Here is a 345,963-nt window from a genome sequence, read left to right as displayed (position 1 = left end):
GGGGCCATCAAGCGAGTGCTGACCATTGCGTACTTTGATCGGCTGGGGGTGCCAAGGCTGTCCTGACCTCAAGCGCTCGAACCGCCCGGTGCGGACCCGCATGCCGGGTGGTGTGGCAGGGGTGCCTACCATCAGGGAGGCCCCCTATGCCGATTCCGAGACTTCTGACTTTTCCGGCTTTTTCCTAGGTGCAGTCACAACCACAAAAGTGGTTGTGACCCGTTCAACCCAACAAATCCAGCAACGTCCGTGCAATCACCTTGGTGGCCCGGCGCAGGTCTTCCAACTGCACATGCTCGTCGGCACGTTTGGCGTTGGACTCGAGCACGGTGCGGGGCCCTGCGCCGTAGATCACGCCGGGGATGCCGCGCTCCACATACAAGCGCACGTCGGTGTAGAGCGGGGTGCCCAGGGCGGGGATGGCTTCGCCGAAGACTTGTTCGCCGTGTTTTTGGATGGCGCTGACCAGAGGCTGGTTGCCGGGCAGGGGCTTCATGGCGTTGGCCAGCAGCATGCGGCGCACGTCCACTTGCAGCCCATTCCCGCCTCTTGGGGGCTGGAAGCTGGCGGCCGCGTCGGCAATGGTTTGACGGATGCTGGCTTCGACTTCGGCCGGGTTTTCTTCGGGGATCATGCGGCGGTCGAGTTTGAAGCTGACTTTACCCGGCACCACGTTGGTGTTGGTGCCGCCTTCGATCAGGCCCACGTTCAGATAGGGGTGGGTGATGCCCTCGACCTGGGACGTGACCTTCAGGTATTGCGTGTTGAGTGCGAGCAGGGCGCTCAGGATGTGCACCGCGCCTTGCAGCGCGTCGGTGCCGCTGTCGGGGATGGCGGCGTGCGACATCTCGCCTTGCACGGTGACTTCCATTTGCAGGCAGCCGTTGTGTGCGGTGACCACTTGGTAGCTGAAGCCTGCCGCGATCATCAGGTCAGGCTTGGTGAGGCCCTTGGCCAGCAGCCAGCCGGGGCCCATTTCGCCGCCAAACTCTTCGTCGTAGGTGAAGTGCAGTTCGACGCCGCCTTTGAGTGGGGCTTTCAGTGATTCGAGCGCCCGCGTGGCAAAGGTGAAGGTGGAAAAGTCGCACTTGCTCACGGCGGTGGCGCGGCCGTACATCGCGCCGTTGTGGATCTCGCCGCCGTAGGGCGGGTGCGTCCAGCCTTCGCCGGGCGGCACCACGTCGCCGTGGGCGTTCAGGGCAATGGTTTTGCCTTCGCCATATTTGCGGCGCACGATCAGGTTGGTGATGGATTCCAGGCCGTAGGCTTTCACATCGGCTTCGGGCACGGCGTGTTTTTCAGCCTCAAAGCCCATGGGCTTGAGCAGCTCGGCGGTGCGCTCAGCGTGTGGGGCGTTGTTGCCGGGTGGGGTGTCGGTCGGCACTTGCACCAGGGCCTGCAAAAACTTGACCTGTTCGTCAAAGTGCGCGTCGATCCAGGCGTCGAGTTGTTGGTATTGGTTTTCGAGATTGACGATGGGGGTGCTCATGACAATTCCTGAGAGAGTTGGTTTAAAACATGGGTGAAGGCGTCGACGCACAGCTGCATGTCGTCGCTGGTGGTGGATTCGAGCGGGTTGTGGCTGATGCCCGCGTTTTCGCCGCGCACAAACAGCATGGCTTGTGGCATGACTTCGTGCAGCTTCATGGCGTCGTGGCCTGCGCCGCTGGGCAGTTTGAACAGCGGCACACCCAATGCGCTCACGGCGCGTTCCCAGCGGGCTTGCCACTCGGGGGCGCTGGGTGCGGCAGCGGCGCTCATGGTCAGCTCGGCTTTGACGCGCACGCCACGGCGCTCGGCAATTTGGTCGAGTTGCGCCATCACATCCGCCACCAGCGCGTCACGCTGTGCATCGGTGGGCGCACGCATGTCTAAGCTGAACAGGCAGCGCCCGGGCACCACGTTGATCGAGCCGTTGGGCACTTGCAACTGGCCAATCGTCGCCACACTGTCGCCGTCTTTCGCAGCGCGTTGCTCCATGTACAACGCCAGTTCGGCCACGGCGCAGGCTGCGTCGCGGCGGCGGTCCATGGGGGTGGTGCCTGCGTGGCTGGCGGTGCCAATCACCTCGCACAGATAGCGCACGCTGCCGTTGATCGACGTGACCACGCCCAGCGGGATGTTCACTTCGTTGAGCACCGGGCCTTGCTCGATGTGCACTTCGACAAAGCCCAGGTATTGCGCCGGGTCGCGCTGGATTTTGGGGATGTCGTCCACGCACAAACCGGCGTGTTGCATGGCCGCACGCATGGTGATGCCGTCGGCGTCTTGCTGGTCCAACCAAGCGGGGTTGAACTGGCCAATGAGTGCGCCAGAGCCCAAGAAAGTGGCTTTGTAGCGCTGGCCTTCTTCTTCGGCAAAGGCCACGACCTCAATGCCAAAGGGCAGACGTTTACCTTGTTGGTGCAGTTGCTGCACGCAGGCCATGGGCACAAAGATGCCCAAGCGGCCGTCGTATTTGCCGCCATTGCGCACGGTGTCGTAATGGCTGCCCGTCATCAGGTATTTGCCGCCTGTGGTGGCCGGGTGGTAGCGGCCCACCACGTTGCCCACCGCATCGGTATAGACCTCGTCAAAACCGCAGTCGCGCATGTTTTGCGTGGTGCGTTGGGCGCAGGCGCGGTGCGCGTCGGTCAGGTACGTGACAGTGAGTTGGCCCAAATCGGCAAAGCCGGGGTCGGAGTGTTGCGCGAGTTGTTCTTGCCAATCCCAAACCTGGTGTCCGAGCGTCGGCTCCACGCCGAACTTGTCGTTCAGGCGGATCTCGACGATGCGGTGGATGTTGCGCAGGCACTCGGCCAATTCAAAGTCAGGGTGACCGAACAGGCGGCGCTCGAAGGCATCGATGATCTGCTGTTTGTTGTAGCCCACGCCGCGCGGACCACGCACGGCCAGTATGAAGGGCCAGCCAAATTTGGCGTTGTAGTCGGCGTTGAGCTTCTGGATTTTGGCGAACTCTTCGGGCGTGCAGTCGGTCAAGCCCGCCTTGGTTTGTTCATTGGTGGACTCGGTCGTGAGCGACTTGCTGACCATGGCCTTGCCCGCCAACTCGGGGTGAGCGCGGATCAGGCCCAGCTGCGCGTCGCGCCCGGCGTGCGCCAGCACTTCGCACATGGCGTGTTTCAGGTGCGCCAGCGAGGTGAAGGGGCGTTCGTTGAGCGCTTGCTCGGCGATCCACGGCGAGTGCTCGTACAGGCCGTCGAGCAGCTGCGCGGCTTCAGCGTGCGATGCGCTGTTGAGTTGTTCAAGGGTCAAAGGCATGTGTGTCCTGGTGCTGTTTTTGACTTTTGTGGGAGCCCCGCGCTCGGGGCGATGGCTCGTGGCCTGCGAGGATTCTTCGCGGCGGGGGCGCCGCTCCTACAGGGAATGGGCTTAACCAACATAAGGGTGTGTGGCCTTCCAGTGCCGCGCAATGTCAATGCGCCGAGCCACCCAGACCTTGTCGTGCGACTGGATGTGGTCCAAAAAGCGTTGCAGCGCGGTGATGCGGCCCGGGCGGCCCAGCAGGCGGCAGTGCATGCCGATGCTCATCATCTTGGGGGCGTTGTCACCCTCCGGGTCACCCTCGGCGTACAGCGCGTCAAAGGTGTCCTTCATGTACTGAAAGAACGGGTCGGCGTGTGAATAACCCTGGGGCAGCGCAAAGCGCATGTCGTTGCAATCGAGGGTGTAGGGCACGATGAGCTGGGGCGCATCGGTCCCGTCGCTCTTGCGCACCTTCATCCAGAAAGGCAGGTCGTCGCCGTAGTAGTCGCTGTCGTATTCAAAACCGCCAAAGTCGGCCACCAAGCGGCGCGTGTTGGGGCTGTCGCGCCCGGTGTACCAGCCCAAGGGACGTTCGCCCGTGAGCTTTTGCAAAATGTCCATCGCCTCGGCCATGTGGGCGCGTTCGGTGGCTTCGTCGATGTTTTGGTAATGGATCCACTTGAGGCCGTGGCAGGCGATGTCGTAGCCCAGCTCCTGGAAGGCGGCGGTCACATCGTCGTGCTTTTGCAGCGCAGTGGCCACGCCAAACACCGTGAGCGGCAGCCCGCGTTTTTCAAACTCGCGCAACAAGCGCCACACGCCGGCCCGCGAGCCGTATTCGTAAATGCCTTCCATGCTGATGTGCCGCTCGGGGAAAGACGCGGGGTTGAACATCTCGGACAAAAACTGCTCGGAGCCCGCATCGCCGTGCAGCACCGAGTTTTCACCGCCTTCTTCGTAGTTCAGCACAAACTGCACGGCCACGCGGGCGCCGCCCGGCCACTGCGCGTGCGGCACATGGCGGCCGTAGCCTTTGAGGTCGCGGGGGTAGGGGAGGGTGCTGTCGTAAGTGGTCATGAGCAGGCGATGAAAAGGGTTCAGGCCAAGGCCAGGGAAATGTCGTGGGTGGGGACTTTGCGGTCGAAGGTCAGGCTTTCTTCGACATGCAGCAGGTGCTCGTGCATCAGTTGCACGGCTTTGTCACTGTCTTTGGCTTCCAGCGCGGCCACGATGGCCACGTGTTCGTCGGTCGAGTGCTCGGCCTCGTTGCGCGATTGGTACATCAGCGTGATCAGGGCGCAGCGCGAGATCAGCTCGCCCAGCACCTGGGCCAGCACGTCGTTGTTCATGAGTTCTGCCATGCGCACATGGAAGTCGCCCAGCAACTCGGTGCGGCCCGTGATGTCGCCTTGGGTCACGGCTTCGCGCTCTTGCTTGATGTGGTCTTTCAGGGCCACGATTTGTTCGGGCGTGACCTGCTGCACAAAGGCGCGGGTCATTTCAGCTTCGAGCATGCGGCGCACAGCAAAGACCTGCTGCGCTTCCTCAACCGAAGGGGCGGCCACAAACGCGCCGCGAGCGGGTTCGAGCCGGATCAGGCGGTTTTGCGACAGCTGAAACAGCGCCTGGCGCACCAGCGTGCGCGACACGCCAAAGTGGTCGGCCAGCTTTTGCTCGGCCAGTTTGGAGCCGGGCAAAAGCCGGTGCTCCACGATGGCGCGGGTCAGCGATTCGACGATGTGGTGCGTGGTGGAAGTTTCCATGTCTCGCGGTCCCTTGGGGCTGTTCGCCCGGGTGTTTTTGTGTCTGTGGCGCAAATCATAGCCACTAAATGCAAAATTGTATACACTTCGGTCGACCGGTTTGGTAGATCTCCGAGAGCCCTGCCAAAACCCCCCTTTTTGACTTCTCACCTAGACAAGCGAGCACACCATGGGATTGAGCACACACGTTTTGGACACCATGCACGGCTGCCCCGCCGCAGGCATGCAGGTGGCCCTGTACACCACACAAGGCGATCAGGCCACGTTGGTCAAAAGCTTCACCCTCAACCACGATGGGCGCAACCCCGACGGCATGCTCTACGACCACGCCAGCCTGCGCAAAGGCACTTACCGCCTGGTGTTTGATGTGGCGGGCTACTTCAAAGCCAAAGGCGTAGAACTGCCCGAGCCCAACTTTTTGAACCAAGTCAGCCTCGACTTCGGTGTCGCTCACGAAGACCAGCACTACCACGTGCCCCTGCTGGCCAGCCCGTGGAGCTATTCCACCTACCGGGGCTCTTAAAACAATTGGGATCTGACCCCAATTCATTTAATCGGGGTCAGATCCCGATTAATTTCGGTGTTGCCGATCCCGTCACCCCGGCTACGATGCCTGCATGCGGTGGTCTTTTTTACTCTTTTTGGCGAGCTGCCTCTCGGCTTGTGGCGGGGGCGATGGCGTCACGCCGGTGCCTGCGTCGGGTGCGACTTTTTGTGGGGTGATCACGGGCAGTGGCCGCATCACCGGCACCGTCAGCTCGGTGCACGATGGCGACACCCTCACCCTGGAGGGGAAGCCCATACGGCTTGACAGCATTGACGCCCCGGAGCTGGATCAGGCCTATGGCCATGCCTCGCGGGACCATCTGTCGGCCCTGGTGCTGGGGCAGCGCGTCACGGTCACTTATGCCAAAACTGATCTGTATGACCGGGTGGTGGGCACAGTGTTCAAGCCCGACTGCACGCAGGTCAATCTGAGTCAGGTCAGGGCGGGTGCGGCCTGGTACTACGAAGCGTACAAATGCGAGATCGATATCCGCCAGCGCACCGCCTATGCCGCCGCACAGACTGCCGCTCGCGCAGCTGCGCTGGGTTTGTGGGCCGCACCAGCGGTGGCCCCCTGGGTGCACCGCAACGGCGTGGAAGCCAAAGTGCCTGCCACATGCCCCAACGGCGATGCGCCTTCGCTTTGACTAAGAATGGGGATCTGACCCCAATGAGTTAATTGGGGTCAGATCCCAATTAATCCTTCAAAAAGCCTGCCCGCGAAGGCCGTGGGTCTTTAAAATCAGCGCCTTACCGTTTATTTACCTCATCCCCGCACCATGACCCAAGTCACCAACACTGTGCGTTTTGTGCTCGACGGCCAGATCGTCGAAGCCCAGGGCGAACGCCGCACCACCACTGTTCTGGACTATTTGCGCGAGCAAATGCACCGCACCGGCTCCAAAGAGGGCTGCGCCGAGGGCGATTGCGGCGCTTGTGTGGTCATGGTGGGTGAACTCAATGCCGCAGGCACGGGCGTGGACTATGTGGCCACCAACGCCTGCATCCAGTTGCTGCCCTCGCTGGACGGCAAATCAGTCAAGACCATCGAGAGCCTGAAAAAAGCCGATGGCACGCTGCACCCGGTGCAAGAAGAAATGATCAAGTGCCACGGCTCTCAGTGCGGCTTTTGTACCCCCGGCATCGTGATGAGCTTGGTGAATTTGGTGCAGGTCTTGCCCATGCCCAACCGCCAGCAGATCACCGATTCGCTCAGCGGCAACCTGTGCCGTTGCACCGGCTACAAGCCGATCATCGAATCGGCCACCAAAGCCTGCGCCAAGCCCGAAGCGCTCAAGATCGAAGACAGCGCCGATGTGCCTTTGCTGAAAGAAATCAAACGCGCCAGCGTGCCCACGCTGAGCCTGGACGGCGACATCATCGTGCAGCCCGTGGTGCGCACCAAGAAAGGCAACGAGTTCGTGTCGCCCGCCACCGTGGCCGAAGTGGCCGATTATTTGGTCAAGAACCCCACGACCACGTTGCTGGCAGGCAGCACCGAAATCGGTCTGCAGGTCAACAAGCAGTTCAGCCGACCCGACCACATCATGTATTTGGGCAACGTCAAAGAGCTGCGCCAAGTGACCGAGACGGCCAGCGTCTGGCGCATTGGCGCTGCAGTGTCGCTGACGCAAGTCGAGGCGCTGGTGGCCCAGGCTTACCCCGACTTCACCGAAGTGCTGCGTCGATTTGGTTCGCCGCCCATCCGCTCCACCGCCACGCTGGCGGGCAACATCGCCAACGGCTCACCCATTGGTGACTCCATGCCTTGTTTGCTGGCGCTGGGTGCAAATCTGGTGCTGCGCTGTGGCGACAAGACCCGCAAGGTGCTGCTGGAAAATTTCTACACCGGCATGAAGAAAAACGTGCTGCTGGCCGGTGAGTTCATTGAAGCCATCGAGCTGCCCAAGCCTGTGGTCGGTCAGGTGTTCCGCGCCCACAAGGTGAGCAAGCGTTTTGAGCAAGACATCTCGGCCACTTGCGCAGCCATCAGCTACACGCTGCAAGGCGGCAAGCTGAGCGGCGTGAAACTGGCCTACAACGGCCTGGCCCCATCGCCTTGCCGCGCCCCCAAGCTCGAAGCCGTGCTGGAAGGCCGTGCGCCTGCCGACGTGAAATCGGCCGATTTGGACGCCGCCATTGCCGCGAGCTTCACCGCTCGCGACGGCTTACGCGCCACATGGGCTTACCGTGCTTTGGTGGCCCGCAACTTGGCCTTGGAATTCATCGAAGAACAGAAAGAGGTGGCTTGAATGAACGCTCCTACCGCACTCAAAAACCTGCTGCCTGTTTCAGGCGTTCAGCAAGGCACCGATATCGTCCACGAGTCCGCGCACCTGCATGTCACGGGCTCGGCCACCTACATCGACGACATCCCTGAACACGCCGGCACCTTGTATGCCGCGCTCATCTTGTCGCCGGTGGCGCACGGCGAGCTGATCGGCGACGGCATTGACCGTGCAGCCATTTTGCGTGAACACGGCGTCGTCGCGGTCTACACCGCCAAAGACATTCCCGGCGAAAACAACTGCGGCCCCATCATCCATGACGACCCGTTCCTGGCCGCTGGCAAGGTCGAGTTTGTCGGCCAGGCCGTGGCGGTGGTGGTGGCGCGCGAGATGCTTTATGCCCGCGAAGCGGCCCACAAAGCCAAGGTGCTGGTGAAAGAACTCACGCCCATCTTGACCATCGAAGACGCGATGGCCGCGAGCAGCTTCATCATGCCGCCCAAGGGCATCATGCGTGGTGACGCCGCCGCAGCCATTGCCAATGCGCCTCACAAGATCAAAGGCAGCACCAACACCGGTCAGCAAGAGCAGTTCTATCTGGAAGGCCAGATCACTTATGCGGTGCCCAAGGAAGACGGCCAGCTCACGCTGTACGTGTCGACCCAGCACCCTGACGGCAACCAACGCGAAGCCGCGCACGCCCTGAACCTGCACACCAACGATGTGGAGGTGATCTGCCGCCGCATGGGTGGCGGCTTTGGTGGCAAAGAAGGCAACGCCAGCATCTTCAGCCAAAGCGCCGCTTTGGCCGCGCACAAGCTGGGCAAGCCCGTCAAGCTGCGGGTCAACCGCGACGACGACATGACCATCACCGGTAAGCGCCACGATTTCCGCATTGACTACGAAGTGGGTTTTGACGACACAGGCCGCGTGTTGGGTGCCAACATCACGCTCATGTCGCGCTGCGGTTACAGCACCGATTATTCCGGCCCGGTGAACGACCGCGCTTGCCTGCACATCGACAACACCTACCACCTGCCTGCGCTCAAACTGGTGAGCCACCGCTGCAAGACCAACACCCAAAGCGCCACCGCCTTCCGTGGTTTCGGCGGCCCACAAGGCATGTTCGGCATCGAGACGGTGATGGACGAGATCGCCATGACTTTGGGCAAAGACCCACTTCAAGTGCGCAAGCTCAACCTCTACAAAGACCCCGCCATCAGCGGCACGCCCGACACCATGACCACCCAATACAACCAGCTCATTGAAGACTGGGTGGGTGACAAGGTGATCGACCAGGTGGAGCAGGAATCGAAATACGCCGAACGTCGTGCTGCGGTGCAAGCCTTCAACGCCAAGAGCAAAACCCGCAAGCGCGGTTTGTCGCTCGTGCCTTTGAAGTTCGGCATCAGCTTCACCGCTACCCATTTGAACCAAGGCGGCGCGTTGCTGGTGGTTTACATGGATGGTTCGGTCAGCTGCAACCACGGCGGCACAGAAATGGGCCAAGGCCTCAACACCAAGATGGCGCAGGTCTGTGCCGATGGTTTGGGCATCAGCGTGGACCATGTGCGCATCACCGCCACCGATTCACAAAAAGTGCCCAACGCATCGGCCACCTCCGCTTCGAGCGGTGCCGACATCAACGGCGCGGCCATCATGAACGCGACGATGCAAATGCGCGAGCGCTTGAAGCCCGTGGCGGCCCGCTTGCTGGGCTGCGCCGCCGAAGAGGTGAGCTTCTCTAACAACGAGCTGCATGGCGGCGGCAAGTCCGTCAAATGGGCCGATGTGACCAAGCAAGCGTACATGGAGCGTGTGGGCTTGTCGGTCACGGGTTTCTACATGACGCCCGAAATCAAATACGACTTTGCGACCCTGAATGGCCGTGCCTTCTATTACTACTGCTATGGCGCTGCCGTGAGCGAAGTGGAGATCGACACCCGCACTGGCGAGTGGTGGCTCAAGGCCGTGGACATCGTGCACGACGTGGGCCGCAGCATCAACCCCGCTTTGGACAAAGGCCAGATCGAAGGCGCTTATGTGCAAGGCATGGGCTGGCTCACCATGGAAGAGTGCATTTGGGACAAGAAGGGCAAGCTGCTCACACACGGCCCCAGCACCTACAAAATTCCGGTGGCGGGCGACATTCCAGAACACTTCAATGTGTCCTTGTTCGACAACGCCAACTTGAAGCCCACGCCTTTCAACAGCAAGGCCACGGGCGAGCCGCCTTTGATGCTGGGCCTGTCTGCCTTCTTCGCCTTGCGCGATGCAGTGGCGGCCAGCGCCGACCACAAAGCTGTGGTGTACATGGACGCACCGGCCACGCCCGAGCGCATCCTGATGGCGTGCGAAAAAGCCAAGGCCACTGCAGGGCTGTGAGGCTTTGAGCCGGATGCCTGAAGCGTTTTCAGGCATCCTGTCATTTTGATTCCAATAGCCCACAGGAGCAGGCCCATGTCAGACGATCCACGGTGCTGCGGCACCGGCACTTGCATCATCAACGCCGAAGGCCTTTGCTGGTGCGGTCAGCGTTGGGATGGCGAGAAGATGTGCTTCATGCCCGAGCCTGCGGCGCAGCCAGACCGCCTTACCAAGAGCGACACCACCCCACAGTCACCCCGCGCCGGGCAGGATTGATCGCATGAGCGCGATGTGCCCGCGCCCTTGCCGCGGTGCGCTGTTCCCCCACACTTTGCTCTGCACAGGACCACGGCCGTGAGCGAGGCCACGTCGACGGCTGAATCCCCACCCGCCATGCACTGGCGTGACCCCTTCAGGGTCCGGAGTTTTCGCTTTCAGTGGCCTGCCGATCTGGCCACCTCCTGGGCTTTCGAGATGGAGTCCATCGTGTTGGGCTGGTTCATCCTGGTCGAGTCGGGCTCGGTCATGATGCTGGTGGTGTTTGGTTCCTTGCAGTACCTGGGTTCTTTGGCCTCGCCGCTGTTTGGCGTGGTGGGCGACCGCCTGGGTTACCGCCGCATGCTGGTTCTGTCGCGTGCCCTCTATGCAGCGCTTGCGGCCACTTTCATGCTGCTGGCTTGGCTGCAAGCCCTCACGCCCACGATCGTGCTGCTGATGGCCGCTTTGGCCGGGCTGGTGCGCCCCTCGGACATGATGATGCGCAACGCCTTGATCGCGCAAACCCTGCCGCCGCGGCATTTGCTGGGCACCTTGGGCATCTCGCGCATCACCTCGGATTCGGCCCGCATCGCAGGCGCTTTGGCAGGGGCAGGCGTGGTCGCCTGGCTGGGCATGACCTGGGCTTACGCGCTGATCACCGCGCTCTACACCCTGAGTTTTGTGCTGTCACGCGGCGTGTCCGATGGGCCTGCACCAACAGCCGCCAAAGATGCACCGCGTGTGTCGCCCGTGCGCGATTTGCAACTGGCTTTTGGTTATGTGTGGACGCGCCCGGTGCTGATGGCGGCCATGGCGCTGGCGTTCCTGGTCAACCTGCTGGCCTTTCCTTTCTCTTTGGGCTTGTTGCCTTATGTGGCCAAAAACATTTACCTGACCGACCAGACGGGCCTGGGCTGGCTGGGTGCGAGCTTTGCCTTCGGAGGCCTGGTGGGTTCGGTGGTGCTGAGTTCGCACCGCTTTGCGTTTCGCGCTGCGCAAACCATGGTGCTGGCCGGGGCGGTGTGGTTTGCGGTGGATGTGCTGTTCGCTTTCAGCACCCATTTGGGCGTGGGCATGGCCTTGCTCTGGGTGGCGGGCTTGGCGCAAAGCTTGTGCATGACGCCGCTGGCGGCCGTGATGCTGCGCGTGACCGAGCCCGCCTACCGGGGCCGAGTGATGGGTATGCGCATGCTGGCCATTTGGGGCTTGCCTTTGGGCTTGCTGCTCTCGGGCCCGCTGATCGACCGCTGGGGCTATGCCGCCACGGCGGGGGTGTATTCGGCGCTGGGCCTGCTGCTCACGGGGGCCATGGCGGTGTATTGGCGCGCGCACATCTGGGATGCCAAAGCCCCGGCCAATGCAGCTTTGTGAGTGCAAGGCATCCCTGGTGTGACCCAAGCGACAGCGTTCAAATGGCCTTGGGCGCACATTATGGATTCGACACGATCAAGCAGACACATCAGAGCTATCCCAATGCTTGTCATCCCGGGCGAAGACCCGGGATCCATTGCACCGCGCTGCCCTTTGCAAACACCGGCTGTGCCTTCTGGATCCCGGCTCAAGGCCGGGATGACAAATCTGAAAGCATCAAGTCAGAAGCGCAAAAACAACCATGACGACCTTGACCTCTTCTGCAACCCCTGTGCTCGAATCACCCGCCGACCACCCCCGCGTGGTGCGGGGCCTGCTCAACATCGCGCACGCCTTGGACCATTTGTTCTTGTTGATCTTTGCGGCGGCGGTCAGCACCATCGCCCTCGACATGGGCCTGGCCCAGTGGCAAGACCTGATGCCTTATGGCGCGGGCGCGTTTTTCATGTTCGGTCTGGGTTCCTTGCCCGCCGGGCGCTTGGGCGATTTGTGGGGCCGCCGCAGCATGATGCTCATTTTCTTTTTTGGCATCGGCGCGGCGTCTATCCTCACGGCCTTTGCGCAAACGGCCTGGCAGCTGGCCGCGAGCCTCACGCTGATCGGGGTGTTTGCATCGATTTACCACCCGGTGGGCATTCCCATGTTGCTCGAGCGCTCATCCAACCCGGGTGCGACCATCGGCTTCAATGGCCTGTCGGGCAATCTGGGCGTGGCCGTGGCGGCCTTGCTCACAGGCTTTTTGATCCAGTGGTTCGGCTGGCGTGCCGCGTTTGTCTTGCCCGGTGTGGTCGCCCTGGTGTGCGGCTGGGTGTTTGCACGCAGCTGCCCGCAAGAGCTGTCGTCACCCGCCAAGCGCAAAGGCGGTGCCAAGGTCACCCTGCCCGCACCGATGTTGGCGCGTGCGCTGGTGGTGATGACGGCCGCGGCCATCACCAGCAGCGTGCTGTTCAACTTCACGACCAACGGCAACGGCCCCTTGCTGGCCGAGCGCTTTGCGGGCGTGATGGAAGACCCGGCCGCCTTGGGCCTGCTGCTGGCCGTGGTCTATGCCGTGGCATCAGTCGCCCAGGTGGTGGTGGGGCACCTGATCAACCGCTTTCCGCTCAAACGCTTTTTCATGTTCATGGTGATGGCGCAAATCCCCATGCTGGTGCTGGCCTCGCAGGCGCAGGGCTGGTGGCTGTTTGCCGCGCTGATTGGGGTGATGGTGTTCATTTTCGGGGCCATCCCGTTCACCGATTTCATGATCGCCCGCTATGTGGACGACCGCCTGCGCTCGCGGGTGTCGGGCATGCGCCTGGGCGTGTCGTTCGCGGTCAGTTCCCTGTCGGTCTGGGCCTTGGGGCCGGTGGTCAAGGCCATGGGCTTCGGCCACTCGCTTTTGCTGTTGGCGGGGTTTTCGGTGGCGACCACGCTGATTTTGACTTTGCTGCCTGGCGCCGTGCACGAGCAAGCGCAGGGGGTTTGATGTTTTTTGAGTTTGATTTTGAGGGGCGGCAATGAGGCCATCGGCGATTCTTTTTGACCTGGATGGCACGCTGGTGGACAGCGAGCGCATCGGGCTGGATGTCTTGTTTGACATGGCGCAAGTGCAGGGACTGCCTTGGTCGCGTGAAGAGCTGCACCTTCGGTTTCGGGGTGTTCCCATGCCGCATTGCGTGGCAAAGATCGCGAGTCATGGGCCCGCAGGCCGTCCCGCTTTGGATGAAGTGCAGTTCCTCAAGGACTTGCGTTTGGCGATGGCCATGCAGTTCCGTTTGGCACTCAAGGAAATTCCGGGTGCCAAGGCTTTGCTGGAAAGCCTGCACATCCCCTTTGCCGTGGCCACCAACGGCCCTCGGGAAAAGGCAGAGCTCACGCTGTCTTTGACAGGTTTGCGGGATATGCTGGGTGATCGGGTTTTTTGTGCGCCTGAAGTGGGCAGTTACAAGCCTGATCCGGGTTTGTTTCACTTTGCAGCCCAGGCGCTGGCTTGCCCTTCGGTGCATTGCGCCGTGGTGGAAGACAGTTTGCCCGGCTTGTTGGCTGGTTTGGCGGCCGGCATGCAGGTGTTCAGCTTGCATCCGCCCGAAGGCTTGCCCGATGAGGTGGCCGACCGGGTGGTGTTCATTGAGGGCCTGCCGGATTTGCAAGCCAGACTTTTGGGCGCCGGGGCAGGCTGAGCCTGGTCAGTCTTGGCCCTCGGTCAGCGTGTCGAGTTGGAACTTGCCACTTTTGTGCCAGAGCCACACATCGGTGTAAGTCACCTGGCTCATGTGCTTGGGTGCCGGGTAGGGCGCGGCGGCTTTCACCATGCGCTCAATCTCTTTCATCACCTGCGGCACATGCCGGGGCGCACGCATCCAGTGGATCGACTTGACGCCACCGTGGCGGTCAATGTCCACATTGAGCACACCGACGGCCTCCAGCATGGGGGGCAGTCGGCCTTTGTAAATTTGATGGCTGTGCGTGGCATAAAGATGGCTGGCGGCATCTTTGCGGTAATCCTTGGCGTTGCGGGCCAAGGAACTGCTGCCAAGTTCGGGGGCGCGCTGTCCAGGTGTGGCTTGCGGGCGCGACGCAGGCTCGGCACCAGGGGGTTGGCTGGCTGGTGGTTTTGAGGGGGCAGAGGTGCTGCAACCACTGAGCCATGCCAGTGCCAATGCACCCAGACCCCACAAGGCGGTGGTGCAGGAGGTTTTCAATCCGGAAAGCGATTTCATGGCAGCGCGTGACTCCTTGGCATACTCGGTGTGTGCTCGGCATTGTGTCACTGACCGAATCGCTTGGCGAGGATGGGCATTCAAAAGGAAGCAAGTGTGAACTGGATGGAATTGGCGCTGGATCGATTGGCGCATGAGCCGGGTGTGCGGGTTTGCGTGACGGCCACTCAGGGCTCTGTGCCGCGCGGGCCCGGCACGCAGATGTTGGTTTTTGGTCGTGGGGAAGAAGGCACGATCGGTGGCGGGCATCTGGAGTTTCAGGCGCTGGCCCATGCGCGGCACCTGCTGGCCGGTCAGACCACGCAGACCACTTTGCGCCAGGTCTTGGGCCCCAGTCTGGGGCAGTGCTGCGGGGGAGCGGTCGAGCTGGCTTTTGAAGCCGTCAGTGCCGCCGATTTGCCGCGTTTGCGGCAGCTGCTGATGCCGCGGCGCACCCCGCTGGCGCTGTTTGGCGGCGGTCATGTGGGCAAGGCTTTGGTGCGCGCCCTTGCACCCCTGCCCTTTACGGTGCGCTGGATCGACAGCCGTGACGAGATTTTTCCGGACGATGTGCCGGATGGCGTGGCCTGCGAGCACTCCAGCCCGGTGCAAGCCGCCGTGGCCGATTTGGTGCCGGGCAGTCGCGTGCTGATCATGAGTTTCAGCCACGCCGAAGACCTGGACATTGTTGTGGCCTGCCTCAAGCGACAACGCGTGCAGGGGGACTTGCCCTTTGTGGGCCTGATTGGCAGCCAGACCAAATGGGCCACCTTCCGCCATCGCCTGGAGGACCGGGGTTTCAGCGCCGAAGAAATTGGCCACATCACCTGCCCGATTGGCATACCTGGCATCACAGGCAAAGAACCCGAAGTCATTGCCGTGGCGGTGGCGGCACAACTCTTGCAAACGCTCTGAAGCGGGATGCTGGTTTTCCCTAGGCCACCAAGGCAGGGGGCATCTGGATTCAGGCTCACAAACTGTATACACTTCGGTGCACTGGTCGCAGCGGCGCAAGAACACCCCACAGGTTTCATGTTCGCGACCGAATGACCGCTCACAGGGCCCGCGGTGGTGAGCTGGTTGGAGAATCCTTCATGGAAACGTATCTGCTGGAATGGGCCAATCTCTTGTTGCGCTGGGTGCACGTCATCACTGCCATCGCCTGGATTGGTTCTTCGTTTTACTTTGTCTTTCTGGACAACAACCTGCAAAAGCCCAACTCGCCCGATTTGCTTGAAAAAGGCGTAGGCGGTGCGATGTGGGCGGTGCACGGCGGCGGCTTTTACAACCCCCAAAAGTACATGGTGGCCCCCAAGATCATCCACACCAAGCTGCACTGGTTTTATTGGGAAAGTTATTCCACCTGGTTGAGCGGCTTTGCGCTGTTCACCGTGCTCTACCTTTACAACGCAGGCACCTTCCTGATCGATAAATCGCTGATGGACTGGACACCTTTTGTGGCCGGTTCGGCTGCCTTGGGCTTTTTGGTGGCCTTTTGGTATGTCTACGACATCATTTGCCGCGTGTTTGGTTTCCGCAAAAACGGTGAGCTGATCGTGGCGGGCCTGATGATCGTGGTGATTGCCTTTGCATCGTGGCTGGCCAACCAGCTGTTTGCGGGGCGCGCTGCCTTTTTGTTGGTGGGGGCCATGATCGCCACCGCCATGAGCGCCAACGTGTTCTTCTGGATCATCCCCGGCCAGCGCAAAGTCGTGGCCGCCATGACCAGTGGCGAAAAATACGACGCCAACGCCCTGGCCATCCATGGCAAGCGCGGCAAGCAGCGCAGCGTGCACAACACCTATTTCACGCTGCCTGTTATCTTCGCGATGCTGAGCAACCACTACAGCTTTTTGTACACGCACGAGCACCGCTGGGTGCTGCTGTTTGTGATGATGTTTGCCGGTGCCCTGATTCGCCAGTTCTTTGTGCAGCGCCACGGCTACCATTTGGGGCGCGCTGCCAACCCTTGGCCTTTTGCGGCCGTGGGTGTGGTGATGATTTTGGGCGTGATCATTGCTCTGCGACCTGCAGCGCCTGTGGCATCCGCCGCACCGGCCGCGCCTGTGAGCTTTGCACAAGTCAAAACTGTGCTGGAGCAGCGTTGCTACAGCTGTCACGGCGAACAGGTGCAAATGAAAAACGTGCGACTGGACAGCCCGGAGCAAGTCAAGCAAAACGCCCAAAACGTCTACCAGCAAGTGGTGGTGACCAAGCAAATGCCCATGAACAACGCCACGGGCATCACCGATGACGAGCGCGCTCTGATCGGACGCTGGTTTCAGGGCGGAGCCAAGGTCGATTGATTCGGGCTAAAACCACCAAGCCACCGCTTGCGGAATCAACACAGCCCCCGCAATGCCGTGCAAACCCATGCCCAGGCTGGCATAGGCGCCGGCTTCGGCATTGACGCTGAACGCGCGTGAGGTGCCAATGCCGTGCGCGGCCACGCCCAGGGCAAAGCCGCGTTGCCACCAGGCCTTGATGCGCAAGGCGTCGAGCACATAGCGGCCGAGCACTGCACCCAAAATGCCGGTACTGACGGCAAAGATGGCGGTCAAGGTGGGCGAGGCTTGCACGCGTTCGGCAATGCCCATGGCAATGGGCGCGGTCACCGACTTGGCCACCAGGCCGCGCACCAGCGATTCGTCCACACCCAGCCAACGCGCCACGCCCACGGCGGTGAACACCGAGGTCATGCCGCCCGCCACCAGCGACAGCAGCAACACCCCCATGCGGCCCTTGAGCGACGCAAAGCCTTTGTAGATCGGAATGGCCAGCGACACCGTGGCGGTGCCCAACAAGAAGTGCACAAACTGTGCGCCTTCGAAATACTTGGCATAAGGCATGTCGAGCACGCCGATGCTCAGGCAAACCACCACCACCGCAATCAACACCGGGTTGGCCAGCGGGTTGCGCTGGCTGCGCTCGTAGAGGGTCAGGCCCAGCCAATACGCGCTGAGCGTCAACACCAAGGCCAGCAGTGGACTGCCCGACAGGTAGACCCAGATCTCGGAGATGGGGGGCAGGTCAGCGCGCAAAGGGTTGTTCATGGCGCTCAGTCTTTCTTGGCCAAAACCTTGAGCACCAGCGCCACCACCGCCACCGTGGCCACCACGCTCAGCACCAGCGCCGCACTGATGGCCCACGCGTTGGCCTGCAACAGGGGCAGGTAAAGCACCACGCCCACCGACGCCGGAATGAACAACAAGCCCAAGTGCTGCAAGATGCCACTGCCCACCGTGTCCATGGACGCAGGCACCTGGCCGCGCAGCGCCAAAAACGCCAGCAGCAACACCAAGCCCAACACCGGGCCGGGAATGAAGGGCAGGGCGAACTTCGACAGCAACTCGCCGAGTGCCTGGAAGATGAAGAGTTGAACAAGGCCTTGGATCATGGCCTCAGTGTAGGCAAGTCCGTGTGGCGTGGCGAGTGCAAACACTTGTGATCAAAATGCACAGGGCGCTTTCGTGCATTGAATGCCCTTGGTCGTTTTTTGGCACTTTCTGCATGTGCATTGGCGTGATCCGATGGCGACGAAAAGCGTCTCAGCAGCGACCATCTCTCCATTCGCAACACATTCACGAACGGAGTTTTTCATGGCATCCTCATCCCCCATTTCCCCCCTCAAACCCCAGGTGGCGCTCGTCACCGGCGCATCGTCCGGCATGGGCAAAGAAACGGCCAAGCGGCTGTTGCAAGAGGGCCTGGTGGTCTACGTCGCGGCCCGTCGCGTGGCGCAGATGGAAGACCTGCGGGCCCTGGGTGCGATACCGCTGCAGATGGACATTTCGGTGGATGCTGACATCCTCGCGGTTGTGAAGACCATCGCGTCCAGCCATGGCGGCATCGACGTGCTGGTCAACAACGCGGGCTTCGGCATGTACGGCGCGATGGAAGATTCGACCCTGGCCGATGCCCGTTACCAGTTTGAAGTCAACCTGTTCGGCATGGCGCGGCTCACGCAGTTGGTGCTGCCGCACATGCGCCGCCAAGGGGCGGGCAAGGTCATCAACATCTCGTCCATGGGCGGCAAGATCTACACGCCCCTGGGATCGTGGTACCACGCCACCAAGCACGCGGTGGAAGGCTGGAGCGATTGCTTGCGCATCGAGCTGGCACCCTTCGGCATCCAGGTGGTCATCATCGAGCCCGGTGTGATTGCCACCGAATGGGGCGGTGTGATGCTTGAGCCCATGCTGGCGCGTTCGGGCCAAGGCCCCTACCAGGCGATGGCGCAGGCCATGGCCAACGCGATGCGCAGCACCTATGCCAAAAAGGATGCCGCATCGCCGCCCTCGGTCGTGGCCGATGCCATACTGCAGGCTGTGCGTTCGCGCCGCCCGAAAACCCGCTACGTGGTGGGCAAAATGGCCAAGCCATTGATGTTCGTCCGCAAGTATTTGGGGGACCGTCTCTTTGACATGGCCATCATGAGCCAGGCCAAATAACCAGGTCAAGTCGTCCCAATCCACGAAACCCACCCACCATGCCAGAAAGAACCTCGCTGTGAAACAGGCCACACGTTTTGCTGTGCAGATGAGCTGGAAACTGCTCATCCTCGACATGGGTTACGCCCCCGCCGATGTGCTGAACCTGGCGCGACTGCCAGGCGACCTGTTTGCGCGACCGGGTGCGAGCTTGTCGCCTGCGCAGTACTTTGACCTGTGGCGTGGACTGGAGCAGGCTGCTGGTGGTGAGGAGCTGGCCCTCAAGCTGGCACAGGTCATGTCGGTGGAGGCGTTTGACCCGGCCTTGTTTGCTTGTTTGTGCAGCCCCGACCTGAACACCGCGTTGCAGCGGTTGGCGCAATACAAGCGGTTGATGGGCCCCTTGAACATGGCGGTGGACATCCGTTCAGACCGCACGCAGGTCACGCTCAGCTGCTACGGGAGCGCCGAGCCGATTCCCCGCAGCCTGGGCGTGTCGGAGCTGGTGTTTTTCACGCAACTGGCCCGGCTGGCCACGCGTGAGCGCATCGAACCGCTGACGGCATCGGTTCCGGATTTACCGGTGAACCTGGCCGCGCACAAGGCCTACTTGGGTTGTGCATTGGGCACCTCTGAACAGATTCAGATCGCCTTTTCGGCACACGACGCACAGCGGCCTTTTTTGACCGAGAACATGGCCATGTGGGCGGCATTTGAGCCGGGCCTGAAAATCCGACTCTCCGAGCTGGACGCGCAAGCGTGCATGCGCGAGCGGGTCAGGTCGGTGCTGCTGGAGATGCTGCCTGCAGGCAGCAGCACCATTGATGCCGTGGCCCAGCGCCTGGCTTTGAGCAAACGCTCCTTGCAGCGGCACTTGGCCGATGAGTCGGTGGGGTTTCAGGATGTGCTCAGCGGTGTGCGGCAAGAGCTGGCGCGGCATTACCTGAGCCGCACCGATATTTCAGCCGGAGAGATTTCGTGGCTGCTGGGCTTTCAGGAAAGCAACTCCTTCATCCGGGCCTTCAGAAGCTGGACCGGCACGACGCCTGCGGCTTATCGGCAGCAGCGTGCGGGCATCGCCATCTATTGATCCGGCCCTGCGAAGTCTTCAAGAGGCAAAAATTCTTGTAGGTCGGCGGCTTTAGCCCCGACACGCAGCCTGTGCCGAAGCCTGCAATGTCGGGGCTAAAGCTACCGACCTACGGCCGATACGACTCCGGTGTGCCGAAGCAATAACTCAGTTCGCCCCTAGCGCCAGCTGCAAAGCCAGTTGGTTGTGCCGCTCAATCAGCGGCCCCATGTCCACGGTGGTGATCTCACCTTCGCGCACCACCACACGGCCATTCACGATCGTGTAGTCGGCGTTGTCGCTGGCGCACAGCAAGAGCGCCCCCACCGGGTCGTGCACCGCGCCACCGGCCATGCTCAGGGTATTGGTGCGGAACATGGCGATGTCGGCGCAATAGCCTTCCTTGATTTGCCCCAGCTCGTGGGCGCGGCCCAGCACTTCAGCCCCGCCGCGTGTGGCCAGGCGCAGGGCGTTGCGGGGTGTCATGTCTGACGGACCCAAGTCACAGCCAAACACAGTGCGCCCGTCTTCGACGTGCGGTGGTTCCATCGCCCGCCTCACACGCGCCAGCAGCATGGCCTGACGGGCTTCGTTGAGCAGGTGCGCCGCATCGTTGCTGGCGCTACCGTCCACGCCCAGGCCAATGGGTACGCCTGCGTCTAGCATTTTGCGCAGCGGCAAGATGCCGCTGGCCAAGCGCATGTTGCTGCAGGGGCAGTGGGCGATGCCTGTGCGCGTTTTGGCGAACAGGTACGTGCCTTCTTCGTCCAGCTTCACGCCGTGGGCGTGCCAGACATCGTGGCCCACCCAGCCCAAATCCTCGGCGTATTGCGCGGGTGTGCAGTTGAATCTTTCTTTCGTGTACGCAATGTCGTGGTCGTTTTCGGCCAGGTGGGTGTGCAGGCGAACGCCGTGGGCGCGGGCCAGTTTGGCGGCTTCGCGCATCAGGTCCTGGCTGACGCTGAAGGGCGAGCACGGTGCCACAGCCACATGCGTCATCGACCCAAAGCTGGCGTCGTGCCACCGTTCAATCAGGCGCTGGGTTTCTTTGAGGATGGCGGGTTCTTGCTCGACCACGCGGTCCGGTGGCAGGCCGCCTTGCGACTCGCCCACGCTCATGCTGCCGCGTGTGGCGGTGAAACGCATACCTATGGTGTGCGCCGCTTCGATGCTGTCGTCCAGCCGCACGCCGTTGGGATAGATGTAGAGGTGGTCACTGCTGGAGGTGCAGCCGCTCAGCAGCAACTCGGCCATGGCCACCTGGCCCGACACACGCACCATCTCGGGCGTGAGGCCGACCCAGATCGGGTACAGCCCTTTGAGCCATGAAAACAGCTCGGCGTTTTGCACCGACGGAATCGCCCGCGTGAGCGACTGGTACATGTGGTGGTGCGTGTTGATCAGCCCCGGCACCACCACATGGCGGCGCGCGTCGATCACCTCGTCGACCTGTATAAGCAGTTCGTCGGTGTTTTCACTGTCGGGGATGAGGCGTTCGATGCGGCCATCGCGGATCAGCAGCGAAGCGTCGTTGAGTTCTGTATTGGCATCGTCCATCGTGGCAATGCAGCGGGCGCGGTGAATGAGCAGGGTGGTCATGGACTTGTCCTTGGCAAGGTGTGAAACAAGTCGCGGCCGAATCCCCTGGCCCCCGTGCACACAGGGGAGGGCGAGCACCACGTTGCCGCGCGTCCCGGGCTGTGCAGTGGCGTGATTTTACGTAAGCCGAGGCGGCAGTTCGCGCCGCCAGGATCAGACTTTGGGCAGGACCTGATTGACCGGTGAGCCGCGCACAAACGCTTGCACGTTGTCCATGAGTTGGTCGGCCAGGGCCTGAATGGCTTCGGCGCTGGCCCAGGCCACATGCGGCGTGAGGATGAAGTCGGGTCGGTCCAGCAGCGCCATGAACGGATGGTCGGCTGGGGGCGGCTCTACGCTGGTCACGTCAAAGGCCGCACCCGAGATGTGCCCCGCGTGCAGTGCGGGGCCCACAGCCGCTTCGTCCACCAGTCCACCACGCCCGGTGTTGATGAGCAAAGGCTTGCGTGCCATTTGTGCGAATTCGGCCGCGCCAATCATGTTTCGTGTGTTGGCATGGAGTGGGCAATGCAGCGTGAGCACATCGGCCTGGCGCAGCACGTCTTCAAACGGTGTGTACAAGCGCCCTTGCCCTGTGCGGCCTTTGTGCGCCGAGAACAACACGCGCATGCCCAGCGCACGCCCAATCGAGGCCACTGCCTGACCCAGCACACCGTCGCCAATCACGCCGAGTGTGGAGCCTGCGAGGTCACGGATCGGGTGGTCAAAAAAGCAGAACTGCGCGGCTTCTTGCCAGCGCCCGGCTTTGACCGCATCGCGGTAAGCGCAGATGCTGCGGCGCAGGGCAAAGATCAAAGCGAACGTGTGCTCGGGCACGGTGTGTGTGGCGTAGTTGCGCACATTGCTGACCACGATGCCGTGCTGTTGGCAGGCGGTCAGGTCAATGTTGTCGGTGCCTGTGGCAGCCACGGCGATCAGTTTGAGCCGGGGAGCTTGCGCCAGCGTTTCGGCGCTCAGCTTGACTTTGTTGACGATGACGATATCGGCATCGCGAATGCGTCCGGCTGCTTCGTCGGCGCGAGTGCGCGTGTATTGCACCCATTCGTGTGCGAATGCTGGCGTGCGCAGTGTGGTGTCAGGCGAGATGGTGTCGCGGTCAAGGAAAACGATTTTCATGGACGGTGTCCTCAGGCGGCCAGTAGGCGACGGGCTTCGGCCACGACAGCTTCGGGGGTGATGTTGAACAGTTTGTACAGTTCATCCGCTGGGCCACTGGCACCAAATCCGGTCATACCGATAAAGCCGCCATCCATGCCCAGATAAGCGTCCCAGCCTTGGCGTACCGCGGCTTCGATGCCCACCCGCACACCGTTGCCCAGGACGCTGTGGCGGTAGGCCGCATCTTGTGCATTGAAGAGTTCCCAGCAGGGCAGGGACACCACCGCCGTTGCAATGCCAGCCGCTTCGAGTTGTTCGCGTGCAGCCACGGCCAGCGCCACTTCAGAGCCCGTAGCCAGCAGCGTGACCTGGCGCGGTCCGTAGGCGGGTTCGTGCAACACATAGCCACCACGACCGGCCAGGTTGCCCGGTGTGTGCATGTGGCGCACCAGTGGCAGTGACTGGCGTGCAAAAACCAGGCTGACCGGGCCGGTGGTGTGGGCCAGTGCGGCTTCCCAACATTCGGCCGCTTCCACTGCGTCGGCAGGCCGCATGACCAGCATGTTGGGCATGGCGCGCAATGAGGCCAGAATTTCCACCGGCTGGTGTGTCGGGCCGTTGCGGCCAATGCCGATCGAGTCGTGGCTGAACACGAATTTGACAGGCAAACCCATGAGTGCCGCCATGCGCATGGCCGGGCGCTGGTAATCGGCAAACGCCAGGTAGGTGACCGACAACGGCATGACGCCGCCGTGCGCGGCCATGCCGTTGGCCATGGACCCCATCACATGCTCACGCACGCCGCAATGCACATAAGAACCACCACGGTCGTCTGCGGTAAAAGCCGTCAGGCCCCGCTTGTGGCTGGTGGGCGCTTCCAGATCGGCGCAGCCCACCATGCGCTCTGGCAGCAGGGGGGTCAGCAGGTCATTGATTTCGGCGGAGACGAAGATGCCGCTCGGTGCTAGTGGGGCTTGGAGCGCTTGTTGCTTGTAGTCCCGCAACACCTGCTGCCAGTTGGCGGGCAGTTCACCCTTCATCACGCGCTCGAACTCGGCGCGGTCCGGCGCTGGCAGCGCGGCCACGCGGGCTTGCCAGGCCGCGTAGTCACTTTGGCTGCGTTGGCCCGATGCACGCCAGGCTTGCTGCACCTCGGCGGGTACTTCAAACGGGCCATGGGCCCAGCCCAGCATGTCGCGTGCGGCTTGGGCGTCGTTTTCAAACAAACGGCCGCTGTGGCCACCGCGTTGGCCTTGCAGGCGGGCAATGCCTTTGGCAATCACGGTGCGGCACGCCAGCATGGACGGGCGTGGGTCTTGGCGCGCAGCATCCAGGGCGGCAGACACAGCTTCGATGTCGTGGCCGTCCAGCTCTACCACATGCCATCCCGCCACCCGAAAGCGCTCGGCCACGTTTTCGCTGATCGACAAATCGGTGCTGCCGTCGTCGGTGATCTGGTTGTCGTCCCACAGCAGCACCAGCTTGCCCAGCTGCAAGTGGCCCGCCAGTGAAATCATCTCCTGGCCCACGCCTTCTTGTAAGCAGCCATCGCCCACAAACGCATAAGTGAAGTGGTTGACCAAGTCCTTGCCAAAGCGGGCGTTCAGATACGCCTCGGCCACAGCCATGCCAAAGGCGTTGGCAATGCCTTGGCCCAGCGGACCGGTGGTCACTTCAATGCCGTTGGGCGCATCGTGCGGACGCTCAGGGTGACCTTCGCACACCGAGCCCAGCACGCGAAAGCGCTGCACTTCTTCAATCGGAAACGCCGGGTAGCCCGTCAGATGCAGCAGCGAATACAAGAGCATGGAGCCATGTCCGTTGGACAGCACCACACGGTCGCGGTCAAACCAGCCCGCGTCTTGTGGGTTGAACTTGAGGTGGCGGGTGTACAGCGCGGTGGCAATCTCGGCCATGCCCAGCGGCACGCCTTGGTGGCCCTCCTGGGCTTTGACGATGGCGTCAATCGAGAGAAAACGGATGGCGTGGGCCAGGGCTTGCTGCGGATGTGGGGGGTGAGCGGTCATGGGGTGAGCGCAGGCTCTAGCCGGAACCTGCGCTTATCTCCTGTGTAAATGCTGGGAATGCGTTGGCCGCGATTTTTGCGATCTTGATACATGAACACAAGCGAAGAATATTCAGGCTTTCATGAATGACGTTCAACTTGAGGCATGCCCCATCTGCCTTGAACCACCGAAAACACACTGAAGCCTCAAGCCCTTCAGCTCAATGCCCTGCCTCTTCCCGTAACCATTCCACAAAGCTTTTAACCTCTGGCCGCGAGGCGTGCCGCGCCGGATACACCATGAAGTGCGCCCGCACCTGCATGCACAGGTCTTCGGCAAAGACCGGTTGCAATTTGCCGCTGGCGATCAGGGACTGACCAACGCTGCTGCTCTCCAAGGCCACGCCGAGTTTTTGCACGGCGGCGTCCAGGCTCATCATGGCGCGGTCAAAGCGCAGGCCCATGCGCTCGGGGCGCAAATCGCCACCAAAGCGGGCAAACCATTCGGGCCACTGCACCACGCTGACGCTGGACTGGATCAGTGGCACTCGAAGCAGGTCTTGCGGCGCGTGCAGCGCGTGGGTGCGGATGAATTCGGGGCTGGCCAAAGGCAGGATGTGTTCGGTAAAAACCGGCTCGACTTCCAGGTTGGGCCAATTGGGCATGCCGTACCGGATGTCGATGTCCATTTGTCCCAGCTGAAAGTCTGAATGCACATGCGAGGCCGACAACATGAGCGAGATGTTGGGGTGCTGCTCGGTAAAGCGTGCAATGCGCGGCATCAGCCACAGGCTGGCAAAGCTGGGGCTGCTGTGCACATACAGCGTGTCTTGCACGCCGTGGCGCAGGTCATCGGTCGCGGTGTTGATGGCACCCAAAGCGCTGGCCACGCGCTGCAGGTATTGCTGTCCGGCCGGGGTCAGCTCCACACCTCGGGCCGAGCGTTCGAACAGGCGCACGCCGAGCAGGCTTTCCAGCTTGGCCACTTGATGGCTGACCGCTGACGGTGTCAGGTGCAACTCTTCGGCCGCGAGTGAAAAGCTCTTGCGGCGGGCAATGGTTTCAAAGGCTTGCAGGGCACTGAGTGGAGGGATCATGGCGCGTGAAGAAAATTGAATCGTTGCGGTGCAACATGAATGAAATTAAACCGCTCTTGAGTTTATATCGTTTGTCTTCGCGTCAAGCCTTGACCAGAATCGCGCCACTTACCTCAACGCAGAAACACAAAAGGAGACCTGCATGTTGCTCAAAGACAAAGTGGCCGTGATCACCGGTGGCGCTGGCCAAAATGGCCTGGGCTTTGCCACCGCCCGCATGATGGCCGAACAAGGCGCCCGCGTGGTGATCCTCGATCTGGCCGTGGCCGACCCACAAGCTGCCGCTGCTCGCCTGGGCGCGCAGCACCTGGGCCTGGTGGCCGATGTGACCGACAAGGCTTCTTGCGAAGCCGCTGCCGCCCAGATCAAGGCGGCCATGGGCCGCATCGACATTCTGGTCAACAACGCGGGCATCACCCAGCCTGTGAAGTTCCTGGACATCACTGGCAGCGACTACGACCGTATTTTGGACGTGAGCCTGCGCGGCACGTTGTACGCATCGCAAGCCGTTTTGCCGACGATGATTGCGCAAAACAGCGGCTCGATTGTTTGTATTTCTTCGGTGTCGGCACAGCGCGGTGGCGGCATTCTGGGTGGTCCGCACTACTCGGCCGCCAAAGCGGGTGTGCTGGGTCTGGCCCGTGCCATGGCGCGTGAATATGGCGGCAACAACATCCGCGTCAACTGTGTCACGCCCGGCCTGATCGCCACAGACATCAACAAGGGCAAGATCCCCGACGACAAACGCCAAGCCATTTTGGACGGCATCCCGTTGGGTCACATTGGCGAGCCCAACGACGTGGCCGGTTGTGTGGTGTTTTTGGCCAGCGACCTGTCCAAGTACTGCACTGGCGTCACGCTCGACGTGAACGGCGGCATGCTGATCCACTGATTTTTTTCGCAACCCATGGGCTTGCGCCCAAACCATTAAAAACCTAGGAGACATTCATGACACGATTCAACACACTGCGCCGCACCTTGCTGGCCACCGCCGTTCTGGCTGCCACATCTTTGGCGCATGCCCAGGCCGTCAAGTTGACGCTGGGCCATGGCGCTGCGCCGGGCAACCCCCGCCATGAAGCCGCTGTGAAGATGGCCGAAGTGGCCAAGGCCAAATCCGGCGGCCGCATCGAAATTCAGGTGGCCCCTTCGGCCCAGCTGGGCGACGATGCCGCCATGGTGACCGCACTGCGCACCGGCGCGCTCGACATCAGCGCCAACTCGCAAGGTGCTGTGGCCAATGCCGTGCCCGAGTACGCTGCGTTCGGCATGCCTTTCCTGTTCAGCAGTCTGGAGCAAGTCTGGAAGATGCTGGACGGCCCATTGGGCAAGGAACTGGCAGACAAGTCGGCTGAAAAAGGCATGGTGGTGTTGGGCTACTGGGACAACGGTATCCGCCACATGAGCAACAGCAAGCGCGCCCTGGCCAAGCCCGAAGACCTCAAGGGCTTGAAGATGCGCACGCCACCCGACGCCGTGACCGTGGACATCATGCAAGCGCTGGGTGCCGAAGCCCAGCAGATCAAGTTTGCCGAGTTGTATGTGGCCCTGCAGCAGGGCGTGGTGGATGGTCAGGAAAACCCGCTGATGAACATCCACGCCAGCAAGTTGTACGAGGTGAACAAGTTCATTTCTCTGACCGGCCACAAGTACGAAATGACGCCCCTGCTGATGAGCAAGCGCAGCTGGGACCGCTTGAGCGATGCCGACAAAAAGGCGTTGCAAGAAGCTGCTGCTGAGGCCACGCAACTGCAGCGCAAGTTGTCCAAGGAAAGCGACGACAAACTGATCGCCGAACTCAAGGCCAAGGGCGCTCAGATCAATGCGGTGGACAAAGCCGCTTTTGCCAAGGGCACCAGCAATGTGGACGACAAGTGGCTGGCCTCGCCCATTGGTCCGTTCCTGAAAAAAGTGATCGCAGCCGCGCGCTGAACCACGGGCCTTGCAGCATGGATGCCCGCACGCCAACGCGTGCGGGCTGGAGAAACACATGAATTTAATTGAACGGGCCGTCTCGGTCTTGTGCCAGGTGTTGCTGTGGATCAGCACGGTGGTGATTTTTGTCATCCTGGCGGCGAACACCATCTTGCGCTATGCCACGGGTGCCAGTTTGCAGTGGGCCAATGAGGTGCCCGAGCTGCTGTTTCCCTGGATGGTCATGGCGGGCGTGGTGCTGGCGGCCCAGCATGGCGCGCACATCACCACCAGCTTTTTGATGGACAAGTTGTCTGCCGCTGCGCGTCGCGTCTGGGGCGTGCTCGGTTGGTCTGTCGTGAGCGGGCTGTACGCCACGCTGGCAGTCGCCACCTGGCGCATGCTGGAGATCGTGCACGACGAGAAGTCGCCCATCTTGCAAATCCCGGGCTCGGTGACCTACGCCTGCGTGATGACCGGCATGGCGTTGCTGGCCATGCTTGCACTGGTCAGCGCCGTTCGTGTTTGGCAAGCCGACCCCAACACCCCGCTCCCCACAGAGCCCGCCCCGGTGCACTGGTGAGAAAGACCTGAACCATGACCGCATTGATCTTGCTTGTTTTTCTGGGCGCAGCCGTGATCGCCATCCCGATCGCGCACGCCTTGCTGGTGGCCGCCATGGCCGCTGCGGCCACCTCTGACCGCGTGCCCCTGGATTTGCTGGTGCAGCAAATGGTGGCGCAGGTGCAAAGTTTCCCGCTGATTGCCATCCCGTTTTTCATGCTGACCGGCTCGCTCATGATGGGCGGCAAATTGGGGGAAGCGCTGATTGGCGTTTTGTCCACCTTGATCGGTCGCTTCCATGGTGGCCCTGGCCAAGTGGGTGTTTTATCGTCCACCATTTTTGGAGGGGTGTCGGGCTCGGCCGTGGCCGATGCCTCGGCCATCGGCTCTTTGCTGATTCCCTGGCAAAAGCGTCTGGGCTATCCACCGGCGTTTTCTGCGGCCACGCTGGCCGCAGCTGCCACCATCGACATCTTGATCCCGCCGTCGATTCCCATGATCTTGTTTGCGCTGTCCAGCAACACCTCGGTGGCTGCGCTGTTTGTGGCGGGCATCTTGCCCGGCTTGCTCATGTGCGGCGGCTTCATGGCTGCTTGCTGGTGGGTGGGCAAAAGGCGCAACTTCCCGCGTGAAATGCGCAAGCTGGACTGGGGTGTCTTTGGCACGCAACTGCTGTACGCCACGCCTGCCTTGGTTTTGCCCGTGCTGATCATTGTGTTCTTGCGCTTTGGCATTGCCACGCCCACCGAGGTGAGTGTGTTGTCCACGCTGTACGCCGGTCTGGTGTCTGTGCTGGTTTACCGTGACCTGGGCTGGAAGCGTCTGCACAAAGCCGTGATGGAAGCGGGCTTGTCCACGGGTGTGGTCTTGCTGGTGATCATGGCTTCGGCAGCGATCGGTTGGTTGCTCACCTTTGACCGCATGCCCGATGGCGTGGTGGCTTGGGCACAAGCGAATTTGTCGAGTGGCTGGAGCGTGATCTTGCTGATGAACCTGCTCATGCTGGTCTGCGGCATGTTCATCGACCTGCCAGCTGCCGTGCTGCTGCTGACCCCGGTGTTTGTGCCTTTGGCCAATTCGATTGGCATGGACCTCACGCAGCTGGGGATCATGATGACCGTGAACCTGGCCATTGGTTTGTACACGCCGCCAGTCGGCACTACCTTGTTCATCACCAGCTCTTTGGCCAAGGTCAAGGTGGGTGAGACGGTGCGCGAACTGGGCCCGTTTTATTTCGTCGCCTTTGGGGTGCTGTTGCTGGTGTCGTATGTGCCCGCTGCCATCTTCAAGTGATTGACTTTCCTTTGCTGTTTGGAGAAACGCCATGAATTCCGCTCAGGACACCCTGTCCTCCCTTGCCCAATGCGCCTACCGCATCCGCCGCTTTGCCCTGCGCATGGGCGAAGTGCAAGGCCAGGGCTACATTGGCCAGGCGTTGGGCTACGCCGATGTGCTGGCCGTGGCTTATGGCCACGCGCTGAACTTTCGCCCCGAAGACCCCCAGTGGGACGGCCGCGACCGCTTCTTGTTGTCGCACGGTCACTACGCCATCGCGTTTTATGCCGCGCTGATCGAAGCCAAAATCATCAGCGAAGAAGAACTCGAAACCTACGGCAGCGACGACAGCCGCCTGCCCATGTCGGGCATGGCCAGTTACACGCCGGGCATGGAAATGTCGGGCGGCTCGCTCGGCCAGGGCCTGCCGATTGCCGTGGGCATGGCGCTGGCCTTGCGCCACAAGAACAACCCGGCCTTTGTCTACAACTCCATGTCGGACGGCGAGCTGGACGAGGGATCAACCTGGGAGGGCGCCATGGCCGCAGCTCACCACGGACTGGGCAATTTGATCTGCATCGTGGACATCAACAACCAGCAGGCCGATGGCCCTTCGTCTAAAGTGCTGGGCTTTGAACCCCTTGCTGACAAATGGGCATCGTTTGGCTGGCATGTGCAGCGAGTGGACGGCAACCATTTGCCTGCTGTGCTGCGCGCCTTTGACACGGCGCGCCAGTTGACCGAGGCCAAGCCCCGCGTGATCCTGTGCGACACGCTCATGGGCAAGGGCGTGCCCTTCCTCGAAACCCGCGAGAAGAACCACTTCATCCGCGTCGATCCGCCCGAGTGGCAACAAGCCCTGCAAGTGCTGGACGCATCCCACAACTGAGGACACCCAAGATGAACGCCGTCACCGAAAAGAAACCCCGCCTGACCACCTCGGCCATGATCGCCTCGATCGCGTCCGACGGGCAGCGTGTGCAGGCCGCACCGTTTGGAAAGGCCCTGGTCGAATACGCCGCCAACCGCCCCGACATCGTGGGCATGACCGCCGACCTAGGCAAGTACACCGACATGCACCTGTTTGCACAGGCCTACCCCGAGCGCTTTTTCCAGATGGGCATGGCCGAGCAGTTGCTCATGGCCGCCGCTGGCGGTATGGCCAAGGAAGGCTTGGTTCCGTTTGCCACCACCTATGCGGTGTTTGGCACGCGCCGGGCCTATGACTTCATCCACCAGGTCATTGCCGAAGAAAACCTGAATGTGAAAATCTGCTGCGCCTTGCCGGGTTTGACCACCGGTTATGGCCCCAGCCACCAGGCCACCGAAGACTTGGCGATGATGCGCGCCATTCCTGGCCTCACAGTGGTGGACCCTTGCGATGCGCTGGACATCGAGCAGGCGGTGCCGCAAATTGCCGAGCACCAAGGCCCGGTTTACATGCGCCTCTTGCGCGGCAATGTGCCGCTGGTGCTGGACGAGTACAACTACAGATTTGAGCTGGGCAAGGCCAAGATGCTGCGCGAAGGTGCGGATGTGCTGGTGATCTCCAGCGGCTTCATGACCATGCGCACGTTGGAGGTGGCCAAGCAGCTCGAAGCAGACAAGGTCAACGTGGCGGTGTTGCATTGCCCGACCATCAAGCCTTTGGACGAGGCGACGATCCTGGCCGAAGTGCGCAAGCCAGGCCGCATGGTGGTGGTGGCCGAAAACCATTCCATCGTGGGTGGCTTGGGCGAGGCCGTGGCCAGCTTGTTGATGCGTGAAGGGGTGATGCCCACCAAGTTCCGCATGATGGCGTTGCCCGATGCCTTCCTGGACGCGGGCGCTTTGCCCACGCTGCACGACCGCTACGGCATTTCGGCGGAAAAAATGAACAGCCGCATCAAGGCCTGGCTGGCTTGAATAGGCCGCAGATGGCGCTTTCTGCGCATGGTCTGCAGTGTCCGATGGGTGCAGATGGGCTTTTGATTGTCAGGCTACACTGGAATTTGTAGTTTTCTTCGGGCCCATTGACTGTGCAAATGAACGATCCCTCCCAACTGCTTCGTCACCTCTACGACGTGGCTGTGCAACGCGCCTTGCCCCTGCACAACACCGCTGCCCATTTGCCCCCGCCGCCAGACCCTGCCAAGGGCCGCACCCTGGTGCTGGGCGCGGGCAAAGCGGGGGGCGCGATGGCGCAAGCGGTTGAAGCGCTTTGGCCGCAGGACGCCCCGCTGTCGGGCCTGGTGGTCACCCGTTATGGCCACACGCCGCCACGCCCAGAGGGCCTGCCCTCGCGCATCGAGGTGGTCGAGGCTTCGCACCCGGTGCCCGATGCTGCCGGGCTGCAAGCCGCACAGCGCATGCTTGAACTGACAAAAGGCCTGACGGCCGATGACCTGGTGCTGTGCCTGATCTCGGGCGGTGGCTCGTCACTGCTGACCTTGCCTGCCGACGGCATCAGCCTGCAGCTCAAGCAGGACATCAACCGCCAGCTGTTGGCCAGCGGGGCCAATATTTCCGAGATGAATTGCCTGCGCAAGCACCTCTCGCGCATCAAGGGCGGGCGTCTGGCAGCGGCTTGTGCCCCGGCGCGGGTGGTCACGCTGACCATCAGCGATGTGCCGGGCGATGACCCTTCGATCATCGCCAGTGGCCCCACCGTGCCGGATGCCACGAGTTGTGCCGATGCGTTGGCCATTCTCAAGCGCTACGCGATGGCCGTGCCGCCCGAAGTGGAACAAGCCTTGCGCAGCGGTGTGTGGGAAACGCCCAAACCCGGCTCGTCCGTGTTCGATGGACACAGCGTGAACATGATTGCCACGCCGCAGCAATCGCTGGAGGCGGCCGCTCAAGCTGCAAGGGCTCAGGGGCTGAACGCCTACATCCTGAGCGACGAGATTGAGGGCGAATCGCGCGAGGTGGGCAAGGTGCACGCGGCCTTGGCCCGTGCTGCTGCCAAGGGTCTGGGGCCTTTCACCAAGCCTTGCGTGATCCTGAGTGGTGGCGAGACCACTGTGACCATCAAGCCGCAGCCCGCAGGCACGCCCAAAGGGCGCGGGGGCCGGGCCGGCGAGTTCTGCCTGGGCCTGGCGCAAGCGCTGCAAGGCCAACCCGGCGTGTGGGCGCTGGCGGCCGACACCGACGGCATTGACGGTATCGAAGACAACGCGGGTGCGCAGGTGAGCCCAGACACGCTGGCCCGTGCCATGGCGCTGGGCCACAAGGTGGACGAGCATTTGCAGCGCAACGATGCGTATGGTTTTTTTGCGTCCCTGGGTGATCTGGTCATCACCGGGCCCACGCACACCAACGTGAACGATTTTCGGGCGATGCTGGTGCTCTGACCCGCTGAGCCTGCCGGGCATGGGCAGGCTTGTGTGGTCAAGGCCTTGGCCCACCGCGGCTGTTGGGGTGTTATTGATTTGTGTCAAAGCCCCTTGTGCCTGGCTCTGGCACATTCGTGGCCATCATGTTGGATAACTCCCTGCCCCCATCGTCCGAGCCCGTGGCCATTCATGCGGCAGGCACCGTGCTGCTGCACCGTGGCGATGCGGTTGACCGCATTGCGCATGTGCTGCAAGGGCGCGTGGTGTTGGGGGTGATGCTCGATGGCCAAATGGCCCACCAACTGGGTGTGGTTGAAGGTCCAGTTTGGCTGGAAGCTGCTTCGGGCCTCTTGGGTCTGACCCATGCGGTGGACGCCGTGGCTGAAACCGAAGTGCATTTGCAGCAGGTGAGCGTGTCCGATTTTGTGGCCGAAGTGCAGGCGCTGCCCGCGGCTTCGCGCAACTTGCTCATGGACATGGCGCGATCGCAGCGCCAGCAAACCGAGCTGGCTGTGAGCCGCCTGGCCAAAGACGCCGATGCACGGTGTGCCGAATGGCTGTTGCGCCACGCCGAGCCGGTCGACCTGACCGGCAGCCTGGCGGTGAAGCTGACCGAGCGCAAACGCACCATTGCTGCGCAACTGGGCATCGCGCCCGAAACCTTTTCCCGTGTCCTGCGCCATTTGCGCGAGCGCCAGCTCATCAGTGGCGGCGGTCGCGTGCTGGGCCTGCCCAACCCGCAAGCCTTGCGCGAGTTGGCCGGGGTGTGATGCGCTTCAATCTCCGCTGATCTTGCGTTCGCGGATGATGGCACCAAAGCGTTTGGAATCGTCCGCTGCGCGGGCACCGAACTCGGCGGGCGTCAAGGGCAGGGCCTCTCCGCCCAGATTCTGGATGCGGTCTTTCAGCGCTTGCGTGCCCAAAATGCGGTTGATCTCGCGGTTGACGCGGTTGACCACATCGCCTGGCGTGCCCGCAGGCGCGTAAAAGCCGAACACCGAATCGGCATCAAAGCCCTTCAAACCAGCTTCATCCAGCGTGGGCACGTTGGGGAACAGGGGCGAGCGCTTCATGCTGCCCACGGCCAGCAGCTTGAGCTTGCCCGCCCGCACCTGGCCCAGGCCAATGCCCGGATCAAAGTAAAAGTCCAACTGCCCGGCCAGTACGTCTTGCAGCGCGGGCGCTGCACCCCGGTAGGGCACATGCACAGCAAACAGACCGGCCTGGCTTTTCATCATTTCACCGGCCAGGTGGGGTGAGCTGCCGTTGCCTGCGGAGCCGTAAGACAAACGCCCGGGGTTGGCCTTCACATGGGCCAGAAACTCCTGGATGTTGTTGGCCGGGAAGTTGGGCTTGGCCACCAGAAACACCAGCACACGCGCGGCCGATGCCACGGGCACCAGGTCTTTGGCAGGGTCAAAGGGCATGCGGGCGTAAATGTGCGGGTTGACCGAGACCATGCCGCCCGAACTCATGAGCAGGGTGTAGCCGTCGGCCGGTGATTTGGCGACCATCTCGCCGCCCAGGTTGCCGTTGGCACCGCCCCGGTTTTCCACCACCACAGGCTGGCCCAGCGCCTCGCCCAGTGGCACGCCGATGGCACGGGCGATCTGGTCGGCTGCACCACCCGGCGGAAAGTTCACCACGATTTTGACCGGCTTGGTGGGCCAGCTTTGCGCGGCAGCGCTCAGGCACAAGGCAGGGCCGGTGACGATGGCGAGCAGCGCGGTGCTCAGGGCGCGGCGTGAGAAGAATTTGGTTTTATGCATGCGTGTCTCCTTGGGTTTTTTCAAATGCGAGTCATTTTGAAAGTGTGAAGCCAATTCAGGTTTTTTTGAGTCGCGGATTTTTCATCCACAGCACCGGTTGCTCCTTGACCGGACGCGCTGGCGCACCATGTTGCAACAAAGCCTGGTCGAGCGCCTGTCCGGCTTCGTCTTGCAAGGCCGCTTGCCGGATGCGGGCCACGGCCTCAGCTTGCTCGGCCACAGGCACTTTGGAGGCTGGGCCGCACACATGGCGCAGGATGTGCAGCAGGTTGTCCTTGCCGCGTTCGTTGGTGCTGCCGTAACCTTTGATGAGCTGCCCGCAACGCGCCAGTTCCAGGCCCAGCGCGGGTGACTGGCGTGTGGCGCTTTCAATGCCGCCCAGCCACTCTTCGATCAGCGCTTGCTCGGCCTGATAGCGGCTGCCGATTGGGCGCAGGACGCGCAAGCTGGCCAAGATGCGCAAGCTGGCCATGCCCCACAGCGCGTGCCGCGCCACCTTGAGCGGCATGGACCAAGGTACTTTGCCATTGGCCACGCGGGCGCGGTCCCATCGCAGCAACCGGCTGGCCAAGCCTTGCGGCAGCAATGCAGCCAACTCGGGCACGCCGGGCTTGAAGTGGTCGTACACCTTGAGCACATCGCCTTCCTTGGCCTTGACCTCTTGCGTCACGCGGTCCCAGCGGCTGGCGCGGCTTTTCAGGTCGGCCACACGGATGATGTCGTCAAAGGCCATCCACAGGGCCAGCCAGCGGGTGGTCTCGGCTGTGACGGGGCGGCTGGCGTCTTTTGAACTGGCTTCTGCACTGAGCAATCGTTCGAGGCGCTGCGCATACAGACGGGCATAAGCCGGACCTTGGTATTCCACCAAGCGTTGGTGCGCCAGGGCCATCAAGGGGTGCAGCGCTGCTGGAAACTTGGCGGCCACATCTGAAGGCAAAGCCGCCGCTGTAGAGGGCGCAGGCAAAGCCGGCTTCATCACATGCTCCACATACTGGGCCTGTTCGCGTTGGCGCGTCACCAGATCAAAAGCCAGTGCAAAGCCGCGCAAGCTGGCCTTGGCCGAGCTGCTTGGACCCGCCAACACGGCCTCGTAATGCGCCTGCGCAAAAGGCAGTAAGCCACTGCCCGCAATGGCACCCAGCATGACGGCGCTGACCATGGTGCCGCTTTGATGGCACAGGCTGGCCATGTCCATCACATGGTGGCGCAGGCTGTGCGTGGCCACCACGTCGAGCAGCGGTCCTTCGGGGCGGCGACCATCGCCCATGGTCATTTTTTCGGCGGTGGTGAGCGCGCGTGACGAGGCACTGATGACCAGTGTGCGGTCGCTTGAAGCCAGCCCGTTGCCAATTTGGCGTGCGGTCTCCAGCAACTCGGACGACACCAGCGCATCGAGCCTGCCCGGCAGCGGGTTCAGACCCAGCACCGGCAAGCGGCCTTGCAGCTGGCTGTGGGGCAGGGGATAAACCTCCAGGTAATAGGTGGTGGCACCAGTGCGCTGGGCAACGCCGGGGATGGAGGTGGCTTGCGCCGGGTGGCCTGCGTGGCGGGCCACGTCGACCAGCCAGTCGGCCAGCACGCCGCCGCCTTCTCCGCCCAGGGCGCACAGCAAAATCGAAATCGGTTGGGTCATGGTGTGTCTCTGAGTGGTGTGTTCAGGCGGGTTGCAGCCAGCGTGTGGCCAGGCTTTGCCAGCGGGCCCACAGGCGCTCGTGCAGCTTGGGGTTTTGCACCACTTCAGCGCGGTAAAACGAGGGGCACAACGTGGCCGCGTGGGCGTTTTCGCCGCACAGGCCGCAGCCCACGCAGCCGTCGATCACGGTGGCCACCGGGTCGACTTTCAGCGGATCGGGGTTGTCTTTGAGCGTCAAGGTCGGGCAGCCTGACAGCCGAATGCAGGCGTGGTCGCCGTTGCACACGTCTTCGTCCACGCCGTATTTCACGCGCTCCACCCGCTCGCCTTTGGACAACAGAGAGGCCAGCCAGGGCTTGATGCGGCGCTGGCGCTCCAGTTGGCACTCGCCCTCGGCCACGATCACTTTCAGTCCCTGAAATTCGGTGGTGAAGGCTTCGGTCAGCGTGGCCTGCATGTGGCTGACCTCGTAGGTGTGCACCGTGCGCAGCCACTGCACGCCCAGGCCTTTGAGCGTGGACTCGATGGTTTGGTTGGTGTGCACCATGCTCTGGCGCTTGTCGCCCGCCAGTTCTTTGGCGATGTCGGTGGGGGTGTTGATGATGTCCTGTGTGCCCGTGGCCGAGGTGTAGCCGTTTTTGAAGATCAGCAGCACCGCGTCGTCGCCGTTGAACAACGCGCTTTGCACGCCTGTGAGCAAACCGTTGTGCCAAAAACCGCCGTCACCCATCACCGACAACACGCGGCGCTTCATGAGCGGCGACACGCCCGCCCGGCTGGCCAGGCTCATGCCGTAACCCAAGATGGAGTGGCCAAAAGAAAACGGTTCGAAGGTGGCCAGCGCGTGGCAGCCGATGTCGCCCGCGATGTGCACCGGACCCACATCTTGTTGCGCCAGTTTGAGCGCAGAAAACACGGGCCGCTCGGGGCAGCCGATGCACATGCCTGGTGGCCGTGCGGGCACGGGGCTGCCCAAGAGGGTTTGCACTTGCTGGCGGCGCTCGCCGTTGGTGGCCAGCCATTGGCGCGTGGCTTCGGGCACGGCGTTGGCCTGGTGGCGGTCCATGAATTTCAGCAGACCCTGGGCCATGACTTCGGCGGTGTACTCGCCGCCCGAGGGCAGCATGTCTTTGCCATGCAGTGGGGTTTGCAGATCGAGGCGGCGCAGCATCAAGGCCAATTCCTGCTCGATGTATTCGGGCTGGCCTTCTTCGAGCAGCAGCACGGCCGATTTGTCCTTGCAGAAATTCACCAGCTCATCGGGCACCAGCGGGTAGGTCACGTTCAGCACCAGCACCGACAGGCTGGTCACGCCAAAGGCATCGGCCAGGTCGAACTGCTGCAGTGCGCGGATCAGCGTGTTGTACAGACCCCCTTGCACGATCAGGCCCAGGTGGCGGTGGGCCGTGCCCTCAAAGTGTTCGTTCAGGCCTTGCTCGGCAATGTATTGGCGGGCGGCGGGCAGGCGGTGTTCCACTTTGCGCTTTTCCTGCGCAAAGGTCACGGGCGGGTGCGCCAGGCGCATGTAGTTGAAGCCAGCGGGTTCGTCGATCAGGTGCTTTTTGGAGAGTTGGGGGGCTTGGTTGTCCTTGGCCACAAACTGGCCGCGCACATGGCAGGCACGGATGCGCAACTCCATCATCACCGGCATGTTGGACGCTTCGGACAACCGAAAACCGTGCTCCACCATGTTGACCATCTGGCCCAATTCAGGCCGAGGGTCGAGCAGGCACATGCCCGACTTCAGGGCATAGGCGTGTGTGCGCTCTTGAATGACGCTGGCGCCTTCGCCGTAGTCTTCGCCCACCACGATCAGCACGCCACCCGTCACGCCGGGTGAGGACAAATTGGACAGCGCGTCGGCCGCCACGTTGGTGCCCACAATCGACTTCCAGGTCACCGCCCCGCGAATCGGGTAGTGGATGGACGCGCCCAGCATGGCCGCAGCCGAGGCTTCGTTGGAACACGCTTCCACATGCACACCCAGCTCGTCCATGTAGGGCTTGGCCTGCACCATCACATCGAGGAGGTGCGAGACCGGGGCGCCCTGGTAGCCACCCACATAACTCACACCCGATTGCAGCAGGCCCTTGGTGATGGCCAGAATGCCCTCGCCGTGAAAGACCTCGCCCGCGCCCATGCGCAGGGCCTTGATTTCTTCGTGAAATGAAACTTCCAAAGCACGCTCCTTGCGTTGTGGTGCCCGCGTTCAAGGGGCAAAGACCATCTTACGTATAAGTACATAAAATATTCTGAATAAACGGTATGCATTGAATGAATATCAAAGACCTGGACCTGAACCTCTTGCGCTTGTTTGACGCGGTGTGGCGCACGCGCAGCGTGAGCCTGGCCGCGCAGCAGCTGGGCATGTCGCAACCAGCGGCCAGCCAGGGGCTGGCGCGTCTGCGGGCGGTGCTGGGCGACGCTTTGTTCGAGCGCAGTGGTGCGGGCGTTCGGCCCACGCCGCGTGCAGACCGGCTGGCACAGGCGGTGCAACTGGCGCTGGGCACCCTGGAAGACGCGCTCAACGCATCGCAGCTGTTTGACCCGCAGCGCTCGGCCCGCGTGTTGCGCGTGCACTTGAGCGACATTGGCGAAGCGCGTTTTTTGCCCGAACTGGTGCTGGCCTTGCAGCGCCACGCGCCGGGCATGCGGCTCGAAGCCATGCCGCTGCCGCACGACAAAATCGGCCCCGCGTTGGACAACGGCCAGCTGGACCTGGCCATTGGCTTTTTGCCCGAGGTGAGCGACACCTTGCAGCAGCCCTTGCTGAGCGACCGCTATGTGGTGCTGATGCGCCAGGGCCATCCGGTGGCGCGGCGTTGGCGCGACTTGCAAAAAGCGGACACCGAAACCGATACGGCGCAAGAAGTTCTGGCTGAGCTGGAATTTGCCGCCGTGCGCACCCATTCAGACACCTTGCGCATTTTGCAGCTGATGCATTGGCAGCACCGCCTGCGCCTGACGGTGAGCCACTTTTTGTCGCTGCCCGGCATCGTGCGCAGCAGCGACCTGGCGGTGTTGATGCCGCGCAATTTTGCACAAGGCTTTGCCGAGGCGGGCGCGCTGGCCCTGATCGAGCCCGATTTGCCTTTGCGCGATTTCACCGTGTCCATGCACTGGAGCCAGCGCTTTGACAAAGACCCCTGTCTGCAGTGGCTGCGCGCCACGGTGTCCCGACTTTTTTGCACGACCGAAGTGAGTCCATGAGCACTTTCAAACCCTACTTGAGCGCCATCGAAGCGCCCAGCCCGGCCGATGTGCAGGCGCTGCCTGGCCTGACGCTGCTGGAATTTGGCACCGAATGGTGCGGCCACTGCCGCGCAGCCCAAGCCCTGATCACCAAGGCGCTGGCCGATCAGCCACAATGGCAGCATCTGAAGGTGGAAGACGGCCCGGGCCGTGCGCTGGGCCGCAGCTACCGCGTCAAGCTGTGGCCCACTTTGGTGCTGTTGCGCGACGGGCATGAAGTGGGGCGGCTGGTGCGGCCCAGCCAGCCTGAGCCACTGCATCTGCTGTTGAGCCGTTTGAGTGGGCCATGACGCGATCAAGTGTGGGTCAAGAGGGGCTTGTTTTCATGGCGCAAAGCGCCAAGTGGGTGGTGCATTTTTAAGATTGACTTCAGACACGTTGTTCAAGATCCCTTTATTTTTGAGGAATGGACGATGAACCATTTGACCATCGGTGCGTTGACTTTGTTGATCCTGTCCGGTTGCAGCCAGGATGCCCCATGGGACCAAGCCTTGGTGTGTTCTGGCTTTGAACGGGCATCGCCGGTCCAAGCGGCCAGCAGCACGCCCGCCATGCCTTACCGCATCAGCGTGGATGTGCGTCAACGCCATGGAACGATTCAACTCAAATCGCTCAACGCAAGCCCTTGGCATGGCTCGGATGGGAAACTGCATTTCCAATCGCATTTCGCGGGGGGCTGGATGGCGGGTCAGCTTGACGAAAAGTCGGGGGTGATGAACCTGATTTTGGAAAGGCGCTTGGAGGTGGCGGGCGAGCAGCAAAGCACCCGCACAGTGGGTGAATACGCCTGCGTTGCTGCCACAGGCCCTTTGCTCAAGGGCGCTAGCGTGTCACCTCGGGCTTGAGGCCTGCGGCGTTTTTGGCTGGCGTCTGCGCCGCCAACGCTGGGGCGATGTCGACTGTGCTTGAATTTTTCCACACCTGGCGGCTAAAAACTGTATAAAAATACAGTTCATGACATCCCCCCAGATTCTCGTTCCGATTTCTGCCATCAAAGGCCGGGGCAGTGCCACGCGCTTGGCGCACCGGTTTGAACGCGACGGGCGCGAACCGTTTGACGACGGTTGGGCCGACCCATCGCAGACGGATGACGACGCCCCGCGCATCGCCACCACCTGGAGTTGGGAAGACGCCAAAAGCGCCATCAGCCGAAACACCTCGCCCGACATTGGCTTTGACCTGTCCATCAACCCCTATCGGGGCTGTGAGCATGGTTGCAGCTATTGCTATGCTCGCCCGTCGCACAGCTATCTGGGCCTGTCGCCTGGGCTGGACTTTGAAACCCGGCTGATCGCCAAACGTGGGCTGGCCGATCAGCTGGTGCACGAGCTGGCCAGTTCGCGTTACAAGCCCGCCATGATGGCGCTGGGCACCATCACCGACGCTTACCAGCCGCTGGACCGCGAACTGCGCCTGACCCGCGAGGTGCTGCAAGTGCTGCACGACTGTCATCACCCCATGTCGGTGGTCACCAAGGGCAGCGGCATCGAGCGCGACATCGACTTGCTCGCACCCATGGCCGCACGCGGACTGGCGTGCGTGTACGTGAGCGTGACCACGCTCGACGCCGACCTGGCCCGCCGCATGGAGCCCCGCGCAGCGGCCCCTTGGCGGCGCTTGCGCACCATCCGCACGCTGGCCGATGCGGGCATTCCTGTGGGCGTGAGCGTGTCGCCGCAAATCCCGTTCATCAACGACGACATGGAGCAAGTGCTGGCCGCTGCCCGCGACGCCGGGGCCAGCAGCGCGTTTTATGTGGTGCTGCGCCTGCCGTGGGAGTTGTCGCCGCTTTTCAGGCAATGGCTGGACCTGCATTACCCCGACCGCGCTGCCCGGGTGATGGCCCGCATGCACGACCTGCGCGGCGGCAAGGACTACGACGCCAACTTTGCCACCCGCCGCAGCGGCCAGGGCATTTGGGCTGATTTGATCGCCCAGCGTTTTGACAAGGCCTGCAGACGGCTGGGCCTGAACGGCCAGCGGCCGCTGTGGAATCTGGCAGATTTCAGGCCGCCATCGCCAGTGGGGCAGATGGGCTTGTTTTGAAACCAGGGAGAATTCAAGTTGTGGTTTACTTGAATGACAGTTTTCCAAGAGTTTGCCCCATGAACACCTTCCAGAGCAGCCGTCATTTCGCCCATACCCCGCAGGCTATTTTTGCTGCCATCCAGAGTCCCGAGCGGCTGGCCCGCTGGTGGGGGCCGAGCGGGTTCACCAACCAGTTCGAGGTCTTTGACTTTCGTGATGGCGGCCACTGGGTGTTTGACATGGTCGGGCCGGACGGCACCCGCTACGCCAACGAGTCGGTGTTCGCCAAGATCGAAGCCGACCACCAAGTGGTGATTGACCACACTTGCGCGCCCTTGTTCAGGCTGACCATCACGCTCGAGCCAGAGGGCAATGGCACGCGGGTGCACTGGCTTCAGGTGTTTGACGATCCGGCGTTTGCGCAGGCCATGAAGCACATTTTGGAGCCTGCCAATGCGCAGAACCTGGACAGGTTGGCGCTGGAGTTGGGTTGACCGTGCCAAAGCGCTCACTTTTTGATGGCACGCGCCATGACACTTTTCGGTGCCGGTATTGAAAGCGCCCTTGCCCTTGCAATTTGGCGTGAGCGTGTTGCATACGCAGTGATCGGCAGATCCATGAGGCCAGCGCACAGACGGGGGCACCAGGGTGTTGACATGTATTCACATCAGCAGAGCATATGAATTTCAGGCAGCTGTGGTATTTGCAACTTGTCATTTCGCAGGGCAGTTTTGCGGGTGCAGCAAAAGCAGCGAATGTGTCACAACCGGCCATCACACAGGCCATGCAGGCGTTGGGAAAGTCGTGTAAAGCCCCTTTGTTTGAAAAGGTGGGACGCCAGATGCGGCCGACCGATGCCGCACTGGCGATTGCCTCGCAAGTCACCGATTTTCAGGCGCATTTAGAGCGTCTGATGCGGTCAGCGGCGGTAAAAGATGTGCCCTTGGCTCGCACATTGCGCGTGGGCATGGCACCTGCCGCCGCACTCGTTTATGGCGCTGCCATTGAGGGGTTGTGGCGGCAGCTTGAACCCGAAGGACTTTTGCAGATTGTCAGCAGCAGCGCGCCAGAGCTCTTGGCGGCGTTGCAAGGCGGTGAGCTTGACCTGGTGGCAGCACCCCGTCCAAGGCGTTACCAAGCAAGTGGGCTGCATCAGCATGCGTTGCACATGAGCATGCCCACGATTTATGCGCGCAAGGGGCACCCCTTGTTGGCGGCCACCTCCTTGCAAGACATCCAATCTGCTGGCTGGGCTGTCTCAGGGCGCGGCGGCACAGCAGGCAATGTGATCGAGGAGGCATGTCGCGTGCGCCGAATGCCTGCACCGCGCATCCAGGTTCAGTGCGCAGACTACATGACGCTGTTGGACCTTGTCGCCCGCAGCGACATGCTCTGCGTGGTGCCTCACCCGGTGTTGATACCGGCGCATCAACTGCAAAGCGTGTGCGCTTTGAAAGTGCGCGAGGGTTTGCCTCGGTATGAGGTGTGCCTTTTTTGGAGGGTCAACGGGCAAGCTTGCAACCGCACAGCGATCGCTGCGATTGTGGCTGCACTGAGTGAGCGCGACGGCTCACCGTTGTCATCGCTTGAGATGCCGCCTTAGCCCGTTGCTTGCTCTGGGCTCGCAGCTCAGGCAATGCGCTTCGGATTCGGACTGCTGTCACTGTGTTCCATCAGGAGCTGTACCAGTTTTTGCATGAGCGTCCATTGGATGGTTTGCGCCTGCGGTGCATGCCACAGGTTGTGCTTTTCCAGCGGGTCGGCTTGGAGGTCGTAGAGTTCGCCCCAGTCACCCTCGGCGAAGACGCTCATGCGGTGCGTGTCGGTCACGACCGTGCGAACTTTGACGGGCCTCTCAAACCCCAGGTAGGCGCGTTGCTGGTTTTCTTCAATCAGCACCGCATCACGTCCCGTCAGGACGACCTCGCCGGATGGGCTGAACAAGGGCTTGCCTTGCACACCATTGGGCGCTGCGATGCCCGCGCGGTGGATGATCGCTGCACCCAGATCGATGGACGAGGTCAGGTCCTGGCGGGACGCCATGTGGCCATCGCCCCTAGAAGGTTCGCGCCAGATCATCGGGACGCGGATCAGTCCTTGGTAATGCAATGGGCCTTTCAAGACGATGCCGTGGTCGCCCATCAGATCGCCATGGTCTGATGTAAAGATCACCACCGTGTTGCTGTCTGCACCGCAGGCCTTGAGTGTCTGCATGACCATGCCGATGCGGTCATCGATGTTCGTGATCATCCCGTAGGTGAGCGCCGTGATCTCCTGCACTTCGCGTGCTGTGGCAGCAAACAGGCGCGGCCCATCGAGTTTGGCTTGGCCGGCATCGCGCTCGTCCATCAGCCAACGCACATGGGGTGCCATGTCGTCGGTGACACCCAGCGTTTGCGGTACCGGCATGTCTTGCGGCTTGTACATGTCCCAGTAGCGCCCTGGTGGCGTCCAGGGATGGTGCGGGTCTGGAAAAGAGCACATCACCGCAAACGGTTGCTCAGGGTGTTCTGTCACATGGCGTTGTATCCACTGGCTGGTCTGCTCGGCAATGTAGTGCGTGGGGTAAGTGAACTCGTCCAGCTGCGTTTTCCAGGCCTGAGGCGCGACATAGCGCGGGTCGCGTTCACCGTGTTCCCGACCGAGGCGCTGGGCCTTTTCCGGATGTTCCGCTTGCAGCCAGCGCAACCAGTCGCCAAAGCATTCATCCGCATGGTGGTTGCACAGGACAACGTCCTGGAAGCCGTAGTACGGTAAGTTGATTTTGTGCTCGGGGTCTTGCCAGCTTGAGCGCAACTCCTGCTCATAGGCGGCGGCATCCGGCGACTCGCGCCGCGCTTCGGCGTAAAGCCCGGACTTTTCGGTATTCGGCAGCTCAATGGCCGGGGGCAGCAGTGGCGGTTTGTCCTCCATGTTTTGCAAATGGCTTTTGCCAATGAAACCGGTGTGGTAGCCGAATTCGGCCAGCAGGTCTGCAAACGTCACCGACTCCAGCGGCAGCGGAACGCCATTGCTTCGTGCGCCATGCACCGAAGGCATTCGCGACGTCATGATCGATCCCCGGTTGGGCATGCACACGGGGTTGGCAACATAAGCGCGGTCGAACCGGGTGCCGTTTTGAGCGAGCGCGTCAATGTGGGGCGTCTTCACCTGCGGATTGCCGTAGCACCCGAGGTGATCGGCGCGGTGCTGGTCCGTGATGAAAATCAGGAAGTTCGGTTGGGTGGTCATCACGCTCACTCGCTTGCTATTTTTTTGGCGCGAATCAGGGCGGCCCATTTCGCTTGATCTCGGGCCATCCACTGCTCTGTTGTTTTGGCGTCCAGATTGAGCGTGTCCACGCCCTGGGTGTTCAGGTTCTTCTGTACATCGGCATCGTTGAGTGCGGCTTTAAGTGCTTCATCCAGTTTGACCGCAATGTTTTGCGGCAATCCCGCAGGGGCCATGACGGACCACCAAACAGCGGTTTCGCTGCCCAACTGACCGATGCCCAGTTCAGCAAAGGTGGGCACGTTGGGCAGTGACGGCAGTCGTTTGCTGCCCGTCACAGCCAGCATCAGTAACTCTTTCCGCGTGGCGTTTTGCAGGGCAACGGGCGTCCCGACGAACAACATGTCGATTTGTCCCCCGATCAAATCGGTCATCGCAGGTGCGGCGCCTTTGTAAGGCACATGCACCAGGTCAATGCCTGCCTGATTTTCAAAAAGCGCACCGATCAAATGCGACGGGGAGCCGTTCCCGGCTGAGCCAAAGGTGAGCGCACCGCGTTTTCCCTTGGCCTGAGCCAACAGGGTTTTCATGTCGGGCAGACCCTTGGACGCGTTCACGACCAAAACGTTGGCCTGCGCCGCCACCAAACGCAGCGGTGTGAAGTCTTTGCGTGCGTCGTAACCGACGTTGGGGGTCAGCTGTGGCTGAACGGTCAGCGCCGCATCGCCAGCAAACAAGAGCGTGTAACCGTCGGCTTGTGCTTTGGCGACTTCTCTGGTTCCTATGGCGCCACCCCCACCGGCACGGTTATCGACAATGACCTGTTGGCCCAGCGTTTTGGACAGACCTTGGGCGATGATCCGGGCCAGGACATCGGTCGGGCCACCGGCCGCAAAACTCACCACCAGTTTGACCGGTCGTGCGGGATAAGTCTGTGCGGTGGTGACGGCAGGCAGGGCGAACAAGCCCGCCAGAACAAGGGCCATGAATCTGCGTTGTGTCTGCATCGGTGTCTCCATTGATGGCTTGAAAGAGACCAATTATTTGGCAGCAAACCCGATGGCCCATGGTTGCAGTCAGGCGAAACATTATTTTTACTTATGTATGGATGTCATCTTGACCTGTGCATGACCCACAACCAACAGGCCCATGGCCTGATTTGTACTCAGCCCGCCAACAAGGCCCCAGCGTCTTCGTACCAGAACATCAGCGCGGCGTCGTAGCTTTCCCACACGCAGCCGTTGCAGCCGCGCCCGCAGCACGAGGTGGGTTCGGGTGGCGGTTCGCGGAAATCGTGTCCAGCAGCCTGCAGGCGCTCCTGAAATTGTGCAATGCCCCGGCGCACGGCTGCGCGCTGGGTCTGGTAGGGGTCGATGATGGGGTGCTCGTTGCCTTCGGTCATGCCCGATTGTCGGTCAAGGTTTGGCCCTGCACCACCGTGTGCGCAATCAGCCGCTCATCCCCCAGCACGATCATGGCGAACAGCCATTCGGCCAGGGTTTCGGTTTGCGCGGTGCGGCGCGCCAGCAGGGGGGTGGCCTTCGGGTTGAGTACCACGAAATCCGCCTCGCAGCCGGGCAGCAGGTTGCCTACCTTCCCGTCCAGGTCCAGCGCGGCGGCGGCGCCTGCCGTGTGTTGCCACCACAGGTGTTCGGGCGACAGGCTGATGCCGAGGCGCCCCACGCCTTGACTTTCTACACGCTGCCGTGCGACCGTGTAGGCCGCGTGCATGGTGTGAAAGGGGCTGAAGCTGGTGCCGCCACCCACATCGCTCGCCAAGCCATAGCGCAGACCGGCCGCGTCTGAGGCAGCGTAGTCGAAGAACCCACTGCCCAGAAACAGGTTGCTGGTGGGGCTGATGGCGGCGGTTGCCCCCACTTCGGCCATGCGGCGGCGGTCGGCTTCGTCCATGTAAATGCAGTGCGCGTAAACCGAGCGCTGGCGCAATAGGCCGGCGCGGTCGTACACGTCCAGATAACTGCGCGCCTCGGGAAACAGTTCTTTCACCCAGCGGATTTCATCCAGGTTTTCGGCCACATGCGACTGAATCCACACATCGGGGAATTGTTGTGCGATCTCGCCCGCGCCGTGCAGCTGCTCAGTGCTGCTGGTGGGCGCAAAGCGGGGCGTGATGGCGTAACCCAGGCGGTCCACGCCGTGCCAGAGGTGGATCAGGTCTTCGGTTTGGCGCAGGCTGAGCTGCGTGTCGGTGTCGCGCAGGCCGTCGGGGCTGTGGCGGTCTTGCAGCACTTTGCCGGTGATCATGCGCAGGTGGCGCTTTTGCGCCTCAGCCATGAACACATTCACCGACTCGGGGTGTGCGGTGGCAAAGCACAAGGCGGTGGTCACGCCGTGACGCATCAGCTCATCCAGAAAGAAGCTGGTCACTTCATGTGCGTAGGCAGGGTCAGAAAACTGCTTTTCGTGCGGAAAGGTGTAGTGCTCCAGCCAGGGCAGCAAGCCGTCGGCGGGCGAGCCGATCACGTCGGTTTGCGGGTAGTGGATGTGCAAATCGACAAAGCCGGGTGCGATGCACAGACCCGGCCAGTGGGTGGTGGGCAGGTCAGGGTATTGCGGTGCCAGGTCTCGGTAGGCACCGATGGCTTGGATGCGCACGATGCCGTCGGCCTCACGCGCTGTCACCAGCAGGCCGTCGGTTTCGTGCTGGGCGTGGGGGCTTTGCGGATCAGGAAACCACAACAGACCAGCGTGCCAGCCTTGCAAATGGTTAACAGAGGGATGGGCCGTCATCGGTGGATCAATTCAAGTCAAATTAATGGGGATCTGACTCCCATTCAAAGAAGCCGTCATGGGGCAAGGATAGCGTTCAACACGCGCTCGGGTGTGGCAGGGGTGTCGAGGTGTATGGGGGTGTTGCCCGGGCGGGTGGCAACGATGGCGTCGCGCAGCGCTTCGAACACGCTGATGGCCAACATGAAGGGCGGCTCGCCGACGGCTTTGCTGCCGCCCACGTTGTCTTCGCGGTTAGCCTCGTGCCAGAGGTCAATGTTCAGCTGCGCGGGCATGTCGGCGGCGGTGGGGATTTTGTAGGTGCTGGCACCCTTGGTGAGCAACTCGCCCTTGGCGTTCCACACCAGCTCTTCGGTGGTGAGCCAGCCCAGGCCTTGCGCAAAACCGCCTTCGATTTGGCCGATGTCGATCTCGGGGTGCAGCGAATGGCCCACGTCGTGCAGGATATCGGTGCGCAGCACGCGGTACTCGCCCGTCAGTGTGTCGATGGCCACTTCGCTGCAGGCCGCGCCGTAAGCGAAGTAATAGAAGGGCCTGCCGGTCAGGGTCGTGCGGTCGTAATGGATTTTGGGCGTGGCGTAAAAGCCGTCGCTCCACAGCTGCACGCGCTGGCCGTAGGCGTATTGCACAGCCTCGGTGAAGCTGCGCTGGCGTGCGGGTGTGATGACTTGCCCGCTTTCAAAACGCACGTCGTCTGCCGAGCACTCATCGGCCTTGGCGATGCAGGCTGCGATGTTCTGGCGCACTTGCATCGCCGCATTTTCTGCGGCGCGGCCATTCAGGTCGGTGCCGCTGGACGCCGCCGTGGCGCTGGCGTTGGCCACCTGGTCGGTGTCGCTGGCGCTGGCTTGCACTTGGGCTGCGGGCAAGCCCAGCACACGGGCCACCAGGCCACACACCTTGGTGTGCAGGCCCTGGCCCATTTCGGTGCCGCCGTGGTTCACGCGCACGCTGCCGTCGGTGTAGACCGAGACCACGGCACCGGCTTGGTTGAACTGCGTGGCGGTGAAGCTGATGCCGAACTTGACCGGGGTGAGCGCCAGGCCTTTTTTGATCACGCTGTGCTGGGCGTTCCAGTCGGTGATGCTTTGCCGCCGCGCACGGTAATCGCAGCGCTCGGCCAGTTGCGTCATCAGTGGGTACAGGATGTTGTCTTCGACCTTCATGCCGTAAGGCGTGGTGTCGCGCTTGTTTTCACCATCCGCCACACCGTACAGGTTGGCCAGGCGCACATCGAGCGCGTCCAGCCCCAGGTGCCTGGCGATGTCGCCCATGACGGTCTCGATGAGCAGCACGCCCTGCGGCCCGCCAAAGCCGCGAAACGCGGTGTGGCTTTGGGTGTGCGTCTTGCAGCGGTGCGAGGTGATGTGAAGGTCGCTTAAAAAATAAGCGTTGTCGGTGTGAAAGATCGCCCGGTCGGCCACCGGGCCGCTCAAGTCGGCGCTGTGCCCGCAATGGACCAGTTGCACCGAATCGAGCCCCAGCACACGGCCAGCCGCGTCAAAGCCCACTTGCCAGTCGTGGCTGAAAGGGTGGCGTTTGCCGGTGATCAGGATGTCGTCGCCCCGGTCCAGCCGCATCTTGACTGGCCGACCGAATTTGTGCGCGGCTAGCGCGGCCCACACGGCCAAATGCCCGGCCTGCGTTTCTTTGCCGCCGAAGCCGCCCCCCATGCGGCGGCACACCACGCGGACCTGCGACAGCGGGATGTGCAGCGCATGCGCCACCCAGTGCTGCACCTCGCCCGGGTGCTGCGTGCCGCTGTGGATCAGCCAGTGGCCGTTGTCTTGCGGGATGGCGTAGGCGATTTGGCTTTCCAGATAGAAATGTTCTTGCCCGCCGATCTCCAGTGAGCCTTGCAGGCTGTGCGGCGCTTTTGCCAAGGCCTGCGCCGCATCACCGCGCTGCACCGTGACCTGGGGCAGCACAAAGCTGCCCGCTTGCAGGGCCTCGCGGGCGTGCAGCAGCGGTGGTTCTTGTGTGGTTTGCAGCCGCATCTGGCGGGCGGCTTGGCGCGCTTGGGTGTGGCTGTTCCCCACCACCAGGCCCATGACCTGGCCCACATGCATGAGCTGTGGCCCGGCAAAGATGGTTTCGTCGTGCACAAAGGTGGCCAGCAGCGGGTCACCGGGGATGTCTTGCGCGGTGACCACCCCTGCCACACCGGGCGCGGCCAGTACCGGCTGCAAGTCCATGGCGATCAGCTGCGCATTAGCCAGGGGGCTCATCAGCGGCGCGGCGTGCAGGGTGCCCTCGACCAGCGGCAGGTCGTCGATGTAGCTGGCACGGCCTTGTACCTGCGCGGTGGCACTTTCGTGGAAGCGGTGGGTGCTGCTGGTTGTGTTGGATGGCGCGTTCATGCGAGTGCCTCCAGTCGAACGGTGCTGTGCCCGGTGCTCTCCAACCAAGCGCGGCGCAGCAATTGGCCCAAGATGGTTCGGCGGAAATCGGCGCTGGCGCGCAAATCGCTGAGCGGTGAAAACTCTTGTGCGATGGTTTGTTGTGCCGCTGCCAGAGTGGCTTCGTTCCAAGGCTGGCCGATCAGCGCGGCCTCGGTCTGCACCGCCCGTGCGGGCGTGGCGGCCACACCGCCTGCGCCGATGCGTGCTGCCGTGATGCGCCCGTCTTGCACATGCAACTGCACCGCCAGGCACACGGCCGAGATGTCGTCTTCTTGCCGTTTGGACACCTTGTACGCTCCCAGCCATTCGCCGGGTGCAGGACGCGGCACCACCACCCAAGCCAGCACCTCGTCGGCCGCCAGCAGGCTTTGGCGGTAGCCGGTGTAAAACTGGTCCAGCGGCACATGTCGGTGCACAGCGCGCCCTTTTCTCCAGGCCATCAGCACCACCTGTGCGCCCAGCGCGATCAACAGCGGCATGCTGTCGCCAATGGGTGAGCCGTTGGCCACATTGCCGCCCAGCGTGCCCGACTGGCGCACCGGCCAGCCCGCAAAGCGCTCGCCAAACGGCGCGATCACGGGCCGGTCAGCGGCCAGCGCTTCAAACGCGTCTTGCAAATTCACGGCTGCGCCAATCGCGATGTGCTGCGGGTAATGCTCCACCCGGCGCAGCTCGGCCACGCGGGTCAGGTCAATGATCTGCGGCATGCGGCGCAGGCCCTGGGTGATCCACAGCCCGGCATCGGTGGCCCCGGCGATCAATTGCGCCTGGGGGTGTTGGGCGCGGGCTTGCAGCAAAGCGGGCAGGGTGGTGAGTCGTTGGTAATCGCCGCTGGGCTGTTCAGTTGTGGCCATGGTTTGCAGTGCGGCCAGAATGCGTTCTTCGTCAATGGCTTGCGCGGGCTCGGCCTGCAGGCTGCACGCAGCCTGCACGATGGGCCGATAGCCAGTGCAGCGGCACAGATTGCCCGACAAGGCTTCATGCGCGCTGTGGCTGTCCACAGCCAGACCCTGCGCCACAGTGCGCTGGTAAAGCGCAAACAGGCTCATCACAAAACCGGGCGTGCAAAATCCGCACTGAGAGCCGTGGCACGCGACCATGGTTTGCTGCACCGGGTGCAGCGTGCCGTCGCTCTTGGCCAGATCGGCGGCCGTCCACAGTGCCAGGCCGTCGATGGCATGCGCGGGCTTGATGCAGCTGTTGACAGCGCGGTACTGCAAGCGCCCGTTGACGGCTTCTGCCACCACCACGGTGCAGGCCCCGCAGTCGCCTGCGGCACAGCCCTCTTTGGTGGCCGTCAGGCGCAGGTCCTCGCGCAGCAGGTCGAGCAGGGTGCGATCGGGGGGAACGTGATGGCGCTCGACCACCGCATCGCGGTGCCAAAAGCGCAGGGGCGTTTCGAAAAGTGGAGATTGGGCGGGTTTCATGGGCATCGTCCTGTGCGTGCTTCATGCTAGTACAAACCCCTCTGGGCCCTATGCAAAATTTCAGATACTCGATATGGGAGTGCAAGCATGGTTTGTGGCGCTTGCAACGCGATGCTTGCTTGACCACCAGACTTATCGCCTGAACAAACGCCGCAACAACAAATCCTGAAAATCTTGTGCTTGCCCGGCCACGGCATAAACATAAGTGTGGCCATCCACTTGTCGGTACAGCAGTCGGTGGTGTGAGGACAGCACGGTTCGGTAGTCTGTGATGCCCACGCTGCCCAGCAGGGGGACCACTGGGCCGGTCATCAAGCCCGAGTCGACACGCGCCAGCTGGGCAAAGATGTCCTCTTCAGCGGCAGCCCACAAATCATGCGTCCAGCGATCCAGCATGTAGTCCTGCAACTCGAGCAGATCGGCCTGCGCATCGGGCAGGATGACGATGGTCATGCTTGCGGTTTGGCTGACTGGCGGCGCTGGGCCAGTTGGGCGCGGGCCTCTTGCACCGACAGGCCCAAGCCGGCTTGTCGGTCTTTTTCTCCCAGGGCCAGCAGTTTGAGCAAAGCGATCAGGTCTTCTTTGTCCTGGTATTGCCGTACGCCCTCAATCACCATGGCGGCTTCGCCGTTTTGCGTGATGATGTAAGGCGCACCGTTGGCCGCCACGTCTTCGGATATTTGCGCGGCGTGGCTTTTGAGGTATGAAATAGACCGAATGTGTTCGCGGGCTTGCATGGCGTTTCCTTGGGTTCGACTGAATTTATCCCTGAATTCAGTCCGGGTCAAGGTGGTTTTTTGTCCCAGCGGAAAATAGTCAGTGCAACTCTGCGGCTGATCCACAGCATTTCTTGAACTTCTTACCACTGCCGCAAGGGCAGGGCTCGTTGCGGCCGACCTTGGTACGCAAGCGTTGGGACGTATCTCGCTCGTGGATCGCTTCGCGCAGTGGCAGCCAAAAGGCGTGGATGTTGACCAAGCTGCTTTCAATTTGCTGGGCCAGTTGTTCGCGCTGCTCGGGGGTTTTGGTCAGTTCGTCCTGATCGGCAGAGAAGCTTTCTTCACCCAGCAAGCCAATGGGCCTGTACCACTGCTGGCCTAGCGGACTGTCGAACAAGGGCTTCCAAGCAGCACGGTTCAGTGCCACACCTTCGGTAAAGCCGTAGGCCCAGCCTTCCGCATTCTCAAACTCGCCGATGTCATATTCGTATGTGCCCCAGCACGGTGCCACAAACGGTGGCTTTTGCTCAAAACCAGAAATGATGCTGTTGTAGTGACGCATGACCAGACCCATGATGTGGTTGAGTTGGTCCATGTTGTCCATGGGCGGCATCATGGCGCTGTCTTCGCCCCAGACTTTGGGCAGCCATTGACTGGGCATGATGGTTTGCGGCCCGATGGCCAGGGCATGCAAATACCCGTCCATTCTGTCCAGCGTCATGGCTTCGTCGTTGTCCACGCCATAAAGCAAGAACCGATCGAGTTCTTCAAGCTCTTCGTCGGACAGTGGCGCCATCATGTCTTGCACTTCTTGGGCTGTGGGTTGAATTTTTCCCTGTGTCAGGGCTTTCAGCAACGCCGGTTCTACGGCTTTGGCCTTGTGGTGGGCCTTGGTGATGAAGTTGCCAATGCCTTCGGTCTCGATGGTCATGAAGGCTTCTTCCAGCGCTTGCTTGTCCGTTTCAAACAGGTCATCCCACACGGTGGAGGTGCCCTGTTCATCCACCACTTCAAGGCTCCACTGGGTATCTGGGAGGCGGTAAATCAGAACGCGCAGGCTGTGGCCTTCAGCGCTGTAGGTCTGTGTCAGTGGGGAGTGGATGATGTCGATGTCTTCTGTCATGTGTCACATCATAAAAGGAGGAAGTTTGTCGAACGATGCGCCGGTCTTGTCAACATTTGAGGCAATGGTTTTTTGAGACTTTGATTTTCAAGGAAAGGACAGCAATTCCTGGCCATTCAAGGGCTGGAAGATGCGCCCATTTTTGCCTTGGGATTCATCACCATGGCTGGTGTTACATTCGCCTGCATTCCATCAAAGTCCCGGGTCAACCACGGGGCAGACCTTCACTGAGAAAAACACAGAGACAAAGGCTTGGGTGTGATCGATTCATTAGCACGTATGGCATTCAAAAGTTCCGGGGTTAACCCTGAAATTGGCGTGTGCCAAGCCATAAGGTCTATCTGGATTTTGATATGAAGCAGCCGCATCTTTTCGACAAGATCGACCTTCAACTCATTCGGACCCTTCACACCTTGCTCATCGAACGCAGTGTCTCCAAAACCGCCATGCGCCTGGGCCAGCAGCAGCCTGCCGTGTCCGTGGCGCTCAAGCGCCTGCGCGAGCTGACGGGCGACCCGATTTTGGTGCGTTCGGGCACCGGCATGGTGCCCACCGATGTGGGCTTGCGCATGCTGGGGCCTGTCACGCAAATCTTGCAATCGGCCGAAAATTTGTTTTCGCCCGCTCGGGCGTTTGATCCGGCCCACGCGCAAGAGACATTTCGCATTGCCGCCAGCGACACGCTGGACCCGCTGTTTTTGCCCTCGGTCATGGCCCGCATCAAGTCATTGGCGCCGGGCTGCCGGGTCGAGGTGCATGCCTTGTCGGCGCAGGCGCAATACGCGCACGATCTGGGCCAAGGCCTGATCGATGTGGTGATCGGCAACTGGGCTCAGCCCAGCGAGGAGCTGCACCGCGCCCAGTTGTTTGAAGACGACATCATGTGCTTGGTCAGCAGCAAACACCCAGCGGTGCGCCGGGGCTGGACGCAAGAAGACTGGTTGGCCTGTGAGCACATTGCGCCCATGCCGGCCTATCCGGGTTGGCGCGGCGTTATCGACGAACATCTGGACCGTCTGAATCTGTCGCGCCACATTGCCGCACGCTGCGCCCACTTTGGCCTGATGCCGCGCATGGTGGCATCGAGTTTGCTTGTGCTGACCACGGGGCGACACTACTGCCAGCGATTTTTGGAGGGCGACGTGCCTTCGGGCTTGGCCTTGCTGCCGTGCCCGGTGCCTTTTCCCAAGATGGTCTATTACCAGCTTTGGCACGAACGCAGCCACAACGCCGAGTCGGCCCGGTGGCTGCGAGAACAGGTGAAAATCAGTGCTTTGCAGTTGTCCCTGCCCGCGTCTTCCTGAATCTTTCTGAACACAAAACCAACAAGAACATCCACAGACATGACCACACCCCTTTTGTCTTTGCAAGGCATCACCAAGCGCTACCCGGGCGTGGTGGCCAACCAGGACGTGTCATTGACCGTGATGCCCGGCCAGGCCCATGCCGTGCTGGGCGAAAACGGCGCGGGCAAGTCCACCCTGATGAAAATCATCTATGGCTCGGTCAAACCTGACGAAGGCCAGGTGGTGTTCAACGGCCAGCCGGTCAATATTCGCAACCCGCAAGAAGCACGCAAGCTGGGCATCAGCATGGTGTTTCAGCACTTCAGCCTGTTTGACACGCTGACGGTGGCCGAAAACGTATGGCTGGGCCTGGACAAGACGCTGACCCTGGCCGAAGTGACCGAGCGCATCGTGGCCAAGGCCAGCGAATACGGCCTGGACCTGGAGCCCGAGCGCCCGGTGCACACCCTGAGCGTGGGCGAGATGCAGCGCGTCGAGATCATCCGGGCGCTGCTGTCCGAGCCGCAATTGCTGATCCTGGACGAGCCCACCTCGGTGCTGACGCCCCAAGCCGTCGAAAAACTCTTTGTCGTGCTGCACAAGCTGGTCAGCCAGGGCGTCAGCATTTTGTACATCTCGCACAAGCTGCACGAGATACGAGCGCTGTGCAGTGCCTGCACGGTGCTGCGCGGCGGCAAGCTCACGGGTGTGTGCGATCCGCGTGAGGAGACCAATGCCAGCCTGAGCCGCCTGATGATCGGGGCCGAGCCGCCTGCGCTGGCCCCCACCCCCCGCACGCCGGGTGAGGTGGTGCTGTCGGTCAAGGGCTTGCAACTGAACAAGCAAGACCCGTTTGGTGTGGACCTGCAAGGCATAGCCCTGCAAGTGCGCAGCGGCGAAGTGGTGGGTTTGGCCGGGGTCTCTGGCAACGGCCAGCGCGAGCTGATGTGGGCCTTGTCGGGCGAAGACACGCGTTCTCCCGCCGACGCCATCACGCTGGCGGGGCAGGGCGTGGGCCACTGGGCACCGCGTGCGCGGCGCAGTCTGGGTTTGCACTTTGTGCCCGAAGAGCGGCTGGGCCGGGGCGCGGTCCCGTCGATGAGCCTGGCGCACAACCTGCTGTTGACCCGCAACGAAGCGTTGGGCGCGGGTGGCTGGATTCGCATGGGGGCGCTGGCCGAGCAGGCGCGCAGCATCATTGAGCGCTTCAAGGTCAAGGCCTCGGGGCCGGATGCGGCAGCGCGCTCGTTGTCGGGCGGCAATTTGCAAAAGTTCATTGTGGGGCGCGAAATCAGCGCTGCCCCCAAGTTGCTCATCGTCTCGCAACCCACTTGGGGTGTGGATGTGGGCGCAGCGGCGCAGATTCGCGCCGAGATTTTGGCGCTGCGCGACGCGGGTTGCGCGGTGCTGGTGGTGAGTGAGGAGCTGGAAGAATTGTTTGAGATTTCTGACCGATTGCATGTGATCGCCAAGGGCCGTCTGTCGCCCTCGCTGCCCCGGGCCGAGGCCACGGTGGAGCGGATTGGTGAATGGATGAGCGGGCTGTGGCCCACGGCCAAATCCGAGATGGCACAAGGAGCGCAACATGCTCAAGCTTGAAGCCCGCCCCCAGGCCTCGCGTCTGTGGACTTATGCCTCGCCGGTGCTGGCGCTGGTGCTCACCGTGGTGTTGGGCGTGATCTTGTTCATCGCCTTGGGCAAAGACCCGGTGCGCGCCTTGCAAATGTTTTTTTGGGAGCCGATCAAGTCGGGCTACGCCCTGGGCGAGCTGATGGTCAAGGCCACGCCGCTCTTGTTGATCGCGCTGGGGCTGGCGGTCTGCTTCCGCTCCAACGTGTGGAACATCGGGGCCGAGGGCCAGTTCGTCATCGGTGCGGTGTGCGCCGGGGGCGTGGCCATGTTGGCTGACAAAGATACGGGCCGTTGGGTGGTGCTGGCCATCATCGCTGCCGGTGTGTTGGGCGGCATGCTGTGGGCGGGCCTGACGGCTTTGCTGCGCGACCGCTTCAACGCCAGTGAAATTTTGGTCAGCCTGATGCTGGTCTATGTGGCCGACATGGTGCTGAGCTATCTGGTCTATGGCCCCTGGAAAGACCCGGCAGGCTACAACTTTCCGCAGACCAAGACCTTTGAGGCGGTCACGCAGATCCCGCGCCTGATGACGGGCTCGCGGGTGAGCGTGGGCCTGTTGATCGCATTGGCCTGTGCCGGTGCACTGTGGGTGTTTTTGTTCCGCACCCGGGCGGGCTTTGCCCAGCAGGTGGGTGGGCTGGCCCCCGATGCAGCGCGTTATGCGGGCTTTTCTTCGCGCAAGGCGCTGTGGGTGGCTTTGCTCACCTCGGGCGGTGCGGCAGGTTTGGCCGGCGCTTTGGAGGTGGCGGGGCCGATTGGCCAGCTCACACCGTATGTGCCTGCGGGCTACGGTTTTGCCGCGATCATCGTGGCCTTTGTCGGGCGCTTGCACCCGGCAGGCATGGTCTTGTCGGCGGTGCTGATGAGCATGTTTTATATCGGTGGCGAGTTGGCGCAATCGCGCCTGGGCCTGCCCAAGTCGATCACCGGCGTGTTTCAGGGCTTGCTGCTGTTTTGCTTGCTGGCATGTGACACGCTGGTGGCCTACCGCTTGCGTTGGGTGGCAAGCCAAGGAGGGAAAGCCTGATGGAATCGTATGCACTGTTGGTGGCCGCCACGCTGAACGCGGGCACCGTGTTGGCACTGGCCGCTTTGGGCTTGCTGATCAATGAAAAAGCCGGGGTGCTCAACCTCGGGGCCGAGGGCATGATGCTGTGTGCGGCGATTGCCGGTTTTGCCGCCGTGGTGCACACCGGCAACGACTGGATCGGTTTTGCCGCCGGCATGGGCGCGGGGGCCATCCTTGCCGCCATCTTTGGCGTGTTGGTCATCTGGCTGGGCACCAACCAATACGCGACCGGCTTGGCGCTGAGTTTGTTTGGTGTGGGTTTTTCGGCCTTTGCGGGCATTGGCTATGTGCAAGAAAAGCTGCCTGAGCGGGCCTCACACGCCATTCCGTTTTTGGCTGACATCCCTTTGGTGGGGCCGGCGTTTTTCAGACAGCACCCGCTGGTCTACATCACGATCGCACTGGTGTTGGGCCTGATCTGGTTTTTGTACAGAAGTCGCCCCGGTTTGGTGCTGCGCTCGGTGGGTGAATCGCCCGAGTCGGCACATGCGCTGGGTTATCCGGTGCGCCGCATTCGCCTGCTGGCGGTGGTGGTGGGCGGTGCGCTGTGCGGCCTGTCGGGGGCTTATATCTCGGTGGTTTACACCCCGCTGTGGGTCGAGGGCATGGTGGCTGGCAAAGGCTGGATCGCGCTGGCCTTGACCACCTTTGCCACCTGGCGTCCGGCGCGGGTGTTGCTGGGGGCTTACCTGTTTGGCGGTGTGACCATGCTGCAGTTTCACCTGCAAGGTGCGGGTGTGGATGTGTCCAGCCAACTGCTCACGGCGCTGCCTTATGTGTCGACCATCGTGGTGCTGGCCCTGATCTCGCGCAACCCGGCCTGGATCAGGATCAACATGCCCGCATCGCTCGGAAAACCTTTCCATCCCGGTTCATAATGAGTTTTTTCAACCCCCTTGTAACCCTGTTCAATAACAAAAGGAACTGACATGACAGACATCTCCAAGCGCACCGTCGTCAAGATGGTGGCCCTGACCGCTGTGGCTGCCGCCGCACTGGTTGGCTGTGGCAAAAAAGAAGAAGCCCCCAAGGCTGAAGCGCCCGCTGCGGCCAAGGCCGAGCCCCTGAAGATCGCGTTTGCTTATGTCGGCCCTGTGGGCGACGGCGGCTGGACCTTTGCGCACGACAACGGCCGCAAAGCCCTCGAAGCCGAGTTTGGCGACAAGATCGTCACCAGCTTCGTTGAAAAAGTGCCAGAAAGCGCCGATGCCGAGCGCGTGATCCGCGACATGGCCGGTCAAGGCAACAAACTGATTTTTGGCACCACCTTCGGCTACATGGAGCCCATGCTCAAAGCCGCAGCTGACCTGAAAGACGTCAAGTTCGAGCACGCCACCGGCTACAAAACCGCCGACAACATGCGCACCTACGACAGCCGCACTTACCAGGGTGCTTACATGGCGGGCGTGATCGCCGGCAAGATGACCAAGACCAACACCGTGGGTGTGGTGGGTTCGATTCCAATTCCTGAAGTGATCCGCAACATCAACAGCTTCACCTTGGGCGCGCAGTCGGTCAACCCCAAGATCAAGACCAAAGTGGTCTGGGTCAACGACTGGTTCAACCCACCAAAAGAAACCGAAGCCGCCACCGCCCTGATCAACGGCGGCGCTGATGTGCTGATGCAAAACACCGACTCGCCTGCCGTGTTGCAGACCGCCGAGAAAATGGGCAAGCGCGCCTTCGGTTGGGACTCCGACATGACCGCCTACGGCCCCAAGGCCCACCTGGGTTCGGCCGTGATCAACTGGGGCCCTTACTACATCAAGGCCACGCGTGACGCCCTCGAAGGCAAGTGGGCCACGGGCCAAAGCTGGTGGGGCGTGAAAGAAGGCGCGATCGACTTCGTGTCGATGGCCGCTGACGTGCCAGAAGATGCCAAGAAGAAAGTGGAAGAAGTCAAAGCCGGTCTGAAAGACGGCACTTTTGAAATCTGGAAAGGCCCGATCCTGGGTCAAGACGGCAAAGAAGTGCTGGCCAAAGACGCTGTCGCTGACGACAAGTTCCTGGGTGGCATCAACTTCTACGTCAAGGGCGTGGAAGGCAAGATCCCTGGCGGTAAGTGATGCGCTGGCTGTGACCTTCGGGTCACATTTGACAAAAAGGCTGTCCCGTGGACAGCCTTTTTGACGTCAGGGCCAAAGCCCAAGCTCGTTTTTTCGGGTCACGCCGGGGTCAGCTCGCGAGCATCGGCCCAGCAAGCGTGTGTGCCGCTGCTGATGCGGTGCGGCAAGATGATGCGTGCCACAGGACCCGCATCGATGTGCTGAGCATCGAGCACGACACATTCCGAACGGTCGGCTTGCATGTCGGTCACAAAACTCACCACATAGCCATCGTCTTCGCTTTGGGCATCGTGGCAGGGTGCCATGGGCGATTCACTGCCATAACGGCCTTCGCCGAACAGATGGGTTTGAGACTGTCCCGTGGTGTGGTCGTAGCGCAGGATGCCGTCAAACAGGAAGGAGCCGGGGTGCGCGATCATGTTGTAGGAATAGCGGTAAGGCTTGCCCCAATAGGACGCATTGATCATGCCGAACTCCAGATGCCTTTCGTCCAGTCGCTTTTCTGAGCTTTGCCCGGTGCGCAGGTTCAGACGCCATTCATACAGCGTGGGGCCATAACGCTCAGGCCCCAGGGTGTTGCCGGAGTTGTCGTAGCCGGCTTTGGGCATGGGCGTTTTCTGGTGGTAGCCGTGCAACACGATCTCGTCACCTTCTTCCCAGGCATTGAGCCAGTGCAGCACATAGGTGGGGCTGCATTCAAACCAGCGGATGCCCGTCTGCGGTGTCCCGCGTCTGGGGACCACGGCAAAGCGTGAGGGCTGTTGGTCAAAGTAGCGCAGCTTGTGCTTGCCTTCGGGCAGCAGGGCTTCGTCCCAATGCAACGGAAAGTCGTTCAGGATGGCGAAGTGCTCGGTGAACACCATGTCGTGCGGCAAGCGGGGGCCGGGCAGGGGCACGGGGATGTAGTGCACCAGCTGGTTGTGGCAGTCCACCTCGCCGTAGTGCATGAACGGCGCTTGCTTGCTGTAGTTGAAAAACAGCAAATCGCCGGTGCGCGGGCAGACTTTGGGGTGGGCAGAGATGCCGCCATCGGCCATGATTTTTGTGCCCCAATCGTCGACCCCTTTGAAATCGAGTGTGCGGGCATCGAGCCGGTAGGGCTCACCGCATTGGTAGAAGGTGGTCAGGGCCATGCCCGCATGCACGATCACGTCGGTGGCCGAGCTGTCGCGCAGGCCGCCGCGAGCCCCCCAGCCCGGGCGCAAGGCCAGCGAGGGCTTGTCGATCAGCCCGGCATACAAGGCTTGCCCGGCGGCTTGTTCTGCCATGAAGGCTTGGGTGCGGATGAAGCGGTTGCGGTATTCACAGCGACCATTTTCAAAGCGCATCATGTGCAGCATGCCATCGCCATCGAACAGGTGGTACGTGCCCAGCGGTTGGTGCACCGGGTTTTGCGTGTTGCGCAAATAAACACCGTTCAGGCGCTTGGGGATCTCGCCAATGACTTGCATGTCACTGGCGTTGAACTCCTGGTAATTGGGCGTGAAGGGACCCGTCATCAACGGGTGTCCGTTGGGCACCAGGGTGGGACGGATTTCAGAGACGAGTTCGGCGGTCATGGGCGTGGTCTGATGGCAGTGCAGGCTTTATTCGCTGGCCTTGAAGCCTGAAATTTTCACGGCTTCTTGCCAACGCTTGGCGTCGTTGCGGGTGAAGGTTTGGAATTCGGCTGCGGTGAAGGGCAGGGGCTCGAAGTCAATGGCGCGCCATTTGTCGATGATGATCTGGGACTTGAGCACTTTGGCAAATTCGGCCTGCAGTTTGCCAATCACGGCATCGGGTGTGCCTGCAGGGGCTGACAGGCCGGACCAGATGTAAATCTCCAGGTCTGGCAAGCCTTGCTCGGTGAAGGTGCCGACCTGGGGCATCAGCGGCGAGCGCTGAGGACTGGTCACGGCCAGCACTTTGACCTTGCCCGATTCGACATGGGGCTTGACCGCCATCAGCGGCAAAAAGGCCGCATGCACCTGACCACCCACCAGATTTTGGACGGCAGGTGGTGTGCCATTGAAGGGCACATGGACCATGTTCAGCCCGGTGCGTTGGTTCATGATGACCCCGGCAAAGTGCGATGAGTTGCCCGCCGTGAACGAGGCATAAGACACGCCGTTGCTTTGGGTTTTGGCCCAGGCGACAAATTCCTTCACGTTGTTGGCCGGTACGGTGCTGGCATTGACCGCCAGCACCAGCGAGGCCCCCAGAAAGCCGGTGACCGGTTTGAAGCTTTTTTCGGCGTCGTAAGGCAGTTTGGCGAAGGTGTAAGGGTTGATGGTCAGCATGCTGGTGTTGGACAAGAGCAGCGTGTAGCCATCGGGTGGCGCTTGCATCACGTTTTGTGCCGCGATGATCCCCGAGCCGCCGGGTTTGTTGTCGACCACAATCGGCTGACCGGTGTTCTTTTTGAACTCTTCGGCCACCTGGCGCAGCGCGTTATCGAGCGTGTTGCCTGCTGCAAAAGGCACCACCACTTTGATGGGGCGGTCCGGAAAATTCTGGGCCATGGCCTTAGGCGCGATGGCCATCAGGCAGGCCGCGGCTGTGGCCCATAAGTATTGACGTTTGTTCATGACAGTCTCCTTCTTTGTTTTGAAAATCAAACCAGCAACTGGCGCAGATGGCGGATCACCACCTCGGGTTTTTCGCGGGGCAGCAAGTGTCCACAATCTTCAACCAGCTCACACGGGGCGTGCGGGATCAGCGCTGCCAAAGCCTGGATCAGTGCCGGGGGGGTGACGCGGTCTTGTTGGCCACACAGCAGGTGCACGGGACAAGTCAGTTGCGTCAGCACAGCGCGGTGGTCGGTCCGGCCCATGATGGCCTGTGTTTGCCGCGTGGCCACCTCGCCGCCCAGGTCCAGCATCATCTGGCGCAAGTCGTCTTGCACCGCTTGGCTGACTTGGTGCGTGCTCCATGGGAGTATGCCTTCGACCACTTTGGCAAAGTCCTTGTGCATGGCGCGCAGGGTCTTTTGTCGGGTGTCCATGCCTTCTGGCGATTCGGGATACGGGGAAGTGGATAAAAAAGCCACACCGTGCAGTGGCCGCCTTGATTGGCTGAGCATCTCCATCACCACATAGCCGCCCATGGAAAAGCCGGCCAGCACCAAAGGTGCATCGTTGGGAACGCTGGCCAGCAGGGACCAGGCATCACGGGCCATGTCGGCCATGCTGCTTTGGGTCAGGACGTTGGCCACCTGCACATAGGCGGTCTCGCCCAGACCTGCGATCACATCGGACCAGATGCGCTGGTCGTTGAGCATGCCGGGAACCAGCAAGAGGTGGGGTTTCATGCGTTCACACTTTCAGAAGACAAGGGATGCGAGGGGACTGGTGGCGGGAAAAAATGTGCACGCAATTCGCGTTTGAGCACTTTGCCCACCGGGTTGCGTGGCAATTCGTCGACCAGCATCAGCAACTCGGGCCATTTGAAGGCCGCCACTTCCTTGACGCGTTTGAAATGGTCCACCAAGTCTTGCAAGCTCAGTTTTTGGCCGGGCTGCAGCACGACCACGGCGCACACGCGCTCGCCCATGGTGGCATCTGGCGCACCAATGACCGCCGCATCGCGCACTTGGGGGTGGCTCATGATCAGGCCCTCGATCTCTTCGGATGAGATGTTCATGCCGCCGCGAATCACGATGTCTTTGTGCCGACCTGCATAGCGGTAATACTGGTTGCGATCTCCGGCAATTTCAAACAGATCGCCTGTGCGGTAAAAGCCTTGTTCATCAAAGGCCCGGGCCGTGAGTTCCGGGGCTTTGAAGTAGCCGCTGAAAATCGTCGGACCTTTGAAGCGCAATTCACCAATCTGCCCGCCGGTGTCTATGTCTTGCCCGTTGTCGATGTCCACCAAGCGTGTTTGAATTTTGCGCGAGACGTTCATCTTCCAGTCGAAACCTGGCACGCCCATGCGTGGGAAATACAAGGCCCGCTGGCTTCGAACGGGCATGTCCAATGGTGACGAGCTCAGCGCAGCGCCTTCGTTGGAGCCAAAATAATTGATGACTTCGATGTCGAACTGGCGCTTCATTTCTTCGACCATCCACTCCGACAAGGGGCCGCCCCCCGAACCGACGCTTTTGAGGCGTGACAAGTTCACGCCCTGCATTTTTTCGGGTTGCTTGAGCAACAAATTGAGCACGGCAGGCGCAGCCACGCTGTAGTCGATCGCGTGTTCGCGCAGCTGCGCCACAAACACTTCCAGGTCAAACGGGTGATGGTGGTGCAGCGTGCCGCCAACGATCAGCCAGGACGCCAGACTGACCGACACACCGGCCATGTTGACAAAGGGAAACGGGATGAGCAGTTGTGCGCCTGCTTGCAATTGCCCTGCATCACTGACCGACTGGCCTGCAATCAGCCATTCGTTGTGGTTGCGCGGCACGCCTTTGGCCCGGGCTTCGGTGCCCGATGTCCAGCAGACGGTGACCACGTCGTGGGCGGTGACGCCCACCTGCGCCATGTGCGCCAACAGGTGGGCGTCATCCCAGGCCGGTGTGGCTGCCAGTGCGGGCGTCAGGGCCATCACGCCTTGCGGCAGGGAGTCGCCTAACGACCAGATTTGTTCAAGCCCTGCAAACAGGTGGGCATGCGCTTGCCAAGCCTCTGCGCAGGCGTATGCGCCGACGCGGGCGGTGGTGATGCCCAGTTTGGCCCGAGTGGTTTCAAACACATGGATCAGCTCGTGTGCCCGGTATTGAACCGGCACGGGAGACACCACGATGCCGCTGAGCGCGCAGGCCAGGTAGATGGCGTGCATCTCGACACAGTTGGGCAATTGCATGACGACGATGTCGTCTTTGCGCAGGCCTTGCGCATGCAGCAAGGCGGTGTAGCGGCCCACTTGCGCCAGCAGATCGCACCAGCGCCAGCGCAAAGGGGCATCGCCCGTGATGGCCATGCGGTTGGGGGGGTCCAGCACGGCCAGGGCATCGGGTTGATTTCTGGCGTTCCGGATGAACAGCTCGCCCAGCGTGGTTTCTCCCCACCAGCCCTGGCCGGTGTAGTCGTTGATTGTTTCTTGCGGCACCACAATCATGGTCATTTCCACCGGTCAAGGGTTTGCTGGCTCACAAACGTGGCATGAAAGCCATGGGGCACCCGCCTGGGCAGGATGATCCGGGCCACAGGTCCTTCGCACATCCTGGCGCCTCGTGCGTCGAACACCTGAATTTCAGATCGCAGGTCTGTCGGGTTCCATGCCAGGGTGACCAGGTAGCCATCGTCTTCGGACTGTGCGTTATCGCGTGGTGCAAACCCCGGTTCGTTGTAGAAAAACTGGGGCCCGGCGCTGTAGGCGATGTAACCCCCGGTGCTCAGGTCGTATTTCACCAGACCCGGAAAGCGGGGCTCTTCCTTGCCGCCCTGAGGAAAGATGACGTGGTACGAATGGCGGTTTTTGCGCCCTTGGTACAGGCTGTTGATGACCGGGAATTCTGTGTTGAGCACATCGTCTATCACGCGCTCGTGGGTCTGGCCCGTGCGCAGGTTGAAGCGCCATTCGTACAGCATGAAGTCGCGCTGTCGCAGGTGGATGGTTTTTTCCAGTCGGCGCGCATCGGGTTGACCTTGCTCGTCCTGGTGCAGACGGTAAGGGGTGCCGACCATGACCACTTCCTCGCCTTCTTCCCAGGCGTTGACGACATGCAGCATGTACGTGGGTTTGGCGGTGAACCAGCGGATCTCGTGGGCTTGGCCGTAGCGTGGCAGCACCCCAAAACGGGAGGGCTGGTCCGCGTGAAAGCGCACTTTGTAGCGCCCCGCCGCCAGGGCCTGTGTGTCGGGCCAGAGCGGAAAATCATGCAAGATGGTGTAGTGCTCGGTGATCGCCATGTCGTGCGGCAGGCGGGGGCCGGGCAGTTCCACATCGATCTTGTGTTTCAGCTGGCGGTCCGGTCCCACCACCCCGTATTGCATGTAGGGCGCTTTCAGGCTGTAGTCAAAGAACAGCAACTCGCCCGTGTGTTCGTCTGGTCGGGAATGTGCCGATATCCGGCTGATGCGGCCGTCGAAATCGGCCTGGCCCAGCGTTTCCAGCGTGTCGGGGTCCACCGCATAGGGCATGCCCGAGCGGTACCACATGCTGATCAGCCGACCGGCGTGGTATTTCACATCGGTGTTGGCCGTGTTTTTCAGAGGCTCGTCGGGGTGATCCGTCCGCCAGGGCTCTTTGAGGCCTTGCCACAGCGCATGGCCTGCGGCTTGTTCTTCCTTGAGGGCGGACGTCTGGACCCAGCGGTTTTGGTAAGTGACCTGGCCCTGCTTGAAGCGCACCGCATGCAGCATGCCATCACCGTCATAGGCGTGGTAGCGCCATTGGGGCGGATAAAAGGCGTTGGGACCATTGCGCACATACAGGCCATTCAGGTCTTCAGGCACTTGGCCAATCACCTGCAGGTCGGTGAACACGTCCTCTTGATGGATGGGGCCGTTATTGCCACTGAGTGCTGGAATATCGTGCACGGGCAAGTCGTTCAGTTGCATGCTTTGTCTCCGTTGGCCCTGTTGCGAGTGTTGGGCTTTTTTGTGATTTCCAGTCTAGTCAAGGCCGGTTCTTGATCCTTGTTAAATTTCGATATATTGAATATTATTCCGATATGTCAAATAGTTCATCCGCATCGCACCGCGTACCAGCCAGCTTGCAGGAGTACGCCGGGGACCGGCAATTTGCCACCACCTTGGCCCGTGGCATGGAGTTGCTGCGTTGCTTTACCCCTGAACAACCGGTTCTGGGCAACAAGGATCTGGCGCAAAAACTCGGCTTGCCTGCCGCCACGGTGTCTCGACTGACCTATACCCTCATGTGCATGGGATATCTGGCGCAAACCGAGCATTACGGCAAGTACCAGCTGGGTTCGGCCGTGTTGTCTTTGGGGTATCCCTTGTTGGCGCAGTTCACTTTGCGTCGGCAAGCGCGTCCACTCATGCTGGAACTGGCGGAAGCCACGGGGGGCTCCATCTCGATTGGCATCCGTGACCGTTTGACCATCGTCTACATTGAGGCCGTGCGCTCTTTCAACAAGCGCATTTATCCGCTGGAAGTGGGCACGAGCCATTCCATTGCGGGGACCGCCATTGGCCGTGCTTACCTGATGTCTTGCCGCCCGCCTGAGCGAGAGGCCTTGCTCAACCAAATCCAGGTCAAGAGCCCTTTGGACTGGCAGAAGTACGGGGCTAAACTCATGGAAAATTTGCAGCAGTACCCACGGGTGGGATGTTGTGTTTCGGTGGGCGAGGTGTTTTCCGATGTTCAGGCCGTGGCTGTGCCTTTGGGGCGCATCAACCGCGGTGAGTTGGCGGCCATCAACTGTTCGTTTCAGGGGCGCGAGCTCGATGAGGCTTGGCTGCGCGAGCGCATTGCGCCGCAATTGCAAACCTTGGTGAGGCAATTGAGCTGAAGGCCCAGCGAGTTGGCGAGAGTGCACGGTTCAGCTTTGCACGCACATCTTGAAAACCTGACCGGGCTGCTCGGCATGGGCGTCAGATCCTGCACGGGTTTGGGCGGGCTTTTCAGATATGGGCATGCGCCACATGGGCACCTCATGCGTGTAAGCTTGTGTTGAATGCGGAGACAGTGGACACGCCCACATTCACCGCTGTTCAAAAGACTCAAGAGGTCATCATGCTGGAACGTTTCATTCAAAACAAGAAACTTGATGCGGCCAAGTTGACTGTCCGAAAGTTGCTTAGTGCGCGAGGTGAGGCCAACGCCCAAAGCATGGCCGTCAAATTGATTGACAACTATGACCACTTGGACAAGCGCAGCCAGACCGATTTTTTCCATTACCTCTCGAGTGAGTTGAACCCTGACCCGGTGTTGGTGATGGCAGCGGCCAACCGTTACAACGCCGAGCGCAACGAGGCCAGCTTGATCGAGCTGTGCCAGACGGTGGAGCCGCCGCGGCAGGAGTTGCTCCGGCGTGTGAACCGGGCACCTGCGGGCACAGCCACCATTTTGGGAATGCGCCAGACCCTGCTGTCGTACCTGAAAGACCACCCGGCTTTTCGGGCCACCGACGCAGACATGCACCATTTGCTCAGCTCTTGGTTCAACCCCGGCTTTCTGGAGCTGCACCAGATCACCTGGAACTCACCCGCGCAGTTGCTTGAAAAAATCATTGAACATGAGTCGGTGCATGCCATCGATGGCTGGGACGATTTGCGCCGCCGCTTGCAGCCGGATCGCCGTTGTTTTGCGTTTTTTCATCCTCAACTGCCCGGAGAGCCGCTGATATTTGTGGAGGTGGCCTTGGTGCCCGGCATTGCCAAGAACATCGCGGGCCTGATCGACAAGCAGGCCCCGGTGGGTGATGCCAAGAGTTTCAAGGCCGCCATTTTTTATTCCATCAGCAATTGTCAGCCGGGCCTGAAAGGGGTGTCGCTGGGCAATTTTTTGATCAAGCGGGTGGCGCAAAAACTGCTTGAGGAAATGCCCTCCCTGAAAACCTTTTGCACCCTGTCCCCGATCCCGGGCTTTACCCAGTGGCTGGATGCGGGAGCCCCCTTGCCCGAAGAGCGGCTCAGCCCCGCGCTGACGCGCAAGTGGCAAGACGCGCAAAAATGTGTGGCGGTGGGCAGCTTGAGCTGGGCTGAGCGTCTCAAATCTGGCTGGCATCCCGAGCGCAGCGATGGCATTGAAAAAAACGCCCTTCTGCGCTTGTGCGCCTTGTACCTGATGCACAAAACACCTGAAGCCCGTGGCGACGCCGTGGGCAAATTCCACCTGAGCAACGGGGCCACGCTGCACCAGATCAACTGGGCGGCCGACCTGTCTAAAAAGGGGCTGCAGCAGTCGGGTGGCATCATGGTCAATTACCTTTATGAGCTGGACAAAGTCGAGGAACAACACGAGGCGTTCAGCCACAAAACCGTCAGCTTTTCACGCAGTGTTGAGAAGCTGGTGTAGCTGTATACCGAATGCCTTGAAAGCGAAACATGTTCCCCAGTCTTTTGAAACCCTTGAACGAAGGCAGCAGCGCTTTGCATGACCCCGCGGGCCTGCATGTGGGCAACTTCAAATGGATCAAGGGCCAGTGGAAGTTCAAAGCCATCGGTTATGGTCTGGCTGGCCAAGTGATGCCAGGCCACGGACCTTTGACCGCGTGGCACAACAGCAGCTTCGCGCAACTGGATGAAGCCATCATCCGAGCCCAATTTTTTCAGGAGTGACCATGTTCAAAGTCCACGCCGTCCCACCGCACCGCCTGCCCACCTTGCTGCAGCGCATGCCCAAAGCCGAGTTGCACATCCACATCGAAGGCTCTTTGCAGCCTGAGCTGATCTTTGCGCTGGCCCAGCGCAACGGCGTGCCATTGCCTTATGCCGATGTCGAGGCGCTTCGCAGCGCTTATGCCTTTACCAATTTGCAAAGTTTTCTGGACCTGTATTACGCCGGGGCCAGCGTGTTGCTGCACGAGCAAGACTTTTACGACATGGCTTGGGCCTATTTTGAAAAAGCAGCGGCCGACCATGTGGTGCGTGCCGAGTTGTTTTTTGACCCGCAAACCCACACCGCACGCGGTGTGGCCATGGGTGCGGTCATCGAAGGCCTGCGACGTGCTTGCCACGATGCGCAGACGAAGCTGAACATCAGCGCCGATTTGATTTTGTGCTTCTTGCGCCACTTGTCCGAAGACGACGCCCTGGCCACACTCGAAGAAGCCATGCCCTGGCGTGAGCATTTCATTGGCGTGGGCTTGGATTCGAGCGAAGTGGGCCACCCACCCGAGAAGTTTGCCCGCGTGTTTGCGCGTGCCCGTGAACTGGGCTTGCATGTCGTGGCCCATGCGGGCGAAGAGGGGCCACCGGCTTACATCTGGAGCGCCCTGGATGTCCTGAAAGTGGAGCGCATCGACCACGGCGTGCAGGCCATTCACGATGCCACCCTGATGACGCGCCTGGCCGACAGCCAGATGCCGCTCACGGTCTGCCCGCTGTCCAACCTCAAGCTGTGTGTGTTCAAGAGCCTGACCGACCACAACCTGGGCCAAATGCTGGACGCGGGCCTTTGCGTGACGATCAACTCGGACGATCCCGCCTACTTTGGTGGTTATCTGAACGACAACTACCTGCAGACCTTTGCCGCCTTGCACCTGAATGCCCAGCAAGCCTACAGACTGGCCGCCAACAGCATCGAAGCAAGCTTTGCGCCCGAGGCGGACAAGCACCGATGGATGCATGAATTGAAAGTGTGTTTTCAGGGGTTTGCCGAGCAGGATTAAGGGGTTTGCCTGTCAAAATGGCGCGATGCTCAAGCAAGAATCCCAGCACACCGAATGGAAAGAAACCTGGCGCGATGACTACCTGCGCTGGGTTTGCGGCTTTGCCAATGCGCAAGGCGGGCGTTTGCTGCTGGGGGTGAATGACCAGGGCCAAGTGGTGGGCTTGCCCGATGCGGCCAAGCTCCTGGAGGACCTGCCCAACAAGGTGCGCGATCTGTTGGGCATTGTGGTGGACGTGAACCTGCACACCGAAGGCGAGTTGCACTACATCGAGGTGGTGGTGCAAGCCTATCCCAACCCGATCAGCTACCGGGGTCACTACCACATGCGCAGCGGCAGCACGCTGCAAGAACTCAAGGGCGCGGCGCTGGACCGCTTTCTGTTGGGGCGCCATGGCCGCACTTGGGACGGCGTGCCGCTGCCCCAGTTCAGCTTGGCCAATGTGTCGGCAACGGCCATGGCGCGGTTTCGCCAGCTGGCCCAGCGCAGCGGGCGGCTCGATGCAGAGACACTGGCCGAGAGCGATGCCAACTTGCTGGACAAGTTGCGCCTGAAAGAGGGGGCGTATTACCAACGCGCCACAGCCTTGTTGTTTGCCGCAGACCCCCAGCGTTTTGTCACGGGTGCGTTTGTGAAGGTGGGTTATTTCGCGTCAGAGACCGAGTTGCTGTACCACGACGAGGTGGAGGGCGATTTGTTCCACCAAGTCAAGAACACGCTGGACCTGTTGCTGACCAAGTACCTGAAGGCGGTCATTTCTTACGACGGCATTGTGCGGGTGGAGACCTTTCCGGTGCCGCGTGCCGCACTGCGCGAGGCACTGCTGAATGCGCTGGTGCACCGCGACTATGCGGTGACCGCGCCCGTGCAGATTCGTGTGTACGAAAACCGCTTGCGCATCTGGAACCCTGCGGTCTTGCCCGAAGGCTGGACCCTGGACACGCTGCTGGGCGCGCATTCGTCCAGCCCGTACAACCCGGCCATTGCGAATGCCTTTTTCAGGGCGGGCGAAATCGAGGCTTGGGGCCGTGGGGTGGAGCGCATCTTTGCGGCATGCGCTGCGGCGGGCACGCCCAAGCCAGTGCTGCGTTACCAACCGTTCGACATGTGGATGGAGTTCCCGTTTGACCCCGCCTATTTGAAGGTGCTCAGGGCGGGGCAGGGGCAGAGCGAACAAGTCACCCCCGAAGTCACCCCCGAAGTCACCCCCGAAGTGGAGCTCATGTTGAAGCTGATCAATGGTGAGATGAGCCGCGTTGAATTGATGAGCGCTTTGGGTTTGAAAGACGAAAAACACTTCCGCATTCACTATCAGCAAACGGCTTTGGCATTGGGCGTTCTGGAGATGACGGTGCCCGATAAGCCCCAAAGTCGTCTTCAAAAATACAGACTGACGCCAGCAGGTCGACGCTGGCTCGACCAGCGTCTAGGATAAACTCCGAACATGTTGAATACTTTTGTTGAAAATAATATTGTGGCGGTGGCCTGCGCTGAGTCTGCGCAGCGCATCACCTCAGTTTGTCGTTCGCACAAGCGGTTCAACACGATTACCACCACAACCAACGCGGCCACCTGAGTACGCGCGGGTGGCCTTCCTGGCTGCCCACTGGTGGATTTCCAAACAAACCAGCCCCGGCAGCTGGTTTCTACTGTTTGGAGATTTGCATGATTCACGGTTCTTTGTTTTCAGCGGCATCGGATGCATCCGGTGAGTCGGGCGCTCGCGCTTTGCGTGTGGGCCTGATCGGCACGGGCGTGGTGGGCTCTGGCACTTGCCAAGTATTGGCGCGCAATGCCGACCTGATTGCCCAACGTGTGGGGCGACCGATTCGTGTGGTCATGGCGGCCGCCCGCAACCTGCACAAAGCGGCTCAGGTGGTCGGACCTGATGTGACCTTGGTCAGCGACCCGTTTGCCTTGGTGCAGCACCCGGACATTGATGTCGTCGTGGAGGTCATGGGCGGTGTGACGCTGGCCAAAGCACTGGTGTTGGAGGCCATTGCCCGCGGCAAACATGTGGTCACAGCCAATAAAGCGCTTTTGGCCGAACATGGGACCGAAATTTTTGCAGCCGCAGATGCCAACGGTGTGATCGTGGCTTACGAGGGGGCTGTGGCGGTAAGCATCCCCATCATCAAGGCCCTGCGTGAGGGCTTGGCGGCCAATCGCATCCATGAGGTGGTGGGCATCGTGAATGGCACGACGAATTTCATCTTGACCCAAATGCAAGAGGCCGGTTTGAGCTTTGAGGTGGCTTTGCGCATGGCGACTGAGCAGGGGTTTGCCGAAGCCGACCCGACTTTGGACGTGGAGGGTATCGATGCCGCTCACAAAATAGCTTTGTTGGCGGCCATCGCCTTTGGCGCCGATGTGCCGTTTGGGCAGGTGCACGCCCAAGGCATCACCACCTTGGACCCTTGGGACATGGTCTGTGCCCAAGCGCTGGGGTACCGCATCAAGTTGTTGGGCATGGCCAGGCAGCGGCCAGAAGCGATTGAGGTGCGGGTGCATCCGGCCTTGGTGCCCGAGAAGCATTTGCTGGCGCAAGTGCAGGGCTCGATGAACGGCATTTGGGTGAATGCGGATGCTGCCGGGCCGACATTTCATTACGGTGCTGGGGCGGGGTCGCAAACCACGGCTTCTGCGGTGGTGGCCGATTTGATGGATCTGGCCCGGCTGGGGTCTGTTGGCTTGTCTGCACGGGTGCCACACCGCTCGGTGCACACGAGTGCGATTCGGTCATGGCCCCTGTTGCCCATAGGCCAGGTGGCTTCACGTCATTACCTTCGTTTTGCGTTGCATGGGCGGCCTGAGTTGTTGACTTGTCTGCAAGACTGGCTGCCGTCCTTAGGCGCAAATATTGAGCAGTGGGCACATGTGCTGCATCCTCAAGATGACCAGCAAGATGCGTTGGTCGTGTTGGTGCAGAGCCTCACGGGTGATGCTTTGGCGAGCGTTTTGGATGCTTTGCTGCAAATGTCAGAGGGCGTCTCCCCCGTTGCCGTGTGGCGCGTCGAAGATTTGAATGTGTGAAGGGCAGGACTTGCCCGCCATGTAAAATCCCATACCGAAGCCCGCCGCCCCGGCGGGCTTCGTTTTGTTCAATCCCGGGGCCATGTAGAGGACTACCATGTATAAAAACCTCGCTGCCACGCTCGTGGCCGCCTGCTTTTTTCTTCCTGCCGTTCAGGCTCAAACTCCAAGCAAACTCACCGAGTCCATCAAGGCCGGTTTCGTCTATGTTTCGCCCATCACCGAGGCGGGCTGGACCAAACAGCACGACGAGGGCCGCAAGGCCGTTGAGCGGGCTTTGGGTGATCAGGTCAAGACCACTTTTGTGGCCGATGTGGCCGAAGGTGCAGATGCCGAACGCGTGATCCGCGACCTGGCCCAACAGGGCCACCAGATCATCTTCACCCCCAGCTTTGGCTACATGGAGCCCACGCTCAAAGTGGCCAAAGAGTTTCCGAATGTGAAGTTCGAGTCGGTGACCGGTTTCAAGACCGCGCCCAATGTGGCGGCATCGAATGCCCGCTATTACGAAGGGCGTTATCTGGCCGGCATCGCGGCCGGGCGCATGACGCAGTCGAATGTGGCCGGTTATGTGGCGGGTTTCCCGATTCCCGAAGTGCTGCAGGGCATCAACGCGTTCACTTTGGGCATGCGCTCGGTCAACCCCAAAGCCACCGTGAAGGTGGTCTGGCTCAACGCCTGGTTTGACCCACCGAAAGAGCGCGAGGCGGCCATGGCCTTGTTCAACCAGGATGTGGACGTGATTGCTTTTCACACCGGATCGACTGCGGTGATGGCGGCGGCGCAAGAGCGCGGCAAGATGGCGGTGGCCTACCACTCCGACATGCGCAAGATCGGCCCTGACGCGCAGATCATCGCCGTGACCCACCAGTGGGGCGACTATTACACGGCCCGTGTCAAGGCCGCCATGAGTGGCCGCTGGACTTCAGGCAGCGTGTGGGGCGGTGTCAAGGAGGGCATGATCCGTGTGGGTGACTTCGGCCCCAAGGTACCCGCCAAAGTGCAGGACGAGGTTCAGGCCAAGCAAAAGGCGGTGGGTGCGGGCAAACTCAAGCCTTTTGCAGGCCCGATCACCGACAACGAGGGCAAATTGGTCTTGCCCGCCGGGCAGAGCTTGAGTGATGCCCAAATTCTGAACATGAATTACCTGGTTCAGGGTGTGTTGGGGCGCGTCACGCGCTGAAGTTCTTGTTCCAAACGGGGTATGCGCCCGCTTCCGAAATTTGAAACAAAAAAGCCGGGGCCAACAGGTCCCGGCTTTTTTCAAGTTGACTGATGGTTTCAGGGCTTGAGCAGCGCGAGCAGGCCTTGCAGGTTAGGCGCTTTGCCCAGACTCCAGCAGGTTTCCAAAATATCGCTCACACGAGCCGTACCCAGAATCGGGTCAGACAAGTCGTGGAACTTGCTTTCCAGATCGGCATCGGTCATGGGTTTTTGCAGCGAGCCAATGGCATGTTCCACATGCACTTTCACGCTGCGGCCATCGACCAAATGAGCTGTCACGTACACGCTTTCTTCACGCACCGAAGTGTCCACCACGGCTTGCACCTTGTCGCGCAGGCGCACCACATCTTCGCGGCGCACGATGTGGTCTGAAAACTCTTCTTCGCCTGCACGTCCAAAGATCAGGCCCACGGCACAGCCGTGGTACACGCTGAACTTGCCTTGCAAGCCGTCTTGCGGTGTCTTCTTGCCGGTGAGCTCCAGCACCAAGGGGTGCACGCGCAGCTCAATGCTTTGCACTTCTTCGGGTTTGACGCCCTGTGCGCGCAGTTGGGCGCAGGCGTCGATGCTGGGGTGGATCACGATGCCGCAAGCAAAGGGTTTGTAGGCATTGAAGCTGATTTCAAAGCGTTGGCCCAATTCGTCTTGCGCCTCGCGCCAGTCGTATTTGGTGGACACCACTTGGGCCCAGCCGCGTGGCGCTTCCAAAGAGCGGGGGCTGGCGGTGAAGCCGTGGCGGGCCATCAAGGCCGACATCAGGCCCGCGCGTGCAGCACCACCGGGGTGAAAGGGTTTGGTCATGGTGCCAAACTGTTCGCGCAAGCCCACGGGCTGCGAGGCGGCGATGCCCAAGGCCATGGTGGTTTGCTGTGCGTCGAGGCCCAGCAAACGCGCACAAGCGGCGGCTGCTCCCAGCGTGCCGGTCGAGCCTGTGATGTGCCAGCCCCGGTCGTAGTGCTCGGGATAGACCAGGTTGCCCATGCGGCATGCCACGTCAATGCCCAGCACCAGCGCGTCCATGACCTGGCGGCCAGAACTGTTCTGGGTTTCGGCCAAAGCCATCACCGCAGAGGCCACGGGGCCCGCTGGATGGATGATGGTTTTGAGGTGGGTGTCGTCAAAGTCAAAAGTGTGCGACGAGATGCCGTTGATCAGGGCCGCACTGGCCATGTCCACACGTTCGGTGCGCCCGGCCAGTGTGGCCTGCGGTGCGGGTGCCAGCATGTGCACCGCGGCCAGGGCGGATTCCACCGCCTCGTGGCGTGCTGCACCGATGGCGCAGCCCAGCCAGTTCAGAAAGGTGCGGTGGGCTTCGTGCTCCACGGCATCGCTCCAGCCTTGTGCGGGATGTTCGGCCACAAACCGGGCCAGTTGGGCCGTGATGGGGGGGGCGTTGTGGTCAGCGGCCACTGCGGTGTTGATGGTCATGTGCAGTCCAGTCAGGGTTTAAAAATCAGGCGTCAAGATTGATCTTGCGTTCGCGGGCCAGGTCCGTCCAGCGGGCCAGGTCTTTCTTCATGTAGTCCAGAAATTGGGCCGGTGTCATGGGGGTGAGTTCGACCGCTTCGGCGCTCAGCTTTTCGCGGAAGTCTGGTTGAGCCAGCACTTGCGCCATGGCGTCGTTGAGCTGTTTGACGATCTGGGCAGGCATGCCAGCGGGGCCAACCACGCCGTACCACTGCTGCGCATCAAAGCCTTTGAGTCCGGCTTCTTCCATGGTGGGCACATCCTTGAGGGCGGGGTGACGTTGCGCGCCCGTGACGGCCAGGGCGCGCACGCGGCCACTGCGGATGTGTGGCAATGCAGCGGCCAGGCCGGGGAACATGGCTTGCGTCTGGCCAGCGATCACGTCGTTGGTGGCCGGTGCAATGCCGCGGTACGGGATGTGCACCATGAATGCGCCGGTTTGAGCCTTGAACAGTTCAGCGGTCAGGTGCGTTAACGACCCTGCGCCGGCCGAGCCATACGACACGCGTCCGGGGTTCTTCTTCACGTACTGGATGAATTCCTTGACGTCCTTGGCGGCCAAGCTGGCGTTGACCACCAGCACGTTGGGGGTGCTGCCGATCATGCCGATCGGTGTGAAGTCCTTGATGGGGTCGTAGCTCAGTTTTCGGGTGGCGGGCGATGTGCCGTGTGTGGCCACATAGCCTTGCATCAGGGTGTAACCATCGGGCGAGGCCTTGGCAGTCATTTGGGAGGCGATCACGCCGCCGCCGCCGCCGTGGTTTTCCACCACCATGCTCTGACCGAGCACCTTGCCCAGACGGTCGCACAGTTGGCGGCCGATCATGTCCGAGCCGCCGCCGGCGGCTACGGGAACGATGTATTTGAGCGGTCGATTGGGAAAGTTGGCCTGTGCCAGGGCCAGTTCGGGCAGGGCCACGAGCCAAGGGGTTGCTTGAATCAGGGTGCGTCTTTTCATGGTGTCTCCTCTGAGGGGGTGGAAGCTTGGTCAGCCGATTGGAGGCTGTTGTGCAAGCGTGCGTAGGCTTGGGTCACATGCGCTGCCAACAAGGACTGCGCCTGCGCGCAATCGCCCTGTGCAATGGCTTGGCAGATGTTCTGGTGCTCTGCAATCGAGGTGGACATGCCGGTCACATGGGACAGGCTTTGCAGCCGGGCCAGGTGCAGTTTTTGCACCACCTCCTGGTAGGTGCGGCTGAGTTGCTCGTTGTGCGCGGCCACCACAATCAACCAATGAAAATGCAGGTTTTCCGAGTAATAAGCAGGCAGGTTTTCCTGGCTTTGCGCGTGCAACATGGCCGCGATAGAGGCATTCAGGGTGGTGCTCAATGCGTGTCTGGCGGCGTTCGGCAAGGCGGCCGCCTTGGCCCCGGCAAAGCTGTCAAGCAGGCTGCGGATTTCGTAAAGATCACGCACCTCTTGCGCCTCGATCGCGCGCACAAACACCCCGGCGTGTTTGCGTGAGACCACCAGCCCAGAGCTTTCAAGCTCGCGCAAGGCCTCGCGCACCGGAACCCGTGACACTTGCAGGCGGCTGGCCACTTCGGGTTCACTGATGCGATCCCCGGGCTCCAACTCACCTTTGAGGATGTGCTCGAGCAGGTCTTCCCGAACCAGTTTGGCCAAGGACGTGTCCCGCATGTTTTTGATGCGGTCAGAGGTGTCGGCAGTGATCCAGGGCAGCATGTTGTGGCAAGGTATTTCGGATATCGTATACGATATTTTTGGCTTGCGGCGTCAGCCCAGTCCGCCGTGTGACAGGACAAGCCATCACGCGCCGGGGATTTGGGAGGGCGCTCGTGTGGGTCAAATGCCCATATGCATCAGCAGGTCAGGAAGTGCAGTGCCATGGCTGCAAGTGCTTGTGCCAGTGCATGTGTTGAGGGCAGGTGAAAAGGGCAGGTGTCAAGGGCATTGCCTTGGACCTTAAAATGCGAAAAATATTCAAAGGTTCAACGATGAGCATCAAAAGCGACAAGTGGATTCGGCGCATGGCCGAAGAGCACGGCATGATCGAGCCGTTCGAGCCGGGCCAGATCCGCAAGGACGCGGCAGGCCAGAAGATCGTCAGCTACGGCACCAGCAGCTACGGTTATGACATCCGTTGCGCCCCTGAATTCAAGGTCTTTACCAACATCTACAGCACGGTGGTGGACCCCAAGAATTTCGATGAACGCAGTTTTGTCGACATCGAGAGCGATGTCTGCATCATCCCGCCCAACAGTTTTGCGCTGGCCCGCACGATGGAGTATTTTCGGATTCCGCGCAATGTGCTGACCATTTGCCTGGGCAAAAGTACCTACGCCCGTTGCGGCATCATCGTCAATGTGACGCCTTTTGAGCCGGAGTGGGAAGGTTATGTGACACTGGAGTTCAGCAACACCACGCCGTTGCCTGCCAAGATTTATGCCGGAGAGGGTTGCGCCCAGGTGTTGTTTTTCGAGAGCGACAAAGACGATGTCTGCGAAACCAGTTACAAGGACCGGGGTGGCAAGTACCAAGGCCAAGTGGGTGTGACATTGCCCAAAACCTGAGCCCTGAAAATCGGTTTTAGGGGGCTTCAGCCCAAAATGCGACAATAGCAGGTTAATGACCGACTCTTTTTCCAATTTATCGCTGGCGCCCACGCTGGCACGAGCCGTGGCCGAAATGGGCTACGAATCCATGACCCCTATCCAGGCCCAAGCCATTCCGGTGGTGTTGACAGGTCAGGATGTCATGGGCGCTGCCCAGACAGGCACGGGCAAAACGGCGGCTTTTTCGCTGCCCTTGCTGCAACGCCTGCTCAAGCACGAGAACCCATCCACCTCGCCTGCGCGCCACCCGGTGCGTGCGCTGGTGTTGTTGCCAACGCGGGAGCTGGCCGATCAGGTGGCCCAGCAAATCAAGATGTACGCCAAGTACACCCAGCTGCGCAGCGCGGTGGTGTTTGGCGGTATGGACATGAAGCCCCAGACGCTGGAGCTGAAAAAAGGCGTTGAGGTGCTGGTCGCCACGCCGGGCCGGTTGCTGGACCACATCGAAGCCAAAAACGCGGTGTTGAACCAGGTGGAATATGTGGTGCTCGACGAAGCCGACCGCATGCTGGACATCGGCTTTTTGCCCGATTTGCAGCGCATCCTGAGTTATTTGCCCAAGCAGCGCACCACGCTGCTGTTTTCGGCCACCTTCTCGCCCGAGATCAAGCGCCTGGCCGGCAGTTACCTGCAAGACCCTATCACCATCGAGGTGGCCCGACCCAACGAAACCGCCTCCACCGTCGAGCAACGCTTTTATGCCGCGCAAGACGACGACAAGCGCCGCGTGATCCGCAAAGTTCTGGACGACCGGGGCATCAAGCAGGCGTTCATCTTTGTCAACAGCAAGCTCGGTTGCGGCCGGCTGGCCCGCTCGCTCGAGCGTGAAGGCCTGCGCACCGCTGCCCTGCACGGCGACAAGAGCCAGGACGAGCGCCTGAAGGCCTTGGAGGCATTCAAGCAAGGCGAAGTGGATCTGCTGGTCTGTACCGACGTGGCCGCACGCGGTTTGGATATCAAGGACGTGCCGGCGGTGTTCAACTTTGATGTGCCCTTCAATGCCGAAGATTACGTGCACCGCATTGGCCGCACCGGCCGGGCTGGCGCTTCGGGCTTGGCGGTGACGCTGGTCAGCCCTTCCGACACGCGTCTGGTGGGCGATATTGAAAAGCTGATCAAGAAAAAACTCGATGTCGAAACGCTGCAGCTGGACACCCGTCCCGCAGGCCCCGCCCCAGAAAAATGGGGCACCCGCGCCGAAGACCGTCCGCGTGGACGCGCCTACGAAGGCCGCCGCCGCGACGACTTCGATCCGCGTGATGCCCTGGATGCACCGCGTGAACGCCGCAGTGGTTTCCGCCCCGCGCCCGTGAACCGTGACCCCTTCTTTGAAAAACCCTACGAAGCAGCGGCCACCGACACTTCGCCCAGCTGGGAGGCATCGGTGCCCAAAACGGCCCGTTCGTCCATCTCGGCCAACATCAAGCCCAAGCGCAAGGTGGCTGCCTTGTTCAAATCAGGCGATTGATTTTGGGGGCATCGGTCGCCCCGATTGGTCTTGCGTGACGGCGGCTTTTACCCAGGCTTCACACGCCACGGGGCGGGCGCTGTCAAAATGCTCGGATGCGTTCATCCAGCTTTTCCCCTATCTTTCACCCTCTGAGCCACAGCCTGCTGCTGGCTGGATTCGGCCTGTCTTTGCTGCCCCATGTGGCCTGGGCGCAAAGCCCTGCCTCCCCCGCCACCAGTACACCTGCAGTCACCCCAACCGATTTGGGCCAAGTCGAAATCCGCAGCAGCCGCAACAACGACACCGAGGCGCGCCGCGAGTCTTCGGCCGCCAAAATCGTCATCGGCCGTGAAGAGATCGAAAAACAAGGCGATGCGACCTTGGGCGAGGTGCTCAAACGCTTGCCGGGTGTCACGGTGCAAGGTGCTCCAGGCCGAGGCGGTGCCATCCGCATGCGCGGCTTGGGTGGCGGTTACACCCAGATATTGCTCGACGGGGAGCGCATGCCACCCGGTTTCTCGGTGGACTCGCTCACGCCCGAGCAAGTGGAGAAGATCGAAATCATGCGTGCACCCACCGCTGAGACCGGGGCGCGTGCCATCGCAGGCACCATCAATATCGTGTTGCGCGAGGGACAAAAGGCCAACCCCGATGACCTGAAAATCACCCGCAGCCATGAGCGTGGCGAGGGTTCGACCATGCTCAATTGGGTGCACAACCTCAAGACCGAGCCCTTGTTGGGCACGATGACGCTGTCTTTGATGGACCAATACCGGGTGGATGAAAGCACGTCGTTGATCAGCTCGGAGCCGGGTGAAGACCGCATTCGTTTCAATGAATCTGTGGGCCGTCGTCAAGGTCTGCATGCCAATGCGCGGTTGCAGTGGAAAGGCGAACAGGGTCGCGCACTCACGCTCACACCCTTTGTGGTGTATTCGGAATATCAAAGTCCCGGCCAGGTGCAGATCCGGCAAACCGAGGGCAGCGGGTTGTCGGACAGTTCGCAGACATTGAACAAGAGCCGTTACGCCATGGCCCGCCTGAACGGTCAGTGGGCGCAGCGCCTGTCGGCCGATGACCGCCTGGAAGTTCGTTTTGGTCTCGGACAGTCGCAATACGACTTTCGGCTGAACCAGACGGGCGCGGCCGATGTGCTGCTGTTCAATGGCTTTGAAACGCAAAATTTCGTGGATCGCTCGGGCAGCCTGAGTGGCAAATGGACACGCGCCATGGACAACGGACACCAGATCGTCAGTGGTCTGGAGCTTGAAGGTGTGCGCCGTGTGGAAGAAGCCAACGCGGCTGTGGATGAAGACGGTGGAGACATCAAGGCCCGCACTTTCCGCTGGGCCGCTTATGCACAAGACGAGTTCAAGATCAACGCCAACTGGTCCGCTTACGCGGGCTTGCGCTATGAATCCATCTTGACCGAGGGCACCGATGACAAAGGGCTCAAGTCCAACACCAGCTCGGTCATGACGCCTTTGCTGCATGCCCTGTGGAAGCCTGACCCCGCCAAGCGTGACCAGGTGCGCATGAGCCTCACGCGCAGTTACAAAACCCCCACGCTGTACAACTTGGTGGCCCGTCCTGTGCCTTCACGCGAGACGAACAGCCCGACACGGCCCGACCGGGTGGGCAACCCGGACCTCAGGCCCGAAATGGCCAGCGGCATTGATGTGGCTTTCGAGCGGTATCTGGCTGGCGGTGGCGTGCTCAGCGCCAATGTGTTTCATCGTCAGATCAGTGATCTGATCCGCTACACCGTGGCCGAGCAAAGCAATCCCTATTGGGCCCCCGGTCAGAACCGCTGGGTGTCTTCTCCAGTCAACCTGGGCGATGCCACCACGCAGGGCATCGAGCTGGAGGCCAAGTTCAGGCTGGATCAAATGCTGGCGAGTGCTTTGCCCATCGACATCCGCAGCAACCTGAGCCTGTTCAGTTCCCGGGTCAAGCAGGTGCCTGGGCCCGATAACCGACTTGACCAACAGCCAGGCATGACGGCCAACTTGGGAGCGGACTACCGTGTGCGCAGCATCCCTCTGACCGTGGGAGGCAACCTCAACTGGAATCCTGATTACGACACCCGTCGCAGTGAACAGCAGTGGGCTTACCAAGGCACCAAGCGCGTGTTGGATTTGTATGGCCAATGGCGCTTTTCTGCGGCCACCGCCTTGCGATTGACGGTGAGCAACCTCACCGCACGGGACTACCTGACTTCGTCCAGCTACATCGGCAACGGTGTGAGCGAAACGTCCACCAACACCTCGCCCAGTTGGCGCAATGTGCAGCTGCGGCTGGAGATGAAAATCTGACGCGGTTGGCTGCCCGCATCGGGCGCTGGCGCTGGCGTGGTGCTGGCGGCAGCTAGGGGGCCAGGCACTGTCCCCGGTTGGGCTGTACGTGATCAGGCCTTGTGCCAATATGGCGTGCTGAATCAATGAAACCTTGGAGACCCCCATGCCCATCAAAGACGCCGCCTGGCACGACCGCATGTACAACAACCGCGCCTTGGTGCCTGATTTTGCTGACCACTTTGCGCACTGGCAAACGGCATCTGCACAGGCGCGCGAGACGCTCAAGCCCTTGCTCGATATGCCCTACGGCGATGGCCCGAACGAAACGCTGGACATTTTTCCTGCTGCCCGTGCCGATGCGCCTGTGGTGATCTTCATCCACGGCGGTTACTGGCGCAGTCTGGACAAATCGGACCATTCCTTTGTGGCCCCCGCCTTGCGGGACATGGGGGCTTGCGTGGTGGTGGTCAATTACGCCCTGTGCCCGGGCTCGGCCGATCAGCCCATCACCATCCCCGACATCGCCGTGCAAATGGCCAAGGCCGGGGCTTGGGTCTGGCGTCACATCGCCGAGCACGGCGGTGACCGCAGCAACGTCAGCGTGATCGGCCACTCGGCTGGCGGTCATCTGGCGGCCATGCTGCTGGGTTGCGATTGGAAAAAAGTGGGTCGCGATTTGCCAGCCACATGGGTGCGCAAAGCCATGTCGATTTCAGGCCTGTTTGATCTGGCGCCCATTCGCAAAACCCCCTTCGTACAGGGTGACTTGCGCATCACCCCGGCGCATGTGCGCATGGCCAGTCCAGCAAAGTGGCAGCGTCCTCGCCAGGGCGTGCTTTATACCGTGGCCGGCGGTGATGAAAGTCCCGAGTTCTTGCGCCACAACCGCTTGATCCACCAGGCTTGGGGACCCCAAACCGTGCCGGTTTGCGAAGACCTGCCGGGTCTGAACCATTTCAGCATCGTGACCGACTTGACCCGGCCAGGGACGCGTTTGCATGCCTTGGCCCAGCAGTTGATCCATGCCCCCGCATGAGCGGCATCTGAAGCGCAAGGACGGATCGCCTGCACACGGCCCATCGGGGTTTTGAAGGACAGACCCCGATGGCAGGGGTCTGTATCCCGTTCAATCCAGTTTGATGTTGGCGGCCTTGATGGCCTGGGTCCATTCAGCGATGTCGCGGTCCAGCAGTTTGGTCATGTCGGCCGGGGCCACAAAGCGCACCTCGATACCGGCCTGATCGGCGCGCTGCTTGCTCTCGGGCAGGTCCAGGCTGCGCTTGACGGCATCGGCCAGCTGGTTCACTGCCGCAGCAGGCGTACCGGCAGGGGCGTACAAAGCCACCCATGATTCGAGGTCAAAGTTGGGGTAACCGGCTTCGGCCATGGTGGGCACTTGGGGCATGCCCGCATGGCGCTTTTTACCGGTCACGGCCAGCGCCTTGAGCTTGCCCGCCTGGATGTGCTGCATCACCGAAGGTGGCGTGGTCATGAACACCTGCACCTGGCCTGCCAGCACGTCGGCGATGGCTTGGCCAGAGCCTTTGTAAGGCACATGCACCAGGCTCACGCCGGTTTGCTGCTTGAATATTTCGGTGCCGATGTGCGAGACCGAGCCATTGCCTTGCGAGGCGTAGTTCAGCTTGCCGGGGTTTTGTTTGGCGTAGGCAATGAACTCTTTCATGTTGTTCACCGGCACCGAGGGATGCACCGCGACCACGTTGGTGGCCACGGTGATCAGGCCCACGGGCGTCAGGTCTTTCAGCTCCCAAGGCAGCTTGGTCATCAAAATGGGGTTGGCGACGTGGTAGCCCGAGTACGACACGAGCAAGGTGTGGCCATCTTTGGGGCTGCGGGCCACTTGCTGGTAAGCCAGGTTGCCGCTGGCACCGCCCTTGTTGTCCACCACGATGGACTGGCCGATCAAGCGACCCAAAGGCTCGGAGATCAGTCGTGCCGAGGTGTCCACCAAACCGCCCGGTGGCACGGGCACCACCAGGGTGATGGGTTTGCTGGGGAAGGCTTGCGCCATCAGGGCCATGGGGGTGCACAGGCTGGCCAGTGTCAGCAGGCGGGTGGTGTTTTGCAGCAGGGTGCGGCGAGCGTTCATGTGTGTCTCTCTTTTTTGGGGTGGCAATCAGCGCATGCCAATTTTGGCGTCGTTGAAAATGTTTTTGGCTTCGCGGGGCAAGCTGCGCCAGTACTGGTGTTGTGAGTCGACCGTGCCGCCCAAGGCCACAGCCGCTTCCCAGCCCCACCGCGGCTTGTAAAGGAAAGAACGGGCCAGGGCGACCAAATCTGCGTCGCCACGCTGCAGCACGGCTTCGGCCTGAGAAGGCTCGGTGATCAGGCCCACGGCGATGGTGGTCAGGTCCGATGCATCTTTGACCGTTTTGGCCAAGTGCACTTGGTACTCTGGGCCCAAGGCAATTTTTTGCAAAGGCGAGACGCCTCCCGAGGAGATGTGCACGAACTGCGCCCCGGCTTGTTTGAGCTTCACCGACAAGGCGGCGGTTTCTTCAACTGTCCAGCCACCGTCCACCCAGTCGGTGCCCGAGATGCGCATGCCCAGCGTGCCGCCAAAGGCTTCGCGCACGGCTTGGAACACTTCCAGCGGAAAGCGAATGCGGTTTTCAAACGAGCCGCCATAGGCATCGGTGCGCTGGTTGGAAATGGGCGACAAAAACTGGTGCAGCAAATAGCCGTGCGCCGCGTGCAGCTCCACCGCCTCGATGCCCAGTTCGTGGCTGCGCCGGGCGGTGTTGACAAAGTCCGCCTTGATTTGCGCGATGTCGGCCAAGCTGAGTTCGGTGGGCGCGGCTTCTTGGGGCAAGTGGGGCAGGGCGCTGGGCGCCACGGTCTGCCAGCCGCCGTTTTCGGGGGCGATCAGCATGCCGCCGTTCCAAGGTGCGGCGCTCGAAGCCTTGCGGCCAGCGTGGCTGATCTGAATGCACACGGGCATGCTCGGGGCCAGGCGTCGGGCGCGGTGCAGTTTGTCGGCCAAGGCCGCTTGCGTCGCGTCGTCCCACAGGCCCAGACAACCGGGGCTGATGCGGCCCACGGCCGAGACCGCTGTGGCCTCGATGGTGAACAGGCCCGCACCGCTGTTGAGCATGTTGGTCCAGTGCGTGAGGTGCCAGTCGGTGGCTTGGCCGTGGTCGGCCGAGTACTGGCACATGGGCGCGATCACGATGCGGTTGGGCAAGGTGAGGGGGCCGGAGGGCGCGTTGAAGGTGAGAGGCGTGAAGAGCAGGCTCATGGGGTGTGTTGTCGCGGTCGTTTGAGTCTTGGCTCGCGGTAGCAAGCGCAGGCGTGCATCTTATGGAAAACCGGCCAGATGCTTATCCTTTGGGTGACAATCGCACCGCTTTGCAGGAGCCCATCCCGTGCTCGATGGGCGTGACACACGCCCTGAAAACCATCGCCCACAGCGGTGGGTTGCTACAAAGAGGGGGCAGCGCTAGGCCCGCTTGGGGGTTGAATGGATGGCTCAGTGAAAGAATTCCAAAGTCCCCACTCGCTGGGCAGCGGTGACTCCAAACGCAGCTGCTGCCCGCTGACCGGGTGACGCAATTCCAGACTTTGTGCATGCAACCACAGGCGCTGCAGTCCGATCAAATCTGCCACGGCCCGGTTGAGCGGCCCTTTGCCGTGGGTGGCGTCGCCGATGATGGGGTGGGCGATGTGCTTCATGTGGCGGCGCAGTTGGTGGCGACGGCCCGTGAGGGGCGTCAGAGCCACTTCGGCGCAGCGGGTGCTGGCAAAGCCTTGCTGCGGCAGGGGCAGCTCAAAGCGGCGCAGGGTGGCAAAGCGGCTTTGGGCGGGCTGCACTTCCAGGCGCTCGGTGCGCATGTCATCGGGCATGCGTTTTAAAGCGTGGTCGATCAAGCCCTCATCAGCCGGCCAGCCACGCACCACGGCGCGGTAGGTTTTTTGCAGCCCATCGCCGCTTTCAAAGGCCTGGCCCAGCAGGCGGGCCACTTCGGCGCTCAGCGCAAACACCAGCACGCCGCTGGTGCCCTTGTCCAAGCGGTGCACAGGCCAGACGTGCAGTCCGATCTGGTCGCGCAGGGTTTGCAACACAAAGCGGGTTTCGCCCTTGTCCAACGGGGTGCGATGCACCAGCCAGCCAGAGGGTTTGTTGACGATGGCGAGATAATCGTCCAGGTAAAGGATGTCGAGCATGTTGTTCTTATTGTCACCCGCCAAATCTCTGGACTATGAAACCCCCGCTGCGGGCGTGCCCCACACGTTGCCGCAGTTCGTGCCGCAATCGCAGGCCCTCATTGAGGTGCTGCGCCAAAAGTCGCCCCAGCAAATCGCCGAGTTGATGGACCTGTCGGACGCGCTGTCGGCCCTGAACGTGGCCCGCTACGAAGCCTGGAGCCCCAAATTCACCGCCAAGAATGCCAAGCAGGCCGTGCTGGCCTTCAATGGCGACGTGTACGAAGGCTTGGACGCCAAGACCCTGTCAGCACAAGACCTGGACTGGGCGCAAACCCATGTGGGCATTTTGAGTGGCCTGTATGGCGTGTTGCGCCCGCTCGATTGGATGCAGCCCTACCGCCTGGAAATGGGCACCACGCTGCAGACCGACAAGGGCAGCAACCTCTACAAGTTTTGGGGGCCGCAGATTGCCGAGTACCTGAACGCCCAGCTGGCCAAAGACAAAACACCGGTCATCGTGAACCTGGCCTCGCAAGAGTATTTCAAGTCGGTGGACCGCAAAACCCTCAAGGCCCGCGTCATCGAATGTGTGTTCGAAGACTTCAAGGGCGGCAAATACAAAATCATCAGCTTCAACGCCAAGCGGGCGCGGGGTTTGATGGCCCGATTCGCTATTCAGAACAAGATCACCCACCCCGAAGGCTTGCTGGGTTTTGACCTGGAAGGCTACAGCTACGACCCCCAAGTGTCCGAGCCAGACCGTTTGGTGTTCCGTCGCAAGGTGCAAGCATGAGCATGAACTCCCCTGAACAATCCCAACTCGGCAAGTCCAGCGCCTATGTCGACCAGTACGACGCCAGCCTGCTGTTCCCCATCCCCCGCGCCACCAAACGCGCAGAGATCGGCGTTACCGGGCAGCCCGTGTTTTTTGGGGCCGACTTGTGGACCGCGTTTGAGCTGTCCTGGCTCAACCCCAAGGGCAAGCCGCAAGTGGCGCTGGCGCACATCACTGTGCCTGCCGAAAGCACGCACATCGTGGAGAGCAAGTCCTTCAAGCTGTACCTCAACAGCTTCAACAACACGCGCCTGGAAAGCGCCGACGTGGTGCGCGACATGATCCGCCGCGACATCAGCGCGGCCATCTGGAACGGCGGCACCATTCAGGCCAGCGTAGGCGTGAAGCTGCTGCTGCAAGAACAGTTTGACCCCGAGCCCGTGCACGAACTGGATGGCCTGAACCTGGACCGCATGGACATCGAGTGCACGCGCTACCAGCCTGCACCGGACCTGTTGAGCGCCAATGCTGAAGAGCTGCCCGTGACCGAAACCTTGGTCAGCCACCTGCTCAAAAGCAATTGCCTGGTCACAGGCCAGCCCGACTGGGGCAGTGTGCAAATTACCTACAGCGGCCCACAGATCGACCAAGCGGGTCTGCTGCAATACATCGTGAGTTTTCGCAACCACAACGAGTTTCATGAGCAGTGTGTTGAGCGCATCTTCATGGACATCTGGACACGCTGCAAACCCACCAAGCTCACGGTGTACGCCCGCTACACCCGGCGCGGCGGGCTGGACATCAACCCCTGGCGCACCAGCGCCCCGGGCAAGTTGCCACCCAACGTGCGCACGGCGCGGCAGTGAGTGCATTCAGCGCATTCTCCAATATGACCCCTACCACCCGCCGCGTTTTTCAGGCCCTTTTGTACGAGGCCATGGCTATCGCAGTGGTCGGGCCCGTGTTGAGCCTGGCCTTTGACAAGTCGCCCGCCTCCACCTTGGGCCTGGCGGTCGTGTTGTCGAGCATTGCGCTGACATGGAATTACGTCTTCAACTGGCTTTTTGAGCGCTGGGAGTCGCGCCAATCGGTGCGTGGCCGCTCTTTTGTCAGGCGGCTGGCCCACGGGGCGGGTTTTGAGGGCGGGCTGGTCATCATTCTTTTGCCCGTCATGTCGCTGTGGCTGGACATTTCGCTCACCGCTGCCTTGGTGGCCAATCTGGGCCTGCTGGTGTTCTTTTTCTTCTATGCCATCGCCTTCACCTGGTGCTTCGACCGGGTCTTCGGGTTGCCCGCTTCTGCTCAGGCGGGCGATGTCAAACAGGGCTGATCCTGTTCGCTGCGGCCAGAAAAGCCCAAGGGCTTTTGCCTTCTTACTCCGCGAACACTTCCTGCAGCGTGGCCAGCGCTGCCGCCAATGTCTTGGCGGATACAGCGCCCAGCCGCTTGACCAAGCGCAGCTTGTCAACCGTCCGAAGCTGATCCAGCACTATCAAGCCCTTGGTGCCAGCATGGGTCACAGGTACTCGAAACGGCGCAGTAAAACCCTTTGAGGTCATGGGCGCCACCATCACGGTTCGCAGGTTGTCATTCAACTCTGCCGGTGACATCACAACGCAGGGCCGCGACTTCTTGATTTCGCTGCCCACGGTCGGGTCCAGGTTCACCAGCCAAATGTCGCCGCGCTTCACCAGCCCAACTCCTCGTCGTCCAAGTTGTCGAACTCACCCATCAAAAGTGCATCTCCGCCTTTGGCGGACACGGCTGCAGCAGCCTCTGCCCATCCAGCACGCACGGACTTGGCGGGCTTTCGCAAGACGATGGTGCCGTTTTCCACTTCGATGATGGCGGTTGCCTGTCCGTCCAGCCCGACTTGGGCCAGAAACGGCTTAGGCAACACCACGCCTTTGCTGTTGCCGATGTTTCTAATTGCAATTTCCATGATAATCCTCCAGTTGCAACAATGTTAATCCATGCGAAGTGGATGGGCAATACCCAAAGTTGTAACAATGTGACCACATCATTGTGACGAAAAAGTCTCTGCACCTTTGGCTGACCAAGACCCCACCCCCACCGCCCCTTGCGCTCTCGAACGTGATGTTCAAAGTGAGCTGCGCCATGTGCGTGCCCTCATGCACCTTGAGCAACAGGAAGACCAGGCTCAGTTCAAGCTCAAGAACGCCAGTGCCAGCATCAAAGAGCGCCGTCGGCGTGGCTTGACTTGGTACCCCGTCACCATCACCCAAGAAGACATCGGGTTTGGCGGCAAGGTGGTGCTGGAGCTGGAGCGGCCTGCGCATCGGCAAGACCTGCATTTGTTTCAGGTGGGGGCGGCTGCGGCGCTGTTCAGCAGTGCGCCCGGCTACTCGGGGCCAGACCGGCCCGTGGTGAGTGGCGTGGTGACCCGCGTGCGGCGCAACAAGCTGCTGCTGGCCACCACCAAAGAAGCGCTGCCCGACTGGGTGCTGGACGGCAGCACCCTCAACGGCAGCACGTTAGGCATTGACCTGACGTTTGACGAGGTGAGCTACCGCGAGATGAACCAGGCCCTGAGCGCGGTCATGGCCGCACACGGCAACCGCTTGGCCGAACTGCGTGACGTGCTGCTGGGCGCGAAGGCAGCCCGCTTTCGCGAGCCCCAAGCCGACGACCTGTTTTACCCCAGTGCGCTCAACGACTCGCAGCTGGCCGCTGTGCGCCATGTGGTCACGGCGCAAGACGTGGCCATCATCCATGGCCCGCCCGGCACGGGCAAAACCACCACGCTGGTGCAAGCCATTTTGGAAACCATCCGGCGCGAACGGCGCGTGCTGGTGTGCGCCCCCTCGAACACCGCTGTGGACCTGCTGACCGAAAAACTGGCCGAGCGCGGTGTGAATGTGATTCGCTTGGGCAACCCCAGCCGCGTGTCGGAGCTGCTGCTCAAGCACACGCTGGACGCCGGGGTGATGGCCCACGCCAGCTACGCCAAGATGCACGCGATGCGCCAAACCGCCGAGCAGCACCGCGAGACCGCCAGCGAACGTGTGCGCAACTTTGGTTTTGAAGAGCGAGAGCGCCGCCAATGGCTGAGGGATGAAGCACGCACGCTGCGCCAAGCCGCCGACGATTTGGAGCGCTTCATGACCGAAGACGTGCTCGAATCGGTGCAGGTCATCACCTGCACGCTGGTGGGCGCCAGCCACCGCCACATTCGCCACCTGGGCTTTGAGACCGTCTTCATCGACGAAGCCGCCCAGGCCTTGGAGCCGGGTTGCTGGATTCCCATTGCCAAGGGTCAGCGCCTGGTGTTGGCGGGCGACCACCACCAGCTGCCGCCTACCGTGAAAAGCGGAAAAGCCGCCCGCGAAGGCCTGCGCGAAACCCTGTTTGAAAAGTGCATCCAGCGCCAACCCCACACGGCCCGCATGCTGAAGGTGCAATACCGCATGCACGCGCACATCATGGGCTTCAGCTCCGAGAAGTTTTATGGCGGCCAACTGGTGCCGCACCCCAGCGTGCGCCATGCCGACTTGGCCGCTTATGACCCGCGCTTTAATGACCCGCGCTTTAATGACCCGCGCTTTGCACCCGACCTGCCCGTGGAATTCATCGACACGGCAGGCTGCGGTTATCAAGAGCTGGCCATCCCCGAAAGCCGTTCAACCGCCAACCCCGAAGAAGCCCACTTGCTGCTGGAACGCCTGGCGCAGCTGCTGGCGCTGGGAGAGCCCGCCGAGCACAACAAGCGCCCGCTGACCATTGGCGTGATTGCACCGTACCGCGCCCAAATCAACTATTTGAAAGACGCCATCGAAGACAGCGCCGTTCTGAACGATTTGCTGCTGCAACGCAGGCTCAGCGTGGGCACCGTGGATTCGTTTCAAGGCCAAGAGCGCGACATCATTGCTATCACGCTGACACGCAGCAACCCCCAAGGCGAGATCGGCTTCCTGTCCGACATCCGCCGCATGAACGTGGGCATGACCCGCGCACGGCGCAAGTTGCTGCTGGTGGGCGATTCATCCACGCTTTGCAGGCATCCGTTTTTTGTGGAGTTGTTGGCTTATGTGAAGGGGGTGGGGGGCTACCGCACTGCGCATGAGGTGGGCAAACAGGACTGACTCGGGGATTGCTATTGCTGAGGTTGTCACGCTAAGCTAACGCATAAAAAAATGCCTACATGCTGACAAAGCATGGATAAAGCGAGACCTAGGGGAGCTGCATGAAAAAGCCAAAAGATAGCAAAAAGGCTATACTCGAACTCCATTGGAATGTGACCCTGCATCCACTGGCGGAGCGTGAATTACAGACCATCCCCGCCGATATGCAAGCTCGGTTTTTGCACATCGGTGAAATGCTGGAAGAACTATGACCGCAGCGTGTGGGCTTGCCACACATCCGGCCGCTGGAAAGCAAGCTGTGGGAAATGCGCATGACGGGCCGCGATGGCATTGCCTGTGCCGTTTACGCCGCCGTTCAGGGGCGCACTTTGCTGGTGCTGCACGTTTTTGTGAAAAAGACGCAGACCACACCACGAAGCGCGATTGAAACCGCATTGAAACGCCTGGAGGAATCGACGTGAAAAGCTTGAAAGACGTGAAAGCCCAACTTCTGGCCAACCCCGGCGTTCGCCAAGCCTATGACGCACAAGCGCCCGAGTTTGAGCTGGCCCGTGAAATGATTGCAGCGCGCACGAAAGCGGGCCTGACGCAAGGCGATGTGGCCGCACTTATGGGCACGACCCAAAGCGTGGTGGCTCGCATCGAAAGTGGCAGGGGCACGCCATCCATGCGAACAGTCCAACGCTTTGCCAGCGCCGTGGGAGCGCGTGCCGTGGTGCGCATGGAGCCTTTGACGGCTGCATGACCCGCTGCTGCAACGCAGGCTCAGCGTGGGCACTGTCGATTCGTTTCAGGGCCAAGAGCGCGACATCATTGCCATCACCTTGACGCGCAGCAACCCCCAAGGCGAGATCGGCTTCCTGTCTGACATTCGCCGCATGAACGTGGGCATGACCCGCGCACGGCGCAAGCTGCTGCTGGTGGGCGATTCGTCCACGCTTTGCAGGTATTCGTTTTTTGGGGAGTTGTTGGCTTATGTGAAGGGGGTGGGGGGCTATCGCACTACCCAAACAGCTGTTAGATGGGTTGCTTGTTTCACCTTTTAAGTCATGCAGTCTTTAAGGCTTATGCCAGCTCGACCACGCGAACATCGAAAGTCACTTTCAGCCAATTTCTGATGGCGTCGAAGATGGCGGCCAGGTTGTCCATGCTGGGGTTGCCTTTGGGTGAAAGCATGCGGTGCAGACTCTTGCTGGGTTTGTGAGTCAGTTCGGCCAAGCCTTCAAACCCGACGGTGGCGTTGACCAAATCGCGCAGAATCAACCGCGCCGAATCCGGCTCACCGCTCAAAAACAGTGTGGCGGCTTCGTCGAGTAATGCTTTGGCAAAAGCCGGATCACGTTGCACACGCTCAACCACGGTTTGCCTGAAATCACGCGTCAAGGTCATGTTGTCTTTCCTTTTTTGTTGCCAGCCAAGGCCTTCTTTCTGGCTTTGCTTGGGTCGCCGCTTCGTAATTTTATGGTAACGCTTGTGTTACTTATTTTTGGTATAGCGATCAGCGCTGCGATCAATGTGGGAGCCCCGCCCTCGGGGCGATGTGTGGCGGTCTGCTAGTCTCCATCGCGGCGAGGGCGCCGCTCCCACAAAAAAGCGCTCATGTAAACCACATCGGCCCGGATCAATGATTAGCCCACATCATTGCTTGCTAAATTGGCGCGATTATTTACAATTGCGCCAATCATGCCAGACTTCAACGCCCAACTCTTGACCGCCATTCAGGCTCAGCCAGATGGCTTATCGCTTGCCGATACCTCTAAAAAATGGCCCAATGTGCCACGACGTAGCTTGCAAAGGGCTTTGGCCAAGTGGGTGGCAGAAGGCGAAATCGCGCCATTTGGCAAGGCGCGTGCTACCCGTTATGTGGCCAATTCAGGAATCGCGCCAAAAGTGGTGGCTTACGCTTTGCCCACGTCAGTGGGTTTGTCAGAGTCGTCCGCCTGGCGGGCCGAAGAAGAAATCTCTACCGGCCAGTGGCCGCTCTCACCCGACAGCAAAGACATCCGCGCCTATCTGGCGCAGCCCTGGAGCACGCGCCAAGCCGTGGGTTACCAGTCTGAGTTTTTGCAGGCCTACCAGCCCAACGTCACGTTTTATCTGCCCCAGCCTGTGCGGGCGCAGTTGCACCGCATGGGCCGCACCGGGCCGGGGCCGCAGCCTGCGGGCACTTATGGCCGCGCCGTGCTCGACCGTTTGTTGATCGATCTGTCTTGGGCATCCAGCCACCTGGAGGGCAACACTTACACGCGCCTGGACACCCGCGCTCTGATCGCCCACGGCCAGCAGGCGCAAGGCCATGGCGTGACCGAGACGCAGATGATCCTGAACCACAAGGCCGCTATCGAGCTGCTCATGGACAACGTGGCCGCGCCGCAGTTCAGCCGCTATGTGCTGATGAACCTGCACAGCGCTTTGTCAGAAAACCTGCTCGAAAGCCCCGAGGACGAAGGCCGCTTGCGGCTGCATCCGGTGCAAATTGGGCAAAGCGTGTACCAGCCGCCTTCGGGTCAGTCGCTCATTGGCAGTTTGCTCGACGAAGCGCTGGCCAAATTCAATGCCATCGAAGACCCATTCGAGCAGTCGTTTTTTGCCATGGTGCACCTGCCGTATTTGCAGCCTTTTGCCGACTGCAACAAACGCACGTCGCGTCTGCTGGCCAACTGGCCGCTGCTGCGGGCCAACCTGTGCCCGCTCACGTTTTTGGGTGTGTCGCAGGACTGGTACACCGCTTCGGTGCTGGGCGTTTACGAGATGAGGCGCGTGGAGCTGCTGCGCGACTTGTTCATGTGGGCCTATGAGCGCTCGACCAAGGAATACCTGACGGTCAAGTCCAGCGTGGTGGAGCCCGATGTATTGCGGCTGACTTACCGCGACGCCATTCGCCACATCGTTAAAGCCGTGGTGCAAAACCCCGAGCAAGATCCGCTGGCGCTGGTGGCCAACCAAGTGGCTTTGGCCGCGCCTGGCCCGGATCGTGAAAATGTGCGCGCTTTGGTCATGCAAGAGTTGCGGCGTTTGCACGAAGGCGTGCTGGCCCGCTATGGTCTGCGCCCCGAAGAGCTGGAGCGCTGGCGCAGCATTCAGGGGTGATCAGCTAACTGGTCAATGCATTTTGTAGGAGCGCACCCTGTGCGCGATGGTTTTCAGGGCGTGTGCCACGCCCATCGCCCACGGGGTGGGCTCTTACAAAATACTTGCGGCTAAATTTTCGGGGGCTCTGCCCGTAGGAGCGCACCCCTGTGGGCGATGGGCTGCATGGCCTGCGGCCTTACGCGAACACTCAGCCCACCAAACCCTCCAACACGTTCACCGTATTCACCCCCACCTCGGCCACGGCATAGCCGCCTTCAAACGTCAGCACCGTCGGCAAGCCCAGTTGCGCAATCGTCCGCCCCAGTTGCAAATAATCCGCACTGCGCAACTTGAAGCCCGAGATCGGGTCACCCTCAAACGTGTCCAGCCCCAGTGGCACCACCAGCGCTTGTGGCGCAAAGTCGCTCACCGCCTGCATGGCGGTTAGCAGCGTGGCCCACCAGGCCTCAAACCCGGTGCCCCGTGGCAGCGGCAGGTTCAGGTTGTAGCCCTCGCCAGCCCCCGCGCCGCGTTCATCCGCATGGCCCAAAAAGAAGGGGTACTCGGTGCGCGGATCGCCGTGAATGGACGCGGTGAACACATCGCTGCGCTCATAAAAGATGGTCTGTGTGCCGTTGCCGTGGTGGTAGTCCACATCCAGCACAGCCACGCGCTGCAGCCCGCCGTCGCGCAGGGCCTGCGCGGCCACAGCGGCGTTGTTGATGAAGCAATAACCGCCCATGTAGTTGGGCCCCGCATGGTGGCCCGGTGGGCGGGTCAGCGCCATGGCAAAGCGTTCGCCACCCAGCACCGCTTGCGCGGCGGCCAGTGCACAGGCCGCGCCCTCACGCGCCGCGGCCCAGCTGCCCGCCGTCAAGGGCGTGCCCGAGTCAAACGCGTATTGCCCCAGCCGCGCCGCAAAGTTGAGCGGCGGCACATCGGTGCGAAAGCCGTGCCGGGTGGCCAGCGGCCAGACCGAGGGCAGGGCGTCTCGCTCGGCATTGGCAGGGTCCAGCGCCACCCAGTCGTCCCACGCCCGAGCCAGAAATGTCAAATAGTCCGGCGCATGCACGCGGGCCATGGCGGCGTTCACATCCAGCGCTAAATCGGGCGTCAGCAACTGACCCACAGGGCGGCGCTGCAGTTCATCCAGCACATAGCGCAAACGGTCAGGCACTTCGTGGCAATCGACCAAGCGGCCCCGGAACATTTCTTGGCGGCCTGCGTGCTGGGCGTGGTGGGTGTTGTGGAAGATTTTCATGATCGGGCCAATAGGACGGAGGGGACGCTGATGATGCATTTCAGACTTCACAGGTCCGGTTCAATAAAAAATGGCCATTGAATGGATTTTGTTGGATGTGACATGTGCTTTCACGGATTCAATGGATGGCTTTCGACATTTTTAGACGTGCTGTTTGACAGCCTTTTTGGCGACGGTTTTCTTTGCAATTGGTTTTGCCGCTGCCTTGGCCGCTGGTTTTGTTGCAGTGGTTTTGGCTGCCTTTGCTGTAGCCGTTTTCGCAGTGGTTTTCGTGGCTTTTTTGGCAGTTACTTTGGCCGCTGGTTTTGTTGCAGCGGTTTTGGCTGTCGTTTTTGCTGCCTTTGTTGCAGCCCTTTTTGTCGTTGTTTTCGCAGGGGTTTTTGTGGATTTTTGAGCAGTTGCTTTGGTCTCTGCTTTGGCCGCTGTTTTCGCTTTCGATGCCACCTTGACGGGCGCTTTCGCCCGCGTGGTTTTTGGTTTGGCAGGCGCTGTATCCACTCCCAAATCCCCCCCCAAATCCATATCCAAGCCAAACACATCGCCCAGGTCGCTGGCGTCCATTACTTTGCTGGATTTGGTTTTGCTGGCAGACGGTTGGGCAACGCTGGCCTGTGCGACCAAGTCCAGGGCGTTTACATGGCGCAGCTTGAACAGCAGTTCGGGCTGTTGGTCCAATCTGGCGCCTACGCCGTAGAACACTGCGGCCACGTGTTTGCACATGCCCGCCCAATCGGGGCAACTGCATTCAAACTTGAGTTCTTTGGGCGAGGGGAACAGCCCGGTGGTGGGTGCGCAAATGCGCTCCATGACCGCTTTGGACAGTTTGCCTTGCAGCAGTTCAATCAGCGATGCGACGGAGTTCGAGCAGTCTGCGCACACGGCTTTCCAGCGCGGCTCTGGCAGGGCTTGGATGGTGATGCTGACCTCGTAGAGTGATGAGCCCATGACCAAGGCCTGCACGCTGCCTGTGTTGACTTGCAGGTCGATCACCGTGCCGTTGCGCACGTAGCTGCGCCCACGCGGCAAGCGGCTCTCGTAGTCGCTGTATTGTTCCAAATTGCTGCACCACGCCTTGCCCCAAAAGGTTTTAGCGATGGCACCGCTGAAGGGTTCAATGGGCGCGTAGTTCGCGCCTTTTTTGTTGGCCTTGGTCACGGCCGTGAGCGCCTTGGCGCGGCGCGTGGCCACTGGTACATACGGCTTGTAGCCAAAATAACCCATGTTGGCGATCTCCTCTGAATAGTGGGTGGTGGACGGTTAGCCCTCTATGGCGGTGTGAATATCGAGCTGCACCAAATTGAGCAGCTCTTTATCGCTCAGCTCGGTGAGCTGCATTTCGGTCTCGTTTTGCAGCACGTCATTGACCAGGGCTTGTTTGGATTCGATCATCTGGTTGATGCGCTCTTCGATAGTGCCTCGGCAGACAAATTTGTGCACCAGCACGTTGCGCTTTTGGCCGATGCGATAAGCGCGGTCCGTGGCTTGGTTTTCGACGGCGGGATTCCACCAGCGGTCAAAGTGAACGACGTGCGAGGCGGCGGTGAGATTGAGGCCTGAGCCCCCGGCTTTGAGGGAGAGTATGAAGAAGGGCGTGGCATCGTCTTCTTGAAACCGTTTGACCAACTCGCGCCGTTGGGCCACCGGCGTGCCGCCGTGCAAGACCAGGCCTTCGCGGCCAAAGATGCTGCCCAAAAAGGCGGCCAGCGGTGCCGTTGTTTCGCGGAACTGGGTGAAGACCAACATCTTTTCTTGCTTGGCCGCGATGACTTCTGCCAACTCGCGCAAGCGGGCAAATTTGCCGCTGTTTTCTTCGTCCCATGCGCCGTTGCCTTGCCATTGCGAGGGGTGGTTGCAAATCTGTTTGAAGCGCATCAAGTACGACAGCACCAAACCGCGCCGCGCCATGCCGTCGGCAGTCTCCAAAGCCTGGGCCAACTCCTTGACCGCCGCTTGGTACAAGGCCGCCTGTGCGGGCCGCAAGTGGCACCAGGCATTGGTTTGCGTCTTGTCGGGCAGATCGCTGATGACGCGTTTGTCGGTCTTGAGGCGGCGAAGAATGTAGGGGCTGACCAGTGCCCGCAGGGGGCCGTAGTGCTTTTGGCTGTCCAGGCGCTTGGCGAAGTTGCTAAAGACTTTGGCCGATCCGAGCAGGCCGGGGTGCGTGAAGTCAAAAATAGACCACAGGTCAGACAGGCGGTTTTCGACAGGCGTGCCGGTGAGGGCGATGCGGCTGGCCGCGTTGAGCTTTTTGATGGTCTGCGTTTGCTTGGCACTGGGGTTCTTCAAGGCCTGCGCTTCGTCTGCCACCACAAGCCGCCAGCGCATTTGCAGCAGCGCAGGCAAACGCAGCAGCGTGCTGTAGCTGGTAATGACCAGATCGACCTGCGCGAAGGCGGCGGCTTCCAAGGCACGCAATGGGTCTGCGGGCATGGCCGACGGGTGGGCGATGAGAACCTTGAGGCTGGGGGCAAAACGCTGGCTCTCTGCATGCCAATTGGCCAGCAGCGAAGCCGGGGCCACCAGCAAGCAGGGCGCGGTGTTTTTGTGCTGACTCTCTTGCTTGCTTTCCCGTTGGAGCACCACCAGCAGGGACAGGATTTGCATGGTCTTTCCAAGCCCCATGTCATCAGCCAGGCAAGCGCCCAGGCCCAGCCGCGTTAGCAGGTAAAGCCAGCGCACGCCCGCTTCCTGGTAGGGGCGCAAGGTGGCTTGCAATTCGGGGCGCGGATCAATGTGGGCCAAGCCTTCGGGTCGGCGCAGGCCTTGCAGCGTTTGGGCAAGCCACGGCCCTGCGTTGACCTCAGACCAGTCGGCTGCGGCGTCATCCGTGCCATCGCCTGCATCGAGGGAGGCGCGTGCCGTCAGGCGCATGGCCTCGGCAAACGACAGGCCTTGGCTGGTGCTGATGTTTTGGATGTCGGTGAAGCGCTGTAGCATGCGTTTGAGCTTTTGCGCGTTCACCTCGACCCAGTTGCCGCGTAAGAGTTGCAGGCCATCGCCACCTTGGAGAAGCGCTTGTATTTCAGCCTCTGTGAGTTTGTCGTCACCCAGGGTGATGCCCATGTCGAAGTCAAGCAAGGCGTCCATGCCCAGCACTGAGGGCTGTTGGTTGCCAATGCTGGCGCTGACCTTGGGGCGTGCGGGGCGGCCTGCGGCCCAGTTGCTGGGGGTGCGCACCACAATGCCTGCGGCCTCTAGCTTGGGCACATCTTGCAAAAATGCATAGGCGTGTTCTTGCGTCCAGCGAAGCGGGTGGTAAATCTCGCCTTCGGTCACCATCTCCATCAACCACGCGCAATGCTCCGCCGCACGTTGCACGGGCACCAGCAGGTTGAGCAGTTGCGCTTGCTGCTTGCCGTTTGAGAATTCGGTCAGTGCGCGCGACAGCGGCATGTGCTGGGCTTTGCCGTGCGCGGACAGGCGCGAGGTGTAGGTGGCGAGGAAGGCGAAGGGTGAGTCCGGGTCTTTGCGGTTTTCTGCGAGATTGAAATGGACCCTGCCCACCTGGTGCCAGGCCGCGTTGCAGCTGTGCAGAAATTCGGCCACGCCCATGCGCGATGCGGCCAGCTCTGCACGCAGCGCTGCCTCTGTTTGCGCCCACAACTGCGCCAGAACGTCGGCATCGGCATACTCCGCCCCGCGCATGGGCGGCAGGTCAAGCAGCCAAGTCTCCAGCGCCGCCCGCTCGGGCACGGCGACCGTGATGTCCGTGACTGAGGTGTCGTCTGGCAAGGCACACAGACCTGTCACATAACGCGCGGCAAAGTCACGCCACCAAGCGAATGCAGCCGGCAAAACCTGCCCCACACCAGTGGCCCCCAAATGCAGCAGGCCGTGCCCCGTGCCTGCCGAAAAGGCCTTGTCCAAAGGCCCTTCCAGGCTCGCATCCAAGGGGGCGTCCAAGGCATAGGCGGCGTCCGAATCCGGGCCATGCAAGACCAATCGAAGGTGGCCTTGGGGGGAGAGCGTGAGGCGGGCACTCATCGGCATGCGTGCAAGCAGCGCACCCGGTCGAATCGATGACCCCGTTCAATGGGGTGGCTTGGTGGATCTTTTTGTTCGTACTTTGCGGACTGTTTGCGCCGTTGCGGCCCTTGACATACTCGAAACAACAAAGCAGGCATGAGGTCTTGACCAAGAGCTTGGTCGATGGATCAAAAAGAAGTCAAATTTACCATGGTGCGGCCAGCAGCTGGCCCGCTCAACTCCGTCAAAAATTGACGTGCCGACCTCGCTGCCTGCGCCATGTTTGACGTTAACGCCATGATGGCCGCCAACGCGAAAGTGAATGGACTGACCGCAGTTGCGCGGAATGAGGCTGAATTCCTGGCGCTGGGGTTTGAAGTGCTCAATCCATTGGACTCGAGGTCACGGTGCCCTGCGACTGATTCACGTCAGTGAGCTTGCATGGCGCTGATTGGGTGTGAGGTGCTGAAAGGCAGAGTCGCCGTAAGACTCGATGACCTCCGAGATGACAACGTGATAGCCCTTGTACCACTGGGCATATTTTTGTTTTGCCTCGATGTGGCTGGGATGGGTTCCCAACGCTTTGAGGCCATCCATGGTTTCCCAATAATAGGTGGCATTGCGACGTTTGCCATCGTCTGAAGCCCACTCTTCGACCCCGATAAAGCCGGGCGAGGCTTTAGCCACAGCATCGATGATGGCATTGAGTTCGTTGAACTCAGCGTCGTAGGATCCGGGCTCCCAAATGAATGCAGCACTGAACATGGTTGATGAATGAGGGTTGTGAACGGAGGAGGTAGCTTGGGCAGCGTGTGCTGGCTGACTTCGGTACCGTCGCGGGCGCAGTGCAGCACCTGCTTGGTGCCCCAGATGGGCACGGGCAGTTTAATAAAAGTTGCTTTGACCCCTTACCGGGCGGCGACCACATTGGCTTCGTGGGCGGGCAGCACGTCGTTCGCTAGGCCGTGGGCCAGGGGTTTTTGGAAACTCAGGCTGCGGCCTGTTTGCGCGAAACTTTGTTGGTTCGGCCAGTGATGCGAGCTGTTTCGTCTGCCAGAACCAGCAGGCCACGGAGCGCCTCATTCACCGCTTCTGATGTGGGAAATGCTTTCGCAAGTTTGGGCTCGATCAGGGCGACCGATGTGCCTTTGGTGGCAGCTTTGAAGAATTTGCCTCGTTCCAGCTTGGAGAAGTCAGAGCGCTTGTACTCTGCCCGCATTTCAGGTTCAACTTTCTTCATAAATTTTCCTTTCAGAACGGGTGACCCGTCGAGCACTGATGATTCGAATGGCGCTTGCACGGTATGTGTGTGACACAGCGAGCAAGCGCCCCAAACTTGATGCGCCAAAAGTGATGTACGGGACTCGCCTACAGTTTGCCTTGACAGGGGGGGTAATTATGAGCAGACTATATAGCTGACTAGTTTAAGGGGGCTGAGATGCACACATGGCCAGTACAAGACGCGAAAGCGCGGTTCAGTGAGTTTTTGGATGCGTGCCTGGTCGAGGGGCCGCAAATGGTCACCCGACGCGGTGCCGAAGCTGCCGTGCTGGTGCCCGTGCAAGAGTGGCGACGCATGCAGTCGGCAGCTCGCCCATCGCTCAAGCAACTTTTGCTCTCAGACCAAGCTCGCACCGACTTGATCGTGCCGCCTCGCGGTAAAGCCAAGCGTAGACCTGTGGAGCCGATGCTGTGACGCAGCGGTATTTGCTGGACACCAACGTGGTGTCTGAACTTCGCAAGCCGCGCCCGCATGGGGGTGTTCTGGCTTGGCTTGAATCGCTGGATGACGCCCAGCTTTTTGTGTCAGCCGTCACCCTGGGCGAAATTCAAGCGGGCATCGAGCTGACCCGGGAACAAGACCCCGAAAAGGCTCAGCAAATTGAAGACTGGCTGGCCTTGGTGGCAGGCGCGTACAACGTCTTGCCCATGGACGCCGCAGCGTTCACTGCTTGGGCGAAATTGATGCACCGAAAGTCTGACACCTTGTATGAAGACGCCATGATTGCCGCTACCGCGAAAGTGCACGGGCTGACCGTGGCGACGCGGAATGTGGCGGATTTTCAGGCGCTGGGGTTTGAGGTGTTTAACCCGTTTGCCCCGGTGTAATCAGCTTTTTTGAGTTGGGTTTGACGCCGTGCTTCAGCCAAACTCCCGAAACCCCTTGAGCGCTGGCAGCGGCCCAAAGTTGGCTTCGCGTTTTTGTTGCATGGCGCTGATGGCCTCGCGCACGTTGGCGTTGCTCCAGATCGCGCCTTGCAGCCAGCCCATGTGGCGCAGGCTGTCTTCGGTGCTGTGGTCGCGTGCGTAGTGCAGCACTTGCTTGGTGCCCCAGATGGCGACGGGTGGTTTGCTGGCGATCTCTTTGGCCGCTTGCAGGGCGGCGGCCACGGTGGCTTCGTGGGTGGGCAGCACCTCGTTCACCAGGCCGTGGGCCAGTGCTTTGTCGGCGCTCAGGCGTCGGCCTGTGTAGGCCAGCTCTTTGACCAGTGCCATGGGCAGCAGTTTGGGCAGGCGCTGCAGCGTGCCCACGTCGGCCACCATGCCGATGTTGATTTCCTGGATGCAGAAGAAAGCATCGGCCGAGGCATAGCGCATGCAGCAGGCGGTCACCATGTCCACCGCGCCGCCAATGCAGCCGCCGTGGATGGCTGCAATCACCGGGATGCGCAGTTCTTCGAGCAGGGTGAAGGTGTGCTGCATGTCGGTCAGCAGGTCGTACACGGCCGAGCGGCCTTCGGCGCTGGTGTCGTCCATTTGAATAGCGCTGCCAAAGGTTTGCAGGTCCATGCCCGCGCTGAAGTGTTTGCCGGTGCTGGAGATCACCAGAGCCCGGGCGGTGCCTGCCTTGTGGATATCGGTCAGCACCTCGTGCAGCTCGCGCCAGAAGGTGGGGTGCATGGTGTTCATCGCCTCGGGGCGGTTCATCACCAAGTGGGCAACATGGCCTTCAGTCGTCAAAGAAAAGCAGTTGAGTTTGTCCATGGGGTGTCTCCTTGGGCGGAGGTTAGCTCATCGTTGATGGGCCGCGCTGTCCCCGTTTTGACCGGAGGGTTTGTAGAGGGTGGCCTTGGCAAGTCGGGTCAGAGGTATTCGGCCTTGATGCTGGCGGCGTCTGCGACGAGTCGGGTCAGTCGTTGCGCCTGCTGGGCCACAAAGCTGGCGATGCCTTGGACAAATGCCTGTTCGTCCTCTTCGTAATCCGCCGCCTGCGCTTGTGCCATGGCCGCTGTTTCAGCCAGTTTTGCCAGGCGTTGGCCTTCTCGGCGCAGCAGTTTGCGGTCGATGCCGCAGCGGGTGGCGAAGTCTGCCAAGGCGAAGGGGCTCACCGCGTCGTGCTCGAAAACATCGCCATAGGCCATGGCCAGTTCGGTGTCGAAGCCTTGGTATTGCAGCACGCTCACCAGGTCGTACCAAGGGCTTGGCTCCAGCAAGCCACCTGGGCGCACGAAAAACGAAAAGTTCTTGCCGTGCGCATCGCTGTTGCCGATCAGGAACTGGAAAAGTGCCCAGCGCAGCATCGCCAGCCGCGTGCTGGCCTTGTTGCCGCTCAGGTCGGCGCAGGCAAAAAGCTTTTCGTAGCTCACGCCATCCCGGATGTTCCGCACTTCGGGAGCGTTGCCCAGATGGCGTTCGTATTTGTAGCTCACCGGCAAGTCGCAGGCCTGGCAGGCGTCGATGATGTGCAGGCGCTGGACTTGCACTTGATCGCCCGTGTGCTGAACCGTGCGGTCGAAGCGGCGCACCACCAGCACAGGGCGTGGTGTGCGCAGCAAGTCCACTTCGGCCACCGGCAGGCCCATGCGGCGGGCCAACGACATGCAAAAGTGCTCGTTGACGGCCAGGTGCGGCGTCTTGGGGTTGCCCGTGTCTGGTTTGAGGATGTGTGTGGAGGCCAGTTGTTGCCCGTCCACCAGGAAAAGACGGCCCCCATCCACCAACGGTTTGTCGATGTAAACCAGCAGCTTGTCTTGCAGGCCCGCGACCGACATGCGCACCTGGCCGTCCCAGACGGTCAGCGGCACCTGTTCGCGCTGGGCGATGCGGTCGTCCAGTTCGCTCAGCGGTATTTCGCGTGGTGTCGATGCCTTGGTGGTCGCATCTGTGGCTGCTGTTGCTGCATCGCCCGTGAAGCGCAGGGCACCTGCCGTCTCGGCACCCAGCGCCCAGATGAGGCCAAAGACATTGGTCTTGGTCAGGCCTTTGTAGGCGACCACCACGTCCAGCGCCCGGCCTTCCGGGAGCAAGTGTTCGATGAAGCGTTTGATGGTGGCAGAGGCGTGCACAGCGTGCCGCAGTGGCAGCGCAGGCGACAGCGGGAAAGCCTGGGCATCGGCGAGCCATGGCGGCGCATAGCGCAAGCCCCACTGGTCATCCCGGCCTTCGTGCTCGATGACCGCGACGGGGATGTTGTCAGCCCAGACATGCAGCGCGTGGGTCATGGCTTTTCTTCCGTGGGCGTTGTGGCGTTTGTGGCCGTGGCCTCGCGTACCCAAGGGTGGTCTTTGGGCAGAACCATCAAAGTCAGCCCCAACCCGTCCAGCACGGCCATGGCTTTGTTCAGCTGCACCGTGCCCTGGCCGTTTTCGAGCCGGGACATGAGGTCTACCGAGACGCCCAGCAGCCCGGCGGCATCGTCGATGCGCAACGCTTGGGATTTGCGTCGTTCGCGCACAACGGGGCCGAGTGCGCTGGCACTGTTCAAAAGCGTGGCTTGCCGAGCGGGCGTGTCATCCATGTTGAACTTTCAGGTGAGCGGTATCCGGAGCTTGTATCCAGCCTTGATGTGAATATTTCTGAAAATCCGAAATTATCGGATTTTTGTTAAGCCGTCAACAATAATTTCGGTATTTCAGAAATTCAATCAAGGCCACCCATGGATTGCCATTTGTTTCTGATATTCCGAAATTGAAGAAATCGCCGCCTAGGGGAACTCCGCCGCAAAGCCGTTGACCGGCGACATGCTTTTCAGTCGTTCGTGAACAGCAGCTGCGTTTGCGATCCAGGGCCCGGCTCTTCAGCCGTCATGGGTTGGTTGACCACGGCAGGGGCTGTCCCCGCCTTGACCAGCGAGCCCACCCGCACGCCCAGCAGCCGAATGCGGCGTGTCAAGTCCACCCTTGTCAGGCACTGCCCCGCGATTTGGCGGATTTGTTTGGCGTCGGCGGTGTACCCGGGCAAGGACTGGTCGCGGGTCACGGCCTGAAAGTTGTCATAGCGCAGCTTGATGCCGATGGTCTTGCCCTCGTAGCCTTTGCGCTGCAAGTCGGCCGCCACCTGTTCGCACAGGCGGGTGAACACCGCGCCCAGTTCGGCGCGGTCGCGCACGGTGTGCAGGTCGCGCTCAAACGTGGTTTCTCGGCTCATGCTGACGGGCTCGCTTTCGGTTTCCACCGGGCGGTCGTCTCGGCCCCATGCCGCTTCGTGCAGCCAAGCGCCATAGCTTTTGCCAAAGTTTTCAATCAGCCAGTGCTGTTCGCGTGCAGCCAAGTCGCCGATGGTGTGGATGCCAAAGCCCTTGAACTTTTCATCGGCCTTGGGACCCACGCCGTTGATCTTGCGGCAAGCCAGGGGCCAGATCAGGGTTTGCAGGTCGGCCTCGTGCACGATGGAGATGCCGTTGGGTTTGTTGAACTCGCTGGCCATCTTGGCGATCAGCTTGTTGGGCGCCACGCCCACCGAGCAGGTCAGGCCCGTGGCGTCAAAGATGCTTTTCTGGATCAGCCGCGCCAGCACCCGACCGCCTTCGCGTTGGCCGCCGGGCACGTCGGTGAAGTCAATGTAAACCTCGTCCACGCCCCGGTCCTGCATGACAGGCGCGATGTCGAGGATGATGCTTTTGAAGGTGCGCGAGTAATGCCGGTAGCGGTCAAAGTCCACCGGCAACAAAATGGCCTGCGGGCACAGCTTGGCCGCTTTCATCAGCCCCATGGCCGAGCCGATGCCGAACTGCCGCGCTGCATAGGTGGCGGTGGTGATCACGCCGCGCCCGGTGTAGCCCTCGATGCGCGGGAAAAAGTCCACCGGGATGCGGTCCAGCCGCTCGGCAAAGGTCTCTTCGGTCCACTCGCCGTCGGGGTAGGCCGCTTGCAGCTTGCCCAGCAGGTCGTCTTCTTTGCGGCGGCCGCCGCCAATGACCACGGGCAGGCCCTTGAGCTGCGGGTAGCGCAGCAACTCACAAGACGCGTAAAACGCGTCCATGTCGAGGTGGGCGATGCGGCGCACGGGTGAGGCGATGGCGGTTGACGTGGGCGAAGAAGTCACCCTTCAAGCATAGCGCGGCCCCGTGGGGTTTTGCCCCAGGGGGCTGCTTGAATCGGGCTCAAAAGGGCGCAGGCCCCGATCAGGCGTCGATCAGGTGCCGGTTGGGAAGGTGCCGGGCAGCAAGATGCTCTTGTCTACGGTGTCCATTTGCGTGCGGCCGCAAAAGGCCATGGTCAGGTCGAGTTCCTTGTGGATGATTTCGAGTGCTTTGGTCACGCCCGCTTCGCCCATGGCACCCAGACCGTACAGCATGGAGCGGCCAATGTAGACACCCTGGGCACCCAGGGCGCGGGCTTTCACCACGTCCTGGCCGCTGCGGATGCCGCCGTCCATGTGCACTTCGATGTTCTGACCCACAGCGTCCACGATGCCGGGCAGGGCTTCGATGCTGGACTGCGCACCGTCGAGCTGGCGGCCGCCGTGGTTGCTGACGATCAGCGCATCGGCACCCGACTGCACAGCCAGTTGCGCGTCTTCCACGTCCTGAATGCCCTTGAGGATCAGTTTGCCGCCCCAGCGCTTTTTGATCCATTCCACGTCGCCCCAGTTCAGCGCTGGGTCAAATTGCGAAGCGGTCCACGAAGACAAGCTGCTCATGTCGGCCACGCCCGTGACGTGGCCCACGATGTTGCCAAACTGGCGACGCGAGGTGCCCAGCATGCCCAGGGCCCAGCGGGGCTTGGTAGCGATGTTGATCATGTTGGCAATCGTCAGCTTGGGGGGGGCAGACAGGCCGTTTTTCAGGTCCTTGTGGCGCTGGCCGAGGATCTGCAAGTCGAGCGTGAGCACCAATGCGCCGCAGTTGGCCGCTTTGGCGCGGTCGATCAGGCGCTCGATGAAGCCCTTGTCTTTCATCACGTACAACTGAAACCAAAAGCCTTGGCCCGCATGCTGGGCCACGTCTTCAATCGAGCAGATGCTCATGGTTGACAAGGTGAAGGGCACGCCAAACTTTTTGGCAGCGCGAGCGGCCAGAATTTCGCCATCGGCGTGCTGCATGCCCGTCAGGCCCGTGGGGGCAATGGCCACGGGCATGGCGACCTGCTGACCCACCATGGTGCTGGCGGTGCTGCGGTTTTCCATGTTCACCGCCACGCGCTGGCGCAGCTTGATCTTCTGGAAATCGCTTTCGTTGGCCCGGTAAGTGCTCTCGGTCCAGGAGCCGCTGTCCGCGTAGTCGTAAAACATGCGCGGCACGCGCTTTTCGGCCAGAACGCGCAAGTCTTCGATGGTGGTGATCACGGGCATGGGCGAGTCTCCTGGGTGTGTAGAGGTGTGAAATGCTGCCCATCGTAGCCGTGGCGCGTGGTGCAGGCTGTGAAACTTGCCGCAGTGCGTTTGAAATTTCTTGTAGTGTTCCTGCGCGCACCCGCCACTTCAAATGCGGTCTGTTGTGCGTTCATCACCATCGCCTGCGGGCAAGCTTGGCGGCGTCACCGCCCTTCAACCGTGAGGCTTGGCCTTCACGAACGCGCCGCCTTGGTAAATCGCGGCCGGGTCTTGCTTGTCGATGCTCTGCTGGCGGGCTTCGACCGCAGGGCGGAACGCATCGGACGAATCCTGCGGGCGGTAGCCGATGTGTCTGGCGTGTGTGTTGTCCCACCAGGTGGTCTGGTTGTCCGACATGCCGTAGATGATGCTGTGGCCGACGATGGGTGCGGTGAGCGCAGCCACGATGACGCGTTCGAGATCGTCGTAACTCAGCCAGGTGGCCAGCATGCGGCGGTCTTTGGGTTCCGTGAACGACGAGCCGATGCGGATGCTCACGGTCTCGATGCCCCAGCGGTCCCAGTAGAGCTGGGCCAGGTCTTCGCCAAAGGCTTTGGACAGGCCATAAAAGCCATCAGGCTTGGGCGGCATGCGGGTGTTGACCACTTCGTCCTGACGGTAAAAACCGGTCACATGGTTGGAGCTGGCGAACACGATGCGCTTGACGCCCTTCAGGCGTGCCGCTTCGTACAGGTTGACCATGCCGACGATGTTGCCCGCCAAAATGGGCTCCCAGGGCTGTTCGGTCGACACGCCGCCCATGTGCACCACGGCGTTCACGCCGTCCAGCAAGGCCATCATCTGGTCCTTGTCTTCCAGGGAGGCGAGTTGGACTTCCTCTCCAGCCGTCGCAGGCTCCAGATCGCGGCGGTGGCTGACGCGCAGCACATCGCAATAGGCTTTCAGGCGGGGGCGCAGCACTTGCCCCAAGTTGCCGCCAGCGCCCGTGAGCAGCAGGCGGGGAAATCGGATGGTGGAGGCGGGGGTGTTCAGCATGTGTTGTCCGGTGTTCAGGATTTGAATCGGCCCGCCAGTGCGGTGGCGCTGTCGCGCAGCACGTTCTGGTCGGCACCCACGGCCACAAACAGGCAGCCTTGATCTACGTAATGTTTGGCCAGGGCTTCGTCGCCCGTCAAGATGCCAGCGGCTTTGCCGCAGGCGCGAATGCGTGCGATGGATTCGTCAATGACTTTGAGCACCTCGGGGTGCTTGGGGTTGCCCAAGTGGCCCAAAGCTGCCGACAAGTCGCCGGGGCCGATGAACACACCGTCCACGCCGTCCACGTTGGCAATGGCTTCGATGTTTTGCAAACCTTGCACGGTTTCGACCTGAAGCAGCACACAAATTTCTTCGCTGCTGTGTTGGGCATAACCCTTCACCCGGCCATAGTGGCTGGCGCGGGGTGCACCCGCATAACCGCGCACGCCGTGCGGCGGATAGCGGGTGTAGGACACCGCTTGTTGGGCTTCTTCTTCGTTTTGGATGTAGGGCACTAGCAGGGTTTGCACGCCCACATCGAGCAAGCGCTTGAAGGTCACCATGTCGTTCCACGGTGGGCGCACTATTGGCGTGGTCGGGCTGCCTTTCATGGCTTGCAATTGCGCCACGATTTCCGTGAGGTCGTTGGGAGAATGCTCCATGTCCAGCAGCAGCCAGTCAAAGTTGCAGTGCGCCAGGATTTCGGTGCTGATGTTGCTGCACAGGTGCGACCACAGGCCAATTTGCTTTTGGCCGGACTGGATGGCGTGTTTGAAATGGTTGATGGGCATGTCCATGGTGTTTTTCTCTTTTTGGGAATGGGGGGATGTTCAGTTGCCAGCAACCTGGAAATTGGCCGCGATCTCCAGTGCACGCACGAGGCCGGAGTGGTCCCATGCTGCGCCGCCGTGCGCCACGCAGGTGTTCATCAGTTGCTGAGCGTTGGCCGTGTTGGGCAGGCTCAGGCCCATGGCCTTGGCACCTTCCAGCGCCAGGTTCAGGTCTTTCTGGTGCAGCTCAATGCGGAAACCCGGGTTGAAGGTGCGCTTGATCATCCGTTCGCCATGCAACTCCAGAATACGGCTGGTGGCGAGGCCCCCCATCAGCGCTTGGCGCACTTTGGCCGGGTCTGCACCGGCTTTGGCCGCAAACAACAGGGCTTCGCCTACAGCCTCTATGTTGAGTGCCACGATGATCTGATTGGCCACCTTGCAGGTCTGGCCGCTGCCGTTGTCACCGATCAGGGTGATGTTTTTGCCCATCAGGGCGAACAGGGGATGCACTTTGTTGAAGGTGGCTTCGCTGCCGCCGACCATGATGGTGAGGCTGGCCGCTTTGGCGCCCACTTCGCCGCCGGACACCGGGGCATCCAGATAGTCGCAACCCAGAGCGTTGATCTTGGCTGCGAATGCCTTGGTGGCGATGGGTGAGATGGAGCTCATGTCTACCAGGGTCTTGCCTGCGCTCAGGCCTTTGGCCACACCCTGCTCGCCAAACAGCACGTCTTCCACATGCGGGGTGTCGGGCACCATGGTGAAAATGATGTCGGCGTGCTGCGCCACCTCGGTCGGGCTGGCGCAGGCTTTGGCACCTTGTTCGAGCACGGCAGCAGGCACGCCGCTGCGCGAAAAAGCAAAGACTTCGTGGCCGCCCGCGAGCAGGTGTCCGGCCATGGGCGCGCCCATGATGCCCAAGCCGATGAATCCGAGTTTCATGTTGTGTCCTTTGTACGGAATCGCCCGGGTGCTCAGCGCACCATGCAAGGCATCTTGTTGTTGAACTTCCAACCAGGGATCAGGTATTGCATCGCGATGGCGTCATCGCGGGCACCCAGGCCGTGTTGTTGGTAAAGCTGGTTCGCTTGCATCACCGCGTCCATGTCCACCTCGATGCCCAAGCCGGGTTTGGCGGGCACATCGACATAGCCGTCCTTGATTTGCAGCGGGTCTTTGGTGAGGAACTGGCCGTCTTGCCAAATCCAGTGCGTGTCGATCGCGGTGACTTTGCCGGGGGCCGCTGCCGCGCATTGGGTGAACATGGCCAGCGAAATGTCGAAATGGTTGTTCGAGTGTGAGCCCCAGGTCAGGTCATACATCTGGCACAGCTGGGCCACGCGCACCGAGCCTTGCAGCGTCCAGAAATGCGGGTCGGCCAGCGGAATGTCGACCGACTGCAGTTGGATGCTGTGGGCCATCTCGCGCCAATCGGTGGCCACCATGTTGGTGGCGGTCAGCAAGCCGGTGGCGCGGCGGAATTCGGCCATGACTTCGCGGCCCGAGAACACGCCTTCTGCGCCGCAGGGGTCTTCGGCATACGCCATGGTGTTACCGTGATCGCGCAACAGGCGAATGGCGTCTTTGAGCAGCCAGCCGCCGTTGGGGTCGAGTGTGATGCGAGCCTGCGGAAAACGCTCATGCAGTGCCACGATGGCCTCGACCTCTTCTTCACCGCGCAGCACGCCGCCTTTGAGTTTGAAGTCCTGAAAGCCATAGCGGGCTTGCGCGGCTTCGGCCAATCGCACCACGGCCTCGACCGTCATGGCTTTTTCGTGGCGCAGGCGCAGCCAGTCGTCGGCCTGGTCGGGTTCGCTGCGGTAGGGCAGGTCGGTTTGCTGGCGGTCGCCCACATAGAACAGATAACCCAGCATTTGCACCCGCGTCCGCTGCTGGCCTTCACCCAGCAGGGCGCACACCGGCACGTTCAGGTGCTGGCCCAGCAAATCCAGCAAAGCCGACTCCACGGCGGTGACGGCGTGGATGGTGGTGCGCAGGTCAAAGGTCTGGTTGCCCCGCCCCCCGCTGTCGCGGTCGGCAAACTGCTGGCGCATGGCGTTGAGCACGCGGTTGTAGTCGCCAATCGGCTGGCCTTCGATCAGGGGGCGGGCGTCTTCCAGCGTCTGGCGGATTTTTTCGCCGCCGGGCACCTCGCCCAGGCCCGTGCGGCCTGCCGAGTCGGTCAGGATGACGATGTTGCGGGTGAAAAACGGGCCGTGTGCACCGCTCAGGTTCAGCAGCATGCCGTCGTGGCCGGCCACAGGGATCACCTGCATGCGGGTGACGGTCGGGGTGTTTTGGGGTGTCATGGTGTTGGAACTTTGGTCAATAGACATCGTACAACTTGAGGGCCGCTTTTTTCATTGGGGAAAACGTGAGTGCCTTTGCGTTTGTCGGCCTCAGGTGCTGTCGGGGTCGCTTTTGCGCAGGCGCTCCCGGCTGTTGGCCAAATGGGTGCGCATCGCAGCGCGAGCGGCCTCCACATCTTGCGCGGCAATGGCGTTGTAAATGCTCTCGTGTTCTTGATTCACTCGTCGCAGATAGTTCTGCCTTTCGGGGTCGGAGCTCAGGATGCTGCTGATGCGGGCGCGTGGAATCACGCCTGCGCCCAGCGAGTTCATCAGGTCAGTGAAGTGGTGGTTTTGGGTGGCGCGGGCAATTTCTTGATGGAATTGGTGGTCGGCAGCCACAGCGTCCCGGCCTTCTTCGATGGCGCTGTTGAAAGCACTCAGTGCGGACTGCAGTTCTGCGATGTTTTCAGGCGTGCGACGCACAGCAGCCAGCGCGGCGGCCTCGGTTTCCACGCTGATGCGGAACTCCAGCAGGGCAATGACTTCTCGCAGGGTGCCCATGTGCTCGGGGCTGATGCGAAAAGACGGGTGTTCGCTTTGGTGCAGCACGAAGGTGCCGATGCCGTGGCGCGTATCGACCCAGCCTGAGGCTTGCAGCCGGGAGATGGCTTCGCGCACCACGGTGCGGCTCACGCCGAAGTCTTTCATGATGGCCGCTTCGGTGGGCAGTTTGTCGCCAGCATTCAGGCGGCCACTGCGGATTTGTTCGGTCATGGCCTGGACCAGCTGGACAGCCAGGCCGCCAGGTTTTTTCAGTGTGGTGCTCGTTGTATCCATGGGTAATCCCTAGCTGTCCGAATCTTGAAGCTCAACGATAATCATGGTTCAATTGTACGACAACTGATGACTTGGTTGAGGTTTTGCAAGGTTTCAGTTGATCTCAATTGCCTCAACCCATAACAGGAGACAACCATGAACTTTCGCAGAAACCTGCTTTCTTCAACGGCAGCCGCCATGCTGGCTTTGTGCATGGCCCCAGTGGCTTCGGCACAAACCGTGCTAAAGGCTTCGGACGTGCACCCCGCGGGCTACCCCAACGTGGTGGCGGTTGAAAACATGGGCAAAAAGCTCGAAGCGGCCACCAGCGGTCGCTACAAGTTGCAGATGTTTCCCGGTGGTGTCCTCGGCTCTGAAAAAGAGGTGGTGGAGCAAACTCAAATCGGTGCGATTCAGATTGCCCGCATTTCATTGGGCATTTTGGGGCCGGTGGTGCCCGATGTGAACGTGTTCAACATGCCCTTTGTGTTCCGTGACGAGGCGCACATGCGCGCCGTGATCGATGGCCCAGTGGGCAAAGAAATTTTGGACAAGATCACCAACAGTCCAGCCCGTCTGGTGGCTTTGGGCTGGATGGACAGTGGTTCGCGCAGTCTGTACACCAAGAAAGAAATCAAGTCACCCGCTGACCTGAAGGGCCTCAAGATCCGCGTGATGGGCAACCCCTTGTTTGTGGACACCATGAACGCCATGGGGGGCAACGGCATCACCATGGGTCACAACGACACCTACAGTGCCTTGCAAACCGGTGTGGTCGATGGTGCAGAAAACAACCCGCCGACCTTGTTCACAGCCAACCACTATTCGGCCGGCGTGAAGTATTACACCCAGACCACCCACCTGATCATTCCCGAGATTTTTGTGATGTCCAAAGTGAGTTGGGACAAGATGAACAAGGACGATCAGGCCAGCTTGATCAAGTTTGCCCGCGAGGCCCAAATGGAGCAGCGCGCCTTGTGGGACAAGAGCGTGGCCGAATACAGCGCCAAACTCCAGGCGGCCGGCATTCAGTTCAAGACAGTGGACAAAAAACCCTTCTATGACGCCACAGCCCCTGTGCGTGCCAAATACGGCAGCCAGTATGCCGAGTTGATCAAACGCATCGAAGCCGTCAAGTGAGCTTGAATCGGCAGCGCGTAGCGTGCTGCCGCTGTTTGGGACAGGGCAGACCCTGTCCCGGTTGTTTGTATGGACTCAATCTTCCTGAGGGCTTTGATCATGCTGCGTTTGTTTGATCGCCTGTATCTGTTGTGCATCTGGATATCCGGCCTCTCGATTTTTTGCATGAGCCTCATCATCCCTTGGGGGGTGTTCACGCGCTACGTGCTGGGCACAGGCTCCAGCTGGCCTGAGCCTGTGGCCGTGCTGTTGATGGTGACTTTCACCTTCCTGGGCGCAGCGGCCAGTTACCGGGCGGGATCGCACATCGCCGTGGGCATGCTGACCGATCACCTGCCCGAGCCCTTGCAAAAAACCTGCGCCGCGCTGGTGCATTTGTGCATGGCGGGCATCTGTGTGTTCGTCGTGGTTTGGGGTGGCAAACTGGCCACGGAAACCATGGGGCAGACCTTGGGTGATTTGCCCTGGATGGCGGTGGGCTGGACATACATGCCGCTCCCCTTGGGGGCATTCATGACCTTGGTGTTTGTGCTGGAGGTGCTGTTTTGGGGGCCTGCGCATGACCGTGCTGTGGTGGTTTTTGACCACGAAGGCCCCACATCGGCGGAGGCGATCTGATCATGGATGCATTGGTTCTCATTGGCAGTTTTGTTTTGTTGATGTTGGTGGGCATGCCGGTGGCGTATGCCCTGGGTCTGGCGGCTTTGTTGGGCGCCTTGTGGATCGATTTGCCGCTGGATGCGGTAATGATTCAAATGGCCAGTGGCGTCAACAAATTTTCCTTGTTGGCCATCCCGTGTTTCGTGCTGGCCGGCGCGATCATGGCCGAGGGGGGCATGTCGCGGCGTCTGGTGGCGTTTGCGGGGGTGCTGATCGGTTTTGTGCGCGGCGGCTTGTCGTTGGTCAACATCTTGGCCTCCACTTTTTTTGGGGCCATTTCCGGCTCGTCGGTGGCGGACACCGCATCGATTGGCTCGGTCCTGATTCCCGAGATGGAAAAAAACGGATATCCCCGACCTTTTTCCACGGCCGTGACGGTGAGCGGTTCCGTGCAGGCCATCCTGATTCCACCCAGCCACAACGCCGTCATTTATTCCATGGCCGCAGGGGGCTCGGTTTCGGTCGCGGCGCTGTTCATGGCCGGGGTGTTTCCCGGGTTGCTGCTGGGTTTGAGCCTGGCGGTTTATTGCCTGTATGTGGCGCGCAAGGAAAACTACCCCAAAGGCCGCGTCATCCCCTTGAAAGAGGCGCTCAAAATTTGCGCCGATGCACTGTGGGGCTTGATGACCATGGGCATCATTTTGGGGGGCATTTTGTCGGGGGTTTTCACGGCCACCGAGTCGGCCTCGATCGCCGTGGTGTGGGCATTTTTTGTGACCATGTTCATTTACCGTGACTACAAGTGGAAAGACCTGCCCAAGTTGATGCACCGCACCGTCAAGACCGTCACGATCGTGATGATCCTGATTGGCTTTGCCGCGAGCTTTGGTTACATCATGACCTTGATGCAGATTCCGCTCAAGATCACCACCGTCTTCACGGCCTTGAGCCATGAGCCCTGGGTGATTTTGGCGTGCATCAACATCATGCTGCTGGTGTTGGGCACCCTGATGGACATGGCGCCCTTGATCCTGATCCTCACGCCGATCTTGTTGCCCGTCATCAAAACCATCGGTGTAGATCCGGTTCACTTCGGCATGATCATGATGGTCAATCTGGGCATTGGCCTGATCACCCCACCTGTGGGGGCCGTGCTGTTTGTTGGCAGTGCTGTGGCCAAAGTCAAAATCGAGCAAGTGGTCAGGGCCATGAAGCCATTCTTTGTGATCTTGTTGTTCGTGTTGATGCTGGTCACGTACGTGCCGCAAATTTCGCTTTGGCTGCCCCGCACCATGGGCTTGTGAACGCAGCCATGTCTTTGCCCACGGTGCTGGTCACCCATCCCCGCGAGCGCCTGCAGACCTATTTTGGCGAACAGGCGCTGGCCCGTTTGCATCAGGTGGCCAGCGTCAAACTCAACCCCGATGCGCACGATTGGTCGACGGCCGAGTTGATTGAACAAGCCCAAGGCTGTGACGTGCTGATTGCCTATCGGCAGACGGCGCTGGATGCCGATTTTTTCGCGGCGGTGCCGGGTTTGCTGGCTGCCGTGCGTTGTGCGGTGGACATTCGCACCATCGATGTGGCAGCGGCAAGCCGGGAAGGTGTGCTGGTCACGCGTGCCAGCCCCGGCTTTGGTCCGTCGGTGGCGGAATGGGTGATCGGGGTCATGATCGATCTGAGTCGCCACATCAGCGCAGCCACGCTGGCTTATCGGCAAGGCCAGACTGTGGAGCCCCGGATGGGGGCTGAACTGCGTGGAGCGTGTGTGGGCATCATTGGCTATGGCGAAATCGGCCGCCTTGTGGCCCGTCTGGCGCAGGCTTTTGGCATGCGGGTGTGTGTCTACGACCCCTATGTGGTGCCGCAAGATCCGGCCGTGGCGTCGGTGGGCTGGCTGCAACTGTTGGCCCGTGCCGACCATGTGGTGTGCCTGGCCCCCGCAACGCCCGAAACAGAAAACCTGATCAATGCCCAAGCTTTGTCACTGATGAAACCTACGGCGTTTTTCATCAACGCATCGCGGGGCCAATTGGTCGACGAGCAGGCGTTGTTGCACGCGCTGGACCAAGGGCTGTTGGCCGGTGCTGCGCTGGACGTGGGGCGTGCGGCGGACCAGATGCCCTCAGCCGATCTGGCGCGTCACCCCCGTGTGATCGCCACCCCCCATGTGGGCGGTTTGACGCCGCCAGCCATTGCCCATCAGGCGCTCGAAACCGTGGTGCAAACGACAGACATTTTGCAAGGACGCATGCCCCACGGTGCGGTCAACCCGGCCCATGCCCAACGCTGGCAGGATCGGGCAGCGCGATGACCGCAGTTTCATGGGTTGTGCCCCCCGGGGCTTGCGACTGCCACATGCACGCCTATGACGAGGCTTACCCTTTGGCGTCCACTGCCACCTTCAAGCCACCGCACGCCCCCATGGCCGACTATGCCCAAGTGCAGGCCGCGCTGCGATTGACGCGTGTGGTGGTGGTGCAACCCACGGGCTATGGTTTTGACAACCGCTGCACCTTGGCCGCTGTGGCCAGCATGCCCGGCCGCGCCCGGGCCGTGGCCATGGTGCCGGTGCAGGTGAGCGACACCCAATTGCAAGCCATGCATGCCGCAGGCGTGCGGGGTGTGCGCATGATGATGTTCCCTGGCGGGCTGTTGGGCTGGGATGCGCTGGCACCGATGGCCGTCAAGGTGCAGCCTTTGGGCTGGCATTTGAATGTGCAGTTCAATGGCTGTGAGTTTGTGCAGCGCCTGCCACTCTTGCAAAGCCTGGATGTGCCGCTGGTGATCGATCACAACGGAAAATTTCTGGAGCCCCCTTCGGGCACGGACGACCCGGCGTTTCAGGCCCTGTGCCGCTTGCTGGACACAGGCCGTGTTTGGGTCAAGCTGTCTGCACCTTATGAGACTTCGCGCCACGGAGCGCCTTATTACGACGATGTGGGTTTGCTGGCACGTTACCTTGCGACCCATTACCCCGAGCGCTGTTTGTGGGCGAGCAATTGGCCTCACCCCAATCAAGACCCCGTGCCCTCCAATGCCGCCTTGCTGAACTTGTTGCCCGCCTGGGTTGCGTGTGATGCCGATCTGCAACGCATTTTGGTGGACAACCCTGCACAGCTTTACGGCTTTGATGCTTGAGCGCTCAGGTGCTCGGCTTTAGATGCATTTTCAGGAAATCTGACCCATGGCCCATGTTTATGTTTCCAATGCCGACAGTGGCGACATCTCGGTGCTGCACATGGCAGCCCATGGCGAGCTGCGGTTGCAAAGCACCGTGCATGTGGGTGGGAACCTCATGCCCATGGCCATCAGCCCTTCGCGGCACATGCTGTATGCGGCCCGCCGCAGTGACCCGATGGCGGTGGTGAGTCTGGCCATTGACCCGCAAAACCGCGATCTGCGCCGGGTGGGTGAGGCGGCTTTGCCCGCCAGCATGGCTTATGTGGGCACCGACATCACGGGACGGTTTTTGTTGGCGGCTTCGTACCCCGGGCACCAGCTCACGGTGAGCCCGGTGTTGGCCGATGGCTCGGTGGGCGCTGTGCAGCAGGTGGTGCCCACGGGCCCCAATGCCCACGCCATCGTGGCTTCGCCTTGCAACCGTTATGTGCTGGCCACCAGCCTGGGCGGCGGCGAACTCATGGTGTATGCGTTCAATGCCGAGACAGGCCAATTGAGCCCCGCATCCACCTGGCACGGGCGTGCCGGTGCAGGGCCTCGGCATTGTCGGTTTGACCCTGCAGGCCGGTTTGTGTACTTGCTCAACGAACTCGATGGCACGTTGGACGTGCTGGCCTGGGATGCCAAGCAGGGCCGTTTGAGCGGTGTGCAAAGCCGTGTGGACATTTTGCCCGCAGGCTTCACGGGCCAGCCTTGGGCGGCCGATCTGCACCTCACGCCCGATGGACGTCACTTGTACGCCAGCGAGCGCACTTCCAGCACGCTGGCACACTTTGCTGTTGACACGGTCACAGGTCACATCACCGTCAAGGGTCACACGGCCGTTGAAACCCAGCCCCGTGGTTTTGCCATTGACCCGATCGGCCAGCATTTGCTGGTGGTGGGCCAGTTGTCGCACCACCTGAGCCGCTTGTCGATCGATCGCGCCACGGGTCAGTTGGCACTGCAACAGCGTGTGCCTTTGGGGCAGGGCCCCAACTGGGTAGAAATCCTGGCCTGATCTGCGCGGGCTGTTTTACGCCACCCGCCGGGCTTGTGGATCAGCTGCTGCAGCTGACGCTGCCGCAACCCGACATGGTCACGTTTTGAATGGCCGATGGATCGGCCAGCGTTTCGCTCACGCTGTCAAAACCCACCGATTTCAGGTGGGCGGCCAAGCCCGCGTCCATGCTGGCGGCATGGCCCGGGAACCACTCGGCCAGTGCTTCGGCCATGCGGGTGATGATGGTCGGGTCGCTGTCCAGGTAATGGGCTTCCACCACACGCATGGTCTCCAAAATGGTGGCGTGGTGCTCGGCGTGGCAGTTGTCGGCCGAAAAGCCGGTGGCCAGCATCCAACGCTCTTCCTGCGCGAAATGCTCGACGGTGTGGTTCAGAAATTCTTTGTAAATCGGCAGTTGTTCGGCTTCGGGTGTGGCCAGGATCAGGTTGATCATGTCCGTGAATTCGCGGTGTGTTTCATCCATGCGGACATCGCCTGTGTGGAGCGAATCGGTCCAGACCATGGCTTGTGCAGCGGTTGCGTCGGAGGAGGGCGTGTGTGCGGTGGTGTGCATGGCAAAGCGTCAAAATGAATTTTCATTCAATTATGGCGCGAATGATCTACCTGCACTGTCCGGGGTCATGCTGGCTGATGGGGTTCTCAGGGCTGCGCGATTTGCAGGTGCGCCACGCCGTAGAGGGGGCCGCCCGTCCACGGGGTCATGCACATTTCGGCCCAACAGTAAGCCCAACCATACAGCTCGGCGACGGTGTGCTGTGCCAGCAACTCCAGTCGGGGATGAAAATGAGCGATTTCCAAGGCATTGTGGGCTCCCCAGCGAAATTGCGCACCGGTGCCTGATACGCTGGGGGCCATATGGGCATGGCCAATGCCCATGGGCGTCATGAAGTCGCAGATCAACTCGGACCCCTCCGGTGCGTTGTTGCCGATTTCGTTGAAGAAGGCTCGCACTTGAGTGGGTGTCAAATACATCAGCACACCTTCGCACAACAGCAGCATCGGTTCGCGCGTCGCACGGTCATTCAGGCCAAGTTGTTCCCACCAGCCGCGCTGGGTCAGATCAATGCAGACGTCACTGGCTGTTGCCGAATGCTCAGGCAAGAGCAAATGCCTCAATGTCACCACCCCTTCCAAATCCGCATCCAGCCAACGGTTGTGGCCATTGTTGAGCCACTGAAAATAATCAGACAGACCCGCCCCCAGATTGATGCCTTGTGAAGCCGGATGGTGTTGAAAAAAGTCTTCCGCCAGGCGCTTCATCAGCCGGGTTCGCCAAAGCACGTTCAGCATGGCAGACCTGTCTTGCAGCAAAGGGTCAACGTCATGGCCAAATCTGGCCATGACGTGCTGGGCCTGTACATCGCCAGGGTCTAGCCAAGGGTAGATGTCGCCACCCCGTGCGCGGGCAATCAGTGGGATGAGCAAAGTGCTGGATATCGCATCGAGCGCGATGCTGCTGCGGTCGATCTGTCGTTTCATGGCTTGTCTCCTGTGGCGTGGAACCTGTCTTTTTAGGCTGGGGTGTGGCTTGTTTGTCTGACGCGCATCAAACTTCGGGCCATCAAAGCGGGGTGTATACCGATTCAAATCCAGGCCTGATTCGTCCGGGCGCACAACGGGCTGTCAGCCCAGAGGATTTGCAAAAGCCGTTAATCTCTTGATGGGGGTCAATTGACCTGCTTTTCACGCCATGCGCGTTGGGCTCACAAGCCCCTGTTTTCAAAGGTCAAACACTGTGGATTCCGTCACGCAAGTACTGCTAGGTGCCTCGATCGGTGTGGCTGTCATGGGGCGGCGCGTCGCGTTGTGGAAGTCGGTCCTGTGGGGCGGTGTGGCCGGCTTGTTGCCTGACTTGGATGTGCTGTTGGACCACGGTGACCCGATCCTGAACATGGTCCGGCACCGCGCCGAAACCCATGCCTTGCTGTTGCTGGCGCTTTTCGCCTTTCCCATGGCCTGGGTGGTCAGCCGCGTCCATCGTCAGCCGCAACTGTACGGACGCTGGTGGTGGGCCATCATGCTGGCGCTGGTCACGCACCCTTTGCTGGACCTGATGACGATTTACGGCACCCAGGTGTTCCAGCCTTTCACCGACGAGGCTTATGGTCTGGGCAGCATGTTCATCATTGACCCGGTGTATTCACTGCCCTTGCTGTGTGGCGTGGTGGCGGCGCTGCGCGTCAGGACCGTGGGGCGGGCTTTGGCCATCAACGGCTGGGCGCTGGTCTTCAGCACCGCTTATCTGGCCTGGAGCGCCCTGGGTCAAGCTTGGGTCACGCAACACGCCCGTCAGTCGCTGCAGGCCCAAGGCGTATCCAGTCAGCAATTGCTGGTCACGCCCGCGCCCTTGACCACGCTGCTTTGGCGCGTGGTGGCGATCGACGGCGAGCACTTTCATGAGGGGTTTTATTCTGTTTTTGACGGTCGCCGCGCCATTCGCTTTGTGGCCCATGAGCGGGGTGGTGCACTGGCGGCCCAGCATGCAGATCACCCGCAATTGCAGCGGCTGGCCCGGTTTACCGATGGTTTTTTGAAGGTGCAGCGCAACAGCGAGAACTTGGTGGTGACCGACTTGCGCATGGGGCAAGAGCCCGACTATGTCTTTGCCTTTGACATCGGCATGCCGCTGCAACCTGGGCAGGCCCACCCCACTGCGGTGCAAAAAAGCCGCCGCATGGATGTGGGCCCGGGTTTGAAATGGCTGGGGCAGCGCATCATGGGTCTTGACTTGCCGCCACCGGGGCATCCGGGCAAGTGAAGCCCCGCCGCATTGGGTGGTGCTGCCTGTTTTTGTGGCACCCTGAGCCAAGCCGCACCGAATAAGGGTTTGCACGGATGTCCACGTTGTTGTCCACAACTTCATGCACAGACAGACGGGACAACTTGCGCACCAACTTCTTGGCCTTAAAGCGACTGCCGGTAGCGCGCCAGCATCTGGGCCTGGGTTTCGGCTTCGGTCTCTTGGCCGTGGAAGGCCCGCATCTGATCGCGCAGCATTTCGCCCATGCTGGGCATCTGATCGCGGTCGATGTGGTGCGAAGCGTCCCACAGCTTGGAGCGCATGAAGGCCTTGGCGCAATGCAGGTACACCGAATCCACCGTCAGGCGGATCGCCAGCGCGGGCGTGCGCCGTGCATCGGCGCACAGGGCCAAGTCGGCCGGGTCGGTGGACAACACGGCCCGGCCATTCACGCGCAAAGTTTCGTCAAAGCCCGGCACCATGAACAACAGCCCCAGGCTGCCCGTGGCGACGATGTTCTCCAGCGTGTCCAACCGGTTGTTGCCTGGTGCATCGGGCAACAAGAGCGTCTGCGTGTCCAGCACCTTGACGAAACCCGCATCGCCCCCGCGAGGCGAAGCGTCCATGTGCCCATCCGCATCGCTGCTGGCCAGCACCACAAAGGGCGACAAACCAATGAACTGCAGCGCATGCGCGTCGAGCGACGGGATCTCTTTTTTGAGCGAACGCTCGCGGGCAGGGCCGTAGAGATTTCGCAGGGCGGGGAGGGTGGTGATGTGATGGGCTGTCATGGGACGGGCGCTTGGTGTGTGTGGGCGAGTTTGGGCTTTAGGGTTTCTGTAACGCTTGCCAAACTTGTTGTGTGGCTTTGATCAGGTCGACGACCAAGCGCTCATCGACATCCATCATGCCTTCTTATTCACCGAGGTTGCACTTGTTGTGACACAAGTCCAGCACACGCCAAACCTCAGCCCCCAGCCCCAGTGTGTGGGGCAATGCCTAAAAGACGATGTAGCGGTTGCTCGGGCGAAAGCCTTTCTTTTGCAATGCAGCCAAACACAAGGCGTGAGCCGCGTTGCAGGCCAGATCAAAGCGGCTTTCCAACGCCAGTGTGGCGTTGGTTGCGTCGGTTAAACGGGTGCTGCCCGTTCGCAGCAAACCCGCGATTTCGGTGGCGTCGGGCGGCTCCGCTTTGAGCGAGCCGCTGGGGCCACTCAGGTTTTCAAGTGGGGTGGGTGGGCTCATGTTGTGGTGACTCCTCCTGGCCGATCAGCCATATTTTTGGCTGTTGCGTCACGCGGTTGATGAAGGCATTGTCACCCAGCTGGCGAGCTTTGAAGTCGGTCGCTGAGTAAATGGCAGGGTTGATTGGGCGCCCCAGTGTTTGGCTGGCGGGCTCCAGCGCTGCGAACACATCGCCATAGCCCAGCGTGTCGCTGACCAGCAGCACGTCGATATCACTGGCGCTGGTGTCTTGTTGCTTGGCCATGGAGCCAAAAACAAACGCCAGCGCGATTTGCGGCGCAATGGGCAATAGCGCCGTGCGCAACACATCGGCCAGCCCCATGGTTTTGAGCACCAGAGCGCGCAGCTCGGTAAACACGGGCGAGGCTGCGTTGGCTTGAAAGTGTTTTTGGTTGCCCTGTTTGCGAACCGTGAGCAAACCCGCTGCGGCCAGATCGGCCAACTCGCGCTGCACAGCCCCAGCGCCTGACTGCACGAGGCCAATCACCTCGTTGGTGTAGAAGCTGCGGTCCGGTGCCAAAAACAGCACGGCCAGCACGCGCTGACGCACCTTTGAAAACAGCGCGTTGGCGATGGAAGAGGTGATTGAAGCGGTATTCATACCCATAATGGGTTTGATCATACCTTATTTGGGTATTTTTGGCTCATCCCAATTTGACTGGGTATTGGGCCACGACCTCGTTCAGCGGGATGGCTTGAACCTCACCCCGGTAATAAGCGCCCAGACGGCTTTCTGCTTCTTGTGCCCATTGCTCGTCCAGCGAGTGGTCACGTTCGTCGGATGAGTCCGAAACCTGATTGACCGAGGTCATTCAAGCAGCCTTGAGATACATGTCAATGTGCATGGACGAGTAAGGGCAAAGCACACCGCCAGACTCGGTGCGCTCCAGCAGCCCCAGGTCGGCCAGCACCACCACGTCTTCGTGCACGCGCTTGACATCGCGGTCCACCAACCGTGCCAGCTCGCGCACCGAAAGCTCGCCCTTGCCTTGCGCGGTACGCACCAGCGCCCAGCGCTTTTCGGTCAGCTGGCCAAAGAAGTGGCCGGGGCTTTCAAAGTTGAGCACTTCGCCTTGGTAAGTGCTTTTCTGCGCCGCTTGGGCAGCTGCACGCAAACCGGCTTGCCAGTCGGGTTGCAGCGTGATGGTCAAAAATCGCTCGGTCATGTTGCTCTCCTGGCCGCTACAGCGGCGATGAAGTCTTCCACCAGTTGGTCCACGCCTGTGAATGTGTAAGGCAGCTCTTGCCCGTCCAAATGGCAGTGGTCGCCTTTGCCCCGCTCGTTGTCAAAGCCAACGATGCGAACGCCATCCTTGGCATAGACCGCACGGTATTTGAAGCCGTGTTCGGTAGGTGGAACCGGGGTGGGCACCTTCCAGACCACTAACTCGATCACGCCACCATCGGGTGTGATATTCCTGAAGCGGGTAATCAGTTCGGCAGACATGTTGGCTATTTTGCCAACATGTTCCGTGTGTTGTCAAGAATGACAACGCTCACTGGGAAGGCTTAAAACCCCGACCCCAGTTCGCTCAAAACGCCAGTACCTCGGGCGCGGACTCGCGACCGAGGACGGCGTCGCGGTGTTGGCTGAGTGCTTGGGATGGTCGCATGGGTGCTGATTTGAAGCGCAGGGCTTCTTACAAGCTTGATTTGCGGTTGTGCGCTCAGCAAAGACTGAACAACGTGATCAACCGCGAGGGTCATGCTGCATAAATCGACTCGCGGTGCTGGTTGATGCTGGCCAGCACAAAGGGGTTACATACGGCACCGGGCTCGATCAGATCAACCCCACGTCCCAGAAGTGTCTCCAGTTCTGACTGGATACCAAAAAAGCGGTGCAAGTCTGCAGGGGCCTCGGGTGAGAACTCCACCAGAAAGTCGGCGTCGCTGCGTTCTGCGTCAAAGTCATCGGCACGGGCGGCCGAGCCGAACACCTCCAGTCGGCGGATTTGGTATCGCTGACAGATGGCCGAAATATCGGCGCGGTGTTGGGCAATGGCGGGGTGCATGGGGCAAGTTTAGCGAGGTTCTGCGGCCAAGGGCATTCAGGCCGATTTCAAAACCATGACGATCTTAAAACCTCGACCCCGGCTCACTCAGAGACGAAGGAATCGAGCTGAACTTTGAGTGTCGGCAGGGCTGTTTGCAGCGTGTCCCAAACCACGGCAAGGTCGATGTCGAAATAACCGTGTGCAATGCGGTTGCGCATGCCGCGCATGCTTCGCCATGGAATTTCCGCGTGCTCTGCGGCGAATTCAGGGTGCTGGTCCATGACCTTTGTTGCCGCTTCGCCCAAGACAATCAAGCTCATTACCACTGCCTGCTGGGTGCGCTTGTCCTGCTCGAAATCGGGCTGAGCCATGCCTTCTGTGAAGGCCTGTGCGTCGGCGATCGCTTGGCGCATGTGGCCCAAGTAATCGGGCAAACGGTTGATCTTCATAGCGGGCGGGCTTCTTGCACCACCGCATCCCGAAACTTGGGCGGCAAGTCTTTGGGCGTGAGCACATCCACGGACACACCCAACAAGGTTTGCAATTCGTCTTGCAAGCCACCCAAATCAAACAGCGTGGTGCCGGGCAGAGGGTCTACCAACAAATCCAAGTCGCTGCCCTCGACGTCGTGGCCATGCAAAGCCGACCCAAACACGCGCGGGTTCGCCACGCGATAACGGGCTGCGGCTTGGCAGACGGCGTCGCGGTGTTGGCTGAGTGCTTGGGAGGGTCGCATGGGGTGTAGTTTAAAGCGATTGACCAGCGCTGCCCATCTAAGGGATATGGCTTAAAACCCCGACCCCGGCTCACTCAAAAAAGCCAACTCCTCGGGCGTGGAGTTGCGGCCCAAGATGACATTCCGGTGGGGGTAACGGCCAAAGCGCTCGATGATGGCTTGGTGGCGCTGCTCGAAGCGCAGGGTGTCTTCCATGCCCGGTTGCGCAAACAGGCGGACGGCTTGGGCGTGCACCAGGGCGGACTCGCTGTGCATGTAGGGCATGTAGGCAAAGCTGCGCTGCGCCAAGGGCAGGCCGCGGTCTTGCCCGCTGGCCACCAGCTCTTGCGCCAGCGCCAAGGCCAGCGCGTCCTGCGCAAAGGCTTGGGGGGTGTCGCGGTAGACATTGCGCGAGAACTGGTCGAGCACCAAGACCTCGGCCAAGCGCCCCTCGGGCGTGGCGCGCCAGGTAAACAACTCACACCGCGCCGCAGCTTCGAGCGTGGTCCCGAAGCGGGTGCGGATGGCTTCGTCCAAGGCGGCGTCTTTGGCGAAGTGGTGCTTGGGGGTGAGTTCGGTGAACCAGAAGTGGAGGATGGTTTGTGGGTTCATTGCGATAGTGCGGTTGGAAGCCGCTAGAGCAGCCATTCCATCAAGCTGCCCGCTTTACAGACAGCTTGACGGTGTAACCCAACTGCGCTGCCACATTGACCAGTGCATCCAGCGTGAATTTGTGAGTACGGCCTTTGACCAGATCGTTCATGCGTGGTTGGCTGATGCCTGCGCGTTGTGCGGCCTCGGCTTGGGTGATGTCGAGTTTGAGGATGACCTTGCGGATGTGCGAGACCAAATCGGCACGCAGCAGCAGGTTTTGTGCTTCGGGTTCGGCAAAGCCAAGGTCGTGAAAAACGTTGTCGCTGCCAACGACCATTTTCAGTTTATTGCTCATGACTGATTCCCTGCCTTTCTTGTGTTCAGCAATGCGTTGTAACGGTTGTGCGCCAACTCCAAATCGGGGGCTGCGGTCTTCTGTGTCTTCTTGACGAAAGCATGCAGCACATACACCGCCTCTGAAAACTTGGCCACGTAAATTACCCTGTACTGGTTGCCTGCTCGCACCCGGATCTCGAAAACGCCAGCGCCCACGGTCGTCATGGGTTTGAAGTCGCTGGGCATCAAACCGTTTTGAATCTGCCGCAACTCCGTACCCACCATGGCCCGAGCTTCATCGGGAAATTCTCTGACCGCATTGAGACTGGTGCCTAGCCACTGGATGCGTTTAATTTTATATCCGTTTTGATAATTTTTGGTGTTGCAATTGTCTTAACAATAAACGATTGGCTTGGGTCCGTACAAGGCTAAAACCCCGACCCCGGCTCACTCAAAAAAGCCAGCCCCACAGGCGTGGACTCGTCACCGGCGACTTGCGGGCCAATTCGTCGAGCGATCGGCTGTGCACATCGCGCCGAAAAATCGACTCGTACAAGGCGGTGTGCTCGCTGTCAGCAAGATAGGCCGTGGCTTCGGACGGCAAGCAAAAACGCCCCGATTGCAAACCGGCGGGTGCCAACAACAAGCCGTTGATTCGCACGTTGGTTTTGCGCGCACGCGTCAGCTGCACGCGGTGAAAGGTCTGGCCAGGGCCAGCTCAAGAATGGGTGGATGCAGGTCTTTGAATTTCATGGAACGAGGCGGTCAATGCCCCTCTGCCGTGGCCAGATCGATCACGCGCTGGGCGGGTGTGCCTTGCTCCAGCGCGGTGCGGGGTGACTGGCCGTCGAGTGCCGGGTGCGGGCTTTCCAAGAAAGCCAGCAGTTGCCAGCCGTCGGGCGAAGCCAAGGCAGCCGCCATGGGCGCGAGGACCGGAAAGATGAACGGCTCGAATTGCCAGCGGGGCAGCTTGTAGCCCCGGCGCAGGTGCGACACGCCAATGCAGCGGCCGCTTTTGATCCAGGCGTTCATGGTCACGCGGGTGGTGCCCGACAGTGCGGCCGCTTCGTCGGTGGTGATCATGTCAGCAGCCTGAATGCGTTGCAGCCGGTACTGTGCACCCAAGCGCAGCAGTGCGTTGGTTTGCGCTTCTGAGGCGTATGGGTCTTGACCGCTGGCTTTGTTACGGGGCAAATCTGGGATGCCAGAGAGAGGGAAGGTGAGCGTGTTCAAGGTGTTCTTCCTGGTGCACCCGCTTGACCAATAAAACGGGGCCAGCACCCAAGATGCTGGCCCCGTGATTTTAGGAAAATTCGTAAATTTCGTTATCTTGTCGAGATCGTTTCTGATCAAGCAGCGGCTTTGACGGCATGAGACAGCTCATACAGTCGAGCGGCTGAAAGTTCCAGCCCGTTGGGCCAGCAGAGCGCACCGGCATCGACAAAGCATCTTGAAAAATAAGCCGGGTCACGCAACGCCTCCAATAATGGGCCTTGGCGGTCGGTCAAATACCGGGCACCGTCAAAAACGCCCTGTGTATGGTCGCTGAAAGTCAGTTCCAATTGATGGGCTGCAATGGTCTTTACATCAAGCAACTTAATCACGGTCGGCTCCTTGTATGCGGTCTAGTGGTTCGAAGTGTTGGGCTTTTTCCCAATTATTGAGCAGTTCCGTTTGGTGAAGCAGGCACCAGTCTTTAACAATGCTGGCTACTTTTCGTGGAAGCTCGCCTTGCGAGACCAAACCGGTTTCAATCGCGACCAAAGCCTCAAACCCTTGGTACTCCACATGGATATGCGGTGGCGGGTGATCATCGTGCCACATGCGCACGATGATTCCGAAGAAGATGGCAATCGTTGGCATGGATCACACTCCTAAGCGCGGGAGGCACGCCGCATCAATCGACTCGGGGTGTTGGGCAATGGCGGGATGCATCGGGCAAGTTTAGCGAGGTTCTGTGGCCAAGGGTATTCAGGCCGATGTCAAAACCATGACGATCTTAAAACCCCGACCTCGACCCCGGCTCCCTCAAAAACGCCAGCTCCTCGGGCGTGGACTCACTGTGCATATAGTCCGTAAGTAAGCAAAAGGCCAAGTCGAATTAGAATGTGCAGAATTCTGCAATGTCATAGGAGCCGGTCATGGGTTTTTCTGCCAGCGATGTCGTGCCGTTCACGCAAGCACGCTCCCACCTGTCCGAGCTGGCCGACCAGGCCAAGGCCGGGGCAGAGAAGATCATCACCAAAAACGGCGAGAGCTACGTTGCGCTGATCGGCTCTGACCGACTGGACTATTACCACCGCCTGGAGCGCGAACGCATTCACCTGTTGTTGATCGATGACGCCAAGCGCGGCCTGGCCGACATCACCGCAGGCCGCACGTTTGAAGCAGACGCCGCGCTGGCCCAGCTGCAACAGCAGCGCAAGACCGCCATCAAACTCCCTGCCAAGCAACGTGGCTGATCCGCTGTACCGGGTCGAGCTGACCGCCAGCTTCCTGGAGCGCCTTGAATCCATTGAGGCGTTTTTGGTGGAAGCGGATGCGGGCTTGGCGTTCGATGACTTGCTGGCCGAGATTCGCGCCACGGTCATCCCGAACCTGCGGCGCTTTCCTCGCATGGGACGGCGCTACTTGGCCAACCCACCGCAGTCAACCGAGGCGCTGGCGCTGCTGGCGGCCATGCCTGCGGGAGCGCCGGATGCGCTGCGCGAATACCTGCACGGCGACTATCTTGTGCTCTACGTGGCCATGGAATCCCAAGAAACGGTGGTCCTGCTGACCGTTCGGCACCACCGCCAACTTTCGTTTGATTTTGCGCGGCTGTGGCCGTCAACGCCATCGACGTATGACTGAACAGCTCTAAACCACAGTGGCCAAAATTCAATCTGAGGAGCAACCCGCATGAGCAGCAACAAAAACCTGCCCACCATTCGTTCATCTGCAGCTGAATGCCTCACCTTTGTTGCCGCCAACGGCCAAGGCGGGGTAGAGGCTGTGTATGCCGACGAAGATGTGTGGCTGAGCCAAAAAATGATGGGCGAGCTCTATGGCGTTAACGTCCGTACGGTGAGCGAACACCTTAAAAACATCTTTGCTGACAACGAGTTAGAGCAAGAGGCAGTTATCCGGAATTTCCGGATAACTGCCGCAGACGGCAAAAACTACAACACCCAACACTACAAGCTATCGGCCACCATTGCGGTGGGCTACAAAGTCAACTCTGAGCGGGCGGTGCAATTTCGGAAATGGGCCACGGGCATCATCAAAGAATTCACCATCAAAGCCTACGCCATGGACGACGAGCGGCTCAAAAACGATGGCTCCATTCTGGGCAAAAAATACTTTGAGCAACAGCTCTTCAAACCGCAGGGGGTGGCGGCATGAGTACCCAGCTGGTGCAAATTTATCAGTCCGAAGATGGGCGGGTCGAGCTTGAGATTCGGCTGGAACAAGAAACACTGTGGCTCACGCAAGCACAGATAGCCGACTTGTTTCAGGTCAAGCCACAAAACATCACGCAGCACTTAAAAAATGTGTTCGATAGCGGAGAGTTGATAGAGGCGGCAACTTGTAAGGATTTCTTACAAGTTCAAAAAGAGGGCCGCAGAATGGTTGAGCGGCAGCGCAAGCTTTACAACCTCGATGCCATTATCTCGGTGGGTTACCGTGTCAATTCCAGCCGAGCCACACAGTTCCGTAACTGGGCCACCCGCACCCTCAAGCAGCATTTGGTGGACGGTTACACCCTGAACCAACGCCGCCTCAAAGAGCGCGGTATCGAGTTTGAACAGGTCATTCAACTGCTGAGCAACACTTTGGCCAACCAGCAATTGGTGCAGCCCGAGGGCTCGGCGGTGCTGTCGGTCATTGCCGACTACGCCCGCAGCTGGAGCTTGCTGCAAGGCTATGACGAGCAAAGCCTGGCCGCACTGCCTCACAAGCAAACGGGCATGCAGGCTTTGGCGTTGACCCATGTGTTGGCCGCGATTGGCGAGCTCAAATCCACACTGATCGCCAAAGGCGAAGCCACCGAGTTGTTTGGCCAACTGCGCGGCGAGGGTTTGGCATCTAGCATTGCCACCATTGAGCAAGGCTTTGGCGACGAATGGTTTTACCCCCATGTGGCCAGCCGCGCCGCGCATTTGCTGTACTTCGTCATCAAAAATCACCCGCTGGTCGACGGCAACAAGCGCAGCGGTTCGTTTTTGTTTTTGTGGTACTTGCGTTTAAACCAGCATTTGCTGGCCAAGCCCGTTGAGCAACTGATCAACGACAACACGCTGGTGGCACTGGCCCTGCTGGTGGCCGAGAGCAAGCCCGAGCACAAAGAGCTGATGATTCGCTTGGTGGAGCATTTTGTTTTGCTCAAGGACGACTGCAGCGCGGATGGTGGAGAAAATCATGCCCAATGACCGGCCCGTGGAAGTGCAGTTGTTTGAGTCGCAGCTGATTCGCAACGAGTGGGATGCGGAAGCCGAGAAATGGTGGTTTTCGGTGGTCGACGTTGTGGCGGTGCTGACCGATCAGCCCGACTACACGCGGGCGCGCAAGTACTGGAGCGTGCTCAAAGTTCGCTTGAAAAACGATGGCAGTCAGTTGGCTACAAACTGTAGTCAACTGAAATTGACCGCTGCCGATGGCAAAAAGTACCTGACTGATGTGGCCGACACCGAGCAAATCTTGCGCCTCATCCAGTCCATCCCCAGCAAGCGGGCCGAACCCTTCAAGCTCTGGCTGGCCGAAGTGGGCAGTCAGCGCCTGGACCAGCTGCAAGACCCGGAGCTGAGCATCGAGCAGGCCATGCGCGACTACAAGCGCTTGGGTTACACAGACAACTGGATCAACCAGCGGCTCAAGAGCATCGAAATCCGCAAGGAGCTGACCGACGAGTGGAAAAAGCACGGCTTGCAAGAAGGGCCAGAGTTCGCCTTTTTGACCGACGTGATTTACAAAACCTGGGCCGACAAAACCGCCAAGGAATACAAGCAGCACAAGGGCCTTAGACAAGAAAACCTGCGCGACAACATGACCAACAAAGAGTTGATCATGAGCATGCTGGCCGAGCTGTCTACCAAAGAAATTTCAGAAGCCGTGCAGCCGCAAACGCTGGACGAGCACGAATCCGTGGCCAAGCGCGGCGGCGGGGTGGCCCGGCAGGCGCGGCTCAAGCTGGAGGCGGAGACAGGTAAAAAGCTGGTGAGCCCGCAAAACGCCAAGCCGCATCAGGCCTTGGGGCAGAACCCCAGCAAAAAAGCAGGGGGCAAGACATGAGCAGGCACAAGCTCACCAAGCGTGATCAAACCACCGGATTTCTGAGCCACACTGCCCCTAACGGGGCATCAAGGTGGATGTGCTGCTCATCAGTGGGGCTAGTTGGCTCCGGTACCATCGCCAACATTTGACCTTGCCCCCGAAAAACGTACTCCATAGCTGATGGGTAAAAATCAGTAACAGGAGTGAGAGATGAGCGAAACGAAACGACGGGCGCGGTACACGCTGGAATTCAAGCTGGAGGCTGTGCGACTGGTCAAAGGTGGTCAAGTGGCCGCTGTTACGGCCAAGATACTTGGCATCCCCAAGCAGACGCTGGAGAACTGGGTTCGCCTGGATGGCAAAGGGCAACTCAAGGGGGCGGGAGACAAGCCGGTGAGTGCCGAGCAAATGGAGCTGGCGCGACTGCGCGCCGAACTGGCCCGGGTCAAGATGGAGCGTGACATCTTAAAAAAAGCGACGGCGTACTTCGCAAGGGAATCGACGTGAGGTACGCCTGGATAGCCAACAACAAAAAGCATTGGCCGGTTTCGCTGGCGTGTGACATGCTGGGCGTGAGCACCAGCGGCTTTTTTGAGAACGTGCGACGCAAGGGCGCTGACAAGACCTCCAAGCCAGGCACCAACAAGCGCATCAGCAACGAAGCCTTGCTTGCCCACATCCGGGCCATCCACGCCGAGGTCAAGCAGGAGTACGGCTGGCCCAAGATGTGGAAGGAATTGGTGGCGCGCGGCATCCGGGTGGGCAAGGAGCGTGTGCGCCGGATGATGCACAACAACGGCATCAAAGCCAGGGGCAAGAGGAAGTTTGTTGTCACCACCGACAGCAAGCACAGCCTGCCCATTGCACCCAATCTGCTGCAACGCGACTTCACGGCCAGCGCGCCCAACCAGGTGTGGACGGGGGACATCACCTACATTGCCACCGACGAGGGCTGGCTGTATCTGGCCGTGGTACTTGACCTGTTCAGCCGCCAGGTGGTGGGCTGGAGCATGCGGCCGCACATGCAAAGCTCACTGGTGACGGATGCGCTGCGCATGGCGTGGTTCAGGCGTTCACCAGAGGCGGGCGTGATCTTTCACTCGGACCGTGGCAGCCAATACTGTGGCCACGAATTCCAGGCGGCGCTGGCGGGCTACAAGATGAAAAGCTCGATGAGCCGCAAGGGCGACTGCTGGGATAACGCGCCCACGGAGAGCTTCTGGGGACGCCTGAAAGTGGGTCGCTTGTACGGCAGGAAATTCGAAACCCGCAGGCAGGCCATGGACGAGGTGATGGACTGGATGACGTTCTACAACCACCGCAGACTTCATTCGACCCTGGGCTACGTCAGTCCGATGCAGTTTGAGAAAAGCTGGCACGCGGCACAGCAAAAGAAGGCCGCATAATCGAATGGCTAAGAGGTGCGTTCAACAGGGGCAGGTTCACTGTGTCATGTCCTGTTTCCTGACTCGTTTGAGCGGATCTTCAGTAAGGGCCACAAAATTCAGGTGGCGCGTGCCCACAAGATCTGGACACCACCTTTGGGCGAGAGCCGTCCAGCCATGGATGCGGCATTGCTAGAGCTCCGTAAACGGCTTGAGATTCAGTATCCGGGTGTCGTGGACTATTACACGCAACCAGTGGGTACGCTCCTTAAACAGGAAATTATTCAACCTGACAAGGTGAAAGATGGGCAGGCCGAAAATGAAGAAGTGCCCAAGGATTCTGATGGCCTGACTGTGCGCGAGCCCGATCCTGAATATGACGTTGAGGACGCAACCAACGCCAAGCCTACGCTTCGCCTTGCTGACAACCTGATTTTGTTTGGCCCACCGGGTACTGGCAAAACCTTCGAAATGCAGGTGCGTATGAAAGCGGCCTACGAGAAAGGTGAGGAATTCGCCTTCGTGGCCTTTCACCCCAGCTATTCTTATGAGGATTTCATTGGTGGCCTGCGACCCGTGCCATCCCAATCCGGAGCGGGCATAGCTGTAATTTTCCAAAAGGGCCCATTTTTGACTCTGTGCGAAAAGGCCCATGCCAATCCGAACGAGCAGTTCACCCTCTTTATTGATGAGATCAACCGTGCGAATGTGGCTAAGGTGTTTGGTGAGCTGATCACCCTCATTGAACCCAGCAAACGCGTGATTGCCGGAAGCAAGGTGAATGACGAAGGTGCCTGGGTGACCTTGCCTGGTTTGCCAGATCGCTTTGGTGTGCCCGACAACCTTCACATTGTGGCCACAATGAATACGGCAGATAGGTCCATCGCGATGATGGACATCGCCTTGCGGCGGCGATTTCGCTTTCAAGAGTTCGCACCTGATCCCGAGCAGATCAAGCCGTTCATGGTCGGTGCCATTGATTTGAGGGTGCTGCTGCAGTGCTTGAACGATCGCTTGGAATATTTGCTCGACCGTGACCACGCCATCGGTCACGCGGTTTTTATGGGCATTACATCCCTAACTGAGCTTCAGGCGGTGTTGGCACAGCGAGTGATTCCGCTTCTTCAGGAGTACTTCTTTGAAGACATGGAAAAGGTACGCCTGGTCTTGACTGGCAACGGTAAGGACAGCGTATTCTTCAAGTCGCGTTCTCTGTCACCGTCCGAACTTTTTCCTGGTGCAAAGCAAGCCGTTGGGACTGAAGCAAGGTCTACGTTTGCGGTAGGCGAACCCAGCAGCTGGAGTGAGGCGCACATCATGGGGCTTTACGGCGCTGCATCATCGGCTGTAGTGGCGCAAGCGCAGACTGACGAAGTAGCCTACAACCAGAACCCGGTTTGATTCCATGGTCGGTCTGCGTACTGTCACCGTGCTGGAGCATGAGGTTATCCGTGTCTTCGATTCGGACCCTGTGCCTGATGTCTTGGCAGATGTTGGCACTTGGATAACCGAAGTTGATGCGCAAGCCTTGCTCAGCTTGAATGATTTTCGCCGTGGCTTCTGTCAGCGAGTTTCTGGCGGTATCAAGCTCGCGCAACATTGCGGAATTGTTCGGTTGTCAACTTGCGTGGTCGAAGTCCTGCCCAAAGTAGGGATGGCAGATTCACGAACAATCAACGAGTTGGAGCGCTCCCGCGGTGCATTGCTGGCGATGCTGCATAGCGCTAGGCAAGTTGCGATCACGAAAGTTGGCACTGCACCTCAGCAATCCGTGAGCGCGCCGCTGCTAGATATCTTTATTGAGGCCTTTTTTCATTGCGCACTTGATCAAGCTCGAAGAGGCTTGATCAGCCGATATGTGGTGCATGCTGACGATCTTTCCGTCATAAAGGGACGTTTCCAAGCGCATGGTCACGTTCGTCGCAACCTTGTTCGACCTCACTTATTGCATTGCGAGTACGACGAATTCACCGCCGACAATGCCTACAACCGCGCTGTGCGTGCGACGCTTAATGTCTGTCGAACGTGGGTCATAGCAGCCAGTACTCAGCGCCTGTGGTTCGAGACACATGCCCGGTACGCCAGCATTTCATCGGTGAGGGTGTTGGCGAAGGATGTGGCGGCCTTACCGCGAGACCGCACCACGCAGCGCTACGATCCACTACTCACTTGGTGCGAATTGATATTGGCGATGACCAGCCCGGCGATGAGTTCGGGTACTACGCATGCACCTGGGCTACTGTTTGATATGAACAAGTTGTTCGAGGCACACGTCGCCAAGCTTGAAGAAGACGCAGCTGGACCAGATCAAAGTGTTGTCAGGCAAGGGCCTCCATTGCATCTTGGCGTTCGTGACGCAACCAATGTGTTTTTGCTGAAACCAGACATCACCGTTTGGAAGATTGACCAAAATGGGACCCATTTAGGTATTGATCGCGTGGTCGATGCCAAATGGAAGCACCTAGATCCATATGTCCCTGATTATGGTGTTAATGAGGGTGACGTGTATCAACTTTTGGCCTACGCCAGCCGCTACGGATGTACCAATCTTGAGCTGGCTTATCCAATGCCCGATGGCGAGAAAGCGCAACTTGCACCGCCTACTTTCAAAATATCAAGTTCAGTAAATGATCTCAGCAAAGCGCTTGAGATCAAAATAAAACTGGTTTCGATAGGCTAATTTTGGCGGAGCAAGTGTGCTGATCTATCTTTTAGGTCGGGAGCTTGTTACTTTCCCCAACTGTCCTTCAACCCAGTCACCCGGTTGAACACCGGCTTGGCTCCTGCCACATGTTCCAGGCGGTCCGCCACGAAGTATCCAAAGCGCTCAAACTGAAACTTCTGGTCTGGCTGTGCTTGGGCCAGTGATGGTTCCACATAGGCCGTCACCACTTTCAAACTGTCGGGGTTGAGCGACTGCAAAAAGTCTTTGCCGCCCGCATCGGGGTGCGCTTCGGCAAACAGGCGGTCGTACAGGCGAATTTCGGCCTGCACGCCGTCGGCCACGGCCACCCAGGTGATGGCGGCTTTGGCTTTGACGCTGTCGGCGCCGGGCGTGCCGCTCTTGGTGCCGGGGATCACTTTGGCGTGCACCTCGGTCACGTTGCCTGCCGCGTCGCGTGCGCAGCCAGTGCATTCGATCACGTAGCCGCCTTTCAGGCGCACCACGTTGCCGGGAAACAGGCGTTTGTAGCCCTTGGGCGGCACTTCTTCAAAGTCTTCGCGCTCGATCCACACTTCTTTGCCAATCTGGAACGTGCGGTCGGCTGGGGGCGTTTGGCCTTCGGCGATGGCCGAGTGGGGCAGTGCGGGTTGGGTGCAGGCCTCGGTGTAGCCGTCGCTGCCAAAGGCCTCGGCCCAGTTGGTCAGCACGAGCTTGACGGGGTCGAGCACGGCCATGCCGCGGTGGGCTTTGTTTTCCAGGTCTTCGCGCAGGCAGCCTTCGAGCGTGCTGTAGTCGATCCAGCTGTCGCTCTTGGTCACGCCAATGCGGTCGGCAAACAGGCGCAGGCTCTCAGGCGTGTAGCCCCGGCGGCGCAGGCCCACGATGGTGGGCATGCGGGGGTCGTCCCAGCCGCTGACTTTGCCTTCATTGACCAGTTGCGCCAGCTTGCGTTTGCTGGTGATCACATAGGTCAGGTTCAGGCGGGCAAATTCGTATTGTTTGGGGCTGGGCGCGGCCAGCAGCTTGCACTCGCACAGGCGCTCCATCAGCCAGTCGTAAAACGGGCGCTGGTCTTCAAATTCCAGCGTGCAGATGCTGTGGGTGATTTGCTCCAGCGCGTCTTCGATGGGGTGGGCAAAGGTGTACATCGGGTAGATGCACCATGTGTCGCCCGTGTGGTGGTGGGTGGCGCGGCGGATGCGGTAGATGGCCGGGTCGCGCAGGTTGATGTTGGGCGAAGCCATGTCGATCTTGGCGCGCAGCACGGCGGCGCCGTCGGCCAACTTGCCGTCGCGCATTTCGCGAAAGCGCGCCAGGTTTTCTGCCACGGTGCGGCTGCGGAATGGGCTGTCCACGCCGGGCTTGCCAAAGTCGCCCCGGTTGGCACGCATGTCTTCGGCGCTTTGTTCGTCCACATAGGCGTGGCCGGCTTCGATCAGCGCCTCGGCGGCGCGGTACATGAAGTCGAAGTAGTCGCTGGCTTGATAAGCCTTGTCGTTGCCCGGTTGGCTCCAGTCAAAACCGAGCCATTTCACGGCGTCGATGATGCTGTTGACGTATTCGGTGTCTTCTTTTTCGGGGTTGGTGTCGTCAAAGCGCAGGTGGCACACACCGCCGTATTCCTTGGCCAGCCCGAAGTTGATGCAAATGCTTTTGGCGTGGCCCACATGCAGATAGCCGTTGGGCTCGGGCGGAAAGCGGGTGCGGATCTTGGCCGGGTCGGGTTGGCCCGCTGCGTGGTGCGCGGCGTCACCGGGGCTGCCTGCCCAGCGGCGGCTGGCGTAGGTGCCTTTGTCCAGGTCGTTTTCGATGATCTGGCGCAGGAAGTTGCTGACTTTGTGTTCGGCGGGGGCAGTCACAGAGGCGCTGGAGGGATGGCCGGCGGGGGCTTTGTCGGTGGGGGAGGTCATAGCGCTTGATTTTAGGGGGTGGCCGCGTGCTTTTTGGGGGCGGCTGGTTACGTCTGGAAACCATTGTGAAGCACGCTGCGTGCACCAAACCTGTCGCTGCCGCGCTAAAGAGCCAGGGAGTCTGCTTTCAAGTAAAGCCAACGTGATCAAAGGACTTTTGTCATGCGTCATTCATTCAAATCGTCATTTTCAAGAGTCATGGCACTGCTGGGCTTGCTCGGCGTGGGTTTGGCTCAGGTGGGTTGCGCCCATCCGGTGGTGGTCGAGCCGTCGGTTTCGGTGCACTCGCGCATCGGCCATTTCCCCGTCTACACCCAGGTGGGGGTGCCTGGCCCGGTCATTTACGCTCCGCCGCCCCGGGTGATCTACGCCCCGCCGCCGCCTCGTGTGGTTTATTCGCCGCGTGTGTATGCGCCCGCGCAAATTTGGGGCCACGGGCATGAGCGTGGTCACCGTGGCCAAGAGGGACGCCACCACCGCGAGGAAGAACGTGAGCGCGGCGGAGGTTGGCGGGGGCAGCGCGATCAGTGGCGGCACTGATCGCGCTGGCTACGCTTTAGCGGGGTTTGGCCTCGTCTTCTTGTTTGTAACGTGGTGAGCGCGGGCCATACAGCAGGCCGTCGCGCCGTCCGGCTCGCAGCAGGCGCTGGCTGGTCAGTCCTGCCAGTGGGTGGCTTTGGTCTGTGATGGTGCCCACAATTTGTTTGACGATGGCGCTGACCAGCATCACGGCTGCGCTGCCTTGGTTTCGGTTTTGCTGCTCAGCGGTGCTGGCCGTTGCTTTGCCGGTCCAGAGCACGTTGTCCGTTTTGAGGTCTACCAAGCGGGCCTCGGCCGAGACGGTGGCTTGGCTGTCAATGACTTTGTAGACCGTCCCGTAGCGCGTCATGGTGATGAAAAGTGCTGCATCGGCCCCGAAAATTTCGCGCAGCTTGGCACTGGGCAGATCATGGGCATCTTGGGCCTGTGTGATGCCGTTTTCTTTCAGGGTTTCGTCGACCAGCGAGACAGGCAAGACGTAGTAGCCCGACTCCGCCAGCGGCAAGGTGACCTGCGAGAGCATGCTGTAGGGGGCCCGAATTTCCGGCGTGTTGTTCACCGGTGGCAGCACCAGGATGGATTTGGGGTCACTGGCCTTGTAATGGCTGTAGTCAAAAGAGGGCGCGGGCTTGGTGGCGCAGCCGCTCAGGACGAGCAGGGCCATGGCCGGAGCCAGGAATGGGAGAAAGGGCTTCATGGCGGTGGGCGGTTCACTGGGGTTTGAGTTTGCGCAGCAAGAAATCCACGAAGGTTTGAGATTCCGGGAATTGCTGCTTTTCAGCTTCGAGGTGTTGCTGAAACCGAGCCAAGTCGCCTTGTTTGCCGTAGAGCAAGCCTAGGTGAGCCATGAAGCCGGGCGGTGTGGCCTGGCTTGCAGTGCGCATTTTCTGCAGGTCGTCTTCCATGCGTTTGGCTTGCGTGTCCGGGCTTTCCCGGTCTTGGCGGAAGTAGGTGTCCAGGTTTTTTTCAAAGCCATGCCAGCCGTAGAGCTGGGGTGGTGCCTTGTTGGCACAACCGGCCAGTGTCAGGGCCAGGGCCAGCAGCGCCACTTGGGCTGCACTGCGGGTGGGCTTGTGGAATAGGAATAAGCGGTGTTGCATGGGGGCCAGGCTCACTGCGCAGGACGCCATGCGCCGCTTTCGATGCCGCTGACCAGGTTGTTCACCGCTTCGCGGATGGCCAGGTCGAGAACTTTGCCGTTCAGGGTGGCGTCGTAGCTGGCGGTGCTGCCAAAGCCAATCACTTCGCGCTCGGACAGGCTGTATTCGCCCGCGCCTTGCGAGGAGAACACCACCTCTGAGGTGAGGGTGTTGACGATGTTGAGGTTGACTTTGGCGTAAGCGATCTGGGTTTTGCCCCGGCCCACAATGCCAAACAGTTGGCGGTCGCCCACGTCTTTGCGACCAAACTCGGTCACGTCACCCGTGACGACGTAGTCGGCACCTTTGATGTTCTGGCTTTGTTTTTTGAGGGCAGCTTCTTGCTTGATCTCGGACATGACACTGCGGTCAAGCACGCTGAAGCGCTGCGATTGCTGCAGGTGGGTGACCAGAATGGTTTGTGCCTGACTACCCATGCGGTCTTCGTTGTTGGAGAAGACGCCGCGCATGAACGAGGAGCGGTTGTCAAACTTGCCCACTGAGACAGGCACGCGGGGACCGACGTGAGGACGGGCAGCAGATTCCACTTTTTGGATGGGCAGAGTGCGCGAGCCTTCTTGTACGCAGGCGGTGAGGGCCAGGCAGGTCAAAGAGATGAGTGTGAGCTTTTTCATGGGTTGGCAGTCTTATAGAAGATCGACATTCTAGGTTTGAATATGAGTAATTAAGTATTAAATAAAAGTTTATTTAGACAATGGGTGGAGCCAAGCCATCAAAGGGGCCGAGCATCTGAAAGCCAGACCCGCCAGATTTCAATTCCACCCACCTTCAGCGCCGCTGGCGCAGCACCATCTCGTCGCGGCGGATTTCCACATCAAAGTGTTTCAAAAACGCCTGACCCAGCAGGGCTTGTTCGGGTGGCATGCCGCTCAGGCCCACGGTGACGCTGGTGTCATTGAGCACCAGGTGCCCCGCCCGCACGGGCACGCTGCGCACCAATTGGCCGGGGCGTTGGCCGTTGGCGGTGTGCAAGGTGATGCTCTGGCCCGCAGGCAGCTCAGCCTGGCTGGCCAGCGCCTGGCTCACGCTCACATGGCTGGCCCCGGTGTCCACCAAAAAGCGCACAGGCTGGCGGTTGACTTCACCCTCGACATGGAAATGCCCGTCGCGCTGGCGCGGAATGACCAGATCGCCCGAGCTGAGCGCATAGGGCTTGAGGCTGGCCTGGCGGTTGTGCTCGATGCGATCAAATACCAGGTACAGCACCCCAGCGACAGCCAGCCACACGGCGGCGATGGCGAGGGCGCCTGTGCGGGTGGTTTGCTGGAGAGAAGGCATCGTGGTCAGTACATCAAGCGTGTGCAGGCAGATTCATGCCTGAAAGGGCATCACAAGCGTAACCTGTTGAGTCTTGGCGTTGGCGTGCGTTGCGGCAAAAAGATCTGCGTACCCGTCCCGCTACCAGGTCTTGGCCTTTTGGGGTGGATCTTGCGACGATAATTCATGCAGATTTTTTGGGGAATGCTTGTGGATGTGATGCTGTTGCTGAAGGCCGCTGTGATGGGCGTGGTGGAAGGGCTGACCGAGTTCTTGCCGATCTCGTCCACCGGACATCTGATTTTGGCGGGGGCTTTGCTGGGCTTTTCGGGTGAGAAAGCCAAAGTGTTTGAGATCGCGATCCAGACCGGTGCGATTTTGGCGGTGATCATTGTGTATTGGCAAAAAATCAGCACAACGCTGCGAACTTTGCCTGACAGTGCCGACGCTCAGCGGTTTGCATTGAATGTGTTCATCGCGTTTGTGCCAGCCGTGATTTTGGGTCTGGTGTTTGGCAAGGCCATCAAGGCGCACCTTTTCAATCCGGCTGTGGTCGCCAGCACTTTTATCGTGGGCGGCTTCATCATTTTGTGGGCCGAGCGCCGACAAAGGTTTGCTGTGCGCATTGACGCTGTGGAAGAGATGCGCTGGCAGGACGCTTTGAAAGTGGGCTTGGTGCAGTGCTTGGCGATGATCCCGGGCACCAGCCGCAGCGGTGCCACCATCATTGGTGGCATGCTGTTGGGCATGTCGCGCAAGGCCGCGACCGACTTTTCTTTTTATCTGGCCATTCCCACGCTCATCGGTGCGGGTGCTTACAGCCTGATCAAAGACCGCTATTTGTTGAGTTGGTCCGATGTGCCGGTGTTCAGTGTGGGGCTGGTCGTGTCGTGGTTGTCGGCTTGGGTGTGCGTGCGTTGGCTTTTGCGTTTCATCTCGACCCACAGCTTTGAAGTGTTTGCCTGGTACCGTATCGTCTTTGGTTTTGTGGTGCTGGCCACGGGCTACAGCGGACTGGTGGTCTGGTCAGAATGACGGGTGTTGTTTGCCCGGGCACACCGTTTTGTCACCACAAGCGCGCCTGAGCGGTACAGTGCCGCAGGTTCATGATGGGTATAAAAGTACTCTAAAGAATTATTTTTGGGGGCTGGGGCGATAATCAAACCACACTTTAGGGGAACTGCTTGTGGATTTGATGTTGTTGTTCAAGGCCGCCGTGATGGGCCTGGTGGAGGGGATGACCGAATTCTTGCCGATTTCCTCGACAGGGCATTTGATTTTGACGGCTTCGTTGCTCCACTGGCATGGCGACAAGGTCAAGTTGTTTGAGGTGGTGATCCAGACCGGGGCCATCATGGCCATTGTCTCGATTTATGCACAGCGTCTGTGGAAGACCCTGGTAGGTTTGCCCACCCAACCCCAAGCCCGTCAGTTTGCAGTCCATGTGTGCATCGGCTTTTTCCCCATGGCTTTGGCCGGTGTGCTGTTCATTGATGTGATCAAGGACGTTTTGTTCACGCCCGTGGTGGTGGCTTTGGGGTTCATTGTGGGCGGCTTGGCGATCTTGTGGGCAGAACGCTTGCAACGGATGGGCAGACGAAGCCGTATCAAGGACATGGACGACGTGCGATGGTCTGATGCGTTGAAGGTCGGATTGGTGCAGTGTGTCGCCTTGGTGCCCGGGGTCAGCCGTTCGGGTGCCACCATCATTGGCGGTATGTTGCTGGGTTTTGAACGCAAGGCCGCGACTGAATTCAGCTTCTTCTTGGCCATTCCGATGTTGTTTGGCGCAGCTGCATACGACCTGTACCAACACCAGCATTTGCTCAGTCAGGCGGACATTCCCATGTTTGCCGTGGGGCTGGTGATGTCGTGGTTGTCCGCCTGGTTTTGCGTGCGCTGGCTGTTGCGTTTTGTGGCGCACAACAGCTTTGTGCCTTTTGCCTGGTACCGCATTGTGTTCGGCTTGCTGGTGCTGGGCACCAGCTTCAGTGGCTGGGTGACCTGGGCAGCTTGATCAGGCCCCGATATTTCGCAGTGACGCTTCAATCGCTGCCGCTGTCGCTAGCGGTTTTTCCATCGGGAACAGGTGTGAGCCGTCGAGCATCATGATGCGGCCCTTGACCACCTTGTGGGTCAACTCTTTACCCGCTTGCTGCATTTCGACCGAGTGCGTGCCGCCGATGAAGGCTGCCGGGCATTTGAGCGGGTGACGTTTGAGCAGGCTGTCGAGCTTGTGCGGCAGGCAGTTGTAGATGGCGGTTTCCACGTCGCGGTCAAAGCTGAGCACGCGCTGGCCTTGTGCATCGTGTGTGCCGTGTTCGATGTAGTCGCGCAAAACCTGCGGGTCCCAACGGGCAAAGGCCTTTTTGTGCGCAAAGCTCTCCAGCGCAGCCTGAGCGTCGGGCCAGTGGTTGCGGCGCTTTTGACTGATGCGGCCGGGCGACAGGGCACCGATGAGCGGCGTGCGTTTGGCCAGACCGACTGTGGTAGCGCGCCATCCACCCAGCACGGGCGAGTCGATCAGCAACACGCCACGTGCCAGCTCCGGGTGGCGGGCCGCACACATCAGGCTCAAGATGCCGCCCAGCGAGTGGCCGATCAGAAAGGCAGGTTCGCCCGTGCCTTGTTTGTCCCGCGCAAAGTCAGCCAGTTGCTCCACCAGGTGGGGCCAGTTGTTGCTGACTGGGTATTTCGGATCGTGGCCATACATCTCGACCGCATCGACCTGAAAGCCGCGCTGGCGCAGGTTGTCGAGCATCACCTTGTAAGTGCTGGCCGGAAAGCTGTTGCCGTGCGAGAAGATGATGCGAGGTTTCATGGTGATCTGTTGTGCCGTTGTTCGGTGCTAGGTTTGGGCTTTGTGGGAGGCTGCCCCTGCGGCCGAATGTAGAGGGTGGCGGTGCTGGCATTCGCGAGCAGGGGCTCGCTCCCACAAGCAGGCAGTCGATCAGATCAGTTTCTCGTCTGGGGTGGTGATCTTCTTGAGCAGGGCGTTGCGTGTGGGCGGCACCATGAGCGGGATGTCGGTTGCGCCGCCGTTCCACATCGGGTCTTCGATGCTGTCGAACATCTGGCGCAGCTTGTCGCCCCAGCTGGAGCGCAGCATTTGGAAGTAGGGGTTGTGCTCGTCGATGCACATGATGCGGTCGGTGTGCAGGCTGCCCGCTTTGTAGACCACCATGTCCAGCGGCAGGCCGACCGACAGGTTGGATTTGAGGGTGGAGTCCATCGACACCAGCGCGCATTTGGCCGCTTCGTCCAGCGGGGTGTCGGGGGTGATGACGCGGTCGAGCACGGGCTTGCCGTATTTGGATTCGCCAATCTGGAAGTAGGGCGTCTCATCGGTGGCTTCGATGAAGTTGCCGGGCGAATACACCTGGAACAGGCGCATGCCTTCGCCGCCGATTTGGCCACCAAAAATCATGGACACGTTGAATTCCACGCCCGAAGCCTTGAGGGCGGCTGCATCGCGCTCGTACACCCGGCGCACGGCCGCACCCAGCACGCGGGTGGCGTCGAACATGCTCTTGGCGTTCCAGATGGTCAGCGGTTCGTCCTGGCCGGGCTCCACCAGTTTTTCGATTTGCAGCACTTCGCGCACAGACTGCGAAATGCTCAGGTTGCCTGCGGACAGCAAGGCCATGAAGCGGTCGCCTGCTTTTTCATAGACGATCATTTTGCGGAAGGTGCTGATCTGGTCCAAGCCTGCATTGGTGCGGGAATCGGACAAAAAAACCAGACCGGCGCGGGTTTTGACGGCAACGCAATAAGTCATGTGTCAACTTCGGGTTAATTTTTGGGCAGCAAACGCTGCAAGGCATACAGGGCGTCGAGCGCTTCGCGGGGGCTGAGCGCATCGGGGTTGATTTGGGCCAGCGCCGCTTCCACTGGTGAGGGGCCTGCGGTTTCGGCTTCGGGCGGGGGGGCAAACAGGTCCACCTGCTGGCGGCTTTCAGTAGCCCCGGCTTCCAAGGCGCTGAGCGCGTGCCGTGCGTGGTTGAGCACCGCCGCAGGCATGCCTGCCAAGCGGGCCACTTGCACGCCATAACTCTTGCTGGCGGGGCCGGGTTGCAGCTCGTGTAAGAAGACGATGGACGCGCCCGATTCGGCCGCGCTCACATGCATATTCACCGCCGCCGTGTGCGTGGCCGGGAACTCGGTTAGCTCAAAGTAGTGCGTGGCAAACAGCGCAAAGGCTTGCGTTTTGTTGTGCAGGTGCGTGGCGATGCCGCTGGCGAGGGCCAGGCCGTCAAAGGTCGATGTGCCGCGCCCGATCTCATCCATCAGCACCAGGCTGTGCGGCGTGGCGCTGTGCAAAATTTGCGCGGCTTCGGTCATCTCCAGCATGAAGGTGGATTGCGCATTGGCCAGGTCATCGGCCGCGCCGATCCGGGTGTGGATGGCGTCGATGGGGCCGAGGCGGCAGCGGCTGGCGGGCACGTGGCTGCCGATGCTGGCCAGAAGCACGATCAACGCCACTTGCCGCATGTAGGTCGATTTACCGCCCATGTTGGGGCCGGTGATGATTTGCAAGCGCTGGCGAGGGCCGAGCACCGTGTCGTTGGCGATGAAGCTGGCGCCGGACAGCTCGGCCAGGCGCGCCTCAACCACCGGGTGACGGCCTTGGCGGATTTCGATGCAGGGCTCTTTGGTGAATTCGGGCGTGCACCAATTCAGGGTGAGCGAACGCTCGGTCAGGGCGCACAGCACGTCGAGCGATGCCATGGCCTGCGCCAATTCGGTGAGCGCGGGCACATAGGGCTGCAACTGGTCGAGCAGGCCTTCATACAACCACTTCTCGCGGGCCAAGGCGCGTTCTTGCGCCGACAGGGCCTTGTCTTCAAAGGTTTTGAGCTCGGGCGTGATGAAACGCTCGGCGTTTTTCAGGGTCTGGCGGCGGCGGTAGTCATCGGGCACTTTGTCGAGCTGCCCTTGCGTGACCTCGATGTAAAAGCCGTGCACCTTGTTGAACTGCACGCGCAGGTTGGCAATGCCTGTGCGTTCTTTTTCGCGGGTTTCCAGGTCGAGCAAAAAGGCGTCGCAGTTGGTTTGGATGCCACGTAACTCGTCCAGCTCGGGGTCCAGGCCGTCGGCGATCACGCCGCCATCACGCACCAGCGCAGCGGGCTCTTCGAGCAAGGCCATTTGCAGCAGCTCTGCGCAATGCGTGGGTGGCGTGAGCCAGCGGGCCATGCCGGCCAACAGCGTGCCTGTTTCAGGTTGCAGAGCTTGCAATTGCACCGACAGCGAAGCGGCACGCGCCAGCGCGTGGCGCAGCGCCACCAGCTCGCGCGGGCGCACTTGGCGCAATGCGGTGCGGGCGGTGATGCGCTCCACATCGCTTGCGCCTTTGAGTTGTTCGCGCAGGCTGCTCCAAGCACCGGCACCGCTGTCGCCACGCAACACGGCTTGGGCTTGCAGGCGCTGTTGCGCCACTTGGCGGTCTCGCGGCGGGCTGAGCAGCCAGCTTTTGAGCAGGCGGCTGCCCATGCCGGTCATGCAGGTGTCGAGCAGGGCAAACAGCGTGGGCGAATCCGAAGCGCTTTCCCCGCGCAGGGTTTGCGTCAGCTCCAGGTTGCGGCGGGTGCTGGCGGGCAGGTCAATGAGTGCGTCCGAGCGCTGCACTTGCACCCGCTGCACATGCGGCAGGCTGCGGCCTTGCGTGTGTTCGGCGTAGGTGAGAAGCGCGGCGGCGGCAGCGTGCGCGTCAGCCAGGGCATCGGCGCTCCAGGCAGCGAGCGACGCGGCTTGCAGTTGTTCCAGCAGCTTGCGCTGGCCCAGGCCCGCGTCAAACTGAAAGTCGGGCCGTAGCGCCAGCGCCCAGCTGCCACGCCCCGTGGTTTTGAGGGAGCGCAGTTTTTGCTCAAACGTGGGGGTCATGCCCGCGCTGGCCAGCAACTCGCTGGGGCTGATGCGGTCGACCCAGTCGGCCAGCTCGTCTTGAGCGCATTCGGCCAGGTGCACCACACCTTGCGTGACGCTGAGCCACGCCAGGCCGCAGCGGTTTTTTGCCGCTTGGTGTACGGCCAGCAAAATCGCTTCGCTCTTGTCGGGCAGCAGCTCGGTGTCGGTGAGCGTGCCGGGGGTGACCACGCGCACCACTTTGCGCTCGACGGGGCCTTTGGCCGTGGCCACGTCGCCCACCTGTTCACACAGGGCCACCGATTCGCCCAACTTGATCAGCCGGGCCAGGTAAGTTTCAACCGAATGAAAGGGCACGCCCGCCATGACCACCGGTTGGCCAGCGGACTGGCCACGGCGCGTCAAGGTGATGTCGAGCAGGCCAGAGGCTTTTTCGGCGTCGGCAAAGAACAACTCGTAAAAGTCGCCCATGCGGTAGAACACCAGCGTGTCAGGGAACTCCGCCTTGATGCCCAGGTACTGGGCCATCATCGGCGTGTGGGCGGAATAGTCCGCAGGGCTGGGGGCGGCAGAAGACGTGTCTTTGGGCATCAATGACGGGGCCGATTTGGAAAAAAGTCACCGAATTCAGCGGCGGTGCTCGTGGTGGGAATCTGACCAGGGTGCATTGAGAAATTATCTTGAAATACCAAGCACTTATTGGACGTGCCCGGATTTTATTTAGAGCGCAGACCCAGCCCGGAGTGGATCGGATCCTTGGCCATGTTCATCCGTCTGCGCGGGCATGCACTGCCCGCAGGCACAGTGGATGGGCTCAGTCCGGTGTTCCAAGCGGGGAAGATGACACACATCTTTACAATACCTCAACTTAACTTTGAGGGCTCTGCTGAGCCCCTTGTATGGAAATAGCGATACTTTTTGCCCTTATCTGCCTGAACGGTGTTTTTGCCATGTCCGAGATTGCCTTGGTCACAGCCAGAAAAGCCAGACTTCAGAAGTTGGTGGATGAGGGCGACAGCGGTGCAGCAGCGGCGGTCAAATTGGGGGAAGACCCCACGCGCTTTTTGTCCACCATCCAGATTGGCATCACCTCTATTGGTGTGCTGAACGGCATTGTGGGCGAGGCCGCATTGGCGGCGCCCATGGCCCTGTGGCTCGTGTCTTTGGGCATTGCAGAGGTCTATGCCAGTTTTGCCTCCACAGCCATTGTGGTGCTCACCATCACGTATTTTTCCATCGTCGTGGGCGAATTGGTGCCCAAACGCATCGGGCAGTCTTATCCGGAAACCTTTGCCCGCCTGGTGGCCAGGCCCATCAATTTTCTGGCGCTGGCCACCAAGCCGTTTGTGATTTTGCTGTCGACATCGACCCGCGCTTTGCTGCGCCTGATGGGCGTGAAGGAAACCAAAGGCACGCCCGTGACCGAGGAGGAAATTCACGCCATGCTGGTGGAAGGCACTTCTGCGGGCGTGATCGAGTCGCACGAACACACCATGGTGCGCAACGTGTTCCGTCTTGATGACCGGCAAATCGGCTCGCTCATGGTGCCGCGTGCCGACATCGTGTGCCTCGATGTGGATGATTCGTTTGAAGAGAGTCTCCAGCGCATCGAGGAATCGGACCATGCCCGTTTCCCGGTGGTTCAAAACGGCATTGAGAACATTCTGGGCGTGATCAATGCCCGCCAGTGGCTGGCCCGGGCGCTGAAAGACAAGTCCCAGTCATTGCGTGAGCAATCGCTGCAAATGCCTTTGTACGTGCCTGAAACCATCACCGGCATGGAGTTGCTGGACAACTTCAGGCTGTCCGATGTGCACATGGCTTTTGTCATCGACGAGTACGGCGAGGTGCAGGGCATCATCACGCTGCAGGATCTGATCGAGGCCATCACGGGCGAGTTCCAACCGCGTGACCCGGAGACTTCATGGGCCGTTCAACGCGACGATGGAAGCTGGCTGCTTGACGGACACATTCCTGTGCCCGAACTCAAGGACCGATTGAACCTGGATGCTGTGCCCGAGGAAGAACGGGGACGCTACCACACCCTGAGCGGCATGATCATGCTGCTGACCGGCACTTTGCCCAAAGTGGCCGATGTGGTGGAGTGGGAGGGCTGGAAGCTGGAGATCGTGGACATGGACGGACGTGCCATCGACAAGGTTCTGGCGGCCCGTCTGCCGTCTGCCGATGACGGGGCTGAATCAGCCAAGAACGCAGGGGCTGATGTGTTTGACCACCTGGACCGTGGTTAGTGGATGCAGCGGTTGACCCGTAGGTCAGCCCAAAGCATCACAAGATCCATGCTTTGGGAAGGCCTCAATCCGTTGAAGGGGAGGCAGGCCTGGCGCTGCGCTCCATCACCTGCTCAAAACGGAGCGTCTTTGCGCTCGTCGTTTTCATCACTGGCCGTAGCCGCGGTGTCCTGAGTTTCGTCGTCCGGATCGTGTGCGTCGGATGTGCGCTCGCGGCTCAGGGTGTCCACAGCAGTGCGCACCGCAGCCTTGTCGCCCGCGCTGGCAAATTTACTGAACTTGCCCAAGATACTGACCAACTGGCCATAAATGCGGGGCGCACCGGCCAGGCATTCTTTTTGTTCCAAAAAGTCGGACTCGCCCGTGAAATTGCCAATCAGGCCACCGGCTTCGCTGACCAACAAAGATCCTGCGGCCACGTCCCAAGGCGACAGACCGGTTTCAAAGAAACCGTCGGTGAAACCTGCGGCCACGTAGGCCAAGTCCAAAGCAGCAGAGCCGGGGCGGCGCAGGCCAGCGGTGCGTTGCATCACATCGCCCATCATGCGCAAGTACTGGTTGAAGTTGTCGCCCTTGCGGAAAGGGAAGCCCGTGGAAATGATGCATTCCTGCAAGCGGATGCGCTTGCTTACGCGCAGGCGGCGGTCGTTCATGAACGCGCCACGGCCTTTGGTGGCGGTGAACAGGTCGTTGCGGGTGGGGTCGTAAATGACGGCTTGCTCGATCTTGCCGCGCACTTGCAGGGCAATGCTCACGCAGTAAACAGGGAAGCCGTGGATGAAGTTGGTCGTGCCGTCCAAGGGGTCGATGATCCAGATGTGGTCAGCGAGGGGGTTGCCGTGCGTGCTGCCCGATTCTTCGGCCAGGATGCCGTGGTCGGGGTAGGCCGTCAGCAGGGTGTCGATGATGACTTTTTCACTCGCATGGTCGATTTCGGTCACAAAGTCGTTGACTTGCTTTTGCGAAATGCGAACCGCCTCAACGTCGAGCGCGGCACGGTTGATGATGGCGCCAGCGGCGCGCGCAGCCTTGATGGCCACGTTGAGCATGGGGTGGAGATTGGACGACATAAATTGTGTGAAGAACCGGGTGAGCCACCGCACGATCACGGTGGCGAAGGCGGCATTTTCTCATGAATTGCCCCACCATGGCCAAACAAATGCCCGGCGGTCGAGAGACCGTTGGTCGATGTGCAGATTGCTGCGACCCAACATCCAGACTGAATGACGGCTGGCTGGCGGTGTACTGCCTGTTGAAAGGGGTGGGGGGAGTGGGGCGGATGTGACCGAGGCAGTGAGGGCACGATGCCTCGGAGAGCCGTGAGGGGACACTGTTGTGTCGAAAAGGTGACGAGCCTTGACCCCGGCACTGGATTCACAGTTAGGGCTGCTTGGTTCCCCACCTGACCCGGTTGGCCGCTTCACCATGCGGGAAGGCCCGTCGGGTACGATTGTAGGCGAGCTTGTATCGGCTTTTGGCGCTCTACCGGTTTTTTCCTGTTTTGGCCCCGTTCATCCCCGCACCCTCACCTGGGCAGACATGGCTTTGCGGTCATCTCAAACGACGCCAAGGACTGCCTTCTGAGCCCGATAGAATCAGGCCCCATGTCTTACCTTGTTCTCGCGCGCAAATACCGCCCCCGCAATTTCACCGAAATGGTGGGGCAGGAGCACGTGGTTCAGGCCTTGACCAACGCTTTGGTGCAGCAACGACTGCACCACGCTTATTTGTTCACGGGCACACGGGGGGTGGGTAAAACCACCGTGTCCCGCATTTTGGCCAAGTCGCTCAACTGCCAGGGTGCAGACGGGCAAGGCGGCATCACTGCCGAGCCGTGTGGCGTGTGCCAGGCCTGCCGCGACATCGATGCCGGGCGTTTTGTGGACTACACCGAGCTGGACGCGGCCTCGAACCGGGGTGTGGACGAGGTGCAGAGCCTGCTGGAGCAGGCGGTTTACAAGCCGGTGCAAGGTCGCTTCAAGGTCTTCATGATCGACGAGGTGCACATGCTGACCAACACCGCGTTCAACGCGATGTTGAAGACGCTCGAAGAACCCCCTGAATATTTGAAATTCGTGCTGGCTACGACCGACCCGCAAAAAGTGCCGGTCACCGTGCTGTCGCGTTGCCTGCAATTCAATTTGCGCCCGATGGCCCCCGAGACGGTGTTTGAACACCTGACCCAGGTACTGGCCGCCGAGCAGCTCAGTGCAGAGCCGCTGGCTTTGCGTCTGTTGGCCCGCGCTGCACGCGGCTCCATGCGCGATGCGTTGAGTTTGACCGACCAAGCCATTGCCTTTGGCAATGGGCAGTTGCAAGAAGCGGGCGTGCGCCAGATGTTGGGCAGTGTGGACCGCAGCCATGTGCTGCAAATGATTCGCGCTTTGACCGACGGCGATGGTGCCACCGTGGTGGCGCAGGTCAACGCCTTGCGTCTGCAAGGCGTGTCGGCCGCCGCCACGCTGGAAGACATGGCCATGCTGCTGCAACGCATGGCCGTCATGCAGATGGTGCCCAGCATGGCGCAAGACGGTGATGACCCTGACACCCAGGGCTTGGCTGATCTGGCCGCTGCCATGCCAGCGGAGGAAACCCAGTTGCTGTACAGCCTGTGTTTGCATGGGCGCACCGAACTGGGCCTGGCACCCGACGAATATGCGGCGCTGACCATGGTGCTGCTGCGCTTGCTGGCGTTCAAACCCCAGTCCGGGGCGGCTGAAAAAAAAAGCCCGCGAATCAGCGCACCGGTAGCTGACGCTGCTGCAGCGCTTTCGCCGACATCCGTTTCTGTCCCGGCGACCCCCGCTCGCGCGGCCGTGTTGGCTCCGGCCCCTGTGACCATTCAGCCGGTGGCGGACGCGTCCCTTGCACAGAGCCGCGCAACCCCACCCAGTGCGCCCCATGCCGTGCAGCGCGACTCAGGCGCTGCTTTGTCTCCGCCGCCTGGCCAACCCGAACCGCCAATGTGTGAGTCGGTCCTTTCTCAAGCTGACGAGGCTGTTGCTGCGCAGACTGTGCAAGCCCCAGCCCCAAGCAGGGCGCAAGGCCAGGGCCAGTCTGTCGCCCATCCGGGTGCCTCAGCCTCGCATGACGAGCCCCCGCCTTGGCAAGACTGGCCTGACACCACCGACTACAGCGATGGCAATGCGTCCGTCTCAAACGAGGCAAAGCATGTGCCAGAGCATGAGCCTGAGCTTGGGTCCTTGGGGTCGCCGCCGCCGCCACCTGCTTTGCGTTCTTTGCCGGTGCGCGAGGTCGCTGCGCCCTCCTTGCGGGCAGATGTCCCCCATGCTGCCGGCCCCGCCGCTGTTCAGGCCACGCCGCAAGGCGATGTCTGGCTGGATGTGGTGCAAGGCCTGATGGCCCAGGAGGTCATCACCGCGCTGGTGCGTGAACTGGCCCTGCAGTCGCAACTGCTGGCACGCGATGCCGACCAATGGCAGTTGCGTGTGGAGCGCGAGACCTTGAATCACCCAGCCAGCCGCGATCGTTTGCAGGCCGCTTTGCAGGCCGCAGGGCACGGTGATGTCAAACTGCAGATTGAAATCGGCCCGGTCACCGACAGTCCCGCCAAGCGTCTGGCGGTGAAGGCGGCCGAAAAAATGCTGGCTGCACAAGCGTTGATCCAGAACGACCCTCTGGTGCAGGCCATGGTGCGGGACTTCGGCGCCAAAATCGTGCCCGGCAGCCTGCAGTTGATTTGATTTTTTTACACCCCCCTCTCGACTCACCCCTTTAAAGGAAAAAGCATGTTCAACAAAGGACAACTCGCCGGCCTCATGAAGCAGGCCCAGGCCATGCAGGACAACCTGAAAAAAGCCCAGGACGAACTGGCGTTCGTCGAGGTCGAAGGCCAAGCGGGTTCGGGCATGGTCAAGGTGCTCATGACCTGTAAACACAGCGTGCGCCGCGTGACCATTGATCCGAGCTTGCTGGCGGATGACAAGGACATGCTGGAGGATTTGGTGGCCGCTGCTTTCAATGACGCTGTGCGTCAGGCTGAAGAGGTGTCGCAGCAAAAAATGGGCAAGCTCACGGCGGGTATGCCACCCGGCATGAAACTGCCTTTCTGAGCGACAGAACACCCGCCATGGCCGATACCCACGCCCTTGCCGCTTTGGTGCAAGCCCTCAAGGGTTTGCCGGGGGTGGGCATCAAGTCTGCCCAGCGCATGGCATTTCAGTTGCTGCAAAACGACCGTGCCACAGCCCGACATTTGGCGGGTGCTTTGTACAACGCGGTTGAAAAAATTCGCCACTGTGAGTCTTGCCACACCTTCACCGAAGCCGTGCTGTGTGACACCTGTCAGGACGAAACCCGTGACCGAACCCAATTGTGCGTGATCGAAACGCCCGCTGACCAGTCGGCCATTGAGCGCACCGGCACTTACCGGGGTTTGTATTTTGTGTTGATGGGCAAGCTCAGCCCACTCGACGGTATCGGGCCGCATGAAATCGGTTTGGCCAAGCTCAAAGAACGTGTTGCCGATGGCGTGTTGGCTGAGGTGATCTTGGCCACCAACTTCACCGCAGAGGGCGAGGCGACAGCCCATGTGATCGCCGAGATGATCCGTCAGCAAGGACTGAAGGTGACGCGTTTGGCACGTGGCGTGCCCGCAGGCAGTGAACTGGAATACGTGGACCTTGGCACCATTGCCCACGCGTTGGTCGACAGGCGCTGAGTTCTTCGACAACCATCCGTTGGCTCTGAACGCAGACTTGTCAATTCCTTGCAATCCAGTACGTGAAAACCCGCTCGGGATCATTCCCGATGCGCCATGTGCGCGCTTTGCTTATGCTGAGCCCATTGCGTTTTGAAAGGGGCTGGCCTGTGTCCAAGGCTGATTGGCATCGTCGTTCACTGCTGCTGGCGGCCATGGGCTCGCTGGCCGGTGCGCATGCTGCGGTCTCACCTGCATCCGAATTGGCACGGTCGTTGCCAAGGGTGAAAATTGCGCTGGCGGCCAGTCAGAGTCTGTACCACTTGCCCCTGACCCTGGCGGAGCAGCTGGGGTATTTTCGTCAGGCTGGGGTGCAGGTGGAGTGGCAAATGCACGAGGCCGGGGCCAAGGCCTTGAACAGTGTGCTGGGTGGTCAAGCCGATGTGGTGGCAGGTGCGTACGAACATCTTTTTGGCTTGCACCAGAAAGGCCTGAATTTCCAGAGTTTTGTGCAGATCAGCCGCACCCCTCAAGTGAGTCTGGGAGGCAGCTTGCGCAGTGGCGTGTCCTGGCGCTCTTTTGCAGACATTCGCGGTGCACGCCTGGGGGTGTCGGCGCTGGACTCCACCACCTACTGGATGGCATGTCACTGGTTGCTGGCCAATGGACTGAGGCTGGATGATGTGGTCTTTGTCGAAGTGGGCTCCTCTCCGGGCGTGATGGATGCACTGCGCAGCGGCGCGATTGACGCCTTGTGCAACCCTGATCCGGTGATGCATTGGTTGGAGCAAAGGAGTGATGTCCGTTTGCTGGGTGAAACCCGAACCTTGGTCAGTACCCGCAAGCTGATGGGGGGGGCGGTGCCGGGTGCCAGCCTGTTGGCATCTGCAGATTTTCTGGAGCGTTTCCCTGAGCGGGCCCAGTCTTTGAGTGATGCGGTGGTCCACGCCTTGAAGTGGATGCAAACGGCAGGTCTGACCGATATTTTGAAGGCTGTGCCCGCCAGTCACTGGATGGGTGACAGGGCGGCTTACCTTGGGGCCTTTGAGAAGTTGCGCGAGTCTTATGCCGTAGATGGTTTGGTGCGTAAAGACGAGGTGCTCAACGCCTGGCGAGCTCACACCCGTTTGATGGACCGCGCTACGCCTTTGCGTGTGGTGTCCGAGCGCACATTCACCAACGTTTTTGCCCAGAAGTCCAAGAGCCGCTTCCTGGCCTGATTTTCCGGGCTGTCACTGAGGCCAGCATCACCGCCTTGATGCTGTTCTGACAGGTCGGTTGGGCGGCGCTTTGGGGGCTGCATGGGTGCGGCCCGGGGATGCCTTGGCGACACGGCGGCTGGCCTGGGATGGGACAAACATGGCCAAATTTTGGCCCGTATTGAGCTTGGCGTTTTCTCGCAGGTTGTTCCAGTTGGCCATGTTGGAGGCGGTCACGCCATGACGCGCAGCCAGCACTGACAGGGTGTCCCCCTTGCGCGCTTTGACAAAAATCTTGCGCAAAACGACTTCGGGGGCCAGTGAGAGCTGACCATTTTCGGCCAGATGCTCGGTCACATCGTTGTCCAGATGGCCTTGCCTCGGGACCAGCAAGGTGGAGCCGGCTTTGACCAGCATGCGTGCTGGAATGCCGTTGACGCTGCGCAATTGATCGACCGACATGCCCACTTGTTTGGCCACATCTTCCGGTTTCATGGTCCGGGGGGCTTGCCATGCGGTCCACGTCGACAGGCGTCGGTCCGGGTGGGTTTGCAAGTTGCTTTCGAAGATGGTGGCGTTGTCCCAGGGCAGCAGGATTTGGGGTGTGCCCGCGGCAAGAATGACAGGGCGACTCATGGCCGGGTTGAGGGCTTTGAAATCCTCCAGGCTGACGTTGGCCAGTTTGACCGCCACAGCCACGTCAATGTCCCTGTCGATTGGAACGCTCTTGAAGTAGGGGTGATTTTGAATCAGGGGCAACTGGGTGCTGAAGGCTTCCGGTTGTGCCACGATGTTTTTGACGGCCTGCAGCTTGGGCACGTAGTAACGTGTTTCGTTGGGCATGCTCAGTTCGTCATAGGTCAGCGGTTTGCCTTGAGCCTTGTTGCGGGCCAGTGCCCGGCCCACGCTGCCTTCACCCCAGTTGTAGGCAGCCAGTGCCAGGTGCCAATCGCCAAACATCCCATACAGTTTTTGCAGGTAATCCAGTGCGGCTCGGGTGGATTCGAGCACGTCGCGGCGCTCGTCACGAAACAGGTTTTGTTTCAGGTCGAAATATTTGCCGGTGGCGGGCATGAATTGCCACATGCCAGCAGCTTTGGCGGTGGAAACGGCTTGCGGATTGAACGCCGACTCGATAAAAGGCAGCAGAGCCAGCTCGGTGGGCATTTGTCGGCGCTCTAACTCTTCAACGATGTGAAACAGATAAGGTCTCGAGCGTTCGGTCATGCGCAAGATGTAGTCGGGGCGACTGGCATACCACTGCTCCCGGTTGCGAACCAGTTCGTTGTCCAGATCGGGCATGGCAAAGCCCCTGCGAATGCGCTCCCAGACATCCGCAGCGGGTGCTTGCAGGCCCAACTGTGCGTGGGGCTTGAGGACCACTGGGCGCTCTGCCCCGGGTTCAATCGCCGGTGCGCTGGCAGCTGGCGCGATGATGGGGCCTGGGGTTGGCTGGGTGTTGCGCTCGACCTTCAGGAGTTTGGGTGGCTCTGCCGCAGCCGGCGGGTTGGAATGGGGGGTGGCACAACCGGTCAGCAGCAGTGCCCATAACAAGACCAGAGTCCCGGTCACGCCGCCGCCCAGGGAGGCGGTTGTTGCAGTTGGTTTCATCAGAATTCGTTTTTCCATTGGCGGAGGGCGGCAAACGTGGACACATCGTCCACGGCCTGGCGGTCGTGTTGTCGCACTGCGGCGACAACGCTGGCTTCACGGCTGCGCAAAAAGGGGTTGATGGCCCGCTCGGTGTCCATGCAGGCGGGCAGCGTGGGCAGCGCTTGTTGGCGCTGCAGTGTACAAAGTTCAAAGTGGCGTTGCAGTGCCAGATTGTCGGGCTCCACAGCCAGGGCGAATTTCAGGTTGGACAGGGTGTACTCGTGGGCGCAGCAGATTCGGGTATGGCCCGGCAGCGCCGCCAGGCGGTCAAGCGAGTCGAGCATTTGCGCGGGGGTGCCTTCAAACAGCCGACCGCATCCGCCCGAAAACAGGGTGTCGCCGCTGAAAAGGATCGGGTTTTGTCCGGCGGGGTGTGCCCAGAAGGCAATGTGCCCCAGGGTGTGCCCCGGTACATCGAGCACGTCGAAGTTCAAGCCGTGCCACGACAAATGGTCGCCTTGCTGCATGCCCTGGACTTCCACGGGCATTTTTTCCAAAGCGGGGCCGACGCATCGGGCACCCGTGCGTGCCACCAGTTCGGCCACGCCACCTGTGTGGTCGGCATGGTGGTGCGTGACTAAAATCGTGTCCAGTTGCAGGTCGGGGTGCCGGGTCAGCCAGTCCAGCACAGCCGCGCTGTCACCGGGGTCCACCGCCAGAACGTGACGGTCGTTGTGCAACAACCAAATATAGTTGTCTGTGAAAGCGGGCAGTGCAATGAGTTTCATGGAGACCGGGATTATAGAAAACAAGCATTCAGATTCCACTTGGCTGGCCAGTTTAGGTCAACCGGTGTCTGCGCGCTTGTTGGCCTGGGAACAGGCCCAGGCCGATGAGCTCCTGGCGGACGTGTTTGGCTACCATGCGGTGCAATTGGGTTGGCTTGAGCTGCAAGCCTTGCGCAACAACCGCATGCCCCATCGCTGGCAAGCCCGCGCCGAATTTGAATGGCAGGACGATCCGGGTCAGGGCGGGAAGTCCCCTCTTGTGGCGTGCGCAGAATCTGCGCCGGATGTGTGGCTGGACAGCCGCGCCTGGCCCTGGCAGGCCGACAGTCTGGATTTGGTGGTCTTGCCGCACACCTTGGAGCGTTCGGCCGACCCACATGCCTGCTTGCGTGAGGTCGAGCGGGTGCTGATCCCCGAGGGGCAGGTGCTGATCACGGGCTTGAATCCCTTGAGTTGGTGGGGTCTGCAGCAAGCGCGAGCGCAAGATGCGCCTGGGCAGGGCCAGACCCTGATCGCTTACCGGCGCTTGCGGGACTGGTTGCGTTTGCTGGGGTTTGAGGTCCAGGTCAGCCGATTTGGGGGCTGGACGCCGGCTTGGCGTCAAGAGCGCTGGATGCAGCGCATGGACTGGATGGAGACCGCAGGCGCGCGTTGGTGGTCGATTTTTGGCGGGGTTTATCTGTTGATGGCCACCAAACGGGTGCCGGGCGGGCGGCTGCTGGAGGCGCGCCAGTGGCGCACGGTACGATCACCCACTGCAGCGACCGCGCCCGTGGCCCGGTCTGATTCCTCCACAGGCCGCCGGGCGGTCGCGAAAGATATTTTTGACGCACGTTGAAATTCACACAGATGGTGCCTGCAAAGGCAATCCGGGTCCAGGTGGCTGGGGCGTTCGCCTGCAGTCGGGCCAACACGTTCAGGAGTTGTTTGGCGGGGAGTTGAACACGACCAACAATCGGATGGAGATGACGGCGGTCATCGAAGGCCTCATGGCCCTGAAGCGCCCTTGTCAGGTCACGCTTTATCTGGACAGCGAATATGTGCGCAAGGGCATCACCGAATGGATCCATGGCTGGAAGGCCCGGGGCTGGCGCACTGCCGCCAAACAGCCGGTCAAAAATGCCGATTTGTGGCAAAAACTGGACGCCGTGGTGTCTACTTCGGGACACCGAATTGACTGGCGCTGGGTCAAGGGCCACAACGGTGATCCGGGCAATGAACGCGCCGACGCCCTGGCCAATCAAGGCGTAGAGAAGGCTTTGGGCCGCTGATTTTCTACCAAGGCCTGCGTCAGTGGCCTCCACTTGAATTCTCTCTCGTCGTCTGACCCAGGCGATTGCACCCATTGGGCAAATGGGGCAGCGCTGTTACATTCTGTCAGTCTTGGTGAATTCAACCTGAGTGAGATCTGAATGGCTTACAAGAAGAAATACGCGGTTTTGGCGTTGTTGGGTGTGTCTTTGGCATCCGGTGCGGCTTGGTGGTTTCAAAATAAACCTGCAGCAACCGACGGTCCATCCAAACCCGTCGCCTCAACCCCTTCAGGTGGCACCTCTGCGGGCCCTGCCAAACCCGTCAGTGTCGAAGTGGCCAAGGTCGACAGCATGACCTTGGTGGATGAGACTCAGGCCGTGGGCAGTTTGCGCTCTCGCCAAGGGGTGATGTTGCGTCCGGAGGTGGGTGGGCGTGTCAAGCAGATTTTTTTCATGGACGGCCAGCGCGTGCGCAAGGGCCAGGTGATGGTCCAGTTTGAGGACCAACTCCAGGTGGCTCAGGTCTCCCAGGCCAAGGCCGAGCTGTCGATTGCCGAGGCCAACCACAAGCGGAACCAGGAATTGGTGACGCAAAATTTCATCAGCAAACGTTCTTTAGACGAGAGCGGTGCTGCATTGGAGGTCTCTCGGGCAAAACTGGCCTTGGCCGATGCCACCTTGCAGCGGCTGAAGGTGCTGGCACCGTTTGACGGGATCACGGGCTTGCGGCAGATCAACGTGGGTGATTACCTCAAGGACGGTGCCGACATGGTCAATGTGGAAGACATCGATGCGGTGCTGCTCGACTTCCGTTTGCCCGAGCGCTTTCAGGCCAAAATCCGTGCAGGACAAAAAGCCCAGCTGACGGTGGACGCCTTGCCGGGTCGTCCCTTCTCCGCCATCGTGCAGGCGGTGGACCCTTTGATTGAGGCCAATGGCCGCTCGGTCGGGGTGCGTGGCTGCATCGACAACCGCCAGCAGCAATTGCGTCCGGGCATGTTTGCCCGCGTCAATGCGGTGTTCGGATCGCGAGAAAACGCCATGGTGATTCCCGAAGAAGCCATCATCCCGCAAGGCGGGCGCACCTTTGTGGTCAAGGTGGTGGCGGGTGACAAGCCCGATACCCTGGTGTCTGAGCGTGTGGCGGTCAAAGTCGGCCTGCGTCAACCGGGCAAGGTCGAGATTCTGGAAGGTTTGGCCGCAGGCGATACCGTGGTCACGGCGGGCCACCAGCGTTTGCAAAAAGACGGCACTGCGGTGCGGGTGGTGGATTTGTCCCAGCCCGGCGGTGGTCGTCCTGCAGGGGGTGCTGCGCAACCTGCAGCCCCAGCGGCCGCTGCTGCAGCGTCGGCACCTGCCGGAACCGGTGCACAGGCTCCTGCGGCATCTGCCGCGTCCAAACCAGCGCAGCCTGCCAAAACTGTGGCCATGTCCGGCCCCAACCCTTGCCTGAGGGGTGCCGATGCAGCTCGCTGAAGTCTCCATCCGGCGGCCCGTGCTGGCCGTCGTCATGTCCTTGCTGATCCTGCTGATCGGTGCGGTCAGTTTCAAAAGCCTCTCGCTGCGCGAGTACCCCAAGATCGACGAACCCACCGTGACGGTGACCACCCGTTATGTGGGTGCATCGGCCGAAGTGGTCGAGTCGCAGGTGACCAAACCCCTGGAGGATTCGATTGCCGGCATTGATGCGGTGGATGTCATCACTTCCATCAGCCGGGCCGAGCAGTCGCAGATCACGGTGCGCTTCCGCCTGGAAAAAGACGCCGATACGGCAGCTGCCGAAGTGCGTGACCGAACTTCGCGCGTGCGCAACCGTTTGCCGCAAGCCATCGAAGAGCCGGTGATTGCCAAAGTCGAAGCCGATGCCTTTCCGGTGATCTGGCTGGCTTTTTCCAGTGACACCCTGAACCCCTTGCAGATCAATGACCTGGTCAACCGCGTGGTCAAGCCACGCCTGCAGACCGTGACGGGTGTGGCCGATGTGCGCATTTACGGTGAGCGCAAATACGCCATGCTGGTCTCGTTGGACCATGCCCGTCTTTCCTCGTTTAAATTGACGCCGCAAGATGTGGAAGACGCCATACGGCGCAGCAATCTGGAGTTGCCAGCAGGCCGCATCGAATCCAGCAACCGCGAATTCAGCGTTTCTTCACAAACCGATCTGGCCCGGCCGGGACAATTCGGCGAGATCGTGATCCGTTCGGTGAACGGTTTTCCAGTCAAGCTGCGCGATGTGGCCCAAATCAGGGAAGACGCTGCCAATAATCGCAGTCTGGTCCGGCTCAATGGACAGTCTGCGATTTCCGCGGGCGTGATCCGTCAGGCCACAGCCAACCCGCTGGAGTTGTCCAAAGGTGTGCGCGACATGATTCCACGCCTGAAGGCCGACTTGCCGGGCGACATGGCGATCAATGTGGCCAACGACAACTCGGTGTTCATTGACCGCTCCATCAAGAACGTGTTCCAGACCATCGTCGAAGCCGTGGTGCTGGTGGCCTTGGTGATTTTCGTGTTCCTGCGCACCATCCGTGCTTCCATCATCCCCATCATCACCATCCCGGTCAGTTTGATCGGTGCATTTGCCATGATGGCCTTGGCGGGTTTCACCATCAACACCCTGACCTTGTTGGCGCTGGTGTTGGCCATTGGCTTGGTGGTGGACGACGCGATCGTGGTGCTGGAAAACATCTACCGGCACATCGAGGAAGGACTGGACCCGTTTTCAGCGGCCATCAAGGGCGTGCGTGAAATCAGCTTTGCCGTGGTGGCCATGACCATGACGCTGGCGGCGGTGTTTGCGCCTTTGGCCTTCACGCCTGGCCGCACGGGCAAATTGTTCGGTGAATTTGCGCTGGCGCTGGCGGGCGCGGTGGTGGTGTCCGGTTTTGTGGCATTGACCTTGTCGCCCATGCTCAGCTCCAAGCTGCTGCGTCACAACCCCAATCCCACCTGGTTTGACCGCAGCATGGAGCGCTGGCTGACGGCGCTGTCGACGGGCTATGAAAACCTGTTGCGCCTGATCCTGACCCGTGCCCGCTGGGCCGTGGTGCTGGTGATGATCGGCTCGGGTGTGGGCATCGCCATGATTTACCCCACCATGAAGCAGGAACTCGCGCCTCTCGAAGACCGTGGCACGATCTTGGCCACGGTGAATGCACCGGACGGCTCGACTTTGGAGTACACCGACCGCTACGCCCGTTCATTGGAAAAGTTCGGCCAGGCCTACCCCGAGTTCGATCGCATTTTTGCCAACATGGGCAACCCGACCGTGGGGCAGGGCTCGGTGGTTTACCGGGCGGTGGACTGGGACGAGCGCAAGCGCACCACACTGGAAATTGCCCGCGAAATGGGGGCCAAGTTCAACAGCCTGCCGGGGGTGAATGCCTTTCCGATCACACCGCCTTCTCTCGGTCAGGGTTTCCGTGAGCGGCCTCTGAACTTCGTGATCCAGACGTCGGACAGTTACCAGAACCTGAACTTGCTGACCCGTCAGATGATGGACGAGATCGCCAAGAACCCGGGCATCTTGTCGCCCGATGTGGACTTGCGCCTGAACAAGCCCGAGCTGCGCGTTGAGGTGGACCGCGTCAAGGCCGCTGAATTGGGCGTCAGCATTGAGGTGGTGGCCAAAACCATCGAGACCATGCTGGGCGGTCGGGTGGTTACGCGCTACAAGCGCGATGCCGAGCAGTACGACGTGATCGTGCAAACCTTGGCCTCCAGCCGCAACACACCTGACGACATCGACGTGATCCAAGTGCGGGGTCGGAACGACACCATGATCCCCTTGTCGAGCCTGGTCAAGGTGCGAGAAAGCGTGTCGCCTCGCGAGTTGAACCACTTCGGTCAGCGCCGCTCGGTGTCCATCACCGCCAACCTGGCCCCGGAGTATTCGCTGGGTGAAGCCTTGAAGTTCATGGACGAAACCGCTGCCAAGGTGCTCAAGCCCGGTTACACCACAGAACTCAACGGCACCTCGCGCGAATTCAAGAGCTCGCAAGGCGCTTTGGTGATCGTGTTTGTGCTGGCGCTGTTCTTCATCTTTTTGGTGCTGGCGGCTCAGTTTGAAAGCTTCATTGACCCCTTTGTGATCATGTTGTCGGTGCCGCTGTCCATGATCGGTGCGCTGTTGGCGCTCAAGTTCACGGGAGGATCGCTCAACGTGTATTCGCAAATCGGCTTGATCACCTTGGTGGGGCTGATCACCAAGCACGGTATTTTGATCGTGGAGTTTACCAACCAGCTGCGCGAGCAAGGCCTGGCCACGCAAGAGGCGCTGATCAAGGCTTCAGGCCAACGGCTGCGCCCCATCTTGATGACCACGGGGGCCATGGTGCTGGGCTCGGTGCCCTTGGCCTTGGCCACCGGGGCCGGTGCCGAAAGCCGCACCCAAATCGGTTGGGTCATTGTGGGTGGCATGAGCCTGGGTACTTTGCTGGCGATCTTTGTGGTGCCCACCATGTACTCCTTGCTGGCGCGCAAGGCGGTGCCGGGACCGAACAAGGCCGTGGCACATGACGAACCTCCGGTTGCCGCCGTGCACTGAGTCCGTTCTGTGGGGGGAGCCCACAACCCGGACATGAAAAAAAGCGGCTTTTGCCGCTTTTTTCATGTCCGATCGGGTGGTGCGCTTTTACAGATGACCCTCAAACATCATCACCTCAACCTCGTCGCCTGTGGCCACATGGCCCTGGTTGTGGCCCAGCACGATCAGGCCGTTGGCCTGCACCATGGAGCTGAGCACGCCCGAACCCTGGTTTCCGGTGGTGCTGACCACCAATTCGCCAGCCACGTTGGTGCGGACGATGCCGCGCTGGTATTCGGTGCGGCCGGGTTTCTTGCGCAGGGCCTCCAGGCTTTTGGCCTTGAGCAAGGGCTGCGCTGGCGCTTGCCAGCCCATGAGTTGCTGCAGAGCGGGGCGCACAAAGGCGGCAAAGGTCACCATGACCGCGACCGGGTTGCCCGGCAGGCCAAACAGCACGGCCGAGCGCTCGCCCTGGGTGATGCGACCCACCGCCATGGGCCTGCCGGGGCGCATGGCGATGCGCCAAAAGGCCACGTCGCCCAATTTTTTCATCATGGCCTTGGTGTGGTCGGCTTCGCCCACGCTCACGCCGCCGCTGGTGATGACGGCGTCGGCTTGGGCCGCTGCATCCATGAAGGCTTGTTCCAGCGCGGCCGGGTTGTCGCGCACCACGCCCATGTCGATCAGCTCGCAGCCCAGGGCCTGCACCATGCCCGCCACGGTGTAGCGGTTGCTGTCATACACCGCGCCTTCGCGGGGCGCTTCGCCCAGGCTCAGGATTTCGTCGCCGGTTGAAAAATAGGCCACCTTGGGCCTGCGCCAGACCGTGGCGGTGGGCAGCCCCAGGCTGGCCAGCAGGCCGCACGCGGCGGGCTTCAGTCGTGTTCCGGCGCGCAAGGCGGGGCTTTCGGCCATCAGGTCTTCGCCCAGCAGACGGCGGTTGTCGCCCGGTTGCAACAGTCCCGGTGGAACCAGCACCGTATCCCCCTCGATTTTCACCAACTCTTGTGGGGCCACGGTGTCCAGTCCGGCGGGCATGATGGCCCCGGTCATGATGCGAACGCATTCACCGGCACCCACCGAGCCTTGCCAGGCGGCCCCGGCCAGCGCGGTACCTACCACCTTGAAGTGGCTGGCTTGTGCGGGCTGCAGTTCTGAACCACGCAGGGCATAGCCATCCATGGCCGAGTTGTCGTGCGGCGGCACGCTGATGGGCGAGACCACGTCTTGCGCCAGGATGCGGCCGTGCGCCTGCATCAGCGGCACGGTTTCGTGTTCGCGCACGGGCTGCACCAGTTGGGCCAAAAATGCGTTGACCTGGCTGGCCGACAAGGCCTGCGGGTCATAGCCTTGCAGGCGCTCTGCGATCTGATCAAGGGACAGGGCTGGGGTGGTCATGGCAAGTGGGCACGGCGGTGCCGTGCAGCGCGGTTCAAATGGATTCGAGTTGTTGCAGTTCGGCCAGCGTGTTGGCGTTCGCAAAGGCGTGGGCGTTGTCGCCGCTTTGGTCAAAGGGCACGATGGCGCAGCGGTGCAGGCTGGTCCAGGCGTCGATCTTGCGGCCACCGCTTTGGGTGAACTTGACCAGACTTTCGATCAGTTCGGTTTTCAGCAGGCAAAACACCGGCTGTGGACGCACCGCACCATCGGCCTCGGGGGCAGCGGCCATGGCCAGGTCGGCGTCTTGATCATGAAGGGCTTGGTACAGACGCTCCACCAGGTCGAGCGGAAACAGCGGCGAGTCGCAGGGCACGGTGAGCAAGAGCGGGGTTTCGCAGTGCTCCAGCCCGGTCAGGAAGCCCGCCAGCGGCCCGGCAAAGCCGTCGATGCTGTCGGGCCAGACGGGCACGCCCAGCGATTCGTAAGCCGACAGGTTGCGGTTGGCGTTGATGAGCACTTCTTGCAGCGGCAGGCTTTGCAGTTGCAGGCGCATCAAGGTGTTCAGGGCCAGCGGCAGGCCGCGAAAATTTTGCAGGCCTTTGTCGGTGCCGCCCATGCGCGAGCCACGACCGCCCGAGAGGATCAAGCCGGTGATGGCGGGGGCTGTGTGGTTCATCTGCTTCAGCCTCCGATGTAGCTCATTTCGACACGGCGGCCGGGGCCGCTGGCGGTGTCGGGGCCGCGCAAGCTGCGAAGGCGCGAGTATTGGTCGGTGCGCCCGCGCCAGATGGCGTCCACGGTGCCGGCCAGTTGCGCGTCCGTTTTGGCTGGGTCGCGCAGCAGTTGGCGCAGGTCGTAGCCTTGGCTGGCAAACAGGCACAGGTACAGGCGGCCTTCGGTGGACAGGCGGGCGCGGTTGCAGTCGCCGCAAAAGGCTTGGGTGACGCTGCTGATGACGCCGACTTCGCCCAATGCCGGGTCGAATTCGCCCTGGGCATTGGCGTAGCCCCAGCGCTCGGCGGTTTCGCCAGGGGCTGCGGGGTCGAGCTGCACCAGCGGCAGCTCGGTTTGCAGGCGGCGGATCACGTCGGCGCTGGGCAGCACTTCGTCCATGCACCAGCCATTGGTCGCACCCACGTCCATGTATTCGATGAAGCGCAGCACGATGCCCGTGCCCCGGAAATGACGGGCCATGGGCAGGATTTCATGGTCGTTGGTGCCGCGCTTGACGACCATGTTGACCTTGATGGGTCCCAGACCGGCTTCCCGGGCGGCTTCGATGCCGGCCAGCACATCGGCCACAGGAAAGTCCACGTCGTTCATGCGGCGGAAAACCGCGTCATCCAGCCCGTCCAGACTGACGGTGACGCGTTGCAGACCGGCGTCTTTCAGGCTTTGGGCCTTGCGCGCCAGCAGCGAGCCGTTGGTGGTCAGTGTCAAATCGAGCGGCTGGCCATCGGGCGTGCGCAGCGCGGCCAGCTGTTCGATCAGGATCTCGATGTTCTTGCGCAGCAGGGGCTCACCACCCGTGAGGCGGATCTTGCGCACGCCCCGGCCCACAAACACGCTGGCGATGCGGGTGATTTCCTCAAAGCTCAGCAGGTGGCTGTGCGGCAGGTAGGCGTAGTCCTTGTCAAAGACTTCTTTGGGCATGCAATAGCTGCACCTGAAGTTGCAGCGGTCCGTCACGCTGATGCGCAAATCGGTCAGCGGTCGGCGCAGGCCATCGAGGGGCAGGGCGCTCAGGTCGTGGCCAGCAGGCAGGGTGGGCAAGGGCAGGCTGGGGTGGCGCTGGTCAACCAGCTCAATGACGCGTTCAGACATAGGGGGCGATTGTGCCCGACTGGTCGAAGTTCGTTTGGGGCGTAGCCGGCAAGCGCGTGCCCAGTAGGGGAACCGGGGCGCAAGGCCTGTGAAAGTAAAATCGGGGTTAATCCCTAGCGATTGACATTTCTTTCAACTTTTCCAACGAGACACCATGTCCCTGAACAAAGTCACCCCCGGCAGCAAAGTTCCCGAAGCGTTCAACGTGATCATCGAGATCCCGATGAACTCCGATCCTGTGAAGTACGAAGTCGACAAAGAGTCCGGCGCGTTGTTCGTGGACCGTTTCATGGGCACCGCCATGCACTACCCCACCAACTACGGCTATGTGCCCCAAACCATTGCTGGTGATGGCGACCCGGTCGATGTGCTGGTCATGACACCTTTCCCACTGCCCCCAGGCGTGGTGGTGTCGTGCCGCGCCATTGGCATTTTGCTGATGGAAGACGAAGGCGGCATGGACGGCAAGATCTTGGCCGTGCCCACCGAAAAAATCCTGCCCATTTACGCCAACATCAAGGCACTGGCCGATGTGCACGAATTGCAACTCAAGCAGATCGCCCACTTCTTTGAGCACTACAAAGACCTGGAAAAAGGCAAGTGGGTCAAGGTCAAGGGCTGGGAAGGCGTCGAGTCGGCCGCCAAGGAACTGATGGACGGCATCGCCAATTACCAAAAGGCCTGATCGGCCAGTGCCAATGGCCTCAGTGTGAGGCCATTGGCACGACTGAACGCCTGCCCGGTTTGCGCCGAGCAGGCTTTTTTCATGGATTTTTACTGCGGCCTTTTCAAAGGCGAGTGCTGGTGCAGCGCTTCCAAATAGTTCTCGACCCCCGCTTTTTCCCGCTCCAGAAAGCGTGCCACCGCCTCTGAAAACGCCGGGTGCGCCAGCCAGTGGGCGCTGTGCGTGGGGGTGGGCAGCAGGGCTCGGGCCATTTTGTGTTCGCCTTGTGCGCCGCCCTCAAAACGCTTCACGCCGTTGGCGATGCACCATTCAATGGGCTGGTAATAGCAGGCTTCAAAGTGTAGGCAGTCCACCCGGGCAAGGGCTCCCCAGTAGCGGCCATAAGCCACTTCGGGCTGGCCCTGGGCGTCCAGGTGCAGGCCGATCAGGCTGATGCCAATGGGCTGCGCCTTGTGTTCGGCCACAAACAGCAGCCAGTTTTGAGCCATGTCGGTGCGCATGGACTCAAAAAACGCCGGTGTCAAATAGGGCGCATTGCCGTGTTCCCAATAGGTTTGCTGGTAGCAGCGCAGCAGCAGGGCCCAGTCGCCGTCGGTCATGTCGGTGCCGCGCACGGCGCGAAACGTGACGCCTGCCTCTTGCACTTTGCGGCGTTCTTGCCGGATTTTTTTGCGTTTTTCTTGCGTCAGGCTGGCCAAAAAGTCATCGAAGTCGCGCCAGCCTTGGTTTTGCCAATGAAACTGCACCTGGTCACGTTGCAGCAGGCCGGCTTGTTCGCAGGCTTGCAGGTCTTGCGGGCTGCCAAACAGGATGTGCAGCGAGGGGATGTTGTTGGTTTGGCAAATGTCCAGCAAGGCGGCCAGCAGGGCCTGGCGGGCGTCGTCAGATTCGGCCAGCAGGCGGCTGCCGGGCACGGGCGTGAACGGTGAAGCGACCAGGGCTTTGGGGTAATAGTCCAGGCCGTGGCGCTGGTAGGCGTCGGCCCAGGCATGGTCAAACACGTATTCGCCGCGTGAATGGGTCTTGAGGTAGAGCGGGCAGGCGGCGGCCAGAACCTGTCCCGCGGGGGTGTCGCGCCACAGGCTGATCACTTGTAAGGTCCATCCGGTCTCGGGCGTGGCCGATTGGCTGGTCTGCATGGCCGACAAATAGGCATGCTGCATGAAGGGGCTTGGTGCGTCTTGCTTCGCGAGCAAGTCGTCCCAGACGCGGGGCTCGATGCCGCCCAAGTCATCCAGCACCCGGGTGACATAATTCAAGCTCACATTTTCCAGCACCTGTATGACTCTCCAAATTCGTGTGGCCCAGCTCAACTTTGTCGTCGGAGACATGCCGGGCAATGCCCGAAAAATCATCGACGCCGCCCAAGCGGCCTATGCCCAAGGCGCACGCCTCTTGGTCACGCCCGAGTTGTCGATTTGCGGTTACGCGGCAGAAGATTTACTGCTGCGCCCGGCCTTCATTGACGCCTGCGATGATGCCTTGAAAACGGTGGCCCGCGAACTGGCCGGGTTAAAAGGCTTGCATGTGGTGGTGGGTCACCCCGAAGGCGGTGGCGTGCGCACCCGCAGCGTGGCGGTGACGCGCCGCCACAACCGCGCATCGGTGTTGTGCGAGGGCCTGGTGGTCGCGCACTACGACAAACGTGAGTTGCCCAACTACCAGGTGTTTGACGAGCGCCGTTACTTCACGCCCGGCCAAGGCGTAGGGGTGTTCGAGGTCGATGGTGTCAAAGTGGGCCTGCTGATTTGCGAAGACGCTTGGTTTGACGAGCCTGCCCGCCTGGCCCGTGACGCAGGTGCCCAGGTGCTGGCGGTGCTGAACGCCTCGCCTTTCCATGCGGGCAAGGGTGCCGAGCGCGAACAGCGCATGCGTGAGCGGGTGGCCGATTGCGGTTTGCCTTTGATTTATGCGCATTTGGTGGGTGGCCAGGACGAGGTGATTTTTGAAGGGCGCTCGTTTGCGCTGAATGCCCAAGGCCAGGTGGTGGCGCGGGCCGAAGGCTTTCGAGAGGCCGACTTGGCGGTGCGAGCCGAGCGCAGCCCGCAGGGTGTGGATTTGACCGCCGGGGCCGATGCCCTGGTGCCTTTGGCCACGCCCGATGCCGAGCTGTGGGACGCGCTGGTGCTGGGCGTGCGCGACTATCTGGGCAAAAACGGGTTCAAAGGCGCGATTTTGGGCCTGTCGGGCGGCATCGATTCGGCGCTGGTGCTGGCGATCGCGGTGGACGCGATTGGTGCCGACAAAATCCACGCAGTGATGATGCCTTCGCCTTACACGGCGGACATCAGCTGGATCGATTCGCGTGACATGGTCAAGCGCCTGAACGTGCGCTACGACGAAATTTCGATTGCGCCGCTGTTCGATGGTTTCAAGCAGGCCCTGTCGGCCCAGTTTGAAGGGCTGAAAGAAGACACGACCGAAGAGAACATCCAGGCCCGCATTCGCGGCACGCTGCTCATGGCTTTGTCCAACAAGACCGGGGCGATTGTGCTGACCACGGGCAACAAGAGCGAAATGGCAACGGGCTACTGCACGCTGTATGGCGACATGGCGGGCGGTTTTGCGGTCATCAAGGACGTGGTCAAAACGCGCGTGTTTGACCTGGCCCGCTGGCGCAACCTGAACGATCCGTATGGCACGGGCAGCCAGCCAATCCCCGAGCGCATCATCACCCGCCCGCCCAGTGCCGAACTGCGCCCGGACCAGAAAGACCAGGACAGCCTGCCTGCGTACGAGGTGCTCGACGCGATCATCCAGCGCTACATGGAAAACGACGAGGGCGTTGAGGCGCTGATTGCCGACGGCTTTGAGCGGGCCGATGTGGAGAAAGTCACCCGTCTCATCAAGCTCAATGAGTACAAACGCCGCCAGGCTACGGTGGGCATTCGTGTGACGCACCGCAGTTTTGGCAAGGATTGGCGTTATCCTATGACCAACAAGTTTCGCGCCTGATGGCGCGTTTTGAACATCTTTGAAGGACTTTCCCCATGAAACAGATCACCGCCGTCATCAAGCCATTCAAACTCGAAGAAGTCCGTGAAGGTTTGGCCGAATGTGGCGTGACCGGTCTCACGGTGACCGAAGTCAAAGGCTTTGGCCGCCAAAAAGGCCACACCGAGCTGTACCGCGGTGCCGAATACGTGGTTGACTTTTTGCCCAAGGTGAAGGTTGAGGTTGTTGTCAAGGACGACGATGTGGACGCTTGTGTGGATGCCATCGTCAAGGCGGCACGCACCGGCAAAATTGGTGACGGCAAGATTTTTGTGACCTCGGTGGAGCGTGTGGTGCGCATCCGCACGGGCGAGCAGGACGAAACCGCGATTTGATTGGGGTGGTGTGCGTGGCCCCCACAAGCGGGCCAGCACCAAATATGTGAGGCATGGGCTTGTGCGGCACCCGCCACACCCCCACACAGTCGATCAGAGCAGTTCGACTTTGGCGCGGGGAGAAAAGCCGGCCTTTTGCACCAATGCTTGTAACAACGCTTCGGGCTCGGTGCCCAGAGTCACCAGTTCGGTTTGCCAATCGGCCATGAAGCCGTCTTGCACCACCTGGCCAATGAAGCCCATCAGGCCGTCGTAATAGCCCAGGCTGTTCAAAATGCCTACAGGTTTGTCGTGGTAGCCCAGCTGACGCCAGGTCCAGACCTCAAACAGTTCTTCAAAAGTGCCAATGCCGCCGGGCAGGGCCAAAAACGCATCGGCCTTGTCGGCCATCAGGCGTTTTCGTTCGTGCATGGTGTCCACCACATGCAGCTCGGTGCAACCGTGGTGTGCCCATTCCTTTTCGACCAAGGCGGTCGGGATGATGCCGACCACGGTGCCGCCAGCCGCCATCGTGGCTTCGGCCACCAGGCCCATCAGACCGTTGCGCCCGCCGCCGTAGACCAATTGACCTCCATGCGTGCCGATCCAGGTGCCCACTTGCACCGCAATTTGCGCAAACTCAGGCTTGTTGCCGGGTTTGGAGCCGCAGTAGACACAAATTGAAAAGGCTGGCGCAGAGGTCACGAGCTTGCTTGCGTTCATGGGCGGGTTTGCAAAGGTGTGATTCAGCGTGCCGACACGAGCCGGGTGCCTGCCCAGATGTCATGCCAGAACTGTCGTTGGGCTTGGAAGCGGCTGAGCAAAGCCCAAATGCTGATCCAGCCTAAAGTGAGAAGGCCGACTTCGCTGGGTGGCAGGCCAAAAGGCAAGGTCAACAGCAAGGGGGGTAAAAACCAGAGCCAGCTCAAAACATAGCGCAGCAGCGCGCGGGTTTGGCTCACAGGCTGTCCTTGGGCTGAAATGACCCGAATGTGCCAGGTTTTCATGGCCAAGGTTTGCCCCCGATGCCAGAACCAGGTGAAGTAAATCGCCAGAGTTAAAAACAAAAAAGCTTGCAACCCGGCCCGATGGTCCATGGCGTGGCGTGTTTGGCTCAAGCTGCTGAACAAATAGCCGGAGATGAAGACCACCCCGAAAAGCAGCATGCCTTCGTACATCCAGCACGCCATGCGTCGTTTCAGTGAAGGTGTTTGAAGCATGGCACCATCGGCCACGGGGGGCGTTGGCGACATCTGTGCCGCAGGTTTGCGCTGTGTCATGAGTAGGAGAAAAAACGGGGGGTAGGTGTCAATGTCTTGAGAGGTGCGTCATGAATCCGGCTCAACGCATGGGTTGACTTCGGGTTTTGTCTGCTGCGAGAGAGGAGACTTGACGCAGTGGCAGAAGCGTTTTGGGGTCGACAGGCCGCGAAGGCGCTATGCGAGAAATGGCTTTGCCTGCGTCCACCGGCAGTGCAGGGGGGCTGACCAAGCGGTTGCTCGGTGCCACGTTGCTGCGGGCTGCGCTTTTGGTCGGAGGTTTGGGGCCGGAGGACAGTTTCAGTTTGTCCTGTTCAGGCAGCGATTGGTAGGCTTCCCATTGGGCACGCTTGTCATTGATGGGCAAAGACTGTGTGCTGTTGAAATTGAAGCGTGCCTGACTGCGTTGCTTGGGACTCAACGCGGCCCATTCGCGCATCCGGCTGTGCATGGTCATTTGTTCTTCGTCGGTCAGTTGAAGAAACGTTTTGGCCAAGGTCAACCATTTCTGTTTTTGTTGGGGCGTCAGTTCGTCCCATTGGGCAGACAAGGGGGACAGCGCTTGTCTTTGTCGTTTGCTGAGTTGTGGCCAGCTGTCGGACACGGTGGCTGCAGGTGGTGCCATGCTGCTGGCGCTGCCAGCCAATGGTGGAGTGGTGGGTTCTGAGCTTGCCGATGTCTCGGACTGGGCGGATGTCGTGGTGGGTGCGCTGGCAGTTGATGCGGCAGCGGGTGCCGGCTGCATTGACACTTGCGCCAGTGCTGTCAGGCCGTAAGAAAACACCACAGCGGATAAGAGCTGCGGCAAACACCGTGCTGTTGTCTTTAGCCGTTGCGATACCAAAGTACATGCGCCGAGGCGGATACGGTCTGACAAATCTGACTCATTCATTGGCAGGGCGTTGGGTAAGCTGGAGCTTCAGGAATTGGACGAAGCCCGGGTCTGTATAGGCGTCTGGCGGGAGTTCGTCCAGCAACAGGGCCGAGTCGATGGAGGCAATGTCGGATTCAGCTGTGTCGAGCTGTATCGACTGGATGAGCATCAAGCCCAACACCAGAACCACCAAAGGCAATGCCGAAGCCAGAATGCGCCACAAACTCTGGCCATCTTCTGTGGGGGCTGTGAGCGTGCCATTGGCTTGCGTTGACGCGGCGTGGCGCAGTTGCCTCACTGTTGCCGGGCGTGCTTGGATCGCCCTTTGGCGCGCAATGCGCAGGCGCTCGCTGATGTCATGCCCCATGTCCATGGTGACCAGGTCAAGTCGGGCGGCAAAGGCCTGACCCCAGCGGTCAATGTCGTCTGTAGTGGATGCTTGGGGGTATTTCATGGTTTCACTCCTTGGTCGGCCAAGGTTTTGCTCAGGGCCTGTATGGCTCGGGAACAATGGGTTTTGACGCTGCCTTCAGAGCAACCCATCACGGCGGCGGTTTCGGCCACGTCGAGCTCCTCCCAATAACGCAGCAAGAAGGCTTCCCGTTGACGTGCAGGCAGTGCCATCACCGCAGTTTCTATGTGCTCAAGGGTTTGTACCCGTCCTAACCATTGCTCGGCGCTTTGGCTGTACGAGTGATCCGATTCGCCTGTTTTGACTTCAAGCAGGTCAAAATCGCCATCGACATCGCTGCTCTCGAAGTCGTTGAGGTTTGAAAATATGGCATTGCGTGTTTTGCGGCGTCGAAACCAGTCGAGGACAGTATTGGACAGAATGCGCTGGAACAGCATGGGCAGCTCTCCCAGGGGCTTGTCCGAGTAGTTGGTGCACAGTTTGATCATGCTGTCTTGCACAATGTCCAAGGCACCTTCTTCGTCGCGAACGTGGTAGTAAGCCCGCTTGTAAGCTTTTTTTTCCGCGTTTTTGAGGAAATCCGAGAGTTCTGTTTCCGAGGCCAACTTGAGTGCAGCGGTGCTGTGTCCTGTGGTGGTGAGATGGTGGCTTGATGGGGCATCCTGAAATGCATTTTGCAGTGCAACGGCATTTTCCTGGTCATGGAATTATCGCACTGCCATGCGCAAACAACACGTCTTTGAGAGCTGCGGTCTCATCGGTGCGATAATACTGGGTTGCAATTGAAAAAAAGCAAACGGATCACTGTCCGGCACTTTTACAGTTTGGTGCCCATGTCAGTGGTCTCAAGTCCCAAAGCCACTTCACAAGAGTCGAGCCCAGGGGCACCCAAGGTTTTTCGTTAGAGAAATTCACAAAGGTTGAATATATGGAAATGATCAAAGCCGACACGGCCAATGCTTCTGCGGGCGCTCAAGAGTTGCGCGGTGCAGAAATCCTCGTCAAAGCGCTTCAAGCTGAAAACGTGCAGTATGTCTGGGGCTACCCTGGCGGCGCCGTTCTTCACATTTACGACGCTTTTTACAAACAAGACACCATTCAGCACGTCCTGGTGCGGCATGAGCAAGCAGCTGTGCACGCGGCCGACGGCTTTGCCCGTGCCACGGGTGAAGTCGGAGTGGCCTTGGTCACTTCCGGCCCCGGCCTGACCAATGCCGTGACTGGCATCGCCACCGCCTACATGGACAGCATTCCCATGGTCATCATCAGTGGCCAAGTGCCCACTGCGGCCATTGGCTTGGATGCATTCCAGGAGTGCGACACCGTTGGCATCACCCGCCCGATCGTCAAGCACAACTTTCTGGTCAAAGACGCCAAGGACATGGCCGAGGTCATGAAAAAAGCCTTCCACATTGCACGCAGCGGCCGTCCTGGCCCGGTGGTGGTGGACGTGCCCAAGGACGTTTCTTTCAACAAGACGCTGTATTCGGGCTACCCCGAGTCTGTTGAGATGCGTTCTTACAACCCGGTGCGCAAGGGTCACGGCGGTCAGATCCGCAAAGCGTTGCAGTTGTTGATGTCGGCCAAGCGCCCTTACATCTACACCGGTGGTGGCGTGCTGCTGAGCAATGCCAGCGCAGAGCTGCGTGCCCTGGTGGACATGCTCAACGTGCCAGTCACCAACACCTTGATGGGCTTGGGCGCTTTCCCTGCCACCGACCGTCGTTTCCTGGGCATGCTGGGCATGCACGGCACGCTCGAAGCCAACAATGCCATGCAAAACTGCGACGTCTTGTTGGCCGTGGGTGCACGTTTTGACGACCGTGTGATCGGCAACCCCAAGCACTTCGCTTCGGTGGATCGCAAGATCATCCACATCGACATTGACCCGTCCAGCATCTCCAAGCGCGTCAAAGTCGATGTGCCGATTGTGGGTGATGTGAAAGACGTGCTGACCGAACTCATGGGCATGATCCGTGAGTCTGGCCAAAAGCCCGATCCACAGGCCTTGGCCCAGTGGTGGGAAACGGTTGAAGGTTGGCGCAAACGCGATTGCATGAAGTACGACAACAGCAACGATTTGGTGATCAAGCCGCAAAAGGTCATCGAAACCTTGTGGGAGATGACCAAGGACGCGGATGCGTACATCACCTCCGATGTAGGGCAGCACCAAATGTGGGCGGCCCAGTACTACAAGTTCAACGAGCCACGCCGCTGGATCAATTCGGGCGGTTTGGGCACCATGGGTGTGGGGATTCCTTACGCCATGGGCATCAAACTGGCCAAGCCAGACAGCGAAGTGTTCTGCGTCACGGGTGAAGGCTCGGTGCAGATGTGCATTCAGGAACTCTCGACCTGCCTGCAATACAACACGCCCATCAAAGTGGTGGCCCTGAACAACGGTTACTTGGGCATGGTGCGCCAATGGCAGGAGATTGATTACTCCGGTCGTTACAGCCACAGCTACATGGATGCATTGCCCAACTTCGTGAAGTTGGCAGAAGCCTATGGACACGTCGGCATCTTGGTTGAAAAACCAGAGGATGTGGAGCCCGCCTTGCGCGAAGCCCGCAGACTCAAGGACCGCACGGTTTTCTTGGACATTCGCACGGACCCCACGGAAAACGTGTTCCCCATGGTTCAGGCTGGCAAGGGCATCACCGAGATGCTCATGGGTGTGGAGGACCTGTAATCATGAAACACATCATTGCTGTATTGATCGAAAACGAAGCGGGCGCCTTGTCCCGTGTGGTGGGTCTGTTTTCGGCCCGTGGCTACAACATCGAGTCCTTGACCGTGGCCCCGACCGAAGACCCCAGCTTGTCGCGCATGACCATCCAGACCACGGGGTCGGATGACGTGATCGAACAAATCACCAAACACTTGAACCGCCTGATCGAGGTGGTCAAGGTCGTGGACCTGACTGAAGGCGCTTACACCGAACGCGAGCTGATGCTGGTGAAGGTGCGCGCCGTGGGCAAGGAACGCGAAGAAATGAAACGCATGGCCGACATCTTTCGCGGCCGTGTGATTGATGTCACCGACAAGAGCTACACCGTAGAGCTGACCGGTGACCAATCCAAGAACGACGCCTTTTTGGAGGCGATCGACCGCAGCGCCATCTTGGAGACCGTGCGCACGGGTGCGTGCGGTATCGGGCGCGGCGAGCGCATCCTGCGCGTCTAAACTTAACTCTTGAACCTGTTTATTCCTAAGGAGAACCCTGTGAAAGTTTTTTACGACAAAGATTGTGATCTGAGCGTCATCAAGGGCAAGACCGTTGCCATCATTGGTTACGGCTCGCAAGGCCACGCACACGCCCAGAACCTGAACGACAGCGGCGTCAAAGTGGTGGTCGGTCTGCGTAAAGGCGGCGCATCGTGGGACAAAGTCGGCAAAGCCGGTTTGACCGTGATGGAAGTCAACGATGCCGTCAAGGCTGCTGACGTGGTCATGATCTTGTTGCCCGACGAGCAAATTGCCGATGTGTACAACAACAACGTCGCCCCCAACATCAAAGCAGGCGCTTCGCTGGCGTTTGCCCACGGTTTCAACGTGCACTACAACCAGGTCGTTCCACGCGAAGACCTGGACGTCTGGATGGTGGCCCCCAAGGCCCCTGGCCACACCGTGCGCAACACCTACACCCAAGGCGGCGGCGTGCCCCACTTGGTGGCGATTCACCAGGACAAGAGCGGCAAGGCCCGCGCTTTGGCCCTGAGCTACGCCATGGCCAACGGTGGCGGCAAAGCCGGCATCATCGAAACCAACTTCAAAGAAGAAACCGAAACCGACTTGTTCGGCGAGCAGGCTGTTCTGTGCGGTGGTGCGGTCGAGCTGATCAAGATGGGTTACGAGACCTTGGTGGAAGCCGGTTACGCTCCTGAAATGGCTTACTTCGAGTGCTTGCACGAGTTGAAGCTGATCGTGGACCTGATCTACGAAGATGGTATCGGCAACATGAACTACTCGATCTCGAACAACGCCGAATACGGCGAGTACGTGACAGGTCCTGAAGTCATCAACGAGCAGTCGCGCGAAGCCATGCGCAACGCCTTGAAGCGCATCCAGACTGGCGAATACGCCAAGATGTTCATCTTGGAAGGCAAGACCAACTACCCAAGCATGACCGCTCGTCGTCGCTTGACCTCCGAGCACTCCATCGAAGTTGTGGGTGCCCAATTGCGCGCCATGATGCCCTGGATTGCCAAGAACAAGCTGGTCGACAAGACCCGCAACTGATCTGGGCCCTTGGGCAAGTTTGAAAAAGGCCACTTGGGTGGCCTTTTTCTTGGGCGCTCGCATTGGCTTAAACTTCGCTGACAAGGGATGGCTGCGAACAGTTTCAACAGGAACGGACGATGAACAACGACAAAGTCGAAGACTCCGAGGTGAATGCGCCGGTGCGCAAACCCTCCAAGGGCATTTACATGCTGCCCAACATGATCACGCTGGCCGCGCTGTTCGCTGGCTTTTATGCCGTGGTCATGGCCATCAATGGCCGTTTTGACCTGGCCACGGTGGGCATTTTCAGTGCCATGGTGCTGGACAGCCTGGATGGCCGCGTGGCCCGCATGACGAACACGCAGAGCGCTTTTGGCGAACAGATGGATTCGCTCTCAGACATGGTCTCCTTTGGTGCAGCTCCTGCGCTGATCGCTTACGTCTGGACCTTGAAAGAATTGGGCCGCTGGGGCTGGATCGCCGCTTTTGTGTATTGCGCTTGCGCAGCCTTGCGCTTGGCCCGCTTCAATGTGAACACGGCCGTGGTCGATAAACGTTATTTTCAGGGCCTGCCATCGCCCGCTGCTGCGGCTTTGGTGATGGGCTTCGTGTGGATCATGTTTGAAAACGCTGTTCCCGCCAAAACAGTGGCTTGGGGCATGTTTGCGGTGTGTCTGTTTGCGGGCTTGACCATGGTGACCAATGTGCCGTTTTACAGTTTCAAGGATATGCACATGAAAAAGAGCGTGCCCTTTGCCACGCTCGTGCTGGTGGCTTTGGGTATTGCCGTCGTTAACATTGATCCACCCACCGTGCTGTTTGCGCTGTTTGTAGGCTATGGCTTGAGCGGTTATGCGATTTATGTTTGGCGCAAGGCCAAGGGTCAGCCCACCAGCATGATCAGCACCTCCACCGATGAGCCCGACGAGCGCGGCTTGCATCAGTGATGTCATGCGCACGACAAAGCCTGTTTTGAACTGTGCTAAAGTATTTCTATGAATTTTTCCTTGTTTGCACTGCTGCTAGCGCCCCACGGGCGGGATGTGTAGCGCACGCAAACATTTTCCCAAAAGGCCCGTATGCCATCCGCAACGGGCCTTTTGCATTTTTTGCTTGGACTTGCGGTTTTCTGACCAGGAGTAGACATGACTGACAAATTGATTATTTTCGACACCACCTTGCGTGACGGCGAGCAATCGCCCGGCGCCTCCATGACCCGTGATGAGAAGCTGCGCATCGCACGTCAACTGGAACGTCTGCGTGTGGACGTGATCGAAGCCGGTTTTGCCGCCAGCTCCAACGGCGACTTTGAGGCTGTCAAAACCATTGCGGAAGCCATCAAGGACTCCACCATTTGCTCTTTGTCTCGCGCCAATGACCGTGACATCTCGCGTGCGGCCGAAGCCCTCAAGGGTGCCAACAGCGGGCGCATTCACACCTTCATTGCCACGTCGCCCTTGCACATGGAAAAGAAGTTGCGCATGACACCCGATCAGGTGTTTGAGCAAGCCAAGCAATCGGTGCGCTTTGCGCGCAATTTGGTCGGTGATGTCGAATTCAGCCCGGAAGACGGTTACCGCAGCGACATGGACTTTTTGTGCCGCATCCTTGAGGCCGTGATCGCCGAGGGTGCCAGCACCATCAACGTGCCTGACACCGTGGGTTATGCGGTGCCCGAGTTGTATGGTGAATTCATTCGCACCTTGCGCGAACGCATTCCCAACTCCGACAAAGCCATCTGGTCCGTGCACTGCCACAACGACTTGGGCATGGCGGTGGCCAATTCCCTGGCGGGCGTGAAGATCGGTGGTGCCCGTCAAGTCGAGTGCACCATCAACGGCCTGGGTGAACGTGCGGGCAATTGCTCGCTCGAAGAAGTGGTCATGGCCGTCAAGACGCGTCGCGATTACTTTGGTCTGGATGTGGGCATTGACACCAGCCACATCGTGGCGGCCAGTCGCATGGTCAGCCAGACCACGGGTTTTGTGGTTCAGCCAAACAAGGCGGTGGTGGGTGCCAACGCCTTTGCCCACGCCTCGGGCATTCACCAAGATGGCGTGCTCAAGGCGCGCGACACCTATGAAATCATGCGCGCCGAAGATGTAGGCTGGACCACCAACAAGATCGTTTTGGGCAAGCTCAGCGGTCGCAACGCGTTCAAACAGCGTTTGCAAGACCTGGGCGTGAGCCTGGACAGCGAGACCGAAATCAACAGCGCTTTTGCCAAGTTCAAGGAACTGGCCGACCGCAAGAGCGAGATTTTTGACGAGGACATCCTGGCCTTGGTCAGCGATGAAAGTGTGACCAGTGAGAAAGAGCAGTTTGGCTTTGTCTCCATGTCACAGCACAGCGAAACCGGGGAGCGTCCCCATGCGGCCGTGGTGTTCACGGTGGGTGGCAAAGAGGTGCGCACCGAGTCGGACGGCAATGGACCTGTCGATGCCTCACTCAAAGCCATTGAAGCGCATGTCCAGAGTGGCGCTGAGATGGTTTTGTATTCGGTCAACGCCATCAGTGGCTCGACAGAAAGTCAGGGTGAAGTCACGGTTCGTTTGCAAAACAGTGGCCGCGTGGTCAATGGCGTGGGTTCCGATCCGGACATCGTCGTGGCTTCCGCCAAGGCGTACCTCAGTGCATTGAATAAACTGCAAAGTACGACCGACAGGGTGGCTGCACAAGGTTAAAATGAATTCTAAATAAGTAATTTTTTGCTTTACAAAAGTCACGTAAGTTGTTGTTCTTGCGTGACTTTTTTTATTTGATTAAACTAGGTTCAGTTTTTGTGAAATCCCCTTTAGCCTGCCAGGACACGACATTGAAATTCGCTGCATTTTCTCCCTCTCCCAAAGCATGGTTGCGTGTGGCTGTTTTCTTCATGTCGGTGGGTTTGTTGACCATCGTGGCAGGTCAGTCGAGCCTGGCGTATGCGCAAACAGGCAAGCAAACGCCGAAGAAAGTTCAGAAGACAGGCAAGAGCACGGGTAAAACCACACCGCGTCAGAACGTGCAAGCTGCCAAGAAGACTTCCAGGGTCAAGTCCCGACAGAATGTTCAGCCTGTCAAAGCCTCTTTTGGTCAGATCGCTGGATTGCGGTCCACTTCGGATGCGCTGGACTTGCGCTCCAGTGTGGCGCTTGTGGTGGATCAGGAAACTCAGGAGGTCTTGTTCCGCAAAAATGACCATGCCGTTTTGCCTATCGCATCGCTGACCAAACTCATGACGGGTTTGGTGGTCTCGGAAGCCAATTTGTCGATGATGGAGCGCATCACGATCACCCAGGCCGATGTGGACACGGAAAAGGGCAGTTCCTCGCGGTTGGCGGTAGGCACGGAGTTGAGCCGAGGCGAATTGATGCATTTGGCCTTGATGTCCAGTGAAAACCGTGCAGCACATGCGCTGGGCAGAACGTTTCCGGGTGGTCTTCATGAATTTGTATCGCGCATGAACCAGCGTGCTCAAATGTTGGGCATGACCGATACCCGTTATGTGGAGCCGACAGGTTTATCCAGCCGCAACCAGTCAAGTGCAAATGACTTGGCCTTGTTGGTGGGCGCGGCCTACAAAGAACCCATGCTGCGGGAGTTGTCAACTTCACACGGTCGTGAGGTTGAAGTCGGAAGCCGCACGCTGCAGTACAACAATACCAATCGCTTGGTGAAGAACCCGGAGTGGGAAATCGGCCTGCAAAAAACCGGGTACATCTCCGAGGCCGGTCAGTGTCTGGTGATGCAAGCCAAAGTTGCGGGTCGCAAACTGATCATGGTTTTTCTCGATTCTGCCGGCAAACTCAGCCGCATCGGTGATGCCGAGCGCGTGCGCAAATGGGTGGAGAAAAAATCTGCCTATCAATCAAGCCAGAATCGGTCGACGGGACAGTTGCCCGGTTGAGTAGTCGGCGTCCAGCAAGGGACGCCATGCCACTGAGCGCAGCCTCAGTGGGCTGAGTGATGCCCAAGGGTGCCGGATATTTCTTTGGCCGTTTCCTGCAGTTTGGGCAGCCAACTTTCGTCTAGCCGGTCAGCTGGCGCGGAAATGGATAAACCAGCCAACAGCTTGCCCTGGTCGTCATAGATGCCTGCTGCGATGCAGCGCACACCCAGCTCAAGCTCTTCATTGTCGAAAGCAACCCCTGAATGTTTGACGCGAGCCAGCTCTCTTTCGAGCACTTGCAGCTGCGTGATGCTGTTGCGTGTCTGACCGGCCAGGCCTGTTCGTGTGGCGTAAGAGCGAACACGCAAGGGGTCATCTGCAGCCAGAAAAAGCTTGCCCACAGACGTCAGATGCAAGGGCGCTCGGCCCCCAATAGCGCGCACCACTTGCATGCCCGAGCGCTCACTGTAAGCGCGTTCGATGTAGACGATTTCATCGCCTTGGCGCATGCTCAGATTGACCGGTTGTTGGATCAACTTGTGCAGATCACGCATGGGCGTCAAGGCGGCATCGCGCACATTCAGGCGACCTTTGACCATGTTGCCCAGCTCCAGCAAACGCATGCCCAAGCGATAGCTGCCTGCCTCCGGACGGTCGACAAAGCGGCCCGTGGCCAGGTCATTCAGGATACGGTGGGCCGTTGAAGGGTGAAGACCTGTTTTCTGGCTGATTTCTTTGAGCGAAATGGCTTCTTCGCGCGAAGCCAAAACATCAATCAAGCTGAACATGCGCTCAATCACCTGAATGGTGGGCGTGTTGGGAAGGGCGGGATCTTTTTTCATCGTGTACTGCAGATGCCAGTATATTTTACACTGTGAAATGAAGGCTGAGCATGCCTGGAGGTCAGGGCGGGTTCGCGCCGTCAAAATCGCGCCATTCGCCATGCACCCGCAACTGGCATGGCTTGAAACGCGATTTGTAATTCATTTTTGAACTGCCTTTTATCCAGTAACCCAGATAAACAAAAGGCAAGCTCAAGTCGCGTGCCTGTTGTATCTGCCAGAGCACGCCGTAAGTGCCGTAACTGGCGCGGTCATCGGGCTCGTAAAAGGTGTAAACCGCAGACAGGCCGTGGTTCAGGACATCCACGATGCTGATCATCTTGAGGTCACCTGGCTGACCATCTGCCCGGGGCAGCCTGAATTCGATGATGCGTGAATTAACGCGGCTTTGTAAAAGGAATTGTGTGTACTGGTCCACACTGTCTTGATCCATGCCGCCGCCGCAGTGGCGGGCATTCTGATAGCGCAAATACAGGGCGTAGTGTTCTGGCGCGAAATGCAGATCCAGCACCCGAACGCTCAAATGCCGATGCGCCTTCAGTGCTCTGCATTGGCTCCGGTCAGGCTTGAATTCGGCCACTTTGACGCGCAAAGGCTGGCAAGCCTGGCAGCCATCACAGTAGGGTCGGTAGGTGAACATCCCGCTGCGGCGAAAACCTTGTTCAACCAAGTCCGAATAGACCTCGTTGTGAATCAAATGGCTGGGCGTGGCCACTTGCGATCGCGCAGAGCGATGCGAGAGATAGCTGCACTCATAAGGGGCAGTGGCATAAAACTGCAGCGCCTGAAGCGGAAGGTCTTTCAGAAGGGTCACTTGCGAGGGTCCAGAGCCATCAAGGTGGGCCAGTATAAAGTTTGCGTGGCCCACGGGATGTTCGGTTGTTTTTGTGCGGTTTGCAGGGTGCAAAAGAATTCACTCCTTTGGACTTCACGGGCACCCATTGACGCCAGGTGGCGCGTGTTTTGCTGACAGTCGATGGCGAGGATGCCATGCTGGCGGCAAACACTGACCAGGCAACTCAAAGCCAACTTGGAGCCATCGGTGAGGCGGGTGAACATCGACTCACCAAAAACAGCGTGACCCAGTGCCACAAAATACAAACCCGCTACGAGCTCACCCCTGAGCCAGACTTCGCAGCTGTGGGCAAAGCCCAGACGATGCAAGTCCTCATAGGCTGTGACCATTTGGGGCACGATCCAAGTGCCATTCTGGCCTTGCCGATAGGCCTCAGCGCAGCGACGGATGACTTGTGGGAAATCCCGGTCAAAGCACAACTCGAAATCGGGTGAAAGCTGCCAACGTTGGAGGGTTTTGCGCAGCGACCTGTGGAAGCGAAATTGGTCAGTTTGCAGCACCATGCGAGGGTCAGGGCTCCACCAAAGAACCGGTTGACCGGGGCTGAACCAGGGAAAAATGCCTTGGGCATACGCTTGCAGCAAGCGTTCAGCAGACAGGTCGCTGCTGGCTGCGAGCAAGCCGGGCGCAGGGGATGAGGGACCCCATGCCGAGGTGGCGGGGGGCAATGGCTCATTGGCCAAAATCCAGGGCAATGCGGGGGCTTGGGATTCGCTGGACATCCAAGGATTACACAATAAAAGTCCTTCGATGTTCTGCCCAACCTCTATGATTTGACGATGCGAGACATTCCTAACCATTGGATTTTGCCCAACTGGCCCGCGCCTGCGCGCGCGCTCATGACCAGTCGCCATGCGGGGGTGTCTTTGCCGCCTTGGGACCGAATGAACCTAGGGGACCATGTGGGCGATAGCCCCGCGCATGTCCAGTCCAATCGGCAGCGATTGGCCGAGGTGATCGAGAGGCGTCCTGTTTTTTTACAACAAGTGCATGGCGTTCACCCGGTGCGTTTGCACTCTTCCTCGGTGGATGGCGTTCAGGCGGATGCTTGCTGGACCGATTGCCGCGAGGTGGCCTGCACCATCATGGTGGCCGATTGCTTGCCCGTGCTGCTGTGCGATGGTGCAGGGCAATGGGTGGCCGCAGTTCATGCTGGATGGCGTGGGCTTGCAGGCCAGCAGGGGCAGGGGGTGCTGGAAGTCCTGTGGTCCGATTTGTTGCATGCTGGCGTCAATGTGACCGAGGTGCTGGCTTGGTTGGGGCCATGCATCGGCCCGCAGGCGTTTGAGGTGGGGCCTGAAGTCAAAACCGCTTTGGACGATGGCTCACCATCGGTCTCGGCGTTGTTCGCGCCCTCAGCCGAGGGCAAATTCAAGGCTGATCTGGCGGGATTGGCCAGGCTGCGTTTGCAAGCCTTGGGTTTGTCGCAAGTCTATGGCAATGACAGCAGTCCGTCTTGGTGCACGGTGTCACAGGCGGACCTGTTCTTTTCGCACCGCCGTGACAGTCGCCGCTTCGGACAAACCGGGCGAATGGCCGCTTGCATCTGGCTCGACACTTGAATCGATGTTTGCTGGAGCCATCACAACTTCTTCTTGAGCGGGTTGATGTGCTTTGTTTCGGGCTTTGTACCTCAGCGGGGTACCCATCAGGTAAACCACCAAAGCCATGGGCAGCAAGCCATAAAACACAAACGTGATGATCGCCCCCAAGACACTTCCTTGAGTACTAAAAGCTTCAGCCAGTGCCATGAGCAAGGTCACATACAGCCAGGCGATCACGATCAAATACATAAATTTTTTTGCCTTGTAATTTAGGTGACAATAAATTGAAAGATACTTCGCTCAGGTGATTCGAAAAAAATGAATTCTTCAGGAGACAACACATGAGCGCTTCAACGCCAGAATTCTGGGCCCAAATGAGTGAGGGGTTCCAGCAGAACCTGTCCAAAAGCTGGGGGCAGGCCATGCAGCATTTTCAGACCATCGACTTGGGTGGGCTCAAACCCGGTGCCGATTCGGCGGCTCCGCAGCTCAAATTCTCTCCTGAAAAGCTCCAGGCCCTGCAAGGCCAGTACTTCAAAGACGCCTCGGATTTGTGGAATCAGAGCCTGCACAACAGTTTGCAGGTCAAAGACCGCCGTTTTTCGGGCGATGCCTGGGCTTCCAATCCGGTGGCCGCTTTCAACGCCGCCACCTACCTCCTCAACGCCCGCACCCTGATGGGCCTGGCCGATGCGGTGGATGCCGATGACAAAACCCGCACCCGCATTCGTTTTGCCATTGAGCAATGGGTGGCCGCCGCCGCGCCCAGCAACTTTTTGGCCTTCAACGCTGAAGCTCAGAAAAAAGCGGTTGAAACCAAAGGCGAGAGCATTGCCAAAGGCGTGCAAAACCTGATGCACGACATGCAGCAAGGCCATGTCTCCATGACCGACGAAAGCCTGTTTGAGGTCGGCAAAAACGTGGCCACCACCGAGGGTGCTGTGGTGTTCGAGAACGAGTTTTTCCAGCTCATCGAATACAAGCCACTGACTGCCAAGGTCTATGAAAAACCTTTCCTGTTGATCCCGCCCTGCATCAACAAGTTCTACATCCTCGACCTGCAGCCTGAAAATTCCCTCATCCGGTATGCCGTGAGCCAGGGGCACCGCACTTTTGTGGTCAGTTGGCGCAACCCAGATGAGTCCATGAAGGACAAGACTTGGGACGATTACATCGAACAAGCCGCCATCCAGGCCATCCACACCGTGCAGGACATCACTGGCGCACCCAAGATCAATGCGTTGGGTTTCTGTGTGGGCGGCACGATCTTGTCGACCGCCCTGGCCGTGCTGGCCGCGCGTGGCGAAAAGCCCGTGGCCAGCGCCACCTTCCTGACCACCCTGATCAACTTCACCGACACCGGCATTCTGGACGTGTTCATTGACGAGAACTTCGTCAAGTTCCGCGAGCAGCAAATGGGCAAGGGTGGCTTGCTCAAAGGGCAGGACCTGGCATCGACTTTCAGCTTTCTGCGCCCAAACGACCTGGTCTGGAACTACGTGGTGGGCAATTACCTCAAGGGCGAGACACCGCCGCCGTTCGACTTGCTGTACTGGAACAGCGATTCAACCAACCTGCCCGGTCCTTTCTACGCCTGGTACCTGCGCAACACCTACCTTGAAAACAACTTGGTCAAGCCGGGTAAGGTCACTGTGTGTGGCGAGGCCATTGATCTGGGCCAGGTCGACATGCCGGTCTACATCTACGGCTCTCGTGAAGACCACATCGTGCCGATTGGCGGCTCTTATGCCAGCACCCAGGTGCTGCCCGGCAAAAAGCGTTTTGTCATGGGCGCATCGGGCCACATCGCAGGGGTGATCAACCCGCCAGCGGCCAAGAAACGCAGCCACTGGTTGAGTGACAGCAGCAAGTTCCCGGCCGATGTGAACGACTGGATTGCCAGCGCCAAAGAGCAGCCTGGCAGCTGGTGGACCGACTGGTCTGACTGGCTGAAAACCCATGCAGGCAAGCAAATTGCAGCCCCCAAAACCTACGGCAAAGCCAGCAAATTCAAAGCCATCGAAGCGGCACCTGGCCGCTACGTGAAGGCCAAAGCCTGATTTTTATCCATCCCACGGAGACTTGAAAATGGAAGACATCGTTATCGTTGCAGCCGCCCGCACTGCGGTTGGAAAGTTCGGCGGCTCGCTCGCCAAGACCCCCGCCACCGAGCTGGGCAGCATTGTCATCAAAGGCCTGCTGGAGCGCAGCGGCCTGCCGGTAGACGCCATTGGCGAAGTCATCATGGGCCAGGTGCTGGCCGCGGGTGTGGGCCAAAACCCAGCCCGCCAAGCCATGATGAAAGCCGGTGTGGCCAAAGAAACACCAGCGCTCACCATCAACGCCGTCTGCGGCTCGGGCCTGAAGGCCGTGATGTTGGCCGCGCAAGCCGTGGCCTGGGGCGACAGCGAAATCGTCATCGCGGGTGGCCAAGAAAACATGAGCGCCAGCCCGCATGTGCTGAACGGCAGCCGCGATGGCCAGCGCATGGGCGACTGGAAGATGACCGACACCATGATCGTGGACGGTCTGTGGGACGTTTACAACCAATACCACATGGGCATCACCGCCGAAAACGTGGCCAAGGCCCACGGCATCACCCGTGAAATGCAAGATACATTGGCCGCTGGCAGCCAGCGCAAGGCCGCTGCTGCACAAGAATCCGGCAAGTTCAAGGACGAAATTGTCGACGTGCTGATTCCTCAGCGCAAAGGCGATGCGCTGGTGTTCAACACCGACGAGTTCATCAACAAGAAAACCAGCGCCGAAGTGTTGGCAGGCCTGCGTCCGGCTTTTGACAAGGCCGGCAGTGTGACGGCGGGCAACGCTTCGGGCATCAACGACGGCGCAGCCGCCGTGATGGTCATGAGCGCCAAAAAAGCCGCAGCTTTGGGCCTCAAGCCCCTGGCCCGCATTGCCGCCTTCGGCACCAGCGGTCTGGACCCTGCCCACATGGGCATGGGCCCCGTGCCTGCCTCGCAAAAGGCCCTGGCCCGTGCCGGCTGGAAAGCCCAGGACGTGGACCTGTTCGAGCTCAACGAAGCCTTTGCCGCGCAAGCCTGCGCTGTCAACCAGGCACTCGACATCGATCCCGCCAAGGTCAACGTCAACGGTGGTGCGATCGCCATCGGTCACCCGATTGGGGCGTCCGGTTGCCGCATTCTGGTCACTTTGCTGCACGAAATGCAGCGCAGCAATGCCCAAAAGGGCTTGGCCGCGCTTTGCATCGGCGGCGGTATGGGCGTGTCGCTGGCCATCGAGCGCGTTTAAAAACCTGCGCGCTCAAGCAGCGTTTGTTGGCGCACTGCCCACCGTATAAGGGCAGCCAACAATGGCCACTTGAGCGGGCATCATTGATTTCACTTCACTCATAACAAGGAGACAAACCATGAGTCAAAAAGTAGCTTACGTCACTGGTGGCATGGGCGGTATCGGTACCGCTATTTGCCAGCGCCTTCACCAAGAGGGCTTCAAGGTCATCGCTGGTTGCGGTCCTACCCGCGACGCCGCCAAATGGCTGGACGAGCAAAAAGCCCTGGGCTTCACGTTTTACGCCTCGGTCGGCAACGTCGGCGATTGGGATTCCACTGTCGAGGCCTTCAGCAAGACCAAAGCCGAACACGGCAGTATCGATGTGTTGGTCAACAACGCCGGTATCACCAAGGACCGCATGTTCTTGAAAATGAGCCGCGACGACTGGGACGCTGTGATGAACACCAACCTGGACTCCATGTTCAACGTGACCAAGCAAGTGGTCGCCGACATGGTGGAAAAAGGCTGGGGCCGCATCATCAACATCAGCTCGGTCAACGGCGAAAAAGGCCAAGCGGGCCAGACCAACTACTCGGCCGCCAAAGCCGGCATGCACGGCTTCTCGATGGCGTTGGCCCAAGAGATGGCCACCAAAGGCGTGACCGTGAATACCGTGTCACCTGGCTACATCGGTACCGACATGGTCAACGCCATTCGTCCTGATGTGTTGGAAAAGATCGTGGCCACCGTGCCCGTCAAGCGTCTGGGCAAGCCCAGCGAAATTGCTTCCATCATTGCCTGGCTGGCCAGCGAAGAGGGCGGTTACGCCACGGGCGCTGACTTCTCGGTCAACGGCGGTTTGCACATGGGCTGATGCTTTTGCATCACCCACAAAAAAACCCGCCTTGGCGGGTTTTTTTGCGCCTGCACGCTGGGCAGGCCTTGGCTCAATGTGGTCAGTTGCCGATTTGCTTGCCTGTGCCCACCATCTGCATGGCCGAGGCGATCAGGCCAGACACCTCGCTCATATTGCTTGGCACGATGAGTGTGGTTTTGGCGTCTTGCGCCACCTTGCCGTAAGCCTGAACAGCCTGTTCGGCCACCTTGAGCTGCACTGCCTGCTCACCGCCAGGTTGGCGGATGGCAGCGGCAATGCGCTCAATGGCCTGCGCCGTGGCGTTGGCCATTTCCATGATGGCAGCGGCATCGCCTTGCGCCTTGTTGATGGCTGCTTGTTTTTCGCCCTCCGAGCGTGCAATGAAGGCCTCGCGCTCGCCCGTAGCGATGTTGATCTGCTCTTGCCGGCGACCTTCGGATGCGGCGATCAGGGCGCGTTTTTCCCGCTCGGCTGTGATCTGTGACTGCATGGCATGCAAGATTTCGCTGGGCGGTGTCAGGTCTTTGATCTCGTAGCGAAGCACCTTGACCCCCCAGTTCAGGGCGGCTTCATCGATAGCGGCAACCACCTGCGCGTTGATGATGTCGCGCTCTTCAAAGGTCTTGTCCAGTTCCAGCTTGCCGATCACGCTGCGCAGGCTGGTTTGCGCCAACTGCGTCACCGCCGTGATGTAGTTCGATGAGCCATAGCTGGCCAACTTGGGGTCGGTCACCTGAAAGTACAGGATGCCGTCGACCTGCAGCTGCGTGTTGTCACGCGTGATGCAAATCTGGCTGGGCACGTCCAGCGGAATTTCTTTCAGGCTGTGTTTCTGGATCACGTTGTCCACAAACGGCACCACAAAGTTCAGACCCGGCGTGAGGCTGGCGTGGTACTTGCCCAGCCGCTCCACCACCCAGGCGTGCTGCTGGGGCACGACCTTGACGGTCTTGATGACGAACAGGACGGCGATGACGAGAAAAAGAATGGCGATTTCCATGTGAAGACTCCCTTTTTGAAATGACGATCAGATTTTTTCAAGCACCAGACGGCTGCCCTCGATGGCGCGTATGCGGTGGGGGCCGGGGGCTGGAGTGGGCGAAGACGGGCAAATCGCCGTCCAGTTGGCGCCCCGGTGTTTGACCTGAGCTGTGCCCTGAGCGTCCCAGGCACTCACTTGCACGGTTTCGCCGATGTCCAGGTGAAGCTCGGTGGGGACTTTCGCCTCGCGGCGCAGGCTTTTTTGCCGCCACAAGACCACGGCCAGACCGCCCACGGCGGCAGCGCTCACCAGCTGCGGCGTCAGGCCTGCCCCCAAATGCGCAGCCAGTGCGGCCGCCACAGCGCCGATGGCCAGCATCAGCAAATAGAAGGTGCCGGTCATCAGTTCTGCGGCCACCAAAAAACCGGTCACCAGCCACCAGACAGTGCTGTCGTTCATGTGTTCCCCCCTGAAATTGGATGCTCCGATGTCGCATGCTACCTGTTTGCCCTGCGTGTTGGTGCACGGGTGTCAAGAGCGGGGTCACCGAGGCAAGGATAATCAGCCCCCATGCAATTCCCCGATATTCAACGCTGGCGCCTGAGTGTTGCGCCGATGATGGACTGGTCAGATAGACATTGTCGTTATCTGCACCGCCTGCTTACCCGCCACACCTTGCTCTACACCGAGATGGTGACCACCGGCGCTTTGCGCCACGGCAGCGTGCAGCGGCACCTGCGCTTCAACGCCGAAGAGCACCCCGTGGCCCTGCAACTGGGCGGCAGCGATGCGGCCGATCTGGCCCATGCGGCCAAGCTGGGGCAAGAGTGGGGTTATGACGAGATCAACCTCAACTGCGGCTGCCCCAGCGACCGCGTGCAGCGCGGTGCCTTTGGCGCTTGCCTGATGAACGAGCCGAAAACAGTGGCCGATGGCGTTAAAGCCATGCTCGATGTGGTGGATGTGCCCGTGACCGTGAAGCACCGCATTGGCATTGACCGCATTGAAAGCTACGACTTTGTGCGCGACTTTGTGGGCACCGTGAGCGATGTTGGTTGCAAGGTGTTCATCGTCCATGCCCGCAACGCCTGGCTCGACGGCTTGAGCCCGAAAGAAAACCGTGAAATCCCGCCGCTGCGCTACGAGTTGGCCTACCAGCTCAAAAAGGACTTTCCGGGCCTGGTCATCGCCGTGAACGGCGGCATCAAGACCAACGAAGAAATCGCCAGCCATCTGCAGCACGCCGATGGCGTGATGGTCGGGCGCGAAGCCTATTACAACCCTTGGCTGCTGGGCAGCTGGGACGCACAGTTCTATGGCGATGTCCACGAAGTGCCCAGCCGCGAGGCGGTGGAAGAGGCCATGGTCGCCTACATGGAACGCGCCTTTGCCGAAGACGGCTGCCCTTGGTACGCGATTGCCCGGCACATGCTGGGCCTGTACCACGGCCAGCGCGGCGGGCGTTTGTGGCGTCAGGTCTGGAGCGACCACAAGCTCAAGCCTTTGCCGCCGCGTGAGGTCTGGGCTTTGGCCCGTGCGGCGCTGGCGCGGGGGGCAGAAGTTCCGGTTTGATTGGGGAATACGGATCGATAAGGTCAGGATAATGTGAGTTCTTAATTCACAATCTGTCGCTTGGATTCCCTATGAAAATCGCTGACTTCCCCGTCATAGAAACTGAGCGACTGCTTTTGCGCGAGATTGTGCATGCCGATGTGCCGGCCTTGTTCGCCATTCACGGTGATCCAGAAACCATGAAATGGTTTGGCGTTGATCCACTCGTTGACGAGGCGGGTGCCGCAAAGTTGGTCGATCTTTTTGCCAGTTATCGATCCCAGCCCAATCCCGGTGCGAGGTGGGGAATCCAAGTTAAAGATCAGGCGTCCATTGTCGGATCTTGTGGCCTTTTCGCGTGGAATCGAGGCTGGCACAAATGCACCTTAGGCTATGAGTTGCACCCCAAGGCGCAGGGCTGGGGGTATATGAAAGAAGCACTCCTTGCCTGCATCGACTGGGGTTTTCAGAACATGGAACTTAACCGGATTGAGGCTCAGGTACATCCCCGAAACGCAGCATCCATCAGGTCCGTGGAACGTCTTGGGTTCAAGCAGGAAGGGCTGTCACGGCAGCTTGGCTTCTGGGGCGGTCAGTACCATGACATGCTGCAGTTCGCGCTTATCAAGCAAGAGTGGTCTATGGGTGAAGCCTAATTCATTGGTTCACCGGGGCGGCAAGCCTGCCGAAGCCTTATTGCGCAGCCTGTAAGCCGTTTGTGAAATGCGCGGACATGCGCTCGGCCGCTTGCTCGGGCTGGCGTGCGGTCAAGGCTTGAACGATGGCGCGGTGCTCGGCCAGGGATTGCTCAATCCGGCCTTCTTTGAACAGTGAGCTGTGGCGGTTGAGTTTCATCACCTTGCGCAGGTCGGCCACCATCTGGTCGCGCCAACGGTTGTCGGCCAATTCCAGCAGCAGCATGTGAAAGGCTTCGTTGATCTCGAAAAAGCGGTCCCGGTCGTGGGTGGCTTTTTCCAGATCCGCGTGTAAAGCGCTGATTTGCGCCATTTGCTCGGCGCTGGCGCTTTGCGCCACCACGCGGGCTGCGTCCGACTCGAGCAAGGCCAGCAGGTGGTAGACGTCGCGCAGGTCTTTTTCGCTGACTTCGGTGACATAAGCACCCCGGCGGACCTTCATGGTCACCAGGCCTTCGGCGGCCAGCACTTTCAGGGCTTCGCGCAGGGGGGTTCGGCTGATGCCCAGGGCCTCGGCAATCCTCAGCTCGTCGATCCAGCTGCCCGGTTCCAGTTCGCGCGCAAAAATCCGCTGTCGCAGGAGTTCTGCAACTTCTTCGTACAAGGCGCGGGGGGCAAGGGACAAAGCAGACATGAGCGAATTGTAAGCCGGTTAGAATATTCTGCATCAATAATTATGAATCACAGTGTTTGTAAGCCGGTATGCAGCCTCCAGCTGCCAAAATCCCAACAAGTCACTTTTGTCCCGAAAGCACAGCGCCATGACATCCAAATCCTTTGAATTCAACGCTTCCAATTTAGAAGCCTGGCAAAAAGCAGCGGTTAAATCTGCCCCCGGTGGCGATGTGTCTGCCTTGAACTGGAAAACACCCGACGGCATCATCGTCAAGCCGCTCTACACCGCCGAAGACACGGCCAACCTCCCTTACGCCAACACGCTGCCGGGCTTTGAGCCTTTCCTGCGTGGCCCACAGGCCACCATGTATGCGGTGCGCCCCTGGACGATTCGCCAGTACGCCGGTTTCTCCACCGCCGAAGAGTCCAATGCTTTTTACCGCAAGGCGCTGGCCGCAGGCGGGCAGGGCGTGTCGGTCGCATTCGATTTGGCCACCCACCGCGGTTATGACTCTGACCACCCTCGTGTGGAAGGCGATGTGGGCAAGGCAGGGGTCGCGATCGACTCGGTCGAGGACATGAAGATCCTGTTCAACGAGATCCCGTTGGACAAAGTCAGCGTCTCCATGACGATGAACGGCGCGGTGCTGCCGGTGTTGGCGGGCTACGTGGTGGCCGCCGAAGAGCAGGGCGTCTCGCAGGACAAACTGTCGGGAACGATTCAGAACGACATTCTGAAAGAGTTCATGGTGCGCAACACCTACATCTACCCGCCCGAGCCGTCGATGAAGATCATTGGCGACATCATCGAGTACACGGCCAAGAACATGCCGAAGTTCAACTCGATCTCGATCTCGGGCTATCACATGCAAGAAGCCGGTGCCAACCAGGCGCTGGAGATGGCGTTCACCCTGGCCGACGGCAAAGAGTATGTGAAGACCGCGATTGCCAAGGGCATGGACGTGGACGATTTCGCGGGTCGCCTGTCCTTCTTCTGGGCGGTTGGCATGAACTTCTACCTGGAAATCGCCAAGATGCGCGCCGCGCGCCTCTTGTGGTGCCGCATCATGAAGGGCTTTGACGCCAAGAACCCCAAGAGCCTCATGTTGCGCACGCACAGCCAGACTTCGGGTTGGTCGCTCACCGAGCAAGACCCCTACAACAACGTGGTGCGCACGACGATTGAAGCGATGGCCGCCGTGTTTGGCGGCACCCAGTCGCTGCACACCAACTCGCTGGACGAAGCGATTGCGCTACCCACCGAATTCAGCTCGCGCATCGCCCGCAACACGCAGCTGATCATTCAGGAAGAAACCCACATCACCAATGTGATCGACCCCTGGGCCGGTTCTTACATGATGGAATCGTTGACACAAGAAATGGCCGACAAGGCCTGGACCATCATCGAAGAAGTCGAAGCCATGGGTGGCATGACCAAGGCTGTGGACAGTGGCTGGGCCAAGCTCAAGATCGAAGCGGCCGCGGCCGAGAAGCAGGCGCGCATCGACTCCGGCAAGGACGTGATCGTCGGCGTCAACAAATACAAGCTCGCCAAAGAAGACCCGGTGGACAGCTTGTCGATTGACAACGTCAAAGTGCGCGATGGTCAGATTGAGCGCCTCAAGCACATTCGCGCCACACGCGACAGCGCCAAGGTGCAAGCCGCATTGGACGCTTTGACCGCTTCGGCCGAATCGGGTCAAGGCAACTTGCTGGACTTGTCGATCCAAGCCGTTCGCCTGCGTGCCACGGTGGGTGAAGTTTCCGACGCGCTCGAAAAAGTGTTTGGCCGCCACCGCGCCGACACACAAAAGGTGACGGGCGTTTACGCTGCCGCCTACGACGACGGTGAAAACGTGGGAGACACCATGGAATACTGGAACCAGCTCAAAGCCGACATCGCCGCCTTTGCCGACGCACAAGGCCGCCGTCCTCGCGTGATGATTTCCAAACTGGGCCAGGACGGTCACGACCGAGGTGCCAAAGTGGTCGCCACCGCCTTTGCCGACTTGGGCTTTGACGTGGACATGGGCCCGCTGTTTCAAACGCCCGAAGAATGCGCCCGTCAGGCGATTGAAAACGACGTGCATGCCGTGGGCGTGTCCACTTTGGCTGCGGGGCACAAAACCCTGGTGCCCGCCATCATTGCCGAGCTGAAAAAGCAGGGCGCCGACGACATCATCGTGTTCGTGGGCGGCGTCATTCCGCGTCAAGACTACGACATGCTGTACGAAGCGGGCGTCAAGGGCATCTACGGCCCTGGCACACCGATCCCTGTCAGCGCCAAAGATGTGCTGGAACACATCAAAAAGGCGGTGGCTTGATGCTGGCTGATGCCCTGAAACGGTATTGATCACAGATTCCATCGGTTCCCCATGCTGTACTCCGTTCAACTTGAACCCTTGCTCGACATAGAGCTGGAACAGGCCGCCCGTCGTTTAGGCGTGAGCCCGTCTCAGTTCATTGTTTCGGCGGTGGAGCGGGCTTTGGCGCAAGCAAATCAAGACGGCTTGCCGCTTGAGCCATCCTGGCACGGGGAAGTTTTGCCAGAAAGCATGGAACACCTGTCGGCGACCAAGTTGGCCATCCGTTCCAAGCTCAAGGCCCAGAGTTCAGCAAACCAAGATGATTGGCTGGCTTATCAAGAGGCCAAAAAACAAGGATGCCAGTGGGTGCCCACAGCGTCACAACAAGCGGTTGGTGATTTTAAAAATGGTAGGTATGATTTGGTATCTATCAAAAAGGGGTCGGCACCATGATCACAGACACCGCCAAAATTTTCACCACAGGGCGCAGCCAAGCGGTGCGCCTGCCCAAGGCCTATCGCTTTGACACCGCCGAGGTGTTCATTGAGAAGGTGGGCAACACCGTCATCCTTCGGCCTAAAAAGGACGAACCCGGCGAGTGGGGCGCGCGCTTGCAAGCCATTTTGAGCGGTTGGGAAGGCATGCCTGAAGAAATCGAGCGCGACCACACGCTGCCACCGGACGACATCGAAAGCCTCGACTGATGTCCTCCCTGTACATGCTCGACACCAACATGGTGATCTACATCCAGCGTGGCGTGCCCAATGTTTTGGCGCGCCTGAATGAGCTGGGATCTGACCGTGTGGTGTTGTCCGCTCTTGTTGCCGCCGAGTTGGCTTATGGCGTGGAAAAGAGCGATCAAAAAGCGCGCAACCGCAAGGTGCTGGAGTTGTTCCTGAGCGAAGTACGGGTTTTGCCCTGGACGCAAGACGCCATGTGGCACTACGCCCGCCAACACCACGCATTGCGATCAACAGGCAAAAGTATTGGCGAGTTGGACTTGTTGATTGGCTGCCACGCCTTGGCTTTGGATGCCGTTTGTGTGACCAACAACACGCGGGAGTTTGAGCGGATTGAGGGTTTGAAGTTGGAGAACTGGGTTCAACCAGCCAGCGCCACATGACACCTCATCAATTGCTCCAAGGTCTGTTGCACGGCCACGCTGCCGTGCAGCGCCGCGCCATGGCCAAAGCCATCACGTTGCTGGAATCTACGCGTGCGGACCACCGCGCCCTGGCCGACGAGCTGCTCACGGCCATGCTGCCGCACACGGGCAACGCGTTCCGTCTGGGCATCAGCGGTGTGCCGGGCGTGGGCAAGTCCACCTTCATTGAAGCACTGGGTTTGTATTTGATCGGCCAAGGCCACCGCGTGGCGGTGCTGGCGGTGGACCCGTCGAGCACGGTATCGGGTGGCTCCATCTTGGGCGACAAGACGCGCATGGAGTTGCTCAGCGTGCACGAACGCGCTTACATCCGCCCCAGCCCCAGCAGTGGCACTTTGGGCGGCGTGGCCGAAAAAACCCGCGAATCCATGCTGGTGTGCGAGGCCGCAGGCTATGACGTGGTGATCGTCGAAACCGTGGGCGTGGGCCAGTCCGAAACGGCTGTGGCCAACATGACCGACATGTTTGTGCTGATGCAATTGCCCAATGCCGGTGACGATTTGCAGGCCATCAAAAAAGGTGTGATGGAGATCGCCGATCTGGTCGTCATCAACAAGGCCGACATCGACGCCATCGCCGCCACCCGGGCGCAGCTTCAGATCACCAGCGCCTTGCAGCTCTTGGGCATGCACGGCGGCTCGGGCCATGCGCATGCTGACGACACGCTGTGGCACCCCAAGGTGGTGCAGCTGAGCGCCTTGCTGGGCCAGGGCGTGGACACCTTTTGGACGGCCGTCAGCGAGTTCAAGGGCTTGCAAACCCGCAATGGCCGCTTGGCCTCGCGCCGCCAACATCAAGCTTTGTCGTGGATGTGGGAGCGCATCGACGCCGGTCTGAAACAAAACTTCCGGGCGCAGCCGCGTGTGCAAACGCTGCTGCCCCAACTCAGCCAGCAAGTCGCTACGGGCCAATTGGCCGCGTCGACGGCTGCCCGTCAACTGCTCGGCGCTTATGAAACGAAAAGTCAAAGCGCTGGGTTAATTTGAAATCTTCCTGGAGAAAAGAGAGCCACCATGCAAGACATCATTGAACAACTGGAAAAAAAGCGCGCTGCGGCCCGCTTGGGCGGCGGGCAAAAGCGCATTGACGCGCAGCACGCCAAAGGCAAGCTCACGGCCCGTGAGCGCATCGAAGTCTTGCTCGACGAAGGCACCTTCGAAGAGTGGGACATGTTCGTCGAACACCGTTGCACCGACTTCGGCATGGAAGACAACAAAATTCCGGGCGACGGCGTGGTCACCGGCTACGGCATGATCAACGGCCGTTTGGTGTTTGTGTTCAGCCAAGACTTCACCGTGTACGGTGGGGCGTTGTCTGAAACGCATGCCGAGAAAATTTGCAAAATCATGGACCAGGCGATGAAGGTCGGCGCGCCCGTGATCGGTTTGAACGACTCGGGCGGTGCCCGCATCCAGGAGGGTGTGGCTTCGCTTGGCGGTTACGCCGACGTGTTCCAGCGCAACGTCATGGCCAGCGGTGTGGTGCCCCAGATCAGCATGATCATGGGCCCATCGGCCGGTGGCGCGGTGTATTCGCCTGCTTTGACCGACTTCATCTTCATGGTCAAGGACACGTCTTACATGTTCGTGACTGGCCCCGAAGTGGTCAAGACCGTGACGCATGAAGAAGTGACGGCCGAAGAGTTGGGCGGCGCCCTGACACACACCACCAAGAGCGGCGTGGCCGACATGGCATTTGAGAACGATGTGGAAGCGTTGCTGATGCTGCGCCGCCTGTACAACTACCTGCCACTGAACAACCGCGAAAAAGCGCCTGTGCGTGCCAGTGGCGACCCCTCCGGCCGCCTGGACATGAGCCTCGACACCTTGGTGCCCGAGAACCCCAACAAAGCGTATGACATGAAGGAACTCATCGTCAAAACAGTGGACGATGGCGACTTTTTTGAGCTGCAACCCGACTACGCCAAAAACATTTTGATCGGCTTTGCCCGCATGGAAGGCCAGACCGTGGGCATCGTGGCCAACCAGCCTTTGGTGCTGGCCGGTTGCCTGGACATCAAGAGCTCCATCAAAGCGGCCCGTTTTGTGCGGTTTTGCGATGCGTTCAACATCCCCGTCATCACCTTTGTCGACGTGCCCGGTTTCATGCCCGGCACCAGCCAGGAGTTCGGCGGCATCATCAAGCACGGCGCCAAGCTGCTGTACGCGTACGCCGAGTGCACCGTGCCGAAAATCACCGTCATCACCCGCAAGGCCTATGGCGGCGCCTACGACGTGATGGCCTCCAAGCACTTGCGCGGCGACGTGAACTTCGCTTGGCCCAACGCCGAGATCGCGGTCATGGGGGCCAAAGGCGCGGTGGAAATCATCTTCCGAGAAGACAAGGGCGACCCCGAAAAGCTGGCGGCCAAAGAAGCCGAATACAAAGCCCGTTTTGCCAACCCGTTTGTGGCGGGCGCACGCGGCTTCATCGACGACGTGATCCAGCCGCACGAAACACGCAAGCGCATCTGCCGCTCGCTGGTCATGCTCAAAGACAAGAAGATTGAGAACCCATGGCGCAAGCACGGGAATATTCCTCTTTGAGGTTCAGCGTTTGGCGTTAAGTGTTCAGCGTATTGAACCAACGCCACGCCTGATTTTTCGCTCAACACTCAACGCTTATCGCTCAACGAACATGTTTACCAAAATCCTGATTGCCAACCGTGGCGAAATCGCCTGCCGCGTCATCGCCACTGCCCAAAAGATGGGCATCCAAACTGTGGCCGTTTATTCCGAAGCCGACAAGGAAGCCCGTCATGTGATGCTGGCCGATGAGGCCGTGTTGATTGGCCCTGCGGCTTCGCGTGAGTCGTACCTGGTGGCCGACAAAATCATCGCCGCAGCCAAGGCCACAGGCGCACAAGCCATTCACCCCGGTTATGGCTTCCTGAGCGAGAACGCCGAGTTCTCCAAGCGCTGCGAAGACGAAGGCATCGCCTTCATCGGCCCACGTCACTTCTCGATTGCCGCCATGGGCGACAAGATCGAGTCCAAAAAGCTGGCGGGCGCTGCGGGCGTGAACTGCATTCCCGGTGTGAACGACGCGATTGAGACCGCAGAAAAAGCCGTCGAAATTGCCCAGGGCATTGGCTACCCCGTCATGATCAAGGCCTCGGCAGGCGGCGGCGGTAAAGGTCTGCGCGTCGCTTTCAATGACAAAGAAGCCTTTGAGGGCTTTACGTCCTGCCGCAACGAAGCGCGTAACAGCTTCGGTGACGACCGGGTGTTCATCGAGAAGTTTGTCGAAGAGCCTCGTCACATTGAAATCCAGGTGCTGGGCGACAGCCACGGCAACGTGATTTATTTGAACGAGCGCGAGTGCTCGATCCAGCGCCGTCACCAAAAAGTGATCGAAGAGGCGCCGTCGCCCTTCATCAGCGAAGCCACCCGCAAAGCCATGGGCGAGCAGGCGGTGCAATTGGCCAAGGCGGTGAAATACCAATCGGCCGGCACGGTCGAGTTTGTGGTCGGCAAAGACCAAAGCTTCTACTTCCTGGAGATGAACACCCGCCTGCAAGTGGAGCACCCTGTGACCGAAGCCATCACGGGCCTCGACTTGGTGGAGCAAATGATCCGCGTCGCGGCGGGTGAAAAACTCACGCTGACCCAAGCCGATGTGAAACGCAACGGCTGGGCCATCGAGTGCCGTATCAACGCTGAAGACCCGTTCCGCAATTTCTTGCCCTCCACCGGTCGCTTGGTGCGCTTCCAGACGCCCAAGCAAACCATGTTCCAAGCCAACACCGCCGACCTGCTGGGCGTGCGCGTGGACACCGGCGTGCAAGATGGCGGCGAGATCCCGATGTTCTACGACTCGATGATCGCCAAGCTGATCGTGCACGGCAAAGACCGCAACGACGCGATCGCCAAAATGCGCGAAGCCCTGAACGGCTTTGTCATTCGCGGCATCAGCTCCAACATCCCGTTCCAAGCTGCTTTGTTGGCGCACCCCCGCTTTGTGTCGGGTGACTTCAACACCGGCTTCATCGCAGAGCAGTACAGCCAGGGTTTCCGCGCCGAAGACGTGCCGCACGACGACCACGACTTCCTCGCCGCATTGGCCGCTTTTGTCCGTCGCAAGTCACGCCAACGCGCAGCCAACCTCAGCGGTCAGTTGCCGGGCTACGACGTCAAGATTGGCCAGGACTACGCCGTGGTGGAGTTGGGGCAGGGCGGCAAAAACCGTTACGTGCAAGTGCATGTGGCCGAGTCGGCAGGCAAACATGGCGAAGCGCAGATCACCGTGGATGGCAAAACTTATGCGATCGAGAGCAACTCGCGTTTGAACGACATCCGCATTGAAGGCACCTGCAATGGCAAGCCGTTCACCGCTCAAATCGAACGCGGCACGCTGAAGAACCCGCTGGCCTTGCAAGTGCAACACAACGGCACCCGCATCGAAGCGCTGGTGATGTCGCCCCGGATGGCCGAGCTGCACAAGCTCATGCCCTACAAGGCACCGCCCGACCTGAGCCGCTTTGTGTTGTCACCTATGCCAGGTTTGCTGGTGGATGTGGCCGTGGCCGTCGGTCAAAAAGTGCAAGCGGGCGAGCGCGTGGCCGTGATCGAAGCCATGAAGATGGAAAACGTGCTCTTTGCCGCGCAAGACGGCGTGGTCAAGAAAGTGGTCGCTGCCAAAGGCGAATCGCTGACTGTGGACCAGATGATCGTGGAGTTTGAATAAATGACACGTCCCTTCAAGGTTCTTGGTGTCCAGCAAATCGCCATCGGCGGGCCTGACAAGTCGCGCCTGCAAAAACTCTGGGTCGACATGTTCGGCCTGGAAGTGACCGGCACCTTCAAAAGCGAACGCGAGAACGTGGACGAAGACATCTGCGCCATCGGCACCGGCCCGTTCAAGGTCGAGGTCGATCTGATGCAGCCGCTGGACCCTGAGAAAAAGCCCGCCGTGCACACCACGCCGCTCAACCACATTGGCTTGTGGATCGACGACTTGGCCGTGGCAGTGGAGTGGCTCACGTCGCAAGGCGTGCGCTTTGCCCCAGGCGGCATCCGCAAGGGCGCGGCCGGTTTTGACATCACGTTTTTGCACCCCAAGGCGAACGACGAGTTCCCGATTGGCGGCGAGGGCGTGCTGATCGAATTGGTGCAGGCGCCGGCCGAAGTGGTCAAGGCTTTTGCGGCATTGGCCAGCAACGCCCACTGACATGTGTCGGACCTGAAGGTCCGACCTACAGCGATTTGCTGGTCGCTGACTTCAGCGCAGACTTGGGTCTTGAAAAAGCCCGTCAGACCCCGGTCTGACGGGCTTTTGCTTTGGCCAGCGCCGCTTCAATGATGGCGCGCTTGCGGTCCACTTCGGGGGCATTTTCTGTGCCCTTGGTGTGCGCGGTCAGGTCGGCCAGTTTGTGCTCAGCTTTGGTCAGCAATTGCTTTTGGTGCACCTGTTCTTCGCGCACAAGGCGTGTCTGGCGTGCTTCGTAGCGTTGTCGGGCGGTCTGTGCCAATGCGGGCGACCAAGCGGTCCAGCCGGTTTTTTCGCCGGTCACATTGTCCAGCGCGATGCAGTCCACCGGGCACACGGGGATGCACAGCTCGCAGCCCGTGCACCAAGGCTCGATCACGGTGTGCATCAGCTTGTTGGCCCCCAAAATCGCATCGGTCGGGCAGGCCTTGATGCACAGCGTGCAGCCAATGCACCAGGCCTCGTCGATGATGGCCACATGGCGTGGGCCTTCGGTGCCGTGCTCAGGGTTGAGGGGCAGAACGGGCTGACCCGTCAGGGCGGCCAAACGTTCAATGCCGGCTTGTCCGCCGGGCGGGCATTGGTTGATCGGGGCCTGGCCCAAAGCCAGGGCCTTCGCATAACTGGCGCAGTCGGGAAAGCCACACCGCGTGCATTGCGTTTGCGGCAAAGCGTTGTTGATCAAAAGAAAAAGCGCCTGGGTCTCAGGCGCTATGGGGTGCGAAGGGGGCATGGGCCTCAGGCTTTTTTCTTTCCATCCACCCAGGCTGTCTTGACCGAGGCGTTGGTTTGAGGCGTTTTTGCTGGCGCCTTGCTGGCCGCTTTGGCTGCAGGTTTGCCAGCTGCTGGCGTTGCCTTGGCGGGTTTCGCTTTGGCTGGTTTGGGGGCTTCCACCATCACAAGCTTGGGCATGGCCGTGGGTGCAGCCTTAGGTGCCGACGCCGACGCCGACGCCGACACCGACACCGACACCGACGCTGTATGGGTCACTTTGGCGGGATGGTCCAGAATGAATTTGACCAATTGCGGGTACACGATCTCGCGCCAGCGACGGCCACTGAAAATGCCGTAGTGACCAGCACCCGGCACCTCCAGATGTTGGCGTTCGCTGGTCGGAACACCACTGCACAAGTCTTGTGCAGCACGCGTTTGGCCCGAGCCGGAGATGTCGTCCAGTTCGCCTTCAACCGTCAGCAAGGCGGTGCCTTGGATGTCCTGCGGGCGCACGCGCTCGATCTTGCCATCCACACTTCTGACGTCCCAAGTGCCATTGACCAACTTGAAGTCCTGGAACACGGTCTGGATGGTTTCCAGGTAGTAATCGGCGTCCATGTCGAGCACCGCGTTGTATTCGTCGTAGAACTTGCGGTGGGCTTCGGCGCTGGCGTCGTCACCCTTGATCAGGTCTTTGAAGAAGTCGTAATGGCTGGTCGCATGGCGGTCGGGGTTCATGGCCACAAAACCTGTGTACTGCAGGAAGCCGGGGTAGACGCGGCGACCGGCCCCTGGGAAGTTGGCCGGGACGCGGTAAATCACGTTGTTCTCGAACCACTCGAAGCTCTTGTTGGTGGCCAGGTTGTTCACCGATGTAGGCGACTTGCGCGCATCAATGGGGCCACCCATCATGGTCATGGTCAGCGGGGTCTTTTCGCCACGGCTGGCCATCAGCGACACAGCCGCCAACACCGGCACGGTGGGCTGGCAAACGCTCACGACATGGCAGTTGCCGTAAATGGACTGCAGATGGCGGATGAAGTCTTGGACGTAATTGATGTAGTCGTCCAGGTGGAACTCGCCTTCGGAAAGCGGGACCAGGCGCGCATTTTTCCAGTCGGTGATGTAGACCTTGTGGTCTTGCAACATGGTCTTGACGGTGTCGCGCAGCAAGGTGGCGTAGTGGCCCGAAAGGGGGGCCACGATCAGCACCACGGGCTGGGTTTTGAGCTGGGTCAAGGTGGCGGGGTCATCGGAGAAGCGTTTGAAGCGTCGCAGCTCACAAAAAGGCTTGTCAACCTCGACGCGCTCGTGGATCGCCACATCGGTCTTGTTGACCTTGACGGTGCGAATGCCGAACTCGGGCTTGACGTAGTCCTTGCCCAAGCGGTGCATCAGGGCATAGCCTGCAGAGACACGCTGCGCCATAGGCGTTTGCGCCATTGGATTCAGGGGGTTGCTGTACAGCTTGGCCGCGGCTTGTGCCAGATCGGCAAAGGGTTCCATGATCGAGCGTTGCGTTTCGAAGATCTGGTAAAGCATGTGACTATTTCCCTGGGGGTGCAATATGGTGCGGTGCAGCAATGCTACAGGACTCAGGCCAGAATTTTTGGAGTGATGACCCTAATCGGCAGTCACCTTCCGGACCGCCCAAAAAGAAACCGCCCCGTCGGGGGCGGTTGCAAGCTTGATGTCAGTCAAGTCAGACGACTTTGGCAATCGAAGCGCAGACGTAGTCGATGTTTTTGCTGTTCAGCGCGGCCACGCACATGCGGCCGGTGTCGGTGCCGTACACGCCAAACTCGTTGCGCAGGCGCACCATTTGGTCCTTGGTCAGGCCCGAGTAGCTGAACATGCCGATCTGGGTGGTGATGAAGCTCATGTCTTGCTTCACGCCGGCGGCTTTGAGGCTGTCCACCAGCTTTTGGCGCATGGCTTTGATGCGCACACGCATTTCGGCAAGTTCCTGCTCCCACTGGGCACGCAGCTCAGGGTTGTTCAACACAGCCGCCACCACCGCGCCGCCGTGGATGGGCGGGTTGGAGTAGTTGGTGCGGATGGCGATCTTCAATTGCGACAGCACGCGGGATGCTTCTTCTTTGTCGGAGGCCACCACCGACAGGGCACCCACTCGCTCGCCGTACAGGCTGAAGCTCTTGGAAAACGAGGTGGACACGAAGATGTTCAGGCCTGCGGCCACGAATTTGCCGATCACAGCACCGTCTTCGGCGATGCCGTGGCCGAAGCCTTGGTAAGCCATGTCCAGGAACGCTGTCAGGCCCTTGGCCTTGACCACCGCAATGACCTGGTCCCACTGCGCGTCAGTGATGTCGTAGCCGGTGGGGTTGTGGCAGCAGGCGTGCAGCACGACGATGGTGCCGGGGGCTGCTGCGTTCAGGCTGGCCAACATGCCGTCGAAGTTGACGCCGCGCTTTTCGGCGTCGTAATAGGTATAGCTGTCGACTTCAAAACCGGCGTTCACGAAGATGGCGCGGTGGTTTTCCCAGCTCGGGTCAGAAATCAGCACTTTGGCGTTGGGGCTGACTTTTTTCAGGAAGTCGGCACCAATTTTCAGGCCGCCCGTGCCGCCAATGGCTTGCACTGTGGAGACGCGACCGGACTTCACCACGTCGGAGTCGGCACCAAACACCAGCGCCTTGACCGCGTTGTCATAGGCCACGATGCCGTCGATGGGCAGGTAACCACGGGCAGTGGGGGTGGCCATCATGGTTTTCTCGGCCGCTTGCACGCATTGCAGCAGGGGCAGTTTGCCGTTGTCGTCGAAGTACACGCCCACGCCCAGGTTGACCTTGTTGGGGTTGGTGTCGGCGTTGAATTGTTCGTTCAGACCCAGGATCGGGTCGCGGGGGGCCATTTCGACGGCAGAAAACAGAGACATTGGAAATCCTGAAGATGATGGAAGTGGAAAAATTTGAGGCCGGACAAAATTCAAAAAGTTGAAAAAGTCGGCGTTGTTAAACCGCATTATTTTACGGGCAAGCCCCGAACGGGCCCTTGTTTCCAACGGCTGCATCAGCGCAGCACGCGAATGAGTGGGATCGGTGGTGATCAACTTGCGCAAATGACGGCATGTCAAACGGATACCTGTCTCTGCCACGGACCAAGATGACGTCTACAAATAAAAAATTACTAAATATTCAAATAAAAGTACTAAATTGTTAACATTTGTCTTGATGGCCACTCGCGTTGAGGGGCTCAATCGGAGAAAACATGAAACGCATCGCACAAGCTCTTCCCGTCCTGTCGGTCCTATCTCTGGCTTTGCTGACTGCCTGCGGCGGCGGTGGCAGCACCGCCGCTAACAACAACACAGATTCTGGCGGCGGTACTGCAACAGTCACCAGTTTTGCAGGTACCGTGATTGACGGTTACATCGAAGGGGCCAACGTTTGTTTGGACATGAATGGCAATTTGCAGTGCGACAGCGGCGAGCCCATGGCCACCAGCAAGGCGGATGGCGCCTTCAGCTTGGTCGTGACGGGTTTGGCCGCTGACAAAATCAAGGCGGCCCATTTGTTGACCGTGGTGCCAAGCACGGCCAAAGACGCCGACGATGGCGGCAAAACTTTGGCCGAAGCAGGCAAATCGGCGTTTAGCTTGCTCTCACCTGCGGGCGCTTTTGTTAAAACCGATGGCAGCTCTGTCACTGGCGCTGTGATCAGTCCGCTGACCACCCTGGTCTCGCACGAGATGATTTCGGGTAACACCACCTTGGACACGGCGGAGAAGTACGTGCGCGAGCGTTTGAGCTTGGCCGCAAACACTGACCTTCGCCAGGACTTTGTGGCCAAAAAAGACGCAGCCTTGACCGAAAAAGCACAAATGCTGGCGGTCGCCATTGGCGGCGTCAAAGCGGCTGCTCTGGCCGACACCGCCAGCAAAGCCACCGACAAAGACGCCTTGTTGGCCGCATTGACCTATTTGCAAACCGAAGTAATCGATCTGCAAGCTGCATATGCCACGGCCAAGCAGACCAACAGCACGGCCAAGCCGCTTGAATTGGTCAAGGCGGCCTTAAAAACAGACGCCGCCAAACCTGTCACTGCAAATTTGGTGGCCGAAGCCAAAAAGGTCAGCAACAGTGCTCCCGCAGCATCGGTGGTGACCATCATTGAGCAAGGTATTTACTCGGCCGAACATGTGTTGGAAAGTTGTGGATCAGCAACTGCCAATTACAGCTGCACGCCAAGTTACTTCAAATTGCAAGGTAGCGGTGGCAAGATCATTTCGGATCGTGATTACGCATTGGTGGGCTCGAGCTGGTCCCAGGCCAACAACACCAATATGGACTTGGTTTTGACGGCTTCTGGCTGGGTAGCTGAGGATTGTCCCGCCGGGCAGTCCATCTCGTATGCCGCCGACAGCACTGGCAGTGCTACGGCCAAACTCTGCAATGGCCAAATTGAAAAAGTGAGCGCACGCACGGTGGATGCCAGTGGCCAAACCTTGGCGGCGTTGGGGCTTTACCCGCCGACTGGCTTCGAAAGCCTGACCATGCCCAGCGGTTCGCAGCTTTACTGGTTTGACTTCAGCAGTTCACAAGACCGCTACAACTTGTGGACTGGAAACAAGGTTAACAAATGGGTTTGGAATCCTCAAACCAACGCCGGCTCGGATGTGCCTTTCACCAGTTTGGCTGAATTCATCGGCCATTATTCGACGGCCAACGCCGCACAGGGCACGCGCGTTGGTTGGAGTGGTTTGCAATTCAGCTTTGACGCAGGCGGCACTTCCGCAGGCGGCACTGTCACTCTCTGGAGCAGTTACCAAAGCAACGCCACCAAAACGGGCAGTGCCACTTACGAAAGACGCATGGTCAATGGCCAGGAAATTTTGGTCATCAAAGCCCAAGCGCCTGATAACGACAATGGGGATTTGGTGATGTTCGCGGTCAAGGATGGCTACCTTTATGGTGGACATTTCCGCTTGGCATCAGTTAAAAATAGCAGCAATCCATTTTTTAACAAAACCATGATCAACGCCATTTTGAAGGCGGGCAACAAGCCTGCAGTATTGGACTGATCGTTGTAAGCCTGCTCAGATGGGCGGGCGATTTTTTGATGACCCAAAACCCTCGCCCTTCATTGGGTGAGGGTTTTTTTATGAATTGCCCTCTGTTTTCTGACCAACAACCAACTTAAAACCGTCAGATTAACGCCATACCAGACGACTTGCTCGCTGTTGGAAACAGGTTTCATCAAAACGATGCGAAGGCCGTTGCTAACCGAGTCGGTGTGCAACGGTTGGCATCACCGGTCATGGAAATTCAAGGTCATTGATGCGTATAAACTATGCGCATGGAATACGGAGGTTGATGATGCTGCGCTTTGAAGATGCCCCCAAAAAACCGGCCAACCTGTCGCTCAACGCCGAAGTGCTGGCCATGGCGCGGGAATTGGGCATGAACGTATCCAAAACCGTGGACGCTTTGCTGACCGAAGAGGTCAAGCGGCAATATTGGGCGCGTTGGCATTTGCAAAATCAGGATGCGATTGCCAGTTACAACGCGCGGGTTGAACAAGAGGGCTTGCCCTTGGATGCTTTTCGGAGTTTCTGAGTCATGGCCCAGTTCGATGTCTATGCCCATCCCGATGCGCGGATTCGCGAGCGCACGCCGTATTTGCTGGATGTACAAAACAGTTTTCTGGACCGCATTGCCACGCGTGTGGTGATTCCTTTGCGCGGTGCCGAATTTGCCCCTTTGCCCATGCGTGACCTCAACCCTGTTTGCACGGTAGAAGGTCAGTCGATGGTCCTGGATACCGCCGCCCTGGCCGCCGTGCCTTTGCGTTGGTTGGGGGCTCCGCTTTTGAATTTGCGTGCACAGTCACCTGAGGTGGTCAATGCCCTGGATATCCTGTTTGGTGGCTACTGATTACAGGTCTTACGATGTCTCCGCAGGACCGGTGTTTAACCCGTCTGGCCCTTCCACCTGAAACGAGTTCCCATGTCTGAAATCATTCCTCTGTCGGAGGTGTCCGCTGATGCGCCCGCAGGTCAGTTCATCAGCTACCCCGGCTCGCCCTTTGAGCTGTTTCAGCCCTATCCGCCCGCAGGCGACCAGCCCGTGGCCATTGAGCAGCTGGTCGAAGGCGTGCACGATGGCGAAGTGTTCCAGACCCTGCTGGGGGTGACCGGCTCGGGTAAGACCTTCACCATGGCCAATGTGATCGCCCAGCTGGGGCGGCCGGCCATTGTGTTTGCGCCCAACAAGACTTTGGCCGCGCAGCTGTACAGCGAGTTCCGCGAGTTCTTCCCCAAAAACGCGGTGGAGTATTTCGTCAGTTACTACGACTACTACCAGCCCGAGGCCTATGTGCCCCAGCGCGACCTGTTCATCGAGAAGGACAGCGCCATCAACGAGCACATCGAGCAGATGCGCTTGTCTTGCACCAAAAGCATCATGGAGCGGCGCGATGTGGTGATCGTGGCCACGGTGTCGGCCATCTACGGCATCGGCGAGCCCGAGAGCTACCACCGCATGATCATGACGCTGCGCACCGGCGACAAACTGGGCCAGCGCGATGTGATTGCCCAGCTGATCCGCATGCAGTACCAGCGCAACGACATGGAATTCAGTCGGGGCAAGTTCCGCGTGCGGGGCGACACGATCGACGTCTTCCCGGCCGAACACTCCGAGCTGGCCATTCGCATCGAGCTGTTTGACGACGAGATCGAAAGCTTGCAGCTGTTTGACCCGCTCACGGGGCGCATCCGCCAGAAGATTCCGCGTTTCACGGTTTACCCGTCCAGCCACTATGTGACGCCGCGCGACAAAGTGTTGGCGGCGGTGGAGACCATCAAGGTGGAGCTGACCCAGCGCTTGAAAGAGCTGGTGGGCATGGGCAAGCTGGTCGAGGCCCAGCGCCTGGAGCAGCGCACCCGGTTTGACCTGGAAATGCTGTCCGAAGTGGGGCACTGCAAGGGTATTGAGAACTACACCCGGCATCTGTCGGGCGCAGCCCCGGGCGACCCGCCCAGCACGCTCACCGACTACATGCCGCCCGACGCGATCATGTTTCTGGACGAGAGCCACCAGATGATCGGTCAGCTCAACGCCATGTACAACGGCGACAAAGCGCGCAAAACCACCTTGGTGGAGTACGGCTTTCGGCTGCCCAGCGCCCTGGACAACCGGCCTCTCAAATTTGAAGAATTTGAAAAGCGCATGCGCCAGTGCATCTTCGTCTCGGCCACACCCGCTGACTACGAAAAAACGCATTCGGGCAAAGTGGTCGAGCAGGTGGTGCGCCCCACAGGTCTGGTCGATCCGCAGGTTGAAGTGCGCCCCGCCACGCACCAGGTGGACGACGTGCTGCAGGAAATCCGCATCCGGGTCGAAAAGAATGAGCGTGTGCTCATCACCACCCTGACCAAGCGCATGGCTGAGCAGTTGACCGATTACATGAGTGACAACGGCGTCAAGGTACGCTACCTGCACAGTGACGTGGACACGGTGGAGCGTGTGGAAATCTTGCGTGATCTGCGCTTGGGTGCTTTCGATGTGCTGATCGGCATCAACTTGCTGCGCGAGGGCCTGGACATTCCCGAGGTCTCGCTGGTCGCCATTCTGGATGCCGACAAGGAAGGCTTTTTGCGGGCCGAGCGCAGCCTGATTCAGACCATTGGCCGTGCGGCCCGAAATCTGAACGGCCGGGCGATCTTGTACGCCGACCGCATCACCGAGTCCATGAAAAAAGCCATGGGCGAGACCGAGCGCAGGCGCATCAAACAGCTTGCTCACAACGAGGCCATGGGCATCACGCCCAAGAGCATTGTCAAGAAGGTCAAGGACCTGATCGATGGCGTGTACAGCGAAAAATCAGGCAAGGAAGCCGAGCGGCTGGAGCAAGCCGCGCTGCAAAAGGCCAAGGTCGAGGACATGAGCGAGAAAGACATCGCTCGGGCCATCAAGCAGCTCGAAAAGCAAATGATGGAGCACGCCCGCAATCTGGAGTTCGAAAAAGCCGCGCAGGTGCGGGACCAGCTGACCATTCTGAAAGAACAGGCTTTTGGCGCGACGGGCGGCGACAACATCGTGCCTTTGATCCGGGCTTAAGAAGAGCGTGAATAACCCTATAACCCGAGCGATTTGATCGGGATTGCGTTATACTTGACTCGTTTAGTCGGGAACCTGCTCACGCAGGGCAAAGACTGAGCTTCCCCCCACTTCAGGAGCCTGCCATGCGTCTCACCACCAAAGGCCGTTTTGCCGTCACCGCCATGATCGATTTGGCTTTGCGTCAAGACGCAGGCCCCGTGACCCTGGCCGCCATCAGCCAGCGCCAACAGATTTCACTGTCCTATCTGGAGCAGCTGTTTGGCAAGCTGCGCCGCCACAATCTGGTCGAATCGACCCGAGGCCCCGGTGGCGGTTACACCCTGGGCCGCAAATCCACCGACATCACCGTGGCCGACATCATCTTGTCGGTTGACGAACCCATCGACGCCACCCACTGCGGCGGCAAGGAAAATTGCAACGGTGGCGATGGCCGCTGCATGACGCACGACCTCTGGGCCTCGCTCAATTCCAAAATGGTCGAGTTTCTGGATTCGGTGTCACTCCAAAAATTGGTGGACGACCAATTGGCCAAAGGCCTGGTGGTGGAGCACAAGCCGACCCTCAAGCGCGCCATTTCTCCCATGCCCGCCAGCAAGCCTATCCGCCTGACCGGCCCCAATTCCGTTTTTGACCTGGGCAATGTGTTTGCCAAATCCTGATTGGAAAGAAGTACTGCCATGACCACGCCACATTTCCCCATTTACCTCGACTACGGCGCGACCAACCCCTGCGACCCCCGCGTGGTGGACGCCATCATCCCCTGGTTGCGCGAGCACTTTGGCAACCCTGCGTCGCGCACTCACGCCTGGGGCTGGGAAGCCGAAGCCGCCGTTGAAAAAGCCCGCGAGCAAATCGCGGACCTGATCGGTGCCGACTCGCGCGAAATCGTCTGGACCAGCGGTGCCACCGAATCCAACAACCTGGCCATCAAGGGCGCAGCGCAGTTTTACAAGTCACGCGGCAAGCACCTGATCACCGTCAAGACCGAGCACAAAGCCGTGCTGGACACCATGCGCGAGCTGGAGCGTCAGGGTTTTGAAGTGACCTACCTCGATGTGCAAGACGATGGTTTGCTGAGCATGGACGCGCTCAAAGCTGCGATTCGCCCCGACACCATCCTGATCAGCGTGATGTTCGTGAACAACGAAATCGGTGTGATCCAGGACGTGACCGCGATTGGCAACCTGTGCCGCGAAAAAGGCATCATCTTCCACGTCGATGCGGCCCAAGCCACCGGCAAGGTGGAGATCGACATGACCCAGTTGCCCATCGACCTGATGAGCTTGGCCTCGCACAAAACCTATGGCCCCAAAGGCATCGGCGCTTTGTATGTGCGCCGCAAGCCCCGCATTCGCCTGGAAGCGCAAATGCACGGCGGCGGTCACGAGCGCGGCATGCGCTCGGGCACCTTGCCCACCCACCAGTGCGTGGGCATGGGCGAAGCGTTCCGCATCGCCAAGCTGGAGATGGCCCAGGACAACGCCAAGGCCCGCGCTTTGCACGACCGCCTGATTGCAGGCCTGAGCGACATGGAGCAGGTGTTTTTGAACGGCCACGCCACCCAGCGCGTGCCGCACAACATCAACATGAGCTTCAACTTCGTCGAAGGCGAGTCGCTGATCATGGGCATCAAGGGCTTGGCGGTCTCGTCCGGTTCGGCCTGCACCTCGGCCAGTCTGGAACCCAGCTATGTGTTGCGTGCTCTTGGCCGCAGTGACGAGCTGGCCCACAGCAGCCTGCGCATGACGATTGGCCGCTGGACCACCGAAGAAGACATCGACTACGCGATCAAAACCATCCGCGAAAACGTGGCCAAACTGCGCGAGCTCAGCCCCCTGTGGGAAATGCACAAGGATGGCATCGACCTGAGCACGATCCAGTGGGCGGCGCATTGAACGTTTCGCGTTGAGGGTTGAGCGTTGAGCGGGAAGTTCCTGAAAACACTCAACCCTTAACGCCCAACACTGAACGCTCAACGCCTAACGCCTAACGCAACAGCACAACGAAACAAAACCAGGAGTTCAACATGGCTTATTCTGAAAAAGTGGTTGACCACTACGAAAACCCCCGCAACGTCGGCTCCTTTGACAAGGGCGACGACAGCGTGGGCACCGGCATGGTCGGCGCGCCCGCTTGCGGCGATGTGATGAAGTTGCAGATCAAAGTCAACCCGACAACGGGTGTGATCGAAGACGCACGCTTCAAGACCTATGGCTGTGGCTCGGCCATCGCGTCCAGCTCACTCGTGACCGAGTGGGTCAAGGGCAAGACGCTGGACGAAGCAGCAGCCCTGAAAAACAGCCAGATCGCCGAAGAGCTGGCGCTGCCGCCCGTCAAGATTCACTGCTCCATCTTGGCCGAAGACGCCATCAAGGCCGCAGTGGACGACTACAAAAAGAAACACCTGAACTGACATGGCCATCTCACTGTCTGCTGCCGCAGCTCGGCATGTGACCCGCTACTTGGCCAAACGCGGCTCGGGTGTTGGCGTGCGCTTAGGCGTCAAGACTACGGGCTGTTCCGGCTTGGCCTACAAGCTCGAATACGTGGACGAGATCGCGCCCGAAGACGTGGTCTTTGAAGGCCACGGCGTGAAGGTGCTGGTGGACCCGAAAAGCCTGGCCTACATCGACGGCACCGAGTTGGACTTTGTGCGCGAAGGCCTGAACGAAGGTTTTCGCTTCAACAACCCCAACGAGCGTGACCGCTGCGGTTGCGGCGAGTCGTTTCGCGTTTGAGCCGAATGTGAGTTTTTGCGCGTGATTTCTCTTCAAGCCAACGACTTCGAGCTGTTTGACGTGCCTGCGCAGTTTGCGCAAGACCGCGCACAACTCGACGCCCGCTGGAAGGCCCTGCAGCGCGAAGCCCACCCCGACCGTTTTGCCGCCGAAGGCGCTGCAGCCCAGCGCGTGGCCATGCAGTGGTCGGTGCGCATCAATGAGGCGTATCAGCGCCTGAAAGACCCTCTCAAACGCGCCGCCTATTTGTGCGAGTTGCAAGGCGTGCCTGTGCAGGCCGAGAACAACACAGCCATGCCCGCTGCATTCCTCATGCAGCAAATGGAATGGCGCGAAAGCTTGGATGACACCGACAGCGTCCAGGGCCTGGAAGCTTTGGCCGACACAGTGAGCGCCGAGCAGCGCCACGTGCAGCAAGAGTTGGCCCGCCTGTTGGACGAGGTCAAAGACCCGGTGCAGGCCGTGGGGCAGGTGAGGGCGCTCATGTTCATTGAGCGCTTCACCCAAGAAGTGAACGCTAAACTCGACCGATTGACTTGACCCTCGGGTCGCAGCGCCTCATGCAGGTGGGCGACTTGAACACCCCCCTCTATTGACCATGGCGTTACTGCAGATTTCTGAACCGGGCCAGTCGCCCGACCCCCACCAGCGCCGCATTGCCGTGGGCATTGACCTGGGCACCACCCATTCGTTGGTGGCTTCGGTGCGCAATGGCGTGGCCGAGTGCCTGCCGGACGACGATGGCCGGGTGATCTTGCCGTCTGTTGTGCGCTTCATGCCGGGGCAGGGCCGCCAGATCGGTTTTGACGCCGTGCAATCCGCCGCATCTGACCCGGTCAACACCATCGCCTCGGTCAAGCGCTTCATGGGCCGCGGCCTGAACGACATTGCCGACCGCAGCAAACTGCCTTATGAGTTCACTGCCAGCGAAGGCACAGCCAAGGGTGGCATGCTCAGCATCCAGACCGTGCAAGGCCCCAAGTCGCCGGTGGAGGTGAGCGCCGAAATTCTGGCCACCTTGCGTTACCGCGCCGAAGACACCTTCAACGACGACCTGTATGGCGCGGTCATCACCGTGCCCGCTTACTTTGACGACGCCCAGCGCCAAGCCACCAAAGACGCGGCCCAGCTGGCCGGCCTGAACGTGTTGCGCCTGATCAACGAGCCCACCGCCGCAGCCATCGCTTACGGCTTGGACAACGCCAGCGAAGGCGTTTACGCCGTGTTCGACCTGGGCGGCGGCACCTTTGACATCTCCATCCTGCGCCTGACGCAAGGCGTGTTCGAAGTCTTGTCCACCGGCGGCGACTCGGCCTTGGGCGGTGACGATTACGACCAGGCCTTGGCCGATGCTGCCATGGCGCGTCAGCCCGCATTGCAGGTGGTCACGGCCGAAGACAAAACCGTGCTCAAGGCGGCAGCCCGTGCCGCCAAAGAAGCACTCACCGCCGCCGATACGGTCACGCTGAATGCCGCCTTGTCTACCGGCAGCTTGTCGTTGCAAATCAGCCGTGCCGATTTCGAACAAGCCGCCCAAGCCCTCACGGCCCGTTGCATCACCGCCGTGCGCAAGGCGCTGCGCGATGCCCAACTGACCAAAAACGATGTGCAAGGTGTGGTCATGGTGGGCGGCTCCACCCGCATGCCGCAAATCCAGCAGGCCGTGGCAGAGTTTTTTGGCCAAGCCCCGCTCAACAACCTCAACCCCGACGAAGTTGTCGCCCTGGGCGCGGCCATCCAGGCCAACCAGTTGGCAGGCAACAACGCCGCAGGCGAATTGCTGCTGCTCGACGTGATCCCCTTGTCGCTGGGCATCGAGACCATGGGCGGCCTGGTCGAGCGCATCATCCCGCGCAACCAGACCATCCCCACCGCCATGGCGCAAGACTTCACCACCTACCAAGATGGTCAGACTGCGCTGGCGCTGCATGTGGTGCAGGGCGAGCGCGATCTGGTGCAAGACTGCCGCAGCCTGGCCCGCTTTGAACTGCGCGGCATCCCGCCCATGGCCGCGGGTGCGGCCCGCATCCGCGTCACGTTCACGGTCGATGCCGATGGTCTGTTGAGTGTGGGTGCCAAAGAGCAAATCAGCGGTGTCGAAGCCCGCATCGACGTCAAGCCTTCTTATGGCCTGAGCGACGAGCAGATCGCCACCATGCTGCAAGAAAGCTTCACAACCGCGCAAGCCGACATGAAAGCCCGTGCGCTGGTGGAAGCGCGGGTCGATGCCGACCGCATGCTGCTGGCCACGCGAAGCGCCCTGGCGGCGGACGGCGATCTGCTGCAAGCCGACGAGCGCGCCGCCATTGACGCCCAGATGGCCACTTTGCAAGCGGCCATCCAGACCGAGCAAGACGCCAAGGCGCTGGAAGACTGCACCCAGGCGCTGGCCAAAGGCACCGAAGCCTTTGCGGCCGAGCGCATGAACCACAGCATCCAGAAGGCCTTGTCTGGCCAAAACATCCAGTCCTTGTAAAGTCCGACCTGCACCGAATTCAAAGACACCTATGCCCGTCATCAAAATCCTGCCCCACCCCGAGTACTGCCCCAACGGCGCAGAAATCACCGCGCCTGCGGGCACCAGCATCTGCGAAGCGCTGCTCGACAACAAAATCAACATCGAACACGCCTGCGACATGAGCGCGGCCTGCACCACCTGCCATGTGGTGGTGCGCGAAGGCTTCAAAAGCCTCAATGAGATGGAAGAAACCGAGGAAGACCTGCTGGACCGCGCTTGGGGCCTGGAACCCAACTCACGCCTGAGCTGCCAGGCCTTTGTGGCCAAACAAGATTTGGTGATCGAGATCCCGCGCTACACCATCAACCACGCCAAAGAAAACCACTGAACAGGCGGAGCGAAAACCCATGCGTCAAATCGTTCTGGACACCGAAACCACAGGCCTGTCGGCCGAAGGCGGCGACCGCATCATCGAACTCGGTTGCGTGGAGCTGTATGCCCGCAAGCTGACAGGCAACAACCTGCATTTCTATTTCAACCCTGAGCGTGACAGCCACGAAGACGCGCTCAAGGTGCACGGCATCAGCAACGAGTTTTTGCGCGACAAACCCAAGTTTGCCGAGCTGTCTGAAGAAATTCTGGACTACCTCGGTGATGCCGAACTCATCATCCACAACGCGGCGTTTGACATCGGCTTTTTGAACAAAGAGCTCGAACGTGTGGGCAAGAAGCCGCTCAAGGCCTACGTCAGCAACGTGATCGACACCCTGGCCATGGCCAAGGAAATGTTCCCGGGCAAGCGCAACAGCCTGGATGCCTTGTGCGACCGACTGGAAGTGGACAATTCAGGCCGCACGCTGCACGGCGCCTTGCTGGACGCCGAGTTACTGGCCGATGTCTACATCAACATGACGCGTGGCCAGGAGGCCTTGTTGATTGATGCGGGCGATGCGCCCAGCGACACCCAGGCTGTGGTGGTGCAAGTGGATTTGAGTCAGTATGTTCTGCCGGTGTTGTCCGCCAATACGCAGGAGCTGGCTGCTCATGATGATGTGCTGATGCAGCTGGACAAGTCCAGTGGCGGTAAAACTGTCTGGCGGCAAATGCTGGCCGCTTGAATTTGCTGGACGGGTAGGATCCCCGTATCTGCGAATTGCATCATTTTTTAGTGATCTCGCAGAGATTGGGCAGATTTCTATGCCATAATAGAGGTCTTCGCTGAGAGGCGTAGGGCGGTTAGCTCAGGGGTAGAGCACTGCATTCACACTGCAGGGGTCACAAGTTCGAAACTTGTACTGCCCACCAAAAATCCCTAAAAAAGCACTTGTTTTCCAAGTGCTTTTTTTTGTCAAAAATACACCCATCAAGCCTTGAATTCCGCACGATGCGTGTGCAGGTTCATTCCAGTTTGATGCCTGCTTCTTTCACCACTTTGCCCCATTTGTCGAGCTCTGAAACCATCAGTTGCGTCATGGCCTCTGGTGTGGACAGACTCACCTCAACGCCTGCGTCAAACATGGCCTTCTTGGTTTCAGCCGTGTTCATGATCTTGGCTACTTCGCTGTTCAGTCGATTGACAATTTCTTTGGGGGTGCCTGCGGGTGCCAACATGGCGAGCCAGATCGTGGCGTCGTAGCCAGCGACACCGGCTTCCTGCATGGTCGGCACGTTGGGCAATTGGGCGATTCTTTTGGCACTGGTCACGGCTAGCGCATTGAGTCGGCCGTTAGGGACTTGAGCCAGCGCATTGGGCACACCTGCAAAGCTGCTTTCCACCACGCCTGCGACCAGATCGGTGGCTGCCAAGTTGCTGCTTCGGTAAGGCACATGCTTGAGCTGCGTGCCCGTCATGGACGCAAAAAGACCGCCAATGAGGTGCTGTGCGCTGCCGTTGCCAGAGGATGCGTAGTGGATTTTGTTCGGTTGGGCTTTGGCCAGGGTGATGAATTCCTGCACGTTTTTGGCGGGCACCTTGGGGTTGGTGAGCAGCACATACGGCGAGTCCACCAGTTTTGTCACCGTGGTGAAACTTTTGATGGGGTCGTAAGGGATGTTCTTGTAAATCCAGGGACTGATGACGTGTGTCGATGACACGATCAGCAGGGTGTGACCGTCTGCTGCGGCCTTGGCGACCTGGTCGGTGCCGATCATGGAACCCGCCCCCGGTTTGTTTTCGATCACCACGCTTTGGCCCAGTGTCTCACCCAGTTTTTGCCCCAGAATGCGCGCCACCACATCGGTGAAACCGCCAGGACCAAAAGGCACCACCAATTTGATGGGTTTGCTGGGGTAGGCCTGTTGGGCCAGTGCGCAGGTGCCGGTCAGGCTCAAAAGTGCGGTGGTGCAGAGCGCGCCCATTAGCTTTTTCATGGTTTAACCTCGGTAGGATGGTTCGGGTTGAGAAAAGAAGCTGTGCAAAATCTGATAAACCATCAGATGGTTTTTTTGCTGGAAGCTGGCATGCGAGATGCCCTGCATCACGCTGAACTGTTTGTTGGCGCAAGGCAGCAATTTGAAGAAGCTCAGCAAGTCATCCAGACTGGCGATGCCGTCGAATTCACCGCGCATGATCAGGGTGGCCGCTTTGACCTCGGTGGGGTCGATGAGGGGTAACTTGGAGCACATGTCCACGTAGGTGCCGGTGGGCATGGCAGAGTCCAGTGTCAATATGGCGTCTGCGAACGCGTCTTTGGTCGCTTCGTCTGCGCATCCGGGGTGGTCGCGGTTGAAGATGCTGTGCACAAAGGCACGGTCAATCGGGCGGCTGTTTTTGGCTAAAAATTCAGGCAATTTTTTCTTGCGTTCAGCCAGGGTCGGGCTGCCTTCGCCTGTCCAAACAAAAGCATCCAAGGCCAGTTTGGCGACGCGTTCAGGGTGGCGTTGTGCAAACAAGGCGGCTTTGAGCGCACCCGACGAAATGCCGTACACCAGCAACTGCTGTACGCCCGTGGCATTCAAGATGTATTCGCTGCCAGCAGCCAGGTCGTCGGCACCATTGCTGATGTCGAAGTTGATGGGACGGTGCTTGTCCGATCGGCCGTAGCCTTCGTTGTCCATGCACCAGGTGTCGAACCCGCGTTCGGCAAACCAGTCCATCACGGAAGAATAGGGGCGACCCGGCACATGCAGGTCAAATGTTGGCTGAGATGCCATGGACGAGCCATGCACAAACAAAATCGTGCCTGCTGGGACAGCTTGGCTTGCGGCGGGCTTGCGCCACAAGAACAGGCGAGTGTCTCCTTTGTTCGTCCAGTGTTCTTGGCCTCCGGACCATTGAACCGTTGTCATGGTGTTTGTCTCCTTGGATTCGGCCTCTGTGTGGGCTTTTTGTTGGCACGTCGGGGGCTGCACCGCTTGCAAGCCGACCAACGTGGGCAAACAGTTGAGGGCTACATGGGGGCTTTCAGAAAGCTCTCCAGCGCATGGTGGAATTTGTGACGGACGATGCCCATCATGGGGTTGTGGGCAATGCCGGACAGCACCACAAATTGCTTGTCTTTGGTGGGTAAGCGGGCGAAGAAATCGAGCAAATCAGGCTCGGCAGCAATGCCATCGAACTCCCCCCTGATCACCAAAGTGGGGCAGGGGATGGCTTCAGGTTGCGTCAGGGGCAAGTTGGCGCACATGTCGACGTAGGTGCCGGTGGGCACTTCGCTGACCAGAGGCAACTCGGCCGCTGCAATGGCTTTGGGGACACTGTCTTCGCTGGAGCCAGGTTTGTCACGGTTGAACATGCCTTCGTAAAAAGCCAGATCAACTTTGCGGCGGGGGCTGGTGCTGTACTCGGGCAGTTTTTTGCGTCGCTGCTCCAAGGTGGGCGAGCCCGCACCGGTGTAGACCAATGCCGACAGACCCAAGCGTGCGACGGTCTGCGGATGCGCCTCGGTGTACAGGCAGGCACGCAAAGCGCCTGAAGATGAGCCGAAAATGTTGATTTTTTCAGCGCCGGTTTCCTTCAGTATGAAAGGGACCACTGCAGCCAGGTCCATGGCACCAGTGCGTACGTCGCTGTTACCCCGGCCTGACCAACTGGAGCGCCCATAGCCCTCATGGTCTACCGTCCAGACGTCGTAACCTCGGGCCGCGAAGTAATCCATGACCGAGTAGTCTTGGCCTTCGGGCACTTGCAGGTCGTAGGTGTTGCGCCCTGAAACGGTGGAGCCATGGACCAGCAACAAAACGGGTTGGATGGCCTCGCCGGATTGGGGGGCGGTAGCGCGCTTGCGGTACACATACAGGCGAACATCTTCGCGGTTCACAAAATAGTCTTGACTCCAGATCACGGTGTTACAGCCTCGGGTGAATGTTGAAAAATGAGTCGACAGGCCGCTTCATGGGCGGTTCTGTCAAATCTCTTGGGTGACTATACTTTTGTGAATCCGGCCGTGGAAGGGCTTTTCGTGAATACATTGTTTACAGGCATGACCCCATGCGCGACTTGAATGCACTGGCCACTTTTGTGGCGGTCGTGAAAGCAGGCAGCTTTACTTTGGCTGCAGACCATTGCGGCATTTCCAAAGCGCTGGCTACGCGGCACATCCAGGATCTGGAAGTCTCACTGGGTGTCAAATTGCTCAACCGCAGCACCCGCAAGCTTGGGCTGACCCAGGCTGGGGAGCGGTTTTATGACCGTTGCTCACGCATCGTGGCCGAGGCCGATCAGGCGGTACGGGATGTGGAAGAGTTGTCGCGCGGCTCGCATGGCCTGATACGCATCAGCACGGCCATCACCTTTGGGCGCATGCACCTTCTGCCAGCCGTGAACGATTTTCTGGTGCTCAACCCGTCCATTCAGATTGAAGTCACTTTGTCCGAGCGCTTTGCCGATTTGATCTCGGGCAACGCGGATTTGGTGGTGCGACTGGCCGAAGAGCCGCGCCTGAGCAATTTGGTGGCACGCCGCCTGGCGCCTGCGCGATGGATGGTGGTGGCCTCACCGGATTACATCAGCCGACATGGCGTGCCCGTGATGCCGCGAGATTTACTGGATTTCAATTGTCTGGTTTACGACCGGCCCAAAGGAGGAGACTGGCGGTTCAAGGGGCGTGAGGGGGAGCAAAGCATCAAGGTGTCGGGCAATTTGCGCTCCAACGTGGCCGAGGGCTTGCTGGACGCTGCCATTGCCGGTTTGGGCATTGCAGCATTGCCCTCATTTGCCATTGCCCCCTATTTGGCTTCGGGTCAGCTGGTCGAGTTGCTCAGCGACTACAGCTTGCCAGAGAGCACCTTGTATGCGGTTTTTCTGCCAGACCGCAGGTTGCCCGAGCGCATTCGCACGTTTGTTCAGTTTTTGGCAGACCGGTTTTCTTCGCCAGCCTATTGGCGCGCTGGCAAAAAACCGGTTTGAGGCGGACTTCAAAATGACAAAGGGGCTTTCAAAGCCCCTTTTATCAGCATCGGCACCCCATTTCGCTGTTGCTGGGCGGCTTGCAGTCAGGCCGTTTGGTGCTCGATTTTTCTGCCTGCGATCAAGGCAGTGAAAAAGCCATTGAACCACTGCAAGTTGACAGGTTTGGCCATGAAGATCGTGCCCTCTGGCAGACCGCCTTTGGCGGCAATTTCTTCCTGTGACAAAGCAGAAATGACCAGGCAAGTCATGCGTTGAAACTGTGCAGATTGTTTCAGCGTGCGCAACAATTCGAAGCCGTCGACGCCGGGCATGTTCAGGTCGGCGATCAGCACATCGGGCTGAATGCTGGCCATGTCGATCAAAGCTTCAAGTCCTGACGACATGGCCGTGCAATCGACGGGCATCTCGCAGCGGTTGCAGAAATCGCGCACCATGTCGCGGGTCACTGGATCGTCTTCCACCAACAAGACCCGCAGACGGTTTTCCCGGCTTTCGATCGGGCTCATCAGCATGTTGTGCTTTTTTTGATACTCCCGGATTGACGGCATTGAAATGCGTCGATGTCCCCCCTGTGTCTTCCAGGCCTGGAGTTCGTTTTTCTCCACCAGGGTCTGAATGGTGCCCACTGACAAGCCCAGCAGTTTTGCCGCGTAGGTCGTGCCACAGTAGTCTTCGGGGGTGTCTTGAGAGTGGTGTGCTTGCATGTGTTTATTTTAGTGATAAAAATGGCAAACAGTTTAAAAAATAGTACTTAATTATCCTTTTAAAGCCGTGGTGAAACAATTTAATACAAATTAATTGAAAAACTAACAGGGTCCCCGCTGCGACTGTTGAAGGGGTCGTCTAGAGAGGTCCGGGGATTAATATCGTTTTCTATCACCAGTGAGGAGACTTTTCCATGCCCGCTCATGTTGCCGTTTGGCCTGCGCGCCTGCCCGCTCGGATCACCGCGCCTGCGACGTCCTTGTGGATGAATCTGGCGGTCAGCGCCATGCGTTACCCCGAAAAAGCAGCGCTGGTTTTCATGGGACAGGTCTGGACTTACCGGGTGCTGATGGCCGGCGCCGAGCGCTTGGCCGGCCAGTTGCGCAGCTTGGGCGTTCAGCCGGGAGACCGGGTGGTGCTGGACATGCAGAACTGTCCGCAACTGGTGATCGCGCATTTCGCCATCTTGCGCATAGATGCAGTGGTGGTGCCGGTGAACCCCATGAACCGGGCCGAGGAGCTCAAACACTACATCACCGACCCTGACACGCGGGTGGCCGTGACCACGGCTGACCTGGCACCCGATCTGGCTCAGGCCAGCGAGGCCTTGCCTGACACGCAGCGCCTGCAGCATCTGGTGGTGACGCAGTTCACCGATGTGTTTGACCCGGCCGTCGTGGGCCCCGAAGACATGCCCGAGGCTTGGCGTCCCTGGTTGTTGCCGGTGCGGGACTTGCCCGCCCTGGCCACAGGTCAGGTGCATGCCTGGGCCGATCTGATGGCCGCGCCCGCAGTGGCCTTGCCGCCACCGCAAGCCCAAACCGATGACCTGGCCATCTTGCCCTACACCAGCGGCACCACCGGCCTGCCCAAGGGCTGCATGCACACACACGGCACCATCATGCACAACGCCATGTCCAGTGGCCTGTGGGGCAACGGCACGCCGGCCAACGTGACGCTGTGCGTGGTGCCCATGTTCCACATCACCGGCATGGTGAGCGTGATGCATGCCAGCATTTTTCTGGGGGCCAGTCTGGTCATCATGCCGCGCTGGGACCGCGATGTGGCAGGGCATTTGATTTCCAAGTGGGGCGTGACGCACTGGACCAACATCCCCACCATGGTGATCGACTTGCTCGGCAGTCCGCACATGGACCGCTATGACCTGGGCAGCCTGGTTTACATCGGCGGTGGCGGTGCGGCCATGCCCGAGGCGGTGGCCCAGCGTTTGCTGGACCAGTTTGGTCTGCGTTATGTGGAGGGCTATGGCCTGACCGAAACCGCGGCCCCTTCGCACACCAACCCGCCCGATGCGCCCAAAAAGCAGTGCCTGGGCATTCCGTTCATGAACGTTGAATCGCGCATCGTCGACCCCGAGACCCTGGCCGAATTGCCGCCCGGCGAGTCGGGCGAAATCGTGATCAGCGGCCCGCAGGTGTTCAAGGGCTATTGGAAGCGGCCCGAGGCGACGGCGGCGGCTTTCTTTGAGCGTGACGGTTTGCGGTTTTTCCGCTCAGGAGACATGGGACGGGTTGATGAAGCGGGGTACTTTTTCATGACCGACCGCTTGAAGCGCATGATCAATGCCAGTGGTTTCAAGGTCTGGCCGGCCGAGGTCGAGGCCTTGATGTTCCGTCACCCGGCGATTCAAGAGGCGTGCATCATCGCCACGCGCGACGCTTACCGGGGCGAATCGGTCAAGGCGGTGGTGGTTTTGCGGCAAGACCACAAGGGCAAAGTGTCGGAGCAAGACATCATCGACTGGTGCCGTGAGAACATGGCTGTTTACAAAATGCCCCGCGCTGTGAGTTTTGTCGATGCCTTGCCCAAGAGCGGCAGCGGCAAAGTCATGTGGCGGGCACTGCAAGAGGCCGAAATGGCCGCCTTGGGCGCACCTGCTAAGGTTTGAGCCCATGTACCCATCCAAACTCAAATGAGCTTGAGACTTTCCATACTTGACCAATCGGCCGCCGCTTCCGGGCGCGGCCAGGACGCCACCATCCGCCAGACGCTGGACCTGGCGCAAAAGGCCGAGGCCTGGGGTTATGACCGCTTCTGGGTGAGTGAGCACCACAGCCACCCCAGCATCGTGGGCAGCGCCCCCGAGGTCTTGATGGCCGCTATCGCCGCCCGCACACAGCGCATCCGCATCGGCAGCGCGGGGGTGATGTTGCCGCACTATGCGCCCTTGAAGGTGGCTGAGCAGTTTCGCGTGCTCGACGCGCTGGCACCCGGGCGCATCGACTTGGGTGTGGGCCGTGCGCCCGGCAGCGATGGGCGCACCGCGCAGTTGCTCAATTCCGACCGCAATGCCTCGGAGCGCTTTCCGCAGCAGGTCATGGAGCTGCAAGCCTGGGTGAGTGGCCACAATCTGCCACCTGGCCACCCCGGGCACAACGTGTACGCCTACCCGCAGTCGGGCACCGCGCCTACGGTGTGGATGCTGGGCAGCTCGGACTACGGCGCCCAATTGGCGGCGCACTTGGGGCTGCCTTATGCGTTTGCTTACTTCATCACCGACGGGCAGGGCGCTGACGAAGCCCTGCAGATTTACCGCGAGAGTTTCCGCCCCAGTGCTGGCCTGCAAAGGCCATCCGCCGTCTTGTGTGTCTGGGCCTTGGCCGCCGACACCGACGAAGAGGCCCAGCGTCTGTTCGAAAGCCGCGCCCGCTGGAAGATGGACCGGAATCTGGGCCGCATCGGGGCGCTGTTGCCGCCCGAAGAAGCGGCACGCGACTACAGCCCGGCCGAGCAGTTTGCGCTGGAGCGCCTGCGCGAATCGGCCCTGATGGGTTCGGCTGCCACGGTGGGCCGCAAGCTGCGCCAACTGGCTGCACGGCTGGAGGTCGATGAGCTGGTGGTCATCACCTGGACGCATGACCCTGCCGCCCAATGCCGATCGTACGAACTGCTCGCCCAAGAATTTGAATTGGCGGCAAACTCCACGCTTTGATTTTTTCAAACCCTCAGGATTTTTGACATGTTCACCACCGCAATCGCTGGCAGCTTGCCCAAACCCGCTTGGCTGGCCGAGACCGAAAAACTCTGGCCCCAATGGACCACCCAAGGTCCCGAGTTGCAGCAAGCCAAGGCCGACGCCACGCTGCTGTGGATCAAGGCGCAAGAAGACGCAGGTCTCGACGTGATCGGTGACGGCGAGCAGGCCCGCCAGCACTTTGTGCACGGCTTTGTCGAGCAGGTCGAGGGCATCGACTTTGTGAACAAGGTCACCATGGGCATCCGCAACAACCGCTATGACGCGCAGGTGCCACAAGTCATTGCGCCGCTGCGCCTGAAGGGCCGCGTACACGCGTTTGAAGCGCAGCTGGCCCGTGCCCACACCAAGAAAAAACTCAAATTCACCTTGCCTGGCCCGATGACGATTGTGGACACGGTGGCCGACCGCTTTTATGGCGACAAGGTCAAGATGGCCATGGCCTTTGCCGAGCTGCTCAATCAGGAAGCGCTGGCGCTGCAGGCTGACGGCGTGGACATCATCCAGTTTGACGAACCCGCGTTCAACGTCTACATGGACGACGCCGCCGACTGGGGTGTGAAAGCGCTCGAGGTGGCCGCGAGGGGCCTGACCTGCACCACGGCCGTGCACATTTGCTACGGCTACGGCATCGAAGCCAACAACAAATGGAAAGAGACGCTGGGCGACGAATGGCGTCAGTATGAAAAGGTGTTCCCGGCCCTGGCCAAGAGCAGCATCCAGCAGGTCAGTCTGGAGTGCATGCACTCGCATGTGCCGATGGAGATGATGAAGCTGCTGGAAGGCAAGGACGTCATGGTGGGCGTGATCGACGTGGCCAACCCAGCCATCGAAACGCCCGAAGAAATCGCCGACACGATTGGCCGCGCCTTGCAGTTCGTGCCCAAGAACCGCCTGATCGCCTGCACCAACTGCGGCCTGGCTCCCATGAGCCGCGCTGTGGCCGAGGCCAAGCTCAAGGCGCTGGCCGAGGGGGCCAAGCTGGCCAGCCAGCGCTACGCCTGAAGGGCGATGGCTTTCTTCGGCCGAGGGCTGATCCACACCAACCCCTCCCTCGAAAGGAGACCATTGCGATTCGATCAATGCGCTCAGGCTTGGTCGGGCGTTATGCTTGCCTACTTTGCTTGAATTTTCGGATGCTTCCATGCCTCAACAGACGCTGCAACCCCCTTTGACTCCGCCCGATCAGCTGGACGCCACCTTGGCGGTACAGGGGTTTGCCGTGCTGAGTGTGGCCAGCGTATGCCAACTGGCCGGTGTGTCCGTGGCGGCCTTGCAGGCACTTGAATCCAGCTGGCATGATTTGCCGCCCGACCAGTACCTCAAGGACGGCGGGCGCTACCGGCGCAGGCGTCATGCCAGTTTTGAAGTCACGCCGACCCAGGTGCAGGCCGTGCCGCACCGCGCCCATTGGCAACCCCTGTCTTACAACGCCCTGCATGGCGGCATGCAGCGCTGGTTTGACCCGATGGCCGCCGAGGTGGTGCAACAAACGGCTTGGTCGGCGCTGTTGCAGTGGCTCGCCGATGTGGCCTCCAAGGCGCAGGGCCAGCAGACCTGGTACACCGAAGCGCACCAGTTCCGCATCGACACCACCGACGGCATTGGCCGCCCCACGCCCGAAGGCGCACACCGCGATGGCGTGAATTGGGTGGCGGTGTTCCTCATTGGTCGTCACGGCATCAAAGGCGGTGAGACGCGTGTTTTTGACATGGACAGCCCACGCGGCCAGCGCTTCACGCTGACCGAACCCTGGTCGCTTTTGTTGCTGGACGATACCCGCGTGATCCACGAAACCACCCCCATCCAGCCCGAGCAAGCCGGTGGCTGGCGTGACACGCTGGTGGTCACGCTGCGTTCGGGTGGTTTTCTGGACGAACCCGTGCAAAAAACCTGAACAGGGTCCCATCTTTCAAAACAAAAAGCCCGGTGCAAAAACACCGGGCTTTTTGTTGTGGATGATCCCGGCGAACCGGGACCAGGATGGGTCACATGCGCTCAAAAATCGCCGCAATGCCCTGACCGCCACCAATGCACATGGTGACCAGCGCGTAGCGGCCTTGAATGCGTTGCAGCTCGTACAGGGCTTTGACGGTGATCAGCGCGCCGGTCGCGCCGATGGGGTGGCCCAGCGAAATGCCTGAGCCGTTGGGGTTGACCTTGGCGGGGTCCAGGCCCAGCTCGCGGGTCACGGCGCAGGCTTGCGCTGCAAAGGCTTCGTTGGCTTCGATCACGTCCAGGTCGTTGACTGTCAGGCCGGTTTTCTTGAGCACGGCTTGCGTGGCCGAGATCGGGCCCACGCCCATGATCTTGGGGTCCAAGCCCGTGTGGGCATAGCCCACCAGACGGGCCAGCGGCTTGGCACCACGGGCCTTGGCCGCACCGGCTTCCATCAACACCACGGCCGCAGCCGCGTCGTTGATGCCCGAAGCATTGCCTGCGGTCACAGTGCCGTTTTCTTTCACGAACACGGGCTTGAGCTTGGCCATGTCTTCGAGCTTGCAGCCGGGGCGGAAATGCTCGTCAGTGGCGTAAGCGATCTCGCCTTTTTTGCTCTTCAGCATGACCGGCATGATCTGGTCTTTGAAGTAACCGGCAGCCGTGGCGCGTTCTGCGCGGTTGTGGCTTTCCACAGCCAGCGCGTCTTGCATCTCGCGGGTGATGCCGTATTTGGCAGCCACGTTTTCGGCGGTCACGCCCATGTGGATGGTGTGGAAGGGGTCGTGCAAAGCGCCGACCACCATGTCGACCATCTTGGTGTCACCCATGCGGGCACCCCAGCGGGCGCTCAAAGATGCATAGGGGCCACGGCTCATGTTTTCAGCGCCGCCGCCAATGGCGATGTCGCAGTCGCCCAACAGGATGGACTGGCTGGCGCTCACGATGGCCTGCAGGCCCGAGCCGCACAGGCGGTTCACGTTGAAGGCCGGAGTGCCTTCGGCGCAGCCGCCATTGATGGCCGCCACGCGCGACAAATACATGTCTTTGGGCTCGGTGTTGACCACATGGCCGAACACCACGTGGCCGACGTCTTTGCCGTCGGTGCCTGCGCGGGACAGGGCTTCGCGCACGACTTGTGCGGCCAGCTCGGTGGGGGCGATGTCCTTCAGGCTGCCGCCATAGGTACCAATGGCGGTGCGCACACCGCTGACAACAACAACTTCACGGCTCATGGGATAGGTCTCCGAATTGAAAAGAATGGAAAAAATGGCACGGGTTACAACGCCGGTCAGTGTCAGGTGCAATGGCTACAGCGGCCTGACAAGTCCAACCCCTAACGCTCAACGCTCAACGCTCAGCCCCGCACATCGGCCACCGGCTCGCGCCCGAAGTCGGGCCGGGCCAGGAAGCGCAGCACCTGCTCGGCGGCCTGCGCGGGTGAGCTGAGCTGGCCTTGGGCTTTGAGTTGCAAGAACTTGGCTTGGTCCGGAAAAGCCTCGCCCGTTGCACCGCGCAGCTGCACCTGCATGTCGGTGTCGATCACGCCGGGGGCGAGTGAGCAGACTTTGGCGCCGTTGGGGTGCAGGGCTTCGTCCAGTGCCATGCAGCGGGTGAAATGGTCCATGCCCGCTTTGGCGGCACAGTAGCCCGCTTGTGAAGCCATGGCGTAGCGGCCCAGGCCCGATGAAATGTTGAGCACTTTGCGTGGCAACGGCCAAGCCCGCGTGGCTTCCAAAAATGCCGCACACAAGGCCATGGGCGCTTCCAGTCCCACCCGCAGAGCCTGTGCCAGATCGGCAGGGCGTGACTGGCTGAGCGGCACGATGGGTGGGATGACGCCCGCGTTGTTGATCAGGCTGGCGCTGGCGAAGTCGGCCGGGTTCTGGCTGTGCAGCCACTCTCGCAGGCGTTCACTGGCACCCTCGCCGTCGGCCAGGTCGAGCTGCCATTGGGTCAGGGACACGGTTGCTGTTACAGCGGCAGCGGCCAGATCCGGGTTGGCGTGGCGCGAGATGCACAGCAGGGCGTTGCCGCGCTGCAGCAGTTGTTCGGCCATGGCCAGGCCCATACCGCGTGAAGCGCCTGTGAGGATGTAGAGGTGTTGTGACATGTCCGAAATATTAGCGGTGTCTATCTGGCCAAACGGTGCCGCAGATGACAGGTCTGCCGGGTAGCTCAGGGCTTGATGCCATACATGTGGAGCAAGCCCCCCGCTTGCGAACGCAAGCAGGCGGCCAGCCTTTGCCCATGCTTTGGCCAGGTCAATGGCCTTGCGCTGCCCGGATTCGGTTGACCTGCAGGGGCGTGACTTCGCTGGCTTGGTTGCCCCATCGGCTGCGCAGGTGGGTCAGCACGGCCGCGATGTCCCGGTCGTCCAGCTCAAGAACGGCGGGCGGCATGCCAAAGGGGCGGGGGTGGCCTTCGGTGGCGGGGCCGTAGCCGCCATACAGCACCAATTGCACCAGATTGGTGGGGTCCTTGAGCAGCACGGCGCGGTTGCCGGCCAATGCGGGGTAAGCCACTTCGCCCGGCGCGGTGTTCACGCCTTCGCCTTGCTCGCCGTGGCATTGCAGGCATTGGCGCTCGTAGATCTTGGCACCCTGGGTGGCCACTTGCAGGCTGATGCGGGCGGGGATGGGTGCAGCAGGTGCCTTTTGGGGCACGGTGTGCGCACGGGATTGCAAATACACCGCCATGGCTTGCAGGTCGGCCTGGTTCAGGTGTTGCAGGCTGTGCTGTACCACTTCGCCCATGGGGCCGCTGGTTTGGGCTGTTGTCGAAGCCCCATTACGCAGCAGTCGCACGATCTCGGGCAGGGGCGTGCTGGCCAACCCGCTTTCGGCGTCGCTGGTCAGGTCCGGCGCGTACCAGTTGACCACGGGCATCAGGCCCCCGGACAAATCGCTGACGGTGCCGCTGGCCCCCAGCGCGTTGCGCGGGCTGTGGCAGGCGGCGCAGTGGCCCAGGCCTTGCACCAGATAAGCGCCCCGGTTCCATTCGGCGCTTTGCGCTTTGTCGGCCTGGAAGGGGCTGGGCTCAAAGAACAGGCTGCGCCACACGGCCAGGGCAGGCTGCGTGCCGACGGGCCAGACCAGGGTGTGGGCTGGCTGGGCCTGCACCACCGGGGGCAGGCTGCTCAGCCAGGCAAAGATGGCGTCGCTGTCACCCCGGGTGATGACGCTGGTGTGGTTGTATGGAAAAGCCGGTGCCAGCAAACGCCCGTCTTTGGATCGGCCCCGGTGCATCGCTTGCCAGAAGTCTTGCGCTCGCCAGCGGCCCAGGCCGGTTTCAGGGTCGGGTGTGAGGTTGCTGCTGTACACCCCGCCAAAAGGGGTGTCGATGCGGCGTCCGCCCGCCAAGGGTGTGCCGCCCCGGGCGGTGTGACAGGCCATGCAGTTGCCCGCGATGGCCAGGTAGCGGCCTTGCTCGACTTGCATTTCGGTGGCTTTGCCCGTGGCGTGGGGCGCGTCTTGGTGAGTTACCAACAAGTCACCCCAGTTGTCCCATATCACAGCGAGGGCCAGCACCAGCAGGCAGGTCAGCGTCACCCAACCCAGACGTTTGATGGGGTGCATGCCCAGTACACGGCGGATCATGGCCGACCTCCGTTCTGGGGCTTGGCAGGGCTGGCAGGGCTTGCTGGAGTGCGCGTTGTCGGTGCTTGCGCTGCCGACAATTCCGGCGCGCTGCCGCAGCGCAGGGCGTCAGGCAAAGCCGGGCCTGACGGAATGCGTTCGGCCGGTCGGGTGTCGGCAGGCAATGGCTGGCGCGCCAGCCAGCTCGACACGGCAATCAGGTCTTCAGAGGGCATGCGTTTGACGATTTCGGCCATGCAGTCTGGGGCGTGGGCGCGCCGCTGCGCGGTTTGCCAGGCCCCCAGTTGGGCGTTCAAGTAGTCCAGCGGCAAGCCCAGCAGCCCCGGCACATTCGGTTGTACGCCCGTCAGGCGCACGCCGTGGCATTGGGTGCAGGCGGGCAGGCCGCGTGCGGCGTCGCCTTGCGTGACCAGTTGCTGGCCCTTGGTCAGGCGCTCGGGTGTGATGGCGTTGTTGGCCGTGGGGGCAGGGTAGGGCAGTTTCAGATCGGCAAAGTACTGCGCTATTTCGCCCAAATAGGCGTCGCTCAGGGGATCCACCAGGCGCGCCATCAGGTCGTAATGGCGGCGGCCTTGCGCGAAATTGCGCAGTTGGTTGTGCAGGTAACCGGCGGGCTTGCCCGCCAGGCGCGGGTAATAACCGTCTGGGCCGGCGCGGCCCTGATCCCCATGGCACGCGGTGCAGGCGCGGGTGCGCTCGGCCATGTCGTCTGCAAAACGAGAAGGGGGTGGGGTTTGCGCGCTCACCTGGCCCGCCAACAATGCACTGGCTGCGAACAACAGGCCTTTGAAAAACCAGGCTGTAGTGACTTTCAACCGGGGGCTGAGCGCAGCGCTCATTGGGGTGGGGCCTTGGGTTGTCGCTGAATTAATGCTGCTCAAAAACGTCCTCATGCGCTGAAGATAACCGATGCGGCGACAATGTCGGGTTTTGCGCTGAAAGCCCTGTGGCCCCAGTGCGTTGTTTTTCTTTTTCAAGTTCACGCCATGTCCGATATCCAAGTCCGATTTGCCACCCTCCAAGACGCCCCTGCCGTGGCCGCCCTGCATGTCACCGCCTGCCGCGCCGCCTATGCGGGCCAGGTGCCCGAAGCCCATTGGGACGCCACGCCCATGCCCAAAAGGGTGTCTTTCTGGAAAGAGGCGATCGAATACGGCGAGCCGCAAGTCGTGGTGGCCGTCGATGGCCGGGACATCGTGGGTTTTGCAGGCTTTGACCGTTCGCGTGACCCCAAGAGCAAAAACACCACCGGCGAGATTTGGGCCATTTACGCCGCGCCCGACCGCATGGGCCAAGGCATTGGTCTGGCGCTGTGGGACGCCGCCCGCGAGGGGCTGGAAGACGAGGGTTGCACCGATGTGACCGTTTGGTTGCCTTTGTTGCACGAAAAAACGCTGCGTTTTCACGACCTGGCCGGCTTCAAGCGCGAGATGAACACCGCCCGTACCGTGCCTCTGGGGGGCGTCAAGGTCGAAGAGGTGCGCCTCAAGCGCAAGCTGGCCTGATGCAGCTCCATATGGGCCGAAGTTGAGCACCCAGCCCTTGCAGATCATGCTGGCCCCGATGGAGGGTTTGCTGGACCACACCTTGCGCGATGTGTTGACGCGGCTGGGTGGGGTGGATGTGTGCGTGTCCGAGTTCATTCGGGTCACCAACACGGTCTTGCCACGACGAGCCTTTGTGCGGGTGGCCCCCGAACTGCTCAACCAAAGCCGAACCCCCGCCGGGGTGCCGGTCAAGGTGCAGCTGCTGGGTTCGGACCCGGCGTGCCTGGCTGACAACGCAGCCGCATTGGCCGAGTTGGAGCCTGCAGGCATTGATCTGAACTTTGGCTGCCCCGCCAAAACCGTGAACCAGCATCGCGGCGGTGCGGTGTTGCTGGACGAACCGGAATTGGTCGGGCGCATTGTGGCGGCGGTGCGCCGCGCGGTGCCTGCACACATCCCGGTCTCGGCCAAGATGCGGCTGGGTTACAACGACGACCGACGTGCAGAGGACTGTGCCCAGGCCATCGAGACCGCCGGAGCCAGCGATCTGGTGGTGCATGCGCGCACCAAGGCGCATGGGTACCGTCCACCGGCTTATTGGGACCGCATTGCCGATTTGCGCCAGCATGTGCGCATGCCCATGGTGGCCAATGGCGAGATTTGGACTGTGGCCGATGCGCTGCGTTGCCGCGAGGTGACGGGCTGCCACCGCATCATGATCGGACGCGGCATGGTGGCCGATCCGGGGCTGGCGTTCGCCATTGCGCAGCACGGGGCCACGGGGGACAAGCTGGCACCGGGTCAGGGGGTGGCCTGGTCACGCATTGCGGGCCTGATGCAGGTGTTCTGGGATGGCATCAGTTTGCGTGTGGCCACGCGGCACCGTGCGGGGCGGCTCAAGCAGTGGCTCAACTACATGCGCCGGGTGTACCCCGAAGCGCAACAGGCTTTTGACGAATTGCGTCTGGTGCACGATGCAGCCCACATCGAGCGCTGGCTGAAGCTGCAATCGGTGACGGGCCTGGATGCATAGCCAAAATCCCCGTTGGGGGAGAGTTGCTAAGCCTTGGTGGCAGCCAATTGGCAGCGAATGGGTGGCCAAGACTCAGTAGTCAAGCGGCAGCCAAGTCACTGCCAGAAGGCGTTTCAGGTGGTGGGGTTCAGCCGGAGATGCTCAAGGACCTCAAGGCGCAGTGATTCCAGCTGAGGTGCAAGTTGGCTGTAGGCAGCGCGCAGCTCACCGACTTCGGCATGTTTGCTCATTTCCTCGACCTTGACCACCAGCTCGACCAGACTGTCCACGCAAAACACAGGGGTGAAGCCCTTGAGCTGGTGCAGTATCCGGTTGGCCCCGTAGACATCGTCTTTGTCCAGCAATTCTTGCAGGCGTGGCAAATCGTCGCTCAAGGTTTGCTCCAGTGTCTTGAGCAGCGACAGGACGCCGTTGGTGTCGCCGATGAACTCCATGGCCCGCTCGACGGACAGATAGCTGGGGTTGTGTGTGGTGCTCATGGTGCGATGTTACAAGTGAATACAAAAATCACGTAAGTAAATGAAACGTGACACCCCCGTATTCTAGTCAAGCAAAGCGGCCAGACCCGAATCGGGCTCAAAACGTTTGTTTTTGAACATCAGTCGGCTGGGGCCGGGAAACGCGGCCTGTTTGACCGAATGTCGGGGATCGCCCGGGTAGCAGATGGTTCGGATGCCATCCTGATCAAACGGTTCGGGTTGGACCACAGGCGGTAGGCGTGCCTGGGCTTCGGCTAAAACGCTGCGTGCGTCCGGGTGTTTGCTCAGGTGCACCAAGCTCATGATCTGGGGCGGTGCCAACTCGATGTCGCGGTCCCAATAGCGTGTCAAAGCTTCGCGGGGGGTGATCCAGACGACTTCGGTGGCCTCATGGTTGTCGTGTTCGGCGAACTGGTCATCGGGCACCTGTGTGACGAAAAAACGCGTGTCAAAGCGCTTGTTCGTCACGGACGCTTGTTGCGGGGTGATCCACCTGGACCAAGGCACGAGCAGGTCGGTGCGCAACTGCAGTGCACGGGATTGGAACGCTTCGTGCCAGCTTTGGCCGTTGCGCAAGGCCAGTTGCAAGTCTCCCGTTTCTTGGGCATCTGCCTGGCTGCGACCCAGCAGCACCCGGCACTCCTCATAAGCCTCGCGCATGGCCGCTACAAACAGGCCCGCCGCCCGTTCATTGGGCAGCCCCGGCTCGTTCAGGCGCTGGTGCAAGGTGGCACTGTCCTGGCTCAGCCGTGGCAGCCACGCCGGATCCTGGTCTGCGGCATCGAGCTTGCCGCCGGGAAACACGTACACCCCCCCCAGCACATTGGAGGCTTGGTGTCTGCGCATCAGCAGCACTTGCAAACCGGTTTGGGCATCGCGCAGCATCACCACGGTGGCTGCGTCAAGGGGCGGTGCGGTCAGAATTTCGGTGTTCAGTTCCATGAGGATGTCAATCGGGTAACAGCCAGCGTCAAGGGGCTGGTTTAAAGTCTGTGCGCAGTGGGCTGCGTGATTTGGACAGCAGATTAGCAGATGAATCCTGGCTGGCGTGTCGCCTGCTTTTGCAGCTCCGTCTTTCAATGTCACAAGGAAAATACATGAGCATCGATTTCAAAGGCCGCGTCGCGATCGTCACGGGCGCTGGCGGCGGTTTGGGCAAGCAACACGCGCTGGCGCTGGCCGCGCGCGGGGCCAAAGTGCTGGTCAATGACCTGGGTGGCGATGTGCATGGCGTGGGCGGCTCGGTGTCGGCAGCGCAGGCCGTGGTCGACGAAATCCGTGCGGCGGGCGGCGAAGCTTTGGCCAACGGGGCTTCGGTCACCGACTTTGAGGCTGTCAAGGCCATGGTGCAGCAAGCGGTGGACGCCTGGGGCCGGGTGGACATTCTGGTCAACAACGCGGGCATCCTGCGCGACAAAAGTTTTGCCAAGATGGAACTGGCCGACTTCAAACTGGTGATGGATGTGCATGTCATGGGCGCAGTGCATTGCACCAAGGCCGTTTGGCCCCTCATGCAGGCACAAAACTACGGGCGTGTGGTGATGACCACTTCGTCCAGCGGTTTGTATGGCAACTTTGGCCAGGCCAATTACGGCGCGGCCAAGATGGCGCTGGCCGGTTTGATGCAAACCCTGTCGATCGAGGGCGAGAAGCACAACATCCGCGTGAACTGCCTGGCCCCCACGGCGGCCACCCGCATGACCGAGGGCCTGATGCCCGAGGCCGTGCTGCAGGCGCTGGAGCCCAGCGCTGTGGTGCCCGCCATGCTGGTCATGGCCAGCGACGACGCGCCCAACCGCACCATCATTTGTGCGGGCGCAGGCAGTTTTGAAGTGGCGCACATCACCCTGACCCAAGGCGTGCACCTGGGCACCGGCCCAGATACCGCCGAGCGCTTGGCCGCTGCCATGGCCCAAGTCACCGACCGCCGAGACGAAACGGTTCCACGTTCGGGTTCCGAGCAGGGGACGCTGGAAGTGGGCAAAGCCATGGCGGCGCATCGGGCGTGACGGATGAACGGAGGCCATCCCAGTCCGAAGCCAATTGACGTTGGTTTTTGATCTCAGAAATGCCGCAGAGGGACTGTCACGGATGATGTGGCAGCAACAAGCACCAGTACACATTGGATCAGTGGGTCGGAGAGCGCCTCGGATGCAAGCATAAAGTTTATTGTCTCCTCTAACCGTGTTGCTTTTCGCAGTTGAATTCGAGTAATATAAAATTTATGATCTAATAAAATCAATATTTTGTGCAAGAGAGTATCAATGAATGTCAATAACCTTCTTTTGGCTTTAAGTGTTGCTGTTATTTCTGCCTGTGGCGGTGGCGGTGGCGGTGGCGGTGGCGGCAGTAGCAGCGGCACAACGCAAACTCCTGTAGCGGCCAACATTTCAACTGCAACAATGGCTGCTGGAGTGCAACCTTGGTTTCACACATACATGAAGATTTCTGATGGAAGTGAAATATTGGTACTTACAACAATGGGACCAAATGCACAGGCTCTCTCAAACCCGACCCCTGTACTGATGGCTAAAGCCAACAGTACAGGGGTAATGGACGTAACCGATCATTACTTTACCAAAGCACCTAATATCTACTGGGGGCGAAACATTGTGGCTTTCAATGACCCTAAAACTGACCTGCAATCTCTTTGGTTTTGTAATCATGGGCGTGAGGTTGGCAGTTATAAAGATGCCGCGACACCACGTATCAATGGCATTTGGGGAGAACAAGACCTGTTGTTTACGATGCAAAATGGAAAATTTATAGATCAAACGTTATCATTGCCACAGTCAAATGACTTCACCCATGGATGCGCCTCAGCAAGTATTGGGGATGAAAATAGTTTGGTTTTTATTAAAAATACGCTTGGTGTATTTGATGGAAATCCATCAATGCAGATATTTAAAAAAATAAATAATATTTTTGTTAATATGCCATTTGATCCTAGTATATTATCAAATGATATGCCTACATGGTGGGTCGGGAAGGGTGATTTTTTAAAAAATGGAAAAGACGCTATTGTTTTTGGTCAGCAAGTTGTGAGTTTTATTGGAAATTTTTACCAAGTCACACAAATTTTAAAAGCGCCTGCATTGGAAGAGCAAGGATACAAGAATTATCAAAACGGATTGGTTGGAGATTTGAATGGTGATGGCTATCCAGATGTGATAGAAATTCTCAGCGGAGATGGAATCAGTAAGCCATTTTTAAGCGGTGCAATGCTCGCTGTGTTCATTAATGATGGACATGGACGTTTGCAGTATTCTGCATCCGCCATTCCAACACATCAACCAACAGATTTCGGCCTTGATCTTCGAATAATAGATATTAACTTTGATGGAAAAATGGATATCGTTAGCAGTGGTCCAAAATATGGTTATCAATTAAATGAATCGATTGGTGATTGGTCGACAACTATTGTTCTTGTTAATAATGGAGATGGTACATTTAGCAAAAAGAAAATTGCTGATGCTGAGCTAAATATTAGATGTGCAGCGGCTGGTATATTGGTTTGTGGACGTGGGACATATTTCATGGCAAGTGGCGATAAAAATTCTTATAACTTGTTGATGTCTGGTGTTAATTCATCTTCGGGTAAATGGATTTTGTACGGTCGTTCGGTAACAATAAATACACCACTTGTATTGGATTGAAATAATTCATTCAATTTTTTGAAATATGGTGATGCATTCGTCCATGGTGTAGACCTATTTTTTGATAATCATCGCCATCACCACTTATTTCAACGCGCTCAAAATGGGATGGCCAGCAGGATACAAGCAAGTTGCGCTGCTCGGCATACATTGAGGCAGAACTTCAGACTCGGTTACGAGATGCGGATTACTTTAGCAAGGTCAGAGCTCGCCAGTTGATGATCCAAATGGCCTTATTTGGCTTTGGCTAAAGCAGGTATCAGCTGGTCCATTACTTTGGGTGTCTGCCAAACAACAGGTGAGAAGCTTGTGGCATGGTGGTAAATGACCGTATTTGTCGCGACATTAAAAATCAGGTATTGGCCACCAAATCCCACGAAACAAAAGTCTGTTTGCGATGCACGGCAACCCACCCAAATTTGGTAACCATATGAAGTGGCCGGGCCTACTGAAGAAATTTGATGGGAAGTTGCATCCAAGAGAAATTTTCCAAAGCATGAATCTTTTTTTCTGAGCTCGTCAAGCACCATGACACCGATCCGAGCCCAATCATGCGGTGTTGCACTGAACCCGTTGTATGTTGATGTTTGTCCATGGCTGTTTACAAACCAAGCACCACGAGATTCAGCCCCCACCGTTTGCCAAATGGCCTTCTCGAAGTAGTCTGAAAAAGACATGCCTGTTGCAGCCTGAACCAGCAAACCCAATGCGACAGTATCAAAATTACTGTAGTTGTAGACGCTGCCAGTGGGGAATCTTTTTTCATCGTTTGCCTTCATCAGGTCGACAAAGTCAGCTGTCATTTTCCCCTCAGCAATGGCCGTGCCAACACTTTGCTGTAGTTCGCGAGATTTGTGACCATCGAATTGAAGTTCAGTTTTGTAGGCTCCGCTCGACATGCGCAAAACATCTTTGACACTGGCTTCACCCCACGATGTCCCCGACAAATTGGCTACATACTTTTTGATGGGGTCGTCAATGCTGTTGATGTGACCGTCACAAATGGCTCGACCTACAGTCAATGCGGTCAGGCTTTTTGATACGGAATATCCCAAAGGCGTGTTTCTTTTGCCCACACCAAAACTGTAGCGTTCGTAAAGAATTTGAGAGTCGCGTACGACAACCAAGGCCTTCGTGTTGTTTCGGCCAAATAGTTCGTCTAAAACTTGCTTGGCCTCATCGGGTACTGTGGCTGTTGTTGGCGGCAAGGCTTTGGATTCTTTGGGCGGCTTGACATAAGCGACCTTCGCATGATTTCGAAAACCATTGGTCACCAGTTGCCCATAGGGCATTTCGGTCGCGAAAGTGCTGAAGGGTATTGTCAGTAAGGCGATCAACCCCAACATGATTTGAGCAGTGAACATTTGTCGATCTTTGCATGATTTGAGAATTCATATCGATCATAGAACCAGAGCAATACGAAAGTTCCGACATGGCCCGATTTCAGTTCAAACCCAACCCTGTCGCCAGACTGCGTCGTCTTGCAGGGCACGCCACTTGATGACCTGTGTGGCCTTGGAAAACACCGCTTCGATTTCCACCCACTCCACAGGATCGGTTTCCAGCACAGGTTGGATCACCCGGCTGACCAAAAAATGCTTTTGCTTGGCCACAGGCGTGACAGCCGTCCATTTGCTCAGCAGCAGTTTCTTGGGGTTCAGCGGGTTCATGGCTTGCTTTGCACTTCCCGCGCTACAGCATCGGCCAGCTCGATCACGGCCATGGCGTAGTAGCTGCTCCAGTTGTAGCGGGTGATGGCGTAGAAGTTTTCGGTGCCCGCCACATAGCTCGGGGGCTCTGTGCCGTTGCGCAGCTCGATCAGCGCCAAGGGGCCGTTGTGCTGCAGGGCGGTGCCTTCCAGGGCGGCACCTTTGGCCATGAAGCTGTTCACGCTGAAGGTGGGCAAGATGTCGGGGGCCAGCAGGCTGTCCATGTCGCTCAGGCCCGGGGTCAGGCTGACGGCGTAGTGGGTGGGCATGCCTGGACGCCATTGAAACGCTTTGAAGTAACTGGCCACCGAGCCGATGGCGTCGCTGGGACTGTTGAACAGGTCGACGCGACCGTCACCGTCAAAGTCCACCGCGTGACGCGCCCAGCTCGAGGGCATGAATTGGGGCAGGCCCATGGCTCCAGCGTAGCTGCCCCGGATGGCCACAGGGTCGGCACCGCTGCGCGAGGTCAGCAGCAAGAACTGCTCGAGCTCGCTGCGAAAAAAGGCCTGGCGTTCGGCCGCCCGAGGGTGTGCATCCGGAAAATGGAAAGCCAGTGTGGCCAGGGCGTCGAGGATGCGGAAGTTGCCTGTGTTCTGGCCGTACAGGGTTTCCACGCCAATGATGCCGACGATCAAAGAGGCGGGCACGCCGTATTCCCGCTCAGCCCGCTCCAGTACGGTGCGGTGTGTTTGCCAAAAACGCACACCGGCCTGGATGCGTATGGGCTCAATGAAACGGCCGCGGTAAGCGGCCCAGTTTTTGGCCACAGGGCTGCTGGGCGGCAGGACCAGTTTCTCCACCGAGGGCAAGCGCTGCGCCTGAGCCAAGGTGTTTTTCACCCAGACCGGATCCAGCTGCAGGCGCGTGGCCACATCCTGGGTCCATGCCTGCGTGTGCTCTGAGCTGCCCAGCGGTATGCCAGTGGTAGCGGTCTTGTGGAGATGGCGCGATGTGGGGGCTTTCTCGCGCCTGGCTTGGCTGTGCTGAGCAGTGCTGGTTTTTTTGGACTTGGCGGTGTCAGCCTTGTGCCGTGAGGTGGGGTCTTTGGGTGGCTGTGCGCTGGCGGCGGTGATGGCGGTCAAGGCCCACAGCATCAGGGCCATGCCCATGCCGCGCAAGGGGTTTGCGGCCAGTCGGTCGATGGGCTGGCGGCGGGTTTTTCGGTCGTTCATTGTGGGAGAGTTTAAACGCCGAGGCCTGCGGCTCGTGCTAAGCTGAAACTGTCAAAATAATAGTCAATCATCAAAAACAAAGTCGCCGTGAAGGCGCTTGCATTTCTGGAAGATCAACCCATGGGCGCGACAGGCTATTTCACCCACCCCACCTGCTGGAAACACGAAATGGGTGCGGGACATCCCGAATGTCCGGAGCGGCTGGGCGCCATTGAAGACCGTTTGCTGATCAGTGGGCTGGACATGGCCTTGCAGCGCAGGGAGCCTGCCCCTGCGGCCTTGGCCGACATCGAGCTGGCGCACGGGCGCATGCATGTAGCCGCCTTGCGGGGCTTGGGCGATGTGCTGCGCGAAGACATGGCCGCAGGCGGCCCTACGCACACCGCTTTGGACCCGGACACGATGATCAACGCCCACACCTGGGACGCGGCCTTGTTGTCGGCCGGTGCGGCCATCGACGCCACCGATGCCGTGCTGGCGGGCGAGCTGGAAAATGCTTTTTGTGCTGTGCGCCCGCCTGGTCACCATGCTTGCCGCGACAAGGCCATGGGTTTTTGCTTTTTCAACAACGTGGCCATTGCCGCCAAATATGCGCTGGAGCGCCATGGCCTCAAAAGGGTGGCGATTGTGGACTTCGATGTGCACCACGGCAACGGCACCGAGGACATTGTGGCGGGTGACGAGCGCATCTTGATGGTGAGCTTTTTCCAGCACCCGTTTTACCCGGAAGGCGGCTCCACATCGAATGCGGCCAACCTGGTCAACCTGCCCGTGCCCGCCTACACCAAGGGCATGGACATCCGCGAGCTGATTGACATGATGTGGCTGCCTCGGCTGGAGGCGCACAAGCCCCAGCTGATTTTCATCAGCGCGGGTTTTGACGCCCACCGCGAAGACGACATGGGTCAGATGGGTCTGGTGGAGCAAGACTATGCCTGGATCACCCAGCGCATCAAGGAGGTGGCGCAGCGCCATGCCCAAGGCCGCATCGTGAGCTGCCTGGAAGGCGGCTACAACCTGAGTGCCCTCGGCCGCAGTGTGGAGGCGCACTTGCGCGTGCTGGCCGACGTTTGACCGTGGCCAGGGTGAACCCCCGGCCCTGAGCCGTCTGCAACGCGCTTTTCTCATCCCACACGGCATGAGGCAGCGATTTCGCGACGTCTTCTCACCGGAGTCCCGACTCGGAGTCGGGCATGAAGAGGCATCAGGGGGGGGCCATGTGGCTGCCATTGGAAGGCGATGCATGGTTTGGGCACAATCGGTGCATGACCGATTCAAATCCATCCAACACCCATGACCTGTTGCTGCACGTGCGCGATGCGCGTGGCGTGCACAGGCTGACACTGAACAGTCCTGGCACCTTCAACACCCTGAGTGAGGCCATGCTGGAGGCCTTGCAAACCGCCCTGCATGCCATCGCGCACGACGAGCAGGCCCGTGTGGTCGTGCTGGCCGCTGCGGGCAAGGCTTTTTGCGCCGGGCATAACCTGAAAGAAATGCGGGCACAGCCCGAATTGGCCTATTACCAAAAGTTGTTTGCCCGGTGTACCCGCATGATGCTGGCCATCCAGAAGTTGCCAGTGCCCGTGATCGCCCGTGTGCAGGGCCTGGCCACCGCTGCGGGTTGCCAGTTGGTGGCGCAGTGCGATCTGGCGGTGGCGGCAGACAGTGCCACATTTGGGGTCAACGGCATCGACGTGGGCTTGTTTTGTGCCACGCCCAGCGTGCCGCTGGTGCGCAACATGCACGCCAAGCAGGCCATGGAAATGCTGCTCACGGGCGGGTTTATCTCAGCCGCAGAGGCCCAAAGCCGTGGGCTGGTGAACCGGGTGTGTGCCGCCAGCGAACTGGATGCGCAGGTCGATGCCTTGGTGAGCGCCATTTTGGCCAAACCGCGCGAGGCGGTGCGTCTGGGCAAGGCCTTGTTTTACCAACAGCGCGAAATGGGCATCGAGGCGGCTTACCAGCTGGCTGGCCAAACCATGGCCTGCAACATGATGGACGATGTGGCGCAAGAGGGCGTTTTGGCCTTCATCGAGAAAAGGGCTCCCACATGGCGGAAGTGAAAAATTTGCACATTGCCGATCCACTGGCCTGGCTGGAAACGCTGGCCCGCACCGAGTCGCTTCTGGTGCTGGCTGCTTTTGCGGGTTGTGTGGCCTTGTCCTGGCTGGTGGTCTGGGGTGTTCGCAAGGCGTTCGCTGACCAAGAACTGTCGATTTTGCTGGGCAGGCGTCTCATTGACGGGGTCTTGTTTCCTGCGGTTTTGTTGGGCCTGACGTTCGTGGCCCGCACGGTGTTGACCGGCGACCACCCGATTGCCTTGTTCGGTGTTTTGCTGCCGGTCTGCATTTCACTGGCCTTGATTCGTCTGGGGGTCAAAGTTTTGCAGGTGGCGTTTGGTGCGGCCCCGTTCGTTCGGGTGCTGGAGCGCACAATTTCCTGGATCGCCTGGCTGGCCGTGGTGCTGTGGGTCACGGGCATCTTGCCCTTGATGCTGGAGGAGCTGGACCAGATCCGCTGGAAGGTCGGAGGCTCCATGTTGTCGGTGCGCACCCTGATCGAGGGAGCGCTCACGGCCGGCGCGGTGTTGATCGTCACCCTCTGGGTCTCTGCTGCACTGGAATCGCGCTTGCTCAAATCGGCCACGGGCAGTGACTTGTCGCTGCGCAAGGTCATCAGCAACACGGTGCGTGCCTTGCTGATGTTTGTCGGCTTGCTCTTGGCCTTGTCTTCGGTGGGCATTGACCTCACGGCGCTGTCGGTGTTGGGCGGCGCGGTGGGCGTGGGCATTGGTTTTGGTCTGCAAAAACTGGCAGCCAATTACGTGAGCGGTTTTGTGATCCTGGCCGAGCGCAGCATGCGCATCGGTGACATGGTGAAGGTCGATAACTTTGAAGGCCGCATTTCCGACATCAAGGCCCGCTACACCGTGATCCGCTCACCCACAGGCCGTGAATCCATCGTGCCCAACGAAATGCTGATCACGCAGCGGGTGGAGAATTTGTCGCTGGCCGATGCTAAGGTGGCGCAAAGCACCACCGTGTCGGTGGCCTACGATGCGCCGGTTGACCAGGTCATGGAACTGTTGCAGCAAGCCTGTCAGGCGCAGCCGCGTGTGCTGGCCGATCCGGCACCCTTGGTGGCCTTGTCGGCTTTTGGTGCAGATGGGCTGGAGTTCACCGTGAATTACTGGTTCGAAGACCCCGCCAGCGGTCAGCTCAATCTCAAATCAGACGTCAACCGCGCCATTCTGAAAACCTTGCGTGCGCATGGCATCGAGATCCCTTTCCCCCAGCGTGTGGTTCACTTGCCATCCAGGGGCTGATGGCCAAGCGCCCCCAGTGTCTGAGGACGCGCGCCAGGCATGAAAAAGGCACATCCGTGGATGTGCCTTTTGGGGTGATGTGATTGCTGAACTCAATCCATCATCGAGGGCAACCACAGGCTGATGGCAGGGAAGGCCAGCAAAATGCCCAACGTGATGACCAGGACCAGCACCATGGGCCACACGCCGCGGAAGATGGTGCCCAGTCCCACTTGCGGCAGCAAGGTATTGAGCACAAACAGGTTCATGCCCACAGGCGGAGAGATCAGGCCGATCTGGATCACCATCACGATCAACACGCCAAACCACACGGGGTCAAAACCCAGCTGCACCACGATGGGAAAGAACAGCGGGATGGTCAGCAAGACCATGGTCAGCTCTTCCATCACGGTGCCCAGCACCACGTAAATCAGCATCATCGCCGCCACGATCATGATGGGCGACAGGCCCAGGCCGGTGATCCAGTCTTTCAGCTCGAAGGGCAGGCTGGTGTAGTTCACGAAGTTGGCAAAAATGGTGGCGGCAATCAGCAAGGTGAACAGCATGGCCGTGGTGCGAGCCGATTCGACCAGCACCTGAAGCAACACCGCCTTGTTGAGCGACTTGCGTGCCAGTGCGAACAGGAATGCACCCATGGCACCCATGCCTGCGCCTTCGGTGGCGGTGAAAAAGCCCCCGTAAATGCCGCCCAGCACCAGCACCACCAGCAGCAGCACGCCCCAGATGCCGCGCACAGCGGCCCAGCGCTCGCTCCAGCTGAATTTCTCGCCAGCGGGGGCGTGTTCGGGGTCGTGCCAAGTCATCAGCACCACGGCCCCCATCATCAGGATGGCGGTCAGCAAGCCCGGCAAGACGCCAGCGGCAAACAGTTTGCCAATGTGGGTTTCGGTGATGATGCCGTAGATCACCAAAATGGTGGACGGCGGGATCATGATGCCCAGGGTGCCGCCTGCCGCGATCACGCCCGTGGACATGGCGTCGCTGTAGCCCAGCTTTTTCATGGACGGGTAGGCCACCTTGCTCATGGTGGCCGCCGTGGCAATCGACGAGCCGCAAATGGCACCAAACCCTGCACAGGCCGCAATCGTGGCATGCGCCAAACCGCCCCTGCGGTGCCCGATGAAGGTGTAGGCTGCATGAAAAAGCTCATGCGCCAGACCGGCGCGGGCGACAAAGTTGCCCATCAGGATGAACAGAGGGATCACCGACAAGGTGTAGGCAAAACCGGTCTCGTGCACCACCTGTGCGGTGCTGGCCAGGGCGGGCAGCCAGCCGCGTGTCAGGCCAATGCCCACGATGCCGACCAAGCCCATGGAAAAGGCCAGGGGCATGCGCATCAGGGCCAGCACGAAGATGGCCAAAAATCCAAGCAGGGCTTCGGTCACAGGGTGCCTCCTTCGGACGACTCTTCTTCGCCAGGCCAGAAAGCTTTGGTCAAGTGCACCAGCCCGGTCAGCCCGCACAGCACGCCCATGCCCTGGATGAAGGGGGCCTTGGTGATTTTCAGCTGTGCCGTGGTTTCACCGGTGACGGCAAATTCGCCACCCGTGTGCCACATCAGGTACGCCAGGCCAAACAGCAAGGCGGCGCAGACGATGTGGATCAGGGCGCGTTGAATACGCTGCAAAAAGGGCGGCAACACAGCGTCCAGCGAGTCAAAGACCACGTGTTCGCTTTTGAGTGAGACGAGAGGCAAAGCGCCAAAGATGACCACCACCATCAGCAATTCGGTCAACTCCAGAGAGCCTGTGATGGATTGCGACATCAGTTTGCGGCCCGAGACATCCAGAAAGGTCAGCACCATGATGGCCAGCAAGGCCAGCCCGGCCAAGGTGCCACACAACACTTCAAGAGACTTTTTCAACTTTCACCCCTAAAAAAAACGGTACCCGCCATTTTGGCAGGCACCGCAGTCGCCACCCATCCCTCAGTCAAGTCGCTGAGGAGGCGTGGATCATTTCTGTTTTTGCAGCTTGGCGATTTCGGCACGGAAATCAGACAAGGTGCCCGATGGGTCCTTCAAGCCCTTGGCTTTCGCGGCTTGCGCCCAATCACGCTCGAGTTTGCTCACGCGCACGGTCACACCGCTGACAAAGCTGTTGTCGGCTTTGACGATTTTCACGCCGTTTTTCTGCATGTTGGCCAAGGCCAGGTCGTCCACGCGGTCCCATGACTTGCCAAAGCGGCTGGCCACGGCATCGCCCGAGAGTTCGTCCACGGCTTTTTTGTCCTCGGCAGACAAGCTGTTGTACTTGGCCGGGTTCATCATGAACACGAAGCTGGTGTTGTACAGGCCGCCCGGGAAGGTCGTGGCGTGCTTGATGATCTTGTCGATCTTGAACGAGTCGGTCGATTCGGCCGGGAACAAAGTGCCGTCCATCACACCGCTGGACAGCAGTTCATACGAGTCGGGCGCGGGCTTGAGCGTGACGTTCATGTCCAGTGTTTTGGAAATTTCATTGACCATGCCACCGCCAACGCGGAATTTCAGGCCCGACAGGTCTTCCACCTTGATGATCGGTTTTTTGGTGTTGAACACGATGCCGGGGCCGTGTGTGAAATAGCCCAGCACTTTCACGCCTTGATGCTCTGCTGCGAACTCGGGGTGCTTACTGGCAACCCGGTTGAAGGCCACCGACAGGGGCTCTGCGCGGTCACCCAAAAATGGAAATTCGGCCATTTGGGTCAGCACAAAACGCCCTGGTGTATAGCCGTGCACGGTGAAAGACACATCGATCAAACCGTTTTTCACCGCATCGAACGTGCCGGGGGCGGGTGTTGCGGCGCGCGGCAGGATGTTGCAACGCACGCGATTGGCCGTCTTGGCGGTCAATGCGTCGCACCATTCTTTTTGGGCCACGGTCAAACCGTGGGTGGGGGGGACCCAGCTCGATACGGTCAGCACAGTTTGTGCCTGGGCCACACCAGTCAGGCTGGCCAGTGCGGCAAACGCCAGGGTTGTCAGGGTTTTGTTCATGCGTGTCTCCATCAAAGTGACAAAAAGATCAATTTCTCTGGATGCTCGCCAGATTACGCAGAATGCTAACCCGTATCGCCCGACCGATTGGTCGGTGAATTCCCGGGGGTAGGATATCGGGTGGACAACAAAAACACCGTTTAAGATGTGCACGATCGTGCTTTTTTGACTGGTCGGAGATGCTTTGAAAACGGTTATGGTGCACAATTGACGTTTACGTAACGTCAACGCGTCTGCGAATTTCGAAACGCTCTGCTTCTGATACCCAATGGAGATCTTTTCATGAAAATTCTGGTTCCCGTCAAGCGGGTGGTGGACTACAACGTCAAGGTGCGCGTCAAGTCCGATGGTTCGGGCGTGGACATTGCCAACGTCAAGATGAGCATGAACCCCTTTGACGAGATCGCCGTCGAAGAAGCCGTGCGCCTGAAAGAAAAAGGTCTGGCCACCGAAGTCATCGCCGTCTCTTGCGGCGTGGCCCAGTGCCAGGAAACCCTGCGCACCGCCATGGCCATCGGTGCCGACCGTGGCATCCTGGTCGAGACCCCAGCTGACTTGGACCTGCAGCCTCTGGCTGTGGCCAAGCTGCTCAAGGCCCTGGTCGACAAAGAGCAACCCGGCCTGATCATCTTGGGCAAACAAGCCATTGACGACGATTGCAACCAGACCGGCCAGATGCTGGCTGCACTGGCCGATCTGCCCCAGGCCACCTTCGCCTCCAAAGTGGAAATCGTGGACGGCAAAGCCCAGGTGACCCGCGAGATTGACGGCGGCCTGGAAGTTCTGTCCATCAGCCTGCCCGCCGTGGTGACCACCGACTTGCGCCTGAACGAGCCGCGCTATGTGACGCTGCCCAACATCATGAAAGCCAAGAAAAAGCAGCTCGACACCTTCAAGCCTGAAGACCTGGGCGTCGATGTGGCCCCCCGCATCAAGACCCTCAAAGTGGCCGAGCCTGCCAAGCGCAGCGCCGGCATCAAGGTGCCCGATGTCGCCACGCTCGTCGATAAATTGAAAAACGTTGCAAAGGTAATCTGATCATGACCGCACTCGTTATTGCAGAACACGACAACGCCTCGATCAAAGGCGCAACTCTCAACACCGTCACGGCCGCTGTGGCGTGCGGTGGTGATGTGCATGTGCTGGTGGCTGGCCACAACGCAGGCGCTGCGGCAGCCGCTGCTGCGCAAATCGCCGGTGTGGCCAAAGTGATCCATGCGGACAGCGAAAGCCTGGCCCATGGCCTCGCTGAAAACGTCGCAGCACAAGTTCTGGCCATTGCGGCGAATTACAGCCACATTCTGTTTCCCGCCACTGCCGCTGGCAAGAACGTCGCCCCACGCGTGGCGGCCAAGCTGGACGTGGGCCAGATCAGCGACGTGACCCAAGTCGATTCGGCCGACACGTTTGAGCGCCCGATCTACGCCGGCAACGCGATGGCCACCGTGCAAAGCACCGACGCCACCAAAGTCATCACCGTGCGCACCACCGGCTTTGACGCCGCAGCCGCTACAGGTGGCAGCGCAGCCGTAGAAAGCGCCGCAGCCCAAGCCGACAGCGGCAAGAGCAGCTTCACTCGCAGCGAGATCGCCAAGAACGACCGCCCTGAACTCACGGCCGCCAAGATCATCGTCTCGGGTGGCCGGGCTTTGGGCAGCTCGGAAAAGTTCAACGAAGTGATGACGCCGCTGGCCGACAAGCTGGGCGCGGCCATCGGTGCCAGCCGCGCTGCGGTCGATGCGGGTTATGCCGCCAACGACCTGCAAGTGGGCCAGACCGGCAAGATCGTGGCACCTCAGCTGTACATCGCGGCCGGCATCTCGGGCGCGATCCAGCATTTGGCCGGCATGAAGGATTCCAAGGTGATCGTGGCGATCAACAAGGACCCTGAAGCGCCGATCTTCAGCGTGGCGGACTTTGGCCTGGAAGCCGATTTGTTTGCGGCGGTGCCTGAACTGACGCAGGCGCTTTGATCATTGCCATCAACCCCGGTTCGGCGTGGTGCTGAACTTCGGGGTTGGTGTTTTTCCGTGCGCAGGGGCCGGATACCGGGACAGGCTCAGAGGCGCTTCGCTTTGCCACATCGCCTGCCCCGGTATCCGGCCCCTGCGCACTGCGTTGCTGATGGACACCATTCGCGCAGCGCCAAGGGCACCGGCCTGCGGCGGGGCGATGTGGCAAAGAGAAGCGCCTCTGAGCCCCGCCGCAGGCCGGGGCCCTTGGTGCGGAATCTGCTGCCATTGCGTTTGTATGACCTGATTTCATATTTCACGAAAGACCCACATGAGCTACACCGCACCCCTCAAGGACATGCTGTTCAACATCGAGCACCTGGCCCGCATCGACCAGATTGCACAGATTCCTGGCTTTGAAGACGCCGGTCTGGAAACGGCACAAGCCGTGCTGGAGGAGTGCGGCAAGCTCAACCGCGATGTGATCGCACCGCTGAACTGGGAAGGTGACAAGAACCCGTCGTTCCACAACGGCAGCGGCGTCACCACCACCCCCGGCTTCAAGGAAGCCTACAAACAATTCACCGAAGGCGGCTGGCAAAGCCTGCAGCACCCGGCCGAGTTTGGTGGCCAGGGCCTGCCCAAAACGATTGGTGCGGCCTGCGGCGAAATGCTCAACTCGGCCAACATGAGCTTTGCGCTGTGCCCCATGCTGACCGACGGCGCGATCGAAGCGCTGCTGACCGCGGGCTCCGACGAACTCAAAGCCACCTATCTGGAAAAGCTGATCTCCGGCGAATGGACCGGCACCATGAACCTGACGGAGCCCCAGGCCGGTTCTGATCTGGCCGCTGTGCGCACACGCGCCGAGCCGCAGCCTGACGGCACCTTCAAGGTGTTTGGCACCAAAATCTACATCACCTACGGTGAGCACGACATGGCCGACAACATCATTCACTTGGTGTTGGCCCGCGTGCAGGGTGCGCCCGAGGGCGTTAAAGGCATCAGCTTGTTTGTGGTGCCCAAATTCATGGTCAAGGCCGATGGCTCTGTGGGTGATCGCAACGATGTGCACTGCGTGAGCATTGAGCACAAGATGGGCATCAAGGCCAGCCCGACGGCCGTGTTGCAGTTTGGCGACCACGGAGGGGCGACGGGTTTTCTGGTCGGTCAGGAAAACCGGGGCCTCGAATACATGTTCATCATGATGAACGCTGCCCGCTATGCCGTGGGCGTGCAGGGCATCGCGATTGCCGAGCGCGCTTACCAGCGTGCCGTGCAATACGCCCGTGACCGCGTGCAAAGCCGCCCGGTGGACGGCAGCTTGCCCGCCGCAGGCCCTATCATTCACCACCCCGACGTGCGCCGCATGCTCATGACCATGCGCGCCTACACCGAGGGCTGCCGCGCCATGGCTTCGACCGCTGCGGCTGCTTATGACGCCTCGCACCACCACCCCGATGCCGATGTGCGCAAGCAGAATGCAGCGTTTTACGAATTCATGGTGCCGCTGGTCAAGGGCTACAGCACCGAGATGAGCCTGGAAGTCACCAGCCTGGGCGTGCAGGTGCACGGCGGCATGGGCTTCATCGAAGAAACCGGTGCGGCGCAGTATTACCGCGATGCCAAGATCCTGACGATTTACGAAGGCACGACCGCCATCCAGGCCAACGATTTGGTGGGTCGCAAAACCGCACGCGACGGTGGCCAGACCGCAAAAGCACTGGCCGCGCAAGTGGCTCAGACTGAAAGCGAATTGACGGCCTCCGGCAACGCCGATGCCCAAGCGGTGGCCAAACGCCTCAAAGCCGCCCGCGAAGCCTTTGTGGACGTGGTCGAATTCGTGGCAGGCAACACCAAAGCCCACCCGAATGACGTGTTTGCAGGCAGCGTGCCTTACCTCATGCTCGCCGGAAACCTGATGGCGGGCTGGCAACTGGGCCGTGCCTTGCTGGTGGCGCTCACACCCGAGGCTCAAGCACAAGATGCCGCCTTCATGGCGGCCAAAGTCGTCACGGCACGTTTTTATGCCGACCACATCCTGTCCAAAGCCCCCGGCGTGCGCGACAGCATCGTGGAAGGCGCTGGCAGCGTGACGGCGATGGCGCTCGACGCGTTCTGAAAACCAGCCGGGGGGATGGGCCTGAATCGGTGCATCCTGTCAAACCAGGGATGCGCAGCCGTGGTGTGGCAGCAAGCTGCCATGCTGCGCAGGATTTGGCATCCGCGCATGCCCACCGTACTCATGGCTGCCTTCGCCTGGGATGGCAAGCCAAAGAGCTTGGGATGACGGGGTGTTCAGGCCTTGTCGCCGCGCCGACACCCCTGTGGCCCACAGTCCTCTCACAATAGCCCGATACCTTTCAGGAGACCCCATGTCCAAGTTGCCCCCCGTGCTCGCTAATTTGCCTTTCCCCGCCATCGCTTCGCCCTTGTTCATCATCAGCAACCCCAAGCTGGTCATTGAACAGTGCAAAGCGGGGGTGGTCGGCTCCATGCCTGCGCTCAATGCCCGTCCGGCTGCGCAGTTGGAGGAGTGGCTCATTGAAATCACCGAAGCCTTGGCCGCCTACAACAAGGCCAACCCCGACCAACCTGCCGCACCATTTGCCATCAACCAGATCGTGCACAAGAGCAACGACCGGCTGGAACACGACATGGCTTTGTGCGTGAAGTACAAGGTGCCGATCATCATCACCTCGTTGGGCGCGCGTGAAGACATCAACCAGGCCGCGCACAGTTATGGCGGCGTGGTGCTGCACGACATCATCAACAACAAGTTCGCGCACAAGGCGATCGAGAAGGGCGCTGACGGCCTCATCGCGGTGGCGACCGGGGCTGGCGGTCATGCGGGCGTCAAGAGTCCCTTTGCCCTGATCCAGGAAATCCGCCAGTGGTTTGACGGCCCGGTGGCCTTGTCGGGCTCTATTGCGACGGGAGATGCCATTTTGGCGGCGCAGGCCATGGGTGCCGATTTTGCCTACATCGGCTCGGCCTTCATCGCCACCCACGAAGCGCGTGCGGCCGACGACTACAAGCAAGCCATCGTTGACTGCAACTCGGACGACATCGTCTACAGCAACCTGTTCACCGGTGTGCATGGCAACTACCTGGCCCCTTCGATCCGCGCTGCAGGACTGGACCCCGACAACCTGCCCGAATCCGATCCGAGCAAGATGAATTTTGGCGGCGACGCCAAGAAGGCCTGGAAAGACATCTGGGGTTGTGGCCAGGGCATTGGGGCGATCGGGGCCGTGGTGAGCACGGCCGAGCGTGTGGCCCAGCTCAAGCGGGAGTACGCTGCAGCCCGTGCTCGACTGGCGCTGTAAGGCACCCAAGACCCCGCCGAGCACGGCCTTGTCGACCATGCAGCCGCGCCCTTCGGGGCGCTCTTTTTTGATCGATGCGCTCAAGGCCGCAGGCTGTTTGCTGATCGTGCTGCACCACATGGCGTTTTACGGCCCCATGTCGGATGTGGTGGCCCGGGCCTGGCCTGCCATGCTGGCGTTTTTGTACGACCATGGCCGTTTGGCGGTGCAGATTTTTTTGGTGTGCGCGGGTTTTCTGACGGCGGGCAGTCTGGCGCGTTTTGAGGGGCTGGATGCGTTAGAAGCCCTGAAGTTGGCCTGGCAGCGTTATTTGCGGCTGGCCATTCCCTTGCTGGCAGCGCTCAGTTTTACCGTGTTGGTCACAGAGTGGGTGCGGCCTGACTTTGAACACACCAGCTTGTCGGCCCCACCCGATTGGGGGCAGGCTCTGGCGCACATTCTGCTGCTGCAGCATGTCTTGGACATGGAAGCTTTGTCGGCGGGCATCTGGTATGTCGCCATTGATTTCCAGCTTTATGCGATGGCCTTGCTCAGCCTGGTCGTGGTGAAAGCCTGTGGCTTGGCGCATGCGGTCCATGCGGCCAGAGCTTTGCGTTGGGGCTTGTGGCTGGGGCTGACTTGTGCGTCCTTGTGGTGGTGGAATTTGCACACCGATCTGGACAACCATGGTGTGTATTTTTTTGGCTCTTATGGCCTGGGCATGCTGGCCTGGGAGGCCAGGCGGCGTGTGGGCCTGCCTGATGGCCAAAGCCAGCGCTGGGTGGCTTGGGCTTTGCTGTGGGTTTTGGGCGGTGTGGCCTTGTGGCTGGAGCCGCGGTGGCGCATCGCCACGGCCTGGTCGGTGGCGTGCCTGTTGGTTTTTGTGCCTGCGGCCCGGTTATCCGGAGAAACGGTTCGTTCGGTCTGGTGGCGCAGCGTGGTGCAGTGGTTGTCCACGGTGTCGTACTCGGTGTTCCTGATTCATTTTGGCGTGAGCCTGGCCGTCAGTGCCCGGGTCACGGCCTTGTGGCCCGAAGCTTTGTGGGCCAACGTGCTGGGCATGTTGGCTTCCTTGCTGCTGTCCTTGGCCGGTGGCGCCTTGCTTTACTGGCTGGTGGAAAGCCGCACACCGACTGGGTGGCGTTGGTGGCTTTGGGCGCTTGTGTTCAAAGCCAGTGTGGCACTGGCCTTGTTCATGAATCCGGCAGCTTGAGGGCTGCCGTTTGTCTGTCAACCGCCCATGCTGGCTTTGACTTTTTCGGTGATGTAGGCCAAGGCTTCTTCGACCTGATCAATCAGGATCAGACACAGATCGCCCGGCGACAGGCGTGACAGCGCTGTGTCGATGGCGTTGAACTCGCCCTGAATGTCCTGCACATGGGTGGTGCGCATGGCGCCTTGCAGGCCTTCTCGCAGCAAGGCGATCACCTCGCCATCTTCGCGGCCACGCTGGCAGGCGTCCTGGTACAGCAGCACCTCGTCGAAGGCCTTGCCCAGGATCTGGGTCTGGTCGCGGATGTCCTGGTCGCGCCGATCCCCCGCCCCGCTGATCACCACCACGCGTTTTTTCGCGGGCATGTTGTCCACGGCTTGCACCAAGGCCTGGATGGCATCGGGGTTGTGGCCGTAGTCGGCAATCAAGGTGGCACCTTTGTAGTCGAACACATTGAAGCGACCGGGCACGCCCTGGATGTCGCTGATGAAAGTGGCCAGGCCTTGTGCGATGGCGTCCCAATGCACATTCACGGCCCAGGCCGCGCCCACGGCAGCCAGCACGTTTTCGGTCTGGAACCCGATTTGCCCTTGGCGTGTCAGGGGCACCTCGCGCAAGGGGATGCGGAAAATTTGTTTGCCCTTTTGGGCCACGATGGCCCCGTCTTCCACGTACACCACGCGCTTGCCCTGTGCGCGGTGGGTGGCCAGCACGGGGTGATTGGGGTCCAGTGCAAAAAACGTCACATCGCCCGGGCAGTGGCGGGCCATCGCCACCACGGCGGGGTCGTTGGCGTTCAGCACGGCCATGCCGCTTTGCTCGACGTTGAGCACGATCACGCGCTTGAGCACCGACAGGTCTTCGAGGGTGGTGATGTAGTTCAGGCCCAGGTGGTCGCCTGCGCCCATGTTGGTCACGATGGCCACCTTGCAGCGGTCAAAGGCCAGGCCTTCGCGCAACAGGCCACCCCGAGCGGTCTCGAACACGGCGGCGTCCACATCGGGGTGCATCAGCACGTTGCGGGCGCTGCGTGGACCGCTGCAATCGCCCGAGTCGGTCTGGCGGCCGTTGACGTACACGCCGTCGGTGTTGGTCATGCCCACGCGCAGGCCCTGGGCCTTGAGCAGGTGGGCCGTCAGCCGCACGGTGGTGGTCTTGCCGTTGGTGCCGGTCACGGCAATCACCGGCACACGGCCGTTACCGCCTTCGGGGAACATGTGGTCAATGACGGCATTGCCTACGTCACGGCCTTTGCCAAACGAGGGGCTGATGTGCATGCGCAGGCCCGGTGCGGCGTTGACTTCGACGATGCCGCCGTTTTGCTCTTCGAGCGGGCGCGAGACCGATTCGCACACCACGTCGACACCGCAAATGTCCACGCCGACCATCTGGGCGGCCGCCACCACGCGGGCAGCCACTTCGGGGTGTACGTCATCGGTCACATCGGTGGCGGTGCCCCCGGTGGACAGGTTGGCGTTGTTGCGCAGGATCACGCGGCGGCCTTTGGCGGGCACCGATTCGGGCTCCAGATCCTGGGCACGCAGGCGGCCAATGGCGATGTCGTCAAAGCGGATCTTGGTCAGCGAGGTGGAATGCCCATCGCCCCGGCGGGGGTCGGCGTTGACCTGGTCCACCAGCTGGCGCACCGTGTGTTTGCCGTCACCCACCACCAAGGGGGGTTCACGGCGGGCCGCCGCCACCAGTTTGTTGCCCACCACCAGCAAGCGATAGTCGTGTCCGGGCAGGAATTTTTCGACCATCACCGTGCCATAACGCTCAGCTGTGGCGTAGGCGTTGTCGAAAGCGACACGTTCGGTGATGTTGACCGAGACGCCTTTGCCTTGGTTGCCGTCTTGCGGTTTGACCACCACCGGCAGACCGACTTCCTGGGCAATGGCCCAGGCTTCGTCCAGGCTCTTGGCCGGGCGGCCCATGGGCACAGGCACGCCAGCGGCGTGCAACAAGCTTTTGGTCAGGTCCTTGTCCTGCGCAATCGATTCGGCGATCGCGCTGGTGGTGTCGGTTTCGGCGGCCTGGATGCGGCGCTGTTGTGCGCCCCAGCCAAACTGCACCAGGCTGCCATCGGTCAGGCGTCGGATCGGGATGCCCCGGGCCACGGCCGCATCGACAATGGCACCCGTGGAGGGGCCCAGGCGCACGTCTTCGTCCAGCTCATGCAGTTGGGCAATGGTGCCTTCGAGGTCAAAACCCGCACCTTGAATGGCCGCCTGGCAAAGTTGCTCAGCCAGCTCCAGCGCGAGACGGCCCACGGCTTCTTCGGTGTACTGGATGACGACCTGGAACACCCCCGGCTCTTCGGTGGGCGTGGTGCGGCTGAAGGACACAGGGCAGCCGGCATGCGCTTGCAGACCCAGGGTCACTTTTTCCAGGGCATGGGCCAGGGTGACCGGCTCGCCAGGGCGTTGCCCGTCAAAGGGGCCCACTTCGGGAAAGATGCGGCGCAGTTGTTGCTCGACGGGGTGCTGAGCCGACAGGCCGCTTTCTTGGGGCGTGCAGGTGACGATGGCTTCAATGGCGGTGTGGCGGCTCCACAAGTTGGGGCCGCGTAAAGCGCGAATTCGGGAGACTTGCATGAACTGTTTTCCTGGGTTTCGCTCGCTGCTCAGACGGTGGGCTGGGTGCCGTAGCTCTTGATGCCGGCCCGGATCAGGTCGGTGCCAATGTCCAGGGCCCAGGCGGCGCAAGCGGCCACCAGCATGTCTTGCGTTTGCAGCGTGTCTGTTTTCAGCAGGCGGGTAATGGCGGGGCGCTGGGTGGACAGCACCAAGTGCTCCTTGGCACCTTCGGCCAAAACCAGTTGACCATCGCGCCAAAAACCAACGCGCCCGCCTTGGCTGCGGTGTGCGCTCAAGGTGGGGAGGTGCTCGTCGTCGGCGTAAAAAATCACGCTGCCGTCGCAATGTTCGGCCAGGGCAGCCACCTGCGGGTCTGCGGCATTGAGCAGCGCGGTCCCTTCTGGCAGCACCACATCGATCTGTGTACGCACGTAGGTGGGCATTTTTTCGTCGCTGCCGGGGTACAGATCGTCCAGGCCTTGTGCCTTGGGCATGCGGGTCACGATGCCCAACTGGCAACGGTCATAAGGCAGGCCTTGCGCCAACAAATGGCGCGCATCGCTTTCGAACACGGCAGCTTGCACGCCGCGGTTGATGAGCAAGCGCTGTGCTTCGGCCCAATCCATGCCCTCTTTGGCGGCCAGTCGGCGTTGGTTCAAATACAAGCCGTCGGCACACGAAAGGCCCGTTTGCAAACCCTTCAGATGCAACAGCCAGGCCAGCAGTTTGGCCGGGCGCGTGGTGTCGCCATCGCCCATGATGCCCACCACCGGAATACGCCCGTTGTCTTCAGACTTGAACAGGTGGTTGGCGATGGCCTGCCCCACCGGACGAGGCTTGCCTGTTGCCGGTTTCAGGTGCATGAGCAAGCCCGGCCCGGCGTTGACTTCGACAATCGCCCCGCCTTGTGGCCCCAGTGGTTTGGAGATGTCTTGCACCACCAGGTCCACACCCGCGATGTCCAGCCCCACCACGCGGGCGGCCAGCACGGCTTGCGCGGCCACATCGGGGTGCACCAGGTCGGTCACGTCCATTGACATGTTGCCGGTGCGCATGATCAGCACTTCGCGGCCCGCCTCGGGCACGCTGTCGGCGCTCAGGCCCTGGCGTTTGAGCTCCAGCACCGAGGTGGTGTGCTCGTCCAGACGGATGGTGTCGAGCGGGAAGTCTTCTTCCTCGCCACGGCGCGGATCCGAGTTGATTTGCAGTTCAATCAGTTCCAGCACGGTGTGCACGCCATCGCCCGTGACGCTGGCGGTTTCGCCTTTGTTGACCGCCACCACCTGTTCACCCACCACCAGCAGGCGGTGTTCTTCGCCACGGATGAAGCGTTCAACGATGACCTCGCTGCCCTCGGCCAGGGCAATGTCGTAGGCCGCTTCGATGTCTTCGCGCAGGCTCAACTCCAGCGACACGCCGCGCGCGTGGTTGCCGTCGGTGGGCTTGACGCAAACGGGCAGGCCCACATCCTGCGCTGCCAGCCACGCTGCCTGCGGGCTGTCCACGATCTGGCCTTCGGGCACGGGCACGCCGCACATGGTCAGCAGTTGCTTGGTCAGGTCCTTGTCTTTGGAGATGCCTTCGGCGATCGCGCTGGTGCGGTCGGTCTCGGCTGTCCAGATGCGGCGCTGGCGGTGGCCGTAGCCCAGCTGCACGAGGTTGCCGTCGTTCAGGCGGATGTTCGGGATGCCACGGTCAGCGGCGGCATCGACGATGCTGGCGGTGCTGGGGCCGATGCACAGGCTGTCCACCATTTGCGTGAGTTTGGCGATTTCACCGGGCACGTCGAAAGGCCGGTCTTCGATGGCCGCCAAAATCAGGTCGCGTGCGGTCAGCAGAGCCTGGCGGCTGACCGTTTCGTGCCGCGTGCGGATGACGACTTTGTAAATGCCCCGTGGCCCGGCTTCGCGGGCTTTGCCGAATCCGGTCTGCATGCCGGCCCGGGTCTGCAACTCCAGCGCGACGTGTTCAAGAACGTGACCAGGCCAGGTGCCTTGTTCCAGACGTTGAAGGAAGCCGCCGCGCTCACCCACGCTGCAGCGGTGTTCGATCAGGCCAGGCAGCCAGGCGGTCAGGCGCTGGTTGAAACCGGGCAGGGTGTTGGAGGGGCAGTCTTCCAGGTCCCCAATGTCGATCAGGGCTTCGATGACCGGGCGGTAGGTCCAGATGTTGGGGCCGCGCAGATGGGTCATGCGCAAGAATTGGATGTGGGGTGCGCTCATGGGTGTGGTGTGCAGCGATACAATGACCGACCGACAGCTGCAGAGGCCGTCTGCCTTGGGCAAAGCGCATCAGTCATCAGATACATGGGTGGAGTGTGCAGTCGTTGAGCCAAGGCATTGGCCAATCTGTGTGGTTTTCTTGTCCGGCTGACCTTCAGGTGTGCCGTAATTTTTGCGGTTCGACTTTCATGATTCCATCTTCTTCCCCAGTTTCGCCCCGTTCGGTGGTCCCGGACGCTTGGCTGGCCGAGGTGACTGCGCAGCTTTTACCCTTGGAGAACGCGACAGCATGGCTGGAGGTTGACCTTGATGTCGGACTGCACTTTGTCAAAAGTGGCATCATTTTGACCGATCAGAGGGTTTTATCATCTGACGGCCCTGAAAAAAAATGGCGCAGCTGGCCCCTGACGGGCGATTTGCGCTTGAAGTTGAATGATCACGCCGGGGTGGGCATGCTGGAGTTGGCACAACCGGATGCCCGCTTGGCGGTCTGGCGTTTCACGCTCGGCCTGCAGGCCGCCGCGTCGCGCTGGGTGGCCCAGTTCGAGGGCCAGCAGGCCCAGCGCCAGCAAACGGCCGAAGGGGCAGCCTTGCAAACGCGACTGGCAGGCGCTGTTTGCCCGGTTTGCCAGACCGTGATGGATCAGGACGATGAAGACTGCCCGACTTGCAGCCGCGAAGACCTGACGCCGCCGTCGACCTGGACCCTGTTCAAGCTTTGGCGCTTTGCCCGGCCTTATCAGGGGTCCTTGCTGGCGGGGTTTTTGCTCACGCTCGCTGCCACTGCAGCCACCTTGGTGCCGCCTTACCTGACCATGCCGCTCATGGACGACATCCTGATCCCTTACCAAAACGGCAAGGCCATCGATCCGGGTGTGGTGTCGTTGTACCTGTTGGGCTTGCTGGGCTCGGCCTTGCTGGCCTGGGGACTGGGCTGGGCCAAGACCTACATCCTGGCCTTGGTGTCCGAGCGCATCGGTGCCGACCTGCGCACCACCACCTATGAACATTTGCTCAAACTGTCGCTGGAGTATTTTGGTGGGCGGCGCACGGGCGACCTGATCGCCCGCATCGGCAGCGAGACCGACCGCATCAACGTGTTCCTGTCGCTGCATCTGCTGGACTTTGCCACCGATGTGCTGATGATCCTGATGACGGCCATCATCTTGTTCACCATCAACCCCACGCTGGCGCTGGTGACCTTGCTGCCACTGCCTTTCATCGGTTGGTTGATCCATGTGGTGCGTGAAAAACTGCGCACGGGCTTCGAGAAGATTGACCGCGTCTGGGCCGAAGTGACCAATGTGTTGACCGACACCATCCCGGGCATCCGGGTGGTCAAGGCCTTTGCGCAGGAAGACCGTGAAGCCCAGCGCTTCAAGGACGCGAACAAGCACAACCTGCAGGTCAACGACCGCCTGAATCGGGTCTGGTCGCTGTTTTCGCCCACGGTCACGCTGATGACCGAAATCGGTTTGCTGGTGGTCTGGGGTTTTGGCATCTGGCTGGTGGCGGACGACCAAATCACGGTGGGTGTGCTGACCGCCTTTTTGGCCTATATCGGGCGCTTTTACAGCCGCCTTGACTCCATGAGCCGCATTGTGTCCAACACGCAAAAGGCCGCTTCGGGGGCCAAGCGAATTTTCGACATCCTGGACCACGTCTCGAGCGTGCCCGAGCCCGTCCAGCCGCAGCCTTTGCCCGCGCATGTGCAAGGTCGCCTGACGGTGCGCGATGCTGGTTTTCGCTATGGCAATCGCGCGGTGATCCGGCAGTTGAACCTCGACATCCAGCCCGGTCAGATGATCGGTCTGGTGGGCCACAGCGGCTCGGGCAAAAGCACGCTGGTCAACCTGATTTGCCGCTTTTACGACCTGACCGAGGGGGCCATCGAGCTCGACGGCACCGACATCCGCCAGTTGAAGGTGGCCGACTACCGCCGTCAAATTGGTCTGGTGTTGCAAGAGCCGTTTTTGTTCTTTGGCACGATCGCTGACAACATCGCCTACGGCAAACCCGAGGCGACCCGTGAAGAGATCGTGGCCGCAGCCCGTGCGGCCCATGCCCACGAATTCATCCTGCGCATGCCGCAGGGCTACGACTCGCTGGTGGGTGAGCGTGGCCAGGGCTTGTCGGGCGGTGAGCGTCAGCGCATCTCGATTGCACGGGCCTTGCTGATCAACCCGCGCATCCTGATCCTGGACGAAGCCACCTCGGCGGTGGACACCGAGACCGAAAAGGAAATTCAACGTGCCCTGGACAACCTGGTGCGCGGTCGCACCACGATTGCCATCGCCCACCGCCTGTCCACCTTGCGCAAGGCCGATCGGCTCGTGGTCATGGACAAAGGCGTGGTGGTGGAAGAAGGCACGCACGACGCGCTGATCGAGGCGCAAGGTGCTTACTGGCGCTTGTACGAAGCCCAGCAGCGCCAAGCGGAAGCCGAAGCCGTGCTGGGCGGCAGCATCGAGACCCCTTCGCAAAAGGTGAGCGCATGACCCCGTTTGATTTTGCACGCGACGCTTGGGGCCACTGGGTGTTGGTCATGCCCGACGGTGCACGCCACAGCCCCATCACGGCACTCAGAGCCTACCCGGTGTCAGCCCCCGATACCGGCGTGGCTTTGATGGATGCCGACGGCCATGAAGTGTTCTGGATTGAAAGCCTCAGCGCCCTCGCACCTGCTTTGCGTGAGCAGGTTTTGCTGGCCCTGAACGAGCGTGAATTTTTGCCCGAGATCCTGCAACTGCAGGAGGTCAGCAGTTTCGCCACACCCAGCACCTGGCGTGTCATGACGGACCGGGGCGAGACGCAGTTCATGCTCAAGGGTGAGGAAGACATCCGTCGCCTGACGGGCTCGGTGTTGCTCATCAATGACGCCGACGGCGTGCAGTACATGATCCGCGACATGATGTCCATGGACAAACATTCGCGCAAACTGCTCGACCGTTTTTTGTAAGTCGGTGCCTTCAGGTCCGACGTTGGTTATGCCGGCGCAGGCCGCATGTCGGGGCTGAAGCCGCCGACATGCATGGACCCAGCCAGATGCCCAGCTGCTACAGCGGCCAGACCGAGCCATGCTCGGGCACCAAGGCCCGCCATTTGATTTCGTGTTCGATGCGCTGGCGCAACATGTCAGACGCCTCGCGCTCGCCATGCACCACATACACCTGTCCCGGCGCGCTGGGCATTTTGTGCAGCCAGCTCAGCAGCTGGTTGGCGTCGGCATGGGCCGACGCCGATTCGATTTGTGCCACCTCGGCCCGCACTGCCACATCTTGCGCATGGATGCGGATGGTGCTTTGACCGCTGGCGAGTGTCGCGCCCCGGGTGCCCGGTGCCTGATACCCCGTCAAGATGATCATGTTGCGGTGGTCACCCGCATATTGCGCCAGGTGGTGCAACACCCGCCCGCCGGTGGCCATGCCGCTGGCGGCCAAAATCACCATCGGCCCGTGCCGCCGCGCCAATGACTTGGATTGCTCGGGTGTTTCCAGCATGGTGGCCACATGGTCCATGTTGCGCACCTCTTGCACACTCAGGCGGTGCTCACCCGGGTGGCGCTCAAACAGGGCGGTGGTGTGGATCGCCATCGGGCTGTCCAGAAAAATCGGCAAGCCTTTGGGAATTTCTCCAGCGGCTTTGAGTTGCGCGATGGTGTGCAGCACGGCCTGCGCCCGCCCCACCGCAAACACCGGCACCACGGCCACGCCACCGCGTGCGGCCAGTTTTTTCAGGAGGGGACCGAGTTCCTCGAACACCTTTTCCTTGGGGTGCTGGCGATTCCCGTACGTCGATTCAATCAGGACCGTGTCGGCCTGTGGTGGCGGCTCGGGTGGGTTCATCAGCGGGTCGTCGGGGCGACCCAGATCGCCAGAAAACAGGACGCGCCGCCCGCCGACATCGAGCAGCAAACTGGCTGCGCCCAGAATGTGACCCGCTGGCTGAAAGCGGGCTTTCCAGCCGCGGATGGGCTCGAACCACTGGCCCTGCTGTTCCGCGTGCAATTGCTTGAGGCTCTGGATGGCCTCTTGCTTGGTGTAAAGCGGCAGGGCCGGGGCGTGTTTGGAAAAGCCGTGGCGGTTCGCGAAAAACGCGTCTTCTTCCTGGATGTGCCCGCTGTCGGGCAGCAAGATGCTGGCCAGATCGCACGTGGCTGCGGTGGCATGCACCCGGCCCCGAAAGCCGTTTTTCACCAGCAAAGGCAAATACCCGCTGTGGTCCAGGTGCGCATGGGTCAGTACCACCGCATCGATGTGTGCCGGGTTCGCGGGCAGGGGGCTCCAGTTGCGCAAGCGCAGCTGCTTGTAACCCTGAAAAAGACCGCAATCGACCAACAACCGTTTCTGGTTGTGCTCGATCAGGTATTTGGAGCCGGTGACGGTGTCGGCTCCGCCGAGGAAGGTGATGGTGGCGCTCATGCCGCCATGGTCATGCCAAATGCGGAAGTTGGGTTTGACTTGGGTCAAACCGGGGGCAGAAGCCCCGTTTTACGAATGTCTTCGCATGGGCAGGCCTCAAGTGAGACCACGGTCAAGTTCGAGTTGTTACCCAGTCAGCCCGAAGTGGGAGAGGGGTTGCGGCGGGTGACGATTTTTGCGTACCCGCCATGAGGAACCCGCCGCAGCCCCTCTCGCACTGCCTAGCGGGTTTGCTGACGCGTCAGGCTCCGAAGAAACCTTTGAGCTTGTCCGTCCAGCTCTCGCCGCTGGGCTGGTGCTTGCCGCCGCCCTTGGTCAGGGACTCTTCAAACTCCTTGAGCAGCTTTTTTTGGTGCTCTGTGAGTTTGACCGGTGTTTCCACCGTGATGTGGCAATACAGATCACCCGGATAGCTGCCGCGCACGCCCTTGATGCCCTTGCCGCGCAAGCGGAACTGCTTGCCCGTCTGGGTGCCTTCGGGAATGTCGATCGCCGCTTTGCCGCCCAAGGTCGGCACCTCGATCTCGCCACCCAAAGCCGCTTTGGAAAAGCTGATCGGCACTGCGCAATGCAGGTCGTCGCCATCGCGCTCGAAGATGTCGTGTTTTTTCAGGCGAATCTCAATGAACAAATCACCAGGTGGCCCGCCGTTGGTGCCCGGCTCGCCGTTGCCGGCACTGCGGATGCGCATGCCGTCGTCGATACCGGCCGGGATTTTGACTTCCAGCGTCTTTTGCTTCTTGAGCTTGCCTTGCCCGTGGCAAGTGCCACAAGGGTCGGGAATGATCTTGCCCGTCCCACGGCAGGTGGGGCAGGTTTGTTGCACGCTGAAAAAGCCCTGGCGCATTTGTACCTGGCCTTGACCATGGCAGGTCGAGCAGGTCTTGGCGCTGGTGCCGGGCTTGGCACCGGTGCCGCTGCAGGTGTCGCAGGCGTCCCAGCTTGGAATGCGCAACTGCGAGTCCTTGCCGTTGGCCGCTTCTTCGAGCGTGATTTCCATCGCGTAGCTCAGGTCGGCACCGCGGAAAACCTGTCGTCCACCACCGCGACCGCCACGGCCTTGGCCCCCAAAGATGTCACCAAAGATGTCGCCAAACGCGTCACCGAAACCGCCAAAACCTTCGGCGCCGCCGCGCATATTGGGGTCAACACCGGCGTGGCCGTGCTGGTCGTAGGCCGCACGTTTTTGTGCGTCCGACAGCATCTCGTAGGCCTCTTTGACCTCCTTGAATTTGGCTTCGGCTTCTTTGGCTTTGGCGTCTTCACCCTGGTTGCGGTCAGGGTGGTACTTCATCGCCAGCTTGCGATAAGCCTTTTTGATGTCTTCGTCTGAGGCGTTTTTGGCAACGCCCAGCACTTCGTAAAAATCTCGTTTAGCCATGTTCGTTTTGTGTTGAGCGTTGAGCGTTAAGCGAATTCCGTAAACCGTTCAAGAGCGCAAACAAGCGCTCGATCTGTTGCTGCAGTGCATCGGTCAATTCGCAGTAACCCAATGCTTGAGCCAGTAAAAGCTGAGTTTCAAGTTCGTTGAGCGAAGCCCTGCCCATGGTGACGAAGTGCGCGAAGTCCTTTTTGCCACCACGACCTGCGCCTTCAGCCAAATTGCTGGGTATCGACACAGCGGCTCGGCGCATCTGCGCTGTGAGCCCAAAAACTTCGTGTTTGGGAAAAGACTCGGTCAGTTCGTAGACAAGCCTGGCAAGCTCAAAAGAAACTTGCCAGGCCAGCAGGTCGCGGTAATTCCGCACGCTGAACGCTCAACGCTGTCCGCTGAACGGGTCAGCCCTTTTTGACTTCCTTGACTTCCGCGTCCACGACGTTGTCGTCTTGGGGCTTGGCTTCGGCACCGGCCGCGCCTGCACCCGCAGCGGCTTGCTGGGCTTGCATCTCGGCGTAGACCTTTTCGCCCAGCTTCTGGCTGGCGGTCATCAGGGCTTCGGTTTTGGCTTCGATGTCGGCTTTGTCTTCGCCCTTCAAAACTTCTTCCAACGCCTTGGTGGCCGCTTCGATGGCTTCTTTTTCAGCCGCTTCGATCTTGTCGCCGTGCTCGGTCAGGCTCTTCTTGACGCTGTGCACAGCGGCTTCACCGGCGTTGCGGGCTTGCACCAGTTCGAGCTTTTTCTTGTCTTCTTCGGCGTTCAGCTCGGCGTCTTTCACCATTTGCTGAATTTCGGCTTCGGACAGACCGGAGTTGGCTTTGATGGTGATCTTGTTTTCTTTGCCGGTGCCTTTGTCTTTGGCACCCACATGCAAGATGCCGTTGGCGTCGATGTCAAAAGACACCTCGATCTGGGGCGTGCCGCGCGATGCGGGTGGGATGCCTTCGAGGTTGAACTCGCCCAGCAACTTGTTGCCACTGGCAATCTCGCGCTCGCCCTGGAACACCTTGATCGTCACCGCAGGCTGGTTGTCTTCGGCGGTCGAGAAAGTCTGTGCAAACTTGGTCGGGATCGTGGTGTTCTTGGTGATCATCTTGGTCATGACACCGCCCATGGTCTCGATGCCCAAAGACAAAGGGGTCACGTCGAGCAGCAGCACGTCGGTGCGGTCGCCGGACAACACTTGGCCCTGGATCGCAGCGCCCACGGCCACGGCTTCGTCGGGGTTCACGTCTTTGCGTGGCTCCTTGCCGAAGAACTCCTTGACCTTCTCTTGCACCTTGGGCATGCGGGACATGCCGCCGACCAAAATGATGTCGTCGATGTCAGACACCGACACGCCAGCGTCCTTGATGGCCATGCGGCAAGGGGCGATGGTGCGCTCGATCAATTCCTCAACCAGCTGCTCCAGCTTGGCGCGGGTCAGCTTGACGTTCAGGTGCTTGGGGCCGGTCGCGTCTGCGGTGATGTAAGGCAGGTTGACATCGGTCGAGGCCGAGCTGGACAGCTCGATCTTGGCTTTTTCAGCGGCTTCTTTCAGGCGTTGCAAGGCCAGCACGTCTTTGGCCAGATCCACACCGGATTCTTTCTTGAACTCGGTGATGATGAAGTCGATGATGCGCTGGTCGAAGTCTTCGCCGCCCAGGAACGTGTCACCGTTGGTGGACAACACTTCGAATTGCTTTTCGCCGTCCACGTCGGCGATTTCGATGATGGACACGTCAAACGTGCCGCCACCCAGGTCATACACCGCGATTTTGCGGTCACCCTTTTCTTGCTTGTCCAGGCCAAAAGCCAGGGCCGCTGCGGTGGGCTCGTTGATGATGCGCTTGACGTCCAGACCGGCAATGCGGCCAGCGTCTTTGGTGGCCTGACGCTGTGCGTCGTTGAAGTAAGCGGGCACCGTGATCACGGCCTCGGTCACCTCTTCGCCGAGGTAGTCTTCGGCGGTTTTCTTCATCTTGCGCAGAATTTCAGCGCTGATTTGAGGCGGGGCCAACTTGTTGCCACGCACTTCCACCCAGGCGTCGCCGTTGTCGGCTTTGGCAATGGTGTAAGGCATCAAGTCGATGTCTTTTTGGACTTCTTTTTCGCTGAACTTGCGACCGATCAGACGCTTGACCGCGTAGAGGGTGTTGCGGGGGTTGGTGACCGCCTGGCGCTTGGCCGATGCGCCGACCAGGATTTCGCCGTCTTCTTGGTACGCAATGATCGACGGGGTGGTGCGAGCGCCTTCGGCGTTTTCGATCACTTTGGTCGTGTTGCCTTCCATGATGGCCACGCACGAGTTGGTGGTGCCCAAGTCAATACCGATGATTCTTCCCATTTTGATGCTCCGAAATTAAGTAAAAGTACAGATGTTTTGCAGTTGAGGCGGGCGGGGCACTTTTCAAGTCCCCTTACGCCAAAAAAGGGTTTTGTTTATTTGGGCGCGGTGACCGTCACCAAGGCCGGGCGCAGCACGCGGTCGGCAATGGAGTAGCCCTTTTGCAACACGCTGACCACGGTGTTGGCTTCCTGCTCTGCAGGCACCACGCTGATGGCTTGGTGGTGGTGCGGGTCGAACTTGGTCCCGGCGGGCGGGGCAATTTCGAGCACTTTGTTGCGCTCCAGCGCGCTTTTGAGCTGCCGCAATGTGGCTTCAGAGCCTTCGCGCATTTGCTCAAGGGTCACGTTGGGGATGGCCAAGCCCGCTTCCAGACTGTCCAGCACGGGCAGCAAGCTGTCGGCAAAGCCCTCGACCGCGAACTTGCGGGCCTTGGCGATCTCGTCGTCGGCACGGCGGCGGGCGTTTTGCACATCGGCTTGGGCGCGCAGGTACTGGTCGGCCAAATCGGCGTTTTGTGCCTTCAGGTTGGCCACATCGGCCAAGGCGTCTGCCAGTGGATCGGTGGAGGTCATGGCGGCGGCTGCGGCCAATTCTTCGTCACTCAGGGGTTGTGGATGGGGGTTTTGTGTGGCTTCTGACATGAACAATGTCCGCAAAAAATGAATACCCCTTCTAAATAGGGGCGTTGTTTCGGGCTTCAAGGGGTGTGTGCAGCCTGCACGGGGCGCATGGGGGCAGAAAAAACCCGCCAAACGGCGGGTTGTCCCGGGATGTGCCGCCGCAGATCAGCTCAGGGCCAGCAATTCGACGTCAAATTTCAAGGTGGCGTTGGGCGGTATCACGCCGCCAGCGCCACGGGCACCATAGCCCAGCTCGGACGGGATGATCAAGGTGCGCTGACCGCCCACCTTCATGCCGGCCACGCCTTCGTCCCAGCCCTTGATGACCATGCCTGCGCCCAGCGGAAACACAAACGGGTCACGGCGATCACGGCTCGAATCGAACTTGGCCCCTTGCTGGCCGTCTTTGTAAAGCCAGCCGGTGTAATGCACGGTGACGTCCTGGCCTTTGCTGGCCTCGGCGCCTTCGCCAACAACGGTGTCTTCGTATTGCAGGCCGGAGGGGGTGGTGTTCATGAACGGCTTTCTGTCAAAAAAGCCCGGCGGCGCGTGTGGCCTGCCGGGAGGTGGAAAACCCAAAATTATGCCAGCCGCCGCAAGGCCATGGTTGCTTGCGGGCGCGCAGCCCGGCGAGGGGGCATCGTCATGGGCCGGGTCAAGAGCCCCTTCACTGTCGCCGCGCCAGATCGCGCATCAGCGCACCCACGCCATAAGTCCAGGCCGGTGCCTGGTCCGAGGTGGTGACCTGGTTGACCAGAGTGCCCAGCTGCGGGGTGGAGATGCTCACCACATCGCCCACCACATGGGTGAAGCCCTGGCCGGGGCCGTGGCGGTCTTGGGTGGGGGCAAACATGGTGCCCAAAAACAGCATCATGCCGTCCGGGTACTGGTGGTATGGGCCCATGGCCTGGCCCGCCAGGTCCAGCGGGTCGCGGCTGATCTGGCTGAGCGCGCTGCTGCCTTGCATCACAAAGCCTTCGGTGCCTTGCACTTTCAGACTCAGCTCGCACTGGCGCACGTCGTCGATGCCAAAGTGCGCGTCAAACAGCCGGATGAAGGGGCCGATGGCGCAGCTGGCGTTGTTGTCTTTGGCTTTGCCCAGCAGCAAAGCACTGCGGCCTTCAAAGTCGCGCAAGTTCACGTCGTTGCCCAAGGTGGCACCCACCACCTCACCGCGTGAATTGGCGGCCAGCACGATTTCGGGCTCGGGGTTGTTCCATTGGCTGCCCGGGTGGATGCCCACCAGGGCACCGGGGCCGACCGCGCTCATGGGTTGCGCTTTGGTGAAAATTTCGGCGTCTGGCCCGATGCCCACTTCCAGGTATTGCGACCACATGCCTTGGGCGAGCAGCACCTCCTTGAGCTTGGCCGATTCGGGCGAACCGGGTTTCACGCTGCGCAGGTTGTCGCCAATCACGGCCACCACCGCTTGGCGCACGGCCTCGGCGCGGCTGGCGTCGCCCCGGGCCTGCTCTTCGATCACGCGTTCGAGCATGCTGGCCACAAAGGTCACGCCTGCAGCCTTGACGGCCTGCAAATCGCAGGGGGCCATGAACCAAGGCTGGTCGGGCTTGCGCTGCGTCTCGTCGCTGTTGGCCAAGGCCTCGGCGGTGCGGGCCAAGGGCAGCGCTTGCCCAGATGCCACAAAAGAACGCACTTGAGCGGCCACATCGGGCAGTTCCAGCAAGCCGCTGGATGTGGCGGCCAGGCCCGACAGGTCCAGCACGTCTTGCGGCGTGACGGCCACCACAAAAGCGCCTTGGCTGGGTATCCACAAACGGCCGATCAGCAGGGCCTGGTGCGCGTCTTGGGGAAGCTGTGTAAGGTGCATACGAGTTTGTCCAGTGATCCAAATTACTGATCTTGGCAGATTTGGACGGAGTCGACTGTCACCCATGGAATCGCTGAATCGTGAGGTTACAAAGCGCAAGTGTTTGTCATGGTCTTGGCGGTCCACCTCTGTCGTGGCTGTGGGTGCTGTTTTTGTTGCCTTGACTTGGCTGTTGAAACGATTGCTTTCAATTGATGTGATTTGGCATACGGTCAGCGTGGTTGGAGTGGGGTAAATTTGATGGGGTATCAATCAACTAGAAGGAACTGCCATGACCACCCCCCATACTTTTTTGACCCACCTGGGTGTTGCCACATGCGCCGTGGCCGTGTTGTTGACCGGCTGCGCCACAGCCACCCAGGAACAAAAGGGTGCGGGTACCGGCGCTTTGATTGGCGCGGTGGCCGGGCAGGTTCTCGGGCGCGACAGCAAATCCACGGCCATCGGCGCAGGCTTGGGCGCTCTGGGCGGCTACATCTGGTCCAAGAACATGGAAGACAAAAAGCGCGCCATGGAGCAGGCCACTGCCGGCACCGGCACCGTGGTCACACAAACCGCCGACAACCAGCTCAAGCTGAGCATTCCGAATGACATCTCGTTTGCCACAGGCCGTCACGATATTCAGCCGCGCCTGATGCCCATCCTGGACCAGTTTGCGCAAGGTTTGAACCAGCAGCCTTCCATGGAGGTGCGCATTGTGGGGCACACCGACAACACCGGCAGTGACGCGATCAACAACCCTTTGTCGGTGAACCGTGCTCAAAGTGCGCGTGACTATTTGGTGGGTCGTGGCGTGAGTGTGAACCGCATTGCCATCGACGGCCGCGGCGAGCGCGAGCCGATTGCCGACAACAGCACAGAGGCGGGTCGTGCGCGCAACCGCCGCATTGAAATCTTTTTGGCTGAACGCGCCACAGGTCGTTAAGCCCGGGCTTTGCAAGTTCAAAGGCGTGCCTGCGAAAGCGGGCAAGCCTTTTTTTTCTGGGATGTCAACGCATGGCCCTGGCGGTGTGCCAAGGCGTGATTCAGAGGTAAATCTTTTGCAGCAGCGTGAGCAGGGTCTTGCGCTGCGCCGGGGTGAGATTGGCGGTCTTTTCGATTTCCAGATCGCTGGCCGTCTGCTCCGCTTGCACCATCAGGGCCTGCCCTTGCGCTGTGGCGTGCAGGCCCACCGCACGGCCATCGTGGGGATGGGGTTTGCGCTCGATCAGGCCGCGTGTCTCCAGTGACTGGATCAGCCCCACGAGATTGGGCGGCAGCAGGTTCAAGGCCGCGCACAACTGCCGCGAGGTCACGCCCGGGTTGTGGTGGATGGTGGACATGACCGAGAAGTCCACCGGCTTCAGGCCATAAGGTGCCAGTCTTTGCAGGAACAGCTCGATGATGCTCAGCGCTGCCCGCCTTGCGTTGTAGCCCATCAGGGATTGCAGGTAAGCGGTGTCGACCTTGTCAACAGCGGCCACCGAGGAGCCATTGGCTGGGGCGGCACCCGCTGCGTCTGATTCGGCAATGGCCTGATTTTTGGCAGCGCTGGGCGGCGCTTCGCCCCTTGTGGCGGCGGGTTTGCGGGCGGGTCGAGTCTGCGAACTGGGCATGGCGAGCGCGATCAAGCCGCCGCCGTGCATTGCTGCACGATGATGAAGGTGCGCATCTGGAATTCGGGCAACACCCAGCTGCGCAAGGCCTTGGCGGGGGCCAGCCAGCGTGCATCGGCATTCGGGGTGTTGGCATCCACGCCCGCTTCAATCCGCAGCCAGGCCCAGTCCATCAGCACCAGGGCCACGGCACGCAGGTAGTCGTCGGCCACACGGAAGGCCAGGGCGGCGTCTTGCGGCGCGGCCTTGACGATCTGCTCGGTCACGGCGCGCAGGGTCTGGATGCGGGCTTGGGCCGATGTGCTGGCTTTGGTGCCTTGTGGCAAGTCGGCCGCGATGGTGTCCAGCAGCGCGTTCATACCGGTGCCGCCATCGGCCAGCACTTTGCGCACCAGCAGGTCGATCGCCTGAATCTCGTTGGTGCCTTCGTAGATCATGGCCACGCGGGCGTCGCGCACGATCTGCTCGATGCCCCATTCGCGCACATAACCGTGGCCGCCAAACACCTGCAGGCAGTCGCTGCCGCCATGGAAGGCCTGGTGGGTGAAGACCGATTTCATGACCGGCGTGACCAAGGCGCACCAGCGCTGGGCTGCGGCTTGGGTGTCGGCATCTTGGCTGTGTTTGATCAGGTCGAGTTCGAGCGCGGTGCGGTAGGCCAGCACGCGACCGGCATCGACCCAGGCGCGTTGCGTGTCCAGAATGCGGCGCATGGCGGGGTGCTCGCCAATCAGGTCGGCTTCGCCAGCGCTCTTGCCTTTGCCGGGCGCGCGCATTTGGCGGCGCTCTTGTGAGTAGGCATCGGCCTTTTGCCAGGCGGCGTCCAAGAGGCCGATGCCTTGCAGGGCCACGTGCAGGCGGGCAGCGTTCATCATGACGAACATCGCGTTCAAGCCCTTGCCAGGCTCGCCCACTATGGAAGAGACCGCATCGTCAAAGCGCATCACGCAAGTGGGGCTGCCGTGCAGGCCCATTTTTTCTTCGATGCGGTCGCAGTGCACGCGGCTGCGCGAGCCGTCCGGGTAGAACTTGGGCACGAGGAACAGCGACAGGCCTTTGGGGCCGGGGGGCGCGTCAGGCAGCCGGGCCAGCACCAGGTGCACGATGTTGTCGGTCAGGTCGTGTTCGCCGCCCGAAATGAAAATCTTGGTGCCGCTGACGGCGTAGCGGCCGTCGGGCAGGGGCACGGCCTTGGTGCGGGCCAGGCCTAGGTCAGAGCCGGCATGCGGCTCGGTCAGGCACATGGTGGCCAGCCATTCGCCGGTGGCGACTTTCTCCAAATATTGCGCTTTGAGTTCGTCGCTGGCGTGGTGTTTGATGCACTCGTATGCGCCGTGGAGCAGGCCGGGGGCCATGGTCCAGCCGTGGTTGGCAGCGGACAGCATTTCGTACAGCATGGCTTCGAGCACGCTGGGCAGGCCCTGACCGCCGTCTTCGGCGCTGGCGGCCAAGGCGGGCCAGCCCGATTGCCAGAAGGCTTGATAAGCGGCCTTGAAGCCCGGCGGCATGGTGACGGCGCCGTCTTGCCATTGCGCGCCGATTTCGTCGCCATCGCGGTTGAGCGGGGCGATCACCTCGCCCACGAACTTGCCCGCTTCGTCGAGCACTTGTTGCATCAGATCCGGATCCACCTCGGCAAAGGTGGGCAGGGCTTGCAGTTGGGCGGGCGCGTTCAAAACGCGGGACAACACAAACTGCATGTCGTCGGTGCGGGGTTGGTAGGCGTTCATGGGGCGTTTCGGGTTGAGCGTTGGGCGTTGGGCGTTGGGCGTTGGGCGTTGAGCGTTTGGCGTTGAGCGTTGGGGTCAGGTGATAAGAGTCCTACAAGTGCTGAGCAAAGGTCAACTCATGACGCTGAACTCTCAACCCTCAACCCTCAACGCTCAACGAAAAACGCTCAACCTTTCTTCGCCGCACCCAGATAGGTGTCGATCACGCGGGGGTCTTGGGCCAGGTCAGCGGCTTGGCCGTGCAGGCCGATTTCGCCCATCTCCAGCACATAGCCCTCGTCGGCCACGGCCAACGCGGCGCGGGCGTTTTGTTCCACCAGCACGATGGTCACGCCGGTTTTTCGCAGGGTCTCGATGATGGAAAAAATTTCCTTCACGATCAGCGGGGCCAGGCCCAGGCTGGGTTCGTCCAGCATCAGCAGGGCTGGGCGCGACATCAGCGAGCGGCCCACGGCCAGCATTTGGCGTTCACCGCCCGACAGCGTGCCAGCTTCTTGCAGGCGGCGCTCTTTGAGGCGGGGGAACAGGTCGAACACGTCGTCCATGCGGCTGCGCCACTGCGCGTTGCCCAGGCGCATTTGGCGGTAGCCGCCCAGCACCAGGTTGTCTTCCACGCTCATGGTGCCAAACAGCTCGCGCTTCTCGGGCACCAGGGCGATGCCCTGCATCACGCGTTCTTCGAGCGTCAAGTCGTTGATGGACTGACCGTCGAATTCGATCAGCCCCTTGGCAGGCAGGATGCCCATCAACGAGTTGAGCAAGGTGGACTTGCCCGCCCCATTGGGGCCGATGACGGTGATGACACTGCCTTTGGCTGCTTGCAGGCTCAGGCCATGCAGCACTTCGGCTTTGCCGTAGCCTGCGCGCAGGTCGGTGACTTTCAATAATGGGGTGCTCATGTCAGTGTTCCGTTCCCAGATAAGCGGCGCGCACAGCGGGGTTGGCCTGCACTTCGGCGGGCGTGCCGCGTGTGAGCAAGGTGCCAAATTCCATCACCACCAGGTGATCGCACACGTCCATCACCAGGTCCATGTCGTGTTCGACCAGCAAGATGCTCATGCCTTCACCTTGCAGTTGGCGCAGCACGGCGGCCAGGCCTTGTTTTTCCTTGTGGCGCAGGCCAGCAGCGGGCTCGTCCAGCAGCAGCAAGGCCGGGTCGCAGCACAGGGCGCGCGCGATTTCCATCAGGCGTTGCGGCCCCATGGCCAGGTTGCCAGCTTGTTCGTGCAGATAGGCCCCCATGCCGATGCGCTCGAGCTGGCGCTGGGCTTCCTTCATCATGCGCTGCTCTTCGGATTTGTTGGTGCGCAGCATCGAAGAGACCACGCCACTGCTGCCTCGGGTGTAAGCCCCCAGCGCCACGTTTTCGAGCACGGTCATGTCAGGGATCATCTTGACGTGCTGGAAGGTGCGGGCCATGCCTTGGCGCGAGATGTCGCGTGAAGGCAGGGCGCTGATGTCCTGGCCGCGAAACAGCACCTGGCCGCTGGTTTTGGACAGCACGCCGGTGATCAGGTTGAAAGTGGTGGACTTGCCTGCACCGTTGGGGCCGATCAGGCCGACGATTTGCCCGGCACCGATGTCAAAGCTGATGTCGTTGACCGCCACCAGACCGCCAAATTGCTTGCGGATTTTGTCCACTTTGAGCACCACATCGCCCATGGCCGGTTTGCTGCGCGCTGGCAATTCGGCGGCGTTTTGCCAGTCGACGTGGCGCGGTGCTTTGGGCAGCTTGCGTGCCACCACCGACCACAGGCCATCGGGCAAGTACTTGAGCACCAGCACCATGGCCACGCCGAACACGATGACTTCGTAGCTGCCGCTGGTGCCGATCAGTGCGGGCAAGGCCACTTGCAGGTAATCGTCCAGCAGTTTGATCAGGGCAGCCCCCACGATGGCACCCCAGACATGGCCCACGCCGCCGATCACGGCCATGAACAGGTACTCGATGCCCATCTTCAGGCCAAAGGCCGAGGGGTTGACGGTGCGCTGAAAGTGTGCCAACAACCAGCCCGCCACCGAAGCGAACAGGGCCGCGATGACGAAGATCGTGACTTTGTAGCGGAAGGTGCTGATGCCCATGGCCTCGGCCATTTGCGAGCCCCCCTTGAGCGAGCGAATCGCCCGGCCCGGACGCGAATCCAGCAGGTTGAGCAGGGCCACAGCACCTGCGATCAGGATGGCCCAGGTCAGCACAAAGAACAGGCGTCCCTGGCCGATGTCGATGCTGCCGTTCATCCATGGGATCGACAGGCTTTTGAGGCCCAGCAGGCCGTCGTATTTGCCCAGTGCGTCCAGATTGCCCATCAGGTAATACAGGGCCAGGCCCCAGGCGATGGTGGCCAGTGGCAGGTAGTGGCCTGACATGCGCAGCGTGATGAAACCCACCAGCAGCGCGCTGGCGGCGGTCAGGCCCAGGCCCACAAACAGGGTCAGCCAGGGCGACATGCCGGTGTTCAGCGTGAGCCAGGCGGTGGTGTAGGCACCAATGCCCACAAAGGCCGCTTGCCCGAAAGAGGTCAGGCCGCCCACGCCGGTCAGCAGCACCAGGCCCAGACAGACCAGGGCGTAAAGGCCGATGTAGTTGAGCTGGGCGATCCAGAAGTCGGGCAGCGGGGCCAGCGCGATCAGCGGGACCGCTGCAGCAAGCAGCCAGATGGAGAGTTTTTGTTTGTTCATGTCAGTGTTCCTCGTCCGAATGGCCACTGCGCAAGGAGCGCACGAGGAGGATGGGCAAGATGAGGGTGAAGACGATCACCTCTTTGAAGGCGCTGGCCCAGAAAGCGCCAAACGCTTCCACGATGCCCACGAACAGGGCACCCACCAAGGCACCAGGGTAGCTGGCCAGACCGCCAATGACGGCGGCCACAAAACCTTTGAGGCCGATCAAAAAGCCCGAGTCGTAAAACACGGTGGTGGTGGGGCCAATGAGCAGACCCGACAAGGCCCCGATCAGGGCGGCCATGAGGAAGGTCAACTGGCCAGAGGTGTGGCTGGAGATGCCCATCAGGCGTGCGCCGGTGCGGTTGACGGCGGTGGCGCGCAAGGCTTTACCGCGCAAGGAGCGCTCAAAGTAAAGCCACAGCAACACGATCAGGGCCAGCGAGACGCCGAAGATGATCACGGTCTGACCCGAGAGCATGACGGGGCCGAGGGCAAAACGCTCGTCCCAGAACGGCGGGTTGCGAAAGCCTTCTGCGCCAAAGAACAGCAGGCCCAGACCGGTCATGGCGAAATGCACGCCGACCGACACGATCAGCAGCACCAAAGGGGTAGCAGCTTCAAGCGACTGGTAGGCCACGCGGTAGACCAGCGGGCCGAATGCGGTAACGATGGCCACGCTCAGCAAGGCCTGCGACCACAGCGGAAACATTTGCGGCGCTGCCCAGATGGCCAGCACGGACACGATCACCGGAAACACCAAAGTCTTCAAGGCTGCGCGCAGTGCGCGCAGGGGCTTGCCATGGTGACGCCAGCGCTCGACCAACTCCATCAAGGCGGCCACGCCGGCCAGGATCAGCAGCAGCCAGACCGTGCCGGGCGTCTTGCCGGTTTGCAGCATGGCGAGGGTCAAAGCGCCGTAGGCGACAAATTCGCCTTGCGGGATGAAGATCACGCGGGTGACGGTGAAGACCAGCACAGTGGCCAGCCCGAGCAGGGCATAGATCGCACCGTTGGTGACACCGTCAAGCAGCAAGATGCTGGCGATGGAGAAGTCCATGGAAAGCCTTGGGAAAAAACGGAAGAGCCATTGGGCTGTTTGCACAAGACCGCCTGCGGGAGATGTCTTACATCCTCCGCCAGCAGGGCGGGTCTTGTGCAAAAGCGTTGTTCACTCGCAGGGGCTGGCTCTGACAAGAGATCCCCTGCAAGCGATGGTCAGGTCTTATTCGACCTTGAACTTGCCGTCAACGACTTTGGTCATCACGCCTGTTTCCAGTGTGTAGCCCCAGTGGTCAGCGGGTGTCCAGTTCATCACGCCGTGCGCGAACACGGTGCGGCCCATGGTCTCCAGGCTGTCACGCACGGCAGCACGGAACTCGGGCGTGCCGGGTTTGGCTTTCTTGAGTGCCAGGGGAATGGCTTTTTCCGTGGCCACCTGGAAGTCATAGGAATGGCCTGCGAACTGGTTGCGTGAATTCGCGCCGAACTCTTTTTCAAACTTCTGCACGAAGTCCAGAGCCAGTTTCTTGGAAGGGTGGTTGTCGGGCAACTGGTCACCCAAGAGCGCGGGGCCGGAGACCACAAAAGTGCCTTCCACCGATTTGCCGCCGACGCGGGCCAGATCAGGCGTGGCCGCAGCGTGCGTCTGGTAGACCTTGCCTTTGTAGCCGCGCTCGACCAGGCCCATTTGCGGCATGGCTGCGCCGGAACCCGAGGCCACCACCAACATGGCGTCGGGGTTGGCAGAGGTCAGCTTCAGGGCTTGCGGGGTCACGCTGGTGTCGGTGCGCGCAAAACGCTCGGTGCCCACCAGCTTGATGCCGGCCTTGTCCAGCATGGGGCCGACCGCGTCCAGCCACTGTTGGCCATAGGCGTCGGTGTAGCCCAAAAAGCCGACGGTCTTGACGCCCTGCTTTTTCATGTGCTCAACCACGGCGTGGCCCATCACGGTGTTGGACTGGGGCAGGCGGAACAGCCACTTGTCTTTGCCTGGTGGCACGCCCACGGGCGAGCCCGCGATTTGGACCGTGCCAGCTTCAGAGGCGATGTCGGTCATGGCCGCGGCCACAGCGGTGATGCAGGAGCCAAAGATCAGGTCAACCTTGTCTTCGGTCACAAAGCGGCGGGCATTGGCTGCGCCTTTGCCGGGATCGGTGGCATCGTCCAAGATGATCAACTGGACTTTTTCACCGCCCAGGGTCTTGGGAAACAGTTGCAGCTGTTTTTGCATCGGGATGCCCAGGCCGGAGCCGGGACCGGTCAGCGACAGGCTCACGCCGATCTTGATGTCAGCCAGCGCAGCGGTGCTGGACACGGCGGTGATGGCCAAAGCCAGCAGGGTTTTCTTGAGTTGCATGCTTGTCTCTTCGGAGGGTGGGTTGGAAAACACAGGTTAGGGGAAAACGAAAGGGTTGAACAGCGCCAATGCCCGGGTCAGGAGCACAAGGCCTTGATGTCTTCGGGCACGGGGATGGCTTTGATGCGGTCCGGGTCTTCGGGGTGCTTGATGCAAAAAGCGCGCACTTCGGTGCCTTCGCACAGCACCGTGTCGCCACGCATGACCACATGCTTGTGCACGATGACCTTCTCGCGCCACTCTTGCACGCTGGTGTGCACCTGCAGGGTTTCGCCATAGGTGGCGGGGCGGATGAACTTGGTGTTGATCTCCAACAGCGGTGTGCCGATGATGCCGCGTGTCTTGACCAGCTCGCGCCAAGGCGGTACGCCGCACTTCACAAAGAAGTTCAAGGACGAGGCGTCCATCCATTTGGAAAAATTGGGGAAGAAGACGATGCCTGCGGGATCGCAGTCACCGAACATCACTTGCACTTCGTAAACAACGGTTTTCATGGGTTTTTCGTTAACGTTGAGCGTTGAGCGTTCAGGGTTCAGGGTTGGACGTTGAGTGTTCGTTTCAGGTTCGAGTTGTGTTTCACGCCAAACGCCAAACGCTGAACGCTGAACGCTCAACGGGCATCAGCGAGGTGCCATGCGCAAAGCGCCGTCCAAGCGAATCACTTCGCCGTTCAGGTGGTCGTTGTGCACGATGTGACAGGCCAGCTCGGCAAATTCGCTGGGCTTGCCCAGGCGTGCGGGGAAGGGGATGCTGGCCGCCAGAGACTGCTGCACCGGCTCGGGCAAGCTGGCCAAGAGAGGCGTCTTGAACAGACCGGGGGCGATGGTGCAAACGCGGATGCCGTGTTGCGCCAAATCGCGCGCCATGGGCAGGGTCATGCCTGCCACGCCCGCCTTCGAGGCGCTGTAAGCCTGTTGGCCGACCTGGCCATCGAACGCAGCGACCGAAGCGGTGAAGACCATCACGCCACGTGCACCGTCTTCCATCGGGTCGAGCTTGGCGCAGGCGGCGGCAAACAGGCGGGCCGCGTTGTAGGTGCCGATCAGGTTGACGTTGATCACCTTGGCGAAGTCTTCCAGCGGAGCGGCGTTGCCGTCTTTGCCGACCACGCGCTTGGCCGAGCCAATGCCGGCAATTTGCATCAGGATGCGGGCCGGACCGTGCGCAGCGGCTGCGGTCTCGATGGCCTGCTGCATGCTGTCCGGATCGCTCACATTGCATTTGACGGCTACGGCGCAGCCGTTTCCAAATTGCGCGCAAATATCTTTGGCCACGCGCTCGGCGTTGTCCATGTTGAGGTCGAGCACCGCGACCTTGGCGCCCAGTCGGGCCAGTTCGCGTGCGGTGGCCTCGCCCAAACCGGAACCGCCGCCGGTGACCAGTGCTGCTTGTCCTTGGATGTTCATGTCAGTACCTTTTTTAGAGTAGGTCGGAGCTTCAGCTCCGACGTTTCGGGGACTTGTCGGGGCTGAAGCCACCGACCTACAAATTCAGTTCACTTGCCTTCCGGGTTTTCGATCAAGAGCGCAATGCCCTGACCGCCACCCACGCAGGCGCTCGAGATGCCATAGCGCAAGCCGGAGCGCTGGAGTTCACGCGCCAGCGTGATCGTCAGGCGCACGCCCGTCGCGGCCAGCGGATGGCCCAGCGCAATCGCGCCGCCGTTGACGTTGAGCTTGGCCAAGTCAAGGCCCAGCTCGCGGCCCACGGCCAGCGTCTGCGCGCCTTGGGCTTCGTTGATTTCGAAGCGGCCAATCTGCTCCAGAGTGAGGCCGGTGCGTTCCAGCAACAAACGGATTGCCGGGGCCGGGCCAATGCCCATGATTTCGGGCGGCACGCCCACAGCGGCGGCGGCGACCACGCGGGCCAGCGGCTTTTTGCCTTGTGCTTTGGCAAAAGAGCCAGAGGTGACCACGCAAGCAGCCGCTGCATCGACCAAGGCTGAGCTGTTGCCACCTGTTTGCACGCCGCCTTCGTAGACGGATTTGAGTTTGGCCAGCACCTCGGGGGGCGAGATGCGGGGGTGCGTGTCGGTGGCCACTTCGGTGAGCTTGCCTTGCAATTTGATGCCACGGGCTTTGTAGCCGTCGAGTTCAAACTTTTCGGTGACCACAGGCACGATTTCGCCCGCATGGAAACCGGCAGCTTGCGCCGCCACGGCCTTGGCAAACGAGTCTGACGCGAATTGGTCCACTTCTTCGCGGGTGATGTTGTATTTCTTGGCCAGGTTCTCGGCCGTCTGGATCATGTTGATGCCAGCGGCCGGGTCTTTCAGTGCTTCCCACATGTAGTCCTTGAAGCCCACGGGCGCGCCCAGCTTGAAGCCGGTGCGGTGGTCAAAGGCCGCAATCGGGTTGCGCGTCATGCTCTCGGTGCCGACCACCAGCGCCGCATCGCACACGCCCGCTTCGATCTGCTCACCCGCTTGGCGAAACAGTTCAAAGCCGGTGCCGCAAATGCGCTGGGTCATGATGGCAGGGACTTCTGGCGGCACACCGGCGTACAGACCGATGTGGCGGGGCAAAAAGAACTGGTCAAAGTCGCCAGGGGCCATGTTGCCGGTGATGACCGAGCCGATGTCGGTGGGGGCAATGCCTGCGCGCTTCAAAGCTTCGCGGGCGGCCTTGATGCCCAGGTCGGTGGGCGAGATGTGGCCCAGTGCACCGCAGTAATCGACCATGGGCGTGCGCACACCTTCGTGCATCCACACATCGGCAAACGCGTTGAAAAATCCTTTGGAGGCCATGTTGGTTCTTTCGATTTTTTTGTAGGAGCTTGCCCTGCAAGCGATGCTGGAGGGCTATCGCTTGCAGGGCAAGCGCCTACAGAGAGTTCATTGGGGTTTGATGATGTAGTGCAGCGTGCCTTCATGCAGCGCCGCCACAGTGTCGGCGCGGTGGGTCAGCACCGAGCGTTGGTTGATCGAGCCCTTGTCGGTGATCTCGCCCTTGTCGATGGTGGGCGGCTCAGACAGCAGGCACAGGCGTGCAATGCGGTTGGCGCTGCCGGTGCCGGTTTTGGCCAACTCGTTGACGATGTCCTGGAACTTGGCGAGCACCGGGGCCGAGGCCAGCACATCGGCCATCGGTACATCGGCACCCAGACCGCTCAAAGCGCGCACAGCCGGTGTCGGGAAAATCATCGCCCCGACTTCCTTCATGTTGATGCCGGTGAGCACCGCGTCCTGAATGTAGGGGGCGCCTGCCGCGATGATCTTGCCGCGCAGCGGGCCCACGCTCACAAAAGTGCCGGTGGCCAGCTTGAAGTCTTCGGCAATGCGGCCGTCAAACTTCAGGCCCAGGTGCACATCGGTCTCGTCGATCCACTTGACCGCGTCACCGGTTTTGAAGAAGCCTTCTTCGTCAAAAGCGCCCGCAGTTTCTTCGGCGTTGCGCCAGTAACCCGGCGTGATGTTGGGGCCACGGTAACGCACCTCGGTCTTGCCTTGCATGTCCACCAGCTTGAGTTCCAGGCCGGGGGTGGGCACGCCCAAATCACCAGCCTGCACAAAAGGGTTGGTCACGAAGATGCCGAACGGACCCGACTCGGTCATCCCTAAGCCCGTGCCCATGACGATGCGCTCGCCGATTTCGCGTTCCTCGGACTCGTACAGACTGTCCCAGATCGGTTGCGCCAATGCGGCACCGGCGTAGAAGAACATCTGCACGCGCGACAGCAGCGTTTTGCGCAGTTGGTCGTCGGTTTTCATCGCGTTGGCAATCGCTTCAAAGCCGGTGGGCACGTTGAAGTACACCGTGGGCGCGATCTCGCGCAGGTTGCGCAGGGTCTCACCGATCAGTGCGGGGGTGGGCTTGCCGTCGTCGATGTAGAGCGTGCCACCGTGGTAGATCGTCATGCCCACGTTGTGGTTGCCACCGAAGGTGTGGTTCCACGGCAGCCAGTCGACCAGCACCAGTTCTTTTTCGGCGAGCACCGGCATGGACTGCGCCATTTGCTGCTGGTTGGCGCACCACAGGCGCTGGGTGTTGATGACGGCTTTGGGCAGCTTGGTCGAGCCGCTGGTGAACAAAAACTTGACGATGGTGTCGGGGCCGGTGGCGGCAATGGCCGCGTCCACAGCGGGCGTGGCCGCCGTGGCGCACAGGCTGCCAAATGGGGTGACTGGGCGGCCATCCACACCGCCTTCGACCAACACCACTTCCATGTCGTCACCCACGGTGGCTGCAATGGCTTTGGCGTAACGGGCGTCAGACGCAAACACCAAGCCGGGCGTGACGGTCTTGAGCACATGCTTGAGCTTGTCGTAGTCCACACTCACCAGCGAATAAGGTGGCGAGGTGGGCACATAAGGCACACCGGCCAGCATGCAGCCCAGACCCAACAGCGCGTGCTCCAGGCTGTTTTCACTCAGGATGACCACCGGGCGATCGGCACTCAGGCCGCGGTCGATCAATCCTTGCGCAATGCTGCGTGCAGTGGCCCAAGCTTGGGCATAGGTGATGTGTTTCCATTCGCCAGTGCTGCCGTCAGCCTGCTTGACGCGGCGCGCCATGAAGCTGTGCTCGGGCTTGGTTTGTGCCCAATGTTGCAGGCGGTCGGTCATGCGTTCGGCAAAGGGCTGCAATGGCTGCTCGGCCGTCAGGTAATGCGTGCCGGGCACGCCGTCGCGCAGCGTGACGCGGGTGACGCCGAACTTCAGGGGGCGGAATTTGGGGGCGTTCATTTTTGTCTCCTCCAGCCGGTTCAGTCGGCTTTTTGCACTTTGGCGGCTTTGCCTTCGAGGAAGGCGCGCACACGGGCTTTGGCTTCGGGCGCGGCTTGGGCAATCGAAGAAATCAGCGCTTCGGTAAAGAAACCATGGTCCGCTGGTTGCTCGGCAATGCGGGGCAGGGCGTGCATCAGGGCAAAGTTGGTCAGGGGGGCGTTGGTGGCAATGCGTGCTGCCAGTTCAATGGCTTTGGGCAACGCCGAGCCAGTGGGCACCAGGTACTGCGCAAAGCCCACGCGCTCGCCGTCTTGTGCGTTGTACACGCGGCCCGTCAGCATCATGTCGGTCATGCGGGCTGCGCCAATCAGCTTGGGCACGCGCACCGAGCCGCCGCCGCCCACGAAGATGCCGCGTGTGCCTTCAGGCAGCGCGTAAAAAGTGCTCTCGTCGGCCACACGGATGTGTGAGGCCGATGCCAGCTCCAGGCCGCCGCCGACCACCGCACCGTGCAGGGCCGCGACCACGGGCACGCGGCCTTGCTCAATCGCATTCAGGGCGACGTGCCAGCCGCGTGAGTGGTGGATGCCTTCGCCAGCGTCGCGCTCTTTGAGCTCGGACAAATCCAGGCCCGCGCAGAAGTGGTCGCCCTCGCCGTGGATGACGGCGGCACCGGCCTCGGCAGGCAGGTTCTGGAACACATCGCGCAGCCCCTCAACCAGCCCGTCGTTCAAGGCATTGCGCTTGGCAGGGCGGCACAAACGCACCACGGCCACAGCGCCTTGCATCTCCAGGGAAACGCCATGGGCTGCGGCACGGTCGAGGATGGGGTTGCTTGTGGAGGTCATGCTGCGGTCTCTCAAATGGCTTGACCGAATGGTCAATAAGGTTATTGTTGATAACCATATTGTGCGTGCATGGCGGTATTTTTATCTGGGGGTTTTCCCTTGGTTTTGGCAAGGTGAGCGCCGCAATGGGACGTAGCCATGTCACCTGAACGGGGTGCAAGCCGTTCAAACCCTTCAGCCCACGAGAGACTGGCGGGCACTTGATGCATCTCTCAGGTTTTACCAATCGAGATGCAAGTGCGGATAGTTCTCGAAGGTTTTTTTCACGAGATCACGCAACCACAGCAGCGCAGGTTCATGATGGAAAAGAGGGTGCCAATGCTGACTGATGGCGTAGGACGGCAACTCCATCGGGGGCTCGACCGCGCGGACATTGCCGAGTTGTTCAAAAACACGTGCAAGCTCGGTGGGCACTGTGGCGATCAGATCCGGTTGATGCGCCATGAGCAGAGGAACGATCAAAAAGTGCGGTGTCTTCATCACCACCTGACGTTTGATGCCTTTTTCCTCCAGCACATGGTCAAAGGCCACGGCGGATCGACCGTGGAGCGTGACCACGATTTGTGGTGACTTTTCAAACTCTTGCAGGCTGATGCGTTTTTTGATTTTGCTGCCTGCATGCACCAAGGTTGAAAAACCGTGCATGAACAGGCGCTGTTTGTACAAGGTATCGGGTGCCGTGCGGTAAGTGCCAATGGCCAGATCGGCTTCACCACTGGCCAGCATGCCTTCGATTTGCTCCGCTGGCACCTGCAGCGTCCGTATGCTGCACAAAGGTGCCAGTTTCCGCATCAAGGCCAGCAGGGTGGGGATGAAAACCAGTTCTCCCATGTCGGTCACGCACAGGGTGAACTCGCGCTGTGCAGTGGCTGGATCAAAGTGCGCTTCGCTCAAGATCCTCTGACGGACAGTACCCATCACGTCGAGAACAGCCGCTTGCAAAGCCATGGCTTTGGCGGTGGGCTCCATTGCAGGTCCAGCTTTCACGAACAAGGGGTCGTCGAAGTAGTGCCGCAATCTGTTGAGGGCATGGCTCATGGCACTTTGGGTTAACCCTATGCGTTCGGCGGCCTTGCTGACGTTGCGTTCTCGCAGCATGGCGTCCATCACGACCAATAAGTTCAGATCCAAGTTTCTGATATGCATTTCATACATTCTACGTATGAAGGAAATTAGATTGACGCATGCCCTCGATGGGCCTAGTCTGCACCTCGATACATCAACAGGAGACAAGTCATGTGGTTGCGCAATTGCTGGTATGTGATCGCTTGGGATCATGAAATACCGCCTGCACATGAAGACAAACTTTTTACCCGTAAGGTACTCAATGAGCCGATCCTCGTTTACCGAACGGCCGACGGTGGCATGACGGCCATGGCTGACAAATGTTGCCACCGGCACGCGCCTTTGTCTGTTGGCCGCAGAGAAGGCGATGCGGTTCGGTGCGGTTACCACGGCCTGCTTTTTGATGCCGATGGCAAATGCAGGGAAATCCCCGGCATGCAGACGCCGCCTGCCAAAGCCTGCGTCAAAAAGTACCCGCTGGTGGTCAAAAACAAATGGGTGTTTGTTTGGATGGGGGATGCCGAGAAAGCAGATCAGGGCATGCTGCCGGACAATTTTTCATGCGATCACCCGGACTGGGTCAATGTGCCGGGGTACATGCATTACGACACCCCGTATCTCTTGATTGCAGACAATTTGTTGGATTTTTCGCATTTGAGTTACGTGCACGCCAACACCTTGGGGGGCAGCGTGGAGATTGCACTGGCCAAGCCAACGGTCGAAGTCGTTGACGCACAGGGCCAGCGCGGCGTCAAGGTGTCACGGTTCATTGCGGATGTGCCGGCACCCGCTTACTACACACGATTCAGGGATTTCGACTCCAACCTGGACCGTTGGTTTGTCTACGACTTTTTATTTCCAGCCACGTTGCTGATGAACTCGGGTGGTCGGCCTGTTGGTGATGCCCCTCACGACAACAGCAAAGCGGTGGTCAACCACAGCTGTCAAACCCTGACACCGGAGACCGAGACCTCCACGCATTACTTTTTCCAGCAATCGCACAAAGCCAGCTTGAAAGATGAGTCTGTCAGGCACAACATGTACAACACCTTGCTGGAAGCGTTTGGCGAAGACCGGGACATGATCACGGCTCAGTTCAAGAATTTGTCCAGCAACGCCCTTGAAGAAATGCTTCCCCTGCACTTCGATTCTGCACTGGTGCGTTTTCGAAAAATGCTCAGTGAAGCGGTCGATGCTGAGAAATGATTTTTTCAAAGTTCAGTTTTTTTCACAACAAACGGAGACAGGCATGAAGTCCATTCAACGAACATTCAAAAAACTCAAAATTGCGGCGGTAAGCACCTTGCTGATGGGCACGCTCACCGCTTGGGCCGACATCCATGTCGGGGTCATCTTGTCCTTGACAGGCCCGGGCGCTTCGCTGGGCATTCCGGAGGAAAAAATCATTCAGCTGTGGCCCGCTGAATTGGGTGGACAAAAAGCCAAGTTCACTGTGTTGAACGACAACTCGGACACCAGCACCGCCTCCAAAAGTGCCATGCGACTCATTGCGGAGAACAAGGTGGACTTGATTATCGGGTCCTCGCTGACCCCTACCACGTTGGCCATTGTGGAGGTGGCGGGTGCTGAAAAAATTCCGGTGATCAGTCTGGCCGGTGGCGGCGCGATTGTGTTGCCTCAGGACGGCGTCAGGAAATGGGCGTTCAAGTTGTCTCCAACAGAGGCCATTTCGACCAACCGAGTGTTCGAGCACATGGCCAAGGACAAGCTAAAAACCATGGCAACCATTGGCGTGGCCAACAGTTACGGTGACGGTTTTCTGAAAACGGTCGAGGCCCTGTCTGTGCACAAGGGCATCAAGTTGGTCGGTAGCGAAAAGTACAACGCCACGGACCAAACCGTGACTTCACAGGTGTTGAAGCTGATGACGACCAATCCCGATGCGGTCTACATCTTGAGTTCCGGTACGGCCGGTGCATTGCCACACATTGAGCTTGTTCAACGTGGTTACAAGGGGCGCATTTACCAAACCCAGGGCGTGGCCAACGCCGACTTTTTGCGGGTCGGCGGCAAGGCGTTGGATGGCAGCTTCATGACGGTCGCGCCTGTTTTGGTTGGCGATCAATTGCCCGACAGCTCGCCCATCAAAAAAATCGCGGTGGATTTCCTCAAGAAATCCGATGCTGCGGTGGGGGCACAAAACAGGTCCTTGTTTGGTGCTACGGCCTGGGATGCGTTGCTCATTGCCGACCATGCGACCAAAAATGCGCTCAAGACGGCCAAGCCCGGTACCGTTGAGTTTCGGTCCGCCATTCGTGACGCGATGGAGCAGCTCAAAGGCTTTGTCGGCACCAATGGCGTTTACACCATGTCTGCCCAAGACCACAACGGTGTCAACGAGCTGAGTCAGGTCATGATCAAGATTGAAAACGGCAAGTGGATCTACCAGCCTTGAACATTCCGCTTTGAATCCACAAAAAACCACGGCATACCTGCCGTGGTTTTTTGCGTTTTGCAGCGGGCAAGGCGGGCATGCGACTTTGCGCAGAAATGGCGAGCATGAACACCGTGCACAGCCCTTGCTGTTGGCATGATCCCCCGATGGTATAAATTCAGCAGTCAGGCGTAGCATGGGGCGTTGAACGCATTGCCCCAAGACGCGCTTTCGCACAGTTCACACCACAAACCCATGAAACACCAAGACCTGATCGCCATCGACATCCACACCCACGCCGAAGTGAGCTGCTGGAACCCGTTTGACAACTACGGCGAGGAATACGACCGCGCTGCCGACAAGTTTTTTGGCAGCAACCGCCGCCCGACCATCGAAGAGACCGTGGCCTATTACCGCGAGCGCAAGATTGGCCTGGTCATGTTCACGGTGGACAGCGAATCGCAACTGGGCCGCCGCCGCATCCCCAACGAAGAGATCGCCAAGGCGGCCCGCGAGAACAGCGACATGATGATTGCGTTTGCCAGCATCGACCCGCACAAGGGCAAGATGGGCGCACGCGAGGCCGAGCGCCTGATCAAGGAAGAAGGCATCAAAGGCTTCAAGTTCCACCCCACGGTGCAGGGCTACCACCCTTACGACAAGATGGCGTGGCCGATTTACGAGGTCATCAACGAACACAAACTGCCCGCGATCTTTCACACCGGGCACAGCGGCATCGGCTCGGGCATGCGTTGCGGCGGTGGCTTGCGCCTGGCCTACAGCAACCCGATGCACCTCGATGATGTGGCGATTGACTGGCCCGACATGCAGATCGTCATGGCTCACCCGAGCTTTCCGTGGCAAGACGAAGCGCTGAGTGTGGCCACCCACAAGCCCAATGTGTGGATTGACCTGTCGGGCTGGAGCCCCAAGTATTTTCCGAAGCAGTTGATTCAATACGCCAACACGCTGCTCAAAGACCGCATTTTGTTTGGCAGCGATTACCCGCTCATCACGCCCGAGCGCTGGATGAAGGACTTTGAAGTCGCCGGTTTCCGCCCCGAGGTGATGCCTGGCATTTTGAAAGACAACGCGGTGCGTTTGCTGGGGCTGGACAAGGTCGCCTGAATTCCGCAGCAGGCCGCACGTTTCGACCTGCGGGCGCTGTCGCGTTCTTTCAGCTGGGAGGCTTCAGGCCCGGCCCCAGGGCGTGAACTTCACGGCTGCGGCCGTCACCACGCCATACAGCACCATGGCCACGGCCACCAGCTGATAGAAATCGTCTGCCGTGCCCTGGTGCTGTGACAGCCAGTAGCCCGCAGCCGCCACCAGAACCAAGCGCACCGTACCCGCCAGCACTGGCCCGATGACCTGGCCTGCGCCTTGCGATGCGAAGTACAGCGTCAGGCCCAAGCCAAAAAACGCAAAGGCCGGGCCTGCCGTGACCAGGTATTGCCGGGCATAGGCGAGCACCGCTTCGTCTTGCGTGAACAAGCGCGCCCACAGGTCGGGTGCCCAAGTGACCACCGCGCCAATCAGGGCCAGATTGAAGGCCGACACGCCACCCGCCACCCAAGCCACTTGCCGAGCGCGTGCCACCTGGCCCGCGCCCATGGCCATGCCGACCATGGGGACCGACGCCACGCCAATGCCGAAGGCGATCGGGATCAATAAAAACTCCAGCCGCTGACCGATGCCGTAACCGGCCAGCGCTTCGGTGCCCAGTTGGGCGAGCAAGCCGGTAAAAATCAGGATGGCCAGCACCGATTGCACTGGCGACAGGCAGGCCGTGGCCCCCACTTTGAGGATGTCGGCGAATTGACTGGGCTGCATCTGAAAGCCTTGCCACTGCAGCCTCAGGCGGCCTTGCCCGCTGACCAAATACCACAGGAAAAACACTACGCCTGCAGCCGTCGCCACGATGTGGCCCAGCGCCACGCCCACCATGCCCAGGGCCGGCACCGGCCCGGCCCCCAGCGACAGCAGGCCACCCAAAACGATTTGCAAGGCGGCCGTGGCCACCAGGGCCACCGAGGGCGCACGCATATTGCCCGTGCCGCGCAAGATGGAGGCCAGCGTGTTCAAAAGCCACACCAGCACAGCGCCTGCAAACAGCACCTGTCCGTAACGCACGGCTTCGTCCAGCACGGTCTCTTGCCCACCGAGCAGTGCGTAGAAAGCCGGACCCCAGATCAGGAAGATGGCGCTGTAGACCAGCCCCGCGCCGAGACCGATCAACAGGGCGTGCATCAACAAGCTTTGAGCGCGCGCCAGGTCCGATGCCCCCAAGGCACGGCTGATGGCGGCCGACACACCGCCGCCCATGGCCCCGGCCGACATCATTTGCGTGAGCATGGCAAAGGGGAACACCAGCGCCATGGCCGCCAGCGGTGCGGTGCCCAGGCGGCCCACGTAATAGGTCTCGGCAATGCCCACCAGCACCGTCATGACCATGGCCAGCACGTTCGGTGCGGCCAGGCGAAGCAAGGTGGGCAGGATCGGGGCCGACAACAGGCGCTGCAAATCGGGGTGGGGTGAGCTCATGGCCGCATCTTGGCAGCAAGCGTTGCAGGGGCGGTGGACTTAGGCGACAGGCCGCGTGCCAGAGGGATGCGGGTTTTGCGGTCAGTGCTTCAGCGAGAACGAACCTTCCGCGAGAACGAACTCAAGCGAGAGGGGTGGCGTGCGTTGCCTGCAGCAGCTGGTCCATCGGCCAGTTGAGCAACTCGGCCAGGCGGCAGACCACCCAGCGCGCTTCGTTGGGGCTGACCACCGAGGGCTCTGCCAGCAGGCCCTGTTCGCATTGCGTCAACACCAGCTCTTCGGTGATGCCCAGTGTGAATTGCATTTGGGCGGCCTGGTCGGTCAGCAAGTTGGCGAGGTCTTCGCACAACTCGTAGCGCGCAGCCATCTCGCGCAGGCCCAATGTGGGTTTGATCTTGCCGGGTGGCACGTAAAGCGCCATGAAAGACGGCGGGATGTGGATCTGGAATTCTTCGGTCATGGCATGGGTGTTGTCAGGGGTGAATTAACGCACAGACGCCTGCGCGGCGATTTTTTTAAATGGGGTCAACGCCGTGATCGTGCGTGCACCTTGTTTGTGGGGGGCGCGTCACTCAGCGGGGTTATCCACCTTGAAAGGAAATCATCATGCGTTCGCTTGCTTTACTGCCCACCTTGTCATTGACCTTGCTGGCCTTGTGCGCCGGTTCGGTCATGGCGCAAAACCCCACCGGACCCAAAACCCGTGCACAAGTGCAAGGCGAGCTCCGGGAGGCGGTTCGGACCGGCAACATGCCCGCTGGCGGTGAGTCGGGGTTGATGCTCAACGAGGTCAATCCGTCCGCCTACCCAGCCCAAACCGTTGCACCTTGCAAGACGCGTGAACAAGTCCGCGCCGAGCTGGATGAAGCCAGACGCACGGGCAATATCGTGGCCGTTGGCGAGTCCGGTTGCATGCTCAACGAGCTCAACCCGTCTGCGTACCCACCCAAATCGGTGCCGCCTTGCAAGACACGCGAGCAAGTCAAGGCCGAGCTGGACGAGGCCAAACGCACCGGCAACATGCCCCCGGCCAACGAGAGTGGTTGTTCGCTGCGCGACATGTACCCGGACTTGTACGCCCCCAAATAAAGGGTCTGCGCCGCCTCGGGTGCTGCTCGCTGCACCCTGCAGGCCTGGCTGGTCGCTGGGCCTGCAGGGTCGTGGGTGCGCCATCAGGCCTTTTTGACGAATCCGGTTTTGAGCTGCATCGGACCGAAACCGTCGATCTTGCAGTCGATGTCGTGGTCACCCTCGATCAGGCGGATGTTCTTGACCTTGGTGCCGACTTTGACCACCGAAGAAGAGCCTTTGATCTTCAGGTCCTTGATCAGCGTCACGGTGTCGCCGTCTTGCAAAACGTTGCCGTTGGCGTCTTTCCAGACCTTGACGGCATCGCCGGCCGCGACATCGGCCGGGTTCCATTCATGGCCACAGCTGGGGCAAATCAGCAAGCTGCCGTCTTCGTAGGTGTACTCGTCTTGGCATTGCGGGCAGGGTGGCAAGGTGCTCATGGTCGGTTTCTGATTCAAAAGGACAAAGCCTGCGATTGTCCACCCGAAACGCGGGCTCGCGCCAAGCCGATCTGCAGGGCGTGGCCGGTTAAAAAGCCAGCTGCCAGCCCAAACCGGCGATGGCGCACAAGCCGAGCACTTTGACCACATCCTGCTGTTTGTGAATCAACAGCCAGGTCGCCAGCAGGGTCAGCAGCACAGCGCCCACATCAGGCCCGGCATGCCAGCCGCCCGGCAGCCAGGTGTGCTGCGCGAACACGCCCGCCAGGTGCACGATCACCCCGATCACGGCCGCCGTGATGGCCTGCAGCGGCCCGGCCAGCGAAGGCATGTGCCGCGTGGATTCGACCAGCGGAGCCCCCGCCAGGATGAACACGAACGAGGGCAGGAACGTGAACCAGGTCACGGTGCAGGCCGCCACGATGCCGCCAAGCAGGGGCTGGCCCCACAAAGCCTGGCTGTGCCCGCCCAGAAAACCGACAAAGGCCACCACCATGATCAGCGGCCCGGGTGTGGTCTCGCCCAGGGCCAGACCGTCCATCATTTGTGCGGCCGTGAGCCAGCCGTACTGCGCCACCGCCGCCTGAGTCACAAACGGCAAGACCGCATAGGCACCGCCAAAAGTGAGCAAGGCCGCTTGCGTGAAAAAGCCGCCCATTTGCGTGAGCGTGTGGTCTGTGCCGAACAGCCAGGCCATCAGGCCCAGACTCAGCGCCCAAATGCCCAGGCCCACGAGCATGGCGCGCAGCAGACGGCGGTGGCTGTAATGCGTGTGTGCAGGGGCGGGTGAATCGTCATCGAGCCAGGCGGCCGCAGTTGGGCGCAGTGCCGGGGCATGCTCTGGTGAGGCCAGTCCGGGGGCTGTAACGCGGGGGTGATGGGCGTGGTTGGGTGCCGTCGGCTGCGCCAATGTGCGTGTCATGACGAGGCCCGTCAGGGCGGCCCCCAGCAAGATCACCGGAAAAGGCAGGCCCCAAAGTGTCCCGATCAAGGACAAAGCAGCCAGTGCCCACAGCCAGGGGGATTTCAGGGTGCGCTTGGCCATGCGGTGGGCGGCCTGCAGCACCAGCGCTGTCACCGCCGGCTTGAGGCCCCACAACAAGGCCTGCCCCCCAGCATGCTGGCCCCAGACGGTGTAGGCCCAGCTCAGCAAGATCAGCAACAGCAAAGAGGGCAACACAAACAAGGCACCGGCTGCGATGCCGCCACGCCGGCCGTGCATCAACCAGCCCATGTAGGTGGCCAGTTGCTGGGCTTCGGGGCCGGGCAGCAGCATGCAGTAGTGCAGCGCGTGCAGGTAGCGCTTTTCTGAAATCCAGCGTCGGCGCACCACCAATTCTTCGTGCATCAGGGCCATTTGTCCGGCGGGTCCGCCAAAGCTGATGCAGCCCAGCCAGAGCCAAAAGCGCAGTGCTTGCCTGAAGCTGACCGGCGAGGGCGCGTCCGGATGAGGGGGCATGCGGGTGGGGGTGGGAGGGTTCATGGCAGGTTGAATTGCTCGCGCAAGGCCTGTGCAAAAGCCGGTGTACCGCTCAGGCTCAAGCTCAGTTCCAGCGGGTGCTGCTCGGCTGCGGGTGTGAGGCGCACGGTGCCCGTGGTCAGATCAAAGTGGGCCTGGGCCGGCACGGGGTGGCCAGCTTCGCTGTGCAGCAGGACTTGCAAGTCCACATCCCAATCGGCCCCGTCTTCCAACGCGCCAGGCCCCTGCGCGGCGAAGCGGTGGCTCCATGCCAGCAGCAGGGCCACTTCTGCCAGCAACGCGCTGTTGTAGCGCGGCGCAGGCTGTGCCAAAGCGTCCCAGCACACCACGCCTTCGGCGTCCTCGCTGCAGTCAAAGTCCAGCAAATGCAAATTCATGGGCAGATTTCCAAAGCCAACACCGATTGTCGCAGCAGGGTGGGCATGCCAAGTCCTTGGCGGAAAGACCATGCCATGTGCTGGATGCTTGTTTTGGGATACAGAAAGCCTGTATTTTGCTGAAAACTTGGGCATGAATTGGGGTGATTCGGGGTTTTATGTATACAGCGAGGGCTTTGAAAGTGGTTTAATCCAACTTTTACCCATCTGACCCATGCCTGCCTCCGCCATCCATGCCCCGCAAGCCGACGCCGCCGAAGAAGGGGGCTCGCAAGCCGTCAAAGCGCAGCAGCGCCTGCGCGAGCTGATTTTGGCGGGTGATTTGCCTGCAGGCTCGCGCATTGCCGAGCTGGCGCTGGTCGAGCGCTTGGGCATGTCACGCACGCCCATTCGTGCGGCCTTGATGCGTTTGGGGCAGGAGGGCTTGCTGCAAGCGCTGTCGGGCGGCGGTTATGCCGTGCGCACCTTTTCCGAGCGCGAGGTGGCCGATGCCATCGAGTTGCGCGGCACGCTCGAAGGGCTGGCGGCCCGGCTGGCGGCCGAGCGTGGTGTGCGTGCGGTACTGCTGCAAGAGGCGGGGGCCTGTTTGGACGAGATCGATGGGCTGTTGCGCACTTTGACTTTGGACGACGACAGCTTTTCTGCTTATGTGCGTCTGAACGGCCGCTTTCACAAATTGCTGTCCGAGATGGCCGACAGTGCCGTTTTGGCCCGTGAGATCGAACGGGCTTCAAGTCTGCCTTTTGCGTCGGCTTCGGGCTTTGTGGGCGTGCAAGCCCACAGCCCCGGTGCACGGGACATGTTGGTGGTGGCACAGCACCAGCACCGACAAGTGCTGCAGGCCATTGCGCAGCGCGAAGCGGGCCGGGCGGAAGCCTTGATGCGTGAGCATTCCCGCATTGCCCGGCACAACCTGGGCCTGGCCTTGCAAAATCCGCAGGACGCGGTCACGCCCGGTATGCAACTGATCCGCACACCGCCGAGCGCTGCGGCGCTCAGACCTTGAGTTTTCATTTTTCACTTGCAACCACACCAGGAGACTTTCATGCAAAAACGCTTTTTCCTTCGCGCCATCGCTTGTGCCGCCGTGGCCGCCAGTGCCACCACCGCCATGGCGCAAGACAAGTTCAAGATCGGCCTGATCTTGCCCATGACCGGCCCGTTTGCCTCCACCGGCAAGCAGATCGAAGCCGCTGCGCGCCTGTACATCGCGCAAAACGGCGACACCGTCGCGGGTAAAAAAGTCGAGCTGATCGTCAAAGACGACACCAGCGCGCCGGACGTGACCAAGCGCATCGCGCAAGAAATGGTGGTCAACGACAAGGTCAGCGTGCTGGCCGGTTTTGGCTTGACGCCATTGGCGTTTGCCACGGCACCGATTGCCACCCAATCCAAAACGCCCTTGGTGGTGATGGCCGCAGCCACTTCCAGCATCACGCAGGCGTCGCCTTTCATCATCCGCACCAGCTTCACCTTGCCGCAAGCGGCGGTGGCCATTGCCGACTGGGCGCCCAACAACGGCATCAAGAAAGTCGTGACCCTGGTGGCCGACTATGGCCCCGGCATCGATGCCGAAAAGTATTTCAAGGACCGCTTGATCTTCAACGGTGGCCAAGTGCTCGACACCTTGCGCGTGCCCATGCGCAACCCCGACTTCGCGCCTTTCCTGCAAAAAGTGCGTGACTTGAAGCCCGATGCGGTTTATGTGTTCGTGCCGTCCGGCGCGGGTGCGGCCCTCATGAAGCAGTTTGCCGAGCGCGGCATGGACAAGGCCGGCATCAAGCTGATCGGCACCGGCGACATCACCGACGACGATATTTTGAACAGCATGGGCGATGTGGCCAATGGCGTGGTCACTTCGCACCACTATTCGGCTTCGCACAACTCGCCTTTGAACAAGAAGTTCGTCGCTGCATTTGAGAAAGCCAACAACGGCCTGCGCCCCAACTTCATGGCTGTGGGCGGCTACGACGGCATGCGTGTGATCTACGAAGCGGCCAAGGCCACCAAAGGTGCAGGCGGCCAGGCCCTGCTCGACGCGATGAAGGGCCAGGTGTTTGAAAGCCCTCGTGGCCCGATGTTCATCGATGCGCAAACCCGCGATGTGGTGCACAACATTTACATCCGCAAAGTGGAGAAGGTCAATGGCCAGCTCTACAACCAGGAATTCGCGACCATCAAGGACGTGAAAGACCCCGGCAAGACCAAGTAAGTCTGCGCTTGTTTTTTGCATGCCCTGGCCTGCACGCGGCCAGGTCGTGTTGTCCTTGAGAACCCGAAACACATGACATGTTGACCATCCTTTTTGACGGCGTTGCCTACGGCATGCTGCTTTTTATCCTGGCTGTGGGCCTGTCCGTGACCATGGGCTTGATGAACTTCATCAACCTGGCACACGGTGCTTTCGCCATGGCGGGCGGCTATTTGACGGTGGCGCTCATGCAGCGCTGGGACGTGCCCTTTTTGGTGTGCCTGCCCATTGCCTTTGCGGGCACGGCCTTGCTGGGGGCGGTGATGGAGCGCACCCTGTACCGCCACATGTACCGCAAACCGCACTTGGATCAGGTGTTGTTTTCCATCGGCCTGTCCTTCATGTCGGTGGCCAGCGTGGATTACCTGATGGGCTCGCAGCAGCAAATCATGCAGCTGCCCGACTGGTTGCGGGGTCGCACCGAGCTGTGGGATGGGGCCCTGGGCATGGGCCACTACCGCTTGTTCATCATTGCCGTGTGCGCCGCGCTCACCGTGGGTTTGCAGTTCATCCTGGCCAAGACCCGTTTTGGCAGCCGCCTGCGGGCCAGCGTGGACGATGCCCGGGTGGCCGCAGGCCTGGGCATTCGCGTGAACCTGATCTTTGCCGCCACCTTTGCCGTGGGCTCGGGCCTGGCCGGCCTGGGCGGGGCGCTGGGTGCCGAAGTGCTGGGGCTGGACCCGACTTTCCCGCTCAAGTTCATGGTGTACTTTTTGATCGTGGTGGCCGTGGGCGGCACCTCGTCCATCACCGGGCCGCTGTGGGCGGCGCTGCTGCTGGGCATTGCCGACGTGGCGGGCAAGTACTACATGCCCAAGCTGGGTTCTTTCATTGTCTATTCGCTGATGATCGCGATTTTGATTTGGCGTCCGCAAGGGCTGTTTGTGCGCAAGGGAGGCCGCTGAGATGAACATTCGCATGGACGCTCGTCAACAACTTTTATCCAACGCCCGGGTGCGTGGCTGGGAGCCACTGGTTTGGCTCGTGGCCTTTGTTTTGCCTTTCGCCTGGCCTGGCCATGCGCTGATCGTCAACGAGGTGGCCATCGTCGCCTTGTTCGCGGTGTCGCTGGACCTGGTGCTGGGTTACACCGGCATCGTGTCGCTGGGCCATGCGGCGTTTTTGGGCTTGGGGGCCTATGCCTCGGCCCTGTTTGCCAAGCATGTGATGCCCGACCCCATGGTGGGCCTGCTGGTGGGCATGGGTTGCGCCACGCTGCTGGGGGCGGCTTGCTCGCTCACCGTGCTGCGCGGCACCGACCTCACGCGCCTCATGGTCACGCTGGGCATGGCCCTCATTTTGATGGAACTGGCCAACAAGCTGGACTGGCTCACGGGTGGATCTGACGGTTTGCAGGGCGTGGTGATGGGCCCGGTGCTGGGCCGTTTTGAGTTTGACCTGTACGGCCAGACGGCGGCCTGGTACTCGCTGACGGTTTTTCTTGTTTTGTTTTTGCTGGCGCGGCGCTGGGTGCATTCGCCCTGGGGGGCCACGCTGATGGCGGTGCGCGACAACCCGCTGCGCGCCATGGCGATCGGCATTCCGGTGCAAAAGCGGCTGGCTGTGGTGTACACGGTGGCGGCAAGCTTGGCCGGTGCTGCAGGTGCCTTGATGGCCCAGACCACCGGCTTTGCTTCGCTCGATGTGTTCGCGCTGGAGCGCTCGGCCGACGTGATGCTGATGCTGGTCATCGGCGGCGTGGGCTGGCTGTATGGCGGTGTGGTCGGTGCGGTGGTGTTCAAGCTGATGCACGACGTCATTGCCGGCATCACGCCGCAGTACTGGACTTTCTGGATTGGGCTGTTCCTGGTGGTGCTGGTGATGGTGGGGCGCGAGCGCTTGATTCGCCCGTGGTTGTGGTTTGGCCGTGCCGCTGATCAAAAGGGGGGGGCCCAATGAACGCTTCTGTCATGCACCAGCCTGTGGTCTTGAGGGCCCAGGGCCTCATCAAGCAGTTCGGTGGCATCACCGCCACCGACAACGTGAACCTGGATTTGCGACTGGGCGCACGCCACGCGCTGATCGGCCCCAATGGCGCGGGCAAAACCACGCTCATCAATTTGTTCACCGGCGTGTTGCCACCCACTTCGGGTCGCATCGAGTTGTTGGGCGAAGACATCAGCCAGTTGGCCCCTCACCAGCGGGTGCGCCGGGGTCTGGTGCGCACCTTCCAGATCAACCAGCTGTTTGCCAGCATGACGCCACTGGAAACCCTGGCCATGGTGGTCTCACAGCAGCGCGGCCTGGGTGGGCGCTGGTGGCAAAAGCTGGGCCAAGACGCGGCTGTGGTGGAGCGTTGCGAGGCTTTGCTGGAACTGTTTCGCCTGACCGAGGTCATGCACCAGCGCACCGAGCACCTGGCCTATGGCAAACGCCGTTTGCTGGAAATGGCGATTGCATTGGCCTGTGAGCCCAAAGTGTTGCTGCTCGATGAACCGGTGGCCGGTGTGCCTGCGGGCGAGCGTGAAGAACTCTTGCAGACCGTGGCGGCGCTGCCTGCCGAGGTGTCTGTTTTACTGATTGAGCATGACATGGACCTGGTGTTTGAGTTTGCCGACCGCATCACCGTGTTGGTCAATGGCGCGGTGCTGACCGAAGGCACACCCGAAGCGATTGCGGCCGATCCGCAAGTCAAGGCGGTGTATTTGGGGCATGGCGAGGAGGTGGCCCATGGCTGAGTTGTTGAAAGTCGAAAACTTGCGTGCCGGTTACGGTGAGGCGGTGGTGCTCAATGACGTGAGCCTGTCATTGGGCGAAGGCGAAACCCTGGCCTTGCTGGGGCGCAACGGCACCGGCAAAACCACGTTGATGGACACGCTGGCCGGGGCCACGCGCCAGCACGGCGGCCAAATCTTTTTGGGTGGCCAGCCGCTGCACACTTTGCCCTCGCACGAGCGCGCTGCGGCAGGCATTGGCTGGGTGCCGCAAGAGCGCAACATTTTCAAATCGCTCACGGTGCACGAAAACCTGACCGCAGTCGAACGACCCGGACGCCACACCCGGGGCAGTCGCCCCTGGACGCCCGAGCGCGTGTACGAGATGTTCCCGCGTCTGGCCGAGCGCAAGACCAACCTGGGCACGCAGCTGTCGGGTGGTGAACAGCAAATGCTGGCCGTGGGGCGGGCGCTGGTGCTCAACCCGCGCTTGTTGCTGCTCGACGAGCCGCTGGAAGGCTTGGCCCCGATCATTGTGGAAGAGCTGCTGCGCGCGATTGCCCGCATCACCCGTGAAGAGGGCCTGTCGGCCATCATCGTGGAGCAGCACCCGCAAGCGATTTTGAAGATCAGCCACCGCGCGGTGGTGCTGGACCACGGGAATGTGGTGCACGCCAGCGATGCCGACACATTACGCCAAAACCCTGAATTACTGGACAGCCTGCTGGGCGTGGCCCGCAAGCTTTGATTTGGAGAAGAGAGGACAACATGTTCATCAAAAACACCTGGTATGTGGCCTGTTCCCAGGCCGATTTGGACGCGCTGGGCGACAAGCCTTTGGGCCGCACCATCTGCAACGAGCAGATGGTTTTCTTCAAAGGCCCGGATGGCAAGGTGGCTGCGGTCGAAGATTTTTGCCCGCACCGTGGCGCGCCCTTGTCGCTGGGCAAGGTCTGCAACGGCAAGCTGGTGTGCGGCTACCACGGCCTGGAGATGGGCTGTGAAGGAAAAACCGTGCACATGCCCGGCCAGCGCGTGCGCGGCTTTCCGGCCGTCAAGGCGTTTGCCGTGGTCGAGCGCTATGGCTTTGTCTGGGTTTGGCCGGGTGACCAGGCCAAGGTCGACGAATCGCAGATGCCCGTGTTCGAGTTTTTCGACAACCCCGCCTGGGCCTATGGCGGCGGGCTTTACCACGTCAAGGCCGATTACCGCCTGATGATCGACAACCTGATGGACCTCACGCACGAAACCTATGTGCACGCCAACAGCATCGGCCAGCCCGAGATCGACGAGACGCCTTGCGAGACCAAGGTGGACGGCGACAAGGTCATCTTGCAGCGCCACATGGCAGGCATTCAGGCGCCCCCGTTTTGGCAAATGGCCATGAGCGCCAATGGCCTGGACCCGCAGGCCAAGGTGGACCGCTGGCAGATTTGCCGCTTTTCCCCACCCAGCCACGTCATGATCGACGTGGGTGTGGCGCTGGCAGGCAAAGGCGGGTTTGACGCCGCGCCCGAACACAAGGCCTACAGCGTGGTGGTGGACTTCATCACGCCGGAAACCGAGACCTCGCACTGGTACCACTGGGGCATGGCGCGCCAGTTCAAGCCCCACGATGCGGCGTTGACCGACAAGATTCGCACGGGACAAGGCGGTATCTTTGGTGAGGACATGGAGATGCTGCAATTGCAACAAGCCAACATCACCAAGTGGCCAGAGCGCAAACTGCTCATGCTCAACATCGATTCGGGCGGTGTGCAGTCACGCCGTATCATCGACCGCCTGCTGGCCCAGGAGCTGGCACCCAAACTCTCGACAACCCCCGCGACCGGAACCCCCGCATGAGCACCGAAGACTTGACCCAAACCCCGCTGGCTGCCGATGGCAGCTTTGAAGTCCATCTGGCCCAGCGCGGCGAAACCTACCGGGTGCCCGCAGACCAATCCATTTTGAAAGTGCTCAGCGATGCGGGCGTGGATGTGCCTTTTGCTTGCGAACAAGGCGTTTGCGGCACTTGCCTGACCAAAGTGGTGGCAGGCAAGCCCGACCATTGGGACATGTTCCTCACGTCGGAAGAGCAAGAAGCCAACGACCAGATGCTCATTTGCTGCTCACGCAGCCAGACGGCTCGCTTGGTGCTGGACCTGTAAAACACCCCCGCCATCGCCTGCCAGCGAGGGCGGGGGGCGGGCGGGCCGCAGCCCATTCGGGGTGACAATACTGGCTCTTCTTGCTTGCTGTCATGTCTGCCCCTGTTCATTCCCCCATCTCCCACGTTCTGCTGGTCATCACCAAAGGTGAAGCCGGTGGGGCCCAGACGCATGTGCTGGAGTTGTGCCGCGCTTTGCAGCACCGGGTGCGGTTCACGGTGGTGATCGGTGGCGATGACACGCACAGCGCGCTCGGCCAGGCCTTGACGTCCCTGGGCATCGAGGTCTTGCCGCTGCCAAGTTTGCAAAACTCGCTCAGTCCGTTCAAGGTGCTGGCTTCGCTGCGCGCCCTGTTGGCGCATGTGCGCAGCTTGTCGCCCGATGTCATCCACGCGCACAGTGCCGTGGCGGGGGTGATCGCACGCTTGGCGGGCAAGATCGGGCAGATTCCGGTGGTCTACACCGTGCATGGCTTTGGTTTCAAGCCGCAGGCCCCCTGGCTGATTCGCACCAACGCCTGGCTGGCCGAAGCCATGCTGGCCGCCTGGACCACGCGCATGGTCTGTGTGTCGGCCTATGAAAAAGAACTGGCCAGCCGCTTGCCCATGCAGCCCGAGCGGGTGAGTGTGGTGCACAACGCCATGGGCGATGTGCCCTGGCGCAGTGACCTGCAGGCCGATGCGCCGCAGCTGGTCATGGTGGCCCGCATGGCAGCGCCCAAGCGGCCTGATGTGTTGATCGCGGCCTTGGCGCTGCTGGCTCAGCAAGGCCTGCGGCCGGTCACGCGGTTTTTGGGGGGTGGGCCTGATTTGGCGACACACCAGCAGGCCGCAGCCTTTTTGCCCCACATTGAATTTGAGGGCGATGTGGACAAGGTCGCCGAGCGCTTGGCGCAGCACCAGATTTTTGTGCTGTTGTCCGACCATGAAGGTTTGCCGATGGCCATCCTGGAGGCCATGCGCGCCGGCATGGCGGTCGTGGCCACCCGTTTGCCGGGCATCGAAGAAATGTTGACCGACGGGGACAATGCTTTGCTGGTGCCCAACACACCGCAAGCGGTGGCTGACGCGCTGCAGACCCTGCTGGTCGATGCGCCCTTACGTCAGCGCCAGGGTGGTTCTGCACGCGCGCGCTACGAGGCGGCGTTTCAGCCCGAGGCCATGGCCGCGCCGGTGCTGGCCATTTACCAGCAAGCCCCTTTGATGCACACGGCCAGCTGGCCCATGACGCGGCCCAGTCGCCACAAAAAGCAGTTGGCTTCGCAGCAAGCGCACCGGCAAAGTGCCCACCTGGTCTGGAGTTTGCTCGGCTTGCTGATGATCGGGCTGGCGTACGCCATCAGCCAGATCCTGATGGCTTGGGGTTGGGCCACGGTGGACTTTGGCAACACGGTGCTGGCCAGCCTGGTGCCCTATGCCGTGGCGGCACATTTGCTGTACCGGGGGGCGCACATGCCGGCGGCCGAGCGCGGCAGCTTGTTGTTGGTCACCACCGGTTTGCCGTTCTGGTTGACCCCGCTGGCTTTTGCCCTGTTGCAGCAGCCTTATTCGCGTGGTGCCTTGTTGCTCAGTTACCTGTTGTCCACTTTCTGGTTCTGGCTGGCCGACCAGTGGTTTTTGCGCCATCGCCCCTTCAGGCTGGTGTACCAGGACCCTCGCGTGCCCGAACTGCTGACCCCTTGGCTGCATGAGGCCCATGCGCCTACCTTGCCCCGCATCCGCTTGCTGCGCTGGCCCGAGCACGGCATGGCACCCGGCATGGCGTTGGCCTGCGAGGGCGCGGTGGTCTTGCCGGATGCCGAGGCTTGCCCGGAGCGCCGCCGTTTTCTGACGGCCCTCAAGCTGCAGCACATCCACTTGTACAGCCCCGAATCGCTGCAGGAAACCGTGACCGGTCGCATCGCCGCCAAGACCCTGGACAACGAACTGTGGCAGACCGATGGCAACCCGGCCTATGACCTGGCCAAGCGCCTGATCGATGTGACGGTGGTGTGTGTCTTGATGCCTGTGTGGTTGCCGTTGGCGGTGCTGGTGGCTTGTGGGGTCAGGCTCGATTCGCCCGGCCCGGCTTTGTACAGCCAACTGCGCACCGGTTTGCATGGCCAGCGTTTTCGCATCTGGAAGTTCCGCAGCATGCGGCATGAAGCGCAGGCCAAGGCCCGCTTTGCCCAGACCGACGACCCGCGCATCACCCGCTTTGGCCACTGGATTCGCCGCACCCGGCTGGATGAAATTCCGCAGCTGTTCAATGTGCTCATGGGCCACATGAGCCTGATCGGCCCGCGTCCTGAGCAAGAGGGCTTTGTGCATCAGTTTGCCGAGCAAATGCCCAGCTACCCTTACCGCCACCTGGTGCGCCCCGGCCTGACCGGGTGGGCCCAGGTGCAGCAAGGTTATGCGGCCAGCGTCGATGAAACGGCCATTAAGCTGAGCTATGACCTGTACTACATCACGCATTACAGCTTGGCCATGGACTTGTTGATCGTGTTCAAAACCATTCAGACCGTGCTGACCGGGCGCGGTGCGCGTTGACAGCAGGATGCCTTTGCCGATGCGCCCCACACGCCGAGTTTTGTTGTTGACCGAAGAGACCGGTGTGGGCGGCGTGCAGACCACGCTGAGCTTGTTGACATCGGCGCTGGCTGCGCGTGGCTGGCAGGTCGCGCGCCTGTCGGTGCGCCAGGGCAGGCCTTCGCTGTGGGCTTGCTGGCGAGCGGCACGCCAGGCACAGGTGCTGTTGGCTTCCAACAACTTCTGGCCTGCCTATTGGGCGGTGGCCCTGGGTTGGTTGAGCGCCAGGCCCAGCGTGGTCTGGGTGCATGGTCCTTTGAGCGAGGTGCTGCAGCAAGCCGGCGCCCCACCCGGCAAGACCCGCTGGCTGCAAACCGTGTACCGCCTGGCTAGCCAGGTGGTGTGTGCATCGCAAACGTCTGAGGCCAGCTTCAGGCGGGTGATGGGGCCAGTGTGCGATGGCCGCGATGGCCGCGATGCCCCCGATGGTTTGGGCTGGGGCCAAGCCATGTGCGTGATCCGCAACCCGGCGGTGATGCCGGGCACAGTCAGCGTCAGCGATTCGTCCGTCACATCCGGCAGCCCAGGCAACGCCGCACACGACACCGCATGCCAACCGATCCCCCAAGGTGTGGCCCCACAAGACGTGATCCCTCTGGGTTTTGTCGGCCGACTGTCACCAGAAAAACAACCCCTGCAGCTCATCGCCATGCTGCAGCAATTGCCTGCACGCTACCAACTGCATGTGGTGGGCGATGGCGAGCTGATGGGCGAGATGCAAAGCGCCGGGCAGGCGCTGATCGCGCAAGGACGTTTGCATTTGCACGGTCAACAAACCGTGAGCGTGCAGACCTACCGGGCCTGGCGCGCCACGGTGCTGTGCTCGCTGTACGAGGGTTACCCGATGACGGCGCTGGAATCGCTGGCCTGCGGTGTGCCCTGCGTCAGCACGCCGATCCCCGCCATGCAGGAAATGCTGGGCCCGCATGCCCCCGGGTGGCTGGCGCAAGACGCCAGTGCGCAGGCCCTGGCCGATGCGGTGCAAGCTGCCCTGGCACAAGCGCCCGAGGCCTTGCAGACCGCCTTGCAAGCGACGGTGGCGGCCCACGGTTTTAACCATTTTTCGCAGGCTTGGGATCAGCTGCTCAGCCGTTTTGCACCGTGCGAGCGAGGGCCGGGCGCCGACCCGCACCATGCCGATCACAACGCCAAAGAGCCCGAGGTCAAGCCATGAGCACCGTTCACTTTGTCCATGGTGCCAGTTCTTATTTGCCCGAGTTGGCCGCTTACACCCGGCACATTGAGGGGCTGGGCCACGCGGTGCAGCTGCATGTGCATGCTCAGACGGTGCCCGATGCGGCCGAAGCCGTGTGGTGGATTTGCGGACGCGTGCCCAACGACCAGGCCCGGCGTTTGCAATCTGCGGTGCAGGTGCACGAATACGCTTCGGCCAGTGTGGCGCCGCTGGCCTGGCTAAAGGATCGGGTCAAGCGATGGCAGCACCCGGTGCCGGATTTCCGGGTCTTTCAAAGCGAGTGGGTTCGCGAGCGTATGGGGTTTCACGATGCCGTACCTTATGCCTTGCGCGACATGGGTGTGCCCGAGCAGTTTTTGACGGCGCAGGCCCTGCATGCCCCGGCATTCGATCTGGTGTATCTGGGGGAGATGAGCCGCCTGCTGCATTTTTTGCCGACGCTCTACAACTTGGACCAGGCAGGCATCACGCTGCTGCTGGTGGGCGATGTGCCTGCACCTTTGCAAGTGGTGCTGCAAGGCTTGCACCACATCCACGTCACTGGGCGCGTGCCGCAGGCCGAGGTGCCACAGCAATTGCTGCGCGCACGTTGCGGCCTGAATTTGATGCCCGATGTGCTGCCGCTGAGTGAGCAAACCTCTACCAAAATGCTGGAGTACCTGGCCGTGGGGCTGCCCGTCATCGGCAACCCTTATGCATGGGCACAGCGCACTGCGCTGGCGCATCCGGGGCGTGTGCAGTTTGTGAACCTGGGTGCATCCGGGTTGTCCTGGCAACAAGCTTTGCTGCGTGCGCCCGCGCTGCAGACCGACCGACGCCATTTGCAGCGCCTGACTTGGCATGCGCAATTGCAGCACTTGCCGGTATGGCGTGCCGTGTTCGGCGGCAAGTCATGAGCCTGTTCAAAGCTTTGCCCCGTGCCACGGCACCTGCGGCCCTGGGCAGCTTGGTGTCGCTGGCGGCGCAGGGTTTTTTGGCCTTGGTGCTTTTCAAGCTGTTCAGTCCCGAAGCGGTGGGGGTGTTTTCGGTCACCAGCCAGATCGCTTTTTTCTGGGGCAGCCTGGCACTGGCACAAAGCCCCCTGAGCCTTCTGGCCAACCGGCACGAGGAACCCTTCGCTGCGGCGCGCCAAGCCTGGTGGCAAAGCGTTCGCCGCATGCTGTGGCTTGCGCCTTTGGCGGCGGTGGGTGCGGCCTGGGCGGGCTTGGGCCACTGGGGCGCGGTGTGGGCCTGGGCCGCTGCCCTGTGCTTGACACAACTGAGTTGGCAATTGGCGCAAAGCCTGACGCTGCGTGTGGGCAGCCGCTGGGCCATGGGCGGGGTGCGCATGGTGCCGCCGGTGCTGGCCGCGTTGGCGGTGGTGCTGGGGGCGTGGTGCTTTCATGACGCGGGTGCGTCGGTGCTGCTGGGTTCGGCTGTTTTGGGCTATGTCGCCGGAGCCTGGTGGTTGCGGCCTGCCTGGCAGGCGGGGGCTGTCACACAAGGTGGCACACAGCACGCATCCGGTGGGGATGAATCCGCTGCGCCCCAGTCTGATCCGCGCAGTGCCCGGCTCAAGATGCTGCATGCCTTGGTCGATGGCCTGGCCGCCACCGCTTTGGCGGTGAGTTGGCCCGCGCATTACGGCGCGCAGGAGGCAGGCTGGTTGCTGGCCGTGTTGCGCATTCTGAGCTTCATTCCCGCGCTGGTCCACACGGCCTGGGCGCAGGTGGTGTTGGGCAGTGCCACCGCCGTTCGCTTGAGCCCTGTGCATGTGGCCTGGAGTGCGTCAGTCTTGGTACTGGGCGTGGGGGCATTGGCGCAAATGGCTTTGGCTTTGGGCTGGCTTGATGTGCGCTGGCAAGGTCTGTCGGGCTATGTGTGGCCGTTGGCGGCATGGCAGATCGCGGCCTGCTTTGCTGCAGCTTATGCGCATTGGCCGTTTCAAAAAGGGCTGGCCTCGGTGTATTCCAGGCTGTGCATCGTCATCCAAGGGGGCTTCGTGGTCCTGTGTGTGGGCCTGCCTTGGCTGAGCGATGTCACGGCCAGCCAGCATATCAACGTGGTTGCCGCATACATGGGCCTGAGTCTGTGCGGCTTGACGCTGTTTGTGGTGCGCAGCGCAGCGCGGTGTCCCCGGTGACGGATGGCGAGGGGCTGTGACTTGGTCAGCATGTGTTGTGCCGGATGGCTGAGTGGCTTTTTTGCCGAGAGATGGCGCGAAGCCTGGCTGCAGCCAAGCGCCAAACGGTCAGCACATCGGTCCGGTCGGGGCTGGGTTAGGCCCTGGCACATAAAAATACAATCAAGGCAGAAAAATCTGAAGCAAGGGGCACGGCATACCCTGCACTTGGCAGCGCTGGCGGCCTCACACACTGAACGGTTGGAATGAACGCGACTTTTGATATCTTGGGCATCACTGGCCCGATTTACCTGGCCATTGCGCTGGGCTATTTCTTCACCCGTCGGGGCGTGTTTGCCAGGGCCGACATGCAGGTGTTTGGCAAATTCACGATCAACCTGGCCTTGCCGGCCTTGCTGTTCAATGCGCTGTCGCAGCGCAGCATTGGTGAAATCCTGAACGCCCAGTATCTGCTGGCGTATGCGCTGGGGTCGATGGCGGTGCTTCTGGGTGGCTTGTTCTGGGCGCGCAAGGTGCAAGGCCACACGCTCAGTTACAGCAGCATGATGGCCATGGGCATGTCTTGTCCCAACAGTGGCTTTGTGGGGTACCCGATCATGCTGCTGACCTTGGGGCCGGTGGCGGGCGTGGCGCTGGCGCTCAACATGGTGGTTGAAAACCTGCTCCTGATCCCGTTGCTGCTGGCCGTGGCCGACAGCCAAGGGCAGCCCGGGCAGTGGAAGCAGGCTTTGCTGCAAACGCTCAAAGGCCTGGTCAAAAACCCGATGATCATCGGCATCGTGGCCGGTTTCCTGTTTTCGCTGTCAGGCGCTCAGATGCCCGCGCCCTTTGCCCGCACCATCAACCTGTTTGCGCAGGCCAGTGCGGCCTTGTCGCTGTTCGTGATTGGGGGCTCGCTGGTGGGGCTCAAGGCAGGGGGGCTCAAGGGCACGGTGTCGCAAATCGCCTTTGGCAAATTGTTTTTGCATCCGCTGGCCATGTGGGCGGTGCTGATGTGGGCGGTGCCGATTGCCGATCCGGCCCTGCGCTCTGCGGCCTTGCTCACCGGGGCCTTGCCCATGCTGGGCATCTACACCATCCTGAGCCAGCGCCATGGGCATGGCGCCATCAGTGCCGCCACGCTGCTGGTGACCACGGTGGTGTCGTTTTTCACGCTCAGTGGCTTGCTGTGGGTGTTGCAACACCACCTTTTGTGAGCCATCCGGGGGTGGGCTCAAATCCGTGGTGATGACGCCTTTTGCGTTTGCCAGAGGATCACGGCACGGGCGAAGTGGTTGAAGTCTTGCAGGTGGGTCGCAATGATGGCGTGCACCACTTGCCAGTTGATGGTGCTGTAGTTGTGCACAGCGATGTTGCGAAAACCGACGGATTTCTTGAGTTGTGAGGCCAGATCGGCGCTGATGACGCCCATGCTGGCCAGCTGGTCGAAGATTTCCCCCATGGTGGCCGGGCCTGGCCGGTTATGACTGGCCGCAATGTGAGCCCCAATGTCCACGGCCATTTGTACTGCACGCGTCAGGTTCAGGGACACGATGTCTTGTAGGTCAAAGTCGTCAGCGAGTTGGTCTGCATCAAAAGGTTGCTTGGATTCAATGCGTGCCAGACAGCGACGCAAGGATTCGAGCTTTTGATCCATTACTTGTTGATCCACGCTAGCCTCCTTTCTTGCAGTATGCGTGCCTGGTAAGGCATGAAGTCAGCGGCATCCATGACGTGCCGCATCATGTATTGGGCGTGCAGCACATCGCTGCCCATGATCCTAATGCCATGTTGCATGATTTGACCCAGCAGGGGTTCTCCCACGGTGCGCAAATCAATCAGGTCAATGGGGCGTCCTGTGGCGAGCGCCAGGGCTGCGATGGTGTCTATATGTTGCTGCACGCTCATGACTTGATTGAATGCAACAGCAATGTCGAGGTCACTGTCCGGCTTTTGGGTGCCCTTGGCGCATGAACCGAAAACAATGGCCAGTTGCAGATGGGGTAATTGTTGCAGTGCGTGTCTGATGTCCGGGAGGCTGGCCATCGCATGCGTGGCCAAAGTACTGTGGTCAAACACGGCTTGTGCTGTGCTCGGTGCTACGTCAATGGGGCCTGGGTTTGTGCGCATGGGTTTGATTTTGTCATACCGACAATCCGGAGGATTTGCCCCGTGTCGTTCAGCGAATTCATGCCCTCTTGACATCGCCACACTTCGCTTGCGATGACAAAGTCTGTGCCGAAGTCACCACTGCGAATCACGACGTCAGCCATTCCCGGCTCACTTCGTTGATCAGCGTCAAAGTCGCTTGCTGGGTGAGGGTGGTGGGGCGCAGTGAACTCACCGCCGTGGTCAGCTGAATGGTCAGTGCAGGTTCAGACACTTGCCGCACCGCATACGCCGATGGGCGCACCGAGCGCATGACCGCGTTGCCCGGCAGGATGGCGTAGCCCGCGCCGTCGGCCACCAGGTCCAGAATGGCGCTCACGCCGTCGATCTCCAGTGCAATTTGGGGGCGGCAACCTATGGCGGCCATTTCGGACTCGACGTGCATGCGGATCGCGTTGGGGCGCGTGGGGATGACCAAGGGCAGGGAGGCCACTTCTTGCAGGCTGATGGGCGGCGGGGGCGGATCTTCCTGCAGGCCGGGTGGGCGTGGCTGCACCAGCAGCAGCTGTTCTTGCACCAGAGGGGTGTGTTCGATGCCTTGCACCTGACTGGGGTTGTAAAGGACGGCAATGTCCAGGCGACCGTTTTGCAGGTTCTCCTGCATGGCGGTGGACAAGCCTTCGCTGATGGACAGCTGGGCCTCGGGCATCTTGAGGCGAAATGCACGGGTCAAAGGCACCGTGAGCACCCGTGCCACGCTGGGTGGCAGGCCCAGTGCCACGCGCCCTGACAAACCGCTGCGCACACGGCCCAGTTCTTCGCGCGCCCGCTCCACCTGGTGCAGGATGCCCCGGCCGTGTTCGAGCAGCAATTGCCCGGCCTGGGTGGGGGTGGCACCACGGCCATTGCGCACCAGCAGGTTTTGCCGCAGCTCGACTTCGAGCAGGCGCACCTGGCGGCTGAGCGCCGGTTGGGCAATGTTCAGGGCCTGCGCGGCCCGGGTGAAGCTGCCCAATTCGGCCACGCGCACAAAGTATTCCAGCTGTTTGAGGTCCATGGGAACCCTTTCTGTTGGCGTGATTTTGTCATATCCATGGCTTGGTTATGCGGATTTGTTCTAGCTGGTAGATGATGAGGGGGCTGGGTGCTGAGGGCGTGCGCCTGCACAATGGGCGCTTGAATTTTTGCAGGTCGGCGGCTTCAGCCCGGACAAGCTTCACCAGTGCACTTTGTCGGGGCTGAAGCCGCCGACCTGCAAGACCCCCATCATTCAGGAAGCAGAAATGAGCCAAACCCAGCCCTTGATCATCGACGTGCACGGTCACTACACCACCGCCCCCAAGGCTTTGGAAGAGTGGCGCAACAAGCAAATTGCAGGCATCAAAGACCCGGCCATGATGCCCAAAGTGGCCGATCTGAAAATCAGTGACGACGAACTGCGCGAGACGATTGAGACCAACCAGCTGGCCAAGATGAAAGAGCGCGGCTCAGACATCACCATCTTCAGCCCCCGCGCCAGCTTCATGGCCCACCACATTGGCGACTTCAATGTCTCGTCCACCTGGGCGGCGATCTGCAACGAGCTGTGCTTCCGCGTGGCGCAACTCTTTCCTGACCACTTCGTGCCTGCGGCCATGCTGCCCCAGTCGCCTGGTGTGGACCCCGCCACCTGCATCCCCGAGCTGGTCAAGTGCGTGGAGCAATACGGCAACGTCGGCATCAACCTGAACCCCGATCCATCGGGTGGTCACTGGTCTTCGCCTCCCTTGTCCGACAAGGCCTGGTACCCCATTTACGAAAAAATGGTCGAGTACGACATCCCCGCCATGATCCATGTGAGCACCAGCTGCAACAGCTGCTTTCACACCACCGGGGCGCACTACCTGAACGCCGACACCACGGCCTTCATGCAGTGCTTGACCAGTGATCTGTTCAAGGATTTCCCGACGCTCAAGTTCTTGATCCCGCACGGCGGCGGCGCGGTGCCTTACCACTGGGGTCGATTCCGCGGTTTGGCGCAAGAACTCAAAAAGCCTCTGCTGTCCGAGCACTTGCTCAACAACATCTTCTTTGACACCTGCGTGTACCACCAGCCGGGCATCGACCTGCTGACCAAGGTGATCCCGGTCAAAAACATTTTGTTCGCCTCCGAGATGATCGGCGCCGTGCGTGGCATTGACCCCGAAACCGGTCACTACTTTGACGACACCAAGCGCTATGTGCAGGCCACAGCCAACCTGAACGACCAAGAGCGTTACATGGTCTATGAAGGCAACGCACGCCGCGTGTTCAAGCGCCTGGACGACCAGTTGACGGCCAAGGGCAAGTGAGCAGCTTCGCGTGCAGGCGATGGCGACACTTTGCCCTGACGAGCGCAGCGCGGCCATCCAGTGTCTGGAACGCCGCGCCACTTCGTTCCTCGCGATGACGGTGTTTTGTCATGGCCAGCGAAGTCTGGCAATCCTCTCTTTTGTGCCTCTTATTTAAATTTGAAGGAAGAACCCATGTACGAACTCGGCGTTGTTTACCGCAACATCACCCGCGCTGACCGCGCGGCCACCGACGGCCTGGCCGCTTTGGGCTCGGCCACGGTGCACGAAGCCATGGGCCGTGTTGGACTCATGAAGCCTTACATGCGCCCCATCTATGCGGGCGCGCAGGTGTCCGGCACGGCCGTCACGGTGCTGCTGCACCCCGGCGACAACTGGATGATGCATGTGGCCGCAGAGCAGATTCAGCCCGGCGACATCGTGGTCGCGGCCATCACCGCTGAATGCACAGACGGTTATTTTGGCGACCTGCTGGCCACGTCCTTCATGGCCCGTGGCGCACGCGCTCTGATCATCGACGCCGGTGTGCGCGATGTGAAAGAGCTGACCAAAATGGGTTTTCCCGTCTGGAGCAAAGCCATCAGCAGCAAGGGCACGATCAAGGCCACGGTCGGTTCGGTCAACATCCCCGTGGTGTGCGCCGGCATGATTGTCCACCCCGGTGACGTGATCGTGGCCGATGACGACGGCGTGGTCTGCGTGCCACAGGCCATCGCCGCCAAGACGCTGGCCACAGCGCAAGCCCGTGAAGCCAACGAAGGCGAAAAACGCGCCAAGCTGGCATCCGGCGTGTTGGGTCTGGACATGTACAAGATGCGCGAGCCTCTGGCGGCAGCGGGTCTGAAATACATCGATTGATCAAACCTGACAACAAAGGACAAGAGGCTGTGCGGCCCTGTTGGGGCGATTTGCTGGCCGAAGGACTGATGAGCCCCGGCAGGGCCGTGCAGCCTCTTGTCCGTTCATGATGGAGCCAAGATGAGCAAACCTACAACCGGTGACTTCACCAAAACCGCAGGCTGGATGGACTGGTACACCGGTCCGGCCAAGCCCACTTTCAAACTGCCCGTAGGCGCTGTTGATGCGCATTGCCACGTGTTTGGCCCCGGCGCAGAGTTTCCTTATGCGCCCGAGCGCAAGTACACGCCCTGCGATGCGTCCAAACACCAGCTGTATGCCTTGCGCGATCACTTGGGGTTTGAGCGCAACGTGGTGGTGCAGGCCACCTGCCACGGCGCTGACAACCGTGCCATGGTTGATGCATTGGTCAGCTCTGGCGGCAAGGCGCGTGGCGTGGCCACGGTCAAGCGCAGCGTGACGGACCAGGAAATCCAGGCCATGCACGACGCCGGTGTGCGCGGTGTGCGCTTCAACTTCGTCAAGCGTCTGGTGGACTTCACGCCCAAGGACGAGTTGATGGAAATTGCCAGCCGCATCGCGAAGTGGGGCTGGCACGTGGTGATTTACTTTGAAGCGGTGGATCTGCCTGAGCTGTGGGACTTTTTCACCGCACTGCCGACCACCGTGGTGGTGGACCACATGGGTCGCCCCGATGTGTCGCTGCCCGTGGACGGCCCGCAGTTTGCGCTGTTCCAGAAGTTCATGCGTGAACACAAAAACGTCTGGAGCAAGGTGTCCTGCCCCGAGCGTTTGTCGGTCACCGGCCCCAAGGCTTTGAATGGGGAGCAAAACGCTTATCGGGACGTGATCCCCTTTGCCAAGCGCATCGTGGAAGAGTTCCCCGACCGCGTGTTGTGGGGCACCGACTGGCCTCATCCCAACCTGAAAGACCACATGCCCGACGATGGCCTGCTGGTGGACTTCATCCCGCACATCGCTCCCACGGCTGAGCTGCAAAAGAAGCTGCTGGTGGACAATCCGATGCGCTTGTATTGGCCGGAAGAGGTTCTGCGTTGAGTGTTCAGCGTTCAGCGTTCAGCGTTCAGCGTTTGGCGTTCGGCGTGAAGAATCCAACGCTCAACGCTCAACGCTCAACGCTCAACGCCCAACGCTCAACGCTCAACGCCCAACGCTCAACGCCCAACGCTCAACGCTCAACGCCCAACGCCCAACGCTCAACGCCCAACGCTCAACGCTCAACGCTCAACGCTCAACGCTCAACGCTCAACCCTTAACGCAACACCACCATGGCTTTAGACAAACCCTACACCGACGTGCCCGGAACCATCATTTTTGATGCCGAGCAATCGCGCAAAGGCTACTGGATCAACCAGTTTTGCATGTCGCTCATGAAAGCCGAGAACCGTGAAAAGTTCAAGGCCAATGAGCGTGCTTACCTGGACGAGTGGCCCATGACCGAAGAGCAAAAGCAGGCCGTGCTGGCCCGTGACCTCAACTGGTGCATGCGCACCGGCGGCAACATTTACTTTCTGGCCAAGATCGGCGCCACCGACGGCAAGAGCTTCCAGCAGATGGCCGGCTCCATGACCGGCATGACCGAAGAGGAATACCGCAACATGATGATCAAGGGTGGTCGCAGCGTCGAAGGCAACCGTTACATCGGCGAAAACGGCGATGCCCAGGCGCAGAACCAGCCCCAAGGCGCAGCCGGAAAGAAAGCATAAACATGGCCAAAATTACCGCATCCGTTTTCACCTCGCATGTGCCCGCCATCGGCGCGGCCATGGACCTGGGCAAGACACAGGAAGACTACTGGAAGCCGCTGTTTGCAGGCTACGACTTCTCCAAACAATGGATGAAGGACAACAAGCCCGACGTGATCTTTCTGGTCTTCAACGACCACGCCACCGCTTTCAGCCTGGACATGATCCCGACCTTTGCCATTGGCACGGCCGCTGAATACACGCCTGCCGACGAAGGCTGGGGCCCACGCCCGGTGCCCCAAGTCAAGGGCCATCCCGAGCTGGCTTCGCACATCGCGCAGTCGGTCATCCAGCAAGACTTTGACCTGACCATCGTCAACAAGATGGACGTGGACCACGGCTTGACGGTGCCCCTGTCGCTGATGTGTGGCGAGCTCGACCCCGTCAAAGACGCTTGGCCTTGCCCGGTGATCCCGTTTGCCGTGAACGTGGTGCAGTACCCCGTGCCCAGCGGCCAGCGCTGCTTCAACCTGGGTCAGGCCATCCGCAAGGCGGTCGAGAGCTACGACGAAGACATCAACGTGCACATCTGGGGCACAGGCGGCATGAGCCACCAGCTGCAGGGCGCGCGTGCGGGCCTGATCAACCGCGAGTGGGACAACGCCTGGCTGGACCAGCTGATCAACGACCCGGTCGCGGCTGCGGCCACACCGCACATTGACTATGTGCGCGAAGCGGGCAGCGAAGGCATCGAGCTGGTCATGTGGCTGATCGCCCGTGGTGCGATGAGCGACATCGAGGGCGGCAAGGCCACAGGCCCCGCGCCCAAGTTGCGTCACCGCTTCTACCATGTGCCTGCGTCGAACACGGCGGTGGGACACGTCATTCTTGAGAATGCATAAATTTCTGGAGTCATCATCATGAGCAAAACCATCAAAGTCGCCCTGGCGGGCGCAGGTGCCTTTGGCATCAAACACCTGGACGGCATCAAGAACATCGACGGCGTGGAAGTCGTCTCGCTGATCAGCCGTGACATCGAAAAAACCAAAGAAGTCGCTTCCAGATACGGCATCGCCCACGCCACCACCGAGCTGGACGAAGCCCTGGCTTTGAAAGAAGTCGACGCCGTCATCCTGTGCACCCCCACGCAAATGCACGCCAGCCAGACCCTGGCTTGCCTGAAGGCGGGCAAGCATGTGCAGGTCGAAATCCCGCTGTGCGATGTCTACAAGGAAGGCCAGGAAGTGCTGCGTGTGCAAAAGGAAACCGGGTTGGTGGCCATGGTGGGTCATACCCGCCGCTTCAACCCCAGCCACCAGTGGGTGAACCACAAGATCAAGGCCGGTGAGTTCAACATCCAACAGATGGATGTGCAGACCTACTTCTTCCGCCGCACCAACATGAACGCGCTGGGCCAGGCCCGCAGCTGGACCGACCACCTGCTGTGGCACCACGCTGCCCACACCGTGGATCTGTTTGCATACCAGTGCGGCAGCCCCATCGTCAAAGCCAATGCGGTGCAAGGCCCGATCCACCCCGCTTTGGGCATCGCCATGGACATGAGCATCCAGCTCAAGGCCGCCAACGGTGCGATCTGCACTTTGTCGCTCAGCTTCAACAACGATGGCCCATTGGGTACCTACTTCCGCTACATCGGCGACACCGGCACTTATTTGGCCCGTTACGACGACCTGTACACCGGCAAGGAAGAGCAGATCGACGTGTCCAAAGTGGCCGTGTCCATGAACGGCATCGAGCTGCAGGACCGTGAATTCTTTGCGGCGATTCAGGAAGGGCGCGAGCCCAATTCCAGCATCGCGCAGGTGCTGCCTTGCTACCAGGTCCTGCACGACCTCGAACAGCAACTGGCGTGAGCGCTTTGACGCCTGCTGACGAGCGCCAGCATCTGACGCTGCTCGGCCTGGCAGGTTTTGCCAGCATGGCCTCGATGCGCATCTGCGACCCGATGCTGCTCTTGCTGGGCCAGGAGTTTCAGGTCAGCACGGGCGACGCGTCGGCGGTGGTCTCCGCGTTCGCCGTGGTCTATGGCCTGCTGCAGTTGTTTTACGGCCCGTTGGGCGAGCGTTTTGGCAAGCTGCGGGTGGTGTCGCTGGCGGTGTCGGCTTGTGCGCTGTTCAGCGCCATCACGGCACTGTCGATGAACCTGCCCATGCTGGTCATCATGCGCGGTTTCATGGGCGGGGCGGCGGCGGGCATCATCCCTTTGTCCATGGCCTGGGTGGGTGACCAGGTGCCTTACGAGCGCCGCCAGGAAACCCTGGCCAAGTTGATGAGCGCCACCGTGCTGGGCATGATGAGCGGCCTGTGGTTTGGCGGTTTCGCGGCCGACACCGTGGGTTGGCGCGGCGCTTTTGTCTTGCTCGCGGCCATGTTCGGGGTGGCTGCCGTGCTGCTGCTGCGCCGCTTGCGCCAACAGGTGCAGCCGGTGCCGGCGGCGGCACCGGGCCTGTGGGCCGCGTTTCGCCTGACCGGTGAACTCCTGGCCGTGCCCCGCGTGCGCTGGGTCTTGGGCGTCACGGCAGCAGAGGGCGCTCTGGTGTTTGGCGCCATGGCTTTCATGCCCACGCATTTGCACCAGCAGTTTGGTTTGAGCGTGGTGGCCGCGGGTTCGGTGATGATGCTGTACGGCGTGGGCGGTTTGATCTACACCCAGATGGCGCGGCGCTGGTTGGCCTGGCTGGGCGAGCGTGGTCTGGTGCGCATGGGGGCTGCCCTGGTGGCTGCCGGTTTGCTCGTGCTGGCCTGGGGCAGTGGCCTCTGGCTGGGCCTGCTGGCTTGCCTGATGACCGGGCTGGGCTTTTACATGCTGCACAACACCTTGCAGGTGCAAGCCACCCAGATGGCCCCGGCCGCACGCGGTACCGCCGTGACCCTGTTTGCCTGCTCACTGTTTTTTGGCCAGTCGACCGGAGTGCTGCTCATGGCCCAAAGCGTGGACATGGGCTGGCTGGCCCATGCCTTCACGGCGGCGGCTGTGGGCGTGTCCGTTCTGGGCGTGGTGGTGTACCGCCTGGTGGGGCGGCACTGAACCCCAAAGGCTCAGTCCTTTTTCAACAAAGGTTGCAAGGCCCACAAGCCCAGAGCCGGACCGGGGGCCAGCAGCCACAGCGCCATGCTGCCCCACTGCTGCACGGCCCAGCCCAGCAGCAAGATGCTGACCACGGTGATCAAAAACCCCACGCCGTTTTGCAGCACCAGGGCGCTGCCCAGCCACTGCGGCGGTGCGTGCTGCGACGACATGGCCGAAAACTGCGGCGAATCGGCCACCACGCAAATGCCCCAGAACAGCAAGGCCCCCAACTGCAACAGCGGCCAAGAGTCGGGGATGAAGGGGTAGCCCAGGCACATCAGGCCCGATGCGGCCAAGGCCGTGGCCGCCACCCGTGCACTGCCCACGCGGCGGCTCCACATGCCGCCCAGCACGCAACCGAAAAACCCCATGCCGATGGCCGCAAAACTCATCAGCGCCACCGACGGTGCCCAGCCGTAGCCAGTGGCCACCAGCGAGCGATGGATGGGCAGGCTCAGCCAAGGCAGCACGCTCCAGAACGCATAAAGCTCCCACATGTGGCCAAAGTAGCCCAGCGCCGAGGCGCGAAAACCGCGCACCGCAATCACCTCGCGCAAAGCTTGGGTGTTCAGGCGAACGGGGGCAGGGGCTGTGGGTTGACCCGGAGATGCGGGCTGCTTGGGCGGCTGGCCCATCCAGGCCACCAGCGCCGCGCCCACCAAGGCCAGCACCGACGAGCCCAGCAGCACCTCGGGCCAGGGCCAGCTCTGGCCAAGAGCCCGCAAGCCGTGCGGCATGGCCGTGCCCAAGGTCAGCATGCCCACCAGCCAACCCAGCGCGGCGGCCGGTTTGCTGCCCACGCGCTGCACCAGCATCTTCATGCCCAACGGGTAGATGCCGGCCAGGCACATGCCCACGACAAAGCGCAGACTCCAGAACACCCCGTAATCGGTCACGCCCCAGGTGACGGCGGCGTTGGCCAGCGCCCCGAGCGAACTGCACACCACAAAAATGCGTGTGGGCTGAAAGCGGTCGGCCGCGCCGCTGAAGGCAAACGCCATGGTGCCCGCGATGAAACCCAGCTGGGTAGCGGCCAGCAGCCAGCCAAAAGCGGCGGCGCTCAGTTGCCAGGCCTGCATCAGGCTGTCGGCCACCCCGCTGGGGCTGAACCACAGCGAGGTGCTCAGGCACTGCGCCAGAACGATGAACACCACCGCCAGCGAGGTTTGGCGTGCGGCGGGGGGAATGGGGGCGTTGGCGTGTGTCAATTCAGGCCATCGAACGCAGCAGGTCGGGCCACTGTTGGGCGACCTTGATCAAGGTTTTGGCCGCCCCCGAGGGTTGGCTGCGGCCTTGCTCCCAGTTTTGTAAAGTGCGCACCGACACGCCCATCAATTGCGCAAAGGCCGATTGCGTCAAACCCACTTTGGCCCGAGCTTCGGCAGCGGCCGACAGCGTGACCTGGTGCACCTGGCCTTCGCCGCGCCGGGCTTGCTGGATGGAGGTCAAAACATCTTGCGCAAAGGCTTGCATTTCTGGGTCTATTTTTTCTTTGGGCATCAAAGGCCTCCTGCATGTCGGTTTGCCCGTGATTGTGACTGAGCGGGGGGCGTGTTGGGGCGCGTTGGGCGCGTGGGTGCATATCTGAACCGAGGCGATCGACAGGGTGTGGGTTGGGGCGGCTAAGATTCCAGCTTTCAAGCTGAGCATTTTTTCCGGAAGTCCCTTCATGACCGACTCTTACGCCGTCATCGGCAACCCCATCGAACAAAGCAAGTCACCTTTCATCCACATCGCTTTTGCGCAGGTCACAGGGCAGGACATTCATTACACCAAGCTGCTGGCCCCAGTGGGTGGTTTTGCGGGGGAGGTGGACGCCTTTCGCGCCCGTGGCGGGCGGGGCATGAATGTGACGGCACCCTTCAAGCTCGATGCGTTTGCCTATGCCACCGATCAGGCCCCCAGCGCACAGATGGCGGGGGCGGTGAACGCCATGAAGTTCGAGGGCGACAAGGTGTATGCCGAAAACTTTGACGGCGTGGGCTTGGTGCGCGATCTGGTGCACAACCTGGCCTGTCCGCTCAAGGGGCGGCGCGTGTTGATTTTGGGCGCGGGCGGTGCCACACGCGGTGCTTTGCTGCCCCTGCTGGCCGAACAACCCGCCGAGCTGGTGATCGTCAACCGCACTGTGGCCAAGGCGCAGGCGCTGGAAGCGCTGGCGCTGCAGCACCAGACGGGCCTGGTGCCGGTGCAGGGCTTGGGTTATGACGCGGTGCAGGGGGCTTTCGATGTGGTGCTCAACGCCACCTCGTCCAGTCTCAAAGCCGAGTTGCCGCCCTTGAACCCCAGCGTGTTTGCGCCGGATTGCCTGGCCTATGACCTGACCTACGGCAAAGGGCTCACGCCCTTCCTGCAGCTGGCCCAGCGAGCCGGTGTGACACGCTTGGCCGACGGCGTGGGCATGCTGGCCGAGCAGGCCGCCGAGGCGTTTGCCTGGTGGCGCGGCGTGCGGCCAGACACGGCTGCGGTGATTGCACAGCTGACGGTGCCGCTGGTCTGACATTTTTGTAACAGACCCGGCGGGCAGGGCGGCCATGCCGCTGTGCGACTGATAGGCAAAAGGGTGTACACACAAGGGTCTGCGAAAGTAAACCAATGGCTGTATGGCGCTGGGCGCGCGCATGTCAGACGATGGGCAAAGGTGTAAGCGGGCGGCATGGGGCCTTACTTTTGGTTACCGCATGCGGCTTGGGCCGAAGCCAGAATTTGTCCATTGTTTTTCATGGAGATCAGCATGCGCACCAACAAGCCAAACGGGCTTTTCAAAACGTTGTCATGGGGTGGCCTGGGGCTCTTGACCACAGGCCTCATCGCGTGTGGCGGCGGCGGGGGAGGCGCGCCGTCCACCGGCACACTCAAGCTCGCCATGACCGACGCACCGGCCTGCGGTTACGACCATGTCTATGTCACGGTCAACAAAATCCGGGTCCACCAAAGCGCCACGGCCGATGGCACGGAGTTGCTGGGCTGGAGTGAATTGAGCATCCCGGCCCAGCGCATCGATTTGCTGTCGCTGACCAATGGCGTGTTGCAGGAGTTGGGCAGTCTGCCTTTGCCTGCTGGCAACTACCAACAAGTGCGTCTGGTGCTGGCCGACAACCCTGCCAACCCGTCCACTGCCAATCCGTTGGCCAATGCGCTGGTGCTCTCGGGCAGCGCGGACGAAGTGCCGCTGAGCACACCCAGCGCCCAGCAAAGCGGCTTCAAACTGAAGGCGCGCTTCGATGTGCAAAGTGGTCAGGTGGCCGACATGGTGCTGGACTTTGATGCTTGCCGCTCCATCGTCAAGGCGGGCAGCTCCGGGCGTTACAACCTCAAGCCCGTGGTGGCGGTGATTCCGCGCCTGACCACGGCCATCGAAGGCTATGTTGATCCGTCGATCGCGCCCCATGTGGTGGTCTCTACGCGCGACCCCGACAACAACCTGCGTGCCACGGTGCCGAACCCCATCACGGGCAAGTTCACCTTGGCGTATTTGCCTGAAAACACCCACTACACGGTGGTGGTGGCCGGACAAAACCTGACCACGGCGGCGGTGACGAACGTGCCCGTGTCCCGGGCCACGGGCGTCACCGTGCTGAACACGGCGCAGACCGCCATCTTGCCTGCGGCTTCGGCCATGGCCGATGTGGCCGGTGTGGTCAGCAACAGCGCCAATGCACTGCTGACCGATGCCCAGGTGTCTGCACGCCAGACCCTGAGCACGGGGCAGGTGCTGGAGGTGGCCTCCACCGGGGTCGATGTGACCAGTGCCGACTACCGCATGAGCTTGCCTTTGGCTGCTGCAGTGAAAGCGCCTTATGTCCAAGGGGCGGTTTTGAACTTCAGCACCGACAGCATGGTGGCGGGGCGTTACAACGTGACCGGCACCGCCGCGGGCTACACCACGCAAAGCACCGATCCGGTGCTCAATCTGGGGCTGGCGGGCAGCACCACCGTGAAAAATCTGGTGTTGACGACCCCCTGAGCCTGCACCACTGGCGCGAGCGCCAGGCACAGGGCAGGGCAGCGCAGCGCAGCGCTTGCCGCCTGATCAGGGTCGACCGTGTGTCGGCCCTTGTCGTTTCAAGGCAGGCGAAAATACTGGCTTGTTCACGCACACGATTTTTTGACATGCCCCGCATCCAGTTCAGCCTTCCCGAGCGTTTTGTCTTTGCCACCGACATCCAGATCTACATCAGCCACGTCAACCAGGGCGGGCATCTGGACAACGCGCAGCTGCTGACGCTCGTGTCCGAAGCCCGCGTGCGGTTTTTCAAATCACTGGGCTACACCGAGGGCAATGTGGCGGGCTTTCCCATCGTGGTGGGCGACATGGTCGCGCAATACAAGTCCGAGGGTTTTCATGGCGAAACCATGCGCGTGAGCATGGTGCCGCAAGACCCCAACAAATACGGGTTTGATCTGGTCTACCGCATGGAGTGTCTGGACACTGGCCGCGAAGTGGCGCGCGGCAAGATCGGCATCGTGTTTGTGGACCGCCAGACGCGCACCGTAGCGCTGGTGCCCGAAGCGTTTTGGCGCAAGGTGGCCGACCTGAAGGCCATTTGAGTCCATGCAGCTGCCGCACATCAACACCGAGCGTTGCACCGGTTGTGGCTGGTGTGTGGCGGCGTGCCCACCGCGAGTGCTGAGTTTGCAGGTCGTGGCCTGGCGCAAGCGTTCGGTGCTGCACGATGCACAGGCTTGCACCGGTTGCAGCCTGTGCGAGCGGCGTTGCCCGTTTGGTGTGATCTCGATGGTCAAGACGCCCAAGCCTCCGGCCGGTCAGGCTTGAAGGTCCAAGTTGCCTGAGGGCCGCGCCATCGATCCGTGGCGATGCCGCGTCGTGGGTCGGGCGCTCAGCGGTGTTGGAACACCGGCTTGCGCTTGTTCAGGAATGCGTGCATGCCTTCGTGCGCGTCTTCGCTGGCAAAGCGGGCGTGCAATTCGCGCCGCTCGAACAAGATGCCCTCGCTCAAGCTGGACTCGTGCGCGCGGTTGACCGATTCCTTGATGGCCATCAGGGCAGGCAGTGAGTAGCCCGCAATTTGGGTGGCGAGCTTCAGGGCGGTGGCCTGCAAATCGGCGTCTGGCACCACACGCGAGACCAGACCATAACGGTCGGCCTCTTGCGCGTTCAGCATGCGGGCCGACAGGCACATGTCCATGGCCTTGGCTTTGCCAATGGCCCGGGGCAGGCGTTGTGTGCCCCCCGCGCCAGGCAGCATGGCCAGCTTGATTTCGGGCAGCGCGAACTGGGCCGATTCGGCCGCGATCACCATGTCGCAGGCCAGCGCCAATTCACAGCCGCCACCCATGGCATAGCCCGCCACGGCTGCGATCACCGGCTTGCGCACCTGGCGGATGGTCTCCCAGTTGCGGGTGATGAAGTCACTTTGGTACACGTCCATGTAAGACCAGTCGGCCATCACGGCGATGTCGGCCCCCGCAGCAAAGGCCTTGTCGCTTCCGGTGATCAGAATGGCCCCGATCTCTGCGTTGGCGTCAAAGGCCATCAGCGCCGAGCCCAGCGCATCCATCAATTCATCGTTGAGGGCGTTCAGCTGGGCTGGGCGGTTCAGTCGAATCAGGCCCACGCGGCCGTGGGTTTCGGTGAGGATGGGGCATTCGGCAGTCATGGTGCGTGTTCTCGTGATTCAGCGCTTGCCCAGCATGGCCTGCAGTTGCTCGCGCAGCTTGAATTTCTGGATTTTTCCGGAAGGCGTGGCGGGCATCGCGTCCAGCAGCTCCAGGCGCTCGGGGATGTACTGGATCGCCACTTTTTGAGCCTTCAGGTAGTCCACCAAGGTGGGCATGTCGAAGCTCTGGCCGGGCTTGGTGACCACCACCGCGCAGGCGCGCTCGCCCAGTCGCTCGTCGGGGTAGGCGACGATGGCGGCCATGGCCACGGCCGGGTGGCGGTACAGCAGCGATTCGATTTCGACCACCGGAATGTTCTCGCCGCCCCGGATGATCACGTCCTTGCTGCGGCCGGTGATGCGGATGTAGCCTTGCGCGTCCATGCGGGCCAGGTCGCCGGTGTCGAACCAATCGTCAGCGTCGGTGCCGTTCAGGTGCTGGCGGCGCAGGTAGCCGCCAAAGTTGGAGCAAGAGCGCACATACAGCTTGCCTGCTTCACCGGGCGGCAGGCTCTGGCCATCCTCACCGGCCACTTTGAGCTCGACGCCCGGCAAAGGCAGGCCGTCGGTGGTGAAAGCGCGCTCGTCCGGATCGTCCAGTTGGATCAGGGTGACGGCCCCGTTTTCGGTCATGCCCCAGGCCGACACGATCTTGGTGCCCAAAGCGGCACGCGCCTGCTCGACCAGCGGGCCGGGAATCGGCGCGCCCGCACACAGAAAGGTTTGCAGCGTGGGCACCGGGGTTTTGTTGTCGGTCACGGCGCGGGTCAGGTCGGTCAGGAACGGCGTCGAGGCCATGGTGAAGCTGGCTTTTTCGCGGTTGATGATCTCGACCGCTTTTTTCGGCTCCCAAATGTCCTGCAGCACGGCGCTGGCTTTGAGCATGATGGGCATCATCAGGCCGTACATGAAGCCGGTCTGGTGCGCCATGGGCGAGGCCATCAGCACCACGTCTTGGGCATCGAGTTGCAGGCGTTGTGCGTAAGGAATGATGTTGGCCATCACGGTGTTGGCCGAATGCATCACGCCCTTGGGCTCGCCGGTGGTGCCCGAGGTGTAGATCAATTGCGTGATGTCGTCCGGGCCGGGGCGATGCGCACTCAGAATGGCGGCGGCATCGGCTTCGTTTTCCCAGGCGGGGCCACTTAGCAGGGCTTCGAAGCTGTTGGGGCCTTGGCCGTCGATCACCACGATGTGTTTCAGATGCGGCAGACCCGGCTGGATGGCGGTGATCATCTGCTCGAAGTCAAAGCCCCGGAAGGTCTTGGGGGCCACGATGACCTTGGCCTCGCCGTGCTTGAGCATGAAGTTCAGTTCGCGCTCACGGAAGATGTGCATCAGCGGGTTGATCACGGCGCCGATGCGTGAGCAAGCCAGGTACAGCAAGGTGAACTGCCACCAGTTGGGCAGCTGGCAGGCCACCACATCGTTCTTTTGCACGCCCAGTCGCGTCAGGCCCACCGCGATGCGGTCGGCCATCTGGGCGAGTTCGCGGTAAGTGAAGCGTTTTTCATCACCGGCCTCGACCCGATAAGCGGTAAGCGCCAGCTTGTCGGGGCAGGCGGCCACGCAGGCGTCGAGTTCACCGTTGATGGTGCGGTCGTGCCACAGGCCTTGCGCGATCATGCGGGCGCGGCGTGGGGCCAAAAGTACGGCATCGAATTCCATGCTTGTCTCCTTGGGGTGGTTTTTTGTTTTGAAAATCTCAGGCGGGCACGTTCTTGCGACCCGCACGGGTGCGGGCGATGATGGTTTTCATGATCTGTGCGGTGCCGTCACCGATTTGGAAGCCCAGCACATCGCGCAGGCGCTGCTCCATCGGGCCTCGGTCGTAGCCGCCATGACCAAAGCACAGCAGGCACTGGTGGATCACGTCGTAGGCCAGCTTGGGACCCCACCACTTGGCCATGCCGGCCTCTGCGGAGTGGGGCAGTCCCTGGTCCTTGAGCCACAGGCCTTGCAGGCAGACCAGGCGAGCGCCTTCCACTTCGGTGTCGTACTGGGCCAATGGGTGGGTCACGCCCTGAAAAGCCGACAGCGGCTGGCCAAAGGCCTGGCGCTGGGTGATGTATTCCCAAGCTTCGTCGAGCGCCGCACGCGCCACGGCCAGGCATTGCAAGCCGATCAGCGAACGCGAATAGTCAAAGCCGTGCATGACCTGCACAAAGCCCTTGTTCTCGTCGCCCAGGCGGTGGCTGACGGGGATGCGCACGTTTTCGAAGAAGATCGAGCCGCGACCGATGGAGCGCTGACCATGGCAATCAAAACGGCTGGTGGTCAAGCCCGGGGTGTCCATGGGCACCAGCAGCGCGGTCACGCCGTGTGCGCCATCTTCGGGCTTGCCGGTGCGGCCAAACACCACGGTGATGTCGGCCTGGTCGGCGGCCGAGATGGAGGTTTTCTCGCCGTTGATGACGTAAAAATCGCCGTCACGCTCGACCCGCAAACGCAGGTTGGCCGCATCGGAGCCACCGCGTGGCTCGGTCAGGGCGATGGCGCAAATCGCCCGACCCTCGCGGATTTTGTCGAGCCAAGGGCGCACCACCTCGGGCTTGCCGTATTTGTAGAGGATCTGGCTGTTGAGCGAGGCCAGCAGGTTCAGGTAGGAGAAGCTCAGGTCGGCGCGGGCGATTTCTTCGTGGATCACACCTGCGGCCACGCAACCCATGCCCAGCCCCCCGAATTCCTCAGGCACTTCAGGGCATATGAAACCCAACTCGCCCATCTCGCGCAGCAAGGCCCGGTCAAATTCGCGGGTCTTGTCGCGCTCCAGAAAACCGGGCTTGATCTTGTCATCGGCAAAGCGGCGCGCGGTTTCGGCCAGCGCCTGCAGGTCTTCGTTGATATAGGGGTTCGGGTTCATCGTTTCTCCGTCGCGGTGGATGGCTTATATGTAAATATGTTGTCCTATTTTAGGATTCTTCCATGAAAGACTGCAAGGCTTTTTGACCCCGTAAAACCTATGGTTTTCCCGTATTTCAAGGTGAAAATTGATGCAGGCTTGTCTTTTTTGACAAATTAGATTTTCCTGAATGAGACAACATATTGCATTATTTGCCTGTCAAGACCAAAGTTTCGACCCGGCCCAAAGCCCAAAGCCCAAAGCCCACAGCCCACACCCCGCTGCGTTGCGACTGGCTGAGGGCTGGACGGGCAGGGGTGTGCCGTGCTTCAAAGCTTCACGGTTCCAGCACAGACGACAGGTCGGCCAGCACAAAGCCGTGGCCGGACTGGATGGCCAGGGCTTGCAGGTCTTGCGCGAGTTGGGCTCGGTCCTGTTGACGGGCCCAAAACACCGGGCCACCTTCCCAACGCGGGAAGCCATAGCCTTGCACCAGCACGACATCGATGTCGCTGGCGCGCTGCGCCACGCCTTCGGCCAAGAGCAGCGCTGCTTCGTTGACCATGGCCAACAAGGCGCGGCGCTGGATTTGGGCGGTGCTCAGTGGCTGGCGCTGCAGGCCACGCTGGGCCGAAGCCGCTTCGATGATGCCGCGCACCGTCGCGTCGGTGGTCTTGTCCTGGCGTCCTTCGGGGTAGGTGTAGTAGCCCGCGCCGGTTTTGCGGCCCAGACGGCCTTGCTCGCACAGCTGGTCGAGGATGGTTACATAGCGCTCACGCGGGTCGCGTGTGGCCGCTTGTGCTTTGCGCATGCGCCAGGCGATGTCCAGACCCGACAGATCGGCCACGCTGAACGGGCCCATGGCAAAGCCAAAGGCCTGCAGGGCTTGGTCCACCTCTTCGGGCCACGCCCCGTCTTCGAGCATGAATTCGCACTGCTTGCGGTAGGCGTTGTAAATGCGGTTGCCGATGAAGCCGAACGCGTTGCCGCACAACACTGGCATCTTGCGCAGGCGCTTGCCCAAGGCCATGCCGGTGGCCAGCACATCGGGCGCGGTCTGCGCGCCGCGCACGACTTCGAGCAGTTTCATCACGTTGGCCGGGCTGAAAAAGTGCAGGCCCAGCACGTCCTGTGGCCGGCTGGTGGTCTGGGCGATGGCGTCCACATCCAGGTAAGAGGTGTTGGTGGCCAGCACCGCGCCGTGCCGGGCATGGGTGTCGATCTGGCGGAACACGGCCTGCTTGACGGCCATGTCTTCGAACACCGCCTCGATCACCAGGTCGGCGCGCGCCAACTGCGTCCAGTCGGTGGTGGGCGAGAGGCGAGCTTCGTGACCGCTGGCCACGCTGGCCTGAAGTTTGCCGGCGGCCACGCGGCCTTGGTAGTGGTCTGCCACGCGCTGACGCCCGCGCTCAAGGGCGGCGCTGTCTTGTTCGAGCAGCAGCACGCTCAGGCCCGCATCGAGCGCGGCGATGGCGATGCCGGTGCCCATGGTGCCTGCGCCGATGATGGCCACGGTGTCCACCGTGCGCGGCTTGGCCTGCGCGTCGACGGGCAGGCGCACCGCATCGCGCTCGGCAAAGAACTGGTGGCGCAGGGCATGGGCTTCGGTTGACACGCGCAGCTGCTGGAACACCGTACGCTCACGCGCCACGCCTTCGGCAAAGGGCAGGCGGGCCGCGTCCTTGACGGCCTCGATGGCGGCCAGCACCGCCGGGCGGCGCTTGCCCGCCTTCAGAGCTGTCTGCTCGGCCTGCGCCACGGCGTCGGTGTCTTCATGCGGTACGGTCTCTTCGCTGATGCGGCATTTGCCCGGCAGCTTTCGCGCCAGCGCTACGGCGTGCAGCTGCAGATCGCAGTCCACCACGTCGTCCACCAGACGCAGGTCGCGAGCGGCCTCGGCTTGGATGCGCTCACCGCTGCACACCATCTGCATGCCGCGCACCAGGCCCGTGCGACGCGGCAGGCGCTGGGTGCCGCCCGCGCCGGGGATGATGCCCAGCGTCACTTCGGGCAGGCCCAGCACAGTGCCCGTGAGGGCAATGCGTGCGTCGCAGGCCAGTGCGAGCTCCAGGCCACCGCCCAGCGCTGCGCCGTGCAGCGCGGCCACCACCGGTTTGGGGCAGGTTTCAATGGCGCTGAGCACCGTGGGCAGCTGCGGCTCTTGCAGCGGTTGCCCGAACTCACGCAGGTCGGAGCCCGCCACAAAGGTGGTGCCTGCGCCAATGATCACCCCGGCGCACAGCGCGGGGTCTTGAGTGAGTTGCGCAATGGCCGCGTGCAGGCCCTGGCGCACGCCCAGCGATCCGGCGTTGATCGGCGGGTTGTCGATTTCGATCAGCAGCACATCGCCGAGGGTTTGGGTGCGGATGAGGGTCATGGGGTTTCTTTCAGTCAGGAAATGGATCAATCGGTGTAGCGCCGAACAGGCCAGCCGGTGTCGGGGTGCCCGACCGGGCTCAGCCTTGGGGCTGGTGTGGAGGATGGCGTGGATCGGGCCAGACCCGGGCTGAGCCGATCACCTTGCGCTGGGCATGTTGGTTCTCTGCACCCAGCGTGACGAGGGAGCTGGGGGGCGGGCTGTCCGGGGCGCTGACGTGTTCGGGTGGGTGAACAAGAGCCTGTCCACACACGGCATCGCCCAGCTGGGTGATCGCCACAAAGCGCAGCTGCAGGCTACGGATGGCCGCCTGGTCCACCCAGCTGGTCAACAGCCGGGCCAGGTAGGCGGCCGACAACATGCCGTGGGCGAACACATCGGGGTGGCCGGCGCGGCTGGCGTAGGCCGGGTCGATGTGCAGCGGGTTGTCGTCGCCCGAGGCGGCGGCATAGTTCACCAACGTCTCGCGCGTGATCGGTGGCATGAAGAGCGCAGGCAGGCGCGTGCCTGACATGGTCGCCAGGGCATCGTGTTGAGCAATCAGGCTCAGGTCTAGGCGCGAGTTGGGTGATGCCGTCGCCTGAGGGGGCGCTGGGTGCGTTGCTGAATGCTTCGCTGGGTCCGTCGCTGGATGTGTCGCGCGGGAAGCCTGTGCGCTGGGGCCTTCGGCCAGGGCATGGTTCACCACGAGCACGCTGCGCAGATCTGCCACGGGTTCGCCGCCAGCCCCTTCAACACGCGTGTCGCGCACGATGAATTCCAGTGCGCCGCCCTTGCGGGCGTACAGCTTGGAGATGCGCGGCGCAAAGCACAAGCGCTCACCGGCAAAGGCCATGCGGTGGTATTGAAAATGCTGCTCGCCGTGTAACACCCGCGCATAGTCCACGCCCAAGCGCTCGTACAGCGCCATCGGGTGCGGCGCGTCCATTTCCAGGCAGAAATAAAACGTGGGCGGAATGGGCAAGTCCGGATGCCCCTGGGCACGCGCTGCGGTGGCATCGAGGTACTGCGGGTCGGTCTGCCCGGTGGCCCGGGCAAAGGCTTGCAAGCGGGCCGGGTCGGCCTGCACGGAAAACGGGCTCAGCGTGCTGCCTTGAAGTCGTGTGTCCAGCATGCGTGGGTGTGTTTTTTGAAACTGTCGGACGCCTGCACCCGAATGTGTTGTTGGGGTGCAGGCGTGTGCAGTTGAACAGAGCCACCTGAGGGTGGCTCTGTGTCTTACATCTTGCAGGCAGGCGATGCGGCGGGTGTGATCGAGGCCGGGAAGGTACGCTCAACGACCGGGCGCAGCACACCGTCGGCAGTCTTCACGCGGGCCACGTAGTTGGGGATCACCATCTGGTTGTCGGCTGCGCGCACGGGGGCCTTGCCATACAGCGTGTCCACGGTGGCACCGCGCAGGGCCTTGGTCACGTCTTCGGGCTTGACGCTCTTGGCCAGTGTCACGCCCTGGAACAGCACCAGGGCACCGTTGTAGGCCTGGCCTTCGGTGTCAGACGGCATGCGGTTGAACTTGGCCTTGAAGGCGTTCACAAAAGCCTTGGTCTGAGGGGTGTCGATGTCGGGGGTGAAGCCCACGTTGCCCGGCACATTGGTCAGCGCATTGCCGGTGGCGTTGATCACGAAGTTCGACAGCAAGGCATGACCAATTAGTGGCGTCTGCGGGACCAGGCCGAAGTCGGCCGCCTGCTTGGTGAAGGCGATGGCACCGGCCACTTCGGCGGTCCAGATGGCGTCGACCTTGGCGGCCTTGAGCTGCTGGATGTAGGGCGCGTAGTCCTTGGTGCCCATGGGCACCATCAGCTTGAGCGACACCTTCTTGCCCTGTGCGGTCACGGCTTGCTCAAAGGACTTGGCCGAGTCCTGGCCCCAGATGTAGTCGGCCGCCATGATGGCGAAGTTGTTGCCCGGAATGCCTTTGAGCCAGTCGTTGATCATGGCCAGGTCCATCGCATCCGAGTGGTTGGTGCGGATGAAGCGGGTGTTGCAGGCGTCCCCTGTCAGGCGATCGGCCTTGCTGATGGTGCCGATCAGGGCGGCGTCCCAGCGTGCCAGGTTCTGGCTGATGGTCAGCGAGATGCCCGAAGTGATGGGGCCGATGATCAGGTTGTGGCCTTCGCGCGAAAGTTTCTCGGCGGCACGGCGACCGGCATCGGGCGTGCTCTCGTCATCGCCTTCGGCCACGATCACCTTGCGGCCGTCCACGCCGCCACGGGCGTTGGCTTCTTCCACCGCAAAGCGGATGCCGTTGGCCACGTCAGCGCCCATGGTGGCAAAGCCGCCCGATTTGGACGTGATCAGCGCCACGCGCACCGGGTCCTTGCCCTGCGCCTGGGCGGCCAGGGGCAGCGCGGCAGCCAGGGTGGCAATGGCCACGAGTTGTTGGATTCGGGTGGGTTTGAACATGTTGTCTCCTTGATTTAAAAAATGCCAAAAATGGCTTCACTGCTTACACACAAAGCCCGGCGGTCCGGGCCTCACACCAAAACGTGTTGTTCGATGTCCTTGAGCCCCTGTGGGGTGTTTTCAACCGGGCCTTGGGCCACCACGTTGCCCTTGGCCATGGCCAGGTAGCGGTGCGCCACACGCACCACCAGGCTGAGGTTTTGTTCGATCAGCAACAAGGCCGTGCCCTGGTCGGCCACGCGGTTGAAGATGTCGGCCAGCTGGTCCACGATCACCGGGGCCAGGCCTTCGGTGGGCTCGTCCAGCAAGATCAGGTCCGGGTTGGCCATGAGCGCACGGCCAACGGCCAGCATCTGCTGCTGCCCGCCCGAGAGCGCTGTGCCCGGGGTGTGGGCACGCTCTTGCAGGATGGGAAACAGCTTGTAGATCTCGGGCACATTCCAGGGGCCTTTGCGGCCGGTGGCGGCACCCAGCAGCAGGTTTTCTTCCACCGTCAGGTTGGCCACGATGCGGCGGCCTTGCGGCACCACCACCATGCCGCGCTGGGCGGCGGTGTAGGGTCGCGGTCGGGTGATGTCCTGGCTGCCCATGCGAATGTGGCCACCTTTCATTTGGGCCAGGCCCAAGATGGTGTTGACGACAGTGGTTTTGCCCACGCCGTTGCGCCCGATCAGGGCCACGCGCTCGCCTGCGTTCACATGCAGGCTCAGGCCGTGCAGGATGTGGGCCGAGCCATAAAAGGCATTGACGTTGTGAAGGTCGAGGAGTCGGGTCATGCTGCGCTTCCCAGATAAGCTTCGCGCACACGGGGGTCGGCGCGCACCTGGGCTGGCTCGCCACTGGCGATGACACGGCCCAATTCGAAAACGGTGACGGCATCCGAGATGCTAAACACCACGTCCATGTCGTGTTCCACCAGCAGCACCGACACCTCCCAGCGCGAGGTCAGCGCTTTCAGGTGCTGGGCCAGGTCCAGCGACTCCTTGACCGACAAGCCCGCCATGGGCTCGTCGAGCATCAGCATCTTGGGGCGGCCGACCAGGGCCAGCGCCAGGTCCAGGCGGCGTTGCTCGCCATAGCCCAGGTCTTCGGCCACCACATCGCCCAGGCGCGCCAGGTCGAGTTCTTGCAGCACCGCTTCGGCATCGGCGGCCGAGTCGCTCACGCCCATTTTGTAAGAGGCCAGCTCCACCTGCTTGCGCACCGGCATGCCGGTGAAGATGCTGGTGCGCTGGAAGCTGCGCGACAGGCCCAGGCGTCGGCGCGCCACCGCCCCGAGCTGGCTCACGTCCTGGCCGTCCAGGATCACCTGGCCACGGGTCAGCGGACGGCGTCCGGTGATGGCATCGATCACGGTGGATTTGCCCGCGCCGTTGGGGCCGATCAGGCCGCGAATCTGGCCTTTTTCCAGCGTCAGCGAGACGCCGTCCAGGGCCTTGACCCCACCGTAGTGGATGGCCACGTCGCGTGTTTCAAGCACGTAGGCTGTCATGGTGTTCTCCGGTTGTGCAGGTCAGTGGCCACGGGGGCCGGTGGCCGCGCCATGCGTGGCGCGGGGCTTGAACAGTCGCGCCAGCGCCCCGGCGATGCCGTCGGGCGAGAACACGATCACGGCGATCAGGGTGGCCCCGAAAATCGCCATCCAGTAGGTGGCGTAGTCGCCCAGCAGGTCCTTGAACAGGAAGTACACGATGGCCCCCACGATGGGGCCGATGACCGACTTGAAGCCGCCCACCACCACCATCACCAGGGCGATGCCCGAGACACTCCAGTGCAGGCTCTCGGGTGACACAAACCCGGCGTTGAAGGACGACAGCAGGCCCGCCACGCCCGTGACCATGGCCGACAACGCGTAGACCAGCGCACGTGGCACGGTGGTGGTGATGCCGATGAAGCGGGCGCGTTCCTCGTTGTCACGAATCGCCTCGGTGATGGCCCCAAAGCGCGTGCGCAAGACCCACACCACGCACAAGGTGACCCCGATCATCACGGTCCAGACGATCAGAAACAGCGTGTCCGGCTTGAGCAGCACCGACTGCTTGACGCCGAACAAGGTGGCCGGCCAGTTCACACTCATGCCGTCCGCGCCGCCAACCAGGCCGCGTGAGCGGGTGGCCAGCAAATAGGCCATCTGCCCGATGGCCAGTGTCAGCATGCCAAAGGCGATGCCCGGCACGCGCACGATGACCAGGCCGATCACAAAGGCCAGCACGCCGATGCCCAGCAACACCACCGGGATGGCCAATTCGGCACTCAGCCAGTCGAGGGCCAGGATCACGCCCATGGCGTAACCGGCCGCACCAAAAAACAGCGCATGGCCGAAACTGGTCAGGCCGTTCTGGCGCAACAACACTCCGACACCGAGTGCGAAGATGGCGTAGATCACGGCCTGGGCAAACAGGCCCAGCAAACTGCTGGAAGGGGTCAGGTAAGCGATGGCCACGCCGGCCAGCAGGGCCAGCAACGCCAACAGAAGGGTTTTGGAAAAGTTCATGGTGTGTGCTCCGGGTTCAGGTGCGGCTGCCGGCCAGGCCAGAGGGCTTCCAGATCAGGATGGCGATCATGAAGATGAAGGGCAGCAGCACCGACAGCTGCGGCATGTACACCGCGCCAATGGCCTGCATCATCCCCAGCAGCAGCGCGGCGACGAATGCGCCGGCCAGCGAGCCGAGGCCGCCAATCACCACCACTACGAAGGAGTCGATCAGCACGTCCGAGCTCATGTGAGGCGAGAGCGACAAAAAGGGCGCGGCCACGACGCCGGCCAGACCGGCCAGCGCACTGCCCAGACCCACCACAGCGGCGCTGACCGCGTCGGTGTTGACACCCTGCATGGAGGTGGTGACCGGATCGGTGCTGGCGGCCCGCACAAACAAACCAATCCGCGAGAAGCGCAACCACAGCGTCAAACCCAGTGCCACCGACAGGCCCACCACGATCACGCCGATGCGGTAAGCGGGCACCTGGTCACCCAGCAGGTCCACGGTGAAGTTGAGCAAGTCGGGCGTGAACAGCGAGTGATTGGCCTTGCCCCAAATGAAGACCACCAGGTCTTCCAGGATGAGCAGCAGGCCAAAGGTCACCAGCATCACGGAGAGCGGTTCACGGTCCTGCAACAGGCGCAAACCATAGCGGTCGAGCAACACACCCAACAGCGCCATGGCCGCAGGCGCAGCCACCAGCGCCACCCAGAAATTGCTGTGTGTGGCCACCGTGAACCCGATGTAGGCCCCCAGCATGTACAGCCCGCCGTGGGCAAAGTTCACCACACGGCGCAGCCCGTAAATCAGTGCCAGGCCCGAGCTCATGATGATGAGCAAGGACCCGTACACCAGGCCGTTGAATAAATGGATGGTTGGCATCTTTTTGTCTCCTGTCTCTTTTTGTGAATCGGGCACTGTCAAGTGCCCGGTGGGTCGTCGGGAACTGACCTCAAACGGCCTGTGTCAGTTCAGGCACCGCCGCAAACAGATCGGCTTCGAGGCCGAAGTCGGCCACGCTGAAGATCGGGGCCTCAGGGTCCTTGTTGATCGCCACGATCACCTTCGAATCCTTCATGCCCGCCAAATGCTGGATCGCGCCGGAGATACCGGCCGCGATGTACAGCTGCGGCGCGACGATCTTGCCGGTCTGGCCCACTTGCAGGTCGTTGGCCGCGTAACCGGCATCGACCGCCGCGCGGCTCGCGCCAATCGCTGCGCCCAGCTTGTCGGCCAGCGGCGTCATCACTTCGTTGAACTTTTCCGAGCTGCCCAAAGCGCGACCACCCGAGACGATGATCTTGGCCGCCGTCAGCTCCGGGCGGTCGTTCTTGGCGATCTCGCTGCGAGTGAAGCTGCTCTTGTCGCTGTCGGCTTGGGCTGCGGCGCTTTCTACGGCTGCGCTGCCACCTGTAGCGGCTGCGGCGTCAAAGCCGGTGGTGCGCACAGTGATGACTTTGGTGGCGTCGATACTTTGCACGGTGGCGATGGCGTTGCCAGCGTAGATCGGGCGCTCAAACGTGTCGACCGACACCACTTGGGTCACATCGCTGATCTGGGCCACGTCCAGCTTGGCAGCCACGCGAGGGGCGACGTTCTTGCCAGCGGCAGTGGCGGGAAACAGGATGTGGCTGTAGTTGGCGGCGATGGCGAGCACTTGGGCTGCGACGTTCTCTGCCAGGCCGTGGGCCAGAGCTTCGCTGTCGGCGTGGATGACTTTGCTGACGCCGCTGATTTGCGCGGCAGCCGCCGCCGCAGCGCCTGCGTTGTGGCCCGCGACGAGCACATGCACGTCACCACCACAAACGGCAGCAGCCGTGACGGTGTTCAGGGTGGCGCCTTTGATCGAGGCGTTGTCGTGTTCTGCGATAACGAGTGTGGTCATGATGGTTGAGCGTTTGGCGTTGAGCGTTGAGCGTTGAGCGTTGAGCGTTGAGCGTTGGGCGTTGAGCGTTGGGCGTTGGGCGTTGGGCGTTGGGCGTTGGGCGTTGGGCGTTGAGCGTTGAGCGTTGAGCGTTGGGCGTTGGGCGTTGGGCGTTGAGCGTTGGGCGTTGAGCGTTACGGTTTTCGGTTTCGGGGTGCGCACCTGAGGTTGTGCATCGAGCAATGGACGTTGGTTTTTGCTTTTCACGCTGAACGCTGAACGCTGAACCTCAAATGACTTTGGCCACGTTTTTCAGCTTGTCCACCAGCGTGGCGACATCGGGCACCTTGATGCCGGCGCTGCGCTTGGCAGGCTCGGCAACCTTGAGGGTCTTGATGCGGGGGGCCACATCGACGCCCAGGTCTTCAGGCTTGAAGATGTCGAGCTGCTTTTTCTTGGCCTTCATGATGTTGGGCAAGGTCACGTAGCGCGGCTCGTTCAGGCGCAGGTCGGTGGTCACCACCGCAGGCAGGCTGATGCTCAGCACTTCCAGGCCGCCGTCGATCTCGCGGGTCACTTGCGCCTTGCCGTCCACGATCTCGACCTTGGAGGCGAAGGTGGCTTGGGGCAGGTCGGCCAATGCGGCCAACATCTGGCCAGTCTGGTTGCAGTCGTCGTCAATGGCTTGCTTGCCCAAAATGATCAAGCCGGGTTGCTCTTTGTCCACCAGGGCCTTGAGCAGCTTGGCCACGGCCAGGGGCTGCAGGTCCTGGTCAGCGGGGGTCTCGACCAGGATGCCGCGGTCAGCACCAATCGCCATGGCGGTGCGCAGGGTTTCCTGGCACTGGGTCACGCCGCAAGAGACAGCGATAACTTCGGTGGCCAGGCCTTTTTCTTTGAGGCGAACGGCTTCTTCAACGGCGATTTCGTCAAAGGGGTTCATGCTCATTTTGACGTTGGCAATGTCCACGCCGGAGCCGTCGGATTTGACCCGCACTTTGACGTTGTAGTCCACTACCCGCTTCACGGGAACGAGAATTTTCATGAGGTCACTCCAATCGATGTGTGGGTTTCTAAAAGCGTGTGGCTGCTCTCACGCCGTGCGCAGCAACTCGCGGCCGATGATGATTTGCTGCACTTGGGTGGTGCCTTCGTACAGGCGCAGCAAGCGGGCGTCGCGGTAAAAGCGCTCGACCGGGTATTCGTTGATGTAGCCCGCCCCGCCGTGGATCTGCACACCCCGGTCGGCCACGCGGCCCACCATTTCGGTGGAGAACAGCTTGGCGCAGGACACCTGCATGGAAATTTCGGGGTCGGACACATGCGGCGGCTTGAGGTCAAAGCGTGCGGCCACGTCCTTGACCAGCGACCAACCCGCCAGCAACTCGGCCTGGCTGTCGGCCAGCATGGCCTGGATCAGCTGGAACTCGCCAATGGGCTTGCCGAACTGCTTGCGCTCGCGGGCATAGGCGCGTGCCTCGTCCAAGATGCGCGAGGCCAGGCCGCAGGACACGGCCGAGATGTTCAGCCGGCCACGGTCCAGCACCTTCATGGCGGTCTTGAAACCCTGGCCGGGCACGCCGCCGATGATGTTGGCGGCGGGCACGCGCACGTTCTCCAAAATCACATCACAGGTCTTGGTGCCGCGTTGGCCCATTTTTTTGTCGGGCTTGCCCAGCTGGATGCCCGGCAGATCGGCCGGCACGATGAAGGCCGAGACACCGCCCGCGCCCGGCCCGCCGGTGCGCGCCATCAAGGTGAAGGCGCCAGCACGCGGTGCGTTGGTGATGTAGCGCTTGGTGCCGTTGAGCACATAGTGGTCGCCGTCGAGTTCGGCGCGGGTCTTGAGCGAGGCGGCGTCGGTGCCGACATCGGGTTCGGTCAAGGCGAACGACATGATCAGCTCGCCGCTGGCCACGCGGGGCAGGTAGGCGGCTTTTTGCTCGGGCGTGCCGTCCATCAAGATGCCTTGCGAGCCGATGCCGATGTTGGTGCCAAAGACTGAGCGGAAGGCGGGCGCGGTGCGGCCGAGCTCGTAGTTGACCAGCACCTCTTGACTGACCGACAGACCGATGCCACCGAACGCTTCGGGCACCGTCAGGCCAAACAGACCCATGTCTTTCATGTCCTGAACGATGTCCAGTGGCACGTCGTCGTGCTCTTCAAGGTGGTTTTCGGCCGGGATCAAGCGCTCGCGGATGAAGCGCTGGAGGGTGGGCAACAAGAGTTCAAAGGATTCGGAGTCGAGGGCCATGGTGTGTTGACGGATTTCAGGTAAGGGGGGCCGCACACAGGGTGGGGCGGTCAGGTGCGCAGGCTTTAGTCGGCGACGATGTGGCGGTCCTTGATCAGGGCCGACAGTGTTTTGCTTTCGTCCTGCAGGAGTTTTTTGAATTCAGCGTTGTCCAGGGCGATGGGCTCTGCCCCCAGGTTGTTGAAGCGCTCTTTGAGTGCGGGCACGGCCAGGGCTTTGTTCAGTTCACGTGTCAGGCGTTCCAGCACTGGCGCGGGCACGTTTTTCGGGGCCCAGATGCCAAACCAGATGTCCAGGCTGGCCCCCTTGATGCCCATGTCGGCATAGGTCGGGGCATCAGGGAAGAAGGTGGATTTGCGGTCGCTGGCCACGCCCAGCAACTTGACCTTGCCGCTTCGGATGTGCGGGAAGGAAATGCCCGGATCGAACACGAAGTCGGCCTGGCCGGCCAACACATCCTGCAGGGCCGGGGCTGAGCCGCGATATGGGATGTGCGCGATGAAGGTGCCGGTGCTTTGCTTGAACAGTTCGGCAGCCAGATGGGGCGGGGTGGCGGCACCGGAGGATGCGTAGTTCATCTTGCCCGGTTGGGCCTTGGCCTGCGCCACCAATTCCTTGAGGTTTTTGGCTTCCAGGTTGGGGCGGGCCACCACATACATTTGCATGCGGCCGATGCCCATGACCGGTGACAGGTCGCGAGAGGGCAAGACGTTCGATTTGAACAGGAACGGGTTGGCGGTTTCGACCGAGGTGGGGGCCACCAGAAAGGTGTAGCCATCGGGCGCGGCGCGGGCCACTTCGCTGGCGCTCAGGTTGCCACTGGCACCGGGTTTGTTGTCGACCACGAAGCTTTGGCCGGTGTATTCACCCAGCCACTGGGCCAGGGAATGCGACATCACATCGGTGCCGCCACCGGGGGCGAAACCCACCACCAGCCGCACGGGTTTGGTGGGCCAGGCAGCCGTGGGGGCAGCCGTTTGGGCGAAGCTGGGCCATGCGGCTGTGGCCAGCATGGCAGCGGTGCCCAGACCGAGTGCGCGGCGTGTCATTGACGAGAGGCGGTTGTCGTGCAGGCGCATGGTGAATGTCTCTTTGTTGTCTGAAGGGTTGAAAGGTCTGCAGGCCAGGTCTTTGGGCATCAGGCCTGTTCCTGGGCGCTCAAGGCGGCGCGGATACCCGCCACCGCTTCGGGGTTGACCAAGGTGCTCAGGTCGCCGGGGTCTTCGCCCAGCCAGGCAGCGCGCACCACGCGGCGCATCACTTTCATGTTGCGGGTGCGCGGCAGGTCGGCCACAAAAACCACGCGGGCAGGCTTGAAGGCACCACCCAAGCCCGCCACCACGGCGGCCGACAAGGTTTTGGCGGCGCTGGCTTCTTCAGTGTCCGGACGTGGCACGCAAACGCACAACACTGCGGTGCCCTTGATCGGGTCGGGCACGCCGATCACAGCGGCGTCTTGCAGCAGGCCGGTGCCCATCAGCGGGGCTTCGATTTCAGACGGCCCGGTGCGCTTGCCCGCAATCTTGAGGGTGTCGTCGGAGCGGCCGTGCACGTACCACATGCCATCGGCGTCGCGGCTGGCAAAGTCGCCATGCACCCACAGATGGGGCAGACGCGACCAATAACTGTCCAGATAGCGTTCGCGGTCGTGCCAGAGCCCGCGTGTGAGGCCAATGCTGGGGCTGCGCATCACCAGCTCGCCCGTCACGCCCTGGCCCACGCTGTGGCCTTCGGCATCCACCACATCGGCGCCGGTGCCCGGAATCGCGCCCGCAAATGCGCAGGGTTTGAGCGGGTGGATCACGGTGCCGGTGAGGATGCCGCCGATCTCGGTGCCGCCCGAGTAATTGAGCAGAGGCACCTTGCGTTGGCCAATGCGATCAAATGTCCAGTGCCAGGCTTCGGGCGTCCAGGGTTCACCCGTGGAAACGATCACGCGCAGGCTGCTCAGGTCCAGCGCGTCCAGCGCCGCAGTGTCGAGGGACATCGACAAGCGCGCCACGGTGGGTGCCAGGCCCAGGTAGCTCACGCGGTGGCGCTCAATGAGCCGCCACAGCCGGTCCGGTTCGGGGTAGTTGGGCGCGCCTTCGGCCAGCACCACGGTGGCGCCGGTCTGCAAGCCGCCAAACACCAGGATGGGGCCGACCAGCCAGCCCATGTCCGACATCCACAGGAAGCGATCCTCGGGTTTCAGGTCCATGCAGATCGACAGGTCGAGCGCGGTCTTGACCGGAAAGCCGCAGTGCGAATGCACCACACCTTTGGGCTTGCCGGTGGTGCCCGAGGTGAACATCAAGAGGAACGGATCGTCGGCCGGCATTTGCTCGGTCGGCACGGCTTGCACATCTTGTGGCGCGCCAGCGGCCAACTCGTGCCACCAGTGGTCACGGCCTTCGGTCCAGCCGTGGGCAGTAGTCAGGTGGTTGAGCACCACCACATGCTGCACGCCGGGGCAATGCGTCAAGGCTTCGTCCACCACCGGCTTGGCCGACATGGGCTTGCCGCGGCGCAGCGAGCCGTCGACCGTGATCAGGGCTTTGGCGCGACCGTCTTGCAGGCGTTGCGCGATGGCGTCGGCCCCGAAGCCCGAGAACATGGGCAACACGATGCCACCGATCTTGGCCACGGCCAGCATGGCAGCGGCTGCCTGCGGCAGGTTGGGCAAATACATGCCCACCACGTCGCCCCGGCCCAGGCCCAGTTGGCGAAGGCCCCAGGCTAGCTGACAGGTTTCGCGGTCGATGTCTTCAAACGTGCGGGTGGTCTGCGTGCCGTCTTCGCCTTCCCAGATCAGCGCGGGCTGGGTGTAGCGCGGCGTGCCGCGCCAGCGGTCGATGCAGTTGAGCACCACGTTGGTGGTGCCGCCCTCGCACCAGCGGGCAAAGGGCAGGCCTTCACTCGTGTCCAGCACCTGGCTGTAAGGCGTGTAGAAACGGTAGTCCAGAAAACGGATCAACGCATCATGAAAACCGGCCGGGTCGGCGCTGGCTTGTTGGTTCAGCGCTTCGAAGCTGTCCACCCCCAGGGCGCGCATGAAACGTGTGAGGTTCGCGCTGTCGAGCGTGGCAGCGTCGGGCCACCACACGGCGTCGGTGGGCTTGAGGGCTTGGGCTTGCATGACGCGTTGTCTCAGATCCAGTTCTTATTTGGCGTACTTGCGGAACTCGGGCTTGCGTCTTTCTTGCAAGGCCTTCACGCCTTCGCGCGACTCTTCGGTGTCGTAGTACAGCTTGAGCGCGTACATGCCCAAACCGGCAATGCCGGATTGGTGGGCGGTGTCCATGTTGAAGCTGCGCTTGGCAATCGCAATCGCCGTGGGACTGCGCTCGCAGATGGTTTCTGCCCACTCCTGCACGGTGGCGTCGAGTTGCTCGTGTGGCACGCAGATGTTGGCCAGGCCCATGTCAACGGCCTCTTGACCGGAATAGCGCTTGTTGAGGTACCAGATTTCGCGGGCCTTCTTCTCGCCCACCACCCGCGCCAAAAAGGCGGTGCCGTAGCCGGGATCGACCGAACCCATCTTGGGGCCGACCTGGCCGAAGATGGCTTTGTCCGAGCAAATCGTCAGGTCGCAGATGGTGCAAAGCACGTTGCCACCACCAATTGCAAAGCCTTGCACTCGTGCTATCACGGGCTTGGGCACGTCGCGAATCGCCGTGTGCAACTCTTCCATGGGCAGGCCGATGGTGCCCCGACCGTCGTAGTTGCCGTCGTGGGCCGACTGGTCGCCGCCTGTGCAAAAAGCACGGTCACCGGCACCGGCCAGCACGATGCAGCCGATGTCGCGGTCGTAGCCCGCCTTGTTCAGGGCCTTGATGATCTCGTCGCAGGTGGTGCCGCGAAAGGCGTTCATCTTGTCGGGGCGGTTGATCGTGATCCAGGCCACGCCGTTGCGGTTTTCGTACAGGATGTCTTCGAATTGCATGGGATTCTCCAAAAGGGTTGAGGTCGGCCGATCAGCCGTGCATCGTCAAGCCACCAGACACGCTGAGGACCTGGCCGGTGATGAAGGAAGCGTCGCCGCTGCTCAGGAAGACGATGGCACCGGCCAGATCGTCGGGCTGGCCCAAACGGCCCAGCGGGATGGCCTTTTTGAAGGCGTCCATCAGCTTGTCGGGGTTGGACGCGCCTTCGGCAAAACCGGCCAGCAAGGCCGTGTCGGTCGGGCCGGGGCAGACCACGTTGACGGTGATGTTGTGGCGGGCGTGCTCGCGTGCCAGGGTTTTGGACAGTGCGACCAGTCCGCCCTTGCAAGCGGCGTAAACGGCTTCGCCTGACGAGCCGCCACGGGCCGCGTCGGACGCGATGTTGACGATGCGGCCACCACCGCGCGCCACCATGCCGGGCAACACGGCGTGGTGCATGTGCAAAGCGCCTGTCAGGTTGATGGCGATCAGCTTGTCCCACTCGGCCGGCACGGTTTTGGTGAAAGGCTTGAAGATGTCCCAACCCGCGTTGTTGACCAGCACATCGATGGGGCCGAGCTGGGCTTCGGCCGCTGCCACGGCAGCGTCCACCTGGGTGCGGTCAGTGATGTTGCATTCGAAGGCTGCAGCGCTACCGCCTGCGGCCTGGATCTCGTCGGCCACTTTTTGGGCACCGGCCAGGTTCATGTCGAACACGGCCACTTTGGCACCTTCAGCGGCAAAGCGTCGGCTGGTGGCCCCGCCGATGCCGCCGCCGCCGCCGGTCACAATGATGGTTTTTCCGTTGAGGTCTTTCATGTCTTTCTCCGTGAATTGAAATGGGGTGGTGAATCCAGCTTGCTGCACATATGACAACATGTTGACGTATTCTAGGGTTTATCCATATTCCCCATCAAGACCTTCTGGTGTTCAATAACCTATCGTTTACCCTATGTCACAAACCAAAGACGCACGCATGGAACTGGCGAACCGGATTTTTTTCAAGCTGTATCAATGTGCCAATATGTTGCATAAAACCGGCAGCCGGGCGGTGCAGGAAGAAGGCTTGACCACGCAACAATGGGCGGTGCTGGGGGCGCTGTCGCGGCCCGAGGCGGCGCAAGGCATGGGGGTGGGCGAGTTGGCGCGTTACCTCATGGTCAGCCGGCAGAACCTGTCGGGCCTGATCACCCGCATGACGCGTGACGGCCACATCGAGATGAGCACGGACGGGCGCGATCGCCGCTCACGGCTGGTGGTCATGACCGAGTCGGGTCGTCACATCTGGATGGACCTGGCGCAACCCAAGATCAAGGCCTACTACGAGCAGGCCCTGCAGGATTTTTCAATGGGCGACATGGCCCATACCCTGCATTACTTTTTGAAGCTGCTGGACAACATGGAAAAAATCGACCACGCGCTGCCAGAAGATGAGCTTTCCACGGAGGACTGAGTTTTTTGGCCGGGCATGTGATGGTGATGCACACCCGGGCCTGAGCAACGGGGTACTCGGCAAACCGTGACGGTCTTCATCTGCTCTTCAGAATGGCTGGACATACTCAGGATCAGATGTGTTGAACGCGCATCTGTACCTCAATGTTCAATGAAATGAAGGAATGCACCATGTCTGATTTGTACAAGTTTCAATTCGATGTCAACAACACGTCGGTTCTCCAAATGTGGGAAGTCGAGCGCTATAAAACCAAATTGCAGAAAACACTGGGCAGCACGTTTGAAGTCGAAACGGGCCTCAACGATTCAGGCCTGACGGGCGTGTTGTCTGTCACGCAGAGCAAATTGAGCAAAGGGTTTGCCAAGACTTCCGTGTTTGAAGATCAGGACGGTGATGGCTTGTTTCAGCAAGCCTTCGAAATCCAGGTGGCCACTTCAACGGCGACGGCAGCTCAACTGGAAAAGCACAAGTTCAGCTTCGATGCTTCGGGTCAGGTCACGGCCGATTACGAACTGAGCAAAGGCATCTGGAAGCTTGTGGGGATCGATCAGGACGAAGCCTTCACCGTGGTGTCGCTGGACGGGGTGGATTACGTGGTAAAGACCGAGCAAGAGCGCGATGGCGTTGAGTTCGAATTGTTCCGCGATGACAACCAAGATGGTGTCTGGACACGGATTGCCGAGGGCGAGGCCGGTGCCGGATTTGTGGATGCTTCGACCGGCACGGTGGATCTGGTGGGCGTGCAAATCTACCTGGACGCTGCCATTGGCATGGTGGGTTGATTGGCATTCAACATGAGCCGCTCAGGCGGTGATGGGCATCCGTGATATGGTTTCAAAGGGGGGCGGATGCACATGAACACAAAGATGTTCGTGCGGTCGATTTGGCGGGCCACTGTTGTGGCGACGATTGACTTTCAGAACACCCACACAGGCACTGTAAATGCGCGTTTTATTGGCTGAAGATGATGAATTGCTGGGCTCGGGTCTCAAGGCCGGTTTGCAGCAGCAAGGTTTTCAAATTGACTGGGTGCGTGACGGTGTCGCGGCCGAGCGCGAGTTGCTGACGGGCGTCTACGAGGCCGCTGTTCTGGACCTGGGCTTGCCACGCCAAGATGGCATGCAGTGTCTGGTGGCGGTGCGGCGTCAAAAAGTCACGACCCCTGTGTTGATCTTGACCGCACGCGACGGCGTGCCCGATCGCATTGCCGGGTTGGATGCCGGGGCCGATGACTACCTGGTCAAGCCGGTGGATTTGCTGGAGCTTGCTGCCCGTTTGCGCGCCTTGGTGCGCCGGGCGCACGGTGTGGCCGAGCCCGCGTTGGAGGCGGGTGCCTTGCGCATGGACCTGTCTGCACGACAGGTCAGTTGGTGCGGTCGCCCTGTGGACCTGTCCCAACGCGAATACGAAATTCTGCAAATTTTCATGCTCAACCTGGGGCGTGTGCTGACGCGTTCAAGAATTGAGGAGCATCTGTACCAGTGGGGCGCCGAAGTGAGCAGCAACACGGTGGAGGTGCACATCTACCATTTGCGTAAAAAATTACGCTCGGATGTGATCGAGACCTTGCGTGGCGTGGGCTACGTGATGCCCAAAAACATCCAGCCAGATCCCGTCGATGTGAGCGGTGTTGTGGCATGAGCATCTGGTCCAAAGCCACGCTGCAATGGCGTTTGACAGTCAGCCTGCTGCTGACCACGGGCCTGGTCTGGTTGGTGGTCCTGGTCATGACGTGGGTGGAAACCGAGCATGAGCTGAGCGAATTGCTGGACGCTCATTTGGCGCAGACCGCTGCACTGCTGGCAGCCAAAACCGGGGACGGTCACGCAGATGACTTCACAACCACGCCCATCCTCCACAAATACCAGCCCCGTGTCGCCTTTCAGATCTGGCATGAAGACCAGTTGATCGTGCAGTCAGCGCTGGCGCCTTCCGTGGCTTTGGCGCCCTTTGGCAGCGAGGGCGTGTCGGATTTTATGCACGAGAATGCAGCCTGGCGCGTTTTTGCGACACAAGGCAACGCAGCAGATGTCTGGGTGGTGGTGGCCGAATTGCAATCGGCCCGCAATGACATCCTGGAGGCGGGGCTTCGTTCGGCCCTGGGGCCGGTGCTGCTGGGTTTGCCGGCACTGGCCTTGCTCATCTGGTGGGTCGTGTTTCATGCGCTGTCACCCTTGCGCAGTTTGAGCCAAACGGTGTCGCAGCGTCATACACATTCGCTTGAAAAACTGGACGTTGACGCCGTCTCTGTGGAGGTGCAACCGCTGGTGCAGGCCTTGAACCGTTTGTTTGAAAAAATGGCGCTTCAGATGGAAAGCGAACGCCGCTTCAACGCCGATGCTGCGCATGAATTGCGCACGCCGATCGCCGCCATTCGCATGCATGCGCAAGTGGCGCAGGGTGCCGAGCACAGCGAGGATTTGCAGGTTGCTTTGAAGGCTGTGCTGCAAGGCTGCGACCGCGCCACACGCTTGGTGGCGCAGCTGTTGCAAATGTCCCGGCTCAGTGCAGACGAAGTGCACGATGGCCAGGCTCGGTGCGAAGTGGTTTCTGAGACGCGCAGCACACTGGCCGCGTTGGCTCCCCGTGCGGAAATCAAAGCGCAGACCTTGAGTTTGCAGGCCCCCGATGCCTTGGTCTTGTCCATGCCCCCTGGTTTGGTGTCTGTTTTGGTGGGCAACCTGGTGGACAATGCGCAGCGCTACAGCCCTCAGGGCGCTCACATTCAGGTTCAGTGGCTGGCGTCGCCTGTGCCCAGTCTGGTGGTGCAAGACGATGGGCCGGGCATGTCTGAATTTGACATGGCACGTTTGGGCGATCGTTTTTTCAGGGTGCCGGGCAACCAGGCCGAGGGCAGTGGTTTGGGTTGGTCGATCGTGCGTCGGCTGGCGCAAAGCTATGGCCTGAACGTGAAGGTGGAAAGCCCTGCCGAGCAGGGCGGTTTGCGTGTGACGGTGTCCTGGCCTTTGCCGGTCACGGGGTTGCCGTGACGCGGCACCTCATGTGCAGGCCTGCTGCTGAGGGATTTGCAGCGGTTGGCTGCTGAGGCCCTTGGGCTGTGCCGGGGCAGGGCAAGTCCGGATAAAAAATCGGTCGGCTACCGCCTATACTCGTCAAATGAACCAACTGGTACATTTTGAAACACCCAAGCCACCGGCCCCCGAATTGGTCAAGGAAACGGGACGCACCAATGACCCGGCGCGCACCATGGCCGAGATCCTCACCGTGGCCACGCACGAATTTGCCGACAAAGGCCTGACCGGTGCGCGCATCGACGAGATCGCGGCGGCCACGCGCACCAGCAAGCGCATGATCTATTACTACTTCGGCAGCAAGGACGGTCTGTACCTGGCCGTGCTCGAAGAAGCCTACCGGCGCATGCGGGCCATCGAGTCGGACCTGCACTTGGGGGATTTACCTCCCATGGAGGCACTTCAAAAGCTGGTGGAGTTCACCTACGACCACCACCGCGACAACGAAGATTTCATCCGGCTGGTGATGAACGAGAACATCCAGCGGGGCGACTACCTGCGCCAAAGCAGCAACATCCAGCAGCTGAACCAGACCGCTATTCGGTCGGTGCGCGACGTGTACGACCGGGGCGTGGCGCAGGGCGTGTTCAGATCCGGGCTGGACCCGGTGGACATCCACTCGGCGATTTCAGCGTTCACGTTTTTCAACGTTTCGAACCGCCACACCTTCGGGGTGATCTTTCAGGACCGGGCCAGCCCGGACAAGGCCAATACCCTCAAGCGCGAACATGTGGTGGATTTGATTTTGCGTTTTGTAAGCCATCAAATTTTGATATAGCAGGTAGCTGTTTATTCAATTCCAGGATTAGGGAAATTACCTATCCGAGAAAACTAACCAGTTCGTACATTAATGGTAAACCTTTTCAGGAGATGTGTGATGGTTCAAAAATTCATTGACGGGTTTTGCAAAGCGCTGAACGTTGTCATTGCGGTGTGTCTGGCCGTGATGGTGGTGCTGGTGTTTGGCAACGTGGTCATGCGCTACGGCTTCAACTCGGGCATCACCTTGTCCGAAGAGTTGTCGCGCTGGTTGTTTGTCTGGATGACGTTCATGGGCGCGATCGTGGCCCTGCGCGAGCATGGTCACCTGGGCACCGACATGCTGGTGGGCAAGCTGGGGCCTGCGGGCAAGAAATTTTGTCTGGCTTTGTCCTACGTGGCGATGTTGTTCATTTGCTGGTTGCTGTTCAGCGGGGCCTACCAGCAAGCCGTGATCAACCTGGACAGCACCAGTGCGGTGATGGAAGTGTCCATGGCCTGGATTTATGCGCCGGGTGTGGTGTTTGCGGTGTTGGGCGGCTTGATCTTGTTGACCGAGCTGTTTCGCTTGCTCACCGGTCAAATGCGTGACGAAGACCTGGTCATGATCCAGGAATCAGAAGAGTCGCCCCATGGCGGCGCTGACAAAGCCTGAGTGACTGGAGACTGACATGACGATTGCTATTTTTGTTTTTTCATTGATCGGTGCGATGGCCATTGGCATCCCGATCGCGTTTTCTTTGCTGATCTGTGGTGTGGCCCTGATGTGGCACATGAACATGTTCGATGCCCAAATCCTGGCGCAAAACCTGCTCGAAGGCTCCAACAGCTTCCCTTTGCTGGCCGTGCCGTTTTTCATGCTGGCCGGTGAAATCATGAATGCGGGTGGTCTGTCGCGCCGCATCGTGAACTTTGCGATGGCCTGCGTGGGCCACATCAAAGGCGGTCTGGGTTATGTGACCATCATGGCGGCTGTGATCATGGCCGCCTTGTCCGGCTCTGCCGTGGCCGATGCGGCGGCGTTGGCTTCGCTGCTGTTGCCCATGATGGTGGCCGCAGGTCACGACAAAGGCCGCTCGGCCGGTTTGATCGCATCGGCCGGCATCATTGCCCCCGTGATCCCGCCCAGCATTGGCTTTGTGATCTTTGGCGTGGCGGGCAACGTGTCCATCTCCAAGCTGTTCATGGCAGGTATCTTTCCGGGCATCATGCTCGGCGCATCGCTGTGGATGACTTGGTGGTGGCTGGCGCGCCGTGAAGTGGTGCAGGTGCCCCCTCGCAAATCCATGGGCGAGATCATGGTGGCCATGCGCGAGGCCACCTGGGCCTTGGTGCTGCCCTTGATCGTGGTGTTCGGCCTCAAGTTTGGTGTCTTCACACCCACCGAGGCGGCTGTCGTGGCCGCCGTCTATGCCTTGCTGATCTCGACCTTCATTTACCGCGAGCTGAGCCTGAAAGACCTGTTCCCCTTGTTTGTGGCTTCTGCCAAGACCAGCGCGATCGTGATGTTTTTGGTGGCAGCGGCCATGGTCTCGGCCTGGTTGATCACGGTGGCCAACTTGCCGGGCGAATTGATCGCCTTGTTGCAGCCTTTGCTCGACAGCCCGCGTTTGCTCATGCTGACCATCATGGTCATCACCATGGTGGTGGGCACCGCACTGGACATGACGCCGACCATCTTGCTGTTGACACCTGTGTTGATGCCTGTGGTCAAAGCCGCAGGCATTGACCCTGTTTATTTTGGCGTGCTGTTCATCATCAACAACGCGATTGGCCTGATCACCCCGCCTGTGGGCACGGTGCTCAATGCGGTCGCCGGTGTGGGCAAGATCAGCATGGACGAAGTGACCAAGGGGGTGATTCCTTTCATGATCGCCCAGTTCACGATCATGTTTGCGATGGTGGCTTTCCCCGCTTTGGTGATGGTGCCAGCCCGCTGGTTCTATTGATTCCTGGCTTTGTCGTCTGACCGGGTACGCCAGACGACAAGCCTTTTGATGGTGGCGTACGTCCGATTCACTTTATTTTCTGGAGACAACTCATGAAACGTGTGTTCATCAAATCCCTGATCGCTTCCGTCGCTCTGGCGGCTGTGGGCGTTGCTTCGGCCCAAGACAAAGTCATCAAGTTCGCCAACCAGAACACGGCCGGTCACCCCATCGTGTTGGGCATGGAAAAGTTCAAGGAAATCGTCGAGAAGAACTCTGGCGGCAAGATCAAGGTCAACGTGTTCCCAGGCGGCGCACTGGGCAGCGACCAGGCCAACGTGTCGGCCATCCAGGGCGGTACATTGGAGATGGCTTCGATGAACTCGGGCATCTTTGCTTCGCAGGTCAAAGAATTCGCGATTTTTGACTTCCCCTTCATGTTCGGCTCCGGCAAAGAAGCTGACGCGGCTGTGGACGGTGCCTTCGGCAAGAAGCTGCACGCCAAGCTGGAAGACAAGGGCATCATTGGCTTGGGCTTTTACGAGCTGGGTTTTCGCAACATCACCAACAGCAAGCGCGCCATCAACAAGGTCGAAGATCTGGAAGGCCTCAAGTTGCGCGTGATCCCCAACCCGATCAACGTGGACTGGGTCAAAGCCTTGGGTGCCAACCCCACACCCCTGCCATGGCCTGAGGTGTATGCCGCTTTGGAACAAAAAGCCGTGGACGGCCAGGAAAACCCTGTGGCCACCATCAACGGTGCCAAGCTTTACGAAGTGCAAAAGCACCTGGCCCTGACCGGTCACCAATACAACCCCCAGTCGGTCATCATCAGCAAGAAGTTCTGGGAAAAGCTGTCGGCTGCCGAGAAGAAAATCGTGTCTGACGCGGCCACCGAATCGGCCAAGTTCCAGCGCGAGAAAGCACGCGCTCTGGAAGCCAGCATTCTTGAAAACCTGAAGAAAAACGGCATGCAAGTGTCGCAGTTGCCTGAGTCCGAAATGGCCAAGCTGCGCGACAAGATGCGCCCCGTGACCGCCAAGTACGGCGTGACCGTGGGCCAAGATCTGGTCAAGGAACTGCAAGCTGAAATCGACAAGGTGCGTTCCGCTGCTGCGGCACCTGCCAAGAAATCGGGCAAGTAATTGCGCGCCAAGGCTTCGCCGCGTGTGCGGCGAAGCCTGCTTTGTTTTTCCATAAGGATGAGTCATGAAAGTCTTGATGCTGCACGGCGTGAACCACAACATGTTCGGCAAACGCGACCCCAAGCAATACGGCACCATCACCCTCGATGAAATCAATGCCAACTTGCACCAACTGGGCCACGAATTGGGTGCCGAGGTCGAGTGCTATCAGACCAACCACGAAGGTGACATGTGCGAGCGCATTCACCAGGCGTACTTTGACCATGTCGACGCCGTGCTGATCAACGCCGGTGCCTGGACGCATTACAGCTACGCCATCCGCGATGCGCTGGCCGTGCTGACTTGCCCCATCGTGGAGTTGCACATGTCCAACATCCACGCCCGCGAAGAATTCCGCCACCACTCGGTGTTTGCCGAGATCGTCAAAGGCCAGATCTGCGGCTTTGGCGCTGACAGCTATTTGCTGGCGCTGCGCGCTGGCGTGTCGGCTGCGCAAGCCCAAGGCTGATCTCCCGCTGGCTCAGCTTGGCGGACTAGGCTCAGTAAAAACCCTTTTTTCGTTCAATGATCGTACGCTCATGTTCGGTCATTGGATCTTTGCTGGCCGATCCAACCGCGCCAGGCGTGAGTGCCTCGGACAATCGCGATCTGGAAGACAGTGAACTAACCTTGCAACAGCAATAGCAATGATCAACGGCAACACAGAAATCATCGCCCACATCGGCTACCCCACGCACACCTTCAAGTCGCCGATGATCTACAACCCGTACTTCGAAGAAGCGGGCATCAACGCCGTGGTCGTGCCCATGGGCTGCAAACCCGAGAACTACCCCCAGTTTCTGAAGTCGGTGTTCACGCTGGAGAACATCCGGGGTGCGCTGATCACCATGCCGCACAAGGTCACCACCGTGGGCTTGCTGGATGAAGTGACGGCCACCGTGCGCGTGGCCGGTGCCTGCAACGCCGTCAAACGTTTGGCCGATGGCCGCTTGGTGGGCGACATGTTTGACGGTGCAGGTTTTGTGCGCGGCGTGCAGCGCAAAGGCGTTGATCTGACCGGCAAGCGCGTGCTGGTGGTGGGCACAGGTGGTGTGGGCTGTGCCATTGCGGCTTCGCTGGCGGGGGCTGGCATTGCGGCCATCAGTCTGTTCGATGTGAACACCGCCGGATGCGAGGCCTTGGCCCAACGCCTGAAAGACAACTATCCGCAAATCGAGGTGCGCACCGGCTCCAACGACCCGGTGGACCACGATTTGGTCGTCAACGCCACGCCCATGGGCATGAACGAAGGCGACCCGCTGCCCATGGACGTGTCGCGTCTGTCGCCCGACACCTTTGTGGGCGAAGTGGTCATGAAAGCCGAGACCACCGCGTTTTTGGCTGCGGCGCAGGCCCGCGGTTGCCGCACGCAGGTGGGCACCGACATGCTGTACGAGCAAATTCCCGCCTATCTGGAGTATTTTGGTTTGCCCACCACGACCGCCGATGTGCTGCGCCGTGTGGCCAAATTGAGTTACTGAACCTTTGTCTGATGGCGATTGAGCGCCTGACTGGAGCCCTGAGATGACCTTGAACAAAGTTGACCGCGAAGCCGTTCCCGAAATGCCCAATCGCTTGGGGATCGCCGGCATTGAATTCATCGAATACGCCACCAGCCGTCCGCAAGCGCTGGGGCAGGTGCTGGAGAACATGGGCTTTCGTCCTGTGGCCCGCCACCGCTCGCGTGAAGTGACCCTGTACCGTCAGGGCGGCATGAACTTGGTGGTCAACGCCAACCCTGACGATGCCCGCGTGAGCAGCACTGTGGACGGCCAGCCCGTGATCTCGGCCGTGGCTTTCCGGGTGCAGGATGCCCTCAAGGCGCACACCCGCTGCCTGGACCTGGGGGCCTGGAGCGTGGGCAGCCATGCGCAGGCGATGGAACTGCACATCCCCGCCATCCACGGCCCGGGCGGCAGCCGCTTTTACTTTGTGGACCGCTGGCAAGAGTTTTCGATCTACGACATCGACTTCAAACCCATCCCTACCGTGGACCCCAACCCGCCCGCATTGGCAGGCATGAGCTACTTTGGTGTGGTGCAGTACATCGGTGCCGCCCGCAGCGCCGACTGGCAGACCTATTACGAACACATGTTTGACTTCAGCTCCATCCCCGACGAAGAGCGCTTTGGCATCCTGCCCAAGGGCAAGCTGATGAAGAGCCCTTGCGGCACCTTCTTGTGGCAACTGGTGGAGCCCGATGTCTGGATGGATGGCGACGACAGCCCCGAGTGCTTGCAGCGCATCGGTTTTGGCGTGCCCAACGTGGCCGAGGCTGTGGCAGCGCTCAAGGCGCGTGGCGTGGAGTTTGTTGAATCGACCCAGCTGCACCCCGAAGACCGTGGCGCCCTGACGCGCAACGCGCTGGGTTCCGTTGCATTTGAACTCGTCCACCAATAAGCCGGGAGCTGCTATGAACTTGCTCGACGGCTACGGCATGGACACCATCACCATGGCCGGCACTCTGGAGGCCAAGCTGGTGGCCATGAAGGGCGCAGGCTTTTCCCAGGTCATGCTGATGGCCCGTGATCTGGTCACGCACCCCGGCGGCGTGAA

At 60.7% G+C, this 345,963-nt stretch carries 341 protein-coding genes, 1 tRNA gene and 1 other RNA gene (1 of these 343 running past the window's edge); 178 read left to right on the top strand and 165 right to left on the bottom strand.

Annotated elements, in window-relative coordinates:
• Positions 1-223: 223 nt before the first annotated feature.
• The 4 genes from B9Z47_RS08190 to B9Z47_RS08175 all read right to left on the bottom strand — a co-directional run bounded on the left by B9Z47_RS08190 (position 224) and on the right by B9Z47_RS08175 (position 5,009).
• Complete coding sequence (locus tag B9Z47_RS08190) at positions 224-1,489, bottom strand: ArgE/DapE family deacylase (protein WP_108330701.1); 1,266 nt, start codon at positions 1,487-1,489, stop codon at positions 224-226.
• A complete protein-coding gene (gene uraD, locus B9Z47_RS08185) occupies positions 1,486-3,261 on the bottom strand; it encodes a 2-oxo-4-hydroxy-4-carboxy-5-ureidoimidazoline decarboxylase (protein WP_108330700.1) in 1,776 nt (591 codons plus the stop codon). The genes B9Z47_RS08190 and uraD overlap by 4 nt, the downstream gene beginning before the upstream one ends.
• A gap of 111 nt (positions 3,262-3,372) precedes the next feature.
• Positions 3,373-4,323 (bottom strand): allantoinase PuuE, encoded by a 951-nt coding sequence (gene puuE / locus B9Z47_RS08180; protein ID WP_108330699.1) that lies wholly within the window; start codon positions 4,321-4,323, stop codon positions 3,373-3,375.
• Between the two features lie 20 nt (positions 4,324-4,343).
• The gene (locus B9Z47_RS08175; RefSeq protein ID WP_108330792.1) at positions 4,344-5,009 is read right to left on the bottom strand and encodes a GntR family transcriptional regulator; all 666 of its coding nucleotides are present in this window, start codon (positions 5,007-5,009) and stop codon (positions 4,344-4,346) included.
• Between the two features lie 169 nt (positions 5,010-5,178).
• Between B9Z47_RS08175 and uraH the strand changes: the two genes are divergently transcribed.
• The 8 genes from uraH (at position 5,179) to B9Z47_RS08135 (ending at position 13,941) form a co-directional block, all read left to right on the top strand.
• Positions 5,179-5,532 (top strand): hydroxyisourate hydrolase, encoded by a 354-nt coding sequence (gene uraH, locus B9Z47_RS08170; RefSeq protein ID WP_108330698.1) that lies wholly within the window; start codon positions 5,179-5,181, stop codon positions 5,530-5,532.
• Positions 5,533-5,626: 94 nt separating this feature from the next.
• Positions 5,627-6,202, top strand: a complete 576-nt coding sequence (locus B9Z47_RS08165) for a thermonuclease family protein (protein WP_108330697.1) — start codon at positions 5,627-5,629, stop codon at positions 6,200-6,202.
• 132 nt (positions 6,203-6,334) lie between these two features.
• Positions 6,335-7,807, top strand: coding sequence for a xanthine dehydrogenase small subunit (gene xdhA / locus B9Z47_RS08160; protein ID WP_108330696.1), 1,473 nt, complete (start codon positions 6,335-6,337; stop codon positions 7,805-7,807).
• Complete coding sequence (gene xdhB / locus B9Z47_RS08155) at positions 7,808-10,168, top strand: xanthine dehydrogenase molybdopterin binding subunit (protein WP_108330695.1); 2,361 nt, start codon at positions 7,808-7,810, stop codon at positions 10,166-10,168.
• Between the two features lie 75 nt (positions 10,169-10,243).
• Positions 10,244-10,426, top strand: coding sequence for a hypothetical protein (locus B9Z47_RS08150; protein WP_108330694.1), 183 nt, complete (start codon positions 10,244-10,246; stop codon positions 10,424-10,426).
• A 78-nt stretch (positions 10,427-10,504) separates the two neighbouring features.
• Positions 10,505-11,779 (top strand): MFS transporter, encoded by a 1,275-nt coding sequence (locus B9Z47_RS08145; protein ID WP_199226299.1) that lies wholly within the window; start codon positions 10,505-10,507, stop codon positions 11,777-11,779.
• 241 nt (positions 11,780-12,020) lie between these two features.
• Positions 12,021-13,247, top strand: coding sequence for an MFS transporter (locus B9Z47_RS08140; RefSeq protein WP_233253711.1), 1,227 nt, complete (start codon positions 12,021-12,023; stop codon positions 13,245-13,247).
• Between the two features lie 31 nt (positions 13,248-13,278).
• Positions 13,279-13,941 (top strand): HAD family phosphatase, encoded by a 663-nt coding sequence (locus tag B9Z47_RS08135; RefSeq protein ID WP_108330693.1) that lies wholly within the window; start codon positions 13,279-13,281, stop codon positions 13,939-13,941.
• Between the two features lie 6 nt (positions 13,942-13,947).
• Here the strand turns inward: B9Z47_RS08135 and B9Z47_RS08130 are convergent, their stop codons facing one another.
• On the bottom strand, positions 13,948-14,481 hold the full coding sequence (locus tag B9Z47_RS08130) for a hypothetical protein (RefSeq protein ID WP_108330789.1): 534 nt from the start codon (positions 14,479-14,481) through the stop codon (positions 13,948-13,950).
• Positions 14,482-14,586: 105 nt separating this feature from the next.
• On the opposite strand from B9Z47_RS08130, the gene xdhC reads away from it, so the two are divergent.
• On the top strand, positions 14,587-15,375 hold the full coding sequence (xdhC, locus tag B9Z47_RS08125) for a xanthine dehydrogenase accessory protein XdhC (RefSeq protein WP_108330788.1): 789 nt from the start codon (positions 14,587-14,589) through the stop codon (positions 15,373-15,375).
• Positions 15,376-15,554: 179 nt separating this feature from the next.
• A complete protein-coding gene (locus B9Z47_RS08120) occupies positions 15,555-16,766 on the top strand; it encodes a urate hydroxylase PuuD (RefSeq protein WP_108330787.1) in 1,212 nt (403 codons plus the stop codon).
• 6 nt (positions 16,767-16,772) lie between these two features.
• Here the strand turns inward: B9Z47_RS08120 and B9Z47_RS08115 are convergent, their stop codons facing one another.
• Complete coding sequence (locus B9Z47_RS08115) at positions 16,773-17,513, bottom strand: LrgB family protein (RefSeq protein ID WP_108330692.1); 741 nt, start codon at positions 17,511-17,513, stop codon at positions 16,773-16,775.
• A 5-nt stretch (positions 17,514-17,518) separates the two neighbouring features.
• Entirely contained in the window at positions 17,519-17,857 is a 339-nt protein-coding gene (locus tag B9Z47_RS08110; protein ID WP_108330786.1) for a CidA/LrgA family protein, read from the bottom strand.
• Between the two features lie 202 nt (positions 17,858-18,059).
• On the opposite strand from B9Z47_RS08110, the gene B9Z47_RS08105 reads away from it, so the two are divergent.
• Both B9Z47_RS08105 and B9Z47_RS08100 read left to right on the top strand, forming a co-directional pair.
• On the top strand, positions 18,060-18,911 hold the full coding sequence (locus tag B9Z47_RS08105; RefSeq protein WP_199226297.1) for an oxidoreductase: 852 nt from the start codon (positions 18,060-18,062) through the stop codon (positions 18,909-18,911).
• Positions 18,912-18,999: 88 nt separating this feature from the next.
• Positions 19,000-19,980, top strand: a complete 981-nt coding sequence (locus B9Z47_RS08100) for an AraC family transcriptional regulator (protein WP_233253710.1) — start codon at positions 19,000-19,002, stop codon at positions 19,978-19,980.
• Positions 19,981-20,127: 147 nt separating this feature from the next.
• Here B9Z47_RS08100 and B9Z47_RS08095 read toward each other — a convergent pair whose 3' ends face one another.
• From B9Z47_RS08095 to B9Z47_RS08080, 4 genes are all read right to left on the bottom strand, one after another.
• Positions 20,128-21,558, bottom strand: a complete 1,431-nt coding sequence (locus B9Z47_RS08095) for an 8-oxoguanine deaminase (protein WP_108330690.1) — start codon at positions 21,556-21,558, stop codon at positions 20,128-20,130.
• Between the two features lie 153 nt (positions 21,559-21,711).
• The gene (locus B9Z47_RS08090) at positions 21,712-22,674 is read right to left on the bottom strand and encodes a D-2-hydroxyacid dehydrogenase (RefSeq protein WP_108330689.1); all 963 of its coding nucleotides are present in this window, start codon (positions 22,672-22,674) and stop codon (positions 21,712-21,714) included.
• 11 nt (positions 22,675-22,685) lie between these two features.
• A complete protein-coding gene (gene tkt, locus B9Z47_RS08085) occupies positions 22,686-24,683 on the bottom strand; it encodes a transketolase (RefSeq protein WP_108330688.1) in 1,998 nt (665 codons plus the stop codon).
• 199 nt (positions 24,684-24,882) lie between these two features.
• Positions 24,883-25,758, bottom strand: coding sequence for a LysR substrate-binding domain-containing protein (locus B9Z47_RS08080; protein WP_108330687.1), 876 nt, complete (start codon positions 25,756-25,758; stop codon positions 24,883-24,885).
• Between the two features lie 142 nt (positions 25,759-25,900).
• Between B9Z47_RS08080 and B9Z47_RS08075 the strand changes: the two genes are divergently transcribed.
• The 8 genes from B9Z47_RS08075 (at position 25,901) to B9Z47_RS08040 (ending at position 33,595) form a co-directional block, all read left to right on the top strand.
• Entirely contained in the window at positions 25,901-26,650 is a 750-nt protein-coding gene (locus B9Z47_RS08075; RefSeq protein ID WP_108330686.1) for an SDR family NAD(P)-dependent oxidoreductase, read from the top strand.
• 56 nt (positions 26,651-26,706) lie between these two features.
• Complete coding sequence (locus B9Z47_RS08070) at positions 26,707-27,690, top strand: TRAP transporter substrate-binding protein (protein ID WP_108330685.1); 984 nt, start codon at positions 26,707-26,709, stop codon at positions 27,688-27,690.
• Between the two features lie 58 nt (positions 27,691-27,748).
• Positions 27,749-28,255: a TRAP transporter small permease gene (locus B9Z47_RS08065; RefSeq protein WP_108330684.1), complete on the top strand. Its 507-nt coding sequence runs from the start codon at positions 27,749-27,751 to the stop codon at positions 28,253-28,255.
• Between the two features lie 14 nt (positions 28,256-28,269).
• The gene (locus tag B9Z47_RS08060) at positions 28,270-29,529 is read left to right on the top strand and encodes a TRAP transporter large permease (protein ID WP_108330683.1); all 1,260 of its coding nucleotides are present in this window, start codon (positions 28,270-28,272) and stop codon (positions 29,527-29,529) included.
• A gap of 31 nt (positions 29,530-29,560) precedes the next feature.
• Positions 29,561-30,400, top strand: coding sequence for a transketolase (locus B9Z47_RS08055; RefSeq protein ID WP_108330682.1), 840 nt, complete (start codon positions 29,561-29,563; stop codon positions 30,398-30,400).
• Positions 30,401-30,411: 11 nt separating this feature from the next.
• A complete protein-coding gene (locus B9Z47_RS08050; protein WP_108330681.1) occupies positions 30,412-31,416 on the top strand; it encodes a transketolase family protein in 1,005 nt (334 codons plus the stop codon).
• A gap of 119 nt (positions 31,417-31,535) precedes the next feature.
• Positions 31,536-32,843 carry a glycerate kinase gene (locus tag B9Z47_RS08045; protein ID WP_108330680.1) on the top strand — a complete coding sequence of 436 codons (1,308 nt, stop codon included), beginning with the start codon at positions 31,536-31,538 and terminating at the stop codon, positions 32,841-32,843.
• A 125-nt stretch (positions 32,844-32,968) separates the two neighbouring features.
• A complete protein-coding gene (locus B9Z47_RS08040) occupies positions 32,969-33,595 on the top strand; it encodes a Crp/Fnr family transcriptional regulator (protein ID WP_108330784.1) in 627 nt (208 codons plus the stop codon).
• A 6-nt stretch (positions 33,596-33,601) separates the two neighbouring features.
• On the opposite strand, the gene B9Z47_RS08035 is transcribed toward B9Z47_RS08040, so the two are convergent.
• Genes B9Z47_RS08035 through B9Z47_RS08025 form a run of 3 tightly spaced genes read right to left on the bottom strand, consistent with a single transcriptional unit; the run spans position 33,602 to position 38,406 of the window.
• Complete coding sequence (locus B9Z47_RS08035; RefSeq protein WP_108330679.1) at positions 33,602-34,594, bottom strand: tripartite tricarboxylate transporter substrate binding protein; 993 nt, start codon at positions 34,592-34,594, stop codon at positions 33,602-33,604.
• 55 nt (positions 34,595-34,649) lie between these two features.
• Positions 34,650-36,227, bottom strand: a complete 1,578-nt coding sequence (locus B9Z47_RS08030) for an indolepyruvate oxidoreductase subunit beta family protein (protein ID WP_108330678.1) — start codon at positions 36,225-36,227, stop codon at positions 34,650-34,652.
• A gap of 22 nt (positions 36,228-36,249) precedes the next feature.
• Complete coding sequence (locus tag B9Z47_RS08025) at positions 36,250-38,406, bottom strand: indolepyruvate ferredoxin oxidoreductase subunit alpha (RefSeq protein WP_108330677.1); 2,157 nt, start codon at positions 38,404-38,406, stop codon at positions 36,250-36,252.
• Between the two features lie 95 nt (positions 38,407-38,501).
• Between B9Z47_RS08025 and B9Z47_RS08020 the strand changes: the two genes are divergently transcribed.
• The 6 genes from B9Z47_RS08020 (at position 38,502) to B9Z47_RS07995 (ending at position 43,110) form a co-directional block, all read left to right on the top strand.
• Positions 38,502-39,437 carry a LysR family transcriptional regulator gene (locus tag B9Z47_RS08020; RefSeq protein ID WP_108330676.1) on the top strand — a complete coding sequence of 312 codons (936 nt, stop codon included), beginning with the start codon at positions 38,502-38,504 and terminating at the stop codon, positions 39,435-39,437.
• Positions 39,434-39,769, top strand: coding sequence for a thioredoxin family protein (locus B9Z47_RS08015; protein ID WP_108330675.1), 336 nt, complete (start codon positions 39,434-39,436; stop codon positions 39,767-39,769). The genes B9Z47_RS08020 and B9Z47_RS08015 overlap by 4 nt, the downstream gene beginning before the upstream one ends.
• Before the next feature lie 123 nt (positions 39,770-39,892).
• The gene (locus B9Z47_RS08010) at positions 39,893-40,324 is read left to right on the top strand and encodes a hypothetical protein (RefSeq protein ID WP_108330674.1); all 432 of its coding nucleotides are present in this window, start codon (positions 39,893-39,895) and stop codon (positions 40,322-40,324) included.
• Between the two features lie 109 nt (positions 40,325-40,433).
• Positions 40,434-41,525: a PA0069 family radical SAM protein gene (locus B9Z47_RS08005; RefSeq protein ID WP_108330673.1), complete on the top strand. Its 1,092-nt coding sequence runs from the start codon at positions 40,434-40,436 to the stop codon at positions 41,523-41,525.
• 59 nt (positions 41,526-41,584) lie between these two features.
• Complete coding sequence (locus tag B9Z47_RS08000) at positions 41,585-42,001, top strand: SRPBCC domain-containing protein (protein ID WP_108330672.1); 417 nt, start codon at positions 41,585-41,587, stop codon at positions 41,999-42,001.
• Between the two features lie 185 nt (positions 42,002-42,186).
• Positions 42,187-43,110, top strand: a complete 924-nt coding sequence (locus B9Z47_RS07995) for a LysR family transcriptional regulator (protein WP_108330671.1) — start codon at positions 42,187-42,189, stop codon at positions 43,108-43,110.
• Positions 43,111-43,136: 26 nt separating this feature from the next.
• Here B9Z47_RS07995 and B9Z47_RS07990 read toward each other — a convergent pair whose 3' ends face one another.
• From B9Z47_RS07990 to B9Z47_RS07950, 9 genes are all read right to left on the bottom strand, one after another.
• Positions 43,137-44,738 (bottom strand): sulfatase, encoded by a 1,602-nt coding sequence (locus B9Z47_RS07990; RefSeq protein WP_108330783.1) that lies wholly within the window; start codon positions 44,736-44,738, stop codon positions 43,137-43,139.
• 5 nt (positions 44,739-44,743) lie between these two features.
• Positions 44,744-45,724 (bottom strand): tripartite tricarboxylate transporter substrate binding protein, encoded by a 981-nt coding sequence (locus B9Z47_RS07985; protein ID WP_158271646.1) that lies wholly within the window; start codon positions 45,722-45,724, stop codon positions 44,744-44,746.
• A gap of 158 nt (positions 45,725-45,882) precedes the next feature.
• Entirely contained in the window at positions 45,883-46,119 is a 237-nt protein-coding gene (locus B9Z47_RS07980) for an oxidoreductase-like domain-containing protein (RefSeq protein ID WP_108330669.1), read from the bottom strand.
• On the bottom strand, positions 46,116-47,468 hold the full coding sequence (gene guaD / locus B9Z47_RS07975) for a guanine deaminase (RefSeq protein ID WP_108330668.1): 1,353 nt from the start codon (positions 47,466-47,468) through the stop codon (positions 46,116-46,118). Before guaD ends, B9Z47_RS07980 begins: the two co-directional genes overlap by 4 nt.
• 56 nt (positions 47,469-47,524) lie before the next feature.
• Positions 47,525-49,828, bottom strand: a complete 2,304-nt coding sequence (xdhB, locus tag B9Z47_RS07970; RefSeq protein WP_108330667.1) for a xanthine dehydrogenase molybdopterin binding subunit — start codon at positions 49,826-49,828, stop codon at positions 47,525-47,527.
• Positions 49,825-51,303 carry a xanthine dehydrogenase small subunit gene (xdhA, locus tag B9Z47_RS07965; RefSeq protein ID WP_369911885.1) on the bottom strand — a complete coding sequence of 493 codons (1,479 nt, stop codon included), beginning with the start codon at positions 51,301-51,303 and terminating at the stop codon, positions 49,825-49,827. The genes xdhB (B9Z47_RS07970) and xdhA (B9Z47_RS07965) overlap by 4 nt, the downstream gene beginning before the upstream one ends.
• A gap of 126 nt (positions 51,304-51,429) precedes the next feature.
• Positions 51,430-51,750 carry a type II toxin-antitoxin system RelE/ParE family toxin gene (locus B9Z47_RS07960; protein ID WP_108330665.1) on the bottom strand — a complete coding sequence of 107 codons (321 nt, stop codon included), beginning with the start codon at positions 51,748-51,750 and terminating at the stop codon, positions 51,430-51,432.
• The gene (locus B9Z47_RS07955; RefSeq protein WP_108330664.1) at positions 51,747-52,034 is read right to left on the bottom strand and encodes a type II toxin-antitoxin system Phd/YefM family antitoxin; all 288 of its coding nucleotides are present in this window, start codon (positions 52,032-52,034) and stop codon (positions 51,747-51,749) included. The genes B9Z47_RS07960 and B9Z47_RS07955 overlap by 4 nt, the downstream gene beginning before the upstream one ends.
• A 79-nt stretch (positions 52,035-52,113) precedes the next feature.
• Positions 52,114-53,139 (bottom strand): UPF0149 family protein, encoded by a 1,026-nt coding sequence (locus tag B9Z47_RS07950; RefSeq protein ID WP_146185772.1) that lies wholly within the window; start codon positions 53,137-53,139, stop codon positions 52,114-52,116.
• A 353-nt stretch (positions 53,140-53,492) separates the two neighbouring features.
• Between B9Z47_RS07950 and B9Z47_RS07945 the strand changes: the two genes are divergently transcribed.
• The 5 genes from B9Z47_RS07945 to B9Z47_RS07925 are packed head-to-tail and all read left to right on the top strand — an operon-like array spanning position 53,493 to position 59,192.
• Positions 53,493-54,443 carry a LysR family transcriptional regulator gene (locus B9Z47_RS07945; protein ID WP_108330663.1) on the top strand — a complete coding sequence of 317 codons (951 nt, stop codon included), beginning with the start codon at positions 53,493-53,495 and terminating at the stop codon, positions 54,441-54,443.
• A gap of 39 nt (positions 54,444-54,482) precedes the next feature.
• Positions 54,483-56,024, top strand: a complete 1,542-nt coding sequence (locus B9Z47_RS07940; protein ID WP_108330662.1) for an ABC transporter ATP-binding protein — start codon at positions 54,483-54,485, stop codon at positions 56,022-56,024.
• Entirely contained in the window at positions 56,011-57,084 is a 1,074-nt protein-coding gene (locus tag B9Z47_RS07935; RefSeq protein ID WP_108330661.1) for an ABC transporter permease, read from the top strand. Before B9Z47_RS07940 ends, B9Z47_RS07935 begins: the two co-directional genes overlap by 14 nt.
• Positions 57,084-58,004 carry an ABC transporter permease gene (locus B9Z47_RS07930; RefSeq protein ID WP_108330660.1) on the top strand — a complete coding sequence of 307 codons (921 nt, stop codon included), beginning with the start codon at positions 57,084-57,086 and terminating at the stop codon, positions 58,002-58,004. The genes B9Z47_RS07935 and B9Z47_RS07930 overlap by 1 nt, the downstream gene beginning before the upstream one ends.
• Positions 58,005-58,055: 51 nt before the next feature.
• Positions 58,056-59,192, top strand: a complete 1,137-nt coding sequence (locus B9Z47_RS07925) for a BMP family ABC transporter substrate-binding protein (RefSeq protein ID WP_108330659.1) — start codon at positions 58,056-58,058, stop codon at positions 59,190-59,192.
• A 98-nt stretch (positions 59,193-59,290) separates the two neighbouring features.
• Here B9Z47_RS07925 and B9Z47_RS07920 read toward each other — a convergent pair whose 3' ends face one another.
• From B9Z47_RS07920 to B9Z47_RS07900, 5 genes are read right to left on the bottom strand one after another with little or no spacing between them, the layout of a single operon-like run.
• On the bottom strand, positions 59,291-60,751 hold the full coding sequence (locus B9Z47_RS07920; RefSeq protein ID WP_108330658.1) for a carotenoid oxygenase family protein: 1,461 nt from the start codon (positions 60,749-60,751) through the stop codon (positions 59,291-59,293).
• A gap of 27 nt (positions 60,752-60,778) precedes the next feature.
• The gene (locus B9Z47_RS07915; RefSeq protein WP_108330657.1) at positions 60,779-61,759 is read right to left on the bottom strand and encodes a tripartite tricarboxylate transporter substrate binding protein; all 981 of its coding nucleotides are present in this window, start codon (positions 61,757-61,759) and stop codon (positions 60,779-60,781) included.
• Between the two features lie 26 nt (positions 61,760-61,785).
• Complete coding sequence (locus B9Z47_RS07910) at positions 61,786-62,481, bottom strand: alpha/beta fold hydrolase (protein ID WP_108330656.1); 696 nt, start codon at positions 62,479-62,481, stop codon at positions 61,786-61,788.
• Positions 62,478-64,235, bottom strand: coding sequence for a class I adenylate-forming enzyme family protein (locus tag B9Z47_RS07905; RefSeq protein ID WP_233253709.1), 1,758 nt, complete (start codon positions 64,233-64,235; stop codon positions 62,478-62,480). Before B9Z47_RS07905 ends, B9Z47_RS07910 begins: the two co-directional genes overlap by 4 nt.
• The gene (locus B9Z47_RS07900; RefSeq protein WP_108330655.1) at positions 64,232-65,674 is read right to left on the bottom strand and encodes a carotenoid oxygenase family protein; all 1,443 of its coding nucleotides are present in this window, start codon (positions 65,672-65,674) and stop codon (positions 64,232-64,234) included. The genes B9Z47_RS07905 and B9Z47_RS07900 overlap by 4 nt, the downstream gene beginning before the upstream one ends.
• A 113-nt stretch (positions 65,675-65,787) precedes the next feature.
• On the opposite strand from B9Z47_RS07900, the gene B9Z47_RS07895 reads away from it, so the two are divergent.
• The 8 genes from B9Z47_RS07895 to B9Z47_RS07865 all read left to right on the top strand — a co-directional run bounded on the left by B9Z47_RS07895 (position 65,788) and on the right by B9Z47_RS07865 (position 73,627).
• The gene (locus tag B9Z47_RS07895; RefSeq protein ID WP_108330654.1) at positions 65,788-66,588 is read left to right on the top strand and encodes an IclR family transcriptional regulator; all 801 of its coding nucleotides are present in this window, start codon (positions 65,788-65,790) and stop codon (positions 66,586-66,588) included.
• Between the two features lie 224 nt (positions 66,589-66,812).
• Positions 66,813-68,096, top strand: a complete 1,284-nt coding sequence (locus B9Z47_RS07890; protein ID WP_108330780.1) for a malonyl-CoA decarboxylase — start codon at positions 66,813-66,815, stop codon at positions 68,094-68,096.
• 29 nt (positions 68,097-68,125) lie between these two features.
• On the top strand, positions 68,126-68,359 hold the full coding sequence (locus tag B9Z47_RS07885) for a hypothetical protein (protein ID WP_108330653.1): 234 nt from the start codon (positions 68,126-68,128) through the stop codon (positions 68,357-68,359).
• Between the two features lie 2 nt (positions 68,360-68,361).
• Positions 68,362-69,411 carry an adenosine deaminase gene (locus B9Z47_RS07880; protein ID WP_108330652.1) on the top strand — a complete coding sequence of 350 codons (1,050 nt, stop codon included), beginning with the start codon at positions 68,362-68,364 and terminating at the stop codon, positions 69,409-69,411.
• A gap of 25 nt (positions 69,412-69,436) precedes the next feature.
• Entirely contained in the window at positions 69,437-70,846 is a 1,410-nt protein-coding gene (locus B9Z47_RS07875; RefSeq protein ID WP_108330651.1) for a Fic family protein, read from the top strand.
• A 9-nt stretch (positions 70,847-70,855) separates the two neighbouring features.
• A complete protein-coding gene (locus B9Z47_RS19100) occupies positions 70,856-70,987 on the top strand; it encodes a hypothetical protein (protein ID WP_255418442.1) in 132 nt (43 codons plus the stop codon).
• Positions 70,988-71,076: 89 nt separating this feature from the next.
• The gene (locus B9Z47_RS07870) at positions 71,077-72,444 is read left to right on the top strand and encodes a homoserine dehydrogenase (protein WP_108330650.1); all 1,368 of its coding nucleotides are present in this window, start codon (positions 71,077-71,079) and stop codon (positions 72,442-72,444) included.
• Positions 72,445-72,541: 97 nt separating this feature from the next.
• Positions 72,542-73,627, top strand: coding sequence for a BMP family ABC transporter substrate-binding protein (locus B9Z47_RS07865; RefSeq protein ID WP_108330649.1), 1,086 nt, complete (start codon positions 72,542-72,544; stop codon positions 73,625-73,627).
• Between the two features lie 98 nt (positions 73,628-73,725).
• Here the strand turns inward: B9Z47_RS07865 and B9Z47_RS07860 are convergent, their stop codons facing one another.
• The 3 genes from B9Z47_RS07860 to B9Z47_RS07850 are packed head-to-tail and all read right to left on the bottom strand — an operon-like array spanning position 73,726 to position 76,821.
• Positions 73,726-75,096: an MmgE/PrpD family protein gene (locus B9Z47_RS07860; RefSeq protein ID WP_108330648.1), complete on the bottom strand. Its 1,371-nt coding sequence runs from the start codon at positions 75,094-75,096 to the stop codon at positions 73,726-73,728.
• A 25-nt stretch (positions 75,097-75,121) separates the two neighbouring features.
• Positions 75,122-76,093, bottom strand: coding sequence for a tripartite tricarboxylate transporter substrate binding protein (locus B9Z47_RS07855; RefSeq protein WP_108330647.1), 972 nt, complete (start codon positions 76,091-76,093; stop codon positions 75,122-75,124).
• The gene (locus B9Z47_RS07850) at positions 76,090-76,821 is read right to left on the bottom strand and encodes a GntR family transcriptional regulator (protein WP_108330646.1); all 732 of its coding nucleotides are present in this window, start codon (positions 76,819-76,821) and stop codon (positions 76,090-76,092) included. Before B9Z47_RS07850 ends, B9Z47_RS07855 begins: the two co-directional genes overlap by 4 nt.
• Before the next feature lie 272 nt (positions 76,822-77,093).
• Here B9Z47_RS07850 and dcd point away from each other — a divergent pair, with 272 nt between their 5' ends.
• The 4 genes from dcd to B9Z47_RS07830 all read left to right on the top strand — a co-directional run bounded on the left by dcd (position 77,094) and on the right by B9Z47_RS07830 (position 82,494).
• Positions 77,094-77,669: a dCTP deaminase gene (gene dcd, locus B9Z47_RS07845; protein ID WP_108330645.1), complete on the top strand. Its 576-nt coding sequence runs from the start codon at positions 77,094-77,096 to the stop codon at positions 77,667-77,669.
• Between the two features lie 55 nt (positions 77,670-77,724).
• The gene (locus tag B9Z47_RS07840; RefSeq protein ID WP_108330644.1) at positions 77,725-79,179 is read left to right on the top strand and encodes a DEAD/DEAH box helicase; all 1,455 of its coding nucleotides are present in this window, start codon (positions 77,725-77,727) and stop codon (positions 79,177-79,179) included.
• 95 nt (positions 79,180-79,274) lie between these two features.
• Positions 79,275-81,476, top strand: coding sequence for a TonB-dependent siderophore receptor (locus tag B9Z47_RS07835; protein ID WP_108330643.1), 2,202 nt, complete (start codon positions 79,275-79,277; stop codon positions 81,474-81,476).
• A 145-nt stretch (positions 81,477-81,621) separates the two neighbouring features.
• The gene (locus tag B9Z47_RS07830) at positions 81,622-82,494 is read left to right on the top strand and encodes an alpha/beta hydrolase (protein WP_108330642.1); all 873 of its coding nucleotides are present in this window, start codon (positions 81,622-81,624) and stop codon (positions 82,492-82,494) included.
• A gap of 90 nt (positions 82,495-82,584) precedes the next feature.
• On the opposite strand, the gene B9Z47_RS07825 is transcribed toward B9Z47_RS07830, so the two are convergent.
• The 3 genes from B9Z47_RS07825 to B9Z47_RS07815 form a co-directional block, all read right to left on the bottom strand.
• Positions 82,585-83,568 carry a tripartite tricarboxylate transporter substrate binding protein gene (locus B9Z47_RS07825; RefSeq protein WP_108330641.1) on the bottom strand — a complete coding sequence of 328 codons (984 nt, stop codon included), beginning with the start codon at positions 83,566-83,568 and terminating at the stop codon, positions 82,585-82,587.
• Between the two features lie 27 nt (positions 83,569-83,595).
• The gene (locus B9Z47_RS07820; protein ID WP_108330640.1) at positions 83,596-84,717 is read right to left on the bottom strand and encodes an NADH:flavin oxidoreductase/NADH oxidase; all 1,122 of its coding nucleotides are present in this window, start codon (positions 84,715-84,717) and stop codon (positions 83,596-83,598) included.
• A gap of 182 nt (positions 84,718-84,899) precedes the next feature.
• The gene (locus B9Z47_RS07815) at positions 84,900-85,643 is read right to left on the bottom strand and encodes a pseudouridine synthase (RefSeq protein ID WP_108330639.1); all 744 of its coding nucleotides are present in this window, start codon (positions 85,641-85,643) and stop codon (positions 84,900-84,902) included.
• Between B9Z47_RS07815 and yaaA the strand changes: the two genes are divergently transcribed.
• From yaaA to B9Z47_RS07800, 3 genes are read left to right on the top strand one after another with little or no spacing between them, the layout of a single operon-like run.
• A complete protein-coding gene (gene yaaA / locus B9Z47_RS07810; RefSeq protein WP_108330779.1) occupies positions 85,642-86,418 on the top strand; it encodes a peroxide stress protein YaaA in 777 nt (258 codons plus the stop codon). The two genes, B9Z47_RS07815 and yaaA, sit on opposite strands and share 2 nt — an antisense overlap.
• 2 nt (positions 86,419-86,420) lie before the next feature.
• A complete protein-coding gene (gene queF / locus B9Z47_RS07805; protein ID WP_108330778.1) occupies positions 86,421-87,266 on the top strand; it encodes an NADPH-dependent 7-cyano-7-deazaguanine reductase QueF in 846 nt (281 codons plus the stop codon).
• 23 nt (positions 87,267-87,289) lie between these two features.
• Positions 87,290-87,730 carry a PACE efflux transporter gene (locus B9Z47_RS07800; protein WP_108330638.1) on the top strand — a complete coding sequence of 147 codons (441 nt, stop codon included), beginning with the start codon at positions 87,290-87,292 and terminating at the stop codon, positions 87,728-87,730.
• A gap of 43 nt (positions 87,731-87,773) precedes the next feature.
• On the opposite strand, the gene B9Z47_RS07795 is transcribed toward B9Z47_RS07800, so the two are convergent.
• Together B9Z47_RS07795 and B9Z47_RS07790 are read right to left on the bottom strand one after the other, a co-directional pair.
• Complete coding sequence (locus B9Z47_RS07795; protein WP_108330637.1) at positions 87,774-88,094, bottom strand: type II toxin-antitoxin system PemK/MazF family toxin; 321 nt, start codon at positions 88,092-88,094, stop codon at positions 87,774-87,776.
• Positions 88,088-88,342 carry an AbrB/MazE/SpoVT family DNA-binding domain-containing protein gene (locus B9Z47_RS07790; protein WP_108330636.1) on the bottom strand — a complete coding sequence of 85 codons (255 nt, stop codon included), beginning with the start codon at positions 88,340-88,342 and terminating at the stop codon, positions 88,088-88,090. Before B9Z47_RS07790 ends, B9Z47_RS07795 begins: the two co-directional genes overlap by 7 nt.
• Before the next feature lie 106 nt (positions 88,343-88,448).
• Between B9Z47_RS07790 and B9Z47_RS07785 the strand changes: the two genes are divergently transcribed.
• The 5 genes from B9Z47_RS07785 to B9Z47_RS07770 all read left to right on the top strand — a co-directional run bounded on the left by B9Z47_RS07785 (position 88,449) and on the right by B9Z47_RS07770 (position 91,549).
• A complete protein-coding gene (locus B9Z47_RS07785; protein ID WP_108330635.1) occupies positions 88,449-90,503 on the top strand; it encodes an AAA domain-containing protein in 2,055 nt (684 codons plus the stop codon).
• Positions 90,504-90,604: 101 nt separating this feature from the next.
• Entirely contained in the window at positions 90,605-90,754 is a 150-nt protein-coding gene (locus B9Z47_RS18905) for a hypothetical protein (RefSeq protein WP_233253708.1), read from the top strand.
• A gap of 9 nt (positions 90,755-90,763) precedes the next feature.
• Positions 90,764-90,964, top strand: coding sequence for a type II toxin-antitoxin system RelE/ParE family toxin (locus tag B9Z47_RS07780; RefSeq protein WP_233253707.1), 201 nt, complete (start codon positions 90,764-90,766; stop codon positions 90,962-90,964).
• Positions 90,961-91,248, top strand: a complete 288-nt coding sequence (locus B9Z47_RS07775) for a helix-turn-helix domain-containing protein (RefSeq protein WP_108330634.1) — start codon at positions 90,961-90,963, stop codon at positions 91,246-91,248. The genes B9Z47_RS07780 and B9Z47_RS07775 overlap by 4 nt, the downstream gene beginning before the upstream one ends.
• Before the next feature lie 25 nt (positions 91,249-91,273).
• Positions 91,274-91,549 carry a C-terminal helicase domain-containing protein gene (locus B9Z47_RS07770; RefSeq protein ID WP_233253706.1) on the top strand — a complete coding sequence of 92 codons (276 nt, stop codon included), beginning with the start codon at positions 91,274-91,276 and terminating at the stop codon, positions 91,547-91,549.
• Positions 91,550-91,568: 19 nt separating this feature from the next.
• Here the strand turns inward: B9Z47_RS07770 and B9Z47_RS07765 are convergent, their stop codons facing one another.
• Entirely contained in the window at positions 91,569-91,892 is a 324-nt protein-coding gene (locus B9Z47_RS07765) for a DNA-binding protein (protein WP_100171898.1), read from the bottom strand.
• Between the two features lie 294 nt (positions 91,893-92,186).
• Here B9Z47_RS07765 and B9Z47_RS07760 point away from each other — a divergent pair, with 294 nt between their 5' ends.
• Complete coding sequence (locus B9Z47_RS07760; RefSeq protein ID WP_108330633.1) at positions 92,187-93,593, top strand: Fic family protein; 1,407 nt, start codon at positions 92,187-92,189, stop codon at positions 93,591-93,593.
• A gap of 190 nt (positions 93,594-93,783) precedes the next feature.
• On the opposite strand, the gene B9Z47_RS07755 is transcribed toward B9Z47_RS07760, so the two are convergent.
• From B9Z47_RS07755 to B9Z47_RS19200, 6 genes are all read right to left on the bottom strand, one after another.
• Entirely contained in the window at positions 93,784-94,836 is a 1,053-nt protein-coding gene (locus tag B9Z47_RS07755) for a histone deacetylase family protein (RefSeq protein ID WP_108330632.1), read from the bottom strand.
• A gap of 141 nt (positions 94,837-94,977) precedes the next feature.
• Positions 94,978-96,057 (bottom strand): SWIM zinc finger family protein, encoded by a 1,080-nt coding sequence (locus tag B9Z47_RS07750; protein WP_108330631.1) that lies wholly within the window; start codon positions 96,055-96,057, stop codon positions 94,978-94,980.
• Between the two features lie 36 nt (positions 96,058-96,093).
• The gene (locus B9Z47_RS07745; protein WP_369911869.1) at positions 96,094-98,820 is read right to left on the bottom strand and encodes a DEAD/DEAH box helicase; all 2,727 of its coding nucleotides are present in this window, start codon (positions 98,818-98,820) and stop codon (positions 96,094-96,096) included.
• A 405-nt stretch (positions 98,821-99,225) separates the two neighbouring features.
• Positions 99,226-99,567 carry an antibiotic biosynthesis monooxygenase gene (locus B9Z47_RS07740; protein WP_108330629.1) on the bottom strand — a complete coding sequence of 114 codons (342 nt, stop codon included), beginning with the start codon at positions 99,565-99,567 and terminating at the stop codon, positions 99,226-99,228.
• A gap of 223 nt (positions 99,568-99,790) precedes the next feature.
• The gene (locus B9Z47_RS07735; RefSeq protein ID WP_199226296.1) at positions 99,791-100,042 is read right to left on the bottom strand and encodes a hypothetical protein; all 252 of its coding nucleotides are present in this window, start codon (positions 100,040-100,042) and stop codon (positions 99,791-99,793) included.
• Positions 100,029-100,118: a hypothetical protein gene (locus B9Z47_RS19200; protein WP_369911914.1), complete on the bottom strand. Its 90-nt coding sequence runs from the start codon at positions 100,116-100,118 to the stop codon at positions 100,029-100,031. The genes B9Z47_RS07735 and B9Z47_RS19200 overlap by 14 nt, the downstream gene beginning before the upstream one ends.
• Positions 100,119-100,240: 122 nt before the next feature.
• Between B9Z47_RS19200 and B9Z47_RS07725 the strand changes: the two genes are divergently transcribed.
• Positions 100,241-100,498, top strand: a complete 258-nt coding sequence (locus tag B9Z47_RS07725) for a type II toxin-antitoxin system Phd/YefM family antitoxin (protein WP_108330627.1) — start codon at positions 100,241-100,243, stop codon at positions 100,496-100,498.
• Positions 100,495-100,911, top strand: a complete 417-nt coding sequence (locus B9Z47_RS07720; RefSeq protein ID WP_108330626.1) for a type II toxin-antitoxin system VapC family toxin — start codon at positions 100,495-100,497, stop codon at positions 100,909-100,911. The genes B9Z47_RS07725 and B9Z47_RS07720 overlap by 4 nt, the downstream gene beginning before the upstream one ends.
• 33 nt (positions 100,912-100,944) lie before the next feature.
• On the opposite strand, the gene B9Z47_RS07715 is transcribed toward B9Z47_RS07720, so the two are convergent.
• The 10 genes from B9Z47_RS07715 to B9Z47_RS07670 form a co-directional block, all read right to left on the bottom strand.
• Positions 100,945-101,787, bottom strand: a complete 843-nt coding sequence (locus tag B9Z47_RS07715; RefSeq protein ID WP_108330625.1) for an enoyl-CoA hydratase-related protein — start codon at positions 101,785-101,787, stop codon at positions 100,945-100,947.
• A gap of 98 nt (positions 101,788-101,885) precedes the next feature.
• Positions 101,886-103,244, bottom strand: coding sequence for a HipA domain-containing protein (locus tag B9Z47_RS07710; protein WP_108330624.1), 1,359 nt, complete (start codon positions 103,242-103,244; stop codon positions 101,886-101,888).
• On the bottom strand, positions 103,241-103,540 hold the full coding sequence (locus B9Z47_RS07705) for a helix-turn-helix domain-containing protein (RefSeq protein ID WP_108330623.1): 300 nt from the start codon (positions 103,538-103,540) through the stop codon (positions 103,241-103,243). The genes B9Z47_RS07710 and B9Z47_RS07705 overlap by 4 nt, the downstream gene beginning before the upstream one ends.
• A 230-nt stretch (positions 103,541-103,770) precedes the next feature.
• Complete coding sequence (gene dinB / locus B9Z47_RS07700) at positions 103,771-105,003, bottom strand: DNA polymerase IV (RefSeq protein ID WP_233253724.1); 1,233 nt, start codon at positions 105,001-105,003, stop codon at positions 103,771-103,773.
• Between the two features lie 153 nt (positions 105,004-105,156).
• Positions 105,157-106,314, bottom strand: a complete 1,158-nt coding sequence (locus B9Z47_RS07695; protein WP_108330621.1) for an alpha-hydroxy acid oxidase — start codon at positions 106,312-106,314, stop codon at positions 105,157-105,159.
• A 195-nt stretch (positions 106,315-106,509) separates the two neighbouring features.
• Entirely contained in the window at positions 106,510-107,331 is an 822-nt protein-coding gene (locus B9Z47_RS07690) for an NAD(P)-dependent oxidoreductase (RefSeq protein WP_108330620.1), read from the bottom strand.
• Positions 107,332-107,345: 14 nt separating this feature from the next.
• Positions 107,346-108,110, bottom strand: coding sequence for an HpcH/HpaI aldolase/citrate lyase family protein (locus B9Z47_RS07685; RefSeq protein ID WP_108330619.1), 765 nt, complete (start codon positions 108,108-108,110; stop codon positions 107,346-107,348).
• 33 nt (positions 108,111-108,143) lie between these two features.
• Entirely contained in the window at positions 108,144-109,049 is a 906-nt protein-coding gene (locus B9Z47_RS07680) for a 2-hydroxy-3-oxopropionate reductase (RefSeq protein ID WP_369911912.1), read from the bottom strand.
• Between the two features lie 11 nt (positions 109,050-109,060).
• Entirely contained in the window at positions 109,061-110,395 is a 1,335-nt protein-coding gene (gene gudD, locus B9Z47_RS07675; protein WP_369911863.1) for a glucarate dehydratase, read from the bottom strand.
• A 90-nt stretch (positions 110,396-110,485) separates the two neighbouring features.
• Complete coding sequence (locus tag B9Z47_RS07670) at positions 110,486-111,214, bottom strand: FadR/GntR family transcriptional regulator (RefSeq protein ID WP_108330616.1); 729 nt, start codon at positions 111,212-111,214, stop codon at positions 110,486-110,488.
• Positions 111,215-111,349: 135 nt separating this feature from the next.
• Between B9Z47_RS07670 and B9Z47_RS07665 the strand changes: the two genes are divergently transcribed.
• The 6 genes from B9Z47_RS07665 to B9Z47_RS07640 all read left to right on the top strand — a co-directional run bounded on the left by B9Z47_RS07665 (position 111,350) and on the right by B9Z47_RS07640 (position 117,116).
• Positions 111,350-112,333: a TRAP transporter substrate-binding protein gene (locus B9Z47_RS07665; RefSeq protein ID WP_108330615.1), complete on the top strand. Its 984-nt coding sequence runs from the start codon at positions 111,350-111,352 to the stop codon at positions 112,331-112,333.
• Positions 112,334-112,498: 165 nt separating this feature from the next.
• On the top strand, positions 112,499-112,951 hold the full coding sequence (locus tag B9Z47_RS07660) for a TRAP transporter small permease (RefSeq protein WP_233253704.1): 453 nt from the start codon (positions 112,499-112,501) through the stop codon (positions 112,949-112,951).
• Positions 112,952-112,953: 2 nt separating this feature from the next.
• The gene (locus tag B9Z47_RS07655) at positions 112,954-114,237 is read left to right on the top strand and encodes a TRAP transporter large permease (RefSeq protein WP_108330613.1); all 1,284 of its coding nucleotides are present in this window, start codon (positions 112,954-112,956) and stop codon (positions 114,235-114,237) included.
• Between the two features lie 14 nt (positions 114,238-114,251).
• The gene (locus tag B9Z47_RS07650; protein WP_108330777.1) at positions 114,252-115,247 is read left to right on the top strand and encodes a D-isomer specific 2-hydroxyacid dehydrogenase family protein; all 996 of its coding nucleotides are present in this window, start codon (positions 114,252-114,254) and stop codon (positions 115,245-115,247) included.
• Positions 115,244-116,074 carry an amidohydrolase gene (locus tag B9Z47_RS07645; RefSeq protein WP_108330612.1) on the top strand — a complete coding sequence of 277 codons (831 nt, stop codon included), beginning with the start codon at positions 115,244-115,246 and terminating at the stop codon, positions 116,072-116,074. Before B9Z47_RS07650 ends, B9Z47_RS07645 begins: the two co-directional genes overlap by 4 nt.
• Positions 116,075-116,120: 46 nt before the next feature.
• Positions 116,121-117,116 (top strand): beta-propeller fold lactonase family protein, encoded by a 996-nt coding sequence (locus tag B9Z47_RS07640; protein WP_108330611.1) that lies wholly within the window; start codon positions 116,121-116,123, stop codon positions 117,114-117,116.
• Positions 117,117-117,156: 40 nt separating this feature from the next.
• Here B9Z47_RS07640 and B9Z47_RS07635 read toward each other — a convergent pair whose 3' ends face one another.
• A complete protein-coding gene (locus B9Z47_RS07635) occupies positions 117,157-117,672 on the bottom strand; it encodes a bacteriohemerythrin (RefSeq protein ID WP_233253703.1) in 516 nt (171 codons plus the stop codon).
• A gap of 86 nt (positions 117,673-117,758) precedes the next feature.
• Positions 117,759-118,598 carry a class I SAM-dependent methyltransferase gene (locus B9Z47_RS07630; RefSeq protein ID WP_108330610.1) on the bottom strand — a complete coding sequence of 280 codons (840 nt, stop codon included), beginning with the start codon at positions 118,596-118,598 and terminating at the stop codon, positions 117,759-117,761.
• Positions 118,599-118,854: 256 nt separating this feature from the next.
• On the opposite strand from B9Z47_RS07630, the gene B9Z47_RS07625 reads away from it, so the two are divergent.
• On the top strand, positions 118,855-119,877 hold the full coding sequence (locus B9Z47_RS07625; RefSeq protein WP_108330609.1) for a metal-dependent hydrolase: 1,023 nt from the start codon (positions 118,855-118,857) through the stop codon (positions 119,875-119,877).
• 146 nt (positions 119,878-120,023) lie between these two features.
• On the opposite strand, the gene B9Z47_RS07620 is transcribed toward B9Z47_RS07625, so the two are convergent.
• The 16 genes from B9Z47_RS07620 to B9Z47_RS07545 form a co-directional block, all read right to left on the bottom strand.
• Entirely contained in the window at positions 120,024-120,650 is a 627-nt protein-coding gene (locus tag B9Z47_RS07620) for a pyridoxamine 5'-phosphate oxidase family protein (protein WP_108330608.1), read from the bottom strand.
• A gap of 208 nt (positions 120,651-120,858) precedes the next feature.
• The gene (locus B9Z47_RS18900; protein WP_233253702.1) at positions 120,859-121,104 is read right to left on the bottom strand and encodes a hypothetical protein; all 246 of its coding nucleotides are present in this window, start codon (positions 121,102-121,104) and stop codon (positions 120,859-120,861) included.
• On the bottom strand, positions 121,082-121,705 hold the full coding sequence (locus B9Z47_RS07610) for a nucleotidyltransferase domain-containing protein (protein WP_233253701.1): 624 nt from the start codon (positions 121,703-121,705) through the stop codon (positions 121,082-121,084). The genes B9Z47_RS18900 and B9Z47_RS07610 overlap by 23 nt, the downstream gene beginning before the upstream one ends.
• Positions 121,706-121,748: 43 nt before the next feature.
• Entirely contained in the window at positions 121,749-121,916 is a 168-nt protein-coding gene (locus tag B9Z47_RS07605; protein ID WP_108330606.1) for an addiction module protein, read from the bottom strand.
• Positions 121,917-122,270 carry a hypothetical protein gene (locus B9Z47_RS07600; RefSeq protein WP_108330605.1) on the bottom strand — a complete coding sequence of 118 codons (354 nt, stop codon included), beginning with the start codon at positions 122,268-122,270 and terminating at the stop codon, positions 121,917-121,919.
• On the bottom strand, positions 122,267-122,551 hold the full coding sequence (locus B9Z47_RS07595; RefSeq protein WP_108330604.1) for a DUF6516 family protein: 285 nt from the start codon (positions 122,549-122,551) through the stop codon (positions 122,267-122,269). The genes B9Z47_RS07600 and B9Z47_RS07595 overlap by 4 nt, the downstream gene beginning before the upstream one ends.
• 256 nt (positions 122,552-122,807) lie before the next feature.
• Positions 122,808-123,116 carry a nucleotidyltransferase family protein gene (locus B9Z47_RS07590; RefSeq protein ID WP_108330603.1) on the bottom strand — a complete coding sequence of 103 codons (309 nt, stop codon included), beginning with the start codon at positions 123,114-123,116 and terminating at the stop codon, positions 122,808-122,810.
• A gap of 83 nt (positions 123,117-123,199) precedes the next feature.
• On the bottom strand, positions 123,200-123,547 hold the full coding sequence (locus tag B9Z47_RS07585; protein WP_108330602.1) for a DUF86 domain-containing protein: 348 nt from the start codon (positions 123,545-123,547) through the stop codon (positions 123,200-123,202).
• Positions 123,544-123,834: a nucleotidyltransferase family protein gene (locus tag B9Z47_RS07580; RefSeq protein ID WP_108330601.1), complete on the bottom strand. Its 291-nt coding sequence runs from the start codon at positions 123,832-123,834 to the stop codon at positions 123,544-123,546. Before B9Z47_RS07580 ends, B9Z47_RS07585 begins: the two co-directional genes overlap by 4 nt.
• A 51-nt stretch (positions 123,835-123,885) precedes the next feature.
• Positions 123,886-124,425 carry a DUF924 family protein gene (locus B9Z47_RS07575; protein WP_108330600.1) on the bottom strand — a complete coding sequence of 180 codons (540 nt, stop codon included), beginning with the start codon at positions 124,423-124,425 and terminating at the stop codon, positions 123,886-123,888.
• A 40-nt stretch (positions 124,426-124,465) separates the two neighbouring features.
• On the bottom strand, positions 124,466-124,762 hold the full coding sequence (locus B9Z47_RS07570; RefSeq protein ID WP_233253700.1) for a helix-turn-helix domain-containing protein: 297 nt from the start codon (positions 124,760-124,762) through the stop codon (positions 124,466-124,468).
• On the bottom strand, positions 124,759-125,088 hold the full coding sequence (locus B9Z47_RS07565) for a type II toxin-antitoxin system RelE/ParE family toxin (RefSeq protein WP_304598452.1): 330 nt from the start codon (positions 125,086-125,088) through the stop codon (positions 124,759-124,761). The genes B9Z47_RS07570 and B9Z47_RS07565 overlap by 4 nt, the downstream gene beginning before the upstream one ends.
• 106 nt (positions 125,089-125,194) lie before the next feature.
• Positions 125,195-125,434 carry a hypothetical protein gene (locus B9Z47_RS07560; protein ID WP_108330598.1) on the bottom strand — a complete coding sequence of 80 codons (240 nt, stop codon included), beginning with the start codon at positions 125,432-125,434 and terminating at the stop codon, positions 125,195-125,197.
• Between the two features lie 74 nt (positions 125,435-125,508).
• Positions 125,509-125,976 carry a helix-turn-helix domain-containing protein gene (locus tag B9Z47_RS07555; protein ID WP_108330597.1) on the bottom strand — a complete coding sequence of 156 codons (468 nt, stop codon included), beginning with the start codon at positions 125,974-125,976 and terminating at the stop codon, positions 125,509-125,511.
• A gap of 116 nt (positions 125,977-126,092) precedes the next feature.
• Positions 126,093-126,347 carry a DUF2442 domain-containing protein gene (locus B9Z47_RS07550; protein ID WP_108330596.1) on the bottom strand — a complete coding sequence of 85 codons (255 nt, stop codon included), beginning with the start codon at positions 126,345-126,347 and terminating at the stop codon, positions 126,093-126,095.
• Positions 126,340-126,606, bottom strand: coding sequence for a DUF4160 domain-containing protein (locus tag B9Z47_RS07545; protein ID WP_108330595.1), 267 nt, complete (start codon positions 126,604-126,606; stop codon positions 126,340-126,342). Before B9Z47_RS07545 ends, B9Z47_RS07550 begins: the two co-directional genes overlap by 8 nt.
• Positions 126,607-126,884: 278 nt before the next feature.
• On the opposite strand from B9Z47_RS07545, the gene B9Z47_RS07540 reads away from it, so the two are divergent.
• From B9Z47_RS07540 to B9Z47_RS07505, 8 genes are all read left to right on the top strand, one after another.
• Complete coding sequence (locus B9Z47_RS07540) at positions 126,885-127,205, top strand: type II toxin-antitoxin system Phd/YefM family antitoxin (protein WP_108330594.1); 321 nt, start codon at positions 126,885-126,887, stop codon at positions 127,203-127,205.
• A complete protein-coding gene (locus B9Z47_RS07535; protein WP_108330593.1) occupies positions 127,198-127,596 on the top strand; it encodes a type II toxin-antitoxin system RelE/ParE family toxin in 399 nt (132 codons plus the stop codon). Before B9Z47_RS07540 ends, B9Z47_RS07535 begins: the two co-directional genes overlap by 8 nt.
• A 48-nt stretch (positions 127,597-127,644) precedes the next feature.
• Positions 127,645-128,127, top strand: a complete 483-nt coding sequence (rhuM, locus tag B9Z47_RS07530; protein WP_199226292.1) for a RhuM family protein — start codon at positions 127,645-127,647, stop codon at positions 128,125-128,127.
• On the top strand, positions 128,124-129,155 hold the full coding sequence (gene rhuM, locus B9Z47_RS07525; RefSeq protein WP_108330592.1) for a virulence protein RhuM/Fic/DOC family protein: 1,032 nt from the start codon (positions 128,124-128,126) through the stop codon (positions 129,153-129,155). Before rhuM (B9Z47_RS07530) ends, rhuM (B9Z47_RS07525) begins: the two co-directional genes overlap by 4 nt.
• Positions 129,145-130,014, top strand: coding sequence for a Bro-N domain-containing protein (locus tag B9Z47_RS07520; RefSeq protein WP_108330775.1), 870 nt, complete (start codon positions 129,145-129,147; stop codon positions 130,012-130,014). The genes rhuM (B9Z47_RS07525) and B9Z47_RS07520 overlap by 11 nt, the downstream gene beginning before the upstream one ends.
• 192 nt (positions 130,015-130,206) lie before the next feature.
• Positions 130,207-131,402 (top strand): IS3 family transposase gene (locus B9Z47_RS07515; protein ID WP_369911853.1). Its coding sequence is split into 2 segments (ribosomal slippage): positions 130,207-130,462 and positions 130,462-131,402, totalling 1,197 coding nucleotides; the frame shifts between segments, so codons are not numbered across the junction.
• Between the two features lie 156 nt (positions 131,403-131,558).
• Positions 131,559-132,782, top strand: coding sequence for an McrB family protein (locus B9Z47_RS07510; protein ID WP_108330590.1), 1,224 nt, complete (start codon positions 131,559-131,561; stop codon positions 132,780-132,782).
• A gap of 4 nt (positions 132,783-132,786) precedes the next feature.
• Entirely contained in the window at positions 132,787-134,061 is a 1,275-nt protein-coding gene (locus B9Z47_RS07505) for an McrC family protein (RefSeq protein WP_108330589.1), read from the top strand.
• Between the two features lie 47 nt (positions 134,062-134,108).
• Here B9Z47_RS07505 and B9Z47_RS07500 read toward each other — a convergent pair whose 3' ends face one another.
• Positions 134,109-135,956 (bottom strand): glutamine--tRNA ligase/YqeY domain fusion protein, encoded by a 1,848-nt coding sequence (locus B9Z47_RS07500; protein ID WP_233253699.1) that lies wholly within the window; start codon positions 135,954-135,956, stop codon positions 134,109-134,111.
• A gap of 162 nt (positions 135,957-136,118) precedes the next feature.
• Here B9Z47_RS07500 and B9Z47_RS07495 point away from each other — a divergent pair, with 162 nt between their 5' ends.
• Positions 136,119-136,496 (top strand): hypothetical protein, encoded by a 378-nt coding sequence (locus B9Z47_RS07495; RefSeq protein WP_233253698.1) that lies wholly within the window; start codon positions 136,119-136,121, stop codon positions 136,494-136,496.
• Positions 136,497-136,512: 16 nt separating this feature from the next.
• Here the strand turns inward: B9Z47_RS07495 and B9Z47_RS07490 are convergent, their stop codons facing one another.
• The 4 genes from B9Z47_RS07490 to B9Z47_RS07475 form a co-directional block, all read right to left on the bottom strand.
• Complete coding sequence (locus B9Z47_RS07490; protein ID WP_108330588.1) at positions 136,513-137,193, bottom strand: DUF799 domain-containing protein; 681 nt, start codon at positions 137,191-137,193, stop codon at positions 136,513-136,515.
• Positions 137,194-137,206: 13 nt separating this feature from the next.
• On the bottom strand, positions 137,207-137,626 hold the full coding sequence (locus B9Z47_RS07485) for a DUF4810 domain-containing protein (RefSeq protein WP_233253697.1): 420 nt from the start codon (positions 137,624-137,626) through the stop codon (positions 137,207-137,209).
• Complete coding sequence (locus tag B9Z47_RS07480) at positions 137,608-138,270, bottom strand: CsgG/HfaB family protein (RefSeq protein ID WP_108330587.1); 663 nt, start codon at positions 138,268-138,270, stop codon at positions 137,608-137,610. Before B9Z47_RS07480 ends, B9Z47_RS07485 begins: the two co-directional genes overlap by 19 nt.
• A 154-nt stretch (positions 138,271-138,424) precedes the next feature.
• Positions 138,425-138,934: a TIGR02281 family clan AA aspartic protease gene (locus tag B9Z47_RS07475; protein ID WP_108330586.1), complete on the bottom strand. Its 510-nt coding sequence runs from the start codon at positions 138,932-138,934 to the stop codon at positions 138,425-138,427.
• A gap of 189 nt (positions 138,935-139,123) precedes the next feature.
• Between B9Z47_RS07475 and B9Z47_RS07470 the strand changes: the two genes are divergently transcribed.
• Positions 139,124-139,948, top strand: coding sequence for an undecaprenyl-diphosphate phosphatase (locus B9Z47_RS07470; RefSeq protein WP_108330771.1), 825 nt, complete (start codon positions 139,124-139,126; stop codon positions 139,946-139,948).
• A gap of 151 nt (positions 139,949-140,099) precedes the next feature.
• A complete protein-coding gene (locus B9Z47_RS07465) occupies positions 140,100-140,930 on the top strand; it encodes an undecaprenyl-diphosphate phosphatase (protein ID WP_108330585.1) in 831 nt (276 codons plus the stop codon).
• Here the strand turns inward: B9Z47_RS07465 and B9Z47_RS07460 are convergent, their stop codons facing one another.
• From B9Z47_RS07460 to mutS, 3 genes are all read right to left on the bottom strand, one after another.
• A complete protein-coding gene (locus tag B9Z47_RS07460) occupies positions 140,931-141,734 on the bottom strand; it encodes an alpha/beta fold hydrolase (RefSeq protein ID WP_108330584.1) in 804 nt (267 codons plus the stop codon). It lies immediately after the preceding gene.
• A 129-nt stretch (positions 141,735-141,863) separates the two neighbouring features.
• Entirely contained in the window at positions 141,864-142,691 is an 828-nt protein-coding gene (locus B9Z47_RS07455) for a proteasome-type protease (protein ID WP_108330583.1), read from the bottom strand.
• A 14-nt stretch (positions 142,692-142,705) separates the two neighbouring features.
• Entirely contained in the window at positions 142,706-145,369 is a 2,664-nt protein-coding gene (gene mutS, locus B9Z47_RS07450; RefSeq protein WP_108330582.1) for a DNA mismatch repair protein MutS, read from the bottom strand.
• Between the two features lie 308 nt (positions 145,370-145,677).
• Here mutS and B9Z47_RS07445 point away from each other — a divergent pair, with 308 nt between their 5' ends.
• Positions 145,678-147,030 (top strand): hemolysin family protein, encoded by a 1,353-nt coding sequence (locus tag B9Z47_RS07445; protein WP_108330581.1) that lies wholly within the window; start codon positions 145,678-145,680, stop codon positions 147,028-147,030.
• Between the two features lie 113 nt (positions 147,031-147,143).
• Here the strand turns inward: B9Z47_RS07445 and B9Z47_RS07440 are convergent, their stop codons facing one another.
• Both B9Z47_RS07440 and ffs read right to left on the bottom strand, forming a co-directional pair.
• Entirely contained in the window at positions 147,144-148,100 is a 957-nt protein-coding gene (locus tag B9Z47_RS07440; protein ID WP_108330580.1) for an inositol monophosphatase family protein, read from the bottom strand.
• A gap of 275 nt (positions 148,101-148,375) precedes the next feature.
• Positions 148,376-148,472: signal recognition particle sRNA small type (gene ffs, locus B9Z47_RS07435), an RNA gene on the bottom strand.
• 162 nt (positions 148,473-148,634) lie between these two features.
• Between ffs and dnaX the strand changes: the two genes are divergently transcribed.
• The 4 genes from dnaX to B9Z47_RS07415 all read left to right on the top strand — a co-directional run bounded on the left by dnaX (position 148,635) and on the right by B9Z47_RS07415 (position 152,910).
• Positions 148,635-150,734: a DNA polymerase III subunit gamma/tau gene (gene dnaX / locus B9Z47_RS07430; protein ID WP_108330579.1), complete on the top strand. Its 2,100-nt coding sequence runs from the start codon at positions 148,635-148,637 to the stop codon at positions 150,732-150,734.
• Between the two features lie 45 nt (positions 150,735-150,779).
• Positions 150,780-151,103, top strand: a complete 324-nt coding sequence (locus B9Z47_RS07425; protein WP_108330578.1) for a YbaB/EbfC family nucleoid-associated protein — start codon at positions 150,780-150,782, stop codon at positions 151,101-151,103.
• 17 nt (positions 151,104-151,120) lie between these two features.
• On the top strand, positions 151,121-151,711 hold the full coding sequence (gene recR, locus B9Z47_RS07420) for a recombination mediator RecR (RefSeq protein WP_108330577.1): 591 nt from the start codon (positions 151,121-151,123) through the stop codon (positions 151,709-151,711).
• Positions 151,712-151,860: 149 nt separating this feature from the next.
• On the top strand, positions 151,861-152,910 hold the full coding sequence (locus tag B9Z47_RS07415) for an ABC transporter substrate-binding protein (protein WP_233253696.1): 1,050 nt from the start codon (positions 151,861-151,863) through the stop codon (positions 152,908-152,910).
• Positions 152,911-152,937: 27 nt separating this feature from the next.
• On the opposite strand, the gene B9Z47_RS07410 is transcribed toward B9Z47_RS07415, so the two are convergent.
• On the bottom strand, positions 152,938-154,500 hold the full coding sequence (locus B9Z47_RS07410; protein ID WP_108330576.1) for a transglycosylase SLT domain-containing protein: 1,563 nt from the start codon (positions 154,498-154,500) through the stop codon (positions 152,938-152,940).
• Complete coding sequence (gloB, locus tag B9Z47_RS07405) at positions 154,500-155,270, bottom strand: hydroxyacylglutathione hydrolase (RefSeq protein ID WP_108330575.1); 771 nt, start codon at positions 155,268-155,270, stop codon at positions 154,500-154,502. The genes B9Z47_RS07410 and gloB overlap by 1 nt, the downstream gene beginning before the upstream one ends.
• 64 nt (positions 155,271-155,334) lie before the next feature.
• Here gloB and B9Z47_RS07400 point away from each other — a divergent pair, with 64 nt between their 5' ends.
• From B9Z47_RS07400 to B9Z47_RS07385, 4 genes are all read left to right on the top strand, one after another.
• The gene (locus tag B9Z47_RS07400) at positions 155,335-156,108 is read left to right on the top strand and encodes a class I SAM-dependent methyltransferase (protein WP_233253695.1); all 774 of its coding nucleotides are present in this window, start codon (positions 155,335-155,337) and stop codon (positions 156,106-156,108) included.
• Positions 156,095-156,541, top strand: coding sequence for a ribonuclease HI (rnhA, locus tag B9Z47_RS07395; protein ID WP_108330573.1), 447 nt, complete (start codon positions 156,095-156,097; stop codon positions 156,539-156,541). Before B9Z47_RS07400 ends, rnhA begins: the two co-directional genes overlap by 14 nt.
• A gap of 141 nt (positions 156,542-156,682) precedes the next feature.
• Positions 156,683-157,999 carry an efflux RND transporter periplasmic adaptor subunit gene (locus tag B9Z47_RS07390; protein WP_108330572.1) on the top strand — a complete coding sequence of 439 codons (1,317 nt, stop codon included), beginning with the start codon at positions 156,683-156,685 and terminating at the stop codon, positions 157,997-157,999.
• Positions 157,986-161,069 carry an efflux RND transporter permease subunit gene (locus tag B9Z47_RS07385; protein ID WP_108330571.1) on the top strand — a complete coding sequence of 1,028 codons (3,084 nt, stop codon included), beginning with the start codon at positions 157,986-157,988 and terminating at the stop codon, positions 161,067-161,069. The genes B9Z47_RS07390 and B9Z47_RS07385 overlap by 14 nt, the downstream gene beginning before the upstream one ends.
• 87 nt (positions 161,070-161,156) lie before the next feature.
• Here B9Z47_RS07385 and glp read toward each other — a convergent pair whose 3' ends face one another.
• From glp to moaA, 3 genes are read right to left on the bottom strand one after another with little or no spacing between them, the layout of a single operon-like run.
• Complete coding sequence (gene glp, locus B9Z47_RS07380) at positions 161,157-162,446, bottom strand: gephyrin-like molybdotransferase Glp (RefSeq protein ID WP_108330570.1); 1,290 nt, start codon at positions 162,444-162,446, stop codon at positions 161,157-161,159.
• Between the two features lie 34 nt (positions 162,447-162,480).
• Positions 162,481-163,104 carry a molybdenum cofactor guanylyltransferase MobA gene (gene mobA, locus B9Z47_RS07375; protein ID WP_108330569.1) on the bottom strand — a complete coding sequence of 208 codons (624 nt, stop codon included), beginning with the start codon at positions 163,102-163,104 and terminating at the stop codon, positions 162,481-162,483.
• 5 nt (positions 163,105-163,109) lie between these two features.
• On the bottom strand, positions 163,110-164,252 hold the full coding sequence (gene moaA / locus B9Z47_RS07370) for a GTP 3',8-cyclase MoaA (protein ID WP_108330568.1): 1,143 nt from the start codon (positions 164,250-164,252) through the stop codon (positions 163,110-163,112).
• A 154-nt stretch (positions 164,253-164,406) separates the two neighbouring features.
• Here moaA and ppa point away from each other — a divergent pair, with 154 nt between their 5' ends.
• Complete coding sequence (gene ppa, locus B9Z47_RS07365; RefSeq protein WP_108330567.1) at positions 164,407-164,937, top strand: inorganic diphosphatase; 531 nt, start codon at positions 164,407-164,409, stop codon at positions 164,935-164,937.
• Between the two features lie 89 nt (positions 164,938-165,026).
• Here ppa and B9Z47_RS07360 read toward each other — a convergent pair whose 3' ends face one another.
• Positions 165,027-166,214, bottom strand: a complete 1,188-nt coding sequence (locus B9Z47_RS07360) for a GNAT family N-acetyltransferase (RefSeq protein WP_108330566.1) — start codon at positions 166,212-166,214, stop codon at positions 165,027-165,029.
• A 4-nt stretch (positions 166,215-166,218) separates the two neighbouring features.
• Here B9Z47_RS07360 and B9Z47_RS07355 point away from each other — a divergent pair, with 4 nt between their 5' ends.
• Together B9Z47_RS07355 and B9Z47_RS07350 are read left to right on the top strand one after the other, a co-directional pair.
• Positions 166,219-167,892 carry an NAD+ synthase gene (locus B9Z47_RS07355; RefSeq protein ID WP_108330565.1) on the top strand — a complete coding sequence of 558 codons (1,674 nt, stop codon included), beginning with the start codon at positions 166,219-166,221 and terminating at the stop codon, positions 167,890-167,892.
• Between the two features lie 35 nt (positions 167,893-167,927).
• Positions 167,928-168,266, top strand: a complete 339-nt coding sequence (locus B9Z47_RS07350) for a P-II family nitrogen regulator (protein ID WP_108311403.1) — start codon at positions 167,928-167,930, stop codon at positions 168,264-168,266.
• A gap of 93 nt (positions 168,267-168,359) precedes the next feature.
• Here B9Z47_RS07350 and B9Z47_RS07345 read toward each other — a convergent pair whose 3' ends face one another.
• The 5 genes from B9Z47_RS07345 to B9Z47_RS07325 all read right to left on the bottom strand — a co-directional run bounded on the left by B9Z47_RS07345 (position 168,360) and on the right by B9Z47_RS07325 (position 171,395).
• The gene (locus B9Z47_RS07345; RefSeq protein WP_108330564.1) at positions 168,360-168,968 is read right to left on the bottom strand and encodes a TIGR00730 family Rossman fold protein; all 609 of its coding nucleotides are present in this window, start codon (positions 168,966-168,968) and stop codon (positions 168,360-168,362) included.
• A 23-nt stretch (positions 168,969-168,991) separates the two neighbouring features.
• Positions 168,992-169,525, bottom strand: coding sequence for an RDD family protein (locus B9Z47_RS07340; protein ID WP_108330563.1), 534 nt, complete (start codon positions 169,523-169,525; stop codon positions 168,992-168,994).
• Between the two features lie 61 nt (positions 169,526-169,586).
• A complete protein-coding gene (locus B9Z47_RS07335) occupies positions 169,587-170,129 on the bottom strand; it encodes a DUF3106 domain-containing protein (RefSeq protein ID WP_158271645.1) in 543 nt (180 codons plus the stop codon).
• 259 nt (positions 170,130-170,388) lie between these two features.
• Positions 170,389-170,832 carry a DUF3619 family protein gene (locus tag B9Z47_RS07330; protein ID WP_108330561.1) on the bottom strand — a complete coding sequence of 148 codons (444 nt, stop codon included), beginning with the start codon at positions 170,830-170,832 and terminating at the stop codon, positions 170,389-170,391.
• Complete coding sequence (locus B9Z47_RS07325) at positions 170,829-171,395, bottom strand: RNA polymerase sigma factor (protein ID WP_108330560.1); 567 nt, start codon at positions 171,393-171,395, stop codon at positions 170,829-170,831. The genes B9Z47_RS07330 and B9Z47_RS07325 overlap by 4 nt, the downstream gene beginning before the upstream one ends.
• Positions 171,396-171,718: 323 nt before the next feature.
• On the opposite strand from B9Z47_RS07325, the gene B9Z47_RS07320 reads away from it, so the two are divergent.
• From B9Z47_RS07320 to B9Z47_RS07295, 6 genes are all read left to right on the top strand, one after another.
• Positions 171,719-173,482, top strand: coding sequence for an acetolactate synthase 3 catalytic subunit (locus tag B9Z47_RS07320; RefSeq protein WP_108330559.1), 1,764 nt, complete (start codon positions 171,719-171,721; stop codon positions 173,480-173,482).
• Between the two features lie 2 nt (positions 173,483-173,484).
• Positions 173,485-173,976, top strand: coding sequence for an acetolactate synthase small subunit (ilvN, locus tag B9Z47_RS07315; RefSeq protein WP_053175395.1), 492 nt, complete (start codon positions 173,485-173,487; stop codon positions 173,974-173,976).
• Positions 173,977-174,015: 39 nt separating this feature from the next.
• The gene (ilvC, locus tag B9Z47_RS07310; RefSeq protein ID WP_108330558.1) at positions 174,016-175,032 is read left to right on the top strand and encodes a ketol-acid reductoisomerase; all 1,017 of its coding nucleotides are present in this window, start codon (positions 174,016-174,018) and stop codon (positions 175,030-175,032) included.
• Between the two features lie 119 nt (positions 175,033-175,151).
• On the top strand, positions 175,152-175,961 hold the full coding sequence (gene pssA / locus B9Z47_RS07305; RefSeq protein ID WP_108330557.1) for a CDP-diacylglycerol--serine O-phosphatidyltransferase: 810 nt from the start codon (positions 175,152-175,154) through the stop codon (positions 175,959-175,961).
• Positions 175,962-176,159: 198 nt separating this feature from the next.
• Positions 176,160-177,698, top strand: coding sequence for a 2-isopropylmalate synthase (locus B9Z47_RS07300; RefSeq protein WP_108330556.1), 1,539 nt, complete (start codon positions 176,160-176,162; stop codon positions 177,696-177,698).
• A 191-nt stretch (positions 177,699-177,889) separates the two neighbouring features.
• Positions 177,890-178,903: a serine hydrolase gene (locus tag B9Z47_RS07295; RefSeq protein WP_108330769.1), complete on the top strand. Its 1,014-nt coding sequence runs from the start codon at positions 177,890-177,892 to the stop codon at positions 178,901-178,903.
• A gap of 44 nt (positions 178,904-178,947) precedes the next feature.
• Here the strand turns inward: B9Z47_RS07295 and B9Z47_RS07290 are convergent, their stop codons facing one another.
• The 3 genes from B9Z47_RS07290 to aat form a co-directional block, all read right to left on the bottom strand.
• Positions 178,948-179,727 carry an IclR family transcriptional regulator gene (locus tag B9Z47_RS07290; protein WP_108330555.1) on the bottom strand — a complete coding sequence of 260 codons (780 nt, stop codon included), beginning with the start codon at positions 179,725-179,727 and terminating at the stop codon, positions 178,948-178,950.
• A gap of 61 nt (positions 179,728-179,788) precedes the next feature.
• Positions 179,789-180,541: an arginyltransferase gene (locus tag B9Z47_RS07285; protein WP_108330554.1), complete on the bottom strand. Its 753-nt coding sequence runs from the start codon at positions 180,539-180,541 to the stop codon at positions 179,789-179,791.
• Positions 180,538-181,305, bottom strand: coding sequence for a leucyl/phenylalanyl-tRNA--protein transferase (gene aat / locus B9Z47_RS07280; RefSeq protein ID WP_108330553.1), 768 nt, complete (start codon positions 181,303-181,305; stop codon positions 180,538-180,540). The genes B9Z47_RS07285 and aat overlap by 4 nt, the downstream gene beginning before the upstream one ends.
• Positions 181,306-181,362: 57 nt before the next feature.
• Between aat and pgeF the strand changes: the two genes are divergently transcribed.
• From pgeF to phbB, 4 genes are all read left to right on the top strand, one after another.
• Positions 181,363-182,145 carry a peptidoglycan editing factor PgeF gene (gene pgeF, locus B9Z47_RS07275; RefSeq protein ID WP_108330552.1) on the top strand — a complete coding sequence of 261 codons (783 nt, stop codon included), beginning with the start codon at positions 181,363-181,365 and terminating at the stop codon, positions 182,143-182,145.
• Between the two features lie 323 nt (positions 182,146-182,468).
• The gene (locus B9Z47_RS07265; RefSeq protein WP_108330550.1) at positions 182,469-184,187 is read left to right on the top strand and encodes an alpha/beta hydrolase; all 1,719 of its coding nucleotides are present in this window, start codon (positions 182,469-182,471) and stop codon (positions 184,185-184,187) included.
• Between the two features lie 28 nt (positions 184,188-184,215).
• On the top strand, positions 184,216-185,397 hold the full coding sequence (locus B9Z47_RS07260) for an acetyl-CoA C-acetyltransferase (RefSeq protein ID WP_108330549.1): 1,182 nt from the start codon (positions 184,216-184,218) through the stop codon (positions 185,395-185,397).
• A gap of 118 nt (positions 185,398-185,515) precedes the next feature.
• On the top strand, positions 185,516-186,253 hold the full coding sequence (phbB, locus tag B9Z47_RS07255) for an acetoacetyl-CoA reductase (protein WP_108330548.1): 738 nt from the start codon (positions 185,516-185,518) through the stop codon (positions 186,251-186,253).
• Between the two features lie 82 nt (positions 186,254-186,335).
• Here phbB and B9Z47_RS07250 read toward each other — a convergent pair whose 3' ends face one another.
• Together B9Z47_RS07250 and B9Z47_RS07245 are read right to left on the bottom strand one after the other, a co-directional pair.
• Positions 186,336-187,256 carry an SPFH domain-containing protein gene (locus B9Z47_RS07250; protein ID WP_108330547.1) on the bottom strand — a complete coding sequence of 307 codons (921 nt, stop codon included), beginning with the start codon at positions 187,254-187,256 and terminating at the stop codon, positions 186,336-186,338.
• Positions 187,257-187,283: 27 nt separating this feature from the next.
• Positions 187,284-187,697, bottom strand: a complete 414-nt coding sequence (locus B9Z47_RS07245) for an NfeD family protein (protein WP_108330546.1) — start codon at positions 187,695-187,697, stop codon at positions 187,284-187,286.
• A gap of 111 nt (positions 187,698-187,808) precedes the next feature.
• Here B9Z47_RS07245 and dusA point away from each other — a divergent pair, with 111 nt between their 5' ends.
• Complete coding sequence (gene dusA / locus B9Z47_RS07240; RefSeq protein WP_108330545.1) at positions 187,809-188,810, top strand: tRNA dihydrouridine(20/20a) synthase DusA; 1,002 nt, start codon at positions 187,809-187,811, stop codon at positions 188,808-188,810.
• Positions 188,811-188,881: 71 nt separating this feature from the next.
• Complete coding sequence (locus tag B9Z47_RS07235) at positions 188,882-189,445, top strand: GNAT family N-acetyltransferase (protein ID WP_199226291.1); 564 nt, start codon at positions 188,882-188,884, stop codon at positions 189,443-189,445.
• 37 nt (positions 189,446-189,482) lie between these two features.
• On the opposite strand, the gene B9Z47_RS07230 is transcribed toward B9Z47_RS07235, so the two are convergent.
• On the bottom strand, positions 189,483-190,118 hold the full coding sequence (locus B9Z47_RS07230; RefSeq protein ID WP_108330544.1) for a GntR family transcriptional regulator: 636 nt from the start codon (positions 190,116-190,118) through the stop codon (positions 189,483-189,485).
• Between the two features lie 127 nt (positions 190,119-190,245).
• On the opposite strand from B9Z47_RS07230, the gene scpA reads away from it, so the two are divergent.
• The 8 genes from scpA (at position 190,246) to B9Z47_RS07190 (ending at position 198,739) form a co-directional block, all read left to right on the top strand.
• Positions 190,246-192,423, top strand: a complete 2,178-nt coding sequence (gene scpA / locus B9Z47_RS07225; RefSeq protein WP_199226290.1) for a methylmalonyl-CoA mutase — start codon at positions 190,246-190,248, stop codon at positions 192,421-192,423.
• A 51-nt stretch (positions 192,424-192,474) separates the two neighbouring features.
• Positions 192,475-192,858 carry a CopG family transcriptional regulator gene (locus B9Z47_RS07220; RefSeq protein WP_108330543.1) on the top strand — a complete coding sequence of 128 codons (384 nt, stop codon included), beginning with the start codon at positions 192,475-192,477 and terminating at the stop codon, positions 192,856-192,858.
• Complete coding sequence (locus B9Z47_RS07215; protein WP_108330542.1) at positions 192,855-193,109, top strand: antitoxin; 255 nt, start codon at positions 192,855-192,857, stop codon at positions 193,107-193,109. Before B9Z47_RS07220 ends, B9Z47_RS07215 begins: the two co-directional genes overlap by 4 nt.
• The gene (locus B9Z47_RS07210) at positions 193,109-193,528 is read left to right on the top strand and encodes a type II toxin-antitoxin system VapC family toxin (protein WP_108330541.1); all 420 of its coding nucleotides are present in this window, start codon (positions 193,109-193,111) and stop codon (positions 193,526-193,528) included. The genes B9Z47_RS07215 and B9Z47_RS07210 overlap by 1 nt, the downstream gene beginning before the upstream one ends.
• Positions 193,525-194,556, top strand: coding sequence for a methylmalonyl Co-A mutase-associated GTPase MeaB (gene meaB / locus B9Z47_RS07205; RefSeq protein WP_108330540.1), 1,032 nt, complete (start codon positions 193,525-193,527; stop codon positions 194,554-194,556). The genes B9Z47_RS07210 and meaB overlap by 4 nt, the downstream gene beginning before the upstream one ends.
• 27 nt (positions 194,557-194,583) lie before the next feature.
• Entirely contained in the window at positions 194,584-196,116 is a 1,533-nt protein-coding gene (locus tag B9Z47_RS07200; protein ID WP_108286564.1) for an acyl-CoA carboxylase subunit beta, read from the top strand.
• 91 nt (positions 196,117-196,207) lie between these two features.
• Positions 196,208-198,256 carry an acetyl/propionyl/methylcrotonyl-CoA carboxylase subunit alpha gene (locus B9Z47_RS07195; protein ID WP_108330539.1) on the top strand — a complete coding sequence of 683 codons (2,049 nt, stop codon included), beginning with the start codon at positions 196,208-196,210 and terminating at the stop codon, positions 198,254-198,256.
• Complete coding sequence (locus tag B9Z47_RS07190) at positions 198,257-198,739, top strand: VOC family protein (protein ID WP_108330538.1); 483 nt, start codon at positions 198,257-198,259, stop codon at positions 198,737-198,739. It begins immediately after the preceding gene.
• Between the two features lie 82 nt (positions 198,740-198,821).
• On the opposite strand, the gene rsxB is transcribed toward B9Z47_RS07190, so the two are convergent.
• The 3 genes from rsxB to B9Z47_RS07175 all read right to left on the bottom strand — a co-directional run bounded on the left by rsxB (position 198,822) and on the right by B9Z47_RS07175 (position 202,391).
• The gene (gene rsxB / locus B9Z47_RS07185; protein ID WP_108330537.1) at positions 198,822-199,511 is read right to left on the bottom strand and encodes an electron transport complex subunit RsxB; all 690 of its coding nucleotides are present in this window, start codon (positions 199,509-199,511) and stop codon (positions 198,822-198,824) included.
• 5 nt (positions 199,512-199,516) lie between these two features.
• A complete protein-coding gene (locus B9Z47_RS07180) occupies positions 199,517-201,034 on the bottom strand; it encodes a polyhydroxyalkanoate depolymerase (protein ID WP_108330536.1) in 1,518 nt (505 codons plus the stop codon).
• Positions 201,035-201,194: 160 nt separating this feature from the next.
• Positions 201,195-202,391, bottom strand: coding sequence for an amino acid aminotransferase (locus B9Z47_RS07175; protein WP_108330535.1), 1,197 nt, complete (start codon positions 202,389-202,391; stop codon positions 201,195-201,197).
• Between the two features lie 332 nt (positions 202,392-202,723).
• On the opposite strand from B9Z47_RS07175, the gene B9Z47_RS07170 reads away from it, so the two are divergent.
• From B9Z47_RS07170 to B9Z47_RS07110, 13 genes are all read left to right on the top strand, one after another.
• Positions 202,724-204,535, top strand: coding sequence for a hypothetical protein (locus B9Z47_RS07170; protein ID WP_108330534.1), 1,812 nt, complete (start codon positions 202,724-202,726; stop codon positions 204,533-204,535).
• Positions 204,536-204,830: 295 nt separating this feature from the next.
• On the top strand, positions 204,831-205,070 hold the full coding sequence (locus B9Z47_RS07165) for a type II toxin-antitoxin system CcdA family antitoxin (protein ID WP_108330766.1): 240 nt from the start codon (positions 204,831-204,833) through the stop codon (positions 205,068-205,070).
• A gap of 3 nt (positions 205,071-205,073) precedes the next feature.
• A complete protein-coding gene (locus B9Z47_RS07160) occupies positions 205,074-205,388 on the top strand; it encodes a CcdB family protein (protein WP_108330533.1) in 315 nt (104 codons plus the stop codon).
• Positions 205,389-205,460: 72 nt separating this feature from the next.
• The gene (uvrB, locus tag B9Z47_RS07155) at positions 205,461-207,572 is read left to right on the top strand and encodes an excinuclease ABC subunit UvrB (protein ID WP_108330532.1); all 2,112 of its coding nucleotides are present in this window, start codon (positions 205,461-205,463) and stop codon (positions 207,570-207,572) included.
• 125 nt (positions 207,573-207,697) lie between these two features.
• Entirely contained in the window at positions 207,698-208,234 is a 537-nt protein-coding gene (gene iscR, locus B9Z47_RS07150; RefSeq protein WP_108330531.1) for a Fe-S cluster assembly transcriptional regulator IscR, read from the top strand.
• An 18-nt stretch (positions 208,235-208,252) separates the two neighbouring features.
• Positions 208,253-209,470 (top strand): IscS subfamily cysteine desulfurase, encoded by a 1,218-nt coding sequence (locus B9Z47_RS07145; RefSeq protein ID WP_108330530.1) that lies wholly within the window; start codon positions 208,253-208,255, stop codon positions 209,468-209,470.
• 131 nt (positions 209,471-209,601) lie between these two features.
• Entirely contained in the window at positions 209,602-209,988 is a 387-nt protein-coding gene (iscU, locus tag B9Z47_RS07140; RefSeq protein WP_062405706.1) for a Fe-S cluster assembly scaffold IscU, read from the top strand.
• A gap of 1 nt (position 209,989) precedes the next feature.
• The gene (iscA, locus tag B9Z47_RS07135; RefSeq protein WP_019425275.1) at positions 209,990-210,313 is read left to right on the top strand and encodes an iron-sulfur cluster assembly protein IscA; all 324 of its coding nucleotides are present in this window, start codon (positions 209,990-209,992) and stop codon (positions 210,311-210,313) included.
• 24 nt (positions 210,314-210,337) lie between these two features.
• Complete coding sequence (gene hscB / locus B9Z47_RS07130; protein ID WP_199226321.1) at positions 210,338-210,853, top strand: Fe-S protein assembly co-chaperone HscB; 516 nt, start codon at positions 210,338-210,340, stop codon at positions 210,851-210,853.
• A 58-nt stretch (positions 210,854-210,911) separates the two neighbouring features.
• On the top strand, positions 210,912-212,789 hold the full coding sequence (gene hscA / locus B9Z47_RS07125) for a Fe-S protein assembly chaperone HscA (protein ID WP_108330529.1): 1,878 nt from the start codon (positions 210,912-210,914) through the stop codon (positions 212,787-212,789).
• A gap of 31 nt (positions 212,790-212,820) precedes the next feature.
• A complete protein-coding gene (fdx, locus tag B9Z47_RS07120; RefSeq protein WP_108330528.1) occupies positions 212,821-213,159 on the top strand; it encodes an ISC system 2Fe-2S type ferredoxin in 339 nt (112 codons plus the stop codon).
• A gap of 19 nt (positions 213,160-213,178) precedes the next feature.
• Positions 213,179-213,889 carry a DNA polymerase III subunit epsilon gene (gene dnaQ, locus B9Z47_RS07115; RefSeq protein ID WP_108330527.1) on the top strand — a complete coding sequence of 237 codons (711 nt, stop codon included), beginning with the start codon at positions 213,179-213,181 and terminating at the stop codon, positions 213,887-213,889.
• Positions 213,890-214,001: 112 nt separating this feature from the next.
• Positions 214,002-214,076 (top strand) — tRNA-Val (locus tag B9Z47_RS07110).
• A 93-nt stretch (positions 214,077-214,169) separates the two neighbouring features.
• On the opposite strand, the gene B9Z47_RS07105 is transcribed toward B9Z47_RS07110, so the two are convergent.
• The 3 genes from B9Z47_RS07105 to B9Z47_RS07095 all read right to left on the bottom strand — a co-directional run bounded on the left by B9Z47_RS07105 (position 214,170) and on the right by B9Z47_RS07095 (position 217,054).
• Positions 214,170-215,141 carry a tripartite tricarboxylate transporter substrate binding protein gene (locus tag B9Z47_RS07105; protein WP_108330526.1) on the bottom strand — a complete coding sequence of 324 codons (972 nt, stop codon included), beginning with the start codon at positions 215,139-215,141 and terminating at the stop codon, positions 214,170-214,172.
• 3 nt (positions 215,142-215,144) lie between these two features.
• On the bottom strand, positions 215,145-216,059 hold the full coding sequence (locus tag B9Z47_RS07100) for an alpha/beta hydrolase (protein WP_108330764.1): 915 nt from the start codon (positions 216,057-216,059) through the stop codon (positions 215,145-215,147).
• Between the two features lie 101 nt (positions 216,060-216,160).
• Positions 216,161-217,054: an alpha/beta hydrolase gene (locus tag B9Z47_RS07095; RefSeq protein WP_158271644.1), complete on the bottom strand. Its 894-nt coding sequence runs from the start codon at positions 217,052-217,054 to the stop codon at positions 216,161-216,163.
• Positions 217,055-217,200: 146 nt separating this feature from the next.
• Between B9Z47_RS07095 and B9Z47_RS07090 the strand changes: the two genes are divergently transcribed.
• Positions 217,201-218,118, top strand: coding sequence for a LysR family transcriptional regulator (locus B9Z47_RS07090; protein ID WP_108330524.1), 918 nt, complete (start codon positions 217,201-217,203; stop codon positions 218,116-218,118).
• Positions 218,119-218,204: 86 nt separating this feature from the next.
• Here B9Z47_RS07090 and B9Z47_RS07085 read toward each other — a convergent pair whose 3' ends face one another.
• Complete coding sequence (locus B9Z47_RS07085) at positions 218,205-218,825, bottom strand: response regulator (RefSeq protein WP_108330523.1); 621 nt, start codon at positions 218,823-218,825, stop codon at positions 218,205-218,207.
• Positions 218,826-219,019: 194 nt separating this feature from the next.
• Between B9Z47_RS07085 and B9Z47_RS07080 the strand changes: the two genes are divergently transcribed.
• The 4 genes from B9Z47_RS07080 to B9Z47_RS07065 all read left to right on the top strand — a co-directional run bounded on the left by B9Z47_RS07080 (position 219,020) and on the right by B9Z47_RS07065 (position 223,718).
• Positions 219,020-220,735 carry a long-chain fatty acid--CoA ligase gene (locus tag B9Z47_RS07080; RefSeq protein ID WP_108330522.1) on the top strand — a complete coding sequence of 572 codons (1,716 nt, stop codon included), beginning with the start codon at positions 219,020-219,022 and terminating at the stop codon, positions 220,733-220,735.
• Positions 220,736-220,759: 24 nt separating this feature from the next.
• Entirely contained in the window at positions 220,760-221,779 is a 1,020-nt protein-coding gene (locus B9Z47_RS07075) for an LLM class flavin-dependent oxidoreductase (protein ID WP_199226289.1), read from the top strand.
• Positions 221,780-221,806: 27 nt separating this feature from the next.
• Positions 221,807-222,826, top strand: coding sequence for a methionine synthase (locus B9Z47_RS07070; RefSeq protein ID WP_108330521.1), 1,020 nt, complete (start codon positions 221,807-221,809; stop codon positions 222,824-222,826).
• A 139-nt stretch (positions 222,827-222,965) separates the two neighbouring features.
• Positions 222,966-223,718 (top strand): 2OG-Fe dioxygenase family protein, encoded by a 753-nt coding sequence (locus tag B9Z47_RS07065; protein ID WP_108330520.1) that lies wholly within the window; start codon positions 222,966-222,968, stop codon positions 223,716-223,718.
• Between the two features lie 91 nt (positions 223,719-223,809).
• On the opposite strand, the gene bktB is transcribed toward B9Z47_RS07065, so the two are convergent.
• From bktB to B9Z47_RS07045, 4 genes are all read right to left on the bottom strand, one after another.
• A complete protein-coding gene (gene bktB / locus B9Z47_RS07060; protein ID WP_108330519.1) occupies positions 223,810-224,994 on the bottom strand; it encodes a beta-ketothiolase BktB in 1,185 nt (394 codons plus the stop codon).
• Between the two features lie 122 nt (positions 224,995-225,116).
• Positions 225,117-225,872 (bottom strand): SDR family NAD(P)-dependent oxidoreductase, encoded by a 756-nt coding sequence (locus tag B9Z47_RS07055; RefSeq protein ID WP_108330518.1) that lies wholly within the window; start codon positions 225,870-225,872, stop codon positions 225,117-225,119.
• Between the two features lie 151 nt (positions 225,873-226,023).
• Positions 226,024-227,358 (bottom strand): c-type cytochrome, encoded by a 1,335-nt coding sequence (locus tag B9Z47_RS07050; protein ID WP_233253693.1) that lies wholly within the window; start codon positions 227,356-227,358, stop codon positions 226,024-226,026.
• The gene (locus B9Z47_RS07045; RefSeq protein WP_108330517.1) at positions 227,355-228,197 is read right to left on the bottom strand and encodes a c-type cytochrome; all 843 of its coding nucleotides are present in this window, start codon (positions 228,195-228,197) and stop codon (positions 227,355-227,357) included. Before B9Z47_RS07045 ends, B9Z47_RS07050 begins: the two co-directional genes overlap by 4 nt.
• 147 nt (positions 228,198-228,344) lie before the next feature.
• Here B9Z47_RS07045 and B9Z47_RS07040 point away from each other — a divergent pair, with 147 nt between their 5' ends.
• Together B9Z47_RS07040 and B9Z47_RS07035 are read left to right on the top strand one after the other, a co-directional pair.
• Complete coding sequence (locus B9Z47_RS07040) at positions 228,345-228,863, top strand: GNAT family N-acetyltransferase (RefSeq protein WP_108330761.1); 519 nt, start codon at positions 228,345-228,347, stop codon at positions 228,861-228,863.
• A 58-nt stretch (positions 228,864-228,921) separates the two neighbouring features.
• On the top strand, positions 228,922-229,878 hold the full coding sequence (locus tag B9Z47_RS07035; protein WP_108330760.1) for a tRNA-dihydrouridine synthase: 957 nt from the start codon (positions 228,922-228,924) through the stop codon (positions 229,876-229,878).
• 113 nt (positions 229,879-229,991) lie between these two features.
• Here the strand turns inward: B9Z47_RS07035 and B9Z47_RS07030 are convergent, their stop codons facing one another.
• Together B9Z47_RS07030 and B9Z47_RS07025 are read right to left on the bottom strand one after the other, a co-directional pair.
• On the bottom strand, positions 229,992-230,357 hold the full coding sequence (locus B9Z47_RS07030) for an Hpt domain-containing protein (protein ID WP_233253692.1): 366 nt from the start codon (positions 230,355-230,357) through the stop codon (positions 229,992-229,994).
• Between the two features lie 63 nt (positions 230,358-230,420).
• Positions 230,421-231,299, bottom strand: a complete 879-nt coding sequence (locus B9Z47_RS07025) for an NUDIX hydrolase (RefSeq protein ID WP_108330516.1) — start codon at positions 231,297-231,299, stop codon at positions 230,421-230,423.
• A gap of 155 nt (positions 231,300-231,454) precedes the next feature.
• On the opposite strand from B9Z47_RS07025, the gene B9Z47_RS07020 reads away from it, so the two are divergent.
• A complete protein-coding gene (locus tag B9Z47_RS07020) occupies positions 231,455-232,366 on the top strand; it encodes an SDR family NAD(P)-dependent oxidoreductase (RefSeq protein ID WP_108330515.1) in 912 nt (303 codons plus the stop codon).
• A gap of 255 nt (positions 232,367-232,621) precedes the next feature.
• Positions 232,622-234,013 carry a VCBS repeat-containing protein gene (locus tag B9Z47_RS07015; protein ID WP_146185771.1) on the top strand — a complete coding sequence of 464 codons (1,392 nt, stop codon included), beginning with the start codon at positions 232,622-232,624 and terminating at the stop codon, positions 234,011-234,013.
• Between the two features lie 233 nt (positions 234,014-234,246).
• Here B9Z47_RS07015 and B9Z47_RS07010 read toward each other — a convergent pair whose 3' ends face one another.
• The 3 genes from B9Z47_RS07010 to mltB form a co-directional block, all read right to left on the bottom strand.
• On the bottom strand, positions 234,247-235,377 hold the full coding sequence (locus B9Z47_RS07010; protein WP_108330513.1) for a serine hydrolase: 1,131 nt from the start codon (positions 235,375-235,377) through the stop codon (positions 234,247-234,249).
• A gap of 84 nt (positions 235,378-235,461) precedes the next feature.
• Positions 235,462-235,683 carry a TIGR02450 family Trp-rich protein gene (locus B9Z47_RS07005; RefSeq protein ID WP_108330512.1) on the bottom strand — a complete coding sequence of 74 codons (222 nt, stop codon included), beginning with the start codon at positions 235,681-235,683 and terminating at the stop codon, positions 235,462-235,464.
• Positions 235,680-236,834, bottom strand: coding sequence for a lytic murein transglycosylase B (gene mltB, locus B9Z47_RS07000; RefSeq protein WP_233253720.1), 1,155 nt, complete (start codon positions 236,832-236,834; stop codon positions 235,680-235,682). Before mltB ends, B9Z47_RS07005 begins: the two co-directional genes overlap by 4 nt.
• A gap of 183 nt (positions 236,835-237,017) precedes the next feature.
• Here mltB and B9Z47_RS06995 point away from each other — a divergent pair, with 183 nt between their 5' ends.
• The 3 genes from B9Z47_RS06995 to B9Z47_RS06985 all read left to right on the top strand — a co-directional run bounded on the left by B9Z47_RS06995 (position 237,018) and on the right by B9Z47_RS06985 (position 240,225).
• Entirely contained in the window at positions 237,018-237,971 is a 954-nt protein-coding gene (locus B9Z47_RS06995; RefSeq protein ID WP_108330511.1) for a histone deacetylase family protein, read from the top strand.
• A gap of 191 nt (positions 237,972-238,162) precedes the next feature.
• Positions 238,163-238,963, top strand: coding sequence for an enoyl-CoA hydratase (locus B9Z47_RS06990; protein ID WP_108330510.1), 801 nt, complete (start codon positions 238,163-238,165; stop codon positions 238,961-238,963).
• On the top strand, positions 238,951-240,225 hold the full coding sequence (locus tag B9Z47_RS06985; RefSeq protein WP_108330509.1) for a mechanosensitive ion channel family protein: 1,275 nt from the start codon (positions 238,951-238,953) through the stop codon (positions 240,223-240,225). The genes B9Z47_RS06990 and B9Z47_RS06985 overlap by 13 nt, the downstream gene beginning before the upstream one ends.
• Before the next feature lie 92 nt (positions 240,226-240,317).
• Here B9Z47_RS06985 and B9Z47_RS06980 read toward each other — a convergent pair whose 3' ends face one another.
• The 3 genes from B9Z47_RS06980 to B9Z47_RS06970 all read right to left on the bottom strand — a co-directional run bounded on the left by B9Z47_RS06980 (position 240,318) and on the right by B9Z47_RS06970 (position 243,202).
• The gene (locus B9Z47_RS06980; protein ID WP_108330508.1) at positions 240,318-241,610 is read right to left on the bottom strand and encodes a TRAP transporter large permease; all 1,293 of its coding nucleotides are present in this window, start codon (positions 241,608-241,610) and stop codon (positions 240,318-240,320) included.
• Positions 241,607-242,089: a TRAP transporter small permease gene (locus B9Z47_RS06975; protein ID WP_233253691.1), complete on the bottom strand. Its 483-nt coding sequence runs from the start codon at positions 242,087-242,089 to the stop codon at positions 241,607-241,609. Before B9Z47_RS06975 ends, B9Z47_RS06980 begins: the two co-directional genes overlap by 4 nt.
• 90 nt (positions 242,090-242,179) lie before the next feature.
• On the bottom strand, positions 242,180-243,202 hold the full coding sequence (locus tag B9Z47_RS06970) for a TRAP transporter substrate-binding protein (protein ID WP_108330507.1): 1,023 nt from the start codon (positions 243,200-243,202) through the stop codon (positions 242,180-242,182).
• A gap of 282 nt (positions 243,203-243,484) precedes the next feature.
• Between B9Z47_RS06970 and B9Z47_RS06965 the strand changes: the two genes are divergently transcribed.
• The 5 genes from B9Z47_RS06965 (at position 243,485) to B9Z47_RS06945 (ending at position 249,675) form a co-directional block, all read left to right on the top strand.
• Positions 243,485-244,240 carry an electron transfer flavoprotein subunit beta/FixA family protein gene (locus B9Z47_RS06965; protein WP_090138408.1) on the top strand — a complete coding sequence of 252 codons (756 nt, stop codon included), beginning with the start codon at positions 243,485-243,487 and terminating at the stop codon, positions 244,238-244,240.
• A 2-nt stretch (positions 244,241-244,242) separates the two neighbouring features.
• Positions 244,243-245,175: an electron transfer flavoprotein subunit alpha/FixB family protein gene (locus B9Z47_RS06960; RefSeq protein WP_108330506.1), complete on the top strand. Its 933-nt coding sequence runs from the start codon at positions 244,243-244,245 to the stop codon at positions 245,173-245,175.
• A gap of 310 nt (positions 245,176-245,485) precedes the next feature.
• On the top strand, positions 245,486-247,276 hold the full coding sequence (locus tag B9Z47_RS06955; protein WP_108330505.1) for an acyl-CoA dehydrogenase: 1,791 nt from the start codon (positions 245,486-245,488) through the stop codon (positions 247,274-247,276).
• Between the two features lie 253 nt (positions 247,277-247,529).
• A complete protein-coding gene (locus B9Z47_RS06950; RefSeq protein ID WP_108330504.1) occupies positions 247,530-248,483 on the top strand; it encodes a nitronate monooxygenase family protein in 954 nt (317 codons plus the stop codon).
• Positions 248,484-248,520: 37 nt separating this feature from the next.
• Positions 248,521-249,675 (top strand): acyltransferase, encoded by a 1,155-nt coding sequence (locus B9Z47_RS06945; protein ID WP_108330503.1) that lies wholly within the window; start codon positions 248,521-248,523, stop codon positions 249,673-249,675.
• A 17-nt stretch (positions 249,676-249,692) separates the two neighbouring features.
• On the opposite strand, the gene cphA (B9Z47_RS06940) is transcribed toward B9Z47_RS06945, so the two are convergent.
• Together cphA (B9Z47_RS06940) and cphA (B9Z47_RS06935) are read right to left on the bottom strand one after the other, a co-directional pair.
• Positions 249,693-252,269 carry a cyanophycin synthetase gene (cphA, locus tag B9Z47_RS06940; protein ID WP_108330502.1) on the bottom strand — a complete coding sequence of 859 codons (2,577 nt, stop codon included), beginning with the start codon at positions 252,267-252,269 and terminating at the stop codon, positions 249,693-249,695.
• 29 nt (positions 252,270-252,298) lie between these two features.
• Positions 252,299-254,473 (bottom strand): cyanophycin synthetase, encoded by a 2,175-nt coding sequence (gene cphA / locus B9Z47_RS06935; RefSeq protein WP_108330501.1) that lies wholly within the window; start codon positions 254,471-254,473, stop codon positions 252,299-252,301.
• Positions 254,474-254,661: 188 nt separating this feature from the next.
• Between cphA (B9Z47_RS06935) and B9Z47_RS06930 the strand changes: the two genes are divergently transcribed.
• Together B9Z47_RS06930 and B9Z47_RS06925 are read left to right on the top strand one after the other, a co-directional pair.
• Positions 254,662-256,971 carry an ABC transporter ATP-binding protein gene (locus B9Z47_RS06930; RefSeq protein ID WP_108330500.1) on the top strand — a complete coding sequence of 770 codons (2,310 nt, stop codon included), beginning with the start codon at positions 254,662-254,664 and terminating at the stop codon, positions 256,969-256,971.
• The gene (locus B9Z47_RS06925; protein ID WP_108330499.1) at positions 256,968-257,432 is read left to right on the top strand and encodes a DUF1854 domain-containing protein; all 465 of its coding nucleotides are present in this window, start codon (positions 256,968-256,970) and stop codon (positions 257,430-257,432) included. The genes B9Z47_RS06930 and B9Z47_RS06925 overlap by 4 nt, the downstream gene beginning before the upstream one ends.
• Before the next feature lie 97 nt (positions 257,433-257,529).
• Here B9Z47_RS06925 and B9Z47_RS06920 read toward each other — a convergent pair whose 3' ends face one another.
• The 7 genes from B9Z47_RS06920 to B9Z47_RS06890 form a co-directional block, all read right to left on the bottom strand.
• Positions 257,530-258,894 carry an MBL fold metallo-hydrolase RNA specificity domain-containing protein gene (locus B9Z47_RS06920; RefSeq protein WP_108330756.1) on the bottom strand — a complete coding sequence of 455 codons (1,365 nt, stop codon included), beginning with the start codon at positions 258,892-258,894 and terminating at the stop codon, positions 257,530-257,532.
• 241 nt (positions 258,895-259,135) lie between these two features.
• Positions 259,136-260,275, bottom strand: a complete 1,140-nt coding sequence (gene dnaJ / locus B9Z47_RS06915; RefSeq protein WP_108330498.1) for a molecular chaperone DnaJ — start codon at positions 260,273-260,275, stop codon at positions 259,136-259,138.
• The gene (locus tag B9Z47_RS06910; RefSeq protein ID WP_233253690.1) at positions 260,268-260,642 is read right to left on the bottom strand and encodes a four helix bundle protein; all 375 of its coding nucleotides are present in this window, start codon (positions 260,640-260,642) and stop codon (positions 260,268-260,270) included. The genes dnaJ and B9Z47_RS06910 overlap by 8 nt, the downstream gene beginning before the upstream one ends.
• Positions 260,643-260,673: 31 nt before the next feature.
• On the bottom strand, positions 260,674-262,599 hold the full coding sequence (gene dnaK / locus B9Z47_RS06905; protein WP_108330497.1) for a molecular chaperone DnaK: 1,926 nt from the start codon (positions 262,597-262,599) through the stop codon (positions 260,674-260,676).
• A 95-nt stretch (positions 262,600-262,694) separates the two neighbouring features.
• Positions 262,695-263,243: a nucleotide exchange factor GrpE gene (gene grpE / locus B9Z47_RS06900; protein WP_108330496.1), complete on the bottom strand. Its 549-nt coding sequence runs from the start codon at positions 263,241-263,243 to the stop codon at positions 262,695-262,697.
• 144 nt (positions 263,244-263,387) lie between these two features.
• The gene (locus B9Z47_RS06895) at positions 263,388-263,738 is read right to left on the bottom strand and encodes an FKBP-type peptidyl-prolyl cis-trans isomerase (RefSeq protein ID WP_108330495.1); all 351 of its coding nucleotides are present in this window, start codon (positions 263,736-263,738) and stop codon (positions 263,388-263,390) included.
• 151 nt (positions 263,739-263,889) lie between these two features.
• Positions 263,890-265,053, bottom strand: a complete 1,164-nt coding sequence (locus B9Z47_RS06890) for a fumarylacetoacetate hydrolase family protein (protein WP_108330494.1) — start codon at positions 265,051-265,053, stop codon at positions 263,890-263,892.
• Positions 265,054-265,324: 271 nt separating this feature from the next.
• On the opposite strand from B9Z47_RS06890, the gene B9Z47_RS06885 reads away from it, so the two are divergent.
• Complete coding sequence (locus B9Z47_RS06885; RefSeq protein ID WP_108330493.1) at positions 265,325-265,978, top strand: OmpA family protein; 654 nt, start codon at positions 265,325-265,327, stop codon at positions 265,976-265,978.
• 100 nt (positions 265,979-266,078) lie between these two features.
• Here the strand turns inward: B9Z47_RS06885 and B9Z47_RS06880 are convergent, their stop codons facing one another.
• The 12 genes from B9Z47_RS06880 to B9Z47_RS06825 all read right to left on the bottom strand — a co-directional run bounded on the left by B9Z47_RS06880 (position 266,079) and on the right by B9Z47_RS06825 (position 280,058).
• On the bottom strand, positions 266,079-266,648 hold the full coding sequence (locus B9Z47_RS06880; protein ID WP_108330754.1) for a MarR family winged helix-turn-helix transcriptional regulator: 570 nt from the start codon (positions 266,646-266,648) through the stop codon (positions 266,079-266,081).
• An 11-nt stretch (positions 266,649-266,659) separates the two neighbouring features.
• Positions 266,660-268,378 carry an acyl-CoA dehydrogenase family protein gene (locus B9Z47_RS06875; RefSeq protein ID WP_108330492.1) on the bottom strand — a complete coding sequence of 573 codons (1,719 nt, stop codon included), beginning with the start codon at positions 268,376-268,378 and terminating at the stop codon, positions 266,660-266,662.
• Between the two features lie 167 nt (positions 268,379-268,545).
• Positions 268,546-269,277 carry an ABC transporter ATP-binding protein gene (locus tag B9Z47_RS06870; protein WP_108330491.1) on the bottom strand — a complete coding sequence of 244 codons (732 nt, stop codon included), beginning with the start codon at positions 269,275-269,277 and terminating at the stop codon, positions 268,546-268,548.
• Between the two features lies 1 nt (position 269,278).
• Positions 269,279-271,057, bottom strand: coding sequence for an ATP-binding cassette domain-containing protein (locus B9Z47_RS06865; RefSeq protein WP_108330490.1), 1,779 nt, complete (start codon positions 271,055-271,057; stop codon positions 269,279-269,281).
• 1 nt (position 271,058) lies between these two features.
• Positions 271,059-272,099 (bottom strand): branched-chain amino acid ABC transporter permease, encoded by a 1,041-nt coding sequence (locus B9Z47_RS06860; RefSeq protein ID WP_108330489.1) that lies wholly within the window; start codon positions 272,097-272,099, stop codon positions 271,059-271,061.
• Between the two features lie 165 nt (positions 272,100-272,264).
• Positions 272,265-273,398, bottom strand: coding sequence for an ABC transporter substrate-binding protein (locus B9Z47_RS06855; protein ID WP_108330488.1), 1,134 nt, complete (start codon positions 273,396-273,398; stop codon positions 272,265-272,267).
• 77 nt (positions 273,399-273,475) lie between these two features.
• Complete coding sequence (locus B9Z47_RS06850; RefSeq protein ID WP_108330487.1) at positions 273,476-273,892, bottom strand: thioesterase family protein; 417 nt, start codon at positions 273,890-273,892, stop codon at positions 273,476-273,478.
• A 126-nt stretch (positions 273,893-274,018) separates the two neighbouring features.
• Positions 274,019-274,804, bottom strand: coding sequence for an SDR family NAD(P)-dependent oxidoreductase (locus B9Z47_RS06845; RefSeq protein ID WP_108330486.1), 786 nt, complete (start codon positions 274,802-274,804; stop codon positions 274,019-274,021).
• A gap of 89 nt (positions 274,805-274,893) precedes the next feature.
• Positions 274,894-276,144: a thiolase family protein gene (locus B9Z47_RS06840; RefSeq protein ID WP_108330485.1), complete on the bottom strand. Its 1,251-nt coding sequence runs from the start codon at positions 276,142-276,144 to the stop codon at positions 274,894-274,896.
• Between the two features lie 87 nt (positions 276,145-276,231).
• Positions 276,232-278,082, bottom strand: coding sequence for a feruloyl-CoA synthase (locus B9Z47_RS06835; RefSeq protein WP_108330484.1), 1,851 nt, complete (start codon positions 278,080-278,082; stop codon positions 276,232-276,234).
• 20 nt (positions 278,083-278,102) lie between these two features.
• Positions 278,103-278,912 (bottom strand): crotonase/enoyl-CoA hydratase family protein, encoded by an 810-nt coding sequence (locus B9Z47_RS06830; RefSeq protein ID WP_108330483.1) that lies wholly within the window; start codon positions 278,910-278,912, stop codon positions 278,103-278,105.
• 219 nt (positions 278,913-279,131) lie between these two features.
• Positions 279,132-280,058, bottom strand: a complete 927-nt coding sequence (locus B9Z47_RS06825; RefSeq protein WP_369911812.1) for a LysR family transcriptional regulator — start codon at positions 280,056-280,058, stop codon at positions 279,132-279,134.
• Between the two features lie 90 nt (positions 280,059-280,148).
• Here B9Z47_RS06825 and B9Z47_RS06820 point away from each other — a divergent pair, with 90 nt between their 5' ends.
• The 3 genes from B9Z47_RS06820 to B9Z47_RS06810 all read left to right on the top strand — a co-directional run bounded on the left by B9Z47_RS06820 (position 280,149) and on the right by B9Z47_RS06810 (position 283,500).
• Entirely contained in the window at positions 280,149-281,183 is a 1,035-nt protein-coding gene (locus tag B9Z47_RS06820) for an aromatic ring-hydroxylating dioxygenase subunit alpha (RefSeq protein WP_108330481.1), read from the top strand.
• A 43-nt stretch (positions 281,184-281,226) separates the two neighbouring features.
• On the top strand, positions 281,227-282,393 hold the full coding sequence (locus B9Z47_RS06815; RefSeq protein ID WP_108330753.1) for an ABC transporter substrate-binding protein: 1,167 nt from the start codon (positions 281,227-281,229) through the stop codon (positions 282,391-282,393).
• A 234-nt stretch (positions 282,394-282,627) separates the two neighbouring features.
• Positions 282,628-283,500: an amidohydrolase family protein gene (locus B9Z47_RS06810; protein WP_108330480.1), complete on the top strand. Its 873-nt coding sequence runs from the start codon at positions 282,628-282,630 to the stop codon at positions 283,498-283,500.
• 63 nt (positions 283,501-283,563) lie between these two features.
• Here the strand turns inward: B9Z47_RS06810 and B9Z47_RS06805 are convergent, their stop codons facing one another.
• Positions 283,564-284,916: an MATE family efflux transporter gene (locus B9Z47_RS06805; RefSeq protein WP_108330479.1), complete on the bottom strand. Its 1,353-nt coding sequence runs from the start codon at positions 284,914-284,916 to the stop codon at positions 283,564-283,566.
• Between the two features lie 121 nt (positions 284,917-285,037).
• Positions 285,038-285,376, bottom strand: a complete 339-nt coding sequence (locus tag B9Z47_RS06800; RefSeq protein ID WP_108330478.1) for an ATPase with chaperone activity — start codon at positions 285,374-285,376, stop codon at positions 285,038-285,040.
• A gap of 146 nt (positions 285,377-285,522) precedes the next feature.
• Between B9Z47_RS06800 and B9Z47_RS06795 the strand changes: the two genes are divergently transcribed.
• Positions 285,523-286,005, top strand: a complete 483-nt coding sequence (locus B9Z47_RS06795; protein ID WP_108330477.1) for a DUF4148 domain-containing protein — start codon at positions 285,523-285,525, stop codon at positions 286,003-286,005.
• An 83-nt stretch (positions 286,006-286,088) separates the two neighbouring features.
• On the opposite strand, the gene B9Z47_RS06790 is transcribed toward B9Z47_RS06795, so the two are convergent.
• From B9Z47_RS06790 to B9Z47_RS06780, 3 genes are all read right to left on the bottom strand, one after another.
• Positions 286,089-286,427 (bottom strand): zinc ribbon domain-containing protein YjdM, encoded by a 339-nt coding sequence (locus B9Z47_RS06790; RefSeq protein ID WP_108330476.1) that lies wholly within the window; start codon positions 286,425-286,427, stop codon positions 286,089-286,091.
• Positions 286,428-286,515: 88 nt separating this feature from the next.
• Positions 286,516-287,910: a chromate efflux transporter gene (chrA, locus tag B9Z47_RS06785; RefSeq protein WP_233253689.1), complete on the bottom strand. Its 1,395-nt coding sequence runs from the start codon at positions 287,908-287,910 to the stop codon at positions 286,516-286,518.
• Complete coding sequence (locus tag B9Z47_RS06780; protein WP_108330475.1) at positions 287,907-288,284, bottom strand: hypothetical protein; 378 nt, start codon at positions 288,282-288,284, stop codon at positions 287,907-287,909. Before B9Z47_RS06780 ends, chrA begins: the two co-directional genes overlap by 4 nt.
• A 214-nt stretch (positions 288,285-288,498) precedes the next feature.
• Here B9Z47_RS06780 and B9Z47_RS06775 point away from each other — a divergent pair, with 214 nt between their 5' ends.
• From B9Z47_RS06775 to B9Z47_RS06715, 13 genes are all read left to right on the top strand, one after another.
• Positions 288,499-289,290: a GntR family transcriptional regulator gene (locus B9Z47_RS06775; RefSeq protein WP_108330474.1), complete on the top strand. Its 792-nt coding sequence runs from the start codon at positions 288,499-288,501 to the stop codon at positions 289,288-289,290.
• 39 nt (positions 289,291-289,329) lie between these two features.
• The gene (locus B9Z47_RS06770) at positions 289,330-290,496 is read left to right on the top strand and encodes an ABC transporter substrate-binding protein (RefSeq protein WP_108330473.1); all 1,167 of its coding nucleotides are present in this window, start codon (positions 289,330-289,332) and stop codon (positions 290,494-290,496) included.
• A gap of 77 nt (positions 290,497-290,573) precedes the next feature.
• On the top strand, positions 290,574-291,440 hold the full coding sequence (locus B9Z47_RS06765; protein ID WP_108330472.1) for a branched-chain amino acid ABC transporter permease: 867 nt from the start codon (positions 290,574-290,576) through the stop codon (positions 291,438-291,440).
• Between the two features lie 13 nt (positions 291,441-291,453).
• Positions 291,454-292,434, top strand: a complete 981-nt coding sequence (locus B9Z47_RS06760; RefSeq protein ID WP_108330751.1) for a branched-chain amino acid ABC transporter permease — start codon at positions 291,454-291,456, stop codon at positions 292,432-292,434.
• On the top strand, positions 292,431-293,213 hold the full coding sequence (locus B9Z47_RS06755) for an ABC transporter ATP-binding protein (protein WP_108330471.1): 783 nt from the start codon (positions 292,431-292,433) through the stop codon (positions 293,211-293,213). The genes B9Z47_RS06760 and B9Z47_RS06755 overlap by 4 nt, the downstream gene beginning before the upstream one ends.
• Positions 293,206-293,937: an ABC transporter ATP-binding protein gene (locus B9Z47_RS06750; protein WP_108330470.1), complete on the top strand. Its 732-nt coding sequence runs from the start codon at positions 293,206-293,208 to the stop codon at positions 293,935-293,937. Before B9Z47_RS06755 ends, B9Z47_RS06750 begins: the two co-directional genes overlap by 8 nt.
• Positions 293,938-293,957: 20 nt before the next feature.
• Positions 293,958-295,034: an aromatic ring-hydroxylating dioxygenase subunit alpha gene (locus B9Z47_RS06745; protein ID WP_108330469.1), complete on the top strand. Its 1,077-nt coding sequence runs from the start codon at positions 293,958-293,960 to the stop codon at positions 295,032-295,034.
• The gene (locus B9Z47_RS06740) at positions 295,031-295,339 is read left to right on the top strand and encodes a 2Fe-2S iron-sulfur cluster binding domain-containing protein (RefSeq protein WP_108330468.1); all 309 of its coding nucleotides are present in this window, start codon (positions 295,031-295,033) and stop codon (positions 295,337-295,339) included. Before B9Z47_RS06745 ends, B9Z47_RS06740 begins: the two co-directional genes overlap by 4 nt.
• 92 nt (positions 295,340-295,431) lie before the next feature.
• Entirely contained in the window at positions 295,432-297,870 is a 2,439-nt protein-coding gene (locus B9Z47_RS06735) for an exopolysaccharide biosynthesis polyprenyl glycosylphosphotransferase (protein ID WP_108330467.1), read from the top strand.
• A gap of 19 nt (positions 297,871-297,889) precedes the next feature.
• A complete protein-coding gene (locus B9Z47_RS06730) occupies positions 297,890-299,083 on the top strand; it encodes a glycosyltransferase (protein WP_158271643.1) in 1,194 nt (397 codons plus the stop codon).
• Positions 299,080-300,000 carry a glycosyltransferase gene (locus B9Z47_RS06725; protein ID WP_108330465.1) on the top strand — a complete coding sequence of 307 codons (921 nt, stop codon included), beginning with the start codon at positions 299,080-299,082 and terminating at the stop codon, positions 299,998-300,000. The genes B9Z47_RS06730 and B9Z47_RS06725 overlap by 4 nt, the downstream gene beginning before the upstream one ends.
• Positions 299,997-301,226 carry a hypothetical protein gene (locus B9Z47_RS06720; protein ID WP_108330464.1) on the top strand — a complete coding sequence of 410 codons (1,230 nt, stop codon included), beginning with the start codon at positions 299,997-299,999 and terminating at the stop codon, positions 301,224-301,226. Before B9Z47_RS06725 ends, B9Z47_RS06720 begins: the two co-directional genes overlap by 4 nt.
• A gap of 245 nt (positions 301,227-301,471) precedes the next feature.
• Positions 301,472-302,422 carry an AEC family transporter gene (locus tag B9Z47_RS06715; RefSeq protein ID WP_108330463.1) on the top strand — a complete coding sequence of 317 codons (951 nt, stop codon included), beginning with the start codon at positions 301,472-301,474 and terminating at the stop codon, positions 302,420-302,422.
• A 17-nt stretch (positions 302,423-302,439) separates the two neighbouring features.
• On the opposite strand, the gene B9Z47_RS06710 is transcribed toward B9Z47_RS06715, so the two are convergent.
• The 3 genes from B9Z47_RS06710 to B9Z47_RS06700 form a co-directional block, all read right to left on the bottom strand.
• Positions 302,440-302,877: a DUF86 domain-containing protein gene (locus B9Z47_RS06710; protein ID WP_108330462.1), complete on the bottom strand. Its 438-nt coding sequence runs from the start codon at positions 302,875-302,877 to the stop codon at positions 302,440-302,442.
• The gene (locus B9Z47_RS06705; RefSeq protein ID WP_233253688.1) at positions 302,862-303,335 is read right to left on the bottom strand and encodes a nucleotidyltransferase family protein; all 474 of its coding nucleotides are present in this window, start codon (positions 303,333-303,335) and stop codon (positions 302,862-302,864) included. The genes B9Z47_RS06710 and B9Z47_RS06705 overlap by 16 nt, the downstream gene beginning before the upstream one ends.
• A gap of 127 nt (positions 303,336-303,462) precedes the next feature.
• Positions 303,463-304,371 (bottom strand): LysR substrate-binding domain-containing protein, encoded by a 909-nt coding sequence (locus B9Z47_RS06700; protein WP_108330461.1) that lies wholly within the window; start codon positions 304,369-304,371, stop codon positions 303,463-303,465.
• Between the two features lie 244 nt (positions 304,372-304,615).
• On the opposite strand from B9Z47_RS06700, the gene B9Z47_RS06695 reads away from it, so the two are divergent.
• The 8 genes from B9Z47_RS06695 (at position 304,616) to B9Z47_RS06660 (ending at position 311,257) form a co-directional block, all read left to right on the top strand.
• Complete coding sequence (locus B9Z47_RS06695) at positions 304,616-305,644, top strand: amidohydrolase family protein (protein WP_108330749.1); 1,029 nt, start codon at positions 304,616-304,618, stop codon at positions 305,642-305,644.
• Between the two features lie 174 nt (positions 305,645-305,818).
• A complete protein-coding gene (ligK, locus tag B9Z47_RS06690; protein ID WP_108312950.1) occupies positions 305,819-306,502 on the top strand; it encodes a 4-carboxy-4-hydroxy-2-oxoadipate aldolase/oxaloacetate decarboxylase in 684 nt (227 codons plus the stop codon).
• Positions 306,503-306,622: 120 nt separating this feature from the next.
• Positions 306,623-307,561: an amidohydrolase family protein gene (locus B9Z47_RS06685; RefSeq protein WP_108330460.1), complete on the top strand. Its 939-nt coding sequence runs from the start codon at positions 306,623-306,625 to the stop codon at positions 307,559-307,561.
• Positions 307,558-307,779: a hypothetical protein gene (locus B9Z47_RS18890; RefSeq protein WP_233253687.1), complete on the top strand. Its 222-nt coding sequence runs from the start codon at positions 307,558-307,560 to the stop codon at positions 307,777-307,779. Before B9Z47_RS06685 ends, B9Z47_RS18890 begins: the two co-directional genes overlap by 4 nt.
• A 12-nt stretch (positions 307,780-307,791) precedes the next feature.
• Positions 307,792-308,229, top strand: a complete 438-nt coding sequence (gene ligA, locus B9Z47_RS06675; protein ID WP_108330459.1) for a protocatechuate 4,5-dioxygenase subunit alpha — start codon at positions 307,792-307,794, stop codon at positions 308,227-308,229.
• A gap of 2 nt (positions 308,230-308,231) precedes the next feature.
• Positions 308,232-309,110: a class III extradiol dioxygenase subunit beta gene (locus B9Z47_RS06670; protein ID WP_108330458.1), complete on the top strand. Its 879-nt coding sequence runs from the start codon at positions 308,232-308,234 to the stop codon at positions 309,108-309,110.
• Positions 309,111-309,128: 18 nt separating this feature from the next.
• On the top strand, positions 309,129-310,082 hold the full coding sequence (locus B9Z47_RS06665) for a Gfo/Idh/MocA family oxidoreductase (RefSeq protein ID WP_199226287.1): 954 nt from the start codon (positions 309,129-309,131) through the stop codon (positions 310,080-310,082).
• A gap of 5 nt (positions 310,083-310,087) precedes the next feature.
• A complete protein-coding gene (locus B9Z47_RS06660; RefSeq protein ID WP_108330748.1) occupies positions 310,088-311,257 on the top strand; it encodes an MFS transporter in 1,170 nt (389 codons plus the stop codon).
• A gap of 11 nt (positions 311,258-311,268) precedes the next feature.
• On the opposite strand, the gene B9Z47_RS06655 is transcribed toward B9Z47_RS06660, so the two are convergent.
• Entirely contained in the window at positions 311,269-312,507 is a 1,239-nt protein-coding gene (locus B9Z47_RS06655) for a nitrate/nitrite transporter (protein ID WP_233253686.1), read from the bottom strand.
• A 1-nt stretch (position 312,508) separates the two neighbouring features.
• Positions 312,509-312,799, bottom strand: coding sequence for a DNA-binding transcriptional regulator (locus tag B9Z47_RS06650; protein ID WP_199226285.1), 291 nt, complete (start codon positions 312,797-312,799; stop codon positions 312,509-312,511).
• Positions 312,800-312,968: 169 nt separating this feature from the next.
• On the opposite strand from B9Z47_RS06650, the gene aroE reads away from it, so the two are divergent.
• The 4 genes from aroE (at position 312,969) to B9Z47_RS06630 (ending at position 316,076) form a co-directional block, all read left to right on the top strand.
• Positions 312,969-313,799, top strand: coding sequence for a shikimate dehydrogenase (gene aroE, locus B9Z47_RS06645; RefSeq protein ID WP_108330456.1), 831 nt, complete (start codon positions 312,969-312,971; stop codon positions 313,797-313,799).
• 234 nt (positions 313,800-314,033) lie between these two features.
• Entirely contained in the window at positions 314,034-315,266 is a 1,233-nt protein-coding gene (locus tag B9Z47_RS06640; RefSeq protein ID WP_108330455.1) for a DUF4382 domain-containing protein, read from the top strand.
• A 146-nt stretch (positions 315,267-315,412) separates the two neighbouring features.
• Positions 315,413-315,850 (top strand): thioesterase family protein, encoded by a 438-nt coding sequence (locus B9Z47_RS06635; RefSeq protein WP_108330454.1) that lies wholly within the window; start codon positions 315,413-315,415, stop codon positions 315,848-315,850.
• Between the two features lie 4 nt (positions 315,851-315,854).
• Positions 315,855-316,076: an ATP-binding protein gene (locus B9Z47_RS06630; protein ID WP_108330453.1), complete on the top strand. Its 222-nt coding sequence runs from the start codon at positions 315,855-315,857 to the stop codon at positions 316,074-316,076.
• Between the two features lie 64 nt (positions 316,077-316,140).
• Here B9Z47_RS06630 and B9Z47_RS06625 read toward each other — a convergent pair whose 3' ends face one another.
• From B9Z47_RS06625 to badH, 17 genes are all read right to left on the bottom strand, one after another.
• Entirely contained in the window at positions 316,141-316,920 is a 780-nt protein-coding gene (locus B9Z47_RS06625; protein WP_108330452.1) for an enoyl-CoA hydratase, read from the bottom strand.
• Between the two features lie 18 nt (positions 316,921-316,938).
• Entirely contained in the window at positions 316,939-318,588 is a 1,650-nt protein-coding gene (gene aliA, locus B9Z47_RS06620; protein ID WP_108330451.1) for a cyclohexanecarboxylate-CoA ligase, read from the bottom strand.
• Positions 318,589-318,625: 37 nt separating this feature from the next.
• Positions 318,626-319,783, bottom strand: a complete 1,158-nt coding sequence (gene aliB, locus B9Z47_RS06615; RefSeq protein ID WP_108330450.1) for a cyclohexanecarboxyl-CoA dehydrogenase — start codon at positions 319,781-319,783, stop codon at positions 318,626-318,628.
• 316 nt (positions 319,784-320,099) lie between these two features.
• Complete coding sequence (locus B9Z47_RS06610; protein WP_108330449.1) at positions 320,100-322,142, bottom strand: 3-hydroxyacyl-CoA dehydrogenase NAD-binding domain-containing protein; 2,043 nt, start codon at positions 322,140-322,142, stop codon at positions 320,100-320,102.
• Positions 322,143-322,221: 79 nt separating this feature from the next.
• A complete protein-coding gene (locus B9Z47_RS19195; RefSeq protein ID WP_108330448.1) occupies positions 322,222-323,256 on the bottom strand; it encodes a MaoC family dehydratase N-terminal domain-containing protein in 1,035 nt (344 codons plus the stop codon).
• A 104-nt stretch (positions 323,257-323,360) separates the two neighbouring features.
• Positions 323,361-324,548: an ABC transporter substrate-binding protein gene (locus B9Z47_RS06600; protein ID WP_108330447.1), complete on the bottom strand. Its 1,188-nt coding sequence runs from the start codon at positions 324,546-324,548 to the stop codon at positions 323,361-323,363.
• A 71-nt stretch (positions 324,549-324,619) separates the two neighbouring features.
• Positions 324,620-325,324 carry an ABC transporter ATP-binding protein gene (locus B9Z47_RS06595; protein WP_108330446.1) on the bottom strand — a complete coding sequence of 235 codons (705 nt, stop codon included), beginning with the start codon at positions 325,322-325,324 and terminating at the stop codon, positions 324,620-324,622.
• A complete protein-coding gene (locus B9Z47_RS06590) occupies positions 325,321-326,040 on the bottom strand; it encodes an ABC transporter ATP-binding protein (RefSeq protein ID WP_108330445.1) in 720 nt (239 codons plus the stop codon). The genes B9Z47_RS06595 and B9Z47_RS06590 overlap by 4 nt, the downstream gene beginning before the upstream one ends.
• A 21-nt stretch (positions 326,041-326,061) precedes the next feature.
• Entirely contained in the window at positions 326,062-327,042 is a 981-nt protein-coding gene (locus B9Z47_RS06585) for a branched-chain amino acid ABC transporter permease (RefSeq protein ID WP_108330444.1), read from the bottom strand.
• A gap of 16 nt (positions 327,043-327,058) precedes the next feature.
• The gene (locus B9Z47_RS06580; RefSeq protein WP_108330745.1) at positions 327,059-327,910 is read right to left on the bottom strand and encodes a branched-chain amino acid ABC transporter permease; all 852 of its coding nucleotides are present in this window, start codon (positions 327,908-327,910) and stop codon (positions 327,059-327,061) included.
• 70 nt (positions 327,911-327,980) lie between these two features.
• On the bottom strand, positions 327,981-328,913 hold the full coding sequence (locus B9Z47_RS06575) for an electron transfer flavoprotein subunit alpha/FixB family protein (RefSeq protein WP_108330443.1): 933 nt from the start codon (positions 328,911-328,913) through the stop codon (positions 327,981-327,983).
• Between the two features lie 268 nt (positions 328,914-329,181).
• Positions 329,182-329,937: an electron transfer flavoprotein subunit beta/FixA family protein gene (locus tag B9Z47_RS06570; RefSeq protein ID WP_108330442.1), complete on the bottom strand. Its 756-nt coding sequence runs from the start codon at positions 329,935-329,937 to the stop codon at positions 329,182-329,184.
• Between the two features lie 48 nt (positions 329,938-329,985).
• Positions 329,986-331,146, bottom strand: coding sequence for an acyl-CoA dehydrogenase family protein (locus B9Z47_RS06565; protein WP_108330441.1), 1,161 nt, complete (start codon positions 331,144-331,146; stop codon positions 329,986-329,988).
• 65 nt (positions 331,147-331,211) lie between these two features.
• Positions 331,212-332,285, bottom strand: coding sequence for a tripartite tricarboxylate transporter substrate binding protein (locus tag B9Z47_RS06560; protein WP_233253685.1), 1,074 nt, complete (start codon positions 332,283-332,285; stop codon positions 331,212-331,214).
• The gene (locus B9Z47_RS06555) at positions 332,285-334,264 is read right to left on the bottom strand and encodes an AMP-binding protein (protein ID WP_108330440.1); all 1,980 of its coding nucleotides are present in this window, start codon (positions 334,262-334,264) and stop codon (positions 332,285-332,287) included. Before B9Z47_RS06555 ends, B9Z47_RS06560 begins: the two co-directional genes overlap by 1 nt.
• 24 nt (positions 334,265-334,288) lie before the next feature.
• Positions 334,289-335,071 (bottom strand): 2-ketocyclohexanecarboxyl-CoA hydrolase, encoded by a 783-nt coding sequence (gene badI / locus B9Z47_RS06550; RefSeq protein WP_108330439.1) that lies wholly within the window; start codon positions 335,069-335,071, stop codon positions 334,289-334,291.
• A gap of 31 nt (positions 335,072-335,102) precedes the next feature.
• Complete coding sequence (gene badH / locus B9Z47_RS06545; RefSeq protein WP_108330743.1) at positions 335,103-335,870, bottom strand: 2-hydroxycyclohexanecarboxyl-CoA dehydrogenase; 768 nt, start codon at positions 335,868-335,870, stop codon at positions 335,103-335,105.
• 157 nt (positions 335,871-336,027) lie between these two features.
• Here badH and B9Z47_RS06540 point away from each other — a divergent pair, with 157 nt between their 5' ends.
• From B9Z47_RS06540 to B9Z47_RS06485, 12 genes are all read left to right on the top strand, one after another.
• Positions 336,028-336,504: a MarR family transcriptional regulator gene (locus B9Z47_RS06540; RefSeq protein ID WP_199226309.1), complete on the top strand. Its 477-nt coding sequence runs from the start codon at positions 336,028-336,030 to the stop codon at positions 336,502-336,504.
• A 170-nt stretch (positions 336,505-336,674) separates the two neighbouring features.
• A complete protein-coding gene (locus B9Z47_RS06535) occupies positions 336,675-337,286 on the top strand; it encodes a hypothetical protein (protein ID WP_146185770.1) in 612 nt (203 codons plus the stop codon).
• A 160-nt stretch (positions 337,287-337,446) separates the two neighbouring features.
• Complete coding sequence (locus B9Z47_RS06530; RefSeq protein ID WP_108330436.1) at positions 337,447-338,145, top strand: winged helix-turn-helix domain-containing protein; 699 nt, start codon at positions 337,447-337,449, stop codon at positions 338,143-338,145.
• A complete protein-coding gene (locus B9Z47_RS06525) occupies positions 338,142-339,494 on the top strand; it encodes an ATP-binding protein (RefSeq protein WP_108330435.1) in 1,353 nt (450 codons plus the stop codon). Before B9Z47_RS06530 ends, B9Z47_RS06525 begins: the two co-directional genes overlap by 4 nt.
• A 127-nt stretch (positions 339,495-339,621) precedes the next feature.
• Positions 339,622-340,314 (top strand): TetR/AcrR family transcriptional regulator, encoded by a 693-nt coding sequence (locus tag B9Z47_RS06520; RefSeq protein ID WP_108330434.1) that lies wholly within the window; start codon positions 339,622-339,624, stop codon positions 340,312-340,314.
• A 99-nt stretch (positions 340,315-340,413) separates the two neighbouring features.
• Entirely contained in the window at positions 340,414-340,950 is a 537-nt protein-coding gene (locus B9Z47_RS06515; protein WP_108330433.1) for a TRAP transporter small permease, read from the top strand.
• A 16-nt stretch (positions 340,951-340,966) separates the two neighbouring features.
• On the top strand, positions 340,967-342,244 hold the full coding sequence (locus B9Z47_RS06510; protein ID WP_108330432.1) for a TRAP transporter large permease subunit: 1,278 nt from the start codon (positions 340,967-340,969) through the stop codon (positions 342,242-342,244).
• Positions 342,245-342,336: 92 nt separating this feature from the next.
• A complete protein-coding gene (locus B9Z47_RS06505; RefSeq protein WP_108330431.1) occupies positions 342,337-343,368 on the top strand; it encodes a TRAP transporter substrate-binding protein in 1,032 nt (343 codons plus the stop codon).
• A 64-nt stretch (positions 343,369-343,432) separates the two neighbouring features.
• Entirely contained in the window at positions 343,433-343,876 is a 444-nt protein-coding gene (aroQ, locus tag B9Z47_RS06500; RefSeq protein WP_108330430.1) for a type II 3-dehydroquinate dehydratase, read from the top strand.
• 178 nt (positions 343,877-344,054) lie between these two features.
• Positions 344,055-344,888 carry a shikimate dehydrogenase gene (locus B9Z47_RS06495; RefSeq protein ID WP_108330429.1) on the top strand — a complete coding sequence of 278 codons (834 nt, stop codon included), beginning with the start codon at positions 344,055-344,057 and terminating at the stop codon, positions 344,886-344,888.
• A 43-nt stretch (positions 344,889-344,931) separates the two neighbouring features.
• Positions 344,932-345,807: a 4-hydroxyphenylpyruvate dioxygenase gene (locus tag B9Z47_RS06490; protein ID WP_108330428.1), complete on the top strand. Its 876-nt coding sequence runs from the start codon at positions 344,932-344,934 to the stop codon at positions 345,805-345,807.
• Between the two features lie 13 nt (positions 345,808-345,820).
• Positions 345,821-345,963, top strand: partial view of a sugar phosphate isomerase/epimerase gene (locus B9Z47_RS06485; RefSeq protein WP_108330427.1) — the beginning only. Its footprint extends 739 nt past the window's final position; 143 of the gene's 882 nt are visible here — the first part of the coding sequence; the start codon lies at positions 345,821-345,823; the stop codon falls past the right edge of the window.

This window comes from Limnohabitans sp. 2KL-1, assembly GCF_003063435.1.
GTDB lineage: Bacteria > Pseudomonadota > Gammaproteobacteria > Burkholderiales > Burkholderiaceae_C > Limnohabitans_A.
This window is presented reverse-complemented; position numbering and strand designations above follow the sequence as displayed.

What these genes read in the sequence shown, in the direction of transcription:
- B9Z47_RS08115 (WP_108330692.1), bottom strand. Translation starts at nt 17,513, where the DNA reads ATGAACAACCCTTTGCGCGCTGACCTGCCCCCCATCTCCGAGATCTGG.
- iscA (WP_019425275.1), top strand. Translation starts at nt 209,990, where the DNA reads ATGGCCATCTCACTGTCTGCTGCCGCAGCTCGGCATGTGACCCGCTAC.
- B9Z47_RS06540 (WP_199226309.1), top strand. Translation starts at nt 336,028, where the DNA reads ATGGAACTGGCGAACCGGATTTTTTTCAAGCTGTATCAATGTGCCAAT.
- B9Z47_RS07995 (WP_108330671.1), top strand. Translation starts at nt 42,187, where the DNA reads ATGAATTTCAGGCAGCTGTGGTATTTGCAACTTGTCATTTCGCAGGGC.
- B9Z47_RS07330 (WP_108330561.1), bottom strand. Translation starts at nt 170,832, where the DNA reads ATGAAATACCCCCAAGCATCCACTACAGACGACATTGACCGCTGGGGT.
- B9Z47_RS07475 (WP_108330586.1), bottom strand. Translation starts at nt 138,934, where the DNA reads ATGCCTTCTCTCCAGCAAACCACCCGCACAGGCGCCCTCGCCATCGCC.
- B9Z47_RS08055 (WP_108330682.1), top strand. Translation starts at nt 29,561, where the DNA reads ATGAATTCCGCTCAGGACACCCTGTCCTCCCTTGCCCAATGCGCCTAC.
- iscU (WP_062405706.1), top strand. Translation starts at nt 209,602, where the DNA reads ATGGCTTATTCTGAAAAAGTGGTTGACCACTACGAAAACCCCCGCAAC.
- B9Z47_RS07835 (WP_108330643.1), top strand. Translation starts at nt 79,275, where the DNA reads ATGCGTTCATCCAGCTTTTCCCCTATCTTTCACCCTCTGAGCCACAGC.
- B9Z47_RS08075 (WP_108330686.1), top strand. Translation starts at nt 25,901, where the DNA reads ATGTTGCTCAAAGACAAAGTGGCCGTGATCACCGGTGGCGCTGGCCAA.
- B9Z47_RS06780 (WP_108330475.1), bottom strand. Translation starts at nt 288,284, where the DNA reads ATGAATTTGCATTTGCTGGACTTTGACTGCAGCGAGGACGCCGAAGGC.
- B9Z47_RS06945 (WP_108330503.1), top strand. Translation starts at nt 248,521, where the DNA reads ATGCAGCCGCGCCCTTCGGGGCGCTCTTTTTTGATCGATGCGCTCAAG.
- B9Z47_RS07520 (WP_108330775.1), top strand. Translation starts at nt 129,145, where the DNA reads ATGCCCAATGACCGGCCCGTGGAAGTGCAGTTGTTTGAGTCGCAGCTG.
- B9Z47_RS08065 (WP_108330684.1), top strand. Translation starts at nt 27,749, where the DNA reads ATGAATTTAATTGAACGGGCCGTCTCGGTCTTGTGCCAGGTGTTGCTG.
- B9Z47_RS07030 (WP_233253692.1), bottom strand. Translation starts at nt 230,357, where the DNA reads ATGAGCACCACACACAACCCCAGCTATCTGTCCGTCGAGCGGGCCATG.
- aliB (WP_108330450.1), bottom strand. Translation starts at nt 319,783, where the DNA reads ATGAACCCGAACCCCTATATCAACGAAGACCTGCAGGCGCTGGCCGAA.
- B9Z47_RS07105 (WP_108330526.1), bottom strand. Translation starts at nt 215,141, where the DNA reads ATGAAAAAGCTAATGGGCGCGCTCTGCACCACCGCACTTTTGAGCCTG.
- B9Z47_RS07695 (WP_108330621.1), bottom strand. Translation starts at nt 106,314, where the DNA reads ATGCCCGTGATCACCACCATCGAAGACTTGCGCGTTCTGGCCGAAAAG.
- B9Z47_RS07715 (WP_108330625.1), bottom strand. Translation starts at nt 101,787, where the DNA reads ATGGACAAACTCAACTGCTTTTCTTTGACGACTGAAGGCCATGTTGCC.
- B9Z47_RS07075 (WP_199226289.1), top strand. Translation starts at nt 220,760, where the DNA reads ATGAGCTTGAGACTTTCCATACTTGACCAATCGGCCGCCGCTTCCGGG.
- B9Z47_RS06555 (WP_108330440.1), bottom strand. Translation starts at nt 334,264, where the DNA reads ATGCAAGCCCAAGCCCTCAAGCCCACCGACGCCGTGTGGTGGCCCGAC.
- B9Z47_RS06610 (WP_108330449.1), bottom strand. Translation starts at nt 322,142, where the DNA reads ATGACCCTCATCCGCACCCAAACCCTCGGCGATGTGCTGCTGATCGAA.
- B9Z47_RS08040 (WP_108330784.1), top strand. Translation starts at nt 32,969, where the DNA reads ATGTTGGATAACTCCCTGCCCCCATCGTCCGAGCCCGTGGCCATTCAT.
- B9Z47_RS07440 (WP_108330580.1), bottom strand. Translation starts at nt 148,100, where the DNA reads ATGTCGTCCAATCTCCACCCCATGCTCAACGTGGCCATCAAGGCTGCG.
- phbB (WP_108330548.1), top strand. Translation starts at nt 185,516, where the DNA reads ATGAGTCAAAAAGTAGCTTACGTCACTGGTGGCATGGGCGGTATCGGT.
- uraD (WP_108330700.1), bottom strand. Translation starts at nt 3,261, where the DNA reads ATGCCTTTGACCCTTGAACAACTCAACAGCGCATCGCACGCTGAAGCC.
- cphA (WP_108330501.1), bottom strand. Translation starts at nt 254,473, where the DNA reads ATGAGCGCACCCCACATCCAATTCTTGCGCATGACCCATCTGCGCGGC.
- pssA (WP_108330557.1), top strand. Translation starts at nt 175,152, where the DNA reads ATGAACAACGACAAAGTCGAAGACTCCGAGGTGAATGCGCCGGTGCGC.
- B9Z47_RS07790 (WP_108330636.1), bottom strand. Translation starts at nt 88,342, where the DNA reads ATGGAAATTGCAATTAGAAACATCGGCAACAGCAAAGGCGTGGTGTTG.
- B9Z47_RS07880 (WP_108330652.1), top strand. Translation starts at nt 68,362, where the DNA reads ATGTTCAAAGTCCACGCCGTCCCACCGCACCGCCTGCCCACCTTGCTG.
- aroE (WP_108330456.1), top strand. Translation starts at nt 312,969, where the DNA reads ATGACCGACTCTTACGCCGTCATCGGCAACCCCATCGAACAAAGCAAG.
- B9Z47_RS07640 (WP_108330611.1), top strand. Translation starts at nt 116,121, where the DNA reads ATGGCCCATGTTTATGTTTCCAATGCCGACAGTGGCGACATCTCGGTG.
- B9Z47_RS07705 (WP_108330623.1), bottom strand. Translation starts at nt 103,540, where the DNA reads ATGGATGACACGCCCGCTCGGCAAGCCACGCTTTTGAACAGTGCCAGC.
- B9Z47_RS07605 (WP_108330606.1), bottom strand. Translation starts at nt 121,916, where the DNA reads ATGACCTCGGTCAATCAGGTTTCGGACTCATCCGACGAACGTGACCAC.
- B9Z47_RS06755 (WP_108330471.1), top strand. Translation starts at nt 292,431, where the DNA reads ATGAACGCTTCTGTCATGCACCAGCCTGTGGTCTTGAGGGCCCAGGGC.
- B9Z47_RS07010 (WP_108330513.1), bottom strand. Translation starts at nt 235,377, where the DNA reads ATGTTCACTGCTCAAATCATGTTGGGGTTGATCGCCTTACTGACAATA.
- B9Z47_RS06850 (WP_108330487.1), bottom strand. Translation starts at nt 273,892, where the DNA reads ATGAAAACCGTTGTTTACGAAGTGCAAGTGATGTTCGGTGACTGCGAT.
- B9Z47_RS06505 (WP_108330431.1), top strand. Translation starts at nt 342,337, where the DNA reads ATGAAACGTGTGTTCATCAAATCCCTGATCGCTTCCGTCGCTCTGGCG.
- B9Z47_RS07755 (WP_108330632.1), bottom strand. Translation starts at nt 94,836, where the DNA reads ATGAAAATCTTCCACAACACCCACCACGCCCAGCACGCAGGCCGCCAA.
- B9Z47_RS07480 (WP_108330587.1), bottom strand. Translation starts at nt 138,270, where the DNA reads ATGAAAAAGCTCACACTCATCTCTTTGACCTGCCTGGCCCTCACCGCC.
- B9Z47_RS07765 (WP_100171898.1), bottom strand. Translation starts at nt 91,892, where the DNA reads ATGACCTTGACGCGTGATTTCAGGCAAACCGTGGTTGAGCGTGTGCAA.
- queF (WP_108330778.1), top strand. Translation starts at nt 86,421, where the DNA reads ATGAACTCCCCTGAACAATCCCAACTCGGCAAGTCCAGCGCCTATGTC.
- B9Z47_RS07190 (WP_108330538.1), top strand. Translation starts at nt 198,257, where the DNA reads ATGACACGTCCCTTCAAGGTTCTTGGTGTCCAGCAAATCGCCATCGGC.
- iscR (WP_108330531.1), top strand. Translation starts at nt 207,698, where the DNA reads ATGCGTCTCACCACCAAAGGCCGTTTTGCCGTCACCGCCATGATCGAT.
- B9Z47_RS07245 (WP_108330546.1), bottom strand. Translation starts at nt 187,697, where the DNA reads ATGAACGACAGCACTGTCTGGTGGCTGGTGACCGGTTTTTTGGTGGCC.
- B9Z47_RS07985 (WP_158271646.1), bottom strand. Translation starts at nt 45,724, where the DNA reads ATGCAGACACAACGCAGATTCATGGCCCTTGTTCTGGCGGGCTTGTTC.
- badH (WP_108330743.1), bottom strand. Translation starts at nt 335,870, where the DNA reads ATGAAAGACCTCAACGGAAAAACCATCATTGTGACCGGCGGCGGCGGC.
- B9Z47_RS07485 (WP_233253697.1), bottom strand. Translation starts at nt 137,626, where the DNA reads ATGGCGTCCTGCGCAGTGAGCCTGGCCCCCATGCAACACCGCTTATTC.
- B9Z47_RS07510 (WP_108330590.1), top strand. Translation starts at nt 131,559, where the DNA reads ATGGATGCGGCATTGCTAGAGCTCCGTAAACGGCTTGAGATTCAGTAT.
- B9Z47_RS07295 (WP_108330769.1), top strand. Translation starts at nt 177,890, where the DNA reads ATGTCGGTGGGTTTGTTGACCATCGTGGCAGGTCAGTCGAGCCTGGCG.
- guaD (WP_108330668.1), bottom strand. Translation starts at nt 47,468, where the DNA reads ATGACGGCCCATCCCTCTGTTAACCATTTGCAAGGCTGGCACGCTGGT.
- B9Z47_RS06815 (WP_108330753.1), top strand. Translation starts at nt 281,227, where the DNA reads ATGAAGTCCATTCAACGAACATTCAAAAAACTCAAAATTGCGGCGGTA.
- B9Z47_RS08080 (WP_108330687.1), bottom strand. Translation starts at nt 25,758, where the DNA reads ATGATCCCTCCACTCAGTGCCCTGCAAGCCTTTGAAACCATTGCCCGC.
- B9Z47_RS07710 (WP_108330624.1), bottom strand. Translation starts at nt 103,244, where the DNA reads ATGACCCACGCGCTGCATGTCTGGGCTGACAACATCCCCGTCGCGGTC.
- B9Z47_RS06490 (WP_108330428.1), top strand. Translation starts at nt 344,932, where the DNA reads ATGACCTTGAACAAAGTTGACCGCGAAGCCGTTCCCGAAATGCCCAAT.
- rhuM (WP_108330592.1), top strand. Translation starts at nt 128,124, where the DNA reads ATGAGTACCCAGCTGGTGCAAATTTATCAGTCCGAAGATGGGCGGGTC.
- gloB (WP_108330575.1), bottom strand. Translation starts at nt 155,270, where the DNA reads ATGAAACTCATTGCACTGCCCGCTTTCACAGACAACTATATTTGGTTG.
- B9Z47_RS06595 (WP_108330446.1), bottom strand. Translation starts at nt 325,324, where the DNA reads ATGACCCGACTCCTCGACCTTCACAACGTCAATGCCTTTTATGGCTCG.
- dnaJ (WP_108330498.1), bottom strand. Translation starts at nt 260,275, where the DNA reads ATGGCTAAACGAGATTTTTACGAAGTGCTGGGCGTTGCCAAAAACGCC.
- B9Z47_RS08050 (WP_108330681.1), top strand. Translation starts at nt 30,412, where the DNA reads ATGAACGCCGTCACCGAAAAGAAACCCCGCCTGACCACCTCGGCCATG.
- B9Z47_RS07860 (WP_108330648.1), bottom strand. Translation starts at nt 75,096, where the DNA reads ATGACCATCAACACCGCAGTGGCCGCTGACCACAACGCCCCCCCCATC.
- B9Z47_RS06925 (WP_108330499.1), top strand. Translation starts at nt 256,968, where the DNA reads ATGACCCCGTTTGATTTTGCACGCGACGCTTGGGGCCACTGGGTGTTG.
- B9Z47_RS07900 (WP_108330655.1), bottom strand. Translation starts at nt 65,674, where the DNA reads ATGCAACTGAACGACTTGCCCGTGCACGATATTCCAGCACTCAGTGGC.
- B9Z47_RS07145 (WP_108330530.1), top strand. Translation starts at nt 208,253, where the DNA reads ATGACCACGCCACATTTCCCCATTTACCTCGACTACGGCGCGACCAAC.
- dnaK (WP_108330497.1), bottom strand. Translation starts at nt 262,599, where the DNA reads ATGGGAAGAATCATCGGTATTGACTTGGGCACCACCAACTCGTGCGTG.
- B9Z47_RS06970 (WP_108330507.1), bottom strand. Translation starts at nt 243,202, where the DNA reads ATGAACAAAACCCTGACAACCCTGGCGTTTGCCGCACTGGCCAGCCTG.
- yaaA (WP_108330779.1), top strand. Translation starts at nt 85,642, where the DNA reads ATGTTGTTCTTATTGTCACCCGCCAAATCTCTGGACTATGAAACCCCC.
- B9Z47_RS07905 (WP_233253709.1), bottom strand. Translation starts at nt 64,235, where the DNA reads ATGACCATGATTGTGGTGCCGCAAGAAACAATCAACGACTACACCGGC.
- B9Z47_RS07610 (WP_233253701.1), bottom strand. Translation starts at nt 121,705, where the DNA reads ATGAATACCGCTTCAATCACCTCTTCCATCGCCAACGCGCTGTTTTCA.
- B9Z47_RS06740 (WP_108330468.1), top strand. Translation starts at nt 295,031, where the DNA reads ATGAGCACCGAAGACTTGACCCAAACCCCGCTGGCTGCCGATGGCAGC.
- B9Z47_RS07580 (WP_108330601.1), bottom strand. Translation starts at nt 123,834, where the DNA reads ATGCGACCCTCCCAAGCACTCAGCCAACACCGCGACGCCGTCTGCCAA.
- B9Z47_RS06625 (WP_108330452.1), bottom strand. Translation starts at nt 316,920, where the DNA reads ATGACTGCCGAATGCCCCATCCTCACCGAAACCCACGGCCGCGTGGGC.
- B9Z47_RS06640 (WP_108330455.1), top strand. Translation starts at nt 314,034, where the DNA reads ATGCGCACCAACAAGCCAAACGGGCTTTTCAAAACGTTGTCATGGGGT.
- B9Z47_RS07800 (WP_108330638.1), top strand. Translation starts at nt 87,290, where the DNA reads ATGACCCCTACCACCCGCCGCGTTTTTCAGGCCCTTTTGTACGAGGCC.
- B9Z47_RS07040 (WP_108330761.1), top strand. Translation starts at nt 228,345, where the DNA reads ATGTCCGATATCCAAGTCCGATTTGCCACCCTCCAAGACGCCCCTGCC.
- B9Z47_RS07655 (WP_108330613.1), top strand. Translation starts at nt 112,954, where the DNA reads ATGGATGCATTGGTTCTCATTGGCAGTTTTGTTTTGTTGATGTTGGTG.
- B9Z47_RS06700 (WP_108330461.1), bottom strand. Translation starts at nt 304,371, where the DNA reads ATGGACCTCAAACAGCTGGAATACTTTGTGCGCGTGGCCGAATTGGGC.
- B9Z47_RS07345 (WP_108330564.1), bottom strand. Translation starts at nt 168,968, where the DNA reads ATGAACGCAAGCAAGCTCGTGACCTCTGCGCCAGCCTTTTCAATTTGT.
- mltB (WP_233253720.1), bottom strand. Translation starts at nt 236,834, where the DNA reads ATGGGCATGGCCCTGATGCTGTGGGCCTTGACCGCCATCACCGCCGCC.
- B9Z47_RS08130 (WP_108330789.1), bottom strand. Translation starts at nt 14,481, where the DNA reads ATGAAATCGCTTTCCGGATTGAAAACCTCCTGCACCACCGCCTTGTGG.
- B9Z47_RS08110 (WP_108330786.1), bottom strand. Translation starts at nt 17,857, where the DNA reads ATGATCCAAGGCCTTGTTCAACTCTTCATCTTCCAGGCACTCGGCGAG.
- B9Z47_RS06525 (WP_108330435.1), top strand. Translation starts at nt 338,142, where the DNA reads ATGAGCATCTGGTCCAAAGCCACGCTGCAATGGCGTTTGACAGTCAGC.
- B9Z47_RS06725 (WP_108330465.1), top strand. Translation starts at nt 299,080, where the DNA reads ATGAGCACCGTTCACTTTGTCCATGGTGCCAGTTCTTATTTGCCCGAG.
- B9Z47_RS06805 (WP_108330479.1), bottom strand. Translation starts at nt 284,916, where the DNA reads ATGAGCTCACCCCACCCCGATTTGCAGCGCCTGTTGTCGGCCCCGATC.
- B9Z47_RS07960 (WP_108330665.1), bottom strand. Translation starts at nt 51,750, where the DNA reads ATGACCATCGTCATCCTGCCCGATGCGCAGGCCGATCTGCTCGAGTTG.
- B9Z47_RS06570 (WP_108330442.1), bottom strand. Translation starts at nt 329,937, where the DNA reads ATGAAAATTCTCGTTCCCGTGAAGCGGGTAGTGGACTACAACGTCAAA.
- B9Z47_RS06835 (WP_108330484.1), bottom strand. Translation starts at nt 278,082, where the DNA reads ATGAACGCCCCCAAATTCCGCCCCCTGAAGTTCGGCGTCACCCGCGTC.
- B9Z47_RS08070 (WP_108330685.1), top strand. Translation starts at nt 26,707, where the DNA reads ATGACACGATTCAACACACTGCGCCGCACCTTGCTGGCCACCGCCGTT.
- B9Z47_RS07015 (WP_146185771.1), top strand. Translation starts at nt 232,622, where the DNA reads ATGAATGTCAATAACCTTCTTTTGGCTTTAAGTGTTGCTGTTATTTCT.
- B9Z47_RS06895 (WP_108330495.1), bottom strand. Translation starts at nt 263,738, where the DNA reads ATGAACACCACCCCCTCCGGCCTGCAATACGAAGACACCGTTGTTGGC.
- B9Z47_RS07865 (WP_108330649.1), top strand. Translation starts at nt 72,542, where the DNA reads ATGTATAAAAACCTCGCTGCCACGCTCGTGGCCGCCTGCTTTTTTCTT.
- B9Z47_RS07760 (WP_108330633.1), top strand. Translation starts at nt 92,187, where the DNA reads ATGCCAGACTTCAACGCCCAACTCTTGACCGCCATTCAGGCTCAGCCA.
- B9Z47_RS06825 (WP_369911812.1), bottom strand. Translation starts at nt 280,058, where the DNA reads ATGCATATCAGAAACTTGGATCTGAACTTATTGGTCGTGATGGACGCC.
- xdhB (WP_108330667.1), bottom strand. Translation starts at nt 49,828, where the DNA reads ATGAACGCGCCATCCAACACAACCAGCAGCACCCACCGCTTCCACGAA.
- B9Z47_RS07340 (WP_108330563.1), bottom strand. Translation starts at nt 169,525, where the DNA reads ATGACACAGCGCAAACCTGCGGCACAGATGTCGCCAACGCCCCCCGTG.
- B9Z47_RS06670 (WP_108330458.1), top strand. Translation starts at nt 308,232, where the DNA reads ATGGCCAAAATTACCGCATCCGTTTTCACCTCGCATGTGCCCGCCATC.
- B9Z47_RS06950 (WP_108330504.1), top strand. Translation starts at nt 247,530, where the DNA reads ATGTCCAAGTTGCCCCCCGTGCTCGCTAATTTGCCTTTCCCCGCCATC.
- cphA (WP_108330502.1), bottom strand. Translation starts at nt 252,269, where the DNA reads ATGCAAGTCTCCCGAATTCGCGCTTTACGCGGCCCCAACTTGTGGAGC.
- B9Z47_RS08105 (WP_199226297.1), top strand. Translation starts at nt 18,060, where the DNA reads ATGGCATCCTCATCCCCCATTTCCCCCCTCAAACCCCAGGTGGCGCTC.
- B9Z47_RS08060 (WP_108330683.1), top strand. Translation starts at nt 28,270, where the DNA reads ATGACCGCATTGATCTTGCTTGTTTTTCTGGGCGCAGCCGTGATCGCC.
- grpE (WP_108330496.1), bottom strand. Translation starts at nt 263,243, where the DNA reads ATGTCAGAAGCCACACAAAACCCCCATCCACAACCCCTGAGTGACGAA.
- B9Z47_RS07355 (WP_108330565.1), top strand. Translation starts at nt 166,219, where the DNA reads ATGACTCTCCAAATTCGTGTGGCCCAGCTCAACTTTGTCGTCGGAGAC.
- B9Z47_RS06830 (WP_108330483.1), bottom strand. Translation starts at nt 278,912, where the DNA reads ATGACCTCCACAAGCAACCCCATCCTCGACCGTGCCGCAGCCCATGGC.
- B9Z47_RS06720 (WP_108330464.1), top strand. Translation starts at nt 299,997, where the DNA reads ATGAGCCTGTTCAAAGCTTTGCCCCGTGCCACGGCACCTGCGGCCCTG.
- B9Z47_RS07990 (WP_108330783.1), bottom strand. Translation starts at nt 44,738, where the DNA reads ATGACCACCCAACCGAACTTCCTGATTTTCATCACGGACCAGCACCGC.
- B9Z47_RS07065 (WP_108330520.1), top strand. Translation starts at nt 222,966, where the DNA reads ATGCCTCAACAGACGCTGCAACCCCCTTTGACTCCGCCCGATCAGCTG.
- B9Z47_RS07855 (WP_108330647.1), bottom strand. Translation starts at nt 76,093, where the DNA reads ATGAAAAGACGCACCCTGATTCAAGCAACCCCTTGGCTCGTGGCCCTG.
- B9Z47_RS06810 (WP_108330480.1), top strand. Translation starts at nt 282,628, where the DNA reads ATGAAACACCAAGACCTGATCGCCATCGACATCCACACCCACGCCGAA.
- B9Z47_RS07980 (WP_108330669.1), bottom strand. Translation starts at nt 46,119, where the DNA reads ATGACCGAAGGCAACGAGCACCCCATCATCGACCCCTACCAGACCCAG.
- moaA (WP_108330568.1), bottom strand. Translation starts at nt 164,252, where the DNA reads ATGTCTGAACGCGTCATTGAGCTGGTTGACCAGCGCCACCCCAGCCTG.
- badI (WP_108330439.1), bottom strand. Translation starts at nt 335,071, where the DNA reads ATGCAATTCGAAGACATCCTGTACGAAAACCGCAACGGCGTGGCCTGG.
- B9Z47_RS07910 (WP_108330656.1), bottom strand. Translation starts at nt 62,481, where the DNA reads ATGAAACCCCACCTCTTGCTGGTTCCCGGCATGCTCAACGACCAGCGC.
- B9Z47_RS07300 (WP_108330556.1), top strand. Translation starts at nt 176,160, where the DNA reads ATGACTGACAAATTGATTATTTTCGACACCACCTTGCGTGACGGCGAG.
- dnaQ (WP_108330527.1), top strand. Translation starts at nt 213,179, where the DNA reads ATGCGTCAAATCGTTCTGGACACCGAAACCACAGGCCTGTCGGCCGAA.
- B9Z47_RS07815 (WP_108330639.1), bottom strand. Translation starts at nt 85,643, where the DNA reads ATGCTCGACATCCTTTACCTGGACGATTATCTCGCCATCGTCAACAAA.
- B9Z47_RS07940 (WP_108330662.1), top strand. Translation starts at nt 54,483, where the DNA reads ATGACCACACCCCTTTTGTCTTTGCAAGGCATCACCAAGCGCTACCCG.
- B9Z47_RS07740 (WP_108330629.1), bottom strand. Translation starts at nt 99,567, where the DNA reads ATGTTCAGTGCTGCATTCATTTGGGAGCCCGGATCCTACGACGCTGAG.
- B9Z47_RS06560 (WP_233253685.1), bottom strand. Translation starts at nt 332,285, where the DNA reads ATGCCCAAAGACCTGGCCTGCAGACCTTTCAACCCTTCAGACAACAAA.
- B9Z47_RS07570 (WP_233253700.1), bottom strand. Translation starts at nt 124,762, where the DNA reads ATGAGCAATAAACTGAAAATGGTCGTTGGCAGCGACAACGTTTTTCAC.
- B9Z47_RS07160 (WP_108330533.1), top strand. Translation starts at nt 205,074, where the DNA reads ATGGCCCAGTTCGATGTCTATGCCCATCCCGATGCGCGGATTCGCGAG.
- B9Z47_RS07820 (WP_108330640.1), bottom strand. Translation starts at nt 84,717, where the DNA reads ATGAGCCTGCTCTTCACGCCTCTCACCTTCAACGCGCCCTCCGGCCCC.
- B9Z47_RS07600 (WP_108330605.1), bottom strand. Translation starts at nt 122,270, where the DNA reads ATGACCGAGCGATTTTTGACCATCACGCTGCAACCCGACTGGCAAGCC.
- B9Z47_RS07050 (WP_233253693.1), bottom strand. Translation starts at nt 227,358, where the DNA reads ATGATCCGCCGTGTACTGGGCATGCACCCCATCAAACGTCTGGGTTGG.
- B9Z47_RS07490 (WP_108330588.1), bottom strand. Translation starts at nt 137,193, where the DNA reads ATGAAGCCCTTTCTCCCATTCCTGGCTCCGGCCATGGCCCTGCTCGTC.
- B9Z47_RS07645 (WP_108330612.1), top strand. Translation starts at nt 115,244, where the DNA reads ATGACCGCAGTTTCATGGGTTGTGCCCCCCGGGGCTTGCGACTGCCAC.
- chrA (WP_233253689.1), bottom strand. Translation starts at nt 287,910, where the DNA reads ATGAACCCTCCCACCCCCACCCGCATGCCCCCTCATCCGGACGCGCCC.
- B9Z47_RS07215 (WP_108330542.1), top strand. Translation starts at nt 192,855, where the DNA reads ATGATCACAGACACCGCCAAAATTTTCACCACAGGGCGCAGCCAAGCG.
- B9Z47_RS07590 (WP_108330603.1), bottom strand. Translation starts at nt 123,116, where the DNA reads ATGCACCCCGCCATTGCCCAACACCGCGCCGATATTTCGGCCATCTGT.
- B9Z47_RS19100 (WP_255418442.1), top strand. Translation starts at nt 70,856, where the DNA reads ATGTTGAATACTTTTGTTGAAAATAATATTGTGGCGGTGGCCTGCGCT.
- B9Z47_RS06705 (WP_233253688.1), bottom strand. Translation starts at nt 303,335, where the DNA reads ATGCGCACAAACCCAGGCCCCATTGACGTAGCACCGAGCACAGCACAA.
- B9Z47_RS07920 (WP_108330658.1), bottom strand. Translation starts at nt 60,751, where the DNA reads ATGACCGCCGAACTCGTCTCTGAAATCCGTCCCACCCTGGTGCCCAAC.
- B9Z47_RS08015 (WP_108330675.1), top strand. Translation starts at nt 39,434, where the DNA reads ATGAGCACTTTCAAACCCTACTTGAGCGCCATCGAAGCGCCCAGCCCG.
- B9Z47_RS07165 (WP_108330766.1), top strand. Translation starts at nt 204,831, where the DNA reads ATGCTGCGCTTTGAAGATGCCCCCAAAAAACCGGCCAACCTGTCGCTC.
- glp (WP_108330570.1), bottom strand. Translation starts at nt 162,446, where the DNA reads ATGACCACCCCAGCCCTGTCCCTTGATCAGATCGCAGAGCGCCTGCAA.
- B9Z47_RS07915 (WP_108330657.1), bottom strand. Translation starts at nt 61,759, where the DNA reads ATGAACAAACGTCAATACTTATGGGCCACAGCCGCGGCCTGCCTGATG.
- B9Z47_RS07460 (WP_108330584.1), bottom strand. Translation starts at nt 141,734, where the DNA reads ATGAAACCTCGCATCATCTTCTCGCACGGCAACAGCTTTCCGGCCAGC.
- B9Z47_RS07635 (WP_233253703.1), bottom strand. Translation starts at nt 117,672, where the DNA reads ATGCACACCACCGCACACACGCCCTCCTCCGACGCAACCGCTGCACAA.
- recR (WP_108330577.1), top strand. Translation starts at nt 151,121, where the DNA reads ATGGCCGATACCCACGCCCTTGCCGCTTTGGTGCAAGCCCTCAAGGGT.
- B9Z47_RS07390 (WP_108330572.1), top strand. Translation starts at nt 156,683, where the DNA reads ATGGCTTACAAGAAGAAATACGCGGTTTTGGCGTTGTTGGGTGTGTCT.
- B9Z47_RS06960 (WP_108330506.1), top strand. Translation starts at nt 244,243, where the DNA reads ATGACCGCACTCGTTATTGCAGAACACGACAACGCCTCGATCAAAGGC.
- B9Z47_RS07540 (WP_108330594.1), top strand. Translation starts at nt 126,885, where the DNA reads ATGGGTTTTTCTGCCAGCGATGTCGTGCCGTTCACGCAAGCACGCTCC.
- B9Z47_RS07045 (WP_108330517.1), bottom strand. Translation starts at nt 228,197, where the DNA reads ATGAGCGCTGCGCTCAGCCCCCGGTTGAAAGTCACTACAGCCTGGTTT.
- B9Z47_RS06770 (WP_108330473.1), top strand. Translation starts at nt 289,330, where the DNA reads ATGCAAAAACGCTTTTTCCTTCGCGCCATCGCTTGTGCCGCCGTGGCC.
- B9Z47_RS07170 (WP_108330534.1), top strand. Translation starts at nt 202,724, where the DNA reads ATGAAACGCATCGCACAAGCTCTTCCCGTCCTGTCGGTCCTATCTCTG.
- B9Z47_RS07750 (WP_108330631.1), bottom strand. Translation starts at nt 96,057, where the DNA reads ATGGGTTATTTTGGCTACAAGCCGTATGTACCAGTGGCCACGCGCCGC.
- gudD (WP_369911863.1), bottom strand. Translation starts at nt 110,395, where the DNA reads ATGACACCCCAAAACACCCCGACCGTCACCCGCATGCAGGTGATCCCT.
- B9Z47_RS07425 (WP_108330578.1), top strand. Translation starts at nt 150,780, where the DNA reads ATGTTCAACAAAGGACAACTCGCCGGCCTCATGAAGCAGGCCCAGGCC.
- B9Z47_RS07665 (WP_108330615.1), top strand. Translation starts at nt 111,350, where the DNA reads ATGAACTTTCGCAGAAACCTGCTTTCTTCAACGGCAGCCGCCATGCTG.
- B9Z47_RS07260 (WP_108330549.1), top strand. Translation starts at nt 184,216, where the DNA reads ATGGAAGACATCGTTATCGTTGCAGCCGCCCGCACTGCGGTTGGAAAG.
- B9Z47_RS06820 (WP_108330481.1), top strand. Translation starts at nt 280,149, where the DNA reads ATGTGGTTGCGCAATTGCTGGTATGTGATCGCTTGGGATCATGAAATA.
- B9Z47_RS07195 (WP_108330539.1), top strand. Translation starts at nt 196,208, where the DNA reads ATGTTTACCAAAATCCTGATTGCCAACCGTGGCGAAATCGCCTGCCGC.
- aroQ (WP_108330430.1), top strand. Translation starts at nt 343,433, where the DNA reads ATGAAAGTCTTGATGCTGCACGGCGTGAACCACAACATGTTCGGCAAA.
- B9Z47_RS07210 (WP_108330541.1), top strand. Translation starts at nt 193,109, where the DNA reads ATGTCCTCCCTGTACATGCTCGACACCAACATGGTGATCTACATCCAG.
- B9Z47_RS07885 (WP_108330653.1), top strand. Translation starts at nt 68,126, where the DNA reads ATGTTCCCCAGTCTTTTGAAACCCTTGAACGAAGGCAGCAGCGCTTTG.
- B9Z47_RS07690 (WP_108330620.1), bottom strand. Translation starts at nt 107,331, where the DNA reads ATGCTGAACACCCCCGCCTCCACCATCCGATTTCCCCGCCTGCTGCTC.
- B9Z47_RS07445 (WP_108330581.1), top strand. Translation starts at nt 145,678, where the DNA reads ATGGAAATAGCGATACTTTTTGCCCTTATCTGCCTGAACGGTGTTTTT.
- B9Z47_RS07180 (WP_108330536.1), bottom strand. Translation starts at nt 201,034, where the DNA reads ATGCTTTACCAGATCTTCGAAACGCAACGCTCGATCATGGAACCCTTT.
- B9Z47_RS08090 (WP_108330689.1), bottom strand. Translation starts at nt 22,674, where the DNA reads ATGAAAATCGTTTTCCTTGACCGCGACACCATCTCGCCTGACACCACA.
- uraH (WP_108330698.1), top strand. Translation starts at nt 5,179, where the DNA reads ATGGGATTGAGCACACACGTTTTGGACACCATGCACGGCTGCCCCGCC.
- ligA (WP_108330459.1), top strand. Translation starts at nt 307,792, where the DNA reads ATGGCTTTAGACAAACCCTACACCGACGTGCCCGGAACCATCATTTTT.
- B9Z47_RS06860 (WP_108330489.1), bottom strand. Translation starts at nt 272,099, where the DNA reads ATGGACTTCTCCATCGCCAGCATCTTGCTGCTTGACGGTGTCACCAAC.
- B9Z47_RS06565 (WP_108330441.1), bottom strand. Translation starts at nt 331,146, where the DNA reads ATGGCCCTCGACTCCGAATCCTTTGAACTCTTGTTGCCCACCCTCCAG.
- B9Z47_RS06580 (WP_108330745.1), bottom strand. Translation starts at nt 327,910, where the DNA reads ATGCCAACCATCCATTTATTCAACGGCCTGGTGTACGGGTCCTTGCTC.
- B9Z47_RS08045 (WP_108330680.1), top strand. Translation starts at nt 31,536, where the DNA reads ATGAACGATCCCTCCCAACTGCTTCGTCACCTCTACGACGTGGCTGTG.
- B9Z47_RS07070 (WP_108330521.1), top strand. Translation starts at nt 221,807, where the DNA reads ATGTTCACCACCGCAATCGCTGGCAGCTTGCCCAAACCCGCTTGGCTG.
- ligK (WP_108312950.1), top strand. Translation starts at nt 305,819, where the DNA reads ATGTACGAACTCGGCGTTGTTTACCGCAACATCACCCGCGCTGACCGC.
- B9Z47_RS19195 (WP_108330448.1), bottom strand. Translation starts at nt 323,256, where the DNA reads ATGCTGGACACACGACTTCAAGGCAGCACGCTGAGCCCGTTTTCCGTG.
- B9Z47_RS07620 (WP_108330608.1), bottom strand. Translation starts at nt 120,650, where the DNA reads ATGACAGCCCATCACATCACCACCCTCCCCGCCCTGCGAAATCTCTAC.
- B9Z47_RS06745 (WP_108330469.1), top strand. Translation starts at nt 293,958, where the DNA reads ATGTTCATCAAAAACACCTGGTATGTGGCCTGTTCCCAGGCCGATTTG.
- B9Z47_RS06880 (WP_108330754.1), bottom strand. Translation starts at nt 266,648, where the DNA reads ATGCCCAGTTCGCAGACTCGACCCGCCCGCAAACCCGCCGCCACAAGG.
- dcd (WP_108330645.1), top strand. Translation starts at nt 77,094, where the DNA reads ATGAGCATCAAAAGCGACAAGTGGATTCGGCGCATGGCCGAAGAGCAC.
- B9Z47_RS08005 (WP_108330673.1), top strand. Translation starts at nt 40,434, where the DNA reads ATGACATCCCCCCAGATTCTCGTTCCGATTTCTGCCATCAAAGGCCGG.
- B9Z47_RS06865 (WP_108330490.1), bottom strand. Translation starts at nt 271,057, where the DNA reads ATGAACAAACAAAAACTCTCCATCTGGCTGCTTGCTGCAGCGGTCCCG.
- B9Z47_RS07735 (WP_199226296.1), bottom strand. Translation starts at nt 100,042, where the DNA reads ATGAAGAAAGTTGAACCTGAAATGCGGGCAGAGTACAAGCGCTCTGAC.
- B9Z47_RS07220 (WP_108330543.1), top strand. Translation starts at nt 192,475, where the DNA reads ATGCTGTACTCCGTTCAACTTGAACCCTTGCTCGACATAGAGCTGGAA.
- B9Z47_RS06515 (WP_108330433.1), top strand. Translation starts at nt 340,414, where the DNA reads ATGGTTCAAAAATTCATTGACGGGTTTTGCAAAGCGCTGAACGTTGTC.
- B9Z47_RS06930 (WP_108330500.1), top strand. Translation starts at nt 254,662, where the DNA reads ATGATTCCATCTTCTTCCCCAGTTTCGCCCCGTTCGGTGGTCCCGGAC.
- B9Z47_RS08140 (WP_233253711.1), top strand. Translation starts at nt 12,021, where the DNA reads ATGACGACCTTGACCTCTTCTGCAACCCCTGTGCTCGAATCACCCGCC.
- B9Z47_RS06845 (WP_108330486.1), bottom strand. Translation starts at nt 274,804, where the DNA reads ATGAACATCCAAGGACAAGCAGCACTGGTCACCGGCGGCGGTTCCGGT.
- B9Z47_RS07670 (WP_108330616.1), bottom strand. Translation starts at nt 111,214, where the DNA reads ATGGATACAACGAGCACCACACTGAAAAAACCTGGCGGCCTGGCTGTC.
- B9Z47_RS06800 (WP_108330478.1), bottom strand. Translation starts at nt 285,376, where the DNA reads ATGACCGAAGAATTCCAGATCCACATCCCGCCGTCTTTCATGGCGCTT.
- B9Z47_RS08165 (WP_108330697.1), top strand. Translation starts at nt 5,627, where the DNA reads ATGCGGTGGTCTTTTTTACTCTTTTTGGCGAGCTGCCTCTCGGCTTGT.
- B9Z47_RS08120 (WP_108330787.1), top strand. Translation starts at nt 15,555, where the DNA reads ATGGAAACGTATCTGCTGGAATGGGCCAATCTCTTGTTGCGCTGGGTG.
- B9Z47_RS06965 (WP_090138408.1), top strand. Translation starts at nt 243,485, where the DNA reads ATGAAAATTCTGGTTCCCGTCAAGCGGGTGGTGGACTACAACGTCAAG.
- xdhA (WP_369911885.1), bottom strand. Translation starts at nt 51,303, where the DNA reads ATGCCCATGAAACCCGCCCAATCTCCACTTTTCGAAACGCCCCTGCGC.
- B9Z47_RS07875 (WP_108330651.1), top strand. Translation starts at nt 69,437, where the DNA reads ATGCTCAAGCAAGAATCCCAGCACACCGAATGGAAAGAAACCTGGCGC.
- B9Z47_RS08035 (WP_108330679.1), bottom strand. Translation starts at nt 34,594, where the DNA reads ATGCATAAAACCAAATTCTTCTCACGCCGCGCCCTGAGCACCGCGCTG.
- xdhC (WP_108330788.1), top strand. Translation starts at nt 14,587, where the DNA reads ATGGAATTGGCGCTGGATCGATTGGCGCATGAGCCGGGTGTGCGGGTT.
- B9Z47_RS07335 (WP_158271645.1), bottom strand. Translation starts at nt 170,129, where the DNA reads ATGGCACCACCTGCAGCCACCGTGTCCGACAGCTGGCCACAACTCAGC.
- rsxB (WP_108330537.1), bottom strand. Translation starts at nt 199,511, where the DNA reads ATGCCCCCTTCGCACCCCATAGCGCCTGAGACCCAGGCGCTTTTTCTT.
- B9Z47_RS18905 (WP_233253708.1), top strand. Translation starts at nt 90,605, where the DNA reads ATGAAAAAGCCAAAAGATAGCAAAAAGGCTATACTCGAACTCCATTGG.
- dinB (WP_233253724.1), bottom strand. Translation starts at nt 105,003, where the DNA reads ATGGACGCGTTTTACGCGTCTTGTGAGTTGCTGCGCTACCCGCAGCTC.
- B9Z47_RS07495 (WP_233253698.1), top strand. Translation starts at nt 136,119, where the DNA reads ATGCGTCATTCATTCAAATCGTCATTTTCAAGAGTCATGGCACTGCTG.
- B9Z47_RS07320 (WP_108330559.1), top strand. Translation starts at nt 171,719, where the DNA reads ATGGAAATGATCAAAGCCGACACGGCCAATGCTTCTGCGGGCGCTCAA.
- B9Z47_RS06635 (WP_108330454.1), top strand. Translation starts at nt 315,413, where the DNA reads ATGCCCCGCATCCAGTTCAGCCTTCCCGAGCGTTTTGTCTTTGCCACC.
- B9Z47_RS07890 (WP_108330780.1), top strand. Translation starts at nt 66,813, where the DNA reads ATGCTGGAACGTTTCATTCAAAACAAGAAACTTGATGCGGCCAAGTTG.
- B9Z47_RS07200 (WP_108286564.1), top strand. Translation starts at nt 194,584, where the DNA reads ATGCAAGACATCATTGAACAACTGGAAAAAAAGCGCGCTGCGGCCCGC.
- mobA (WP_108330569.1), bottom strand. Translation starts at nt 163,104, where the DNA reads ATGAACCACACAGCCCCCGCCATCACCGGCTTGATCCTCTCGGGCGGT.
- B9Z47_RS07925 (WP_108330659.1), top strand. Translation starts at nt 58,056, where the DNA reads ATGACAGACATCTCCAAGCGCACCGTCGTCAAGATGGTGGCCCTGACC.
- B9Z47_RS06995 (WP_108330511.1), top strand. Translation starts at nt 237,018, where the DNA reads ATGGGCGCGACAGGCTATTTCACCCACCCCACCTGCTGGAAACACGAA.
- B9Z47_RS07870 (WP_108330650.1), top strand. Translation starts at nt 71,077, where the DNA reads ATGATTCACGGTTCTTTGTTTTCAGCGGCATCGGATGCATCCGGTGAG.
- B9Z47_RS07100 (WP_108330764.1), bottom strand. Translation starts at nt 216,059, where the DNA reads ATGACAACGGTTCAATGGTCCGGAGGCCAAGAACACTGGACGAACAAA.
- B9Z47_RS06590 (WP_108330445.1), bottom strand. Translation starts at nt 326,040, where the DNA reads ATGACAGCCTACGTGCTTGAAACACGCGACGTGGCCATCCACTACGGT.
- B9Z47_RS06875 (WP_108330492.1), bottom strand. Translation starts at nt 268,378, where the DNA reads ATGAACGCCTACCAACCCCGCACCGACGACATGCAGTTTGTGTTGTCC.
- B9Z47_RS06495 (WP_108330429.1), top strand. Translation starts at nt 344,055, where the DNA reads ATGATCAACGGCAACACAGAAATCATCGCCCACATCGGCTACCCCACG.
- B9Z47_RS06520 (WP_108330434.1), top strand. Translation starts at nt 339,622, where the DNA reads ATGAACCAACTGGTACATTTTGAAACACCCAAGCCACCGGCCCCCGAA.
- meaB (WP_108330540.1), top strand. Translation starts at nt 193,525, where the DNA reads ATGACACCTCATCAATTGCTCCAAGGTCTGTTGCACGGCCACGCTGCC.
- B9Z47_RS06735 (WP_108330467.1), top strand. Translation starts at nt 295,432, where the DNA reads ATGTCTGCCCCTGTTCATTCCCCCATCTCCCACGTTCTGCTGGTCATC.
- B9Z47_RS06760 (WP_108330751.1), top strand. Translation starts at nt 291,454, where the DNA reads ATGGACGCTCGTCAACAACTTTTATCCAACGCCCGGGTGCGTGGCTGG.
- B9Z47_RS08020 (WP_108330676.1), top strand. Translation starts at nt 38,502, where the DNA reads ATGAATATCAAAGACCTGGACCTGAACCTCTTGCGCTTGTTTGACGCG.
- hscA (WP_108330529.1), top strand. Translation starts at nt 210,912, where the DNA reads ATGGCGTTACTGCAGATTTCTGAACCGGGCCAGTCGCCCGACCCCCAC.
- B9Z47_RS06890 (WP_108330494.1), bottom strand. Translation starts at nt 265,053, where the DNA reads ATGCACCTTACACAGCTTCCCCAAGACGCGCACCAGGCCCTGCTGATC.
- xdhA (WP_108330696.1), top strand. Translation starts at nt 6,335, where the DNA reads ATGACCCAAGTCACCAACACTGTGCGTTTTGTGCTCGACGGCCAGATC.
- B9Z47_RS07850 (WP_108330646.1), bottom strand. Translation starts at nt 76,821, where the DNA reads ATGCTGCCCTGGATCACTGCCGACACCTCTGACCGCATCAAAAACATG.
- B9Z47_RS06870 (WP_108330491.1), bottom strand. Translation starts at nt 269,277, where the DNA reads ATGAGCACCCCATTATTGAAAGTCACCGACCTGCGCGCAGGCTACGGC.
- B9Z47_RS07080 (WP_108330522.1), top strand. Translation starts at nt 219,020, where the DNA reads ATGCCCGCTCATGTTGCCGTTTGGCCTGCGCGCCTGCCCGCTCGGATC.
- B9Z47_RS08030 (WP_108330678.1), bottom strand. Translation starts at nt 36,227, where the DNA reads ATGACCCAACCGATTTCGATTTTGCTGTGCGCCCTGGGCGGAGAAGGC.
- B9Z47_RS06630 (WP_108330453.1), top strand. Translation starts at nt 315,855, where the DNA reads ATGCAGCTGCCGCACATCAACACCGAGCGTTGCACCGGTTGTGGCTGG.
- B9Z47_RS07630 (WP_108330610.1), bottom strand. Translation starts at nt 118,598, where the DNA reads ATGAAACGACAGATCGACCGCAGCAGCATCGCGCTCGATGCGATATCC.
- B9Z47_RS08000 (WP_108330672.1), top strand. Translation starts at nt 41,585, where the DNA reads ATGAACACCTTCCAGAGCAGCCGTCATTTCGCCCATACCCCGCAGGCT.
- B9Z47_RS06985 (WP_108330509.1), top strand. Translation starts at nt 238,951, where the DNA reads ATGGCGGAAGTGAAAAATTTGCACATTGCCGATCCACTGGCCTGGCTG.
- ilvN (WP_053175395.1), top strand. Translation starts at nt 173,485, where the DNA reads ATGAAACACATCATTGCTGTATTGATCGAAAACGAAGCGGGCGCCTTG.
- B9Z47_RS06775 (WP_108330474.1), top strand. Translation starts at nt 288,499, where the DNA reads ATGCCTGCCTCCGCCATCCATGCCCCGCAAGCCGACGCCGCCGAAGAA.
- B9Z47_RS07685 (WP_108330619.1), bottom strand. Translation starts at nt 108,110, where the DNA reads ATGGACATGCCCATCAACCATTTCAAACACGCCATCCAGTCCGGCCAA.
- B9Z47_RS07840 (WP_108330644.1), top strand. Translation starts at nt 77,725, where the DNA reads ATGACCGACTCTTTTTCCAATTTATCGCTGGCGCCCACGCTGGCACGA.
- tkt (WP_108330688.1), bottom strand. Translation starts at nt 24,683, where the DNA reads ATGACCGCTCACCCCCCACATCCGCAGCAAGCCCTGGCCCACGCCATC.
- dnaX (WP_108330579.1), top strand. Translation starts at nt 148,635, where the DNA reads ATGTCTTACCTTGTTCTCGCGCGCAAATACCGCCCCCGCAATTTCACC.
- B9Z47_RS07930 (WP_108330660.1), top strand. Translation starts at nt 57,084, where the DNA reads ATGGAATCGTATGCACTGTTGGTGGCCGCCACGCTGAACGCGGGCACC.
- dusA (WP_108330545.1), top strand. Translation starts at nt 187,809, where the DNA reads ATGCAATTCCCCGATATTCAACGCTGGCGCCTGAGTGTTGCGCCGATG.
- B9Z47_RS06585 (WP_108330444.1), bottom strand. Translation starts at nt 327,042, where the DNA reads ATGAACTTTTCCAAAACCCTTCTGTTGGCGTTGCTGGCCCTGCTGGCC.
- B9Z47_RS06955 (WP_108330505.1), top strand. Translation starts at nt 245,486, where the DNA reads ATGAGCTACACCGCACCCCTCAAGGACATGCTGTTCAACATCGAGCAC.
- B9Z47_RS06685 (WP_108330460.1), top strand. Translation starts at nt 306,623, where the DNA reads ATGAGCAAACCTACAACCGGTGACTTCACCAAAACCGCAGGCTGGATG.
- B9Z47_RS07575 (WP_108330600.1), bottom strand. Translation starts at nt 124,425, where the DNA reads ATGAACCCACAAACCATCCTCCACTTCTGGTTCACCGAACTCACCCCC.
- B9Z47_RS07410 (WP_108330576.1), bottom strand. Translation starts at nt 154,500, where the DNA reads ATGAAACCAACTGCAACAACCGCCTCCCTGGGCGGCGGCGTGACCGGG.
- B9Z47_RS06715 (WP_108330463.1), top strand. Translation starts at nt 301,472, where the DNA reads ATGAACGCGACTTTTGATATCTTGGGCATCACTGGCCCGATTTACCTG.
- B9Z47_RS07500 (WP_233253699.1), bottom strand. Translation starts at nt 135,956, where the DNA reads ATGACCTCCCCCACCGACAAAGCCCCCGCCGGCCATCCCTCCAGCGCC.
- B9Z47_RS06600 (WP_108330447.1), bottom strand. Translation starts at nt 324,548, where the DNA reads ATGTTCAAACCCACCCGAATCCAACAACTCGTGGCCATTGCCACCCTG.
- ppa (WP_108330567.1), top strand. Translation starts at nt 164,407, where the DNA reads ATGTCCCTGAACAAAGTCACCCCCGGCAGCAAAGTTCCCGAAGCGTTC.
- B9Z47_RS06575 (WP_108330443.1), bottom strand. Translation starts at nt 328,913, where the DNA reads ATGACCACACTCGTTATCGCAGAACACGACAACGCCTCGATCAAAGGC.
- B9Z47_RS06790 (WP_108330476.1), bottom strand. Translation starts at nt 286,427, where the DNA reads ATGAGCACCTTGCCACCCTGCCCGCAATGCCAAGACGAGTACACCTAC.
- B9Z47_RS07545 (WP_108330595.1), bottom strand. Translation starts at nt 126,606, where the DNA reads ATGCCAACGATTGCCATCTTCTTCGGAATCATCGTGCGCATGTGGCAC.
- B9Z47_RS08175 (WP_108330792.1), bottom strand. Translation starts at nt 5,009, where the DNA reads ATGGAAACTTCCACCACGCACCACATCGTCGAATCGCTGACCCGCGCC.
- B9Z47_RS07725 (WP_108330627.1), top strand. Translation starts at nt 100,241, where the DNA reads ATGCACACATGGCCAGTACAAGACGCGAAAGCGCGGTTCAGTGAGTTT.
- B9Z47_RS06510 (WP_108330432.1), top strand. Translation starts at nt 340,967, where the DNA reads ATGACGATTGCTATTTTTGTTTTTTCATTGATCGGTGCGATGGCCATT.
- B9Z47_RS07950 (WP_146185772.1), bottom strand. Translation starts at nt 53,139, where the DNA reads ATGACAGAAGACATCGACATCATCCACTCCCCACTGACACAGACCTAC.
- B9Z47_RS07945 (WP_108330663.1), top strand. Translation starts at nt 53,493, where the DNA reads ATGAAGCAGCCGCATCTTTTCGACAAGATCGACCTTCAACTCATTCGG.
- uvrB (WP_108330532.1), top strand. Translation starts at nt 205,461, where the DNA reads ATGTCTGAAATCATTCCTCTGTCGGAGGTGTCCGCTGATGCGCCCGCA.
- B9Z47_RS07585 (WP_108330602.1), bottom strand. Translation starts at nt 123,547, where the DNA reads ATGAAGATCAACCGTTTGCCCGATTACTTGGGCCACATGCGCCAAGCG.
- fdx (WP_108330528.1), top strand. Translation starts at nt 212,821, where the DNA reads ATGCCCGTCATCAAAATCCTGCCCCACCCCGAGTACTGCCCCAACGGC.
- B9Z47_RS07745 (WP_369911869.1), bottom strand. Translation starts at nt 98,820, where the DNA reads ATGAGTGCCCGCCTCACGCTCTCCCCCCAAGGCCACCTTCGATTGGTC.
- B9Z47_RS08010 (WP_108330674.1), top strand. Translation starts at nt 39,893, where the DNA reads ATGAACCATTTGACCATCGGTGCGTTGACTTTGTTGATCCTGTCCGGT.
- scpA (WP_199226290.1), top strand. Translation starts at nt 190,246, where the DNA reads ATGACATCCAAATCCTTTGAATTCAACGCTTCCAATTTAGAAGCCTGG.
- xdhB (WP_108330695.1), top strand. Translation starts at nt 7,808, where the DNA reads ATGAACGCTCCTACCGCACTCAAAAACCTGCTGCCTGTTTCAGGCGTT.
- B9Z47_RS07895 (WP_108330654.1), top strand. Translation starts at nt 65,788, where the DNA reads ATGTCAAATAGTTCATCCGCATCGCACCGCGTACCAGCCAGCTTGCAG.
- puuE (WP_108330699.1), bottom strand. Translation starts at nt 4,323, where the DNA reads ATGACCACTTACGACAGCACCCTCCCCTACCCCCGCGACCTCAAAGGC.
- B9Z47_RS07035 (WP_108330760.1), top strand. Translation starts at nt 228,922, where the DNA reads ATGGAGGGTTTGCTGGACCACACCTTGCGCGATGTGTTGACGCGGCTG.
- pgeF (WP_108330552.1), top strand. Translation starts at nt 181,363, where the DNA reads ATGCGAGACATTCCTAACCATTGGATTTTGCCCAACTGGCCCGCGCCT.
- B9Z47_RS06990 (WP_108330510.1), top strand. Translation starts at nt 238,163, where the DNA reads ATGACCGATTCAAATCCATCCAACACCCATGACCTGTTGCTGCACGTG.
- B9Z47_RS07830 (WP_108330642.1), top strand. Translation starts at nt 81,622, where the DNA reads ATGCCCATCAAAGACGCCGCCTGGCACGACCGCATGTACAACAACCGC.
- B9Z47_RS07955 (WP_108330664.1), bottom strand. Translation starts at nt 52,034, where the DNA reads ATGCAAGCCCGCGAACACATTCGGTCTATTTCATACCTCAAAAGCCAC.
- B9Z47_RS07235 (WP_199226291.1), top strand. Translation starts at nt 188,882, where the DNA reads ATGAAAATCGCTGACTTCCCCGTCATAGAAACTGAGCGACTGCTTTTG.
- B9Z47_RS07350 (WP_108311403.1), top strand. Translation starts at nt 167,928, where the DNA reads ATGAAACAGATCACCGCCGTCATCAAGCCATTCAAACTCGAAGAAGTC.
- B9Z47_RS08150 (WP_108330694.1), top strand. Translation starts at nt 10,244, where the DNA reads ATGTCAGACGATCCACGGTGCTGCGGCACCGGCACTTGCATCATCAAC.
- B9Z47_RS07250 (WP_108330547.1), bottom strand. Translation starts at nt 187,256, where the DNA reads ATGGAAATCGCCATTCTTTTTCTCGTCATCGCCGTCCTGTTCGTCATC.
- B9Z47_RS06750 (WP_108330470.1), top strand. Translation starts at nt 293,206, where the DNA reads ATGGCTGAGTTGTTGAAAGTCGAAAACTTGCGTGCCGGTTACGGTGAG.
- B9Z47_RS07290 (WP_108330555.1), bottom strand. Translation starts at nt 179,727, where the DNA reads ATGAAAAAAGATCCCGCCCTTCCCAACACGCCCACCATTCAGGTGATT.
- B9Z47_RS07825 (WP_108330641.1), bottom strand. Translation starts at nt 83,568, where the DNA reads ATGAACGCTCGCCGCACCCTGCTGCAAAACACCACCCGCCTGCTGACA.
- B9Z47_RS08095 (WP_108330690.1), bottom strand. Translation starts at nt 21,558, where the DNA reads ATGACCACCCTGCTCATTCACCGCGCCCGCTGCATTGCCACGATGGAC.
- B9Z47_RS07660 (WP_233253704.1), top strand. Translation starts at nt 112,499, where the DNA reads ATGAGCCTCATCATCCCTTGGGGGGTGTTCACGCGCTACGTGCTGGGC.
- B9Z47_RS06650 (WP_199226285.1), bottom strand. Translation starts at nt 312,799, where the DNA reads ATGCCCAAAGAAAAAATAGACCCAGAAATGCAAGCCTTTGCGCAAGAT.
- B9Z47_RS07455 (WP_108330583.1), bottom strand. Translation starts at nt 142,691, where the DNA reads ATGACTTATTGCGTTGCCGTCAAAACCCGCGCCGGTCTGGTTTTTTTG.
- B9Z47_RS18900 (WP_233253702.1), bottom strand. Translation starts at nt 121,104, where the DNA reads ATGAGCCCACCCACCCCACTTGAAAACCTGAGTGGCCCCAGCGGCTCG.
- B9Z47_RS06535 (WP_146185770.1), top strand. Translation starts at nt 336,675, where the DNA reads ATGTCTGATTTGTACAAGTTTCAATTCGATGTCAACAACACGTCGGTT.
- B9Z47_RS07505 (WP_108330589.1), top strand. Translation starts at nt 132,787, where the DNA reads ATGGTCGGTCTGCGTACTGTCACCGTGCTGGAGCATGAGGTTATCCGT.
- B9Z47_RS07935 (WP_108330661.1), top strand. Translation starts at nt 56,011, where the DNA reads ATGCTCAAGCTTGAAGCCCGCCCCCAGGCCTCGCGTCTGTGGACTTAT.
- B9Z47_RS08135 (WP_108330693.1), top strand. Translation starts at nt 13,279, where the DNA reads ATGAGGCCATCGGCGATTCTTTTTGACCTGGATGGCACGCTGGTGGAC.
- B9Z47_RS06665 (WP_199226287.1), top strand. Translation starts at nt 309,129, where the DNA reads ATGAGCAAAACCATCAAAGTCGCCCTGGCGGGCGCAGGTGCCTTTGGC.
- B9Z47_RS07020 (WP_108330515.1), top strand. Translation starts at nt 231,455, where the DNA reads ATGAGCATCGATTTCAAAGGCCGCGTCGCGATCGTCACGGGCGCTGGC.
- bktB (WP_108330519.1), bottom strand. Translation starts at nt 224,994, where the DNA reads ATGAGCCGTGAAGTTGTTGTTGTCAGCGGTGTGCGCACCGCCATTGGT.
- B9Z47_RS07025 (WP_108330516.1), bottom strand. Translation starts at nt 231,299, where the DNA reads ATGGAACTGAACACCGAAATTCTGACCGCACCGCCCCTTGACGCAGCC.
- B9Z47_RS07175 (WP_108330535.1), bottom strand. Translation starts at nt 202,391, where the DNA reads ATGTCTCTGTTTTCTGCCGTCGAAATGGCCCCCCGCGACCCGATCCTG.
- B9Z47_RS06765 (WP_108330472.1), top strand. Translation starts at nt 290,574, where the DNA reads ATGTTGACCATCCTTTTTGACGGCGTTGCCTACGGCATGCTGCTTTTT.
- B9Z47_RS06855 (WP_108330488.1), bottom strand. Translation starts at nt 273,398, where the DNA reads ATGCAACTCAAGAAAACCCTGCTGGCTTTGGCCATCACCGCCGTGTCC.
- rhuM (WP_199226292.1), top strand. Translation starts at nt 127,645, where the DNA reads ATGAGCAGCAACAAAAACCTGCCCACCATTCGTTCATCTGCAGCTGAA.
- B9Z47_RS06920 (WP_108330756.1), bottom strand. Translation starts at nt 258,894, where the DNA reads ATGAGCGCCACCATCACCTTCCTCGGCGGAGCCGACACCGTCACCGGC.
- B9Z47_RS07265 (WP_108330550.1), top strand. Translation starts at nt 182,469, where the DNA reads ATGAGCGCTTCAACGCCAGAATTCTGGGCCCAAATGAGTGAGGGGTTC.
- B9Z47_RS06730 (WP_158271643.1), top strand. Translation starts at nt 297,890, where the DNA reads ATGCGCCCCACACGCCGAGTTTTGTTGTTGACCGAAGAGACCGGTGTG.
- mutS (WP_108330582.1), bottom strand. Translation starts at nt 145,369, where the DNA reads ATGCCCAAAGACACGTCTTCTGCCGCCCCCAGCCCTGCGGACTATTCC.
- B9Z47_RS07055 (WP_108330518.1), bottom strand. Translation starts at nt 225,872, where the DNA reads ATGTCACAACACCTCTACATCCTCACAGGCGCTTCACGCGGTATGGGC.
- B9Z47_RS07230 (WP_108330544.1), bottom strand. Translation starts at nt 190,118, where the DNA reads ATGTCTGCTTTGTCCCTTGCCCCCCGCGCCTTGTACGAAGAAGTTGCA.
- B9Z47_RS06530 (WP_108330436.1), top strand. Translation starts at nt 337,447, where the DNA reads ATGCGCGTTTTATTGGCTGAAGATGATGAATTGCTGGGCTCGGGTCTC.
- B9Z47_RS07595 (WP_108330604.1), bottom strand. Translation starts at nt 122,551, where the DNA reads ATGTCTGCCGAACTGATTACCCGCTTCAGGAATATCACACCCGATGGT.
- aliA (WP_108330451.1), bottom strand. Translation starts at nt 318,588, where the DNA reads ATGGAATTCGATGCCGTACTTTTGGCCCCACGCCGCGCCCGCATGATC.
- B9Z47_RS06885 (WP_108330493.1), top strand. Translation starts at nt 265,325, where the DNA reads ATGACCACCCCCCATACTTTTTTGACCCACCTGGGTGTTGCCACATGC.
- B9Z47_RS07005 (WP_108330512.1), bottom strand. Translation starts at nt 235,683, where the DNA reads ATGAACCCGCTGAACCCCAAGAAACTGCTGCTGAGCAAATGGACGGCT.
- B9Z47_RS06840 (WP_108330485.1), bottom strand. Translation starts at nt 276,144, where the DNA reads ATGGCCTCCAAAGGATTTTTCAACGCGTTTGCCGATGTGTGGATGCAC.
- B9Z47_RS06795 (WP_108330477.1), top strand. Translation starts at nt 285,523, where the DNA reads ATGCGTTCGCTTGCTTTACTGCCCACCTTGTCATTGACCTTGCTGGCC.
- B9Z47_RS08190 (WP_108330701.1), bottom strand. Translation starts at nt 1,489, where the DNA reads ATGAGCACCCCCATCGTCAATCTCGAAAACCAATACCAACAACTCGAC.
- B9Z47_RS07090 (WP_108330524.1), top strand. Translation starts at nt 217,201, where the DNA reads ATGCGCGACTTGAATGCACTGGCCACTTTTGTGGCGGTCGTGAAAGCA.
- B9Z47_RS07385 (WP_108330571.1), top strand. Translation starts at nt 157,986, where the DNA reads ATGCAGCTCGCTGAAGTCTCCATCCGGCGGCCCGTGCTGGCCGTCGTC.
- aat (WP_108330553.1), bottom strand. Translation starts at nt 181,305, where the DNA reads ATGTCCAGCGAATCCCAAGCCCCCGCATTGCCCTGGATTTTGGCCAAT.
- B9Z47_RS08100 (WP_233253710.1), top strand. Translation starts at nt 19,000, where the DNA reads ATGAGCTGGAAACTGCTCATCCTCGACATGGGTTACGCCCCCGCCGAT.
- B9Z47_RS07085 (WP_108330523.1), bottom strand. Translation starts at nt 218,825, where the DNA reads ATGCAAGCACACCACTCTCAAGACACCCCCGAAGACTACTGTGGCACG.